This is a genomic window from Jonesia denitrificans DSM 20603 (genome assembly GCF_000024065.1).
GTDB lineage: Bacteria > Actinomycetota > Actinomycetes > Actinomycetales > Cellulomonadaceae > Jonesia > Jonesia denitrificans.
Window position 1 is genome coordinate 172,258 of the sequence record NC_013174.1, and the last position, 461,373, is coordinate 633,630.

Annotated in this window: 410 protein-coding genes, 14 tRNA genes, 1 other RNA gene, 5 pseudogenes and 2 riboswitches (2 of these 432 cut by a window edge); of the genes and pseudogenes, 279 read left to right on the forward strand and 151 right to left on the reverse strand. The window is 59.0% G+C overall.

Annotated features, from left to right (window positions below):
- Nucleotides 1-278: the start of a DUF3060 domain-containing protein gene (locus tag JDEN_RS00805; RefSeq protein ID WP_012805940.1), read on the reverse strand. 400 nt of this gene lie to the left of the window's left edge; only the first 278 of its 678 coding nucleotides appear in the window; the start codon lies at nt 276-278; its stop codon lies off the left edge, out of view.
- A gap of 317 nt (nt 279-595) precedes the next feature.
- Between JDEN_RS00805 and JDEN_RS00810 the strand changes: the two genes are divergently transcribed.
- Nucleotides 596-1,627 carry a hypothetical protein gene (locus JDEN_RS00810; RefSeq protein ID WP_012805941.1) on the forward strand — a complete coding sequence of 344 codons (1,032 nt, stop codon included), beginning with the start codon at nt 596-598 and terminating at the stop codon, nt 1,625-1,627.
- 62 nt (nt 1,628-1,689) lie between these two features.
- On the opposite strand, the gene JDEN_RS00815 is transcribed toward JDEN_RS00810, so the two are convergent.
- On the reverse strand, nt 1,690-2,097 hold the full coding sequence (locus JDEN_RS00815; protein ID WP_192940858.1) for a DUF2254 family protein: 408 nt from the start codon (nt 2,095-2,097) through the stop codon (nt 1,690-1,692).
- An 86-nt stretch (nt 2,098-2,183) separates the two neighbouring features.
- Nucleotides 2,184-3,377 carry a hypothetical protein gene (locus tag JDEN_RS12860; RefSeq protein ID WP_049754383.1) on the reverse strand — a complete coding sequence of 398 codons (1,194 nt, stop codon included), beginning with the start codon at nt 3,375-3,377 and terminating at the stop codon, nt 2,184-2,186.
- Nucleotides 3,378-3,508: 131 nt separating this feature from the next.
- Between JDEN_RS12860 and JDEN_RS00830 the strand changes: the two genes are divergently transcribed.
- The 3 genes and pseudogenes from JDEN_RS00830 to JDEN_RS00835 all read left to right on the forward strand — a co-directional run bounded on the left by JDEN_RS00830 (nt 3,509) and on the right by JDEN_RS00835 (nt 5,019).
- A complete protein-coding gene (locus JDEN_RS00830) occupies nt 3,509-4,048 on the forward strand; it encodes a peptidylprolyl isomerase (RefSeq protein WP_012805943.1) in 540 nt (179 codons plus the stop codon).
- A gap of 140 nt (nt 4,049-4,188) precedes the next feature.
- Nucleotides 4,189-4,257: pseudogene (locus JDEN_RS14190) on the forward strand (hypothetical protein); the annotation flags it as partial.
- 84 nt (nt 4,258-4,341) lie between these two features.
- Entirely contained in the window at nt 4,342-5,019 is a 678-nt protein-coding gene (locus tag JDEN_RS00835) for a rhomboid family intramembrane serine protease (protein WP_226926637.1), read from the forward strand.
- A 31-nt stretch (nt 5,020-5,050) separates the two neighbouring features.
- Here JDEN_RS00835 and JDEN_RS00840 read toward each other — a convergent pair whose 3' ends face one another.
- Complete coding sequence (locus JDEN_RS00840; protein WP_012805945.1) at nt 5,051-5,314, reverse strand: cell division protein CrgA; 264 nt, start codon at nt 5,312-5,314, stop codon at nt 5,051-5,053.
- A 132-nt stretch (nt 5,315-5,446) separates the two neighbouring features.
- On the opposite strand from JDEN_RS00840, the gene JDEN_RS00845 reads away from it, so the two are divergent.
- From JDEN_RS00845 to JDEN_RS14015, 3 genes are all read left to right on the forward strand, one after another.
- Nucleotides 5,447-6,208 (forward strand): DUF881 domain-containing protein, encoded by a 762-nt coding sequence (locus tag JDEN_RS00845; protein ID WP_012805946.1) that lies wholly within the window; start codon nt 5,447-5,449, stop codon nt 6,206-6,208.
- Nucleotides 6,209-6,324: 116 nt separating this feature from the next.
- The gene (locus JDEN_RS00850; RefSeq protein ID WP_012805947.1) at nt 6,325-6,960 is read left to right on the forward strand and encodes an anthranilate synthase component II; all 636 of its coding nucleotides are present in this window, start codon (nt 6,325-6,327) and stop codon (nt 6,958-6,960) included.
- A 49-nt stretch (nt 6,961-7,009) separates the two neighbouring features.
- A complete protein-coding gene (locus JDEN_RS14015; RefSeq protein ID WP_226926619.1) occupies nt 7,010-7,204 on the forward strand; it encodes a hypothetical protein in 195 nt (64 codons plus the stop codon).
- Nucleotides 7,205-7,409: 205 nt separating this feature from the next.
- Here the strand turns inward: JDEN_RS14015 and pknB are convergent, their stop codons facing one another.
- From pknB to JDEN_RS00890, 7 genes are read right to left on the reverse strand one after another with little or no spacing between them, the layout of a single operon-like run.
- Complete coding sequence (gene pknB / locus JDEN_RS00860; protein ID WP_012805949.1) at nt 7,410-9,455, reverse strand: Stk1 family PASTA domain-containing Ser/Thr kinase; 2,046 nt, start codon at nt 9,453-9,455, stop codon at nt 7,410-7,412.
- Complete coding sequence (locus JDEN_RS13315; RefSeq protein WP_012805950.1) at nt 9,449-11,176, reverse strand: serine/threonine-protein kinase; 1,728 nt, start codon at nt 11,174-11,176, stop codon at nt 9,449-9,451. Before JDEN_RS13315 ends, pknB begins: the two co-directional genes overlap by 7 nt.
- A complete protein-coding gene (locus JDEN_RS00870; protein ID WP_012805951.1) occupies nt 11,173-12,624 on the reverse strand; it encodes a peptidoglycan D,D-transpeptidase FtsI family protein in 1,452 nt (483 codons plus the stop codon). Before JDEN_RS00870 ends, JDEN_RS13315 begins: the two co-directional genes overlap by 4 nt.
- Nucleotides 12,621-14,312: an FtsW/RodA/SpoVE family cell cycle protein gene (locus JDEN_RS00875; RefSeq protein ID WP_012805952.1), complete on the reverse strand. Its 1,692-nt coding sequence runs from the start codon at nt 14,310-14,312 to the stop codon at nt 12,621-12,623. Before JDEN_RS00875 ends, JDEN_RS00870 begins: the two co-directional genes overlap by 4 nt.
- Before the next feature lie 3 nt (nt 14,313-14,315).
- Nucleotides 14,316-15,818: a PP2C family protein-serine/threonine phosphatase gene (locus tag JDEN_RS00880; protein ID WP_012805953.1), complete on the reverse strand. Its 1,503-nt coding sequence runs from the start codon at nt 15,816-15,818 to the stop codon at nt 14,316-14,318.
- A 4-nt stretch (nt 15,819-15,822) separates the two neighbouring features.
- Nucleotides 15,823-16,296 (reverse strand): FHA domain-containing protein FhaB/FipA, encoded by a 474-nt coding sequence (locus JDEN_RS00885; protein ID WP_041287756.1) that lies wholly within the window; start codon nt 16,294-16,296, stop codon nt 15,823-15,825.
- A gap of 9 nt (nt 16,297-16,305) precedes the next feature.
- A complete protein-coding gene (locus tag JDEN_RS00890; protein ID WP_012805955.1) occupies nt 16,306-17,022 on the reverse strand; it encodes an FhaA domain-containing protein in 717 nt (238 codons plus the stop codon).
- 206 nt (nt 17,023-17,228) lie between these two features.
- Here JDEN_RS00890 and JDEN_RS00895 point away from each other — a divergent pair.
- The 8 genes from JDEN_RS00895 to JDEN_RS00930 all read left to right on the forward strand — a co-directional run bounded on the left by JDEN_RS00895 (nt 17,229) and on the right by JDEN_RS00930 (nt 23,672).
- Nucleotides 17,229-17,311 (forward strand) — tRNA-Leu (locus tag JDEN_RS00895).
- Between the two features lie 178 nt (nt 17,312-17,489).
- Nucleotides 17,490-18,830 carry a hypothetical protein gene (locus JDEN_RS00900; protein WP_088585190.1) on the forward strand — a complete coding sequence of 447 codons (1,341 nt, stop codon included), beginning with the start codon at nt 17,490-17,492 and terminating at the stop codon, nt 18,828-18,830.
- A gap of 271 nt (nt 18,831-19,101) precedes the next feature.
- Nucleotides 19,102-19,701 carry a hypothetical protein gene (locus JDEN_RS00905; RefSeq protein WP_143713208.1) on the forward strand — a complete coding sequence of 200 codons (600 nt, stop codon included), beginning with the start codon at nt 19,102-19,104 and terminating at the stop codon, nt 19,699-19,701.
- Between the two features lie 64 nt (nt 19,702-19,765).
- Nucleotides 19,766-20,281, forward strand: coding sequence for a low molecular weight protein-tyrosine-phosphatase (locus JDEN_RS00910; RefSeq protein ID WP_041287759.1), 516 nt, complete (start codon nt 19,766-19,768; stop codon nt 20,279-20,281).
- Entirely contained in the window at nt 20,281-21,483 is a 1,203-nt protein-coding gene (locus JDEN_RS00915) for an App1 family protein (protein WP_049754384.1), read from the forward strand. Before JDEN_RS00910 ends, JDEN_RS00915 begins: the two co-directional genes overlap by 1 nt.
- Nucleotides 21,484-21,494: 11 nt before the next feature.
- Nucleotides 21,495-22,661, forward strand: coding sequence for a pyridoxal phosphate-dependent aminotransferase (locus tag JDEN_RS00920; RefSeq protein WP_012805960.1), 1,167 nt, complete (start codon nt 21,495-21,497; stop codon nt 22,659-22,661).
- A 284-nt stretch (nt 22,662-22,945) separates the two neighbouring features.
- Complete coding sequence (locus JDEN_RS00925; protein WP_012805961.1) at nt 22,946-23,203, forward strand: helix-turn-helix domain-containing protein; 258 nt, start codon at nt 22,946-22,948, stop codon at nt 23,201-23,203.
- 7 nt (nt 23,204-23,210) lie between these two features.
- Nucleotides 23,211-23,672 carry a (deoxy)nucleoside triphosphate pyrophosphohydrolase gene (locus JDEN_RS00930; protein WP_012805962.1) on the forward strand — a complete coding sequence of 154 codons (462 nt, stop codon included), beginning with the start codon at nt 23,211-23,213 and terminating at the stop codon, nt 23,670-23,672.
- An 8-nt stretch (nt 23,673-23,680) separates the two neighbouring features.
- Here the strand turns inward: JDEN_RS00930 and JDEN_RS00935 are convergent, their stop codons facing one another.
- The 4 genes from JDEN_RS00935 to JDEN_RS00950 form a co-directional block, all read right to left on the reverse strand.
- Nucleotides 23,681-24,235 (reverse strand): NADPH-dependent FMN reductase, encoded by a 555-nt coding sequence (locus tag JDEN_RS00935; protein ID WP_012805963.1) that lies wholly within the window; start codon nt 24,233-24,235, stop codon nt 23,681-23,683.
- Between the two features lie 143 nt (nt 24,236-24,378).
- Complete coding sequence (locus JDEN_RS00940; protein WP_012805964.1) at nt 24,379-25,233, reverse strand: sugar phosphate isomerase/epimerase family protein; 855 nt, start codon at nt 25,231-25,233, stop codon at nt 24,379-24,381.
- A 26-nt stretch (nt 25,234-25,259) separates the two neighbouring features.
- Nucleotides 25,260-26,054, reverse strand: coding sequence for a bifunctional hydroxymethylpyrimidine kinase/phosphomethylpyrimidine kinase (gene thiD, locus JDEN_RS00945; protein ID WP_012805965.1), 795 nt, complete (start codon nt 26,052-26,054; stop codon nt 25,260-25,262).
- Between the two features lie 47 nt (nt 26,055-26,101).
- Nucleotides 26,102-27,559 (reverse strand): hypothetical protein, encoded by a 1,458-nt coding sequence (locus JDEN_RS00950; protein ID WP_012805966.1) that lies wholly within the window; start codon nt 27,557-27,559, stop codon nt 26,102-26,104.
- Between the two features lie 240 nt (nt 27,560-27,799).
- Here JDEN_RS00950 and JDEN_RS00955 point away from each other — a divergent pair, with 240 nt between their 5' ends.
- Entirely contained in the window at nt 27,800-30,484 is a 2,685-nt protein-coding gene (locus JDEN_RS00955; RefSeq protein WP_169304082.1) for a cation-translocating P-type ATPase, read from the forward strand.
- A gap of 92 nt (nt 30,485-30,576) precedes the next feature.
- On the opposite strand, the gene metE is transcribed toward JDEN_RS00955, so the two are convergent.
- Both metE and JDEN_RS00965 read right to left on the reverse strand, forming a co-directional pair.
- Nucleotides 30,577-32,910 carry a 5-methyltetrahydropteroyltriglutamate--homocysteine S-methyltransferase gene (metE, locus tag JDEN_RS00960; RefSeq protein ID WP_015770492.1) on the reverse strand — a complete coding sequence of 778 codons (2,334 nt, stop codon included), beginning with the start codon at nt 32,908-32,910 and terminating at the stop codon, nt 30,577-30,579.
- A 111-nt stretch (nt 32,911-33,021) separates the two neighbouring features.
- A complete protein-coding gene (locus JDEN_RS00965) occupies nt 33,022-34,041 on the reverse strand; it encodes a methylenetetrahydrofolate reductase (RefSeq protein ID WP_015770493.1) in 1,020 nt (339 codons plus the stop codon).
- Between the two features lie 7 nt (nt 34,042-34,048).
- A riboswitch (SAM riboswitch) is annotated at nt 34,049-34,156 on the reverse strand.
- Nucleotides 34,157-34,396: 240 nt separating this feature from the next.
- On the opposite strand from JDEN_RS00965, the gene JDEN_RS00975 reads away from it, so the two are divergent.
- The 4 genes from JDEN_RS00975 (at nt 34,397) to JDEN_RS00990 (ending at nt 39,014) form a co-directional block, all read left to right on the forward strand.
- On the forward strand, nt 34,397-35,023 hold the full coding sequence (locus JDEN_RS00975) for a hypothetical protein (RefSeq protein ID WP_015770495.1): 627 nt from the start codon (nt 34,397-34,399) through the stop codon (nt 35,021-35,023).
- A gap of 129 nt (nt 35,024-35,152) precedes the next feature.
- The gene (locus JDEN_RS00980) at nt 35,153-36,994 is read left to right on the forward strand and encodes an ABC transporter ATP-binding protein/permease (RefSeq protein WP_169304083.1); all 1,842 of its coding nucleotides are present in this window, start codon (nt 35,153-35,155) and stop codon (nt 36,992-36,994) included.
- Nucleotides 36,991-38,694, forward strand: coding sequence for a thiol reductant ABC exporter subunit CydC (gene cydC, locus JDEN_RS00985; RefSeq protein WP_015770497.1), 1,704 nt, complete (start codon nt 36,991-36,993; stop codon nt 38,692-38,694). Before JDEN_RS00980 ends, cydC begins: the two co-directional genes overlap by 4 nt.
- A gap of 146 nt (nt 38,695-38,840) precedes the next feature.
- Nucleotides 38,841-39,014 (forward strand): CsbD family protein, encoded by a 174-nt coding sequence (locus tag JDEN_RS00990; protein WP_015770498.1) that lies wholly within the window; start codon nt 38,841-38,843, stop codon nt 39,012-39,014.
- A gap of 35 nt (nt 39,015-39,049) precedes the next feature.
- On the opposite strand, the gene JDEN_RS00995 is transcribed toward JDEN_RS00990, so the two are convergent.
- Complete coding sequence (locus JDEN_RS00995; RefSeq protein ID WP_015770499.1) at nt 39,050-40,648, reverse strand: MFS transporter; 1,599 nt, start codon at nt 40,646-40,648, stop codon at nt 39,050-39,052.
- A 9-nt stretch (nt 40,649-40,657) separates the two neighbouring features.
- Nucleotides 40,658-41,761, reverse strand: coding sequence for an AAA family ATPase (locus JDEN_RS01000; protein ID WP_015770500.1), 1,104 nt, complete (start codon nt 41,759-41,761; stop codon nt 40,658-40,660).
- Nucleotides 41,762-41,898: 137 nt separating this feature from the next.
- On the opposite strand from JDEN_RS01000, the gene JDEN_RS01005 reads away from it, so the two are divergent.
- Together JDEN_RS01005 and JDEN_RS13930 are read left to right on the forward strand one after the other, a co-directional pair.
- A complete protein-coding gene (locus JDEN_RS01005) occupies nt 41,899-44,148 on the forward strand; it encodes an exo-beta-d-1,3/1,6-glucosidase (RefSeq protein ID WP_015770501.1) in 2,250 nt (749 codons plus the stop codon).
- Between the two features lie 193 nt (nt 44,149-44,341).
- Nucleotides 44,342-44,845 (forward strand): DUF2087 domain-containing protein, encoded by a 504-nt coding sequence (locus JDEN_RS13930; RefSeq protein ID WP_015770502.1) that lies wholly within the window; start codon nt 44,342-44,344, stop codon nt 44,843-44,845.
- A 100-nt stretch (nt 44,846-44,945) separates the two neighbouring features.
- Here the strand turns inward: JDEN_RS13930 and JDEN_RS01015 are convergent, their stop codons facing one another.
- The gene (locus JDEN_RS01015) at nt 44,946-46,154 is read right to left on the reverse strand and encodes a cobalamin-independent methionine synthase II family protein (protein ID WP_015770503.1); all 1,209 of its coding nucleotides are present in this window, start codon (nt 46,152-46,154) and stop codon (nt 44,946-44,948) included.
- Nucleotides 46,155-46,227: 73 nt separating this feature from the next.
- The gene (locus JDEN_RS01020; protein ID WP_015770504.1) at nt 46,228-46,713 is read right to left on the reverse strand and encodes an FBP domain-containing protein; all 486 of its coding nucleotides are present in this window, start codon (nt 46,711-46,713) and stop codon (nt 46,228-46,230) included.
- Nucleotides 46,714-46,930: 217 nt separating this feature from the next.
- Here JDEN_RS01020 and JDEN_RS12875 point away from each other — a divergent pair, with 217 nt between their 5' ends.
- Nucleotides 46,931-47,773: an EI24 domain-containing protein gene (locus JDEN_RS12875; RefSeq protein WP_169304084.1), complete on the forward strand. Its 843-nt coding sequence runs from the start codon at nt 46,931-46,933 to the stop codon at nt 47,771-47,773.
- On the opposite strand, the gene JDEN_RS01030 is transcribed toward JDEN_RS12875, so the two are convergent.
- On the reverse strand, nt 47,770-48,183 hold the full coding sequence (locus JDEN_RS01030) for a putative quinol monooxygenase (RefSeq protein ID WP_015770506.1): 414 nt from the start codon (nt 48,181-48,183) through the stop codon (nt 47,770-47,772). The two genes, JDEN_RS12875 and JDEN_RS01030, sit on opposite strands and share 4 nt — an antisense overlap.
- A 21-nt stretch (nt 48,184-48,204) precedes the next feature.
- On the opposite strand from JDEN_RS01030, the gene JDEN_RS01035 reads away from it, so the two are divergent.
- The 5 genes from JDEN_RS01035 (at nt 48,205) to JDEN_RS01055 (ending at nt 51,829) form a co-directional block, all read left to right on the forward strand.
- Nucleotides 48,205-49,140 carry an HpcH/HpaI aldolase/citrate lyase family protein gene (locus JDEN_RS01035; RefSeq protein ID WP_015770507.1) on the forward strand — a complete coding sequence of 312 codons (936 nt, stop codon included), beginning with the start codon at nt 48,205-48,207 and terminating at the stop codon, nt 49,138-49,140.
- Between the two features lie 7 nt (nt 49,141-49,147).
- Nucleotides 49,148-49,507 carry an antibiotic biosynthesis monooxygenase family protein gene (locus JDEN_RS01040; RefSeq protein ID WP_015770508.1) on the forward strand — a complete coding sequence of 120 codons (360 nt, stop codon included), beginning with the start codon at nt 49,148-49,150 and terminating at the stop codon, nt 49,505-49,507.
- Between the two features lie 97 nt (nt 49,508-49,604).
- Entirely contained in the window at nt 49,605-49,817 is a 213-nt protein-coding gene (locus JDEN_RS01045) for a hypothetical protein (protein WP_015770509.1), read from the forward strand.
- Nucleotides 49,818-49,902: 85 nt separating this feature from the next.
- Complete coding sequence (locus JDEN_RS01050) at nt 49,903-50,691, forward strand: SDR family NAD(P)-dependent oxidoreductase (RefSeq protein ID WP_015770510.1); 789 nt, start codon at nt 49,903-49,905, stop codon at nt 50,689-50,691.
- A gap of 136 nt (nt 50,692-50,827) precedes the next feature.
- The gene (locus tag JDEN_RS01055) at nt 50,828-51,829 is read left to right on the forward strand and encodes a TIGR03557 family F420-dependent LLM class oxidoreductase (RefSeq protein WP_015770511.1); all 1,002 of its coding nucleotides are present in this window, start codon (nt 50,828-50,830) and stop codon (nt 51,827-51,829) included.
- Between the two features lie 92 nt (nt 51,830-51,921).
- On the opposite strand, the gene JDEN_RS01060 is transcribed toward JDEN_RS01055, so the two are convergent.
- Both JDEN_RS01060 and JDEN_RS01065 read right to left on the reverse strand, forming a co-directional pair.
- Nucleotides 51,922-52,524 (reverse strand): hypothetical protein, encoded by a 603-nt coding sequence (locus JDEN_RS01060; RefSeq protein ID WP_015770512.1) that lies wholly within the window; start codon nt 52,522-52,524, stop codon nt 51,922-51,924.
- 72 nt (nt 52,525-52,596) lie between these two features.
- Nucleotides 52,597-53,139 carry a matrixin family metalloprotease gene (locus tag JDEN_RS01065; protein WP_015770513.1) on the reverse strand — a complete coding sequence of 181 codons (543 nt, stop codon included), beginning with the start codon at nt 53,137-53,139 and terminating at the stop codon, nt 52,597-52,599.
- Between the two features lie 210 nt (nt 53,140-53,349).
- On the opposite strand from JDEN_RS01065, the gene JDEN_RS01070 reads away from it, so the two are divergent.
- Nucleotides 53,350-54,150 carry a metal-dependent hydrolase gene (locus JDEN_RS01070; RefSeq protein WP_015770515.1) on the forward strand — a complete coding sequence of 267 codons (801 nt, stop codon included), beginning with the start codon at nt 53,350-53,352 and terminating at the stop codon, nt 54,148-54,150.
- On the opposite strand, the gene JDEN_RS13580 is transcribed toward JDEN_RS01070, so the two are convergent.
- From JDEN_RS13580 to JDEN_RS01080, 3 genes are all read right to left on the reverse strand, one after another.
- Nucleotides 54,094-54,282 carry a hypothetical protein gene (locus JDEN_RS13580; protein ID WP_015770516.1) on the reverse strand — a complete coding sequence of 63 codons (189 nt, stop codon included), beginning with the start codon at nt 54,280-54,282 and terminating at the stop codon, nt 54,094-54,096. The two genes, JDEN_RS01070 and JDEN_RS13580, sit on opposite strands and share 57 nt — an antisense overlap.
- Nucleotides 54,283-54,294: 12 nt before the next feature.
- Entirely contained in the window at nt 54,295-55,971 is a 1,677-nt protein-coding gene (locus tag JDEN_RS01075) for an FAD-binding dehydrogenase (protein ID WP_015770517.1), read from the reverse strand.
- A gap of 180 nt (nt 55,972-56,151) precedes the next feature.
- Nucleotides 56,152-58,515, reverse strand: coding sequence for a rhamnogalacturonan lyase (locus JDEN_RS01080; protein WP_015770518.1), 2,364 nt, complete (start codon nt 58,513-58,515; stop codon nt 56,152-56,154).
- A 1,069-nt stretch (nt 58,516-59,584) separates the two neighbouring features.
- Between JDEN_RS01080 and JDEN_RS01085 the strand changes: the two genes are divergently transcribed.
- The 7 genes from JDEN_RS01085 to JDEN_RS14270 all read left to right on the forward strand — a co-directional run bounded on the left by JDEN_RS01085 (nt 59,585) and on the right by JDEN_RS14270 (nt 66,036).
- Nucleotides 59,585-60,034, forward strand: a complete 450-nt coding sequence (locus JDEN_RS01085; RefSeq protein ID WP_143713210.1) for a hypothetical protein — start codon at nt 59,585-59,587, stop codon at nt 60,032-60,034.
- Nucleotides 60,035-60,052: 18 nt separating this feature from the next.
- On the forward strand, nt 60,053-60,931 hold the full coding sequence (locus JDEN_RS01090) for a hypothetical protein (RefSeq protein ID WP_015770520.1): 879 nt from the start codon (nt 60,053-60,055) through the stop codon (nt 60,929-60,931).
- Nucleotides 60,928-61,623 (forward strand): ABC transporter ATP-binding protein, encoded by a 696-nt coding sequence (locus tag JDEN_RS01095; protein WP_015770521.1) that lies wholly within the window; start codon nt 60,928-60,930, stop codon nt 61,621-61,623. Before JDEN_RS01090 ends, JDEN_RS01095 begins: the two co-directional genes overlap by 4 nt.
- Nucleotides 61,620-62,813 (forward strand): ABC transporter permease, encoded by a 1,194-nt coding sequence (locus JDEN_RS01100; protein ID WP_015770522.1) that lies wholly within the window; start codon nt 61,620-61,622, stop codon nt 62,811-62,813. Before JDEN_RS01095 ends, JDEN_RS01100 begins: the two co-directional genes overlap by 4 nt.
- Before the next feature lie 613 nt (nt 62,814-63,426).
- Nucleotides 63,427-64,140: an ABC transporter ATP-binding protein gene (locus JDEN_RS01105; RefSeq protein WP_169304085.1), complete on the forward strand. Its 714-nt coding sequence runs from the start codon at nt 63,427-63,429 to the stop codon at nt 64,138-64,140.
- Nucleotides 64,141-64,228: 88 nt separating this feature from the next.
- Nucleotides 64,229-65,398 carry a hypothetical protein gene (locus JDEN_RS01110; protein ID WP_143713212.1) on the forward strand — a complete coding sequence of 390 codons (1,170 nt, stop codon included), beginning with the start codon at nt 64,229-64,231 and terminating at the stop codon, nt 65,396-65,398.
- On the forward strand, nt 65,395-66,036 hold the full coding sequence (locus JDEN_RS14270; protein ID WP_015770526.1) for a hypothetical protein: 642 nt from the start codon (nt 65,395-65,397) through the stop codon (nt 66,034-66,036). The genes JDEN_RS01110 and JDEN_RS14270 overlap by 4 nt, the downstream gene beginning before the upstream one ends.
- A 145-nt stretch (nt 66,037-66,181) precedes the next feature.
- Here the strand turns inward: JDEN_RS14270 and JDEN_RS14275 are convergent.
- A pseudogene (locus JDEN_RS14275) lies at nt 66,182-66,310 on the reverse strand (MFS transporter); the annotation flags it as partial.
- Between JDEN_RS14275 and JDEN_RS14280 the strand changes: the two are divergent.
- Complete coding sequence (locus JDEN_RS14280) at nt 66,305-66,469, forward strand: hypothetical protein (RefSeq protein ID WP_169304086.1); 165 nt, start codon at nt 66,305-66,307, stop codon at nt 66,467-66,469. The pseudogene JDEN_RS14275 and the gene JDEN_RS14280 overlap by 6 nt on opposite strands.
- Before the next feature lie 82 nt (nt 66,470-66,551).
- Here the strand turns inward: JDEN_RS14280 and JDEN_RS01125 are convergent, their stop codons facing one another.
- Nucleotides 66,552-67,763 carry an amidohydrolase gene (locus tag JDEN_RS01125; RefSeq protein WP_015770528.1) on the reverse strand — a complete coding sequence of 404 codons (1,212 nt, stop codon included), beginning with the start codon at nt 67,761-67,763 and terminating at the stop codon, nt 66,552-66,554.
- Nucleotides 67,764-67,852: 89 nt separating this feature from the next.
- Here JDEN_RS01125 and nagA point away from each other — a divergent pair, with 89 nt between their 5' ends.
- The 6 genes from nagA to rsgA all read left to right on the forward strand — a co-directional run bounded on the left by nagA (nt 67,853) and on the right by rsgA (nt 74,046).
- Entirely contained in the window at nt 67,853-69,001 is a 1,149-nt protein-coding gene (nagA, locus tag JDEN_RS01130; RefSeq protein ID WP_015770529.1) for an N-acetylglucosamine-6-phosphate deacetylase, read from the forward strand.
- 564 nt (nt 69,002-69,565) lie between these two features.
- Entirely contained in the window at nt 69,566-70,492 is a 927-nt protein-coding gene (locus JDEN_RS01135) for a hypothetical protein (RefSeq protein ID WP_015770530.1), read from the forward strand.
- 20 nt (nt 70,493-70,512) lie between these two features.
- The gene (locus JDEN_RS01140) at nt 70,513-71,487 is read left to right on the forward strand and encodes an ABC transporter ATP-binding protein (protein WP_015770531.1); all 975 of its coding nucleotides are present in this window, start codon (nt 70,513-70,515) and stop codon (nt 71,485-71,487) included.
- Nucleotides 71,488-71,495: 8 nt separating this feature from the next.
- Nucleotides 71,496-72,236 carry an ABC transporter permease gene (locus JDEN_RS01145; RefSeq protein ID WP_226926617.1) on the forward strand — a complete coding sequence of 247 codons (741 nt, stop codon included), beginning with the start codon at nt 71,496-71,498 and terminating at the stop codon, nt 72,234-72,236.
- Nucleotides 72,236-73,024, forward strand: a complete 789-nt coding sequence (locus tag JDEN_RS01150; RefSeq protein ID WP_015770533.1) for an ABC transporter permease — start codon at nt 72,236-72,238, stop codon at nt 73,022-73,024. The genes JDEN_RS01145 and JDEN_RS01150 overlap by 1 nt, the downstream gene beginning before the upstream one ends.
- Complete coding sequence (rsgA, locus tag JDEN_RS01155) at nt 73,021-74,046, forward strand: ribosome small subunit-dependent GTPase A (protein ID WP_015770534.1); 1,026 nt, start codon at nt 73,021-73,023, stop codon at nt 74,044-74,046. The genes JDEN_RS01150 and rsgA overlap by 4 nt, the downstream gene beginning before the upstream one ends.
- Before the next feature lie 29 nt (nt 74,047-74,075).
- Here the strand turns inward: rsgA and JDEN_RS01160 are convergent, their stop codons facing one another.
- Nucleotides 74,076-75,515 (reverse strand): family 20 glycosylhydrolase, encoded by a 1,440-nt coding sequence (locus JDEN_RS01160; protein ID WP_015770535.1) that lies wholly within the window; start codon nt 75,513-75,515, stop codon nt 74,076-74,078.
- Between the two features lie 92 nt (nt 75,516-75,607).
- Here JDEN_RS01160 and JDEN_RS01165 point away from each other — a divergent pair, with 92 nt between their 5' ends.
- The 7 genes from JDEN_RS01165 to JDEN_RS01195 all read left to right on the forward strand — a co-directional run bounded on the left by JDEN_RS01165 (nt 75,608) and on the right by JDEN_RS01195 (nt 82,154).
- Complete coding sequence (locus JDEN_RS01165) at nt 75,608-76,765, forward strand: ROK family transcriptional regulator (RefSeq protein ID WP_015770536.1); 1,158 nt, start codon at nt 75,608-75,610, stop codon at nt 76,763-76,765.
- A 46-nt stretch (nt 76,766-76,811) separates the two neighbouring features.
- Complete coding sequence (locus tag JDEN_RS01170; RefSeq protein WP_015770537.1) at nt 76,812-78,050, forward strand: extracellular solute-binding protein; 1,239 nt, start codon at nt 76,812-76,814, stop codon at nt 78,048-78,050.
- A gap of 86 nt (nt 78,051-78,136) precedes the next feature.
- A complete protein-coding gene (locus tag JDEN_RS01175; RefSeq protein ID WP_015770538.1) occupies nt 78,137-79,129 on the forward strand; it encodes a carbohydrate ABC transporter permease in 993 nt (330 codons plus the stop codon).
- Nucleotides 79,126-79,941: a carbohydrate ABC transporter permease gene (locus JDEN_RS01180; RefSeq protein ID WP_015770539.1), complete on the forward strand. Its 816-nt coding sequence runs from the start codon at nt 79,126-79,128 to the stop codon at nt 79,939-79,941. The genes JDEN_RS01175 and JDEN_RS01180 overlap by 4 nt, the downstream gene beginning before the upstream one ends.
- Before the next feature lie 14 nt (nt 79,942-79,955).
- Nucleotides 79,956-80,738, forward strand: a complete 783-nt coding sequence (gene nagB / locus JDEN_RS01185) for a glucosamine-6-phosphate deaminase (protein WP_015770540.1) — start codon at nt 79,956-79,958, stop codon at nt 80,736-80,738.
- A complete protein-coding gene (locus JDEN_RS01190) occupies nt 80,723-81,694 on the forward strand; it encodes an ROK family protein (RefSeq protein ID WP_015770541.1) in 972 nt (323 codons plus the stop codon). The genes nagB and JDEN_RS01190 overlap by 16 nt, the downstream gene beginning before the upstream one ends.
- Nucleotides 81,695-81,791: 97 nt before the next feature.
- Nucleotides 81,792-82,154: a DUF488 domain-containing protein gene (locus tag JDEN_RS01195; RefSeq protein WP_015770542.1), complete on the forward strand. Its 363-nt coding sequence runs from the start codon at nt 81,792-81,794 to the stop codon at nt 82,152-82,154.
- 8 nt (nt 82,155-82,162) lie between these two features.
- Here JDEN_RS01195 and hrpA read toward each other — a convergent pair whose 3' ends face one another.
- Complete coding sequence (gene hrpA / locus JDEN_RS01200) at nt 82,163-86,470, reverse strand: ATP-dependent RNA helicase HrpA (RefSeq protein ID WP_015770543.1); 4,308 nt, start codon at nt 86,468-86,470, stop codon at nt 82,163-82,165.
- Nucleotides 86,471-86,645: 175 nt separating this feature from the next.
- Between hrpA and JDEN_RS01205 the strand changes: the two genes are divergently transcribed.
- From JDEN_RS01205 to JDEN_RS01225, 5 genes are all read left to right on the forward strand, one after another.
- Entirely contained in the window at nt 86,646-88,301 is a 1,656-nt protein-coding gene (locus JDEN_RS01205) for an ABC transporter substrate-binding protein (protein ID WP_015770544.1), read from the forward strand.
- A 5-nt stretch (nt 88,302-88,306) separates the two neighbouring features.
- Nucleotides 88,307-89,257 carry an ABC transporter permease gene (locus JDEN_RS01210; protein WP_015770545.1) on the forward strand — a complete coding sequence of 317 codons (951 nt, stop codon included), beginning with the start codon at nt 88,307-88,309 and terminating at the stop codon, nt 89,255-89,257.
- Entirely contained in the window at nt 89,250-90,056 is an 807-nt protein-coding gene (locus tag JDEN_RS01215; protein ID WP_015770546.1) for an ABC transporter permease, read from the forward strand. Before JDEN_RS01210 ends, JDEN_RS01215 begins: the two co-directional genes overlap by 8 nt.
- Entirely contained in the window at nt 90,053-91,648 is a 1,596-nt protein-coding gene (locus JDEN_RS01220; protein ID WP_015770547.1) for an ABC transporter ATP-binding protein, read from the forward strand. The genes JDEN_RS01215 and JDEN_RS01220 overlap by 4 nt, the downstream gene beginning before the upstream one ends.
- 115 nt (nt 91,649-91,763) lie before the next feature.
- Nucleotides 91,764-92,417, forward strand: coding sequence for an SRPBCC family protein (locus tag JDEN_RS01225; RefSeq protein ID WP_015770548.1), 654 nt, complete (start codon nt 91,764-91,766; stop codon nt 92,415-92,417).
- Nucleotides 92,418-92,472: 55 nt separating this feature from the next.
- Here the strand turns inward: JDEN_RS01225 and JDEN_RS01230 are convergent, their stop codons facing one another.
- Nucleotides 92,473-92,796, reverse strand: a complete 324-nt coding sequence (locus JDEN_RS01230; RefSeq protein WP_015770549.1) for a DUF7882 family protein — start codon at nt 92,794-92,796, stop codon at nt 92,473-92,475.
- Nucleotides 92,797-93,186, reverse strand: coding sequence for a DUF7882 family protein (locus JDEN_RS01235; protein ID WP_015770550.1), 390 nt, complete (start codon nt 93,184-93,186; stop codon nt 92,797-92,799).
- A gap of 82 nt (nt 93,187-93,268) precedes the next feature.
- Here JDEN_RS01235 and JDEN_RS01240 point away from each other — a divergent pair, with 82 nt between their 5' ends.
- Nucleotides 93,269-94,174, forward strand: coding sequence for an SDR family oxidoreductase (locus JDEN_RS01240; protein ID WP_015770551.1), 906 nt, complete (start codon nt 93,269-93,271; stop codon nt 94,172-94,174).
- Nucleotides 94,175-94,230: 56 nt separating this feature from the next.
- Nucleotides 94,231-94,767 carry a hypothetical protein gene (locus tag JDEN_RS01245; RefSeq protein ID WP_015770552.1) on the forward strand — a complete coding sequence of 179 codons (537 nt, stop codon included), beginning with the start codon at nt 94,231-94,233 and terminating at the stop codon, nt 94,765-94,767.
- On the opposite strand, the gene JDEN_RS01250 is transcribed toward JDEN_RS01245, so the two are convergent.
- Nucleotides 94,761-95,210: a hypothetical protein gene (locus JDEN_RS01250; protein WP_015770553.1), complete on the reverse strand. Its 450-nt coding sequence runs from the start codon at nt 95,208-95,210 to the stop codon at nt 94,761-94,763. The two genes, JDEN_RS01245 and JDEN_RS01250, sit on opposite strands and share 7 nt — an antisense overlap.
- 166 nt (nt 95,211-95,376) lie before the next feature.
- Here JDEN_RS01250 and JDEN_RS01255 point away from each other — a divergent pair, with 166 nt between their 5' ends.
- Together JDEN_RS01255 and JDEN_RS13325 are read left to right on the forward strand one after the other, a co-directional pair.
- The gene (locus tag JDEN_RS01255) at nt 95,377-96,951 is read left to right on the forward strand and encodes a sodium-dependent transporter (protein ID WP_015770554.1); all 1,575 of its coding nucleotides are present in this window, start codon (nt 95,377-95,379) and stop codon (nt 96,949-96,951) included.
- Nucleotides 96,951-97,121, forward strand: a complete 171-nt coding sequence (locus tag JDEN_RS13325; RefSeq protein ID WP_015770555.1) for a methionine/alanine import family NSS transporter small subunit — start codon at nt 96,951-96,953, stop codon at nt 97,119-97,121. The genes JDEN_RS01255 and JDEN_RS13325 overlap by 1 nt, the downstream gene beginning before the upstream one ends.
- Before the next feature lie 45 nt (nt 97,122-97,166).
- On the opposite strand, the gene JDEN_RS01260 is transcribed toward JDEN_RS13325, so the two are convergent.
- Nucleotides 97,167-97,562: a nucleotide pyrophosphohydrolase gene (locus tag JDEN_RS01260; RefSeq protein ID WP_105597308.1), complete on the reverse strand. Its 396-nt coding sequence runs from the start codon at nt 97,560-97,562 to the stop codon at nt 97,167-97,169.
- Nucleotides 97,563-97,656: 94 nt separating this feature from the next.
- Between JDEN_RS01260 and JDEN_RS01265 the strand changes: the two genes are divergently transcribed.
- Complete coding sequence (locus tag JDEN_RS01265; RefSeq protein WP_083775082.1) at nt 97,657-98,790, forward strand: VIT1/CCC1 transporter family protein; 1,134 nt, start codon at nt 97,657-97,659, stop codon at nt 98,788-98,790.
- Between the two features lie 69 nt (nt 98,791-98,859).
- Here the strand turns inward: JDEN_RS01265 and JDEN_RS01270 are convergent, their stop codons facing one another.
- Nucleotides 98,860-99,783: a hypothetical protein gene (locus JDEN_RS01270; RefSeq protein WP_015770558.1), complete on the reverse strand. Its 924-nt coding sequence runs from the start codon at nt 99,781-99,783 to the stop codon at nt 98,860-98,862.
- 74 nt (nt 99,784-99,857) lie between these two features.
- Nucleotides 99,858-101,204, reverse strand: a complete 1,347-nt coding sequence (locus tag JDEN_RS01275) for an MFS transporter (protein WP_015770559.1) — start codon at nt 101,202-101,204, stop codon at nt 99,858-99,860.
- A gap of 88 nt (nt 101,205-101,292) precedes the next feature.
- On the opposite strand from JDEN_RS01275, the gene JDEN_RS01280 reads away from it, so the two are divergent.
- Nucleotides 101,293-101,625 carry a GNAT family N-acetyltransferase gene (locus tag JDEN_RS01280; RefSeq protein ID WP_041287765.1) on the forward strand — a complete coding sequence of 111 codons (333 nt, stop codon included), beginning with the start codon at nt 101,293-101,295 and terminating at the stop codon, nt 101,623-101,625.
- A gap of 355 nt (nt 101,626-101,980) precedes the next feature.
- On the opposite strand, the gene pgm is transcribed toward JDEN_RS01280, so the two are convergent.
- Nucleotides 101,981-103,654 carry a phosphoglucomutase (alpha-D-glucose-1,6-bisphosphate-dependent) gene (pgm, locus tag JDEN_RS01285; protein WP_041287766.1) on the reverse strand — a complete coding sequence of 558 codons (1,674 nt, stop codon included), beginning with the start codon at nt 103,652-103,654 and terminating at the stop codon, nt 101,981-101,983.
- An 81-nt stretch (nt 103,655-103,735) separates the two neighbouring features.
- On the opposite strand from pgm, the gene JDEN_RS01290 reads away from it, so the two are divergent.
- Both JDEN_RS01290 and JDEN_RS01295 read left to right on the forward strand, forming a co-directional pair.
- Nucleotides 103,736-104,560: a DUF5926 family protein gene (locus tag JDEN_RS01290; RefSeq protein ID WP_015770562.1), complete on the forward strand. Its 825-nt coding sequence runs from the start codon at nt 103,736-103,738 to the stop codon at nt 104,558-104,560.
- Nucleotides 104,561-104,707: 147 nt separating this feature from the next.
- Nucleotides 104,708-105,529 carry a glycosyltransferase family 2 protein gene (locus JDEN_RS01295; protein WP_015770563.1) on the forward strand — a complete coding sequence of 274 codons (822 nt, stop codon included), beginning with the start codon at nt 104,708-104,710 and terminating at the stop codon, nt 105,527-105,529.
- Here JDEN_RS01295 and JDEN_RS01300 read toward each other — a convergent pair.
- From JDEN_RS01300 to JDEN_RS01315, 4 genes are all read right to left on the reverse strand, one after another.
- Nucleotides 105,526-106,371: an alpha/beta fold hydrolase gene (locus JDEN_RS01300; protein ID WP_015770564.1), complete on the reverse strand. Its 846-nt coding sequence runs from the start codon at nt 106,369-106,371 to the stop codon at nt 105,526-105,528. The two genes, JDEN_RS01295 and JDEN_RS01300, sit on opposite strands and share 4 nt — an antisense overlap.
- 21 nt (nt 106,372-106,392) lie before the next feature.
- A complete protein-coding gene (locus JDEN_RS01305; RefSeq protein WP_015770565.1) occupies nt 106,393-106,674 on the reverse strand; it encodes a Rho termination factor N-terminal domain-containing protein in 282 nt (93 codons plus the stop codon).
- Nucleotides 106,675-106,735: 61 nt separating this feature from the next.
- Entirely contained in the window at nt 106,736-109,090 is a 2,355-nt protein-coding gene (locus tag JDEN_RS01310) for a hypothetical protein (protein ID WP_015770566.1), read from the reverse strand.
- 24 nt (nt 109,091-109,114) lie between these two features.
- On the reverse strand, nt 109,115-110,335 hold the full coding sequence (locus JDEN_RS01315; protein WP_015770567.1) for a diacylglycerol/lipid kinase family protein: 1,221 nt from the start codon (nt 110,333-110,335) through the stop codon (nt 109,115-109,117).
- 55 nt (nt 110,336-110,390) lie between these two features.
- Here JDEN_RS01315 and serS point away from each other — a divergent pair, with 55 nt between their 5' ends.
- The 5 genes from serS (at nt 110,391) to JDEN_RS01340 (ending at nt 116,275) form a co-directional block, all read left to right on the forward strand.
- Nucleotides 110,391-111,671 carry a serine--tRNA ligase gene (gene serS / locus JDEN_RS01320; protein ID WP_015770568.1) on the forward strand — a complete coding sequence of 427 codons (1,281 nt, stop codon included), beginning with the start codon at nt 110,391-110,393 and terminating at the stop codon, nt 111,669-111,671.
- A complete protein-coding gene (locus JDEN_RS01325) occupies nt 111,668-112,468 on the forward strand; it encodes an HAD family hydrolase (protein ID WP_015770569.1) in 801 nt (266 codons plus the stop codon). Before serS ends, JDEN_RS01325 begins: the two co-directional genes overlap by 4 nt.
- 325 nt (nt 112,469-112,793) lie before the next feature.
- Nucleotides 112,794-114,182, forward strand: coding sequence for an ABC transporter substrate-binding protein (locus JDEN_RS01330; RefSeq protein ID WP_015770570.1), 1,389 nt, complete (start codon nt 112,794-112,796; stop codon nt 114,180-114,182).
- 168 nt (nt 114,183-114,350) lie between these two features.
- The gene (locus JDEN_RS01335) at nt 114,351-115,355 is read left to right on the forward strand and encodes a carbohydrate ABC transporter permease (RefSeq protein WP_015770571.1); all 1,005 of its coding nucleotides are present in this window, start codon (nt 114,351-114,353) and stop codon (nt 115,353-115,355) included.
- On the forward strand, nt 115,352-116,275 hold the full coding sequence (locus JDEN_RS01340) for a carbohydrate ABC transporter permease (RefSeq protein ID WP_015770572.1): 924 nt from the start codon (nt 115,352-115,354) through the stop codon (nt 116,273-116,275). Before JDEN_RS01335 ends, JDEN_RS01340 begins: the two co-directional genes overlap by 4 nt.
- Nucleotides 116,276-116,284: 9 nt before the next feature.
- Here JDEN_RS01340 and JDEN_RS01345 read toward each other — a convergent pair whose 3' ends face one another.
- A complete protein-coding gene (locus tag JDEN_RS01345; RefSeq protein WP_041287768.1) occupies nt 116,285-117,316 on the reverse strand; it encodes an NAD(P)H-quinone oxidoreductase in 1,032 nt (343 codons plus the stop codon).
- Nucleotides 117,317-117,486: 170 nt separating this feature from the next.
- Here JDEN_RS01345 and JDEN_RS01350 point away from each other — a divergent pair, with 170 nt between their 5' ends.
- The 11 genes from JDEN_RS01350 (at nt 117,487) to JDEN_RS01400 (ending at nt 131,164) form a co-directional block, all read left to right on the forward strand.
- Complete coding sequence (locus JDEN_RS01350) at nt 117,487-121,695, forward strand: ATP-binding protein (protein WP_015770574.1); 4,209 nt, start codon at nt 117,487-117,489, stop codon at nt 121,693-121,695.
- A gap of 40 nt (nt 121,696-121,735) precedes the next feature.
- Nucleotides 121,736-122,185: a roadblock/LC7 domain-containing protein gene (locus JDEN_RS01355; RefSeq protein WP_015770575.1), complete on the forward strand. Its 450-nt coding sequence runs from the start codon at nt 121,736-121,738 to the stop codon at nt 122,183-122,185.
- Between the two features lie 13 nt (nt 122,186-122,198).
- Complete coding sequence (locus JDEN_RS01360) at nt 122,199-122,606, forward strand: DUF742 domain-containing protein (RefSeq protein ID WP_015770576.1); 408 nt, start codon at nt 122,199-122,201, stop codon at nt 122,604-122,606.
- Nucleotides 122,587-123,204 carry a GTP-binding protein gene (locus JDEN_RS01365; protein ID WP_015770577.1) on the forward strand — a complete coding sequence of 206 codons (618 nt, stop codon included), beginning with the start codon at nt 122,587-122,589 and terminating at the stop codon, nt 123,202-123,204. Before JDEN_RS01360 ends, JDEN_RS01365 begins: the two co-directional genes overlap by 20 nt.
- A 99-nt stretch (nt 123,205-123,303) precedes the next feature.
- A tRNA-Ser gene (locus JDEN_RS01370) sits at nt 123,304-123,391 on the forward strand.
- A gap of 114 nt (nt 123,392-123,505) precedes the next feature.
- Nucleotides 123,506-124,534, forward strand: a complete 1,029-nt coding sequence (locus JDEN_RS01375) for a LacI family DNA-binding transcriptional regulator (protein WP_015770578.1) — start codon at nt 123,506-123,508, stop codon at nt 124,532-124,534.
- A complete protein-coding gene (locus JDEN_RS01380) occupies nt 124,531-126,066 on the forward strand; it encodes a sugar ABC transporter ATP-binding protein (RefSeq protein ID WP_015770579.1) in 1,536 nt (511 codons plus the stop codon). Before JDEN_RS01375 ends, JDEN_RS01380 begins: the two co-directional genes overlap by 4 nt.
- A 319-nt stretch (nt 126,067-126,385) precedes the next feature.
- Complete coding sequence (locus tag JDEN_RS01385; RefSeq protein ID WP_015770580.1) at nt 126,386-127,372, forward strand: ABC transporter substrate-binding protein; 987 nt, start codon at nt 126,386-126,388, stop codon at nt 127,370-127,372.
- Between the two features lie 114 nt (nt 127,373-127,486).
- Nucleotides 127,487-129,067 carry a sugar ABC transporter ATP-binding protein gene (locus JDEN_RS01390; RefSeq protein WP_015770581.1) on the forward strand — a complete coding sequence of 527 codons (1,581 nt, stop codon included), beginning with the start codon at nt 127,487-127,489 and terminating at the stop codon, nt 129,065-129,067.
- On the forward strand, nt 129,060-130,133 hold the full coding sequence (locus JDEN_RS01395; protein ID WP_015770582.1) for an ABC transporter permease: 1,074 nt from the start codon (nt 129,060-129,062) through the stop codon (nt 130,131-130,133). The genes JDEN_RS01390 and JDEN_RS01395 overlap by 8 nt, the downstream gene beginning before the upstream one ends.
- Nucleotides 130,130-131,164 (forward strand): ABC transporter permease subunit, encoded by a 1,035-nt coding sequence (locus JDEN_RS01400; protein WP_015770583.1) that lies wholly within the window; start codon nt 130,130-130,132, stop codon nt 131,162-131,164. The genes JDEN_RS01395 and JDEN_RS01400 overlap by 4 nt, the downstream gene beginning before the upstream one ends.
- Nucleotides 131,165-131,287: 123 nt before the next feature.
- Here the strand turns inward: JDEN_RS01400 and JDEN_RS01405 are convergent, their stop codons facing one another.
- Nucleotides 131,288-133,591: a metallopeptidase domain-containing protein gene (locus tag JDEN_RS01405; protein WP_015770584.1), complete on the reverse strand. Its 2,304-nt coding sequence runs from the start codon at nt 133,589-133,591 to the stop codon at nt 131,288-131,290.
- Nucleotides 133,592-133,754: 163 nt separating this feature from the next.
- Here JDEN_RS01405 and JDEN_RS01410 point away from each other — a divergent pair, with 163 nt between their 5' ends.
- From JDEN_RS01410 to JDEN_RS01445, 8 genes are all read left to right on the forward strand, one after another.
- A complete protein-coding gene (locus tag JDEN_RS01410; RefSeq protein WP_015770585.1) occupies nt 133,755-134,483 on the forward strand; it encodes a class E sortase in 729 nt (242 codons plus the stop codon).
- Nucleotides 134,483-134,638: a hypothetical protein gene (locus JDEN_RS13760; protein ID WP_015770586.1), complete on the forward strand. Its 156-nt coding sequence runs from the start codon at nt 134,483-134,485 to the stop codon at nt 134,636-134,638. Before JDEN_RS01410 ends, JDEN_RS13760 begins: the two co-directional genes overlap by 1 nt.
- A gap of 13 nt (nt 134,639-134,651) precedes the next feature.
- The gene (locus JDEN_RS01420; protein WP_015770587.1) at nt 134,652-135,056 is read left to right on the forward strand and encodes an MmcQ/YjbR family DNA-binding protein; all 405 of its coding nucleotides are present in this window, start codon (nt 134,652-134,654) and stop codon (nt 135,054-135,056) included.
- 283 nt (nt 135,057-135,339) lie between these two features.
- A complete protein-coding gene (locus JDEN_RS01425; RefSeq protein ID WP_015770588.1) occupies nt 135,340-136,662 on the forward strand; it encodes a threonine/serine exporter family protein in 1,323 nt (440 codons plus the stop codon).
- Nucleotides 136,663-136,737: 75 nt separating this feature from the next.
- Nucleotides 136,738-136,827 (forward strand) — tRNA-Ser (locus JDEN_RS01430).
- A 204-nt stretch (nt 136,828-137,031) separates the two neighbouring features.
- Entirely contained in the window at nt 137,032-137,637 is a 606-nt protein-coding gene (locus JDEN_RS01435) for a DUF305 domain-containing protein (protein ID WP_015770589.1), read from the forward strand.
- A gap of 66 nt (nt 137,638-137,703) precedes the next feature.
- Entirely contained in the window at nt 137,704-138,627 is a 924-nt protein-coding gene (locus JDEN_RS01440) for an NADP-dependent oxidoreductase (protein WP_041288019.1), read from the forward strand.
- Nucleotides 138,628-138,665: 38 nt separating this feature from the next.
- Nucleotides 138,666-139,892, forward strand: a complete 1,227-nt coding sequence (locus JDEN_RS01445; protein ID WP_015770591.1) for an MFS transporter — start codon at nt 138,666-138,668, stop codon at nt 139,890-139,892.
- On the opposite strand, the gene JDEN_RS01450 is transcribed toward JDEN_RS01445, so the two are convergent.
- The gene (locus JDEN_RS01450; protein ID WP_083775182.1) at nt 139,884-140,489 is read right to left on the reverse strand and encodes a methylated-DNA--[protein]-cysteine S-methyltransferase; all 606 of its coding nucleotides are present in this window, start codon (nt 140,487-140,489) and stop codon (nt 139,884-139,886) included. The genes JDEN_RS01445 and JDEN_RS01450 overlap by 9 nt on opposite strands.
- A gap of 205 nt (nt 140,490-140,694) precedes the next feature.
- On the opposite strand from JDEN_RS01450, the gene JDEN_RS01455 reads away from it, so the two are divergent.
- Both JDEN_RS01455 and JDEN_RS01460 read left to right on the forward strand, forming a co-directional pair.
- A tRNA-Arg gene (locus tag JDEN_RS01455) sits at nt 140,695-140,770 on the forward strand.
- An 83-nt stretch (nt 140,771-140,853) separates the two neighbouring features.
- Nucleotides 140,854-141,567: a DedA family protein gene (locus JDEN_RS01460; protein ID WP_083775084.1), complete on the forward strand. Its 714-nt coding sequence runs from the start codon at nt 140,854-140,856 to the stop codon at nt 141,565-141,567.
- Nucleotides 141,568-141,574: 7 nt separating this feature from the next.
- Here the strand turns inward: JDEN_RS01460 and JDEN_RS01465 are convergent, their stop codons facing one another.
- Nucleotides 141,575-143,116: a BCCT family transporter gene (locus tag JDEN_RS01465; RefSeq protein WP_015770594.1), complete on the reverse strand. Its 1,542-nt coding sequence runs from the start codon at nt 143,114-143,116 to the stop codon at nt 141,575-141,577.
- 302 nt (nt 143,117-143,418) lie between these two features.
- Between JDEN_RS01465 and JDEN_RS01470 the strand changes: the two genes are divergently transcribed.
- Together JDEN_RS01470 and JDEN_RS01475 are read left to right on the forward strand one after the other, a co-directional pair.
- Nucleotides 143,419-143,979: a hypothetical protein gene (locus tag JDEN_RS01470; RefSeq protein ID WP_143713216.1), complete on the forward strand. Its 561-nt coding sequence runs from the start codon at nt 143,419-143,421 to the stop codon at nt 143,977-143,979.
- 77 nt (nt 143,980-144,056) lie between these two features.
- A tRNA-Arg gene (locus JDEN_RS01475) sits at nt 144,057-144,132 on the forward strand.
- Nucleotides 144,133-144,210: 78 nt separating this feature from the next.
- Here the strand turns inward: JDEN_RS01475 and JDEN_RS01480 are convergent.
- Together JDEN_RS01480 and JDEN_RS12880 are read right to left on the reverse strand one after the other, a co-directional pair.
- The gene (locus tag JDEN_RS01480; protein WP_041287769.1) at nt 144,211-144,690 is read right to left on the reverse strand and encodes an RNA polymerase sigma factor; all 480 of its coding nucleotides are present in this window, start codon (nt 144,688-144,690) and stop codon (nt 144,211-144,213) included.
- Nucleotides 144,691-144,728: 38 nt separating this feature from the next.
- On the reverse strand, nt 144,729-146,267 hold the full coding sequence (locus JDEN_RS12880; RefSeq protein ID WP_015770597.1) for a zf-HC2 domain-containing protein: 1,539 nt from the start codon (nt 146,265-146,267) through the stop codon (nt 144,729-144,731).
- A 185-nt stretch (nt 146,268-146,452) separates the two neighbouring features.
- On the opposite strand from JDEN_RS12880, the gene JDEN_RS01490 reads away from it, so the two are divergent.
- Genes JDEN_RS01490 through JDEN_RS01500 form a run of 3 tightly spaced genes read left to right on the forward strand, consistent with a single transcriptional unit; the run spans nt 146,453 to nt 148,987 of the window.
- Nucleotides 146,453-147,313: a metal ABC transporter solute-binding protein, Zn/Mn family gene (locus JDEN_RS01490; RefSeq protein WP_197712997.1), complete on the forward strand. Its 861-nt coding sequence runs from the start codon at nt 146,453-146,455 to the stop codon at nt 147,311-147,313.
- A gap of 20 nt (nt 147,314-147,333) precedes the next feature.
- On the forward strand, nt 147,334-148,095 hold the full coding sequence (locus tag JDEN_RS01495) for a metal ABC transporter ATP-binding protein (protein ID WP_041287770.1): 762 nt from the start codon (nt 147,334-147,336) through the stop codon (nt 148,093-148,095).
- Entirely contained in the window at nt 148,088-148,987 is a 900-nt protein-coding gene (locus JDEN_RS01500) for a metal ABC transporter permease (RefSeq protein WP_015770600.1), read from the forward strand. The genes JDEN_RS01495 and JDEN_RS01500 overlap by 8 nt, the downstream gene beginning before the upstream one ends.
- Before the next feature lie 9 nt (nt 148,988-148,996).
- On the opposite strand, the gene JDEN_RS01505 is transcribed toward JDEN_RS01500, so the two are convergent.
- The 3 genes from JDEN_RS01505 to JDEN_RS01515 all read right to left on the reverse strand — a co-directional run bounded on the left by JDEN_RS01505 (nt 148,997) and on the right by JDEN_RS01515 (nt 150,659).
- Nucleotides 148,997-149,236: a hypothetical protein gene (locus JDEN_RS01505; protein ID WP_015770601.1), complete on the reverse strand. Its 240-nt coding sequence runs from the start codon at nt 149,234-149,236 to the stop codon at nt 148,997-148,999.
- A 343-nt stretch (nt 149,237-149,579) separates the two neighbouring features.
- The gene (locus JDEN_RS01510) at nt 149,580-149,783 is read right to left on the reverse strand and encodes a cold-shock protein (RefSeq protein WP_015770602.1); all 204 of its coding nucleotides are present in this window, start codon (nt 149,781-149,783) and stop codon (nt 149,580-149,582) included.
- A gap of 195 nt (nt 149,784-149,978) precedes the next feature.
- The gene (locus tag JDEN_RS01515) at nt 149,979-150,659 is read right to left on the reverse strand and encodes a GNAT family N-acetyltransferase (protein ID WP_015770603.1); all 681 of its coding nucleotides are present in this window, start codon (nt 150,657-150,659) and stop codon (nt 149,979-149,981) included.
- A gap of 245 nt (nt 150,660-150,904) precedes the next feature.
- On the opposite strand from JDEN_RS01515, the gene JDEN_RS01520 reads away from it, so the two are divergent.
- Nucleotides 150,905-152,248: an MFS transporter gene (locus JDEN_RS01520; protein ID WP_015770604.1), complete on the forward strand. Its 1,344-nt coding sequence runs from the start codon at nt 150,905-150,907 to the stop codon at nt 152,246-152,248.
- A gap of 40 nt (nt 152,249-152,288) precedes the next feature.
- On the opposite strand, the gene JDEN_RS01525 is transcribed toward JDEN_RS01520, so the two are convergent.
- Complete coding sequence (locus JDEN_RS01525) at nt 152,289-152,561, reverse strand: hypothetical protein (RefSeq protein ID WP_143713218.1); 273 nt, start codon at nt 152,559-152,561, stop codon at nt 152,289-152,291.
- A gap of 57 nt (nt 152,562-152,618) precedes the next feature.
- Between JDEN_RS01525 and JDEN_RS01530 the strand changes: the two genes are divergently transcribed.
- Nucleotides 152,619-153,413 carry a DUF2510 domain-containing protein gene (locus JDEN_RS01530; protein WP_015770606.1) on the forward strand — a complete coding sequence of 265 codons (795 nt, stop codon included), beginning with the start codon at nt 152,619-152,621 and terminating at the stop codon, nt 153,411-153,413.
- Nucleotides 153,414-153,448: 35 nt separating this feature from the next.
- Nucleotides 153,449-154,357 carry a VOC family protein gene (locus JDEN_RS01535; RefSeq protein ID WP_015770607.1) on the forward strand — a complete coding sequence of 303 codons (909 nt, stop codon included), beginning with the start codon at nt 153,449-153,451 and terminating at the stop codon, nt 154,355-154,357.
- Here the strand turns inward: JDEN_RS01535 and JDEN_RS01540 are convergent.
- The 4 genes from JDEN_RS01540 to JDEN_RS01555 all read right to left on the reverse strand — a co-directional run bounded on the left by JDEN_RS01540 (nt 154,354) and on the right by JDEN_RS01555 (nt 158,598).
- Nucleotides 154,354-155,367: a LacI family DNA-binding transcriptional regulator gene (locus tag JDEN_RS01540; protein WP_015770608.1), complete on the reverse strand. Its 1,014-nt coding sequence runs from the start codon at nt 155,365-155,367 to the stop codon at nt 154,354-154,356. The two genes, JDEN_RS01535 and JDEN_RS01540, sit on opposite strands and share 4 nt — an antisense overlap.
- Nucleotides 155,368-155,439: 72 nt before the next feature.
- Nucleotides 155,440-156,270, reverse strand: a complete 831-nt coding sequence (locus JDEN_RS01545; RefSeq protein ID WP_015770609.1) for a carbohydrate ABC transporter permease — start codon at nt 156,268-156,270, stop codon at nt 155,440-155,442.
- Between the two features lies 1 nt (nt 156,271).
- Entirely contained in the window at nt 156,272-157,168 is an 897-nt protein-coding gene (locus JDEN_RS01550; RefSeq protein ID WP_041288025.1) for a carbohydrate ABC transporter permease, read from the reverse strand.
- 107 nt (nt 157,169-157,275) lie between these two features.
- Nucleotides 157,276-158,598 (reverse strand): ABC transporter substrate-binding protein, encoded by a 1,323-nt coding sequence (locus tag JDEN_RS01555; protein WP_015770611.1) that lies wholly within the window; start codon nt 158,596-158,598, stop codon nt 157,276-157,278.
- 223 nt (nt 158,599-158,821) lie between these two features.
- On the opposite strand from JDEN_RS01555, the gene JDEN_RS01560 reads away from it, so the two are divergent.
- Nucleotides 158,822-160,957 carry a beta-galactosidase gene (locus JDEN_RS01560; RefSeq protein WP_015770612.1) on the forward strand — a complete coding sequence of 712 codons (2,136 nt, stop codon included), beginning with the start codon at nt 158,822-158,824 and terminating at the stop codon, nt 160,955-160,957.
- A gap of 75 nt (nt 160,958-161,032) precedes the next feature.
- Nucleotides 161,033-161,803 (forward strand): nuclease-related domain-containing protein, encoded by a 771-nt coding sequence (locus JDEN_RS01565; protein WP_015770613.1) that lies wholly within the window; start codon nt 161,033-161,035, stop codon nt 161,801-161,803.
- A 57-nt stretch (nt 161,804-161,860) separates the two neighbouring features.
- Here the strand turns inward: JDEN_RS01565 and JDEN_RS01570 are convergent, their stop codons facing one another.
- On the reverse strand, nt 161,861-162,121 hold the full coding sequence (locus tag JDEN_RS01570; protein WP_015770614.1) for a DUF4235 domain-containing protein: 261 nt from the start codon (nt 162,119-162,121) through the stop codon (nt 161,861-161,863).
- 128 nt (nt 162,122-162,249) lie between these two features.
- Nucleotides 162,250-162,353, forward strand: a riboswitch (TPP riboswitch).
- A gap of 44 nt (nt 162,354-162,397) precedes the next feature.
- Between JDEN_RS01570 and JDEN_RS01575 the strand changes: the two genes are divergently transcribed.
- From JDEN_RS01575 to JDEN_RS01610, 7 genes are all read left to right on the forward strand, one after another.
- Complete coding sequence (locus JDEN_RS01575) at nt 162,398-163,489, forward strand: thiamine ABC transporter substrate-binding protein (protein ID WP_015770615.1); 1,092 nt, start codon at nt 162,398-162,400, stop codon at nt 163,487-163,489.
- Nucleotides 163,482-165,164, forward strand: a complete 1,683-nt coding sequence (locus JDEN_RS01580) for an ABC transporter permease (protein ID WP_049754392.1) — start codon at nt 163,482-163,484, stop codon at nt 165,162-165,164. Before JDEN_RS01575 ends, JDEN_RS01580 begins: the two co-directional genes overlap by 8 nt.
- Nucleotides 165,161-166,189 carry an ABC transporter ATP-binding protein gene (locus JDEN_RS01585; RefSeq protein WP_015770617.1) on the forward strand — a complete coding sequence of 343 codons (1,029 nt, stop codon included), beginning with the start codon at nt 165,161-165,163 and terminating at the stop codon, nt 166,187-166,189. The genes JDEN_RS01580 and JDEN_RS01585 overlap by 4 nt, the downstream gene beginning before the upstream one ends.
- Before the next feature lie 24 nt (nt 166,190-166,213).
- Nucleotides 166,214-166,522 carry a DUF488 domain-containing protein gene (locus JDEN_RS01590; RefSeq protein WP_015770618.1) on the forward strand — a complete coding sequence of 103 codons (309 nt, stop codon included), beginning with the start codon at nt 166,214-166,216 and terminating at the stop codon, nt 166,520-166,522.
- A gap of 276 nt (nt 166,523-166,798) precedes the next feature.
- Nucleotides 166,799-168,289: a hemolysin family protein gene (locus tag JDEN_RS01595; protein ID WP_015770619.1), complete on the forward strand. Its 1,491-nt coding sequence runs from the start codon at nt 166,799-166,801 to the stop codon at nt 168,287-168,289.
- Complete coding sequence (locus JDEN_RS01600) at nt 168,286-169,314, forward strand: CNNM domain-containing protein (RefSeq protein ID WP_015770620.1); 1,029 nt, start codon at nt 168,286-168,288, stop codon at nt 169,312-169,314. The genes JDEN_RS01595 and JDEN_RS01600 overlap by 4 nt, the downstream gene beginning before the upstream one ends.
- 686 nt (nt 169,315-170,000) lie before the next feature.
- The gene (locus JDEN_RS01610; RefSeq protein WP_015770621.1) at nt 170,001-170,507 is read left to right on the forward strand and encodes a DNA-binding domain-containing protein; all 507 of its coding nucleotides are present in this window, start codon (nt 170,001-170,003) and stop codon (nt 170,505-170,507) included.
- Nucleotides 170,508-170,565: 58 nt separating this feature from the next.
- On the opposite strand, the gene JDEN_RS01615 is transcribed toward JDEN_RS01610, so the two are convergent.
- The gene (locus JDEN_RS01615) at nt 170,566-171,087 is read right to left on the reverse strand and encodes a GrpB family protein (protein WP_015770622.1); all 522 of its coding nucleotides are present in this window, start codon (nt 171,085-171,087) and stop codon (nt 170,566-170,568) included.
- Nucleotides 171,088-171,180: 93 nt separating this feature from the next.
- On the opposite strand from JDEN_RS01615, the gene JDEN_RS01620 reads away from it, so the two are divergent.
- On the forward strand, nt 171,181-171,699 hold the full coding sequence (locus JDEN_RS01620; RefSeq protein ID WP_015770623.1) for a class IV adenylate cyclase: 519 nt from the start codon (nt 171,181-171,183) through the stop codon (nt 171,697-171,699).
- Nucleotides 171,700-172,269: 570 nt separating this feature from the next.
- Here JDEN_RS01620 and JDEN_RS01625 read toward each other — a convergent pair.
- From JDEN_RS01625 to JDEN_RS01635, 3 genes are all read right to left on the reverse strand, one after another.
- The gene (locus JDEN_RS01625; RefSeq protein WP_015770624.1) at nt 172,270-174,012 is read right to left on the reverse strand and encodes a glycoside hydrolase family 64 protein; all 1,743 of its coding nucleotides are present in this window, start codon (nt 174,010-174,012) and stop codon (nt 172,270-172,272) included.
- A gap of 108 nt (nt 174,013-174,120) precedes the next feature.
- Nucleotides 174,121-175,227: a hypothetical protein gene (locus JDEN_RS12885; protein ID WP_049754393.1), complete on the reverse strand. Its 1,107-nt coding sequence runs from the start codon at nt 175,225-175,227 to the stop codon at nt 174,121-174,123.
- Between the two features lie 42 nt (nt 175,228-175,269).
- Nucleotides 175,270-176,247, reverse strand: coding sequence for a bile acid:sodium symporter family protein (locus tag JDEN_RS01635; protein ID WP_015770626.1), 978 nt, complete (start codon nt 176,245-176,247; stop codon nt 175,270-175,272).
- Nucleotides 176,248-176,464: 217 nt separating this feature from the next.
- On the opposite strand from JDEN_RS01635, the gene JDEN_RS01640 reads away from it, so the two are divergent.
- The 4 genes from JDEN_RS01640 (at nt 176,465) to JDEN_RS01655 (ending at nt 180,764) form a co-directional block, all read left to right on the forward strand.
- On the forward strand, nt 176,465-177,043 hold the full coding sequence (locus tag JDEN_RS01640; protein ID WP_105597236.1) for a VIT1/CCC1 transporter family protein: 579 nt from the start codon (nt 176,465-176,467) through the stop codon (nt 177,041-177,043).
- A gap of 212 nt (nt 177,044-177,255) precedes the next feature.
- Nucleotides 177,256-177,696: a DUF1801 domain-containing protein gene (locus JDEN_RS01645; protein ID WP_015770628.1), complete on the forward strand. Its 441-nt coding sequence runs from the start codon at nt 177,256-177,258 to the stop codon at nt 177,694-177,696.
- 278 nt (nt 177,697-177,974) lie between these two features.
- Complete coding sequence (locus tag JDEN_RS01650) at nt 177,975-179,312, forward strand: pectate lyase (protein ID WP_015770629.1); 1,338 nt, start codon at nt 177,975-177,977, stop codon at nt 179,310-179,312.
- Between the two features lie 177 nt (nt 179,313-179,489).
- A complete protein-coding gene (locus JDEN_RS01655; RefSeq protein WP_015770630.1) occupies nt 179,490-180,764 on the forward strand; it encodes a peptidoglycan DD-metalloendopeptidase family protein in 1,275 nt (424 codons plus the stop codon).
- A gap of 72 nt (nt 180,765-180,836) precedes the next feature.
- Here JDEN_RS01655 and JDEN_RS13765 read toward each other — a convergent pair whose 3' ends face one another.
- The 3 genes from JDEN_RS13765 to JDEN_RS14025 form a co-directional block, all read right to left on the reverse strand.
- Nucleotides 180,837-180,980: a hypothetical protein gene (locus JDEN_RS13765; protein ID WP_015770631.1), complete on the reverse strand. Its 144-nt coding sequence runs from the start codon at nt 180,978-180,980 to the stop codon at nt 180,837-180,839.
- A 61-nt stretch (nt 180,981-181,041) separates the two neighbouring features.
- Nucleotides 181,042-181,305, reverse strand: a complete 264-nt coding sequence (locus JDEN_RS01660) for a GlsB/YeaQ/YmgE family stress response membrane protein (RefSeq protein ID WP_015770632.1) — start codon at nt 181,303-181,305, stop codon at nt 181,042-181,044.
- Between the two features lie 138 nt (nt 181,306-181,443).
- Nucleotides 181,444-183,024, reverse strand: a complete 1,581-nt coding sequence (locus tag JDEN_RS14025) for a heparan-alpha-glucosaminide N-acetyltransferase domain-containing protein (RefSeq protein ID WP_169304087.1) — start codon at nt 183,022-183,024, stop codon at nt 181,444-181,446.
- A 159-nt stretch (nt 183,025-183,183) separates the two neighbouring features.
- On the opposite strand from JDEN_RS14025, the gene JDEN_RS01670 reads away from it, so the two are divergent.
- From JDEN_RS01670 to JDEN_RS01680, 3 genes are all read left to right on the forward strand, one after another.
- The gene (locus JDEN_RS01670; protein ID WP_015770634.1) at nt 183,184-183,609 is read left to right on the forward strand and encodes an Ohr family peroxiredoxin; all 426 of its coding nucleotides are present in this window, start codon (nt 183,184-183,186) and stop codon (nt 183,607-183,609) included.
- Between the two features lie 146 nt (nt 183,610-183,755).
- Nucleotides 183,756-185,864 carry an MMPL family transporter gene (locus JDEN_RS01675; RefSeq protein WP_015770635.1) on the forward strand — a complete coding sequence of 703 codons (2,109 nt, stop codon included), beginning with the start codon at nt 183,756-183,758 and terminating at the stop codon, nt 185,862-185,864.
- Nucleotides 185,861-186,205: a pyrimidine dimer DNA glycosylase/endonuclease V gene (locus tag JDEN_RS01680; protein WP_015770636.1), complete on the forward strand. Its 345-nt coding sequence runs from the start codon at nt 185,861-185,863 to the stop codon at nt 186,203-186,205. Before JDEN_RS01675 ends, JDEN_RS01680 begins: the two co-directional genes overlap by 4 nt.
- Nucleotides 186,206-186,217: 12 nt before the next feature.
- Here the strand turns inward: JDEN_RS01680 and JDEN_RS01685 are convergent, their stop codons facing one another.
- Genes JDEN_RS01685 through idi form a run of 7 tightly spaced genes read right to left on the reverse strand, consistent with a single transcriptional unit; the run spans nt 186,218 to nt 191,933 of the window.
- Nucleotides 186,218-187,078: a prenyltransferase gene (locus JDEN_RS01685; protein WP_015770637.1), complete on the reverse strand. Its 861-nt coding sequence runs from the start codon at nt 187,076-187,078 to the stop codon at nt 186,218-186,220.
- Nucleotides 187,075-187,437: a lycopene cyclase domain-containing protein gene (locus JDEN_RS01690; RefSeq protein WP_015770638.1), complete on the reverse strand. Its 363-nt coding sequence runs from the start codon at nt 187,435-187,437 to the stop codon at nt 187,075-187,077. Before JDEN_RS01690 ends, JDEN_RS01685 begins: the two co-directional genes overlap by 4 nt.
- Nucleotides 187,434-187,748 (reverse strand): lycopene cyclase domain-containing protein, encoded by a 315-nt coding sequence (locus tag JDEN_RS01695; protein ID WP_015770639.1) that lies wholly within the window; start codon nt 187,746-187,748, stop codon nt 187,434-187,436. The genes JDEN_RS01690 and JDEN_RS01695 overlap by 4 nt, the downstream gene beginning before the upstream one ends.
- 1 nt (nt 187,749) lies before the next feature.
- Entirely contained in the window at nt 187,750-189,378 is a 1,629-nt protein-coding gene (gene crtI / locus JDEN_RS01700) for a phytoene desaturase family protein (RefSeq protein WP_015770640.1), read from the reverse strand.
- Nucleotides 189,375-190,313, reverse strand: a complete 939-nt coding sequence (locus tag JDEN_RS01705) for a phytoene/squalene synthase family protein (protein ID WP_015770641.1) — start codon at nt 190,311-190,313, stop codon at nt 189,375-189,377. Before JDEN_RS01705 ends, crtI begins: the two co-directional genes overlap by 4 nt.
- Entirely contained in the window at nt 190,310-191,347 is a 1,038-nt protein-coding gene (locus tag JDEN_RS01710) for a polyprenyl synthetase family protein (protein WP_015770642.1), read from the reverse strand. The genes JDEN_RS01705 and JDEN_RS01710 overlap by 4 nt, the downstream gene beginning before the upstream one ends.
- Nucleotides 191,337-191,933, reverse strand: coding sequence for an isopentenyl-diphosphate Delta-isomerase (gene idi, locus JDEN_RS01715; RefSeq protein WP_015770643.1), 597 nt, complete (start codon nt 191,931-191,933; stop codon nt 191,337-191,339). Before idi ends, JDEN_RS01710 begins: the two co-directional genes overlap by 11 nt.
- Before the next feature lie 143 nt (nt 191,934-192,076).
- Between idi and JDEN_RS01720 the strand changes: the two genes are divergently transcribed.
- Nucleotides 192,077-192,628 carry a MarR family winged helix-turn-helix transcriptional regulator gene (locus tag JDEN_RS01720; protein ID WP_015770644.1) on the forward strand — a complete coding sequence of 184 codons (552 nt, stop codon included), beginning with the start codon at nt 192,077-192,079 and terminating at the stop codon, nt 192,626-192,628.
- Here the strand turns inward: JDEN_RS01720 and JDEN_RS01725 are convergent.
- The gene (locus JDEN_RS01725; protein ID WP_226926614.1) at nt 192,599-192,934 is read right to left on the reverse strand and encodes a potassium transporter TrkG; all 336 of its coding nucleotides are present in this window, start codon (nt 192,932-192,934) and stop codon (nt 192,599-192,601) included. The genes JDEN_RS01720 and JDEN_RS01725 overlap by 30 nt on opposite strands.
- A complete protein-coding gene (locus JDEN_RS13770; protein WP_041287774.1) occupies nt 192,877-193,152 on the reverse strand; it encodes a hypothetical protein in 276 nt (91 codons plus the stop codon). The genes JDEN_RS01725 and JDEN_RS13770 overlap by 58 nt, the downstream gene beginning before the upstream one ends.
- A 261-nt stretch (nt 193,153-193,413) precedes the next feature.
- Here JDEN_RS13770 and JDEN_RS01735 point away from each other — a divergent pair, with 261 nt between their 5' ends.
- From JDEN_RS01735 to JDEN_RS14030, 6 genes are all read left to right on the forward strand, one after another.
- Nucleotides 193,414-195,147: an ABC transporter ATP-binding protein gene (locus JDEN_RS01735; RefSeq protein WP_015770645.1), complete on the forward strand. Its 1,734-nt coding sequence runs from the start codon at nt 193,414-193,416 to the stop codon at nt 195,145-195,147.
- On the forward strand, nt 195,144-197,135 hold the full coding sequence (locus tag JDEN_RS01740) for an ABC transporter ATP-binding protein (RefSeq protein WP_015770646.1): 1,992 nt from the start codon (nt 195,144-195,146) through the stop codon (nt 197,133-197,135). Before JDEN_RS01735 ends, JDEN_RS01740 begins: the two co-directional genes overlap by 4 nt.
- Nucleotides 197,136-197,372: 237 nt before the next feature.
- Nucleotides 197,373-199,232, forward strand: a complete 1,860-nt coding sequence (dnaK, locus tag JDEN_RS01745; protein ID WP_015770647.1) for a molecular chaperone DnaK — start codon at nt 197,373-197,375, stop codon at nt 199,230-199,232.
- Nucleotides 199,229-199,828, forward strand: coding sequence for a nucleotide exchange factor GrpE (locus JDEN_RS01750; RefSeq protein ID WP_015770648.1), 600 nt, complete (start codon nt 199,229-199,231; stop codon nt 199,826-199,828). The genes dnaK and JDEN_RS01750 overlap by 4 nt, the downstream gene beginning before the upstream one ends.
- A gap of 79 nt (nt 199,829-199,907) precedes the next feature.
- Nucleotides 199,908-200,912, forward strand: a complete 1,005-nt coding sequence (locus tag JDEN_RS01755) for a DnaJ C-terminal domain-containing protein (protein ID WP_015770649.1) — start codon at nt 199,908-199,910, stop codon at nt 200,910-200,912.
- Between the two features lie 6 nt (nt 200,913-200,918).
- On the forward strand, nt 200,919-201,461 hold the full coding sequence (locus tag JDEN_RS14030) for a heat shock protein transcriptional repressor HspR (RefSeq protein ID WP_015770650.1): 543 nt from the start codon (nt 200,919-200,921) through the stop codon (nt 201,459-201,461).
- Between the two features lie 7 nt (nt 201,462-201,468).
- Here the strand turns inward: JDEN_RS14030 and JDEN_RS12895 are convergent, their stop codons facing one another.
- Nucleotides 201,469-202,218, reverse strand: coding sequence for a BUD32 family EKC/KEOPS complex subunit (locus tag JDEN_RS12895; RefSeq protein WP_015770651.1), 750 nt, complete (start codon nt 202,216-202,218; stop codon nt 201,469-201,471).
- Nucleotides 202,219-202,494: 276 nt separating this feature from the next.
- Here JDEN_RS12895 and JDEN_RS01770 point away from each other — a divergent pair, with 276 nt between their 5' ends.
- A complete protein-coding gene (locus JDEN_RS01770) occupies nt 202,495-202,803 on the forward strand; it encodes a DUF1540 domain-containing protein (protein ID WP_015770652.1) in 309 nt (102 codons plus the stop codon).
- A 6-nt stretch (nt 202,804-202,809) separates the two neighbouring features.
- Here the strand turns inward: JDEN_RS01770 and JDEN_RS12900 are convergent, their stop codons facing one another.
- Together JDEN_RS12900 and upp are read right to left on the reverse strand one after the other, a co-directional pair.
- Nucleotides 202,810-203,760, reverse strand: a complete 951-nt coding sequence (locus JDEN_RS12900) for a winged helix-turn-helix domain-containing protein (RefSeq protein ID WP_015770653.1) — start codon at nt 203,758-203,760, stop codon at nt 202,810-202,812.
- Nucleotides 203,761-204,082: 322 nt separating this feature from the next.
- The gene (gene upp, locus JDEN_RS01780; RefSeq protein WP_015770654.1) at nt 204,083-204,721 is read right to left on the reverse strand and encodes a uracil phosphoribosyltransferase; all 639 of its coding nucleotides are present in this window, start codon (nt 204,719-204,721) and stop codon (nt 204,083-204,085) included.
- A 115-nt stretch (nt 204,722-204,836) separates the two neighbouring features.
- On the opposite strand from upp, the gene JDEN_RS01785 reads away from it, so the two are divergent.
- Entirely contained in the window at nt 204,837-205,301 is a 465-nt protein-coding gene (locus JDEN_RS01785) for a nucleoside deaminase (protein ID WP_015770655.1), read from the forward strand.
- Nucleotides 205,302-205,376: 75 nt separating this feature from the next.
- Nucleotides 205,377-205,466 (forward strand) — tRNA-Ser (locus JDEN_RS01790).
- A 131-nt stretch (nt 205,467-205,597) separates the two neighbouring features.
- Here JDEN_RS01790 and JDEN_RS01795 read toward each other — a convergent pair.
- The 3 genes from JDEN_RS01795 to JDEN_RS01805 all read right to left on the reverse strand — a co-directional run bounded on the left by JDEN_RS01795 (nt 205,598) and on the right by JDEN_RS01805 (nt 209,809).
- The gene (locus JDEN_RS01795; RefSeq protein WP_015770656.1) at nt 205,598-206,347 is read right to left on the reverse strand and encodes a GTP pyrophosphokinase; all 750 of its coding nucleotides are present in this window, start codon (nt 206,345-206,347) and stop codon (nt 205,598-205,600) included.
- Nucleotides 206,348-206,529: 182 nt separating this feature from the next.
- Complete coding sequence (locus JDEN_RS01800) at nt 206,530-208,158, reverse strand: methyl-accepting chemotaxis protein (RefSeq protein WP_015770657.1); 1,629 nt, start codon at nt 208,156-208,158, stop codon at nt 206,530-206,532.
- 16 nt (nt 208,159-208,174) lie between these two features.
- Nucleotides 208,175-209,809, reverse strand: a complete 1,635-nt coding sequence (locus tag JDEN_RS01805) for a methyl-accepting chemotaxis protein (RefSeq protein WP_015770658.1) — start codon at nt 209,807-209,809, stop codon at nt 208,175-208,177.
- Between the two features lie 253 nt (nt 209,810-210,062).
- On the opposite strand from JDEN_RS01805, the gene JDEN_RS13775 reads away from it, so the two are divergent.
- Nucleotides 210,063-210,236 (forward strand): hypothetical protein, encoded by a 174-nt coding sequence (locus JDEN_RS13775; RefSeq protein WP_169304088.1) that lies wholly within the window; start codon nt 210,063-210,065, stop codon nt 210,234-210,236.
- Here the strand turns inward: JDEN_RS13775 and JDEN_RS01810 are convergent.
- A complete protein-coding gene (locus tag JDEN_RS01810) occupies nt 210,222-211,235 on the reverse strand; it encodes a LacI family DNA-binding transcriptional regulator (protein WP_015770660.1) in 1,014 nt (337 codons plus the stop codon). The genes JDEN_RS13775 and JDEN_RS01810 overlap by 15 nt on opposite strands.
- Nucleotides 211,232-213,466, reverse strand: coding sequence for a glycoside hydrolase family 127 protein (locus JDEN_RS01815; RefSeq protein ID WP_015770661.1), 2,235 nt, complete (start codon nt 213,464-213,466; stop codon nt 211,232-211,234). Before JDEN_RS01815 ends, JDEN_RS01810 begins: the two co-directional genes overlap by 4 nt.
- Nucleotides 213,467-213,564: 98 nt before the next feature.
- On the opposite strand from JDEN_RS01815, the gene JDEN_RS01820 reads away from it, so the two are divergent.
- Both JDEN_RS01820 and JDEN_RS01825 read left to right on the forward strand, forming a co-directional pair.
- A complete protein-coding gene (locus tag JDEN_RS01820; protein WP_015770662.1) occupies nt 213,565-215,085 on the forward strand; it encodes an alpha-N-arabinofuranosidase in 1,521 nt (506 codons plus the stop codon).
- Nucleotides 215,086-215,362: 277 nt separating this feature from the next.
- Nucleotides 215,363-215,677, forward strand: coding sequence for a hypothetical protein (locus JDEN_RS01825; RefSeq protein WP_015770663.1), 315 nt, complete (start codon nt 215,363-215,365; stop codon nt 215,675-215,677).
- A 7-nt stretch (nt 215,678-215,684) separates the two neighbouring features.
- Here JDEN_RS01825 and JDEN_RS01830 read toward each other — a convergent pair whose 3' ends face one another.
- The 4 genes from JDEN_RS01830 to JDEN_RS01845 form a co-directional block, all read right to left on the reverse strand.
- Nucleotides 215,685-216,101 carry an arsenate reductase ArsC gene (locus JDEN_RS01830; RefSeq protein ID WP_015770664.1) on the reverse strand — a complete coding sequence of 139 codons (417 nt, stop codon included), beginning with the start codon at nt 216,099-216,101 and terminating at the stop codon, nt 215,685-215,687.
- A 57-nt stretch (nt 216,102-216,158) separates the two neighbouring features.
- Nucleotides 216,159-217,172: a metalloregulator ArsR/SmtB family transcription factor gene (locus JDEN_RS01835; RefSeq protein WP_015770665.1), complete on the reverse strand. Its 1,014-nt coding sequence runs from the start codon at nt 217,170-217,172 to the stop codon at nt 216,159-216,161.
- Complete coding sequence (gene arsB, locus JDEN_RS01840; RefSeq protein WP_015770666.1) at nt 217,169-218,305, reverse strand: ACR3 family arsenite efflux transporter; 1,137 nt, start codon at nt 218,303-218,305, stop codon at nt 217,169-217,171. Before arsB ends, JDEN_RS01835 begins: the two co-directional genes overlap by 4 nt.
- A gap of 132 nt (nt 218,306-218,437) precedes the next feature.
- Nucleotides 218,438-219,160, reverse strand: a complete 723-nt coding sequence (locus tag JDEN_RS01845; protein ID WP_015770667.1) for an HNH endonuclease family protein — start codon at nt 219,158-219,160, stop codon at nt 218,438-218,440.
- 130 nt (nt 219,161-219,290) lie between these two features.
- Here JDEN_RS01845 and pgi point away from each other — a divergent pair, with 130 nt between their 5' ends.
- The 6 genes from pgi to JDEN_RS01875 all read left to right on the forward strand — a co-directional run bounded on the left by pgi (nt 219,291) and on the right by JDEN_RS01875 (nt 226,460).
- Nucleotides 219,291-220,976: a glucose-6-phosphate isomerase gene (gene pgi / locus JDEN_RS01850; protein WP_015770668.1), complete on the forward strand. Its 1,686-nt coding sequence runs from the start codon at nt 219,291-219,293 to the stop codon at nt 220,974-220,976.
- Nucleotides 220,977-221,248: 272 nt separating this feature from the next.
- Nucleotides 221,249-222,160, forward strand: a complete 912-nt coding sequence (locus JDEN_RS01855; RefSeq protein ID WP_015770669.1) for a hypothetical protein — start codon at nt 221,249-221,251, stop codon at nt 222,158-222,160.
- 6 nt (nt 222,161-222,166) lie between these two features.
- A complete protein-coding gene (locus JDEN_RS01860; protein ID WP_015770670.1) occupies nt 222,167-223,135 on the forward strand; it encodes a hypothetical protein in 969 nt (322 codons plus the stop codon).
- Nucleotides 223,136-223,141: 6 nt separating this feature from the next.
- Complete coding sequence (locus JDEN_RS01865) at nt 223,142-224,506, forward strand: peptidoglycan-binding protein (protein WP_015770671.1); 1,365 nt, start codon at nt 223,142-223,144, stop codon at nt 224,504-224,506.
- Nucleotides 224,503-225,201, forward strand: coding sequence for an ABC transporter ATP-binding protein (locus tag JDEN_RS01870; protein WP_015770672.1), 699 nt, complete (start codon nt 224,503-224,505; stop codon nt 225,199-225,201). The genes JDEN_RS01865 and JDEN_RS01870 overlap by 4 nt, the downstream gene beginning before the upstream one ends.
- Before the next feature lie 5 nt (nt 225,202-225,206).
- Complete coding sequence (locus tag JDEN_RS01875) at nt 225,207-226,460, forward strand: ABC transporter permease (RefSeq protein WP_049754395.1); 1,254 nt, start codon at nt 225,207-225,209, stop codon at nt 226,458-226,460.
- Nucleotides 226,461-226,515: 55 nt separating this feature from the next.
- Here JDEN_RS01875 and JDEN_RS01880 read toward each other — a convergent pair whose 3' ends face one another.
- Entirely contained in the window at nt 226,516-227,592 is a 1,077-nt protein-coding gene (locus JDEN_RS01880; RefSeq protein ID WP_015770674.1) for a LacI family DNA-binding transcriptional regulator, read from the reverse strand.
- A 230-nt stretch (nt 227,593-227,822) separates the two neighbouring features.
- Between JDEN_RS01880 and JDEN_RS01885 the strand changes: the two genes are divergently transcribed.
- The 4 genes from JDEN_RS01885 to JDEN_RS01900 all read left to right on the forward strand — a co-directional run bounded on the left by JDEN_RS01885 (nt 227,823) and on the right by JDEN_RS01900 (nt 233,078).
- Nucleotides 227,823-229,886, forward strand: coding sequence for a beta-galactosidase (locus tag JDEN_RS01885; RefSeq protein ID WP_015770676.1), 2,064 nt, complete (start codon nt 227,823-227,825; stop codon nt 229,884-229,886).
- The gene (locus JDEN_RS01890) at nt 229,883-230,770 is read left to right on the forward strand and encodes a carbohydrate ABC transporter permease (protein WP_015770677.1); all 888 of its coding nucleotides are present in this window, start codon (nt 229,883-229,885) and stop codon (nt 230,768-230,770) included. The genes JDEN_RS01885 and JDEN_RS01890 overlap by 4 nt, the downstream gene beginning before the upstream one ends.
- Complete coding sequence (locus JDEN_RS01895; protein WP_015770678.1) at nt 230,770-231,675, forward strand: carbohydrate ABC transporter permease; 906 nt, start codon at nt 230,770-230,772, stop codon at nt 231,673-231,675. Before JDEN_RS01890 ends, JDEN_RS01895 begins: the two co-directional genes overlap by 1 nt.
- Before the next feature lie 65 nt (nt 231,676-231,740).
- Nucleotides 231,741-233,078, forward strand: coding sequence for an ABC transporter substrate-binding protein (locus JDEN_RS01900; RefSeq protein ID WP_015770679.1), 1,338 nt, complete (start codon nt 231,741-231,743; stop codon nt 233,076-233,078).
- Nucleotides 233,079-233,225: 147 nt separating this feature from the next.
- Here JDEN_RS01900 and JDEN_RS01905 read toward each other — a convergent pair whose 3' ends face one another.
- Nucleotides 233,226-234,020: an ABC transporter ATP-binding protein gene (locus JDEN_RS01905; protein WP_105597234.1), complete on the reverse strand. Its 795-nt coding sequence runs from the start codon at nt 234,018-234,020 to the stop codon at nt 233,226-233,228.
- Between the two features lie 123 nt (nt 234,021-234,143).
- On the opposite strand from JDEN_RS01905, the gene JDEN_RS01910 reads away from it, so the two are divergent.
- Together JDEN_RS01910 and JDEN_RS01915 are read left to right on the forward strand one after the other, a co-directional pair.
- Nucleotides 234,144-234,506 (forward strand): YidH family protein, encoded by a 363-nt coding sequence (locus JDEN_RS01910; protein ID WP_041287778.1) that lies wholly within the window; start codon nt 234,144-234,146, stop codon nt 234,504-234,506.
- Nucleotides 234,503-234,874 carry a YidH family protein gene (locus JDEN_RS01915; RefSeq protein WP_015770682.1) on the forward strand — a complete coding sequence of 124 codons (372 nt, stop codon included), beginning with the start codon at nt 234,503-234,505 and terminating at the stop codon, nt 234,872-234,874. The genes JDEN_RS01910 and JDEN_RS01915 overlap by 4 nt, the downstream gene beginning before the upstream one ends.
- Before the next feature lie 3 nt (nt 234,875-234,877).
- On the opposite strand, the gene JDEN_RS01920 is transcribed toward JDEN_RS01915, so the two are convergent.
- From JDEN_RS01920 to JDEN_RS13780, 4 genes are all read right to left on the reverse strand, one after another.
- The gene (locus JDEN_RS01920) at nt 234,878-237,076 is read right to left on the reverse strand and encodes a glycosyl hydrolase 53 family protein (protein WP_015770683.1); all 2,199 of its coding nucleotides are present in this window, start codon (nt 237,074-237,076) and stop codon (nt 234,878-234,880) included.
- Nucleotides 237,077-237,366: 290 nt separating this feature from the next.
- Nucleotides 237,367-238,317, reverse strand: coding sequence for a DUF368 domain-containing protein (locus JDEN_RS01925; RefSeq protein ID WP_105597304.1), 951 nt, complete (start codon nt 238,315-238,317; stop codon nt 237,367-237,369).
- A 135-nt stretch (nt 238,318-238,452) separates the two neighbouring features.
- Nucleotides 238,453-240,051, reverse strand: coding sequence for an MDR family MFS transporter (locus JDEN_RS01930; protein ID WP_015770685.1), 1,599 nt, complete (start codon nt 240,049-240,051; stop codon nt 238,453-238,455).
- Nucleotides 240,052-240,113: 62 nt separating this feature from the next.
- Entirely contained in the window at nt 240,114-240,782 is a 669-nt protein-coding gene (locus JDEN_RS13780) for a TetR/AcrR family transcriptional regulator (RefSeq protein ID WP_015770686.1), read from the reverse strand.
- 77 nt (nt 240,783-240,859) lie between these two features.
- Between JDEN_RS13780 and JDEN_RS12905 the strand changes: the two genes are divergently transcribed.
- The 7 genes from JDEN_RS12905 to JDEN_RS01970 all read left to right on the forward strand — a co-directional run bounded on the left by JDEN_RS12905 (nt 240,860) and on the right by JDEN_RS01970 (nt 250,116).
- Nucleotides 240,860-241,510 (forward strand): TetR/AcrR family transcriptional regulator, encoded by a 651-nt coding sequence (locus JDEN_RS12905; RefSeq protein ID WP_015770687.1) that lies wholly within the window; start codon nt 240,860-240,862, stop codon nt 241,508-241,510.
- Complete coding sequence (locus tag JDEN_RS01945; RefSeq protein WP_015770688.1) at nt 241,507-243,099, forward strand: MDR family MFS transporter; 1,593 nt, start codon at nt 241,507-241,509, stop codon at nt 243,097-243,099. The genes JDEN_RS12905 and JDEN_RS01945 overlap by 4 nt, the downstream gene beginning before the upstream one ends.
- 366 nt (nt 243,100-243,465) lie before the next feature.
- Nucleotides 243,466-244,773: a M15 family metallopeptidase gene (locus JDEN_RS12910; protein ID WP_049754398.1), complete on the forward strand. Its 1,308-nt coding sequence runs from the start codon at nt 243,466-243,468 to the stop codon at nt 244,771-244,773.
- 160 nt (nt 244,774-244,933) lie between these two features.
- Nucleotides 244,934-245,743 carry a hypothetical protein gene (locus tag JDEN_RS01955; RefSeq protein ID WP_143713220.1) on the forward strand — a complete coding sequence of 270 codons (810 nt, stop codon included), beginning with the start codon at nt 244,934-244,936 and terminating at the stop codon, nt 245,741-245,743.
- Between the two features lie 105 nt (nt 245,744-245,848).
- A complete protein-coding gene (locus JDEN_RS01960) occupies nt 245,849-247,123 on the forward strand; it encodes a hypothetical protein (RefSeq protein ID WP_015770691.1) in 1,275 nt (424 codons plus the stop codon).
- 23 nt (nt 247,124-247,146) lie between these two features.
- Nucleotides 247,147-248,067: an LLM class F420-dependent oxidoreductase gene (locus tag JDEN_RS01965; protein ID WP_015770692.1), complete on the forward strand. Its 921-nt coding sequence runs from the start codon at nt 247,147-247,149 to the stop codon at nt 248,065-248,067.
- A 78-nt stretch (nt 248,068-248,145) separates the two neighbouring features.
- A complete protein-coding gene (locus JDEN_RS01970; protein ID WP_049754399.1) occupies nt 248,146-250,116 on the forward strand; it encodes a glycosyl hydrolase in 1,971 nt (656 codons plus the stop codon).
- 47 nt (nt 250,117-250,163) lie between these two features.
- Here the strand turns inward: JDEN_RS01970 and JDEN_RS01975 are convergent, their stop codons facing one another.
- Complete coding sequence (locus tag JDEN_RS01975; RefSeq protein ID WP_049754400.1) at nt 250,164-250,604, reverse strand: DUF4190 domain-containing protein; 441 nt, start codon at nt 250,602-250,604, stop codon at nt 250,164-250,166.
- Nucleotides 250,605-250,862: 258 nt separating this feature from the next.
- On the opposite strand from JDEN_RS01975, the gene JDEN_RS01980 reads away from it, so the two are divergent.
- Entirely contained in the window at nt 250,863-252,272 is a 1,410-nt protein-coding gene (locus tag JDEN_RS01980; protein ID WP_015770695.1) for a uracil-xanthine permease family protein, read from the forward strand.
- A 116-nt stretch (nt 252,273-252,388) separates the two neighbouring features.
- Here JDEN_RS01980 and JDEN_RS01985 read toward each other — a convergent pair whose 3' ends face one another.
- From JDEN_RS01985 to JDEN_RS02005, 5 genes and pseudogenes are all read right to left on the reverse strand, one after another.
- A complete protein-coding gene (locus tag JDEN_RS01985) occupies nt 252,389-253,027 on the reverse strand; it encodes a LytR C-terminal domain-containing protein (protein WP_015770696.1) in 639 nt (212 codons plus the stop codon).
- A 168-nt stretch (nt 253,028-253,195) separates the two neighbouring features.
- Entirely contained in the window at nt 253,196-253,489 is a 294-nt protein-coding gene (locus tag JDEN_RS01990; RefSeq protein ID WP_015770697.1) for a type II toxin-antitoxin system VapB family antitoxin, read from the reverse strand.
- Between the two features lie 94 nt (nt 253,490-253,583).
- Nucleotides 253,584-253,874: pseudogene (locus tag JDEN_RS01995) on the reverse strand (zinc-binding dehydrogenase); the annotation flags it as partial.
- Nucleotides 253,875-253,933: 59 nt separating this feature from the next.
- A complete protein-coding gene (locus tag JDEN_RS02000) occupies nt 253,934-254,629 on the reverse strand; it encodes an alpha-ketoglutarate-dependent dioxygenase AlkB family protein (protein ID WP_015770698.1) in 696 nt (231 codons plus the stop codon).
- 47 nt (nt 254,630-254,676) lie between these two features.
- Entirely contained in the window at nt 254,677-255,213 is a 537-nt protein-coding gene (locus tag JDEN_RS02005; protein WP_015770699.1) for a hypothetical protein, read from the reverse strand.
- A gap of 170 nt (nt 255,214-255,383) precedes the next feature.
- Here JDEN_RS02005 and JDEN_RS02010 point away from each other — a divergent pair, with 170 nt between their 5' ends.
- The 4 genes from JDEN_RS02010 (at nt 255,384) to JDEN_RS02025 (ending at nt 259,534) form a co-directional block, all read left to right on the forward strand.
- The gene (locus JDEN_RS02010) at nt 255,384-255,890 is read left to right on the forward strand and encodes a ClbS/DfsB family four-helix bundle protein (protein WP_015770700.1); all 507 of its coding nucleotides are present in this window, start codon (nt 255,384-255,386) and stop codon (nt 255,888-255,890) included.
- 827 nt (nt 255,891-256,717) lie between these two features.
- Nucleotides 256,718-257,743 carry a hypothetical protein gene (locus tag JDEN_RS02015; RefSeq protein WP_015770701.1) on the forward strand — a complete coding sequence of 342 codons (1,026 nt, stop codon included), beginning with the start codon at nt 256,718-256,720 and terminating at the stop codon, nt 257,741-257,743.
- Nucleotides 257,727-258,821, forward strand: coding sequence for a hypothetical protein (locus tag JDEN_RS02020; RefSeq protein WP_015770702.1), 1,095 nt, complete (start codon nt 257,727-257,729; stop codon nt 258,819-258,821). Before JDEN_RS02015 ends, JDEN_RS02020 begins: the two co-directional genes overlap by 17 nt.
- A gap of 5 nt (nt 258,822-258,826) precedes the next feature.
- Entirely contained in the window at nt 258,827-259,534 is a 708-nt protein-coding gene (locus tag JDEN_RS02025) for an ABC transporter ATP-binding protein (protein ID WP_015770703.1), read from the forward strand.
- A 20-nt stretch (nt 259,535-259,554) separates the two neighbouring features.
- Here JDEN_RS02025 and JDEN_RS02030 read toward each other — a convergent pair.
- Nucleotides 259,555-259,998 (reverse strand): annotated as a pseudogene (locus JDEN_RS02030) (M24 family metallopeptidase); the annotation flags it as partial.
- A 106-nt stretch (nt 259,999-260,104) separates the two neighbouring features.
- Between JDEN_RS02030 and JDEN_RS02035 the strand changes: the two are divergent.
- The gene (locus tag JDEN_RS02035; RefSeq protein ID WP_041287782.1) at nt 260,105-260,689 is read left to right on the forward strand and encodes a site-specific integrase; all 585 of its coding nucleotides are present in this window, start codon (nt 260,105-260,107) and stop codon (nt 260,687-260,689) included.
- A 57-nt stretch (nt 260,690-260,746) separates the two neighbouring features.
- Here the strand turns inward: JDEN_RS02035 and JDEN_RS02040 are convergent.
- Nucleotides 260,747-260,835: transfer RNA gene (locus JDEN_RS02040), tRNA-Ser, on the reverse strand.
- Between the two features lie 195 nt (nt 260,836-261,030).
- Here JDEN_RS02040 and ffs point away from each other — a divergent pair.
- The 7 genes from ffs (at nt 261,031) to JDEN_RS02070 (ending at nt 268,509) form a co-directional block, all read left to right on the forward strand.
- An RNA gene (gene ffs / locus JDEN_RS13290) (signal recognition particle sRNA small type) lies at nt 261,031-261,125 on the forward strand.
- 635 nt (nt 261,126-261,760) lie between these two features.
- Nucleotides 261,761-262,663 (forward strand): MetQ/NlpA family ABC transporter substrate-binding protein, encoded by a 903-nt coding sequence (locus tag JDEN_RS02045; RefSeq protein WP_015770705.1) that lies wholly within the window; start codon nt 261,761-261,763, stop codon nt 262,661-262,663.
- 134 nt (nt 262,664-262,797) lie between these two features.
- On the forward strand, nt 262,798-263,895 hold the full coding sequence (locus JDEN_RS02050) for a methionine ABC transporter ATP-binding protein (RefSeq protein ID WP_041287783.1): 1,098 nt from the start codon (nt 262,798-262,800) through the stop codon (nt 263,893-263,895).
- Complete coding sequence (locus JDEN_RS02055; RefSeq protein WP_015770707.1) at nt 263,892-264,584, forward strand: methionine ABC transporter permease; 693 nt, start codon at nt 263,892-263,894, stop codon at nt 264,582-264,584. Before JDEN_RS02050 ends, JDEN_RS02055 begins: the two co-directional genes overlap by 4 nt.
- A 66-nt stretch (nt 264,585-264,650) precedes the next feature.
- Nucleotides 264,651-267,269 (forward strand): DNA polymerase III subunit gamma and tau, encoded by a 2,619-nt coding sequence (locus tag JDEN_RS13330; protein WP_015770708.1) that lies wholly within the window; start codon nt 264,651-264,653, stop codon nt 267,267-267,269.
- Between the two features lie 5 nt (nt 267,270-267,274).
- On the forward strand, nt 267,275-267,874 hold the full coding sequence (gene recR, locus JDEN_RS02065; RefSeq protein WP_015770709.1) for a recombination mediator RecR: 600 nt from the start codon (nt 267,275-267,277) through the stop codon (nt 267,872-267,874).
- Nucleotides 267,875-267,888: 14 nt separating this feature from the next.
- Nucleotides 267,889-268,509 (forward strand): DUF5063 domain-containing protein, encoded by a 621-nt coding sequence (locus JDEN_RS02070; protein ID WP_015770710.1) that lies wholly within the window; start codon nt 267,889-267,891, stop codon nt 268,507-268,509.
- A 153-nt stretch (nt 268,510-268,662) separates the two neighbouring features.
- Here the strand turns inward: JDEN_RS02070 and JDEN_RS02075 are convergent, their stop codons facing one another.
- Together JDEN_RS02075 and JDEN_RS02080 are read right to left on the reverse strand one after the other, a co-directional pair.
- Entirely contained in the window at nt 268,663-269,799 is a 1,137-nt protein-coding gene (locus JDEN_RS02075; protein ID WP_015770711.1) for an ABC transporter permease, read from the reverse strand.
- The gene (locus tag JDEN_RS02080; RefSeq protein WP_015770712.1) at nt 269,796-270,719 is read right to left on the reverse strand and encodes an ABC transporter ATP-binding protein; all 924 of its coding nucleotides are present in this window, start codon (nt 270,717-270,719) and stop codon (nt 269,796-269,798) included. Before JDEN_RS02080 ends, JDEN_RS02075 begins: the two co-directional genes overlap by 4 nt.
- Before the next feature lie 198 nt (nt 270,720-270,917).
- Here JDEN_RS02080 and JDEN_RS02085 point away from each other — a divergent pair, with 198 nt between their 5' ends.
- Both JDEN_RS02085 and JDEN_RS02090 read left to right on the forward strand, forming a co-directional pair.
- Nucleotides 270,918-272,192, forward strand: coding sequence for an aspartate kinase (locus JDEN_RS02085; protein WP_015770713.1), 1,275 nt, complete (start codon nt 270,918-270,920; stop codon nt 272,190-272,192).
- A 23-nt stretch (nt 272,193-272,215) separates the two neighbouring features.
- Entirely contained in the window at nt 272,216-273,265 is a 1,050-nt protein-coding gene (locus tag JDEN_RS02090; protein WP_015770714.1) for an aspartate-semialdehyde dehydrogenase, read from the forward strand.
- Between the two features lie 90 nt (nt 273,266-273,355).
- Here JDEN_RS02090 and JDEN_RS13785 read toward each other — a convergent pair whose 3' ends face one another.
- Nucleotides 273,356-275,179: a methyl-accepting chemotaxis protein gene (locus tag JDEN_RS13785; protein ID WP_049754401.1), complete on the reverse strand. Its 1,824-nt coding sequence runs from the start codon at nt 275,177-275,179 to the stop codon at nt 273,356-273,358.
- A gap of 134 nt (nt 275,180-275,313) precedes the next feature.
- Complete coding sequence (locus JDEN_RS02100) at nt 275,314-275,586, reverse strand: hypothetical protein (protein WP_015770716.1); 273 nt, start codon at nt 275,584-275,586, stop codon at nt 275,314-275,316.
- 417 nt (nt 275,587-276,003) lie between these two features.
- Between JDEN_RS02100 and JDEN_RS02105 the strand changes: the two genes are divergently transcribed.
- The 7 genes from JDEN_RS02105 to JDEN_RS02135 all read left to right on the forward strand — a co-directional run bounded on the left by JDEN_RS02105 (nt 276,004) and on the right by JDEN_RS02135 (nt 283,340).
- Nucleotides 276,004-277,098, forward strand: coding sequence for a 3-deoxy-7-phosphoheptulonate synthase (locus JDEN_RS02105; protein ID WP_015770717.1), 1,095 nt, complete (start codon nt 276,004-276,006; stop codon nt 277,096-277,098).
- 161 nt (nt 277,099-277,259) lie between these two features.
- Nucleotides 277,260-278,225, forward strand: coding sequence for a siderophore-interacting protein (locus tag JDEN_RS02110; protein ID WP_015770718.1), 966 nt, complete (start codon nt 277,260-277,262; stop codon nt 278,223-278,225).
- Complete coding sequence (locus JDEN_RS02115) at nt 278,222-279,229, forward strand: FecCD family ABC transporter permease (protein ID WP_015770719.1); 1,008 nt, start codon at nt 278,222-278,224, stop codon at nt 279,227-279,229. Before JDEN_RS02110 ends, JDEN_RS02115 begins: the two co-directional genes overlap by 4 nt.
- On the forward strand, nt 279,226-280,293 hold the full coding sequence (locus JDEN_RS02120) for a FecCD family ABC transporter permease (protein ID WP_015770720.1): 1,068 nt from the start codon (nt 279,226-279,228) through the stop codon (nt 280,291-280,293). The genes JDEN_RS02115 and JDEN_RS02120 overlap by 4 nt, the downstream gene beginning before the upstream one ends.
- Nucleotides 280,290-281,147: an ABC transporter ATP-binding protein gene (locus JDEN_RS02125; protein ID WP_015770721.1), complete on the forward strand. Its 858-nt coding sequence runs from the start codon at nt 280,290-280,292 to the stop codon at nt 281,145-281,147. The genes JDEN_RS02120 and JDEN_RS02125 overlap by 4 nt, the downstream gene beginning before the upstream one ends.
- Nucleotides 281,148-281,174: 27 nt before the next feature.
- Nucleotides 281,175-282,203 carry an ABC transporter substrate-binding protein gene (locus JDEN_RS02130; RefSeq protein WP_015770722.1) on the forward strand — a complete coding sequence of 343 codons (1,029 nt, stop codon included), beginning with the start codon at nt 281,175-281,177 and terminating at the stop codon, nt 282,201-282,203.
- A gap of 66 nt (nt 282,204-282,269) precedes the next feature.
- Nucleotides 282,270-283,340 carry a hypothetical protein gene (locus tag JDEN_RS02135; protein ID WP_015770723.1) on the forward strand — a complete coding sequence of 357 codons (1,071 nt, stop codon included), beginning with the start codon at nt 282,270-282,272 and terminating at the stop codon, nt 283,338-283,340.
- Between the two features lie 116 nt (nt 283,341-283,456).
- On the opposite strand, the gene JDEN_RS02140 is transcribed toward JDEN_RS02135, so the two are convergent.
- The 5 genes from JDEN_RS02140 to JDEN_RS02160 all read right to left on the reverse strand — a co-directional run bounded on the left by JDEN_RS02140 (nt 283,457) and on the right by JDEN_RS02160 (nt 288,495).
- A tRNA-Pro gene (locus JDEN_RS02140) sits at nt 283,457-283,530 on the reverse strand.
- A 57-nt stretch (nt 283,531-283,587) separates the two neighbouring features.
- Complete coding sequence (locus JDEN_RS02145; protein WP_015770724.1) at nt 283,588-284,850, reverse strand: APC family permease; 1,263 nt, start codon at nt 284,848-284,850, stop codon at nt 283,588-283,590.
- Nucleotides 284,851-285,003: 153 nt separating this feature from the next.
- Nucleotides 285,004-285,080: transfer RNA gene (locus JDEN_RS02150), tRNA-Pro, on the reverse strand.
- Nucleotides 285,081-285,189: 109 nt separating this feature from the next.
- Nucleotides 285,190-286,137, reverse strand: coding sequence for a metallophosphoesterase (locus JDEN_RS02155; protein ID WP_015770725.1), 948 nt, complete (start codon nt 286,135-286,137; stop codon nt 285,190-285,192).
- Between the two features lie 3 nt (nt 286,138-286,140).
- Nucleotides 286,141-288,495: a transglycosylase domain-containing protein gene (locus tag JDEN_RS02160; protein ID WP_015770726.1), complete on the reverse strand. Its 2,355-nt coding sequence runs from the start codon at nt 288,493-288,495 to the stop codon at nt 286,141-286,143.
- A gap of 91 nt (nt 288,496-288,586) precedes the next feature.
- Here JDEN_RS02160 and JDEN_RS13605 point away from each other — a divergent pair, with 91 nt between their 5' ends.
- Together JDEN_RS13605 and JDEN_RS02165 are read left to right on the forward strand one after the other, a co-directional pair.
- Nucleotides 288,587-288,751, forward strand: a complete 165-nt coding sequence (locus JDEN_RS13605) for a DUF4177 domain-containing protein (RefSeq protein ID WP_015770727.1) — start codon at nt 288,587-288,589, stop codon at nt 288,749-288,751.
- Nucleotides 288,751-289,218, forward strand: coding sequence for a RidA family protein (locus JDEN_RS02165; RefSeq protein ID WP_015770728.1), 468 nt, complete (start codon nt 288,751-288,753; stop codon nt 289,216-289,218). Before JDEN_RS13605 ends, JDEN_RS02165 begins: the two co-directional genes overlap by 1 nt.
- Nucleotides 289,219-289,282: 64 nt before the next feature.
- Here the strand turns inward: JDEN_RS02165 and JDEN_RS02170 are convergent, their stop codons facing one another.
- The gene (locus JDEN_RS02170; protein ID WP_049754501.1) at nt 289,283-289,918 is read right to left on the reverse strand and encodes a Crp/Fnr family transcriptional regulator; all 636 of its coding nucleotides are present in this window, start codon (nt 289,916-289,918) and stop codon (nt 289,283-289,285) included.
- A gap of 169 nt (nt 289,919-290,087) precedes the next feature.
- Complete coding sequence (locus tag JDEN_RS02175; RefSeq protein ID WP_015770730.1) at nt 290,088-290,480, reverse strand: hypothetical protein; 393 nt, start codon at nt 290,478-290,480, stop codon at nt 290,088-290,090.
- A gap of 136 nt (nt 290,481-290,616) precedes the next feature.
- Between JDEN_RS02175 and nth the strand changes: the two genes are divergently transcribed.
- Entirely contained in the window at nt 290,617-291,357 is a 741-nt protein-coding gene (gene nth, locus JDEN_RS02180; protein WP_015770731.1) for an endonuclease III, read from the forward strand.
- Here nth and JDEN_RS02185 read toward each other — a convergent pair.
- Entirely contained in the window at nt 291,319-292,230 is a 912-nt protein-coding gene (locus JDEN_RS02185) for an alpha/beta fold hydrolase (RefSeq protein WP_105597302.1), read from the reverse strand. The two genes, nth and JDEN_RS02185, sit on opposite strands and share 39 nt — an antisense overlap.
- Nucleotides 292,231-292,265: 35 nt before the next feature.
- Nucleotides 292,266-292,997, reverse strand: coding sequence for a winged helix-turn-helix transcriptional regulator (locus JDEN_RS02190; protein ID WP_041288063.1), 732 nt, complete (start codon nt 292,995-292,997; stop codon nt 292,266-292,268).
- 161 nt (nt 292,998-293,158) lie between these two features.
- On the opposite strand from JDEN_RS02190, the gene JDEN_RS02195 reads away from it, so the two are divergent.
- On the forward strand, nt 293,159-293,887 hold the full coding sequence (locus tag JDEN_RS02195) for a hypothetical protein (RefSeq protein WP_041287784.1): 729 nt from the start codon (nt 293,159-293,161) through the stop codon (nt 293,885-293,887).
- 42 nt (nt 293,888-293,929) lie between these two features.
- Here JDEN_RS02195 and JDEN_RS02200 read toward each other — a convergent pair whose 3' ends face one another.
- Complete coding sequence (locus JDEN_RS02200) at nt 293,930-294,289, reverse strand: DsrE family protein (RefSeq protein WP_015770735.1); 360 nt, start codon at nt 294,287-294,289, stop codon at nt 293,930-293,932.
- A 154-nt stretch (nt 294,290-294,443) separates the two neighbouring features.
- On the opposite strand from JDEN_RS02200, the gene JDEN_RS02205 reads away from it, so the two are divergent.
- The 7 genes from JDEN_RS02205 (at nt 294,444) to JDEN_RS02235 (ending at nt 301,979) form a co-directional block, all read left to right on the forward strand.
- Nucleotides 294,444-295,028, forward strand: a complete 585-nt coding sequence (locus JDEN_RS02205; RefSeq protein ID WP_015770737.1) for a heme-binding beta-barrel domain-containing protein — start codon at nt 294,444-294,446, stop codon at nt 295,026-295,028.
- A complete protein-coding gene (ygfZ, locus tag JDEN_RS02210) occupies nt 295,021-296,190 on the forward strand; it encodes a CAF17-like 4Fe-4S cluster assembly/insertion protein YgfZ (RefSeq protein ID WP_015770738.1) in 1,170 nt (389 codons plus the stop codon). The genes JDEN_RS02205 and ygfZ overlap by 8 nt, the downstream gene beginning before the upstream one ends.
- Before the next feature lie 46 nt (nt 296,191-296,236).
- Complete coding sequence (locus JDEN_RS02215; protein WP_015770739.1) at nt 296,237-297,346, forward strand: FUSC family protein; 1,110 nt, start codon at nt 296,237-296,239, stop codon at nt 297,344-297,346.
- Nucleotides 297,347-297,371: 25 nt separating this feature from the next.
- On the forward strand, nt 297,372-297,701 hold the full coding sequence (locus JDEN_RS02220; protein WP_015770740.1) for a DUF2516 family protein: 330 nt from the start codon (nt 297,372-297,374) through the stop codon (nt 297,699-297,701).
- A gap of 1 nt (nt 297,702) precedes the next feature.
- Entirely contained in the window at nt 297,703-298,128 is a 426-nt protein-coding gene (gene dtd, locus JDEN_RS02225) for a D-aminoacyl-tRNA deacylase (protein WP_015770741.1), read from the forward strand.
- A gap of 51 nt (nt 298,129-298,179) precedes the next feature.
- Nucleotides 298,180-299,325 carry a glycosyltransferase family 4 protein gene (locus JDEN_RS02230; protein WP_015770742.1) on the forward strand — a complete coding sequence of 382 codons (1,146 nt, stop codon included), beginning with the start codon at nt 298,180-298,182 and terminating at the stop codon, nt 299,323-299,325.
- Between the two features lie 125 nt (nt 299,326-299,450).
- The gene (locus JDEN_RS02235) at nt 299,451-301,979 is read left to right on the forward strand and encodes an ATP-dependent Clp protease ATP-binding subunit (protein ID WP_015770743.1); all 2,529 of its coding nucleotides are present in this window, start codon (nt 299,451-299,453) and stop codon (nt 301,977-301,979) included.
- A gap of 95 nt (nt 301,980-302,074) precedes the next feature.
- Here the strand turns inward: JDEN_RS02235 and JDEN_RS02240 are convergent, their stop codons facing one another.
- Genes JDEN_RS02240 through JDEN_RS14035 form a run of 3 tightly spaced genes read right to left on the reverse strand, consistent with a single transcriptional unit; the run spans nt 302,075 to nt 303,952 of the window.
- Complete coding sequence (locus JDEN_RS02240) at nt 302,075-302,671, reverse strand: uridine kinase family protein (RefSeq protein WP_015770744.1); 597 nt, start codon at nt 302,669-302,671, stop codon at nt 302,075-302,077.
- On the reverse strand, nt 302,668-303,015 hold the full coding sequence (locus tag JDEN_RS13335; protein ID WP_015770745.1) for an ArsR/SmtB family transcription factor: 348 nt from the start codon (nt 303,013-303,015) through the stop codon (nt 302,668-302,670). Before JDEN_RS13335 ends, JDEN_RS02240 begins: the two co-directional genes overlap by 4 nt.
- 7 nt (nt 303,016-303,022) lie before the next feature.
- Nucleotides 303,023-303,952, reverse strand: a complete 930-nt coding sequence (locus tag JDEN_RS14035; protein WP_015770746.1) for a cation diffusion facilitator family transporter — start codon at nt 303,950-303,952, stop codon at nt 303,023-303,025.
- Nucleotides 303,953-304,066: 114 nt separating this feature from the next.
- Here JDEN_RS14035 and JDEN_RS02255 point away from each other — a divergent pair, with 114 nt between their 5' ends.
- The gene (locus JDEN_RS02255; RefSeq protein WP_015770747.1) at nt 304,067-304,807 is read left to right on the forward strand and encodes a FadR/GntR family transcriptional regulator; all 741 of its coding nucleotides are present in this window, start codon (nt 304,067-304,069) and stop codon (nt 304,805-304,807) included.
- Here the strand turns inward: JDEN_RS02255 and JDEN_RS02260 are convergent.
- Nucleotides 304,804-305,625, reverse strand: coding sequence for a tryptophan-rich sensory protein (locus tag JDEN_RS02260; protein ID WP_015770748.1), 822 nt, complete (start codon nt 305,623-305,625; stop codon nt 304,804-304,806). The genes JDEN_RS02255 and JDEN_RS02260 overlap by 4 nt on opposite strands.
- 137 nt (nt 305,626-305,762) lie before the next feature.
- On the opposite strand from JDEN_RS02260, the gene JDEN_RS02265 reads away from it, so the two are divergent.
- The 8 genes and pseudogenes from JDEN_RS02265 to JDEN_RS14340 form a co-directional block, all read left to right on the forward strand.
- Entirely contained in the window at nt 305,763-306,140 is a 378-nt protein-coding gene (locus tag JDEN_RS02265; protein WP_015770749.1) for an FHA domain-containing protein, read from the forward strand.
- Nucleotides 306,141-306,165: 25 nt separating this feature from the next.
- Nucleotides 306,166-307,029, forward strand: a complete 864-nt coding sequence (locus JDEN_RS02270; RefSeq protein WP_015770750.1) for a PP2C family protein-serine/threonine phosphatase — start codon at nt 306,166-306,168, stop codon at nt 307,027-307,029.
- Between the two features lie 41 nt (nt 307,030-307,070).
- Nucleotides 307,071-308,636 carry an FHA domain-containing protein gene (locus JDEN_RS02275; RefSeq protein WP_169304090.1) on the forward strand — a complete coding sequence of 522 codons (1,566 nt, stop codon included), beginning with the start codon at nt 307,071-307,073 and terminating at the stop codon, nt 308,634-308,636.
- Nucleotides 308,633-310,450, forward strand: coding sequence for a serine/threonine protein kinase (locus tag JDEN_RS02280; protein WP_015770752.1), 1,818 nt, complete (start codon nt 308,633-308,635; stop codon nt 310,448-310,450). Before JDEN_RS02275 ends, JDEN_RS02280 begins: the two co-directional genes overlap by 4 nt.
- The gene (locus JDEN_RS02285) at nt 310,447-316,578 is read left to right on the forward strand and encodes an Ig-like domain-containing protein (RefSeq protein ID WP_015770753.1); all 6,132 of its coding nucleotides are present in this window, start codon (nt 310,447-310,449) and stop codon (nt 316,576-316,578) included. Before JDEN_RS02280 ends, JDEN_RS02285 begins: the two co-directional genes overlap by 4 nt.
- Nucleotides 316,579-316,767: 189 nt before the next feature.
- The gene (locus JDEN_RS02290; RefSeq protein ID WP_041288069.1) at nt 316,768-317,727 is read left to right on the forward strand and encodes an AAA family ATPase; all 960 of its coding nucleotides are present in this window, start codon (nt 316,768-316,770) and stop codon (nt 317,725-317,727) included.
- A 12-nt stretch (nt 317,728-317,739) separates the two neighbouring features.
- Entirely contained in the window at nt 317,740-318,927 is a 1,188-nt protein-coding gene (locus JDEN_RS02295; RefSeq protein WP_015770755.1) for a DUF58 domain-containing protein, read from the forward strand.
- 1,484 nt (nt 318,928-320,411) lie between these two features.
- Nucleotides 320,412-320,594, forward strand: a pseudogene (locus JDEN_RS14340) (transglutaminase-like domain-containing protein); the annotation flags it as partial.
- A gap of 652 nt (nt 320,595-321,246) precedes the next feature.
- Here the strand turns inward: JDEN_RS14340 and JDEN_RS13340 are convergent.
- The 3 genes from JDEN_RS13340 to JDEN_RS02315 all read right to left on the reverse strand — a co-directional run bounded on the left by JDEN_RS13340 (nt 321,247) and on the right by JDEN_RS02315 (nt 325,376).
- Entirely contained in the window at nt 321,247-322,293 is a 1,047-nt protein-coding gene (locus tag JDEN_RS13340; protein WP_015770756.1) for an aldo/keto reductase, read from the reverse strand.
- A gap of 157 nt (nt 322,294-322,450) precedes the next feature.
- Nucleotides 322,451-324,151 (reverse strand): DUF2207 domain-containing protein, encoded by a 1,701-nt coding sequence (locus tag JDEN_RS02310; protein WP_015770757.1) that lies wholly within the window; start codon nt 324,149-324,151, stop codon nt 322,451-322,453.
- Nucleotides 324,144-325,376 (reverse strand): ROK family protein, encoded by a 1,233-nt coding sequence (locus JDEN_RS02315; protein WP_015770758.1) that lies wholly within the window; start codon nt 325,374-325,376, stop codon nt 324,144-324,146. Before JDEN_RS02315 ends, JDEN_RS02310 begins: the two co-directional genes overlap by 8 nt.
- Nucleotides 325,377-325,453: 77 nt before the next feature.
- On the opposite strand from JDEN_RS02315, the gene xylA reads away from it, so the two are divergent.
- The 4 genes from xylA to JDEN_RS02335 all read left to right on the forward strand — a co-directional run bounded on the left by xylA (nt 325,454) and on the right by JDEN_RS02335 (nt 330,403).
- Complete coding sequence (gene xylA, locus JDEN_RS02320) at nt 325,454-326,632, forward strand: xylose isomerase (RefSeq protein WP_015770759.1); 1,179 nt, start codon at nt 325,454-325,456, stop codon at nt 326,630-326,632.
- 4 nt (nt 326,633-326,636) lie between these two features.
- Complete coding sequence (locus tag JDEN_RS02325) at nt 326,637-328,079, forward strand: xylulokinase (RefSeq protein ID WP_015770760.1); 1,443 nt, start codon at nt 326,637-326,639, stop codon at nt 328,077-328,079.
- A gap of 258 nt (nt 328,080-328,337) precedes the next feature.
- Nucleotides 328,338-329,072: a LytR/AlgR family response regulator transcription factor gene (locus JDEN_RS02330; protein ID WP_015770761.1), complete on the forward strand. Its 735-nt coding sequence runs from the start codon at nt 328,338-328,340 to the stop codon at nt 329,070-329,072.
- Entirely contained in the window at nt 329,069-330,403 is a 1,335-nt protein-coding gene (locus JDEN_RS02335; protein ID WP_015770762.1) for a sensor histidine kinase, read from the forward strand. The genes JDEN_RS02330 and JDEN_RS02335 overlap by 4 nt, the downstream gene beginning before the upstream one ends.
- 80 nt (nt 330,404-330,483) lie before the next feature.
- On the opposite strand, the gene JDEN_RS02340 is transcribed toward JDEN_RS02335, so the two are convergent.
- Nucleotides 330,484-330,921, reverse strand: coding sequence for a hypothetical protein (locus JDEN_RS02340; RefSeq protein WP_015770763.1), 438 nt, complete (start codon nt 330,919-330,921; stop codon nt 330,484-330,486).
- A gap of 123 nt (nt 330,922-331,044) precedes the next feature.
- Nucleotides 331,045-333,438, reverse strand: coding sequence for a glycoside hydrolase family 3 N-terminal domain-containing protein (locus JDEN_RS02345; protein ID WP_015770764.1), 2,394 nt, complete (start codon nt 333,436-333,438; stop codon nt 331,045-331,047).
- Between the two features lie 474 nt (nt 333,439-333,912).
- On the opposite strand from JDEN_RS02345, the gene JDEN_RS02350 reads away from it, so the two are divergent.
- Complete coding sequence (locus tag JDEN_RS02350; RefSeq protein ID WP_015770765.1) at nt 333,913-336,870, forward strand: glycoside hydrolase family 3 N-terminal domain-containing protein; 2,958 nt, start codon at nt 333,913-333,915, stop codon at nt 336,868-336,870.
- 125 nt (nt 336,871-336,995) lie between these two features.
- Here JDEN_RS02350 and JDEN_RS02355 read toward each other — a convergent pair whose 3' ends face one another.
- Both JDEN_RS02355 and JDEN_RS02360 read right to left on the reverse strand, forming a co-directional pair.
- Nucleotides 336,996-337,451: a tRNA (cytidine(34)-2'-O)-methyltransferase gene (locus tag JDEN_RS02355; RefSeq protein WP_041288072.1), complete on the reverse strand. Its 456-nt coding sequence runs from the start codon at nt 337,449-337,451 to the stop codon at nt 336,996-336,998.
- A gap of 104 nt (nt 337,452-337,555) precedes the next feature.
- Nucleotides 337,556-338,215 carry an SDR family oxidoreductase gene (locus JDEN_RS02360; RefSeq protein WP_041287787.1) on the reverse strand — a complete coding sequence of 220 codons (660 nt, stop codon included), beginning with the start codon at nt 338,213-338,215 and terminating at the stop codon, nt 337,556-337,558.
- Nucleotides 338,216-338,410: 195 nt separating this feature from the next.
- Between JDEN_RS02360 and JDEN_RS02365 the strand changes: the two genes are divergently transcribed.
- From JDEN_RS02365 to JDEN_RS02390, 6 genes are all read left to right on the forward strand, one after another.
- Nucleotides 338,411-339,337 carry a hypothetical protein gene (locus JDEN_RS02365; protein ID WP_041287788.1) on the forward strand — a complete coding sequence of 309 codons (927 nt, stop codon included), beginning with the start codon at nt 338,411-338,413 and terminating at the stop codon, nt 339,335-339,337.
- Nucleotides 339,338-339,522: 185 nt separating this feature from the next.
- Nucleotides 339,523-340,011 carry a peptidase inhibitor family I36 protein gene (locus JDEN_RS02370; RefSeq protein WP_015770769.1) on the forward strand — a complete coding sequence of 163 codons (489 nt, stop codon included), beginning with the start codon at nt 339,523-339,525 and terminating at the stop codon, nt 340,009-340,011.
- 50 nt (nt 340,012-340,061) lie between these two features.
- The gene (locus JDEN_RS02375; RefSeq protein WP_015770770.1) at nt 340,062-341,021 is read left to right on the forward strand and encodes a hypothetical protein; all 960 of its coding nucleotides are present in this window, start codon (nt 340,062-340,064) and stop codon (nt 341,019-341,021) included.
- Nucleotides 341,018-342,433, forward strand: a complete 1,416-nt coding sequence (locus JDEN_RS02380; RefSeq protein WP_015770771.1) for a peptidoglycan-binding domain-containing protein — start codon at nt 341,018-341,020, stop codon at nt 342,431-342,433. Before JDEN_RS02375 ends, JDEN_RS02380 begins: the two co-directional genes overlap by 4 nt.
- Complete coding sequence (locus tag JDEN_RS02385; RefSeq protein ID WP_015770772.1) at nt 342,430-343,113, forward strand: ABC transporter ATP-binding protein; 684 nt, start codon at nt 342,430-342,432, stop codon at nt 343,111-343,113. The genes JDEN_RS02380 and JDEN_RS02385 overlap by 4 nt, the downstream gene beginning before the upstream one ends.
- Before the next feature lie 3 nt (nt 343,114-343,116).
- Nucleotides 343,117-344,304: an ABC transporter permease gene (locus tag JDEN_RS02390; protein ID WP_015770773.1), complete on the forward strand. Its 1,188-nt coding sequence runs from the start codon at nt 343,117-343,119 to the stop codon at nt 344,302-344,304.
- 106 nt (nt 344,305-344,410) lie between these two features.
- On the opposite strand, the gene JDEN_RS02395 is transcribed toward JDEN_RS02390, so the two are convergent.
- On the reverse strand, nt 344,411-346,750 hold the full coding sequence (locus JDEN_RS02395; protein ID WP_226926634.1) for a YhgE/Pip domain-containing protein: 2,340 nt from the start codon (nt 346,748-346,750) through the stop codon (nt 344,411-344,413).
- 5 nt (nt 346,751-346,755) lie between these two features.
- Nucleotides 346,756-349,485: an MMPL family transporter gene (locus JDEN_RS02400; protein ID WP_015770775.1), complete on the reverse strand. Its 2,730-nt coding sequence runs from the start codon at nt 349,483-349,485 to the stop codon at nt 346,756-346,758.
- A gap of 143 nt (nt 349,486-349,628) precedes the next feature.
- Here JDEN_RS02400 and JDEN_RS12920 point away from each other — a divergent pair, with 143 nt between their 5' ends.
- Nucleotides 349,629-350,309: a TetR/AcrR family transcriptional regulator gene (locus tag JDEN_RS12920; RefSeq protein ID WP_015770776.1), complete on the forward strand. Its 681-nt coding sequence runs from the start codon at nt 349,629-349,631 to the stop codon at nt 350,307-350,309.
- Here JDEN_RS12920 and JDEN_RS02410 read toward each other — a convergent pair.
- From JDEN_RS02410 to JDEN_RS02425, 4 genes are all read right to left on the reverse strand, one after another.
- Nucleotides 350,259-352,019: a bifunctional 3'-5' exonuclease/DNA polymerase gene (locus tag JDEN_RS02410; RefSeq protein ID WP_143713224.1), complete on the reverse strand. Its 1,761-nt coding sequence runs from the start codon at nt 352,017-352,019 to the stop codon at nt 350,259-350,261. The two genes, JDEN_RS12920 and JDEN_RS02410, sit on opposite strands and share 51 nt — an antisense overlap.
- A gap of 153 nt (nt 352,020-352,172) precedes the next feature.
- Complete coding sequence (gene glpK, locus JDEN_RS02415; RefSeq protein ID WP_015770778.1) at nt 352,173-353,690, reverse strand: glycerol kinase GlpK; 1,518 nt, start codon at nt 353,688-353,690, stop codon at nt 352,173-352,175.
- 36 nt (nt 353,691-353,726) lie between these two features.
- A complete protein-coding gene (locus JDEN_RS02420) occupies nt 353,727-354,467 on the reverse strand; it encodes an MIP/aquaporin family protein (protein ID WP_015770779.1) in 741 nt (246 codons plus the stop codon).
- Nucleotides 354,468-354,575: 108 nt separating this feature from the next.
- On the reverse strand, nt 354,576-356,324 hold the full coding sequence (locus tag JDEN_RS02425; RefSeq protein WP_015770780.1) for a glycerol-3-phosphate dehydrogenase/oxidase: 1,749 nt from the start codon (nt 356,322-356,324) through the stop codon (nt 354,576-354,578).
- A 95-nt stretch (nt 356,325-356,419) separates the two neighbouring features.
- On the opposite strand from JDEN_RS02425, the gene JDEN_RS02430 reads away from it, so the two are divergent.
- Together JDEN_RS02430 and JDEN_RS02435 are read left to right on the forward strand one after the other, a co-directional pair.
- Complete coding sequence (locus tag JDEN_RS02430; protein ID WP_015770781.1) at nt 356,420-357,373, forward strand: sugar-binding transcriptional regulator; 954 nt, start codon at nt 356,420-356,422, stop codon at nt 357,371-357,373.
- A 26-nt stretch (nt 357,374-357,399) separates the two neighbouring features.
- Nucleotides 357,400-357,936, forward strand: a complete 537-nt coding sequence (locus JDEN_RS02435) for an amino-acid N-acetyltransferase (RefSeq protein ID WP_041287790.1) — start codon at nt 357,400-357,402, stop codon at nt 357,934-357,936.
- Here JDEN_RS02435 and JDEN_RS02440 read toward each other — a convergent pair.
- Nucleotides 357,911-358,846, reverse strand: coding sequence for an HhH-GPD family protein (locus JDEN_RS02440; protein WP_015770783.1), 936 nt, complete (start codon nt 358,844-358,846; stop codon nt 357,911-357,913). The two genes, JDEN_RS02435 and JDEN_RS02440, sit on opposite strands and share 26 nt — an antisense overlap.
- Nucleotides 358,847-359,016: 170 nt before the next feature.
- Here JDEN_RS02440 and JDEN_RS02445 point away from each other — a divergent pair, with 170 nt between their 5' ends.
- Entirely contained in the window at nt 359,017-359,658 is a 642-nt protein-coding gene (locus JDEN_RS02445) for a hypothetical protein (RefSeq protein WP_041287791.1), read from the forward strand.
- 46 nt (nt 359,659-359,704) lie between these two features.
- Here JDEN_RS02445 and disA read toward each other — a convergent pair whose 3' ends face one another.
- A complete protein-coding gene (gene disA / locus JDEN_RS02450; RefSeq protein WP_015770785.1) occupies nt 359,705-360,793 on the reverse strand; it encodes a DNA integrity scanning diadenylate cyclase DisA in 1,089 nt (362 codons plus the stop codon).
- A gap of 103 nt (nt 360,794-360,896) precedes the next feature.
- Complete coding sequence (radA, locus tag JDEN_RS02455; protein ID WP_015770786.1) at nt 360,897-362,258, reverse strand: DNA repair protein RadA; 1,362 nt, start codon at nt 362,256-362,258, stop codon at nt 360,897-360,899.
- Between the two features lie 94 nt (nt 362,259-362,352).
- On the opposite strand from radA, the gene JDEN_RS02460 reads away from it, so the two are divergent.
- The 10 genes from JDEN_RS02460 (at nt 362,353) to mmsB (ending at nt 375,702) form a co-directional block, all read left to right on the forward strand.
- On the forward strand, nt 362,353-363,063 hold the full coding sequence (locus JDEN_RS02460; protein WP_015770787.1) for a hypothetical protein: 711 nt from the start codon (nt 362,353-362,355) through the stop codon (nt 363,061-363,063).
- Complete coding sequence (locus tag JDEN_RS02465; RefSeq protein WP_015770788.1) at nt 363,060-364,067, forward strand: LacI family DNA-binding transcriptional regulator; 1,008 nt, start codon at nt 363,060-363,062, stop codon at nt 364,065-364,067. Before JDEN_RS02460 ends, JDEN_RS02465 begins: the two co-directional genes overlap by 4 nt.
- Nucleotides 364,068-364,227: 160 nt before the next feature.
- Nucleotides 364,228-365,847: a xylulokinase gene (locus JDEN_RS02470; RefSeq protein ID WP_015770789.1), complete on the forward strand. Its 1,620-nt coding sequence runs from the start codon at nt 364,228-364,230 to the stop codon at nt 365,845-365,847.
- Nucleotides 365,848-365,874: 27 nt separating this feature from the next.
- Complete coding sequence (locus tag JDEN_RS02475) at nt 365,875-366,603, forward strand: L-ribulose-5-phosphate 4-epimerase (RefSeq protein WP_015770790.1); 729 nt, start codon at nt 365,875-365,877, stop codon at nt 366,601-366,603.
- 30 nt (nt 366,604-366,633) lie between these two features.
- Nucleotides 366,634-368,142, forward strand: coding sequence for an L-arabinose isomerase (gene araA, locus JDEN_RS02480; protein WP_015770791.1), 1,509 nt, complete (start codon nt 366,634-366,636; stop codon nt 368,140-368,142).
- A gap of 327 nt (nt 368,143-368,469) precedes the next feature.
- Nucleotides 368,470-369,609 carry a multiple monosaccharide ABC transporter substrate-binding protein gene (chvE, locus tag JDEN_RS02485; RefSeq protein ID WP_015770792.1) on the forward strand — a complete coding sequence of 380 codons (1,140 nt, stop codon included), beginning with the start codon at nt 368,470-368,472 and terminating at the stop codon, nt 369,607-369,609.
- Nucleotides 369,610-369,885: 276 nt separating this feature from the next.
- Nucleotides 369,886-371,166, forward strand: a complete 1,281-nt coding sequence (locus JDEN_RS02490; RefSeq protein ID WP_015770794.1) for a glycoside hydrolase family 43 protein — start codon at nt 369,886-369,888, stop codon at nt 371,164-371,166.
- A 569-nt stretch (nt 371,167-371,735) separates the two neighbouring features.
- On the forward strand, nt 371,736-372,881 hold the full coding sequence (chvE, locus tag JDEN_RS02495; RefSeq protein WP_015770795.1) for a multiple monosaccharide ABC transporter substrate-binding protein: 1,146 nt from the start codon (nt 371,736-371,738) through the stop codon (nt 372,879-372,881).
- Nucleotides 372,882-372,991: 110 nt separating this feature from the next.
- The gene (gene mmsA, locus JDEN_RS02500) at nt 372,992-374,518 is read left to right on the forward strand and encodes a multiple monosaccharide ABC transporter ATP-binding protein (protein ID WP_015770796.1); all 1,527 of its coding nucleotides are present in this window, start codon (nt 372,992-372,994) and stop codon (nt 374,516-374,518) included.
- 5 nt (nt 374,519-374,523) lie between these two features.
- A complete protein-coding gene (mmsB, locus tag JDEN_RS02505) occupies nt 374,524-375,702 on the forward strand; it encodes a multiple monosaccharide ABC transporter permease (protein WP_015770797.1) in 1,179 nt (392 codons plus the stop codon).
- A 119-nt stretch (nt 375,703-375,821) separates the two neighbouring features.
- Here the strand turns inward: mmsB and JDEN_RS02510 are convergent, their stop codons facing one another.
- Nucleotides 375,822-376,514 carry a potassium channel family protein gene (locus JDEN_RS02510; RefSeq protein WP_049754504.1) on the reverse strand — a complete coding sequence of 231 codons (693 nt, stop codon included), beginning with the start codon at nt 376,512-376,514 and terminating at the stop codon, nt 375,822-375,824.
- A gap of 64 nt (nt 376,515-376,578) precedes the next feature.
- Nucleotides 376,579-377,955, reverse strand: coding sequence for a TrkH family potassium uptake protein (locus JDEN_RS02515; RefSeq protein ID WP_015770799.1), 1,377 nt, complete (start codon nt 377,953-377,955; stop codon nt 376,579-376,581).
- A 121-nt stretch (nt 377,956-378,076) separates the two neighbouring features.
- Here JDEN_RS02515 and JDEN_RS02520 point away from each other — a divergent pair, with 121 nt between their 5' ends.
- The 3 genes from JDEN_RS02520 to JDEN_RS02525 all read left to right on the forward strand — a co-directional run bounded on the left by JDEN_RS02520 (nt 378,077) and on the right by JDEN_RS02525 (nt 380,745).
- Entirely contained in the window at nt 378,077-379,264 is a 1,188-nt protein-coding gene (locus JDEN_RS02520) for an acetoin utilization protein AcuC (RefSeq protein WP_015770800.1), read from the forward strand.
- Nucleotides 379,265-379,462: 198 nt separating this feature from the next.
- Nucleotides 379,463-379,561, forward strand: coding sequence for a 30S ribosomal protein bS22 (locus JDEN_RS13345; protein WP_003792170.1), 99 nt, complete (start codon nt 379,463-379,465; stop codon nt 379,559-379,561).
- Between the two features lie 149 nt (nt 379,562-379,710).
- The gene (locus JDEN_RS02525) at nt 379,711-380,745 is read left to right on the forward strand and encodes a LacI family DNA-binding transcriptional regulator (protein WP_041287792.1); all 1,035 of its coding nucleotides are present in this window, start codon (nt 379,711-379,713) and stop codon (nt 380,743-380,745) included.
- Here JDEN_RS02525 and JDEN_RS02530 read toward each other — a convergent pair.
- The 5 genes from JDEN_RS02530 to JDEN_RS02550 form a co-directional block, all read right to left on the reverse strand.
- On the reverse strand, nt 380,710-381,420 hold the full coding sequence (locus tag JDEN_RS02530) for a YesL family protein (RefSeq protein WP_015770802.1): 711 nt from the start codon (nt 381,418-381,420) through the stop codon (nt 380,710-380,712). The genes JDEN_RS02525 and JDEN_RS02530 overlap by 36 nt on opposite strands.
- Nucleotides 381,421-381,498: 78 nt before the next feature.
- Nucleotides 381,499-382,869 (reverse strand): arabinan endo-1,5-alpha-L-arabinosidase, encoded by a 1,371-nt coding sequence (locus JDEN_RS02535; protein WP_015770803.1) that lies wholly within the window; start codon nt 382,867-382,869, stop codon nt 381,499-381,501.
- 8 nt (nt 382,870-382,877) lie between these two features.
- Nucleotides 382,878-383,834 (reverse strand): carbohydrate ABC transporter permease, encoded by a 957-nt coding sequence (locus JDEN_RS02540; protein WP_015770804.1) that lies wholly within the window; start codon nt 383,832-383,834, stop codon nt 382,878-382,880.
- An 8-nt stretch (nt 383,835-383,842) separates the two neighbouring features.
- Nucleotides 383,843-384,799 carry a carbohydrate ABC transporter permease gene (locus JDEN_RS02545; RefSeq protein WP_015770805.1) on the reverse strand — a complete coding sequence of 319 codons (957 nt, stop codon included), beginning with the start codon at nt 384,797-384,799 and terminating at the stop codon, nt 383,843-383,845.
- A 56-nt stretch (nt 384,800-384,855) separates the two neighbouring features.
- On the reverse strand, nt 384,856-386,199 hold the full coding sequence (locus JDEN_RS02550) for an ABC transporter substrate-binding protein (RefSeq protein WP_015770806.1): 1,344 nt from the start codon (nt 386,197-386,199) through the stop codon (nt 384,856-384,858).
- Between the two features lie 346 nt (nt 386,200-386,545).
- On the opposite strand from JDEN_RS02550, the gene JDEN_RS02555 reads away from it, so the two are divergent.
- From JDEN_RS02555 to JDEN_RS02570, 4 genes are all read left to right on the forward strand, one after another.
- Nucleotides 386,546-387,853: a glycoside hydrolase family 27 protein gene (locus JDEN_RS02555; RefSeq protein ID WP_015770807.1), complete on the forward strand. Its 1,308-nt coding sequence runs from the start codon at nt 386,546-386,548 to the stop codon at nt 387,851-387,853.
- A gap of 27 nt (nt 387,854-387,880) precedes the next feature.
- Complete coding sequence (arfA, locus tag JDEN_RS02560) at nt 387,881-389,404, forward strand: arabinosylfuranosidase ArfA (protein ID WP_015770808.1); 1,524 nt, start codon at nt 387,881-387,883, stop codon at nt 389,402-389,404.
- A gap of 32 nt (nt 389,405-389,436) precedes the next feature.
- Nucleotides 389,437-390,537: an arabinan endo-1,5-alpha-L-arabinosidase gene (locus JDEN_RS02565; RefSeq protein WP_015770809.1), complete on the forward strand. Its 1,101-nt coding sequence runs from the start codon at nt 389,437-389,439 to the stop codon at nt 390,535-390,537.
- 61 nt (nt 390,538-390,598) lie between these two features.
- Complete coding sequence (locus JDEN_RS02570; protein ID WP_015770810.1) at nt 390,599-390,862, forward strand: glutaredoxin family protein; 264 nt, start codon at nt 390,599-390,601, stop codon at nt 390,860-390,862.
- Between the two features lie 80 nt (nt 390,863-390,942).
- On the opposite strand, the gene JDEN_RS02575 is transcribed toward JDEN_RS02570, so the two are convergent.
- The gene (locus tag JDEN_RS02575; protein ID WP_015770811.1) at nt 390,943-391,488 is read right to left on the reverse strand and encodes a YceI family protein; all 546 of its coding nucleotides are present in this window, start codon (nt 391,486-391,488) and stop codon (nt 390,943-390,945) included.
- Nucleotides 391,489-391,748: 260 nt separating this feature from the next.
- Here JDEN_RS02575 and JDEN_RS02580 point away from each other — a divergent pair, with 260 nt between their 5' ends.
- The 6 genes from JDEN_RS02580 to ccsB are packed head-to-tail and all read left to right on the forward strand — an operon-like array spanning nt 391,749 to nt 396,892.
- Entirely contained in the window at nt 391,749-392,234 is a 486-nt protein-coding gene (locus JDEN_RS02580) for a MarR family winged helix-turn-helix transcriptional regulator (RefSeq protein WP_015770812.1), read from the forward strand.
- A 37-nt stretch (nt 392,235-392,271) separates the two neighbouring features.
- A complete protein-coding gene (locus tag JDEN_RS02585; protein WP_015770813.1) occupies nt 392,272-392,916 on the forward strand; it encodes a histidine phosphatase family protein in 645 nt (214 codons plus the stop codon).
- A 42-nt stretch (nt 392,917-392,958) separates the two neighbouring features.
- Nucleotides 392,959-393,579 (forward strand): TlpA family protein disulfide reductase, encoded by a 621-nt coding sequence (locus JDEN_RS02590; RefSeq protein WP_015770814.1) that lies wholly within the window; start codon nt 392,959-392,961, stop codon nt 393,577-393,579.
- Nucleotides 393,579-394,355, forward strand: coding sequence for a cytochrome c biogenesis CcdA family protein (locus JDEN_RS02595; protein ID WP_015770815.1), 777 nt, complete (start codon nt 393,579-393,581; stop codon nt 394,353-394,355). The genes JDEN_RS02590 and JDEN_RS02595 overlap by 1 nt, the downstream gene beginning before the upstream one ends.
- A complete protein-coding gene (gene resB / locus JDEN_RS02600; protein WP_015770816.1) occupies nt 394,356-395,954 on the forward strand; it encodes a cytochrome c biogenesis protein ResB in 1,599 nt (532 codons plus the stop codon). It begins immediately after the preceding gene.
- A gap of 32 nt (nt 395,955-395,986) precedes the next feature.
- The gene (gene ccsB / locus JDEN_RS02605) at nt 395,987-396,892 is read left to right on the forward strand and encodes a c-type cytochrome biogenesis protein CcsB (protein WP_015770817.1); all 906 of its coding nucleotides are present in this window, start codon (nt 395,987-395,989) and stop codon (nt 396,890-396,892) included.
- 38 nt (nt 396,893-396,930) lie between these two features.
- On the opposite strand, the gene JDEN_RS13350 is transcribed toward ccsB, so the two are convergent.
- On the reverse strand, nt 396,931-397,398 hold the full coding sequence (locus tag JDEN_RS13350; protein ID WP_015770818.1) for a PLDc N-terminal domain-containing protein: 468 nt from the start codon (nt 397,396-397,398) through the stop codon (nt 396,931-396,933).
- 31 nt (nt 397,399-397,429) lie between these two features.
- On the opposite strand from JDEN_RS13350, the gene JDEN_RS02615 reads away from it, so the two are divergent.
- Nucleotides 397,430-397,702: a DUF4229 domain-containing protein gene (locus JDEN_RS02615; protein WP_015770819.1), complete on the forward strand. Its 273-nt coding sequence runs from the start codon at nt 397,430-397,432 to the stop codon at nt 397,700-397,702.
- Nucleotides 397,703-397,730: 28 nt separating this feature from the next.
- Here JDEN_RS02615 and JDEN_RS02620 read toward each other — a convergent pair whose 3' ends face one another.
- Both JDEN_RS02620 and JDEN_RS02625 read right to left on the reverse strand, forming a co-directional pair.
- A complete protein-coding gene (locus tag JDEN_RS02620) occupies nt 397,731-398,609 on the reverse strand; it encodes a 1,4-dihydroxy-2-naphthoate polyprenyltransferase (protein WP_015770820.1) in 879 nt (292 codons plus the stop codon).
- A gap of 12 nt (nt 398,610-398,621) precedes the next feature.
- A complete protein-coding gene (locus tag JDEN_RS02625; protein ID WP_015770821.1) occupies nt 398,622-399,722 on the reverse strand; it encodes an AMP-binding protein in 1,101 nt (366 codons plus the stop codon).
- A gap of 77 nt (nt 399,723-399,799) precedes the next feature.
- On the opposite strand from JDEN_RS02625, the gene JDEN_RS02630 reads away from it, so the two are divergent.
- Together JDEN_RS02630 and JDEN_RS02635 are read left to right on the forward strand one after the other, a co-directional pair.
- Nucleotides 399,800-400,927 carry a DUF3048 domain-containing protein gene (locus tag JDEN_RS02630; RefSeq protein WP_143713226.1) on the forward strand — a complete coding sequence of 376 codons (1,128 nt, stop codon included), beginning with the start codon at nt 399,800-399,802 and terminating at the stop codon, nt 400,925-400,927.
- 62 nt (nt 400,928-400,989) lie between these two features.
- Nucleotides 400,990-401,271, forward strand: a complete 282-nt coding sequence (locus tag JDEN_RS02635) for a hypothetical protein (RefSeq protein ID WP_015770823.1) — start codon at nt 400,990-400,992, stop codon at nt 401,269-401,271.
- A gap of 13 nt (nt 401,272-401,284) precedes the next feature.
- On the opposite strand, the gene JDEN_RS02640 is transcribed toward JDEN_RS02635, so the two are convergent.
- Complete coding sequence (locus JDEN_RS02640) at nt 401,285-402,238, reverse strand: 1,4-dihydroxy-2-naphthoyl-CoA synthase (protein WP_015770824.1); 954 nt, start codon at nt 402,236-402,238, stop codon at nt 401,285-401,287.
- Between the two features lie 155 nt (nt 402,239-402,393).
- On the opposite strand from JDEN_RS02640, the gene JDEN_RS02645 reads away from it, so the two are divergent.
- From JDEN_RS02645 to JDEN_RS02660, 4 genes are all read left to right on the forward strand, one after another.
- Nucleotides 402,394-402,993, forward strand: a complete 600-nt coding sequence (locus JDEN_RS02645; protein WP_049754406.1) for a TetR/AcrR family transcriptional regulator — start codon at nt 402,394-402,396, stop codon at nt 402,991-402,993.
- Between the two features lie 9 nt (nt 402,994-403,002).
- Nucleotides 403,003-403,959, forward strand: a complete 957-nt coding sequence (locus tag JDEN_RS02650; protein WP_015770826.1) for an o-succinylbenzoate synthase — start codon at nt 403,003-403,005, stop codon at nt 403,957-403,959.
- 21 nt (nt 403,960-403,980) lie between these two features.
- Complete coding sequence (gene menD / locus JDEN_RS02655; RefSeq protein WP_041288091.1) at nt 403,981-405,804, forward strand: 2-succinyl-5-enolpyruvyl-6-hydroxy-3-cyclohexene-1-carboxylic-acid synthase; 1,824 nt, start codon at nt 403,981-403,983, stop codon at nt 405,802-405,804.
- A gap of 118 nt (nt 405,805-405,922) precedes the next feature.
- Nucleotides 405,923-407,332, forward strand: a complete 1,410-nt coding sequence (locus JDEN_RS02660) for a S1C family serine protease (RefSeq protein ID WP_015770828.1) — start codon at nt 405,923-405,925, stop codon at nt 407,330-407,332.
- A 32-nt stretch (nt 407,333-407,364) separates the two neighbouring features.
- On the opposite strand, the gene JDEN_RS02665 is transcribed toward JDEN_RS02660, so the two are convergent.
- Complete coding sequence (locus tag JDEN_RS02665) at nt 407,365-408,723, reverse strand: isochorismate synthase (protein WP_049754505.1); 1,359 nt, start codon at nt 408,721-408,723, stop codon at nt 407,365-407,367.
- Between the two features lie 51 nt (nt 408,724-408,774).
- Between JDEN_RS02665 and JDEN_RS02670 the strand changes: the two genes are divergently transcribed.
- A complete protein-coding gene (locus tag JDEN_RS02670) occupies nt 408,775-409,482 on the forward strand; it encodes a demethylmenaquinone methyltransferase (RefSeq protein WP_015770830.1) in 708 nt (235 codons plus the stop codon).
- Between the two features lie 120 nt (nt 409,483-409,602).
- Here the strand turns inward: JDEN_RS02670 and JDEN_RS02675 are convergent, their stop codons facing one another.
- Entirely contained in the window at nt 409,603-410,943 is a 1,341-nt protein-coding gene (locus JDEN_RS02675; RefSeq protein ID WP_015770831.1) for a glycoside hydrolase family 6 protein, read from the reverse strand.
- A 727-nt stretch (nt 410,944-411,670) separates the two neighbouring features.
- Here JDEN_RS02675 and JDEN_RS02680 point away from each other — a divergent pair.
- The 21 genes from JDEN_RS02680 (at nt 411,671) to JDEN_RS02780 (ending at nt 435,542) form a co-directional block, all read left to right on the forward strand.
- Complete coding sequence (locus tag JDEN_RS02680) at nt 411,671-412,033, forward strand: NADH-quinone oxidoreductase subunit A (RefSeq protein WP_015770832.1); 363 nt, start codon at nt 411,671-411,673, stop codon at nt 412,031-412,033.
- A gap of 21 nt (nt 412,034-412,054) precedes the next feature.
- Entirely contained in the window at nt 412,055-412,606 is a 552-nt protein-coding gene (locus JDEN_RS02685) for an NADH-quinone oxidoreductase subunit B (protein ID WP_015770833.1), read from the forward strand.
- On the forward strand, nt 412,603-413,322 hold the full coding sequence (locus JDEN_RS02690) for an NADH-quinone oxidoreductase subunit C (protein WP_015770834.1): 720 nt from the start codon (nt 412,603-412,605) through the stop codon (nt 413,320-413,322). The genes JDEN_RS02685 and JDEN_RS02690 overlap by 4 nt, the downstream gene beginning before the upstream one ends.
- A complete protein-coding gene (locus JDEN_RS02695) occupies nt 413,319-414,659 on the forward strand; it encodes an NADH-quinone oxidoreductase subunit D (RefSeq protein ID WP_015770835.1) in 1,341 nt (446 codons plus the stop codon). Before JDEN_RS02690 ends, JDEN_RS02695 begins: the two co-directional genes overlap by 4 nt.
- Complete coding sequence (gene nuoE / locus JDEN_RS02700; protein WP_015770836.1) at nt 414,656-415,465, forward strand: NADH-quinone oxidoreductase subunit NuoE; 810 nt, start codon at nt 414,656-414,658, stop codon at nt 415,463-415,465. The genes JDEN_RS02695 and nuoE overlap by 4 nt, the downstream gene beginning before the upstream one ends.
- Entirely contained in the window at nt 415,462-416,808 is a 1,347-nt protein-coding gene (gene nuoF / locus JDEN_RS02705; protein ID WP_015770837.1) for an NADH-quinone oxidoreductase subunit NuoF, read from the forward strand. The genes nuoE and nuoF overlap by 4 nt, the downstream gene beginning before the upstream one ends.
- Complete coding sequence (locus JDEN_RS02710; RefSeq protein WP_015770838.1) at nt 416,805-419,393, forward strand: NADH-quinone oxidoreductase subunit G; 2,589 nt, start codon at nt 416,805-416,807, stop codon at nt 419,391-419,393. Before nuoF ends, JDEN_RS02710 begins: the two co-directional genes overlap by 4 nt.
- The gene (nuoH, locus tag JDEN_RS02715; protein ID WP_015770839.1) at nt 419,393-420,730 is read left to right on the forward strand and encodes an NADH-quinone oxidoreductase subunit NuoH; all 1,338 of its coding nucleotides are present in this window, start codon (nt 419,393-419,395) and stop codon (nt 420,728-420,730) included. The genes JDEN_RS02710 and nuoH overlap by 1 nt, the downstream gene beginning before the upstream one ends.
- A gap of 49 nt (nt 420,731-420,779) precedes the next feature.
- Complete coding sequence (gene nuoI, locus JDEN_RS02720; protein ID WP_015770840.1) at nt 420,780-421,460, forward strand: NADH-quinone oxidoreductase subunit NuoI; 681 nt, start codon at nt 420,780-420,782, stop codon at nt 421,458-421,460.
- Nucleotides 421,457-422,305, forward strand: a complete 849-nt coding sequence (locus tag JDEN_RS02725; RefSeq protein ID WP_015770841.1) for an NADH-quinone oxidoreductase subunit J — start codon at nt 421,457-421,459, stop codon at nt 422,303-422,305. The genes nuoI and JDEN_RS02725 overlap by 4 nt, the downstream gene beginning before the upstream one ends.
- A complete protein-coding gene (gene nuoK, locus JDEN_RS02730) occupies nt 422,305-422,604 on the forward strand; it encodes an NADH-quinone oxidoreductase subunit NuoK (protein ID WP_015770842.1) in 300 nt (99 codons plus the stop codon). The genes JDEN_RS02725 and nuoK overlap by 1 nt, the downstream gene beginning before the upstream one ends.
- 16 nt (nt 422,605-422,620) lie before the next feature.
- Entirely contained in the window at nt 422,621-424,531 is a 1,911-nt protein-coding gene (gene nuoL, locus JDEN_RS02735) for an NADH-quinone oxidoreductase subunit L (protein ID WP_015770843.1), read from the forward strand.
- A 12-nt stretch (nt 424,532-424,543) separates the two neighbouring features.
- Nucleotides 424,544-426,067: an NADH-quinone oxidoreductase subunit M gene (locus JDEN_RS02740; protein ID WP_015770844.1), complete on the forward strand. Its 1,524-nt coding sequence runs from the start codon at nt 424,544-424,546 to the stop codon at nt 426,065-426,067.
- Nucleotides 426,067-427,854, forward strand: a complete 1,788-nt coding sequence (gene nuoN, locus JDEN_RS02745) for an NADH-quinone oxidoreductase subunit NuoN (protein WP_015770845.1) — start codon at nt 426,067-426,069, stop codon at nt 427,852-427,854. The genes JDEN_RS02740 and nuoN overlap by 1 nt, the downstream gene beginning before the upstream one ends.
- Nucleotides 427,855-427,989: 135 nt before the next feature.
- Entirely contained in the window at nt 427,990-429,000 is a 1,011-nt protein-coding gene (locus tag JDEN_RS02750; RefSeq protein ID WP_015770846.1) for a polyprenyl synthetase family protein, read from the forward strand.
- A 176-nt stretch (nt 429,001-429,176) separates the two neighbouring features.
- Complete coding sequence (locus tag JDEN_RS02755; protein WP_015770847.1) at nt 429,177-430,310, forward strand: FHA domain-containing protein; 1,134 nt, start codon at nt 429,177-429,179, stop codon at nt 430,308-430,310.
- Between the two features lie 174 nt (nt 430,311-430,484).
- A complete protein-coding gene (locus JDEN_RS02760; protein WP_015770848.1) occupies nt 430,485-431,189 on the forward strand; it encodes a hypothetical protein in 705 nt (234 codons plus the stop codon).
- A 36-nt stretch (nt 431,190-431,225) separates the two neighbouring features.
- Nucleotides 431,226-431,705 carry an LpqN/LpqT family lipoprotein gene (locus JDEN_RS02765; protein WP_041287793.1) on the forward strand — a complete coding sequence of 160 codons (480 nt, stop codon included), beginning with the start codon at nt 431,226-431,228 and terminating at the stop codon, nt 431,703-431,705.
- A gap of 156 nt (nt 431,706-431,861) precedes the next feature.
- Complete coding sequence (locus JDEN_RS02770; RefSeq protein WP_015770850.1) at nt 431,862-433,253, forward strand: FAD-dependent oxidoreductase; 1,392 nt, start codon at nt 431,862-431,864, stop codon at nt 433,251-433,253.
- 143 nt (nt 433,254-433,396) lie between these two features.
- Entirely contained in the window at nt 433,397-434,254 is an 858-nt protein-coding gene (htpX, locus tag JDEN_RS02775) for a zinc metalloprotease HtpX (protein ID WP_015770851.1), read from the forward strand.
- 43 nt (nt 434,255-434,297) lie between these two features.
- Complete coding sequence (locus JDEN_RS02780) at nt 434,298-435,542, forward strand: hypothetical protein (protein ID WP_015770852.1); 1,245 nt, start codon at nt 434,298-434,300, stop codon at nt 435,540-435,542.
- Nucleotides 435,543-435,548: 6 nt separating this feature from the next.
- Here JDEN_RS02780 and JDEN_RS02785 read toward each other — a convergent pair whose 3' ends face one another.
- Together JDEN_RS02785 and JDEN_RS02790 are read right to left on the reverse strand one after the other, a co-directional pair.
- Entirely contained in the window at nt 435,549-436,346 is a 798-nt protein-coding gene (locus JDEN_RS02785) for an HAD family hydrolase (protein ID WP_015770853.1), read from the reverse strand.
- Between the two features lie 3 nt (nt 436,347-436,349).
- Nucleotides 436,350-436,847: a YajQ family cyclic di-GMP-binding protein gene (locus tag JDEN_RS02790; protein WP_015770854.1), complete on the reverse strand. Its 498-nt coding sequence runs from the start codon at nt 436,845-436,847 to the stop codon at nt 436,350-436,352.
- A 236-nt stretch (nt 436,848-437,083) separates the two neighbouring features.
- Here JDEN_RS02790 and JDEN_RS02795 point away from each other — a divergent pair.
- The 6 genes from JDEN_RS02795 to JDEN_RS02815 all read left to right on the forward strand — a co-directional run bounded on the left by JDEN_RS02795 (nt 437,084) and on the right by JDEN_RS02815 (nt 438,827).
- Nucleotides 437,084-437,165 (forward strand) — tRNA-Tyr (locus tag JDEN_RS02795).
- A gap of 232 nt (nt 437,166-437,397) precedes the next feature.
- Nucleotides 437,398-437,469, forward strand: a tRNA-Thr gene (locus JDEN_RS02800).
- Between the two features lie 98 nt (nt 437,470-437,567).
- Nucleotides 437,568-437,641: transfer RNA gene (locus JDEN_RS02805), tRNA-Met, on the forward strand.
- Nucleotides 437,642-437,721: 80 nt separating this feature from the next.
- Nucleotides 437,722-437,892, forward strand: coding sequence for a 50S ribosomal protein L33 (rpmG, locus tag JDEN_RS13355; RefSeq protein WP_083775094.1), 171 nt, complete (start codon nt 437,722-437,724; stop codon nt 437,890-437,892).
- Between the two features lie 21 nt (nt 437,893-437,913).
- Entirely contained in the window at nt 437,914-438,396 is a 483-nt protein-coding gene (locus tag JDEN_RS02810; protein WP_015770855.1) for an FAS1-like dehydratase domain-containing protein, read from the forward strand.
- The gene (locus JDEN_RS02815; protein ID WP_015770856.1) at nt 438,393-438,827 is read left to right on the forward strand and encodes a MaoC/PaaZ C-terminal domain-containing protein; all 435 of its coding nucleotides are present in this window, start codon (nt 438,393-438,395) and stop codon (nt 438,825-438,827) included. The genes JDEN_RS02810 and JDEN_RS02815 overlap by 4 nt, the downstream gene beginning before the upstream one ends.
- A 54-nt stretch (nt 438,828-438,881) precedes the next feature.
- Here JDEN_RS02815 and JDEN_RS02820 read toward each other — a convergent pair whose 3' ends face one another.
- Nucleotides 438,882-440,126: a LacI family DNA-binding transcriptional regulator gene (locus JDEN_RS02820; protein ID WP_015770857.1), complete on the reverse strand. Its 1,245-nt coding sequence runs from the start codon at nt 440,124-440,126 to the stop codon at nt 438,882-438,884.
- Between the two features lie 143 nt (nt 440,127-440,269).
- On the opposite strand from JDEN_RS02820, the gene JDEN_RS02825 reads away from it, so the two are divergent.
- The 7 genes from JDEN_RS02825 (at nt 440,270) to JDEN_RS02855 (ending at nt 447,966) form a co-directional block, all read left to right on the forward strand.
- The gene (locus JDEN_RS02825; RefSeq protein WP_015770858.1) at nt 440,270-441,601 is read left to right on the forward strand and encodes an MFS transporter; all 1,332 of its coding nucleotides are present in this window, start codon (nt 440,270-440,272) and stop codon (nt 441,599-441,601) included.
- Nucleotides 441,598-442,875 (forward strand): MFS transporter, encoded by a 1,278-nt coding sequence (locus JDEN_RS02830; protein WP_015770859.1) that lies wholly within the window; start codon nt 441,598-441,600, stop codon nt 442,873-442,875. Before JDEN_RS02825 ends, JDEN_RS02830 begins: the two co-directional genes overlap by 4 nt.
- A 9-nt stretch (nt 442,876-442,884) precedes the next feature.
- Nucleotides 442,885-444,147 (forward strand): UDP-N-acetylmuramate dehydrogenase, encoded by a 1,263-nt coding sequence (locus JDEN_RS02835; protein WP_015770860.1) that lies wholly within the window; start codon nt 442,885-442,887, stop codon nt 444,145-444,147.
- Nucleotides 444,148-444,208: 61 nt separating this feature from the next.
- On the forward strand, nt 444,209-445,615 hold the full coding sequence (locus JDEN_RS02840; RefSeq protein WP_015770861.1) for an MFS transporter: 1,407 nt from the start codon (nt 444,209-444,211) through the stop codon (nt 445,613-445,615).
- On the forward strand, nt 445,612-446,676 hold the full coding sequence (locus tag JDEN_RS02845; protein ID WP_015770862.1) for an alpha/beta hydrolase: 1,065 nt from the start codon (nt 445,612-445,614) through the stop codon (nt 446,674-446,676). Before JDEN_RS02840 ends, JDEN_RS02845 begins: the two co-directional genes overlap by 4 nt.
- Nucleotides 446,663-447,022: a GntR family transcriptional regulator gene (locus JDEN_RS02850; RefSeq protein ID WP_015770863.1), complete on the forward strand. Its 360-nt coding sequence runs from the start codon at nt 446,663-446,665 to the stop codon at nt 447,020-447,022. Before JDEN_RS02845 ends, JDEN_RS02850 begins: the two co-directional genes overlap by 14 nt.
- Before the next feature lie 80 nt (nt 447,023-447,102).
- On the forward strand, nt 447,103-447,966 hold the full coding sequence (locus JDEN_RS02855) for an MYG1 family protein (protein ID WP_015770864.1): 864 nt from the start codon (nt 447,103-447,105) through the stop codon (nt 447,964-447,966).
- 64 nt (nt 447,967-448,030) lie between these two features.
- Here JDEN_RS02855 and JDEN_RS02860 read toward each other — a convergent pair whose 3' ends face one another.
- Nucleotides 448,031-449,053: an adenosine deaminase gene (locus JDEN_RS02860; RefSeq protein WP_041288101.1), complete on the reverse strand. Its 1,023-nt coding sequence runs from the start codon at nt 449,051-449,053 to the stop codon at nt 448,031-448,033.
- Between the two features lie 127 nt (nt 449,054-449,180).
- On the opposite strand from JDEN_RS02860, the gene JDEN_RS02865 reads away from it, so the two are divergent.
- The 11 genes from JDEN_RS02865 to JDEN_RS02915 all read left to right on the forward strand — a co-directional run.
- A complete protein-coding gene (locus JDEN_RS02865; protein ID WP_015770866.1) occupies nt 449,181-449,684 on the forward strand; it encodes a flavodoxin domain-containing protein in 504 nt (167 codons plus the stop codon).
- 103 nt (nt 449,685-449,787) lie between these two features.
- Nucleotides 449,788-449,863 (forward strand) — tRNA-Trp (locus tag JDEN_RS02870).
- 138 nt (nt 449,864-450,001) lie between these two features.
- Nucleotides 450,002-450,074: transfer RNA gene (locus tag JDEN_RS02875), tRNA-Trp, on the forward strand.
- Between the two features lie 66 nt (nt 450,075-450,140).
- Nucleotides 450,141-450,431 carry a preprotein translocase subunit SecE gene (gene secE / locus JDEN_RS02880; protein WP_015770867.1) on the forward strand — a complete coding sequence of 97 codons (291 nt, stop codon included), beginning with the start codon at nt 450,141-450,143 and terminating at the stop codon, nt 450,429-450,431.
- 160 nt (nt 450,432-450,591) lie between these two features.
- Nucleotides 450,592-451,413 carry a transcription termination/antitermination protein NusG gene (gene nusG / locus JDEN_RS02885; protein ID WP_015770868.1) on the forward strand — a complete coding sequence of 274 codons (822 nt, stop codon included), beginning with the start codon at nt 450,592-450,594 and terminating at the stop codon, nt 451,411-451,413.
- Nucleotides 451,414-451,544: 131 nt separating this feature from the next.
- A complete protein-coding gene (rplK, locus tag JDEN_RS02890) occupies nt 451,545-451,976 on the forward strand; it encodes a 50S ribosomal protein L11 (protein ID WP_015770869.1) in 432 nt (143 codons plus the stop codon).
- A gap of 77 nt (nt 451,977-452,053) precedes the next feature.
- Complete coding sequence (gene rplA, locus JDEN_RS02895; RefSeq protein WP_015770870.1) at nt 452,054-452,764, forward strand: 50S ribosomal protein L1; 711 nt, start codon at nt 452,054-452,056, stop codon at nt 452,762-452,764.
- A gap of 373 nt (nt 452,765-453,137) precedes the next feature.
- Complete coding sequence (gene rplJ, locus JDEN_RS02900; RefSeq protein ID WP_041288102.1) at nt 453,138-453,665, forward strand: 50S ribosomal protein L10; 528 nt, start codon at nt 453,138-453,140, stop codon at nt 453,663-453,665.
- Between the two features lie 72 nt (nt 453,666-453,737).
- Nucleotides 453,738-454,124 (forward strand): 50S ribosomal protein L7/L12, encoded by a 387-nt coding sequence (rplL, locus tag JDEN_RS02905; RefSeq protein ID WP_015770872.1) that lies wholly within the window; start codon nt 453,738-453,740, stop codon nt 454,122-454,124.
- 448 nt (nt 454,125-454,572) lie between these two features.
- Nucleotides 454,573-458,085 (forward strand): DNA-directed RNA polymerase subunit beta, encoded by a 3,513-nt coding sequence (gene rpoB, locus JDEN_RS02910; RefSeq protein ID WP_015770873.1) that lies wholly within the window; start codon nt 454,573-454,575, stop codon nt 458,083-458,085.
- 123 nt (nt 458,086-458,208) lie between these two features.
- Nucleotides 458,209-461,373: the 5' portion of a DNA-directed RNA polymerase subunit beta' gene (locus JDEN_RS02915; RefSeq protein WP_015770874.1), read on the forward strand. The gene runs 708 nt beyond the window's last position; 3,165 of the gene's 3,873 nt are visible here — the first part of the coding sequence; the start codon lies at nt 458,209-458,211; the stop codon falls past the right edge of the window.

Below are 461,373 nucleotides of genomic sequence, written 5' to 3' on the forward strand. Positions count from 1 at the left end.
AGGACACGCCCACACATTCCGGTGACAACAGGACTCAGCGCGTCACCACGCACCACCACATCCTCACCATCAACGCAGCGCCCACCGTCCACGGGATCAACACCAGATGTGCTCCCCGCGGGCGCGGAACCACCAGTGGCCTCGTCAGTCGGTCCTTGCGCAGGGACTGAGGAGGTCTCCCAAGCTGACGGTGACCCAGCACTCGTGCCAGCACACCCGGACAACAGCACAGTGCACAGCACACCGACGGCAACCCATGGGAAAGAAAAAGCGCGCACACTGACTCCTAAGTGGGGGAGAGAACCAGCCCATTGTCTGAGTAATCCGCCGTCAATACGCCCCAGTGAGATGGGGAGAACTGTCCCACGATGCGCGCCCTGCGTGGTGAAAACCGCCCAGAGTGGCGGTTTTCGCCACCTGCAACCGCTAGATCGCTCAGTAGATGGGGACTCCTCACCTGCGCTGTCTCTTCCCCGCCGAAAACCGTTGCCCTACCGTCAAGTTAGGCGCTGCACGCCACCAAGCAACGGTGAAAAATTCACCCCCACCAACAAACCGCCCCCTGTCGCAGCGCCGAGTCACGGAGGTACATCGGATGAGCGGCGTCTATTCCAGTCAGTTGTTGTCCGGGCCACGCGGACGGCGCCTCTTGCTTGAACTCGCATCGTCACGGCACGAACCCCTAGAAAAACTCCTCATACAAACAGTGGCAACCGGAGTGAACTCAGGGATTCAAGGACAAGTCATCGTTGAGCTTGGCCGATCAGTGCCCGCAATCACAGCGGAACCACCCAACGAATACGAAATGCTCCTCGCCCTGCGAGAAACAGTCGCATCCGCACAATACTGGCAAGCCCCAGATGTCGAAGATGCACTCCTCACCCACAAGTCAGTGTCGGCCGCACTGCGACCCATCGCCGAAGTCGTCGCCGGAGTTGTCCCCGACTGGTGGGTAGGCGACATGGGCGGGCAACAACGCCGCGTCCAAGACGAATTCGCAATGCCCCTCTCCGATCCCGCAGCCTGGCGGGCAGGAGCCGGAGTCCAACAATGGTACCGGCGAGCCATGGCTGAAGAACTCCACTCCCAACAACACGACCCAAATCCAGAAAACGACATCTCCGGCATGTGGTGGTCCACCCCCGCCCACGAATCAATCCCCGCCACCACCAGATCACTAGGAGACCTGGGGCCAGTTGGGCTTTGGGCACAAGAAGACATGTCAATCAGCCAATACGCGATCACCTGGCCCATTGACATCATCGGATCCTCCCGGATCCTCGAACTACGCACCGCCGCCGACTACGTCAACCTCGTCGAACGCTACCCACTACGAATGACCCGGTCACGACTCCACGACTGGTACCGCGTCACCGGAACCGTCGACGAATGGTTCATCCCCCACTGGGGAATGATCGCCAAAGACTACGACGCCGTCCACCTCACCACCGTCGCCTACCTCGAAGCAGCAACCCGCCGCCTGCCCATCGCAGGAGGCTCCACCATGCTCGCCGGCTGGTCACCCGACGTCACCTACTGGATCGGCAACTGCGTCGTCGGCGGGTCACGCCCACAAGAATGGCAACACAAATCCGTTGGAAACGGCGACCTCTGGCTCGCCGCCTAACCCCCAACCCGCACCCCGGCTGGAACAGATCCTGGGCACCAGCCGGGGTGCCCCCACCATAGTTAGCCTGTCAGGCCAGCTGGACGAGCATCGTCCATCAGGGTATCTAGCCGGTCGCATGCCTCCTCAAGTAGGCCTGCAAACGTTGGTAGCGCCCGCCCCAGCTCGTCATGGATAAAAGGACTCAACTGCTCCACCGCAACAAACTCCCCCAACACCACATGCAACTGCTGAACAACCTGCACCGCTGTGGCCGGATCATTCGTACTGGGAGACAACGCACGCTCAGCCACATCCACCAACTGGCGCACCCCAAACACCGGGTCCTGGCTAAACGTCCGCTCCAACCCCACCTCAATGGTCCCTCGCACCTGAGCCACCACATCGTCAGGCAACGGATCACCCCACCACCGCACAACTGGCTCCCACGGCGTTACATGCGTTCCCGAACGAGGAACCACCTCAGCCACCCCACCATGCGCCACACCTTCAGCACAGAGACGAATGGCCGGACACGTCACGTGCCCGGCCACCGCATGATCCCTGTGACAGACGACTACTTCGTGTCATCCTTCGTCGAGTCGGCAGCGCCCTTGGCTTTCTGGGTCGCGTCCTTCACTGAGCTCGAGGCGTCCTTCGCCGCGTCAGCAACAGAGTCAGCCACATCAGTTGCCGTGTCCTCAGCCTTGTCGGCAACGTTCTCAACCCCCGCTTTGTCCGCAGATGTTGGGTCGCTGACCTGCCCTTCGGCGTTCTTTGGCTTGGCGCGGGATCCGGAACGAGTTGTCTTCTTCGCTGATTCGCGAACCTCAGCGATCTTCTCAGATGCTTTCGCAGCAAGTTCCTCGGTGGACTTCTTCACGTCTTCCGATGCGTCCTTGGCAGCCTCAGCGAGACGTTCCGTGACTTCGTGCCCCTTGGCGTAGGTGTGACCAGCTGCTTCACCGACAGCTTCAGCTGCGTCACCGATCCTTGACTTTGCGGACCCCACCGAGTCAGAGAACCGCAGGTTGCTGTCGTCGTTCTCCCATGGCTCAGCCCACGGGTCAGTGGTGGGTTGGGAACGACGCCACAGCAAGTACGCTCCACCAGCGGCAGCTGCACCGCCAACAATGAGCCAGCCCTTACCGGACTTCTTTGACGACCGCTCTGCTTTGCGGGCGGCGTCAGATAGCTTCGCGGGGCCCTTCTTTGACGCCTTTTCCAATGACTTCGCAAGGTGTTTGGCTTGCTTAGCTGCACGTTTATTTGCGCGCTTGGACATTTTCTTTCCTGACGCTGCAGCAGCGGCGGCACCGGCAGTGGTGGCTGCAGCGATTTTCGCGGTTCGGGAGTCAATCGCTTCTCCCAACGCCTGACCATCAATTTTGTCAGCAGCGGCAGTCGCAGCAGCGGACGTTGCGGCAGCAGCCCGGTCTGCCGCATCGTTAAACGCGGCAACGAGACGAGGCAGCACATCATCGACGATCTTGTCATGTGCGACGCCTACTGCGGGAGTCGCTTTTTCGGCAACTTTCTCCACCCGTGGAGCTGCTGCCTTGACTGCTTCATTCCACGCCTGCTCAATTCGTGGGGTAGCCCACTCCACGAAAGCTTCGACCTTCGGGGTGCCCCAATCCTTCGCCCCGAGGGCGGCTTCCCGCGCCCGCACGGAAAAATCGTGCGCATAGTCGTGGGCGTGCTCCCTGACCTTGTCAGGATCTACAGCGTGTGAGGTGGCACGAGCGAACTTCTTCACATGGTCGGACACGAAGCACTCCTTTAGCGAGGGATCTGTTCTTATCCTTACTCTCTCACTTTGTTGGGCAGGTCGCATGGTAAAACACGAGATGTTCACGCCCTGACACCGCTGCCTGCCCGCATTCGTGAAAGAATAGAAGAATGTTTGCAACACTGCACACCACTGCCGGTGATATTCGAATTGAGTTGTTCCCCAACCACGCCCCCAAAACAGTTGATAACTTCGTTGGGTTGGCACGCGGAACAAAAACGTGGACGAACCCCACAACGGGAGAGGAAAGCAACGACCCGTTCTATGACGGTTTGATCTTCCACCGTGTGATCCCCAACTTCATGATCCAAGGTGGGTGCCCTTTGGGTACCGGTACAGGTGGGCCAGGCTACACCTTCAACGACGAGATCCACCCGGAACTGACATTCTCCAAGCCTTACCTCCTTGCTATGGCGAACGCGGGTAAGCGCATGAGCCCCATCACAGGTCAGCCTGCGGGAACCAACGGGTCACAGTTCTTCATCACCGTGGACCAAACCACCTGGTTGAATGGGAAACACACCATTTTTGGTGAGGTTGCCGACGATGCCTCCCGTGCAGTCATCGACGCTATTGCGGGCACCCAAACCCGTCCAGGTGACCGGCCTGTTGAGGACATTGTCATCAACTCGGTCACGATCGAGGACTAAACACACCGACGCATACATCCCTGTGGACGGTCACCTGTGCCGTGACCGTCCACAGGTGTATCCACGAATGTCACGCCGTGAATGGAGATACTGTGACCGGACCGGACTACGGGGCTGTACAACCTACTGACAGTGTCCCTGTGTGCAAAAACCACAGCGACCGTCCGTCCTACGTGCGCTGTCAGCGGTGTGGGCAACCTATATGCCCTGAGTGCACCCGCCAGGCCGCTGTTGGTGTGCAGTGCTCGCAGTGTACACAGGAGGGGGCACGTCAGGTCCGTACAGTGCGGACGGTGGCCGGTGCCACCATCACAGATACTCGCCCACTAGTGACCTACTGGATTATCGGACTCAGCGTAGCGACGTTCCTCGCACAAATCACACTCGGTTGGGACCAGTTCACCCAACACTTTGTGTTTGCCCCATTCTTAGGGCTGGACGAACCTTGGCGGTTTGTGACCGCTGCTCTTTTGCACTCCACAACCCGCTACTTCCACATTCTGTTCAACATGTGGGCATTGTGGGTTGTTGGGTCGCAATTAGAACTGATCCTTGGTCGGGCACGGTTCATCACGTTGTATGTGCTTTCCGCTATCGGAGGACACGTTGCCGTGGTTCTGCTGGCCTCGCCCGTCAACGAATCATGGTTCATCCCCACATTAGGAGCGTCAGGGGCAGTGTTTGGGCTATTCGGAGCACTCGTCCCTGTGATGAAACGAGTGGGAGCGGACCTCCGGGGCATTGCCGTGCTCATTGGGATCAACGTGGTTCTCGGATTCATCGTCCCGAACATCTCCTGGCAGGGGCACCTGGGTGGGCTACTCACGGGGGTGGTGTTGTCAGTGATTTATGTGCGCGCCCCCCAAGAACACAAGAAAAAGACCGCGATCATCGGCTCCGTTACCGTCGCGGTCCTTCTCATTACTCTTGCAGTTGTGCGTTATGCAGTTGTTGGCCAGCTCACGTCATAGAGTGACCTGGCTGTGCGCGCCCCCGGTGGTGTTAACGCCACCGGGTCGCGAGACCAAGCCCACCGAGCATGATGACAAACCCAACGGCAATGTTCCACTGACCAATCCACGGTAGTGGTAACCCGAGAGTTGCTGAGGTGAGGTAGTACACGATGACCCACAAACACCCAACGATGAGTAACGTCACCATCGTAGGGGCAAGCCATGCAGGGTTCCCCACCTGCTGGGGGGTGTGGTCAGCTTGTGTGACCTCGTCGTCTTGGTGACGCTTCTTCCGCGAGCGTGAAACCGGCACAATAAACTCCAATAATGAACGGAAACCTTGCCCAACAGCATACGGCACAGACCGTGTGAACTGTCAGCCGCTGGGGTGTACTACCCTGAGAACGACAGTGCTCTGAGAGCCTGAACTAACCCAAGGAACACCATGTCGTCTGCGATAACCACACGATCCGCTCGTATCCGCACTGCCGTGTCAGTGGGGGTGGTGCTGTTCCTTGCCCTGTGGATGATCCGCGCCAGCGCTGAGACAGCTGACAGCCAGAACACCAGGCAATCTGAAGGCCTCGCTGACCTCATTCGTACTGAGTCCACCCGCCAAGCTGATCTCATCACCACGTTGGGGGAACTGGAAACCTCAGTCGCGGACATGACCAAAATTGCCGAAACTACACTGCCCACGCTTCCTACCAATGTAGAGAAAGCAACGGCGTTGTCATTGGGAATGCAAGAAGTCACCGGACCTGGTGTGCGCCTAGCCATGTGGGACGCCCCGCAAACAGAAGACAACCTTGCCCGTTTCACCCCAGACGACCTGGTTGTTCACCAGCAAGACCTGCAAGGGGCTATCAACGCACTGTGGGCCGGCGGCGCAGAAGCAATGACGCTGCAAGGACAACGGGTCACTCCAACCACAGCTTTCCGATGTGTGGGAAACGTCCTGCTTCTTCACGGACAGGTGTACTCACCCCCGTTCGTGGTCGAAGCGGTGGGTGACCCATCCGCCTTGACGGAGGCTGTTGATAACTCTCCGGTCCTTCAGGTGTACCAACAGTACGTGGATGTTGTGCAATTGGGGTGGGAGTTCGCAGAGCAAGAATCGGTGACTGCACCAGCAGCCTCTCGTGCCCCCTCCCTCAAATACGCGACAGTACCGGAGGACACAGACCTGTGGCAGGTCGCTGACTAAAGAACGGTCAGCACCCCACCTTTGGGCACGCTCGCGTTATGATCGTGTCACTTTCTTTCCCGCGCGGTGTCACCCCGCCGCTCGTCACATCGACGGTTCCTGTTTGGGAGGGCACTATGGTCTCAATTTTGGTTATCGACAACTACGATTCGTTTGTGTACACGATCGTGGGGTACCTCAACGAGCTGGGGGCCACTACCCATGTCGTGCGTAACGATGCGGTACCCCACGTGGCGGACCGCGCCACCTACGATGGGATTCTCGTGTCCCCGGGGCCGGGTACCCCCGCAGCCGCAGGCGAGTCCATGCAGGTGATCCGCGACTGCGCAGCCACCGGAACCCCCATGTTGGGTGTGTGTTTAGGACACCAAGCGTTAGGTGAAGTGTTTGGTGGGACGGTCACGCATGCGCCGGAACTGATGCACGGGAAAACAAGTCCGGTCACCCACGACGGTACAGGCGTGTTCGCTGGGTTACCTTCCCCCTTCACAGCGACCCGCTACCATTCCCTCGCCGTGGTCAACGGGACCGTCTCCGACGATCTTGTGGTCACAGCCCAGGTGGAAACCGAGTCCGGCCCCATCATCATGGGATTACAGCACCGCACACTGCCGTTGCACGGGGTGCAGTTCCACCCAGAATCAGTTCTCACTGAAGGTGGACACCGCCTGCTAGCAAACTGGTTGGAACTGTGCGGATCAACTGATGCGGTCGCAAAATCAGCAGGAATGGCACCTCTGGTTCGTTCCTGAGGGCCAGCGGCCTGATCGCAGTGGTCGAAATACGGTCTACCGTATGAGTATGAGCGAACGCTATCTCCACGGTAAACCCGTGACTGATGAGCAGATTCAAGCATGGGCTGATGAGGCAGAAGCTGGGTACGACCCAAACAAACTGCGGCTAGCGCGGAGTGCTTTGCGCGACCGCTTCGAGCGCGAACACTGTGACTGCGGTGAGTACAACACGGAAACTGCGCAGGAGAACGAACAGCAGTGAGCGGTCAGACCAACCAGCGGTGAGGACGCAGAGTTGCCAGCGGTGACGGCAGATTCGCCACCCCCCCAATCCGCTTCTGAACACACGTACCCGGCAGAGCCAGGGAACGGGCTGATTTCTCCACACAACAGCAAGGGCGGTGCACCTAGTGGTGCACCGCCCTCATGTATGCCGTGGGCGAAGGAATCAGGACAAGACCTGGTGACTAGTCGTCATCCTCTCCGCCCTGGTCTCCATTTCCCCAACCACCATCACCCTCATCACCGTTTCCGGGGTTCTGGTTTTCGGGGCCCTTGGACACAATGACTTTCACTTCACTACCAACATCGCGTTGTTGACCAGCATCAGGTTCTGTGCGCATCACCTGGCCAGCTGGCACACCATTGTCAAAGACTTCTTCCACGCGAGGAATCAAACCAAGCCGGAAGAGTTCCCCTTCAGCCGACGCACGGTCCCAACCAGTGAGGCTAGGCACCGTCACCTGTTGGATTTCCACCTTCTTCGCAATGGTCAAGGTGATGGTGCTTCCCTGGTCAACAGCACCTGGTCCAGGTGATTGCTTGAGGATCGTTCCTTTCTCAGCGTCTTCGCTTTCTTCTTCAACGGTTTCAACACGCAACCCGAGTTCAGTGAGTTTCGCTTTCGCTTCCTCTAGGTTCATCGGGGTCACATCAGGGACCTCAACCTGCCCATCAGAGATGAACAATTTCACCGAAGCGCCACGTTCCAGGGACGTCCCGGCAGCCGGGTCAGTCCGGGTGACATCACCCTTAGGAATGTCCTTTGAATGCTCGGATGTAGCACCGCCAGACACATCAAGGCCAGCGCTCTCCAACGCATTGATTGCCTGATCCTGGGACATCCCTTGAACGTCAGGGACAGACGTCGCATCAGGACCAGCAGAGAACCACAACTCCACCTCAGTGGCAGGGTCAACCTCTTCATTGGCGGGAGGGTTCGAACGAATGAACACACCCTCCTCAATCTCGGAGGACTTCTCAGTGGCCACCAGCGGAGACTTCGTGAAACCAGCTTCAGTCAGTTCCGTTCGTGCTTCCTCAACTGTCATTCCCGTCAAATCAGGCATGGTGACAGGCTCTGCGTCCTTGTTGCCACCCCCACCCAACAACGAGAAGCCAATGATGGCAAGCACAGCAATAACAGCGACCACCACAAGCGTCCAAATGATCTTCCGCCTGTTATTGGTTTCTTCCTCGTCATCCTCCACATCAAGCACACCACCCTGTGGGGTGGTCTGCCACGGGGCAGGGTTCTGGGCCGGTGGAACCGGAGAACCAAACACCTGGGTTGCAGCAGCCGCAGGAGAAAGAACCTGGGTTGCTTGCGCATCGGCAGGAGGAACAGCACCAAACGCCTGCGTTGCAGCAACCGTCTCCCCACGGGCCGCGGCTTCTAACGCAGCACGGAACTCAGCGGCCGTAGCAAACCGGTCATCCCGGTTCTTCGCCAATGCCCGTAACACAATAGAATCCAGCACCGCAGGAACATCCTGCGCAACCTTGCTCGGTGGAACAGGCTCCTCACGAACATGCTGATACGCCACCGCAACAGGAGAATCACCCACAAAAGGTGGGCGCCCAGTCAACAGTTCATACAGCAAACATCCCGTGGAATACAGGTCAGAACGCGTGTCGACTGTCTCACCACGTGCCTGCTCAGGCGACAAATACTGGGCAGTACCAATCACCGCCTGCGTTTGCGTCATCGCTGACGAATCCGCCAACGCCCGCGCAATACCAAAGTCCATGACCTTGACTGCACCCGTTGACGTGAGCATCACGTTCGCGGGCTTAATGTCACGGTGGACAATGCCCGCATGGTGCGAATACTCCAGTGCAGACAACACACCAGCAGTAATTTCGATCGCCTCATCGATGGGCACGGCCGCGCCGTCACGCAAAATGTCACGAACCGTGTGACCCTCTACGTACTCCATGACAATGAACGGCACGTGCGCAACACCGCCACCAGACTCAGCTGACGTGTCCTCACCTGTGTCATACACAGCCACAATCGCAGGGTGGTTCAATGACGCCGCAGCCTGAGCTTCACGGCGAAAACGGGCTTGGAACGATGGGTCACGAGCCAGGTCAGAACGCAAAATCTTAATCGCGACGGTCCGACCGAGACGATTATCGCGCCCAATGTGGACCTCGGCCATACCGCCGCGGCCAATGAGCTCGCCTACCTCGTATCGTCCCGCCAGAGTGCGGGGGGCGGGGTTTACCACTGCACGTCCTTACCTGTGAGGGTGACACCAAAAGAGCCACCAAGAGAATCGTCATGTTGCGATGTCGGCAATGCTGAAATGAATTCTACTGGGCGCGTCCAGTAAGGAACATGGTCAGCAGAACCTGTTGTGGAGGCACCTGGACTCACCAAACCCTTGATCAGCGTGGCCAACATGATGAGAGCCACCACTGTGATGAGCCCCAACGTGAACCACCCAAGACTACGCACCCGATCCAACAAACCTTGAGAACCAGGTGGAACACGAGACGGCCGGGACGAAGAACCACCAAGTCCCCCCGACTGTGCGTGCGGAATGCGACCGCTGCCAGACCCAGCCGAGGCAGAGCCTGCGGTGCGGGCCGCCGCCCGCGCATCGTTGATTCGGGCGTTCCGCAAATCAGAGAGTTGACCACGCGGACGGGTAGCACCCAACTCGTCATAGTCCGCAGGATTCAGACGAGGGCGAGATGATGCCGGAGCTGACTGTGCCGACTGGGCTTGTGCGTTGAGCTTTGCCGCCTGGTGGGCTCGCCGCGAATTTGAGGACGACGGACCTCGTTGCCCCCCACCGCTTGCGTCGCGTTGACCGGGACGCCGATGCGACGCACCAGCCGGGGCGGACGAAGAACCAACTGGAGTGATCGGGGAGTCCACCCCTGCTCCAGCAGCCGGCCGACTCTGAGGAGTAGCGCGCGCTGGAACGCTACCAGGGCCCCCGTCCGTGAACGGAGAGGACGGAGCGACAGCACGCTCAGGTCGCGGGCCAGTGTGATCAACTGACGGTGCACTGTGTGGGGGACGGCGGAGAATCTGAGGACCGGTGTCCTCAATGACGTGATGACGTGTCGGATCCAACGCAAGATGATCGGGTTTCTTCCCCACCGGCCACGGGTTGTCCGCAATAGTGCGGGCAATATCCTCAAACGTGTGGGCAAGTGCGGCGCCCGACCGTGGGCGCTCCAACGGATCCTTGGCCAGCATCTTCATAATGATGGCTACCAAATCTGGGTGCACATTCTTCGGAAGTGGGGGCACCGCCTCATTGACATGCGCGACCGCAATATCAACCGGGGTCTTCCCCGTGAATGGACGGTTCCCTGCAACTGCTTCGTAGGCAACAATCCCCAGAGCATAAATATCCGATGCCCCGGTCGCTGGCCGGCCAACAGCCTGCTCTGGCGACAAATACTGGGCTGTTCCCATCACCATCCCAGCAGCAGTCATGGGGATTTGATTTGCGGCTAATGACACCCCAAAGTCGGTGATTTTTACTTCTCCGGTGTGCTCCAACAAAATGTTGCCAGGTTTAATGTCGCGGTGAACGACCCCACCCACATGTGCAGCGTGCAGTGCCCGCGCCGTTTGGGCGAGGATCGACAAAAGACGGGCAGCAGGCAGAACAGGTTCACGCTCTAACAAGTCAGACATGGGTTCGCCGCCGACAAGTTCCATGACTAAGTACGCGGAGCCGCCCTGTTCGCCGTAGTCATACAACTGAGCGATGTTCGCGTGGGACAGCGACGCAGCGTTGCGGGCTTCAGTGCGGAAACGTGCCAAGAAGTCTGGGTTTCCCACGAACTCCGGTTTGAGCACCTTCACGGCAATGTCTCGTGCGAGTGACTCGTCGCGAGCTACCCACACTTCGCCCATGCCGCCGACCGCGATCTGGCGCACGAGCCGGTAACGGTTGTTAAACGCTACCCCTGGTGCGGCCTTCACTGGGAAATCACCGCCTCCATGATGTGGCGGGCAATGGGGGCCGCGACCGCACCTCCGGTCGCCTCAGAACCAGCGGAACCACCATTTTCGACAACGACAGCCACAACGACTTGTGGGTTGTCTGCCGGGGCGAATGCCGTGAACCAGGCGTGAGCGGACGAGTCCCCACCAGTTTCGGCAGTTCCGGTTTTCCCTGCCACATCGACCCCGGAAATTTGGGCGGCTTTCCCCGTTCCATCGCGAACCACAGAGGTCATCATGCGAGTCAGTTGGTCAGCTGTGCTCTGCGAAATTGGTGTTCCGTAGCGCTGTGGTGACGTGGTCGACATGACCGATAAGTCAGGGTTTCGTACCTGGTCAATGAGGTATGGGGTCATCAGTTCGCCACCATTGGCGATCGCAGATGTCACCATTGCAACCTGCAGTGGGGTGACTCGAACATCTTGCTGCCCAATAGCTGACAGTGCGGTCTGAGCGTCGTTCTCGTTTTCTGGGTACCGCGAAGCGGTCACAGTCATGGGGACGCGAATGCTGTCACCAAACCCGAAGGCTTCCGCCTGGTCGGAGATCTTCTGTTGCCCCAGTTCATTGCCCAGGATCGCGAAGGAGGTGTTGCAGGAAATTTTCAGTGCATCGGCAAGCGGCATGGTGTCGCCGCTGGTGCAGGACGCCCCACCAAAGTTTGGTAGATCAGTTTGCGTACCAGGTAACCGGTAGGTCACAGGCGCTTCGATCGCGCTGTCTTCCGTGTAACCATTTTCCAACGCTGCTGCAGCTGTCACGAGTTTGAACACCGATCCTGGTGGATATGTGTCGCCAGCAATCGTGCGGTTAATAAGTGGCTTGTCGGGATCTTCTAGCAGCGAGTTGTAGGACGCTCGGACATCAGCACTGGAGTGAGTGGCCATCGTATTGGGGTCAAACGACGGGGATGACACCATGGCGAGGATAGCCCCTGTGGTGGGGTCTAGTGCCACGGCGGCCCCGCGTTGCCCTCCCAGCGCGTCCCACGCGGCTTGCTGGGCTACCGGGTTGATTGTGAGTTCCACTGCGGACCCCTGTGGGTCCTCACCGGTGATGAGATTTTCCAGGCGGGCCCAGGCAAGAGAGTCCGAGGACCCGTTGAGGTATTCGTTTGCTGCTAGTTCGATGCCGGTTCGCCCGTACACCACGGAGTAGAACCCGGTGATAGGTGCGTAGAGTTCGCCTTGGGGGTAGGTTCGCTGGTATTTGAACGCGTCGTCGATTGGTTCGGTGGACGCGATTTCCTCTCCTGCGACAATGATTGCGCCGCGGTTTGTCCCAAATTCACGGTACAGCGACCGGACGTTGCGGGAATCGGCGTTCAGTTCCGGTGCTTGCACAAAGGAAATCCACGTGGATGACGCAAACAGGGACAAGAACAAGACGAGAGCGATGACGGATACTCGGCGGATCGGTTTATTCACGCGTCATCCCTCCTTGTCTGGTCGATGTGTTGAGTTGCTTGGGAGTCGTTGGGTTGAGGGGGTACCACCGGGATTTCGACAGGTGTGACTACAGGAAATCCTGATGCTGCAGTGGACGGTCGATGAGTGTCGTGGTCGGCGGGGCTTGTGTGCTCAGGTTGTGGCGAGGAGGTGCCCGGTGTTGGCGGTGGTTGGGTGGAAATCAGTTGGGTTCCTGCTTGATCGAGTTGTTGCATCCACTGCACGTGCTGTGTATCTTGCGCGGCACGGTCGTGTGGGTCTACTGCCTCAACCGTGTCGGAGTTGTTGGCAACCGAGCGTTTCCTGACTGGCAGGTCGTCCACTGACGATGCGCCACGCAAGGGGAGTGGGGAGGGGCGCCGTGCATTGTCTGAAATCCGCAGCAGGAGTGCCACAATCACCCAGTTGGCGAGGAGGGACGATCCGCCGTAAGCAACAAAGGGTGTGGTTAAACCTGTCAGCGGGATGAGTCGAGTGACACCACCGATGACCACAAAGAGTTGCCATGCAATGACGAAAGCCAACCCGGAGGCGAGGAGTTTTCCGAACCCATCTCGGGTGCCTAGTGCGACCCGAAAGCCACGTTGCACAAACAGCATGTACACCAACAGGATGGCGAACAACCCCATGAGGCCGAGTTCTTCGCCGAGTGAGGCGTAAATGAAATCGGAGTAGGAGTAGGGAACAATCCAGGGGCGTCCTTCGCCGAGGCCGGTTCCGGTGAGTCCACCTGACGCCATGCCAAACATTCCGCGTACGAGTTGCCCGGAACCTCCGACGGCTTGGTTGAAAATTTCGTTGTCCAGTGCGTTGAGCCACGCTGCGAAGCGGGCTCGGACGTGACCAAATTGGCTGAGTGCGGCCACGACACCCACACTGAACATGCCTAAACCGATGAGAATCCAGCTGACTCGTTCGGTGGCGATGTAGAGCATGGCAACGAACAAACCAAAGAACAGCAGGGAGGTTCCCAGGTCGCGTTGCATGACGAGAATGACAATGGAGACAGCCCACACGAGGATGATTGGACCAAAGTCGCGCATTCGGGGGAGGTGGATACCCCACACTTTGGGTCCGCCGAGTGCAAGCCGGTCTCGGTTTTCGACGAGGTAGCCAGCGAAGAAGATCGCGAGCATGATCTTGGAGAACTCAGCTGGTTGAAGGGAGAACGGCCCGATGTTGATCCAGATTTGGGCGCCGTTGATTCTGCTTCCAATTCCCGGCATCAATGGCATCATCGCAATGATGAGGGCCGCAAGCATCGTGACATATATGTAGCGACGGAGGATGCGGTGGTCTCGGACCACGATGAGGACGATCGCTGCTGCGAGGATACCTAACGCTGTCCATCCCAGCTGTTTGGTGGCGAGTGTTGCGTCGGTGGCCTGGTCAATACGGAAAATCATGGCCAAGCCAATGTTGTTGAGAACAAAGGCGAGCGGGAAAATGAGTGGGTCTGCGTAGGGAGCAAATTTTCGGATCACAAGGTGGAGTCCCACCCCGAGCCCGCCCATGGCCGCAATGAACGGAATGATCCCGGCTGGGATGGCGTCGTTGAGCGCAAAACCGATGATTGTGTACGCGGCTACGCCGATTCCGAGGGCAACAAGAACAAGGAAAAGTTCGCTGCCACGGCGAGTGCGTACCTGTGGCGTGTCGATGCTCACTGGTCAGCTCCCTTCGCTGGTGGCTGGTGCCTTCGTGTCGGTGCTGCTGGAAGGTTCAGTTGTGGAGTCGGGTTGGGGTGTGTCCGGCTCCGTGGTGGTGTCAGGGTTGGTGCCCGCCTCTGGTGCTGGTGTGATCGACTGTGCGAGTTCTTCGACGCGCGCTTTGGCGTCATCCAGTGATTGTGCTCTGACGGTGGAGTGGACTTTCCCTGCTTCAAACGCGCTCAGTTCGTTGACTGGGACGTCAGAGACGTCGATCACTGACGATAGGTGAATCGGCCCTACTGATTGCGGGAATCCGTTGAAGATGGCGACTTTCCCGTTGTAGGAGCCAACAAAGTATTGGTGCGATCCCCACCAGTAAGCGCCGTAGCCAGCTGAGGCGAGGAGCGCGAGGATGAGGAATGTGTTGATGAGGGTGCGTACAGCTCCACGTCGCCGTGGTTGGGCGGGAACCATGACGTCATCGATGTCGACGTCTTCACCGGAGTCGGCGGATCGCGCGCCGGTGGGGGAGTCGTCTGTGATTGCGGCGAGGTCAGTGTCGCTGAGCTGGAGTGACCCGGTGTGGGTGTCAGGTTCGGCGTCACCGCGGCGTATCGCTTCTGCGCGTTCGATGACGGCGACCACGGCGTCGTGGGCTTCGGTGAGGAGTTGCTTGCTCTCTGATGATGCGCCGCCCTCGTCGAGGGCTGCAGGAAGGTCTTCACCGTAGGCGATGGAGCCGACGGCGATGGCTGCGGGAAGGTCTCGGTCGGGCAGGGGGCTGTCAGGTGCGTCTGTGTCGTAGATGTCCGCGACAACGCAGGTGATGTTGTCGCTGCCTCCACCGCGCAGTGCGAGTTGAATGAGGTATTCGGAGCAGAGTTCGATGTCTTGGACGTCTCGCAGTGTTTGTTCCATGGTTTCGAACCTGACGAACCCGGAGAGCCCATCTGAGCACAGGAGCCACCGGTCTCCGGGGCGGGCTTCTCGGATGGAGAGGTCGGGGACGAGGTCGAGTTCGAAGTCTCCGAGTACGCGCATAACGACGGAGCGTTGTGGGTGTGTTTCTGCTTCGTCGGGTGTGATTTTTCCGGCGTCGACAAGGTGTTGAACGAAGGTGTGGTCTTTGGTGACTTGGGTGAGTCGACCGTCACGCAGGAGGTAGCCGCGGGAGTCGCCCATGTGTGCCATGGCGAGTTTATTTTCGCCAAGAAGGAGAGCGGTGACGGTGGTGCCCATGCCAGCAAGTGAGCGGTGATCGCGAGCTTGGGTGACCAGGTCGATGCGCGCACGTTCGACTGCTTCGCCTAACCGTTCCAGCATGGAGGATGTGTCTACTGGTTCGTTGTTGAGGGGAGCGATGGAGGCGACACACAGCGCCGATGCAACATCACCGCCTGCGTGTCCCCCCATACCGTCGGCGACCAAGAGGAGGCGTTCTCCTGCGAACGCTGAGTCCTGGTTGTTGGCACGCACGAGACCCACGTCGGAGCGTGTGGAGTACCTCAATGCAATTGTCACGGACTCACCTTTGCAGTTCGATCGTGCTCTGTCCCACCCGAACTGGTTTTCCCGTGGGCAGAGGTGTCGGTCCTGTGACTTTCTCCTTGCCCATGAATGTTCCGTTCGTTGACCCTAAGTCTTCAACAAACCAGGCGTCAGACTGGGGAAACACGCGGGCGTGCCGTGAGGACGAATAGTCGTCTTCGAGGACGAGTGTGCAACTTGGTGAGCGTCCAATGAGGATGGCGGAGGAACCCAGTGGGATTGTGGTGCCCGAGAGGGGTCCTGAGGTGACAACGAGCCGTGTGGGTCCTGCAGTTTTTCGGCGGGTTGGGGTGGGGGTCACAGGGGCGGTTGCGGCGGGAACTGCCGCGGGGGATGTGGGGATGCGGGTTCCGTACAGGTCAGAGCGCAACACTCGGACAACAAAGTAGACAAATGCCCATAGCAGAACAAGGAATCCCAGCCGTAGCAGGGTCATCGTAAGTGCGCTCATGTTGTGCGGTCACCTGTCTCCACGAGAGGAATCATCGGTCACACCTGACCAAAACATGATGCGTGTCCGACCGATGGTTAAGGAGTTTCCATCGAGCAAGGTGGCGGCGGGTACTTGGTGGCCTTCGACGTAGAGGCCGTTAGTGGACCCGAGGTCAGTTGCGATCACTCCTTGTGGGGTGACCGAAATTTCCAGGTGCCGCCGGGACACTCCGGGGTCATCGACGACAATGTCTGCTTCTGAGCCTCGGCCAATGATGGTGACTGGACCGGTGAGGAGGTAGCGTTGCCCGTCGATGTCAAGGAGGGGGTGGCGTGAGCTGCGTGGGTCGGCGGGACCGGGGGCGACATTTCCTCGTAGGGTGGAGGAGCGGACGGTGAAGTGCCCGGTTTCGAGGCCTTCGGTGAGTTCGAAGCTCACGACCACTGGCCCGACGAACGCATAGTGTTGTGAGGCGGCGTACTCGGTGACGTTGACGGCAAGTTCGTCTGCGAGCATTTCAGCGCCCCAGCTTTCGACTTGTTCAAAGTCTGCTTGGGACAGTTCGATGGTGAAGTCGTTGGGGACGACTGTGCGGGAACGGTCGAATACTGCAGCGCGGTCGTCGACCTCGCGGCGCAGCGCAGTGGCTAGGTCGACGGGTTTGATGTCAGATCGGAACACCTTTGAGAAGGTGCTGTTGACTGCGCGTTCAACGCGCTGCTCGAACTTGTCGAGGAAACTCATCGGTCCCTCCTTTCGCGGGTGTCGCCGATCATCGGTGTGATAGCAGTCTGACAGAAGCCTACGCGGTGTTCGCGCTTACGCGCACAACCTGTGGAAGAACTCCACCAAACGAGCAAGGATCGTTACGTTGTATGTTACTTGCGCCTCACTGCTGTTGGGTGATGCGGAAAGGTGTGGGCGAGCGTGGTAAAGTTCTGACAGTTCGAGCGTGTGTGGCGGAATGGCAGACGCGCTGGCTTCAGGTGCCAGTGCCCGCAAGGGCGTGGGGGTTCAAGTCCCCCCACACGCACAGTGACAGGTGGAGATCCTTGATGGGTCTCCACTTTTGTTGTGCCCTGGTGTGGTTGTGTGACATACCGGCCACGGGGGGTGCATGGGGAGACCTCCACGTTTGGGCCACAGGCGGCTCGTTCGCCGATACCCTGATCAGGCTAGTACTTCTCCCCCTGAGGCTCGAGATTTCCATCATGTCTGCTTTGGATCACCACCCCCGATATCAGGCGTTCATGCCACCTGATGGCGTGGACGAGGACACTGTGCCAGTTCGACGTGCCCCGGAGTCACCGGATATCGCTGATGACACTCTTGCGCGGTCTGCGTTGAACGCGGTGAAGGTGCGTACCGATGCCCCGGAGACTGTTGTTGATTCTCCTCCGATGGGTGTGCCTCAGTTTGTGATTCCAGCACCGGGTGCGGTGAGTGATGCGCCCACGCAGGATCTTCCGATGGTCAGTGATCCTGCTACTGAGCCTGTTGCTGCGTCTGATAATGGGGTGTCTGCGGCCCGGTCGGTGCGTACGCCGTGGGCGGCTGCGGTGATTGGTTTGGTTGCGATTGCGGCGCTGTTGGGTGGCATTTTTGTGTTGCGGTCTGCGCTGCTCAGTCCTACTGCTGTGGTCAGTGACTACCTTGATGCGCTGGTTGAGGGGGACGCCCGACGGGCGTTGGAGTTGTCAGCGTCGACAACCAAGGACGCGGATTCGTTAGCTCGGCAGGCGCTGCGGAACTATCGCCATATTTCTGGCCGTCCCACCGACTTCTCGATTGTTGACACTGAGGAAGAAGGATCATCGGCACTGGTGACGGCGAAGGTTACTCAGGATGGTTTGCCGTACACGGTGGAGTTTTCACTCCACAAGGACCCGACTGCTGGTGGCATTCTTGACCGATGGGTGCTTGACGCCGGGTTAGAACGCCCAGTGACTATTACCTTGACGTCCGAGCGTGCTGGTGTGAGTTCTCGAACTGCGGTCATTAATGGCGGTGAGGTGCAGTCCACAACTGCAGGGGAGATCACGCAAACAATTTTGCCGGGAATGTATGCAGTTGATGGGCCACAGCGTGGGCGTTACTTTGATTATGGTGAGACCCAAACGTTCCTTGCTGGGGTGCAGGATGATTCACACGCGGTGACACTTGCTGAGCGACCGACGAAGGCGCTGGAAGATGACGCACGCAGGGTTGCTCAGGACATTCTTGATCAGTGCCTGACGACCTTGGCTGGCAAAGAGTGCCCGAACCAACCAGGTGAGTTAGAGGTTCCTTTGTCGGACGTGGAGAAATTCACGTGGACCCCGACGGCTGAGAAGTTCGAATTAGATCCGGCGTCGTTAAGTTTGACGTATTCAGCGAAGCTGTCTTTGTGGTACACCTACCCGCAGGAAGTGACGCAGTACAACTCACGGATTTGGGCCTGGGAAACGGTCACCCGCTATGAGTCTGTGACGGTGTCACGGCGAGGGTCTGTCGGATGGTTGATTTCGATTGACCCCGCTCGTGAATCCTTGTCGTTGGCGCATTGGGACTGATCGCACCGTTGTGATGAAGAAAGTTCCGCACCCCCGTTTTTTCTCTGTTGAGCATTGTCGTGTTTCTCCTCTGCGGGCGCGTCAGTGGCGTGTGTGGCTGTGCTGCGTTGTGGCGTGTGTAGTGACCAGTGTGACCGCGTGTGCCGCCACGGGTGGATCTGACCCGGAGCAGAGCGGGACATCTCTATCCGAGTCTGGAACATCTCAGCCGGACCCTTCGGCAGCGGACCCCGCCGAGGCGGATGGTTCACAGCCTGAGGACAAGCACATCGTGAGTCCTGTGTTTGTGCCGTATGTGGGTATTGAAACGTGGCCGCGGCAGGCTCGGCTTGAGGCTGCACTCGACAAGGTTGTGGTGCCATCTGTGTTTCGCCGGCATTATGACCAGTCTGTGCTGGAGGTTGTTGGGGCTGCAGCAAATAGTGTGGCGCGTGTGCAGGCGAGTGTGACGCCGTTGCATGGGCGGCGTCAGGGGGATGAACTTGCGTACTACCGGCCGTTGAGAGCGGTGTTGTCTGATCGGTTGTGGGCTGACCTTGATGACCATGTGGCTGATGGTGTGGCGGGGGAGTCAACGGTGGTGGGGGCGTTGGTTCCGCAAACGGACCGTGATGGTGTGTGGGCCACGATTGATGGGGTGTCTTACCGGTCAACGGGTGTGCTTGAGGTGCGTTTTTGGGGGATCCCGCGGTTTGCGATGTCGGGTGATCGACCGCAAATCACGTTTCCTTTGGATGTGACAGCGCATGCTGAAGAGGGCAAGATTGGGTACTCGTCAGAGTTCACCGCCACGATGGAGTGGACTGGGGGACGGTGGGTGCTGGTGGACTGGGCGGTGGCGCGAACATCGGAGTTAACAGTCCTTTCGTGAGGTGCCCTGCTACATTGGCATTGACTGTGGCTGCGAGGAATGAGGAGCGGGCGTGTACCGGGTAATGATGGTGTGTACAGGCAATATTTGCAGGTCACCCATGGCGCAGTTCGTTCTGGAGTCGAAGCTTGAGCGGGTTGGCCTTGCGCATACGGTGGTTGTTGATTCGACGGGAATCAGCGATGAAGAAGCGGGGAACCCGATTGATCATCGGGCGCGGCGCACTCTTGCTGCGGCGGGTTATGACAGTTCGAGGATTATTGAGCATCGTGCCCGGCAGTTGGAGGGTGAGGATGTTGTGGGGAACGACCTCATTCTTGCGATGACCACTGCGCATGCTCGTGCGATTCGTCGGTTGGGTGATATTTCTGGGGTTCCAGAAGCAACTGATCATATTCGTATGTTCCGGTCGTTTGACCCGTTTGCCCCGGCTGCTGTGTCGTTTCACGATGAGTTTCTTCTTGATGTGGCCGATCCCTGGTACGGGGGGATGAAAGACTTTCAGGTGTGTTTGGAACAGGTCGAAACAGCAACTGATGGGCTTGTGGAGTTCCTGATCCAAACCGTGGGCAAGGGGTAGTGGTGGTTTCTGTTGGGCCGATTTCTTCTGGTCGTCGTCAGCCCACGAGTAAACCGTATTGGGCGCGCCGGGCTGAGGTGCGCATTGTGCGGTGGTCTTCCCATGTTTTCCGTCGTCTTGGGTGGCGTGAACGTATTGAACCGTTTGTTGGGTACGGCGCTGCCCCCGATGTGGTGAGTAAGACGAGTCCTGATCATGCGCAGTATCGCCGTGTGTCAGAGCAGGGCGAGGTGCTTCCCGCGTGGGAAGGGCAGGACGCCGGCTGGGTTCGCGTGTTAGCGCGGGTGATGTTGTCGCCTAAGCGCAGGGTGTTGTTGCGGCGCACCTCTGTTCCGGGTCGCGCTGAAGCGTTGCGGGCGATGCGTGGGTGGCGAAACTTCTTTACCGTGCAGGCTCCTGGTGTCACGGTGACGGTGGAGGTTGCCGGTCACCGGTATTTGGTGCGTTCTGATCCGGGTGGCTACATCGATGTGGTCATTCCTAGCCGCGCAGAAGCGGGGTGGCACGAGGCGGTGATGACGACTGCCCATGGTGGTCAGGCCACGTTAGGGGTGCGGGTTCTCGGGTCGGGCACGTCGGTGGGGTTGGTGTCTGACATTGATGACACGGCCATTGTGACGTCATTGCCGCGGCCGTTGTTGGCGATATGGAATTCCTTCATTCTGCATGAAGATGCGCGGACTGCAGTTCCGGGAATGGCACGGTTGTACCGCCAGTTGGGTTCTCACCATGAGGATTTCCCGGTGTTTTATTTGTCGACGGGGGCGTGGAATGTGGTTCCGACGATGCTACGGTTTTTCGCCCATCATGGGTTTCCGCATGGTCCGATGTTGATGACTGATTTTGGTCCGACGAACACGGGGATTTTTCGGTCGGGGCGGGAGCATAAGGAACGGTCGTTGCGGCGATTGGCGCAGGATTTCCCTGCGGTGAAGTGGTATTTGGTGGGTGATGATGGCCAGCATGATCCAGTGATTTATCGGGATTTTGCTACGGAGTTGCCGCAGCATGTTGCGGCGATCGCGATTCGCCAATTGACGTTTAGTGAGGCGGTGTTGGCCCACGGGTTACCGACGGCGACTTATGCGAATAAGGCTGCGGAGGAGTCCGTGGAATCTCCAGCGGTGGAAACGGTGTTTGTTGTTGGTCCTGATGGGGATGCGTTAGCACGTGCGATGCGGGAGCGTGGCGTGCTCGGTTGATGGGAGCAGGCATGAAGGTGTCTCGTCGTTCGCAGGTGCCGCCGTTTTCGGTCATGCAGATTATTGCGCAGGCGCGGGAGCGTCATGCTGGCGGGCACCCGGTGATTAATTTGTGTGCGGGGGAGCCTGCTGCTGGGGCGAGCGCTGTGGTACGGCAGGAGGCGGCTCGGGTTCTTGAGTCTGGCGATTTGGGGTATACCCAGTCGTTGGGTGTGCCGCAGCTTCGCGAGGCGTTGGCTGCCCATTATGCCCGGTGGTACGGCGTTGAGGTGGATCCGCAGTGCGTTGCGATCACAACGGGATCTTCGGGCGGGTTTGTGCTTGCTTTTCTTGCTGCTTTTGATGTGGGCGATCGGGTGGCGGTAGCGCGGCCTGGATATCCGGCGTATCGCAATATTTTGGTGTCGTTGGGTATTGAGGTGGTGGAGTTGCCGTGTGGGTTGGGTACGCGGTTTCAGCCCACTGTCGCCCAGTTGGATGAGGCGCACCGGCGTTCTCCTCTTGCGGGTGTGGTGATTGCGTCTCCGGCGAATCCGACGGGGACGATTATTGATCCGCTGGAGTTTCAGGCAATAGTGGCGTGGTGTGCCTCGCATGGGGTGAGGTTGGTGAGTGATGAGATCTATCACGGGGTGGTGTTTGAGGAGTCTCAGCCGGTGGTGACGGCCGCTGGGTTCCGGGATATGGGTGCGATCACGGTGTCGTCGTTTTCGAAGTATTGGGCGATGACGGGGTGGCGGATCGGGTGGTTGGTGTTGCCACAGGACATGGTGGCTACTGCTGATGCGCTGGCGGGGAATGTGTCGTTGTGTCCGCCGGCGTTGTCGCAATTTGCTGCGGTGGCTGCGTTGTCGGAGCAGGGGTATGCGGCGGCGCAGGTGGATGTGGAGATGTATCGGCTGTCGCGTGAGGTGGTGCTTGATGGGTGTGGGCGGTTGGGGTGGTCGCGGGTGGCTCCGGCTGATGGTGCGTTCTATCTGTATGCGGATGTGTCTGGTTCGGGGTTGGATTCGGTGACGTGGTGTGAACGGTTGTTGGTGGAGGCGGATGTAGCGATGACGCCCGGGGTCGATTTTGATTCTGAAGCGGGACGTGATTGGATTCGTTTGAGTTTCGCTAACCGACCTGAGGTGATGAGGGAAGCCCTTGAGCGGGTGATTTCCTGGCAGAACCGGTGATTGTTGAGTGTTCAATTTCTGTCTCAACGGGTGAAGCGACGTCAATTATGACGCAAATCTGAGTGTGACTTGCATCACACCGGGGGGCGAAAGTGCCCCCCTAAATGAGTGCAAAAAAGACTTATTAACTCGATATGCACGCCGATGTATGAACATACCTGATGATGGGTGAAAAATCTGGGCCATGATTCCTAGTGAGGGTACAGCCGCTCAGGACGTGCGCTCGTCACCGGAGGGGGCTCCAGTTGCAAGACTGGGCGCCGGCGAAAAATAGGAGGAACACCATGAGCACAATCGAATCAATCAATCAGGAACTGGACTCAGACGTCAAGGCTAAAGACCTCACACGGCGTGAGCGCATCGTCTTGGCGAACCTGCGTGAAGATGTCACCCTGGAGCAGATCGCGTCCAAGTTGTTCGTGACTCGCAATACGGTGAAATCTCAAGTGCGGAGCGTGTACCGCAAGATTGGCGTGTCCACCCGGGCAGATGCCGTTCAGTGGGCTCGTGCTGCAGGAATCCAGAGCGACAACGACAAGTGATCACCGCATGCATGATGCGGTGACATCACCCATACAGACAGTGCCACGCAAGCTTGTTGTTGCGGCTGCGATCGTCGATGATCTCAGTGCACCAACGCAAATGCTTGCTGCGCGGCGGCAACGTCCCAAAGAGTTAGCAGGTCAGTGGGAGTTCCCTGGGGGCAAAGTTGACCCCGGGGAGACCCCGACTCAAGCGCTGCACCGCGAACTGTGTGAGGAACTGGGCGTGGTTGTTGAGTTAGGCCGGGAAGTTCCTGGCCCCGACAGGGGTGCCTGGACCATCACGGAACGTCACGACATGCGCCTGTGGCTCGCTCGTGTTGTGGAAGGAACACCACTTCCACTCATCGAACATGACGAGTTGCTCTGGCTCCCAGCCACGCGGTTCCTCACCGTGCCGTGGCTGGAAGCAGATGTGCGCATCGTCCAGCACCTCGCATCCGACATCTTCGCAACAGAACCGGCTTAAGCGCGGACTTACACAGTCGCGGGTTGTGCGGCTGCGTGCGTGATGACAGCGTCAAGGAACTGCTCAAACTCGGCACGAAGTTCTTCCGATGCAGGGTGACCGTTCTCATCGAAGGTTCCCTCACCGACGTGCACGTTCAGCTGACGTTCCATGACGTTAGCCGTCCCGAATTCAAGGATGTCGCGCAACAAGGCACCGGCTTTTGCGCCACCGTGTGGGGCAATGGACGCCGTGGTCACCGCTGTGGGTTTGCCAGCGAAGGAATGCTGACCCCAGGGGCGCGAAGCCCAGTCGATCGCGTTCTTCGCTACCCCAGAGTAGGAATCGTTGTACTGCGGAGTCGCAACAATCACAACATCAGCATCTTCCACGCCCGCTTTGAGGTTCCGTGCCACCGGTGGCATGTCCGCGTCATGGTCTGGTGAGTACAACGGAAGCGCGTCAATGCTGATTTCGGTGAAGGTGACGTCTTGTGGAGCCAACGCGATTAGAGCGTTGAGAACTTGACGGTTGATCGATGCGCTCGACAACGACCCGACGATGTACCCGATGGTGACACTCATGTGGAACCCCTTTGTGCGGTGGCACGAAGCACCTGCTTCGTGTTCTCTCACAGAATTAACCTATCCGGGTACACACCTATTTCCGCACGTCGCGTGAAGTCTCTCACATGCGTGAGAAGCAATCATTTCGTCGTGGCGTTGCCCTACCAAGCATCGGTGGGGCGTTCGTTCGCGTGCTCTTCCAACGACACCACCGGGACCGGTGTTGGGGCACCGGCGATTGCTGCGCGTGTGAACTCTAGTGCTTCTCGAACCATAGCCACACGGTGGGCGGCGTTATCAGCCTTCCTGGTCCCAATTTCCACGGCGATATCACCGTGCCAATGTTGCTGGACAAGATGTTCAATGACTTCCCGGCACGGTTGCACACCCACACCAGGGACAAGGTGCTCATCCTTGGAAGAACCAGAGGAATCAGCCATGTGAATGTGCCGTACGGTGTCACCTAACTGCCGGACAAGATCCAGGGAATTTTGCCCTGCAGCCCCTGCGTGAGATAAATCCACAGTGACGGCTGGGTAGTGTTGGGTGAGCAAGTCCCAATGTGGCAAGTAGGCGATGTGGTCCTTGCGTTTGGACCGCCACGGGTACATGTTCTCCACCGCGATCGTTATCCCCGTAGCGCCAGAGAGCGCAGCAACGTGGTCAGCGAAAGTATCCGCGTACTTCGATTGCCACGCGAAGGGTGGGTGAACAACAACCGTCCCTGCGCCCACCTGCTCTGCCAGGTGCACGGCTTTTTCCAGCTTATGGGCGGGCCTGACCCCCCACACGCTTTGTGACACAACAAGTGATGGTGCGTGAATAGAGGTGATGGGAACGTTGTAGTGCTGGGAAAGGTTGAGAAGTTTGACGGGGTCCTGAGTGACAGACTCTGACCACACCATGACTTCGACGCCGTCGTATCCCAGCCGCGCGGCCAGCTCAAACGCGAAATGGGCGCGACGTGGAAACACAGAGGCGGTCGACAGAGTGACGTTGATGCGGTGGCCTGTCATAGTTCCAGCCTAATCGTCGGAGGTTGTTACAGCGCGCCTTGCCAGACTGACGCAAACGGTGCGTTTGATTCTACGCGGTGCTTGATACCCTGCGTGACAAGGTCTTTTGCGACTCGGACGGCGTCTGTGATGGGTTGCCCTTTAGCAAGTTCCGCCGTGATCGCAGCAGCGAAAGTGCACCCCGCACCGGACACGCGTTCCTCACCAATTTTCGGTTCAGAGAAAATAGTGACGTCAGTTCCGTCGAACAGGACATCGACTGCGTACTCACCAGGAAGTTCAACCCCACCCTTCACAACCACGTACGCTGGGCCTAACGCGTGGATGCGGCGCGCTGCTTCGATGAGGTCATCAACAGTGTCGATGGTGTCCATCCCGGACAAGGTGAGCGCTTCAAAATGGTTTGGGGTCACAACGGTTGCACGAGGCACAATCTTCTCCCGCAATGCGGTGTCCGTGTCCAGTGCCGCGCCTGGTTCTTGCCCCTTACAGATCAGTACAGGATCAAGAACGATGTGATCCCACGGTTGGGCGGACAACGCCTCAGCGACCGTGTCGATTGTTGCTGGTGTCCCCAGCATCCCAATCTTCACCGTGCGCAGTGTGTGCACGGAGGTTGCTGCCTCAATTTGGTCCGCAATAACCTGAGGGTCCACGGGAACAAAGCGGTGTGCCCAGTTGTGTGCCGGATCGAAGGACACAATGCAGGTCAACGCGCCAATACCGTACACGTCTAGTGCCTGGAAAGTTTTCAGGTCAGCCTGAATACCTGCGCCGCCCGACGCCTCTGAACCAGCAATAACAAACGCGGTGTCCACCATTGTCAACGCCCCTCGGTTTCTTTTCTCACGGTTCGTGCGTGAGCAGTTTACAGGGGAACATCCACCACTGGTGACACCACCGACAACGCGTGAGTGGTTAACGCGACTGTTGCAGCAGTCCACGCCAAGGGAGCGACCGCAGAGGGGGAACCGTCCGACAGGACCTTTTCCGTCAAAGTACCGGTTGAGGTCCGGTGACGGCCCAGCCACGTCAACCGGTCTACTGCACGTGTTCGCGCATCGAGAGTAGGAAGATGCGCTTCCACCAAGGCAAAAACAGCCGTCTCCGGAGTCCATGACACCCCATCACGGTGCCAATCTTCCCCAGGGGTTAACCCGCCAGCAGGTTGACGCAGCACCTCACCTGCCCGCACAAGTGCCTCACCAACCCCCGTCGGGTCAGGGCAGGCCCGCGTGTACGGCGGGCAAAGAAACGGAATCGCACAATCCACGGTATACCCGTCCGCGCGGCGCGGATAACCGCGCGACCCAAAAGCGCTGACCACATACTGGGCAACAGTTTCGGCGGCACGCGCGCACTCGCGTGCCCGTGCCTTATCCCCCAACTCGGCATGGAGCACAGCAAGATGTTGCAGGCCAGCCAACGTGGGAGCGACCGTCCCAAGTGTCACCGTGTTCTCACGAATCTCCCAATAGTCCGACGACACCGGGACCTGCCCGTTAGTGATATGCACACCATGAAGCAACGTCGCGGTGAGCCGATGTATAAGCGGCTCATACCGGCGTACAAACTCGCCCCGTGAACGAGCCCACGGGCGCACATCGGCTGTTTCACCCACCGTAAGAGTCGGATCCGAACCGTCAGCAAGCGGCTGAGTGAACCCATGCTCGGTGATCCACCCCAACGCCCACGCCGTCCACCCCAACCCGTCAAACTGGGGCGCACGGTCGTCCGGGGCCCCCCGTGCATCCAAGGTATAGCGAGCCTCAAACCAACCGCGGGCAGTGCGCGGCACCCGGGCCAAAAAATCTAACGCCCGCTGCGCACGGTTCACATCACCCGCAGCAGCAAAGGCCACAGCAATATGCGCCGTGTCGCGGGGCCACACATAACGCCACAGAGGTGTCCACCCAGCGACCGGAGCCTCAAGCCCTTCACTGAGCACAAACATGTCCAGGTAAGCGTCACGGATGAGATCAGCGTGGGCTGAGTCGCGAGTCCACGGTGCCAACGAAGCCAACCACTGCGCTTCCCGGGCCACCAACTCGGCAGGGTTGTGCGCGTTCATCGCAACGCGAGTGCCCGGAATCACCTCAGAAGGATCGCTGACCGCAACCCGTGCCGTGTCAGTCAAGAAAGCAACAGTGTGAGCGTGAAGTGGTTTCTCCGCGAGGGTCGCAAATGTGGGGCCACTTCGCGGCCACCACAACCCTGCGGCACCCAACGATGACGCCCCTAATGCAAGTGCCCCACCGATCAACACCGTTCGGCGCGACACACGCGGTTGCCCAGGCGAGGGCGGCGTCAACGGTGACGGGGACACGGGAACTCCAAAAACTCATGGCGGACCCACCGGCGGGGTGGTACCGACACTCTACCGGAGGATGTGCACAGCTGGAAATAACCGGACAACCGTACCGACACGCTCGTGATCGACCCCGGTCTGCCAGCGGAAATGGTTCCCGCTGAGGACTTTCATCTGTTGCCGTGCCTCTCCATTACTGGTGTGCTGGAACCAGACACACAACCACTGAGGGCATCACCGATTTGCCTTGAGGAGACCATGACAACCACCGACCCCACCACAGGACTCACGCACGACCAAGCAGCACAGGCCCTCGACACCTACGGCCCCAACTCCACCCCCACCGCACCACGCGACGGGTTTTTCCGGCGGCTACTCGGGCACCTGGGCGATGTTCTTGTCATCCTGCTATTCGTTGCAGCAGTCATCAAAGCGTGGATGGGCGACTGGATCGACTTCACCGTCATTTTCATTGTCGCGACCGTGAACGTTGGGATCGGGATGATCCAAGAAGGGCGAGCAGAAAAAGCCCTGGACTCCATCAAACAGATGCTCGCACTGGACGCCCAAGTCCTGCGCGACAGCCAATGGCAAAAAATCCCCGCCGAACAGCTTGTCCCCGGCGACATTGTCCGAGTGCGCTCTGGTGACCGAATCCCCGCCGACCTTCGCGTCCTGGACGCCACTAGCCTCCTCGTTGACGAATCGATCCTCACCGGTGAATCCGACGCAGTCGAGAAAACCCCTGGCCCAGTCCCCGACGACGCACCCATCGGTGACCGCACCAACATGCTCCACTCCGGAACCCTGGTCACAACAGGCACCGCAGTCGCCGAGGTGACAGCAACAGGGTTACGCAGCGAGATCGGAAAAATTCAGGAACTCATGTCCGACACGGACAGCACCGAAACCCCACTCACACGACAGTTAGGGGTCCTCGGCACCCGGATCGCCATGATCGTGGGAGTGATGGCTGTCATCATGGTCATCATTGGCGGACTTATCCATGGTTTCACCGGTGCAGAACTCCTCTCAGCAACCATTGGGTTCGCTGTCGCGGCTATCCCTGAAGGGCTCCCCGCACTCGTTGCCATCACCCTGGCCTTAGGTGTGCAAATCATGGCTCGCCGCAACGCAATCACACGGAAACTCACCTCTGTGGAGGCACTCGGATCCGTGTCAGTGATCTGTTCAGACAAAACAGGTACCCTCACAAAAAACGAGATGACTGCCCGTGCTGTTGTGACCAGGACTAACCAGTACACGGTCACCGGTGAAGGCTACGCACCAACGGGAACCATCCAGCGTGACGGGCAAGCAGTGGACCCTGAAGACCACGGGGACCTGTGGCGGCTTGTGTGCGCCGCATCGGCAGCCAACGACTCCACTGTGCAACACGCACACGACCAATGGACACTGGTGGGGCAACCCACCGACGGCGGTATGAGGGTCCTCACAATGAAGGCGGGGGCACCCCAAGAATTTGCCCGGACCGCCTCAGTTCCCTTTGAGTCCTCCCACAAGTTTGCGGCAACCCTTGATCACCTCCCCGATCTTGATGAACAGGTCCTTCACGTTGCTGGTGCGCCGGATCGGCTCCTGGATCGTTCCACCCAGCACATCGGTGATCACGGCGAGGAAGAGCCCCTTGACCGTGCCTGGTGGGAAGACCGAATTGACGAACTAGCAGCCCGCGGGTTGCGGGTGCTCGCGGTTGCCCACCGGCGCCGCGAAGAGCACCGCACCACGCTCCGACTCGACGACGTTAACGACCTCACCTTCCTCGGACTTGTCGGGATTGTCGACCCAGCCCGCCCGGAAGCGATCGACGCCATCGAGCAATGTCAACGCGCCGGGATCACCGTCATCATGATCACCGGAGACCACGCAAAAACAGCCCACTCCATTGCGCAGGAATTAGGTATTGTTGCGCGCAACGATGACGGGACCACAACGCTCCTCACCGGCGCGGACGTTGATCGACAATCGGACGACGAACTTCAAGACACGGTCCGACATGTCCGCGTCTTTGCGCGCACAAGCCCAGAACACAAACTGAGGATCGTGCGGGCCTTGCAGCATAACGGCGACACGGTGGCCATGACCGGTGACGGCGTCAACGACGCCCCGGCATTACAACGTGCCGATGTTGGTGTCGCGATGGGCATCAAAGGGACTGAAGCCACGAAGGAAGCCGCTGACATTGTTTTGGCGGATGACAACTTCGCCACCATTGAACGGGCCGTGGAAGAAGGGCGGCGGATCTTTGACAACATCCGCAAGTCCGTGATTTTCCTGCTTCCCACCAATGGTGCCCAGTCGCTGGTGATCTTGTTTGCGGTGCTTGTGGGTGCGGCCCTACCTCTGACACCTGCACAGATTCTGTGGATCAACATGATCACGGCGGTCACACTGTCCCTTGCGTTGGCGTACGAACCTGCTGAGGCAGGGCTGATGGACCGTGCCCCACGCGACCCGAAGGAAGGCGTCCTCACTGCAGGTGCGTTGCTTCATGTGGGGTTAGTGTCGCTCCTCATTGGTGGGGTGACCCTCGCGGTTGTGTGGGTGGAGCAGGCCCGCGGATCAGCTGAAGATGTCACCCAGACCACGGCGGTGATGATCCTTGCTTTTGCTCAACTTGCGTACCTTCTCAACTGCCGGTTCCTGCATCGGTCCAGTGTGACCTGGGATCTTGTCAAAGGAAACCGTGCAGTGTGGGTTGCGGCGCTCACGTTGATTGCGGTGCAACTGTTGTACACGCTCTTGCCTGCGATGAACACCTGGTTTGGGTCCACACCGTTGCCGCTTGACCGGTGGTTGATGACCTTCGCAATTGCTGCGGGGGTGTTCCTCGTCATTGAGGTGGGGAAAGCTGTGCAGCGCCGGGTTCGGCCTGCGGTGACACCGGCGACCGTCCAGCGCGGTTCAGTGGCATCTGCTTAACGATGCGCGGGTGACAAACGGGGTGTGCGGCCAGTTGCCGCACACCCCGTTCTGGTGACCGGGCTCGCCCAGGTCAGTTGTCGTTCCTGTGGTTACGCGGTCACTGCCACATGTGCTCGCACGTCGTGGGCTGCTTGAACAAGGTTGCGTAACGACGCCACTGTTTCGTCATATCCGCGGGTTTTCAACCCGCAATCAGGGTTCACCCACAGCAACTCTGGGCGAACCGAACGCACCGCAAGGTCAAGGAGTTCCGCCAATTCTTCGACGGAGGGGACTCGGGGTGAGTGGATGTCATAGATCCCCGGGCCAACCCCGCGCCCAAACCCGGAAACGGCGAGCGCCCCCAGGACTTCCATGCGTGAGCGGGCCGCCTCAATGGAGGTGACGTCTGCCCCAAGGTGGTCAATGGCATCGATGATGTCGTTGAACTCGGAGTAGCACAGGTGGGTGTGGATTTGGGTGTCGGGGCGCACACCTGTGGTGGCAAGGCGGAAGGAGGACACAGACCAGTCGAGGTAGTCTTTGTGGTCAGCCTTTTTCAAGGGGAGGAGTTCGCGGAGTGCTGGTTCGTCCACTTGGATGACCGCAATGTTTGCTGCTTCCAGGTCACCCACTTCGTCACGGAGTGCCAGACCAATTTGTTTCGCTGTTTCTGCGAGTGGAAGGTCTTCACGGATGAAGGACCATGCCATGATCGTCACTGGTCCGGTGAGCATCCCTTTGACGGGTTTGGGAGTCAGTGACTGGGCGTAGGTTGCCCATTGTGTGGTGATGGGAGCTGGGCGGGAGACGTCGCCCCACTGGATGGATGGGCGAGTGCACCGCGAACCGTAGGACTGTACCCACCCGTTTTCGGTGACGACGAAACCATCGAGGTGTTCTGCGAAGTACTGCACCATGTCGTTGCGTTCCGCTTCGCCATGGACAAGAACGTCAAGACCCAGGTCTTCCTGCAAGCGGATGACACGTTCGATTTCGGTGCGCATCTGCACCTGGTAGTCCGCGTCAGTGAGGTCACCGCGTGTCCACTGGGCGCGTGCCCGGCGAATATCTGCTGTTTGTGGGAAGGACCCAATTGTTGTGGTCGGCAGTGGAGGAAGTTGAAGTCGTTCCTGCTGTTGCGCGACCCGTGAGGCTATCGATGCGCGTTTTCCATCGATGGTGGTTCGAGCCAGGTCAGCATGGGTGATTCCCGCAACCCGTTCCCGCACGTGCGGCACGGTCACCCCAGGGGCTGCCGCCCGGGCGGCTAACACGGTTCGCGCATCGTCGAGCTCGGATGCCACCGCATCCCATCCTTGGGTGAGACCTCGCGCTAAGGTGACAACCTCGCTGATCTTTTCGTCAGCGAACGCCAACCATGACGCTAGTGTGGGGTCCAGTGTTGGTTCGTCGGCAACAGTGTGTGGAACATGCTGCAAACTCGTGGACGTTGATACTGCCACTGAACCCGCGTGTACTCCTTCAAGCACACGCCGAGCCTGATCTAGGTCACACCGCCACACGTTGCGACCATTGACCACGCCAGCAACAAGTGTCACCCCGTCTGGGACTGCCGCAGGAAGGTCACCGTGTACGAGGTCCACCGCAACGGCTTCAACACCTGAGTTCAGCACAGGTTCTGCCAACGCACCCAACGACGCAAACGGGGCGGTCACTAGGATGTTGGGGCGCGCATCGGCAGACGTCAAACGCGCATAAGCGGCCACAAACGCTTGCTCTAATGCGGTCGCATCCACTGACAAGTTCTCTGACACCAACGCAGGCTCATCCAACTGAACCCATTGCACACCACGCTCAACGAGAACCGCCAGCAACTCCACGTACACACCCACCAACTCGTCCAGGCGTGACAACGGGTCAAAACCCGTGGAAGCGGAAGTCGCAGCTTTGGACAGCGCCAAGAACGTCACCGGACCAACAATCGTTGGGCGGGTGACAAAACCCTGCGCACGGGCCTCGTCGACCAGCGACGTCACCAACGTCGGGTTCAACACAAACGGGGTGGACTCATCTACTTCCGGAACCAAATAGTGGTAGTTCGTGTTGAACCACTTCGTCATCTCTAACGGGGCATCATCACCCACACCACGCGCCACCGTGCTGTACGCACCAACCAGGTCCCCCGACCAATCCAACGAACGGAACCGGTCTGGGATCACCCCAAACGTCACGGCCGCATCAAGAACCTGGTCATACCAACTAAACGACTCCGGGATCGAGGAGTCATCGCGCCCCAACCCGCGGGCCGCTAACCGTTCCCGGGTGGCAGCCCGTAATTGGTGGGTTGTGGCAGCGAACTCATCCGCATTGGACCGACCCGCCCACAACGACTCCAACGCACGCTTGAGCTGGCGGCGGTCCCCAATACGCGGGTACCCCAAAATCGTGGCAGACGGAAAAACAGAAGAAACAAAAGACATGGTCATCCCTCACAAGAAAACGGAAAACCCTACAGTCGCCCACACGGCGCGACCAGCAGAGACGGACACGTCACCACCCGATCACAAGGCACCACACGGGGCACCCGCAACCTACGCAGTGACAGGGGATGCGCCAACCTGCGGCCACCCGGCCACATCCACTGGCTGCGGTGAACGCACAGGCGCCACCCCACCCAGTGAACCTCCGAGGTGTACGCCCTCGAGCAGGTCCAGTGCAGGTTCGTGCTTATTAAACGTGTAAATGTGCAACCCGGGGGCCCCGGAGTCAAGGACCGCGTTCGCTAAATCCACTGACGCCGCAATGCCGTGAGAGTGCCGCACATGGGGGCTAGCAATCGCATCTAACTGTGCTGCTAACTCAAGGGGGACCGGTACTCCGGTCAACTGTTCCAACCGTCGTAACCGTTGTGGATCGGTCATCGGCAAGATGCCAGCCACGATGGGAATGGTGACACCCAAGGAACGTGCCACATCCACAAACTCGGTGTACGCCGACGCCGTGTAGAACAACTGGGTGATCGCAAAGTTCGCGCCAGCTTGCTGCTTTTGCAACAGTCGGGCAGCTTCTTGTTCACGGGTTGTCCCCGCATCGCGGTTCCCCTCTGGGAACGTCGCAACCGCGATGGTTAACGGCTTCATTGCCCCACGCAGCGCCTCAGACGCATCTGCCTGACACCGTTGCGCTTCCACATCACGCAGAAGCGCAATGAGTTCGAGCGACGACACCACACCGTTGGTGGGTGGCGCCCAGTCAGGTTGGTCCTTTGGTGGGTCTCCCCGCAACGCGAGGAACGTGCGCGCCCCGGCTGCCAGGAAATCATCAATGGTGTCTGCCACGTTGTCTCGAGTCGCCCCCACACAGGTGAGGTGCGCGATCGGCAACACGTTGGTGTGTTGCACGAGAGTTTCCACCACTGTGCGCGCCGAATCGCGGTCGCCCCCCGCTGCGCCGTAGGTGACGGACACAAAATCGGGATGCGCCTCAACAAGCTTGCGGGCAGTGTTCCAAAACTTTGGTGCCGCCGCAGGGTTACGCGGAGGCATCAACTCGAACGACACCGTAGGCCGGTGAAATCCGCGAGCTGTGGCTGACACGTCAAAGGAAGCCATGACTAATTCTCCATCGGATCTGGCGTTAGCACCCGTTTCCCTGTGGAGGCTTCCGTTCAGGAGTGGGTTGCTGCGGCGTCAACGAGCCAGAACTCTCGGCCGCTCTGGATGGAACAGAACACGATCAGTGTGCACCGGATTCCGGTGCGTGAACAACCAGCGTCCACATTGTGGGCTTCTGTGTCGCGGGTGGAGAACTTCTTTCTTTCACCCTGTAAGTCCACGGGGAGTTGTGACACAAACATGGTGGGGACACAGTGGTGCCGCCCAGATCACAACAGGGCTTTGGGGGAAGCGTGATCGGGCGGCACCAAACCCTTAGTGCCGGGTTGATTGATGAGGAAAAGGTGGAGGCATGTCACCAGTGACACCTGCGACGGGGATCATGCTTGCTCCCGAGGGACGCAGGTTCTCTGCGCCTCTTGTTTCTCGGTTTCGCGTGGTGACTCTTCCGCGACCGGTGCTGGTTGTGTTGGCTGCGACAGGGCTGGGTGTCGTGTTGATCGGTGTTGATCACGGGGTGTCCTCGGTCGGTACCCGAAGTGGTTCTGTGTCCAGTTTTGCGGCGGTGATTGACCCGCAGGTGTCATGCTCGCAGTGGTGGCTGATCACCCACCTGGCATTGATGTTACTCATTCCTTTTGTCATGTTGTGGGCGGTGCAGCCGTTGTCCCAGGAGCCCGCCGCCCGACGCGCCGCGAACTTACCGCAGGTGCCCCTGTTGATCGCAGCGTTAACAATCACGGTCGGGTCTGCACTGGTGATCACGGTGGCGTCCATGATGCCCATGGTGCAACCCTTCGCGCATGCGGCGACCGTGTATGCGGCGAGTGGCCCCTTTGTATCACTGGGGTTGTGGGCTGCCTTGTTTGCTGGGACTTTTGCTGCTGAATCACGCCGTTGGGGGTACGTGTGGTGGGTGTGTTTGATGGGAGTGCTCGCAGTGGTCGTTGAAGGCGGGTTGCATCTTCTTGTGCGCTAGTTACATCGGGTGTGACCAGGATCAATAACCGATGCGCGCACCTACTGAGTGCCACCATGTTGCGTGTGTTAGGTTGCAGTCATGTCGGCGTCCCACCCTTCGTCACCCCCGTCCTCACGACCTGATTCTGTGACGACTTCCCGGCCAGGTCACCCCGGTCACCCAACCGGCAATGGTCACCCCGGCGACCGTGACGGTTCTCGCGCAAAGGGCGGGCCAAGTGGGCCGCCGCCGGTGGACCCAGCGTTGCTGTACTCACCACTTCTTGCCCGCACAACTCGTTGGTCGGCAGTGTTGTTCAGTGCCGCATCGGTTGTCACGGGCCTGTTGTTTGTGCTGGTTGGCGCGGTGGTGGACCGGTATCTCGCGACCTCAGGGGCCACCCCAGACATTGTGGAAGCAGGGACGCTTCCAGACGCAAACCAGGCCCCGTTTGCTCCGCTTGTTGCGGGAATCAGCCCAACAGTAGGGGAATGGTCCACCCTGGTGGTCGCGGTTCTTGCCGCCGTGCTCACCGGTGCCGGGGTGTGGGTCACGGCGCGAGGAAGCGCGCGTGAAGAAGCAACGGTCCGTGACCGCATCATTCGGCAGATCTTGCGGGTCGGGCCAACGCCACGGGCGGGTGATCGCACGGGAGCAGTGGTGTCCATGGCCATGGACGGCGCGGAACGGGTCGCCGCGTACCGGGTGGGGTTTGTGGGTCCATCGGTTGCTTCGGTGGTGTCGCCGGTGTTGGTGTTAGGTGTGATTGCGCTGTTCATTGATTGGGTGACAGCGCTTGTTGTGCTGGTGTTAGTGCCACTTATTCCGGCTGCTGTGTATGGGTTTCAGCGGGCGTTTCGGCGGGTGTCAGGTCAGTCCCGGGCGCAACGTCAGGCGTTAGCGGCCGATTATTTGGATGCGTTGCAAGGGTTAACTACCTTGCGTTTGTTACGGGCGGCTCCCCTCATGCAAGCACGGTTGGCGGCTGCAGGTGAACGCAACCGCCGCTCTGTGATGCGGTTGCTTGCGGTCAATCAGGTTGTCATTTTGGTGACTGACGGCGTGTTTTTCCTCATCATGGTGTCTGCGCTGGCGGTGCTCGCGGTGGTGCGTCTTGACGCTGATGTGATTACCGCCGGTCAGGGGTTGGCGTTGATCCTGATGACTACAGTGTTGTTGGAGCCGTTGGCGAAGGTGGGGTCATTCTTTTATGTCGGGTTGGGTGGCCGGGCTACAGAGCGTGGCATCGCACGGATCCTGCGTAGTCAACCTGGCGTGGTTGGTGGTCGTGATCCGCTGGGTGCAGTGGCTTCTGCTTCTGTTCCAGTGCTTGAATTTGCCGATGTGACCTGCGGTTACGGGGATACGCCGGTTCTTCGTGGAGCGAGTTTTTCGGTCAATGCAGGGGAGCATGTGGCCATTGTGGGGCGCTCGGGGGCCGGTAAATCTACGATTGTGCGGCTCATTGAACGTTCGTTAGACACGCAGGGAGGGCAGGTCCTTTTTGGTGGCGTTCCGGTGACCGATGTGACGGTGACGTCAGCGCGAGCGTTCAGTGCGGTGGTGCGACAGTCCACCTACCTGTTTACGGGGACGATCCGTGAGAATCTTGCGGTTGCCTGCCCTGACGCTAGCGACGAAGACATGTGGGCGGCGCTAGCACGCGCTCACCTTCGGGCGGACGTTGAGGCAATGCCCAACGGGTTGGACACACGTGTGGGTGAACGCGGGGCGACACTGTCCGGGGGGCAGGCGCAACGGCTTTCTTTAGCACGGGCGTTATTGTCGGGGTCTGGACTCATCGTGTTGGATGAACCGACGTCACAAGTCGATGTGGCCAGTGAGCGGGCGATCCTTGATGCCATTGATGAGATGGTGCGCAGTGGGGAGCGCACAGTTGTCACGATCACTCACCGGGCTTCGTCGTTGCGCACGGTCGATCGTGTTGTGCGCGTCGAGGGTGGCGTTGTTCAGGAGGTGACACAGTGAACCAGTCGTTGTCAGCGTTGTGGTGGAGTGCCACTCATGTGCGTTCCGTGTTGTGGCCGCTCATCATCTCGACGGTGTGCCGCATCATTGACCAGGTGTTGGCGGTGGCGCTGCTTGCTGTTGCTGCGACCGGGGTAGCCCGAGCTGTCACAAGCACCGTCCATGTGGGGCACCTGGTTTTGGTGTTAGCAGGCTTGACGCTCATGAAAGCGATCGTGCGGTACGTCGAACAGTACTCAGGGCACTATGTGGCGTTTAAAGCACTCGAAGAGCTGCGGGTTTTCGCTTTTTCGCGGCTGTGGCCAGGTGCTCCAGCAAACACTGTCACTGCGCACACCGGTGACCTGCTCACCCGTGTCACTAAAGACATTGACCGGGTTGAAGTGTTTTTCGCTCACACCATCGCCCCGGTCATCTCAGCGGTCGTTGTCCCGGTGGGTGTCCTTGTCTGGTTGGGCGCCGCAACGTCCCCTGTGGTGGCGTGGATCGCCGCTGTGGGAGTGTTCCTTGTGGGAGTTGTTACACCTACGGTGGGGTGGTGGTTCACCCAACGTGTCAGTGCTGGCCACGCCAGCGACCGCACTGGGTTTTCCCAAACTGTCACTGAAACTGTCCAAGGTGTCGCCGACATTGTGGGATACGGCTACGAACACCCATGGTTGGAACGTTCTACCTCATTGATTGACACCATCGCCCAGGACAATACCCACCGCGGTACGATCACCGCGATTCGACGTTCCCTGACCGTCGCCTTCACCCTCATCACGGTGCTGCTTGTCCTGGGGGACGCCGGTGCACGGTTTGTTCAAGGCACCTTCACGGTGGAGCAGTTAGCGCTTGCTGTGGCGGTCACGTTGTCGAGTTTTTCGGCATCGAAGGCAATTGACACGTTACTTGCAGACCTTGATGTTGCTGGTTCGGCTGCTGCCCGGTTGCGGGCGGCAGTATCGACCCAGCCCGCGGTTGTTGACCCGGCCCACCCTGTGTCGTTGCCTGCAGGTGGGTTGTCTGTTCAGTGGGATGCGGTGACGTTTGCTTATCCCGGTGCGCCAGTGCCTGTGCTGACCGATGTGTCGTTGAGCATCCCGGCTGGGTCGCGTGCGGTCATTGTGGGACGGTCAGGGTCGGGGAAGTCCACACTGGCGCATCTTCTGCTGCGTTTCTGGGATTGTGACCAGGGGCGGATCTTGGTGGGGGGTGTTCCTATCACAGATGTGGTGCAGGATGAGTTACGGGGGCGGGTGGCGTTGGTTTCTCAACGTACTCACTTGTTTGCGATGAGCATCGCCGATAACCTCCGCCTTGCTGACCCGTCGGCTTCTGATGAACGGTTGCGGCAGGTGTGTGAGGTAGCGCAGCTTATGGAAGACATTGACCGGTTCCCCGACGGTTGGGACACCTTGGTGGGTGAGTTTGGCGAGTCGTTGTCCGGGGGGCAGCGTCAACGTGTTGCATTGGCGCGGGCGCTTCTGACTCCTGCCGATGTGTTTGTGCTGGATGAATACACCTCCAGCCTTGATGAGGTCACTGCTCAGCGTCTTCGGGTGGCTTTGCGTGGGGCTCGACCGGGCGCAACGCTCATTGAGATTACCCACCGTCCCAGTGATGCGGCGGATGCGGACCTGGTGTTCCAGGTCGATCACGGCATTGTCACCCAGGTGACTGCTGAGGAAGTTCTTGCAGCGGTCCCGGAGCGATAGGTGCTGGTGGAAGACCTGCGGTTGTGGACCTTGTGAAGCGTTCAAGATGCGAACCTCAAGAACCTGCGGCAGGGTGAAGAGGGACGGGCACACCGCTGTTGGAGTGGTTGGGCCCTACCATGACCATTCGCCTGAAGGAGGAACACATGGGACTCGGAGACAAAATCAGCAACAAAGCTGAAGAACTCAAAGGCAAGGCGAAAGAAGCATACGGCGACGCAACCGACAACGAGCGTGTCGAAGCTGATGGAAAAACCGACCAGGCGAAAGCCAACATGAAGCAGGCAGGCGAGAACGTCAAGGACACCTTCCGAGACTGACGCTCGCACAGCGAAGAACCACCCCCGGGGCGGGATCAACTCACGCGAGTTGGTCCCGCCTCTGGCGTTACCTGGAGGGTTGGGCCTAACCGGAAGCTGGTCGCCAACCCGATCAGTAGTGCGAGCGCTGCGGTGATTCCAGCGAACTGGACGCCCTGGGTCAGGGCTTCGCGCGCAGCGTCGGCGATTGGAGCGGTGGCTGGGTTTCCACTGAGTTGCGGAATGAGTGCGCCTGATGATCGTGTCATGGAGTCCACGAGTTCTTGGGCGTCAGGGTTGGATGCCAGGAACTCAGAGAGTCGGGATTCGGTTCCTGTTGTGAGTGTTGTGAACAAGACGCTGCCGAGAACGGCGATACCGAGTGCGGATCCTACTTGACGGGCTGTGGACTGGGTGGATGATCCTTGACCTGATCGGTCGCGTGGGACGTCCACCAAAATGGTGGCAGTCAGTTGGGAGGTGGCGAACCCAACTCCAACACCATAGATGAACAATGTGGTAGTTGTGAGCCACAGCGATGAGTCAGGGCGTAATAGGAGGGCCAACGCTGTTAAGCCGGCTATTTCCAAAACTAAACCGGTACGCACCATGACAATCGGTGTGAGTTTCTTGCTGAGTGCTGAGATCGCTCCAGAAGCAAGGAACGAGCCGACAGCCAAAGGGATGAGCGCTAAACCGGCGTCAAAAGCATCTAAACCAAGGGCGTACTGGAACCACAACGGCAGTGAAAGGATGATCCCGAACTCGCCCATCGACACCACCATCGCAGTGATGTTTCCGTTGCGGAATGAGGTGATCTGGAAGAGCGATAGGTCAACGATGACGCTTAACCCGTGCTGGGCGCGGCGGTGTTCCCACCACACAAAAACGCTCAGGATCCCTAATGCGCCCAGTAGCGCAAACGGGATGACCGACCATGATCCAAGGGACACATTCGCAGTTGGTGCTGCCAGCCACCAACCGTACACTCGACCTTCAATCAGGGCGAACACTAAAGCCCCAAACCCGGCGATAGACAACAGGCCACCCACCCAGTCGGTGAGCCGTTCAGCACTGGTGTCGCGAGACTCAGCGACCGCCCACACCACAGCTGCACCAATGAGCACAACGAGCGGAACGTTGATCAAGAAGGCCCAATTCCATGTGTGGTACGTGGTGAGCCACCCGCCTACAACAGGTCCTACTGCCGCCATCCCGCCAATGGTGGAACCCCAGATAGCGAACGCGATCGTGCGCTCGCGCCCGGTGAAGGTGGTGTTGAGTAACGACAAAGTTGTGGGCAGAATCATCGACCCGCCAATGCCTTGCACGGCTCGGGCGAGAATGAGGATTCCCCCGGAATCAGCACTGGAACACCATAATGACGATGCGCCAAAAAGTATCAAACCAATCATTAGGATCCGCCGCCGCCCCACACGGTCTGCGATGCGCCCCCACACGAGAAGCAACGCGGCAAACACCAATGTGTAAATCTCTTGGACCCATTGCACCTGGGTGGTGGAAATTCCCAGGTCAGTGATGATGGAGGGGATTGCCACCGATACGATGGTGGAATCCATGATGATCAGGGCAACTGAGAAACTAATGGCCGCTAGCCCCCACCAGCGGCGCGCATGGTGCGCGGGAGAGTTCATGTAGTCATGCTACGCCCGGGTGGGCCACACCCAACTGGTGCCACTGAACCGGTCTTGCCCCTCAATGTGGGTGTCGTGGCCGTTGTGACTGAGGTGGATGTGGTGGGCGTCGTCGCCGAGCGCATCAACAAGTGCGGTGGCGTGGGACACGACAAGGATTTGGGTGGAACGTGAACCCACAAGGATCAGGTCAGCGATCGCGGGAAGCAGCGAGGGGTGAATGCTCCCTTCGGGTTCGTTGAGCACAAGGAACTTGGGTGGCCGCGGAGATAAAAGGATCACCGCGAGCATGAGGAATCTCAGTGTCCCGTCGGATATTTCCGATGCGTCCAGTGCCCGTGTCAAACCGGTTGACCAGCGTAGATATGCGTATCCCCGGTCGTCTTCTTCAACGGTGACGGTTGCTTGTGGGAATGCGCGAGACACAGCGGTGTGTAGCGCTTCGGTGTCACCGACCCGCAGCACGGTGGCGAGCGCTGCCGCGAAGTTCCCACCATCAGGGGTCAAGCAAGGACTGAATGTGGCTGGGGATGGCTGGCGGGCGGGGGCGTGCAGGTCGACCCGAAGCGCATCGTAAAACTGCCAGGACCGTGCCTGCTCCCGTAGTGCGTACAGTTCAGGTGAGACGGTTGGGTCAGTCAGCGTGGCGATCATGGATTCTTCGATGCGGGGCCGCCAACCGGATACGTCCAGGGATCCTGTATCAGAACGGAGGGACACTGCTTGGTTACGGCGTTGCGCGAGGATTGTTGAGGGGCGCGGGTGGGTGCCGTGCCACAGTGTTTCCACTTTCACTTCGGGGTCGAGTGGGAACGGGCTAAGTTGCGGCAAACCCAGTTCGATCGCGTAGTTGAGTTCGTCAACGGCCACACCAAGCCGTAACGCCACAGGGCCAGTGCGCCGCCGCCCTGCATGCAGGGCGTTGCGCATCCCTCCCTCCCATGCGAGTGAGGTCAGTGCACCGTCACGGATGATGTCTGTCATCAGGCGCATCCCCCGGTACAGGGTGGATTTTCCGGATCCGTTGGCACCGGTCACCACGGTCAGGGGGTGGAGGTCCACGGTCACATCAGCAAGGGAGCGGTACTTCTCAAAAGCGAGGGTACGGATCATGGTTGCGACGCTACCGTCACCACCTGACATCGTGACGTGTTGCTGGAATACGTGGCGGTAGCGGGAATCAGATAGGGTAGTGGGAGCGCTACCACACCTGTGTTGTTCGACCTCGTTTTGTTGGCAAGGAGGCCACCATGACCACACCACTTCCATACCGTGACCCCACCTTGCCGATCCAGCAACGCGTCACCGACCTGCTCTCCCGCATGAGCCGCGAAGAAAAAGTCGGGCAAATGATGCAACTCGATGCACGGGATAACCTCGATCACCTCATCAACACGGTGCACGTCGGCTCAATCCTTCACACCTCACCAGATGCCCTGCGCGAAGCGCACACCCTGGTAGAACGCACCCCTTTAGGAATCCCCCTCCTCGTTGGTGAAGACTGCATCCACGGGCATTCCTTCTTTGAGGGAACCACGATCTTCCCCACCCAACTGGGCATGGCAGCGTCCTGGAACGCTCCACTCATCGAACAAGCAGCCCGCGTCACCGCGGTTGAAGCATCCGCAACCGGTATCCACTGGACGTTCTCACCCGTCCTGTGCATAGCCCGTGACCTGCGGTGGGGCCGCGTCAACGAAACCTTCGGGGAAGACCCCCACCTCATCGGTGAACTCGCCAGCGCCATGGTGCGCGGGTACCAAGGTGACGGTCTGACCGACCACACCGCAATCCTCGCCACCGCAAAACACTTCGCTGCCTACTCAGAAACCCAAGGTGGACGTGACGCATCTGAAGCGGACGTGTCCCAACGCAAAATGCGCTCCTGGTTCCTGCCACCCTTCGAACGCGTCGCCCGTGAGGGGTGCCGCACGTTCATGCTTGGCTACCAAACCACGGACGGGGTGCCCATCACTATCAACTCGTGGCTCCTCGATGATGTCCTCCGCGGCGAATGGGGATACACCGGGATGCTCATCACCGACTGGGACAACGTTGGGCGCATGGTGTGGGAACAACAGGTCATGCCCGACCACACGCACGCGGCTGCCGCTGCGGTGAAAGCCGGAAACGACATGGTGATGACCACCCCACAATTCTTCGATGGCGCCCTTCGCGCCCTTGACCAGGGGCTACTGACTGACGCTGATGTTGATGCGGCAGTCTCCCGCATCCTCACCGTGAAGTTCGAACTGGGGCTCTTTGAGAACCCGCGGCGCCCCAACCCGGAACGTATCGCCACCGCACTGGCCACACCCGACCACACGGCCATCAACCGTGACCTCACCCGCCGCTCCTTGGTCCTGCTCGCCAACGACGGCACCCTGCCACTCGACGCCACCTTAGAGGTCAGCAAAAAAATCGCGGTCATTGGCCCTAACGCGAACGACCACCAATACCAACTTGGGGACTGGGCAGGGAACTCTGGCCAAGCCGGATGGATGCCCGACGGCCACCTCACCAACCAGATCACCACCGTCTACGAAGGTCTGCGTGACATTGTCCCAGACACCTGGACTGTCACCCACGCCCGCGGCGCGAACATCGTTGACCTGGTCGACGACCCAGCGGGAACGCACTTCCCCGACGGTCAACCCCGCCCGCGCATCGCCCAACCGGCGCCCATCGACGAGGCGCTCCACAACGAAGCGTTGGCCGCAGCCAACAACGCCGATTACATCGTTGCCGTTGTCGGTGACGCCATCCCCCTCGTTGGCGAAGGCAGGTCCACCGCAACCCTCAACCTCCTCGGCGGGCAAGAACAGCTCCTCAACGACCTTGCCGCCACCGGCAAACCCCTCATCGTGGTGCTCCTCGCCTCCAAACCACTGGTTCTGCCACCCTCCGCGCTGAACGCAAACGCCATCATCTGGGCGGCAAACCCTGGGATGCGCGGCGGGCAAGCGCTCGCCGAACTGATCACTGGGGCCATTGAACCAGCGGGCCGCTTGCCGATCAGCTTCGCCCGGCACGTGGGGCAGCAACCCACGTATTACAACCAGATTCGTGGCCAGCATGGTGACCGGTATGCGGACCTTACCCAAGACCCACAGTGGGCGTTTGGGTTCGGGTTGTCCTACACAACCGTGGAGTACAGCGAGCTGGTGCTTGACCGCACGGTACTTGGTGCGGGGGACACTGTCACCGCTCACATCACCGTGACGAACACGGGGCAGCGGCCCGCGGTGGAAACCGTGCAAGCGTACGTGTCTGACCTGGTGACCTCGGTGTCGTGGGCGGACAAAGAACTCAAAGCGTTTACTCAGGTGGAGGTGCAACCTGGACAGAGCGTGACCGCAACCGTCCAGGTGCCCGTCGCGGACTGCACAATTGTCGATGCGCGTGGCCGCCGCGTTGTTGAGCCCGGTGAGTTTGAGCTGCTGGTAGGGCCCTCATCGAGGGACGAGGACCTGCACCGGGCGAAGTTCATCGTGCAGTGACACACTAGCTCCCCCTTCTCCTTTGCGCTCTATCGAAAGTGAGATTGTGCCCCCTTTCGAAAGGGAAAGTGGGCACAATCCCACTTTCGATCGGGAGGGGGTGGTGGCTGGGCGGGCTGTCGTATGACGCTGCGGTCACCCAGCTGGCGTATTGTGGGGGTTGACCGCGCATGTTTTCCACGAAAGGTCTGATGTGAGTGCACCACCAATAAGTTGGCAGCGACTTCTCTCCGCGCTAGTGGATGACGCTAAACGGTCGCTTTACGCTCGCGCTGTTGCAGCTGCTCAGGCGGGAACGCCGCTGGTTGTGGCTGACTTATCGAAAACTGATCGCCGTCACGCAAAAACGTTGGCGGACGCGGGCCTCATCAGGATCACAAACGAGGGAGCGCTCATTGATGATCCTGCCCAGCTGAAGGCGTTATTGGCATCTGGTACGTCTGAGAAACCTCAGGGGCCTGAACGGTTCTTCACCAATGGCAGGTTGGAACGCACTCCGTCGCGGCTTGATGACCACCGCGACGTCATGAAACACCTCTCGACGCTTGTGCTGAACCCAGGCGAACAAAAGAGCGAAAAGGAACTCATGGATGAGTTGAAAAAGCTCGCCTCTGATCCGGTGGGTAGGCGTAGGGAACTCGTTGAGTTTGGGTTTGTGCAAAGGACCCGTGATGGGGCTTTGTACTGGTTGCCATAGCTGGTGGGGTTATCGCCTGATGCTGCGATAACCCCACTGCTGTGACCGGCGCGGACACCCCGCGCGTGGTGACCAAACAACTACGGCGTGTAGCGGGTCATCATTTCCATAGTTGCGCGCTAGCGCGACGTGCACCCTCGGCAAGTGTTTCTAGTTTCGCGGTGGCGATTTGTGGGTGGATGCGCCCACCAAGACCGCAGTCCGTGGACGCAATGACGTTATCGCGTCCAACCCGGGTGGCGAACCGGGTGATGCGTTCCGCAACGAGGTCAGGGTGTTCCACCACGTTCGTTGCGTGGGACACCACACCGGGCACAAGGATTTTCCCCTCGGGCAGAGTGATGTCATCCCACACCGTGTACTCGTGTTCGTGGCGAACATTCCCGGCCTCGAAAGAGTATGAACCAGCGTTGACCGTCAGCATGGTGTCCACGATGTGCCGGAACTCAAGGTCCGTTGTGTGTGGGCCGTGCCAAGAACCCCAGCACAGGTGGTAGCGAATCTGTTCTTCTGGGAGCCCGCGTAGCGCGTGGTTGAGCGCCTCAATGCGTAGCCGTGAGAACGCAAGGTAGTCCTCGATGGAAGGTTCTGGGGTGATTTGGTCCCAGTTTTCCGCCAGGGACGGGTCATCAATTTGCACAATGAGCCCGGCTTCAACAATGGCGACGTATTCCTCACGCAACACGTCAGCCCACGCGTATACGAGTTCCTCGTCGCTGGAGTAGTGGTCATTTCCGATGCGCATTGCCGAGCCGGGAGCGATGGAGGTGATGAACCCTTGTTCTAGGCCAGTTGCCGCTAAACCGGCTTTCAGGTTTGCGATGTCTGTGGCCACAGCGTCGTGCCCGGTGTAGGTAAGTTTGTCCACAACTTTGGGGAACAGTTTGGGTGCGCCACCGGAGAAAATGCCTGATTCGGGGTCGGTGTACGCCTCGCGGAAAGCGGCTTGGTCGCGGCGGTGCCCAAACCCGGTGGTGCGGATGTTGCCGGGAGTGGATTGGACGTCGGTGGTGAGCCACTGTTGGTCTTCGTCGAGGGCAAGGCCACCAGTGCGGGAAAACGAGTAACTCCACCAGGCGCCGTAGTCCACCGCTGTTGACATGGACTTTCCGTATTCGCCATCACCAGGCAGGGTGACGCCAAGGTCTTGCTGGCGTTTGACGATGTCCACGACTGCTGCGGTGCGCAACTCGTTGATGGCGTCGGTGGGTTCGCCGGCTTCTATGGCCGCGTTGGCGGCAAGGAGTTCAGGGGTGCGGGGCAAGGACCCGGCGTGGGACACAGGAATGGAATCAACGGTGTGGGACATGACCGCTAGTCTAACCAGCAGCCTTCCATAAAGTGGACACCCCGCCCGCATGGCGGGACAGGGTGTCTAGGGCTTACTCGCCCATGACCCGCCGCGCGAACCGTTCCGCGTTGCTGTGAAGCACGCCGATGCGTCGGGCAATGAACCCCTCCGGGTCGGCTTTGCCTTCCATGGTGTTTGGTGCGCGTCGCACGTGAGCGGAGCAGCTGAGGTCAGTGTGAAGCAGCGTCCCCACCGTGTTTCCTTGCCGCCCTGGCGCGCCAGCTAAGCGGGCCGCGAAAAGCCTCACGTTATCAACCGCAATGATGTCCTCGCACAGGGCGCACATCGTCTTCTTTGGTTTTGTGGTGGAGGTGCGCAGCAAAATCCCAACCGGAACATCATCAACAGGAATAACAACACTGGTGACGAGGGGATTTTTTGGGTCAGTCCAGCCAAAAATATCTAGCCGTTCCCAGGCCACACCATCGAGGCGGGCAGCAGAAGCAGCCAAAGCAGCTTCACGTTTGGACGCGTTAATGAAGGACGCGCGAATATCATCAGAGGTCAGGGGGTGCATGATGCAACTTTCATCGAGAACAGGACAACGAACAAGAACAACTCACTCACCGCACAGCACCCTGGGGGCTGGCGGTGTGAAAAAAGTGGAGTGTCAGATGTTCGCTGTGCAGGCCATGAATGGCCACCGGTCCTTTCCTCGTGGGGCATCACGATCCACCGTATACTCATTGCGGTTTGGCGTGCCAGACTTTTTGAGTCACACCGAAAGGACCACCGTGCCCGCACCCATCAACCCCCAGGCTGCAGTCAAAGGTGCCCAAGACATCACGCTGCGCGTCCGTGACGGCGCTTTTTACCTGATGGAAGGGATGCGGTGGCTCCTCAAACGGCCTAAGCTCCTCATTCTTGGGATGATGCCAGCCGTATTAGTCACTCTGATCTTGTTGGCACTGCTGATCGCCTTGCTTGTGAACATTGTGTCCATCACGATGTTCCTCACCCCCTTCGCACAAGACTGGGCCACCGGGTGGATGTGGACCGTGCGCATTGTGACCGCCATTGGTGTTATTGGGCTTGCGCTCGGACTCAGCGCGGCCCTCTTCACTGCACTCGCCCTGATGATTGGTGACCCGATCTACCAAAAGATCTGGGAAGAAGTCGAACGCGACATTCACGGCGAAGTACCAGACCAAGAACCCGGGTTCTTCCAAGGCATCAAAGACGGCTGGGCGCTCGCATGGCGGTCAGTGCTTTTTGCCCTTGGATGCACGCTCATCAGCCTGATTCCCGTCCTAGGCCCAGCAACTGCTGGCGCACTGAACCTCAGCGCCGCAGCCTGGCTCCTCACCCTCGAAACCGCCAGCCGCTCACTAACAGCGCACGGCGTCCCAGAAAAGGACCGCCGCAGATGCCTCCGCCAACAAACCCCCATGACCCTCGGGTTTGGGTTCACCATCAGCGGCGTCTACACCATCCCACTGGGGGCAATACTGTTCATGCCAGCGGTTGTTGTAGGGAGCACGATGCTCGCGCATCGTGTGATGGAACTTAGCAACTACCAGCTGCCCGCAGCAACCGACAAAAACCCGCCTCCCATGCCGGGCATGATCAACCTCTAATCGCGCAGCGGTGAACCAGCTACAGCGAAGTCGTAACCACCAAAATCACCGGTGAGGTGAGGCATTGCGTCAGAAATGACAGCCTTTACCTCATCTAGTTCTAATGACGCTGCGTGGGCTTCTTCCGATTCCCAAACTTCGGCCACATACACGGTGTCGGGGTCGTCGTCACGCCCGCCAACCTCATAAACAAGGCACCCCGCGTCGCGCAGAACGCTGTTATGCCTGGTCATGATCTCGATAACCGCGTCACGCTCACCGGGTTTCACTCCCATGGTGCCAATTGTTGCGTATGTCATGGCACGACCATAGCAAGCAGCACCGACACGGCGCACCACAGCGAGAAACGCCGACCAGGCAGTATCCCCCAACGTTTCGTAGGATGGGACAACAAGGCGGGACGAGGCCACCGACAACGGTGAAGAGGTGCCATGACCACGAACAACACAACGCAACACGAACCACCACCAGGCGGTCGCGCATCGGTAGGTGACACTCCTGACACGCCACGTGTACGCAACGAACGGGCAGCGAAACTCCCCGCGAACCTGTCCCGATCCTGGCTGCTCGTCAACGCCACCAAACCCGACCAGTTCGAACCGGCACTACTCTCAGAAGCCGACTCAGTCATTTTTGACCTCGAAGCCGCTGTGCCTGACGACCGGAAAGAAGAAGCACGCTTCCACGTGGTCAACGCCCTGAACACTGGGCTATCTGCATGGGTGCGCATCAACGCCATGGACACAGAGCACTGGAAAACAGACCTCGAAGCGTTGATCCAAACCCCAGGGCTCCGCGGTGTCATGCTCGCCCAAACGGAAAAACCTGAACAAGTGACCCTCACCGCCATGCGGTTACACGCAGGCACCCCCGTGATCGCTCTCATCGAATCGGCGCTCGGCGTGGAAAACGCCACCGCGATCGCGTCCGCCCCCGGAACCTTCCGGCTCGCCTTCGGTGTCAACGACTTCCGCAAAGACACCGGCGCCACTGAAGACCCCATGGCGTTAGCCTACGCACGAGGGAAACTTGTCGTCGCGTCCCGCGTGGGTAAACTCCCCGGCCCTATCGACGGCCCGCCCGCGGCTACAGACTCCGTAGACGCCGTACTGGCTGCCTGTGGGGTCACACAACGCATGGGAATGACCGGGAAAATGTGCCTCACCATTGACCAGGTCGACGACGTGAACCGTGGACTGTCCCCCAGCGAGGAAGAACTCGAATGGGCGCGGGAACTCATCACCCAACACGAACAAGCGCAACGCGGACGCGGCGTGGACATTGCGGACGGGTCCTACCTGCCACGCCTCGCCCGTGCCCAAAAAGTTGCGAACCTCGCCGACACCTACGGCCTGTGGAAAAACTAGGAGAGATATGTCAGTCGTCAAAATCAATGCCATCACCATCCCTGACGGTGCAGGTCAAGAACTCGAGAAACGGTTCGCCGCACGCAAACACATGGTCGATTCGGAGCCAGGGTTCGAAGGGTTCCAGCTGTTGCGCCCCACAGCCGGTGAGTCACGATACTTTGTGGTAACCCAGTGGGCATCCCAAACTGATTTTGAACGCTGGCGCGATGGCCGGGCAAAAGACGCACACGCTAACGGCGGCACACGTGAAGGTGGCTCTGATGGCGGTGCCCACAGCGCCAACCCCACCGGAGACACTGAGCAGCCGCGAACACCCGTCGCCACGGGGGCTGAACTCCTCGAATTTGAGGTTGTAGAGTTCTAAACACAACAATCCCTGCACTCTGAACAGGTAATACAACCAGATCGCCATAATTGGCGATCTGGTTGTTTGACTAACATAAAACCTCCATGCTAGAGCCATGGGATTTGAGCAAGGGATTGCTGAGCTCCTTCTGCACTACGGTGTGAAGGTCGAACTGTCGCCCGCTGGTGCCGAAGGCGGTCCAGGCTTACTTGTTTTCGATAACGGGCGTGCCCGTGCTTATGACATCAAATCTGCCCGCCGATTGCCCTGTCTCCATGCGCCAGCAGAGTCAGTGCGCGCGTGGAAGCGTCACCGTCAGGAACGGTAGCCCTCGTGCCCTTGTGCAGTTGCTGTGGTGACACCGCTTTGACCAATGTTATCGAACCACCCCAACCTTCTCTGGAGGAAACCTCATGACAACGCCTGGCACTGACCCCACCCCAGCAACACCCACTAAACGTGCCGTGGTGACAGGCGCATCGTCAGGTATTGGTGCTGCAACTGTGCGCGCACTGATTGCGGACGGCTGGTTGGTCACGGGGCTTGCTCGCCGCGAGGGCCGCCTTGCTGAGTTGGCGGCTGAGACGGGGTGTGACTATGTGGTTGCTGACATCACCAGCCCGGACAGTGTGGCTGCTGCTGTTGATGCTCTGACGGCACATGGTCCCATCCATGCGCTGGTCAATAATGCTGGTGGGGCGCTGGGGTCTGACCGTGTGGATGCCGCGAATTTGGACCAGTGGCAGCGCATGTATGAATTGAACGTGCTGGGCACTGTTCGTATGACGAACGCGTTGTTGCCTGCGTTGCGGGAAACCGCAGGGTCGATTGTTGTGGTGACCTCAACGGCCGCCCACGAACCGTATGAAGGGGGAGGTGGGTATGTGGCTGCGAAGTACGCGGAGCGGGTGGCTGCCCGCACCCTGCGCCTCGAACTGGTCGGTGAACCGTTACGTGTGATGGAGATTGCCCCGGGGATGGTGCATACGGAGGAGTTTTCTTTGGTGAGGTTTGCTGGGGATCAGGGCAAAGCGAACGCCGTGTACGAGGGTGTGCCAAACCCTCTGACCGCAGCTGATATCGCCGAAGCTATCCGCTGGTCGCTGTCCTTACCCGCACACGTCAACGTGGATTCACTGGTTGTTCGCCCGGTCGCGCAAGCGTCCTACACGAAAACTCACCGCCTGCCCGCCCAATCATGACGGGCATCGGCACTGATACCCGCTAGCCGATGTGCCCCTCACCCAGCAATCCGGGTGACGTTGCCGGTACTGTCAGTATCAGACGACCACTCCCAGCGTGGGTGATGGTGCCCCGCAGCCAACACAAAGGAGACTCATGAGCGACCTCACTATCGGTTACGCAGCGATGCTTGAACAGTTCCACCCCACCGATATCATCACCTATTCGGCGTTGGCAGAACAGCACGGGTTTTCCGGTGTTATGGCTGCTGATCACTTTCAACCGTGGGTTCCACAGCAGGGGCAGTCCGCGTTCGTGTGGAATGTGTTGTCTGCGTTGGGAGAACGGACAACGGGTGACCTTGGGCCAGGGGTGACAGCCCCGACGTTCCGGTGGCACCCGGCCATGGTTGCGCAAGCGTCCGCGACGCTTGCCGCGATGTATCCGGGTCGGCACTGGTTGGGTTTGGGGTCGGGGGAGGCTCTGAACGAACACATCGTGGGGCAGTACTGGCCAGAAGCGCCGGAACGTATTAATCGAATGTTTGAAGCAATCGACATCATCAAGAAACTGTTTCACGCATCGAAAAACGGGAAGGATGTGAAGCACCGCGGCCAGTTTTACACCTTGGAATCAACCCGGTTGTGGACCATGCCTGAAGTTCCGCCAGAGATTTTGGTGGCCACGGCGGGGCCAGTCACCGCGAAACGCGCTGGCAAACACGCTGATGGGCTCATCACCGTTGGTGCTCCGCTGGAAAAAATTGACATGCTCTTTGGGAAGTTTGCCGATGGCGCACGTGAGATGGGTCGTGACCCTGACACCATGCCGAAGGTTCTGCAGATCCACATGTCGTGGGCGGCCACTGATGAGGAAGCACTCACCAACGCGATGACGGAGTGGCCCAACGGGGGCATGAAGTTCCCCAAAGCTGACATACGTTCACCGTTTGAGTTTGAACAGATCGCGAAACTTGTGCGTCCCGAAGACTTCACAGGTCGCATGGTCATCTCGTCGGATCCCGATGAGCACCGGGCGCACATTCAAAAGTTTGTTGACCTCGGATTTGACCGGATCTACCTGCATAACGTGGGGCGTAACCAGGAGGACTGGATCAAGGTGTTTGGTTCTGAGGTGCTGCCCAAACTTAGCCGGTAGCACACCGTCACTGGTTGTTCACCAACGACAGCGGCTCTGCGCGCAGGAGGGTGCTCGCAGAGCCGCTGTCTTCTCTTGACCGACCTCGGGGCCTATTGGTCGGCAAGCTCTGGGGTTTCCACCACCTCAACGGTGATGTCGCTGGGAATGTTATCCGGGGTGTCTGGGGCGATTTGTTCGAATGTTGCCTCCTCGAGCACGTCCTCATCGAGGAGGTCTGGTTCGACGGTGCTCGTATCCTGCTCGGGGACATCACCGGTGTAAATACCAGCCGTTACCCCCGTGACATAGAAATGTTCAGCCTTGTCACCGGACAACCCGGACTCTGTGAGGTAGAGAACGTAGGTGTTCTCCGGGGTCAAAGCTTCCTCGTCTTGGCTTGGACTATCGCCTGCTTGACGGACAATGATGCTGTCTGTTGGGACATCACCATGGATGGTGTCTTGCACCACCACAGTGGACAAGATGAATGGTGTGACATCGTCGATGTCGTACACCACTTCCTGGTCGGTCACAATCCCGACCACCACAGCATCAGAAGCTGCCTGGAGGTCTTCCAGCGAGTCGTAGTATTCGACCCGTGAGTAGTCACTTTGGCTCATCCCGCCAAGCGGATTGAGCGACGCCGAGCACCCTGCTAAAGCGCACGCCGCCACCACAGTGACAACTGCCGTCACGTGTTTGTTCAGTCGCATTGTCAGGTCTTTCTGTTCAATAAAAGTGAAGCCGTGCGCGTTCGGCCTGGGTGAAAGGCGCCATGTGGGTGCCTAGTACAACGCGTTAATCCCGTTCACCTCGTCTGTGGTCAACGCAGTCACACCGTTGTTGTACACAGTGGACGTTTTGTGATACATGATCCGGTACGAACTTGAGACGTGGCCTAAGCCCAATGAGTGGCCTAACTCGTGAAGCCACAGCACCTTGAGGCGGTTCGTGTTCGTGGAAGACTTGAGGTAGTAGGAGTTGATCTGAGCTGTTGCGCTGCGGGTTGACACGGTGCCAGCCAGGCAGTTGACCTGAGCGCGGCCATCCCAACCTGTTTTGCCATAGTTATCCACGCGAGCACGAAACACTGGACCACTCGCTGTGGTCCGAGTGAGCGATACGTCCGTTCGGACGTTGTAGTTCGAAATTGCTGTTGTCAGGGCGCTCAAATAATTCCCAGACACTCCGCTGGAGTTAATACGCAACGATTTCGATGACCACACGCACCTATTGGTGGTGTAGGCGTAAGCGGGGGTGGGAACGATGAACGTCAAAGCAACTACGCAAGCGGTCAAGACTGCTGTGTAAATGTGTGACGATCTCATGCCCTGTCTGTGTGCGCACTGTGACCGTTCTTACAGATGCGCGCAAAATTCACCCGAAGACCTCCCAGAACGGGCGAAGCGTCCATGGGGAGGTCACCCCACTGGCCAGGCCAAACAATGTCAGTACCTGCACCTATGCTTGCCACAGCAACCAACCACCACCCCGCGCCATACTCACCACGCGCATCGACAGGCAGGACACAACACACCATGATGGGCAGTTCCCACGCCGCAACAGGCGCGGCCGCCTGGGTTGCACTCGCGGGAACCGTACCCGGTACGTTAGGGCTCGTTGGGCCCTTCGACAACGCAGGTCTCGCCGCCGGTATGGTCGTTGCCGCCGGAGCTGCACTCTTGCCCGACATTGACCACCACAACGGAACGATCGCGCATTCTTTGCCGCCGATCTCCAACCTCGCCGCGAAACTCAGCGAAAACTTGTCCGGTGGGCACCGAAAAGGCACCCACTCCCTCTTCGGTTTAGGGCTCGCCGGGGCAGCCTCCGTGGGCGCGGCGCAACTTCAACACGTTGTGGAATCAGTGGGCACACTTCACGTGGGGGCTGGGGTTGGTGCAATTTTGCTGTGCGCGTTCGCACTGCGCGCGCTCAACCTCACCGAAGGGCGCGTGATGACATGGATCGCGAGCGTTGTCCTCGCGGCGTGTGTCGTGCTATTCGCATCCAACGACTGGGTGTGGTTTCCCTCAGCGGTTGTCATTGGGTACGCCGCGCACCTCGTGGGGGACCTGGTCACCACCGGGGGTATCCCCGTGACCTGGCCATTCGTCATGAAGCCACCCAAATGGTGGCGGCGCGCACCACTACTGTCAGATGTATGGCGCGCCAACGGGAACCTTGCCATCCCGATCCTGGGAGACTCAGGATCTAAACGCGAGGAACTACTCCTGTCACTGCTCACCATGTGGTTACTGTGGGTGGCAGTAAGTCAGTGGTTAGGGTTCGACGTTGTGGTGTGGCTCGCCACGGTCTCCGGTGGGCTCACCCGATGACTGGTTGGTCACCGTGGTTGCGGGCGGAACAACATCACGTTTGCGGGTCCCTACAAAAACAATGATCCCGGCAAGAAGGACACCTAGAGCGATCAGCCCGCCCACAGCAAAAAGAACAACAACACTAGCCATAGGTTCATCTTGTCAGTGACGGAGCCGTCCGGCAAGCACCTGACCCGCACGGTGACCAGTAAACACACAACCGCTGAGAAAACCGCCGTCCAACGCCCGGTACCCATGCATCCCGCCGCCACCAAAACCAGCCGCCTCACCAACCGCATACAAACCAGGAAGAGGAACGCCATCCTCGGTGAGGACCTCACAGTCAAGGTTGGTTTCAATCCCGCCCAAACTTGTTCGGGTTAGCGACCGAACCCTGATTGCCATGAGAGGACCGTTACGCGGGTCAAGAAACGCATGCGGTGAGGACACCCCCATGAGCCGATCCCCCCGATACGTGCGGGCATGACGAGTCGCCATGATCTGAGCGTCCTTCCCAAACCCGCTCGCAACCTCACGATCATGCGCACGCACCTCAGCACGAACCCGCTCCACATCAAGAGTTGTCTCAGGTTCCATGGCAGCCATCCCCACCACCAGTTCATCCACGCTGTCCGCGCAAATCACGTCAAGACCCGCATCCCGGATCGCATCCACCGGCCGTGGAGCATGACGTCTCAACCGTTGCGCAACAAGCGCAAGATCCTTCTCCGTGAAATCCACGGTGAGATCACCCTGGGCGGCAAACACCTCCTTATCAAAGATGCGCCGCGTCATCACCAGCCACGAATGGTCACTGCCAGTAGCGCCCAGATGTGTAGAAGCCCCCAATGAATCACTGCCCGGCCACACCGACGCAGGAAAACGATGCCCACGGGCATCAAACCACAACGGGCTGGGCCCCGTCACCAACCGCACCCCATGACCAGGCCACACCCCCGACGGGTGCGACACCCCATCGGCGTACTGCCACAAACGGTCCTCATGAATAAGATGCGCACCACTGAACTCGGCGATATCCAGCATCCGCCCATCCACGAAGGCAGGAACCCCCGCAAGAATCGTGCGCGGAACAGCCCCTAACCGTGCCGGCCACGCAGACTCCACCGCCTCCCTGCGCCCCCCAAAACCACCCGACGCGACCACCACTGCACCCGCACGAATATCAAACGCCCCCACCACCTCACGTGAGGAAGACGCCCCGCGAGGTGCCGCATCGTCAATCAACACCGACCCCGACACCCCGCGAACCGCACCCATCTCCACAATGAGGTGATCCACCTGATGGCGAAACCGCAGTTCTGCCCGACCCACAGCAGCAGCCGCGCTCACCCTCTCAATGAACGGGGCAAGCAGCGCCGGGCCCGTTCCCCGCACCCGGTGAAACCGGGGAACAGAGTTTCCCGGACCAATGGAGCCTGCCCCACCGCGCTCAGACCAGCCCACAATAGGGAACAATTTCACCCCACGTTCAGAAAGCCACGGCCGGGCATCGGACGCCGCCCACTCCACAAACGCACGCGCCCACTTCCTCGGCCAATAATCCTCCGGGCGGTCAAACCCTGCACTACCAAACCAGTCCTGCAACGCCACATCAAGGGAATCCTTCACCCCCAAACGGCGCTGCTCAGGGGTCCCCACGAGGAACAACCCCCCAGGCGACCACCAGGCTTGACCCCCCAAGTTCCCCGCAGATTCCTGGTCCACAATGGTGACCCGCGCCCCCGCATCAAGAAGCTCACACGCAGTGACGAGACCCGCTAAACCAGCACCCACGACAACCACATCAGGCGTGAACTCACGCGCAAAAATGCTGGCCACAGACACAACTCCCCACCATTACCCCACACAACACGGACCCTGATGCCCAGCCTAGAGGGAATCGGAACATAAGTTAAGCGTCGAATGCCCGTGTTGCCGGAACGTACCGCACAGAACAATGCCCGGTGTGCTGCCTTGTCAGCAGCACACCGGGCTCGTCAGCAATGAGGAACTAGACGGCTAGCGGCCCTTGCCTCCCGTGAAACTCACCTGTGGGGCAGGTGGAGTGTTCATCCCCTCACCGAGGAAAAAGCTTGTGTGCGGAGGCTGGTTGTAACCAGAGTTCTGCCACGCCACAGCCACCCGGTAGGTGGGGTCTTGCATAAGAGTGACAAACCGGTGCGATGTGGGGATCGCGGTGGTGTAAATCCGCAACTCCGCAGAATCATCGGAGCGATACACCACTTCTTCACGCCAGTCACCAAACAAGTCTGCCTGGAGGGCTGGGGTGCCTTTGGTGGTGTTATTCGTCAATGAACCCGTGAACGTTGCCAACCGTTCCGACTTGTTCGTGTTCCAATTCCACTTCGAAATAGTGGGGACACCCGCCGCCAACGACGAGTTATAGGTGTGATCCCCAATTTCGCGCAAAAGGTCACCATCCCACCACACAACAAAGTTCGCGGCAGGGGTTGATGAGGAAATCTGCTGTCCTGCAGCGCTCATCAAATACCGTGGGTTACTCATCGCCCATGACTCAGCACCCGCATGACGGGGGTCAATATCCCCCGTGGTTCCACGCCCAGTGTCCGACGAAGCTGGGGTCGACCACAGCACCTTCCCAGTTTTTCCGTCACGGAACGTCGAACCCTTATTGCCCGACTTATTCATGTCCTCATGGACCATGAAAATTTCCATACCCGGGCGGGCGGGATCAAAGTCCCCCACATGAAGAGCATCACCGTGACCGGCCTTCGTGTTGTGAAGGACCGTGCCATTGTCATCAAGAACCAACGCACCCAGAATGACCTCGTCCTTACCATCGGCGTCGACATCAGCAACAGACTGCTGGTGGTTACCGTTACCTGCAGTCCCAGAATGATTGTTGGAATCAAACACCCACCGCTGCTGAAGCTTGCCGCCTTTGTAGTCGAATGCTGCGACGACGGTGCGAGTGTAGTAGCCACGTTGGAACACGACGGATGGCGTTTTTCCGTCCAGGTAAGCCACTGATGCGAGGAACCGGTCTACACGGTTGCCGTAACTGTCACCCCAGGATGAAACTTTGCCGCGTTCAGGGACATAGTTGATGGTACTTTTTGCGGCCCCAGTGAGTCCGTCAAACAAGGTGAGGTATTCCGGCCCCGACAACACGTAGCCCTTAGAGCTGCGGTAATCCTTCGATGCATCACCAATGACGGTGCCCTGACCATCACGGGTGCCATCAGCGGTGCGGAGCACCACCTCAGAACGGCCATCACCATTGAGGTCATACACCATGTACGGGCTGTAGTGCGCGCCTGCACGGATGTTCTTCCCCAACGAAATACGCCACAACCGTTTTCCATCCAGCTTGTACGCATCAAGGAACACCTCACCCGTGTACCCCGACTGGGAGTTGTCCTTTGCGTTACTGGGCGACCACATGACGATCATTTCGTAGGTGCCGTCACCATCAAGATCACCCACTGACGCATCATTCGCCGAATACGTGAAACTCACGCCATCAGGGGTTTTCCCGCCGGCAGGTTTCTGCAACTTCACCGAACGGTACCCTGTGCCCCACACGCGCAGACCTGTGGCCACGGCGGTTTCTTTGCCGTTGATGACGCTACGGATTTCGTATGACGAGGCGGGGGTCCCACCCGCATCATGCCAGTTCGTCGAATCCGTGATCGGAGTTGAATTGATTTTGGACCCATTGCGGTACACGTTAAATGACACGGTCGCCGGGTCATCAGCCACCAGGCGCCACGACACCAAGTTTCCACGTGACGCGTGCGGAACAGCGACCGCGCCGCGATCAAGCCGCTCAACTTCGCGACCGCCAGCAGGAGACGTACCCCCACCTGTTGCTGTGCCAGTAATAGTCACCGCATTTAACCGTGGGCTCGACCCCGATGCAACCAGCGTCAACTGACCATCAGTGACCACCACATCCTTGTGGACGACCCCGGTCACCGAACCTCGACCAGCGTTACCATGCCCCATTGCACGGCCCTCAATGGTGAAGTCAGTGCGGCTTGTCGCAATCATGTCACCTGACAAAGTCGTCACCGTGTACGTTCCGTTAGGAACATCAGCAACAAACCCAATGGACGTGGCATTGACAAAGTCACGGCGCACATCGTCAGACCCGGCGCCACGATCACGAGAATCCACTGACGACGTCAACCCAAAGCCACGGGAAGACGAATACGTGGTATCTGGTGACACCCGGGTATACCCTGACGCAACGGGGGACGACTGGGTACCAAAATCGAACGACAGTGACACAGGTGCAGCACTCGCTGGAACAGCAATCAACGATGTTCCAGCCAGCGCAAGTGTTGCCGTGGCCGCGCCAAATGCGTGCCACCGGCCTTGCCGAGGGGATGACCTCATGGGATCTCCTTAATGGGAAACGAATGAAACAGGTGCGCGACAACGGCACACGCCCGACGCTGTCATCTGTGCGCGAACTGCAGGGTGGGAAAGCAGGTGCGTCGTGGGTTCATCGTTGACCTCGGGTTGCCGTACTGACAACACCGCACAGGAGGGGAGAAGTGCCCGGGGAATGCTCCTTCCACCGATGCGCATCGACGTTTCGTTGACAGGGCGCCGTTTGTGCGCGACTATGACGCGGTTCTTCAACGATGGAGACAAGTCACCGGCTGACGTGACGGGTTGCAGATGCTTTTCGATCCGACGTCCCGCTTGATGTATTACTGCATACCAGTCCGATGGTTTCACACTGGAGTCGCAGAGGTTGTCAACTGGAAACTATTGGGCGAACAAAGAAACATGTCGATTTTGCTACTTGTGTAGCATCAGTTTTATCTACTATATTGATGCTGTCTCGAGCGCTCGGTCCTTTTCAAAGTGTGGGAAGTTAGCGCTGTACGAAGATGTGCAATCCTCCAAGCTTATTGAGCGATCGGCCAGAGATGTCCATCCATCCTCAGATGAAGGAGAAGAATATCCAAGGCACGTAAAGCCGCAATCGCGATCCTCACGGCAGTTGCAATCGCTACAGGATCAGGTGCTTTCGCGGCAACAACCACGTTAACTGGAACTGTTAGCGGCTCTAGTTGGACGAATTACTCGAAAGTCCGCACAACGACGCTGTCGTCGACCAAGTTCGCTCCGACTGACCTGCTCTATCAAGCAGGGCCCGTGAGCGTCCTCAATTTGAGAATGCTCGTAGCGAATAGCAATACAGCAATATCTGTTGGGGTTTTGTGGAATAACTCCTACGCGACGAAGACACTACGTTCTGGGGTGCCTGCGGGGCAATCTTTCAGAATGTCGGCATGTTGTGGATCCCAAGCAGACAAGAACTGGGCTGGTACGCTCACGTACTAGATTTCATCCTTGCGCCGCAGATCAATCGAGGATCAGTGGCGCAAGGGTTTGTAACTATCAAGGAGTTTTCATGCCTTTCCGACGGCATTCTGTAATTGTTGTAGTCCTCTTGGCGTCCGCCAGTGTTGCCGGGTGCAGTGATGCTGGGCCTGTAAATAGTGATGTTCTCGATCATGAGGGTGCGCGCAAAGAGTACTCAGCATTTATCGAAAAACTAGATTTCCCCTCTGGCAGTGAGGCGCCGTCATTCCCTGCGGCAGTGAAAGAACAACAGCCTGACGGGACGATGGGTTTCTCGAACTATGAGAAGGGATATGGGGAAAGTTTTGCTGCGTCCCAGTGGTACTGCATGTGGGAAGAGCAGTGGCTCGAAATCAACGAAGAAGACCCCAATGCCGCTGATGAAGCTTTGACTCTCCTAGAGGGATCTCTGACAGACGAGGCGTTTACTCGTTACCTTGATGAGTCAACTATTGACTGGCGGCAAAGCGTCCTCGATAAAGCTAGATTGGGCGATGGCTCAAGCATCGCGCAGGACGTGAAACTTAATTGCTCCTAATGCCGAGGGTCTAACAGAATGATGGTTCACCTCTCTGTTCGTACTTTGGGCGCTGCGTTGGCCCTCTTCGTTGGTTTGACTGTTTCGTCCTGCGGTCCGACGGGAACTGCTGAGGGTGCGGTAACGCGACCCTCATCTGTGCCAGTGGTGTCGTATGTGGCACGGGGAGACATTACGTCTGTAGTGACTGCTCCTGTGCAGGCTATTGCACAAGTAGAGTTCACTGTTCTTACCCCGGTTGAAGGCAAGGTGCGTTACGCATCAGGAATCAAAGAAGGCACCGTTGTTGAGAAAAACCAGGTTATAGGGTGGCAAGGTAGCCACGAAATACGCACCCCAGCAGCCGGTGTCATCACAGATTTTCCGGTGGCTGACCTCACCCCCGTACAGCAAGGAATTCCTGCAGTAACAATCAAATATCAAGGGTTTGGTGTGCGAGGAGAGGTCCCCCTGGAGTCAGCTTTCATGGTGAACGATTCCCCCCAATCCGCGCGTGTTCAGTTCCCCCATGGGCCTGATGTTGACACTTGTACCCCTGTGCCATCTGTGCGCCCCGAGGCAACAGAACTCGACTCTTCAACAACAGAGCTTGATGTTGCAACACTGACTGTCACATGTCTGATAAAAAAATCAGCCGGGCTCACTGATGGTCTACCTGGGCGTTTAGGGATCACTATTGCGCGGGAAAAAGACACACTCACAGTCCCTATCACAGCAGTATCAGGGGTGGTGGGGCGCGGAAAAGTGGCGCTACTTCAAGGGGAAACCCCGGTAACTACAGATGTTGAGCTCGGCATCACAGACGGGATCAACATTGAGGTTATCTCCGGGCTATCAGAAGGCGATGCAGTGCTTTTGTATGGACCAACGCTCACCCCGGAGATCACAAACCAATGACAAGTAATGTTGTGTTGCAGGCGTCAGGGTTACGCCGAACACTTCACTTGCCGGGAGGTTCGCAACTCCCCATTCTTCGTGGGGTGGATCTAACCGTCTACGCTGGTCAGTCGCTTGCTATTGTGGGTCGATCAGGGTCAGGGAAAACGACCCTTCTCTCCCAACTGGGTTTGCTGTCACCGCCTGATGACGGGGTGCTGACCATTCTCGATAAGAAGACCAATGAATTAAGTGATTCGGCGCGTGCGGCATTACGCAATGCCTCCCTTGGTTACATTTTCCAGTCGTATTCACTTGTCCCGCATTTCACAGCGCGTCGAAATGTTGAACTCCCGATGCGATACGCGACCCGGGTTTCGCGGTTGGACAGGAAGGAACGTGTCTCTCACGTTCTTGAGCTGGTTGGACTCGCTGAGCGCGCACAGTCAAAACCGCGGCATCTATCTGGGGGAGAGCAGCAGCGTGTTGCTATAGCGCGGGCCCTCGTGCACAATCCTGCGCTGATCCTTGCTGACGAACCCACTGGGGCGCTTGACACGACAACAGCTGATACTGTGCTCGACATTCTCCAACGGGCAACTCAAGCGCAAGGCGCCGCACTGATTGTTGTTACCCATGACCCTGCCATCGCGAACCGTATGGACAGGCGGGCCGTCATGCATGACGGCAAGCTCACTGAGGAGTGTGGATGATCCGTAATGTTGGTCATGCCCGCGATGACATGATCTCCCATCCAATACGCAATATGCTGGCTATTTTTTCTGTTTTCATCGGTGTTTTATCAGTCGTCGCAATTATTACGGTCGCGGGGGTGACAAAAGAGGTTTTCCTTGCCGCATCTGAGCAACGTTACGGGCGCTTGACCACCATGCACACCCAACTCGATGGTCCGCTACCAGTCGTTGAACAGATAGTTCGTTCTGTCAAAGCTGCGCGGATAGCGGCGCCTGGGGCAGCTGTGGTCATCACAGCTACAACCTCGGAGTCGACCGGTTTTTCACCAACAACAAATGGGCCGCATTACGCGCCGTTTATTTTTGTCGACACGACTTTTGTTGCCGGTGACCTCACCCAGGTGAAGCGGCTGCCGATCCTCCACGGGCGATGGATTTCTCAAGAACACACGATCCCGGTTGAAATCGTCATCAATGAGGCTGCTCAAGGACTTTTAGGTGTCGTGGGAGGCACCCCCGTCCTGTCATTTGGGTCAGGATCACCGCCAGTCGCCACGCTCACGGTTGGTGTCGTTGCTGACGGTGAAAGCACACCGAAGATTTACGTTTCGCTTCCTGCCGTGTTGACGATTCGGGAACAGATTTCCCCAAGTTTGAGCGCATCTCTTGTTGTTCACCACCCGACTGCGACTCGCACAATGTTTGAAGAACTCACAACGCGCACAGTAGGTCTCCTGGGAATGACGCATGACCCTCAAGGGCTTAACCGACTCGATCAGGTTGATGACCTTCTCCTGCAATTGAAAAGCCAGCAACAAGGGTTCCTTATCGCAGCTGTTGTTGCGCTTTTCGTGTCAGGTCTTGGCATTCTCAACATTGGTTTATCTTCTGTGCGGGAGAGGTCCCACGAGTTTGTCGTGCGGCGGGCGCTCGGTGCCCGCCGCAGTGACCTCACGTGGCAAGTTCTCCTGCATTCGCTGGGTATCGGGGTCATCGCATCGGCGCTTGCGGTAACAACTGTCATCGTTGGCGTTCACCTGTGGGTGCCGAACCTTATTGCTCAGAACTCTGCGATCATTCCGCCAGGTGTGCCGTGGGAGGCTGTGCTGTGGGGGCTGGTTGCCGCAAGTGCAACGACCCTCCTCGGAGCTCTCGCACCTGCCGTTGTCGCTTCTCGCCTCAATATGGCAGATGCGCTTCGGGCGTAGGAGAACTGATCGATGGATACCCACACTTCGCAAACCTGTCACCTAAAGCCTGTTGTGCAAGGAGTTGCACCTCACCAGTTCGCTCAATATCGACTATGCCGTATTGGGTTGCTGCTTCGTCGCGTATAGGGATTACCTCCGGCATCGAAATCCCTTGGAGCAGGGGGCGAAGGTGCGAAGTAATACATAGCAATAGTTCCCGCAGGGAAACTATTGGGCGAAGTGGAAGTATGCCCGATTCTATACTTGCGAGGCATGTGTGTTGATGGTTATGCTTAGATCGCGCATGGAGCTCTCTAAGCATTTGAAGGGGAGTCGTGTGGCAGCTATTTCAACCGAAATTGCTCTGTGATGGCAAGTCGGCTAGCTACTGTAATCCTGCGACAAAATCGGGCCGTGTCCAACTATGGGTTGACCAAAGTTCGCAGACAGACTATTCCGGTCCGTTTAAGCCGGTTACTGCAAAGAAGAAATACTCTCCGCTGGACAGCAACGAGGCTCGCTGGGGCGTGCGGAGTGCGGAAGTGAACTGGCGTAGTAAATAAGACTGATTTGGTGCCCACATATGCATATTAGTGCAGCGCGACTGGCGCATAGCTACGGTGGTCACAACGTGCTAGGGCCCCTGGATGCAACATTTGGTCCAGGGGTTACTGGTGTGTTGGGGCCAAACGGGGCAGGGAAGAGTACCCTGCTGCGGATTATTGCCACTGCGACGCGGCCTAGTGTCGGTAGATTGCAGTTCGACGGGCAAGAGCTCAGGGGTGTCAGATCGATACGACAGGCTCGCACCACCATTGGGTACCTGCCCCAAGACGTGGCGTTCTATCCGGACTTTACGGTTGAGGATGCTATTCACTACGCAGGTTGGCAGCGAGGGGTCTCACGCCATCAGCGCCGAACACAGGTGCCTGAGATCGTCGCTGAGGTTGGGCTTGCCGACCAAACCACAGTTCCTGTCAAAAAGCTATCTGGAGGTATGCGGCAACGTGTAGGGCTCGCATCCGCCCTCATTGGTGACCCCCGCATTCTTCTTCTTGATGAACCCACAGTGGGGCTGGATCCCGCTCAGCGGCTCGACTTTCGGGCCGCTATCCGCAGGAGGCCACACGCAACGACAATCGTGTCGACACACCTTGTTGAAGAGGTTCGTGCACTGTGCGACCGAGTGCTTGTCGTCAACAAAGGGGCGGTACTTTTTGACGGAACCCCTCAGGAACTTGCACAGCTAGGCGACCAAATCCCCGTCGACGCGCAGGATATGGGGGACAGCCCCATGGAACGTGGATACATGGCAGCTCTACACCCAGGGGTGCTGCGTGGGTAAAGTAGCCCTCCGATTTGTCTTCAGCCCCCTCACTCTCAGTCTTGTACTTTGCGCGGTCACCCTTCAATGGGCGATTTCAACGTGGTGGATGAACGGCATGTGGGTCACCAACTGGCCAAGTGCGAGCGTTGCGGTCCAAGTCGCTTCTTATGCGGTTGCACCCCTTTTTGCGGCGGTAATTGCCTACAGTGAAAGCCGCTCTCATGAGCGGGGATGGCAACACGGTGACGCAACATCGTCACGTGCCCTAGGTACGCTGACAACCGTCCGACTTCTCGTGTGGATGGGAGTCGCAACTATTGTGGTTGGCGCTTCTGTCGCTGTGACGGTGACGAAAACGTTGCCACACGTGGGTGGAGGTAGCCTGCAATTGTCCTACGCGTTGCTCTACCTGTGTGGGCTTGGCTACGCCATCACTTTTGCTACTGTTGTCGGTATAGTTATTCGGCCATCTTGGCTTGCGGCTCCACTGTCTGCTGGCGTCGTTTTCTTCACCTGGACAATGACCACTGACGGACGCGGAGCCACCTTCAACCAGTTGGGCGCGTACCCGTTTGAACAGTTGTCCACAACCAAACTGTGGCTACTCGTTCTCGGTGCAGTCTTTGCTTTGTTCACGGCCGTACGATGCGTCATATGGTTGACATCGCGTTCGCGCAACGGGTACGTGACAGGCCATTCAATCATTCCCTGGGTAGTAGCACTTGCAGGTGTGGGGCTCATGGCGAACATGACAGGTAACATCGTGGTTCCACGCACATCAGCTACGCCGCCCGTGTGTGTGGGCGAGGACTTCGCCGTCTGTGTGTGGGAAGAAAACTCCGCCTACATCAGTGACATTGAAGGGCTGATGTCACGAGGCGCAACGTTGCCCGGATCATGGTCACTACCCAGCACTGAACTCAATGAACGAGGGTTACCGAACGCAGACGAAACAGGTTTCTACCTCATCGAAGGGTCCATGTGGTCCATTACTCCAGCAATAGCATCGGCCATCATGGAATCAAGTAGCACAATCACCGTTCCTGACCATATGAGCGATGAGGAACTCACTCGTTGGAGTGAGTTGTACTCCAACGAGGCCCTGTGGCTTGAAGCGCGACTCATTGGTACCTCCACAGTCCGTCAATCAGTTGCACCACCCGGGGTCGACATCAACGAAATGAACAGAGTCCTTTCCTTACCAGATAACCTCCAAGCCCAATGGGTAAACAGCATCCGTCAAGAACGGGTAGAGCTACAGGAGACTGACTCGTGATTGCCGATGGGTGGCGTTACGTGCGTGCACACCGACTCACTGTTACATGGATGTGGGTGGCGGCCCTCCTTTTCAGCCAATACCTCACCGCTGACCGGGTTCTTGCTATCCCAGGAATTGATGCGGGCGTCCACATCCCCTTCCGATTTGTGCTCGTCGGCATTATGGCAATGGTCGCGCTGGGGGCATGTGACGCACGAGTCGCGGAACCGCAATGGAACGACACTGGTGCCGTCAGCCGTTGGAACACGAACTACATCGTGTTTCTCACTATCGCTGGAAGCTCACTGATCTTCGTTGTGGAAATCGTGGCAGGTCAATCTGATCCACAAGTATTCCCACGTCTCTACCTGACACTGTGTGGTGTGGGGATCATCGCAGGTGCGCTCGTACGGTTCGCAGTGGCTTGGGTGCCAGTCCTTGTGGCACTCCTGGCGCTCACCTTTTTCACCAGCTTCAACGGCGGCGGTCAGTGGTGGAATCTAGGTGGCCCGCCAGTCAACAATGCACTCTCTTGGGCTTTCGCGTTCGCAGTATGGGGGTTGGGACTGGCACTGTGGCTACTTGTTCGGCGCCCATGGGTGTCAACGGCTGACGCTCTTCGTGGTGGACGGCAGGGGAGCATTGGTGGTGCGTGAGTTGGTGGTGGGTAGAGTTTCGGTGGTGAGGGTGAGCGCTTCGAACCAGGTGAGTGCGGTCAGTGCTGCGAGGACCTAGAACACGGCGCGCCAGCCGAGGGTGGGGATGATGATTCCACCAGCGAGGGGCGAGTGCTGCGGCGACAGCGGCGAGCATGGCGAGGAATGTGCCGAGGAGCAGTGGTCGGCGGCGTCCGAGTGTGTCAGACAGTGGGCCGATGATGAGCTGCCCAACGGCGAGGCCGACGAGGTAGGTGGTCATGGACAGTTGCACCCCACCGCCTACGCCCTCGACCAACACCTCGCCATCGCCGCCGCTTGGTCAGGCGCAATCGACCACGGGATCGACAAACTCACCCCCCACCAACAACAAGCGCTCGCCGATGCCCGCCAAGCGTTCATCGCCCTCGACGCAGCCCTCCGCGACCGGTAAAACACCGCACACAACAATGGCGTGCACCCCACACCACGGGGTACACGCCACACACCAACAACGCGGGTGTTGACGAGGTCAGTTAGAACCGTTCAGAACGCTCCGCAATGATTGCGCTATGCGTGTCCTCATTCCACGTATACACCAGATCGCCGTCAATCACGACGTGTTCAACCCGCTGATGAACATCCAGCGGGTCACCTGACCACACCACAACATCGGCGTCCTTGCCAGGCTCCAACGAACCAATGCGGTCATCCAACCCCAAGAAACGAGCCGGATTAATCGTCATCGCCTCCAACACTGTTTGACGCGGCGCCCCCTCACGCACAGCCATCGACCCCTGAGTAATCAACAAATTAATCGGCACCACCGGGTGATCAGTGGTGATAGCAAGCCGCACACCAGCAGCAGCCATATCCGCAAACTGGCGAACACTACGATCACGCAACTCCACCTTGGACCGTGAGGTAATAATCGGCCCAAAAATCACCGGAATGTCCTTCTCTGCCAAAACATCAGCGATCTTGCCACCCTCAGTACCGTGATTCACCACCAACCGGTACCCAAACTCCTCAGCAAGACGAATCGCGGTAACAATGTCGTCATGACGGTGCGTGTGCTGATCCCACACCAACTCACCCTCCAACACGCGCACCAACACCTCAAGGTCCAGGTCACGGTCAAAAGGTTCGTCCTTCATCGCAGCCGCATCACGCTTCGCCCGGTAATTCTGCGCCTTCACAAACGCCTCACGCAGCACAAACGCAACACCCAACCGGGTCGATGGCATCTTGTCCTTACCGCCATACACCCGCTTCGGGTTCTCCCCCAGAGCAGACTTCACTGACACCTCAGGCGCAATGACCTGCTCATCAATGGTGCGCCCACCCCACGTTTTCAACGCCACCGACAACCCGCCAATGACATTGCCCGATCCCGGCTTAATGACAGCAGCGGTCACACCACCAGCGAGTGCGTCGCGGAAACCCTCATCTTCAATGTTCACCGCATCAATCGCCCGCACACCAGGAGTCGTCGGGCGAGTCATCTCATTAGTGTCATTCCCAGCGGGACCGTTGGCTTCTTCTTGGATCCCGATGTGTCCGTGGGCTTCGACCAGGCCGGGCAGTACCCATTGCCCGCGGGCGTCGATGATGGTGGTGTTGTCGGGGATGGTGATGTCAGTTCCGACGGCAACGATTTTTCCGTCGGAGATGAGAACGGTCCCATTGTCGATGTCGGGACCGGTGATAGGAACAACTTTTCCGTGGATGATGGCGATGTCAGACATGACCTCCAACCTACCTGGGGCGTGTGTCGATCCGGTAACCTGAAACTGACCTGGGGAGGTCGGTGTTCACCACAGAAAGGTGTCACGTTATGGTGCGTGTATTGACTGCTTCCCGGGTATTTACCGGCTCGACCATTCTTGTGGATGGGTGGGTGGCTGTTGAAGGGCCGTCCATCGTTGCGGTTGGTTCGGGTCCTGTTTCTGCTGATTTTTCGGCGGTCCCTGTGCGGGCGTTGGGCGATGTTGTGCTCGCCCCCGGGTTTGTGGATATTCATTGTCATGGTGGCGGTGGTGTCGCTTTTGGTGACGGTGAGGACGTGGTTGGGCAGGCGCGTGTTGCGTTGGCCACGCATCGGCGGCATGGGACAACCACGTTGGTGGGTTCGTTGGTGACGGATTCGTTGGATGGGTTGGCTGGGTCGATTTCTGCGCTGGCCCCGTTGGTGGTGTCTGGCGAGTTGGCCGGGTTGCATTTAGAGGGCCCGTGGTTGTCTCCGGCGCAGCGTGGAGCGCACACTCCGTCGTTGTTGCGGGTTCCGGAGCCGGCAGAGGTCGCTGGGATTCTCGATGCGCATCCTGGTGTGGTGGTCATGGTGACGCTGGCACCGGAGTTGCCGGGTGGGTTGGAGGCAGTGCGGGTGTGTGCGCGCCGGGGGGTTGTGGCTGCGTTTGGGCATAGCGATGCATCGTGTGAGCAGGTGAGTGCCGCTATTGAGGCAGGGGTGTCGAATGTGACGCACTTGTTTAATGCGATGCGCCCGATTCATCACCGTGAGCCTGGACCGATCGTGCCGTTACTGGCTGATGAACGGGTGACGGTGGAGTTGATTTGTGATGGTGTCCATGTGCATCCCAGCGTGGTGGCGCATGCGATGCGTGTGGCTGGTCCTGGCCGGGTGGTGTTTGTGACAGATGCGATGGCTGCCACGGATATGAGTGATGGCCGGTGGGAATTGGGTGGGCTTGCTGTTGATGTGCGCGCGGGCGTGGCTCGTTTGGTTGAGGGCGGCGCGATTGCTGGGTCCACGTTGACGATGGACCGTGCTGTTCAGTTTGCTGTGCATGAGGCGGGGGTTGAGTTGTCTGATGCGCTGGCTGCGGCAACGAGTACCCCAGCTGCTGTGTTGGGGCGTACTGATGTGGGGGTGCTCGCGCCGGGGGCGCGCGCCGACATGGTGGTGTTGGACGCGGATGTGCGTGTTCGGGAGGTGTTGAGCGCACGCGACTCGGTGGGGTGATCTCGGTGTTAATCGGCGATTCGGGAGGGAAACAAAGTCTGTTGAAAGATCACATGATCGCGAGTATTGTCATCTTGGAACCGATCGGTCCTTTTAGCGCGCAGGGGGCGGGCTAAGCCCAAGGCTCTGCTCAACGGAAGGGGCGACATGAGCGTTAAGCAAATAGAACGCATCGACAAAGTTGTCAATCGTCTCAAGTCGAAGAAGGGTGCAACCTTCGCGTCGACTCTATCGGCTTGGGCTCACCAAAGTCCACGTTGATTTAGCATCACCTGAGGGTCGGTACGCGCCAGCGCGTACCGACCCTTCTCATGATCACAACAGCGAAGGGGGCATAGTGTGACAAACTTTATTGATGGTGCAGTACAAATACTCGAAGAGCATAGCCGTGAGAAAGTTGCTCCAGGATTCACTGAATGACTTGAGGTAGCTGCGAGAGAGGGAGACGACGGTCCAGATAATCGGACAATCGCGGCACCTTATTACCTCACGGACCTAGGAGTTAGACGTTTTAATGACCCTGCAATATTTTACGAGGCTCATAACGAACAGTTTCGCTGGTCAGTGGAGATTTCACGTGAAGAAAATCGTCGCTATTTGAGTGAAGTCTCGGTTGCGAATCTTGCAGCCCTACTTGACGCTTGCGTGCTACTTATTGGCGACTACGAGTTAGTTTATCAGGTGGTTCGTTCACGATTCGAAGAAATACTTACCAACGAAGATTATAGAGTGCAACTCTATTCGGGGGTGATACTTGCAGCGCATGGCGACGAAAGTTGTAGACAAGCTTTTAATGTTGCTAGTAACCAAAAGAAAGCTGGAGCTTTACACTGTTTTATGGCGCAGCATCGACTGGCTGCCTCAGAAATTAAGCGGTTTTCCAGACCCAAGCATGGTCTCGACATCCTAGAGCGCCTTGATGAATCCATGGCACGGGCTGCTGTTTGCGGGAAGATAAGTGAAGGGGACTGCTTAGCGATGGAGTCCGTTACCGCAAATCTCCGTGCGCTGGCCTTGATGGGAATGCGTGAATTTGAAGCAGCGAAACGTGAGGTGGTTAGAGGTCGTTCGTTAGTGCCGGGTGAGGACCTGGATAAGGTTAAGCGAGGTGAACTAGCAAGATACACAGCGCAACAGAATATAAATATTACTCAGCTGCTAGTTGCCGCCGATGATGGTAATAAAGCAGTGAAGGTTCTGGAGGAGAATACTGAGTTCTGTGAAACTCACTGTTTAGAGTACTTGAGCGAGGCGAAGTCAGCACTTGCATATGCACAGTTTTTGCAGAGCGACTATGAGAACGCGATTTGTACGGCCGAGGCTGCAATTAATAGAATTGTGCATGAAGCTTCTCCAGAAAGATTGCGTTCAGCTAGGGAAATTATCATAGCGAGCTATGCTGAATTAGGAATGATGGAACAGGCGGAGCATCAACTCGAAGCAGTCGACATAGACCCTCTTGGGCTGACAGTTAGTCGAGAATACTATTAATTAAAAAGAAAGGTATAATTATGAATAAAACTGTTCTTATTGCTAACGATCTTAGACGAGAGTTTCGTTCAAAGGGGGAAAAGAAATCAATCAACGCAGTTGATGGAGTCAACCTGCGTATAGACCCTGGCGAAACGTTGTGCTTACTTGGACCGAATGGGGCGGGAAAGACAACTTCGATAAAAATGATATCAACACTGTTAATGCCTACTGGAGGTGAAATAACAATTGATGGCATTAACGCCGTGAAATCTCCGCAGGAAGCACGCTCGCGGCTCGGGTTGGTTCTAGGAGGAGAACGTGGGTTTTATCTTCGTGCAACAGCTAGGGATAACCTACTCTTTTTCGCAGATATTCTGGATGTTCCTCGTCGTGAGCGTGCGCGTCGAGTCGATTATGCGTTAGATGCTGTCGCGCTAACACATGTCAGTCGAAGTCCTGTAGAAGAGTTCTCAAGAGGAATGCGTCAGCGATTGCATATTGCTCGGGCGTTGCTTAATGAACCTAAACTTCTACTTCTTGATGAACCAACGGTTGGTTTGGACCCGGAGGCGGCCCGCGACGTCAGACAACTGGTGCGTGAATTGACTTCGACAGGAACCGCGGTTCTGTTAACGACACACTATCTTTTTGAAGCTGAACAGTTAGCGGACTCAATTGCACTTATCATGAACGGAAAGATTGAGATCACCGGCGATGTTGCGGCTATAGCAAAGCACTCAGGGATTACAACCATCACCACGTTATCTCTCTCTGAGCTACTAGATCGTGAATTGAAAGTGTTGCAGGCGATTAATGGTCTGGGGCAAATTAGAAGTGAAACTAGAGGAAATAGAACGTATTTATACCTCCCCTGGGAGGGTTTTCCTTATGTTGAAAGAGTTTCTACAGTGCTCGAGGAATTGCGTGGTTCGGTCCCTGAAGATTTCCACACCCGTCCAGCTACCTTGGAGGAAAGCTACCTCACGCTTGTGGACGAGGTGGTGAATATATGATGTCATTCATGCGAATGCTCTGGTTTCATACGCGCTTATTCAGTCGCAATTCATATTTCTCACAACTATTGATCAGTTCAACTCTGTCAATTTTGGTGTTACAAATGCTCGTAGCGAATGAGGTAGTTGGAAGCGATACCTCGACGATATGGATACGCTCTGCAGTTGTCGGGATGTGGACTGTTTGTACAGTCGCTGCTGGGATAGTTGGTTATCAACGCTTCCAAGGTACACTTGTTTATCTCGTTATGACTCCTAGCTCTCCAGCACGAACGTTACTTCCACTTATTGCGTCCGCAGCGACATTTGGTGTTCTCGCCTTCCCCTTGGCCGCCTTGGGGGGCATGCTATTCGGAAATTTTCCAGAGATCAGTTCTTGGCCAACACTGCTTGTTGGCGTCGCGGCACTTTGGTTGTCATGCTTGGCAGTCACAACGTTGGTGGCTTCGGTTTTCGTGCTTACTCCGAACGCGATCACCTACGAGGGTTTGCTCGCTGTGCCGTTCGTGCTCTTAAGTGGTGTCTTCGGAGTTCCCGAGAATTTGTGGATTGGAGCGGACTATTTTCGGTATATTTTGCCGACCACTCCAGCGGTAAGAATTTTGCTAGAGCAGCCGCAGCGTGAGGATCTAGCTCCCCTTTTATTATTGTGCTTAGGTGTCGTAGTAGTGTGGTTTTATCTTTCGCATAATGCGATGAACGCGGCGTTGGATCGAGCACGATTTAAAGGTTCATTGGAGGTGGTCTAGTGAACGGCTTGTATGATCCGATTAAAACGGCGTTGAAGATTTCGAAGGTGTCGAGTCCTGAACTTACTAATAGTTCTACTGCGGTGACATCGTTGATTTTTGTTCCTTTGTTTGAGGTAATTCTCCTCGTTGCTATTACTGCTTCTGTGGGAAGCGTTGATCTCATTTCTGTTGCTTATTCTGCTATAGTCTTGGCATTAGGGCTAACGATTATAACGGGTACCGTCGGACAAGTTACTAGAGATCGTAACTTAGGAGTGCTAAATGAAATGCTCATATATCGCTTCTACTATGCACCATACTGGTTGAGTAAAGTCTGCGTTTCGGCAATCCTGGGTCTTGTCGTTGCAATGCTTTCGTCAGTTGTCGTATTTGCTATGGCCGCTGAGAATAATGCAAGTTCTCTGTTTTCTATCCTCGCTTTTTTGCCCTTTGTTGCGTTTTGCGCAAGCTTGGCAGCGATTGGTGTTTCAACGCTTTCAATTGGTTTGCGTGACCCGTATTTCGTTTCAAATATTGTGCAAGGCTTACTTCCTCTTACGGCTGGTGTAGTTGTTCCCTTGTCCTCTTACCCCACGGTGCTTCAGAGCATTGCGTATGTATTGCCATTCACCGGTGCGATCGAGGCTATGCGCGGGCTCGCCAGTGGCCAACATTTTTCCGCTGTGTCAGTTTTCCTCATGCGCGAACTAGTCGTTTGTGGAGGATGGCTCCTTGTTGGAGTGCTCACTAGCGCAACAGTTGTCCGAGCCATTCGCGAGGGTCGGAGACGAGAGGATATCTGGTGATCACGGAGTTGGGGTGGGATGCACAACGTGAGGCGGAGTGGCAGGGCAATCCGTTGTCAGAGGCCGGGGCTTTCCCTGGTCGTGTTGTTCGGGTAGAGCGCACGGTGGTTCATGTTGCGTTAGAGGATGCTGTGTGCGTGGTTCCTGCTTCAGGTTGTGCGGTAGGGGATTGGGTTGCTACTGACGGTTCGACGTGGGTGAGTGTGTTGCCTCGCCGTACGGAGCTGAGTCGCCATAGTGCGGACCGAACTTCTGAGGAACAGGTGTTGGCGGCAAACGTTGATGCAGTGTTTGTGGTGGAACCGGCATACCCTCAACCTCATCATCGACGGATTGAAAGGATGCTTACGCTCGCCTGGGCGAGTGGGGCGCGTCCTATTGTTCTCCTCACAAAAAGTGATTTGGTTGACCATGATGTGGTGACTGAGGTAGAGAGTGTGACGCGTGGTGTAGAGGTCATCAGTGTCAGTTCTGAGACCGGCCATCATCTTGACGTGCTTGCTGGGCTGATCAGTCCGGGGGACACGTTTATTCTTCTTGGCCCGTCAGGTGCCGGAAAGTCCAGCCTGGTTAATGCACTTGCTGGGGCGCCAGTGCTTGCGACAGGTGAGGTGCGTGGTGACGGGAGGGGGCGTCATACAACGACGCGTCGTGAGTTGATCACTATTGAAGGTCTGGGGAGTCTCATTGACACTCCAGGACTTCGTTCTGTGGGTATGACCGCGCAAGAAGCAGGGTTGGAGGCAACGTTCGATGATATTGCATCCCTTGCTGCACAGTGTCGGTTTTCAGATTGTGCGCACGCCACGGAGCCGGGATGCGCGGTTCAAAGAGCCGTTGATGAGCTAGCCCTTGATCCGCGCAGGCTGGACAACTACCACCGCATTGAACGAGAGATTGCTCATCAGGCTCGACGGAAGAATGCATATTCTCGCGTTGATGAGCGCCGGGATACGAAGAGTCGTCGGGCGGCAAAACGAGTCGTCATGGAGGCGAAGGGGCGAGCTGACGGGAGCTCGTGACCGTGTGGTCTAGTTGGTCATGTGGTGTGTCATTGCTGCCAGGGGACGTCGGGGTCAGGGTAGTGGGTCCAGCCGTTGGGGTGCCACCAGGTGTGGTGGTGGGTGGCGATGGCGTGGACAAATTGGGGGTAGTCCACGGGTGATCCCCATGCGACGCTGGCGACTGCGGGTAGGCGTGGGAGGAGCATCGTCATGATGTCGTGGGGTGTGCGGATTGTTTCTGTCCACAGGCAGGTTTCCACTCCTGTGATCATGCGACTGGGGATAACCGGCATCGCCGCAGCAGGCGTCCACTCGTATGCGGCTCGTAATGGCACCAGCCCCGCCCACGTTAATCCCAACGGAAAGTCAGGGACCGGTTTCAGGTCAAGGTAGGTGTGGTAAGCCGGTGACGCAATCACCTCAACACCGGTGTGTGTGGCCAGTTGTGCCAGGTTGTCTTGGTTGAACTCGTGTGTCCAGTACTGCACTTGGGTGCCCTGCGGTAGTGGTGAGCCTGCCGCCTCTTGCCACACCACAAGTTTTTTGCCGTGCGCCGCGACGAGTTCACCGAGCCTGCCCATGAACTGTTCATACTCGGGGCGGGAAACCTGCTTCACCTCATCCCCGCCCACGTGCAAGTATTCGCCGTGGGTGGTGCGCGCCAGGCTGCCCACAATGTCATCAAGGAGTTCCCAGGTGGCGTCAGCGGTGAGGTGCACCCATGAGAACCCCACATCAATCCCCGCATAAGGTTCACGCGGTTTCCCATTCGGTGACACCTGAGGGTAGGCGACTTGCAGGGCATGCGTGTGGCCCGGCAGGTCAATCTCGGGCACCACAATCATGGCGTGCGCTGCAGCGTACTCTTGGATCGCCTCGTAATCCGCGAGGGTGAGGTACCCGCCCGCCCCGCCGTCCACATCGTTCGCTGATGCCCGTTCCGTGAGCGCCGGGTGCCCGTCAATCTCGATGCGCCACCCCTGGTCGTCGCTGAGGTGGAGGTGGAGGCGGTTCAGCCCGTAAGCGCTGGCCACATCAATAACACTGGTGATGGTGTCCACGCCGAAAAAGTGCCGTGCGAGGTCAAGCATCACCCCACGTGTGGGGTAGGTGGGGGTGCTGTGTGCGGTGAATCCTTCGACTCCTGGGGTGCGTAACGCTTGGATGAGCGCGTTGATTGCGTAGAAGGCTCCTGCTTGGTCGGCGGCGGTCAGGGCAATGTGGTCGCGTGTGGCGGTGAGCTGGAAGCTTTCTGCGGTGAGGTCGGTGTTGAGGGTGGTGTTGATCGTGCGGGGGGTGTGGTCTGTTGACGTGCTGACCAGAGTGTCCGTGTGCGCGGACACCACAGCAGTGAGGTGGGCGGCTGCGTGGGGTGCCCACGATGTCAGATGCGCGGTGAGCCTAGCGTATTCGTCGTGCGTGAGGTGGGGTAATGGCGTACTGGTGGTGGTGAGGTGTTGGGGTGCGGGAATGATGTGGACGGGCATCGTCGAGGCTCCTTCGCGTCGTGATGACATCGTGACCAAGTTGGTGCGGGTGAAGGCTTGACCACAATTAGTAAGTAAGGTGTACTTACATTATGGCATCACCGACACGAAGTACAGCACGCCGAGCACCCCAAGTGCGCTCAGGCGCCGAGAGTGCAAAAGTTCTCCCCGCTGATGTGCGCCACCTCCACCGCACATTGTTGCTCTCTCACCTGTACAAATCAGAACCCAAGAGCCGTGCCGACCTCGCACGCGCCACCGGGCTCACCCGTGTCACCGTCTCTGATGTCGTTGCTGACCTCCTCGACCGCAAACTCGTTGAGGAGGTCGGCACCCGCCCTGGCACCCGGGTGGGGAAACCCGCCACCCTCGTCACCGTGGACTACACCTCACATGCGCTCGTATGCCTCGACCTCTCACGAGAAACAGAGTTTCGCGGCGCCATCACCTCACTGGATGGTGACATCCTCTACCGCGACGCCATTGAACTCGGTGACGACCGCGGCGACACCGCCGTCACCAAAGTCACCCAGCTGGCTCATCGTCTCATTGACAACGCCACCGTGCCAGTGCTCGGGATCGGGGTAGGAACCCCCGGTATCGTCAGCGCAGAAGGCACCGTACGCAACGCCCCCAACCTCGGATGGCGTGACCTTGAACTCGCCCGCCACCTCCACGACGAACTCCACCTTCCCACCTACGTCGCCAACGACGCGGACACCGCAGTCCTCGCTGAATCAACCTTCGGTGCTGGAGACGCCAACGGACTCATGCTCGTCCAAATCGGACTTGGTGTCGGTGCTGGAATCCTGTGCGACTCCCACCTCCTGCGCGGCCCAGAGGGAACCGCCGGAGAAATCGGGCACGTCCGCGTCAGTGACGAACACATCGTCTGTTCCTGCGGCCGAACAGGCTGCCTCGAAACCTACCTTGCAGCCCCACGCCTCCGCGAACGCCTGGCAGGGCTCACCCCCGATCGTGCAACGCACGAACTCGAACGTGCAGGGCAACAACTCGGACAGGTCATCGCACCCGTCGCCCAAACCCTGGGTGTCTTTGATGTTGCCCTGCTAGGCCCTGAGGACCTGCTCACTGAGCCGTTCCTCAGGGCGACACAGGAAGCTGTGAACGCCACGACGAGTCACTTCCTTGACCGGAACGTGACGACACGGCTTTCTGCGCTGGGCAGCGATGGCGTCCTCCACGGCGCTGCTGCCCACGTCCTAGCAGGTGAACTCGGACTGTCCTAAACCATGACTTCAACCATGGGACAGCCCATATGAAAGGATACCAACAATGAAGTTGACCAAGCTCGCGGCCCTCGGGGCTGCAGCGGCACTTGCTCTCACAGCGTGCTCCAACTCAGATGCATCCCCCGACACATCACCAGACAACACCGCCGAGGTAGGCGGTGAAGTCACAGTATGGTTGGCAGGAGAAACCGACACCCCAGAAGACGCCGTCACCTGGCTAAAAGTCGAAGCCAAAGACCAATTTGACATTGATGTCACCGTCGAACGAATCGGCTGGGGCGACTTGCTGTCCAAGGTGACCACCTCCCTCGGTGACGAAAACCAAACCCCCGACATTGTCGAGTTGGGAAACACCCAGGTCCAAGCTTTCACCCACGCCGGTGGCTTCGCTGACATCACCGATGTGTGGGAACGCGTCGGCGGAAACTCACTCATGCTGCAAGGCATGGTCGAAGGTGGCTCCGTTGACGGCGCCCTCTACGCGGCCCCCTACTACGCCGGTTCCCGTGTCGTGTTCTACGACACCGACAAGGTCAAAGAACCCCCAAAAACCCTCGCCGAACTCACCGACCTTGCCACCACACTCAACACAAAAGACAACTCAGGGTTCTACCTGGGTGGACAAGACTGGCGTAACGCAATCTCCTGGGTCTTCGTACACGGCGGAGAAATCGCCACCTACGAAGACGGCCAATGGGTAGGACAACTATCCAGCCCAGCCTCCATTGAAGGACTCACCGCAGTCCAAGAGCTCTACGCTCACGGCACCAACGCACCCAAAGATGCCACAGACGCCGACACCTGGATCCCCTTCAACGAAGGCCGCGCATCGATGTTCATCGCACCCGGGTGGGCTGCCGGACTCATCGACCCCGACCAATCACCCAACTGGTCAGCATTCGCGCTCCCCGGCGTTGACGGCGGCTCAGCCCCCGTCTTCCTCGGTGGTTCCAACATCGGTATCTCCGCTGCCTCACAAAACCAGCCAGCATCCGAAAAAGTTCTCGAACTCATGCTCTCCGAGGAATACCAACTCATCCTCGCTGAAGCCGGTTTGACAACCATCTACCCACAACACGCTGACCTCGCAGTAGGCGACCCAGTCAAAGAAGCCTCCGCCGCATCAGCAGTCAACGGGAAAATCACACCAGCATCACCCAACTGGGCCGCATTCGAAGAAACCAAAACCATGGAAGAACTCTTCTTCGAAATCGCTCAAGGCGGGGACGTCACCGACATCGCAGCGAAGTACGACGCGATCATCACCGACGCCCTGAACTAACCCACACACTCGGTGCGGGGTAGGGGACCGACCTCCCCCTGGATTGCTATCCCTACCCCGCACTGTGGCCTGCCCTTGGAGGAACCATGCCGAAAACGCTGGGCGACGCACTCGCCCACCCGGCTGCCCCACCTCGCTCGCCCCAGCCCGTCCCGCCCGGGCACCGCAACGAGGAACTACCCGTACGACACCGGCGACGCAGCATCGCCCCCTACCTCTTACTCATCCCCGTCCTTGTCGCACTGATCCTGGCGCTCGCCTACCCCCTAGGCCGTCAAGTGATCATGTCATTCCAAGGATTCGGGTTAGCACAACAGCTCGGCACCAAACCACCCGAATGGGTCGGAGTCGACAACTATGTCACCCTCCTGACGGACAAAGCGATCTGGGCAGTCATCGCCCGATCCCTAGCATTCTGCTTCGTCAACGCCTCCCTCACCATGATCATCGGGACAGCCCTGGCCACCCTGATGACCAAAACGTCCACCACGTTCCGGCTCATCCTTTCCACCGCGCTCCTGTTCGCGTGGGCCATGCCCGTCATCGCGGCAATGACCGTGTGGGAATGGTTGTTCAACTCCGACTACGGGGTCATCAACTGGATCCTCACCCGACTCGGCGGTGACTTCACCGGCCACTCCTGGCTGACCAACCCGCTGTCCTTCTTCTTTGTCGCCACCGTCGTGGTGGTGTGGATGTCAGTTCCGTTTGTGGTCTTCTCCGTCTACTCGGCGCTCACCCAAGTCAGTGAAGAAGTCCTCGAAGCAGCAGCCCTCGACGGGGCTGGCGGGTGGCAACGATTCCGCCACATCATCCTGCCCACAATCATGCCCGTGCTCTCCGTGGTCACCATGCTCCAAATCATTTGGGACCTGCGGGTCTTCACCCAAATCTTCTACCTCCAAGGAGCCGGCGGGCTCGCCTCCAAAACTGACCTACTCGGGACGTTCATCTACCGGCTCGGCATTTCCCAATCGGACTACGGTCTCGCCTCCGCAGTCGCACTCTTTGTTCTTATCCTCACCTTGATCGTCACCTCAGGGTACGTTCGCTCCCTCTTTAAGGAGGCCGACGCATGAGCCGCCGTGCTGCCAACCTTGTTGCGGTCATCCTCGCACTGGTGTGGATCTTCCCCGTCTACTGGATGATCAACACCGCGCTACTCCCAGTCTCCCAGTCGCGCAGCTCCACCCCCACATTTTTCCCTGCCGGAGGCGACATCTCCGCGTTCACCCGGGTCCTCACCCCCGACTTTTGGAACTCAATGTTCCTCTCCTTGCGCGTCACCCTCCTCGTAGTCATCGTGGCGCTTCTGTTTGCGTTCCTTGCCGCGCTCGCGGTGTCTCGGTTCCGGTTTGCTGGCCGTAAGGGTTTCATTTTGACGATTTTGATCGTGCAGATGATCCCCGCTGAGGCGTTGTTTATTTCGCAGTACAAGATGCTGCAGGGGTGGGGTTTGCTCAACTCTGTTGCCGGGCTGTCGCTCCTGTATGTGGCTGCCGTGTTGCCGTTTACCGTGTGGATGCTGCGCGGGTTTGTTGACGGAATCCCTGCGGACCTGGAACAAGCAGCCATGATCGATGGGTGTTCACGAACCCGGGCGTTCTTCACGATTACGTTCCCTTTGTTGGCCCCTGGGTTGGTGGCCTCAGGGGTGTACGCGTTCTTGCAAGCGTGGAATGAGTTCACGCTCGCGACCGTCATGATGAGCCCGTCCAATAGGACGCTGCCGTTGTGGTTGCGAGGGCTTGCGATCCAGTCGAATCAGGCCACTGACTGGCCTGCGGTGATGGCTGGGTCTGTGCTCGTGGCTGTTCCCGTCATTGTGTTCTTCATGATTGTCCAGGGCCGCATGACATCTGGTTTGGTGTCAGGCGCGGTCAAGGGCTGAGAAAGGCGAGTGTTGTGGAAGTTGTGATTGGCCAAAGCGCCGAGGAATTGGCGTTGTATGCGGCCTCGATGGTGCGTGACGTGGTGCGCAGCAAAGACCACCCCGTGTTGGGGTTGGCCACCGGGTCGTCCCCGTTGCCGCTCTACACTGAACTGATTCGCGCCCACCGTGACGAAGGTGTGTCGTTTGCGCACGTCAGTGCGGTGACGTTGGATGAGTATGTGGGGTTACCACCCGATCACCCGCAGTCGTACCACGAGGTGATTCGGCAGGAGTTCACTCGTCACGTTGATATCGACGATGCGCGGGTGTTCTCCCCGGATGGGGACCCGGCGCGTGCCATGGACGCGGGGGAACGTTACGAGAAAGTCCTTTCCGAGTTGGGTGGAGTGGATGTGCAGATCCTCGGGATCGGCACCGATGGCCATATTGCGTTTAATGAGCCTGGTTCCTCGTTGCAATCGCGGACCCGCATCAAAACTCTGACCGACCAAACACGTTCGGATAATGCCCGGTTCTTTGGGTCGCTTGATGAGGTCCCCATTCACGCGCTCACGCAAGGGTTGGACACAATCCTTGATGCGCGGCGGGTGGTGTTGATGGCAACAGGGCAAGCCAAAGCGCAAGCTATCGCTGCGATGGTGGAAGGGCCCATGTCAGCGTCGTGTCCGGCTTCTGTGTTGCAGTGGCACCCGCATGTCACGGTCTGCGTTGATGAGGCGGCGGCGAGTTTGCTGGAGCATGCTGGGTACTATCGCACCTCCTTTGAGCGGAAACCGTCATGGCAGAAGTGGTAACGGACATTCTTGTCCTGGCACTCGATATTGGTGGCACCAACAGCCGTGGTGAAGTGCTGCGCTGGGGTTCAGGGACTCTGAGTGAACCACTCGCGCAGGCGTCGTTGCCGACCCCGTCTGGGGACGGCGACGGGGCCGTGAACACCATCATCACGTTGTGTCGCACGTTGCTAGGGGCACTTGACGAACCGACTCGCGCGCTTGTTGCAGGCATCGGGTTGGGTGTTCCTGGCGTGCTGGACACTGACCGTGGTGTGGTGACACTTGCGTCAAACGTGGGGTGGGTGAACCGACCTATTTGCGCTGACATTGAGGCAGCGGTGGGGCTCCCGGTGTATTTAACTCACGATGTGACCGCTGCGGGTGCAGCGGAGCAACGCTTAGGTGCCGGGCGTGGTTGTGATGATGTCATTGCCGTGTTCTTAGGAACAGGTATTGCCGCGTCCATTACCTCTGGTGGTCATCTGGTCACTGGGGGTGTGCTCCCTGGTGGGGGCAGGCAACCAGCAGGGGAGATCGGGCACCTGCCCGTTGATGTGCATGGGCCGTTGTGTTCGTGTGGTCAGCGAGGGTGTTTGGAGTTGATGAGCTCCGCGCGTGCCATTGGACGCCGGTACAGTGTTGCCCGTGGTGTCGACCCGGATGGGCCAGATGCGTTGACGTCACGGGATGTGGTGGCTGCGTTGGGCACCGACCCGGTCGCGAAAGATGTGTGGGACGATGCCACCCGCTACCTTGCGCACGGGTTGTTGGCCGTGACAATTGCTGTGGGGGCCACCCGGATCATCATGGGGGGTGGTTTATCCCAGGCGGGCCGGGTGCTCACAGATTCAGTGCGTGCGCATTTGGTGGAGCAGACACGGGTCGCGTCCGTTCCAGAGATTGTGACTGCTCAACTGGGGCAACGCGCCGGTGTGCTCGGGGTTGCCCTGCACGCCTTGGACCAGATTGTGTGACGCATGATGCGCTGACACGGTGGGGCCAGAACCGGGTGTGGATGATGACGACGAACTTCGACGAGCCACATCCGGGACTGGCCCCTATCGTAGGGGTATGGCTGGGACATACCGACTCAAGCGGGTGTACGAGGCACCAGACCCCAATGACGGGTTCAGGGTGCTCGTGGACCGGTTATGGCCACGCGGACTGTCCAAAAGTGACGCCCACATTGACATGTGGCCCAAAGACATAGCCCCCAGTACCCAGTTACGACAATGGTTCCATGATGAACCCCAAGACTTTGACGAATTTGCGCACCGGTATCGCCGGGAACTCGCCACGAACGCGGCCGTTCATGAGGTCACAGCCGCGCTGCGCGTGTACGACACGGTGACGTTGCTCTATGCGGCCAAAGACACCGAACACAACCACGCAGTGATTGTGCGTGACTATCTCACTAGCGTCGACACGCCGTAGCCGAGGTCTTACCGCGGGGGCGGAGCGGCTGCCGTGATCGCCTTAAGGACACGCTTCTCCGAGACAGTCCGTGCCGTGCCCAACTGCTGGGCATACATGGACACCCGCAACTCCTCAATCATCCAGCGCACATCCGCTAACTGCTCGGACACCCCGTGAGGGGAGGCGGACGCAGACGCGACAGCCGCATCGTACATCCGGGTGACCTCCGCCAACCGCCAACTCACTTCCTGGTCGCGGTGCACAGAATCCACCGCCTTATCAAGGCGGTGAATCTGCGCTCGCACGTATCGCACCAGGTGACGAACATGATCCGGGGGTGTGCGGGAAATGAAACCAGGGTAAATCAGAGCGTCCCGGATCGCACGAATGTCGTTGAGGGTCGCCAGGAGAGCCAACGACGTGTGCTGCTTAATCGCCGCATCCAAGTCCTTGACAGCGGTCAGAGCAGCAGCAACATCCCCAGCTATCCGGTACGTCTCATCCTCAATACGCGCCCGCACCTGGACCACCCGCTCCCGGTACGTGTCCACATCACGAATGGTGCCAGCGTCAGGGAGCAACGAACGGATCGCGGCACGTTGCAGGTCAGTGATCAGCGCATCGGTTGTCGGGTAAGGACTCGTCGACATGACCAACGCTTGGCGCGGTGACCAGCGGGTACTGATCCGGCTCGTACTGAGAGCAGTCGCAGCGACCACAAGCTCCACCACAGCCTGCCCGTGAATGGTGGCCTGTTGAGCGTCATGGGCAAGCACATCCAACCGAACCCCATCAGGGTGGACCGCGAGCGCGGGATACCCGCGCACAGCGAATCCGCCGGGCCCGGTGCCGTCGAGGATAAGGGGGATGGTGGGGTAGGCGGTGGGCCAGTCGGTGACGATGTCGGAGCTGTCGGCAAGGGCCGGTGCGGGTGGTGGTGTGCTTGTCGATGCGTGGTGTTGTGCGCGAACAGGTGTGCGTGGGGTGGTGGTTGAGCCGGTCGGGACTGGGGTGGGTGTGGCGGCGGCGCGGGCTTCGGCGAGGGCGGCGCTGACGGCGGTGTGCACAGCGGAGGCGACTGCTTCTTGCGCGTGGGAAGACAGTGTGCGTTGGAGGTGTTCCAGGCTGGGGGATTGGTCGAGTACTTCAGTGACTGTGCGACGCCCCCGGTTGACGGTGTGTTCCACGGAGAACATGATGCGCACGTGTGGGGGGAGGGTGTGCGGGGTGTAGGCGTCAGCGGGGATATCCACGGATCGTAGTGCGTAGGCCGCTTGGGTGAACTCGGCGTGGAATTGTGGGGCGTGGTTGCCGCCGCGGACAAGGTCAGCCCAGGATGGGTGGCGTTCGGTGAGCCAGGTGGCGATGGCTCGGGCAGTGTCGGGGGCGGGGACGAGTTGCCGTCGCCACGTTTTGGGTAGTGATTTGATGGTGGCGATGCACAGTTCGGTGAGGAGCCCGGGGACGAGCCAGTCGAATCCGCCGGCTTCTACCCGGTTGAGTACTTCAATCGGGATGTGAACGGTTAACCCGTCGGTGCTGTGGCCTGGGGTGTAGGAGTAGGTGATGGGGAATGTGAGGTCACCTTGTGGCCAGGAGGTGGGGTAGAGGGCGTCGACTTGTTCGTCATCGACTGCGGGGAGGAGGTCGTCGCGGTGGAGGTCTAACAGTGTGGGTTCTGTTTTTCGGGTGTCTTTCCACCAGCGGTCAAAGTGGGCGGCGGATACGACAGAGTCGGGGAGGCGGGCATCGTAAAACTCGTAGAGAACTGTGTCGTCAACCTCTAGTTGGGTGGCGCGGGTTCGGGCATAGAACTCTTCGACCTCTGCGATGACAGCTTTGTTGTGCCGCCAGAATGCGTGGTGGGTGGTCCATTGGCCGTCAACGAGTGCGTGGCGGATGAACATGTCCCGTGCGGCGTCGCGGTCAACGTGGGAGTAGAGGATTGGCCGTTCGGTGACGATGGGAACCCCGTACAGCATGACCTTTTCTCGGACCATGGCTGCGCCTCGTTTGGTGGACCACGCTGGGTCTGAATACGTGCGTTTCACGATGCCTTGGGCGAGTTCTTCGGCCCATTCCGGTTCGATGGCCGCGACGTCGCGAGCCCACAGCCGGGACGTTTCCACTAATTGCGCAGCCATCACCCAGGTAGGGGGTTTGCGGGACAGTGAGGAACCAGGGAATATGGCGAATTTTGTGCCGCGTGAACCCAGATACTCGTTGCGAGCCATGCGTGCCGCCCGGCGGTCTTGGGCTGCGTCTTTGCCTTTGCGGGTCGCTGAAACGTCTGTGCTTTCCTGCATCCCAATCTGGGAGAGTAGCCCAGCTAAAATGGATCGGTGGATCGCTTCCCCGTCCCACACAAACCGGGTGTCCACTGATGTGTCTTCACTGGTGGTTAGTGCATCACCGACGGGTTGTGCGGACCGGTGTGTGACGGTGATCCCCAAGGGCCGGGCCATGTCCCGCAACTGGGAGACCACATCCTGCCATTCTCGGATGCGGAGAAAGTTCAGGTACTCGCGCCGACACATGCGGCGGAACGCCGAGGACGATAACGCTTTTTGTTGGGAGCGCACGTACTCCCACATGTTGAGGTAGGTGAGGAAATCAGAGCGCCCTTCCACAAAACGACGGTGACACGTATCGGCTTCGTCGCGCACCTCAGCGGGGCGTTCACGTGGGTCTTGAATGGACAGCGCTGCCGCAATAATGAGCACCTCACCGGCAACGCCACGGCGATTCGCTTCCACGATCATGCGTGCCAGGCGGGGGTCAATGGGGAGCGCCGCAAGTTGTCGGCCCACCGGGGTTAATGTTGTTCCCCGCTTCCCCGACGATAACGCTGACAGTTCCTGAAGCAACGCCACCCCATCACGCACTGCTTTGGTGTCTGGGGGGTCAACAAACGGGAAGGAAGCAATGTCATCCGGTGTGCGCACCACCCCTACGGACACCATGTGCAAAATGACTGACGCCAACGATGTGCGCAAAATTTCGGGTTCCGTGAACTCGGGGCGAGCCTGGAAATCCTCCTGCGAGTACAACCGGATGGCAATACCTTCAGCCACACGACCACACCTGCCCGAGCGTTGATTGGCGCTCGCCTGTGAGATCGGTTCAATGGGGAGGCGTTGCACTTTTGTTGTTTTGGAGTACCGCGAAATACGGGCAGTTCCCGGGTCAATCACGTAACGAATACCCGGGACCGTCAACGAGGTTTCCGCAATATTTGTGGCCAAGACTATGCGTCGGTGACTATGCGACTGGAAAATGCGGTGCTGTTCTGCAGCAGACAACCGGGCGAACAACGGCACGATTTCGGTGTACCCAGGGTCACGCGGGTCAGTGGCACGCGCACCCAGGTGCGCGGTCAGTGCATCGTGCGCATCGTGAATATCGCGTTCCCCCGACAGAAACACCAAAATGTCCCCAGGGCCTTCGAGCATGAGTTCGTCAGTGGCCGCACACAGTGAGGTCATGAGATCAGGGTCGTCGTTGCTGCGGTTCCCTTGACCATCGGCTACACCAAGGGCCTCGCCATCCAACGGGCGGTACCGGATTTCAACCGGGTAGGTGCGCCCTGATACTTCAATGACCGGTGCTGGCGTTGCCAACCCAGACGCTACCGCGTCAGGGCCACGTTCACCATTCGGGCCAGGTGACGCAAAATGTTCAGCAAACCGGGCGGAATCAATGGTCGCGGACGTGATGATGACTTTCAGGTCCGGGCGCTGCGGAAGCAGGTTCGTCAGATACCCCAACAAGAAATCAATGTTCAATGATCGTTCATGTGCCTCATCAATAATGAGCGTGTCGTATGCGAGTAACTGCGGGTCACGTTGGATTTGCGCGAGCAAAATCCCGTCCGTCATGACCTTGACGAGGGTGTCCTCGCTCGATTCGTCAGTGAACCGAACCTGATACCCCACGATCTTCCCGATCTGGGTGCCCAGCTCATCGGCGATCCGCTCTGCGACTGACCGTGCAGCGATACGGCGTGGCTGAGTGTGCCCAATCTGCCCGGCCCGACCCCGGCCTAATTCCAACGCAATTTTTGGGATCTGCGTGGTTTTTCCCGACCCGGTTTCCCCCGCCACAATGATCACTTGATGCTCACGTAACGCCTGCGCGATTCGTTCCCGCTGCGCTGACACCGGTAACGACTCCGGGTAGGTGATCGTCCCCACGTCAACACGTGACCGCTTCTGCGCGCGTTCCGCCAACGCCGCAAGGTTCACGTGAGCGAACGAAGGGTGATCGGTGCGCGGACGCGGCGGGCGTCGGCGGCGAGGAGCGGAATGAGAACGCGGACTGGACATCATTCCCATTGTCGCAGGGACCAACCACCTTGCGCATGGCCTTTTCGCCAACCGCAGATGTGAGGAGAACCTCTCTTTTCCCCCCTGCCCAGGACGTCCCCTTCCTGCCTAGGCTTGCTTCAGACGCACTGAATGGGGGAATCCCGCGCCCCCAGCGTGCACGACGAAGAATTGAGGAGTGTCCATGGCTCGCCGCCGTGCCCGACTGATCCCCGCCGCCACCATCCTTGTTGGTGCCCTTCTCGCCGCCACCGGGTGCGCGGCTGATGCGCCCCCCGTCGAACGTGACGTCGTGTTCGCGATCGCCGGTGGCAACCTCGAAAACGGGCACATGGACCCGCACTCCAGCCAACTTGACGTGTCCGCCTACGTGCAACGCAACGTCTTCGATTCCCTTCTCGCGCTGGACCCCGACACCGGAGAGTTTGTGCCCTGGCTCGCCACCGCCTGGGACATTTCCGAGGACGGCCTTACTTACACGTTCACCCTGCGTGAGGACGTCACCTTCCATGATGGGGAACCGTTCAACGCTGACGCTGTTGTCGCAAACTTCGAGCACATCGCCGCACCCGAAACAGCTTCTGCCCAAGCACTTGCCATGATCGGTGGCGACCTGTTCACCGGAGCGAACGCCACCAGCGAGTTTGAGGTGGAACTGACCTTGAGTGAACCCTTCGCTCCTCTCCTGACCAACCTCACCACGGCGTTCACCGGGTTCTATTCACCCGCAGTGCTGCAGTCCGCCACCCAAGACGACATCAGCGCAGGCGGCCCCGAGGTATCCGTGGGTACCGGCCCGTTTGTCCTTGCCCAATACACCCCACAACAAAAACTCGTGTTCACTCCCAACACCGACTACGCGTGGGGGCCACAACTGCGAGACGTTGATGGAGAACCCCTAGCAGCACAACCCGACATTGACTCACTGACCGTGCGGATCTTGCCCGAAGAAGCAACCCGTGTTGGTGCGCTGCAATCCGGGCAAGCAGATGTGTCGGTGGACCTCACCGACAACGCCCTCACCCAACTTGGTGACCTCCCCGTCCACTCCGTCGCCAGCCCTGGCCTGCCCTACAGTGCAATCCTCAACTGGTCCCATGGTCCCCTGTCTGACGGTAAAGTCCGTCAAGCCATGCAACTGGCCCTTGACCTTGATGCGGCAGTCCCCGCAGCCCTCGGTGACTCCTACGAGCGCGTGTGGTCCATCCTCAGCCCCTCCACCGTCAACGCCTACGACCCTGCCCTCGAAGGCACCTGGGAACGTGACCTTGACCGCGCCAACACTCTCCTGGACGACGCAGGATGGGACACCTACGACGACGCCGGGTACCGCACAAAGGACGGGGAACGCCTCACCATTGAATGGCTGTCATGGCTGCCCTACCCCGACGAACGCCGCGCCCTGGTCACCTTCCTCGTTGACGACCTCAAAGACGTCGGTATTGAACTCGTTCATGAAGTAGTCGAAGGACCCGAATACCAGGCCCGCTACTTCACCGAAGAAGACGGCATGATCCTCGACTTCGACGTCACCGACTGGGCATTCGCCTCTCTCGACGCCGACGTTCTTCGCCAACACCTCCACAGCCAGGGCTACCAAAACGCCACCACCGTTGCCGACGACAACCTCGACGCACTCCTTGTGGACGCCGCAACCGCCACCGACCCACGACAACGCGAGCAGGTGTACGCCACCATCCAACAGTGGAACGTCGACAACGTCGCCATGATCCCGCTGTACGCACCCCAGTTCACCACCGCGTGGAACACCACCATCACCGGAATCGCGTTCGACGGATACGGGTGGCCCCTGTTCCACGGGGTGAGCATCGCGGAGTAACCCCGGTGCGCACCCACGCCACCACAACCGCCTGGGTGATCGCCCGATACCTCGGCAACGCCGTAACAACCCTCCTCGGTGCGATCACCCTGGCATTTGTTGTCCTCACTGCCGTGCCCGGCGACCCCGTTGACGTGATGCTTGGCCCTCTGTCCTCAGCAACCCCCGAAGCCCGCGCCACCATCCGCGCTGACCTCGGACTCGACCAACCCCTCCACATCCAATACCTCACCTACATCAGCCGTGTGCTCACCGGCGACCTGGGGATGTCCTACCAACAACACCGACCCGTGGTTGCCATCATCACCGAACAACTCGGTGCCACCCTCGCCCTCGCCGCCGCAGCCCTCGCCCTCGCCGCCCTCGTCGTATTCGCGGCAGCGTTTGTCACCCGACGAGGCTGGATGCGACGCATCGCCGACACCAGCGAACTCCTCGCCGTGTCCGCACCAGTGTTTTGGACCTCCCTCATCCTGGCATCAGTGTTCTCCTACCAACTCGGGTGGTTTCCCATCGTGGGAGGAACCGACGCTCAACGCCTCATCCTCCCCGCCGTTGCCCTCGCCCTCCCCCTCGCCGGAGTGATGGCTCAAATCCTGCGAACCGGCCTCGATACCGCCGCCACCCAACCCTTCGCACTGACCGCCCTCGCGCGAGGCGCATCACCTCACCACCTCACCCGACACCACCTCATGCGCCACGGGTTCGCCGCCACCCTCACCATCACCGGGTACATTGTGGGCACGCTCATCGGTGGGGCCGTCATCGTGGAAACGATCTTCGCCCGCGGCGGAATAGGCAGGGTCACCCTCGACGCAATCAGCGGCCGCGACCTGCCTGTCATCATGGGCGTCGTCATCCTCAGCGGAGTGGCGTTCATCGCCATCAACACCATGGTCGACATCATCGCCCGTATTGTTGACCCCCGCCTCCGTGCCCGGTCCGCCAATGCGTAAAGTTGGACTCCTCCTCGCCGCCCTCGTCATAGGCTGGGTTCTCCTCGCCATGATCGCCCCAACCCTTCTGACCAGTACCGACCCACTTGCAACCGACCCCACCACCGTTCTTGCCCCACCCTCATCCGAGCACTGGTTTGGCACCGACCAATCCGGGCGCGACGTTTATGCGCGTGTTGTGCACGGCGCACGCGACTCCGTCCTGGTGGGGTTGCGTGCAGTCCTCATCGCCATGATCATCGGTGGTGTCCTGGGAACCGTGGCGGGGCTCGCCCCACGCTGGGTGGACCGTAGTGTCTCCCGCATCGTCACGATCCTGCTGGCCTTCCCCGAGTTTCTCCTTGCCTTACTCGTTGTTGCAATCCTCGGCAAAGGGCCCCTGCCGGTCGCACTGGGGGTCACCATCGCGATCATCCCCGCCTATGCGCGCCTCGCCCGCGTCACCGCCCACCAACACCGCACCTCACCCCTTCTTGATGCTGCCACCACCCTCGGTGTCCCACGGGTCCGCGCCATCGTCCGCCACGTCCTCCCACCCGTCACCTCCGCGCTCCTTGGGCTCGCGATCATCGGGTTCGGATCAGCGATTGTCACGGCCGCAGGGCTCAGCTTCCTCGGACTAGGAATCGCCCCACCAGCCCCCGAATGGGGTGTCATGATGTCCGAGGGGAAAAACCAACTCGCCAACGGGTGGTGGATCACCTTCTTCCCCGGTCTTGTGCTTGCTGCGACAGTTGTTGCCATCACGGCACTTGCCCGACCACTGCAGCAAGCCCTTGCCGGGGGGAGCCCCTCATGACCGCCACCCCGAACCACACCCCAGGTATCCCGACGCAGGCAGGCGCGACGACTCCTGCACTCACCGTCGAAAACCTCACCATCACAAGCTCAGACGGGTCCCTCGTAGACGATGTGAGTTTCACGCTGCACCCCGGGGAGTGTGTGGCCTTCATTGGTGAGTCCGGTGCCGGCAAGTCTCTCACCGCTAAGGCACTCATTGGTTTGCTTCCCACCCCACTTCAGGCACACGGCACCATCACGCTTGGTGACACTGTACTGTCCAACCCCACGCCTGCACCGCAACGAACGTGGCGGACCGTCCGGGGGGCGCGCATCGGCTACATCGCTCAAGACGCTCTCGTGTCACTGGACCCGCTGCGCACACTACGCGAGGAAGTGTCCGAGGCCGCAGCCATCCACACCCCCCGCCGACTCACCCGTCGCGAGCGGGCCACCATTGCCACCGACGCCCTCACCGCTGCTGCATTCCCCACCCCCACCCACTACCTCACGGCGCACAGCCACGAACTATCCGGCGGAATGAGACAGCGAGCCCTCATCGCCTCCGGGCTGTCCGCAACCCCTGACATTCTCATCGCTGACGAACCTACCACCGCACTTGACCACACCACCCAACGCGCCATCATGGCCCTTTTGCGCACCATCGCTGCACAAGGAACCGCCGTGATCATTGTCAGTCATGACCTTTCCCTTGTTCGTGACCTCGCTGACACCACCCTCGTGTTCCACAATGGTCGTGTTGTCGAACAGGGACCCACACCCACAATTGCCACCCACCCGAGCAGTGCGCCGGGGGCAGCACTAGCGGCCGCATCGGCTGTGCCCACGCCACCCGCGCCACCAACGACTGATCCTCACCTCGCCCCCGTGCTCACCCTCACTGGTGTGAGCAAAACCTTCCATCGTGCCCACAGTGCCCCTACCCGTGCGGTCAACGATGTGTCCTTCACCCTGCGCAAAGGCGTCACCCACGGGCTGCTCGGCGAATCCGGGTCCGGCAAATCGACCCTCGCCCGCCTCATTTTGGGACTTGACGCCCCCGACCAGCCGCATCGCACTCCTCGGGGCGCTCTTCCAGATGCAGGCCCAGCCCCCATTGATATTCCTGCTGGAGTGCGGCTGGGCTGGGTGCCACAAGACCCCACCTCCACCATGAACCCGCGTTGGTCCGTGGCGCGGATCCTCGCTGAAGGCCACAACCCGCGTCGTCCGCGGACCGTACCAACACAGGCGCTGGAACAGTCACTTGCCGATGTGTCCCTCACCTCTGACCTGCTTACCCGTCGCCCCCATGAACTGTCGGGTGGGCAACGCCAACGTGTTGCGATCGCCCGTGCGTTAGCGGGCAACCCTGATCTTCTCATCTGTGATGAAGCAACATCGGCGCTTGATGTCACGGTGCAAGCACGCATCTTGGATCTTCTGGACCGGCTACGCACACAACGTGGTCTCGCGATACTGCTCATTACTCACGACATCCGGGTTGTGGCTCGTCTTGCACACACGGTGTCCGTGCTGCACCGCGGGTCAGTGGTCGATCAGGGTGCGACCGCAGACATTCTTGCCAGCACGCGCTACGCGAGCGCGTGAGCATACGCTCCTGAGTGAAGAGTTGTCAACGCCCCCAGCCCAGTTTGAACCCCCACAGCGTTGTTGACAGGGTGGAAGAGTCATACCACGTGACGCCACAACGAAGGAGGGAACGATGACAACGGTCACTCAGACAATCACGGTCGATGTTCCACTGAGCCAGGCGTACAACCAGTGGACACAGCTGGAAGACTTCCCGACATTTATCGACCCTGTCGATGAAGTCATCCAACTCGATGACAAACACAATGAATGGGTCATATCCATTGGCGGAGTCGAACGACGCTACCAGACGGAAGTGATTCACCAAGAGCCAGATGCCAGGATCGTCTGGACGTCACTCGAGACCCCACGGCATACCGGTGTTGTGGAGTTTCAGGAACGCGCTCCAGAACAAACCGAGGTGACGGTGGCATTGGAGTGGGAGCCTGAAGGAGTCATTGAAAACGTAGGTGCCATGTTCGGGCGCGACAGTGCAGCAGTGGACAAAGCACTCCACAACTTCAAAGACTTCATTGAGGGGCGAGGCGATGCAACTGGTTTATGGCGAGGCACTATCACCCCGAAGAAAGAGCACGCCATGTCTCAACCAACTAGCCCAGGTCCCGATTCCACCGAGGTTCACGAACCTGCTCAGCCAGAGCGGCCCGTTCACCCCGGACCTCCTGAAGAACCAATTCACCGTGAATTGGATCCTGAAACGGAAGATGCGCTCCGGGCACAACAAGAACGCCACCTTGATCAGTGGCGGGGTAACCAGCGCGTCTAGAGGGTGTCGGCCACCACAAGACAACGCGTTTTGTCCCAGAAGCGGCGGGGGCGGGTCAGCGAGTTCGCCCCCGCTGCGGCTGGGTGGGGGTAGCCGGTGGTTCAGGGGTCACAATGAGCCCGCCAGCAGAGTTTGCTGTCTGCACAAGGATCCCAATCCAGTCACGATTCATAGCGTTGTCAGATAATCCGTCAAACTCGAACACCATGGGGATGGTATGAGCGATCCACAAGGATCGTTCACTATCTCCCTCGCGCCAACTCATGAGAAAGTCCTCATTTCGCCGCATTTTTGCGGTGAGGACGACCCGAAGGTGGGTTAAAGTGCGGTCGTCAAATTCGTAGTCCAGCGGCGGTGTTCCGTAGCGGAAGCGACCCATTTAGGGCTCCTCGGGGGATGAGGGGGCAGGAGTAAGTGGTGGTAACTCGTTGTGTGAAGGCAGGTTCGCTGTAGCGCGTTTTTGCGCTATTTGTGCGGCTTCGGCTTCCGTCATGATGATGAGGCCACCAGGAGTATGTGACTGTTCCGCCATGATTTCGAGCCATGTTTGATTCATTTCCGGTGGTCGTGACCCTGAGAACCGAAAGGTGAGCGGAATCGAGGGCGAGATCCACAAAGAAAAACGTCCCATACCTGCCGAGGGGTCAGCTTTCCAATTCAGGAAGAAACTCTCGTTTCGACGTAACTTGGAAGCCATGGCGATCTTCACGTGGGCCAATAACCGGTCCTCAAATTCGTAGTCTTCGCCAGCATATGTCAGATAACCCATGGGGTCATTCAACCCCAGTTGTAGGTTCACAACAAGGTGAATTGTTCATGAGCAGCAACACACGCAGGGAAGGTGATTGAGCATGCCAGCAGGACACTCCAATCAAGAGGCACACCACGCCGCTCTCGAGGATCCACGCAGCCGGTTTTACTCAGCGAAGTTCCCCCAACAAGAACAAGACCAGCCTGCCACCACCGATGAGATGACACCTGCCCCCGACCATGGGGAGACAACCTACCGTGGTACCGGACGACTTGACGGTCATGCAGCGCTGATTACCGGGGGTGACTCCGGCATCGGTCGTGCAGTTGCCATTGCCTACGCCCGTGAAGGTGCTGACGTTGCCATCATCTTCACCCCCGAAGAAAAAGACGATGCAGAAGCAACCCGGCGCGCAGTTGTCGATGCGGGACGCACCTGTCTCCTGCTCGAAGGAGATGTGCGTGACGAGGAATTCTGTGCACGCAGTGTCGAAGAAACACGCAACACCCTCGGGAAACTCACGATCCTTGTGCTCAACGCCGGGTACCAAAAGGATCGCGAGGGAATTGATTCACTCGAGACCGCAGAATTTCAGCGTGTTTTCGAAACAAACATTTACTCCATGTTCTGGATTGCGCGGGCAGCTGTCCCCCACATGCCACCAGGATCCTCCATCATCTCCACCACATCGATCCAAGCATTCAATCCCTCACCCAACCTCATTGATTACGCGATGACAAAATCTGCACAGGTGGGATTCACCAAGGCACTTGCCCAAGAACTTGGCCCCAAGGGCATTCGGGTGAACGCGGTCGCTCCAGGGCCGATTTGGACGCCGCTGATCCCGGGTACCGAGTGGGACCTGACAGAGTTTGGAGCCGACACCCCACTAGGTCGTGCCGGTCAACCGGCCGAACTTGCCAGCGCCTACGTGTTCCTCGCAGAGAACAATGCGTCCTACATATCCGGGGCTATCGTTCCGGTCACGGGAGGCAAAGGACTGTAGTCACGCTATAGTCACAAGAAGATCGTTTTTATGTGACGAACCACAGGAGGGGCACCGTGAGCAACACACCCGCGCACCAACTCAACGACACCAAAGACTGGACGTGGGTCACCACCACACGGTGCCCCGACTGCGGTTTCAACCCCAGCGACATCACCACAGACAACCTGCCCCACCACATCACCGGGTCAGTCACCACCTGGCCAACCCTCCTTCAGCGCCCCAATGCCGCACACCGCCCCAACGCGCACACCTGGTCCACCCTCGAATACGCAGGACACCTCAACGACGTGTTCGACGTCATGGACACGCGACTCACCCTCATCCTCAGCACCGACCACCCCACCTTCCCCAACTGGGACCAAGACGAAGCCGCCACAACAGGCGCCTACCACCTCAACAACCCAGTGACCCTCGCATCGGCACTCACCACAAAAGCCGACCACGCAGCCACCCGATACGCCCAACTCAGCGCATCACAACACGCCCGCACCGGGCAGAGATCAGACGGAGCAGAATTCACCGCCACCACACTCGGGCTCTACCTCCTCCACGAACTCGTCCACCACCACTGGGACGTCACCCGCTACTGAGCCGCCTCCACATCAGCCTTCAACTGCTCCAATAACGCAGCCACCCGATCCCGTTCCGCCTCCAACTGAGCCAACTCCTCAGGGGTCGCCTGCTGTGCAAGCTCCTCCAAACGGGCCTGAGCCTCCTCAACCGCGCCCCGCGCCGCATCAACCTGCTGCTGAGCATCGGCATGCCCCTGCTCCACCGCATCCAACGCTTTCGACACCGAATCCGCCGCCGCAGACGCATCCTTCGACGCCGCAGACGCCGCCTGTTGAACCTGATCACTCAACCCCTGAGCCTGCTCCCACAACCCCTCCGATTGGGAACGCACATCATCCACGTGCTCCGATGCTTGCTCGCGCAACCGATCCAACTCCGCGCTCGTTTCCGCGCACCCAGCAAGCGCACCAGAAATCACCACTGCTGCCATGACACCCCACACCCCAACACGGTGAGACATAACCCCTCCTCGATCGTGTGCCGCTTTCTCACACCCATCATCCCCCACGGAACTGAAGAGACACTGGCAACTGCCAGAAAAACATGAGACACCACTCGCCAACTAGTGAGAACAGACTTACCGTGTAACTCATCGGATGCGCACAACCGCAGGTGCAGGAGGCGACATGACACACCATCACGGCCACAAACGAGAACAATGGTCTGGACAAGCCGGATTTATCCTCGCCGCAATTGGCTCCGCCGTCGGGTTAGGAAACATTTGGCGGTTTCCCGGAGTCGCCTACGAAAACGGGGGAGGCGCCTTCCTCCTGCCCTACCTCATCGCGCTCATCACCGCAGGCATCCCCATCCTCTTTGTCGACTACGCGCTCGGACACCGATACAAAGGAACCCCACCCGCAGTCTTCCGCCGCATCCGCCGCAAAGCAGAACTCCTCGGCTGGTTCCAAGTCGCCATCTGCTTTGTCATCATCCTGTACTACTCCGTGATCATCGCGTGGGCAGCCTCCTACGCCGTGTTCTCACTCAACACAGCATGGGGAGACGACGCAGCAGGATTCTTCGTGGGAGAGTTCATCCAACTCCCCGACAACCCCACCCTCAACATTGACATCGTGTGGAACGTCGCCCTCCCGCTCATCGCCGTGTGGGTTGTCGCCCTCGTCATCCTTGCACTTGGAGTACAACGAGGGTTAGAAAAAGCCAACCTCGTCTTCATTCCCCTCCTCGGAATCCTCTTCCTCGCCCTCGTGATCCGATCCTTGTTCCTGGACGGCGCCATTGACGGCCTCAACGCCTTCTTCACCCCCAACTGGTCGGCGCTCGCCGACCCAGGTGTTTGGCTGGCCGCGTACGCGCAGATCTTCTTCTCCCTGTCCATCGCGTTCGGGATCATGATCACCTACTCGTCCTACCTCAAACGACGCTCCAACCTCACCGGCACCGGACTGGTCGTCGCATTCTCCAACTCATCCTTTGAACTACTCGCCGGAATTGGGGTGTTCTCCACCCTCGGTTTCATGGCCCAAGCCCAAGGTGTGACCATCGCCGAACTCGATGGCATCACCGGGGTGCTCCTCTCCTTTGTCACCTTCCCCACCATCGTCGCCTCAATGCCAGGCGGACCACTGTTCGGGTTCCTCTTCTTTGCATCCCTCACCGTGGCAGGGCTCACCTCCCTGCTCTCACTCCTCCAGGTGGTGTCCGGAGCGCTCCAAGACAAATTCGGTGTCACCGCACGTCAAGCAGCGATCCGCCTTGGGCTTGTTGCTGCCGTGTTGTCCGTGCTGTTCTTCGCCCGCTCTGATGGGCTCCACACCCTCGACGTTGTGGACAAATGGGCCAACGAAGTCGGCATCGTGGGATCCGCGATCATCATGCTCGTGCTCCTGCTGAGCACCCGCCAACTCACCAACCTCACCCACCACATCAACGCTCACTCCAGCTTCACAGTGGGTGCGATCTGGCGGGCCCTTGTCGGCGTTGTCGTCCCCATCGTGTTGGTGTGGATGTTTATTTCCGGGGTGATCGGAGTGATCCGCGAACCCTACGAAGGCTACCCCATCTGGTACAACACCCTGTTTGGATGGGGAGCGGTCATCCTCATGGTTGTCGCAGCTGCGATCGTCACAGCCCTGCGATGGCGCAAACCAGTCGACGACTTCACCCCCGAACCAGCCCTGCCCGGTGAGCGCATCGAAGCCACACCGGTTGGACGCCACCAGCAAGGAGACCACTGATGAACACCTGGGCTATCGTCCTCATGCTTGTGTCATTCCTCGTCATCTGGGGTGGCCTCATCGCCTCCATCATCCACCTCAAAGCAGCGCCCCTCCCCGACGGAGAACACCGTCCCGGCGACGAAGACAGCTACCCACACGGGCCGTTCATCGCACCCCGCGACCTCTAACAACACTGGCGCAACGACAACACACGGTTCCCTCCGGTCAACGACCTACACCCCGTTCACCGGAGGGAACCGTGTCTCATTACGAGCCAACTTCTCCCACGCTGCATCCGCAAGGTCCACATCAAGCACATCAGCAAGTCGAACAAGATAAAGAAACACATCAGCGAGTTCATCACGAATCCGCTGTGCCCCATCACCCGAACCCAACTCAACGGCCACCGCCCCCTCACGGGTCCACTGCATCAACTCCGCGACCTCACCCACCTCACCCACCAACGCGAGCAGCAAGGACTTGGGGTCATGGAACTGACCCCAATTGCGGCGTGCCGCAAAATCACTGACCGCATCGGTCAAAGCAGACACACTGTCGAGGCGGTCAGCAGGCGGACACGGGACAGCAGATGCGGTGTGCAGCACCTCTGGGGACTCCGGTTGATCCATCACACCAGAGTGCCACACCAATGTGCGGGGCACCGAAACTCACCATTCGCACACCCGGGACACCCCTCGCCGTATCACGTGGCACACTGACAGCATGCCGAGTGACCCACACCCAACCGCCTCATCACCAACTTCACCGGGACCCGACACCAGTCTCCAGCCGCAACCCCCCACGCCGCAGCAGCGACGCCGGTGGCGGCGGTACCTCGCGGACGAACAAGCTGAGGGTGCGGTTTACCGGGAACTCGCGCAACGCAAAGACGGGGAAGAACGGGCCATTCTCCTCGGCCTTGCCGATGCAGAAAAACGCCACGAACAACATTGGCGGAACCTCCTGGGTGACCACGCGGGAAAACCTCGGCGAGGCTCGTGGCGCAGCCGACTCCTCGGGCAACTTGCCCGCAGATTCGGCGGTGTGTTTGTTCTTGCCCTTGCCCAACAAGCAGAAGCCCGCAGCACCTACGACCGGGACGATGATGCCCCAGCCCACATGGCCGCAGACGAACGCATCCACGGCGAAGTGGTCAGAGCATTGGCAACACGAGGACGCCAACGCCTCTCCGGAACCTTCCGTGCCGCCGTGTTCGGAGCAAATGACGGTCTGGTGTCCAACTTGGCGCTCATCTTAGGTGTGGGGGCATCTGGTGTCTCCCACTCCTACATACTCCTCGCTGGACTCAGTGGTCTACTTGCTGGGGCACTGTCCATGGGAGCTGGAGAGTTTGTGTCGGTTCGCTCCCAGCGCGAACTGCTGGACGCGGAAAACCCTTCCCCACATGCTCACCGCGCCATAGGAGACCTTGACGTCAACGCGAACGAACTCGCCTTGGTGTACCGTGCCCGGGGGATGAACGAAACCGATGCTCACGCCCATGCTGAGTTAGTCCTCTCAAACTACTCAGAGACAACGCGCCTTGCCGAGGATATTGACGCCGACAAACACGAAACACTAGGCACCGCGTGGGGTGCCGCAGGGTCATCGTTTGCGTTCTTCGCTTCCGGGGCGATCATCCCCCTGGTCCCTTACCTGTTCGGAATAGACGGGTACGCGGCGATGGCTGTCGCCGTGTCACTGACCGGGCTCGCGCTGTGTGCAACCGGCGCAGCGGTGGGGGTGCTGTCAGGTGCTTCCCCACTGAGGCGTGCTGCACGACAACTTGCCATCGGGCTTGGAGCCGCACTAGCCACCTATGCTCTTGGGCTGATCTTCGGTGTGACAGTGGGCTAACCACCACCGTGAACAACAACGGGCGCACAGGCTGTGATGCCTGTGCGCCCGTCAAAGGCGAAGGGTCAATCAGTAGGTTTGCAAAATGATCTGGCCGTCTTCCCCCATAAGGACACCAGTCACTGTCACCGTTCCATGCGGGGTCGCAGCTTTAATCGTCAGATCATGGGTAAGGCGGTGTGGAGCGTTCTGAGCGATCTCAGCGCGAGCGTGCATCGCCCGGCCAATATCATGCGCCAACTCGGCGCCACTGAGGCCACGCGGGCCAGCGAACGGTGCCTGCGGTGCAGCAGGAAGTTCACCGGTCATGGGGGCAAGCTGAGGTACCTGCACGGTGTGTGAGGGTGCAGTGGATGCCACCGCAGGGGATTGCGCCGACGACGGAGACGGCGGGGTGTGATGACGCACGGGTTCCGCATTCACTGGCACGGGGCTTGCTGGTGCGGCGGTGTGGGAAGGAATGGCGGGGGCAGGGCTGCCAGTCAACGTCGCCAAGTCAGCTGGCATGACATCGGTGTCGATGACAGCGGGCGAGGAAGGGGACAACGGGATGTCGTTGCGCAACCGTTGGGGAATGTGGTGAATGGTTGCCGAAGTGGGGCGAGCGCTTGCCCCTTGAGTGGCGTGTGGTTGGTTCAACGATGTGTGTGGGGTGAGCTGCTTGACCCGGTTGATGCGTGTCAACGCCGGGCGCTGCTCAGGTGCAGGGGATGCCATGTTGCCCTCGTAGTATCGCAATGTCGCTTCTGCTTCTTGACGTACCGCATCGACTGCACTCATGGCATACCCTTGGTGGCCACGGGCAGGCCGGAACGTAATGTTGAGGACTTCGTCGGCGGTGTAGCCGTCGGGGTGGAGCCGACCAGTGTGTTCATAGTGGCGAAGGGTGCCAATGAGTCGGTTCATGAAGGCATCGACTTGTTCGATGTCGATGGCATGACGCAGCGAAAGGTTGAAGAACCGCGCGTGTGACGCCTCCTGTGAAGTCAACATGCTGTCAGCGTATGGCTGGGGACCATGGTTTCCCTATGGGGAGGTTTCCCCGTTCGGCACGGTGGGCGCGGAACTTAAGGGGCGGGTGCGCTGTTTTTTCCAGCTTCTGCGTCAGGACCGCCATCCAGCTGTGTGGTGTTGATCTCCTCAAGGAGGTCGTCTTCGGTGAGTTCGTCAATGATCCGCTCTGGGGCCATGGTGCGCGTGCGAATGGTGGAGAGGGCTGCGATGGCGACCACCACGGACAGGGCTGCCGATGCGATGACCACGGTGAAACCGGCATGGGCGTCGCCAGCGTCGATGCGCGCACCGGCCAGTGACGAACCGGCGGCTACCCCGACCCCCAGTGCCGTAGACACCCAGGTGAGTCCCTCGGTGAGTTGCCGCGGCGTGACCACAAGCCGAACCATGTTGTTGACGTTGATGAGGGTGGGAGAAATGGTCAGCCCGGTCACGAACATGATGGCGGCGAGTGCCCACACAGTGGTGGCGAAGAAGAACATGGTGGCACCGATGGCTAACCCGATGATGCCAATGAGGAAACGTAACCAGACAGGGGAGGCCCATTGCCGGGCGCCGTAGGCGAGCCCTGAGATGCAGGACCCCAGCGCAAAGATCCCAAGGATGATCCCGGCGAGCGCTTTGTCTCCTTGTTCTTCTGCAAATGCGAGGGTGGCGACGTCAGTAGCACCGAAGAGTCCTCCTACCCCAATGAACACACCGATGAGGGCGAGCATCGCAGGGTTGGTGAGGACCGAGGTGGCCGGGCTGGTGGGGTCGGGGGCGAGGACGGGCGGTTCAGTGGCGCGTTGGCTGAGGAACCAGAGCCCACCGGTCAGGACGAGAACGATGGGAACAAGGAGACCGGCGTAGTAGCTGACACCGGTGGCAAGGAAGGTCGCGATGATGGGGCCGATGACGAAGATCATTTCGTCGATCGCTGCTTCCAAGGAGTAAGCGGTGTGTAGTTCGCGGGGGTTGGTGATGAGGTGGGTCCAGCGTGCCCGAACCATGGCGCCTACTGACCCGATGCTCATCCCTGTGGTGATGGCGAAGAGGAACGCTAAGGCAATGGGGGCGCCTATGACTGTGGTGGCCACCAGGAGGGTGAGTGAGGTTGCTGTGGCGATCACGGCGGGCCGCATGACACGTGCTTGCCCGTGTGCATCAACGAGGCGGGCTAGCTGGGGGGAGCAGATCGCTTGGGCGATGATGTACGCCGCAGAGACTTGTCCGCCGAGGGCGTAGGAGTTGTGGGCGGCTTTGATCATGAGGACGATGCCGATTCCGACCATAGACATGGGTGAACGGGCGAGTGCTCCGGCGAGGGAGAAGCGTGCTGCTCCGGGGTGGGAAAGCACGGTGGCGTAGGGGTTGCGTGAGGTACGGGTGGCCTCAGGCTGGGAGGGTGGGTGTGTCACCTTCTTAGTGTGCCACCGGCGGCGGTGGTGGGCTGTGTGATCTGCGGCGGGGTGCGGTGGGTGTGGGGTGTTTGGCAGTATGGAGGGTATGGCTGATGTGAGTGGTGACGTTGACGTTGTTCAGGTAGCTGAAATGAACCGGTTTGAGGCGTGGATGCCGGATGGTTCAGTGGCTGGTTTTTTGGAGTACCGCCTGGAAGGGCAGGGCCTGTTTCAGAAGGTGTTGGTGATGCCGCACACGGTGGTTAACCCGCAGTACGAAGGCCGGGGTGTGGGGTCTGCGTTGGTGCGGGAAGCATTGTCGTGGGCTCGTAAGATCGGGGCCCAGGTGGATCCGCAGTGTTCGTTTGTGGCGGCGTATTTGCGGCGGCATCCGGTGTATTCGGATGTGTGGGATGGTGCCGGTTCGGCCTCTGAGTAGCCTGCGCGTGGGTTCCAGCAGCGTGGTTGGTGGGGACCATCAATGTGGTGGTCTGGACACCGTGTAAGCCGTACTGGTCAGGTCGGTTGTGTGCCCTGGTTTTGCGGGTGTGGTGCCGCTAGTTTTGGTTGTGGGCGGTGACGTCACTGGCTGAGAACCCACACCGCGGTTTGCGAGATCCGGCGGTGGTTGCACCGGCGTATGGGGCACTGGTGCGCAGGGGATACGAAGACCATGCAGATGCCAGTGTGATGTCGCCGCCCACCAGGTGTAGCAGGCCATGGGAGCGGCTTGCTGTGGCCGAAAATAGGGAAGGGCCCGTGCGTATGCACGGGCCCTTCCTTGCCTGTTGTGGTTAGTTGTTCAGTGCGTCGCTGACGACGTTTTTCGCTTCAGTTTGCACGGTGGCGAGGTGGTCGGCGGAGACGAATGATTCAGCATAGATTTTGTAGACGTCTTCGGTGCCGGAGGGGCGTGCCGCGAACCAGGCGTTGTCGGTGGTGACTTTGAGTCCTCCGATGGCGGCGTTGTTGCCGGGCGCGGTGGTGAGGCGTTCTGTGATGGGGTCACCGGCGAGGGTTGTGGCGGTGACTTGGTCGGGTGAGAGCTGGGCCAGGGTGGATTTTTGTTCCCGGGTTGCGGGTGCATCGATGCGCGCATACCAGGAGGATCCCAGTTCGTTGGTGAGGTCGGTGTGGTGTTGGGAGGGGCTCTTCCCGGTGACTGCGGTGATTTCTGATGCGAGGAGAGCCAGGAGGATACCGTCTTTGTCGGTGGTCCACACGGTGCCGTCAGCGCGGAGGAAGGATGCTCCTGCGGATTCTTCGCCACCAAACCCAACGGTTCCGTTGATGAGACCGGGGACGAACCATTTGAAACCGACGGGAACTTCGAGGAGTTGGCGTTGCAGGCCGTGGGCGACCCGGTCAATGAGAGCTGAGGAGACAAGGGTTTTCCCGATAGCAACGTTCGTGCCCCATTGTGGGCGAGCCCCGGAGAACAGGTAGTGGATGGCCACGGCGAGGTAGTGGTTGGGGTTCATGAGACCAGCGTCGGGGGTGACGATCCCATGACGGTCGGCGTCAGCGTCATTTCCGGTGGCGATGTCGTAGGCGGCGTTGCCGCTCATGGTGTCAACGAGTGAAGCCATGGCGTAGGGGGATGAGCAGTCCATCCGGATCTTTGCGTCCCAGTCGAGGGTCATGAACCCCCACCGTGGATCAACTTGCGGGTTGACGACGGTGAGGTTGAGCCCATAGCGCTCGCCGATTGCCCCCCAGTATTCCACTGCGGCTCCACCGAGTGGGTCGGCGCCGATGTGGAGCCCTGATTCTCGGATCGCGTCGAGGTTGAGAACGGAGGCAAGGTCGTCGACGTAGGCGGAGAGGTAGTCGTGTTTACCGAGGTTGGGGGCATTGAGCGCACGGTCGAGTGGGATGCGTGCGATGTGAGAGACCCCGGCCCGGAGGATGTCATTGGCGCGGTTGGCGATCCAGGTGGTTGCGTCGGAATCTGCGGGGCCGCCGTGGGGTGGGTTGTATTTGAATCCGCCGTCACGGGGTGGGTTATGTGAGGGTGTGACCACGATGCCGTCGGCAAGTTCGGGACCTGAGGTGCGCACCCCGTCTGCTGTGGTGGCTCCGTTGTGCAACAAGATGGCGTGGGAGACCGCTGGGGTGGGGGTGTAGGAGTCGCGTGCATCGACCATGACGTGAACGTCAGCGGCGATGAGGACTTCGAGGGCTGTTTGCCAGGCAGGGAGGGACAGGGCGTGGGTGTCGCGACCAATATAGAGGGGACCGTCGATGCCTTGGTTGCGCCGGTACTCGACGATCGCGGCGGTTGTGGCAATGATGTGCGCTTCGTTGAATGCCCGATCGAGTGAGGATCCTCGGTGCCCTGAGGTGCCGAATGTGACCCGTTCAGCGATGTTTTCTGGGTCGGGCGTCTGGTCGTAGTAGGCGCTGACCAGCGCGTCAACGTCGATGAGGTCTTCTGCTGTGGCTCGCATGCCAGCTCGTGGGTCCATGTCTTTATCTTGGCAGAGATCGTGTGGCGATGCGGTGTGGACAGGGTGAGAGTTGGGGTGGGAGGACGGTAGGCTTGGGGCATGGCGAAGAACACTGTTGAGTATGTTGCCCGGCCCTTTGAGGGAATCTCGGTGGAAGCTGACCTTGTCGCAATGCGTGAGGTTGTCCCTGCCGCAACGATTGCTGTGCGCACGACCGAGGAGTACGGCAGCCGTGACGTGATCATCACGACGTTTCTCCCTGACTCGTGGCCTGCGTTGCACCGGCAAGATGGCACCGTGTTGTTAGCAATGCAAACGCTGGCTGGTTCAGGTGACCTGTCGCGAGATATTGCCGCGAATTTGCTGGAAGCGCTGGACAGTGAACCGGGGACACCGGTGGTCCGTTCGGGACTGCCTGGGCCTGGACCCCGCCTGCAGGACGTTATTGACTGGTCGGGTGACCTTACCGTTGAGGTACACGACAACGTGGACTTTTGGGTTGACCCTTCCACGGACATGACCGAGGAAGTGCGCGCCAGCCTTGATGACGCCGCTGAATCGATGATTGACACTGTGAAGTTAAGTTCGGTGGATTCCGCGTACTGGAACCGTATTGGCGCGAAAGAGTTCCTGCGCTGGTCAATGCCGCGTGATGAGGATCAGGTCATGAACGCCATTGCCCGGCTTCACGCCCGCCGTGAGTCCGCGATTGGTGAGGCCAGGTTCCTGGGGGCATTCCGTTCGTGTGGAATCGTCATTCCCGTGTGGGAGTTGCCGCGCGGTAGTGAAGCTGAAGACATTGACGGCGCAGTGGGTGAGTACTGGCCGCGCCTCGCAGCGGAACTCGATAATGATGCGCCACTCACATCAGATGAGCGCCGCGCAAAAGCGGGACTTGTCTCCCGTCAGGTGACATTGCGCTAACACCCAACCGCGCATCATCTGGCACAAGGTGAGGGTGTGGCCTCACCTTGTGCCCATGATGTGCCGATACGAGTGGCAGGCGTTCGCGCAGGGAACTACCTTGGATAAAGACCAAGGTTTTTCCATGATCAAGGCAAGGAATCACAAGTGTCAGGTATGCAGCCGACTGAACCAAGCAACGCGGAGCCCACTGCGGCGCGTACCCGCCGCGCCAAATCCCAATCGTCCCAAGCTGATGAACGCGACCTTCAACGCCAACGTGTTGCCGTTGTCATCCCCGCGAAAGACGAAGCTCGACGCATTGCCCAAACAGTCCGTGCAGCCAAAGCCATCCCGCACGTTGATCTTGTCCTCGTGGTTGACGACGGAAGCGAAGACAACACCCAAGACGTTGCCCGTGACGCAGGGGCCGTGGTAGTCCGCCACTCCCACAACCGCGGAAAAGCCGCAGCAATGGAAACGGGGGCTGCTGTTGTCGCGATGCGTGATGCACCAGGGCGCCTACCACGCTTACTCCTTTTCATTGATGGTGACCTCGCAGAAACAGCCGTGAACACGGCACCGCTGATCGACCCCGTCCTCACTGGGAACGCGGACCTTGCCATCGCGTTGCTCCCCCCACAGCCGGGTGCAGGCGGGCGCGGCTTCGTGGTCGGTGCCGCACGCAAAGCCATCAGTTCCCTGACCGGGTGGGCCCCCACCCAACCTCTGTCCGGTATGCGCTGCCTGACCCGAGAAGCATTCGAAGCAGCCACCCCACTCGCTCGCGGTTGGGGTGTTGAAACCGGGATGACCATTGACCTCCTCAGCCAAGGGTATGTGGCCGTGGAAGTGCCGTGCGACCTCAAACACCGCCCCTCCGGTAAAGACTGGAAAGGTCAACTTCACCGAGCCGCGCAGTACCGAGACGTGAAAATGGCGATTGGCGCACGCAGGCTTCGGCGGGTGGGTGCACAGAAGAAGAACTAGTTCCCCAGAGCGTTAAGCAGCGCACTATTCACCTCGTGCCGGTGCGTCCACAACAAGCCGTGGGGCGCATCGGTGATGTCAGTGATCGTGGCGCGCTGTACCCACTGTGGAACACGTTGCGCTGTTGCGGTGAACGGCAAAATCTGGTCTGCGGTGCCGTGAATGACGGTCACAGGCACGGTGTACCCGTTGATCACCTCAAGGTCGTTGCGGAAATCCTCCACCCACGAAAATGGAGCGTGAACAGCGCCGTGAGCGCTCGCGGCGTTCGCCACATGGTGGTGGTGGGCGAGAGCCTCGGGGGAGAGCCGCTCAGGCATAGTCTGGTCAGTGTTGAAGAAATTCTCTAGAAAACCTGTCATATGGGCGAACCGGTCGCGACGCACGGACGTAGAGAAGTCCTCAATGAATGCCATGTCCACTGCACCGTCGGGGTTGTCCTCAGTGTTCAGCAAGTATGGTTGCAGGCACCCAATGAGCACAGCGTGGGCGACTCGTTCTTCCCCGTACCGCGCCAAGTAGCGAGTCACTTCACCTGACCCCATGGAGAACCCCACAAGGACAGTGTCGGTGAGTTCAAGGGTGGTGAGGACAGTGTTGAGATCCGAGGCGAACGTGGTGTAGTTATACCCGGTTGGGGTCGCAGTAGACCGCCCAAAACCGCGCCGGTCGTAGGTGATGACCCGGTACCCGGCGTCAAGGAGCGCAGCGCTTTGGTGCTCCCAACTGGTTCCGTCTAACGGGTAGCCGTGGATGAGTACGACCGGTTGTCCGTGGCCTTCGTCGGTATAGTACAGCCCGACTGGTGTGCTGTTGTGCTGGTCAACGGTGATGAAACCCATGTGTCCCCCTGGAGTGTGTGGTCAGTGGTTGCGGAGTGCGTCAATGAGTTCAGCTTTTCGCATGCGCGAATAACCGCTCATCCCCAACTCCTTTGCGCGGTTGTGGAGTTCGGTGACTGTCCAGTCCTCGTAGCTGCCTGAGGATCCCCCACGCGTGGAGATCGTGCTGTGCCCATCGCGTGCGGCGGCGTTAGAGATGCGGGCTGCCTTTTCTTTCGATGCGCCTTGGTCCCGTAGATCGTCGTACAGGTCCGGGTTCTTGATGCTGGGGTTATCCGATTCGTTCGATGTCGATGCTGGCATCAGTGCTCCCTTCGTGGCGTCCGTATCGGTCCACGATCCACGGTAGCGAGCCGACGAGTTTTTAGCGCGTTGACCGATCAATGGGGGTGGTCAGCCCTGCTTGTTTGATGCGGGTGGTGATGGACAAAATCCACCGGGCATAGGTGGCAATGAGCAGTGGGACCAGCACCGCAAGGCCAATGGCAACGATGACAACGCCAGAATCGTTGACTGCGGTGCCAATAGCGAGCGCAACGTAGACCGCGTACACGGTGGGGAGGAACAGCGGGGTGTCAGTGGCGATCTGTTTGAGTGGTACGCCACCGGTCAACCAATGGTAGGGAGCCAGTTGGCCTGAGTCTTTGGCAGCGAGGCGCACGGGACGGCCCAGAACAATGAGGAGCACCAAAATCGCGGTAATTGCCACTAACGCTAGCGGGTTGGTGAAGGTGGAGAAGTTCGCTGCAAGTTTGCGACCCACAACATCAAGCAGACCACCGTCAAGGACTGTATCGACAAAACGACCCAGATGGGTGCGGTCTTCTTCCGGGCGCAACCAGTCAACCACCGCAAATGACGAGACAACTGCGACTGCAGCGAGCAGGACCCCGATGACGCGTTTGACTGTGATGCGAATACCAGCGGCCCATAGGGTCAGCAGCGCGAATGCAGGGAACAAGGCGGGTGGCCCGCCAAAGTCAGCCCCCAGGGACGGCATCCCGTTGAGGAGGATCGCAGCTGTCCCAAGGAGCGCGACAGTCACAGCAGCGAGGCGTCGCTTTCCCGCAACAACAAGTGTGTTCGCGAGCGCCCCAGCGAGTAACAGCGATGTTGTGGCGAACAGGGCAAATGACTGGTTGTTGAAACCGTAAAAGCGCCCGCCGACCATGGGTTGCACACCCATGAGCGCGGACACTTGGAGGCGTGCCCCTGTGGCGACGTCGATTGCGAGCACAGTGACGGTGATTGCGGAGACTACGGCAATAGGTCCAAACCGCCAGCCGCGCCACAGTGGAGACATCGCAATGGTGGCGATGAGCCCAATGATGATCACCGTGAGTGCTGCCAGCGTCAGGGTGGGGAGGGGGGAGCGCCACCAGGGGATGAGGTTGGCAAGGAGGGTGGCAACGGGGAGTGTGGCAATCGCGATCCCTGCGATTTGGCAACCGACAAGAAGCCCTCGGGAGTGGGCGGTTACCCAGGTAGCCCCTTTGGACATGCGCCGTAAGGACCGGCCCGAGAATACGTAAGACACCACGGCAAACAACGCAATGTTGACCACGCAGAACAGCAGGAAGAACGGTTCCACTATGGGGCGGGTTGCCAGTGTGTGGGTTTCGGCGTCAATAAGGACGTTGATGCGGTCTGTTGTGGATCCGGCCACGGTGTGTGCCCGCAGTGGTGACCCAACGAACTGAGCGGTGCGGGGCACATCGAGAAGAGACAGGACCGTGGTGGGGATGTCGGATGACTGGTTGAAACCTTGTTGTTTGGTGGAGGGCGAGGTAAGGAAGTTGCCTTGAACGCCTGCGCCGTCCATGGCGACGATGGATAGTCTGGGAGCCCCGGTGGGGTCAGACAGTGACGCAAGAATGATGGTGGTGTGTTCAAGGTCGGGGTCAACGGCACGAATGGCGCGGAGTGCGGCGTCCACGCGGGCATCAATTTCGGTGAGTTGCGCGGCAACAGACGGGTCGTTGGCGGAGGTGGTGCGGCTGATGCGAAGGTGCCCGACGTCCGCGATGACGAGTCGTTGTGGTCCGGTGACGGTGTTGAGGGCGGCACGCATTTGTCCTGACAGTGCCGATGTGGTGGAGAGGCGGGAGAAAAACGTTCCGGTGACCTGTCCGTCGCTGTTAGCCAACGCGATGGCGGCGCCTGGCCCTACTGCGGCTGTGGAGACCCCGGCGTCGGTGAGGGTGGTGGCGAAGGTGCCGAGTTGGGCGGAGTATTTTTGGCTAGCCACCGCATCGGTTAGCGCTTGCCAGTGGGGGACGGTTGCGGTGGTGATTCCGCTGGGATCACCGGCGGATTCGGGGGGTTCTTCAAGGTAACGGCATGGTCCGGCAGCTCCGTTGATGGCATCCCCGGCGCGGTTACCGGCGTTGAGTGCGAGCCACCCGTCTGCAGGGCAGGTGGAGGGACGGACGTTGCGAACAACGAGGTTCCCGATGGCTGCGGAGCGGGCGAACTGGAAGAGTGCGGGGGTTGTGTCTGCGGTGACGTCGCTCCACCGGATGCCGCCTGTGCCCAGGACGACGACTTGTTGTTCTGGTGGGGTGGTGTCCGCTGTGTGTGGTGTGGCGTGAGCAGCGGTTGGGTGGAGTAGGCCGCTGAGGAGAGCAACGCAGGCGAGGACCATCAGTGCACCCCACCGGCGGGTAGCACGGGTGGGGTTGCGGGCGGGGGTCACGGCGGGGTGAGGCGTGAAGGGCACCCCCTAAGCCTACGTGACGCGGTGTTATTGGAGCCGGGGGAGAGGTGAACGTACCGTGAGCGCCTGTGGGTCAACCCATGTGCGCACTGTGCGGGCGCGGCCAATCACGTCACCGTCGACTTGGGCTTGTGCCCCTTGTTCGACCTCGATGAGCGATGTGTGGGCTCGGGTGTGGTCGATGCGTCCCACTTTGCGTTCGAGGACGGTGGTGAATCCGAAGCCTTGCATGACGACTTCACCAAAGAGTTGCACCCACCCGGCAAGTCCGCCGCGAGTGTCGATGGCAGCGATGTCGTGGATGCCGTCGTCAATGACAGCGTCGGGGATGAGGGTGATCCCGCCGGGTAATCGGCCACAGTTACCGACCATCAGGGTGCGCAATTGTGTGGTGAAGACCCGGTCATCGTCCAGGGTGATGCGGACTCTGAGGCGTTGCCCGTGCAGGTGTCGGACCCCAGCGACGAAGTAGGCAACCCACCCCATTTTCGCTTTGAGTTCGTTGTCAGCGTCAGCGATCATTGCGGCGTCAAACCCGACTCCAGCGATGACAAGGAAGAGGTGCTTGGCCGTGTCAGCTGGCACTGCTTCTGAGGAGTTAGCACGGTGTGCTGCACGTTCACGTGCACCTTTTGTCCGCGCTGTTTGTGCGTCGCGTAGTGCTTGGAGATGGAGTGAGTCATCAGGGTCGACGACTTCCAACCAGCCCACATCAATCCGACGATCCACACCGGTGAGGAGCACATCGAACGCCTCTTCCCGGTTGGCCACGGGAATGTCGAGGTTGCGGGCGAGTAAGTTTCCGGTACCGAGCGGCAAAATGCCCATGGGGGTGGTCGTTCCCGTCAGGGCGGTGGCCACAGCACGTACGGTACCGTCACCGCCCACGGCAACAACGAGGTCAGCGCCGCGTGCGATCGCTTCACGGGCCTGACCGGTGCCGGGATCCTCGACGGTGGTTTCAAGCCACAACGGTTCGGGTAACTCTTCAGCAGCGCACCGCAACAACAACGCTGTTTTCAGGTCGGAAACCCCAGGTTTGGATGGGTTCGCAATGAAAGCAACGTGCGGTTGTGATAGTTCCTCCACTAGTGGGGACTCTTCCCCGCGACGGTGGGAGAACAGGGCAGACAGCATGTCCTTGACTCCGCGAAGTTCACGGCTATGCACAAAAAGGACCACACTCATGGCAACGGCAGCGATCATCACAACGATCGCAGCGGTCAACAGCCACTGTTCTGCACTCATGGCATAACGGTATCCGCTTTCGCGACCAGGTGCCTTTCCTCGGTACTCTTGGAGAGTGATTGATCTACGCACCCTCCGCGAGAACCCAGACCTTGTCCGACAAAGCCAAATTGCCCGGGGTGACGACCCCGGAATCGTCGACACCATCCTCGAAGCCGACGTGCGCCGACGCACCGCGTTGTCCGAGTTTGAAGCCCTTCGGGCACGGCAAAAGAGCATCGGGAAGGACGTGGCGCGCGCATCGGGAAGCGAGAAAGACGCACTCCTCACGGAAACAAAACAGATCGCCGCAAAGGTCAAAGAACTCAACCAGGTGCAGCAAGACGCCAACGAGGAACTCAACACATTGTTGCTCCAGGTGGCCAACATCGTTGAGGGCGCCCCTGTTGGTGGCGAGGAGGACTACATTGTCCTGCGCCACGAAGGGCAACCCCGCGACTTCACCGCCGAAGGCATGTCACCCAAAGACCACCTTGCTATCGGTGAAGGGTTGCGCGCTATTGACACGGAGCGCGGTGCAAAAGTGTCCGGTTCGCGGTTTTACTACCTCACCGGCATTGGTGCCCGCCTCGAACTGGCCTTGCTCAACGCGGCCGTTGACCAAGCAGTTGCCGCCGGGTTTACACCCATGATTACCCCCACAATTGTGAACCCTGACGTCATGCGTGGCACCGGGTTCCTTGGGGCCCATGCCGACGAAATCTACTACCTCGGTGCTGATGATCAATACCTTGTTGGGACCTCGGAAGTTGCACTCGCCGGGTATCACTCCAAGGAAATTGTTGACCTATCCAACGGTCCACTGCGGTACGCCGGGTGGAGCGCCTGCTACCGGCGTGAAGCCGGATCACACGGTAAAGATGTGCGTGGCATCATCCGTGTGCACCAGTTCCACAAGGTAGAAATGTTCTCCTACTGCACCCCGGCTGACGCTGAGGCGGAACATGCGCGCCTGCTTGCCTGGGAAGAGGAGATGCTCAAAAAATGCGAGCTACCCTACCGTGTTATTGACACCGCAGCCGGGGACCTGGGGTCCTCTGCCGCACGCAAGTTTGACTGTGAAGCCTGGCTCCCCAGCCAAGAGCGCTACCTTGAACTCACCTCAACCTCGAACTGCACAACGTTCCAAGCCCGCCGGTTGGGTGTGCGCGAACGTGTCGAGGTTGATGGAAAATCTGAAACCCAAACCGTGGCTACCCTCAACGGAACGCTTGCCACCACCCGGTGGATCGTCGCCTTGCTAGAAAACCACCAACAAGCTGACGGATCCGTGTATGTACCGGTTGCGTTGCGCCCATACCTTGGTGGACTTGAGGTGCTGGAGCCCAGCGCGTGACACCCGCCCCCATGCTTATCGGCCTCGACATCGATGGGACCATCATGACCGCCGACGAATTCATTTCGTCGGCGGTCCGTGAGGCAATCACCGAACTACGGTTACGTGGCCACCACGTGGTCCTCGCCACGGGTCGGCCACTGGTTGCGGTCCTTCCAGTGCTTAAAGACTTAGGCATCGACTCTGGGTGGGCGGTGTGCTCGAACGGGTCAGTCACTGCCCGCCTTGATGCCTCCGGTCCAGGCGCCTATGAACTTGATGATGTTGTTGAGTTCCCCGCCGGGCCAGCAGTCGATGCGCTTGACGCGCATCTGCCGCACGCTGTCATCGGGTTGGAGAACATTGGGGTGGGTTACTCGATCTCCGCTGATTTTGGTTCCCCACGGTTGCATGGCAGTCACATCATCACACCAGTGGCGGCACTGCGCGCCATGCGCACCCCACGAGTTGTTGTGGCCCGTGCACAACATCCGCCCGCACAGTTCCGTGCTGATGTTGCTGCTGTGGACTTGGCGGACTCGTACTATTCCATTGCGGACGAACACTGGATGGATCTTGCACCAGCAGGGATCACCAAAGCCTATGGGCTAGACCGTCTTCGCGCCCGTTTGGGGATCCCCACCAGCGCTACCGTCGCGGTGGGTGACGCCGACAATGACATCGACATGCTTCAGTGGGCTGGGCATGGTGTCGCCATGGGGCACGCGGCCGCTGACGTCATCGCCGCTGCGGATGACGTGACCTGGCCGATCACGGATGACGGACTTGCCCCAGTGCTGCAATCACTGCTGAGCTGACCTGCGCCCGGTCCGCCCACTCGTCGCTGCGCATCAGACGACCAATCGCACCCTACCGTTCGGTCTGACCAGGAAAAATAACCCCCCACTGCAATCAAATCGCAACCATATGCAACATGGCGGCCGACAACGTTATCGTCAGCGACATCATGCGGAAAAGTGATGCCCCTCGCCGCCCGTGCATGCCCACGGTGACCCAATCGTTACCTCCTGTCACCCGCTTTCGACTTGCACAAACACTCCCACCTCGATTCGATGATGGTGATGGCACACGTCACACTGCGTCGTGTGCTCCGCACTTCAACGAAGACGTGAGGGAGAGACCATGACAACGATCCGGCGGCGCTCGCTGGTCACCTTGGCGACAGGGATGACCCTGGCGCTCACACTCGCAGCCTGTGGCGGAGGCGGCGACAATGACAACAACGCGGCAGCACCAGGGGGAGACGGCGACACAGACTGTGCAGCCTTCGAAAAGTACGGTGACCTCTCCGGCACCACAGTGTCGGTCTACACCTCAATCATCGCCCCCGAAGACCAACCCCACATTGATTCCTACAAGCCATTCGAGGAATGCACCGGGGCGACTATCAACTACGAAGGCTCCAAAGAATTTGAAGCCCAGTTGCTCGTGAAACTTCAATCAGGTGCAGCCCCAGACATTGCCTACATCCCTCAGCCTGGTTTGCTGAAAACCATTGTTGAGTCCTACCCGGACAGTATCGTTCCAGCCTCCGAGGGAACCCAGGCGAACGTCGACGAATACTTCGCGGCGTCTTGGAAAGAGTACGGATCAGTTGACGGAACGTTCTACGCAGCACCACTTGGTGCCAATGTGAAGTCATTCGTGTGGTACTCACCAAAGATGTTCGCCGACTCCGGCTACGAAATCCCCACCACCTGGGATGACCTGCTTGCCCTTTCCGACCAGATCGTAGCCGACCACGGTGCCGAAGGTGTGAAGCCATGGTGTGCTGGAATCGGTTCAGGTGACGCAACTGGATGGCCAGCAACCGACTGGCTCGAAGACATCATGCTTCGTACCGCCGGGTTCGAGACCTACGACGCCTGGAGCAAGGGTGAAGTGAAGTTCTCCGACCCAGAGGTCAAAACGGCACTGGCTGAAGTAGGCAAGATCCTCAAGAACCCTGACTACGTCAACGGTGGCTTGGGTGACGTCAGCTCGATCGCCACCACAGAGTTCCAAGACGGTGGTCTCCCCATCCTCGAGACTGGACTGTGCTACATGCACCGGCAAGCATCGTTCTACGCTGCGAACTGGCCAGAAGGCACCGACGTTTCTGCAGATGGCGACGTGTTCGCGTTCTACTTCCCTGGCACAAGCGAAGACTCACGCCCCATCCTTGGTGGTGGAGAATTCGTTGCAGCCTTTGACGACCGACCAGAGGTCGCCGCATTCCAGGAATTCCTTGCCAGCCCAGAGTGGGCAAACGCCAAAGCGATCGCCACACCAAGCGGTGGCTGGGTTTCCGCGAACTCAGGACTTGACCCCAACAACCTCGTCTCTGAGATCGACAAGCTGTCCTTCGAACTGCTCTCCGACACGAGCCAGGAGTTCGGGTTCGACGCATCCGACCTCATGCCCGCAGCAGTTGGTCAAGGTGCGTTCTGGACAGAAATGACCGCCTGGATCGCTGAGGACAAGTCCGACGACGCCGTTCTCACCGCGATTGACTCGGCGTGGCCAAACTGACCCGCTGACGACACCACAGCGGTCACGGTGACGGTGGCATCACGACGGTGATGCCACCGCCCCACCAACACCACCTGATGGGGGTCCACATGTGTGGGCCCCCATCATCGGCTCACCACACCGCGTGTGGGAGCTGTGTCACTATCCCGCCAACCATGGAGGCTCGCCATGGATCTGCTGTACGCCGACACAACCGGCGGCAAGCTACTCCTCATGGTCATTGCTATTGCGATGTTCGTCGCAGTGATGGCTCTTATTCTGTTTGCCGTGGAACGTATTCCCCGGGCGCCGCGTTGGGTGGTTGTTGCCGCCTTTACCGGCCCTGCATTGTTGGGTATTTCCTTTGGGTTGATTTACCCCGCAATCCTCACCGCACGAAGCTCGCTTTATGATGCCCGTGGCCAAAACTTCATTGGGGTCGACAACTACGTCACCGCCTTTACCCGCCCCGAGTTTCAACAGGTGCTTCTCAACACCATTGCCTGGACCATTATTGTCCCGGTGTTGTCCACTGCGATCGGTCTCATCTACGCGGTCCTCGTCGACCGGGCTCGGTTTGAAAAGATCGCAAAAACCTTGCTGTTCATGCCCATGGCGATCTCCCTTGTGGGCGCTTCGATCATCTGGAAGTTCGTCTACGAATACCGGCCTGTCCTTGAGGGGGTCGCCCCAGACCGGCAACCCGCACAAATTGGGTTACTCAACCAAATCCTGGTGTGGATGGGTCTAGAACCGGTTCAGTTCCTGCTCAATGGACCGTGGAATAACTTATTCCTCATGATCGTCATGATCTGGATTCAAGCAGGTTTCGCCATGACAATTTTGTCCGCGGCGATCAAGGCGATCCCCACAGAAACCAACGAGGCAGCCACCCTGGATGGGGTCAATGGACCGCAGTTGTTCTTCTACGTCACCGTCCCCAGTGTGCGACCAGCATTGGTCGTTGTGCTCACCACCATCGCAATGGGCACTCTCAAAGTGTTCGACATTGTCCGGACAATGACGGGTGGAAACTACGGCACCCAAGTGGTGGCAAACGAGTTCTACACCCAGTCCTTTCGGCAACAAAACCAAGGGATGGGTGCAGCGCTGGCGGTATTGCTCTTCGCTTTCGTGGTGCCACTCATCATTTACAACGTCCGCCAAATGAAGAAGTCGGAGGAGGTCCGATGAGCTCCACAACACCCCAGGCCCCCCTACCGGCGAAGCCAGCGAACTTAGTGGACCGCCTCGATGCTCGCGCTGGTCGCACAAAATCAACGTTATCCACCAAAATTGCCTCCGGCATCGCGCTCCTCATTGCGTTTGTGTGGACCGTCCCCACCGTGGGACTGCTCATCACCTCATTCCGACCCGATGGGGACATTAAAACCTCAGGGTGGTGGACGTGGTTCACAAACCCGACGTTCACATTGGAGAACTACGACCAGGTCCTATCTGGGTCACGTTTTCAACTGTCCACATTCTTTGTGAACTCCTTTGTTATCACGATCCCTGCCGTCATCATTCCGATTACGTTGGCGTTGCTGGCGGCTTACGCTTTTGCGTGGATTGATTTCAAGGGCCGCAACATCTTGTTTGTCGCCGTGTTTGCGTTGCAGGTTGTGCCTATCCAGGTCACGCTCATTCCGTTGCTCACCCAGTATGTGAAGTGGGGGCTCAACCAAACATTTTGGACCGTGTGGTTGTCGCACTCAATTTTTGCGTTGCCACTGGCCATTTTCTTGTTGCACAACTTCATGAAAGACATTCCCCGGGAATTGGTGGAAGCAGCTCGAGTCGACGGTGCGGGGCACGTGAAGATCTTCTTCCGCGTGCTCATGCCGTTGCTGGTGCCTGCGATCGCGTCGTTCGCGATCTTCCAGTTCTTGTGGGTGTGGAATGACCTGCTTGTTGCGTTGACGTTTGCGGGTGGACAACAAAATGTCGCGCCGTTGACTGTGCGTCTTGCTGATCTTGCCGGGACCCGCGGCCAGGACTGGTACCTGCTGGCAGCGGGGGCGTTCGTGTCGATGATTGTGCCAGTCATCGTGTTCTTGACGCTGCAACGCTACTTTGTGCGCGGCCTGCTGGCTGGGTCTGTGAAGGGGTAGTAGTCCATCTCACCAGCGCGGCTCGAGAACGAGTTTGCCGAACACGTCACCACCAAGAAGCTGCTCGTGTGCACGGGCAGCTTCTTGCATGTCCCAGACCTCATGGACCACAGGGCGGATGCGCCCGGCTGCCAGCAGTGGCAGGAGGTCTGTTGTGACTCCCTTGACGATGCGCGCCCGTTCTTCTCGCGGGCGTGACCGTAGGGTAGTTCCGTGAATACTGGCTCGCTTTGCCAGGAGCGGGCCAAGAGGAAGGGTCCCGGTTGCTCCTTTTTGCATCCCGATGACGATGAGCCGACCGCCTGTTGCCAGGCTGTGAACATTGGCACCAAGTAACGATGCACCAGTGACGTCGAGGATGATGTCGCAGCCACGCTGGTTGGTTGCTTGGGCAACGAGCGTGGGCAGCGCATCGGCAAACGTGGATTTCCCGTGCGCGTCCACGTGTTCGCCATACGCCCAGGCCGTGTGTGCCCCAAGATCCGTGCACCGCGCGGCACGCTCCGGCGTGCGCGCGGTGGTGAGGACGGTGGCTCCTAACGCTGAGGTGATCTGAAGGGCGAGTGAGCCCACTCCACCGGAGCCACCATGGATCAAGACGGTCTCACCAGACGTGAAGTGCGCCACATCAAAGAGGTTGGACCAGATGGTGCAGGCGGCTTCCACAAATGCCGCGGCATCGACCATGCTGATGTTTTCCGGGATGACCATGACGGAAGCCGCATCCGCTACCACAAACTCCCCGTATCCGCCTGCGGTCACAAGAGCCATGACGCGGTCGCCTTGTCGGATATGTCTGACATGAGAACCGCACTCGCGGACAACTCCTGCCACCTCCAAGCCAGGAATATCGGAACTTCCCGCAGGTGGGGCGTAGTGCCCATGTGTTTGGAGAATATCCGCCCGGTTGACGCCCGCCGCAGCGACCTCAATGAGAACTTCACCCGCTCCAGGAATGGGATTAGTGACCATACAGGGTTGAAGCAATGGCCCTGCGGGTGAAAGTATCTGAAAGGAGTTCGGAGCCCGAAGCGCATGCATACCTCGAACAATACCGAGGCAACGTTGCCCCTGTGGGTGAAAAAAACATAGTCTTAGGCGTTGAACTCTATTGGACCCGCTCAAGGGCCGGCATCTACCTGCCGATGACCCGGTAGCGGAAAGCACGCGGACTCGCCGTGATGCAGACAAGAATGTGGGAGGGATCAGGGATGCTCAAGCGCTTAAACGTGCAGAATAAGATCCTTGCGACCCTGGCTGTTCCGATCCTCGTGATTCTCGTTGCGGCAACGGTCTTTGCTGGACAGTCAATTTCTGCGTGGCGTGAAGCCCAGCAGACGAAGAACGTTGTGGACCTGGTTGATTCTGGGCAAACGTTCATCGAGATCATCCAGAACGAACGGTATTGGGCAATTGAGTATCGTCGAGGGGCAGCAGGTGCGGGCGAAGAATGGCAGAAGGCTATTGCCTTGCGTAATCAAGCGCTTGACGAAGTAGGGTCGGCACTTCGCGACATTGATACGTCACGGATGTCCCCTGAAGTTCAGCGTGCCATTGACCTCGCGCTGAAAAATACGCGTGCCTTCCTCGAGGCGGCTGAAGGCCAAGCATCACGTGGTGCGGCAACCACTCAAGTGGTGTCGAAGGCGTACACCGACGCGATCGACAACATTTTGCGCGTGGCCTCCCAGCTAGGAAACACGGTCGGTGACCGGCGTGTTGGTAACGCAGCGCTTGCTTACGTGACCACAACGAACTACCTCGACGACACGATCTCTGAAATCCCGCTGATTTCTGAAGCACTCACCGTGTCGCGCAGCAACGACGGTGTGAACCGTGTGTACCGAGAACTCGCCACCACAGTGCGGTTGACCAACGCAAGCCGTGACGACACCCGAAACACGTTGAACCGACTCGTTGGTGTCGACTTCCCCAGCTTGAAGATCGCATCCGCTCAATACACCGCGATCCGCCAGTATTTGGCCAACGGGAACATCGGCGCGATTTCTGGTCCACTCGCGGAACAATGGGGCGAACTTGCCCAGGTTGAGGTCGAAGCAGTTGACCCCATCGTGAAAGCGATGATGGCCGAGATGAAAGACGCTGCAAACGACCAGCTCAACGCGGCGCGAACCAACTCCATCCTGACAATCATTGCCGTGCTGGTCGTCTTCGCCGCCTCACTGGCCATCGCGTACGTCACCTCTCGATCCATCACCCGACCGCTGCGTCGACTCACCGAGTCCGCAGAGCGAGTGAAGGAAGAACTGCCACGCCTGGTAGAACAGGTGGCGATCCCTGGTCAAGGACCAGACCTCGACCTCGAAGAGATCGACATTGACTCTCGAGACGAAGTGGGACAGCTCGCCGCAGCGTTCAACTCTGTGAACCACACCACCGTAGAAGTTGCCCGTGAACAGGCAGCGCTTCGTGGCTCCATCGCGGAAATGTTCGTCAACGTGGCCCGTCGTGACCACGTCCTCCTCAACCGTCAGCTTGGGTTCCTTGACGAACTCGAACGCGCGGAAGAAGACCCGAACATCCTTGCAAACCTCTTTAGGCTCGACCACCTTGCAACACGTATGCGTCGTAACTCCGAGTCACTCCTGGTGCTCGCTGGTATCGACTCTGGTCGTCGAGTGCGCCAACCCATGCCGATGTCGGACGTGGTCCGTACCGCGTCATCTGAGATTGAGCTGTATGACCGGATCCAACTGAACCTGCAATCCGACCCGGCCATGCTCGGTCACAATGCGCTGAACGCCGCGCACCTCATTGCAGAACTCTTGGAAAACGCAACAAACTTCTCCGAACCAAACACACCTGTTGAGGTGACCACGGATGCGGGACGAAACTTCGTCACCGTCACCATCCGTGACTACGGTTTGGGCATGTCTGATGACGACATCGCTGAAGCGAACCGTAAAGTCGCGTCACGGTCAGCAACTGACGTGATCGGTGTGCAGCGTGTGGGTCTGTTCGTGGTTGGTCGTCTCGCAGACCGTCTCGGTGTGCACGTGGCGTTTGCCCGCCCCAATGATGGCTCCACCGGAACCGTGGCCACACTGTCCTTCCCCTGGAACCTCTTTACTGATGCTGCCTACCAGGACTACCAAGGCCGTGCACCACAAGCAGGTAGCCAAACCTACCAGCAGCCTCAAGCACCTCAACCATCAAGCCAGTTCGCGCAACCACAACAACCTGCGCAACAGGCCAATCAGTTCGGTCAGCCGCAACAGCCGCAGCAACAGCAACCCCAACCGCAGCAACCCATTCAGCAGCCCGCTGGCTACCCGGTGGAAGAGCCACCGGTTGTATCCGAAGTGGACCTGAATGCGTTAACTGATGGTCAAACAAACACCGGTATGCCACGTCGGCGGGTGTCCAACGCACCCACCGGACAAAACCAGGCGTTTGCGCCGCAGCAAGACTTCTCCGGTGCGCCACTTGGTGGAGGACGCCCTGCGGCGCCAGCACCGCAAGCACCAGCCCAGCAGGCGCCAGCACAAGGCCTACCAAGCCGTGGGGGCGCACAGCAACAATTCGCGCCACAGCAGTCGGCCGCTAGCGCTCTGCCATCACGGGGCGGCAACGGCAACCAAGGTGTGGGGCTCTCCCCAGACTTTGGTGATGACTCACCTGAGATTGTGTTGCCACCACTGGCAACCCCGACACGGACAGTCAGCTTTGATGATGACTCCGCGCCGTGGCAGCCAGAAGTCATCCAAGAAGCTCGCCCACTGGTGACCCGCCGTCCAGCGGTGAAAGAACACGTGGAAGAGACGCCGCTTGGTCCTGACGCCTCGTTGGCGGCGCAACCAGAACGCCGTTCTGCGATGTTCTCGAACTTCCGCTCCTTCTCAGCACCACAAGAAGGTACAGAAGCCCAAGCGCCATCAGCTGGCTCGCCATTTGCTCAGCCTGCAGACGACGATGACTCAACGCAGGTCATTGACCGTGTGGCTGACTCGCCGCGTGCTGAAGAAGTCGCTGAACCGTGGCGGGGTCAGCAGGACACTGTGACTCATTCTGATCACGGTCAGCATGGTGCATCCGATGCGCCGCAGTCCCGAGCTGATCTGGCGAAGTTCGCCCACCTGCCTACCCGCGCATCACGTGCCCGGGCCCAGTCAGACACGGCCCATCCCGCACCTCAAGCTGCAAGCCACTCCGTCGCAGCTGATGCGGCACTGCCTCAAGAACCACGCGGATACCAACCCAACCCGGACATGGTGATCCCAGGGCTTGTTGATGAAGCACGCGACCCAGGTCACCAGGGTGGGTTCCCGCAGCAGACACCAGCTCAGTACTACCGGTCCGCCGCGAGCGCTTTCAGCGCGCAAAGTGCACACGAAGCGCACGAACCTGAGGAGGACCGCAGCTATGGGATGCCGCTTCCTCCGCAGCGTCCAGAGTCAGTGTACGAAGCGACTCAAGGACCTGTTGACGAGCAGCACAACTACGGTCAACCAGCATCAGCACCTTCCTGGCAAAACAACGCAGCCCAGGAACAACCGATGCGACCACAGTTCGCCCCGATCTTTGGTGACGGTGCCAGCGAACCAGCAGCACCAGCAGCTCCCAACTTCGCTGACGTCGTGTCTGACCTGCCACAGGAAGACACCAAATCAAAGAAGAACGGCCTACGTGGCTGGTTGCGTAAAGGAAAGTCAACAGACACCTCCGCGCATGAAACAGTTGCTGAGCCCACGGCACCTCAGGGCTCGTACGGGCAACCACAGTTTGGACAGTTCAGTGGTGGCCAACAGTTCCAACCAGCTCAGTCCCAAGGTCAACAGCCTTTCCGCCAACCCACTGCGCCATCAGCAGCTGAACCTTATGTGCCTCAGGTACCACAACGGGTGTCAAGCTATGGTGCAGGGTCGGCGTCTCACGCCGCCTCAGCCCCATACGCTGCCTCGGCCCCTGCCGCCCCAGCTGCATACAGCGGCGGCACCTCACAGTCGTGGGAACCCACGTATGCTCCTTCCGCTCAGGAACCAGCAGTACGAGAGTTTCCGCAAGGTGGATCAGGTGTCACCCAGTGGCAACCACCCACCGACCTGACCGTTGACGTCAACTCAGCTTTTGCGTTGAAGTCAACAATCCAGGAGCAGGCACTTGCTGAACTCAGCCAGCTGTCCGCGTACCGCCCAAGCGAGGTTGACACCAACGCTGCCGGGTCACTGACCCGCCGTGTTCGGAGCACAGCCGCGCCTCAGGCACTCACTGATGACCCGACCACGCAGAAGATCAGTCGCGACGCGGCCGAACTTCGGGCACGCCTCTCCGCGTTCCAATCTGCAACCAGCAGAGGACGCCGAGATGGTGCATCTGAGGGTCCACCTCAGAATGAGCACGGGAATGACCGAAATGGCCAGTCGCAACTACGTGTGCCAGACTCTGCCACTCGATACTGAGTGCATTGTTAGCCGTTGACACACCTTTGAAGGAGAAAGCATGAGCACGCTCAGCACCGAGGCAACGAACTTCGGTTGGTTGCTGGACAACTTTGTGCGGACAGTTCCGGCCACACGCCACACCCTTGTGGTCTCGGCTGACGGCCTGTTAATGGCGATGTCCGATAACCTCGACCGGACCAGCGGTGACCAGCTCGCCGCAATCGTGTCCGGCATGTCAAGCCTCACCCGTGGGGCCTCACGCCAACTCAACGGTGGGGCGGTTCGCCAGGCCATCGTGGAAATGGACAATGGCTTCCTCTTCTTGATGAACGTCTCGAACGGATCAGTTCTTGCCGTCGTCGCTGATTCCTCATGCGACGTTGGTCTGATCGGATATGAGATGGCTATGCTCGTATCACGAACTGAAGCAACTCTCACACCACAACTGATCTCAGAGATGCGCGGCTCGCTGCCGGTAGACGGAGCTACACGCGCGCAAATGGGATAGATCAAGGATAGTCATGACTCGTCATTCGCTGAGATTGCCCGATGACGGCAATCACTACGAGGCTGCGACGGTGCGGCCTTACGCGGTTACCGGCGGGCGTGTACGATCAGCTACGTCCAACCTGCCGCTAGAGACCTTAATTGAGGTCACTCCAGGCGCCGTAGACTCGAGCGGACTCACCCCCGAAAAACGCGCGATCTTGGACCATGCGGCACGGAACTACGTGTCGATCGCTGAGGTGTCTGCACTTTTGCGGATGCCACTCGGAGTGGTCCGAATCCTTATCTCAGACCTGGCGGACGAAGGATATTTGAAGATCCACACGTCGACGCCTGTTAACGTTCATACTGGTCACGGTCAGAACCCGGCCATGTCCTTGAGTGTGTTGGAGAGTGTTCTCAATGGTATATCAGCCCTCTGAGACGACAGTGGGGCAGGACACGGCGAAAGCCACGACCGCCCCAACCGTCGTCAAGATTGTCGTGGCGGGTGGGTTCGCTGTCGGTAAGACAACATTTATCGGATCAATCTCAGACATCGAACCGCTCAACACTGAAGCGGCGATGACCGAGCACTCCGTGGGTGTTGACGATGCCGGTGGCGTCACCGACCGCAAAACCACAACAACCGTCGCAATGGACTTCGGTCGTATCGAACTACCAGGGTCCTTGTGGCTCTACCTGTTCGGTACCCCAGGACAGGACCGCTTCCTCTTCATGTGGGACGACCTGGTTCGCGGTGCTATTGGTGCCGTCGTTCTGGTGGACACGGAACGTCTTGAGCAGTGCTTCCCCGCGATCGACTACTTCGAGTCACGAGGTGTCCCGTTCGTTGTGGGGATCAACTGCTTTGACGGTGTAGCCAAGCACCGCATCGAAGATGTGCGTGAAGCACTTCAGGTGCCCGCTCACGTCCCCATGCTGTACACGGACGCGCGTTCCCGTGCAGCAACCAAGCAAACGCTCATCCAACTCGTCCAGCACGCCATGGAACGGCTCCAGGCAGCAGCTCGAGGCTGATCCTCTTCGCTGCTCGGGCAGCACAGTGAGAGCACCAGGACACGATTTCGTATTCTTGTCCTGAGCGTGGCACAATGGTCAGGCGCCTTCGGGCGTTAAGGAAGTGTGGCAGAGCGGCCGAATGCGCCGGTCTTGAAAACCGGTAGACGGTGACCCCGTCTCGCGGGTTCAAATCCCGCCGCTTCCGCAGTGCGATGGCCTCCGTGCGCAAACATCTGTTTGCTCACGGAGGCCATTGGTGTTTCTGCAGGTGTGCGTGCACTATAGGAGTGAACGGAGGCGCCCGACGCAGGAAGGACGCATGGTGTCAGAGAAGCCACCAGGGACAAAACCCAATATTCGGCAGGTTGCTGCCGCTGCTGGGGTGTCCCATATGACGGTGTCGCGGGTGTTGAATGACCACCCGAACATTAAGGACTCAACGCGGCGCAAGGTGTTGCGCGTTATTGAGGAACTGAACTATCGGCCGAATGGTGCGGCACGTGCATTAGCAACGCAGCGGAGCCAGCGCATCGGCGTCATGATTGAAAGTGCGCGCGAGTTTGGTCCGTTGTACACGTTGCGGGCGGTGGAGGATGCGGCGCGTGCGGCGGGGTTTGGCGTGACGTCGGTGCCGTTGGCTGAGCATGGGGCGTTTGCGGCGCGTGATGCCATGGATTATTTGGTGAGCCAGGGTGTTGATGCGGTGTGTGTGATTGCGCCTCGGTCGTCGTCGTTGGCTGCGTTACGGCAGGTGTCGGTGGACGTGCCGATGTTGGTGGTGAAGAGCAGTGGTGATCCGCATTATTTGACGGTGGGTGTGGACCAGCAGTTGGGTGCGGAGCTGGTTGTGGATCATGTGGCGGGGTTGGGGCATCGTGATGTGTTGCATCTTGCGGGCCCGTTGGATTGGTTGGATGCGCGTGCCCGTGAGCGGGCTTTTCATGCACGGTCACGGCAGTGGGGGTTGAAGGAGCGGCCCATTGTTGTGGGGGATTGGAGTGCGGACTTTGGGTATGACTTTGTGAAGAGTATGAAGCGAAAACCTGATTACACAGCGATCTTCGCAGCGAATGATGCGATGGCGATGGGGTTGTTGCATGGGTTTGCGGAGTGGGGTGTGGAGGTTCCCGCGCAGATGTCAGTGGTGGGGTTCGATGATGTGCCATTGAGTCGTCATGCGATTCCGCCATTGACGACGGTACGGCAGGATTTCGATGTGGTGGGGTTGAAGGTGGTGGAGGTGTTGACGGCGGCGGTTCGAGGTGGTGAGGTCCCGGCCCGAACGACTGTGGGTGTTGAGGTGGTGGTTCGGGAATCGTCGGCGCCGGTGGGCGGTGTGGCGTTGTGAGTGGTGGTGTTGAGCCTTTGGTGCAGTTGCGGTCGGTGACTGTGTCGTTTGATGGGCATGTGGCGTTGGATGACGTGTCGTTGGATCTGTTTCCTGGCGAGATTCATGCGTTGATGGGGCAGAACGGTGCGGGGAAGTCAACGTTGGTTCAGGTGCTCAATGGGGTGATTCAGCCTGATCGTGGGTCGATTGTGGTTGATGGGTGTGAGCGGGTGTTTCGGTCCCCGTCGGATGCGTTGGCGGTGGGTGTGGCCATGGTGTTTCAGGACATTCATCTGGGTCCCACGTTGACGGTGGCGGAGAACGTCATGTTGGGGCGTGAGGTGCGGTCTCGCTGGGGTATTGACTGGGCTGGAACGAAGGCTCGGGCGGTTGAGCAACTCAGTGAGCTTGGTTTGGGTGATTTAGATGTGGATACGCGGTTGTCGTTGTTGTCACCGCCTACGCAACAGTTGGTGGCGATTGCTCGGGCGATGGTGGCTCGGCCGCGGGTGTTGTTGCTTGATGAGCCGACGTCAAGCTTAGAAATTGCCGATGTGAAACGCCTCTTTGGTGTGTTGCGTACGTTGCGTGAGCGCGGTGTTGCGATCGTGTTTATTTCGCATTTTTTGGAGCAGGTGTGTGCTGTTTCTGACCGGGTGTCGGTGTTGCGTGATGGTCGGCATGTGGAGGTGTGCCGGACGCAGGAGGTGGACCGCACGACGCTGATTTCGTTGATGTTGGGTGAGGATGTGGAGAGTTTACGGCGCTTGGGTGCTGAGCGTCGGGATCATCAGCATGATGCGGAGGGGCCGCGGGTGTTGGATGCGGTTGGGGTGGGGCGTCGCGGTGTCATTGAGTCAACTGATGTTGTGGTGCATGCGGGGGAGATTGTGGGGTTTGCTGGGTTGCGTGGTTCGGGGCGTACCGAGTTGGCGCACGTGTTGGCTGGTGTGTTGTCTGCCGACAGCGGTGTGGTGCTGATGTCGGGGGAGCGGGTGCAGTTCCGTGGGCCTGGTAGTGGTGTTCGTCATGGGGTGGCGTTGTCGTCGGAGTTGCGCAGTGATGATGGGATCATTGCGGGCATGTCTGTTCGGGACAACATGTTGCTTGCGTTGCAGGCGATGCGTGGGTGGCGGTTCCCGATTTCTCGTGCGGAAGGCGACAGTGTGGTGGGGTACTACATGTCACTGTTTCGGATGGAGGGTGTGGATCCGGGGGCTTGTGCGGGGGTGCAGTCGGGTGGGACTCAGCAGAAGATCGTGTTGGCGCGTTGGCTGGCGATCCATCCGAGGGTGTTGATCCTTGATGAACCGACGCGTGGCATTGATGTCGGCACGACGGTGGAGATTCAACGTCGGATTGCTCAGCTCGCTGTGGAGGGGATGGCGATCATTTTCATTTCTTCTGATTTGGAGGAAGTGGTGCGGCTGAGTGATCGGATTGTTGTGTTGAAGGATCGGATGAAGATTGGGGAGCTTCATAACGGTCCGGGGGTGACAGTGGACACGGTGGTGGAATTGATTGCTGCGTGTGAGGATGAATCGCTGTAGCAATCTCACATTGTGATGCGTGTTCCACGGAACTTTTTGCATGTTCCAACCGTGAGCGTTGAGTGTCAGGCGTGTGTCACCACCTCGCTCATCGCCAAAAATGGGCTCTGACCTGCGGAACAATTAACCATTTCGTGATCACTTCTTCGTTGACTTGTCTTGTGTCAGCAAAAATGTTCCCGGTAACATTCTCGGCAAGCGCTCACAAGGGGTCGCAGAGAAGCATCCCCACGTCGTCCAATGCGCAGCAGTGTGTGTGACAGGAGGCCGCGCACACCGGTCACATCAATCAGAAATTCAGCGTTCTCAAGGAGGAGAAATGTCTGTCCGTACCCGTGCAATCCGCTTCGCAGGAATCGCCCTCGCCGGCACTCTTGCACTGAGTGTGTCCGCGTGCTCTGACAATGGCGAAGGTGGCGGTGACGAACTTGTCACTGTCGGTTTTGTCGCCGTTGGTCCTGAAGGGGCCTGGCGTCAAGCCAACGAAACCAACATCCAAGAGTCATTCACGGAGGAAGCAGGCTTCAACTTGAAGTACGCTCCCGCCACGAACCTTGACCAGAAATCCCAAATCGATGCGTTCACATCATTTGTTGATGAAGGGGTGGACGTCATTCTCCTGTCGGCCACTGAAGGGTCTGGGTGGGAAGACTCCCTGTCCCGTGCCCAAGAAGCCGAGATCCCGGTCATCCTCATCGACCGCGGAATTGAGCCTGACAACACTGACCTTTACGTCACCCGTATCGCCCCCGACAATATCGCGGTGTCCACGTCGGTTGCGGAATGGGCAAAAACTGCCCTGCCAGAAGGTGGCAACTACTTTGTCCTTGAGGGGCCAGCAGGTGTGTCTGTGGTCAACGAACGCAACGAAGGGTGGGACGCTGTCATTGGCGCGGAATCATCGTTCACAAAACTCGGTGCACAAACCGCGAACTGGTCCACAGAAGAAGCGAAAAGCGTCTTCGAAACAGTGCTGAAGTCGAACAACAACGATGTTCAGCTTGTCTTCGCCCAGAACGATGAAATGGGTCTTGGCGCTGCGCAAGCTATTGAAGAAGCCGGTCTCACCCCAGGTGAAGACGTCAAAATTGCCACCATTGACGGCACGAAGGGTGCGCTCGAAGCTTTAGCCGCGGGTCGTCTCAGCTTCGTTGCCGAATACAACCCACTGTTTGGTGACGTGGCTGTCGACGTGGTGAACAAGGTGCTCGATGGGGAAAGCGTTGAACCATACATCATCGCTGAGTCGTTGACGTTTGACTCCCCAGAAGCGGCACAGGAAGCGTTGCCTGACCGCAAGTTCTAGGTCCCGTTCCCTCACACACCGTGGGGTCTTGCTTTCAGCCTCACCGCGGGCAAGACCCCACACCAATGACGTGGTTGCGCAGGAATGAAACCTGCGCCGAAGAAGGAGCGAACAATGTCGCAACCTACACCCCTTGTCCACATGACTGGGATCTCGATCAGTTTCCCCGGCGTGAAAGCCCTCGACAACGTCAATTTTCGGCTCTTCCCCGGTGAAGTCCACACACTGATGGGCGAAAACGGTGCCGGAAAGTCGACACTTATTAAAGCCCTCACCGGGGTTTACCGGATCGATGACGGTGAGATCACGGTGGAAGGTGCACCGATTCGGTTTCATGGAACCGCTGACGCTCAAGCGGCCGGTATTTCGACCGTCTACCAAGAAGTGAACCTGTGTACGAATCTCAGTATCGGCGAGAATGTCATGCTCGGCCATGAAGTGCGTCGTGGTGGTTCGATCAATTGGAAAGCAACCCATGCTGCTGCCCGCGTTCACTTGACCGCTCTTGGTCTTGGGCATCTGAACCCACGTGCACCATTGTCGAGCTTGTCCATTGCGATGCAACAGTTAGTGGCGATTTCCCGGTCGATGGTGACTGAGACAAAAGTATTGATCCTTGACGAACCGACGTCTTCGCTTGATGCCGCGGAGGTGGATCGTCTGTTCACGGTCATCCGCCAGCTCCGCGACCAAGGTGTGGCGATCTTGTTTGTTTCCCACTTCCTTGACCAGGTGTACGCCATCAGTGACCGTCTCACTGTGCTTCGTAACGGTGCGTTGGTGGGGGAGTGGCTCACCGCTGATCTTCCTCGCACCGAGCTCATCAGCCACATGATTGGCCAAGACCTTGACACGTTGCGCACCTTGGATCGTGCTGCTGCACGCCAGCACGCTGAGGGTGGCGCATCACCGATTTACCAGGCGAAGGGTCTGACAAAACAAGGAACGATTGACCCAGTGGATCTGACTCTCTACCCAGGGGAGGTGGTTGGTTTCGCGGGGTTACTTGGGTCAGGCCGAACTGAACTTGCCCGACTTGTGTATGGCGCTGACAAACCAGACCGCGGTGAGATCACCATGGGTGGGGGCCCTGTGACGATTCATTCACCAGCACAGGCGCTCTCCAAAAAGATCGCGTTTTCGAGTGAGAACCGGCGTGATGAAGGAATCATTAAGGACTTAAGTGTCCGCGAGAACCTTATCCTTGCCGTTCAGGCGCAACGTGGTTGGGCAAAACCTCTTGGCCGTAAAGAAACCGACACGATTGTGTCTACCTATCTCACCCAACTGAAGGTTCGCCCTCCTGACCCTGACCGGCCCATCAGCCAATTGTCTGGTGGGAACCAACAAAAAGTTCTTCTTGGCCGTTGGCTTGCCACCCACCCAGACATCCTCATCCTTGATGAACCGACTCGCGGGATTGATATCGGTGCGAAAGCAGAAATCCAGGAACGGGTCATTGCCTTGGCAGGTCAAGGGGTGTCGGTGGTGTTTATTTCCTCGGAACTGGAGGAAGTTGTGCGCCTGAGTGACCGCATTGTGGTGCTGAAAGATCACAAGAAAATCGCTGAGTTTGTCAATGATGAGTCAGTGTCAGCGGAGTCGATCGTGACAACAATTGCGCGTGACGGCGAGCATGACAGCAAAACCAACGGTGACCGTGGCGATCACGGTGAGGAGGTGCGTGATGCGTGATCTTGGAGCCCGTGTGTCACAGGGCGTGAAGGACGTGCTGAAGAAACAGTATGTCTGGGGTGTGCTTGCCATTGTGTTGTTGTTGGCGATCAACCTGGCCAAGGACCCCACGTATTTGTCCATTACGGTGAGTGAGTCCAACGGGCACCTGGTGGGGAACGTCATTGATATTTTGCGTGCTGCCGCGCCCATCATGATGATCGCGATTGGGATGTGCTTGGTGGTGGCAACCTCAGGTATCGACCTGTCGGTTGGTTCACTCATGGTGGTTGCTGGTGCAGTGTCTATGGAGTTGTTGAACGGTGCTGACAACACGGTGGGTGCAGCAGCGCAAGCACTTGTGTTGGCGTTAGCGATTGCAACGGCGTTGGGTTTCCTCAACGGGTTTCTTGTGTCTGTGGTGGGGTTGCAACCCTTTATTTCTACGCTTGTCATGATGTTGGCGGGCCGTGGTTTGGCCAAGGTCATCACCGGTGGGCAGAACACATCGTCAACAAATGACACGTTCCGGTGGCTTGCCAATGGCTATGTGCTTGGTGTCCCGGTGGTGTTTATTTTGGCGGTCCTTGTTGCTGTTGTTGTTGCCTTTGTGGTTCGACGGAGCGCGTTAGGGCTCATGATTGAAGCTATTGGTATGGACCCGCAGGCAGCACGGTTGGCGGGGATTAACCGGCGTGGGTTGTTACTCATGGTGTATGCCACATCAGGGGTGCTTGCTGGGATCGCTGGTGTGTTTGCGACCGCGTCTGTCATGACTGTTGATGTGTCCCGGACCGGGTATCAGATGGAACTCGACGCGATTTTGGCGGTGGTGATTGGCGGGACGTCGTTGGCTGGTGGAAAGTTCCACTTGTCGGGGGCGTTTGTGGGGTCGCTGCTGATCGCGACGCTAGATAAAACGGTTGTGTTTCTTGGGGTGTCCTCGTCAGCGACGCCTGCGTTTAAAGCCATTGTCATTGTGGTGTTGTGTTTGCTGCAGTCGCAGCGGGTGCGGTCAGTGTTCCGTCGGCGCCGGCGCGCCCAGACGGGTGCGGTATCTGAATCGAAGGAGTTGGTGGGAGTATGAGCGCGTCAATTGCTCCGGTTCGTTCGCGTACTGCGTCCGCGCAGTCACTGTCATCGTGGGTGCGGACCCGGTTGGATACGTTACCCACGTGGGCTGCTGTGGCGATTTTTGTTGTCATGGTTGTGTATGGGGAAGTTGCGTACGGCCGTATTGTGCAAATGAATACGGTCACGAACCTGCTGATTAATAACGCACCGCTCATCATTATTGCTGTGGGAATGACGTTCGTCATTATCACTGGTGGCATTGATTTGTCGGTGGGTGCGGTGATCGCCTTGACGTCGGTGTCGGGGGTGATGCTCATTAATGCAGGGTGGAATGACTGGGTTGTTGTTGCCTTGATGATCCTGATGGGGTCAACATTTGGGCTCATGTCGGGGGTGCTGGTGCAGTACTTTTCGGTGCAACCGTTCATTGCCACGTTAGCGATGATGTTCCTTGCCCGCGGGTTAGCGTCCATGCTCAGCACAGTCCCTGAACGGCTACCCGACAACGCCTCCATGTCGTTGCTCGCAACGAAGTTCAAAATTATCGATGGCCCGAAAGTGAATGACTTTGTCATCACGCCAGGTGTCATCATTGCGATCATTGTGGTGTTGGGTGCGTGGTTTGTGTTGCATCGAACCCGTATGGGGCGCACCGTGTATGCCATTGGTGGTTCGGAACAGTCAGCCTTGCTCATGGGGTTGCCTGTGCACCGGACAAAAATGTGGGTGTATGTGATCAGTGGTTCCCTGTCAGGGCTTGCCGCGGTGGTGTACACGTCCCGGTTGGGGATTGCCCAAAACATTACGGGCATTGGGTGGGAACTTGATGCGATTGCGGCCACGGTCATTGGTGGCACGTTGCTCACTGGGGGAGTGGGTTACGTTTTCGGCTCCGTTATTGGGGCGCTGGTGCTGGGGTTGATGAATGTGCTCATCACCCGTGACGGTGGGGTGTCACCTGCCGCAACCACCATCATCACCGGTGGCATTTTGTTGATCTTTGTCCTCCTCCAGCGGGCTGTGTACGCACGGCAGCGGGAGTGAGGGCAAGGCACAGGGTTGGGGGTGTCCCCGAAGCCATGTCACGCATGGTTTCGGGGACATGTGCGTTCTTAGCAAGGTTTGTGCCAGCGCGGCCGAGTGCACTGGTTGGTGGCGCATCGGTTGTTATTTTTTGACGCGCAGAGTCACGGTTTTTTTCGCGGCCGTACGGGTGGAGGTCGACTTAATGACCACACGATACTGCACTGTCTTTGTGGTTTTCGCGCGATGTTTCAGCACGTGTTTGCCTGCTTTGAGAGTCTTCACGGTGCTCCAGGATCCGGTGGTGCGCCGTTGCAAGCTCGCGGTGTGGGTGACCGTGAACGTGTCTTTGTACACGCGCCCCCGGGTGACAGTTCGGGTGCCACCTTTCAACCCGGAAATCGCGGCGGGCTGTTTGGTAACCGTGTAGGTGCGGCGCAGTATGGAACTCGTGTGGTTCTTGTCGCCCTTGTAGATGACCGCAATTTTTTGCTTACCGATGCGCGTCCCCCGTGGCAAAGTCACGGTTGCGCGCCCTTTCGTTAAGGTCAATGTGCGGTACTTTTTACCCCCCACGTTGACTTGCACCTTGCCGGTGGGCACCGCGTTCGCAGCGACCCGGATCGCAAGGGTAGGTTTCTTCTTGATATGCGCATTTTTCACCGCTGTTTTCACAACAACGGGGGCCTTGCTCACGGTGACAGTCACCTTGCGGGTGGACGCGTAGACACGTGAGGAACCGGTGTACTTCAACTCAACGGTGTGCTTCCCCACGGCAAGGGTGCGCGGAAGGTTAAGAGTCGTGCGCCGCACCCCACTGGTGGGCAGCGCCTTAGACGCCACTTTTTTCCCACCCACATACGCTTCCACCGTTCCTGTGGCAGGGATAATCGAGTCCACCCCCACACTCACTTTTGGTGTGGACCCATAGTGGGCTTTGCTGTTCGCCGACACAATCGAGGAACGAGACTTCCCCGGCGTGATCGTGACATTCGCGGTCGTCTCCGTGTGAGAGTTCACCTGTACCGTGTAGCCGCCACCCCACCCAACGAGGGTGTTCCGCACCGGACCCGGCACCCCCTTGGTGAGCAGCGCTGCGTACCGCGGAGTCGTGGGGGACGTGAACGTGATGACGTCATTGCTGTGCGGGTCAAGAAGAGACACGCGAACCCCAGCACCCAGAACAGTGTTCACATACGACGTGAGCCCCTCGGGTTCAACAGCGTAAAACGCCTGCCTATCCACCCCGAGGCCGCTTCGATACTCCACGTAAGCCCGGTACCCCGAATGCGGGTCAACAAACGTGGCCCCCTGCACCCCACTCGCCGACCCCACCGCAGTGAGCGTGACCGTCTTCCCAACAGAAGGGACCGTCGTGAGACGCCCAGCCGGGGCAACCTTCAGCAGATGCTGATAGGCGGTATCTAACGCCGGAGTCGCGTACACATCACCCACACCACCAGCCATCGGGCTGTAAAAACCCAAATACTCATACGACGGAAACCGGGTGGAACCAGAGCTCGTCGAGTGCTCACCAGCTAAATTCGAGTGACCAAGCGAAAAATTATGCCCCATCTCGTGGATCAACGTCTCCGATGAGGGCCCATAAATCGCCAGCAAACCACCCGTCGACAACCCCGCGCCAATAGTTCCCACCCCCAGTGTTTCCCCAGAACACTCAGGCCCCACCACAACAAGGTGATGACGCGCCAAGGAACCATCAAAACCACTCACAGACATCGCCTGATCCCACAGGCTCCACGGAGACGCCGAACAATACCCGTTGTACGTCAACGAATAAGAACCCGTGACACGCAACTCACGCACCACTCCACTCGTCGCGGTCGACCAATAACGCGACGCATCAGAAATAGTGCCCCGCACCAGCGAATCAGAAGGACGCTTCCCATCAGAACGCACCGTCACCAACGTGACATGATGAGCAGCAGCCGTGATCGACGCCGACACCACAGGACGCTCAGCATCCACCACCACCGCATCCAACGGAACCGCGTTCGTCGCCTTAGTCAACGCCGACACATCCTGCGCCCGAGTTAACTCACCAGTGTCCTCCACCGCAGGAGCCGCATCGGCAAGTACATCAACCGGAACATCCACATCAACAGTGACCTCACCACCCACCTGCGCAGGATCCGGCTCATCAACCACCGGCGTGATCGGCAACAACGCGCCATCAACCTCAACCGCATAATCCACACCCGTGCGGGCACCCTCACCCAACACATGCGTGGACACCTCACCACGGTCCTCATCATGGACCACCATCGCCCGCAACGTGCCCGCAACCGTCACCGTCGTCGTCGCCGAATCAGACTCCCGATGCGCACCACCAGCAGCACCCGCAGGAACCGCCACCCCCACTGTGGACACAACACACGCAACAAGCACCGACACAAACAATCGACGCATCTCAACCGGGCGGGCCATAGCCACCACATCCCTCAACACCCAAGCGGCACCGCCGCGCTCACTATCCTGACCTCACTATCGGCACATGGCGCGACCACTCGAGAATAACCCCAAAAAACCCCCCGATGTTATGCTGAGCGCACGAAATCCCCCATCACAGCGCAGGTCGGTGAGGAACACAGTGGCACGGTTCATACTCGGGTTCATCGGAGTCCTCGGTGAACTCATGATCACAGTAGGTCTCCTCCTGGGCGGATACGTCCTATGGAACGTGTGGTGGGACTCCAACCAATCCGCCGCAGTCGCCCAACAAGGCGTCGACGACTTCTACGAAAACCTCGACGAAGCCCCCCGCGTCCCCGGCGAACTCAACACCGAAGACCCACCCCCCATCGACCCGCCCCCCGCCGACGGCGACACCATCGGTGTCCTCATCGTCCCCGCATGGTACGACCTCACCAACAACACCATGCCCATCAAACAAGGCACCTCAAACGCCGTCCTCGACAACGCCGCAGCAGGCCACTACGACGGCACAGCAATGCCAGGGAACCTTGGCAACTTCGCGCTCGCAGGACATCGGCGCACCCACGGGAACTCATTCCGTTTCGTGGACCGCCTCGAACCGGGTGACCACATTGTGGTGGAAACAGAAACCACCTGGTACGTCTACTCTGTCACCCAGGATTACGTGGTCACCCCAGACCAAGTCGATGTGATTGCCCCGGTACCCAACGACCCCGGTGCCCGTCCAGAAGAACGGATCCTCACCTTCACCACCTGCCACTCACCGAGCCTCGGCGAGTGGGGTAACAGCCACCGGTGGATCACCCACGCCACCTTTGTTGGGTGGATGCCCCGGTCTGAAGGTATGCCCGAACAAGTCCTCAACGACCCAGGGGTTCAATAATGTACGCGCTCATCTGGAAAGCTCTGCCCGGCCCCACCTGGTTCAAAATTATTGAAGCCCTCATCCTCGTCGGGCTCGTGGTGTACGCACTGTTCACCTGGGTGTACCCATGGATCTCCGACACTTTCGTTGGCACCGACCCTAACCTCGGATAACGAAGCAACCACCATGGACAGTGACACTCTCCTGGCCTTGTGTCTCAGCTACAACGGCACCTACGAAGACCACCCGTTCGGGGAAGACACCACTGTCATCAAAGTCCGCGCCACACCCACAAGCGCCAGCAAAATGTTTGCGCTGTTGTGGATCACCCCGAACACCACCCGCATCAACCTCAAATGTGAACCAGCGCTTGCCACGCAGTTGCGCAGGACTCACCCATGGATCACCCCCGGGTACCACATGAACAAAACTCACTGGAACACCCTGACAATCCGTACCGGTGAACCAGTTGACGACCGGCTTATTCACGACCTCATTGAGGACTCCTATGATCTTGTTGTCGCGTCCCTACCGCGCCGTGACCAACGACTCCTCAGTTGGCCGCCATCTGAAGAAAACGTGGGCAAATAGTGGGGGTTCACGGCTGGTGAGGTCGTCTGGGTATGAAGTCTCATGTGCCACGTAACAACAGCAGATAGTCTCAACGTAGTGGACGGTGCAGTCATCAGACGCGGAAGACAACACCAGTCCTCCTCACTTGCCATACCGTTGGTGTGGTGTGCAGCCACCACGGTCTCCATGGGCCGCGGTGTCTAAGAAACTGCGCGGAGGTGCTTGCACCTCCGCGCATTCTTTTGTCAAAACACCCACCACGGGACTGTTGTCCCGACAATTTGTCACGTCACCGGGCATGATGGTGTACGTGGATGGGGTATTTACAGACGAAGCCAAGTACGAACCCGTTGAACTGATCCGTGCATCGCGCACAGTCGTTCGTGTGGGTCTCATGCTCCTTACGGCCGGGAGCGGCAGCTACCGAGTAAAAAGCGCAATGGCCCAAGTGGGGGCCGCACTGGGGATGACCTCCGTGCAAGCACAAGTCACCGTCAACGAAGTGACGGTCACCTGCCACCGCGGGCCAATCTACCGCACCGAAATCGCGCAAACCCGAACCATCGGGGTGAACTCGCAACGCATCAAACACTTACAAAACTACTGCGAATTGCTGACCCCGCTCGGTGAGCACGCCGAACAACCTGTCGTTGACCAGCGGCTCGCTGACATCGAAAAGGAACTCGACCGCATCGAAAGTCGAGGCCTGCTGTACTCAGCATGGCCCAACGCGTTCTTCGCCGCGGTCGCCTGTGCAGCATTCGCGTTTCTCAACAACGGCGGCCCCGTCGTAATCAGCGCAGTGTTCCTCGCCGCTGGCCTCGGGCAACTCACCCGGCGCGCCTTCCTGCACAAAGGGTTCAACCAACTCGCAGTCACCATGATGTCCGCAGCTGTCGCATCCGGGGTGTACCTTGCCCTATCCAACCTGCTGTTTTCACTCGGTGTCGTCGAAACGCTCCACGACTCTGGGTACGTCTCAGCCGTGTTGTTCCTTGTGCCTGGATTCCCGCTCATGTCCGCGTCCCTGGACCTGTCCCGCCTCGACTTCTCCGCAGGACTTTCCCGGCTCGCCTACGCACTCCTCATCATGATCTCCGCAGCCCTGTCCGTGTGGGCTGTGTCCGCAACCTTCGGGCTTGAACCTACCCCCACTGAACCCATCACCCTGTCTGTCTTCGCGCTGTTCGCGTTCCGGTGCCTCGCATCAGCTGCCGGTGTGTGGGGGTTCGCCATGATCTTCAACTCACCATGGAAAATCGCACTGTGGGCGGCGTTCATTGGGATGGTTGCCAACGTTGTGCGACTCCTCCTTGTTGACAACGGTTTTGTGGTCCAAGGAGCCGCATTTTTCGCCGGACTGATCGTGGGGGTGCTCGCAAACATCATTGCCCCCCGCATCCGCGTACCGCGACTCACCCTGTCCGTCCCCGCCGTGGTCATCATGGTTCCAGGAGCCGCAGGGTACCGCGCTATTCACTACCTCAACTCAGGCGACACGCTCCAAGCGCTCGCCTATGGTGTGGAGGCCGTGTTCATCGTCATTGCCATCGCCATTGGTCTCACCCTCGCCCGGTCAGTCACTGACATCAACTGGTTGAGGCTCGGCCGCGAAACACAATAACCACGACTGCCGGTGGCCATTTTGCAAAAAGCGCCACCAAGCCGGTAGTCTTGACACGCCTGCTACAGCAGGTGAGGAGACGTGCGAGAGTGGCCGATTCGGGCACCCTGCTAAGGTGTTAGGGGGGCAACCCCCTCGAGGGTTCGAATCCCTCCGTCTCCGCCACCAAGGAACACTCAAGCCCTGATCAGCAAAATTATTCTTGCTGGCAGGGCTTTCCTTTTTGTTGATCCCTTTCGCGGATGCCGCCCCGCATGATGTGTCCAGTGAACCTGCGAACAGATCTTCTGCGCCATACGGTAGTAAGACGCCCACGTTCTCCGTGCTGCTTGGGCTGATCCGGCAGTACCACTGAGAAGGAGAAACCCTATGGCTGAGATGGAACACGACAAGTCCAAGAATGACACCAGCAAGGACATGCAAGTCCAACACACGTGGGCCATGTATGTGCGTTTCGGGGCGATGATCGTCACTGGAATGGTTGTCATGTACTTCGTCATGTTTGTTGGCTCCTGGGAATGGGACCATGTGCGATTCAGCGAAAGCCGGTTGTTCATGGCGTTGACCATGGGAGGGACCATGGGGCTCATCATGCTCGCCTGGATGCTCAACATGTACCGGAACACGAAAGCAAATGTGATGATTGTTGCGGCAAGTCTTGTCCTGCTTGGTGGGGGCGCGTACTTAGATCGAAGTCAAACCACAGTTCAGGATGAGGCCTTCATGAACGGGATGATCCCTCACCATTCCTTAGCGATCACCCGTTCTGAACGCGCAGAACTCACCGATGTGCGTGTGTGTGATCTGGCCGTGGAGATCAGCGAAGCTCAACGCCGCGAAATCTTCGAAATGGAATGGCTGATCGAGGACATCGCTCACAACGGGGCGGCTGCCACTCGTCAAGAGGCCGACGCCCGACCAGTACCCTCTTATGACGAGCCGGCAGAACGCCACTGCCCTGAAGCCACAAAATAATACGGCCGCAGGTGTCTCCTGCCTGACCGGGGAATAGCGCGGGGGTAGATGCGGTTGGGGGTGGGTATGAAAACATGGACTTATTCCGCTTTTGGTGGACCTGACAACCTTGAACTCACTCACCAAGACCTTCCTGAACCAGGGCCGGGGACGGTCCGTATCAAAGTGCGTGCGGCTGCCGTGAACCCGGTGGACTGGAAAATCATGGCCGGAGGGCTTTCCGACGTTCTCCCAGTACTGTTCCCCGCCACGATCGGGTGGGACGTAGCCGGTGTGGTGGACGCTGTGGGGTATGGCGTCCAGGAGTTCGCGGTGGGTGATGAAATCCTCGCTGACAACATGCAAGACTTTGTGTCCCGTGGCTCCATGGCCGAATACACGATCGTGCCGGTTCGGGTAGCAGCGAAAAAACCGCAGGCGTTGAGTTTTGTTGAGGCTGCGTCATTGCCGCTGGCAGGGCAAACCGCCCTTCAAGGTGTTGACCACCTTGGGTTGTCTAAGGGGGACACCCTCCTCATCCACAACGCGTCAGGTGGGGTAGGTCGTGTTGCGGTTCAATACGCCGTCCACCAGGGTATTCGTGTCATTGGTTCAGCCTCTGAGTCGAACCATGACGCGTTGCGCGCCATGGGCGCTGAGCCTGTGTCCTACGGTGACGGGCTTGCTGATGCGGTCCGCGCGTTGGCGCCGGACGGCGTCGATGGGGTGTATGACGCAGTAGGAGGGGTCACCGACGTGTCAGCTGCCCTCATGGCAACAGGCGCATCAATCATCTCGATCGCAGACCCCAGCGTCATCGCGCTGGGCGGAACCTGGCTGTGGGTCAACCCGAACTCCGCTGACACGGCACGACTGGCGGACCTGGCAGCACAAGGCATCATCACCCCGCACATCGACAAGATCTTTTCCTTTGACCAAGTGCCAGCCGCCTACCAACACAACATGGACGGGCACACGCGCGGGAAAGTCGTAGTCGACGTCACAGCATAGTCCCAGAAAAGACCGGCGCGCTCTGTAGGATCATACGTATGAGTAACACTGCCCCCACCGGGTTATCACGTGAGGTCCGCAGGGCGCGCCTCGCGGTCAGCGCCTTCTTCTTCACCAACGGGCTCATGATCGCCACCCTTGTCCCGCACTTCCCCGGCATCAAAGCCGAACTCGGACTGTCTAACACCCTCTACGGTGTGGCTATCGCCGCGATCCCCACCGGAGCGATCATCGCTGGCCCCTTCGCTGGGGCGGTCATCCGAAAACTCGGATCCGCAGGCACCGGACTACTCTTCACCATCATCGCCGCCTGCGCTCTCGTCACCGTCCCACTCGCCAACCACGTCGGGGCACTCATGGGTATCTTCCTCATCCTCGGTGCCAGCGACGCCATCACCGACGTCGGCCAAAACGCACACGGGTTACGCGTCCAACGCGCCTACGGCAGATCTATCATCAACACCTTCCACGCCATCTGGTCCATTGGCGCAGTCACCGGAGGCGCACTCGCCGGAGCGTCCATCGCCCTCAACATCCCACGCACCACCCACATCGCCGTCGCCGCAACCCTTGTTGTGATCACCTTCCTGTGGGCCTACACCAACAGGCTCCCAGGAAATGACACCACCGCCACCACCACAAACCACACCCCTACCGAACCACAACCCGCCACCCAACAACTCACCACCCACACCGCCCTCATCCTCCTCGCCCTCGTCGCGATTGGTATTACCGGCGCCCTCGTCGAAGACACCGGAAGCACCTGGACCGCCCTCTACCTCCGTGAATCCCTTGGCACCACAGCAGCGACCGCCTCACTCGGGTACATCGCACTCATCGGCGCACAATTCATCGGCCGCATCCTGGGAGACCGAGCAGTCGACGCATGGGGTTTGCGCACAGTCAACCGGACCGGAGCGCTCCTCATCGTCACCGGCATGACCCTCGCACTCGCTATCCCCAGCCTCACCACAGCCATCATCGGGTTCGCACTCGCAGGCTACGGGTCAGCAACACTTGTACCAGCCGCGATGCAAGCCGCCGACGAACTTCCCGGTCTCAAACCAGGAACAGGCCTCACCATCGTGTCGTGGCTGATGCGCCTCGGGTTCCTCGCGTCCCCACCTATCGTGGGAGCGCTCGCGGACGGCTTCAGTTTGCGTGTGGGGTTGCTGGTGTTGCCCATTGCGGGTGCTGCGGCGGTTGTCCTTGCCCACGTGTTCCCTGGAAAGCAACCGCGCACAGTGACTGAGGTGTCACCCTGAGGTCACAGGTGTGCTGTCAATGAGGGTGAGGTGTGAGCCGTTGTGGTCGGCTTTTTCCAGGTCGAGCAGCGTGATTTTATAGCTGAGGTTCGCGGTTCCTTGCCCACCCAGGTAGCCGCCTAAGCTTCGGTCGGCGCGCACGACTCGGTGGCAGGGAACGATGATGGGGATCGGGTTGGTTGCGCATGCGCCGCCCACTGCGCGCACCGCGTTGGGGTTGTTGATCGCTGATGCGACCTCACCGTAAGACTGTGTGGTGCCGTAGGGGATGGTGGAGATTGAGGTGAGTGCAGCGAGGCGGAAACCGCGGGATAGGCGGCGGTCGAGGGGCACATCGAACGTGTGCCGCTTCCCGGTGAAGTACTCGCTGAGTTCAGTGGCAGCTTGGTGGGCGTAACCGGCTCCTTGCCGCCACGTGTCAGTGTCAGGGACGGTGTAGTCACTGAGGGTGAGCATTCCTGCGGTGCGGTGCAGTTCTCGGGTGGCGTCGTCGTTGGTGATGAATGCGATGCGCGCCACGCCGTGGTGTGTCGCTACGATGAGGAGTGGTCCTACTGGTGTGTCGCATGTTGTCCAGTCCATCACTGTGCCCTTCATCTGTTGTGTGTACTGCCACTGTACGTGCGGGTTCTGACATGTTGCTGAGAGTTGTGTGAACAGGCGTGTGAGTTGGGTGCCGCACAACCATCGCGCCCTGTGGACAACGCTCACCAGCATATTTACGGCAGTGGTGCGCATCACCTCGAATGAGTTTGGCGTTCGCCGTCGAACACGGTAGTGTTTTCTCTGGTCACACGACCACGCGTTCGTAGCTCAACGGATAGAGCATCTGACTACGGATCAGAAGGTTGGGGGTTCGAATCCCTCCGAGCGCACCACGACGTCGGTCATTATCCCTCAGCATCCTGCTGAGGGATTTTTTGTTCCCGCGTCCTTTCGTGGAATCAAGTACCGTGTGCCCATGAGCGTCCTTGCTGTTGTCCCCTCGCCCGCTACGTTCCCCGCACCTATTCGGGCCATTGTCGCCACGGTTGACGCCTCGGTCCCCGAGTATGACGGTTTCATCGGGTGGGTTCTTGGCCTCATGGATTCACTTGGTGAAGTTGGGGTGGGCTTGGCTGTGTTGATGGAGACATTCGTGCCTCCAATCCCGTCAGAGGCCGTTCTTCCTGGGGCTGGGTTTCTCGCCTACGACGGCAGAATGAACGCGTGGTTGGCTTGGCTTGCGGCGACGCTGGGCGCACTTGTTGGAGCATGGATGTGGTACGGAATCGGCGCGGCGTTGGGTCGGGCACGCACCCGCCGCTTTGTGGACCGTATTCCCTTAATGGACGGTGAGGACTTCGACAAAGCGGAGGCGTTTTTTGCCAAGTGGGGCGGGGTCGCGGTGTTCGTTGGCCGATGCGTGCCCTTGGTGCGTTCCTTTGTGTCCATCCCTGCGGGTATTGAACGGATGAACTTTGGGCTTTTCACGCTCTACACTGTGGCCGGTTCGGCCCTGTGGAACGGGATCTGGCTTGGGCTTGGGTTCGCGTTTGGACCGGCCATCCGCCCAGTCTTGGAACGGTGGAGTGGAGTGTTGTCCACTGCGGTCGTGGTCATCATGGTGGGTGTGGTGGTGTGGTTCCTTGCGGGACGCCTGCTGCGCGCCCGCAAGGAACCTCCCTCACTGTGACTCAGCGTCAGCGTGGTGCCCGCCTAGCTGGGCTGGACGCATCGGCAGTAGCAGCACTGGGGGCAGTGTTCCCCGGTGCGGTACTGGGGGACACCGGCACATGAGGCCCTGACTCGGTGAGAACGGAGGAGTCGGGGTCTGCGTCCGCGGTTGCTTCCACGTACCACTCGGTGAGGGCCGGGTCATCTGAGGGGAAGTTCGCTCCGGCCCCTTCGGCCTCAGGAACCTCGTTGACGGAGAACACGAACGCGTCACCATGCTCGTCGATCCCACGCCGCACACCTTGTGCGATGGCTTCTTGGGCGTAGGTGCGTCGAATAATGAACGGGTCGGTGCGCAGATCTTTGGCCCACGTAATCATCACACCGATCGTGACGAATGCGAACGGTAGCGCGGTGACCACCATGATGGATTGCAGCCCGGACAGTGCGTTATTTCCCCCCGCAAGCAGTAACGAGGTGGCGATAAGCCCGAGAAGCAAACCCCACGTGATGGTCACCGGTTTTGACGGGTTGGGGCGGCCCGATTGCGACATCGATGCCATCACAATGGACGCGGAATCCGCTGCAGTGATGAAGAAAATGATGATCGCGATCATGGCGATGATTGAGGTGAGCAACCCAAAGGGCAGGTTACTCAACATGTTGAACAGCACTTCCTCACCGGAACCACCGGTCATGAGTTCGTTGCCGTCAAGTGTCATGGAGATTGCTGTCCCACCGTAAATGGCAAACCACACCATGGAAATCGCAGCAGGGACGAGCACGACTGTCGTCACGTATTGACGCAAGGTACGCCCGCGGGAAATTTTTGCAATGAACATCCTCACGAATGGGGTCCACGACACCCACCACGCCCAGTAGAACGTGGTCCATGCGGAAAGGAAGTCGTGTGCTTCTTGTCCTTGGTTGGGGTTACGGGTCAGCATGAGACCGAGTTCGGTGAAGAACGAGAACACTGATGCGGGAACGAGGTTGAGCAGGAACACCGTTGGCCCGGCGATGAGCATGAACAGTGCCAGCGCGATGGTCAGCCCCATATTGATGTTGGACAGTGCGCGGATACCTTTTTTCACACCGGACACTGCCGATGCGATGAACAGTGAGGTGAGAACAGCGAGCGCCCCGATGAGGAACATGTTGCCTTCGGGGCTGAAACCGGACACGAGTGTGAATCCGGATTGGATTTGGAGCGCTCCAATGCCGAGGGAGATCGCGGTTCCAAAGAGGGTCACAATGATCGCGAACACGTCAATGAGGCGCCCGGCGAACCGGTTGGATGCGTTGGGGAACACGGGTTCAAACAGGGCGGAAATTAATGGGGCGCGGCCACGGCGGTAGGAGCTGTAGGCGATTGCTCCACCGGTGGTGGAGATTGTGTCTGGGGCGATGTTTGCCCAGATGAGAACTGAGGCGGTGGCTGCGATCGCAATCACAAAGACGGACCAGTTTGTGGGGAATGACACCCCGGTCTTTTCCCGGGCTGGTATGCGGGGGATTGTCGCTAGCTTTGCGACCTTGCTATTTCGCCATTGTTCTACCGTTACCATTTCTTGACTAATTGGCGTCTCGGTTTTGCCAAATGGTGACCACAATGCCGAGCGATAGATGAACGCTCAACAAAATCTCAGAAAACGAGACCGGCATCACATAAGACTTTGTGGCAGGTGATTTTCGTCCTTTCCGCTCTTTGTACAGGTGAGGTGGGGAGTTCTCAGCCATAAAGTCCTGGACGGGCGTATCGGATTTCGGACTATAGTGAAGTGATCCCATGTCTCGCGATGATTCGCATGCCACGGGAGTGTGCCACAAGCGCATCTTGATCAATCCACCCAACAAGAAGGTGACACATTTGAAGCGCGTATCCGCTCTCATCGTTGCGTCCTCACTCCTCTTCCTCGGCGCCTGCTCGAGCGACGAAAAGCCAGCTGAAGACACCGCAACAACCCCCTCAGCGTCAGCAGATCCTGACGTCTTTACCTACAACTTCACCTCCGGTGAAACCACAGAGGTGAACCGACTCGAACCACTCCCAGAAGACGTGGCCGCTGACATCCAGTCACGCTTTGACGCCACCCTCTTCGAACCAGACGCAAAGGCATACACCGAAGCCGTTGAGGCGGGAACGGTCAGTGCTGACGTCGACAACTACGCAGCATTCAAGGGACTGTCCGCAACAGTGGGTGGTGAAACCGGTAAGTACATCGGCGGAGTGATCAAGGTTGTCACCGACTGTGACGGTGAACCAACCGTGACGTGGGCATTTGCCGCACAGTCCACAAGTGCACCAGAACCAGCTGCCTGCGACTCCGCTGACGCACTCGCGGAAGCCCAGCAAATCGCTGACGACTACGTCGCGAACGCTATGGGTGGAGCAGACGCATGGTTCGTCACCGAGCAAAACGCTCAGTGATGTGACCAATCACGCGTGTACCTGAGGGGGTGGAGCGTTTCGTGCTCCACCCCCTCATTGCTACACTGGTGCATAGCGCGTTCGTAGCTCAACGGATAGAGCATCTGACTACGGATCAGAAGGTTGGGGGTTCGAATCCCTCCGAGCGCACCATCGTAAAAACAGGCGGGCCCGGTCAACAGACCGGGCCCGCCTGCCATTCCCCCAGAGCACAGTAGCCTTCATGTGGGCTTACCCCCTGTGCGGGTGCAGGGTGACGTGTGGAGTCCAATTCCATGCGGTGGTGCCAAGCACCAAGGGGAGGAGCGCAACTCCGAGGTGGTCGCACACGGTGGTGATTTCCTCCGCAAGTAAGGCGCATCGGCCGCAGGTGGTGAGGTGAGTGTCGAGGTCGTCGCATTGGGGTTGGGTGAGCCGCCCTAGGCAACGTCGGGGAAGGGCAGCGATGACCGTGCTGCAGCGGGTGTGGTCGTTCATGGTTTGGGTGAGGAGACCAAGCCATGACGTCATGAAGGCTTCGCGTGCGGTAGCGAGGTGGGTACACAGCGTGTCTGCGGTGATGCCGCACAGTTCAGCGACGTTCTGGGCGGGGAGGCGTTCAATGTCGTGGTACCACAGGAGCGAGCGGGCTTCAGCTGTCAGGGTGTCGTAGGCGCGTGCGCTGATGGTGCGGGCGGCGACGGTAGGGAACAGGTACGGAGATAGGGTCATGACGGTGTGTTCCCTCAGCGTCGTGTCACTGGTTGGCGTTACTCGGTGGGGACAGTGACGGTGGTGACCGCGAAAGGTTCTCCAGCGGTGGAGTAGTCGTCTTTCGATGCGTATATGCGGTACGTCATGTGTGTGCGCCCGCTGTCGCTGTACGTATCACTAATTGACAGCCCCCAGTTGCCGTCTGCTCCAGCTTTGATTCGTCCCACTTCGGTTCCAGTGTCATCCAAGACGGTGATGTGAGCCCACCAGGGGGCGCGGCCAGAAAAGAAAATGGGGTTTTTGGATGCGTGGGTTTGTTGGAGTGAGGGTGTTTCTTCGGGCTGTTCGGTGTGGGACGCCGCCTCGTTGGAGGAGGCGTCGGGTTCGCTTTGTTGTTGTGTGGGTGTGGATTGTGTGGCGGGGGTGCGTGGCGTTTCTTGACGCGCTGTGTTGTTGTCTGTTGCTGTGTCGGCTGTAGTGGTTGCGGGGTCGTTGACAGTGGTCGTGTCTGCGTGTTCAGTGTCGTTGGGTTGCTGTGTGGAGTTTGCCGATGCACCAAACAGTCCTGCCGCCTCGTCTGGTTCGCTCCCGGTTTGCTGGTACTGAGAGGTTGCCGAGTATTGCTGGGCGCCGAAGTCTGGGCGGGTACTGTCGATGCCAGCTAAGGGCGCGGGTCCGTTGTCGGCGGGCTGTGCCCAAGCCTGGGCGAGGAGAAGACCAGATGACAACCCCACTCCGATGAGTCCGGTGACGGCGAGTGCCCCAACGAACTTGACGGGAGCGATGGCAGCGATCTTGACGGTGGTTGCGGACCATGCTGCGTGGAGGGGGGAGGTGAGGGCCGCATCGGTTGTTGTGGATAGTGCCCCTACACCAACGGGTACGAGGAACAGTGGGGCCAGTGAACTGCGGAGTCGCGCAGCCACTGATTGCACGTCAGCGAGGGCGCGGGGGCAGGTGCCGCAGTGGTGAAGGTGGCGTTGCATGCGCTGGGTTTGACGGGGGCTGAGTGTGCCGCGGGCGTGTTGGGCGAGACGTTCGGTCACCCAGGCGCATTCGTTGTCGCTGGGGTGGGCGGTGACGTGTGCTTGAAGCCAGGCGTTGCGCAGTCCTTCGCGGGCGCGGTAGGCGAGTGCGGCGACAGCGTTGGCGGAGATGCCAAGGATGGGGGCGAGGTCGGAGGGTTGCATCCCTTCAACTTCGGTGTACCACAGGACAGAACGCCATTCGGGTGGCAGGGCGCGAAAAGCGGTGGTGACGTGTTCGCTGTGGTGGATGGTGTCGGGGGTGTCTTCCCAGATGTCGGGCAGGTGCGGGGTAAGTGTGGGGGCTGTGGGGTCTTGCCATGCAGTGATGATGTGGCGGGTGAGGACGTACAGGTAGGGGCGGAGGGGACCGTCAATGTGGTCGCCGTTTTTGAGTGCGGCGAAAAGTTGGGTGAAGCATTCTTGGGTGACGTCTTCGGGGTCACAGCTTGCGTCGATGGCGTGTGCCGTGTTGCGGACGGCGTCTGCGTGGCGTGACCACAGGGTTTCGAAAGCACCGGCATGGCCGCGGGCAGCGCGGCGGAGGAGGAGTGCGTCGGATGTGGTCACGTGGGACAGTCTCTCGCACAGTTGCACATTCTGGCTATGAGAACTAAATTGTTCGGACTGCCGAACTTTTATTGACCATTAAGGGGTGTTCATCTGTGAAAAGCTATCGACCTGCGAAAACACTCCTCAGTGTGATCGTGATAGTCCTCCTCAGCAGCGGCTGCACGGGGAGTTCAACCCAGCCCGTGCATCAGCAAACCGCCCCTGAACAGGGACAAGAAGCCACCCCAGACATTCGGGTGACCACCACATTCACCATCACCGCTGACATGGTCGCCGCCATTGGAGGAGAGCACGTGACTGTTACGTCATTGACCCCACCAGGCGCAGACATCCACTCCTACGAACCCACGCCCACCGACATCGTCACTGCGCAACATTCTGACCTCATCGTGGAGCATGGGCTTGGGCTGGACTCGTGGCTCAGCACAATGACAAACTCCGTGTCCAGTGCGCGCATCACCGTGACGGAGGGAATCACCCCCATCCCGATCGCCGCAGGAGAGTACGAGGGGGTGCCCAACCCACATGCGTGGCTTTCTGCGGAGAACGCCCACATTTACATTGCGAACATTGTGAGAGTGCTCAGTGATATTGCGCCAGAGCACGCCGCCGAGTTCGCCGAACGTGGTCGCGCCTACAGCGACCGCATCGACACACGGTTTGAGCAGATCCGTGAACTCACCGAAACGATCCCACCGGAGAACCGCACGGTGGTGACGTGTGAAGGGGCGTTCAGTTACCTCACCGCAGAACTTGGGTTCACTGAAGCGTGGCTGTGGCCGGTCAACGCCGAACGCGAAGCAACCCCACGGCGGGTTGCCGCCGTCATTGACACAGTGCGTGACCAGGGGGTTCCCACAGTGTTTTGCGAATCAACAGTGGGTGATAAACCAATGCGCCTGGTCACCGAAGACACAGGTGCATCGTTTGGGGGTGTGCTCTACGTTGATTCGCTGACAGACGCGGCAGGACCTGCCCCCACCTACCTTGATTTACTCAGCTACAACGCAACGGTCATCACACAAGGATTGGCAACATCATGATATATACGCCGCGTCAACCCATGATTCATACAACAGGCCTTTGCGTCACCTATGGGCAGGTGAACGCACTATCGGGGGTGAGCGTCACGCTGGGAGATGCTGATCCAGCTCGGGGTGCAATCACTGGGGTGCTGGGTGTCAATGGTGCGGGGAAATCCTCGTTTTTCGCGGCGCTTGTTGGTGCGGTGCCACACGGTGGGACGGCACGGGTCACCGGGACAGTGCTCATCGGTGGACGCCCGTCAGCGCAGGCCCGGCGGGCGGGTGTCGTCGCGTGGATGCCGCAGCATGACGCCGTGGACAGTGACTTTCCGTTGCTCGTTCGTGATGTGGTTCTTCAGGGGCGTCACCCGCATGTGCGCTGGTATCAGCGCACGTCACGGGTTGACCGGGACATTGTGAACAACGCGCTTGACGATGTGGGGTTAAGCCAGTTGCGGGACCGCCCCTTGGGTGAGTTGTCCGGCGGGCAACGTAAGCGCGTGTTTGTGGCGCGTGCTTTGGCGCAGCGCGCCCCACTCATGATCCTTGATGAACCGTTCGCTGGGGTTGATATGGCTAGTGAACAGGTCATTCATGGTGTTCTTCGTGACTTCGCTGCTCAGGGTGGTGATGTGCTGGTGTCGGTGCACGATCTTGAGGCAGCTGCACGGTTGTGTGACCGGGTGCTGGTGTTTGGTGGTGGGCGGGTGCGCGCTGATGGTGTCCCGCGTGACGTGCTAGATCCCAGGCGCGTGTCGTCGTTGTTTTTTCCTACGCATCGTGGAGGCGTTGATGCTTGAGTTTCTTGGTGAACCGTTAGCTTATGAGTTTATGCAGCGCGCTTTTGTGGTGGCGGTTGCTGCGGGTGTGGTGTGCGCCTTGTTGTCCTGTTGGTTGATTCATGTGGGCTGGTCCTTGATGGGTGACGCGATTTCGCATGCGGTGCTCCCGGGGATTGTGCTTGCCTACCTGGTGGGGGTCCCTTACGTGGTGGGGGCGTTGGTGTTCGCGTTTCTTGCTGTGGTGTTGATTGGTTCGGTGCGCTCGACCACGGTGTTGAAAGAGGACACGGTGATGGGGACGGTGTTTACCGCGTTGTTTGCTGTGGGTGTTGTGCTGTTGTCGCTTTACCCGTCGCAGGTGGATGTGCATCATGTGTTGTTCGGCAACATCCTTGGCATGACGCGAAGTGATGCGGTTCAGGTGGTGGTGATCGCGCTGGTGGTTGCGGTTCTACTGGTGGGGGCACGCCGTACGGTGACGTTGTGGGCGTTTGACCCGGGGTTTGCTGCCGCTGTGGGTGTGAATGTTCGGGTAGTTCGGTGGGTTGTGTTGCTCATGCTTGCGCTGACGACAGTGGCGGGGGTGCAGGCTGTGGGGGTGGTCCTTGTCGTGGCGTTACTGATTACCCCGGGGGCGACTGCGTTGTTGTGGACTCGCCGTTTTCATCACATGTTGTGGATCGCCCCTGTGGTGGCGGTCAGTAGCGGGGTGTTGGGGTTGTATGCCAGTTATTGGTGGGATGTGTCCTCGGGTGCCGCTATTGTGCTGTTGCTCAGTGCCCACTGTGCGGTCGCGTGGGTTGCGGGCCCGCGGCAGTTCCTGCGGGCGCGCATCAGTGCGCGACGTCGCAACCCGGTGGGAGCGGCGGGCCGTGCTGCTGTGTCTGTGGCGGTGCGGTCACAGCAATAGTCGATGCGGTTAGGCGCGGGCTGCGCGGCGCTGCGGGAGGGGAGTGGCGGAGTCCTCGGTGCGGCGGGGTGCGAATTCCGTGTCTAGGGTGACGCGCACGACGGTGTCAGGGGTGTAGAGCGCGGTCGGGGAGAGAAACCGGTCGGTGGTCTGCAGGTTGACGAGTTTGTCTCGTCCTGCAAAGCGGCCACCGAGCGGAAGCCAGGTCTTCCCGCGCGGGGCAATGTCGCCTGTGGTATGGGTTCTCATCGTTCTCAACCGTAGAAGGGAAAGGCGTTGTGCTCAAGGTCTTCAGGGGTGAAGAATTTGATTTTCAACCACCAGTTGCCTGGTGGGTACTGAGGCCCAGATTACTTGCCACCTGGTAAGAAACCAAATCTGACCAGTAAGGTTGTCCATCTTTTTTCACCCAGTGTGCCCCGGTTTTTCGCTCGATCACCGTTTTTAATGGTGAGTGCTTCCCATGCTTTCGAGATGCGGGTGGAAAACTTTCTGACAAAAATACGCGAACTGCGTCAGGAACGACGAGTGCAACAAGCGAAAGGCCGGCCCCACCAAGTGGTGGGACCGGCCTTTCGGCATGATCGTCAGATCAGGCTGGGCGGATGTTCTCCGCCTGCAGACCCTTGGGGCCCTGCGCTACGTCGAACTCGACGCGCTGGTTTTCCTCAAGGGTGCGGTAGCCGTTGGTCTGGATAGCTGAGTAGTGCGCGAAGACGTCAGCAGAGCCGTCCTCAGGCGCGATGAAGCCGAAGCCTTTTTCAGCGTTGAACCACTTCACGGTTCCAAATGCCATTTTTGTTCTCCTTCAAGAGATGGATTGACGCCCTCCAGGTGGAGGCCAGGGTCGTCACGGTGTTCGTCGTCCAGCTCTTGAGATCAAGAACAAACAGTCCCAGCGAACTGGGAGTCCTGCAGACGTGCGAGGCACTGCAACTTCGTTCCCCACTCTATAGGTGAATGTCGTGGAGTGCTAGGGAAAGTGGTTAGGTCACAGTGAAGTTTTTCCGTGAACCTGACTGTGAAGTGCCGCGGGAGTTGCCTCAGGGGGTGTGGTTAGTGACATTCCCATGAACGATCCCCATGGTGCGAAGGCAACGACGGTAAAGCCGATGTGCGTGTAGAAACCCTGTGCTCGAGTGTTTGCAGCGGAGACACCCAGGTGAATGCCGGGGACGTGAGCTTGGCGCATTGTGGTGAGCAATTCATTGATGGCGCGTCGCCCCCAACCTCCTCCTTGCGCGGCGTCAAGAAGGTCTATGTGCAGGTGAGCGGGGTATGAGGAGATAACGCTGGCTGGTGGTAGTGCCCATTGGTGGATTGTGGTGACCAGAGCGTGGTCGGCCGGGAGTAGGTGTGTGCCGGTGTTCTGCACCTGGGCGACGCGGTTGAGAACCTGCGGCCACCAGTGCTCGGTGAGGCGTGACGTGAAGGCCGTGGTGTCGGGGGTGCCGACCGCGTATCCCACGGGTGTGTCGCCATCTGCGATGACAATGCAATGGTGCGGGTGAAATTTGAGATAGGGGTCAAGGTAGACGGCGGCGAGTAGCCATGGCAGCGCGTACAGGCTGGAGGCATCGGTGCCGTTGTCGCCTGTGCGCAGGCAGATGTCGCGAAGGGCAGCGTCTTCGGTGGGGCCAGGTTGGTAGGGGCGCACAGTCAAGGAACTCATGTGCCTCACCCTACTCACCGTGCGCCTGGTTGCGGGCATAAAAATGGCGGGAGGAGCCCGCGCTTCCTCCCGCCGCTGAGGACGTCCACACACCGTACAGAGGGGTCAAAAACGGTGTTGGCCTCATCCCCACGTCAGAACTTGTTGACAACAATTATGTTGTCAGACCACATGGCGACGTGGCCGGGACTTTCGGCCCGACTTTGCGGCGTGCTCCTTTATGATGTGGTGGAAAGGGAGTGGTTATGGCTGTGTCAGCCCCTGCGTATTCACTGCGCCGCGCCTACGTTGTGTGGGGTGCGGCAACCGCCGCGTACATTGCAGCGGTGGTGCACCGCACCTCGCTCGGTGTTGCTGGTTTGGAGGCCGCGGCGCGTTTTGATGTTCCTGCAACGACGCTGTCGATGTTCATTGTTGTGCAATTACTCGTGTATGCGGGTGCGCAAATCCCGGTGGGTATGGCGTTAGACAAGCTTGGTGCACGCCGGTTGATTGCAGTGGGCGCGTTGCTCATGGGGTTAGGCCAGTTCGGGATGGCCTTTGCCGAGTCAGTTCCTGTGGCATTGGCTGCGCGAGTTCTCATCGGGGCTGGGGATGCCACCACGTTTGTGTCCGTATTGAAGATTATTGCTGCATGGTTCCCACCGCGCCGTGCCCCGTTGCTTGGCCAAATCACTGGGCAGATCGCGCAACTGGGCCAGATTATTTCCGCGGTGCCGTTTGTGGTTCTTCTTCATGGAACGTCTTGGCCGGTCGCGTTTTCTGTCCTCGGTATTGTGGGGTTTGCTGCGTTCACGTGGGTTCTCACGTGGGTACGTGATGCTCCCGCGCAGCCGCCAACCACAGCAGCCGGAGTGCGGTTACGTCCCATTGACTTTGTTCCCGCATCTCCCGATGTGCGCCCTGTTCGCGGGGCGTTTCGTACTGCGGGTTCGTGGTTGGGTTTCTGGACCCACATGGTCACCGCGTTCAGTTTTAACGTGTTCATTTTCTTGTGGGGGTACCCGTTCCTTTTGCGTGGCCAGGAACTCAGCCAAACACAAGCTTCCACCCTCTTCACTGTGATGACGCTGGTTGCCATGGTGTCTGGTCCGCTGATTGGTGAATACTGTGCCCGTCACCCGTTGCGGCGGTCATGGCTTGTTTTTGCGGTGACTGGTGCGCTTGTTGTCGCATGGTTATCTGTGCTCATTCCCACGACACCGCGCCCTCTTTGGCACCTTGTCCTGTTCGTGGTGACGTTGGCTGTGGGTGGTCCGGCCTCACTGATTGGCCTGGACTATGCACGCACCTCCAACCCGGTGGAACGTCTTGGGGTTGGGTCAGGTCTTGCAAACATGGGCGGGTTTGTGGGCGGTTTCCTGTGCATCTTTGCTGTTGGCGTGGCACTTGACCTTGTCGCTCCCGCTGGTGACTATACGCTCGCGGACTTCCGTGTCGCGTTCAGTGTCCTGGCGGTGCCTTTCATTGCCGCCACCATTGGGGTCATTGTGATGCGTCGCGCCACCAGACGCGAATATGCACAACGCGGAATTACAGTACCGCGTGTGCGTGAAGCGTGGGATGTGTACCGCACCCGTAAACACTAGTGCGCTGCGCATCGGTAGTCAGTGCACCATGCGCCCCACGCTAGACGGCAACAACAAGTTTCGCCCACACGAAAAATCCGATCGTTGCCAGAAGCAACACTAAAATGGGGTAACTCAAGTGCACCTCACGTTTGAGCGGGTGTACACGTGGCAAACTATCAACGTCCTCTACCGCGATGAGAGGCGAATCGGCAGAATCAGCCGGCGGGGGCTGCGCACTGTCCTGCCGCGTCTTGGGGGTCTCAGGTTCAACGGTCACACCCACAATGTCGGCGCGGCGTTGCGCCAACTTAAAGGCCAGCACGCGTGACATCAAGCGGTTCACCCGTACGATGGTGGGGATAGCGATCACTAGAGGAAGAAGCGCAGGATGAGCACCACCGCCCCCGGCTGGTACCCCGACCCCCAGAACCCCACGATGATCAGGTTCTATGATGGCGACCAGTGGACTGCTGAGAGCGCGCCAACCCCCACGGATGGGAAACTGCCCGATGAGGTGATTGCTCGCGGGCACGCCATCATGGCTGGGCGCGCCCAGGAGCCGGCTGGAGCCTCCGCCCCGCCTGCTCCGCCCTCGTCGGTAGGGCAGACACCTGACGCTGACCTGTACCCGCGCAACCATCAGGTTGTGAACACGGTGGGGAGTCAGCCCTACCGTGGCTATGCAGAATTTGAAGCGGGCCGCACAGGTGATGGCGCTGACGTGGGGAAAACTCCTGGCTGGGTGTGGCCTGTGGTGCTTCTTGCGGGCGCCGCGAGTGTGGTTCTTGCGCTGGGTGGGGGCGCAATGCTGGGTGACGACGGCGCGGATGGGTCTGCTGCGACGCCGGATAGTGGGTATGTGGATGCGGGCGACTTTACTGCCGATGCGCAATCGCTCCCGCTGGAATCGACCTATACCTGTGATGGGTTGTTCGCGGATGTGTCTGAGCTTGGCCCGTTCCAGGACACCGATGGCAACGATGTGGTTGCTGCCTCCTCGCCTGCGTTGGTGCAGGATGCGCGCGATTCGTTTGAGATCCCCTCAGAGGTGGACACCTATGAGCCGGTGTTGGTGTGTTCGGGTGATGCGGAGTACACCGATGGCGCCACAGGGCGAGCGGAGTTTGAGTTGAATGTGGACTCGGCTGGTGACATGTGGGTGTTAATCACACCACGCAACTAGTTGACGCTTCAAGTATTTGGTGGTGGGATAGAACCATGCCCACCACCACCCCATCCCCAAACCTCCTGCCCGCAGCCACCACCATGGACGCCGTCACCCTGCACGTGCGGGACGTGGACGCCATGGTCACCTTCTACACCCACGTCATCGGGCTCACCGTCCTCCACAGTGACAACAGCACCTCCACGGCGCGTGACCAACGCCCAGGCGTGTACACCCTCGGACACGAAACCACACCCATCGTCGTCCTGCGACACACCCCCGACCTACCCGCCGCACACCCAGGGCAAGCCGGACTCTTCCACACCGCGATCCTCTACCCCACCCAACACGACCTCGCCGTCACGTTGCTACGCGTAGCGCAATCCGCACCACACCTGTTCACCGGGTCCGCTGACCACCTCGTCTCCCAAGCGTTCTACCTCAACGACCCAGAAGGCAACGGGATCGAACTCTACTGGGACCGTCCCCGCGACACCTGGCGCTGGACACCACAAGGACACGTCGTCATGGACACCCTGTGGCTGGACCCCAACACCTTCATCACTGAACACCTCGGCGACACACCACAGGCCGCATCAGTGAGCGCCGCAAGCGTTGGCCACGTCCACCTCCAAGTCGGAGACACCAACGCCGCAGCACAGTTCTACTCCCAAGCCCTTGGGTTTGAACCCACCGCACAGGTTCCCGGCGCCCTGTTCGTCGCCGCAGGCGGCTACCACCACCACATGGCGATGAACACCTGGCGATCACAAGGGGCAGGCCCACGAGCATCAAGCCTTGGACTGGGAGAAGTCTCCCTCGTCCTGCCCCACACTGATGACATTGCTGCGCTCACCGACCGGCTCAACTTCCACAACGTCGCCCACCACCACAACGGTGCTGCACTCATCTTTCACGACCCATGGAACAACTCGTTGGCCGTCACCGCTGCGGACAACTAAACCGACTGTCGTTCAATCAATTGCGTGGGCACAGTCACCGCCGCGTACTCACGCCCATCAATCACATCGAGAAGAAGGCGGATGACCTCCGCCGCAATCCGATCAAAAGGTTGACGCATCGTGGTCAGCGGCGGATCTAACTGTGCCGCCAACGCGTGATCGTCAAACCCAGCCACCGACACATCGCCCGGAACAGAGCGCCCCAACGTATTCAACGCCGTGATCGCACCCGCCGCCATGAGGTCAGAGGCCACAAAGATCCCGTCAATATCAGGACGCCGCTCCATCAATTCCAGCACCGCATCATGACCTGACTTCCGGGAGTAGTCACCGTACGCCACTAACTCGTCGGTGTACTCATCACCCATGGCATCGCGGTAGCCCTCCAACCGGAAACGGCCACCGGGGGTATCCAAAGGACCAGTGATCGTCGCGACCACGGAACGGCCATGGTCCTTGATGTACTGCGTCATCCGGCGCGAAGACGCCAACTCGTCAACAGCTGCCCACCCAATGCGGTCCTCGTACCCAAGCGGCATCCCGCAGGCAACCACTGGAATGTCCTTGGCCAACAAGTCACCCACCACCGGGTTGTCCTCATGGGAGGACACCAAAATGACACCATCTACGTGCCCAGAAGCAATGTAGTCGGTGTTTCGCCGCCGCTCTGAGGGAGTCCCTGCAACCATGAGTAGCATGGGGATTTCCCGTTCCCCAAGCTGTTCCGCGCACGAACGCAACAGAATGGAAAAGGTGGGGTCTTCAAACAGCAGGTGTTGCGGTTCGGTCAGGAGAAACGCCACCGAATTTGACCGGCCCGTCGCCAATGACCGGGCATGCTGGTTCATGGAGTAACCAGTCGCCTTAATCGCTGCATCGACTTTTGCCCGCGCTTCGGGGGACACCCAGTGCCCACCATTGATGACGCGGGACACAGTGCCGCGGGACACACCCGCGGCAGCCGCAACATCACGGATAGTCGGGCGCTTTTTTGCGTTAGGGGACGGCATGACATTCTCCACAGGGCCACTCTAGGGCAGAACAGGGCAGATGCGCGGGCTGGCGCGTGAACAACGGCTGGGTTAGCCCTTCACAGCGCCACCAAAGTCCACTTTCCAATAGCGCTGAAGCAAGAAGAACAACGCAATGAGCGGGATGATGGACAGCAGAGCCCCGGTGATGACAGAGGTGTACATTGCCGGTTGGCTGGCCCCCTGGTTGAGAAGACCGGAAAGCCCCACAGTGAGTGGGTAGAGCTGGTCGTTACCGAGCATGATGAACGGCAGCATGTAGTTGTTCCAGATCGCCACGAACTGGAACAAGAAAATGGTCACGAGCGCTGGGGCCATCATGGGCAGGGCGATGGTGAAGAATGTGCGTGCTTCACCGGCGCCGTCAGTGCGGGCTGCTTCAATGACGTCGTTGGGGACAGAAGCACCAGCGTAAATGCGGGCCAGGTAAATCCCGTACGGCGAAATGATCGAGGGCAGCAGCACCGACCAGTAGGTGTTGGTCATGTTGATTTCCGCCAACAGCAGGTATTGAGGGATGGCGAGGACCACGGCGGGGACAAGCACCCCGGCGAGGAGGACCTTAAAGATCAGTCCTTTGCCCGCGAAGGTGTATTTGGCGAGCCCGTAACCTGCCGATGCGGACACCAGTGTGGAGGCAACCCCACCAACCCCTGCGTACAGGGCTGTGTTCCACATCCAGGTCCAAAACAGCCCGTCACGGTAGGCGGAGAGCTCCGCGATGTTGTCGAACAGGTGGGTGGAGGGGGCGAACGTGAAGGTGGAGAACAGTTCGTTGGCGCCTTTGGTGGAGGCCATGACCACCCAAATAACGGGCAGGAGGCAGTACAGTGCGCCGAGCAGGAGAATGCCTGTGCTGAGGTAACTGGGACGTTCTTTCATGTCAGTTCTCCTGGTTAAACGCACGGTTACCTACCAGGCGCAGGAAACCAAAGCTGAGGATGAAGGTCGCGGCAGCGATGATGATGGAGGTGGCGGCCGCTGAGTAAATGTCGTCACGGATGAACGCGTCGCGGTACACCTTCATGAGCGGGGACCATGTGGTGGAAATCGAGTTGGATAGCGGACGCAACGTGGTCGGTTCTGCGAACACTTGAAGGGTCGCGATCAACGAGAACACGAACGTCATGATCAGTGAGGGGATCACGATGGGGATTTTGATGCGGGTGGCGATTTGGCGTTCAGTTGCCCCATCGATGCGTGCGGCCTCATACATTTCGGAGGGGATGGCGCGTAGCGCAGTGTAGATGACGATCATGTTGAACCCGGTGCCACCCCACACAGCAATGTTGGAGATCGCAAAGATAACAAGGTCGTTGCCCAACAGTGAGGGCACGTCAAGGTCGCCTTTGTTGAACAGGTAGTAGAACGGGGAGACGGCAGGAAGGTAAAGGAAACCCCACAGCAGTGAGGAAATCACGGCTGGCACAGCGTAAGGCAGGAAGATCGCGAGGCGGGAGAAGTTGCGTGCCCGTGAGCGCCCGGAGTCAAGAAGCAGTGCAAACAGGAGCGCAAGACCCAGCATGGTGGGGACCACGATGATCCCGTAGGTGAACACGCGGATCACGGAGTCCACAAAGTCGGGGTCAGTAAGCGAGCGGGTGTAGTTGCTGAGCCCTGCCCACACTTCGGTGCGGCCGCCGGAGCCAAGCCCAAGACCGGAGACTTTCACCGACCGAAAGGACAGGTAGAGGGCGTAAACAATGGGCAGCGCCATGAGCCCGATGAACAGGAGCATCGCGGGGGCGAGGAAGAGGTAGGGGGCTGCTTTGCGCCCCATGGGTGTGTTGCGCTTCACGAGGGGTCCTTAGGGTCCAAGTGAGTAGGGAGTGGCCGTGCCGAGGGGGACGGCTTGGCCACTCCCTACTGGGGAAGGTGAGCGACTGGTTACTTCACAGTGAAGCCAGCGTTCACCATGTCTTCGGTGGTGATGGTCTGGATTGCGGTGACAGCGTTGACGAAGTCTGCTGCTTTCTTGGATTCGGTGGCTTTCCCAAATTCGTCGTTGTAGGCCGAGTAGGCGGTGTTGACGTTGGGTCCGAAGGTGAAGGGCGCAGCGGTTTGAGCAACCTCAGCAGTAACATCGTAGAACTCAGGCTGGTTGGAGAAGAACTCAGGTGCTTCGTTGAGAGCGCTGAGGGCTGCGGTTTGCGCGGCTGGGTAAATGCCTGCTTCTTTGACCATTGCGGCAACGGCGTCTTCGTTGGTGTTCAGCCAGGTTGCGAACTTCGCTGCTGCTTCAGGGTGCTCACTTTGGGTGGACACGGCTGTGGAGGATCCACCCCAGCTGCCGGTGGCGGGTGCGTTGGCGTCCCACTGTGGCATGGGTGCGACTTTCCATTTGCCTGCGGTGTCGCCGGCGTTTCCGGCGAGGACTCCAGGTGCCCACACGGCGGAGAGCCAGCCGACCTCGGTGCCGTTGTTGAGTGCGGCGTTCCATTCGGGGGTGTACATGGGTTTGTTGTTGATGACGCCTTCTTCGACGAGTTCACCCCAGAACTTGGCGACTTTCTGGGTGGGTTCTTCATCGATGTGCACGCCCCATGCTTGTGCTTCCAGGTCCATGGACCACCAGGAGGCACCGGCTTGGGTGGCAAGGCCGGTGAACCAGCCTGCGTCGTTGGCGGAGAACGTGCCGAGGTAGACGTCGGGGTCTGCTTCGTTGATGGTACGTGCCGCGTCAGCGTATTCGTCCCAGGTGGTGGGGACCTCAATGCCAAGGTCCTCGAAGACGTCTGCCCGGTAGAAGAACATCATGGGGCCGGAGTCTTGGGGCACGGAGTAGACGGCGTCGCTACCGAGTGTGACCGCGTTCCAGACACCGTCGGAGAATTCTTCGCGGGTGGTCTCATCGATGTAGCCGGAAATGTCGGCGAGTGCGTCTGAGGAGACGAGGGTGGGGATGACTTGGTATTCGGCTTGCATGAGGTCTGGAGCCCCAGAGCCTGCTTTGATGGCGGTGAGGAACTTGGTGACGGCTGCGTCGCCGCCGTCTTGCTTGTTGACCGTGACCTGGATGTCTGGGTTCTCGGCGTTCCACACGTCAACAACTTTTTCCATGTTGGGTGCCCAGGTCCAGTAGGTGAGTTCTACTTTTTCGCCTGGCTTTGCTGAGTTGTTCGTGGTGTCGTCGTCGGAGCCGCATGCGGCGAGGGTGACCCCTAGTGTGACGGCGAGTGCTGCTGCTGCGGTTTTTGTTAGTCCGCGCATTGATCCTCCTTGATCGGTGACCCTGGGTGGGGTGAGTCAGTGGTGGTGGTCGGTGCGTGGTTCCTCCCGCGCTGTGACCGGTCACAGGAAATAATGTTGCACATACAGGCGGCTATTGGCAACCCCCGTTATCTTACTGGTACATTGAGGAGTGTTCAGGCTGTGACCGCGCACAGCGTTGTGTCGTGTCCCGTCCCTCGCGCGAGAAATGAGAAGTACACCCATGCGTTTCGATCCCCAGTTCCAGCCCCGTGACTACGGCCTTCGTGGTCTGGAAGCGGTCACCTATGGTGGCGACTATAACCCGGAGCAGTGGCCCCGGCACGTGTGGCGTGAGGATGTGCGCCTCATGCGGGAAGCCGGCGTCAACTTGGTGTCCATTGGGATTTGGTCGTGGGCATTGCTCGAACCAGAGCCAGGTCGGTTCGATTTTGAGTGGCTCGATGAACTGATTGAGCTGCTATGGGCCAATGAGATCCACGTGGACCTGGCCACACCGACCGCCGCACCCCCAGCATGGTTTTACGCCAACAACCCTGATGCACGGGTCGTGACCAGGGACGGTACTGTGCTGACCAACGCGTCACGCGGGATGGCCTCACCCTCAGCGCCCGCTTACCGGCAGGCGTGCGCGTCAATAACTGAAGCGTTAGCGAAACGGTACGGGGACCACCCGGCGGTCGCCTTATGGCACGTACACAACGAGTACGGCGCGCCTGTGTCCGACTCGTACGACGAGTATTCGGTGGCGGCGTGGCGGGTGTGGCTTCAACGCCGCTACACCACGTTGGACGCGGTCAACGAGGCATGGGGCACCACGTTTTGGGGGCAAACCTACACACAGTGGGAGCACATCCCTGCCCCTGCTGTGTCCGCAACGGTGACAAACCCGTCCATGCGCCTGGACTACCAGCGGTTCACTTCCGATGCGCTGCTGGAATGCTTCATTGCTGAGCGCGATATTATCCGCCAGTACTCCACCGCCCCAGTGACCACGAACTTCATGGCATCCTCATGCCCAGCAATGGATCTGTGGGCGTGGGCGCAAGAATGCGACGTCATCTCCAATGACCACTACTTAACAGCTAGTGACCCCAACAACCACATCACCTTGGCCATGGACGCAGACCTCACCCGCTCATTGGCGCGCGGACTGCCATGGATACTTATGGAACATTCCACCTCGGCGGTGAACTGGCAGGAACGCAACGTCGCCAAAGCCCCAGGAGAGATGACCCGCAACGCACTGTCCCACCTGGGGCGCGGCGCAAACGGCATCATGTTCTTCCAGTGGCGGGCAGCCCGCTTTGGGGCGGAAAAGTTCCACTCAGCGATGATCCCGCACGGCGGCACCAACACTCGAGTGTTCCGTGAGGTGTGCTCCCTTGGAGCCACCCTTGGAGATCTCACCAGCCAGGGGATCACCGCATCGACAACCCGCGCGCAGGTAGCGATCCTGTGGGACTGGGAATCCATGTGGGCCCAAGACCTCGAATGGCGCCCTTCGGTGGACGTCGACCACCGCGAACGTACGGTGGCGTTTTACCAACAGCTATTCCACGACCGGTTCACGGTTGATTTTGTGCACCCGGAAGCGGCATTGGACCAATACGCGTTGGTGATTGCCCCAGCGTCGTACCTGTTAACGGATGCGGCAGCAGCGAACATTGATGCGTATGTGCGGGGCGGGGGCAGGTTTGTTGCCTCGTTCTTCACCGGTGTTGTTGACGACAATGACACGGTGCGTCATGGCGGGTTGGCAGCGGCGTTGGCCCCGGTTCTTGGGGTGACGGTGGAGGAATTCCTCCCGTTGCGGGCAGGGGAAACGCTGACAGTGCACGGCGACCAGTTGGCGCCGGGGCTGACATTGACTGGCGATGTGTGGGCTGACGACCTTGTGTTAGACGGTGCCAAAGATGTGGCGTCCTACGTGGATGGTCCCGCCCCTGGCGGACCAGCGATCACCCGCCATGAATATGGGCAAGGGGTCGCCTGGTATGTGTCAACTCGGCTGTGTGGGGACAGCTTACGTGCCGTGTTGGATGCCGTGTACAAGGATGCAGGGTTAACCCCAGAGCGTGACGTGCCGCACGGCCTTGAGATCGTTGTGCGCACCAGCGACACCGGTGCCACATTTGTGACAGCAATGAACCACACGGACACAGACGCAGGGTTCCCACCTGTTGGAGGGCACGGAACACTGCAGGGGGTGGACCTGCGTGGGGGGCGCATCGTCACTCCGCCAGTTGTTGCCCGCACTCACACCACCCCCACACCAACCGACGCACCCGTTGCGGTGAGCACAGTGAGTGACACCATCATGGTGCCAGCTCGAGGCAGCGTCGTGGTGGTGAAGTAGGCGCAACAGCCTTATTAGTCAGGCGGGTGTGGGCGTGGGGTCAACCCCACACCCACACCCGCCGATACTTGCTGTATGTCTAATCCAGCGGGGCGATTGAGCAGAGATGAACGCAACGAACGTGGGGTGCGAGGAGAGCGAGCTACCCGCACCATCATGGGACTGTTAACCCCCGAAGAACACCTTGTTGCGCACGACCTGCCGTGGCCGGGCAGGCCCCAAGCCAACATCGACCATCTCGTGGTCAACGCACAGGGCGTGTTCGTCCTCGACACAAAAAACTGGTCCGGTACCGTCACCGCAACAGACGGTGAACTACGCCAAAACGGGAACTCGCGGGCTAGTGTGCTGGAGAAAATGCGGGACCAAGGCGCCGCCATCAACTCAATGATCACCGCGGTCCGGGTGGACAACCCCACCCTCCCACCTGTTCCCATTCACCCCATCCTCGTGCTCGCCGCACAAACCGGCATCAGTGAACACATCACCACCGTGCACGTGGTCACCCTGGACCAACTGTTGCCCGCACTCACCACCAAACCACCGGTACTGGACGCCCAACAGGTCCGCACACTGGCCTACCACCTGGCTGAAACACTTGACTTCGACCGCGAAGTCACCCTCCTCAACGCCGCAACCGCACGCGCCCAAGCCCGCACCAACCCCCTACCCCGACGCGAAAAAAAGGGCACAAAAAAACCCAGCGCACGCGCTGAGCTCGCCGGGATCCTCCGCTTACTCCTCATGGGGGCGGGGCTGCTGTTCGTCATCACCCAACCCGACCTAGTCGCCAGCTTCGGTCACTGGATCAGCACCACAATCACCAACCTCATCACACCCAACTAAACACGCCCACCCCCGCTAGCACCCCAACACGGGAGCAACCAGCGGGGGAACACGCCACTACTTCTTCGGCGACAACCGCGCCACCACCTTGTGCGACGATTTGCGTGCCATCACCTGAGTCAACGACGCCACCACAGCAGAGACTGCCGCAAACGTAATCACCGACGCAACCTGCGCATCGTCGTCATCCAAATCATGTGACAACCCACCCGTGGCCTTATCCCACACCTTCTCCACAATCTTGTGGGCAACCCACCCCGCGGCCAACGACAAGCCCATCGTCACCAGCTTCTCCGTGGTCGACTGATCCTTCGCCATCACATCCTCCTCACCAACGACAACACATACCACCAACCATCGTGGCACATCACACCCACCCACGCCCCCGCACAACCCCAGGTGGCGTGCACCACACCTCACCCCAACCCCACCGCCCGTACAATGAACCCGTACGACAGGGGAGCGCACACCGCGCTGAGAGTGCCAGCACCGGCAGACCCTCGAACCTGACCCGGATCATACCGGCGTAGGGAGTCGGGCTATCTCGCCGTGACACCGTCACGGAACCCCTCCTTGAACCTTAAAGGAGGACACATGAACCACCACACCGCCACCCACACACAGGCCACCCGCCGCCCACTTACCACAACCCTCACCGCCCTCACCCTCACCGCCGCGCTCGCCGGGTGCGTGCCAGGGTCCTCAAACGAAGACAACGCCCAGGGGGAAACCCCCTCGACTGTGACCGTCGTTGTTCACGACTCATTCCAGATGAGTGAAGAACAGCAGGCCGACTTCGAAAAAACCAGCGGATACGACCTCACCATTGTCACCAACGGTGACGGGGGAGCCTTAGTGAACTCCCTGATCCTCACCAAGGACGCCCCCATTGCCGATGCGGTTTTTGGTGTCGACAACACGTTTGCCTCCCGTGGCATCAGTGAAGAGGTGTTCGCCCCCTACACCTCCGAGGTCGCCTCCCAAACAAGCCGTGACCTGGCCCTTCCTGGTGATGACACGTTAACGGCCATTGACTTTGGGGACGTGTGCCTCAACGTGGACCCCACCTGGTTCGAGAACCACTCCCTTGACGTCCCAGCAACCCTGGACGACCTAGCCGACCCCGCCTACCGCAACCTCACCGTGGTCACCAACCCGGCGACCTCCTCACCAGGGTTGTCGTTCCTGTTCGCCACAATCGGGAAATACGGGGAAGACGGGTACCTAGACTACTGGACCCAACTCAAAGACAACGGCCTTAAAATTGTGGACGGTTGGGAAGACGCCTACTACGTGGACTTCACCGCAACCGGTGACGGAGACCGCCCCATTGCGTTGTCCTACGCATCATCCCCAGCGTTCACTGTCACCGACGACGGGTCCGCAACCACCACATCGGCTCTCCTGGACACCTGCTTCCGGCAAGTCGAATACGCCGGGGTCCTGCACGGGGCCGCAAACCCTGAGGGCGCGCAAGCATTCATTGACTACCTCCTCAGCGAGGACTACCAAACCACCATCCCCGACGCCATGTACATGTACCCCGTCGCGGACACCGTGGAACTTCCCGATGCGTGGGCCCAGTTCGCCCCCGTCCCCACCACCCCAATCTCCCTAGACCCAGACACCATCGCGCGCATGCGTGACACCTGGATCAAAGACTGGAGCGCACAGATCATTGGCTAACCACGCACCCACGCTGCGGCGCGCCACCCTGTGGGGCGCCGCAGCTGTCGTGCCCCTCGTGTTCCTCACCGTGTTCTTCGCGTGGCCGGTCACCGCACTCATCGCACGCGGTTTCCTCACCGACGGGGCACTCGACCTCAGCGGTATCACCACCGTCCTCACCACCCCACGCACCTGGCGACTCCTCGGCATCACCCTCGCCCAAGGCGTCGTCGGCACATTGGTGGCCCTCCTGTTAGGGATCCCCGGCGCCTACGTCCTGTACCGGTGCACCTTCCCCGGCCGCACCCTCGTGCGCGGACTCGTCACCATCCCCTTCGTCCTACCCACCGTGGTCGTTGGAGTTGCCTTCCGGGCATTGCTTTCCCCCAACGGGCCCCTCGGTTTCCTCGCCATCGACGGCACCTTCACCGCCGTCATCGCCGCACTCGTGTTCTTCAACTACTCCGTTGTCGTCCGCACCGTCGGCAGCATGTGGGAAAAAATCGACCCCCGCACCGCCGAAGCGGCCCGCGCACTCGGCGCATCACGCAACCGCGCCTGGTGGACAGTGACCGTCCCCCAACTCATGCCAGCCATCACATCCGCAGGAGCAGTTGTCTTCCTCTTCTGCGCCACCGCATTCGGCACAGTCATGGTCCTCGGCGGGCAAGGCTACGGAACCATCGAAACCGAAATCTGGGTGCAAACCGTCCAATTCCTTGACCTACGCACCGCAGCAGTCCTCTCCGTCCTCCAACTCCTCGTCATCGCCACCGCCCTGTGGATCTCCGCGACCGCCCGAACCCGCCAAGAACGCGCCCTCACCCTCCTCACCGCCACCATAACCGGACGCCCCCTCACCTGGCGGCGCGACTGGTTCCCCACCCTCATCACCCTGACCACCACAACCGGGCTCCTCGCCTGGCCCCTACTCAACCTCACCACCGCCGCATTCCGAGACGCTAACGGCAACTGGACACTGACCAACTTCACCGCGCTCACCACCCGAGGCGACAACAACACCCTCAACGTCACCGTGTTCGACGCCCTCACCAACTCCCTCATTATCGCGTTCTACGCCACCCTCACCGCACTCATCATCGGCGGGCTCGTCGCCTACGTCGCCTCCCGACGCCCCACCACCCCCACCGGTAAACGCGCCATCACCACCCTGGACGCCCTGTTCATGCTCCCCCTCGGAGTGTCCGCAGTCACCGTCGGATTCGGGTTCCTCATCACCCTCAACCAGCCCCTTGGCCTGCCCATCGACCTGCGCACCAACGGCATCCTCGTCCCCATCGCCCAAGCCGTCGTCGCCACCCCCCTCGTCGTACGCACCGTCCTACCCGTCCTCCGCGCAATCGACCCCAACCAACACCACGCCGCCGCAACCCTCGGCGCACCCGGATGGAAAATCGCCACCACCATCGACTGGCCCATCGCCGCCCGAGCCCTCGCCCTCGCCACCGGCATGGCCTTCGCCGTATCCCTCGGCGAATTCGGAGCCACCGCATTCCTCGCCCGCCCCGACACCGCCACCCTCCCCATCGTCATCTTCCGACTCATCTCCAAACCCGGAGCCGACAACTACGGCATGGCCCTGGCCGCATCACTCATCCTCGCGCTCCTCACCGCCACCATCATGATGATCGCCGAACGGTGGCGAACCCCCACCACAGGAACACTCACATGACCCTCACCCTCGAAGACCTCACCGTCACCTACGGCACCTACACCGCCGTCAACAACATCACCCTCACCGTCCCCGACGGCGAAATCCTCGGCCTCCTCGGCCCCTCCGGCTGCGGAAAATCCACCCTCCTACGCGCCATCGCCGGACTCGAACACCCCACCCACGGGCGCATCACCTACAACAACACCCCCATGAACACCGTGCCCGTCCACAAACGCAACTTCGGCCTCATGTTCCAAGACGGCCAACTCTTCCCCCACAAAAACGTCGCCGCCAACATCGCCTACGGCCTCACCACCCACACCCCCCGCACAACCCGCCCCACCCGCCAACAACGCAACACCCGAGTCAACGAACTCCTCACCCTCGTCGGACTCACCGGCTACAACACCCGCGACATCACCACCATGTCCGGAGGCGAACGCCAACGCGTCGCCCTCGCCCGAGCCCTCGCCCCACACCCCACACTCCTCCTCCTCGACGAACCCCTCTCCGCCCTCGACAAAGAACTCCGCGAACGACTCGCCACCGACCTCCGCACCATCCTGCGCACCACCAACACCACCGCCATCTTCGTCACCCACGACCAAGACGAAGCCTTCACCATCTGCGACCGCGTCGCCATCATGCGCAACGGCACCATCCCCCAAATCGACACCCCCGAAAAACTCTGGCGCGCCCCCGCCAACCGCCACATCGCCGAATTCCTCGGCTACGAAGCCATCCTCACCGACACCCCCTTCACCGGATACGCCCCCGGCCACCACACCATCACCGCCATCAACCCACCCACAACCACACCCACACCACCCACACAAACCCCCACCCCCAACACCACCCTCACCGGCACCCTCACCGACCGACTCTTCCGCCAAGGCCACCCCATGGCCCGCGTCACCATCCCCACCATCGGAACCCTCACCTGCCACATCACACCCACCCTCGACCCCCAACCCGGCGACACCGTCACCCTCACACCCCACCAACCCCCACCCTGCACACCACCACAACCCCTGGCACAGTAGATGGGCAACGAAAGGACCCCACCCATGCCCCACACCATCTACACCCTCGGCCACTCCACCCACAGCATCGACACCGTCGTCACCATGCTCCGCAACAACAACGTCACCGCCCTCATCGACGTCCGCTCCTACCCCGCATCACGCCGCAACCCCCAATGGAACCACGACACCCTCCCCACCCAACTCCCCACCGACATCACCTACACCTGGATCAAAAACCTCGGCGGCAGACGCTACACCCCCAAAGACACCCCCACCCCCAACACCGCATGGCGCGTCGCCTCCTTCAACCACTACGCCGACCACATGGCCACACCGTCCGCCACATCATGAACCCCACCACCACCCGCAACGCCACCCTCACCGACTTCGCCCACACCAACGGCACCACCCTCACCTACCCCGCAACCCAATAACCCACCACCCAGCACACCAGGAACCATCTCGTTACAATCACCGTTATAACCAAAGAACCACACCACCAACCCACCCACACAGGTGAGAAGGCACAACCCACACCCACATGAACCCCACCGAAGACGGCGACTATAGCGCCCCCGACGAACCCTCCCATCAACCCCACCCCACACCCCCACAGGTCGGTTCATAATGCTCACCGACATCCTCACCCTCCTCCTCGGACTCCTCGTCATCGCGATCATCATCGCCGCCAACGGATTCTTCGTCGCCCAAGAATTCGCCTACATGTCCGTCGACCGCTCCCGCCTCGGCGCCCAAGCCACAGCCGGAGACACCACCGCACAACGCGCCCTCACCGTCACCAAACGCACCTCCTTCATGCTCTCCGGCGCACAACTCGGCATCACCGTCACCGGCCTCCTCGTCGGATTCGTCGCCGAACCCCTCGTCGGACAAGCCCTCGCCGGACTCCTCGGCGACACCGGAATCCCCACCACCGTCTCCATCACCGTCGGAACCATCCTCGCGCTCGCAGTGTCCACGGTGGTGCAAATGATTTTTGGTGAGCTTTACCCCAAGAACCTGGCAATCGCGAACCCGGAGCCGCTGGCACGCGCACTGGCCCGCCCCACCGTTATTTACTTAGCGGTGTTCGGGTGGTTGATTACCGTGTTTGACCATGCCGCGAACGGGCTACTCAAACTGTTGCGCATTGAACCAGTCCATGACGTTGATTCGTCTGCCACAACCGCTGACCTGGAACACATTGTTGCGGACTCCCGCGAATCAGGGGACCTACCAGCAGACTTATCAGTGATTATTGACCGGATTCTTGATTTCCCCACCGAAGACGTCGAACACGCCATGGTCCCTCGCGGCCGTGTCGGTGTAGTCGAACCCACCATGACAATCGCTGAAGTCCGCGAACTCATGGCCCGCGAACACACCCGCTACCCAGTCATTGGCGACAATGACGAACCCGTAGGAATCATCCAACTCATTGATGTCCTGCGCGCCCCAGATAACGCACAAGTTGTGGATGTCATGCGTGAACCCACCGTCGTTCCCACGCTCATGTCCCTGCCAGACGCCTTAACTGAGATGGCGCACACCAAAAACCAACTGGCCTGCGTGGTCGACGAGTACGGAGGGTTCGCCGGAATCCTCACCCTCGAAGACCTTGCTGAAGAAATCGTTGGAGAGATCACCGACGAACACGACAACGAAATCACCGAATACGTTGTCGCGGAAGGCCTTGGCATGTGGCGTATGAGCGGTGACGTCCACGTCGACGAAGCCGAACGCGCCATCGGGCACGACCTACCAGAAGGCGACTACGAAACCATTGCCGGGCTCATCATCGCCGAACACGGTGCACTACCCGACGAAGGCGACGTCATCACCATTGATGTTCCTGATGACCCCGCCGACTCCATCCTTGACGTACCCATCGACCGCTACCTCGACGTGCACATCCTCGCCGTTGAACGCCACGTACCCGCCGTGGTACGCGTGTCATTACGAGAAGAAGAAGTCACCGGGGAACGGGACGCGAATAGAGCGGGAAGCGCCCGCAGCGCGGGGAGTGCGGGAAGTGTCCCTACACCCGCGAGCCGTGACACGGTGGTCAGTGCCACGACACCAGCGGAGACAACCAACGATGGTGAGGACGCACGATGAACCCTTTGATAGTCACAGCGATCACCGTGGCGCTCATTGTGGCGTCCGCGTTCTTTGTCATCATCGAGTTTGCTCTCCTTGGTGCACGACGCCACCGGCTGGAGGAGGAAGCAGCCGAGTCCCGTCACGCGCGTGCAGCGTTGCGTTCCATGAATGAGCTGACCGTGATGCTGGCTGGTGCACAGCTAGGAATCACCATTTGTACGTTCGCGCTTGGGGCAGTGACAAAACCAGCGATCGATTACTGGTTAGGCCCCATTTTCGTGTCCTGGGGAATCCCCGAAGCAACAGCAGGTGTTGCCTCGTTTGCTTTGTCACTATTATTCGTGACATTCCTTCACCTTGTTGTCGGAGAAATGGCCCCGAAATCATGGGCTATTGCACACCCCGAAATGGCATCAAAAGCAGTAGCCATTCCAGCGCGCGGTTTTATCGCTCTTTTCCGGCCATTGCTGTTGTGGATTAACTTCATGGCCAACCGGCTTGTCGCCGCGTCCGGTGTGGAACCAGTAGACCGGGCAGCAGCCGGCGGTTACGACGTGGCGACCATGCGTCACCTGGTCGAACACTCCGCTGAGGTGGGTGCCATTGAGGAATCAGTACGCAGCCCCTTGGCGGGTGCCATTGATTTAGAAACCATGCGTGTCGATGCGCTGGTGCGCCGCGACACCACCCCCACCTCAGTCCCCGCTGGGGCGCTGGTGAAGGACGTGCAAGCTGCCGCCGACCGGTCCGGTCACATGCGCATCCTTGTGGGTGTTGAGGCAGGTCAAGTCACCTCAACGGATGGTGAAGTGCAGGTTATCCACGTCCGTGACACCCTCCTGGAACAACCAGACACACCGATAGACACCATGACTCGGCCCGCATTGATCCTGCCCGCTGACACCCTCGTCCACGAAGCGCTCACCCGCATGCGCAAAGAAAGCGAACAAATTGTTGTTGTTCGCGACGGACAACAACTCATTGGTGTCATCACCATGTCAGACGTGTTGAAGAAGGTATTACCCGGCGCCAGCGTGTAAAAGCGTGTGACCCACGAGATGGTGGGGTGGGGGTTCGAAGGAAGTTGAGGCCCTGTCGTTGAAAATGCTCAACGGCAGGGCCTCTCGTTTTATCCAAGATGTTGTTTGTTTTATTGTTTAAATGTCTACATGTTGTGTGATACGGGAATCATCCCACGTGATTCTTGAAATGTGATAGCGGTCACGATAAACTGCGATCCTTACGTTTACCGTCGAAAGAGAATCGTTGTGACAATGCAAAACAAACACGCCCATTGGTTGCGCGCTACCCACTTCCAGAAGGCCACACCTACCGGTTAGGGTTCGACGTTGGTGACCGGTCAGTGGGAATCGCCTGTGTCGAATTCAATGATGACAACATGCCCGTCAAGATCCTCCAAAGTGTCAGTTTCCGGCACGACGGGGGAATGGACCCGACAACAAACAAGACACCAAAGAGCCGGAAAGAAACAGCCGGGGTCGCTCGCCGGGTCCGGCGCATGCGGCGCCGTAGGAAGCAACGCCTCGCGGCCTTGGACCGACTCCTTGAACGCCATGGGTATCCTGTCGTTGACGTTTCGGGTGGTGTCAGAGTCCGAAGTCGTCAGCACAGATGATCGCGTTGTTCAGAGAGTTGTTCGCAGGACTATGGATCGTTTACATGTCACTACTTGTGCGCACGACCCGACGTGTTGTCCCATAGAGGTGTGGACAAAGAGCCGGTCAAGGATGACCGAATTTCCGGGCGTGGTCTGTTAACCGTCCCCGATGCGGCGTGGGAGCTCGCCGTCGAGCGAGCTGCGGTTATCGGGCCTCTCGCTGAGTCCGGCATGGGAGGCTTCGCCGTGGACAAAGCGGCCGAGCAATTGGGAATTTCACGGGGACGAGTCTACTTTTTAGTCCGACTATGGCGCGATGGTCAAGGGGCGGTTTCGGATCTGGTCCCTGGCACCTCCAGTGGCGGTCGCGGAGGGACACGGTTATCTCTTGAAGTCGAGGCCCTTGTCCGTGAGTTGATCCGCAAGCACTATCTGACACGGCAACGAAAATCGGTAGCTGCCGTTCACCGCGAGATCACTCGGACGTGTCGCCTTCGTGGACTTCCTATCCCCTCCCGGAATGCGGTTCGGCGTCGCATCGCGACGCTGGATCCCCGGACTGAGACCGTGGGTCGAGAAGGTAGCGAAGCAGCACCGTCTTACGGGACATATTGAACGTACAGATCAAATGACCTGCGCGGACACTTATCTAGAGCCAAAATCTTCGCAGAAACTACTCACCCGCAATGACGCGCGAGATAAATTGAGCTTTTCCGTTGTTGTAGGAGAGCCGGTCAGTGCTGTAGCGGTCAGCGAGACCGGACTTAAGCGTGGCGTATTCGGCGGCAAGATTCGGATCGGCTCGAAGCTTTTCGCGGAAACGCAACACGTCGTGTTCCCAAGCTGATCCTTCTTCGCAGACGTGTATGTGCACGACGCGAGGTTCACCGGCTGGTGGGCGAAAGAATCGGTGGTCGGGTTCGCGTTGCCGAAGCACGAGACCTAACGATTCAAGTCCAGGACGATAGGCCGATTCATCGTTTATATCTGGCACAGATACTTGTAGGTCAAGTACGGGCTTGGCGATCAGGTCAGGGATCGATGTTGACCCTACATGTTCTATTCGCGCAACCGTGGGAACGATGGCCGATTGGATTCGGTTAGACCATTCAGCCGCTACCAATGGCCACAGTGGATCAGCTTCCTTTAGTTCCACTGGCTCCCCACCAGGCTTATCAAACCACTCATTTGTCATGATCCAATTCTCACCCAAATTTCCCGCTCAAGGTTCGACCTACGGGCAGTCCCTGATGGGCACTCGACGATAACGACGTGGTTTAGTGGATTCATGCCGACGAATATCGAAATCAAAGCCCGCGTGGCCAGCCTCAAGACCCTGATTCCGGTTGTCGCGTCTTTGGCAGATGCAGGGCCAGAGCATGTTGCCCAAGACGATACCTTTTTCGTTTGCCCCAATGGCAGGCTCAAGCTCCGGGTCCTTGACGACCGACACGGTGTACTGATCTTCTATCGCAGGGCAGATCAGCTCGGTCCCAAAACATCCTTCTACATCCATTCGGAGACAGCCGACCCCGAGGGGTTGCGATCGGTCTTGGCCCTCGCCTACGGCGAGGCCGGACGGGTTCGGAAGCACCGAATGGTGTTTCAGATCGGTCAGGCCAGGGTGCACCTCGATCGCGTTGAAGGACTGGGCGAGTTCGTGGAACTGGAAGTGACCGTGGGCGACAAAATGGACTCTGAGGCAGCAATTTCGGAAGCACACCGGCTCGTTGAAGCATTCGGAATTGAGGAAAGCGCGCTAGTGACGGGTGCGTATCTGGACCTGCACGAAACCAAAATCAATTAAGCGCAGTAAGCGGCTCCTGAGAAAAACTCACGACCGGGGGAAATCCGTCCCAGTAGGGGTTCCTCTTGCGGGCGGCAGTGCTATGGACTATGGACAGAAGTGCTGAGGACTTCGGAAACTGACAGGTGGGGAAACTTACGAACCATGGCAAGTTCGAGCAAAAGCAGTTGAAGCCTTCATTGACGACGAGGTCGTTGAATGAGGTCCCAAGCCCCTGTTAGTGGCCGGTGGGTTTGCGTGATGTGGAAGCACACCGGGGTAGGCGGCTTCAGACTGTCTCAAACAATAAGTTGACGGCAGATCTGGGCCTGGCCGATTGAGTACGTGCTACGGGGTTGCTCAAAAGTTGTGGCACCTGGTCAGCTAACGTTGAGGCTAATCCGTCGCTTCAATCAACGAGGGCTGGTGGGCCGGCGGGCCCGCCTCACTCGCCGTGAGGCAGACCCGCCGTGGTAAAGCAGACCTCCGTTGTGTGGCAGGGGCCCGTGGAGGAGCGGTGGTCACCGGCGTGTAGTGGCCGGTTGGTGTCGTCACCGCAGAGCACCTGGCACGTCAACGAGTTCTGCTGGGTTAGTTGGTCACCCATTTTTGGTGGGGTTCACCGGAGCATTCCCACAGTTGGAGTGCGGCGCCGTTGCTTTGGTTGCGGTCCACAATGTCCACGCATTTGTTGGCTTGTGGGTTGACAAGGTCACCTGCGTCGGAGAGCACCCATTGTTGGGCTGCGTTTCCTGAGCAGTGCGCAATCTGGACGGGGGCACCGTTTGCGGTGGAACCCCAAGCCACATCGAGGCACATGTTGTTGGTGGTGCGCACTGTTCCGTCCGTGAATTCCCACACTTTTCCTGCCCCGTTGGCGCAGTCCCACATGTGGACGCGTTGACCGTCGTTGAACGCTAACCCAGGTGCGCCAGCGCTGCCCGGCACCATGGGGACGGTGACGCATTTGTCGTTGAACACGCTCCGCAACGCAACCTTCCCAGTGTTATCGCCGGAACCGTCGTCAGACCCGTCCCCGGTACTGCCGCCGCTGGAACCGCCGGTGTCGCCGCCGCTGTTCCCTGCATCGTCAGACCCGTCCGAACCGCTAGCGTCACCGTCACCAGATCCACTGGACTCGCTGCCGGTGAGCGCGGTCAAACTAATCCGCGCACCTGTGGGGTCACCGCTGTGGACAAGCGACTCAAACGCCCCCACGTCGTCAAAAGCGAACGCGTACGCCCGCCCATCCACCATGGCGTCGTGGACTGCTTTGCCGTACAGGTTGACTGGGTCACCTGTGTAGAAAGCCGATGCGTCAGTGACTGGTTCCACCGTGGACGTTCCCAGCGTGCCTCGGGTCAACGCCGCGCACAGCGTGCGCGCGATAGGCCCAACCACCCGGTCATTGGGGGCGTGTAGTGCCCCATCGCATCCCCACACGTCCGCGCTGGAGGGCCGGTCAAACTGGGCGACGGTTGCACCCGTGGAGTCGGTGAAGCGCATCGTTGATCCGTGGGTGCGGCCGGTGAACGTGACGTCGGGTTGATCGCTGAAGGGGGTGACGGTCAGGTCCCGGGTGGCGTACGCGTCCCACGCGGACGCAATATACCCGTCGAGGTAGGTGGGGCTCATGAGACCAACCCCGGCTGCTTTGCCGGGGGCAAGGACACGCAGGACGGTGCCGTCGTCACGGGTGATCACTGATCCAGCCCAGTCGGGGTGTCCTGACAGCGCATCGATGACGGCTTGCCGTCCACCGGGTTTGACTTGTCCGGTGGTGGCGGTGCGCCCGTCAGCCCCGGTGACGGAGACGGCGTGGGGGAGGGCGAACATGTCCACTTGGGAGCTGTTGATCCACAGTCCAGCGTCGTTGTACGTGAACTCGGTCCAGTCGAACAAGATGTTCTCGGTGGGGTCCCCGGGCGCCCAGGGTGCGGGTTGGACGAGCCCGTCTTGGGTGAGGGCGAAGGGGAGTTTGTCTCCGAAGGAGAAGTACACACGCCCGGAGAACCCGCGGGGGACTGTGAGGGTGGTGTGTCCGCCTGTCGATGCGCCCTTGATTGCTACATCGGGTGCGGGGGCTGGTGGGTTACTTCCCGCCGGCCACGGGTGGAACGTTCCAGCAGAGTCGACCCAGCCGAGTTTCCCGGTTTGTAGGTCTGTGCCAAGGACGTAGAGGTACACGTCCTCAGTGAGTCCGCTGGTGTTGTCGATGGTCAGGGGCAGCAGGTCAGGGCCAGCGGCGTGCGCGGGGAGCGCAGCGCCGGTGACCCCGGCTAGTGCCAGTGATGTTGTGGCGGCGGCTGCCACCCAACGTGCGAGTGATCGCATGGGGTTCCCTTTGTTGTGGAGGAAGGGGTGGGTGCCGCCAACATTACGAGGAGATAACGCCGCCGTCCTAACAAACACGATGGGGACGGGGACACCTCCCCACAAAACTCACGTATGAATGGGGGTGAGTTTCTTTTGCCACGCCGCAACAACGGTACGAACCTCAAACCCTAAAGCCACGTTGATGGAGAGCATGTGGTCGTTTTCTGAGGCATTCCATGTGTGGAGCCTGCGCGCATCGGGCCGCAACTCGCGCAGCCGAGTGAGCAAGTCCGCTTTCATCCACATCCCTAACCGGTGGCCCCGGTGCCCATCAAGCACGAGGGTCGCTGCCTGAAAAACCGCCTCAGGCCACACATGCGGGTAATCAACCCGAGTGAAGCCCACAATCTCACCGGACTCGCAATGCCGCGCCGCCACCGCAAGGTACCCCTTGTTTGCTGCCGCCAACGTGTCCTCGTTGTACCGCACCCGCTCAGGGGTGTGCACGGTTTCTTCCATGTCGAGTTCACCGTGAGGAACATCAGTGCTCATGGCCTGATTAAGACGGGCATGCCCAGCCAACAACTCATCTGGGGTGCGATCCACCCACGACACCAACTCATAGGCCGGGTGCGCCACCGCACGCGACTGCGCCGCGAACCGGTCCAACATCTCTTGGTCCACCGGGAGCGGCAGAATCGAGTGGCGCTCTGTCTGTTCTAATTCCCACCCGCAGGCAAGATAGGCGGCCGCTAACGAATCTGTGGGGTTAATACGACCAGCGCCCGTTGCAGCGTCAAGAACCGGCTCGCCGTCAGCCGCTTCCCGGTGGTCAGTCCACTCCATGATCGATGTGCGCCCCCGCGCTGCCGCTAACCGTTCCGCCTCAGCTAACAGCGCCACCGTGAGGTCGGTGTCCCGCCCCTGCGCTTCGCTCCACACAAACCCCAGGTGAGTGTTATCAGACAGGGGGTACAGGACCTGCAGGAACCCGCGCACTTCACCATCGGGCGCATCGTCACGAAGAACCACAAAATCACGGTCGTAATACTCGCCGCGACAAGCCTCAGCGAAAATGCCCTCAAACGGTTCAGAAAAGTCCGGGTGTCCGTGGAAAGCCTCCGCCTCACGGTGCGACAGTTCAACGCCTGCGCGCAGCAGGCCATGATCGGGGTGTGTGGTATCAGCCCAGTTCGTGAGCGTGTACACAACGGTTCCTGGTGGTGTGGTCATGGTGTCACTGTGACCGCACGAACGCTGACGCGCAACTGTTTTTTATGGCACTTGGACGCTGATGGGGTCGGCTTTGCGCCCCATGCGGGTAGCGATGATGGAGCACACAACCAGTTGCAGTTGGTGGAAGATCATCACCGGCAACATGATGAACCCCAAGGTTGCGGCCGGGAACAGAACTGTGGCAATGGGGACGCCGGTCGCCAGCGACTTTTTTGACCCGCACATGAGGATGGTGATGCGGTCTTCCCGGGTGAACCCGAACCACCCAGACACGGACCAGGTGGCGAACAAAACCAGGGCGAGGATCACCGTTGACAGAACAAGCATCACAACGATGTCGCGCACTCCCACCTGCGACCAGATCCCTGCCACCACCCCTTGGGAGAACGCCGAATACACCACCAGAACAACAACGGAACGGTCGGTGAAGAGGGTGACCCGCCGGTGTCGGGTCACCCACCCGATCAGCCAGCGTCGGGCGATCTGCCCGAGGATAAACGGGGCAAGAATCTGACCGCCGATGCGCACAATCGCCCCAGCATCAACCCCCGCATACGACCCCAAAAGTAGGGCAACGAGTACCGGAGTGAGGATCACTCCGAGCAGGTTGGACGCGGACGCTGCAACAATGGCGCCCGCAATGTTGCCCCGTGCAATGGACACAAACGCAATGGAAGCCTGCACGGTGGATGGCAACAGCGTGAGGAACACCAGCCCATGAGTGAGATCGCGGGGGAGCACTGACTCAGGAAGTGCCAGCAACGCCAACCCAACAAGAGGGAAAACCACATAGGTGAACCCAAAAATGACCGAGTGCAACCGCCAATGGGTGACCGCAGCAACGGCTTCGTCGGTGCGCAACCGCACCCCGTACAGGAAGAACAGCAACGCAATAACAACGGCGACGACCGCATCAAGGAGAGGGACTGCGCCGCCGCGTGCGGGCGCGAAGGACGCCAGGATCACTGCGCCAAGCAGAGCAAGAAGGAACGGGTCAAGGAAACGAACAAAACGCATCGGTCGTGATCTCACTTGGGGGGTCGGGTGAAACCGGGGGAGTGTTCACGCAGGGGTGGGGGCTCCCCTGACTGTACCTGTCAGCACGGTGTACCCGCGATCTGCACCTCAACACCCAAAGAAAAGAAAAGGCTAACCTAAAATAGGCACGCCTTTTTCTTTTTAGGCCATGCTTCCCTTTCTAGAATTGGGTGTCTATTTATGTTTCCATGAATTTATGGCAACGATAGATATGACCCCAGGAACTGTTGTGAACGAGCCCCGCGATGACCAAGGGCCTTCTGCCGCTCACCTCAACTGGTTGCGCGCAGGTGTTTTGGGCGCGAACGACGGGATCGTGTCTGTGGCTGCTGTTGTTGTCGGTGTTGCGGCTGCCACCTCAAATAACACGCTCATCATTGCCTCTGGTTTAGCTGCCCTTGTGGGTGGGGCATTGTCGATGGCGCTGGGTGAATACGTGTCTGTGTCGTCTGCTCGTGACGCGCAACGCGCATCGCGGGTACCCGTCCCGGCCGACGAAATTGTCAACCCGTGGCATGCGGCAATTGCGTCTGCTCTTGCATTTGTTGCCGGCGCATTACTTCCTTTTCTTGCAGTCATTGTTGTCCCCGGTGGCTGGAAAATACCGGTCACCGTCGGAGCTGTTCTCATTGCACTGGTGTTAACCGGGGGAACAGGGGCGCGACTCGGTGGAGCGAACGTTCCACGAGCGATTACCCGGGTTGTTGTGGGGGGAAGCCTCACACTGGCATTGACGTTTGCTGTGGGGTCACTCTTTGGCGTGACTGTCGCGTAGCAGCAACCCGCCCTGCCCGGTGTACCTCGAGCAGGTATTCCAGGAGCGTGATATGCAAGGGGTGGGTGATTACGCGGATGCATTCCGGGTCGGTGGTGTTGAGTGGCCTCTGAATGGGTGCATTGGGTGTGGTCACGGGAACAGCACAGGATGCTCAAGAAACCTTGACCAAGAGATCTTGAGAACAGATGTGAGAAAAGAGGGATGGCAGCGTGGCCACCACCGACAACCTGACCCAACCAACAGACGTACCTGTCGAGGACTTCATCAACCAGCTCGACCGTGAGGTCAGACAGCGTGAAGCATGGGAACTTCTCCCGATCTACCGGGCAATCACCGGTCACGAACCGGTGTTGTGGGGGAGCAGCATCATTGGGTTCGGGTCCTACTATTACCGGTACGCCACCGGCCGCACCGGAACCGCGGCAGCCGCCGGTTTCTCTCCGCGCTCCCGCGCTTTGACCGTGTACCTTCCAGAAGGATGTGACCGGCATGCCTGCCAACTCACCCGGTTAGGACCTCATCGCACGACCGTGTCCTGCTTGTACATCACGCGACTTGATGCGGTTGATCACGGAGTCCTCACCGAAATCCTTGAACGCTCTTTCGACACAGTGATGAAGGAACTGCACACCTCCTCAGCGCGCCCATGACAGGGCGCGATCTGTGACAACCCTGTGTTGTCGCCCCGCCAGTGACGCAGGACCAGCCATGACGCGCCCGTGGTGGTCAGTGGTCACCGGGGACTAGACCTAGTGAGCAGTGCCCATGTGGTCACCCCAAAGGTCTCGGTAAGGTCACAAACAGGTTGCTGTGCGCGGTCACACCTTCCCCATCCGTGTGACCGTGCCGCACCGAAGGGGGCAGTGTCACACAAGCACCCCCCTGCCCGGCGGCTAGACGGACGCCGGACACCGACACAGGAGGAACAATGACACACCAGGCACAAGGAGGCCGGCGTTTCGCCCGCACCCTGAAAGCCGCATGGAGCGCAGCGCTCGCTGTTGCGCTCACCGGGGCTGTTGGGTTGGCTGTTGCCACCCCAGCCCAGGCAGCATCGGTTGACACCAACAAGTGGTATGTACTGGAAAACCACCAAAGTGGGAAAGCTCTCGAGGTCGCGAACTTCTCCACCGCAGCTGGCGGTGAACTCCAGCAGTACACCCGCAACGACGGCGCCTGGCAACAATGGCGTTTCATCTCCGTTGGTAGCGGCTACTACGTGATCGAAAACCGGCACTCCGGCAAGGTCATCGACCTGTGGGAGAACAAAACCGCAGACGGCACCCCATTCAAGCAGTGGGACCGCAACGACCGGTACAACCAGCAGTTCAAGCTCGTGGACTCCAACAACGGTGAACACGTTCGCCTCATCAACCGTGCGAACAACGGTGCCGTGACCGTCACTGACCGGTCCAAAGCGGACTTCGCATCAATCACTGTGTTGTCCAACAAGAACCAGTACAACCAACAGTGGAAACTCATCCCAGTGTCCACCTCAGGGAACACCGGCGGTAGCAACTCTGGTGACACCGGCAACACTGGTGGAAACAACTCTGGTGACACCGGTAAGGCTGACGGTCAATTCGCTGCGTGGCCTAAGGCTGCATCAAGCAAGAAGGTGTCCTCCACCATCAAGGTTCCCAAGTCAGGTCTTGACGGGAAAATGGTCCGCTACTACGGCATCTCCGACGGTAGCCAAGACGAATCTCAACCCGCCATGTTTGAACTCGAAGATGGTGCCACGATCAAGAACGTCATCATCGGTGAAGGCGCTGGTGACGGCATCCACTGCAAGGGAACCTGCACCATCGAAAACGTGTGGTGGGAAAACGTTGGTGAAGACGCCGCTACACAAAAGGGCAAAATCTCTGGTCAAGTCATGACCATCAACGGTGGTGGGGCGCGCTCTGCTGACGACAAAGTCTTCCAGCACAACGGCCCAGGCAAAATGGTCATCAAGAACGTCCAAATCGAAGACTTCGGTAAAGTCTTCCGCTCCTGCGGTAACTGCTCAACCCAGTACGCGCGGTCCGTGGAGATTGACAACATCATGGTGACCGCACCAGGCAAGTCACTGGTGGGTATCAACTCCAACCTTGGTGACAAAGCCACCATCCGCAACGTCACCATCGTGGGCGACTCCAAGCGCAAGATCGCGATCTGTGAAGAGTACAAAGGTGTGACCAAGGGTGAACCGAAGAAGGTCGCCTCCGGTCCATCGAGTGCCTGCAACTACTCGGACAAGGACATCACCTACCGCGACTAACGCTCACAGTCCCCAAGGACCAGCGCGAATGCGCGCACCGTGATGTGCACCGGCTCCCGTCCACCATGTGTGGGCGGGAGCCACTGTATTCTTCACCCTTTCTCCACCTAGTACGCACAGGGCGTTGACGGCAGAGTTTTCCTTAACAACTCTGCGTCAACGCCGACAGGGGGAAGCATGGGGGAACACCACATTACGCGCCGCACGCTGCGCTACGCACTCATCGCATCGGTCATCACAGCAACACTGACCATCACCACAGCAGGGGCCGCAACAGCAACCCCACCCATCACCGGGCAACCAGTTGTCACAGCAGCCACCAGTGAGGCACCCCTGGCAACAGCGACCACCGCTGCCAACGACTGGGCCTACCCGCTGAAAACCAAAACCTACCGGGTGTCCTCCACCTATGGGGCACGCTGTATCCCTGTACGCGGCGGATCAACAATGCACCTAGGCGAAGACCTTGCCGCACCCAACAACGCGAAAATCTACGCCATTGCCGACGGGGTCGTGAAATACACCGTCAATGGAACCAACACCCGAGCGGGATACATCGGGGTGGAGCATAAGGTTGGGAAACGCACCTACTTTTCCGTGTACGTCCACGTGTGGAACGCCAAAAAATACGTGAAAGTCGGCGACAGGGTTACCGCAGGGCAAAAAATAGGGCTCGTCGGATCCTCCGGTGCATCCACCGCCCCCCACCTTCACCTCGAAATCTGGCGCGACAAATTCCACGGAACCGGAACCGCAGTCAACCCCGTCACGTTCCTCAAAGACCGAGGAATCGATCTACGTGCCAACGCCACCGCCGTGTCCAGCGTGAAAAAACCCAAGAGCTGCACCTACTACACGCCGCTCTACGTGGCCCTGCGTACCTCACCATCAGCCACCGCGAAAGCCACCACAACCCTGGTGCCCAACGCGGTCCTCACGCACACCCCAGGACAAGCGAGCAACGGGTTCATCCCCGTCACTGTCAAAGGCAAAACCGGGTGGGTGGCCATTGGGTCAGTCCAACCCACCAAGGCCGCAGTCCCACGCGCAACCACAAAAGTGCGCTACTACAGTGCCGCAAAAAAGGTGGTACTCCGCTCCAAAGCCAGCAGCACATCGGCAAAGAAGCGCACCCTGGCGTCCGGTACCCGCATGAAGTTGATCAGCGTGAAAAAGAACGGCTGGGCCAAAGTAACCGTCAGCGGAACCACCGGCTGGCTACCACCAAAAACAGTGCGCCTCATCGACAAACGCCACCGCATCACCACACCCACCACCATGCGCACGACCGCGTGGGCCAACGGCAAAGCCGTGACCAACCTGGCAAAGAAGAAAACAATCTCACCCATCACCAGCGAACACGGGTGGACCTACATCACCGTCGGTGGCAACAAAGGGTGGGTTCCTGCCGCGCACATCACGTACGTCAGCGTCAACCGCATCGTCAACTAGGGTCTACAACGCTCTAAGCCCACCACAACAATGCTGGGGCAAGGCTCTGCGACACCCGGGTGACTTTGCCGATCAGTAGTACGTAAAAAAGACGATCGCAACAAGATAAAGAATGGCGCTAACAAAACTCACCGCCATACCAACGAGCGCTTCAGTGCGCCCCGCAGGCACCTGCACAGGTGAAGGGGAGCCGGGAGTCAGTCGTGTCTGCCACACGCAAGTTGGGCACCTACTCGCGTGGAGTAGGTGCCCAACTTGCGTGAGGGAGAAGAGGCCGTTACTTCTTACGGCCAGATACTGCGCCCCAGATAACAAGGACGAGAAGTGAACCAAGGAAGGCCCACAACCAGGTTGCAAGGTCAAAGAAACCATCGTTCGCATCAACTCCGAACAGAGCCCCCGCGAGCCACCCACCAAGGAGTGCACCCAGCACACCAATGACGAGTGTGATCACCCAGCCGCCCGCTGCGCGCCCAGGAAGAACCGCACGTGCAATAGCTCCCATGATGAGGCCGATGAGGATCCAGCTGATGATGCTCATAGTCATGTTCCCTTTCGTTGAAGGCGTTGGCGCCATGAAGGTCAAACGTGAAGGCGTTGTGCCAACAACCAAAACTCTGTCACGTGGGGAGGGAGTGTGCACATTATGCGTGAGCGGTTGCGAAACTAATTCTTTGACCTATGGTGTGTCCTTGCATTGTTCCTGGTTGGTGGGGTCAGGATCCCCAGTTCCGTGTTGTGCGGGTGAACTTTCCGCGAGTTCCTGCGGTTTCTTGACATCTGTCGATGCGTCAAAACCGCTGGCAGACTTGCTGTTAGCAGAAAATCGCGAATCTGTCATCGGGGAGCATTCCCCATGAGGGGTGGTCGCTCGGATGATGGTGTTCACCCCCCGTTCGAGAGGGCCTTTGGTGAACTTCATGCGCCACAAGGACGCGAAACCAGCGAGCGCAATGATTGACCCGAGCCATAGTCCCCAGGTGAATTGTCCAGACATCATGACTGTTTCTTGCATGAACCGGTAGGTCAGGACGTGGAGGGAGTAGATGGTGAGCGACATGGAGCCCATGGCGATGATGGGGTAGAGCACGTAACGCGCAGCGTGGGCGATGAGCAGGCACAGGCCAACGACAGCGATGGCGAATCCGCCGGATCCGACGATTTCGTGTGGTGTGGCTGAGTGGGGGTCTGCGGTGGCCCAGGTTGTTGCGAGGTCGCGGACGGGGGCGAGGATGACCTCATTGAGGTCGATGTTCTCCGTGGATTCGGTGGGGGTGGAGAGTTCCTCGTAGCGGTAGCAGTTCACATCACGTTGATCAGTGGTGGAGTCGGTGTAGGTGGAGTCGGTGCATTCGAGTCCTTCGAGGTTGATTTCGTCGCGGACGAAGCCGTTGACAAGGAACTGGCCTGGTTCAAGGTCCTCGAGTGTGGCGGTGCCGTATTCCTGATCGTCGATGTATGGGGTCTCAATGTCTGTGGTGTTGTCGTCGTCTTTGGCTGTGTTGCTGGATTCGGTGCTTAGTGCTTCGGCTGTCATGGAGGTGAGTGTCACTGAGCTGTACCCGATGACTGCGAGTGCAACTCCGAGTGCGACGAGTCCTGCTTGGGTTTTCTTGAGGGTGAGGTTGGTGCGGCCGATGGCCATGCCCGTAAGGATGAAGGGCATCCAGGATAACGCCGGGTAGGAGGGGTTGAAGAGGGATTCGGGTAGGGGCAGGCTGAGGAGGAAGAGGTTGCTTGCGCTGGTCAGGCTGTAGGTGAGTAATGGTCCAACAATGGTGAGGGGGATGGCGATGAGGATGAGGGTGCGCCGTGTGAGGGTGAGGAATGGGACGGCGAGGGCGAAGAGGATTCCGTAGGTTTGGAGGATGACGGCGATGGGGGTGTCAAGGGCGGTGAGGAAGGCTCCAATGACGTAGATGGTGGCGCCGCGGATGAGGATTTTTCCGCGTGCGGCGATGAGGTCGTCGCCGGTGGGTGGTGTGGTGCGGCCTGTGGTGAGGGCGAGTGAGACGCCTGCGAGGGTGGCGAAGAGGATGGAGGATCGTCCGTTGACTAGTCCGCCCCAGGTGGTGGGGTTCAGGAGTTCGGGGGTGGTGGACAGCATGAAGTGTGCTGCCATCATTCCGATGAGCGCGAGACCTCGGGCGAGGTCGATGCCTAGGAGCCGTTGGGTGTTGGTGAGGTGTGGTGGGGTGGCTGCTTGGCGTGGTTGTGTGGTGGTTGGCGCTGGTACCACGGGTGTGGATGGTGATGTCACGTTGTGATGATAGGTATGTGGCGCATCGGGGCGCATCATCCTGAGAGGGGATATTGCGGACGTTGTCACGTGTTGGTGGGTGGTGTTCGACAGGACAGGTGGGTGGTGTGGTGGCAGGATCGAAGGTGCCATGCAATCAAGTTGTCAGAAGGAGTGAGCATGTCTGACCCGAAGTATGTGACGAGTGCGACGTCGTGGGGTGGGGGCCGTGTTGGTCGTGTTGCCACACAGGACCAGAAGATTGACCTTGAGTTGTCAGTGCCTGCTGGACTTGGTGGCGATGACGGGCCGGGAAGTAACCCTGAGCAGTTGTTCGCGGCTGCGTGGGCGTCGTGTTTCCATGGGGCAGTGAAGGCGATTGCTCGGTCGCGGAAGGTTGATGTGGGTGAGTCGGCTGTCACTGTTGAGGTGGCGCTCAATGGTGAGTTTGATTCTGGGTTTTTCTTTACTGTTGTCATTGAGGGGGAGTTTCCTGGGGTTGATGACAAGGAGGCGCATGAGTTGCTTGCTGCTGCTCATGAGAAGTGCCCGTATTCGCGGGTGACTCGTGGGAACGCGGAGGTGGAGTTGCGCGTCGTGTCGTGATGCGCGACATCACACGTTGTGAAGGGCTCAACCTAGGTGGTTGGGCCCTTTGTGCGCTACAGTAATGAATAGTTAGCCTATCTAGTTACTTACTTGGCAAGGTAGATGCGGTTGCTCTCCCAGCCCCTCACCGAACGGAGCACAACGTGGCAACGACATCCTCACGTCCAGCACGACAATGGCGCACCTACATCACCCCACTCATCCTCGTCATCGTCTGGCTCGGAGCAGCCGCTTTCGGTGGGCCGCTCTTTGGACGAGTCGAAGAAGTCTCCACCAACGACCAAACCCAATTCCTCCCCAGCTCCGCTGGCGCTACCCGAGTCCAAGAAGAACTCCCCCGCTTCCTCGGCGACGACACCATCCCCGCCATCGTCCTCGTCACCGCCGCTGACGGCGAACAAGTCGCAGGCCCAGACCTCCAAACCATCACCGAAGCCGTCGCCCAAGCAGCAACCGACATCGGAGCCATCGGAGACCCAAGCCCCGCCATCCCCGCACAAGACGGCGAAGCAGCCCAAGCCTTCATCGCCCTCGACGCGGAAGGAGAAACCGCACAACAAGTCACCGAACTACGCGACCACCTCATCAAAGCCCTACCAGACACCCTCGACGTCTACGTGACCGGACCAGCAGGACTCACCGCCGACCTCTCCACTGCATTCGCTGGAATCGACGGAATCCTCCTCGCCGCAGCACTCATCACCGTGCTCATCATCCTTATCGTGGTCTACCGCTCACCTATCCTCCCCTTCGCAGTCCTCGCCACCTCCATCTTCGCGCTCGCCGCAGCCCTCGGAGTCGTCTTCGTCCTCGCCCAACAAGGCGTCTTCCTCCTGTCATCACAAACCCAAGGCATCCTGTTCATCCTCGTCATCGGTGCCGCCACCGACTACGGCCTGCTCTACACCGCACGCTACCGCGAAGAACTCCGCAACTACGACAACAAACTCACCGCCACCAAAGCCGCAATCCGCGGATCAGTGGAACCCATCCTCGCCTCCGGCGGAACAGTCATCGCCGGACTACTATGCCTCCTGCTCTCCGACCTCGAATCCAACCGGATCCTCGCACCCGTCGCAGCAACCGGCATCGTCTTTTCCATGCTCGCCGCGTTCACACTCCTGCCCGCCATCCTCTTCCTCTTCGGACGCACCGCATTCTGGCCCCGCAAACCACACGTCGACCCCAACCACTCACCACTACCCACCAAAGGTATCTGGGCGCGGACCCCACAACTCGTTGCCCGCCGTCCCCGCCTCGTCTGGGTCACCTCCACCCTCATCCTCATCGTCGGAAGCCTCGGCGTTCTCCAACTCAAAGCAGACGGCATCTCCTCCTCCGACCTCGTCATCGGCTACTCCCAAGCACGAGAAGGACAACAAAAACTCTCCGAACACTTCCCCGGAGGAACCGGATCACCCACCTACATCCTCACCACCGAAAACAACATTGAGGACATCACCACCACCCTCAACACAATCAACGGTGTCGCAAACGTCAACGAACCCACCATCAACCAAGGTGACGCCCTCATTTCCGTCACCCTCACCGACGCCTCAGACTCCCAAGCCGCCAAAGACACCGTCACCGCCATCCGCGCTGACATGCCCGACGGCACCTACGTAGGCGGAACCACAGCCACCGCCATCGACTCCGACAACGCCTCCATCCGAGACCGCAACCTCATCATCCCCATCGTGTTGCTCGTCATCGTCCTCATCCTCGGTGCACTCCTCCGAGCCGTTGTCGCACCACTCATCCTCATCGCCACCGTGGTCCTGTCCTTCGGCACCGCCCTGGGAGTCTCCGCCTGGATGTTCAACCACGTCTTCGACTTCCCCGGAGCCGAACCAGCCGTCCCACTCTTCGCGTTCGTCTTCCTCGTCGCACTCGGCATTGACTACAACATCTTCCTCATGACCCGAGTACGCGAAGAAATCCTCCACCACGGCCTCCACGACGGCATCACCCGAGGACTCTCCATCACCGGAAGCGTCATCACCTCCGCAGGTATCGTCCTGGCCGCAACCTTCACCGCGCTCGCGGTGATCCCGGTGCTGTTCCTCGTGCAAATCGCGTTCATCGTGGCGTTCGGTGTCTTGCTCGACACGTTGCTTGTGCGCACCCTTCTCGTGCCAGCACTGTCCCACGAGTTGGGTCGTGCCCTATGGTGGCCCAGCAAACTCTCACGACCCGACTTCACCCCCGTGCCACGCCCTGACCTGGAAGCAAAGGAACCAGCCGCGTCATGAGGATCTGGAGTCTTCACCCAACGCTTCTCGACCGGCAGGCCCTCGTGGCCTGCTGGCGAGAAACCCTGCTCGCAGACGAAGCCGACCACCGCGGGTACCGGTTCGACCGGTCACGCATCACCGCGCAACGATCCACCCACCCCACCCAGTTGACCGTCACCGACGGTCAACTGCGGTACGAAAAAAACCACCTCATCACCAAACTCACCCAACGCAGCCCGCACACACTGGAACACCTCACTACCATGTACCCAACATTCGAGGCGAAACAGTTCACCCCACCCGCACATCGGCTATTCACCGTGGTTGAGGGCCCCATTGAAGAGTGGGAAAAGGTCTAGCCAACCAATGCGCTAGGACACAACGAAAGCGTTGACGAGAATGACCTGGGTAATGATGAACCCAGAAAGAAGATTCAGCCACATGAACCGCCGCCAACCGCGGCGGGTCACGGTGGCGTGCGCATCGTCAACCGACCAATACTGAACCGTGGACGCCACATACAACAACGGAACAACAGCACACACCATGACAGCGCCCTGGCCGCTAGCCAGCAGACACACTGCGGACACCACATACAACATCACAGTGAAACGAGCAGTAACCCGAGCGCCCACAACAGTGGCAATAGAGCCAATTCCCGCCTCCCGGTCCGCATGCACATCCTGAATAGCCCCAAACGCATGTGAAGCCATCCCCCAGGCGAAGAATGCAGCCAACACCCACCCGGTCACACCAGTCAGCGGTGCGCCAACAGCAACCACGCCAAACAACGCAGGGGACACAAAGTGGTAGGACGACGTGACCGAATCAAGAAACGGACGTTCCTTGAAACGTAACCCCACCACCGAATACGCAACCACCGCGAAACACGAGGTGAGGAACACAACCCGTGCCGGCCACGACGTGACAGCGAGCGTGTACACGATGAAAGGGGTGCATGTCACGACAGTAGCGACCAGGGTCGTGCGGTGCATGGACCGGTCCAACACGATCCCTTCCATGCCCGTCTTACGCGGATTTCGCAGATCAGACTCATAATCGAACACGTCGTTGATGCCATACATGGCCAAGTTATACGGGATCAAGAAAAACACAGTGAGGACAGTGAAGAACACCCAATCACGCCCACCAGCCAACAAATACGCCGCAGCAAATGGGTAAGCAGTATTAATCCACGAAAACGGGCGGGACGTGGCAAAAAGTTGGGTCACTTCGGTCCTTCATACGAGGGCGGAACAGCACGAGATGCGCGGTGGCGAGCCACCGCATCGACAGCAAGAAACACACAGGGACCAGCAAGCCCAGCAGCCACCGGCCACCCCAAATCCTCAATGGGGGCCAACCACAAACGAACACCAGACAGCTTCGACTCGTCATAACGGAACAGGTCTGCCGCGATCATCACTGAGTCAAACACAACCGTCAACACACACAACACAACGATGCTGCCAGCCACAGCCCACCAAAAACGACGTGGAATCGCGCGATAGTGCGCCGCAACTCGGTACGCAACCGCCGCAACCACCCCAGCAACCGCGATCGACATCAACGCCAACACCGGATACGTCATGACCGGTTCACCACCGTCATCATGGCCCCAAACCCCACCAACGACAGGTGGGACAAGAACACAATAAAAAAGAGTTCCTCCACCGGGAAATGTGGGGCAAGGTTCCACCCAAGCAACGCCGGGGATTCCCCTAACCCATAAAGCCCCATGGTGATCGCCAGGACATCAATAGCAACAAAGAGGACGGTGAGGGCAGCGATTGCCACGAGCGCTGGGCGAGGTCGCGCCCACACAGCAAGCTTCCACCGAGCGTCAAGAAGAGCGATCCCCACGTGAGACGTGAGGATCGCCGCAAGGTACACACCGGCCACGTTAAATCTCCGCGAGGATCCCGCGCGTGGCGATGTCAGCACTGATGATGCACATCGGTAGCCCGATCCCCGGGATCGTGGACCCACCGGCATACCACAGGCCATCAACAAGCCGGGACCGGTTCGTTGTACGGAACATTGCCGACTGCGCAAGAGTGTGAGCCGGGCCCAGCGCCCCACCAGACCACGCGTTCACGTCAGTGACAAAATCGGCGGGACCGACCGTGCGACGCAACACGATGCGCTGCGCCAGGTCAGGGATCTTCGCCCAGGCAGCGACCTGCGCAATCGCGGCGTCTGCTGCCTGCTCCACGAGGGCGTCACCGTCGCCGTCACGCCCACCATGCCCAAGACCGGGGTCGGCCGGGACAGGAACCAAAATAAACACGTTCTCGTGCCCGTCCGGTGCCACATCCGGGTCGCTGTGGGAAGGTTTACACACATACAACGACGCAGGGTTGGGCAGGTGTTTGTTCTTCCCATAAATCGCGTCAAAATTCTCGTCCCAGTCTTTGACGAAGAACAGGTTGTGGTGGGTGAGTTCAGGTACCTCACCACGGACCCCAAGGTGAACCAACACGCTACCCGGACCAGGGTCTTTTTTATCCCAATATTCCTGCGGGTAGGACTGCTCTTCGGGGGAGAGGAGCTGGGTTTCCAAGTGGTGAAGGTCAGTTGCGCCCACAATGATGTCAGCGTCGTAGGTGGTGCGCTGACCCTCGCCGTTTTCGGTCTGAAGGCCCACCACGGTGCGGGTGCGGTACCCGGTATGTGACGAGAGTCGAGACCCGGCAACCTGATGGACGATGCGCTGCGCACTAGCGGTGAGCCCAGCCCGACTGGTGGGGGTGGGGTTGTCGGTGGTGAGGATGCGGGTCACGTTCGCACCCCGGTGAATGGTCACACCAAGGTCGAGGGCGATCTTTTCGATCGCCCTAATGATGCTCATGAACCCGCCCTGTGGGTATTGCACACCGTCAACCAGGTCCAGGTGGCTCATGAGATGGTACATCGCAGGAGCGCGGTCTGGGCTGGTCCCCAAAAACACGGCGTGGTAGCCCAAAATCTGGCGTAAGACCGGGTGTGAAAACCGCTTATTAATGAACGTGTTCAGTGATGTCCCGAGCAAAGTGGGAAGTTCCCCGACTCGGCTGGTGATCTCCCGATCAAAAAACGGTTTTACGGTGCGGAAATCGGTGTATAAAAAGTGGTCAAGGGCGAGCTTGTAGGTACTGGACGCAGAGTCAAGGTAGGCGCGAAGTTTGTCCCCGCCACGAGCCTCCAACGAATCAAACAGCTCTTCTGCCTGGCCGCTGGTCACATCAACGGGAACAGGGTGGTTCTCGGTGAACACCCGGTAACCGGGGGTGAGGGTGGTGAGATTGAGTTGCTCGGCAGTGGATGTTCCTACATCGTGGAAAAACTTATCGAACACCTCGGGCATGAGGTACCACGACGGGCCTGTGTCAAACAGGTACCCGTCGGTTTCCCACACCCCACATCGCCCGCCCAGGTCGCTATTTTTCTCATATAAGTCCACGGTCAAACCGTTTTTTGCAAGGAGGGCGGCTGTGGATAGTCCTGCCAGCCCACCGCCGATCACGGCGATGCGTGGTGATGGTGTGTTCATGGGTGTGTCAGTGCCTTCGAATCAGTCCACCCAGCAGAATGCTGGATGCGGGGGCGGGGTGTGGTGGGGAGCGCTGACCGGGCCAGCACCACGGCTTTATGGGGAGTGGTGAGGCGAAGACGGCGGGTGCGCAACTCGTCACATGAGGCGCGCCGCAGTTTCCGAGTGAGGGAGGTGAAGAGTAAATAGGCTGCCTTGACCGCGCCACGCGAGGAACCGGGAAGGCGTGCAATGCCTTGTCGGGCAACGTCAAGGTCGTGCTCAATGTCGGCGAGGATCTTGTTCTTGACCGGTTCTGTGAGACCTTTTGCCGCAACGTCGGGGAAGTAATAGCGCCCTAATTCGCCTTGATCTGCGGCCAAATCTCGCAGGAAATTGATCTTTTGGAATGCCGCCCCAAGAGCGCGCGCTGCGTCAATATTGTCAGCGACCAGGGTGGAGCGCTGTGTGGGAGCGACATCAGGTGCCTGAGCAAACGCGCGCAAACACATCATCCCAATGACCTCAGCGGACCCGTAAATGTAGGTCGACAGCTCCTCAGCAGTGTAATACGGGTCCCCGAGGTCACGGCGCATGGAGGCGAAAAACGGGGCGATCTCAGCGTCCGTGATGCCACAGGTTACTGCTGTATGAGCAAACGCATGCACAATGAGGTTCGTGGAAAACCCGCGGTCCATGGCCTGGGCAACCTCCGCTTCAAGCGCATCAAGTGCCGCAGTGAGGTGGGGGATGGGTGCCGGATCGAAGCTTCCATCCACGATTTCGTCGGCCACGCGCACAAGTGCGTAAATGTTGCGCACATGAGTGCGCACAGGCTCGGTAAGCATCGCGGTAGCAACCCCGAAACTTGTGGAATACTGCCGGATCACCGTGTGCGCTGCGTCCTGGGCGGCGCGCTGATACAGGGCTTGGGGAGTTGTGGCTTTGCTGGTCATGACGCGAGCCCTTCGAGCAGTTCGTTGAGTATAGGAATATCACTTGTCTCAAGGTTGTGCTCGTGGGCTGTGGTCATAGCGATGCGCAGGTGGTCACGGATCTGCTGTTCCATAAAACGTGCCGAGCCGGCCTCAATGAGGAGCTCTTGCGCACGCATGACACCCAACGGGGTGATCGTTGGTCCCAGTAGCCGTTCCAATTCCGGCCATGCATCGGTTGTCCGGGCGTGTGCAATGAGCAAAGTGTCCTTGTTTTCGCGCAGGTCAGCACCAACTTCTTTGCCAGTGACAGAGGTTGGGGCGAACACGCCGTTGAGGTCGTCGTGAAGCTGGTAGGCCACACCAAGGTGGCGGCCAACCCCAGCAAGAGCGTCCGTGTTTGCGTCGTCGGCCATCATTGCTGCAAGCCGCATGGGTAGAACAAAGGAGTACTCTGCGGTTTTCAGTTCCGCAATGGTGATGGTGTCCGTCATGGGGGTGGGGGCCGGGATGGTCGCGGAATGAACGTCCAGGAGTTCACCGAGTGCTGACAGCGAGATTGCTTCCTGGAATGCGGTAAGGAGACGTTGGCGTTGGCGGTGCGGGAAATCGAGGGCCGCCACCTGCATGAGCGCTTCGGTGAGGGCTAGCACACCACCAAGGATCCCGGCAGTGTTCCCTAACGTGTGTGCGTCCGCTGCCGATGCCCCGCTCGAGAGGGCAACCAACTCAAAATGCCCGTTGATGTTCGTGTGTCCGCGCCGCATCGTGTCGTGATCGATGACGTCATCGTGGATGAGGAACGACGTGTGAAGGAGCTCGATGGCGTGTGCAACCTGCTGAATTTCTGGGCGCTCCGTCACTCGCAGGTGTGGGTGCTTTTCCCGGTGGGATAGTGCCGCATACACCTCAAGGAAGAGGCGGGGGCGGATCTGACGGCCACGTCCATGTGCCTGAGAAAGCTGAGTGTGGAAGTCGCTGATTGCAGCCGATGCGGTGGTGCTCAGGGATGCGGAGAGGTCCGTATCTGGGCGGGTTGTGGGTTCAACGGACATGGGTGCCTCCGCGATTGTGAAGTTGGGCGGTTTGGGCAACTGACCAGGGGCTCAGGAGAAATGGGGTGATCGATGCGGCATGGACATAGGTGGGGAACGGCGTCCACGCGTATTCGGCAACTTCGTCGGGGTTGGGGGTGGGTTGTTGGGAGGTGCGAGCGTAAAAGACGGGGCAGTACTCGTTTTCGATAATGCCGCTGGCGTCTGTGGCGGTGTACTCAAAGTCGGGTAGGGCAACACTGATGGAGTGGATGTCTGTGATGCCTAGTTCGAGTTGTGCGTAGCGGGTGAGGGCGTCGTGGAAAGATTCACCCGGTCGTGGGTGGCCGCAAAACGAGTTTGTCCACACTCCGGGCCAGGTTTTCTTACTTAAAGCTCTGCGAGTGACGAGGAGTTCACCGTCATCGTTGAGGAGGTAGCAGGAAAACGCGAGGTGGCGTGGTGTGGTGGGGGTGTGCACGGTTGCGCGCGGTGCGGTGCCGATGGCCTGGTGGTCCTCGTCAAGCAGGATGACCACGTCGTGGTTGGTGGCGTTGGTGCTGTGGTGATGTGGGGGGTGGTACGCGTCGTGCGGGGTGGTCGTCACTTGTCGCTCCCTGCGTCGTGCGGCAAAGGCTGAAATAGTTAGCCAGGCTAGTTACTAGTTAGGCTAGAGTAGATGATGGTGGGTGACAAGCGCAATGCCCATCCGCGCACGACCACAACAAACATGCACATCATGGAGGGCTCATGCAGGAACCAACCCCCGCACCCAACACCCCCTACTGGTACCCCGACCGCGACCACGTCCACGATGTCCTCGATGGAATCCGTCGATTTCGCCGCGCCAACGCGGCCATGCGCAAACGCATGGCCGACGGCATGGGAATGAACAAAACAGACATGCAAGCACTCCAAGCGGTCATTGCAGCGCAGCGACACGGAGCCCCCTTGCACCCCCGCGAACTTGCTGACGAACTCGACATCTCCACCGCATCGACAACAAAACTGCTGGACCGGCTCGAACGATCCGGTCATCTCACCAGAGTGCCCCACCCAGCCGACCGCCGCTCGGTGACCATCCAAGCAACAGACCATGCTCACACCGAAGTCAAAGACCGACTTGCCCCCATGCACCGCGACATGGAAGAGATCATCTACGAATTCACCCCCGGAGAACAACGAGCGATCGCCATGTTCCTGCACTCCATGGCTGACCTCTTCGACCGTTCCGGTGACATCGAACCACTTCGTGATGCGCTGACTGACCAGCTAACCAACCAAGACGCGGTCCGCAGGTAACCTGCGTGCACGGGTCCGTGTCCGCAACGTCAGAGCAGCAGCAAACGTCATCGTTCCCACGCGGCCCGCGAACATCAACACCACAAGGATCAGGTGAGCGCTATCCGGCAACGCGGCGGTAATCCCTGTCGACAATCCAGTGGTCGCATACGCGGAGATCACCTCAAACAACACCACATCAAGGCGCAACCCGCTGATCTCCAAAATGGCCATACTCGCCGCAATAATGAGAGTTGCTGACAACGCTGTCACGGCGACCGCGAGCCGCAAAATATCAGTGGGAATACGCCGCCGAAACGACTCCACATCCCGGTCACCGCAACCGCCGATGTTGCGGTAAACAGCGCATCAACAAACTCGGTGTCCTCACCCGCACGGTGAGCCACCGGAAGCATCAATAACCCGGTGGAACACGCAATCACACCAGCGTAGGAGGTGAGAATCATGTGTGACGGGTAGCTTCGAGCTAGGCGTGACACCCCAGTGCGTGCCTGCCACAACCAGGTTGTGAACCGGGCGACCATGACGGTCCTTCCGAGCCATGTGCATGCTCAACCGCGTGCAACTCCATCGAAGAACTCTGCCACAACTCCAACTGGCTGTCATCGGACCCACGTCATCACAAAGGTGTCTCGTCGATCACGGTTGGTCTGCCCCGGTGCGGGGAACCCCAAAAAAGTCTCGATCGTGTCAGAACAAAGGAGTAAGCTCACCGATGGACCAGGCACCCGCAGTCGCCGTCCCGCACCCACCCAGTGATGCTCACACGCAAGGCGAGGACCCCCATGCTCAGACGCACCCTCATCACCTATCTGCGCCCCTACTGGCGCCTCGTCGCGGGGGTGCTGTTTTTCCAGTTCCTCTCCGCTATGGCCACGCTCTACCTGCCTTCCCTGAACGCCAACATTGTGGACAACGGTGTTGCGTTGGGAGACACCGCCTACATTTGGCGCACCGGTTCCCTCATGCTCGCCATCTCCTTTGGGCAGATCACGTGCTCCATCATCGCGATGTATCTCGCCGCGAAAGCCGCGATGCGGCTTGGTCGGGACATCCGCAACGATGTCTTCCACCGTGTGGTCGGATTCTCCGAACGGGAAGTCACCCACTTTGGTGCCGGGTCACTCATTACCCGAAACACCAATGACGTCCAGCAAGTACAAATGCTCGCGATGATGACCGCAACATTCCTGGTCACCGCTCCGATGCTTGCCCTGGGTGGCATCATTATGGCGTTGCGTCAGGATGTGGGGTTGTCCTGGCTTATTGCGGTTTCTGTCCCGGTGCTGCTCACCATCGCGATCGTGATTATCTCCCGTATGGTTCCTCTGTTCCGCAGCTTCCAGGGCAAACTCGACACCATCAACCGCATCATGCGTGAACAACTCACCGGAATCCGAGTGATCCGTGCGTTTGTGCGTGAACCTGTCGAAAAAGATCGATTCAATGATGCCAACACTGACATTATGGTCGTGGGGCGGAAAATTGGGTCGCTGTTCGTGCTTCTCTTCCCGCTGGCCATGCTCGTCCTCAACGTCACAGTCGTGGGGGTCGTGTGGTTTGGGGCTCTCGAGGTTGACAACGGGACCGTGCAAATCGGAACGCTGTTTGCCTTCATGCAATACATCATGACCATTCTCATGGGCGTTCTCATGGCCACGTTCATGACCATGATGATCCCGCGAGCAGCGGTCTCCGCCGAACGCATCAACGAGGTACTCGCAACGTCAAGCACCGTCACCCGGCCTGACCAGGGCATCACCGAGTTCCCGGACCGCGGTGCCATCACCCTCACAGACGTCGAGTTCGCTTACCCCGGTGCCGACCACCCGATCGTGACGAACATTAACGTCCACGTGAACAAGGGCGAGACCCTGGCCATTGTGGGGTCCACGGGGGCCGGGAAAACCACCCTCATCTCGTTGTTGCCCCGCCTGTTTGATGTCACCGGTGGCAGCGTGCAACTCCACGGTGTAGACGTGCGCGATGCCGACATAGACGCCCTGTGGAACACCATCGGGCTTGTTCCCCAAAAACCCTTCCTCTTCTCCGGCACAATCGCCAGCAACCTTCGTTTTGGTCGCGACAATGCCACAGACGAGGAACTGTGGGAGGCACTCACGATTGCACAAGCTGCTGACTTCGTTCGGGAGAAAGACAACGAACTCGACTCCCACATCGCCCAGGGGGGAACCAACGTGTCCGGCGGGCAACGTCAACGTCTGGCCATCGCCCGGGCGATCATTCACCAACCCGACATCCTCATTTTCGACGACTCCTTCTCCGCGCTCGACCTCACCACCGACGCCAACCTACGGGCCGCACTATGGAGCGCTCTGCCAGATGTCACCAAAGTGGTTGTTGCTCAACGGGTCTCCACCATCACCCAGGCAGACACCATTATCGTCCTGGATGACGGCACCATCGTGGGCACAGGCACTCACGAGGAATTGCTTGCCACCTGCACGACCTACCAAGAAATCGTGGAATCACAGCAAGGCGCGGAGGCTACCCGATGAGTACAACAGAGCCGATCGACCCCACCAACGACGACGCACAAGCAGAACAGGCGCGCATCGCTGCTGACGACTGGGGTGGGGGCGTGGCCCCAGGGAAACCCGCGAACTTTGGGAAGAGTTTCGCACGACTCATTGGTCTGCTGCGCCCCTACGCGTGGGCGTTCATCGGGGTGTCCCTCCTTGGCGCCATCGGTGTGGTGTTGTCTGTTCTCACCCCACGCGTGCTGGGAAACGCCACAAACGTGGTGTTTGAAGGGTTCGTGTCCCGGCAACTGCCTAGCGGTGCCACGAAAGACCAAGTCGTTGAAGGCTTGCGTACCCAAGGGCAAGACGATTTTGCCAATGTTGTGTCTGCCATGGACATCATTCCTGGTCAAGGTATTGATTTCACGCGCCTTGGAGAGCTCATCGTTCTCGCACTGGGGTTGTATGTCGTGGCGGCACTGCTCATGTGGATTCAAGGATATGTCATCAACGTCATCATGGTTCGAACCATGTGGCGGTTACGGCGAGATGTAGAAAACAAGATCCACCGGCTCCCCTTATCCTACTTTGACCAGGTGCAACGTGGAGAACTGATCTCGCGGGTGACCAACGACATCGACAACATCACCCAAATGATGCAACAGTCACTGTCCACGGTGGTGACCTCAGTGCTCACGGTTCTTGGCGTGGTCATCATGATGCTGACCATCTCGTGGCAGCTCACCCTGGTTGCCCTGGTGTCGCTCCCGCTGATGGCGATCATCTTCGGGGTCATCGGGCCACGATCACAAAAAGCCTTCTCCACCCAGTGGCGCAAAGTAGGCCGCCTGAACGCCCGAGTTGAGGAATCGTTTTCTGGTCATGCACTGATGAAGGTCTATGGGCGCGAACGTGCCAGCGTTGAGGCGTTCCGCGCCGAGAACGAGGAATTGTATGAGGCCTCGTTCAAAGCGCAGTTCCTTGCCAACACGATGATGCCGTCGATGATGTTCATTGGGAACCTCACTTACGTGGGTATTGCCGTCATGGGTGGTGTCGCTGTGGCTAGTGGGCAAATGCGGTTGGGGGATGTGCAGGCGTTTATTCAGTATTCCCAGCAGTTCACTCAGCCATTGTCTGAGTTGGGTGGGATGGCCGCGGTCATTCAGTCAGGCACTGCGTCAGCCGAGCGAGTGTTCGCTCTCCTTGATGTCGAGGAGGAAAGTGAGGAACCCGCCGATGCGCCTGCTCCCGCCCACGGGGATGGCACCATTGAGTTTGACCACGTCGCGTTTTCGTACCGACCTGATCAGCCGTTGATTGAGGACTTGTCATTTACTGTCGCACCAGGGCAGACCGTGGCTATTGTCGGGCCAACCGGTGCAGGCAAGACGACGCTCGTGAACCTCATCATGCGGTTCTATGAACTCGATGGTGGCCGTATTGTCATCAACGGTCAGGATATTGCTGAGCTCACCCGCCATGATGTGCGGGCTACTACCGGAATGGTGTTGCAGGACCCGTGGTTGTTTGCTGGCACAATCCGGGAAAACATTCGCTATGGCAAAGCGACCGCTTCTGATGAGGACATTGTTGCGGCTGCAAAAGCCACCTATGTGGACCGGTTCGTGCACTCGTTGCCTGATGGGTACGACACCGAACTTGATGAAGACGCATCGAACTTGTCGGCAGGGGAGCGCCAGCTCATCACCATTGCTCGTGCCTTTGTGTCGCAACCTTCCGTGCTCATCCTTGATGAGGCGACGTCGTCGGTGGACACTCGCACTGAACTGCTCCTCCAGCACGCGATGGCGGCATTACGCCAGGGGCGGACATCCTTTGTCATTGCCCACCGGTTATCCACGATTCGTGATGCTGACATGATCCTTGTGATGGAGCATGGGCGGATTGTAGAGAAGGGAAACCACGAGGAACTGATTGCTCGCGAGGGGGCGTATTACCGCCTCTATCAGTCACAATTCGCGCAGGCTGCGGTCAGCGACGACGCCGAAACATTGGCGTGAATGGTGCGGCTGGGTGCCACGCAGCGAGCGTGGTGCCCAGCCGTTGTCATGTCTGGGAATAGAACATCGATTCTCAAAGTTGAGTGAGATAGACTCAAGTTTGATGCTTAGGACTTGCATGACAGCCCAAACAAGAGCAAACTTGAGTGCGGACGACTCAAGAATTGGTTGCTCGGGCGGTCGGTCACGAACCCGCCTCCCACGACGCAACACCTCACCCAGAAGGAAGGGATCCTCATGGCCCGTGCAGTAGGAATTGACCTCGGAACCACAAACTCCTGCGTTGCTGTCCTTGAAGGTGGCGAACCCACCGTCATCGCCAACGCAGAAGGTATGCGCACCACCCCATCGGTTGTTGCATTCTCCAAAACCGGTGAAGTACTTGTCGGTGAAATCGCCAAGCGTCAAGCAGTCACCAACGTTGACCGCACCATCTCCTCCGTCAAGCGCCACATGGGCACCGACTGGAGTCAAGAGATCGACGACAAACAGTACACCGCGCAGGAAATCTCTGCCCGTATCCTTGGCAAGCTCAAGCGAGACGCTGAAGAATACCTCGGCGAACCTGTCACCGACGCTGTGATCACCGTTCCTGCGTACTTCAACGACGCAGAACGTCAAGCAACCAAAGATGCCGGACAAATCGCAGGCCTCAACGTTCTGCGCATCGTCAACGAGCCCACCGCCGCAGCACTGGCCTACGGTCTGGAAAAGGGCAAAGAAGACGAACTCATCCTCGTGTTCGACCTTGGTGGGGGAACCTTCGACGTCTCGCTGCTTGAAGTAGGAAAAGACGAAGACGACTTCTCTACCATCCAGGTGCGCGCCACCTCCGGTGACAACCGCCTCGGTGGAGACGACTGGGACAAAGCCATCGTTGACTACCTCATCAAAGAGGTCAAGAAAACAGACGGCGTTGACCTGTCCAAAGACAAGATCGCGCTCCAGCGCCTGCGTGAAGCTGCAGAACAAGCCAAAAAGGAACTGTCCTCTGCAACGTCAACCAACATCTCCATGCAGTACCTGTCCATGAGCGAGAATGGCCCCATCCACCTCGACACCAAGCTCACCCGAGCCCAGTTCGAGCAGATGACCGACGACCTCCTCAAGCGGACGGAAGCACCCTTCCGCGCTGTCATCCGAGATGCAGGCATCTCCGTCAACGACATCGACCACATCGTGCTTGTTGGTGGCTCCACCCGTATGCCAGCCGTAACCGAGAAGGTCAAAGAACTCACCGGCGGAAAAGAACCCAACAAGGGTGTCAACCCAGACGAGGTTGTTGCCGTGGGTGCAGCCTTCCAAGCTGGTGTGCTCAAGGGTGAACGTAAAGACGTCCTCCTCATTGACGTGACCCCACTGTCCCTCGGGATTGAAACCAAGGGTGGCGTCATGACCAAGCTCATCGAGCGCAACACGGCGATCCCCACCAAGCGCAGCGAAATTTTCTCCACCGCAGAAGACAACCAGCCTTCCGTGCTCATCCAAGTCTTCCAAGGTGAACGTGAATTCGCCCGCGACAACAAGCCACTGGGCACCTTTGAACTCACCGGCATCGCCCCAGCACCACGCGGAATGCCACAAGTCGAGGTCACCTTCGACATCGACGCTAACGGTATCGTCCACGTGTCCGCGAAAGACAAGGGCACCGGCAAGGAACAATCCATGACCATCACCGGTGGGTCCTCCCTTCCCAAGGAAGACATCGACCGGATGGTGCGCGAAGCCGAAGAACACGCCGCCGAAGACAAGAAGCGCCGTGAAGACGCTGAAACCCGCAACCAGGCAGAGTCCTTCGCCTACTCGGTGGAAAAGCTCCTCAAAGAAAACGACGAGAAGCTCAGCGACGACGTCAAGACCACAGTCTCCAGCGACGTTGACGCCCTGAAGAAGGCGCTCGAAGGCGACGACATCGACGACATCAAGGCAAAGAACGAAGCACTTGTTGCGTCCTCGCAAAAGATCGGCGAAGCCCTGTACGCACAGGAGCAAGCCGCAGCAGCAGACGGCGACGCACCTGCAGACGCAAGCAGCGCATCGGCAGACGAGGACGTTGTGGACGCAGAAATCGTCGACGAGGAGGATGACAAGAAGTGACCAACGAGAACCCACAGCCTGACGCCAACACGCCAGCCGAAGGGGACGACTCAATCGAACACCTCGACTTTGAGCCAACCACCAGTGCACGCAGTGATGCACCGCAAGGAGACGAGAACGCTCGCGCGGACCTGGACAGTGAGGACGACCAAGTCCTCACCGACCTCGACAAAGCGCAAGCAGAAGCAGCCTCCCACCTCGCGGACCTGCAACGCCTGAACGCTGAATACGTCAACTACACCAAACGTGCCAAGCGGGAACAGGAAGCAGCACGATCACGGGCCACGGAAGACGTGCTCACTGCACTGCTTCCCGTCCTTGACGACATCACACGGGCACGGGCCGCCGGTGACCTCACCGGCCCCTTCCAGGCCATCGCTGACAAGCTGGAAGGGGTTCTCACCCGCTACGGTGTCACCTCGTACGGAGAAGTGGGCGAAGACTTTGATCCCACAATCCACGAAGCGCTCATGCACCAAACCTCCGCAGAGGCCACAACCACCACGGTGACACACGTCATCGAAGTGGGGTACCGCATCGACGAACGGGTTGTGCGGGCTGCCCGAGTCGCGGTGACCGGTCCAGAAGACGCGTGACACTCACGCACACGACCAGCGCGGGCGTCATCATCGACGCCCGCGCTTGGTCCACCACACACCATCGAAAGGAGACGCCATGACAGGGCAAGACTGGCTGGAAAAGGACTTCTACGCCGTTCTCGGCGTCTCAAAAGACGCGAGCGACGCAGACATCAAAAAGGCCTACCGGAAACTCGCACGCAAATACCACCCCGACCACAACCAAGGGGACACCGCCGCAGAATCCCGATTCAAAGAAATTGGGGAAGCCTACGCTGTGCTGTCCGATGCGCAACAACGCCAACAGTACGATGCGATCCGATCCATGGGTGGCGGCGGTCGATTCACTGGCGGCGCCGGTGGCGGGTTCGAAGACGTCTTCTCCTCCATGTTCGGTCATGGCCAAGGCTACGGACCTGGAGCAGGGACACGAGGGCAGCGCTCCGACGCCGACTTCGACGACATCCTCTCTGGCTTGTTCGGTGGCGGATTCGGTGGCGGACAAACCAGTACCGGACCAGGATTTGGCACCGGATTCCGCCCCAACACCACAAGCCCAGGACAAGACATTAACGCGACCACGAAGATGCCGTTCCGAAGCGCGGTGACCGGTACCGAAGTGAACCTCACCGTCGAAGGGCGAAGCGTCAAAGCACGCATCCCCGCCGGGGTCAAAGACGGACAAAAAATCCGGATCCCCGGGAAAGGACGCCCCTCACCCAACGGTGGGAAACCAGGAAACCTTGTCCTCACCGTCGCAGTGGAACCCCACCCCGTGTTCACCATGGACGGTCTCAACCTGCGCATGACACTGCCGGTGTCCTTCGCAGAAGCCGCACTGGGAGCCCAAGTGGACGTCCCCACCTTTGATGGGTCCACTGTGCGCATGAAACTTGCCGAAGGAACCCAAAACGGTAAAGTGATGCGCATCAAAGGGCGAGGCGTGGCAACGACGAAAGGAACCGGCGACCTCCTGGTCACCGTCACCGTGGTCGTTCCCCAAAACCTGTCCAAAAAAGCACGCGCCGCAGTCGAAGCCTTCCAAGAGGCCACCTCAGGTGAAGACCCCAGGCGCGACCTACTGGCCGCAGCAAAGGAGTGATGCACCGTGCGAGTTCGGGCTGTCTTTGACGACGACTACCGGGAAGACGAACCCGTGTATGTCATCTCCCGTGCAGCCGAACTCGCCGGTATGCACCCCCAAACACTGCGCCAATACGACCGGCTCGGGCTCGTGTCACCGCGGCGCGCCCGCGGTCGGGGGCGCCGCTACTCCCAGCGCGATATCCAACGGTTGGTGAAAATATCTGAGCTCTCCGCAGAGGAAGGCATCAACCTCGCCGGGATTCGCCGCATCCTTGACCTTGAAGAATACGTGCGAGCACTCGAAGAGAAAGTCGAGCTGCTCCACGCACAGGTCAATCCTGGTTCTCGAATCTTCACCGCAGGACGTGAAGGTGACGTTGTGAAAATGCGGGGCTTCTCCCTGCGTGAAGCCCGCCTCGCAGCGCAACGCGCCGCCGCTCGCGCCGCCCACCGGGCAGCCGAACGACGCCACGTACGGCGCGAAATTGAATACCGGGTGACACGAGTGACCCCACTGCAGATCACCGCGCATCGCGAAGACAGCCCCGACCACCCGCGGGACTAACCGACAACTACGAGCGGTTGGCCACCTCACGAATAATGCTTTGAGCAGTGGCCAAAAGGTCGCGCTCCTCATGAGGAACATCAGGACGCATGGCACGGAATGTGGACGCTGCATCCAGGTAGTCGAGGTAGCCGGTCCCAAAACCCTGGTGTAACCGGTGCAAATAGACCTGCGCACCATGCTGGAGCTCGTGCTCCTCGCTTGCTAAGATCCCCACCGCGAGTGCCGTTGACGCTTGGTCAAGTTCTGGGGGACCTACCCGGATGCATTCCCAGCTGATGGGGACTGCATCATGTTCGGTGAGGATGATGTTTGCCGGGTGAAGGTCCATATGCAGGATTGCAAGGTGTTGTGGATTGGTCAGTGCTCCCACGATGGGGTCATCCAGTGCTGCCTGCCGCAGCTCATCAGGAACTGGCATGGTGTGGAGTTGTTTCATAAGGGCCACGTTGAGGTAGGCGCCGTCGTCAATGGAGGTTTCGCCGCTGACTAATGCTTGGAAGAGGGTAGGGCCGTGAACCCGTTCCATGATGAGTGTGTTGCCGACGGTGTCGTAGATTCGGGGTGCTGGGAAGCCGGAACTGACGATGTGTGTGATCAGCTCCAGCCGTTCGTATCGTTCGATCGGCATGGTGAGAACCCGGGCAACATACGCGTCATTGATCGCGTAGGTGCGCCCTAATCGGGTTTCGCTGAGCACGTGTGCTTCTGTGAATTCGGGCAGGTCATCGCCCGGTTTCCAGTTGTGTGTGTCCACGGTGAACTCCAAGTGTCATTCGCCCTTCCACACTATCGTGACGTGCGTGCGTTGTCCTGCTGATCTTTTGTCTGTGGTGGGGAGTACTAACCAGCGCAAAAACAATAACGCAACAATTGGGTAGTGAAATTAAATAAAAGTAAGGAAGGCCTTCCTTTCTTACATTATTGTTTTTGCCGCGCTATTCTTCTTTTCATAGGGCGGCCCATGCGCTCGAAAAGACACACACTAGAGCGTCCACCTCAGACGCAGTACACTCACGCAAGGGGCAACACCATGGCAGCAGATATGGAACTCGCGCACGTCACCGAATGTAACGTCGTTGGATGCGGCTACAACCACGACGGATGTCACGCATCAGCAATCACGGTGGGAGGGCACGGCGTGAACGCGAAATGTGCCACCTTCATCCCGCTGGGCACCAAAGGTGGACTCGACCGGGTTATCACCACGGTTGGGGCTTGCCAACGCGGAGATTGTGTTCACAACGACTCTCTCGAGTGCGTTGCTGACTCCGTGCGTGTGGGAGCGGCCTCAGAATCGAACGTTGCTGGGTGCCTCACCTACCAGGTGCGTTCAGCCTAACCGTGCTTACCCGCGGACGCCGGATACCGGGATCACATCGACCTGCGACGTGAACTCGAACTTGTATCCGGCCCCGCGCACGGTAATGATGTGATCTTCCAGGCCCAACTTGTCGCGCAAGCGCCGCACATGGACATCGATAGTGCGCGAATCGCTGGGAACATCGGTGCGCCACACAGAAGCAAACAATTCTTGCCGGGAAATAACCGACCCTGCACGCGTCACCAAATGTGCGAGCAGTTCGAATTCTTTGTACGTCAATTTCTGCACGACTTGATCCACCACAACCCGCCGGTGATGTAAATCAATAATGACCCGCGGATGAAATATTGCGTCAATTTCTGGGAAATCCGGATGATCGGTCACCGGTGGAATCCAGGCGGCCGAACTTGGTGACGCAGCCGACGGTTCATCGGTAATCTGGGCGAGTTGCTCCTCAAACTCCCGTAACCGTGCCACCTGCTCATCGCGAGGCACAAGACGCGAGGACCGGTGGGCGAGCGTGCGGTTTGGGGTCGAACGACGCGGGGTTACCGGGTTATCCCACGACCGCTGCACCCGAGCGCTCACACCAGTGGGAGAACCAGCGTCAGACCTTGTGGTCGAAGCCACCCGCGCTCCAGTTCCATTGTCAGGGTGCTGCCCACCTGACAATGCGGCAGACGGTGCGTACGACGCCTGCACCTGCGGGGCGCCAACAGGGTCACCCAGGCGCGCATCGGGAGTCACAGTAGCCGAATACACCGACTGATCATGACTGACCGATACCGTTGTGCGGGTACGGCCCGCAGCAAGTAACTCCCGAGCAAATTGATCAATACGCTCAGCGAACCGGGTCACATCCTGCGGTGACACATCCTCGGAATCAAAAGCATCAATCGTCACTGACAGGCGAACACCGGCATCGGGGCGCTCAGAAACAGGCGGAGCAGGGCGGTGAAAAGTTGGGGCGGACATGCGCTCTCCATATGCGTGAGAAACCGCTCAAAGCGGAATAAGTCAAGAAGGCTGAAACGTGCGAACTGAATCGGCGATAACGCAACACAGGGGGTTCAGTCAGTTCTGACAACAACACGCACACAAACACATGGGCATACCACACAGCGCCGACGTGGCGGACTGAGGCAATGTCATGTGTCGCATGGTTAATACGGTGACACTATTTCCACGATTCGGGAAGGGTGAGAATCGCATATCTCACATCGTGAACTCATGTAACGCACTGTGAGGTGGCGCAACAGCACAGTCACACCACCTCACACAAAAACCACCACACTGTTTAATCAACGATGCCGTACAACCTGTCACCCGCATCGCCAAGCCCAGGCACAATGTACGCCTGCTCATTCAACCGTTCATCAACAGCCGCAACCACCACATTCACATCAAGACGGTCGCCCACATGCTCCTCAACCACCTTGATGCCCTCAGGTGCAGCAATCAAACACACCGCAGTGACATCCTTCGCCCCGCGCTCAAACAGAAAATCAATAGCCGCAACCAACGTGTTGCCCGTCGCCAACATCGGGTCCAACAAGAAACACTGGCGGCCCGTCAAATCATCAGGAAGCCGGTTCGCATACGTCGCAACCTCAAGAGTCTCCTCATTGCGTTGCATCCCCAAAAAACCCACCTCAGCAGTGGGAACCAACCGAGTCATCCCCTCCAACATGCCCAAACCGGCACGCAAAATCGGGACCACAAGCGGCTGAGGATCAGCGATCTTCACCCCCACCGTGTCAGTCACCGGAGTCGAAATCGGATGCTCAGTTGTCCGCACATCACGGGTAGCCTCATAAGCGAGGAGCGTGACAAGTTCATCAACAAGCTGCCGAAACGTCGGCGACGCTGTTTCCTTATTCCGAAGAACAGCAAGCTTATGGGAAATCAATGGGTGATCAGCTACGTGCAAGCGCATACACCAACCGTACCTGGTTCTACCACCAATGCCGCACATCGACAGTCCTACACTGCTATGGGACACACCCAACAGGCACAATAGAACAGTGACCACACCCACCTGGACCCAACACATGGACGACGCCCTCACCGAAGCACGCCGAGCCCTACGCCTCCACGGGCCACCCGACGTCCCCATCGGCGCAGTCATCATCGACGCCCACGGTCACACCATCGCCGCAGCCCACAACGAACGCGAACTCACCCAAGACCCCACCGCCCACGCCGAAATCCTCGCGATCAGGAAAGCCGCAACCCACCTTGGCACCTGGCGACTGGACCAATGCACCCTCGTGGTCACCCTCGAACCATGCGCCATGTGTGCAGGTGCCATCGTCCTCGCACGAATCCCCCGCATCGTCATCGGTGCCTGGGACCCCAAAGCAGGAGCCACCGGCTCCGTCTTCGACATCGTGCGCGCCCCCCAACTGAACCACTTCGTCGAAGTGATCCCCGGAATCCGGGCCGCCGACAGTGCAACACTCCTCACCGAATTCTTTGCCACCCACCGCGACACAACCACCCCCACCACACCCTAAACGTGGCCAACACCACCTAACCAACCGATGCGCGGATTTCAGCATCACCACACGGTCAGGTACTCTTGTACCCGAGGTAGCGTGTCCGAGCGGCCGAAGGTACAGCACTCGAAATGCTGTGTGGGGGAGACTCCACCGTGGGTTCAAATCCCACCGCTACCGCCAGTTGACGAAGGGCCCCGATCTGATGATCGGGGCCCTTCGTGCGTGATCACGCTGGACTGCGCAACTCGCCAGTTCCTGGGCGGCGATTTGTCGCACGGATCTGCTTTATGCCGCCTTCTACGACCAGGCGGCTAGCTTTCTTGCTGTGACTGTTTCCATAGGCGCAGGACGAGCTCTTCTTCGAGTTCTTCGGTGCTGTCAGGGGGTGTTGTGTCTCCGTTGCCGCGTACTTCGGTGTGGAGTTGTTCCATGCGCCGGTCGAGTTGTTCGGCGGCGTCCGCGGCGTCACACAGGTCAGCGATGAGGTGGTCGGGGACTGCGCCGTTGTATTTGTAGTAAATCTTGTGTTCGAGGCTGGCCCAGAAGTCCATGGCGATGGTACGGATTTGTACTTCGACAGTGACGGGGACTGGCCCGGTGGAGAGGAACACGGGGATATCGATGATGGCATGCAGGCTTTTGTACCCGTTGGGTTTGGGGTTGGCAATGTAGTCCTTGATTTCGCGGACTTTCACGTCTGTTTGTGAGGTGAGGGTGTCAAGGATGCGGTAGGTGTCGGCGATGAAGCTGCAGGTGATGCGTACCCCGGCGATGTCGGTGAGGTGGGTGCGTATCGCTTGGGGTGTCCAGTCAATGCCGCGTTTGGTGACTTTATGCAAAATGCTGTCGAGTGATTTCACGCGTGAGGTGACGTGCTCGATGGGGTTGTATTGGTGCAGGTGCAGGAATTCGCGTTGCAGGATGGACACTTTTGTGAGGACTTCATCAACGGCGAATTCGTGTTCCATGTGCAGTCGTGAAAATTCGCGGCGCATGTCGCGGGCGAAGGCGAGGAGTTCCGGGTTGGGGTGCGGGGCAGTGCGTGGGGTGCTGTCTGTCACGGGTGACCTCGGTTTCACGGTGGGTAGGCCGGGTGGGTGTGTGTCGTGTCCCATGGTGGCATGGGCTAAATGGCGCGTGGTGGGCCTTGTGGTGTGAACGGGTGGGGGAGATGAAAAGTGCCCGTGACGGTGGTGTCTGTCACGGGCACTTGTGCGCAGTGGGCGCCACGGATGTGGCTGGGTTAGCGCAGTGTGAAGACTGCCAGTGCTTCGCGGAGGTTTCGTGATTCATCGGCGAGGTGTTGCGCGGAGTCGCGCATGGTCCCGATAACGGCGCTGGAGGCTTGTGCTTCGCTGGCAACACTGTTGATGTTGTCGGCGATTTGGGTGGAGCCGGATGCTGCTTCGGAGACGGACCGGGCCATTTCGTTGGTGGTTGCGGTTTGTTCTTCAACAGCGGAGGCGATGGTGAGTTGGTAGTTGTTGATGTCGTTGATGATGTCAGAGATCCGGGTCATTGCACTGACTGCTTGACCGGTGTCGTCTTGGATCACACCAACTCGGCGTGCAATGTCTTCGGTTGCGCGCGCTGTTTCTTGGGCGAGGTCTTTGACTTCTGATGCGACCACGGCGAACCCTTTCCCGGCGTCTCCGGCTCGGGCGGCTTCGATGGTGGCGTTGAGGGCGAGCAGGTTCGTTTGTTCGGCAATGGACGTGATCGCTTTGACGACGGCCCCAATTTCTTGGCTGGACACCCCGAGTCGGGTGACTGCTTCATTGGTTTCGGCGACCATCCCTGTTGCTTGGTGGGCAACGTTGGCTGCGTCGGTGGCATTTTGGGAGATTTCGCGGATGGATGCTCCCATTTCTTCGGTTCCCGATGCAACGACTTGGATGGATTGGCTGACTTCGTCGGCGGCGCTGGCGACCACCCCGGCTTGGGTGGAGGTTTCTTCCGCTGTTGCGGACACGGAGAGGGTGCCGTCGGTGACGTGTGCTGCGGTGTCTGCGACTCGTTCTGCTGAGGTGAGGACGTTGTGCAGGGTGTGGGACACAGCGTTTTGTGCTTCAGTGAGTGAAGCGGCCATGTCGCCGAGTTCGTCACGTGAGGTGACGTTGGGTGTGTCGGTGAGGTCACCTGCGGCAAACGATGCGAGGGCCCGTTTCACTTCGCTGGCTGCGTGTTTCACTGACCGGCCCACAATGTGGCTGGCTGCGTAGACGAGGACGACACCGATGATGAGGACGATGATGGACGCGATTGTCGCCCTGGTCGCTTCGTTGTCGATGCTCTTTTGGAGGGCTTCGGCTCGGACGTCGAGTTCGTCGTCGAGTTGTGCGGTGAGTTCTGTGATGGCGTAGTAGATCTCGTAGACGGGGCCGACAACATGGGCGTCGCCTTGTTCTTTTGCGTCAGAGGTTCCCGCTTTGTAGAGCGCAACAACTTGATCATCAGCGACAAAGAACTCATCCCATTTGGCCGTGATCTGGTCGTAGATGGCCTTTTCACTGTCTGTCATAGCGTCGGTGTTCACGCTGGTGAGCAGGGTGCGCAGTTGTTCGGCTGAGTCGAGGTACCCTTTGCGGTTTGCTGAGTGGTCAGCCACGGCTTCTGCTGGCCCCAGGGTGCTGGCGTCCCAGGCGTAGGCGGTTTGCCAACCGGTGACGTCGGAGTTGTAGCGGGACACATCGGCGATTTGAAGCCGCAGGTCGGCTAGTTCGTCGGCGTCGTGCATGTTGTTTGTCATGGTGGTGGTGGTGAACCAGGACAAGGCGGCAAGGAGGACAGCAACGGCGATTCCGATCGCTCCGGTTGCCAGGATTTTTGCGTGTAGGCCGATGCGCCTGCCGGTGGGGGTGGGGGACGCCATGATGATCTCCAGGGGGTTAGAGGCGGAACTGGGCGAGTTGTTCGCGGAGTTCACTGGCGAGTTGCGCGAGCTCTTGCGTTGATTGGGTGATTTGGGTGGTCACTTCGCTGGTTGTGCCGGCGACGTTGGCAACGCCATTGATGTTGGTGGTGATTTCTTGTGAGCCTTGCGCGGCTTCGGACACGGATCGTGTCATTTCGTTGGTGGTTGCGGTTTGTTGCTCGACTGCTGAGGAGATCGACAACTGGTAGTCGTTGATTGAGGTGATGATCTCGCTGATTTCGGTGATTGCAGCGACGGCTTCGTCGGTTTGGATTTGGTTCTTTTCGATTTGCCGGGTGATGTCGTCGGCTGCGCGTGCGGATTCTTGGGCGAGGTCTTTGACTTCCGATGCGACCACGGCGAATCCTTTCCCGGCGTCTCCGGCTCGGGCTGCTTCGATGGTGGCGTTGAGGGCGAGCAGGTTGGTTTGCTCGGCAATGGAGGTGATGAGTTTGACGACGGCCCCGATTTCGCGGGCCCCATTTCCTAGTTCGGTGACGGTGCGGGCGGATCGTTCGGAGGCGTCGACCGCACGTGCGGCGACTTCTGCTGCGTTGGCGGCGTTTTGAGCGATTTCGCGGATGGACGCGCTCATTTCTTCCGAGCCGGCTGACACAGTTTGGATGTTGCGGGTCACTTGTTCAGCGGCTGCGGCCACGACACCTGCTTGTGCGGAGGTTTCTTCAGCTCCGGCCGCGACTTGGGTGGACCCAGCGGAGAGCTCTTCGGATGCTGCGGCCAATGTTTGGGAGGATTCGTTGACCACAAGCAGGGTGGAGCGTAGGTTTTGCATGGCAACACCGAGTGCTGAGACCATGCGGCCGAGTTCGTTTTGGTTTTCGGAGCTGGGGATCACGGTCAGGTCACCGCGCGAGAGTGCGTGGACGGACTCTGCTGCGTTGGTGATGGTTTTACGGATTCGGCGTACTCCGTAACTGGTGAGGATCAGCCCGAGGATAACGCCGATGATGATGGTGAGGACCAAGGTGGTTTGGTTGCTTGTCGCGAGGGCTGAACCGGCTTCAAACCGTTCGGTGGCGCTTTCGTCGCGGTCGCGGGACTCTTTGGTCATCAGTTCGTTGACGACGTCAGATGCTGGGTAGAGGATGTTTTCCCAGTAACTGGTGATGGCGCTTTGGTTGACGTTGTCGCTTTGGACTAGTGGTGCGAGCCCGGTGCGAACAAGTTCGTGGAACCTGATGACTTCAGCCTCAATAGCGTCTGCGTCCGCAGGGTTGTCGGTGAGGTTGCGGTAGTCGTCAATGAATCCGAGTGTTTGTTGTTCACGTTCATCAAGTTCAGCGAGTTTGTCGCTGATGTCTTGGCCTTGGTAGGCCAGGAGCGCGAGCGCGCGAACACGGGAGCCTTGGTATTCGCGTTGCATGTCGTACAGGGACACGAAGGGGACGACTTCTCCCTCATACATGTCGTTTTGTCCTTGTGCGAGTGTGCGTGCGGAGCTCGCCCCGACGAGCCCGATAATGAGCGCGATGATGACGACAAATACGGGTGGGATGGATATGGACACTGCGAGGGGGAGGTTGTTGATGAATTGCAGTGCGGACCGCTTGGGTGCGGTCTGATCGCTCAAGGCGGTCGACGAGGACATGTGAGCTCCATGGGGGTGGGTTGTTGCCGGGTGGGGGATGGCAGGCAACCGGTGGGCTGGTACTCCCCCCCTATTCGGTTGAATCGTCAATAATTGCAGGGTTTCTGGGGTGAACTTTTTGTGACACCGGCGTGATTGTGGGGCTCTTCACGGGGTGTTGGTGGGAGGCCGTGGGCATCAGGTGGGGGCTTTTGATACCTGGTCTGGGCATGAGGTGAAATCTTTGGCGAGTACTGCAAGATTGAATGCGTCGGTGACACATGATCTAGTGAAGGGTCGTGTGGCGGTGTTGAAGCCGTTGGATGATTCGTTACCGGCTGAGGGGGAAGGTCGGGTGGGGCGCAGGGGGCTCCACTCGGTTGTTCAGTCAACGGCGGATGGGGCGCGCATCGAGGGGCCTGCTGTCGAGGATTTAACGCTGCGTTGATTCTCGCAGTGTGAGGGTTGTGGGGATTGTGACTGCTTGGGGGGCGGTCTCGGGCTCGGCAATGAGGTCGAGGACGGCTTGTGCGATGCGTTCTTTGTGTGGGTTCACTGAGCTAAGGCGTGGGATGGTGTAGCACCCGTCGGTGATGTCGTCGAAGCCGATGACTTGGACGTCCCCGGGGATGGTGAAGCCTGCGTCCGCTAGTGCTCGCATGGCTCCGATGGCGACGACGTCGGTGACAGCAAAAACAGCGTCGAAGGGTGTGCCGGCGTCGATGAGGGTGGTGATCGCGTGGTATCCGGCTTCAGGACCAACACCGGTTAGTTCGACGATGAGTTCCTCGTTGAGGGGGTGGTTGGTGTCGCAGTGGGCGCTGCGATACCCGTCGGTGCGTCGCCGGGTCATGTCGTTGCGGTCGGGGGAGTGGGAACCACCGAGCATGACAATGCGGGTTGCCCCGTGCGTGAGGAGGTGGGTGACAGCGTTGTGGGCCCCAGCTTCGTTGTCCATGATGACTTGAGGGTGGGCGCCGGGCATGGATTTCTCACCCAGGAGGATGAGCGGGATGGAAAATCCCAGAGATTCCAGGTCGGGTGGGTCAACTCCGAGGACGGACAGGATCACAGCGTCGTAGCGGCGTAGTTGGGCGAATTGGGCGGCTGCGAGTTCGTGTTCTTTGGATCCGCCGGAGCGCTGGATGACAAGGTGTTGGCCTTGGGCGTCGAGCTGGTTGGCGAGGTGGGTGGCAAGTTCCCCGAAGTAGGGGCGGTTGAGTTCGGGGATGACGAACCCGATGGCGTTGGTGCGTCCGGATCGTAGTTGTTGGGCGGTGGGGTTGGCGTGGTATCCCAGTGTGCGTGCTGCGTCAAGGATGCGTTGAGCGGTGCTGGGGGCGACACGTGGTTTGCCGTTGAGGACACCGGACACGGCTGCTTTGGACACACCCGCGACTTCGGCGACGTCGGCGAGGGTGACTGCGGTGCGTGGGCGGCGGTTCACGAGTGCCACTTTACCGTGGTCAGTGGCGGCGTGGTGGTGGTGGCAGCGTTGATGCGCACAGTGAGGGTGCTGGTGGGTTGGGTTGGTATCCGCACGACCTGTGGGTTGCTGGGGTCCACGTAGGTGGCGGGGTCGATGGTGGTGTTGTTGATGGCGCATGTCATCGCGCCGGGCGTTACGCCTTCAAGGAAGGTGAGTTCGAGGGTGCCTGCGACCTGTTCACCGGTGGGGTTGGTCAGGGTGTACCCGAAGTGGCCGGTGGCGGTACGCCACGCTGTTCCCGCGGTTGTGCCTGCACGGGTGTCGTGTCCGGTGAAGTGGTGGTCCACTTCTGGTTGTTGTTCTCCGGCCGCGACGTGGTCAATGAGGCGGGACTGTTCACGGCCCTCCTCCTGGTCAAGAGCAGATAAGCGGTGTGCAAGCACCCCTGCTTCAGACGCGGTGGCGGCGTGGGGGAAGTACAGGGTGTAGCGACTGTCGTGCAAGGTTGCAAAGGGGGTGAGGTCAAGGCCAGCGCCGCGCACCTGGGCTGCTAGGTCCATCGGGTCGGACCCCACAAGAATAGGGGTATCAGACAGGGGGAGGAGATCCCCGGACGCCACATGCCCCATCCGGGCATCATTGGCGATGCGCCCCGGCATCCCAGCAGCGCGTGCCGCTGGGCTGGTGGCCCGAGCGGCAAGAACCCACGGCCCTTTCTGAAATGACACAAATGGGGCGTTGCGTGGCGCTGGTCGTAGGCGAAGGGTTGCAGGTAGTGACACGTCCAGCCGGTCACCTGCACTCCAGACTCGCGTCACGGTCACGTACCCAGAATGCTCCACCCGCGTAGAGATCACAGCGTCATTGACACGAACTGTGACCGGGCCATCAACCCACCCGGGCACCCGCACATGAATCGCAAACTCACCCTCACCCTGACCAACCGCATCGATACCCACAGTGATGCCCGCATCGTCAAGAGTCCACGGCTGCCGCACTCGCACGCCACGGCTGGCCCACTCACCAACCGAAGCAACACCCAGGTGCACGAACAGCCCCGTTGCATCTGGGGAATACACGAGTTCCCCATTTTTCATCAGGTGTTCCATGCCCGTGCCCACACAGCACCAAAAACACTCATGCACCTGCGAATACACTCGATAATGTTGAGGACGAGCAGGCGTGAAATACACAAACCCGCCCTCTGGGTGCACGCTCGACACCACATGGTTCATCAGCGCCACCTCAACAAAATCCACCAGTGGGCGCGGTGACTCACCCAACTCAAGAAGAGCACCAGTCAACCGCAACATATTGTGCGTATTACAGGACTCCGGACCCTGCTCTGACACAAACGGCGCCCACGGGTCGCCAGCACAATGCTCACGAACCGAGTTCCCACCAAAAGACAACGTATGATCACGCACCACCACATCCCACACCCGGCGTGCCGCCACCAGGTACTCACGCCCACCACCAGCCAACGCGACGCGCGCCCACCCCAGCGCCTTCGCGATTTGGGTGTTCGCGTGCAAACCAACAAGAGGATCCTCACCTGCCACCAGCGCATCAAACAGGGCACGGTCAGTGAACCGCTTGGCCATCTCGAGGTAGCGGGCATCACCGGTATGCACAGCCAAATCCGCAAACGCACCATTGATCGCCCCGAATTCAGTGACCAACATCGCCTGAAACTGCTCATCACGCAGTCGTGCGGCAACCCTAAGCCACCAATTTGCCAACCCAACCACCACGTCACGGGCAACTGCCACCCCAGCAACCCAACCCGCATCAACAAGCCCAGCAAACACCTTGTGCAGGTTGTACCACGGCACCCACGCACCATGAAGACCAAAGGAATCCGCGTCAACGTCACCGTTGCCAATCCGCTCCCACAACGCTCGCCCCTGCGGGATACCCCCCACATACCCCGTCCCCACAGCCGCTTGACACTCCTGCACCTGCGCCACCAGCCACTCAAGGCGCTCGCGGGCTTCTGCGGATCGGGGTGTGTGGGTCACGCTTGCGTACGCCAACGCAGACAACACGTGGCCAAGGGTGTGGCCGTCAAGACCAGAGTTCTCCCAATTCCCGTATGACGGGGCCAATAGCGGCAGACCTGACTCTCGCCGGTAGGGGGCAACTAGTCGCTGGGGATCCAGAGCCAGGGTGTAGTCCAGGGCGGTGTTTCGGGTTGAGGCGAGGGGGCCGTCAAGGAGGGTCACGGCGTTGGGCGGGAGCATCAGCATTGATGGGGCCTTCCACAAAACAGGTCGCAAGGGGACTAGACAACCCCATTGTAAATCGATTTACTATGAGGTGTGAAGACCCAAGCAAAGGAGCTGTCATGACCACCTACGTCATCAACCTCGACCTACCCGGGGCCGTCCAATCCCGCCACCTCTACGGGCACTTCGCCGAGCACCTCGGCCGCTGCATTTACGGCGGGTTCTGGGTTGGAGAAGACTCAGACATCCCCAATGAGCGCGGAATCCGCAGTGATGTCGTCGAGGCGCTGCGCGCCCTGAACATCCCCAACCTGCGCTGGCCAGGGGGGTGTTTTGCCGACGAATACCACTGGAAAGACGGCATTGGACCACGCGAACAACGCCCACGCATGGTCAACACCCACTGGGGGAACGTCGAAGAAAACAACCACTTCGGCACCCACGAATTCATGGACCTCGTCGAACTCCTGGGCACCGACGCCTACGTCAACGGCAACGTTGGGTCCGGAACAGTACGCGAAATGAGTGAATGGGTGGAATACCTCACCCGTGACGGTGACTCACCCATGGTGCGCCTGCGAAAAGAAAACGGCCGCGAACAACCGTGGAAGGTTCCCTACTGGGGAATTGGAAACGAAGCCTGGGGGTGCGGGGGCAACATGACCGCTCAAGCCTATGCAGACCTGGCCCGCCAATACGCCACCTTCCTCCGTGACCACGGAGACAACAAGCTTTACCGCATCGCTGCGGGAGCAAACGTGGACGACTTTGGCTGGACTGAAGCGCTCATGAAGTCGGTGGGATGCGTGGGGTGCAACTCTTCGGGTGTGGCAAGCCCTTACCAGGCGATCTCCTTGCACTACTACACGATGTCTGCGGAGTGGGAAAACAAAGGCAAAGCGACCGTTTTCACTGACGACGAATACTACGCGACCATGGCCAACGCGTGGCACATCAACACCCTCCTTAAACGCCACACCACGATCATGGACCACTACGACCCGTGCAAAACCATCGGTCTGGTCCTTGATGAATGGGGCACCTGGTGGCAGGTTGAAGAAGGCACAAACCCTGGTTTCCTCTACCAACAAAACACCATGCGCGATGCCCTTGTTGCCTCAGTGCACTTTGACATCTTTGGCAAGTATGCAGACCGGCTCTTCATGGCGAACATTGCCCAAACCGTGAACGTGCTGCAGGCCATGATTCTCACCGACCCAGACACTGGTGCCCTCGTCCTCACCCCGACCTACCACGTGTTTGAGATGAACACCGCCCACCACGATGCGCATGTGCTTGACGTCGTTGCTAAGGATGCACCTGTTTCGCGGAAAATTGGTGACAAAAAGCTTCCAGCGCTGTCTGCATCAGCATCTACCAAGGACAACAGTGCCCTCATTTCGCTGTCAAACCTTGACCTCGACCATGCGCGCACCATCACCCTTGATCTGCGTGGACGTGAGGTCACTGGGGTGACGGCTCGGATCTTGACTGCACCCGATGTGCGGGACCACAACACCCCTGACGCCCCAGACGCGGTCGCCCCCCGTGAGTGGACCGAGATCTCTCGGGTTGATGGTGGGTTGCAGGTTGAACTTCCCGCCCACTCCTATGTGACAGTGAGCCTCGACCTGGCGTAACAGCCTCCACGAACACAAAGGGGTGTTCACGCAGGTCACCTGCGTGAACACCCCTTTTGTGATGGTTTCGTGTCGTTGAGACAACATAAAATAGGCGGGATCTGACAGTCTGTCAACCCCTTCAGCGATACTTGCTGAGTAAAGTTTCTCGGGTCAGAGTAGAACATGTCCTTCCCACGGCAGCGAGTGACATCCAGCTCGCCCAGCCAAGGGACGATGCAGTGAAAACACCAGTCAGAAGCGGTACTCCCGATCTTGAGAACCAGGAGCAAGGCAGATGTCGGTCATCACAGAAGCGTCACCCCATCACACCACCTCTCCGCACCACGTTGAGGATGTTGCTTGGACACTGGCAATGCTCACCGACCAGGGGCCAGCATTTGCCAACAGCTACACCGAACTCATGGACGCGCTCATCCCGAACTACCAATGGCTAGACGCGAAGGCCGCCCGCAAGGCGCGGCTTACCTACCAAACTGATCTGCTGGTCCGCGATGCGCGCGCAGGGAGCATCGACATCAGCGACGATCAGTCCTTCTTGTGCTCACTGAACGAATTGGGACTCGTTCACCTCATTGCCTGGGTTCAATAGCTGATACTCAGGACGTCACAGGTTCCACACCCAGCTCACCAAGGAGGGTGAGGATCCGCTGACGGATCTCGTCACGGATGGGTCGCACCGACTCGATGCCCTGGCCCGCTGGGTCCTCTAGCTTCCAATCCTCGTAGCGTTTCCCCGGGAAAATAGGGCACGCATCACCGCACCCCATGGTAATCACCACATCGGACGCCTGAACAGCGTCCGTGGTCAGAACCTTTGGTTGTTCAGCGGTGATGTCAATGCCCACCTCGTTCATCGCATCGACAGCAACAGGGTTGATCTGGTTCGCTGGTGCGGAACCGGCAGACCGAACCTCCACGTTGTCGCCACCCAAGTGACGCAGAAAACCAGCGGCCATCTGGGAGCGGCCAGCATTGTGAACACAGACAAAAAGCACTGATGGGCGAGCGGTCATGACAAGATCCTTTCGTGTGCGGGCGCCTGAATGTGTCCACACGGGGGAGTAGGGTAGTTACACAAGCCGCGACAACAAGTCACGAACACGGCGGTCAATGTCCGCGCGAATAGCGCGAACACCGTCACGGGAGGCCACGGCGGGGTCACCGACCGGCCAATCTTCATAAGACACCCCAGGGATCACGGGGCACACGTCCCCACAGCCCATAGTGACAACAACATCGGCGGCTCGCACCGCATCGTCAGTGAGCGGTTTAGGGAACGGGTCTTCGTAAGGTGCGTTGATCGTGGCGAGTTCCTCACGCACCTGCGGGTGGATCTCCGATGCGGGGGCGGACCCAGCAGACCGCACCACGACCCTGTCCCCGGCGTGCAGGCGCATTAGCGCCGCCGCCAACTGGGAGCGGCCCGCGTTGCGGGTGCACACGAACAGGACTTGAGGTGTGGTGGTGGGACTGGTTGATCGAGACACGTCGTCAAGGCGTTGGCGGGCGAACCGCTCCGCTAAGGGGACGAGGTGAGATGTGACGTGCGCGTGCCGGGCAAGGCCGGCATAGGACTCACGCACAATATAGGTGACCATGGTGGGGTCAAGATCAGGGAACGCGGAGGTGAGCCGCTGCGCAACCCGACCAAGGGCTGCGTCAACGTCGCGCAGACCATCAGTGTGTGGACGGTCATTGTCCGTGGACACTGCGTGAGCAAACCCCTCAACCAGCGCGGTAATGGGGGCAACGAGGGCGTCAGCGACCCGGTAATACACCCACGTTCCACGGCGCTCGGAGGCGAGGATCCCCGCATCGCGCATCACTTTCAGGTGGTGGGACACGGTGGGTTGGGTGACGTGATCAAGGTCAAGAAAGTCACACACGCACGCCTCATGCGAGGAAGATGCAGTGATCGTTGACAAGATCCGCAACCGCAGTGGGTCTGCTGTTGCTTTGAGGATCCTTGCGATGTGCGTGGCCGTATCAGGGTTCATCGCGCTCGCAGCCGGGGTGGTGGCGCACGCTTGCGCATCCTCAGTGGCGGGTTCGGGTGGGGGGTTTGGTGTCAGTGTGGGGGTCATGATGCATCGCCTTTCACAAGATCTGGTGTGGAGATCGCGGGCACAGCAGGAGTGGTACTGGCAACAGGGGTTGCAGTGTGGTCGGTGAACCACCGGCGCCGCACCCACAAAGACACGTACACCAAGCCCACCAGGACAGGAACCTCAATGAGGGGGCCTACAACGCCAGCGAGAGCTTGACCTGATGCGGCACCAAAAGTACCGATCGCCACGGCAATGGCAAGTTCGAAGTTGTTGCCTGCTGCGGTGAACGCCAGTGTTGTGGTGCGGGCGTAGCCAAGATGGGTGAGTCGGCCGGAGATCATGCCCAGCATCCACATGGCAGCGAAGTACACCAGGAGGGGTAGGGCAATGCGGGCAACATCGGCGGGTTGGGCAACAATGGCGTCACCTTGGAGGGCGAACAACAACACGATGGTGAAGAGCAACCCGTACAGCGCCCAGGGGCTAATCGTGGGAACGAATGTCGTGTCGTACCAGGTGCGCCCTTTCGTTTTCTCACCAATGAGGCGGGAAACGAACCCGGCAGCTAGCGGGATGCCCAGGAAGATCAGGACGTTGATCGCGATCTTTCCCATGGACACATCAAGCCCGTTGGAATCTAAGCCGAGCCAGCCCGGCAACACAACAAGGTAGAACCAGCCGAGCACTGAGAAAGCAAGGATTTGGAACACGGAGTTGATGGCCACGAGGACTGCTGCGGCTTCCCGGTCTCCGCACGCCAGGTCATTCCAAATAATCACCATGGCGATACACCGAGCCAAGCCCACAATGATGAGGCCTGTGCGATATTCCGGCAGGTCGGGTAAGAACATCCACGCGAGCGCAAACATGAGCGCGGGTCCGAGTGCCCAGTTCAACACAATTGATTGCACAAGTAATGAGCGGTCTGAGGTGACAGAGCCGACCTTGTCGTAGCGCACCTTGGCGAGGACTGGGTACATCATGATGAGCAAACCCAGTGCGATGGGCAGTGAAATCCCACCGACCTCTAAGGCTGTGAGCGCATCGGATAGCCCGGGGGCGATCGTTGACAAGGTGATGCCTGCGCCCATGGCGAGGCCGATCCATAGGGGAAGCCACTTGTCGAGGGTGGATAGGCGCGCTGTGGTGGGAGGTGCTGGGGTGGTCATGGCTCTCCGAGATTGTTGTATTGATCTACGCCTATATTGACAGACCTCTATACAGGCTGGCAAGTGGGTGCCGCCGACCTACCCACACCACACCACCACCCGCACCACAGCAACCGGCTACGCATCAGCAACTCAGTGACGCACCCCCAACGCAGGAACCGGCCCCGGAAACGGAACCTCCCCATCACACCGCGACAACACCGACGCCATCGCATCACGTTCCGCCGACGTCACCCACAACGAATACTTCGCCTTCACCGCAACCTGCGTGGCCACATACTGGCAACGAAACTCCTTATTCTCAGGCAACCACGTCGCCGCATCGCTCGCACCCTTCTGAGAATTCGCTGCTCCCTGCGATGCCAACAAATTCAACGGATCATTGGCCAACGCCTCCCGCTGCGACACACTCAACTGCTGGGCACCCTTCTGCCAGGCATCAGCCAACGCCACCACATGATCCACCTGCACCTTCGCAGAATCCGGGCCACGCACAAACCGAATCGTCGTCCCCGTATACAGATCCTCCAACACCCCACGCGACACAATGCACCCCTTCGTGCCCCGCTTCAACGACACCCCCGTTAAATCGCGACGCAAAATGTCATTACGCGTATCGCACCCGTTGCGATCCACATCCTTCCACGCCGGCCCAAACTCCTCACGCGCATACCCCGTCATCGGAGCACGCCCCTTCACCGGCAACGACCCCAACTGCTCAACAACCGCCGCATACTCACCCGACGCCCCAGACCCCGCATCATCAAACGGAAGATCCACCCCCAACCACGCCGCCACAAACCACACAACAAGCGCAACCACAACAGTGACCAGGGAAGTAAGAGTCTTCTTCATGAGGCACAACCCTAACCGACAACCACCACACCCAAGCCCACACGATCGCCTAGGCCCAACGGCGCCACACGAACCACCCCACACCTAGTACCCTTTTGGGTGGACCTACCCTACCCACCCGGAGGAACACGTGAGCACCAGCCACGACACCCACACCGCATCCCCCTACGACATCACCGGCACCGAAGCATGGCGCGCCCTTGCCGAAGAATACCGACGCGTCGAACCACGCCACCTGCGTGAACTCTTCGCCTCCGACCCCCAGCGCGCACAACGATTCACCACCCAAGCAGCCGACCTCACCCTCGACTACTCCAAAAACCGCCTCACTGCAGAAACCGTGGAACGCCTCGTCGCGCTCGCGGAAGCAGCAGGGTTGCGCGAAAAAATCGACGCCATGTTCCGTGGTGACCACATCAACATCACCGAAGACCGTGCCGTGCTCCACACAGCGCTTCGGCTACCGCGCAGCGCCTCACTGGTCGTCGACGGACAAGACGTGGTCGCTGACGTTCACAACGTCCTGGACCGCATGGAAGCATTCGCCACAAAAGTACGCAGCGGCGAATGGGTAGGACACTCCGGCAAGTCAATCCGCACCATCGTGAACATCGGTATTGGCGGGTCGGACCTGGGGCCAGTGATGGCTTACGAAGCTCTGCGCGACTACGCCGACCGCTCACTGGAATGCCGGTTCGTGTCCAACATTGACCCCACCGACGTCTTTGAAAAGGTCCACGACCTCGACCTGGAAACCACGCTGTTCATTGTGGCATCCAAAACCTTCGGCACCGCGGAAACCCTCACCAACGCCAAGCAGGCACGCACCTGGCTCCTCGAAGCGTTCAACGGTGACGAGGCAGCTGTGGCCAAACACTTCGTGGCGGTCTCCACCAACGCGCAACGCGTGGCTGACTTTGGAATCGACACCGACAACATGTTCGGTTTCTGGGACTGGGTCGGCGGACGCTACTCTTACGACTCTGCTGTGGGCCTAGCCCTCATGCTGTCCGTTGGCCCGGACAACTTCCGTGAGATGCTTGCCGGGTTCCACGCCATGGACGAACACTTCCGCACCGCTGACTTCGCCGAGAACGTCCCTGTTCTTATGGGGCTGCTGAACGTGTGGTACAACAACTTCTTTGGTACCTCCTCACGTGCAGTCCTGCCCTACAGCCAATACCTCCTGCGGTTCCCTGCCTACCTCCAACAACTCACCATGGAATCCAACGGAAAATCTGTGCGAGTTGATGGCACCTCTGTTGCGCAATCAGCATCAGGGGACCTAGTGCAAACCGGTGAAATCTTCTGGGGTGAACCAGGGACCAACGGGCAACACGCCTTCTACCAACTGCTCCACCAAGGCACCAAACTCACTCCTGCGGACTTCATTGGGTTTGCCCAACCCAACCACGACCTCGGGTCCATGCACGACCTGTTCATGTCAAACTTCTTCGCGCAAACCGCAGCGCTTGCGTTTGGGAAAACAGCAGAGGAAGTCACCGCTGAAGGAACTGCGGCTGACATCGTTCCCCACCGTGTGATGCCTGGGAACCGGCCCACCAACACGATCCTTGCGGAACGCCTTACCCCGTCTGTTCTTGGTCAACTTGTTGCCCTGTATGAGCACATCACGTTCACGCAGTCTGTGATCTGGGGCATCAACGCGTTCGACCAGTGGGGTGTGGAACTTGGCAAGCAGATGGCTTTGCAATTTGAGCCCATGTTGACGTCTGCCGAGGCGCCCGAGTACACCGCTGACGGGTCAACAAACGCTCTCATTGCGTCCTACCGGGCGATGCGCGGACGGGCATAACCCTCCTCGTACCACCCAGGTTCAGCCTGTTCCTGCGCAGGGCCGCCACATCATGTGGTGGCCCTGCGTTGTTGTGCGCGAATGCTGCGGTGCAGGACAACCTCACAACTGGTTTAGTTGACTGATCAAGTATCCATGCGGAAAGTATTCACGAAAGCGACACATTTGACGTTCTTGCTGGCTGGTCGGTACTTTTGTCAGAGAATTGCATGAGTGTGGAACGACGAAGACGTGCGTTGATGGACAGTGTGCGTGTGGGTTCAGGGGGCGCAATGAAGAAAGTATTAATAGCGCTGAGTGTCGTTTTTTGTGTGACTGCTTGTGGCCAATCATCAAACGCGTCAACCAGTGATGCACCAGTTGAGGCTGCTGAACTTGACGCTACTGTCGGTGAGGTAGTGCTTCCCTTTGATCGATTCGCTATGACCTCATGGGAAGAAGACGTCCTCATGAGTGCGACCGGGGCAACTATCAATGTCTGTGCGGCTGATAAGGCTGTGGAAACAAAGACTGTTCTTCCAACAGACAAGCGTGTGCATGATGAAATCTATGCGTCAGAACATTACTTTGGTCCATGGACCGAGGCCCAAGCGAACCGATGGGGGTTTGTGCCCCCCATGACAGACGCCGATCTTTTCTATAACGGTATTGAAGGCGGACCGCAGAATGCTCCTGAGGCCATGTTCCTGTCAGAAGAGCACAACTACACACCAGAGGATGAAGAAGTCATTGGGGAGTGCCGTGACTCGAGCTCATGGGTGGATTTGTCTGCCAGTCTCACCTCAGAAAGTCCGTGGTTGACGGATTATCCGATCTTTGAAGAGACCTGGAAAGAGCACGAAGAGGCAGTTCGCATTATTGGAGAACTGAGCCAATGTCTGACAGATAACAACCTCGTCCCGCTCAAAGAAACACCATGGCTGCCAACCGGTTCACAAAGCAACCTCATTGATGAGGAACAGATCGACATGGCTGTGACAGTAGTTGATTGTAAGAAATCACTTGATTTCACTCAACGAATCGCTAACGTCGAGGCAAGCCTCCAACAGCCACTTGTTGAGAAATATTCGAGAGAAATGCAAGAACACCGTAGCGCAATCGACGAGATGATGCCTCAAGCTGAGAAACTGATCGCTGAACATCCAGAAGTCTTCTTCGAACGTAACCCGAAATTTGGACAGTAGTACACCATGTGGAGCAGCAATAATTATGTGGCCCGAATGGGGAGTATTGCTGTAGCCGTTGGAGTCGTTGCAGCCCTGTCTGGATGCTCAAGCGTTGACGAAACGGTAGTGGAGCCAATGGAGATCGGTTCAACGATCAATGGAATCGAACTGACTGCAGAGCTCGATCCGCAGGTTGGGAGCGTCACGCTGCCATTTGATCAATTTGCACCAACCCCCTGGGAAGAGGCCGTGCTGACGGCTGGGATATCAGGAACATTGAGTCAATGCGCTCTCGACAAAGGTGTTGTATTCCGTTCGAAACCTCCTGTCGACCAATCGATCTACGAGGAGATCTACAGTTCCGAACACTACTTCGGTCCTTGGACGCAAGGTCAAGCAGCAAGGTGGGGGTTCGTCACCCCTCAACATGACGCTGACCTGTTTTACAACGGCGTGGACGGTGGCCCCACCGAGGCTCCTGAACCCATGTACGCGCTCGATGAGCAAGAATACAGCGGAACAGACGAGGAAATTATTGACGAATGCCGTGCCCTCAGCGGCCAGGCAGAGAAGTACCAATCAGCGCTGGCGGCTGTCCCATGGGCCGTTGACTATCCGCTCTACGAGGAGGTGTGGCGTGACTTCGACAACGCCGAGAGCGCTGTGGATGACCTCGCTCAGTGCCTGACCCAGCGTGGCCTCACTCCAGTCGACGAAGAGCCGTGGTGGCCACTCGGAGCGCGTGCCGATCGCATCGACGAAGAACAAATTTCCATGGCACTCACGGTCGTGGAATGCAAAGAGTCAGTGAATTTCACTCAACGAATGGCCGACGTCGAAGTAGCAATTCAGATGCCCATGGTAAAAAAATACGCTCAAGAAATGCACGCGCACAAAGACGTTCTTGATGAAGCATTCACGGAGGCAAGTGATTTTCTTGCTAAGAATCCTGATCTCTACCTCAGCCGCAACCCGGCATCCGGACAAGAATAGAGTGTAATGAGAAGCGAAGACGTTGTGGACTCACGCGGTTCGATACCTTCGCGCACCCGGTGGTTGTGGTTATGGGGTGCGGGGTGTGTTGTCGTGATCATCATGGCGTTTGTGGCAGGTATGTTTGTGCGTTCTCCCTGGGAAGCAGCCATCGCCAATGCTGAAAGCACCCCAACTGTGACGGCGGTTGTCGAACAGCGCACGATCAACCCAGAGCGAGACCTCATCACTGGAACCGTGACCCTTGGCCGCGACGAGACGGTAACCGTGATAGCGACTGACACCCCCCGCCAAGTTGTCACCCAAATCCACACCAAAAAAGGGGAAACCCTCATATCAGGCACCTCGCTAGCAACAGTGTCCGGTCGCCCGCTGATCGCCTTACATTTGCCCTTTGACCTGTATCGTGACATCCACGGCGGAGACAGCGGCGATGATGTCACAGCCCTTCAACAAGAACTCACCGCACTCGGCCACTACTCCGGCACAATCGATGGTACCTACGGGGCGAGAACAGCGGCAGCAGTGGAATCCCTGTACAACTCAGTCGGTGCCCAGCCCCCAGCCGTCAGTGCTGATGCCCGCGCAACTCTCACCGAGGCTCGTGCGGAACTCCGGGCACTTCGTACAGCAGCATCAGCCTCACCCACACTGAACACCCCAGAACACCAGGACACGACAACCGGCCCCACGGCGAATGACAGCACACGCGAGGGCACCAGCGACACCACTCGCGCATCGGCAAATGACATCACAGCAGCCCAACGACGCGTCACTGAAGCCGAACAACAAGCACTCACCCCACTGCCCTACACCGAAATCTGGCGGCTCAGCACCCCACACGCCACTGTTGTCTCCACAGTAAAAAAAGGGGCTGACCTGGCAGCCACCGATCAACCACTAGCTACCCTACGCTCAGGCGACTCCACCGTGACATTCCGCGCTACCACCTCCCAGACAAGTGCCTTCACCCAAGGGAGCCCTGTGGATATCAACCTCACCTCCGACGCCACACAAACCTGGAAAGCCGTCGTCACCAAAGTCTCAGATTTCACCACCGAAGTCGGTGACAACGCCCCAGTACCAGGACGGGACATCACAGTAACAATCGAGGACCCAACCGGTCTTCACCAGGACGCAAGCGTCATTGTCCGCACCACCACCGCAGCAACTGACGTTCACGGGCTAGCCGTCCCCATCGTTGCCCTACGCAACGACGCAGGCCGCACCACTGTTACCGTTATCACGACACGCAACGGAGATGACGAACGAACCAGCATCCCGGTCACCGTCACCGCAACCGGTGACGGCTACTCCATCGTGGAATCCACGGAACTCCACGAAGGCGACCGGGTTGTGATCAGCGAATGAACGTGCCCATCCTGAGCGCCCACAACGTGCACCGCACATACCCCGTGACACCACCCGTCCACGCACTGCACGGTGTCAGTTTCCAGGTGAACGCAGGAGAGCGGGTCGCCATTGTGGGCTCTTCTGGGTCAGGGAAGTCCACCTTCCTGAACATTGTGGGTCTCATTGACCGCCCCACCACTGGAACCGTCACAGTCCTTGGGCGCGACACAACAACCATGACCGCCCGAGACCTGGATCAAGTCCGCGCTGATCACCTCGGGTTCGTGTTTCAAGAAAACCACATCCTCGGGCACCGCACAGTCGAGGAAAACCTCCACATCAAACTTGCTGTGTCCACCCTGCCACCTGCCAGTTGGCACAACCACATCACCCGAGTACTGACCAGTGTGGGGTTGACGCACCGGCGCACATCGCTGGGCAGGCTGTTGTCCGGTGGGGAGAAGCAACGCCTCGCCGTTGCGCGAGCCGTCATCACCAACCCGGAACTCCTCCTGGCGGATGAGCCCACCGGGAACCTGGACACGGTGAACGCAGATAACGTGCTGGCCCTCTTTGACCAGCAAGCAGCGCAAGGGGTTGCTGTTGTTGTCATCACCCACGACCTCCGGCTAGCGCAGTGGGCGGATCGCACCCTGACCTTAGCTCACGGAGTCCTCTCGGATACCACGGCTACCTTTCACGCAAGCAGGTAACCGCCGTGACTACAACCAAAGACAGCCCTGCGACTCATACACCGCACACATCACCTGCGCCTCGCCGACGCCGCAACCGTGCCATCCGGTGGCGGTCCACCATCCAGGACGTCACCGTGGAGATGCATGCCCGCAAATCGCGTGCCATCCTCCTGATTGTGGCGGTGGCCTTAGCCACCGGCGCGTTAGTGACGGCACTGGGTATTTCGCATATTGCCGCCCGGCAGGTAGATGCGGACCTTGCGGCCTCCACAGTGAACTCTGTGACGGTGGTTCCTCGGCCGGTGGAGTCCGCGACCGGGATGACATTTCCTGATGACGCTGAGGAACGGGCACGATCACTTGACCTTGTGGCTGAGGTTGGGCGCAGGCTGGACATCTCTGGTTCTGCCTCGGCTACGGTGACTCGCGATGTGCTTGGCGAGGGTGACCCCGTCAGCGTCACAGTTGCGGGAGCGACGTCGGGGTATGTGCCCGCGGTGGGTGGAACGCTGTCGGGTGACCAGGCGTGGTTGCTTGATACTGATGAAGACATCGTCTGTGTCGGGCCTGCAGCGGCGGAGGCATTGGGAATCCCGGTGACAGCGAACCCGACGGGCCTGTCGTTACGTATTGACGGCAAACTCTACGATGTGGTGGGGTTTGTGACCAGTGGTGATGTCAACCTTGATTCGGTGGTGTTCGTCCCGTACTCCCATGCGCTCGCTGTTGTGGGTAGTGACGATGAAGCGTCTCTGCGGGTGCTGACTCATCCGGGCGGGGGAGTGCCGGTGGCTCACACAATTCGGTCTGTGATCCGACCAGATGCCCCGGAACGGTTGCGTGCTTCCAGTGTTGTTGACGTGTCGGATTTGCGGGCGGGGGTGACCACTCAGATGGATCGGCTTGCAGCCGGTATTGGTGCGTTGTTGTTGGTGTTGACGATCTTGTTGATTGCGAACGCAATGATTGTGTCGGTGATGTCACGGACCGCTGAGATTGGTGTGCGCAGGGCGTTGGGGGCGTCACGCTCTGCGGTGGCGTCGTTGTTCCTCATTGAGGGCGGCGCTGTGGGGTTTTTGGGTGGGCTGACAGGTAGCGCGCTGGCGGTGGTGTCCTTGCTGGCGGTGTCGCTGGTTCATGAGTGGTCTGCGGTGATGAACCCGGTGGTCATTGGGTTGGGTCCGCTGGTGGGTGTGGTGGCTGGGTTGGTGTCGTCGTTGTATCCGGCTTTTCGTGCTGCGGGTATTGAACCGGCGTTGGCGGTCCGGTCGGACTGAACGTTGATGTCCAGCAGCGCATTCTTGCGTTGTTTGTGGTGGGTGTGACAGCCAGCTAGTGCGGCCGCGGGCTGGTCACGGAGTCTCGGTGGACGAGGTGGGTGTCAAGCATGATGCCGGGGGCGTCGCCGTCGGTGACGAGGTGGTGGGAAGAGGCCCAGTGGGGGTAGGTTCCTTCGATTTGGGCAATAGTGCATTGTGCGGCGACTGCCCCCATTCCGCGTGAGGGCTGGTGGATGGTGGTTAGTTGGGGGTCGCTGCGGGTCGCCCACACGGAGTCGTCGAATCCGACGATGGAGAGATCGTCGGGGATACGCAGTCCAAGGCGTTTGACGGCGTTGACTGCGCCTGCGGCGACCGCGTCGGAGGCGGCGAAAAGCGCGGTGACGTCGGGTGCTCTGCGCAACAGTTCGAGGGCCCCGTTGTATCCGTCGTTGTAGGAGTAGGTGTCGAGGTGTTGGATCAGTGCACGGTTGAGGTGGTCGCCCATTTCTTGGGTGAAACCGTGGAGGCGGTCAACACCTGAGTCTCGGTCAGTTCCAGCGGCGAGCATTCCGATGTGGGTGTGTCCGGCGTCGAGGAGGACGCGGGTGATGGTGCGTGCTGCGGCGATGTTGTCGATGCCAATGAAGGGCACGTTTTTGAGGTCGGTGGGGTGGCCAATGTAGGTGGCTGGCATGGTGGAGTCGGTGATGACTTGGGTGACGGGGTCGCCGTGGCGTGCGGAGACAACGATGGCTCCGTCGACGAATCCGCCTTTGAGGTATTGCTCGACTCGGTGGGTGTCGCGTTCGGAGTCGATGACAAGGCATACGAGTTGGTAGTCGCGGGTGGAGAGCTCGTTGTTTGCGCCGACGAGGATGCCGCCAATGTTGGGGTCTTCGGTGAACAACGCGGCGGGTTCGTGCACGATGAAGGCGACTGTTTGGGTGCGTTGGCGCACGAGGTTGCGGGCTGCAGTGTTGGGGACGTAACCAACTTTGGCGATGGCGCGTTCGATGGCTTCACGTGACGCAGTGGAGACGTAGGCGTCTCCGTTGAAGTAGCGGCTCACGGTGCCGCGTGAGATGCCTGCTTCTCGGGCAACGTCGTGAATGGTGGCGCGTTTTCGCGGTTGGTTGTCGAGGGGCACGTGATCACTGTAGCCGGTGTGGGGGCTGTTCTGACAGGACCGCTGGGCGGGGAGGCGTGGGTGTTGCGTCACGAAAAGGTCACGGTTTCGCTGTTCCCTTTGACAGGGGGGAGGTGGGAGATTTACGTTTGTGTGCACGTTCACAGATCAGAAGAGGCAGTGACGCTTCCAGTTTCTGTGCACGTTCACACATAGCGAGCAGTCAACACACCGATGTGGAAGACGAGGACATGACAGCACACAACCACAGCCCCGGGGACCTCATCCCCGGCATCAGCGGTATGAGCTACGGCTGTGACTACAACCCAGAACAATGGGATGAAGCCACATGGCATGAGGACGTCACCCTCATGCGCGACGCTGGTGTCAACCTTGTCGCCATCAACATCTTTGGGTGGGCCGCCATCCAACCAACGCGCGACACGATGGACTTCACAGCGCTGGACACCATCATGGACCTTCTTCACGACAACGGGATCGCCGTGAACCTGGGCACAGGAACCGCGTCACCACCACCATGGTTGACCACCGAACACCCAGAAATCCTGCCCATCACAGCAGACGGAACAACTCGGTACCCTGGTGGCCGCCAAGCCTACTGCCCGTCCTCACCAGTCTTCCGCGACTACGCATCGGCACTTGTCACAGCGGTCGCGCAACGCTACTCCACCCACCCGGCGTTGGCCATGTGGCACGTATCGAACGAACTGGGATGCCACAACGCCCTGTGCCACAACCCCGAAACCCGGGCAGCATTCCACCAGTGGCTGACCACGAAGTACACAACAATCGACGCGCTGAACGCCGCCTGGGGAACCGCGTTTTGGAGCCAACGGTACAGTTCATTTCACCAGATCCGCACCCCCATGGACACGCTGTCCTCCCGTAACCCAGGCCAAGTCCTCGACTTTCACCGGTTCTCCTCCGATGAACTACTGTCCCTGTACCTCATGGAAAAAGACATCATCACCCAGTACAGCGACAAGCCCGTAACCACAAACTTCATGGTGACAGCCCACATTCGCAACATGGATTACTGGACCTGGGCGCCACACATGGACGTCATAGCCAATGACCACTACCTCGACCACCGACTGACCGCACCCACACCAGAACTGTCATTCGCCGCCGACCTCACCCGCGGTCTTGCGCAGGGCAACCCATGGATGCTCATGGAGCACTCCACAGGCGCAGTGAACTGGCAGCCCCTCAACGTCAACAAAGCGCCCGGAGAGATGGCGCGAAACTCTTTGACTCATGTGGCTCGTGGCGCCGACTCAGTGTGCTTCTTCCAGTGGCGGGCTTCCGTACAAGGGTCAGAAAAATACCACTCGGCGATGCTCCCTCACGCCGGAACTAACACACAGCGTTGGCGTGAAGTTGTGGACCTTGGCGCCACGATGAAGGCACTTGCCCCGGTTGCAGGTTCCCGCGTAGACGCACACGTGGCAGTTCTCTTCGAGTGGGAATCCTGGTGGGCAGGCGAAGGCGAGTCCCGGCCCTCACAGGCAGTAACCTACCTTGACCAGGTCCACAGTGTGCACCGCGCGTTGCGTTCCCTTGGCGTGGTCAGTGATGTCGTCTCCCTTCGCGACGACCTCAGCACCTATGACCTCGTCATCGTCCCCGGCGTCCACGTGATCACCCCCACCGACGCTGAGCACCTCACCGCCTACACGAACGCGGGCGGTCACGTAGTCGTGACCTACTGGAGCGGAATTGTCGATGCGAACGACCGCGTCTACCAGGGAGGTTACCCTGGTGCGCTGCGTGAACTACTGGGGGTGCGGGTGGAAGAATTTTCCCCAGTGCCCGCAGGTGACACGCTCACGTTGACACCCAATGACACGGCACACGCCCCACTGGAAGCGACCCTGTGGACAGAAAACCTCCACACCGTCGATGCGACCCCTGTCTTCACCTTCAGTAACGGGCCACACCCTGGTGTGCCCGCCGTCACCACCCGCACCGCTGGGCAAGGAACCGCCTGGTATGTGGCCACCCAACTGACAGACGATGCGTGGTGGCACCTGCTCACCACCATCACCACCGCAGCAGGTGTCACCTCGGAACACCAACGGTACAGCGCATCGGGAAGCGACCTTCACAACCTCGAAATTGTGCGGCGCATCCACCCTGACAGCGGTTGCACCTGGGTGTTTGTGATCAACCATGCCACCACCCCAGCAACACTCAACGTCACAGGCCGCGACATCACAACAGGCACACCCGTTACCGCCGAGGTCACGATTGAGCCAGGCGCTGTCCACATCATCGAGGAGGATGAGAAATGACCACCACACTCCCTATTCGGCGCACCCGAAAGCGCCAGGGGTTCCTTGCGGTCTTCCTCCTGCCCTTCGGACTGCTGTTCAGCTTGTTCTACCTCGCCCCCATTCTTTACGCGATCTGGCAATCAACTCGCGTCGTCGAGCGTGACGGAACCTTCGGTGCGGCGCGCGAAGTCTTCGGCGGGTTCACCCAATACCAGGCAGTGTTCTCCAACACTGAGTTCTGGGAGTCAGTAGGCCGAGTTCTCCTGTTTGGTGCGGTACAAGTGCCCGTGATGCTGGGACTCGCGCTCCTGCTTGCACTCCTGCTTGACTCCCCACTAGTGCGAGGGCGCAGATTCTTCCGGCTCGCCTACTTCGCGCCGTACGCAGTGCCAGGAGTGATCGCTGCAATCATGTGGGGGTTCCTCTTCTCACCAAACCTCTCCCCCTTCGAGTCAGTGATGAACACCGTTGACTTCTTGTCCCCATCCCTTGTGCTGTGGGCAATCGCCATCGTTGTGACCTGGGTGTACACCGGGTACAACATGATCATCATCTATTCCTCACTGCTCTCAATCCCGCAAGACATCTTTGAGGCAGCCCGTATCGACGGCGCTGGACAAGTACGCATCGCATGGTCCATCAAAATCCCCTTGGTCATTCCGTCCTTGGTGTTGACCACCATCTTCTCCATCATTGGAACCTTGCAACTGCTCACCGAACCCCAAGTGTTCAAAACGTTCTCCACCGCAGTCAATAGCACCTACACCCCGAACCTGGCGGTGTATGCGGCATCGTCAATCCCTGACTACTCGTTGGCAGCAGCAATGTCCGTGGTCCTTGCCGTGGCCACGTTCATCCTCTCCTTCTCCGTGTTGAAGTTCACCCAGCGAAAGGCAGCATGATGAGCCAAACAACCGCACCAACACGCCGTCGTGCCCGCCAACCACACCAACCCGCCGCCACCGGACCACGCGCATCGCTCCTCAGCCAAGTGCCAGCCATGGGTGTCATGCTCATCGCCACACTGACCTTCCTGACTCCCATCTGGTGGTTGTTTGTGGCCTCCACCAAAAACCGGTCAGACCTCGTCAACACCAACGGGCTGTGGTTCGCCGACTGGAACCTCAGCTCCAACGTGTCCGCCCTGCTGGAGTACCGTGATGGCGTCTACCTACAATGGCTCCTCAACTCGGCGGCCTACACGATCGGTGGCGCACTGATTGGAACTCTGCTCGCAGCAATGTGCGGGTACGCGCTCGCAAAGTACCAATTCCGTGGGCGTGAAGTCCTGTTCAACGTTGTGCTCGGAGGGGTCCTCGTCCCGCTGACAACGCTTGCACTCCCGCTGTTCCTCATGTTCTCGCTGGTGAACCTGACCAACACCTTCTGGTCGGTGTTCCTGCCCAGCTTGGTCTCCCCGTTCGGGGTGTACCTATCCCGGATCTTTGCCGCAGCATCGGTACCCGATGAAGTGCTCGAAGCAGCTCGTCTGGACGGCTCGAATGAGGTCCGTACCTTCTTTACCGTGTCCATCCGACTTATGTTCCCGGCGCTGGTCACGATTTCCTTGTTCCAGTTCGTGGCCATCTGGAACAACTTCTTCCTTCCCCTCATCATGCTCCGTGACGAAGCGATCATGCCGGTCACTCTTGGCCTGTACAACTGGAACTCACAAATCAGCCAAATCCCGGAACTGCGAGGCTATGTCCTCACCGGTGCGCTGTTGTCCGTGATCCCGTTGATTCTCATGTTCTCCCTGCTCCAACGGTTCTGGAAAAACGGCCTTGGCGCAGGAGCAATTAAGTAACACCCCCACCCACCAGCGCGGGACATCAACGACGTGTCCCGTCCCGCACAATAGATTGGAACATCATGCGTCCTACCAGAGCAGTCAGTGCAGCCTTGCTCACCGTATTTGCTGCAGCATCCGTTGTGGCATGCTCCAGCGACGACTCGACCACCAACACACCAACGGAAGCCGCAGAATGTGCCCCATCGGGTGAAGAGACTGTCAACTTGTCTTTCACCTCCTGGATTCCTGGCATCGAAGACGTTGTTGCAACCTGGAATGAGCAAAACCCTGGCATCCAAGTCGAGGTGCAAACTGGCCCCAACGGGAACTCGGGCACCTACCAGAACTTCTTCAACCAGCTCCGGGCTGGAAACGCACCCGACCTTGGTCAAATTGAATACGATGCACTTGCTTCATTCCGAGTCCAAGGTGGGTTAGAAAACATCGGTGGCTGTGATGTGGTGCAGGACGCGCAAGGCAAGTTCATCGACTGGACCTGGGACCAGGTGTCCTTTGGTGAAGAGGGGGCAGCCTACGCGGTCCCTCAGGACACCGGACCCATGGCTCTGTTCTACCGTGCTGACCTTTTCGAAGAAGCCGGGATCGCCGTGCCCACCACGTGGGACGAGTACGCACAAGCTGCAGAGAAGATTGCCGCTGAAGGTGGAAAGATCACGAACTTCTCTACCGCAGACATCAACCAGTTCGCTGGGTTTGCGTGGCAAAACGGTGCGAGCTGGTTCTCCGCAGATGACGCCGGCTGGGATGTGACCATCACTGGTGACGAAACCCTCGAGGTTGCGAACTACTGGCAGGACCTGCTTGAACGTGACCTGGTTGCCACCTACCCGGCGTGGACCGACGAGTGGAACAACGCGTACAACTCCTCCGAAGTGTGGACCTGGGTTTCCGCAGTCTGGGGTGCAAACACCATTCAGGACGGTGCCCCCGACACGGCAGGTCAGTGGGCGGTTGCACCGATGCCACAGTGGGACACTGCTGCTCCCGCTGCTGGTAACTGGGGCGGATCATCGATCGCTGTCTTCTCCGGTACTGACTACCCTTACGAAGCAGCGCAGTTTGCTACCTGGTTGAACACCTCTGAAGAGGCCTTGACGATGCTCGCGGACTCAGCGAACATCTACCCAGCCACAACTGAAGGTCTGACCCTTCCTGTTCTGCAAGAAGGTGTGGAGTTCTACGGTGACCAGGTGATTTGGGATGTCTTCGCTGAGGCAGCGAACCAAGTGCCATCGAACTTCACCTGGGGTCCCACCATGACGGACACCTATGCATCAATCTCTGATGGGTTCAAACTGGTGGCCACAGGGACGAGCACTGTGGAAGATGCACTTGTCAACGGTGAAGAAGCAACTGTGTCCACCATGAAGTCACAGTCCATCCCGGTCAAGGAGTAGGGTCGGGATCTTGTGGGTGTGTGATGTGCCATGACGCCCACCAGGTGACCTCCAAGGCAAGACCACTGTGGGGCCTACGCGTGTTGTGTGCGTAGGCCCCACAGTGGCATGACGCGGAGGGTGGGTGCCGGAGTCTCCCACGGAGGTTTACAAGGAATCTCCGCGAGTGTCGAGCGCCCGAACAGCTTCAGGGTAGGCGTCAGCAATGTCACGGGTTGCCGGGTGTTGGGGGTCGGTGAGGAGTTGGCGTGGTGGGCCAGACTCAACAAAGACACCGTCATGGAGGACGTGAACTGTTGCGGTGAGGCGGGCAAGTAAGTCCAGGTCGTGGGAGGTCACGAGCAAACCGATTCCCCGGTCGGTGACAATGTCTCGAATCCGACGGGACACCAGGTCCTTGAGGTTTGCGTCCAGGGCTGTGGTGGGTTCATCAAGGAGAAGAATGTCAGGGCGGGTGGCGAGGGCCAGCGCAATGGTGAGCCGTTGGCGTTCACCACCGGAAAGCCCGTGAATGCGCCGCGGCAGGAAACGGTCTTCAAGGAACATCAGGTCAAGCACTTGTGAGGCCGACTCCCCGGTGGCGCGACCAGCGCGCCGTGCGGCTTTCAGTTCGTCCTCGACTGCTTGTTTGACGGACAGGCGTGTGTCCACACCAAAGAACCCGTTCTGGGCGACTCGCCGGACGCTTGCTTTGAATCGTTTCTTGTCTTTAAATGCGAACCGACTCACGGGGCGCCCGTTGTAGGTGACAGAACCAAGACGTGGTTTTGTGTCGCCGTGTAGGACGTTGATGAGGGTGGATTTCCCAATTCCCGATGCGCCTGTCACCCCGATCCCCGGTTCTCCGCTGGTCACCTCGATGGTGAGGTCCGCCAAGCTGGGGGTGGAGGCGAATCCTGCGGTGATGTGTTCTGCGCGTAACACGCTTTTTTTCGTGCTCACAGTCCTCAACTTACGTGTGTGCGGTCTGGTGTCGGGTGTCTTGTCAACAGTACAACGTGTGGGGTGGCGGTTTTTCTCCCGACCGTCCCACCGTTTTGTGTTTCTCCCCATTACTCTGGGTGGGTGACGTCTTCACGGTTTCCTCGCAGCGTGTATTCCCATGGTCAAGACCCGGACCCTCGGTTTTCGCTTGCCAATGAGCGCACGTTTTTGTCGTGGGTGCGCACGTCGTTGGCGTTGATTGCTGCGGGTGTCGCGTTGGAAGCTCTTGATGTTCCTGCTCATCCGACGGCTCGGATTATTGTGTCCGTGATTTTTTTGGTGCTCGGTGGGCTGATCCCGGTGTATGCGTGGTTGACGTGGGCGTATAACGAGCGTTCGTTGCGAACTGACCGGCCCTTGGCGGGTCCGCGTATTGGCCCGCTCCTTGCGGTGGCGTTAGGTGTGAGCGCGGTGGTCCTTGCGGTGGGGTTGTTTGTCGGGTGAGGAAGACCTCGAAGCTGGCTCGGTTGTTTCATTCTCCCAGTGAGCTCAGTATTGCCGATGTGGGACTTGCTGTGGAGCGCACATTTTTGGCTTGGCAGCGTACTGCGTTAGCGGTGGTGATTGGGTCTGCTGTGGGGGCACGTTATTTTTTGCATGTGGTTCCTGGGGTGATACCTGCTGTTCTTGCGGGGGCAGGGTGTGTGCTCGGTGTGGTGACGTTGGTGTGGGTACGCCGCCGATACACCCGGTCTGTCACTCAATTGGTGGAACAAGGTACGTTGCCTGCCCGTAGTGCGGTTCCTTTGCTGATGGTGGCGGCGGCCGCCACTGCGTGTGCAGTGGCGGCCGCCGTTGTTGTTGTGGTGTGAGTGTTAGGCGGCGCGTTTGCGTAGCCACACGGTGATGCCACCGGCAAGGAGGAGGGCTCCTGCGAGTCCTGCGATGACCAGTGAGATGCCGGTATCTGCTAGGCCACCGGTACTGGAGTTGTCTTGCCCACTGGCGGGCGCATCGGTTGTCGTATCTGGGGCTGTGCCGTCCTGACCAGGGGTGGTTTCGGTGCCAGGTGAAGGGGTGTCCGGGGTTTCTTCGGTGTCTGGTGTGGTGCCCTCGTCTGGGGTTGCCTCGGTGTCTGGGCTTGTGGCTGCGCCGGTAGGTGTGAGGACCACGTTGTCGAGGGTTCCCCACGCGTTTCCGGTGAGTTCACCGGTGAGTGTGACGGTGATTGTGCCGTCGTCGGGGACGGTCACGTTCTCCACAGTGGCGGTGGCCCACTGCTGCCACCCGTTGAGGGCAAGGTCGCCACGTGTTGTGCCCTGTGTTGTGTGGGCAGACACGGTGAGGACGTCATTTTCTCCGGCGTCTCCACCTTGGCTTGTTGCCCGCATCGTGTAGGTCCCTGGGGTGAGACCAGTGAGGGTTTGTGACACGGTGAAGGTGTAGTTCGTGCCATTCCAGAACTTCAGTGAGAACGCGCCGTGGGAGGAGTCGGATGTTTCTTCCCGGGCGATTCCGGTTCCGTCAATGTCCCACATGGACAGGTCCGCGTCTTCGAAGGACGGGTTGAGGAGAACGTTGACTTCCACAATGGTGATGGTTGCGGTGACCGCTACGCCGGAACTGGTGGTCCCAGCAACCTCATGAGCGCCAACGTCAGTCAGGGTGGAGTAGTCGTCCCAGGTGACTGATTCGGTGTCAGTGCTTCCGTCATTGAACCGCAGTGTCACCTCGTCTGGGAGCGTGATCGTTTCTCCGGCAGTAACCTCAACGGCGACAGGGTCAATGGAGGCGAGGGATTTTTCGGTGACAGCACCGGTGTAGACGTGGGAGAACACACCTAACGAATCGAGGGGACGCCCGTCAAAGGTAAAGAGTGCTTGATTGTCCACAGCGGAACCGCCATACCACTGGCCTGCATCGTGTGGGTCGTACCCGCTTGCGTAGGATGACGCCCAGCCGGAGCCGAACTCTTCCCACAGGGTGCGGTTGTTGTCGATCTCCTCTGGTGGGCCCACGGGGAGCCAGGCGGGTTCCCAGTACACCACGCCAACGCCTGCGTCTCCGACGTTGTGGACAGCTTCCATCACGTCGTGGAGGAGGTCAGCTTGCCCTTGCGGTGAGATCGGGTAGAGCGTGGAGGCTTTTGAGGCGTCAATGGTGTTTTGCCACCCGTCCCCGTCGTCGAGGGTGTACGTCCAGGACGTTTCCACCACCATGACGTCTTTGTTGTAGGTCGTTGCGATGTCCGACAACACGGAGGTGAGGTTACTCAGGCTGCCATGCCAGTAGGGGTACCAGGACGATGCGAAGACGTCATAGTCCACGTTGTGTGTGGCGAGTTGCTGGGCGTAGCCAGCGTAGCGCCCGGAAGTTTCTGGGTTAGTGAAGTGCAGGGCGACCTGGGCGTCGGGGAGGACGTCACGAACGGCACGGGACCCAGCGTTAAAGATCTCCGCCATCTGTTCCCAGTTGCCAACCTCAACCCCAGCAACAGAGTTGTTGGTTTCATTGCCGACCTGAACCATGCTGATGTCGACCCCAGCGTCACGAAGCACTGTCAGAGAATCGGCGACATAGTCGTAGGTGGCGTCAGCTTTCTCGCTGACACTCATGTCAGCCCACGCTTTGGGTGCTTGCTGTTTGGCGGGGTCTGCCCAAAAGTCGGAGAGGTGGAAGTTGATGAGACTGTCCATACCGGCGGCTGTGGCGCGTTGACCAATGGTGACGGCGGCGTCAAGGTCGTTGTTTCCGCCGCCGTAGCTGCGCCCTTGCTCGTCAAAGGGGTCGTTCCAGACGCGGATGCGTACTGTGTTGAGTCCGTTGTCTGCCAGTGTTGTGAAGAGGTCAGCCGGGTTGCCGTCGGAGTCACGGAAAACGACGCCTGATTCTTCGAGGGCGAGAACGGAGGATACGTCAGCCCCGCGGATAAAGTCGGTGGGCAGTCCTTCGATTTTGTCAACGAACACTCCGGCCTCGACGGGGCCTGGTTCGTCTGCTGATGCGGGGAGTGCTGCAAGGGCTAGAAGCGTCGCGGATGTGAGTGCGACTGTGCGGAGAACATGTCGTCGCATGGGGTCCTCTCAATATGTGGGTTCGTCGTCATTGAACGAACAGGGCGCTTGGGGAAGCGTGGGCATGAGTGTGGGCGGGTGTGGATCAACACTGACCAACGCCTTCACTGTGCGTTACTGTAACCGGTCACAGGGTGAAAGGACAAGGGGAGTGTTGCAATATCAGAACGCAAAGGTGCAACAGGAGGGGGTAGACTGTGCGCGCTCCCAGTTGTGGGATGTGCAAAGCCCCGCTGTGCACTGCACAGCGGGGCTCACGGTGAGTGGTCAGTTCACCTGGGTGTCTGGGGCTAGAGCGCTGGTGATTGCGCAGGCTCTGCAGCGGCAGTGTTCTTGAGAGCGCGTGACTGGATGCGGTGATCGATCACCAGCGTGATGGCCACTAGAACAACCCCGCCAAGACAAATCGCGGTGAGAGACACCCAGTTGTCACCGGGGGCCATCAGGCCGCGACCTTCATCGTGCTGCCACGGCCAGAGCGTCCGCAACGCACCAACCATAAGACCCGCAAGTGCGATCATCGTTTCCCGGTGCCACCGGTGAAGCAGGACACGCAGAGCTTTGACGATGACAACGAGGCCAACGAGGGCACCGATCATGAACAAGCCAAGATAACCAAAGTTGCGGTCATCAACTGCTTGGAGTGTGGGCTGGTACAAACCGACAGTCAGAAGGAGGAAGGAACCGGAAAGTCCAGGCAGGAGGAGTGCGCACACGGCGATGGATGCGGCAAGCACAATCATCCACCCGGTGGGCTCAAGTTGAGTTGCTGGTAACCCAAGCAGAAGGAACGTGGCCACGGCGGTGGCCAGACCAATGATTCCTTCACGCACGGTAAACCCTGAGCCAGCGAGTCGGATAGGAACCCACACGGACCCTGCAACGAGACCGAAAAATAAGGCACGTGTGATTTCTGGGTGGTTTTCCACTGCTGAGGACACAGGGCCGGCAAGAGTGAAGACAGCGGTGAGCATCCCGACAAGAACTGGGATGACCAAGCGCCAGTTGACACGTGACATGTGATAACGGAACAGCTCAGCGCGGGTTGGGCCGGTGATCAGTGCACGCAGGGCTGCAATGACCTCATTCCCGGATTCAAGGACGTCCTCGTAGATCCCAGTGATGAGGGCAACTGTTCCCCCGGAAACACCGGGGATTGTTTCCACCAGGCCAATGAGTGCACCACGAATGAAGTCGCCAATGATGTTGCGCCGTGGTGCGGGTGTTGGTGTGGGTGTCATGGGTGTCGCCATCATTCCTCCGTCGTTTTCAGGCTTTACCCTACCGTCTTGCTGGTGGAGATTTACCCTTTCTTCACGTGAACAGCGTAGAGCGCACACCCTGTTCACAGGGTGTGCGCTCTGCGCTGTGGATGATCAGTGTGTTGATGCTGTGACGCGGCCGTCAACTGCTTCACCGCGAGCAACAAGACCTGCCTCGTCAGAAAGCTTGATCTCAGGAAGGAGAACAGCGAGCACGATCGCCGCGACGATGAAAGGTGCCATGTACAGGAACACCGGAGCCAGCGCATCGGCGTACCCATCAATGATTCCCTGACGGACCGCATCGGGAAGCTGGTTCATCAACTCGGGGCGGATAGAGGCTCCCAGTTCTCCTGCTTCCGACGGGGTGTACCCGGCGGTGAGGAACACCTTGCCGAGGTTGTCTGCAAGGCGGTTGGTAAACCAGGACCCGAACACTGCAACACCTAGTGCAGCCCCCACTTCACGGAAGTAGTTGTTCGTCGATGTGGCGGTCCCCACCGCATGTGGCCCCACAGCGTTTTGGACGACAAGAACAACAACCTGCATGACGAGCCCAAGGCCAGCACCAAAGAAGAACAAGTACACGCAAATCAGCCACAGGGGAGTGTCACCCTGAAGGGTGGACATGGTCACCATGACAGTCAGGGTGAGGATCGTCCCGGCGATCGGATACTTCTTGTACCGACCCGTTCGAGTGATCGCAAGACCTGAAGCGATGGATGTTCCCATCATTCCCACCATCATGGGGATCATCAGGAGCCCCGAGACCGCAGCTGAGGTACCCGACGACATTTGCAAGAACGTTGGCAAAAACGCCAAGGCCGCGAACATGCCCAGACCCAAGACGAAACCGATGGACGTGGCCGTGACAAACACCCGGTTGCGGAACAGGGAGAGCGGAATAATGGGGTCAGCGGCACGTCGCTCTGTCAGGACAAAACCCACCGCAGCCGCGAGGAGACCAGCAAGGAACAGCAAAGTCAGTGGGTCACTCCACCCGTGGTCACGGTCTGCCCCAAATTCGGTGAAGAAAATCAAGCACGTGGTCGCGATTGACAGCAACACCACACCCAGCACATCAACAGGTGTTGTTGTCTTGTGGGAGGGAAGGCGCAACAACTTGAACGCCACAACAAAAGCTGCAGCGCCAATAGGCAAATTAATCCAAAAGGCCCACTGCCACGTGAGGTGGTCAACAAAGAAACCGCCGAGCAACGGACCAGCAACAGCAGCGATCCCAAACACTGCGCCCATCGGACCCATGTACTTTCCCCGCTCAGAAGCGGGGGTGATGTCCGCGATGATCGCCTGCGACAGAATCATCAACCCACCGCCACCAAGACCTTGGATGGCACGGAACACCACAAACTGCCAGAACGTTTCCGACAATGCGCACCCTAAGGATGCGAGCGTGAAAATCGCGATGGCAGCAAGGAACAGGTTACGCCGACCAAGACGGTCACCAAACTTGCCATAGATCGGCATCACAATGGTTGTGGCCAGCAAATACGCGGTGGTGATCCACGCTTGATTGGCCACTCCACCGAGCTCACCCACAATGGTGGGTTGCGCCGTGGACACGATCGTTTGATCAAGCGAGGACAAAAACATTGCTGACATCAGCGCAGCAAAAATGACCCACACGGTTCGTTGAGTGAGCACCAATTGAGGTTCTGATGCGGACGCATCAGTTGCGGGCAAGGAAGACATGTCCTTCTTTCTGTGACAATGAGCAGCACGTACATCAATCAGGAGCCGTGCAGCTGGGGGAGCTACTGCTGAAAAAGCCGGGATAAATAGGTGAGCTTGGTGCGGAAAGCTTCCTCAAATACGGCCATATGGAGGTCCGGTGACGCCTCATGAAGGGCAACGCCTGTTTCACAGCTGCGATGGGTGAACTCAAAAAAAGTGTGCACCGCAACGTGGGACAGTGTCTCTGCGATGACCTCAGCGAACCCGTCACCGTCGTCGAGGCCCTCGCGTTCCCGAATGAGGGCAGCAAGTTCACGGTGTCGTTGGTTGGTGAGTTCCTTCATGCGGGCAAACAAGGAAGGCTCTGAAACAAACAACTCCATCATGTGTTGAGGGGTGTGTTCGTCGCGCAGCATGGTGCGCATGGTTTGAGTGAGCAGCGCGGTCAGTGCGTCAAGAAGGCGCGGGTGTGTGCTGGTATTACAAAAGTCAGTGGCATAAGTTGCCCAAGATTCCCCAAGCGCGGCACCAATCACAGCATCATCTTTGGACGCGAAATAGTTGAAGAACGTTCGCCGTGACACCCCAACTTGGGTGCACAACTCGTCAATGGTGAACCCGCCAAGACCGCGCTCGGCGGTGAGGCGCCGGGCGTGACGGATCAGTGACAGTCGTGTCTTCTCCCGCTTGGACTCACGATGGCTGACGCTGGTTGGGGGAGGCGCATCGGTAATTGCACTCTGGTTCACATAGTGCAGTATTGCACTGTGACGAACATCGTGCAAATGCAGTTGTGCAATTTTGCACAACTGCATAACGTAGAAGGGTGACCTCACCGCCCGATCCCGCGACACACCACCCTGAAACACACCGCGCCAAACGGCGCCGCGAAGCGTACTTAGCAATTCACCAAGCCGCCTATCACCACGCGATTGTCCGTGGGCACAGTGCAGTGACCGTTGAAGCCATCGCCGCGGATGCAGGAGTGTCACCACGAACGTTCTTCAACTACTTCCCCACCAAAGACGATGCCATCATCGGAATCAGACCGCCGTGCCTGACCGAAGGTGACTGTGCTGTCCTCACAGCACACCCTCACGCCCCGCTGCTGGAGCGCACAGCACATCTCCTCATCCACGTCATTCGCAGCACAATCGTTGACCTCGACACGTTTGTGACACGCAAAGAACACCTTGAGTCCCACCCAGAACTTCGTAGTCGACTCAACCGTCACGTGCACCACTGTGAACTCACCATCACCGACGCTCTCGCCGCAGGCGACACCCTCGTAGGCGCATCGGAAATGGACCAACTCGCTGCCACCGGCCCCAACGCCAGCAGGGCGCTGACTGCACTGGCCGGCGCAGTTGTCCGCCACGCCTTCACCCAAGACCCCTCGATTCTTACGAGTGACCCCACCGACCAGGTCGCTGCGTCCCTGACAACGATCAAGCAGATTGTGAACCTCCCAGCGTGACCACCACAGCACACGACACCACTGGCACTACCCAGATCGACCACCAGCGCACCATCACCCTGCTGTTCGTGGGATTGATTCTCACCCAGCTCATGTCCTCGCTCAACCAAACCATCTTCTCTACTGCGCTTCCCACCATCGTGGGGGAACTGCAAGGAGTGGAACACATGTCCTGGGTGATCACCGCGTTCATCCTTGCAGTGACCATCATGATGCCCATCTATGGGAAAGTTTCTGACCTGTATGGGCGCAAACCGCTCCTGCTCGCGGCGATCACGATTTTTATGATCGGGTCGCTGTGCGGCGCCCTCGCCCCCAGTATGGGTGCGCTCATTGTGGCGCGAGTGATCCAAGGAGTCGGTGGTGGGGGGCTGATGATTTTGTCCCAAGCCGCTATTGCAGATGTGATTCCAGCTCGTGACCGTGGCCGCTACATGGGGATCATGGGGGGTGTGTTCGCGTTCTCCTCAGTGGCAGGTCCGTTGCTCGGCGGGTGGCTCACTGAAGGGCCGGGCTGGCGGTGGGCGTTCTGGCTCAACATCCCGCTGGGAATCTTGGCATTCGCCGCAACCGCAACATTTATGCGTGTCCCGCGACCTCAGCTTAACGCCCCGGTGCGGCTTGACGTGCTGGGAATGGGGGTTCTTGCGGTGACTACCTCCGCTGCTGTTCTCGCCGTCACGTGGGGAGGAAACGAGTATGCGTGGTCAAGCCCTGTTGTTGTTGGGCTACTGGTCACAGCCGTGCTCGGTGCAGTGTTCTTCGCGTGGGTGGAATCCCGGGCGAGCGAACCGATTATGCCGCTGTTCCTGTTCCGAGACCGCAATTTCCTGTTAACCACGATCGCAGCAATCGCTACTGGTGTCGCGATGTTTGGCGCGATCGGGTACATGCCCACCTACTTACAAATGTCGGGGGGCTACACGGCGTCTGTTGCGGGGCTACTCATGTTCCCCATGATGGCTGCGTTACTGGTGACCTCGGTGTCCACTGGCGTGCTCATGTCTCGGACGGGACGTTACAAATGGTTCCCTGTGGTGGGGTCCGTTCTGGTAGCGATCGGCTTGGTGTGGGTGTCAACCGTCACGGTTGAGTCGTCGTTGCTCGTCATCTGTGGAGCCATGGCGGTGATTGGTATGGGGCTTGGAATGTCCATGCAGGTCTTGACGATCATTGTTCAAAACTCGTTCCCCTTGACGGTGGTGGGGACGGCGACCGCTGCGACGAACTACTTCCGTCAGGTGGGGGCAACGCTAGGGTCCGCCATTGTGGGCTCATTGTTTGCGTCTCGGCTGGTCAGCACGCTCACCCAGGCGAAGTCAGGGGTTGGTGATGCACCTGGCAGTGGTGGGATTGATGGCGGCGTTGAAGTGTCGAGTCTGACCCCTGCCGTGGTCAACACGTTGCCTGATGCAGTTGCTGATGTCATTCGGTCTGCGTACAACGAAGCGTTGATGCCGATCTATTTGTCACTGGTTCCACTGGCGGTTCTCGCTGCCGTGACGTTGTGTTTCGTGCGGGAGAAGCCGTTGGCTCGTTCGCTTGATGATGCGCGGGCGATCGTGGTGGGTAAGTCTGATCGAGGCTAGGAGACGCATCGCGAGGAGAGTGTGACGCAAGCGCCCTGAGAGAGCATTGTGAAGGAGCGGCGGCCGGGTGAAAAAACTCGGTCGCCGCTTTTATGTGCTCACGTGACGATGCGCGCTGACCTTTGTCCCTTATTGGTGCGTGCCGTTGTGCCGATGACATGAATGCAGGTGCACGACGGTGTGATGTGAGTCAACGGGGGTTGGCTTTATCAAACCGTTATGTTTACGCTTGATGAGCCGGCATGGGGAGTTCTGCCCGTCCGCCAGGTCATTGGATGTTCACCGCACCGGCACCGCACCACGCTGTTCACTGTCCGTACCCCAAGGTGCCCTCACGCCGCAAGGAACGAAGGTAAAACCCCGCGCATGACCACGACACTCCGCCACCGCCCGCACGGGCGTCACCAAGGGAAGACCAGCTACTTCCCGAACCGTGAACTCCACAACGCCATCATCGCGGTGAAATCAAAACTCGCCACTCAGATCGCCGTGTCCGGGTTTGCCTTCACAGGAATTGTGGCAATCGCCACCGCAACGACCGCAGTTCCCGTCCCTGATGACACCATCCTCACTGCGGCAGGCAACACCACAGTCGTTCCGGGGGCAGAAGATGCCAGCAACGAAACACCAGAACAATCTCCTAGTACCCCAGCTCGCAACGCGAACGACATCGCTGTCATCCAAGCAGCAGAACTCATCTCACAGGTACGCTCCCTCGGAGAAGCAGCAGACCCCGAACTTCTTGAAGCTGCCGCTGAACTCGAACTGTTAGCGGCAGGCCTCCACTCGGGAACAAGCGCTACTCAAGCTGCGCAAGTGGGCCGCCATGCCGCCGCATCCCGTTCCACCGAACGCGACGCATCGGCGATCACAGACACATCAGACAACGACACAAACGCCAGCGACTCAGACAGCGACAGCGTGAACACAGTGTCAGAAGAAGTTACTACCGTTGACCTCGGCGACATCCTCAACGCCGACACAGCCGAGGACACCGCTAACGCGCCAACAGAACAGCCCACTGAAGACACCTCCCGCGACGCCGCTAAGTCAACCGACGCCGCTAAGTCAACCGACGCCGCCGACGAACCCGTCAGCGCAGAACAAGTATCCGCAGCCGCACTCGAAGTCGAAGAACTCCTCACCCTCGCAACCACCGTCGAGGTCACCTCAGTCGCGGAAATCACCGCCGAGAAAGAACGTATCGCCCAAGCCGAGCGCGACAAAGCCTGGGAAGAAGCAGTCGTCCTCGCCAATGACGCCGCAAGCTACGGAAACGGTCGAATCCCACTGAGCGCCCTGCGGTCACTGGACACAGCTCCAGGACACTACCTGCGCGCAGACGCAGCCATGATGTGGGAAGAACTGAACGCCGAGTTCACAAAAGTCTTTGGACACTCCATTGGACTCACCGACTCCTACCGCTCCTACAGCGCGCAAGTCGCCACCAAAGCCGCGAAAGGATTCTGGGCGGCCACCCCCGGCACATCCAACCACGGATGGGGTCTAGCCGTGGACATCAAGGGCGCAGCAGCACAATGGGGAACCGCTGAACGCAACTGGCTTGTGCGCAACGGTGGCCGCTACGGGTGGATCTCACCCGACTGGGCACAACCAGGACAAGGTAAAGAAGAGCCGTGGCACTGGGAATATGTTCGCCCCGACGGCTCCTAGGGTGATTACCGGCGCTAATTGTGCATCTTTTGTCAAGAAAACGCACCCAGTGACGATGAGAAAGATGACGACGTCACACAAAGCAGGTAAAGTAAAGGCAAAGTCCTGGTTCGTCTGCTGACTGTGACTTCATCCCCGCTTCCCGCTCAACACCAAGAGGGTGAGTACCATGCATCGCGGCAATGGTTACCGAGTCAACCACTACGTGGTTCTCGCCATTGTTGCGTTCACCCTGACCGGAATGGGGCTCGCCGCCGTCCTAGGTGTTTTCCAGGCAACCTCGTCCCAAACCTACGCGGCAGACGAAGCCGACACCGTCATGATGGAATCAACCGAACCACGTGACGAACAACCCAGCGAAGAATCAGAGTTAGGGCCCGCACCCCTGGCACGCAGTGACTCTGAAGCACAAGCAGACGCCACTGAAGCCCCCGACGTAGACCCGGCACTCCAAGAAGTACGTGACACCTACCTGTCCATGACGTACTCGTTCGCTGACGTTCTCATCCGCTACGACGCTGACGACACCTGCCAGACCGGCCCTGCCTGTGCCAACCCCGACGAACGTCTCATCCTTATTGACGAACAATGGGCTCACAACGCGGACTCCGACCAACGTGCAATCACGCTCGCACGCGCCCACGCCGACCTTGCGGTCCGCACAATTTGGTCTGACAACCGCACCGCCCAAGAAGCACTCTCAGTGCTGGTCACCGCATGCGACAGTGACGCATTTATCCGAGACGAGAACCGGACCTTCTCCCACGGCGACCCCAGCGTGCCCACCCCCTCGGTCACCGCCATGAAAGAAGCCGTGGTCTCCCTCATGGTCAAACCTAAAGACCCCGACACCGCCCCCGATGCAGGCAGCTTCACCTCAGAACAAATCATTGTTGCCGAAGACATCGCCCAAGGTCGAACTCCAGACATCGTCGTTCCCGTGGAATCACAACACTGCGTGAACCCCTAAAACGCGGTCCGTCCTCACTCTCACATGCAGGTGAGCGCAGGACAAGCATCACGCCCTCGGCCAAACCTGCCACTTCACACCAAAAAAAGTGCAAGACTTAGAAGTATGTTCGAGGTTGACCACGACACCCCACCGCAAACAATCATCCCGCTGTTTATTGCGATCGCCCCACGCGACCCGCGTGAACAAGCCCCCACCCACGACGATGCCGTCGACTTCCTTGAACCAGTGACCGTGGACGAAACGGGTGACGCACTCCTCGAGTTAGCAATCCCCGCGCAACTCCTCGATGGCGCAGACATCGGATCACCAGGGTGGATCCTCGCCCGCACACTGGGCACCGAAGATGGCGCAATCCTGCGCTGGGCACCTACCGAAAACACCCGCCACGGACACCTGCCCACCATGAACGTGGACGACGTCGCCGCACACCTCGCCCACGAACTCAACACTGCCTGCCACATCTCCAACGACCCCCACATCCCAAGTGGCGCCCCCCAAACACACCTCGAAGGGGTCAGTGTCACCCTCCGTTCCGGAGCAATCATTGGAACCCTCGAGTCCACTGAGGGGCCGCTCCTTGCCGCAACCGCACACACCCCAATCTGGTTCTCCCACCAGGGCACAACAGGTGTTGTTGCCGGCGCAGACCCTGCCGCCAACCTTGAAGACATCCTCACAACAGGCAGCCTCACTCCTCTCCTTGCCCTCGAACGGCAAGGACAAGCCCGGCGAGTGACCATAGCCCGCCGTGGACAGATCATGGCGGTCCACGAATTTGGGCCACGATGGATCGACGTAGACCCACGCGGAATCGACGACTACGCGCTGCCCGGTGAAGAATTCGACACCGTTGATCTCGTCTTCGACTACTATGAACCCCCACAAGCAGACGCCGACGACTTCGCCACCCACTACGAACTCACCACCGAACAACACAACCAACTCACCGCCATCCTTGATGCCGAGACACCCGACGACCCCTTCACCGGGATCGTGCGTATTCTTGGGCTACCCGACGAAGCAGCAGAAGTCGCAGAAGGCTGGCGAGACCCACACGACCTCCCCGCCGCTGAACTGTTCCACCCCAAACGCCTTGGCGCAGCCCTGTGGGACTCACTGACCACCCTCCCCACTGAAAACACTGTCAACGCACGCATGCACCGGGCCTGGATCACCCGACCCCCCATGTTCTTCGCGCTCAACACCCTCGAAACAGCGCTCATCGGAATCTGGACCGCACGACAAGCACGACGCGGCCACACCGGACGCACACTCCTTGGCGCTGCACTCATCGCGGTGAACATCGCAGACATGGTGACACCGTCCTCCTGGCGAGACCGCCGCCTGCGCTCCACCCACCTCACCGACCCCCAATAGCCCGCCCCCAACCAAGGAGACCCGTGGACTTCCGTATCTTCACCGAACCCCAACAAGGCGCCACCTACGACGACCTCCTCGCCGTCGCCCAAGCAACCGAACGCCTGGGATTCAGCGCTTTCTTCCGCTCCGACCACTTCCTCACCATGGGAGGAAACGGCCAACCCGGGCCAACCGATGCGTGGCTCACTCTCGCAGCGCTCGCCCGAGAAACCTCCACAATCCGCCTGGGCACCTTGGTGACCTCCGCAACCTTTCGCCACCCCGGCCTGCTCGCCATCCAAGTCGCCCAGGTCGATCAGATGAGCCAAGGTCGAGTGGACTTCGGACTTGGCACAGGATGGTACGAAGCGGAACACACCGCATACGGGGTCCCTTTTCCCGCGCATCGGTTCTCCCTATTAGAAGAACAACTTGCTGTCATCACCGGACTGTGGGAAACACCAGATGGTCAGTCATTCTCCTACGAGGGACACCACTACACGCTGACGAACTCGCCAGCACTTCCCAAACCCACCCAAGAACGTATCCCCGTGATTGTTGGTGGGGGAGGGCCACGCCGCACACCCGCGCTCGCTGCACGGTACGCGACAGAGTTCAACACTCCGTTCATCGCCTTTGAGGAGCTTGAAGGTACCTTCACCCGAGTACGTGAAGCGTGCACGCAAGCGGGGCGAGACCCCAACGAACTGACCTACTCCTCAGCATTTGTTGCCTGTGTGGGGGCCGATGACGCCGAATTTGAGCGCCGCGCCACCGCGATCGGCCGTGACCCAGACGAACTACGTCGCAATGGCATTGCAGGTACTGTTCCGCAAGCAATCGCGGCAGTTGCCAAAGCCAGGGACGCCGGTGCGCAACGCATCTACCTGCAGATCCTTGACTTAAGTGACCTTGACCATTTAGAACTTATTGCCCGCGAGGTCGTCCCTGCCTTTGCGTGAGGACGGACAGTGAACAGATCGTGAGCATCGGGCCCGCCTGATGGTCTCAGGCGGGCCCCAACAGATAGAGTCTCGAACATGAACGCCACCTCCCCATTCCACCTCTCCGGTCACCAACCGTCGAGACGTGCCATGCATCGGGAACTGGCAGTCAATGAGCTTCCCATCCGTAATCTTGCCCCCCTTCCACCAACTCGACTGACACGCGGGCAGATTCCGCCCACGAACAGGTGGTATTCCGGGTTGGTGTTCGGATCCCCTCACCCGGTGTTCCCGATGCCGTTGTCCTACATGCAAACAGGGCAAGGGTTTGTCTTCGGGGTACCGCGGGTGACCACATCGCGGCACACGATCTCCGGTCCTGCGGTCACGGACATTGACGTCAATGTGGGGGCCACCTCATACCGGGTTTCTTCCAGTGACCTGGCATCCATCACCATTGACATGCTCAATGCGTCCGGGCGCGTCCTTGGCAAAGTGGTTCTTGCTGAGGGCGTTCCCTATGTCAGTTACACAGCAGAAATTGCCCACGACGTTGTCATGTCTGAGTCGTTTTCCTGGCGGTTTGAAAACTGTGCCACAGCAACAGTGGAGGGGCGTGCGTACGGGCTGGTGACCACTGGTGCCTTTGCGGCGCGCACAGTTCGTCTCGCGGCGGGCCAGTTTGTGTCCTTCATCGGGTTTCCGCACGAACCAGCACCGGGGCGCACCGTCGAAGAAACCATCACCCGCCTTGCCACGCATGCTGCCTATCCGGTCCAACGCACTGAGGTGACAGCGTCAGTCCACGACACCCACGTCGCCACTGCAGTTCGTTATATCGCCCGCGAAAACGGTCCCGTTGCGGTCGTACGAATGCCCCACCACGGTCCCACCACTGATGATGTCCTGGGCCACTACAGCACTGTGTCAGGGACGACCACGCTCACCTCGGCAAAGAACTTTACTTGGGTCACACCCCGCCCACGAGAGGCGTCGGCACACCCATTGACCTCGGTGCCTGCCGCTGATGTTGACGAACTGATCACTCTCATCACCGCGGACATCAACGAACCACCGCGCGCACCCACTGACACGTATTACGCGGGTAAAGCTCTTTACGCCCAGGCGAACCTTGTCACTCTCGCTGAGCGATTCCAGGTCGTGGGCGCAGCGGAATACCGCACCCAGGTTGAAGCGAACCTTGTGCGCTGGCTCCACCCTGATGGTGCGCAACGCTACGATCACCGTTTCTTTGCGTATGACGACCAGTGGAAGGGGGTTATCGGGGTTGACGCGTCGTTTGGGGCGGACGAGTTCAATGACCACCACGTTCACTACGGATACTTCATTCACGCCGCGGCGACTTTGGCTCACCATCACCGGGACCTCGTCCCAGTGATGGCACCTGTCATCAACGCGCTCATTGCTGATATTGCGCACCACAAAACTTCTGCTGTCGTCCCGCTGCTGCGTGCTGTGGATGTCTATAAGGGGCATTCCTGGGCTTCTGGTACGGCGCCGTTTGATGAAGGGAACAACCAACAATCGGTGTGCGAGGCCCTCAACGCATGGAATGCACTAGCGGCACGGGCCACTGTGACTGATGACCAAGAACTATTCGACCTGGCTACCTGGCTTCTTGCTCTGGAAACCCAATCCGCGGCCACCTACTGGCTCAATATCGACCGCGACGACCCAGTGCGACGCGGATACAAACACCCTATTGTTCCTCTGGTATGGGGAGCGAAGCACGACTATGCCACCTGGTTCAACGGGGAACCCTCAGGGCTGCTGGGAACCATGCTCCTGCCGATGCCTACCCCGGTTGCCCATGTTGCTGCCGACGCTGACCGTATCGCAGAGAACCTTGATGATGTGCTGGGGTACTACCAAGATTTTGACACTGAGCACGGTGATTACTTACTCATGTACCAGGCGTTAGCAGGACAAGAACAGGCAGGGCACGCACTGGAAACAGTGCGCGCCCTGCCTGAAGACCGGATTGACGACGGGAACTCACGGTCGTGGCTGTTCGCCTGGGTTGCGGCTCACACGAACGTGAACTGAAGACATAGGGTCACAGTGTCACCGTGGAGTCACGCCGTCAGGGTGATTTAGTACGTCGAAAGGTCAGCGTCAAAGGCGCCTTGAGACGCAGCAAAGAAGATGAACGCGAACCACAAGATCACGAAGACGGCGGTGACGTAGCCAAGAATTGTGCCAGCCAAAGCCATGCCGCGACCGGACTTGTTGTTGTTTTTCACGTCACGCAGAGCAAGGTGACCAAGGATGATCGCAATGAGTCCGGTACCCAAAAGGCCGGTTACCAGTGCGGCGATGGCAAGACCGGAGGTCTGCTGGGGTGCGCCGTAGGGTTGCTGCGCGTAAGGCTGCGCGTTGTACGCGGGTGCCTGGCCATAGGGCTGCGCTGGGGCTTGCCCGTACGGTTGCTGTTGGTCAGCGGGCTGCTGCGCGTAGGGGTTGGAGTCGTTGTTGTCTTTTGGTGCGTAAGGGTTGTCCTGCGACACGGTAATCTCCCACAAAGGTATGGTCATTCTGTCTGAGCAAGCGTAACTGGTTCTCACCTGTGAGGTGTAGTTGTTTGCCGAGGAACACTCTCTCCTCACGGGGCGAAAGACACAAGAGCACAGAACGGGGAGTGTTATCCATCGAACGTTATGCGCCTAACCCTTTCACATGGTGAGATGCGCGTCCTGTGTCCCATGGGTGGACGCTACCAGCGGGTCTACCCTGGACAAGGTCCTGCACGCCTAGCGCCCCAGGGCCGTGAACGCTCAACGTGAGGACACATAGTGACTATTGGATGGAAACTCGCAGGGGACGGGAAAACCCTTGGCCCCCGCGACATTGTTGCCCCCGACCAACGGCTGACATGGCCGCGAACGATCGGGATTGGGCTCCAACACATCATTGCGATGTTTGGGGCCACTTTTCTTGTCCCTCTCATTACCGGGTTCCCACCCGCAACAACCTTGTTCTTCTCAGCAGTGGGAACAATTGTTTTCCTCCTCATTACCGGTAATAGGCTTCCGAGTTATCTCGGATCAAGCTTTGCATTCATTGCTCCTATCTTGGCTGCGACAGCAAGCGGCGGTCATGGGGTGGCTGTAGGGGGCATCCTGATCACTGGTGTTCTTCTTGCCATCATTGGCGCGATCGTGCACTTTGCTGGTGTGCGCTGGATTGAAACCCTTATGCCACCGGTGGTCACCGGAACGATCGTTGCCCTCATTGGGTTCAACCTCGCACCTGCCGCGTGGGCGAGTACCCAACTGCTCACCGATGCTGATGGCCGGGTCGTTCTTGATGACAACGGTCAGGTCACCGAACTTGTTACTGGTGGTTTTCTTGCTGCGCCGCTGACCGCGCTGGTGACCTTAGCGTCAATTGTGCTGATCACTGTGGTCTTCAAAGGGCTAATTGGCCGCCTGTCCATCTTGTTTGGTGTGGTGATCGGTTACGTGTTCGCGTTTGCCCGTGGTGAGGTCAACACAGCAGCGATTGGTCAAGCTGCGTGGTTTGGGTTGCCTGACTTCACGGCGCCCGAGTTTGATGTGGCGGTCTTTGGGCTCTTCCTGCCCGTGGTGTTCGTTCTCGTTGCGGAAAACATCGGACACGTGAAGTCGGTTGCGGCAATGACGGGGAAGAACCTTGACCATGTGATGGGGCGCGCGCTGTTCGCTGATGGTGTGGCCACCACTCTTGCTGGGAGTGGTGGAGGTTCGGGGACAACTACCTACGCGGAAAACATTGGCGTGATGGCGGCGACCCGCGTGTATTCAACAGCAGCCTACTGGGTCGCGGCCTTTGGGGCGTTGCTGCTGTCGTTGTTTCCAAAATTTGGTGCAGCGATCGCGACGGTGCCACCGGGAGTGATTGGTGGGGCGGCCACCCTCCTGTACGGGATGATCGGCATGTTGGGTGTACGCATCTGGATGCAAAACCGAGTGGACTTCTCCAACCCCATTAACCTCACGTCAGCTGCTATCCCACTGATTGTGGGGATCGCTAACTTCACGTGGAGTCCAGGGGATCTGACCTTTGAGGGGATCGCATTAGGGTCCGCTGCCGCGATCCTTGTGTACCACGTGATGACAGTGCTTGCGCGGGTGTGCGGTACCGGACAAGAACCCGCATCGCCAGCCTCCGCACCAGCTGGTTCAGAGCTTGAGGGTGAGACAACAGCGGGAGAACGCGCTTAACGCCCGCTGAAGAACAACGAAATCAGGGTGGGGTCGTGACTGATCATGACCCCCACCCTGAGGACTATCGATGCGCTCACCGGGTTGCTGTGCATGGTGCGGCGGCCACCGAAGGACTACTCTTCAGCGGCATCTTCTACCTCTGGAGGCTCCACATGCTCACTCAACTCCCACAGATCAGTGCAGTTCTGGCGCCCGATCATGGGGGTCTCGGAGTCGAGCAACACGTTTTCCTCGGAGATGAGAGCCTTGAAGTCCTGGCCAATGAGGACGTCAACAACACGTTCCTCACGGTCATCGTCGAGGATGAGAGCAGCGCTGGGGAAGTGCGCGGCGAGTGTGTACGCCCGGGACAGGTCCTTATACCCGTACACGATCGCGTCGCCCACTCGTTTCTCGGAACTGTTCCCGATTTCTTGGATCTCAAAACCGCGGTCACGCAGGCCCTTAGAGACAGCAGAGGCAAGCCCAGTTCTGTCCTCGGAAGCGTTGTATACGTTGACTTTGACTTTGCTATAGGCCACAGGCTTGGTGCCCTCAGGCAGGCATGCTGTGGGGTACACCGGATCAACGGGTTTTTCTTTATAACTAAAGCCCCCATCAAAGGGAAGGGTTGTGTCGCTGGAATATACCGCGACGGCACCAAGCCCAACGATGCCGAGAGCGGCAACGAGCGAGCCGAAGATTAATGCTTGACGTTCCCGCATGCGTCGGCGACGAATAGCGCGGGCACGGACGATCTGTTCTTGGGACACCTTGACTTCAATCGTGACGAGTTCTCATGGGTAAGTATCAACTCAAAACTCACTGCAGCGCGGGGGTGTCAAGAACACACCTGGGTGCGACGCAGTGAATGTAATACCAGAAGCCTAACGGAAAAACTGAGTGCCTTTGGGGCGAAACCACAGCACTGCACGGTGACCTTACAACTCCACCACACGCGCGTGAAGAACTGTGCGCTGTTGAAGCGCAGCTCGCACAGCCCGGTGGAGTCCATCTTCGAGGTATAAGGTGCCTTCCCACTGCACGACATGAGCAAACAGATCCCCGTAGAAGGTGGAATCCTCGGTGAGCAAGGAATCAAGGTCCAACGTGCGTTTTGTTGTGACCAGTTCATTGAGCCTGATCTGGCGTGGTGCAACCGTTGCCCAGTCCCGAGGGGATGTCAAACCATGGTCCGGGTAGGGGCGGCCTTCACCGACGCGCTTGAAGATCATAGCCCCAGTGTAGACAAAACAGACACCAACACGGGGATACAACGCGCCACGACAGTGGAGAGGTATCCCCGTGTTGGGTGCGTCATACTCCAGGCTAGGCGTCCATATCGAGGACCACACGACCATCAATGTGGCCAGCTTCCATCTCAGCGAAGATCGTATTGATGTCGGTCAACGGACGTGTGGTGAACGTTGGGTCAATAAGGCCACGAGCAAAGAAATCGAGCGCTTCCGCCATGTCCCGCCGTGTACCCATAATGGACCCACGGACCGTCAACCCGAAAAGTACGGTGGTGAAAATGTCGAGCGGGAACTCCTCCGGAGGCAACCCCACCAAAACAACAGTGCCACCACGGCGCAACGCACCGACTGCCTGCGGGAAAGCGTTCCCCACCCGATCACCCACAGAAACACGGGTGACACCCTCACCCTCCTGAATCCACACTATGAGACGACGGGGGATGGTGCAGGACGAGAATCAGCGAAACCAGTCTCCCGCATCGTGATGTTCCACCGACCATGCTCCACACCGCACCCATCAGGTGCGCTCTCGGCGTGAATTTTTTGCACCCCATGAAACGCCAACCGCGACGGTCCGCCAAAAACAAACACGTCACCCGAGGCCAACGCAATATCGCGGTAAGGACGGTTGCGGTTCTCCGTGTTCCCAAACCGAAACGTGCAGGTGTCACCAATAGACAGTGACACAACAGGAGCCAACGATTTTTCATCCTTATCTTGATGCATCCCCATCCGGGCTTGCACATCATAAAAATTGATCAACGCCGTATCAGGTGTGTACGCCAACGCACGGTCTTCATCCCCCGTCGCATCCGCGACGATGCGCCGCCCCAACCGAACCATCCACTTAGGAAACTCCACCACCCGCTGACCGTTGACATCCACCGCATCGCGCGAATAGGCATACGGACGCCAATGCCACCCCACACACACCGTCTTTACCGACATCGGGTGACCGCGCACAGTTGCTGACCGGATCGGAACAGGACCTGCCGCCCACTGGGCACATTGACGCGCCAACCAGGCTTGCTGCGGAATCGTCAACCAGCCTGGCAGCCACACCGCACCAGGAGCGATCTCCTCACGCACACGGGGCACATCGGCATCGGAAAACAGCACGCACTCCTCCTTGCTTACTGACGTGGTTGGCGCACCCGAACCATGAGCTAGTCGCGGACGAAGAAACGCTCTTCCCATGTGTCATTGATAATCTGCACAACCTGCTCCATCTGGGACTCTGCCCGATCTTTGAGGTCTTGCAACAACACAGCGTCGAGCCGGTCATCGTGGTCTGCGACCATGGAAAGGGTTTGCCACATCGCGAGTTTCGCCCGAAGCAGCCCCGTAAGAATATCCAACTCCAACTGGCCAACACTGGCACGTTGCAGCCGGAAAAAGTTGACCGGGTTCACGTGCCCGGCAAGGCGAGCAACCCCAGTCAATGCACGCTTAAACCCTTTTTGCTTATACCCCAGGTCACGCAAGATCCGTTTCAGATCGCGACGGTCCGCGTTGACCTGGTGGACCAGGGAACGCAATGCCTTTTCTTGCGGAGTGCCACGCCAGGTACGGGCAGCCGCTTTGAACGCCCGCAACCCGGCCTCAGACCCCAAAAAGTGTTGGTTCAGGTAGTTCGCGTAGGAACTATGGTCAATGCGCTCCCCGCGTATGCTACGGGAAAACGGTGTGTTGTCGTGCGGCATGAGGGGCCTCCAAGGCGCATGGGTGGCAACGTTTCTTTACTCTATGGGGGATTCAGGGTGCCTGCCCGGCGAACTGCAGGCGTCTGGGACTATGGTCTGCGCCAACACGACTGGGCAGGAGTATGGTCGGGGTAGGTCACGGTCATAGTGACAATCACAACGGAGGACTGATGCCTCGGCCAACCTCGCGTGCGGAACTTTCTACCCTGAGTAAGCAGCGGATGAATGATCTCAACGCGCTTGTTGACTCGCTGACTGAAGAGCAACTCACCGCTGAGTTTGCTGGTGTGGGTCGTGACCGGTGTGTGCGTGATGTGCTGATCCACCTGCACGAGTGGCATCTCATGGTGTTGGCGTGGGCGAGGGGCAACATGGCTGGTCAGACGCAACCCTTTTTGCCTGCGCCATACACGTGGGCCACCTATGGGAAATTGAATGTGGAGTTGTGGGAACGTCACCAACACACCCCGCTGACCGATGCGCGTACCGCGTTGGCCCGCAGCCACCAGGAGGTGATGGACCTGATTTCTCAGTTCACCGATGAGGAGCTCTTTACCAAGAAATACTTCCCCTGGACTGGCAGTACCTCACTAGGGAGTTATTGTGTGTCGTCCACGTCAAGTCACTACGACTGGGCGAGGAAGATTATCCGTGCGCATCAGAGAAGAGCAATATAAGACAGCCCCTGACTGCACCTGCAGTCAGGGGCTGTCTTATATTGCCTGGCGGAGGATAGGGGATTCGAACCACCAGTTGCATCAAGGTATCTTCCTGTTGCATTTTCTTGCCTTCACCTGCATAAACATTGCGCTGGGTGTGCATCAGTTTGCATCAAGGATAGTGGGTTTTGCAGTTCAAAGTGGGGAATAAATGGGGAACAGTCGTGACCGCTATGGTTGGCATTACTGCTATGACTAGCAAGCCCGACACATTGTTCCAGACCCGCTCCGCGGCATGACCCAGCGCTGCGCAACCACCCCAAACCGACTCGATGCGAGTAACGTCACGGCCTAAGCGAAGGTAGAAGAAGCCTGCCTACCAAAAGTTTGCTTACTAAGAAGCGAAGTGTCTCTAGTAGATACTTCCCTTGTATCTAGCGTTTCGGTACGAAACACTAGAGAGGACTTAAAAATCTGAACCACCAAAACTGAGACACGAAAACGTGCGCCGAGTCTCTTTCTGCTTTCTCTGGGAACAGAGGGTCTCCCGTCTCTATTCGTCGAAGACACCACGCGCGAGATCGTTGAAGATCTCATCGAGGGCAAACAATCAGTTGATGCTGAAGTTGCTGGCCGCTGCGGGAGGCTGTGGGGGAAGGACATGTGGGACAGGCTAGATAGATTACCGGTGTACACTGTTCATCCGCGACACCTGGTTGCCATCGCAAACACCCCATGGCTTAACGGTCATGACCAACTGGGCACCAGAAACCCTCTACCGCATCCGCTGAATCCAATACCCCAAATCTTTGTGAAGCATCGGGAATCGAAAAATGGGAGGTGCTGTGCCGGTACGAAAAATAGTGACAGCACTGACCATCAGTGCATTCTTCATGGTGTGGATCGCCCTAGGGTGGCAGCTCCACCACGCTGTATACGGCACAAATGCCACGGCACTTGGTTATTCTGGACCAGTAGTTGAAGTGGTCGCACTGCACGACCCGACGTCCGGATCAGCCGACGATCCTGTTGGCGACATAGCTAGCCTCTTTGACCTGTCTCTTGCGTACGAGAGGCAACTAAATTCAGGCGTGCTCACCATCACCGACCCGACGCAACGGTTTAGCACTGAGAATGGTCCACTTGTTCCTCACGACCTAGCGCACAACAAAGAGGCTAGTTGGGTTGGCGTCAATGAAACAATCCCTATCCCCGCCCATGACGTTGCTGTAAGTATCAGCCCGGACTTTCACGGCACAGTCCTCGATCCGGTACCTTCAGGCCTTTCCCTTATCGGTTCACGGCAAGCCGCCTACGTATCTCAAGATATTCAGCCCTATATTGACGGCAGGTATTACTTCGCTGGTGAGTATGTTGCAGACACTGACGGGATTGATCACGTTGTGGGCCGAATGGAAGCGCAAGGGTTCAGCATTGTTGCTGTGACCCCTTTTGCTGATACGTCAACTCTTTCTCAGGCAATGAAAAGCAGTATGTCAGGCCTTTATCTGGTTGTGCTGGCACTCTTCTTCACAGTAGTGGTGGTGTCCACCTATGTTGTGTTGCAGGGGCATGCAGCTGCGCATCGGGAAAAGCTTGAAGCCCTTGCCGTGTGCGGCGGAGACAGCCAGGACCTGAAGCGCGCTACGTACAGCGCATTGCTCAAACCGGTGTTGGCTGGATTCGCCATCGCCTTAGTGTTTTCCAGTGGCTTACATGCCTATTTACAACCACTCTCCGGTATTGCTCATGCAGAAGCCGTCAGCATTATTGTGCTGCCTTCGAGTGCCGCAATGTTCACTCTCTTTGTTATAGCGAAACTGGTGACCAATTGTGCTGTGCGGAAGGTGGGACATGTACTCCCTCTTTAACCGCCTTACTAGCGACATCGCCAAATCAATAGGGCTATTGCTATCCCTCGGGGTAACAACTTTTGTCATGGTCACACTTGGCACCTACCTGGCGATTTTTGCGAATGAGTATGTCGTCACCACGCGGCTTGACGGTCAGCAACCAGCAGCTGAGCTGGCGTTTCTTCGTGTCATTGATCCGCAAGCATCAATGATGCATGCCCTAAATGTTGACAATGACATTGAGAATGGCGGTGGAGATGATGCCGGTTTGACGGTTGGCGCGGCGGATGCCAATGCCCCTGGTATTCCCTTACTCATTGACCGGATGGTCACCGATGCGCGGCTAACTATCGCAGGACCAGTTGATAGGTTTGGGGAACCACCGACAAACTATTTTCCTGACCCGCAAGGTGTAGTCATCGTGGGCACGGACCCACCCGAGGCGGGTGCCGATACTTACATTCAAGGAACCGGGCACGTTATAGCCACCGGCGGTAAATCCGTGTATCAGGTAACCCCAGAGGTATTTGATTCCGTGTTTGATGCACGCACTCTTGAGCCCGGGGAACTCGTGCCCACCGTGACCTGTCGCTGTGGTGTGACAGAACTACAGAACATCGCCGATCAGATGACCCTGGCTGAGCAGGACGCGGAAACAGGGCGGGTGTATTACGCACTGGGGTACCAAGACATACGCGGCGAAGGGAGTTTCTCTCTGGTGTCATCCTCAGTGTGGATCCTTGTCTTGAGCGTCGGTGTGATTTCCGTTTTTGCCGGGATGCTGGTCATGCTGGGGCAACGCTTGTGGGACCGTCACAACCTTCCATTCAGAATTGACCGGCTTAACGGGGCATCGCATGGGGCTTTGCAACTGCGTTTCCATGTGCAAATTCTGTTCGCGTTTACTCTCCCGGCGATTGGCGGGTTTCTCCTGGTGAACATGGGGGTTGGTTCAACAGGTTTTCCACCATCGTTTTCTGAGATCGCAACCCGTGTGATTATCGCGGGATTGTTAGCCGTACACCTTATTGCGTCGCTGCCCGCAACTGTTGCTATCCGGCGTATGTGCAATTATTCCCACGGAATATTGAGGTAACTATTGTGAGTAGCACCGTCCTACACGCAACTGGCGTGAGTAAAAGCTTCCGTGATGGCAAAGAAACACGTCTCATTGTTCAGGGCGCTGATCTTACGGTGAGCGCAGGCGACATGGTGGGGGTAGTAGGCCCCTCCGGTAGCGGTAAATCGACGCTGTTGTCGCTGGTAGGAGGGTTACTCAGCCCTGATAGCGGGCAAGTCACTGTTGCCGGTGAGCTGTTGGACTACAGCAAACCCTCAACAGTGGCCCGGCTCCGCAGGGAGTACCTTGGGTGGATTTCCCAGGAATACGGCCTTGTACCGAACGAGTCAGTGGCGCAGAGCGTTTCCTTGCCGCTGATATTTGATAAACCCCGCCTCACACGGGCCGCACGAGGCACAGCAGTGAAAGAAGCGCTAAAGATCGCTGGGTTGGACATTCCCACATGGCGCCAAGTGGGGAAATTGTCTGGTGGTGAGCGTCAGCGAGTAGCGATTGCGCGGGCGCTGGTGCGCACCCCGACCCTCCTGATCGCGGATGAACCAACAGCAGCTCTCGATGAAGCAACGGGGCGCACCATTGTTGATAATGTCCGTGCAATTGCGGATTCAGGAACCGCTGTTCTCGTTGCCACCCACGACCCACAGGTTATCGCCGCCTGTGACCGCCTGTACCGGTTCCATGGCAACCAGCTCGTGGAAGCAACTCCGACCACACGCACCAACGCGTAAACGAATCGTCCCCTGACGAGTTATTCAGGGCGTTCGGTGAGGATTTCCACCCCGTCCTCCGTGATCGCGATGGTGTGTTCGCTGTGTGCGGTGCGGCACCCGGTAGCGCTGCGTAGCGTCCACCCGTCGGCGTCCGTGATCAGTTCATCGGTGTCCGCCATGATCCACGGTTCCAGGGCGAGCATCAGCCCTGGGCGTAGCGTGTAGCCGCGCCCGGGGCGGCCAATGTTGGGGACGTGTGGGTCTTGGTGCATCGTTGACCCGATGCCGTGCCCACCAAAGTCAGTGTTAATCAGGTAGCCGGCGTCGTGCAACACGCTGCCTATCGCAAAAGAAATATCGCCGATGCGCACCCCAGGCCCAGCAGCATCGATACCTGCCTGCAAGGCACGTTCGATGGTTGCGATCATCGCAGCGTCATCCGCATGACGGGGCTCACCCACAATGAAACTCAACGCGTAGTCGACGTAACACGACGTTGCCCCGGTGCTGGGTGGAAGGGCGGCAGCGGAGGTCACCACGGTTGAAATCGACGATTTGGTTGCCGAACTGGGGGAGGTGTACACGTCGGTGGCCCGAGACATCCGCAACCTTCTTGCCCAGTCTTTCCGCCTAGGTGTGCAGCAGCGGCTGTTGGCGGTTGACCCGATGGTTGGTGTGCGCACGATACGGCGGCGTACCTCTGGTGATGTGAAAGCCCCCACCGCCAGGGATGGGCTAGACCTCCTGGACCATACGAAACGCGCCCTTGCGCCAGGTCATGATTCATTCCAACCGTTGTACCTTTTGGTTGCGTTGCTCCTGGGGACTGGGGCTCGAGTGTCAGAGGGTTTAGCTGTCACGTGGGATGACTTTATTGACCTGACAGGGGAGACGCCGCGGTTGATGATTCGACGCACTGTTAGTGATTCACCTGATGGTCCGATTCTTCGTGAGACGACGAAGACGGGAAGGGGAGGGGAACGTGTGGTTCACCTGCCAGGGTTCGTGGTGGAAGCGCTGGTGCACGCGCAGGAGTATGCTGCCCAGCAGGCTGCTGCGCAGCTTGGTCACCGTACAACTCAGATGACGGAGCAGCGGTATATTGCTCGGCGTCGTGAGGTGCAGGATTTGACGTCAGCCTTTGATGACCGGCGTGGTGAAAGTGGGGAATAAATGGGGAACAAGACAGCCCCTGACTGCAGGTGCAGTCAGGGGCTGTCTTTTATTGCCTGGCGGAGGATAGGGGATTCGAACCCCTGAGGGCTGTTAACCCAACACGCTTTCCAAGCGTGCGCCATAGGCCACTAGGCGAATCCTCCACATCTACAGATGTAGACACTGGCAAGAGCCTCAGGAGCAGTTGCCAGCCCCAACAGACTACCGGACAATTTTGTGAAATCCGAATCGCTGAGGGGTGGAGCGGTCAAGGTCACATCTTATGGTCGTGAATTGGTGTGATGTGACCTTCGTAGGTGCAGGATTTCACCGGGTGCCGCATGTGGGCTACACTGAAAGTCGACCCCCGCGTGGCGTCATCTCGCTGAATCCCCCAGGGCCGGAAGGCAGCAAGGGCAGGTGAGCTCTGATGGGTGCGCGTGGGGTCTTTTTTGTGCCCGCATGTATGTTGTGCCCTCGCCCATGTCGGGGGTGTGAGTGCCTGGGCAGGAGGCCCGGGTCCTCGATACTGACCACAATGCGAGACACAACGTGGGGTTATTGCCCCAATAGGAATGATTTAAACGCTTTACGTGGCGCGATTGTGTCTCAAAAAGCGAGACGATCGGTGTCGTGGTGGCGCATCGCGTGACCCGCAGTCCATGATTAACCCATGTTCACTGCACAGCACCACCACGCGACCCGCGGCATGACGATGCCCGCGATGGTGTGCTGCCGCATGCACATGATGTGTGTATCCTGCATGCTGTAGGGGTGCTCCTGTTTCTGGTCGCACCCGAATCGGACGAAGCATCCGATACGCATGATCCCCCTTCCTGCTGTGATAGCAGGTTCACGCACCTTCGTCGGTGTGTGTCTCTGGTTCCTCAATGATGCAGTTCCCCTGGTGTGGTTCACCCACATGAGGTGGGCACTGCGCGGTGTGAGCGAAGAACCAACCAGAGGCATTCACCGCATGGCTGGTAAGCCATTCAACGTTCCGCTCGAGTGTCCGCTTCACCAGGTGTTAACCCACCTTGCTGACGCTCACAGCAGGGGAAACCCCTGCTCAACTTTTGGAGAGACACTATGTCACGCTCATCTTTTGCTCGATCCCTTGCCGCTGCGGCTGCTGCCACGGCCCTCACCTTCTCGTTGGCCGCGTGCGGTTCGGATTCTGATGCGGACACCAACGCTGACAAGGGCACTGAAGGGAACCCAGTCACCATCGGTGTTGTGGGAACAGAGGACTACTGGACCACGTTTGAGCAAATCGCTGAAGACGAAGGGATCTTCGTTGAGGTCACTGACCTTGCTGACTACCAGGTCCCTAACCGTGCCCTGGCTGACGGTGAGATTGACCTGAACCAGTTCCAGCACCTTCTCTTCCTGGCGCAGTTCAATGTGGAGGCAGGTGAAGACCTCTCACCTATTGCGGCAACGGCTGTGTACCCGCTGGGCGTGTACTCGCAAAAGCACGACTCCATTGATTCGATCACTGGTGGGGAGATCGCTGTCCCGAACGACCCCACCAACCTTGCTCGTGCGTTGCTGCTCCTTCAAGATGCTGGACTGGTGGAACTGAAGGATGGCGGGTCGGCGTTCTCCACCGAGTTGGACGTGCTGCCGTCATCCAAGGTGACGGTCACCCCTGTTGACGCCACTCAAACAGTGTTGGCGCTGCCCGATGTTGAAGCGTCGGTGGTGAACAACGACTTCCTCAAGGAAGCCGGACTAACCGCAGACGATGCAATCTACGCGGATGACGCCTCCTCAGATGCGGCGCGCCCCTACATCAACGTGTGGGTGTCCCGAGCAGAGGAGAAGGACAACGAGGTGTACAGCAAGCTTGTGGAGATTTACAAGCGTGCTGAGGTTCAAGACGGTGTGCTAGCTGCCTCGGATGGAACTGCAGCAATTGCTGACCAGGATGGCCCAACCTTGCAGGGCTACTTGGACGAGATCCAGGCTGATTTCGAAGCATCCAAGTAACCGCCACACTCCCGTGACGCGTGCCCGGTGGGTGCCAAGATGACCTCTTGGCGCCCACCGGGCAGTTGCGTTCAGTGAACCTGGTGTCACTATGGCAAGAGAGAACTGTGCACCCAGACAGGAATAGCGTGAATATGAGCACTCCTATTGTTGAGTTTGTCAACGCGAAGAAACAGTTTCGTGGGAAGAAAAGTACTGTCACAGCGGTTGACGATGTGACCCTCACCGTGGATAAGGGTGAGGTGTTTGGTGTGATTGGTTATTCGGGCGCGGGGAAGTCCACGCTGGTGCGGATGATTAATGCCTTGGAGCCGGCAACGGGTGGGCAGGTTGTGGTGCTGGGGCGTGATGTGTCTGCTCTCAAGGAATCGGAACTGCGTCAGTTACGCCTTGAGATTGGCATGATTTTCCAGCAGTTCAATTTGTTGCAGTCTCGTTCTGTTGCTGCCAATGTTGCGTACCCGTTGGAAGTGGCGGGGGTGGGGCGTGCTGAACGTGCCCGTCGGGTTGCGGAGTTACTTGAGTTTGTGGGGTTGTCTGACAAGGCGAAGGCGGTGCCTTCCCAGTTGTCTGGTGGTCAGAAACAGCGGGTGGGGATTGCGCGTGCGTTGGCAACTAACCCGACGTTGCTCCTCGCTGATGAGGCGACCTCTGCGCTTGACCCAGAAACGACAGCTGATGTGTTGGGTTTGCTGCGCCGTGTCAATGAAGAGTTGGGTATTACGGTCATTGTCATTACCCATGAGATGGATGTGGTCAAAGCGATCTGTGACCGGGTGGCGGTCATGGAGCAGGGGAAAGTTGTTGAGGTGGGGGAGGTGTATCAGGTCTTTTCCCACCCGGAACACCGCGCGACGCGCCGTTTTGTGTCCTCAGCTATCAAGGATCGTCCGGATGCCGATGTGCTTGCTCGGCTTCGTGAACGCCACCGTGAGCATCTGATTACGGTGTATGTGCATGAGGATGGTGGGCAGGGTGATCGCATCACGGATCTTCTTGTTCGTCATGGGGTGCGTGGGGGGATTATTTACGGTGGAATCTCTGAGGTGAAGCAGCGGCCGTTTGGTTCGCTGACATGGGGGCTTGAAGGGGAACCTGAAGCGATTGCCGGGTTTATCGCTGATGTTCGCCAGTACACGCATGTGGTGGATTTGGGGACGGCCGAGAATCCGTTGGATGGGTTTGGGCATGCGGACTTTGTTGCAGCACCTGAGGAAGGGGACCGCGCATGAGCCAGGTTGTGACGTTCTTTGATGGGCAAACAGACTGGTCTGTGATGGGCCCTGAATTGTGGGAACAAGTGGGCACCACCATGTACATGGTGGGGATTGGGATGCTCATTGGTGGTTTTGTGGGTTTGCTGATGGGCTTGTTGTTGTACCTGACTCGCCCGGGCAATCTTTTGCAAAACGCCGTGGTTTTCACGGTTCTCAATGTCCTTATTAATATTGTGCGGCCCATTCCGTTCATTATTTTTGTCACTGCTATTGGGCCGTTAACTCGTGTTGTTGTGGGGACGACCCTGGGTCCGACAGCTGGGGCGTTTGCTATTACGTTCATGGCTGCGTTTGCGTTTGCCAGGTTGGTGGAGCAGAACCTTGTCGCGCTTGACCCGGGTGTCATTGAGGCGGCTCGTGCGATGGGTGCGTCGAAGTTCCGGGTGATTTGGTCGGTGGTGATTCCAGAAGCGTTGGGTCCACTGATTCTTGCCTACACGTTCTTGTTCATCGGTGTGGTGGACATGTCCGCGATGGTGGGGGCTATTGGCGGGCAAGGGCTCGGCGAGTTCGCGCTGCGTCAGGGGTATGCACGGTTCAACTGGGAAATTACGTTCGTGACGGTGGTTGTCATCATTATCATCGTTCAGTTCGCCCAGTTCTTGGGGAACTTCCTGGCCCGAAAAGCGATGCGGCGTGGCTAACCGATGTGACCGCCACGGTGGGTGGGGGAAGTGTTGTCCGTCGGTGGGTTCCACTAAGGTTGCTGTGTGAGCACCGCACTGTATCGACGTTACCGGCCTGACACGTTCTCTGACATGATCGGGCAGGAGCATGTTACTGGACCACTCATGCAAGCGTTGCGGTCAAACCGTGTGAATCACGCGTACTTGTTCTCTGGCCCTCGAGGCTGTGGGAAAACCACATCCGCGAGGGTTCTTGCTCGTATTTTGAACTGTGCGGAAAACTCACCGGAGAACCCTCGTGACACTCCGTGTGGGCAGTGCCCGTCGTGCCAAGAGTTGGCTCGTGGCGGGGCAGGTTCTCTGGACGTGGTGGAGATTGATGCTGCCTCCCACGGTGGTGTTGACGATGCGCGTGAACTGAGGGAACGTGCCACCTTCAGCCCGTCACGGGACAGGTACAAGATTTTTATCCTCGACGAAGCCCACATGGTGACAGCACAGGGATTTAATGCGCTGCTGAAAATCGTGGAGGAACCCCCACCGTATTTGAAGTTCATTTTCGCAACCACTGAGCCGGACAAGGTGATCGGAACTATCCGGTCCCGCACCCACCATTACCCGTTTAAATTGGTTGCCCCTGACACCATGCTGAGTTACATCTCGCAGCTGTGTGGGCAAGAAGGAATCGCCGCGGGGGAGGGGGTTCTCCCGTTGGTCGTGCGGGCGGGTGGTGGCTCAGTGCGAGACACACTGTCTGTGTTGGATCAGTTGATTGCCGGTGCCCAAGGCAGCGCCATCAGTTACGAACATGCGGTCGCTTTGTTGGGGTACACCCCAGCGACGCTTCTTGACGACGTTGTGGACGCGCTCGCCGCACATGATGGGGCGGCGCTCTTCCGTGTCATTGAGGAAATCATCAACACCGGACATGAACCACGGCGTTTTGTTGAGGACCTTCTTGAACGATTCCGGGACCTCCTGATTGTCGCGCTGTCGCCAGACGGTGCACGGGCGGTGTTGTCGGCATTGCCCGCCGACCAGTACGAGCGAATGAACCACCAAGCCCAGCAACTAGGGGCAGGTCATCTCACCTATGCAGCAGACACGACGAACACTGCACTGACAGAGATGTCAGGTGCGACCTCGCCGCGCCTACACCTTGAACTGTTGTGTGCCCGACTCCTACTCCCCACCGCAAGCGATTCGGCAGCGGCACTGGCCGCGCGCATCGACAAACTAGAACGTGGCCACGGCCCTACCCGCGCTGCTGTGCAACCCACCTCACCTGCAGCCGACGGCCGTGACAATGACGAGGCACCGGTTGCGCGCACGGCGCGACCGGTGGCGAAACGCCCAGACTCGACGCGGACCACCCCCGCGCGCCCCAACCCCGCACCGGCACAACCTGCAGGAACCTCCGCGCCCGCCCTGAACCCGGCACCTGAACCCGACCCGCAGGTCGCGGCACCAGTAAACTCGCCAACGGCGCCCCCCGCGGTCTCCAGCGCGGCCAGCGCCGCAGCCCCGACCGCGACCACCTCTGACGATGTGGCACTCGCGGCAGCAGCATCCTGGGCGGCAGCTGCGTCCCTGGTTCAGGATTCAGCACCGTCCACACCTCAGCGTGCACATGAGAATAACGCGCGCAACGAACCACAACGAGAACAACAACCGGAGCAGCCAGTTGCGTCAGATCCTGCGCCTGGCGCACATCCGGTTCCCACAGCCGGTGTAGAGCACAGCGTCTCGGGCGCGTCGCTGACCAAGGGAGCAGTGGAGTCCGCGTGGGTGTCTGCGTTGGACACAGTCCGTCAGCAGTCCATGCCCGCGTGGGCCATGGCCCAACAACACGCTGCCGTGCATGGTGTCACAGGGTCCACCGTGCATGTCACGTTTCCCTCTCCAGGTCTCGCTGCAGGGTTCGCGGGCCGTGGCGGAGATGCTCTCCTTGCCCAAGCGCTGTCCACCGCAGTTGGCGCCCCAGTTGAGGTTGCTGTGCATGTCGCCGGAAGCGAACCCGCGATCACCTCAGCACCCCCCTTGTTGGCTGCCCCTGATGTGCCCATGCACCGCACCGCCCCACCCCAGGGGCCACCCATGGAGCAAGTGCCACAGCACGTGGCTGACACACCAACACCCCCGGAAACCACCCCAAAAACCTGGGGAAACGACGAACCCCCAACCCCTGAGGAACCTCCCACGCCAGATGAGCCATCAGCTCCTGAGGAACCTCCCACACCCGAGGTCGAACCGCTGCCGACCAACATGTTTGGTGCTGCTGCCGCAGCGCTGCGTGGCAGCAGCGCACGGATGCACAACCCCGTGCCCGTGAGTGAGGCGCTCGCGGGTGCCACCCCCACTCGCACTGAGGTGGCAGCACAGTCCGCCCTCACCCCCGAAGTCCCCGTGACCCCACTGTCAGTGGACACTCCGTCGCCGTCAACCAGCGCGTCGACAACCACTGTCCCCACTCCACCGGATGCGTCGACACCACCGTGGGAGGAATCTCCACGGCAGGCAGCTGAACGGCGGGCACGAGAGGAACAACAACGACTTGCTGCCCAACCTACCCCCACCTATGTTGATGATGAACCCGCACCTGACGACGAAGATTTGGAAGCATCAGCACTCTTTGGGGTGCCGCTGTTGATGAAACGTTTGGGAGCGACCATCATTGACGAACAAACAGACAACGGAGTGTAAAACGCGTGTACGAAGGTGCTGTTCAAGACCTCATCGATGAATTGGGGCGTCTGCCAGGTGTGGGACCAAAAAGTGCGCAACGCATTGCGTTCCATATCCTGTCCGCAGACAGCGACGACATCGCTCGCCTGACGCAAGCAATTGTTGAGGTCAAACGCCGGGTGCGTTTCTGCGACGAATGCGGAAACGTTGCCGAGGAGGAACGGTGCCGAATCTGTCGTGACCCACGTCGTTCCGCTGAGGTCATCTGTGTGGTGGAAGAAGCAAAAGATGTGGTTGCTATTGAACGGACCCGCGAGTTCCGCGGAAAATACCATGTTCTTGGGGGAGCAATTAACCCCATGGACAATGTTGGGCCAGATGACTTACGCATTAGCGAGCTGATGACTCGACTCGCTGACGGTACTGTCACTGAAATTATCCTTGCCATGGACCCCAATGTTGAGGGGGAAGCAACAGCAACTTACCTTGCCCGGTTGCTTGGTGCGATCGGTATTCGTGTGACACGGTTGGCTTCTGGGCTACCCGTTGGGGGAGACTTGGAATACGCCGATGAAGTCACCCTCGGGCGGGCTTTTGAAGGCCGACGTTTGATGGGCAACTAACACAAGGACCACACATGACTGACGACACCACGCCCCACGAACCACACTTGGCTGCTACCGAACCCTCGGAACTGACCAGTGTTGCCGCTCACGTGGTGCCGTCCATTCGCCATTTCCTCACCACCACAGTGGGGGTTGCGTCCGGCGGGGAACCTGACTCCGCCATGTCACTCCTGATTCTGGCGTTGTCGGATGCACTGAACGCGGGTGCACACTTGGGAGCGATGACAGACATCGTTCCGCCGCACCGCTTTGAACCAGATGCTGGCAGGGACTCCGATATTGAACCACTCCGTGAGGCGCTTGCCCGCATTTTTGACGGAATTGATGCGTTCCCTCAGATCGTGGACCCTGTGATTGACGCCGATGTGGAAACCTCTGCGATCTCCTCAGATCTTGCTCTCATTGTCGACAACCTGGCCCACGGGCTCCAACATTACGATGCGGGCCACCAAGTTGAGGCCATGTGGTGGTGGCAATTCTCTTACCTGTCTACGTGGGGGGAGCGTGCCTCTGGTGTGTTGCGGGTTTTGCAACTGATCCTTGCGCATGTGCGCTTGGACGTCCCTGATGACGTCGCACAAGAAGCGCACTTTGACGCCTTGCACGCCGCAACACCCACCACCCCTGCCTGAGCCCTCCGGTTCGCCAACAACAGCGACCGCGACACCGCTGTCCAGGCACACATGAGGGGCAGGCGCCCTGGACTGCGCCTACCCCTCGATGCTGATGTCAGGCAGTTCTCCTGCCTTGTGTGGTCCTCAGCCTGGACTCCGAGGACCACAGGTCTATGCGATGCGCACCCCCTTGGCGAGCGTCGCAACAGGTGTACGGATGCGGCGTTCTGCGCCGAAGAGCGCTAGACCACCAGCGATCACGTAGAACACAAAACCGTACGGCCACACGGCGCCGGCCAAGTCTTCTTGCGTGGTTTCGGTGCGCTTGTTGTACTCGGCCTGGCTCACTACGGAACCATCCTCATTGCACCATTCACTGTCCCAACCCATGTCCACAGGGTTGGCGCGTGCCAGTCGCACACCCACTTGGATGGCTTGAAGAGGTGTTTCAACACTGGCCATGTCCTCACTATGTTGCGGCGTGGAGTCTGCAACCAGCACAAACGGGTTGATTGCGAGTAGCGGCCATAAATAGTCCATACCAAGGTCAGTGCGCGTTGTGGTGACAGGTTCACACGCGGTGGGGTTGCCTGTTGTTGGAGACCACTCGCTGGGTTGCATGACCCGCACCTGAGTGTCGTGTTGAATGACCACAAGACCCAACCCAAACAGCAGCAACGAAATCAGCGACACAAGAGCAACAGAGAAGTAACTCATTAACGTGGAGGTCGCTGTTTTCACCATCTTCGCGGACCAGAACACACTGACTGCACACACCACAGCCAAGATGAACATCATGACCGCTACCACCACAATGACCGACCACACAGACACTCCGCCTGCAGCTAGTGACCAAATGATGTACGGCAGTGAGGCAATGAGGAACGCGAGTGAGGTGGTCCATCCGGCTAACCACTTACCAAGGATGATCTCCCACGATGACAACAAGCTCGCCTGCAAGATCGCGAGAGTTCCACCATTACGGTCACCGTTAATGGCAGTGGACCCCAACGATGGGGTGACGAGCAACCCCATGAACAAAATGAAAAACACGTTCATCCCAAAGATCCACTGACCAATAGGAGTCGCGTTTGACGAATACGATGTCATCGAGGTGGTTGCTGTAGTGATCAGCAAACAGATGACACCCACACCAACAAACCACAGTGCGAGCACAATCTTCCAGCGCGATGATCGCAACCGTTGAATCAGTTCCAGGCGTGCCACAGTGGACACCCCATGCCACGTCAACCGCCGTGGCTGTTCCACAGCAGCGGTGGGTGGTTCGTGTAAGTCCACGGTGCTCATCGACGCTCCTCATTGAGTTGCAGGTACGTTTGTTCCAGCGCGCCACCACGAGGCGCGAACTCGACAATGGCGATGTCACGTGCCAACGCATCACGAAGGAAGCGGGCGGCGTTTTCTTCACCAGAAATATTGACAATGACTGAACCGTCTTGGCCCAGCGCAAACGGAACGTGGATCTCCTCCAACCAACTGACCAAAGGTGTGCGGTCAATAGCGCGCACATGCCACGAGGAACGAGCCGAGCGTGCATCGGTCACCGTTTCCCGTGCCACCGTTCGACCTGCTGACAGGAAGATCGCGTCATCAACCATCTCGTCAAGCTCAGCAAGCACGTGACTGGAAATGAGGATCGTTGTGCCACCTTCAGCCAGTTGACGCACAATGCCACGCAACTCAATACGAGACCGTGGGTCTAGCCCGTTGGCCGGTTCATCAAGGATGAGCATTTGTGGGGAGTGCATGAGAGCACGCGCCAACCCCAGCCGTTGTTTTTGCCCTCGAGAAAGAACGTGGGCGGGCTTGTCACCAAACTCCACCAGGTGGACCAACTCAAGTAACTCACGTGCCCGAGCCAGTGACGCATCGGCAGACATGCGGTAGGTGGCCCCTGTCATCGTCAATGCCTCAAGCGCCGTCAACGAATCCCACATCCCAAACTGGTCCGGCATCCATCCCACCCGGGACCGTACCTGGAAGTTATCGGTGACCGGGTTAAACCCGCACACCTCGACAGTTCCAGAGGAGGGGGTCAGTAGCCCCGCAAGCACAAGCATGAGGGTGGTTTTGCCGGACCCGTTGGGGCCAACGAGGGCGGTCACACCCCCGCGCGGGACCGTGAATGTCGCATCGGCGACGGCGACAAAGGAACCGAAAACACGGCTCACCTGGTTCGCGGAGACGGAGAGATCACTGGCTGACATACCCATTAGCCTAGGGGCCATGACCTGGTTGCGGATCAACCCACAGGATGAACTGATGCAGCGAGCGTCCCACTGGGGTCGCGCCACATGACGAACAGGGGTACCGGTTTTGCCGGGTTCCGGCCTACGATAGAACCCCAAACGCTACCTGGTGGACGTTTAGATCGACGGGACCAGAACAGTTACGGAGCAACTATCGTGGCATTAATTGTCCAAAAATATGGCGGATCGTCCGTTGGAGATGCTGAGAGCATCAAACGGGTTGCGAAACGCGTCGCTGAAGCTAAAAGAGCCGGGAATGACGTTGTTGTTGTGGTCTCTGCTATGGGCGACACCACCGACGAACTCATTGACCTTGCGCAGCAAGTGACCCCCATGCCCCCGCAACGTGAAATGGATATCCTCCTCACCGCTGGTGAGCGCATTTCGATGTCGTTGTTGGCGATGGCGATTAACAATTTGGGGGTGAAAGCGAAATCGTTCACCGGGCAGCAAGCGGGTGTGATTACTGATGCTGTGTATGGGCGGGCCCGAATTGTTGATGTGGTCCCCTCGCGGGTCCGGGAAACCCTCGATAAAGGAACTGTGGCTATTGTTGCCGGGTTCCAGGGGGTGAATCGAGACGAAAACGATGTGACCACATTGGGGCGTGGTGGGTCTGACACTACGGCCGTTGCGCTGGCTGCGGGTCTGGGCGCGGATGTGTGTGAAATCTACACCGACGTCGATGGCGTGTTCACCGCTGACCCTCGCATTGTGCCTAAAGCGCGCAAAGTGGAGCGCATCACCTACGAGGAGATGTTGGAGATGGCTGCATGCGGCGCGAAAGTGCTCATGCTGCGCTGCGTGGAGTTTGGTCGGCGTTGCTCCGTGCCCATCCACGTGCGCTCCTCCTTCACCGGCCAAGTCGGCACACTCGTCACCAACGAACCCCCAGCAAAAGAGGCATCAACTGTGGAAGCTCCCATCATCACCGGCGTTGCGCACGACCGGTCCGAAGCGAAAATCACCATCGTCGGCGTCCCTGACGTCCCGGGCACAGCGGCCCGCATTTTTGAAGTGGTTGCACTGTCTGGCGCGAACATTGACATGATTGTCCAAAACGTGTCAGCCGCAGCAACTGGGCTCACTGACATTTCCTTCACGTTGCCGGAGGGGGACGGTCCAGCTGCACTGGCAGCGTTGCGCGCGTCGCAAGAAGACATTGGGTTTGACTCGTTGCAGTTTGATGACCAAGTGGGCAAATTGTCGCTCATTGGGGCGGGCATGAAGTCCAGCCCGGGTGTGTCTGCGCAACTGTTTGCTGCGTTGCGTGACGCGGGAATCAACATTGAAATGATTTCCACGTCCGAGATTCGCATTTCCGTGGTGACCAGAGAAGATTCCCTCAACGATGCTGTTCGCGCAGTCCATTCAGCGTTCAACCTTGACGTTGAAGCTGATGCCATTATCCACGCCGGTACCGGCCGCTAACCACCACGACAAGGACCTTTTTCATGACTGTGACAGTTGCTGTTGTCGGCGCGACTGGCCAAGTTGGCCAAGTGATGCGTGATCTGCTTGCTCAACGCCAATTCTCAGCGGACCAGGTGCGTTTCATTGCCTCAGCTCGGTCGGCGGGCACAACATTACCGTTCCGTGGCCAGGACATCACCGTGGAAGACATTGAGACCGCGGATCTGTCGGGAATCGATATTGCGCTGTTTTCCGCCGGTGGGGGGACGTCAAAAACTCATGCTCCGCGGTTCGCTGAGGCGGGCGCGATCGTGGTCGACAACTCCTCTGCGTGGCGTCTTGACCCCGATGTCCCCCTCATTGTGGCTGAGGTCAACCCTGAGGCAGTGAAGGATGCGCGCAAGGGAATCATTGCCAACCCCAACTGCACCACTATGGCTGCGATGCCTGTGCTGAAGCCACTGCATGATGCTGCTGGCCTGGAACGTCTCATCGTGTCGACGTACCAGGCAGTGTCAGGGTCGGGTGTTGCCGGGGTGCGGGAGTTAACTGGACAAATTACTGCTGGTGCAAGCCAAGACCTCAGTGCTCTTGCCCGTGATGGGCAAGCAGTGACATTGCCTGAACCAACCACATATGTGCAACCCATTGCGTTCAACGTGGTGGCGCTTGCTGGGTCGCTGGTGGATGACGGTAGTGGCGAAACTGATGAGGAACAAAAACTGCGCAATGAGTCGCGCAAGATTTTGTCTCTTCCTTCGTTGGCAGTGTCAGGGACGTGTGTACGGGTGCCTGTGTACTCGGGTCACTCGTTGACGATCAACGCTGAGTTCTCTCGTCCGCTTTCTCCTGAGCGTGCCCGGGAGTTGCTTGCTGATGCGCCCGGTGTGGAGCTCGTTGATGTGCCAAGCCCGTTGACTGCGGCTGGGAAGGACCCAAGCTTTGTGGGGCGTCTCCGCGTGGATCAGTCTGTTCCTGATGGGCGGGGCCTGGCGTTGTTTGTGTCGAATGATAATTTGCGTAAGGGCGCGGCGTTGAACGCCGTCCAGATCGCTGAGTTGTTAGTGGAGCATCTCGCCCAACAGCAGTAACGCACCTGTATCACAGCACTGGGCGGTCCCGATGGTATCGGGACCGCCCAGTGCTGTCTGCTGAGGTGAAGAGGTCTCAGCGACGGGCCATCAGAATCGGAACATCTCCACCTGGCGGCGCAGTTGTTGTGCTGCATCAGCGAGGCTTTCAATGGTTTGGTTGATGTTCGTGATCGCGTGTGTTGACTGGTCAACGATCTGTGCAACAGCAGTGATGTTATTCGCAATTTCTGCTGAACCAGTTGCGGCTTCAGCAGCTGATCGACTCATTTCGTTGGTCGTTGCTGTTTGCTCTTCCACGGCGGAGGCGATGGTCAGCTGGTAGTTGTTGATTGTTTCGATGATGCCGGATATTTGGCCGATCGCTTCGATGGCGTTGCGGGTGTCTCCTTGGATAGCCTCGACCCGGCGGGCGACGTCGTCGGCGGCGCGTGCTGATTCACCGGCGAGGTCTTTGACCTCTGATGCCACAACAGCAAACCCTTTTCCTGCTTCTCCTGCGCGCGCCGCTTCGATGGTGGCGTTGAGGGCAAGAAGGTTGGTTTGTTCGGCAATGGAGGTGATGGTTTTGATGACATCACCAATTTCTCGCGATGAGTCACCAAGTCGAGAGATCGTCTCGTTGGTGTTGCTTGCGGTGGTGGCCGCAGTTTGGGCAACAGCGGTCGCTTCTTGTGCGTTCTGCGCGATTTCACGGATCGATGCGCTCATTTGTTCGGACCCTGCCGCCACTGTTTGCACGTTGCCGGACACTTGTTCGGCGGCGGTGGCGACCACACCAGCTTGGCTGGAGGTTTCTTGGCTGGAGGTGGCGACTTCGGTGGAGGACGCTGTGAGTGTTTGTGCCATCTCTGCTGAGCGGGTCGCGTTGTCGACCACAGCGGACAGCACCTTTTTCAGTTCTTGTTGGGCTGCGGTCAGTGAGGCTGCCATGTCGCCGATTTCGTCTCGTGTGGTCACGGTGACGTCGTGGGTGAGGTCCCCACTGGCGAGCGCTGCCATGCCTTCTTTGACGATGTCCACGTTGGCGCGCAACCGGCGGGCCATGAGGAGGGTCGCAGCGATCGCGAGCGCAATTCCCACTCCCGCCATGACGAAGAAGTAGATGGTTGAGTTCCGTGCGTTGTTTTCTGCTTTAACTGCTTCTCCGTTGGCAAATTCCATGGCATCTTTTTGCAGCATGTCCAGAGAAACGACCATGGATTGTGCGAGGGGGACGATCTTTGAACTACGGATGGCTTGGACTGCGGTGAGGTCGTTAAGTCGTACTGCTTCGAGGAGTTCGTTGTTCACTGCGTCACGGTATTTGTCGTAGTTGAGTTGGAAGTTCTCCAGTGCGTCGGGGGCTTCCCCGATCTCTGCGTACAGGGTGTGGACCAGCTCGCTTTGACTGTCAATCGCGGAGAACCCGTTTTGCACCTCAGCGATGAAGCGTGCTTGCTGGTTGGTGTCTGTGGTGGAGGTGATGTTCGCGGCGTTGACTCGCGCGTTCCACACGTGTTGTTTGAGGGTGTCAATCTCTCGAATGTGGGTGCCCATAATCCCGTTGAGGGTTTGGGTGGAGTTTGACAGTTGGGTAAAGACCATTCCGCTGAACACGGTGATGAGGATCGCGATCAGGGAGGCGAGGCCTACGACGGCAAGGATTTTTGCTCGGATGCTGACGTATCGGCCTTTGCCTGGGCTTTTGCGGGGTCGTTGGGCCTTTGCCTTGCGGGGGGCAGTTGAGGGTGCCTGAGCGTCGGTCGTGATTGGACCATCTGCAGGGGCAGTGGCCTCGTTGTTCGCCTTGTTGCGGGTGGGGCGTGACTTGCGGCTGAGGCGGCGTTGCTTTTTTGGCGGGGGCGTTGCCTTCTCAGCGAGTGCTGTTGTTCCTTGCGCGCGTGTATGGCGGCGTCCTAGCTTCTTCGCCATGACATACCTGACTTCCCTGTCGAGCGGGAGTGGTCGTGCTACTCCCACGGTGGATCCTTCCTCTCACCAATATCGGCAGGGCGACGGGAAGAATGAGGGACCTGGGCTAGTCAGGAGCGGGCGGTGCGCAGGAGTTAGTAAATGAGTTGTGGTGCCGGGTGCGTGGCTGGCGCGGTGGAGGGGACATCAGTGTCGGGTGTCCATAGTGCGCGGTAGAGGAAGTAGGCGATTCCAGAAAGCGCCATGATTCCTAATCCAAGGAGGGTGGACAATTCTGGTGCAGGGCCACAGGTCGTTGCCTCTGTGGGTGTGCACGTGTGAGTAAGCGCGTTCCCCGAGATCAGCGCGAATACGATGAGCGTGGAGAGTGCTGCTGCGGCCCAGGGCCAGTTGACACGGTGGAGCATGGGGGCGGTGCCTTTCTTCTCGTCCCCTGAACAGTAACAACGCAGTTCCCCGGCGTTAATGGGGAGTTATTCCAGGGGAGTTCTAGCCATTGTGTGCTGTTGGCGAATATCTCGATACGGTGACGGTTGGGTTGCCCGGATGGTGGAATTTTCTTCCTCGGCTCTGGGCACAACGGGCTGCCAGTGTTACGGTGTGTTCATGACCGGACGTTGGTATTGGCGCTTTATGCAGGCTCCCGGTGGGGCCATGCAGGATTCTGCCTGACCATTTCCACCCGGAGCCAGCACAGGGCCGCGACATTCATGGAATGTCCTGGCCCTTTGTCATGAGACGTGGCCGCTCCGGGTTCTTGACTGGCGTGGGGCTGGTCCGGCGCATGACGAAGAGCATCGTTATTGTCTAAGGAGCCCCAGATCATGTCAGTTCACCACCAGGTGGATGCCCCCCATACCTCGAACCTTCGTATTCGGGCGTTAGACCCGTTACCGTCTCCCTCACAGATGTTGTCTGAGTTGCCGTTGCCTGGCCGCAGCGCGGAACTTGTGGCACGTTCACGTGATGAAGTTCGGGCCGTGTTGGCGGGCGTTGATGACCGTCTCATGGTCATTGTGGGGCCGTGTTCAATTCACGACCCGGTTGCTGCCTTGGACTATGCGGAACGGCTTGCGCAAGTGACCAAGGATGTGCGTGAGGACGTTCTTGTTGTCATGCGTGTGTACTTTGAAAAGCCGCGGACCACGCTGGGGTGGAAAGGACTCATTAACGACCCGGGTATGGATGAGAGCTTCGATGTGCAGCGTGGGTTGACGTTAGCGCGTGAGGTGCTGCTTGGGGTCCTTGAGCGTGGGGTTCCTGCTGCGACAGAGTTCCTGGAGCCGACATCACCTCAGTACATTGCGGATGCGGTGACGTGGGGCGCCATTGGGGCGCGGAATCCCGAAAGTCAGGTGCACCGTCAGATGGCGTCCGGCTTGTCGATGCCCATCGGGTTCAAGAATGCCACTGATGGTGATGTGCAGGCGGCTGTGGATGGGTGTATTACGGCGGCGGCGGAACACACATTTTTTGGTGTTGACCCTGATGGTCGTGCAGCTGTGGTGTCTACTGTGGGAAATCCTGATTGTCACGTAATCCTTCGTGGGGGGCGTAGCGGGCCGAACTACGATGATGTGTCGGTGAGGGCTGCGATTGATGTCATCAGCGCTTCGGGTCTTGAGCCGCGTTTGGTCATCGATGCCTCGCATGGCAACTCAGGAAAATCTGAGGTGCGGCAGGCTGAGGTTGTCCGGGAGATCGCGCAGTCGGTTGCCCGTGGGTCACAGGCGGTCAGTGGCGTCATGATGGAGTCGTTCGTGAAAGCGGGAAACCAAAAGCCAGCTCCCACCGGGTTGGAGTACGGGTTGTCCGTGACTGACCGGTGTATTGACTGGGACACAACAGAGCAACTGATTCGTGAGTTGGCTGCAGCGTCACGGGCACGCCGTGAGGTGGTTGCCACGGAGAAGGACTGACCGCGCGACACGACGATAGCGTGACGTATATTACGTCACGCTATCGTTGCGAAATTCCCTGAAGTTCTTGTGACGCACAGTTCACTGAGGTTAGGCTGGCCTTATTGTTCTTTGGTGGTGTGAGTCTCACACCACAATGCGCCGCAACGTCAGGAGCGACCATGACCGCAGTCTTAACCCCCGAGTACGTAGCGCCCGAGCGCACAGCTCGACCCGCGTACCGGCCATTCGCGGCCACAGTCGTCAACACCCAGGCGCTCAGCCCACACTTCACCCGCGTCACCTTCACCGCGCAGGACTTCGACGTCTTTGGAACCGCAGGTCTGGACCAACGCGTTAAACTCCTCTTCCCCAACACGCACGGCGACCTCAACACCTGTGTCGCCACCGGCCGCGAAGAAGATTTCCTCACCTGGTACCACACCTGGCGAGCACTACCAGACACCGAACGCTGCCCGATGCGCACCTACACCATCCGTCGCGTCAACCATGCAGCAAAGACCGTCGACATCGACTTCGTCACCCACGGAGCAACAGGCCCGGGAAGTGCCTGGGCATTGACCGCACGACCAGGCGACCCCCTCATCCTCATCGGCCCAGACGACCGTTCCACCGACTGGCGCACCGGACTGGACTGGCGCCCCGGCGGAGCATGCCGATTCCTCCTCGCCGGAGACGAAACCGCAGTTCCCGCCATCGCATCGATCATCGAATCCTTGCCCTTTGAAACAAAAGCCGACGTCATCATGGAAATCCCCACCCCCGACGACCAACTCGACCTCACCCCATCCGCCGACGTCACCATCACCTGGGTGCCCCGCAACAACCAACCCCACGGCCACGGGCTCACCGAACACGTCGCCGCATGGGCAAACCGCCATAGCGCTCTCCTCCAAGCAAACGCCTCACCCATGCCCCAAGAACTCACAGACATTGACGTCGACAGTGAACTGCTGTGGGAATCCCCCGAAGCACTCGAAGACAACTACTTCTACGCCTGGCTCGCCGGAGAATCCGCCACCGTCAAAACCATGCGCCGCACCCTCGTCAGCGACCACGGCCTCGACCGCCGTAAAGTCGCCTTCATGGGATACTGGCGGCAAGGGCGCGCGGAAAACCAAGGATGATCACCCGCACCACCCAACGGCGTTCCATCCTCATCGCCCTCAGCCTGACACTCCTGATCGCCATCACCCTCAGCCTGGCTATCGGCTCCAGAGTCATCCCCTTTGCTGACGTCATCGCGGCGCTGACCAACCCACGCGACGGCGACAACGCCCACCTGGTTGTCCTCACCCAACGTCTTCCCCGCACCATCATCGCAGTCGTTGCCGGTGCCGCACTCGCCATCGCCGGCACACTGATGCAAGGACTGACCCGCAACCCCCTCGCCGACCCAGGCCTCCTCGGACTCAACGCAGGCGCCTCACTCGCCGTCCTTCTCAGCATTGTCGTCCTCGGCTGGTCCAACCCCGCCATCTACGTGTGGGCGGCAGTCCTCGGCGCCATCCTCGCCGCAGCCATCGTCTACGGAATCGCTGCACGAGGCGGGGGAGGGGCCAACCCCATCACCCTGGCCCTCACCGGAGCAGCCCTCACCGCCGGTCTCACCAGCGTCTCCATGTTCATCGTGACCACCAACCAACAAGCCCTCAATAACTACCGGTTCTGGTCAGTAGGATCACTCACCGGCCGCGGAATCGACACCATCACCGCAGTCCTCCCACTCGCACTCGCCGGTGCCCTGCTCGCCGTGATCGCCTCCACCCGACTCAACGCCCTCGCCCTCGGAGACGACATCGCCCAAGGACTCGGCCACAACCTCACCACCTCACGACTCATCATCATGAGCGCCACCGTCCTCCTCAGCGCCTCCGCCACAGCGCTCGCAGGCCCCCTCGTTTTCATTGGACTGGTCATCCCCCACATCCTTCGCGGTGTCGCCCACGGCGACTACCGGTGGCTGATCGCTCTCGCAGCACCCGCAGGAGCCATCCTCCTCCTCATCGCCGACACTATCGGCAGAGTCATCGCCCAACCCAGCGAAGTTGAAGCAGGGTTTGTGGTCGCCTTCCTTGGCGCACCAGTGATGATGTGGATCATCCAATCAAAAAAGGCGGTCGCTGTATGATCGCCCCGACCACGAAACCCCGCACCTGGCACACCGAAGCAACCAGCACATCGGTTATCCGGCACTCAGCTATGCTGCTGCACCGCCGCCTCACCGTTGTCACCCTCACCACCGTGATCCTCCTCGTGGCCGTAGCCACGATCACCATGATGACGGGACGTTACCCGCTGGCGCCCGCCGACATCCTCGCTGTCCTGACCGGCGGCGGAAACCAGCTAGACAGTTACATTCTGTTTGGTGTTCGCCTTCCACGACTTGCCATCACCATGCTCGCTGGTGTGGCCCTTGGATTATCTGGTGCGCTGCTCCAAAGCCTGCTGGGAAACCCGCTCGCTTCCCCAGATCTTCTCGGCATCTCTGGGGGAGCGGCCGTAGCCGCGATCATCGTCACCTTGGGGGTAGGGGCAACCGGGCTGGCAGTCACCGCAGCAGCCCTCATGGGGGCCACCGTGGTCGCAGTTCTCATTCTTGCGGCGGCACGGCACGGGCAAGGAACCGGACACCGGCTGGTCCTGACCGGGGTGGGGTTCGCGTTCCTCGCATCGGCGATCATCGGGTTTATGATCAAACGCGCACAGATCAACGAAGCCCAATCCGCGCTCTTTTGGACCGTGGGGTCCGTCGCAAACTCCACGTGGACGTCAGTGCTCATTGTTGCGCTCACTGTCGCCATCGCCCTCCCCGGTGTGGTCTACGCCTCCCGGGTACTGCCCATCCTGCAACTTGGGTCCGCCACCGCCAACGGCCTAGGACTCGCCGATGTGCGCGCCCGCCGCGTTGTCGTGGCCACCGCCGTGATCCTGGCGGCAGGAGCCGTGTCCGTTGTTGGTCCGATCTCGTTTGTCGCGTTGTGTGCGCCCGCGATTGCGCGGCGCACTGTTGGCCGCGGCAGCAACGCACTGACCGTATCAGCTCTTGGCGGTGCCCTCATGCTGGTTGTCAGTGATGCAGCCGCACAACACCTTTTTGCAGGAGCCGTACCTACCGGTGTCATCACCGGGGTGATCGGCGCCCCGTACCTGCTGTGGCTTCTTGCCACACCCACGAAAGGAACAGCCCTGTGACTAGCGCCCCCACCTTACGTGGACACGCCCTGACAGTTGGGTATGACGCCATGGTCGTGCTTGACGGCCTTGATGTGACAATCCCCCCAGGTAAAGTCACTGTCATTGTTGGCGCAAACGCGTGCGGGAAGTCCACCCTCCTCAAAGCGCTTGCCCGGTTGATTCCTGTCACCTCGGGTCACGTCACCATTGATGGCACTGACACTCAGACAATCGCGCGCCGCGCCCTAGCACGCACCCTCGGTGTGCTACCGCAGCACCCCACAGCCCCTGACGGGGTCACCGTTGCTGACCTTGTTGCCCGCGGCCGCCACCCTCACCGTGGCCTGTTCTCCCGGTGGACTGACATTGACGATGCGGCCGTCACCTATGCACTGACCGTCACCGCGACCCTCGACCTCGCCCACCGGCCCATCTCAGAACTTTCCGGGGGCCAAAAACAACGGGTGTGGATCGCCATGATCCTCGCCCAAGACCCACAACTCATGTTGTTGGACGAACCCACTACCTTCCTCGACCTCCACCACCAAGTCGAAGTCCTTGACCTCCTCAGCGAACTCAACACCACCCGCGGAACAACCATCGTCATGGTCCTGCACGAACTGAACCTCGCAGCGCGCTACGCCGACCACCTCATCATCATGAAAAACGGGCGCATCATCGCTCAAGGTGCCCCCGCTGACACCCTGAATGCCACGACTGTCCACGACGCATTCACCCTCGACGCAGTCGTCATCAACGACCCGGTAACCGCAACGCCACTGATCGTGCCCGGGCCACCTGCGCATCGGCCAGCAACGACAGCGCCCACCCACCAGCCCGCCGACACACCCACAACCGTGTCCACCCCGTAGCGTGAACCCACACGAGAAAGAACACAGATGACAACACTGAACCGTGCCATTGCAGGGACTGCAGCAGCAGTCCTTGCGCTCACCCTCGCAGCGTGCTCCACCGGCGAAACAACCCCTGATGCCACCAGCACACCGCAAGAAACCAGCAGCGGGGAATTTCCCGTCACCATCAACCACGCTTTCGGTGACACCGTCATCGACGAGGAACCACAAACAGTGGTGGCCTGGGGGTGGGGTGCCGCCGACGCGATCCTCGCACTCGGAGTTGTTCCCGCAGCAATCCCCGCGCAACCCTACGGCGGCGACGAAAACGGCATCCTGCCCTGGATCGCCGACGAACTCACCGAACTTGGAGCCGACACGCCCACCATCCTCACCGCTGGGACTGAAGCACCCATTGAGGAAATCGCCGCCGTCGAACCAGACATTGTGTTGGCACCCTACTCCGGGCTCACCCAAGAAGAGTATGACCTCCTCTCCGCCTTCACTGATGTTGTCGCCTACCCAGACCAGCCCTGGGCCACCCCATGGCGTGACGTCATCTCCATCACCGGGCAAGCCCTTGGACGCCCCGACGAAGCAGCCGACGTGCTGTCCACCATTGACGCAACAATCGCCGACAACGCCGCAGCCAACCCCCAATTTGAGGGTCTGAGTATCGCCCAAGTGTGGCCCTCCGCCGACGCGTTCTACGTGTACCTGCCCGCAGACCCGCGCGTAGAGTTCTCCGAAGACCTCGGTTTCGTGTCCGCACCCTCCGTGACGGAACTCGACACCGGCGAATCCACGTTCTACTACACCCTGTCACCCGAACTGCTCGACCAACTCGACGCCGACCTCCTCCTGGTGTACGCAGACACCCAAGACAACTTCGACGCGTTCCTCACCTCAGACCAGGCGAAACTTCTCCCCCAAGTGGCAACAGGGGCCGTCGCCGACATTATTGGAACCGCACAGGTCGCCTCCGTGTCACCACCGACCGCACTCTCCTTGACCTGGGGAGTCGACGAATACACCGAGAAACTCGCAGCAGCAGTGGAAAAGCTCAACAAGTAGCACCACCCACACCAACCACATGATGGACGGCTCCCCACACCAACCTGGTGTGGGGAGCCGTTGTCCGTGGTCAAGGGGCTGAACGGTCTGGGGACCTCGAACCTACTCACCACCGTCAAACTGACCTATATTCGCCACATGGAATGGTTGCTGGGACTTGGAGTAAGTGCTGTCGTCGTTGTTGCTGTGGTGGTTGGGGTGACTCGCCGGAAGAAACCGGAAGCCGCCGACACCTACACGGTGACGGTCAGCCCTGACCGGTACGAACCCCATGACACACCCACCGTGGATATCCCCGCCAACACCAGTGACACACCAGCCGATGCGCCAGAAACAGAACCTGTTCCCGCCCCGTCCGTACCCTCCGCTTCCTCCGCTTCCTCCGCGGCGGACACGTTGACGGTGGCAGAGGAGTTGTCTGGGGTAGCCACCTCGCCTGCGGCGGACGTGTCACCTGTGGTGACCTCGCCACCTATGCCCCCTGTCCCATCACAGTCCGCAGAGTCATCCGAGGATGCGCAGGGTGTGCCGCAGGACTCGGAGCCGTCACCGCAGGAGGACGCAGAGGTAGAGGTCGTAGAGCCTCCAGCAGAAGCAACTGACGCCGAGGTGGAGGCAACAGTGGTCGACACCGAGGTGGAGTCGACACCTCAGGGGGAGACAGTCCCGGAACCTGAACCGCGCCGATTCGTGGACCTGCGTGATCAGCCTGAACGACAGTTGCGCATTGTTCTTGATGACGATGCTTTTGGTGACCTGGACGACGCTGCACACCAGGCACCGTTTTATGTGTTGCGTCGAGAAGATGACTCCTCAGAGACCTCCCACGCGATTGCCGTGCTGACGGGGGACCACAAAATTGGTGTCCTTGCAGAGTCCGCAGCGAAACACTACGCACCATTGTTTGACCAGCTTGGGGCTGACGTCCTTGCGCACACGCCAGGGAACGGGCCGGAGAAAGACCGAGTGTTCCTCCCGCGCGTGCCAACACTGCGCGCGCTGATCACCTCCGGGGTTCCTATGATCGATGCCCCCGTACTGGAAGAGCCACGCCAGTCGCCGCAAAGTCTCCAGGACACTGAACTGGCTGGTGAGACCACCACACGCGAACTCGTCAGTGCTGGACAATCCGCATAACACCGGTGTGCACTGTCTGAACCTGAAGTGGTCCACATGAGATTCAGGGACCAACAATCACCGCACACAAAAAGGCATCTGAACCGTGACGTCACGGTTCAGATGCCTTTGTAGTGTCGGGGTGACAGGATTTGAACCTGCGGCCCCGTCGTCCCGAACGACGTGCGCTACCAAGCTGCGCTACACCCCGATAGCCAAACGGCTACCCGACGATAATACTCCTACACCGCCCCAACCAAAAATTTGATTACGAACCGTCAGTACGTTCGCTCGAACGGCGTCGGGTCAGCCCATACACCACACCACCAACGAAGAACACCAACGCCCCTGACACCACAGACTGCCACGGAAGCGTCACCACCAACACCACACACCCCACCGCGCCACCCACAAAGACGATGCGCGGGTAACGCCGGTGCACCCCGTGCTGGTGCCACGCGCTAACGTTCGCAATCGTGTAGTACACCAGCACCCCAAACGCAGAAAAACCAATAGCCCCACGCACATCCATCACCACAACAAGAGCGCTAACCACTACGACAAGAACAAGGTCAGCCACCCACGGGGTGCGCGCGCGAGGACTAACCCGCGCCAACACGGCAGGGAGATCCCCCTGCCGAGCCATCGCTAACGCAGTGCGGCCAAGACCAGTCATCAACGCCAAAAGCGCCCCCAAAGACGCAACCGCCGCACCAACAGCCACCACCGGGACAGCCCAGCGCGCATCGGCAGCCACCACCGCATCAGCAAGCGGAGCACTCGAACCAGCCAACCCACCCACGCCCAACCCGCGAACCAACACCACCGCAAGAATCACATACACGGTCAACGCCAGCGACAAGGCGATCGTGATCGCCCGAGGAATCGTGACCGGAGGATTCACCACTTCCTCACCTAAAGTCGCTAGCCGTGCATAGCCAGCAAACGCAAAAAACAACAACCCCGCAGCCTGCAACACACCCCACACCGTCACCGGGTTCGACAACGCCACAGAACCCGCCCCAGCCGCAGGGGCGCCAAGCGACACCACCACCACAACCGCCACAACAACCAGCACACCCACCACAAGGTAACGAGTCACCGTCGCCGTGCGCGTAATACCACGCACATTCACCGCACCAAGAACCATGACCGCCACAACAGCAACAGCCTGCTCCCACCCGGCAGGAGCCACATACGCTGCGAACGTCATCGCCATCGCAGCACACGATGCGGTCTTCCCCACCAGGAAACCCCACCCAGCCATATACCCCCACACCGGGCCAAGCATCTGACGCCCATACACATACGTGCCACCCGACGTTGGAAACTGCACCGCCAACTGTGCAGACGCCAACGCATTAGCCCACGCCACCATCGCCGCGAACCCCAACGCCACAAACAACCACGCACCAGCCGTCGCGCTCGCAGGACCAAACACCACAAAGACCCCGGCACCCAGCATCGACCCCAAGCCGAGGGACACGGCCCCTGACAGGCCAAGACGTCGCGCAAGAGCCGGAGAAGACACACACACCCCATTTCGTTAAAGCCCAATAACGCGCTCATCATACGCGGTCTCGATGGCGGTGAGGTGCGCAGGAAATAGTGTGGGGACTGGCACTCGAGGCAGAACGTATCAGAGACGACAAAGGCCCGGCACTGATGTGCCGGGCCTTTGATGTGGTCGGGGTGACAGGATTTGAACCTGCGACCTTCCGCTCCCAAAGCGGACGCGCTACCAACCTGCGCCACACCCCGGAGACTCACCCTCGGGTGAACCGCCTGTCCAAGCATACCCGATCTGCCACGGTGCTCCCACCAAGAAAGCCTCAGTGTGATGAACAGCGCAGAAGCAGGTGGGTGACGGTTAGGTCCCGTCAGCGGGGACGAGGGTGAGGAGGACAGCTTCTGGGCGGCACGCCACCCGGACCGGTGTGTACGGTGAAGTTCCCAAACCGGCGCAGACATGCAACCAGGAGGAATCCTCGCCTCCTGGTTCGTCAGGGCGGGGCCCCGGCCAGCCGCTGACACCGCGTGCACGCCCGCGGTCAAGGTCACAGTTGGTGACCAGTGCACCGAACCCGGGGATGCAGAGTTGCCCGCCATGGGTGTGCCCCGCAATGATGAGGGAGCACTCGTCGTTGTGCATCGCGTTGAGGGTGCGTTGATACGGTGCGTGGGTCACCCCAATACGTAACGCCCCTGCGGCTCGTGGTTCCCTGACCGGGTACACATCACGGTTGATGTGGGGGTCATCAACCCCCACCCACTCAATGTGGGTGCCGTTGATGGTGTGGGTGGAGCGGGTGTTTGTCAGGTCGTGCCACCCGCGTTCGCTCATTGCTTGCCCTAATTCGGCGGCGGGGAGTTGTTCTGGCTGCGGGATGATTCGTTTTTCTGGGTCTTTGAGCAGGTACCGTGCTGGGTTTTTCATGCGTGGTCCGTAGTAGTCATTTGACCCCATGACAAAAACCCCTGGTACGTCAAGAAGCGGGTCTAGCGCGTCAAGGACAACAGGCAGGGCGTGGGTGTGCGCCATGTTGTCGCCGGTGTTGATGACCACGTCGGGTTCCAGCGCTGCAAGTTCGCGAACCCAACGTGTTTTGCGTCCTTGGCGTGGTGTCATGTGTAGATCGGAGATGTGCAACACCTTCAGTTCCTGCGCCCCGGAGGGAAGGACTGGAAGGGTGTAGCGGCGAACGGTGAAGAGTTCAGCCTCGATGCGGGCGTATGCAAGAGCGGCCGCGCCAAGCGCGATTGCCCCACCCAGGGCCCGGACGCCGTGGCGAACCGGGCCATGTGAACGTGTGGTCATCTCTTAGTCGTCTCCACCGCTGTTGCCGCGGTCGCCACCGTTGTTGGAGCTACCGCCGTTATTGCCGCCGCCGTTGTTTGACCCACCGTTCCTGGTGTTTCCACCTGAGGACCCAGAGTCGGGTTTGTTACTGGAGCCTGAATTACCTGTTGATGGTGGCGGTGTGGGTTTGGGGTAGCTGCCCAGTAGGGACGCGGGGATAGGATCGAAGCCCTCTTTGCTTTCCTTGGCGAGTGCTTGATCCATGTAGGTTTTCCAGATTGGTGCAGGGATCGTGGACCCGTAGACACGTGGGTAGTTCCGCCCAGCGATGTTTACGCCAATCATGCGGATCGTCTGGTTGTCTGGGTGCCCCATCCATACTGCGGTGGACAGCTGTGGTGTGTACCCAATGAACCAGGCGTTGGAGTTGTCGTTGGAGGTTCCGGTCTTTCCTGCTGCTGGGCGCCCACCGGACAGTGCCGATGCTGATGCACCACCACCGGGTTGAATGACCTTGCCTAGTGCGTAGTTCATTGCGTTGGCCACGTCCTTGTTCAAGGTTTGCCGGCAGTTCTTGCCTTTAATGGGCAACTCTTCACCGTTGGTGTCTGTGACCTTGAGCAGAGCGCGAGGTTCGCAGTACACGCCCCCCGAAGCGAAGGTGGCGTATGCGGATGCCATATCGAGCGGGGATGATTCTTGAATGCCCAGTGTCATCGAGGGCACAGTTTTGACTTTGCCGTCGGCGCTGGGGTGAGAGGGGCGGAAACCAATGTCATAGGCGGTGTCAGCAACCTTGCACAGGTCAAGCTTGCTGAGTATAGATGCGAACGCGGTGTTCACCGACCATGCCGTGGCTTTTTCCACGCTGATGTTTCCGGTAGCGAGACCGTCCACGTTGTTCGGGTGCCACGGTTCTGTACCCAGCGCTACACACGAGGCTTTGAACTGGTTGGATACCCACCTCTTTCGGGTCGCATTGACTGATTCTCGTAGTGTGTGGCCTTCTTTGAACCATTCGGCCAGTGTGAACGCCTTAAATGTTGAACCAACCTGGAACCCGTTTGATCCACCCATCGAAGAACCAGCGGAGTAGTTCACTGAGGTTGCGGTTTTCGACTTCGTGGCATTAGGTACATACCTGCGGTTTTGTGCCATGGCGACGATTTCGCCCGTGCCTGGTTCAACGCTGGTAATTGCGCTTGCGAATCCCTTGGCGTTATCGCGGGGGACACCATCACGAACGGCGCGGTATGCATAGCGTTGCTTCTTGGGATCCAAGGTGGTCACAATGGTGAGCCCACCGCGGTAGAGCTTTTCGGTGCGTTCGTCTTCGGTTTCACCAAAGGCTGGATCGTTGATGATCGACTTGGTCACGTAGTCACAGAAGAAACCGTTGTACCCGGCGCCTTCACAGCCATTGTGCAGTTCCTGCAGGTCCAGCGTTTCCTCGAGTGGAGTTGCGACTGCCTCGTCGTGTTCTTCCCGGGTGATGTACCCCTGCTGGTACATGAGGGATAGGACAATGTTCCGTCGGCGTTGCGCGTCGTCGGGGTTCATTGACGGGTCCCAGGAGGACGGGCGTTGGGTGACGCCCGCGATTGTTGCAGACTCAACAATGTTGAGGTCTTTTGCGCTCTTGTTGAAGTAGTAGTTCGCGGCAGTTTCGACACCGTAAACCTTGGAACCAAACTGAGCAAGGTTGAGGTAGTTCTCGAGGATTTCCTCTTTGGGCATCGACTTTTCCAGGTTGATCGCCAGTTTTGCTTCACGAAGTTTGCGCTCAAGGGTGGATTCGCGGGCTTCTTCGACAGCGAGAATATCCCCTTCTTTGCTTGCTTTGTGGATGAGGACGTTCTTCACATACTGCTGGGTCAGCGTTGATCCACCTTGCATGTTGCCTTGAATGTTCTCACTGGCGGCACGCATGATCCCGCGCACGTCAACACCACCATGAGACCAGAACCGTTGGTCTTCTGTCGCCACAACAGCGTTTTGCATGTGCTCAGAAATCTCGTCGAGCGGAACGATGAGCCGGTACTCGGAGTAGTACGTGGCGAGAAGTGTTTTGCCATCACGGGCATAAATTTTTGATGCTTGCGATGGTTCGTCGATCTCCAACTCAGTGGGCAGGTCGTAGAACGTTTCCGTGGCTGTGGACGCTGCTGTGCTGGCTCCTGCCGCAAAGGGGACAACTAGTCCTGCCGCGAGGACGCCCCCGATCACCGACAGTGCAAGGAACACAATGATGAGACCGGCAACCTGAAAGGGGTTCACTGGTGCGCGTCGAGCGGTCGAGCTAGACAAGAGCCCGGGTGAGTCCGACACGGAAGAAGACGGTCCATGGGGAAGGTCATCGCGAGCAGGGTTTGGCATAGTCCTAGCCTACGTGACATAGCGGCGTGGCGACGGGGTGATCTCAGGAGAGTGTGTGCGTATTTGGTAACAGCAAGGATAGGATCAACCCATGGCTCAGAAGTGGGAATACGTCACCGTTCCGTTAATCATTCACGCGACCAAGCAGATCCTCGATAATTGGGGTTCGGAAGGGTGGGAACTCGTTCAAGTTGTCACCGGACCAGATGGAAATGGGCTGGTCGCTTACATGAAACGTCCGCTGGAGGACAGCTAGTGGGGCGCGTTGATGACCGGCTCGTTGAGCTGGGAATCACGCTTCCTGAGGTCGCAGCACCGGTTGCGTCCTATGTCCCTGCAGTGCGGTCGGGAGATCACGTGTGGACGTCAGGTCAACTCCCGTTTGTTGGGGGAGAACTGCCCGGCCGTGGAAAGGTGGGTGCAGAAGTCTCGCCCGACAACGCCCGAGAGTATGCGCGTCGTGCAGCATTGAATGCCCTTGCTGCGGTAAAGGCGGAAATTGGCGACCTTGATGATGTGAAGCGCATTGTTAAGGTGGTGGGATTTGTTGCAAGTGCCCCTGATTTCACCGGACAACCTGCCGTGATCAATGGCGCCAGTGAGGTTCTCGGGGAGATTTTCGGCGAGCGCGGAGTACACGCGCGTTCAGCTGTGGGGGTTGCTGTCCTTCCTCTGGATGCGCCAGTGGAAGTGGAATTAGTTGTTGAGCTAGCGCAGAGTTAACTCACCATGGAAAGGGGCTGGCCACATGATGTGGCCAGCCCCTTCGTGCACGATCACAGTCGTGTCAGCGTGCGCGGCGTTCCAAGCGGTCAATGTCGAGGAGAACAACGGCGCGTCCTTCGCGGCGTACCCATCCGCGGCCAGCGAAGTCGGCAAGGGCTTTGTTCACTGTTTCGCGGGAGGCCCCGACCAGTTGGGCGAGTTCTTCTTGGGTGAGGTCGTGGGCTACGCGCACACCTTCGTCAACGCGCTCACCAAAACGTGTGGAAAGGTCTAGGAGTGCTTTGGCGACGCGGCCTGGCACGTCAGAGAACACGAGGTCGGCGAGTGCTTCGTTGGTGCGGCGCAGGCGGCGTGCCAGCGCGGTCAGCAAGTGGCTAGCCAGGCCTGGGTTTTCGTCGATGGCCGCAACGAGAGCGGAGTGCTCGAGTTCGTACATGATGGAGTCGGACACTGCTGAGGCTGACAGGGAGCGTGGCCCTGGGTCGAAGAGGGACAGCTCACCGAACATTTCTCCTGGGCCAAGGATGGCGAGGAGGTTTTCGCGTCCGTCTCCGGAGGAAGAGCCGAGCTTAATTTTGCCTTCTTCGATGATGTACAGGCGGTCGCCGTTTTCACCCTCGTCGAAGAGGACTTCGCCTCGGTTGAGTTCAACTTTCGCCATCGATGCGAGGATGGCGCGCCGCTCAGAGTCCTCCATTGTGGAGAACAGGGGGGCGGAGAGGACGACGTTTTCGTTTTCCACGGGACACTTCCTTCGAGCGAGAAATTCTTTATTCCTCAAACAGTGTGCATGATGTGTGCAGTTTCACGGTACCGCGTTTTGCTGTTAGCGTCAGATTTTGCTGTGGGCTGACACCAATGTGGCGTTAGTGCGGTGGTTGCGTGTGCCGGGCGACGAGTTCGTTAGTGACGTTCATCAGTGCGCGCCGGATGGCACGTTCGTAGTCGCTGAGGGCGACTTCGCAGTGTTTGAGTTCGGGTAGGTCAGTGACAGAGTACATGGTGTGGGCGGTGAGCACCTTGTCGGACACGGCGGAGATCTGTGCTGTGGTGTGCGCAGACAGGGTCATGAACTCGTGAAGGCGTGCGCCGAGCTGTGCGGGTGGGGTTGCTTGGGCGATGGTGAGGTCAACGCGTGCTCGGACGAGTCTGCGCCAGTGTGCAATGGTGGAGAGTTCGATGCGGAGTCGTTGCCGTGTTTCTTCGAGGTCGGCGTCGCTCAGCGTTGTGAGTTCGTCGTCGAATGACGGTGGGGACATGTCCGCTCCGGGTGTCCTTGGTGGGTGTGGGGGTGGGGGACAGGATGTGGGGGTGACCTCATCCGTTAGTGTGAGAATACCGCACCGACCTGTGCGGCAGGCTGTGGCAAGACGCGGTGACGCGAGGTGAAGGGGCGTGGTGGTGAGTGTGGATCGACCGCCGTTGGGGCTGGTGCGCAGGGCTCGTAAGCTTGGTCGTGCGTTGGAAGGGCTGCACCCTGATGCGCGGTGTGAGTTGAATTTTCGGTCACCGTTTGAGTTGTTGATCGCCACAGTGTTGTCTGCGCAGACCACTGATGTGCGGGTCAATAGCGTGACGGGAGCGTTGTTTGCCCGGTTTCCTGATGCGTTGGCGTTTGCGGAGGCCGATGTGCATGAGGTGGAGGATCTTATTCGTCCGACGGGGTTCTTCCGGGCGAAGGCAGCCTCGTTGGTCGGTATTGGTGCCGCGTTGGTGGAGCGACACCACGGTGAGGTTCCTGGTGACCTTGAGGAGTTGGTGACGCTGCCGGGGGTGGGGCGGAAAACAGCGAACGTTGTGTTGGGTGATGCGTTTGGTGTCCCCGGTGTCACCGTAGACACTCATGTGGGTCGGTTGGTGCGCAGGTGGCAGTGGACGCAGTCGCAGGACCCTGTTGTCGTGGAGCATCAGGTGGGGGCGTTATTTCCCCGTCGTGAGTGGACGATGCTGTCGCATCGGATTATTTTTCATGGGCGGCGGGTGTGTCACGCGCGGACACCGGCGTGTGGGGTGTGCCCGTTAGCGTCGTTGTGTCCGTCAGCGGGGGTGGGGGAGAGTGACCCGGTTCGGGCTATGCGCTTGGTGAAGGGGCCGGATTCATTGCGGGAACGACTTACTCAACCAGTCGATAAGTAAGTCGTTCACAGTGTTGGGTACTTCTTCTGTGAGGAAGAATCCGGCGTCAGAGATGGTTTCGAACCGTAAGTTGGAGCACAGGGCTGAGGAATCAGCAGCAATGAGTTCGCGGCGCAGGAGCCCGTCGTGTGCACCTTGCAGTTGGAGGGCAGGCACGGTGATACCTGTCCGTACCCCTTGAAGGTAGCGGCGTCCCACAGGTCCGGCGATGCCTTTGGTGTACCAGCGTAATGGTTCCAGGGAGTTGTGAGCTGCGAACGGGATGCGCAGGGCATTGGCGTACGTGTCGATGACCTGGCCGGGCACTGGCTGATGGCCAAACCTTGTGAACAGGCGTGACATGGTTTCTGGGCGGGTGAGAGTGCGCTCACCGAGAGAGGGAAGGTGGAGGGCCGGCAGACGCCGCCAGGGCAGTTTATTCAGGGAGGTGCGCAGTGATGCGTGAAGGCGGGCGGGATGTGGTGCACTCAGTGCCGCAACTCCGACGGTGATGGCTGGTTGGAGTGACGGCATCGACCAGGCCGTGACTGCTCCGAGTCCGTGTCCCACAACAATGGCTTTACTGGCACCTAAGGAACGAATCACACCGGCAACGTCACGGGTTCGGGTGATTTGGTCATACCCTGTTGGTGGCTTATCCGAGGCGCCGGTTCCACGCATGTCGAGGGCAGCGACCCGCCAGCCAGCGTCGGCAAGTGCGGGGATCGTGTGCCGCCATTGCCACCACATCAACGGTGTGGTGTGGACAAGTGTGATCAGCGGACCGCTGTTTGCCATCCCAGCGGTGACCACATGGAAGCGTGCCCCATGTGCGGAAACGAACTCATGGTCCCAGGGACCGTCAATAATCACGTCACTATAGTCGCGGTTCACCCCACTGAGTGTAGTGACCACCGCCGGTGTGCGCGTCAGTCCTCAGGTTGATTCCGTTCAGCTTCTCGGCGTTCCGCCTCTTTCGTGCGTCGGTCTTTTGGCGGGTCAAACCGGTAACCGACGTTTCGGACTGTGCCAATGATTTGTTCGTATTCGACCCCAAGTTTGGCGCGCAGGCGACGAACGTGGACGTCAACGGTGCGAGTGCCCCCGTAATAGTCGTAGCCCCACACCTCTTGGAGGAGCTGGGCCCGGGTGAACACTCGACCGGGATGCTGAACCAGGTATTTAAGGAGTTCAAATTCTTTATATGTGAGATCAAGGGGGATTCCACGGAGCCGTGCGGTGTACCCGGATGCGTCAATGTACAGTTCCCCAGAGCTGATCTCTTCAGGGTGGGAAGCAGCTTCCAAGGTGGTGGCGCGTTCACGCACCAGCCTCAGACGCGCCTCGACTTCAGCTGGGCTGGAAGCATCCAGGAGGAAGTCGTCCGCACCCCAGTCGGATGTGACTACCATCAGTCCACCCTCAGTGAGGATGAGGATCACCGGGACATCAATGCCGGTGGCATTGACCATGCGGCAGGTGGCGCGGGCCCCAACGAGGTCTTTGCGGGCATCGATGAGGACAACGTCGGTTTCTGGGGCGTCCACGAGCGCTGACGCGTCAAGCGGGAGGGTGCGCACTTTGTGTGCGAGTAACCCCAACGCGGGCAGGACCTGTGCGGATCCTCCAGTGGCTGCGGTGAGGAGAAGCAGCTCAGCGATGGGACTCACCTCCATGAATGGGGATACAGCGTGAACTCTGTGTGATTCACGTGTCTTTCCTGCGCCTTATTATGACAGGTGGCGGGCTTTGTTGCGGGGAACTGTCCGAAAAACGGTGTGTGGGTTCGGCCCGGTGGAGGAAATCTGAAAGACTGGGCCGTGTGAATCTTTCTACTCGGGCTGTCTTCACCGCCGTCGCTGCTGCCCTGCTCGCTGTGGGTGCGTTCTTTGGTGAGCTCCCGTTCTTGGGCGTGTTGGCGTTGATCATTTTTTTCTTCGCCTTAGGGTGGGGGCCCCTGCTTCGTCTCCCCTCTGGCGGGTCCACTCTCGCGGTGATTTTGTCGTCGCTGGGCGGGTTAGCTGTCGTGTGGGCGACCCCTGAAGCCCCCCGTCTGCAGTTCCTCCCACTGGTTCTTGCCATGGGGGTGCTGCTTGCTTTTGTGGCCGAAATGTTGCGCCCCTACCCGCGGTTACGCCTTGTCGATTCGCTCATGGGAACAGTGACCGGCATTGTGGTCGGTGTGTCCTCCGGGGCCTGGCTTGCCACCTACCGCCTTGACGGCGGTGTAGAACTCGTCGTGGCCTGCGCGGTGGGATTAGTTGTTGCTTCCGCTGTGGCGGCAACCTCGATGCGCGGATCACTCGCGCTCCTTGCATCAGTAGGAGCAGCGACCGTCGCGGCGGTCGTGGTGTCCACCGTGATGCCGGACCTCACTTGGATGTCAGGGGTCAGCATTGGTGTCCTTGCTGGGGTCATCGTGGGATCACTGCAGGTGTTGTTTGACCGCTTCCCAGAATTACGCAGCCGACGGGCAGCCTGGTCTGTGGTGATGCTGCCGCTGTCAGTTGCCGGGATGATGGCCTACGTTGTCGGCCAAATCCTGCTGTAACCGTGATCCACACCGCCGCAAAGCCGGCGGTGTGCGGCCCCGTCAGTAGACCAACACCCGTGTATCCGGGGCAATGATCTCACTGACCAACGATGCGGCCCCCGCGACCCGCACGCCCGGCGCAAGATCCGCCGCATCCACCCCATGAGTGCTGAGACTTTGCACGCACACAGAAACCTGTGCCGCATCGAAAAGTAGTGGTCCGAGCTCCGCCCACGGCGAGTAAGCCGGCGGGAACACAACACCGCCACCATCCACGGTGGCAAAACTCACCGCATCCCCCGACAACCACAGTGACACCTCCACCCCCGACACCACAGCAGCGGCCGCAACCGTGACCGCCTGAGCGGCACGTTCCGGATCACGAGCACCCGCAGTTAATTGGATAGTGAGTGAGGACATATTGGCTCCGTTGTTCGTCTAGACTGGGTCGCATGGACGTCGACATCAAAGTACTAGAAGGTTTCTTCATCGGTTTACTTGTGGTGGTCACCATCACGATCGCATGGTTCGCAGGCTACGTCGTGTACAAACTCTTTAAGGGACAACGCTGACAGTGGCTTTCGCATTTCCTGACGGACTCGCCCCAGAAATATACCCACTCGCCTGGTTAGTGGGAACCTGGCAAGGCGACGGTGTTGTGGACTACCCAGGCATAGACGCCTCAGGGTTTACCCAACGTGTCGTGTTCGACCACGATGGCGGACCGTATCTGAGGTACGAATCAACCATCAGACTCACCCCAGACCACACACCAACCGTCCCAGAACCCGGAACCCTTCCCGCCCCACAATCCACGCCAAACAACCACGACAGTGTGTTTTGGTCAACGGAAACCGGGTACTGGCGGGTTGCGCCACAACCCCACGAAGGCGTGCCCGACGGGCAAACCTCCCTGGAAGTTCTCCTCGCCGACCCCGCCGGACGCGTGTCGGTGTACCTGGGTGCAGCCGGTGACGGAAAAATCCAGCTCGTCTCTGACCTCATCGCCCGCACCGCCACCGCCACCGAAGTGTCCGCCTCCCAACGCATGTACGGCAGCGTTAACGGGCAACTCATGTGGGTGCACTCCCTGGCCGCCTTCGGTCACCCCCTGCAGTCTTACGTTTCTGCAACTCTGAACCGGGTAGACCATGACTGAACCCACCACACCCGCAGAACCCACCCAGTGGCGCAGCCCACTCCTGGCGTGGCCCGGAGCTGTCCCCGCAGCAGGACCCGACACCGGAGTCGCCTGGCATTACGGTGACCCAGTGACCGAACAACGTGCCCTGGAACGCGGACAAGCCGTCGTGGACCAATCCCACCTCCACATCATCGCCGTCACAGGCCCAGACCGGCGCTCCTGGTTGAACTCCATCACATCCCAAGAACTCACCACCCTCGCCCCACGCACCTCCACCGAACTCCTGGTCATGTCCCCCAAAGGACACCTCGAACACAGTGCTGCAGTCGTCGACGACGGCGACACCACCTGGCTCATCACCGAACCCTCCCACGCCCACGACCTCACCACCTGGCTCGACTCCATGCGCTTTGCAATGCGCGTCACCGTCAGCGACGTCACCGACCAGTGGGCACTACTCGGCGAAGCAATCAACGCCGAATCACAAGACGGTGAACCCCTCGCATGGAATGACCCATGGCCCACCGTCCTTGACGGCGGAACCCGATACGGACCAGACGCCCCCGACCACGCCGGCACTGACCGTCCATGGCGACTCGTCCTCATCCCACGAACCGACCTCGCCGACGAAATCCGGCAACGCCAACACAGCGGATGGACCCTCGCAGGAACATGGGCCACCGAAGCGATCCGCATCGCAGCATGGCGCCCACGCCTCGCCACCGAAGTCGACCACCGCACCATCCCCCACGAACTCGACTGGTTGCGCACAGCAGTCCACCTGCACAAAGGATGCTACCGAGGACAAGAAACAATCGCCCGCGTCCACAACCTTGGCCGCCCACCACGCCGACTCGTCATGCTCCACCTGGACGGCTCCGGTCACTTCATCCCCGAACCAGGGGCACCGGTCCACCTCGAAGGCAGAGACATCGGGCACGTCACCTCAGTAGCACGACACCACGACAACGGTCCCATCGCGCTCGCCGTCATCAAACGCGCCACCCCCGACGACGCAGCACTGACCGTTGTCTGCGACGGCGGCGACGTCACCGCCGCGCAAGAAATCATCGTTCCCAGCCACGGGCAAGCAGCAACCCGACCAGCAGAACGCGGCCCCACCTCACGACAAGCACGAGGAACAACGAACCTCTCCGGACTTGCACGCCCCAACTAACCCCACCGGGTCCCCACCGGCCCGCCACATCGCAAGGTGCCCCGCCGTGTCAACAACACCACGTGACCGCCTCCACCAGCGCGCCTACCTCTGGGCGCGCCGCGGTTGGGCGCGCGTCACCCGAGCCGCATGGCCCACCACAACAGCCGCCATCGCTTGTGGTCTTTCCTACTGGGCTGGACAACACGTCGTCGGACACCCCTACCCGTTCTTCGCGCCCGTCGCCGCCTGGGCATCCCTTGGATATACAGCAGACCGGTCAGTGCGGAAGGTCGCCGAAACCGGGATCGGTGTCTCCATCGGCGTGTGGCTCGGCGACCTCTTTGCCCACGCAGTGGGTTCCGGCCCCTGGCAAGTTGCTGTCATCGTGTTCATCGCCGTGCTCATCGCACGATTTGTTGGCTCAGGTTCCCCCCTTGCCACCCATGCCGGAACCCAAGCAGTCGTCCTTGTCGGACTACCCATCGGAGTGCTCAGCCCCGCCCTCGGCGGCGGATTCGGACGCTGGTCCGACGCCCTCGTCGGCGCCGCAGTCGCCACCCTCATCGCCGCGATCATTCCCAACAACCCGGTGAGGCGCGTCCGCTCCGCCGCTCAACTCGCCACCACGGAACTCGCCGAAACCCTCACCCACATCGCCGCTGCCGTCACCAGCGGAACCCAAGAAGACCGGGACTACGCCATCAACCGGGCCCGCTCCACCCAAGTGCCCCTCAACGACTGGGCCGCCATCAGCGCAGTCGCCCTCAACGCCACCCGCATCAATGCAACCGCCCGGCGCTACCGTAGCCACATCGCCGAACTCGACACCCAACGCGTCCTTGTGGACCGCGCCATCCGATCAACCCGAGTCGTCGCCCGCCGCGCCCAAACACTGCACCCCGGACCCGGCGCTGACGACGTCGCCGAACTCCTCACCGCCACCGCAACCGCCACCCGAGAACTCGCACACGCCATCGGCCACGGCAAAGACCTCGCCGTGGCCCGCGAATACCTCACCACCGTGGCCCAACAAGCAGCCCCCGGCGCACTCGGTGAACGAGACTGGCAAGCACAAGCACTCATTTTAGTGTTGCGCTCCGCCATCGTAGACTTGCTTGAAGCCGCAGGGGCCAGCGAACAAGAAGCCCGCGACGCCCTCGCCGCTTTAACCTGACCCGCCCACACCCTGAGGTGACCGAGTGTTCGCACAACTCCAGGCAGCCATCTTGTTTGTCATCACCACCACCTGCTTCGCCCTTGAAGTATGGGCGTTCGTCGATGCGCTACGCCGACCACCACGAGCCTTCACCTCGGAAGGCAAACGCACAAAAAAATTCTGGTCCATCCTTCTCGGTGCCTCCGCCCTCATCGGTTTCCTCGGTCTGCAACCACCACTGGGTGCGGGCTACCTCAACCTCAGCGCACTGTTCATCGCAGTGCCTGCCTTCATCTACCTCGCTGACGTACGCCCCGCGCTGAAACCCTACGGAACAACCGGCGGCAACCAGAACAACCCACGGAGTTGGTAACGTGCGGGCAATCCTGCAACGCGCATCGGCAGCCAAAGTCACCGTCGACTCGGTCACAGTCGCAGAATTTGACCGACAAGGGATCGTGGCACTGATCGGGGTGACCCACACTGATACCACCACCGACGCCGCCACAATAGCCCGCAAAATCGCGGACCTGCGCATCCTCGACCACGAACAATCAGTGACCGATGCGCACGCCCCCGTCATTGTGGTCAGCCAATTCACCCTCTACGCCGATGTTGCAAAAGGCCGCCGCCCCAGTTGGAACAACGCAGCCCCTGCCCCCGTTGCCGAACCACTGGTCAACGCTGTCGTCAATGACCTCACCGCCCGCGGGATCAGCACCTCAACCGGGGTGTTCGGTGCACACATGGATGTTCACCTCACCAACGACGGACCTGTGACTATCATCGTGGACACGTAAGGCCGCCACCTTGCTACCACACCACCGCTCACTCAGCCCCAAGGAGAGCGCATGACCACCAACCCCACCCCACTGACCATCGGTCTTGTCATCGACGACTCACTCGACCGACCCGATGGAGTCCAACAGCACGTCCTCACACTCGGTCGCTGGCTCACCGGAAAAGGCCACACCGTTCACTACCTCACCTCCACCACCCAACGCACCGACATCCCCCGCATCCACTCACTAGCAAAAAACCTTCCCATCACCTTCAACGGCAACAGGCTCGGCATCCCCTTACCCGCTGACCGATCGGCGATCCGGCAGCTTTTTACCGACGTCCACTTTGACGTCCTGCACATCAACATGCCCTACAGTCCCCTGCTCGCCGGTGCCATCATCAACGCCGCACCAGCCACCACACGCATTGTGGGAACGTTCCACATCATGCCGTGGTCAACCCTCACCAAGGTAGGAACCCACGCACTGGGGGCAATCCAACGCCGTCAACTCACACGCTTCCACGAGATCATTGCCGTCTCCCAACCCGCCGCCGACTTCGCCACCACCGCACTGCACGTCACCCCCACCATTATCGGGAACCCCGTGCGGATGCTTGGCTTCAACCAAGCACGAGAAGCAGAACTGAACCAATCTGCGGAACTGTCCGCGAACGAACGCGTTCGGATCTTCTTCCTCGGCCGCCTAGTGGAACGCAAAGGCGCAGGAGAACTCCTCAAAGCCGCCGTTCGGCTACGAGAGATCACCACCACCCCCTTTGAACTGGTGATCGCCGGAAAAGGCCCACTCTTTGACACTTACCTGCGTTACGTTGCTGAAACCGGACTTGACGACATCACCAGCTTCCCCGGGTATATCGCCGAAGACGACAAGCCCGAACTTCTCGCTGCCGCAGACATCGTTGCGCTTCCCTCCACCGGCGGAGAAAGCTTCGGAATATCGGTGGTGGAGGCACTTGCCGCCTGCCGGGGTGCAGTCATCGCCGGCGACAACCCCGGCTACCGAACTGTCATGGACGGGCTCGACGACCGACTCGTTGACGCCACCGACACCGAAGCGTTCGCCCAACTGCTTGCCCACTACGTCGACAACGCTGACGCGCGCGCAACAGCGAGCGCTGAACAGCACGAAGCTGCGCAACGCTTCGATGTGGACTACATCGGTCGGCGCGTCCTTGAGATCTACACCGCGTAACAGCTTTCACGCCGCTGGCGAACACAGGCATATCCATGCCTCAGTGAGCGTTGCGACCCACTAGAGTCGTATACAAGCCAGCCCATGTCTGCACCCACGTGGGCAGCACTCGTAAGGAGCGCAGCATGTTTGAGAGATTTACTGACCGAGCACGACGTGTCGTCGTCCTCGCCCAAGAAGAGGCGAGGATGCTCAACCACAACTACATCGGGACTGAGCACATTTTGCTCGGCCTCATCCACGAGGGCGAAGGCGTCGCCGCAAAGGCGCTGGAATCTTTGGGCATCTCACTGGATGCTGTGCGCTCCCAGGTCACCGAAATCATCGGTGAAGGGCAGCAAGCACCTAGTGGTCACATTCCCTTTACCCCACGTGCCAAGAAGGTCCTTGAGTTGTCTCTGCGGGAAGCATTGCAGCTGGGACACAACTACATTGGCACCGAGCACATCCTGCTTGGGCTGATCCGTGAAGGTGAAGGAGTTGCTGCGCAAGTCCTCACTAAGCTCGGCGCAGACCTCAACCGGGTGCGTCAGCAAGTCATTCAGTTGTTGTCGGGTTACCAAGGTAAGGAACCTGTCGGTTCTGGTGCCCCCAATGAGCCAACTCCTGCTGGGTCCGCTGTGCTCGACCAGTTCGGTCGCAACCTCACCCAAGCGGCACGAGAAGGCAAACTTGACCCGGTTATCGGGCGTGGCAAAGAAATTGAGCGCGTCATGCAGGTGCTGTCGCGTCGTACGAAAAACAACCCCATCCTCATTGGTGAACCTGGTGTCGGTAAAACGGCGGTTGTTGAAGGCCTCGCCCAAGACATCGTGGCAGGGGATGTTCCAGAGACTCTCAAAGACAAGCAGCTGTACACCCTTGACCTTGGGGCGCTGGTTGCTGGGTCACGTTACCGTGGTGACTTTGAAGAGCGGCTGAAGAAGGTTCTCAAGGAGATCCGCACTCGTGGTGACATCATTTTGTTCATCGACGAAATCCACACCCTTGTTGGGGCTGGTGCGGCTGAAGGTGCCATCGATGCGGCATCCATTTTGAAGCCAATGCTTGCGCGCGGTGAACTCCAAACGGTGGGTGCAACCACGTTGGATGAGTACCGTAAGCACATTGAAAAAGACCCTGCGTTGGAACGCCGATTCCAACCTATTCAGGTGGCTGAGCCGAGCCTGCCGCACGCCATTGAGATCCTTAAAGGTCTGCGTGACCGCTATGAAGCGCACCACCGTGTGTCCATTACCGATGATGCGCTGGTTGCGGCAGCCACATTGGCTGACCGGTACATCAATGACCGTTACCTGCCCGATAAGGCCATTGACCTTGTGGATGAGGCAGGGGCCCGGTTACGTATTCGCCGGATGACAGCGCCACCAGAGTTGCGTGAACTTGATGAGCGGATCGCTGATGCGCGCCGCGAGAAGGAATCCGCGATCGACGAGCAGGACTTCGAGAAGGCCGCGGCACTGCGCGACAAAGAGAAGAACCTCATCCAGGAACGCCAGGATAAAGAAAAAGCCTGGAAGAACGGGGACCTTGACACGGTCTCTGAGGTTGATGAGGACTTGATCGCTGAAGTTCTTGCCATGTCCACGGGTATCCCGGTCACACGTCTGAACGCCGAAGAGTCTCAGCGCATCCTCAATATGGAAGCTGAGCTGCACAAGCGTGTGGTTGGTCAAAACCGTGCGATCAAGGCGCTCTCGCAGGCGATCCGTCGTACACGTGCAGGATTGAAAGACCCCAAGCGTCCGGGTGGTTCGTTTATCTTTGCTGGTCCAACCGGTGTGGGTAAAACCGAACTTGCTAAGGCGTTGGCTGAGTATCTCTTTGATGATGAGGATGCTCTCATCCAACTCGACATGTCCGAGTTTGGTGAAAAGCACACCGCGTCACGCCTGTTTGGTTCCCCTCCAGGGTACGTGGGCTACGACGAGGGTGGTCAGCTCACGGAGAAAGTACGCCGCAAGCCATTTTCAGTGGTCTTGTTCGACGAGGTGGAAAAAGCGCATGCTGACATCTTCAACTCGTTGTTGCAGATCCTTGAAGAAGGACGCCTCACCGACTCCCAAGGTCGTGTCGTGGACTTTAAGAACACTGTCATCATCATGACAACCAACCTTGGTTCGAAGGATGTGGCGAAGGGTGTTCAGGTTGGGTTCAACGTGAACAATGATGCGACAACAACCTACGAGCGTATGAAGTCCAAGGTCAACGAAGAACTCAAGCAGCACTTCCGGCCCGAGTTCCTCAACCGTGTTGATGACGTCATTGTGTTCCCACAACTGTCGCGCGAGGAGATCCTCAAGATTGTGGACCTCATGGTTGCCAAGCTCAATGTGCGTCTTGCAGACAAGGCCATGTCGATTGAGTTGACGGACGCTGCCAAGAAGTTGCTCTCAGAGAAGGGGTATGACCCTGTTCTTGGTGCACGGCCGTTGCGTCGAGCTATTCAACGTGACATTGAAGATGTCCTGTCGGAGAAACTGCTCTTTGGTGAGTTTGGTGCTGGCGACATCATTGTTGTTGATGCACAAGGTGAGGGCCTTTTGGGTGAGTTCACGTTCCGTGCCGAGTCGCATAGTGACCGCCAGTCAGTGGCTGTTGCGGTCGCGGCAGACGGTGGTGTTGACCCGAAGGAGTTGCCACCAGTTGAGTGATGCTGCGCAGGTGCGGACCTTGATTGTGCGCACCTGATCAGTACACACCCCAGTAACCTCCCCGGTGAGCGTGTCGCTTGCCGGGGAGGTTTTTGTTAGGGGCGCAGGAGGCATTCGACGCGTGCGGTCGCTTGGGCGATGGTGACAGGAACGCATCCTTTGTCGACCCACGCGGCGATCTGGCCAGGTTCATCGCGGGCGAGACCTAGCCCGCGACGGATGAGGGTCAGTGGAGGTTTGCGCGCTTCGGCGAGGTCACGCATGAGCCGGAAAATAAACGTTTGGGCGCGTGGCCGGGAAATACATAGGGCATCAGCGAGGATGTCGTGGCTGGTGGCGTCTGCGATGAGTTCAGCGGCGAATATTCCCTCTGCGATGACAAAGGGCGCGCCGGTGACGTCGGCGTGCGCCATCCCGGTGCGTCGTGATGTGGAGATGTCGTAGATCGGGATGTCTGCGCGTCCAGTATGGGCCAGGGAGAGAAGCGCGGTCAGTGATTCGTTGTGGTTCCAGGCTGCTGGTGAGTCCCAGTCAACGATGCCAAAACGGCTGGGTAACCCTGGGTGGTCATGGTCGTGGTAGAAGTTGTCGAGGTTCACCGCGGGGAGGCCAAGACGTTGTGATAGCCGGGATTTGCCTGATCCTGACGGTCCTGTGAGCAGGATGATGCGGGTGGTGGGGGCGGCGCTCATGCGTTGGGGTGTGTGTCGAGGTGGGCGATGTGCGCAAGGGCCAGGGTGAGTAGTGCGCGCACGTGGTCGTCAGCGAGGGCGTAGTGGATTTCGCGCCCGTGTCGCTCTCCGGCGACAACGTGGTGTGCTTTCAGGAGCCTGAGTGAGTGGGATGTCGCAGATTGGGTGTGGCCGCAGGCCTGGGCAATGTCGAGGACTCGTTTTGGGCCGTCGAGGAGGGTGCCCAGGACCCGGATTCTGCTGGGGTCGCCGAGGAGTGAGAAGGTGTCCGCGAGGTGGGTTGCGGTGTGGTCGCTGATGGTGGTTGGGGGTGGGCTGTCGTTGTCGTGGTTAGGGTGCGGCACGGTGTTCTCACTGGGCAGGGGTACAGGGCAGGGAGGGAGTCCCGTGGCAGACGCGGCGGTTTTCCTCGATCTGTATCGTAGCGTGATCGATGGCGTAGCGATGTGACAGGAGTTGTAGCGCTTGGGGGAGGAGTGTTGCATGTGGTGTGCCAGGTGCGGTGAGCAGGTGTGCGCTGGCGCTGGTGACTCCGGTGGTGATGGTCCAGACGTGGACGTCGTGGACCTGGCGCACCCCTGGCAGTGTGGCGAGTGCGGCGGTGAGGTCGGGGATGGATGTCGTGCGTGGCGCGGCTTCGAGCAGGATGCGGATGGTGTCGCGCAGGATGTGTGCGGTGCGGGGGATGATGAGGACTGCGAGGCTGATGGCCGCGAGGGAGTCGAGCCACCACCAGCCGGTCCAGGCGAGGAGGAGGGCGGTGAGGATGACGGTGACTGACCCGATGAGGTCTGCGAGTACTTCGAGGCGTGCCGCGTTGACGTTGATTGATTGTTGGGCGCTGGGGTGGAGGATTCGCCAGCTGATGAGGTTGATAAGAAGCCCGATTGTTGCGGTGACCAGGAGGGTGTGTGGGGGGATGGTGGTGGGGGACCCTATTCGTGTGATGGCTTCGGCCACGATGGTGATGCAGAGGCCGGTGAGGAGGAGGGCGTTGATGGTGGCGGTGAGGACTTCGAGTCGTAGTAGGCCAAAGCTGCGATGCGCGGGTGAAGGCCGTGTTGTGGCGTGGGCTGTGAGGGCGGCGAGGAGGAGTGCGGTTGTGTCTGTTGCCATGTGGGCAGCGTCGGCGAGGAGGGCTAGTGAACCGATGTTTATCCCGACGATAAATTCGATGATCATGACGCTTGCAGTGAGTGCTAACGCCCACAGTAGCGCTCGGCGGTGTCGGTAGGCGGCGTCGTGGTCGCGCGGGGGTGGTGGTGTGTGGTTGTGGGGCATCACTCCTCCTTAAAATGAAAACATGAACATGTTTGCATGTATTGGGAAGGGTGGCAAGCCTCTGTGGCCTGACCACAGAGTGCGTGCGGCGCCCATGCCCGCTACCATGAACGCATGCAGACCTATGAGACCGTCCTTTCTCGCATCGAAACAGGACTCGCAGAAGGCCGGTGGCAGCTGGGGGACCACCTCCCTTCCGAACGCGCACTCGCCGAAGAATTCGCTGTCTCGAGAGCCTCAATTCGAGAAGCGCTCCGCGTCCTGGAAGCGATGGGCATTATTCGCAGAGGAACCGGATCAGGGCCAGACGCGGGAGCGATCCTCATTGACCGTCCCGCCGCCGGACTCGGCGCAGCCATCAAACTTCACCTCGCATCGGGTGCCATGCCCGTCCACGACGTGGTCCAAATGCGACTACTCATCGAAACATGGGCAGCACAAAACGTAGCTATGCGCTGTGCGGCGGAAAGCCTCCACAACCAAGCCGACGCCACACAACCTGCGCAGACATGCCTCACCCGAGCGCTCGCGCTCCTTGAGGACATGGAAGCAAGTGCACTGAACCACGAAGAGTTCCAACGCCTTGACGCAGAATTCCATGTCGAACTTGTCGCACTAGCAGGAAACACTCTGTGCGAAGCAACAATGCTTGGACTGCGTCAAGCCATTGCTGACTATGTTGCTGCAGGCAGCGCTCGTCTTGACGATTGGCAAAGTCTGGCACACACACTCATGAACGAGCACCGCCACATCATCTCTTCACTGCAAGAAGGCGATGCGACTGGGGCGGCAACAGCGGTGGAACAGCACATTGAGGGGTTCTATCGGCGCGCACTAGGTCAACGCACCACCTAGCCAACTGCGCCTCCGCCTGAGGCTGCAGACGCTGTCCGCCACCGTGCGTGCTGAATCATGCGCACAGCCACAATGCACACAATGGCCACCGCCGAAAATGCGGCCACCCATCCGACCACGACGTTTGGTGCGGTGTCACCAAGCCGTGCCACGGACACCCACGACAAACCCCAAGCGATCGCAAGCGGGGCGGTAGGCAAGGCAGGCAAACGAAACACATAGATGCCCGCGATGATGACTGCAGAAACACACAACACCACTGCCCACACGCTCGCACCGGGGGCCAGTTCCGTGACCCCAGCGAACACCAAAGCCGATGCGATGTTAGCGATCGATGCGATCGTCACCCACCCGGCGTACAACCCCATGACCACCCGCCACGCAAGATGCGCTGAACCTGGCAGTGACTCATCGCGCTGGAGTCGAACCAACAGGACACACAAGACAGAAAGTAGCGCCGCGATAACGAGCACAGACAGCCACAATAGCTCTGCACGCACAACAAGAATCCAGGCAGCGTTCAACACTAACGATGCTAAGAACCACAACCAGGAACGCCCAACAAAACGTGTCTCACGCATGGACGGAAAGAACAGCCACACGCACAGCACGAACAAGCCCGCATAAATGACCGACCAAATTCCAAATGCTGCCGTTGCTGGAGCAACATAATGAGCGTCAGGGGCAAGCGCCCCATTAGCTGTCTCAGACATCGACATTCCATCGAACACGCCAGAACCAAACATTGCCGCAACGACGGTGACAACAAAAACCACCATCACCGCTGTGGCCCGCACTAATGGTGAAATTTCGCGCATCGCACCCTCCCTGTCGTCGGCGCTAGCCTCAGTACGCAGCAGGAGAAGTCCCCAACCGCCGTCTCAGATGGAACATAAAAGCCCTTGAGTTTGGCATCATTTTCCTTGAGCACACACCACCTCGCAACGGGAAACCAATGAACACCACCACCTGGGACGACATCAGCGACACTACTCAGCCCATGCGCTACACCTTGGCACTGAGTGACGGTCAACGCTACGCCCTGACCACCCCCACGCTTATCGGGCGTAACCCCCAACGTGACAGCGGAGAAGAATCGTTTACCCGTATTGTTATCCGTGACCCTGATCGCACGGTGTCAAAAACACACCTGCTCATCGCGGTTGATTCCGCGGGACCGTATGTTGTTGACCGCCATTCAACAAACGGCACCGTGGTCACGCTCCCGGACCACCAGCAAATCCTGTGTGGCCCCGGCCAGCGTGTGCGGTTTAGTCCTGGAACAACCATACTGTTTGGGCAGTTCACCCTCACTGTGGAACTGCACCGATAGCCATCAGGCACATAAAGGAGTATCGATGGACAACGCCTGGGGAGCGGCAACATCTCATGGGAACCGCCGCACAGTCAACGAAGACTCATTCCTTGCAGGGTTGCCCGTGTTCGTCGTTGCCGACGGAATGGGTGGGCACCAACATGGGGATATTGCGTCGTCCATCGCAGTGGACGAGTTTTCGAAATTATCCCAGTACTCAGTGATTAATCCGGGTCTCGTTGATGCAACATTCCAACGTGCAGCCTCACGCCTTCGGGATTCTCTCACCAAGGGCGTTGGCGGAACAACAGTGTGTGGCGTCGGCGTCACTCTCCAAGACGGTGCCCCGTACTGGCTGGTGTTCAACCTAGGCGATTCCCGGGCCTACCGGCTCCAAGGGGCGCACGGTGATCCAGGGGCGCGCGGTGGTACCCAGCTAGAACAAATTTCCGTGGACCATTCCGTTGTCCAAGAACTCATTGATTCCGGCGCGGTGGACCGGTCCGCGGCGCACACCCACACGCAACGACACGTCATTACGAAGGCGCTGGAAACTCAATCCACACCGCTCCCTGACTATTGGATGCTCCCGGTCGAATCAGGCGACGAAATCATGTTGTGCTCTGATGGTCTGACAGACGAACTGGACGACGAAGAAATCGAAGCGATCTGGGCGACCTCGCTCAATCCACAACACGCTGCTGAGCAGCTTGTTGCCAGTGCAGTGACTGCGGGTGGTCGTGACAACGTCACCGTTGTCATTGTGACGAGCGCAGTTGTCGGATACGCGGCAGCGCAGGTCCAGGAGTCGACAGGTACGTCACACGATGCCACAACAGAACTACCCCCTGCCGTAGCATTGGATGAAACCTTCGAGCACACGACGCCGAGGTATCCCAGGAGTTGACGATGATGCTGTGCCGTGCCGGCAAAGGACACTTGCTCACCGTGGCAAGAGACAACACATTTATCGTGATGCGTGCGCGCCGCGATGATCACCCGATTGACAGAGAAACGGGAGTTCACCTGTGGCATGCCTTGTCCTCTGACCGTGGGGTGCAACGGTGCATGAGTTTGCTGGCGCAGGATGGGCTTGAGGAGATGCCTGATTTTGCGCTGATTCAGTTGCGGGGGACTGCACTTCACGTCATTGTGCGGGGACTGTTCACTGTGCTCTTGTTAAATCACGATGGGCGTTACTCCTCGGTGGACGCTGATGGTGCGGCGACCTGGCGCGAATACGCGGACCTCCCTGCTGCAGAATTTTGTATTCGCGGTATTCCAGGTCTCACGCTCGCTGGCACTGACACTGACTACCTTGCGTCCGGGGTCACAACTGTGTCATTGCTGTGTTCGCTTGGCTGGGATGACCCTGACGACCCCGTGCTCAGTACCGAACACCCTGCCACAGGCGCTCACCAGATCGCTCGTGCGCTCACTGGTTCCGATGATTCTCCCCGCCCCCACAATGCGGCGGCACCTTCATCGCGGAAGAACGGGATGACCGCCGTCCCAGAAGCGTTAAAAGCCCAGGTGAAAGCCTGGGATCGCCGGCAAAAAGCCGTCACCCAGGTGATGCCCGTTGTCGATGACGACCTCATGGAAGCGGCCGCGTCCCGGTCAGGCGGTTCTGACGATCACGGTGCTTCGCGCAGTGCCGCATCGCCTGCCCCATCACCTGAACGGCACAGGTCACCAGCCGATGCGCGAACTGGGTGGGAACAATCATCCTCAGCCATTGCGTCAGGGGCCATCCCACTACCTGACTACCAAGCGCTTCATACACCCAACCAAGCGCAGCGTCACGTAGGGGGAACACCCACGCTTCCGCCTCCGCCGCCACCAACTGCTCCCCGGTTAGGGGAAGCAACCCAACCTGGGCTACCCGCCTACCTCGCCCAACAAACCAAGGCGCCAACCCCGACGCCGTCCGCGACGTCGGGTGCCCAGCCCTCCGCACCCCAACACCCAAACCCCCACCACCAGGTCAACCCAGAACACCAGCCTGACTCAGAACGCCAAGTCACCGAAGAACCCCAGGCAGACCCAGGCAGCGATGACGACCACAGCTCAACCATCTTGACCGGCAACCTCGTCGAATACCGGCAAGCCATGGAAACCAGTTCCTCACTGCGAGTCCCCAGCGAACCTGTTTCCGCAGGTGGAGCTGTTCCAATCCCCACACTGAAACTATCGAACGGTGTCCGCATCCCCCTGGACCGAACCGTCCTGATCGGTCGAGCACCCCAAGCGTCCCGCCTTCCCGTACACGAACTACCGCGACTGGTCAACGTGGCCAGCCCAAACAACGACGTGTCCCGCACCCACGCACAAGTCCGCATCGACGGGGAACTCGTTCTCGTAACCGACCTCAACTCGACCAACGGTGTTCTCCTGACCGAACCAGGACAACAGCCACGACGACTTCACCCCGACGAACCAACCCCCCTATCATCCGGTGCGCTCGTCGACCTCGGTGACGGGGTCACGTTCGAGCTTGAGGACAACAGATGAGCGGACGTCGGCAACCATCACTGCCCCCCAAAATCCCCGGCTTCGAATACGTCGGGCTCCTGGGTATGGGCGGATTTGCTGACGTCTTCGAATATCGCCAAGACTTCCCACGACGCCCCGTAGCCGTCAAAGTACTGCTGTCCACCTCACTGGATGCCGGCGCGCGGGACGCGTTCTTCGCAGAAGCCAACATCATGGCGCGCCTGTCCCAGCACCCATCAATTGTCACGATCCACCAAGCAGCGATCGCATCAGACGGGCGCCCCTACTTCGTCATGGAGTTCTGTGCGAAACCATCGCTCGGCGCACGATTCCGATCCGAACGCATCTCCGTTGCAGAAACCCTACGCACGGGGGTGAGGGTCGCATCGGCAGTAGAAACAGCACACCGATCAGGTGTGCTCCACCGCGACATCAAACCCGCGAACATCCTCGCCACCGACTTCGGGTGGCCCGCCCTCACAGACTTTGGGATCGCCGGTGCAGTGGGGGACAAACTTGCTGCAGCTGGCATGTCCATCCCATGGGCGCCACCAGAAATGCTCCTTGACGAACCCTACGGCGACGCACGCTCAGACGTGTACTCACTGGGCGCAACCCTCTACACGCTCCTAGCCGGTCGGTCACCCTTTGAAATCCCAGGACAAACCAACAGCCCCACCGACCTCATCACCCGAATCGAACGCACCCAACTCCCCGCCATCGGGAGAGTCGATGTCCCAGAGGAACTGGAGTCGGTGCTATCGCGGGCCATGTCACGCGACCCGAACCACCGATTCTCCTCCGCGCTCGCATTCGCGCACGCCCTGCAAGGCATAGAACGCCAACTTCAACTCCCAGTCACCGGTGTTGACGTTCCAGACATTGTTCCCAGCGCCCCAGCAACCTCAGCATCATCACCACCCAAAGCCTCCTCCGAACGGTCTGTGACCGTTGTGCGAGGTCAGGATTCCTCCCAACCACCACAAACGAGTGGCCCACTTCCCACCTCCTTCGCGCCCTCGGCCCCGTCCGCGCCACCTGCACCTGACACCACAAACTCCCCGCACATCGTCGATACCGGCGTAGACCCAACTGGCCAAGAGGATATTGCCACCCGCATGCGTAGCGTCTCCACCATCCACCCGGATGTGGACGAAGCTGAACGGGAAACGCGGTTGCGGCCCATCACAACGGTTCCCGCCCACCCCGATGCCCCACTTACTCCCGGACCCTCACCGGAATTGGGTGGTCTCGGGCAACGCAGTGCACAAGGACCAACCTGGTCCGCGCAACGAGCAACCAGGCAGCACGAACACAGCTTCGAACCACGCACATTCGAGGACACCGACGACCGCGCCCCTGACTTCTACGATGCAGTACGGGGACAACAGCCAGCAGGTCAACGCCGACAACGTCGTGGGCGGGTTGTCGCCACCGTTGTGTCGTTGCTCGCGATCATAGCCATTCTTGTTGTCATCGGGCAGAATATGATCAACAACGATGCGGTGAACGAGAACGACACAGACCCGGTGTACAACGACACGCAAGATCTCAACATGACGGAATCGGTTCCGTCAGTCATTAATCTCCGGGTCGCTCAATCGAGTTCATCGTCTGTCACGTTCGCCTGGGACAACCCACAACCAGCTCAGGGCGATAGTTATGTGTGGCGGATCGTTGATGTGGACGGGAGCGGCACCCCCACGCGCACTCAGGCCCCCCTTGCCCAAATCCCTCTTGTGGGCGGGCAAGAATCCGTGTGTATTGAGGTGTCCCTCGTTCGCGAGAACGGGAAAGCGTCAACAACACCAACAAGGGAGTGCAGTCAGTGAAATGGTGGCCACAACGCACCAGTAGGTCCCAGCGTTCTGAGCCTCTTTCCGCAACCCGGTTGTCTTCAGTGACCGTAGGTGTTGCTGTTCCAGCTGTCCTTGCCACCCTTGCCATTATTAACCCTGGCTACGATATCTCCGATGTTGACCTCAACGACGGTTCTGTGTGGATCACGAACACCACCGAGCTGAAAGCAGGCCGCTACCACGCGAAGGTCAAAGAAATTAACGGTGGTGTCGTCCCCACCGACCAAACGTTTGACGTGTTGCAAGATGGACAGGACGTGCTCATTGCACAAGGTGCATCATTGTCACGTGTTGACCCTGCAAATGTCGCGTTTGATGCGGTTGCGCAGATCCCTGCAGGCGCTGCCACCTCGATGGCGGCCGGTGTCCTGGCAGTCACTGACGATTCAGGGTCCGTGTGGGTCCAACGAGTCAGTGACCTGACAACCATTGACGATACAACTCCGCCGCTTGCTGACTTCGGTGACGGTGCGGTGAGCACAGTGGACCGCTCCGGAATTGTCCACGCGTGGGACCCAGGCACGGGGGCTGTGTCATCGTGGTCGGGGTCAGGTGCAGTCGCATCTGAGCCAGTCACCTTAAAAGATGCTGTCGGTTTGCCCGTCGGCGCGCGTGACCAATCACGGACACCACAACTCACCGCAGTGGGGTCAACCCCCGTTCTCGCGGTGGGAACCACCGTGTACACACCGCGCCAGTCAGTGAACCTCCAAGAATATGGGAGTACGGTTGCGCTTGCTGCCCCAGCAACGCACGGCGAGGCAGTGGTGGTTGCCACTGATCGTGCACTGCTGTCGGTGTCCCTCAACTCTGGTGATGTCACAGTTGTTTCTGAAGGGATGCAGGGGGAGCCTGCTATCCCGGTTGTGGTGGGTGCCTGCACGTATGGTGCGTGGGCGGCCTCAGCGAACAACTATGTCAACACCTGTGATGGGAATACTGTTCAAAGTATTGAGGGCATGAGTCAAGGTTCTCAGGTGGTGTTCCGGGTGAACCGGCGTGTTGTTGTGTTGAACGATGTTGTCCAGGGGCGGGTGTGGCTCCCCGAGGAACTTCCGCAACCTGAGGAGCCAAACTGGAGTGAGGTGCAGTCCCCGGATTCACTGGAGAACGAGAACCCGGACGACGATGACTCGGATCTAGTTCAGGCAAACACCGCAGAATGCCAGACAGATGACCGGGCTCCGAAAGCCAACGATGACGAGTATGGGGTCCGTGCGGGGCGAACCACGGTCCTGAACATTTTGGGTAATGACACGGTGGGGCAGTGCGGGATTATCGCCGTGTCAGAGACGGGTGCTCTGCCTGATGCGTTTGGGACGGTTCGGCAGATCCATTCGGGTCGTTCGTTGCAGGTGACAGTTGCGGAGAATGCGTCGGGAACGCAGGAGTTCACCTACACGATTTCTGATGGACGAGGAACCAACCCACCGTCCACAGCGACTGTGTCGTTGACAGTGCGTGACACCGGGGTCAATAGCGCGCCGGAACAGATCCATGAGTCACGCATGGAAGTTGAGCAAGGCGCGCAGGCCCAATACAACGTTCTCGCTGATTTCCTTGACCCTGATGGTGACCAACTGGTGCTGGAAGCCGCAACCATTGAGGGTGAGCAAGGGGCCGTCCGGTTCAGCCAAGACGGCATCATGACGTACATTGCGGATGTTGATTCCCAAGGTGTGCAGACTGTCAGTGTTGTGGTCTCGGATGGTGTGGAGCGAACAACCGGCATCGTTGCCGTGGAGGTGTCCCCACTGGGCACGTTACCCCCGACCGTGGACCCCATTCACGAGGTTACCTATGTGTCTTCACCCGTCGAGGTGAATGTACTCGCAGCGCTCAATAGCCGTTCTGCAGAGCCCTCTCGTCTTGCTGGGGTGGAAGAAGTGGCGGGGACAACGCTCACCACTGACCTCGACGCAGGGACATTCACGTTTTCTGCCCCAACGCCAGGAACGTATTATGTCCGGGCGAACGTTGTGTCCTCACCGCATAGCATCACCGCATTAGCGCGTATCGATGTGCGTGAATGGCCTGGTGAACCACAACCGCCAGTGGCAGTCTCAGATGTTGCGCTCCTTCCTGCTGGTGGCCAAGTCACTGTCGCGCCACTTGCCAACGATATTGACCCCAACGGTGGTGTACTGGTCATCACCGGTGTCACCACCTCTGATGCGTCGACCTTGTCAGTTGGTGTGACCGAACACCGGTATGTGACGATCAAATCGCGGGTTGCCCTGACAGAACCTGAAGTGGTGACCTACGAGATTGATAACGGGTATGCCCGAGTGACCGGTGAGATCTTGGTGCAGCCCACTGAGCCATCCACGCAGCAGCGTGCACCAGAAGTCACTCCCATCACCGTGACCGTACGCACCGGTGGTGTTGTCACGATCCCTGTTCTTGACAGCGCCAGTGACGCCGACGGTGACACGATCTCCGTGGTGCAAGACCTCCCGGAACCCTTAAGCGAAGCGGAAGGGCTGATGTTCGTGTCTGGGAACGTCATCCGGTACCAGGCCCCCGACGAACCACGGACAACGCGGACCACATTTACTGTGCGCGATGAACACGGCAACCTTGGGTCCGGTGAACTGACCATTCTTGTTCATGAGTCCAACCCGGAGGCCAAAGCACCTCCGAAGCCACGCAACATCACAGCGCGCGCGTATGCGGGCGAAACGATCCGTATCCCTATTCCGCTGACCGGCATTGATGTGGACGGCGACGGCGTCACACTTCTTGGACTAGGAGACCAAGCACCCACTCAAGGGTTTATTAGTGCTCAAGGAGCGACCTGGCTCGAGTACACGGCATCACGCACAGCCCGAGGAACCGATGTGTTCACGTACGCGGTCGAAGACTGGACGGGACAACGGGTTCTTGCCACGGTCCGAGTTGGGTTGGTCGAAAAACCAGAAGGCGCACTCCCGATTGTTGCCACCGATGATGAAGTCACCGTCGAACCTGGCGCCAACGTGGAAGTGCGTGTGCTCCGTAACGACATTGACCCCTCCGGACTGGACCTCACTATCCAACCTTTGCCGGACGTAGAAGGGCTGATCGCGACGGTCAGTGGCCGCCGGATCGCTGTTGAAGTACCCCAAGACGCTGAGACCAAAACGTATGCCATCCCCTACCAGGTCACCAACCCGGTCGGGGGAACCGCAAATGCGGTTCTGCGTGTTCATGTAAGCGAAGATGCAGGAATCGCAGCGCCCCTTGCTGAAGACATCACGGTTGCTCCCACCGAGGTGATCGATAAGTCCACGGTGGAAGTCGATGTCATGGAAGTGGCCGAAAACCCGTCCGGACCACTCAGCGACCTGCGCTTGTCCATCCCACCGAGCCACAGTGACGTGGCCCAGGTCGTGGGTAGTGACCGGGTCCTTGTCACGCTGACTGACACCGCACAAACCATTCCTTACCGCCTGGAGAACCGCCACGACTCCGGTGCCTACACCTACGCGTTCATCACGGTGCCGGCCCTGGGTGACTTCCCGCCCACAGTGCGTCCTCGTGTCCGCGAACTCCGGGTCGCATCAGGCGCAGAACTGACCATCCCCCTTGCTGAGTTTGTTCAGGTGGGAACAGGCAAAACCGCACAAATACTCGACACCTCCACAGTCAGTGCTACCCAAAGTGACGGTTCTGCCCTCACCGTTGACGCCACCACCCTCCGGTTTGTGTCCCGCCCAGGATTCGCAGGCACAGCTTCCATCACGTTTGAGGTGTGGGATTCTGCCACCCAATCTGACAGTGGGCGTTCGGCCGTTCTGACGCTTCCCATCACTGTGTTTGCCGAAGAAGACCTTCCTCCCACGTTCTCACCCACACTGGTGCGTGTCCCGCAAGGCTCAGCCCCCATCACCGTCGACCTGAACCTCTTCACCACTCCCGCCGATGGGGCAACGAACACTGAGTTTGGGTACCGGGTCGCGAGCCCTGCCACGTCAGGATTCCTTGCGAGCATTGACGGATCAACCCTCAGTGTGTCTGCGCCCCCTGAACTATCCCGAGGAACTCAAGGGTCACTTGCCCTGACGATCAATTACGGGCTCGCTGGCTCCATTCAGCAAACCATCCCCTTCGAGGTTGTAGCCTCCACCGAGCCACCACCCTCAGTCAGCGACCGCGATGTCATCGCGAACGCAGGTGAAAGCCAAACAGTGGACCTCCTCGCAGGTGCCTACGACCCGGTGGGTCTTGGCCTACGAATCACCAGTGTCCGTGTTCTCACCTCGGGCACCGGAACCACGGCCACCGTGCAGGGAAATAAAGTTGCCGTCACCCCCGGGGCTGACTTCGCAGGAACTGTCAGGGTTGCCGCAACCGTCGCGGACGGTCTTAACGACCCCAACCGTGTCACGGAAGCGACCATCAATCTCACCGTACGTAAAGTTCCTGACGCACCACGCACACCACGAGTGTCTAACCCCTCCAACAGGGCTGTCACCGTTGCGTGGGACGCACCGAACGCCAACGGCGCACCCATCACCGGGTACCGGGTCACAGCGCAACCAGGGGGAGCAACCCAAACATGCGCATCGACAAGCTGCACCTTTGAAGGTCTGACCAACGGAACCGAATACCGGTTCACCGTGGCGGCCCTCAACGACGTAGGGTACTCCGACGAATCACCGACCTCAGGTGGGATCACCCCGGATGTCCTTCCTGGCGCTCCAGGTACCCCACAACTGACTGACGGTGACGGACAAATCACCGCCACGTGGGAGCGGGCATCCAACGACGGTTCACCCATCCGTTCCTACACTGTGGAACTCTCCCCAGGGGTCGGTGGCGCAGGTGTCACCGTCAAAGAGGTCTCCGGAACAAGCACCACCTTGACTGGGTTGACCAACGGAACTGCCTACAAGGTACGGGTTCGGGCAAATAACTCTGCTCTCACTGACGGAGGGGCAGGGCCTTGGAGCCCATTGTCCGCATCGGCAACTCCTGCAGGTCCACCCCCTACCCCAAGCGTGTCCGCACGTCTTGGCGGTGCCCAAGAAATCAAAGTGTCCTGGCGTCTTGACTCCACAAACGGTGCCGCCCTGCGCAACTACACGCTGACGGTCCTCCAAGGAGGAACTGAAGTCAGGACAGTCACCCTGGACCCAGGGGCCACCGACTGGTCGTTCACCAACGCCCAAGACGGGGTGGACTACCGGTTCGCGGTGCGCGCCACCAACCGTGCCGGAACCTCCAAAGCAGGCACTTCCGATGCGATCTCCACGTTCTCTGCCCCCTCATCCCCAGGTGCAGGACAAACCGCTGTCGATGAGACACGCTCCTACGCACAAGGGGGCCGTATCACGCTCAACTGGTCTGCGCCGTCAGCCACCGGTGGGGTCGGAATTGGTATCACTCATTATGAATTATCGGGGGTACCAGGGCAGATCTCCGGCACCAGTTACCGACTTGACGGCCTCACCCCAGGTCAAGCCACACCGTCATACAAGGTGCGTGCCTGCAATACACGCGGAGCATGCTCCGAGTGGACTACCCTGCCTGGTGCCACCCCAGTGACTGCACCACAACGTCCCACCCTTGAGGCGAACTTCTCCCACAACTACGACGAGTTCAACCTCACCCTCACTGCTGGGGCAACTGGTGGATACAGCAACGTCACTCACGAATACCGCATCAACGGCGGTGAATGGCGCACCATCAGTTCCGGGGACGCCATCACTGGACTGTCGGTACGGCGCAACGAGGTGGACGGCGTCATCACCATCGAAGGGCGTTCGACAAACAAGTCCGGCACCAGCCCTCTGACGGCCACCACCCTCACCCTGCGGCAACCCACCGCACCCACCAGTGTTGAGGTCACAGTGACGGACGCTGGGAATATTCCCGTGAGCTGGCAGCCCGCACAGGAACGCGGCTACCGCATCCAAGAGTATGAAGCATGCTGGTCGGTGCGTGGCGGAACCTGTAGTGACTGGAAATGGATCGGTGGCAGGCAGGACACGTCGGGGACCCACTGGCCAGACCTTGAGCTCCCTGATGCGGGGGGCGAGTTTGACCTCCATCTGCGTGCCCGCACCAGCACTGGGGTCGGCGCAACAGCAGTAACACCGTTTACCTACGAACCATAAGATCAACCCCAGCCCACGCCGATAGCACAACCAGTGACGACGCGTCATGGTCAGCACAGAAAGTGTCGTAGAGTCAGTGCATACTGGATGGGCTGACCACGAACGGAGAGGACAACGGTGGCCGCAGAAAACAAGACCCCCGAATCAGGCGGAGTACCCACACCGACGGGGACCGCGTCACCAACGCCCATGACCACGCAAGACGCCGCCCGATTCGCCACAATGTTCACCGCAATTGTGGACAACATTGCGCGAGCTATCCTGGGCAAAAAACGTGTCATCCGGTTGGTCCTGACCGCACTCATCGCGGAAGGGCATATCCTCCTCGAAGACGCGCCAGGAACCGGGAAAACAGTCCTCGCTAAATCGCTTGCCGCCTCCATTGAAGGCACCCACTCGCGCATCCAGTTCACCCCCGACCTCCTGCCCTCAGACGTCACCGGTGTCACCATCTACGACCAACGGGCTGGACGCTTCGAATTCCACCGGGGGCCAGTCTTCGCATCGATCGTCCTCGCCGACGAAATCAACCGTGCTTCACCCAAAACCCAGTCGGCCCTTCTTGAGGTTATGGAGGAATCGAAAGTCACTGTTGACGGCGTCACCTACGGGACCGGTCGCCCCTTCATGGTCATCGCCACGCAAAACCCCATCGAGCAAACCGGAACATACAAGCTTCCAGAAGCCCAACTCGACCGGTTCCTCATGAAAACCTCCCTCGGCTACCCCGACCACGACTCAGTGATCACCATCCTGACCGGCTCAGCGCAGCGCGACCGCACCGCATCCTTACGCCCTGTGATCAGTGGTGAAGACATCACAGTCCTGTCAGACATCGCCGCCCACGTGTACCTCAACCCAGCCATCGCCGACTACGTTGCCCGTCTTGGCGCAGCCACCCGCAACGACCCAGAAACCCGCATCGGTGTGTCTGTGCGTGGCTGCATAGCCCTGGTGAGAGCCGCAAAAGTGTGGGCAGCTGCCCAGGGACGTAACTATGTTGTCCCCGATGACATCAAAGAACTTGCGCCAGAAGTCTTCACCCACCGCATCATCCTGGACCCGGAGGCAGAGTTCACGGGGGTGACCACACAAGACGTGATGAACAGAATCCTCACCAGTGTGACCCCACCCGCCGAGCACAAGTGAGTGACCCACCCCATGTCATCTCCCACCGCAACATGGTCCACCGATGTGAGGCTCCGTCGACTCAGTGTGAGCCCGCTCGCGGTGTACCTTGCTGTGCTTGCACTCCTTGGTCTCATTGTGGGGTGGGTGGCTTCGTGGCGTGAACTCCTCGCCGGAGCGATCGTCGCGATCATCGGCATCAGCGTGTCCGCTCTGTACACTGCAGGACGCTCACACTATGCGGTCGCTCTCAGCCTCGCTGACACCACTGTACGTGTGGGACAACGCGCAATCGGGCAGGTTGACGTCACGAACATCGGGAAACGCCGCCTCATGCCTGCACGCATCGAAATGCCCGTGGGGCGGCGCTCAGCAGAGTTCTCCCTCCCGTCACTTGGCCCAGGGGAAACCCATGACGAAATCTTTGCCATACCCACTAAACGCCGTGCCGTGATCACGGTTGGACCGGTATCGTCGGTGCGCGCTGACGCACTGGGACTTATCCGCCGCGAAATTGTGTGGACGACACCCCACGACCTCTACGTTCACCCCATGACCATTCCCCTCACCACCCAAATGGCTGGAATCCTGCGCGACCTCGAAGGCCAAACACGCAAAACAATTTCCGACAACGACATGTCGTTCCACGCGCTTCGTGAATATGTCCCAGGAGACGACGTCCGCAACATCCACTGGAAAAGCTCAGCCCGCAACCAAAGCCTCATGGTGCGCCAGTACGAGGACACCCGCCGCACCACCACAGTCCTTGGTGTTGATGAAGACGCAGCGTCCTGGGCAACAGAAGACGACTTCGAACTTGGGGTGTCTGTCGCAGCCTCAATTGCGGTGCACGCTATCCGACACGGACTGGAACTGACCGTTCTCAGTCATACTCACACCCTGCGCACCACAACCCCCAAAGCACTGCTCAACGACTCGTGTCGCCTGGAGACCACCGCCACACCGACCGAGTGGATCACCCGCACCATGGTGCGCGAGGAACCCACCGCAACATTGGCTTTTGTCATCACTGGCGCTCAACAAAGCCCCACAGAGCTGCGTGAACGGCTTGCCCTGTTCGACCCGGGGATGCGTATCGTCGTGGTGGAATGTTCCGTTGACGCACAGCCGTCGGTGACGCACCGTGACCAACTCACGGTGATCCGGCTAGCGACGATGACGGATCTGCCACGAACACTCGCGCTGGCGGTGGCCAGATGACCACACCGACCATGCCACACCACGTGGCCCCAGTCACCCCCACCCAAGAACGGCGGGCGCGCACAACCCCCGCCTCAACGTTTGGCGACTGGGGGGCCCTGGCAGCGTTTGTTGATGTTGCCCTCATTGTGTTGCTTGTGGCTGTTTCCTTGTTACCTATCCTGCCAGCCTACGGAAGTCAAGGGGCGTTGTATGCGGTTATTGGTGGTGTGCTGACTGGCGCACTACCGGTGGTGATTGGGGCATATGCGCGATGGGCGTTACCCATCACACTCGTGGTGACCTTTGGCGTGTACATCCTTGTTGGCGGGATCATTGCTTATGGTCCTACCCTGATCGCAGGTGTCCTCCCATCGCGTGAGTCAATTCAAGGCACCTTGGTGGGGTTAGTCGCCTCATGGAAACAAGCATTAACCTTGGACCCACCACTTGGCGGGGACACAGGACTGCTGTTGTTACCTTTCCTGATGGGGTTTTTGGGGGCTTTCATCGCTGCATCACTGGCAGTGCGCCGCCGGACCTGGACGATGACGCTGCTTGCTGCGTCCATTCCGTTGGTGACCCTTGCAGTGGGTATTCTGTGGGGAACGTCAACCGCTCCCCGTGCAAGCCTTATTGGAATGCTCATTGTTGTGAGCATCATGGTGTGGGGGTCGTGGCGAATGCGCACGTGGCGCCCGCGCCGGGTGGCTGCTCTGGCTGTCGTTCTGGTCGCATCTGTGGTGATTCCCCTTGTTACGGCCCCGATGATGGTGCTGGAAAACCCGCGTTTTGTGTTGCGTACAGTGGTTGAACCTCCATTTGATCCGCAGGACCAGATCAGTCCGCTGAGCCAGTACCGCTATTTCATCAAAGAGTTCGCTGACACCGACCTGGTCACGGTCACTGATTTGCCAGATGGCGCAACTGTTCGCCTCGCGACAATGGACCGTTACGACGGGGTGGTATGGTCCGTTTCTGGTGATGGTGACCGCGCGGGCTCTGGGGCTTTTCGACGCATTGGAGAGCGGGTAGAGAGCACTGTTGAGGGCCCAGTGGCGACAACAACTATTGATATTCACGCGTTGCGTGGTGTGTGGTTACCCACTGTGGGGTATCTCAGCGGCATCACCTATCAGCGTGGTGTCGCGAAGGACGTCCGGTATAACGACGCGACGGGAACGGCTATTGACGTCAAAGGGATTAGTGAAGGTCTGAGCTACTCGGTGACGTCAGTGGTTCCACCTCAACCCACCGATGAGCAACTTGGCGATGCGCGTGCCGGGCGGATCGCCATCGCTGACGCTGACAATATTCCCACCGCGGTCGCTGAGCAGGCGTCCCTCGTGGCTCGTGAGGCTAGTACCGTCCCGCTGGTTGTTCGGTCTTTTGAACAGTTTTTTGTTGAGCGTGGTTTTTTCTCTCACGGTGAGCAAGTGTCAGGGTACGCGTCGCTGTCAGGGCATGGTTCAGCGCGTATCGCTGAACTTCTTGGTGCTGACCTGATGGTGGGGGACGCCGAACAGTATGCGTCAGCGATGGCGCTGTTTGCCCGGCAGCAGGGATTCGCATCGCGTGTTGTGATGGGGTTCGCTCCCACGGAGGATGAGCGCGCTCAAGGGGACTCGTTGACGTTCACTGGTTCGGATATGGACGCCTGGGTGGAGGTTTACTTTGATGGCCACGGGTGGGTGTCATATTTCCCCACCCCGGACGAGTCGAAGACACCTAATTTGGCTGAGGACCAGTCAGAGCCGGAACCACAACCTGATTCTATTCAGCCGCCTCCTGACCCTGCGCCCAGTGTGACACCACCTGAGCCAGACATTGAAGATCCCATTGTTGATACCGAAGAGGACGATCAACGTTCCACGGTGAACTGGGCTGCCATTGTTCGGGTGGTCGCCACCGTGGGTATTCCCGTGCTACTGATTCTTGGGCCACCACTGCTCATTGTGGCGCTGAAACTCCGTCGCCGCCGGTCTCGGTCGCGGACGCGGGGGCGCGACAAGGCGATTGGTGCGTGGAATGAGTTAATTGATGCGGCACGAGACCACAAGATCATGATTCACCGAGATCACACCCGCCGCGAAGCTGCCCGCTACCTGGAGCGGGTCACCCCCGCGCGTGGAGTTGTGCTCCTCGCTGACCACACTGATCGGGCGGTGTTTGCACCCACCGAACCGCGGGATGCCACGGTGGATACGTTGTGGAATGATGCTTTGGAGTATGTGAAAGGTCTTGGGGCAGATCAACGCTGGTACCACAAGGTGCGGGCACGTGTGTCGCTTGCGTCTTTGCGGCACGCGAGTGACGCACATACCCGCACCGGGCAGTGGATTACCGGCCGGTTCCGTCGACCGCGAACTGGTCAATCTGCGCGAGCACCTCAGGTTCTAGTGCAGGAGCAGTCAACGCCTGAAGCGAGTCAGTTAACTGCTCTGGACTCGACGCCCCCACCAGAACAGACGTAATCCGCGCATCGCGAAGGATCCACGAGAGCGCGAGTTGTGCCAGGCTTTGACCGCGATCCGCTGCGATCGCCGCCAGGCCACGGGCGCGTTCGAGGTAGGTGTCATTGACCCGTTCAGCGGTGAGGAAGTGTCCAACAGCGGCTCGGGAATCAGCAGGGATGTGACCGTCAAGGTACCGGTTTGTGAGCAACCCCTGGGCTAAGGGGGAAAACACGATCATGCCCATGGCCAGGTCGTCCACAACCTCCAGCAAGGACTGTCCGGTTCCTCCAGGTTCGGTGGAACCTGCATCACGCTGTTCGATATGCCGGTTGAACATGGAGTACGACGGTTGATGAATGAGCAGAGGCGTCCCTAACTCCTGAGCAACCTGATAGGCGGTGCGTGTCTGGGCAGGGGTGTAGTTCGAAATCCCTGCGTAGAGAGCTTTCCCACTGGTGACAGCGCTGTGAAGCGCACCCATGGTTTCTTCGATAGGGACGGTTGGGTCGGGACGGTGAGAGTAGAAAATGTCCACATAGTCGAGTCCCATGCGGGTGAGGGACTGGTTGAGGGAAGACAAGAGGTATTTGCGGGAGCCGCCATCACCGTAGGGTCCCGGCCACATGTCATACCCGGCTTTGGTGGAGATCACCAGTTCGTCACGGTAGGGGGCGAGGTCGGTGGCGAGGAGGCGCCCAAAGTTGCTTTCCGCACTGCCGTATGGGGGGCCATAGTTGTTGGCGAGGTCAAAGTGGGTGATCCCGTGGTCGAACGCGGTGCGAACAATGGCACGTTGCCGTTCGAAGGGGGTTGTGTCGCCGAAATTGTGCCACAATCCCAGTGAAATCGCGGGAAGGTCGAGCCCGGAACGGCCGGTGCGACGATAGGTCATGGAGTCGTAGCGGTTGTCGCGAGCGGTGTAGTGCGTCATGTGTTGGCCACCAAACTGTTATCTAACTGTCATGCGATCTGTGATCGCTGCCACTTACTCTTCGATAGTATCGAAGTGCGCCAGGCTCAATGGGGAGTCTGAGCGCGCCCCCCCATGGTGGGTCACAAACACTCAGAAGAGTGCTTGCATCTCCCGGTTAAAAACTTGTTTGCGCGAGTTCGTTGAGTGCGTCAATGAACTCGCGAAATGTTGAGCTGTTGGTTGTGAACCATTCCGGGTCAGTAAAGGGGACATCAGCCGTGTCATGTGCCTCAGCCCATGCGGGGACAGCACCGAGGACCACGGCCCAGGGCAGGAACTCATAAAACCCTGCCCCCGTGAGTGATGTTGGCGGTTGCGGGTCGCGAAGGTAGTCCCCAAATCCGGCGAGCGCTTCGGCGTATGCCCGTCCATGCGGCGTGCGTTGTTTCCGGTGTGCTTTGGCGAGTGCTTCGTGGTCGAGGTCTTGTCGAAGTACACCAAGGTCCGCGGTGTCTTGTCCGATGGCTCGCAGGACTTCAAGGAATTGGGGGGCGAGTTGTTCCGCGATGGAGGTGAGGTGCACTGTGTCGGTGTGTGCGAAGAACGCGTCCAGGAGGGCTTGTTCTGCGGTGGTGACAGGGTCGTTGGGTGAAAGTCTCGTCAAGGTCCACCCAGGAGAGGACTTTGACATGTGGATGTGGCCGCGGTGGGCGAGGGTGAGGAGCATGCCGGTGACGTCACGGGCACGCAGTTCTTTGGACATGAGGGCGCCTGCCACAGCGACTGTGATGCCCGGTGGTGGAGTTGCTCGACGGGGTCCTGTGGGCAGGTCATAGGTTGTTGTGATGGGGGCACCGGGGTGGTCAGCGACCCAGGTGACGTCGCCGGCTGGTGCTTGCGCGCATCGTTGGTCAGGTCGGCGCCGGGTGGCGGCGATCAGCGTGACGATCAGCCCGCCAGCAATCGCGGTGACGATGAGGATCATCGGCCAGGGGGAGGACCCGGGGATTTGTTGGTCGATATTTTCGGTCCAGGTGGGGTCGAACTCTGGCGCTTCGGTGTCGTCGTTGGTGGGGGTTGGGTCCACATCGATGTCGTTGACACCTAGTCGCGTGTAGGTTCCTGGGGGCCAGGTGACGGCAACGGCCATGGTGGTGCTTTCCACCGCGTTACTGAGGGTGAGTGTCGGTGTGTTGTGTCCTAACGATGTGCACCTGACGGGGTCAGCTGTGGTGGTGTCGTCGGTGGTGGCGAGTTCTTCCCAGTTGTCGGGGGGAACGAAGTCGCAGTGGGCGGTGGTGGGGGCAAGTGGCCCGTGGACGGTGACGGACACGTGGGGGGTGTAGCGGTCTGTGGTGAGAACGGGCCAGAAGAATTCGTGGTCTCCGGGGTAGTCGCCTGTTCGGGCGAAGGTGAGTGTGCCTTCTACCGTGTAGCTGAGGGTGAGTGTGAGGGTGTGGGGGATGGAAGCATCGACAGGGGTGATGGTGACGTGCAGGGTGTTTCCATCATCGAGGACTGAGTGGGTGAGGTCGACACTGTCGGATTCTGTGTGGAAGTTGGTGTATTCCAGGCGTCGCCATTCGTCGTTGGTGTACGGGGTGAACCGTTCGAGTGCGCGCCCCAGTGTGCGTGGTGGGGTGGATGCGAACTCCCAGGTGTGTTCTTCGCGGACAGTGACTTGGCCTTGTTCGGTGAGGCGCACGTCCATGGCAATGGTGTGGCGGGTTTCGCTGGGGAGGTCGTCCTCAGCGGCGCTGACGGTGGTGGCGTGGCCGGCGGAGGGGGGGATGCTCAGGGTGAGGGCTAGGGTGGTGAGCGCCATGATGAGGAAAGTGAGGGCGGTTATGCGGGTGGGGCGCACGTGGTTATGCATCAGGTGAAATCCAAGGGGAAGGGTGGGTATAAACCGTGCGCACAGCTTCGTAGGCTGCCCCGAGCATGGCTGCTCCTGATCCGAGGGTGCCGGGAAGGATGTCGAAGTCTGCCCATGGTGCAGACAGGACCTGGTGGCGCAACGACTCAGTGACCGTTGTGACTATATGAGGGTACAGGTCAGCGTAGATGCCTCCCAGGACGAACATGTGAATGTCTAGTAAGTTTGCGTATCCCGACAGGGCTCGTCCTAGTGCGGTGGCGGCTCGTTGGACTGCGTCATGTGCGTGGGGGTTTCCTTGTTCGAGGGCAGTGACGAGACCGGTGATGCCAGCTGAGGTATCGAGTTGTGCTGCTGTGAGCATGGCGTCGAGGCCGGCGTATTGTTCGAGGCAGCCGCGCGAGCCGCAGGAACATTGTGGGCCGGTGGGGTCAATGGTGACGTGGCCGAGTTCTCCGGACCAGCCGCGTCGGCCCAGGAAGAGGGTGTGGTCGAGGATGATTGCTGACCCGATGCCCACCTCACCGGAGACGTAGATGAAGGTGTTGAGGTTGGCTTGTTCTTTGGCGGCGAGCGCACCGTAGTTTGCTTCGTTGCCGATGCGCACGTTGGTGTGTTGCCCGGTGGCGGCGGTGACGGCCGCACTGATGGGGGTGGTGTCGACGGGGTCGAGGTCAGCCCAGCCGAGGTTGGGGGCGATGCGGAGTGTGGCGTTGTTGGGGTCAACGAGGCCGGGTAGGGCAAGATGCGCGCCGGTGATGATCGGTGTGGAATGGGTGGGGCGGAGTTCTGATGCGGTGGCGGTGGTGATGAGCTCGGTGGTGACTGCAGCGAGTTTTTCGAGCACGGTTGCTGGGTCGGATCCGTGAAAATCACCCGGGAGGAGGATGCGGTGGTAGGCAGTGCCGGTCAAATCATGGATAACCCCACCAAGGTAGGACACGTTCACTTCGAGGCCGATCCCAAAGTATGTCCCTCGTGCTGGGGTGAGTGGGACCGCTGGGCGGCCGGCTTTCCGGGAGAAGACAGGGTCAAGTTCGGCCACAATGTGTGCGTCGACGAGCAGGTCAACGAGGGAGGACACGGTTGCTCGGGTGAGGCCAGTGCGTACTGCGAGGGCAGCACGTGAGAGGGGATCTTTGGAGCCAAAGATCTCTTGCGCAACGAGCGCAAGGTTCCTTTCACGCAATGTATGTTGGCCGGCGGCGGAATGAACAACTGTCATGGTGTTGACCTTATCGAAGCGTGGGGTTAAGTTTAATCACACAACAAATATCATCACCCTCGTGAGGAGAGAGTGCAATGACGCAGCAGGACATCAAATACTCCTTCGGTCTGTGGACAACCGGATGGCAAGGCCGCGACCAGTTCGGTGACGCCACCCGTGCATTTCGCAGCCCAGCCGACGACGTCCGCAAACTTGCGGAACTCGGTGCGTGGGGTTTCACCTTCCACGACGACGATGTCGTCCCTTTTGGTTCAGATGATGCAACCCGCGCCAAGCTCCTCGGCGAGGTCAAGGACGCAGCGCAGGAAACGGGTCTCACCATCGAGATGGTGACCACCAACCTCTTCTCCCACCCCGTCTTCAAAGACGGTGGCGTCACATCCAATGACCGCTCCGTGCGCCGTTTCGCGCTGCGCAAGGTGCTCCGCAACGTGGACCTGACCGCAGAACTGGGCGCCAAAACCTTCGTCATGTGGGGTGGCCGTGAAGGCTCCGAGTACGACGGTGCCAAGGACCTCCACGCAGCCCTTGAGCGGTACAAGGAAGGTGTCGACCTCATCGCGGGGTACATCAAGGAGAAGGGCTACGACATCAAGATCGCCCTTGAGCCTAAGCCCAACGAACCTCGCGGGGACATCTTCTTGCCCACCGTTGGTCACGCACTCGGCTTCATCGCGGAACTCGAACACGGGGACATCGTTGGTTTGAACCCCGAGACTGGTCACGAGCAAATGGCTGGCCTCAACTACACTCACGGTCTGGCACAGGCTCTGTGGGCTGACAAACTCTTCCACATCGACCTCAACGGTCAGCGTTCCATCAAGTTTGACCAGGACCTTGTTTTTGGTCACGGAGACTTGTTGTCTGCGTTCTTCACCGTGGACTTGGTGGAAAACGGGTTCCCTGCCTCCCCAGACGCTCCCCGCTACACCGGCCCACGTCACTTTGACTACAAGCCAAGCCGCACCGAAGCGGTTGAGGGCGTGTGGGACTCCGCAAAAGCCAACATGGAGACCTACAACCTTCTGGCGGCGAAGGCCAAGGCCTACCGTGAGGACCCTGAGGTTAAGGCAGCAATGGAGCAGGCTGGCCTGTTTGAGCTGGCAACACCCACCCTTGCTGCAGGTGAATCGGTGGCTGACCTTCTTGCTGACACATCCGCGTTCGAAGACTTCGACGCTGATGCAGCAGCGGAGCGTTCCTTCGGGTTCGTGCGCCTCAACCAGCTTGCGATCAAGCACCTGATTGGCTGAACTCATGACGCAACGCCTTGTCGCTGGAGTTGATTCGTCAACTCAATCGTGCAAGGTCGTCATCCGTGACGCGGAGACCGGGGCGCTTGTGCGTTCCGGCTCCGCGAAACACCCTGATGGCACGGAAGTGCACCCGTCACACTGGTGGGCGGCCTTCCAAGAAGCGGCAGCTGCCGCTGGTGGCCTCGACGACGTCGAGGCCATTGCCGTCGGTGGGCAGCAACACGGCATGGTGGCTTTGGATCACAATGGTGAGGTCATTCGTGACGCGCTGTTGTGGAATGACACGCGTTCTGCTGGTGCAGCGCGTGATTTGATCGCTGATTACGGTGCCCTGACGGGACGTGATGGCGCCCTCGCGTACGCGCAGGACATTGGTGTGGTTCCGGTTGCTTCGTTCACTGCCACAAAGGTGCGGTGGATGCGTGATCACGAACCGGAGAACATGGCAAAAGTTGCTGCGATTGCGTTGCCCCATGACTGGCTGACGTGGCAAATCATTGGTGCTGGTGGTGAACCTGGTGCGGCCCGTGACCTTAGTGCGTTGGCAACGGATCGTTCTGATGCGTCAGGAACGGCGTACTTTAACTCCACTAGTGGCGAATATGATCGCACGTTGTTTGAGTTAGCTGCAGGTGAAGGCGCGTTCGATGCCATCACGTTGCCACGGGTTCTTGCGCCGCAGGAGTCGGCTGGTCGTACCCCGTGGGGTGCGTTGGTTGGTCCTGGTGCCGGTGACAATGCAGGGGCCGCGCTCGGGTTGGGGGCCGCTGCCGGGGACATCGTGTTGTCTGTGGGTACCTCGGGTGTGGTCACTGCGGTGTCGTCCACTCAGGTGTGTGACGCGACCGGAAACGTGGCAGGGTTTGCGTCTGCAACCGGTGATTTCCTCCCGTTGGTGTGCACGATTAACGCATCGCGCATCATTGATGTAGCACGCCGCATCCTGGGTGTGGATTACGACGAGTTGGCACAGTTGGCGCTGGCAGCGCCTCCGGGGGCTGGTGGGCTAGTTCTGGTGCCGTTCTTTGAAGGTGAGCGCACCCCGAACCGTCCGGATGCAACGGGAACACTGCATGGTATGACGCTAGAGAACACGACCCCGCAGAACATTGCGCGGGCCGCGGTGGAAGCGTTGCTGTGTTCGCTGGCTGACGGTGTTGATGCTCTGCGGGAGTTGGGTGTTGATGTGCGCCGGTTGGTGCTGATCGGTGGTGGGGCTCAGTCTCCGGCGACCCGAGCGATCGCTCCGCAGGTCTTTGGTCTGCCGGTGACGGTTCCAGCGTCGGGTGAGTATGTTGCTGATGGCGCTGCCCGCCAGGCAGCGTGGACGCTGCTTGGTGGGGACACTCCGCCACAGTGGCCGCTTGCTGGTGCGGAGGTGTTTGAGGGTGAAGAACAGCCGATCATTCGCGAGCAGTATGCACGGGTGCGTGACCTGGTTTAGGTAGGTGACTGTGTGCGGGGTGGTGCATTGCCGGTTGGCGATGCGCCACCCCGTGTGTGTGTCCAAGGGTGCGTGTGGTGGGGGCGCGACCACCACACCACGACCAACCAGGTGGTCGCCTATACGAATCAGTTGTGATGAAAACGCAATCTCCCCGTGCGTTGGTCCTCTACCCACACCGTGAACAATGTCTTAACCTAAAGAAGCCACCACGTGGCACAGGCCAACCACACCCGTGGCCAGGAATGAGGACGACCTGTGAACACCCCCACCGTCAAAGCAGTTACTGTCGGAGTCGTCGACGACAACCCGCGCGACCGCCAACGCATCATCGACATGCTTCACCACTACCAAACCGAGCACCCCACCCAATTCACGATCCGGGAATTCGAAGACGGTGCCGCACTCCTTGACAACTACCAACCCGACTACGACGTCCTCTTCCTTGACATTCAAATGGATGGCATCGATGGCATGCGCGCTGCTGCCTCCATCCGAAAAGTCGACTCCTCCGTCATCCTCATCTTCGTCACCAAAACTGCCCAATACGCCACCAGCGGCTACGCAGTCCAAGCCCAGGGTTACCTGCTCAAACCCGTCTCCGACTTCGCGTTCGACACTGAACTCACCCGCAGCTTGAAACAGCTCAAACGCCTTGAGCGCGACTCCATCCTCGTCGGTTCAGCCACCGCCCCGCGCCGGGTTGACGTCGCCGACATCCTCTACATCGAGTCACGCCGCCACCGTCTCACCGTCCACACTGTCGACGACGCGATTTCCTTTAATGGAACCCTCAAAGACTACGAAGAACTCCTGACCGACCACAGCTTCTACCGGTCAAACTCCGGGTACCTCGTCAGCCTGCGACACGTCATCGCCGTCGACAAAGAAGACTGCATCATGTCCAACGGAGCCCCCCTAAAAATCTCCCGCTCCCGCAAAAAAGGACTCTTTGAAGGGCTCACCCACTACCTCGGTGGGAAAGTCGGGTGATCCTCCAAGACCTCCCCGACATCCCCCGCTGGTACACCGGACTTGCCGAATGGTCCGCCATCGTCGTCTACATCAGCCTCGTTCGTCCCCGATGGCACGGCCTCACACGGCATCTGATCACCTTCGGGTCCCTGCCCATCCTCATCGGCGTCCAACTTCTCGCTGGGGCACTGCCCTTGATGTTCTGGACACTGGGAATGGCGCTCGCTGTCACAACAATTTTCACCGTCATGTACACAGCGACAGACTCCACCGCCACGACCGCCGGGTATCTGACCGCCCGCGCCTTCGTTCTCGCGGAACTTGTTGCCTCACTGCAATGGCAAATCTGGGTCCACTTCCTTCCCCAACACCCATCCCCAGCGTTGGGGACCACTGCTTTTACCGCATCGGTGGTGTGGCTCCTGGCCGCCTACGCGGTCGGGTTCGGCGCAGCCCGCTACGCCGAACGGCGCACCTTCGCCCGCGACCGGGCGCTGCGCATCGACACGCCCTCCCTCATCACCGCGTCCGCGATCGCCATTGGAACGTTCCTCGTGTCAAACTTGTCGTTCCTCACCACGTCCACCCCATTCTCAGGGCGCACCTCAACCGACATTTTCTACATCCGCACCCTCGTTGACCTTGCAGGATACGTTGCTCTCTACACGCAGCAGGCCTACCGCAACCAAGTGAGCAACTCCGTGGCCCTCGCCCAAACCGAAGCGCTCCTCAAAGCCCAACAAGAGCAGTACTACCAATCCCAACGCAACATCGAAGAACTCAACCGCATCCACCACGACCTCAAACACTACGTCGCCGCGATCCGGGAAGAAGACTCCGCTGCACTGCGCTCCACCTACCTGGCCGAACTGGAAGACTCCATCCGCGGGTACGAATCACAAATTGACACCGGCAACCCCACACTCGACGTCATCCTCAACTCAAAAATGGAACGTTGCCTGCGCGAGAACATCTCCATGACCAACGTGGTCGACGGGCAAGCTGTTGCCTTCATGGACCTCGTGCGCCTCTCAGCCCTCTTTGGAAACGCACTGGACAACGCCATCGAAGCGAGCCTGCGCATCGACAACCCGGACGAACGCCACATCAAAGTGTCCGTGTATCGCAGACTCGACTTTGTCATGATCAAAGTGGAAAACCACACCCGCACTGCCGTGACCCTGGAACGAGGGCTCCCACGGACCACCAAACGCGACCGAACCCGCCACGGGTACGGGCTTGCCAACATGCGCAGCATTGTTGAGTCTTACGAAGGCACCATGACCATTGATGTTGAAGACGGCTGGTTCACTGTGCGCATGCTTGTGCCACGACCACCGGTCGTGTAGCGGTCACCTGACGTGCGCACAACAACGGGGCTTCCAGCCCATGGCTGAAAGCCCCGCAGAGTGTGCAAACGCGACAGTTATTACTCGCCGGCTTCGGAGAGGTTCCCGTCCTGGTCCATCTGCCACTGCTTGCCAGTGTCAGCAGACGTCGCGGTGACAACAAACGACCCGTCCTCAATCTGCACTGTGGAAATGTACTTTTCCACAGCGTCAGAAGGGTAGTAAGGCATCACCCACATGCCGTACTTCTGAGTGGGGTTATCCACATCGGAGGCAAGCATAATCTGGGGCATGTCACCCACCTCAGCGATCTGGTCATTGATGATCTTCACGCCCGCTTCAAGATCCGCAATGAACGCTTCGCTTTCTGCGGCGTCCCCTGCGTCTTGACCACCATCAGTGCTCTGTGTCGTGGTGGTGTCGTCGGAGCTCCCCGAGTCACTGCATGCGGCAACCCCAAACATTCCTGCGGTGGCGAGCGCGGCTGTGATGGTCAGTGTGGTGAGCCGGTTCTTCATGGTGTTCTCCTTGGTGTGATTGTCGATGCGTGGGGACACATCGTGGTGGGCCCACGAGGTGCCCTTCCCGTCGTGTGACGGGGAGGGCACCAAGCGGGGTGGTCCCGCCATCAGTGGTGGATGCTACTCGATGGGTTGACCGCCACAGGTCAAACCAAAACCGAATGAGTAGCTGTTTCCGGCGGAGTCGACGTAGGGGTCGGTGTCGCCGGCGATGTCTTCGAAGCTTGCTTCCACGGTGTCCATGTCCTTAGGCAAGGTGATGGGCAGGCGTCCGCCTGGTTCTGCCAGGCCAAGTGCCACATCAATCATCGATGCGTCAGAGACCCCGAAGCCGAGGAGGATTGCGTCCGAGTCCGCTTCGAACTCTGTGGGGATGACCGCTCCGGTGCTGAGGGACAGCATGGTCACAATGGGGATGTCCTTGCCGGAGTCTTCCACTGCTTTGACGGCACGTTCGAATGCGTCAAGGTCAGCTTCGTTGGAGATCCGTGAGGTGTTTCCGAAGTAGGAGCGGTTTTCTTTCTTCCCGTTGTCCAGGGTGTCTTGCCCAAGGGACTGGCGGCGGACGTTGTCACCGTCAGCGGTGTAAGGGCGGTATTGGAGGGACAGTGGGTAGAACTCGCGGGTTTCGATGTCCATCCCAGCTGAGGTGAAGGTGCCACCGTTGTCTGGGTTGTTCATTCCCACCAAAACGAGGTCAACGTCGCTGAGGTCGGGTGCGGTGTAGCTGGTGACTTTTTCGTCGTCGTTGGTTTCTGCTTCGTCCGTGATGACGGTTCCAAAGTACTGTTCAGCGGTTTCCACATCAATGGTGGGGCCTTCGCTGTATTCACCGGGTCCAAAGAGTCCAGTGTGACCGGTGTCGTAGGACCGTGGGATGTAGACGGTCATGTCCTTGTAGTTCGCGGCGTCTGCGTTGCAGGTCATGGTGCCGTCAGCGTTCTTCAGTGAGATGATCGATGCGTGCTGTGCGTCTTGCCCGGCAGTAATGAACTCGTCGTTTCCAATGACCTCAAGGGACACGTCAAGGTCTTGGTAGGGGTTTTCGTACAGTCCTACGTTGAAGATGTTGGTAAGGACACGACGGCCGGTTTCTGCCCAACGGGTGTCTGCATCAACCTCAAGGTCGCCCGCCTCGTGTGCCTTTGTCCACATGTCGTAGGCTGCGCGCACGGGTTCGATGTTGTTGTTTCCACCGAACTGGTCGACACCTGCTTTGAGGATTTCGAAGTGGCGTTCTTCGACTGTGAGTTCTTCGGCGCCCCATGAGGTTCCGATGAAGGCATCTGGGTCGGTTTTCCCACCCGAGGTGACACCCCAGTCAGTGACGATGACGCCGTCGTAGTTGTTGTCTTCGCGCAGGATGTCCACGCGTGCTTTGTCGTAGGCGGAGCCCATGGCGTTCCCGTAGGCGGGGTTTCCGTCCTTGTCGAGGATGATCGAGTAGGAGGTCATGAGCCCACCGGAGGCAAGTGCTTCGGTGAAGGGCTTGAGCTGACCGGCAGAGTTACCTCCGGGCAGGACCGCGTATTTCCCGGAGTCAGTGTGTGCTTCACGTCCGCCTTCACCGGTTCCGTCACCGGGGAAGTGCTTGATGACGGTGCTGACGGATTCTTCACCCCAACCGGTGTTGTTGCCTTCGTCGTCGAAGGTTCCTTGGAACCCTTCAACGTAGGCTTTGGCCATTTCTGCGGCCATGTCTGCGTCTTCACCAAGGGTGCCAGTGATGCGTGACCAGCGTGGGTCGGTGGCGAGGTCGATTTGAGGGCTGAGCCCGTTGGCAAGACCCATGGCACGGTATTCGGTGGAGACGATGTCACCAAATTCGCGGACTGTGTCTGCGTCGAATGTCGCTGCCAGGCCAAGGAGCGCAGGCCACTGGGAAACTCCACCGGATGCACCAGCGTAGGAGTCTTTGGCGTCACTTCGTGGGTCGGTGGAGAAGTTCACCGGAATGTACGGGGTGTCGTCGTTGGCAAGCGTTTCGACATAGGCCTGCATGGAGTTTGTCCATAGAACAACTGGTTCGATCTCGTTACCGCCGGCGTACAGGACGTTGCGGAGGTAGGAGTCGGCGAGGTATTCCTTTTGGGCGTCGGTGAGTCCGTCACCTGGGGCTCGTTCGTGCCCGGAGAACAACATGAGTCCGGAGACTTGGTCGATCGACAGTTGCGGGGCGAGGTCGGCGGCGCGCTCTTCGGCGGGCAGACGCCAGTCTTCCCACGTGTCGAGGGTGTCGTTGCCGTTCATGTCTTTAAAGGCGTAGGTGACGTCGCCGTCGGTTTCTTCGATCAGTCCAAAGGCTGAGTCTTTTGCCATGGACAGTGTCTTCCCGCCGTTGGGGTTGTCGACGACGGTGAATGTTGTTGTACCGTCGGTGACTTCGCGGGTGGAGTAGGTGCTTGGCCCCTGTGCCGTCGCGTCATTCTCCGCTGGTGTTGATGAGCAGCTTGCGAGCAGGATCGCCAACGATCCTGCGAGTGCTAGTCCGCCCTTGACGGGTGAGTTCCTCATGAAATTCCCCATATCAGCTTGTGGTTGGGTACAGACTTTCGTTGTCTGTCTTGTTTTCTGCGCGTGTTTGCCGATGGATTGATAACCCCGCGAGAACGTCATTGTTGATGCTGGTTCTGCGTCGTGCGCACGTGTCGGCGAACTGTCGCTCACTGGTCACGCTAGACAGGCTGGTGGGGTGGGGCTGGCGGTCGTGCATGTTCTGGCGCTTTTTGTGCACGATCCGTTGGCAGAGTGTGGAGGCGTAATCAAACCGTGATTTTTGGCGGCTGGTGGGGTGGTTGCTCGCCGGTGCTTTGCGGTGTGCAGGGTGTGCAGTGAAACCGACAGTTTGTGGTGCAGGTGGTTGAGCAGTGGGGGAGGGAACTTAGTGTGGGGGTATCTGTTGGGGCGGTGCATCCACGATGGTGTGGCGTTCCTTAGTACGTCTTGTCCGGTAGCCCGTGTGGTTGCCAAGCTCAAAGGAGTGCTCGGTTGTCTTCTCGAACGCGAAAGGGCGATGGCGCCCGTGTTGCCATGTCGAATAAGAAGTTTTTGGCGCTGTGGGTCCCGGTTCTTGCGATCCTGGCGATCCTGGTCATTGTGGCCAATGTTGCCCTCAACATTGGTTCGAAGTGGGTGGAGTCGCAGTTAGGTGGCGGCACATATACGGTGAACAGCCCTGAGGAAGCGCAGGGGTGGGACACCGAGTATTACACCTCTGAGTTTGAGTCCGTTGATGCAGTCAATGCTGCGGCGAAGGATCTTGTTGCTGAGATCGCGGGTGAGGGCATTGTTCTTGCCAAGCATGAGAACCAGGCTCTTCCTCTTGCTGCGGGTTCCAAGGTGACGATGTTGGGCCGTGCGGCTGCTGACCCTGTGTTTGGCGGGTCCGGGTCGGGTTCTGTGGACACCTCGGATGCGGTTGATGCGCGTCAGGGGTTGCTCAACGCCGGTTTTGAGGTCAATGACTCGGTGTATGAGTCGATTGCTGCGTTTGCGGCGGAGAACCCTCGTGGCCACATTGAAATGGATTTGCCAGACCAGTCGTCGTACAACATTGGCGAGTTGCCGGTGTCGGAGTATGAGGCACTGTCTGGTTCTTTTGCTGACTATGATGATGCCGCTGTGGTGTTCATTGGTCGCCCTGGTGGTGAGGGTGGTGACTTGGCCCGTGACATGCAGGGCTGGGACGACAACTACACTGATGGGCAGCACCAGTTGGAGTTGAACAAGGATGAGAAGGATCTCCTTGCGTTGGCCACTGCCGAGTTTGACACCGTTGTTGTTGTGGTGAACGTGTCAACGTCGATGGAGTTGGGCCCCGTTCAGGACAATTCGGGTGTTGACTCGGTGTTGCTTGTTGGGTCACCTGGGGCTACCGGTTTTGACGCGTTGGGTGGTGTGCTTGCTGGTGAGATCAACCCTTCTGGTCGCACGGTGGATGTGTGGGCGAGCGACTTCACCGCAGACCCAACGTTTGTGAACTTTGGAAACTTCTTGTACTCCAACCTTGAGGTGTCCTACCCCGCGTCCGCACTGGAGGCTGTAGCCTCGAATGCGACTGTGACGTCAGATGCTCCGTTTGTGAACTACCAGGAGGGCATCTACTTTGGGTACCGCTACTACGAGACGGCAGCTGCCGAAGGGTTCATTAACTATGACGACGCCGTGGTGTACCCCTTTGGGTATGGCCTGTCGTTCACGGATTTTGCTTGGGAACTTGGTCAGGTAGACACCGGTGACGTTGATGGTGATGTCAGTGTCGATGTGACGGTGACAAACACGGGTGACGTTGCTGGTCGTGACGTTGTTGAGCTCTACTACACCGCACCGTACACGCCTGGTGGCATTGAAAAGGCTGAGGTTGTGCTTGGTGGGTTCGCAAAGACGGACCTTATTGAGCCTGGACAGTCACAGACTGTCACGATCACCCTCGCTGTTGAAGACATGGCCTCGTACGACTACGAGACGAACAAAGCCTGGGTCCTTGACGCTGGTGATTACGTGCTCAGTGTCCGCACTGATTCGCACACTGTTGCTCAGGGCATTGATCCCATCACCTACACCGTTGATGAGACGGTTGTGTACTCCGGTGACACGGCACGCTCGCACGATGAGGCTGCTGTGACAAACCAGTTTGACGATGTGTCCGCTCAGTTCACTGACGGCGATGAGCCGGGCAAGATTCGTAACATGTCGCGTGCGGACTTCGCGGGAACGTTCCCCAGTGCGCCTGATGGTGAGTTGCTTGTTGCGTCTGACGAGGTGGCAGCAGGGTTTGCGCCCTATGATGCGGAGGCCGCAGCTCAAGGCGCTGACGTGGATGCACCCACCACCGGGGCTGACAGTGACCTGACCCTTGTGGATATGCGCGGACTAGACTACGGCGACCCGGCATGGGATGAACTGCTGGACTCCCTCACCATTGATGAGATGACAGAAATGCTACTCAATGGTGCATACCAAACGGGTGCGATCGTGTCGATTGCGAAGCCACTGACCACCGAACTTGATGGGCCAGCTGGTTTCTCCTCCTTCATTAACGCATCCATTAATGGTGTGGCATACCCCTCTGAGTACCTGGTGGCACAAACCTGGAACCCTGAACTCGCGCAAGCGATGGGAGAGATGCTCGGTCACGAGGCACTGTTCAAGGACGTGTCTGGGTGGTACGCACCAGCCATGAACTTGCACCGTTCACCGTTCGCGGGCCGAAACTTCGAGTACTACTCCGAAGACCCGTTCTTGTCAGGTGTCATGGCCACTGCCGCATCAAATGGTGCAGCAACCAAGGGGCTCTACACCACGTTGAAGCACTTTGCCCTCAACGACCAGGAAGACAACCGTGTCAACAACGGGATCGCCACCTGGGCGAATGAGCAAACGATCCGCGAGATCTACCTCAAACCGTTTGAGATGGCTGTCAAAAACATCAGCATGCCCGTTCCCTACATTGCCGACGACAACGGAACCATCGAAGAAACCACGGTGGGTGCCACCGCAGTGATGAGTTCCTTCAACCGTATTGGGTCCACCTGGGCTGGTGGTTCACACGCCTTGATGACCACAGTGCTCCGTGAGGAATGGGGATTCAACGGGTTCGCGATCTCGGACTTCAACCTCTACCGGTACATGAACCCGAACCAGGGAATCGCTGCCGGAACCGACCTCACGTTGACGTTCGCGCCATCAAAGTCCTTTGATGACACAAGTTCAGCATTCGCGCAGCAGAACATCCGCACCGCGACCCACAACATTTTGTACACCGTGGCGAACTCCAACGCCATGAACGGATTCGCACCGGGAGCAACCGTGTCGTACACGCCTCCCACCTGGCGTTACATCCAGATCGGGGCGTCTGTTGCACTGGGCGCACTCATTGTGGCTGGAGCGTTCTTTGTGATCCGTCGAGTGCGTCGCCACTCAGCAACGGCCAAGACGACAAGCTAGTCCCCCCTCTGGTGTGGGCGGCGGTCACTGACCTGCTGCACGCATCAGTTGGTCGGTAGGCAATGACAAAACCGGTGGGAGTGTGGTGAACAACCACACTCCCACCGGTTGTTTCGCCCTGAGTGTTACACCCCTTCGCGAAACCCGTTTTGCCGCCAGGCCTCATACACGGCGATCGACGCCGAATTCGTCAAGTTCAAGGATCGCAACCCAGGAAGCATAGGGATACGCACCTCACCGGTGATCCGGGGATGGTTGAGAACCGCATCGTCAAGCCCGGTTGGTTCGGGACCAAACACCAACAGGTCCGTAGGCGAGTACGTGACCTCCGTAAATGGAACCGTTGCACGAGTTGTAAACGCAAAAACCCGTGAATCGGGGTACAAATCCACGAGAGCATCAAATGATGGGTGAATGTCCATCACCGCCAGATCGTGGTAATCCAACCCGGCACGCTTCACCTTCGCCTCGGACAAATCAAAACCCAACGGTTCCACCACATGCAGTCGGGCACCAGTCACAGCCGCCAACCGGATGGCACTCCCCGTATTCCCCGGGATCCGGGGCTCGTGATACACCAGATGCGGTACACCAGAAGCAGCCGGCGCAACAGAAACAGGGGTGCGTTGGTAAGGATGTTCACTCACCCCACCATTATCCCGCCCAACCGTGCTGTCAGGTGCCACTACGCGGAGATTCCGCGCACAGCATCGCCAATGGGGGTGTCCCCATTAATTGCCTCCCACTGGGTGCCAATCGTTGAATCTGTGGCAAGAGCAGCAGCAACAAGAGCAGCGACGTCCGCGCGAGTGATCTCCCCACGATCAACTGTGTCCCCCACCGTCACTGCGCCCGTTGCGGCCTCATCCGTGAGCGCACCGGGGCGAATGATCGTCCACTGCAATCCACTGTCACGCAACGCTGTGTCGGCGTCACGCTTCGCCTCAACGTAGGCAGCCCACACATCGCCGGTGTCCTCAGGAAGTGGTTCATCAACACCCATCGCCGAGATTTGTACAAAACGCCGCACACCTGCCCGTTGAGCGGCGTCAATGGAAGCGAGCGACCCGCCAAGGTCGACGGTCTTCTTACGGTCCTTGTTCCCATCAGGACCACCACCAGCAGCAAACACCACCGCATCGCACCCAGCGAAAGCTGCCACATAGTCCTCAACCTGACTGTTCTCAATATCTAACAGACGCAACTGGGCGCCCACCCGATCCAGGTCGGATCGGTACTCTTCACTGCGCGCCAACGCAACTGGTTGGTGCCCGGCAGCAACAAGAATCGGATGAAGAAGCATGGCGATTTTTCCGTGGCCGCCCACCACCGCAATAGTGCTCATTGCTCGACCGTAACAGCGCTCCCACAACCCTGCGCGCTCGTCAGCTCACCGCGAAAAGTCCGCCAACGGCACCTCTGTCTCGGTGATCCGTCTAGCGACTAGACGGTGGGGAGGTTGTGAAGATGCATGTCAAAGGGTGGCAAGCTTGGGTATTGTCATCATCAGTAGCAACAATAGAGCAACATGAGATGACAGGTGGAGTTGGATCATATGAAAAAATACCGGGCGTTTGTGTCATGGGGGCCACTTGCGGCAGCGGTGCTACTCATTGCAGTCAGTGCGTGTTCCCCATCGCAACCTTCCTCGCCAGGCGGGCGCGCACAACCTGAGAGCAGTGCGCCTGCTCCGGAACTCGATGACAGCTACACAGCTGAGGTTGATCCGTCAACCGGCATCGTTCGGCTTCCCATCACCGTGGCCTTAGGGTTGCCGGGGGAGGGGATTGAGGTTGACGGTCAAGGATCTGACGCCTACGTCGCCCAGTGCCTCACCGAGGCAGGTTACCCCCACATCGTTGAACCTGGTCGCGAGCAGCGAACAGCCGAATGGTATTACTTTGGCCCGTGGGTTGAAGAGAACGTCGTCGAATGGGGATACGTCGGACCGCCCGGTCCAGGTGGTGACGGGAGTAGAACCTATGATCCCGTCCAACCAGTGAACGCCCAATCAGAAGCTGACGGGTGGCTCGACGCGCGGGCCGACTGTTCTGCTCAGTACCTCGAACAGGTGGGCCGAGAATCCGATGTTCTTGCCACGCTACCCGCGGAACTACGCACCGCGTGGGCAGAATCAGTGACATACGCCGAGTCAACACACACCTTCACGCAGGTCCACCACGAGTGGGCAGCCTGTGTGGAAAACCAGGGGCTCGCCGTGGTGGACGAGTACACCGGAGGCGGGTGGATCGAGGGTGTCGATGTCAACACGCTCAGTGAGGAGAACATCCGTGTTGCTGTGATTGATGTGCGCTGCCGCACCCAAGTGAACTACATGCAACGCATCCTGGACCAAGCCGCCGCCTATGAAGGTCCCTACGTTACGCGGTACGAAGCAGAACTCGCCGCAGCTGCCAAAGACATTGCAGCCATCGCCGAAAAGAAGAAAACACTCTCAGTTCCATAGCCCGTGGGGGTGGTTTGTGCACTGAGTTACCTCCAAGGTGTTGTCTTGCGAGAGGAAAACTTTCCATCTGGAAAGATTTCGTCGCAGGTCACAGGCTTGCGCTGTGTGGTCACCCTGGTGTAGATTCATGAGGCACGCTTACCTCGGATAACACGCTAAACGTATAGATCTAAACGTATAGATCAATGAACCGAAAGGTTCGGCGATTAAACCGTGAAAGAGACAATATACGTAAAGCATTTATATTACTTGGTGCTGCTTTGCTTGCGATATGTGGCGTGCCCGCACCAGCGAGCGCCGCCTACACAGAATGCCCGAAGGGGTATTACTGCCTGTGGTCAAAAGTGAACTACACCGGTGACAAGATGTTTTCGGCAAAGGATCTTGAACCCTACTCAAACTACGGAGGGGTGATCGGTGGAATGGAGAATCGCGCAAGCTCGGTCTTTAACAACGGAAGAATTTCCAATATTCATGCTTGTGTCAACGCCACCTGCAAAGGCTGGTATTTTGACCTAACCAATCCTGTGAACGCCAAGAAGACCGGGACGGTGACTTACGGGCAGCAAGTCCGTGACCCAAATCTGGCGAATGGTGCTGGTTACCAGGGCTACCCCGGTCACAAATCCTTGAACTTCGACAATAAGCTGAGTCGTCACAACTGGTTCAACTAAGGAAATGCTGGGTGGTAGCGAACCTTGCTACCGCCCAATGAGAGGTTCACATGAAAAAGATAGTGGCTGTCACGGCGATCCTCATGGTCGTTGTCGCTTGTTCACCGCAGTCTCCGGCTGTGGAACCGAAAGACACTGCGAGCGTTGAGGAGCTCAATCCCGCTGACTATACGCGAGACCAGGGCGCATCAGCGGAACTTGACAGGGAAACCGGGGAGATCACCCTCCCCCTTGAACAGTACTTCATGGACAAAAACGAACTTTCTGCAGCGAACAGTGCCGCAGTACTGTCCATGGCGCGATGTATGCAGAAGGCAGGCTACCCAGCGTTTTGGGTACCAACAAACAGCGAAGACCGTGACCGGAGTGAAACACAACGCTACGGTCGCTGGGTGATGCGATACGCGGAACAATACGGGTACGCAGATGTTCCCGATCCTCTTGGCCAACAAGTACGAGAGTATGAGGTGGCGTGGGCAACGCAATACTCTGAGGACATCAACAACGAGGAATACGACACAGCAGAAGACCGCTGCGGATCCAACGGTGAAGACCTCGAAATCATCGCCTACACGCCCGAAAGTCAAGCACCCCCTGAAGTGTTAGAGATGCGTGACCTGTCCTACCTCCTCATGAAAAACACCCCGGAAGCGCAAGAAGCCGAAAACCAATGGCGGCAATGCGTCGAAGCCGAAGGGTTTGTTGTAGAAGAGATCGACAACGAGTTCGCCATCGCCAACGTGTCTTACATCGATGCTGACGAAGAGTCCATTCGCGCCGCCATCGCAGACGTTCACTGCAAAGACGAAACCAACCTCATCAAGCGTCTGTCCGACATTGAAGCCTCATTCCAAGCTCCCGTCGCAGCGAAATACGAGGCAGAACTCGTCGCGATGCGTGCCTCAGTCGAGGAAAGTCTCGCCGCGATCGATGACTACATGAAAGCCCACGCCGCCGACATTGCCACGCTCACGCAGCACTCACAGAAACCTGCCCTCACAGGACCATGACACAACCCGAGTGGGACACCCAGATCCTGCACACACCCAACAGCTTGTCCTCAACGCAGGGCACTGACCCCGCCGATGCGTCAGCATCCCCACCCCAGTCAAGGGTGGCGTTGCCACACCGGTGGATGGTTGTGTGGGTTCTGGGGACCCTCCTCGCACTGGGTGTCGGATACCTCGCCGGGTTCCTTGTGCGAACCCCACTAGACCAAGCACAAGAAAACTCCCACGTTGTTATCCAAGCAACCGCAACCGCCACCATGCACGACTTTGTGCCCGACATTGCGAGTGGCACCGGGACCATCCGTAAAGGCAGAACCATCACCCTGCCAGAGTTTGCGTTACCCAACGGGGACACCCCCATCGTCACCGAACGCATCGCCAAAGCCGGGACAACCATCGCAAGCGGCCGCCCCGTCCTCTCCATCGCCGGACACCCCGTGTTCGTCTTATCCATCCCATTCCCGCTCTACCGCGATCTTGCCCCAGGCGACTCAGGGCACGACGTCAAAGCACTCCAACAAGAACTCGCCCGCCTCGGGCACTACCACGGTGCAATCGACGGAGACTACGGGCCAGGTATGGCCGCAGCGGTGCGTGAACTCTACCGCAGCTCAGGGGCAACACCCCCCAGCGCATCGGCAGACCTCCTCGACGCAGTCACCGCAGCTCAACAAGAACTCAACGCTGCCACCAGTGAGAGGCCCACCCCACCCAGCGGCGACTCAACCACCACCGAAGACGGCACAAACACCGTACACACCGAACGCCCTCAAGCGGCCCTGACCACAGCCCTGGCCGCCGCGAAACGAGCCGCGGACACCCCACTTCCACGCTTCGCAATCATCGCGATCCCCGCGAAAAGCGTCGACGTCATCAAAACACCACCGGTTGGAACACAACTCAGCGAATCACCTGACTCACTCCACCTACGATCCCAAGGAACCACCGTCACCGGCAGACTCTCAGTCCTCGAAGCAGAAGGCTTCACCGAAGGCGACACCGTCACGGTGACCGTGCAAACCAACACCCACGTCCACGCCGAAGGAACACTGACCAACCTGTCCGAATTCAAAGAAGGCGAACCAGACAACAACATCCCACCCGGCTACGACTACGTAGTGACCGTCCCCGCTGACAACGCCACCGAATTCTCCGACAACGACGGAGTCACCATCACCGCGTCACACACCACCACAACAGCAACCACAGCGCTCGCCGTCCCACTCCTGGCCATCAGGCAAGACAGCAACGGAACCTATGTACTCACCGTCACCCACCCCCGTGACGCAGCAAACCCAGATGACCACACCCGCATCAACGTCACCCCAGGCCAACAACAAGACGGGTGGGTCGACATCACCGGAGCCGACCTCAACGACGGAGACATTGTCGTCCTAGGTGGCGGCCAGTGACTGCCGTCATCAACGCCACCCACCTGTCACGCACCTTCCCCGGCAACCCACCCATCCACGCCCTCCGCGATGCAACCCTCCGCGTCGAACCCGGAGAAAAACTCGCGATCTACGGCCCATCCGGAGCCGGCAAATCCACCCTCCTCAACCTGCTCGGCCTCCTCGACGCACCCACCAGCGGAAGTTACACCGTCCTTGGCGAAGAAACCGCGAGCATGCCAGCACGCACCAAAGACCACCTACGGTCCCAAGCAATCGGATTCGTCTTCCAACAATTCCACATCCTCGGACACCGAACGACCAGGGAAAACATCGACCTGAAACTGTCCATCGCCCGCACCCCCACAACCACCCGAACCCGTCTCATCGACGAAGCCCTCGACAAAGTCGGACTCACCCACCGAACACACTCCCACGCAAGGAACCTCTCCGGCGGCGAAAAACAACGGCTCGCCATCGCCCGCGCCATCGTCAACAAACCACAAATCGTCCTAGCAGACGAACCCACCGGGAACCTTGACGCCCGCAACACCGACCTCATCCTCACGCTCCTCGACGACTTCTCCGCAGCCGGCATCGCCATCGTCGTCATCACCCACTCCGATCGCACAGCAGCCTGGTCACACCGCAACGTCTACATCGACGACGGGGTCCTCACCAACACCCCACCCAGGAGCTAACCAGTGCGCGCGTTCATTGATACCTTCCACGACTGCGCCCTCGACATGAGCGCCCGCCTCCAGCGCACACTCCTACTCGTCATCGCAGTAGCGCTCGGTGCCGGAACATTCGTCATGTCCCTGGGGTCCAATGTGACCGCCTCCCACCAGATCACCAACGACATGGCGGCAGGAACCCTCGACCACATCAGTGTGAGCGTCTCCGGCGGAACAGAAACCCGAACCTTCCCCGACAATGCCGACACCCGCGCGCTAACCCTCCCCATGGTGGAATCCTCAGCCCGCAGACTCGACATCAGCATCGACCGGGTACAACCCAACCGGTTCACCACCGCAAACCTCGACGACTACATCACAGACGTGACCGTCACAGGAGTGACCTCCGGTTACTTCGACGTCATGGACATCACCGGCGGAACACAAGGACACTGGGTGCTTGACGCAACCGAACACACCAACGTGGCCTACCTCGGTACCACAGCCGCCCAACAACTTGGAATCCCCACCGACACCCCCTACCCAACCGGCTACCAAATCTCACTGGCAGGACGCCGCGTTGACGTCATCGGGATCGTGCACTCCTCACCACGAGCACGCATCGACCACCTCATCATCGTGCCCTACGCCTACGCGCTCGCAGTAGAACCCACTGACAGTCAAGCAGTGTTGACGGTGCGCACAGCAATCGGTGCAGGGGGGCCAGTGTCCACCGCGTTGCGTCAGGTGGTGCGTCCCGATGCGCCAGAACGGCTGTCTGTTACACAGGTGGCCACGTTAGATTCGTTGAGGTCCGGGGTGGACTCCCAACTGTCCCGGTTGGGTATGTCCGTAGGGGTGACGTTGTTGGTGTTAACCACTCTTCTCATTGCGAACTCCATGATTGTGTCCGTCATGTCGCGCACTTCGGAAATCGGGTTGCGGCGTGCGCTTGGATCGTCGCACGCAGACATCGCTCGACTGTTTCTCACCGAAGGCGCCATCACCGGTGTGTTAGGTGGGCTTGCCGGGGCGGCTGTGGGGGTGGTGGGCACGGTTGTGACCGCATTAGTCAATGGGTGGAGTGTGAGCATGCCGTGGTGGCTGCCTCTCATCGGGTTAGCTATTGGCGCAGTTGTGGGGGTTCTCGCATCGGTGTATCCGGCGTTGTCTGCTGCCAAGGTCAACCCGGCAACAGCGATCCGCGCCGATTAAACCGGCGATGCCCGCCCCCCTTGCCGGGGACGGGCATCGTCGTTGTGCATCGTGGTTAGTCAACCCTGCGGGTCGAGCGTGGGGCGCGGCCCACAGTGGTCGCCGCTTATGCGGGGGACACTTGCCCGGTCGGAAGCGGCCGCCACCGTTCTTCCCGTGCTGCAGCCCACCATGCGGCTGCTCCAGCGATGAGCAACCACATGACCAAGCCAAGAAGTGCGATCCCAGCATGAGCGGAGGTTGCTCCTGCAATTGATGCATTGAGTGCATCGGCAGCAAGCGGCAGTGGCACAAGGGCGTTGAGCACCTGAAATGTGTGAGGTGCGGTGTCAATGGGGAGTAACCCGCCAACGCTGGCGGCTTGGACTGCGAAGAACAACAGTGAGACCAACCAGCCGGTGGATTTGCCCCACAGCAACACGAACACTTCGGTGATGACCATGAACGTCAACGTCCCGACGAGCAGGACCATGATGGTCAGTGGCCAGTTCGCGATCTTCACTCCGAAGCTCACCAGGACAGCGAGGAGCGCTGCGGTTTGGATGAGGGCCGCAACCCCTGGGATGACCAACCCGGATGCGAGCCGTTGCCCAACGGGGACGGTTGTTCCCAAGTATGTGCGGGGGGAAATCCGGTGAATCAGGGAAAGCGCGAACGCCCCAACCCACATGAACACGGCGGCGATGGGTCCGGCGAGCCCAGAGATCGCTGAGCCAAGCGGGTTCGTTTCCACGTGGTCGGAGATGATGGGTTTGGCTAGAACGCTCCCGATGGTGTCGGGAATGTCGTTGAGCGCACCAACTTGCTGTGATGCGTCCCCCAGTCCGTCAGCGAGTTCGTCTGCTCCGCCGGCGAGTTGGGTGGACCCGTCATCGAGTTGTTCCAACCCGTCAGCGAGTTCACGGGCGCCATCTCCGGCGCCGGTGATGCCGGTGGCGAGTTCGCTGGTTCCGGTGGCGAGTTGGGAGGAGCCTTGCTGGAGTTGCGATGCGCCTGCTGCAGCGGAGGACAGGCCACCGGTGAGTTCCCCAAGACCTTGTGACAGGGCCCCGGCACCGCCGTTGAGTTGTGCGGCACCGTCAGCGAGTTGGGAGGTTCCGGAGGCGAGTTCTTGGGTTCCGCCGGCTAGTTCAGTGGCACCGTTGCTGAGTTGGGTGATGCCTTGGGTGAGTTGGGGTGCTTGGGCGGCGAGTTCGCTGGTTCCTTCTGCCAGGTCGTTGGCTCCTGCGGCGAGTGCGCTGAGACCGTCGGGAAGGTCGCTGAGGCCGGTCACGAGTTGGTCTGCGCCTTGGGAAAATCCGGTGGCTCCTTGGGAAAACCCGGAGACGACGGTGGTGAGTGTTCCCAGTGCTGCAGCGCATTCGTCAGCGGTGCTGGGGTCCGAGCAGGCCAGTTGGACCGATTGTGTCAGACCGGTGATTGCTTGTGCGCCTTGTGCGAGTTCTTCGGAACCGCCTGCCAACCCAGCGACTGCTGGACGTAGTGCTTGTGCGCCTTGTGAGGCTTGTGTGAGTCCATCTGCGAGTTGTTCAGCGCCCGAGTTGAGTTGGCGCACACCTTGTGGGAGGGCGGATGCTTCTTTTGAGAGGGTGCTTAATCCGCCTGCCAGTTCTTCCGCTCCGGCGGCGAGTTCGGATGCGCCACCTGCTAGTTCTCGGGTGCCGGTTGCCAGTTCAGAGACACCGCCAGCGAGTTGGGATGCCCCTGTGGTGAGTTGCCCGGCTCCAGACTGCGCAGAGCTCACGCCTTGGGCGAACTGACCGATCCCGGTATTGAGTTGGCGGGCGCCGTCAGCAAGCTGGGATGCACCAGTTCCTGCTTCAGTGACACCGTCTGCGAGGACGCCGGCGCCTCCAGAGATCTGGCCGAGTCCGTCGCTGAGTTCGTTAGTTCCTTGCGCGAGTTGGTTAGCTCCGTCAGCGGCGTCAGTGAGTCCACCTGCGAGGGGTTGCACCTGGGTGAGAGTGGAGTTGATGAACATTTCCGTGATCTCATACCCGGTGGTTGCTGCCGCTGTTTGGGCAATGTACTGGGACAGGAACGACACCAGCTGTGAGTTCGCCTCGTTCGTTTCAACCGTGATGGGAGCTTGGGTGGGGGAGTTGTTGAGCACCCCAACAACCGATGCGGAAAACTCTTTGGGAATGGTGATGATCGCGGCATAATCGCCGGATTCTAACCCGTCGCGCGCTGTGGACTGGGAAACAATATCCCACGTGAGAACGTCTTCGTTGGTGGTGAGTCCTGCGGTGAGGAGACGACCACCGGGGAATGGTTGAGCGTCCTCGCCTTCCCCGATGGTGGCCATTTCATCAAGGTTGACTACCGCGGCTTTGACGTTCGTGGCCGCATCGGCACGGTCGTGGTAGGACCACAGCATCAGGGCGATCGAGGCAACCGGTAAGAGGGTCGCAAGGATGAGAGCAATGACTTTCCGGCGGGACATTCCAGTCACAGTGACTCCTCAATAGGGGTGGCGTGAGCCGGGACAGAAGACGAAGGAAGAATACGAGAGGTCAACGCGGTGACGACCACAGCAGGGTCCGCGTCTGCTGCTGTTCCCACAAACGTGACAATCCCTTCAGCGTGCAACGGTGCAAGCACCTCACACAGCGCATCGAGAGTTGCCGCATCCACCCGACCCCCGGACCCTGGCGCTATCAACAGGTCGGCGGTGTCAACAGCCACCACATGAGCGCCATGACGGTCGGTGAGGACCGATTCCACCCAGGCGGACAGTGTGGACAGGGTGACAGTGTTCACCGTGAACGCTGAGCGGCGTCGCAACCGGTTCCGTTCCTCGGGTTGGACACAGTCAGCAATAGTGACCACACCGGATTCGATGCGGTGCCGCCCGGTGACCGCAGCCAGGGTTGCTTGGCGGGCCAACGTGTCGGTGGACCGAACAAGAAGAACATCACCGGTTGTTGCGGTGAGCGACAACCCTGACACGAGCGCGTGGTCGCGGGTGTCATGCAGCACCATGTTCTCCACGCGGACAGCGACACCCGGGTTGTGGGCGGCCCATTCTTGCTGAGCGAGCCGCTTCTCCAGTCCTGTTCCTTCCACATCCAAGTGCGGCATGGTGCGTTCCAACCAGCGGGGCAGCGCCCACGCCCGATCTCCAAGGATCGCCAACACTGCTGGAACCAGGGTCATGCGCACAAGAAACGCGTCAATGAAAACCCCAACTGCCAACGAAAACGCAATCGGTTTGATGATCGCATCCCCCATGGGAACAAACGACCCAAACACAGCGATCATGATGATTGCCGCCGCTGATACCACGCGCGCCGACTCGGTGTATCCGGTGAGGATCGCGCCACGCGCATCGCCTGTGTGCACGTATTCCTCGCGAATACGCGACACCAAGAACACCTCATAGTCCATGGCCAAACCGAACAACACACCCATCACAATGATCGGCATGAACGAAATGATCGGGCCGGTGGTATCCACGTTGAGAGCGGCAGCCGCCCAGCCCCACCCAAACACAGCCCACGTCAACCCAAACGAGGCAAGAATCGACAACAAGTAGCCCAGTGTTGCCTTGATTGGTACCGCAATCGAGCGGAAGACCACCAAGAGCAGTACCAGTGACAGGCCCACCACAACCGCCCCAAACGGCAACAGTGCGTTGGACAACTTCTCCGAAATATCAATACCTGCTGCGACCTGCCCAGTCACCGTGACATTGTCAATGCCCAGGTCCTCTTCCCACCGGTCAGCCTGCTCACGAATATCGTGGACCAACTCAGCGGTTCGTGGGTCTGTTTGCCCCCACTGGGGCACCAACTGAACCATGCCCAAGTCGGCTGTCATATTCGGGGTGGCAATTCCAATCGACGCCACCCCGTCAATAGCCTCGATGTCATCAGACAATGCCTGAACAACCCCCAGCGGATCATCGGAGGCAATAATGTCAGCGGTCACAAGAATCGGAGCGTTAAAACCTTCCCCGTACGCATCGGCAACGAGGTCGTAGGTGTCCCGCACATCGGTGCCCACCGGCTGCGAACCGTTATCCGTCAACGCCAAGGTCAGGTCTTTTGCCGGAATAGCGGCAACGCCAAGCAACACCACACACGCTACAAGCGTCCACCACGGGTGACTGGTCGTGATCTTTACCCACCGGGCAGTGGGTTTCGCCTCGCCGGGGGTGTGGCGGCGCCGTGGTCGAAGCTTCTCACCAAGTAAAGCTAAGACTGCGGGAAGGAGCGTGATCGCGATCAACACAGCGATCGCCACAGCCGCAGCCGCAGCAAGACCCATGACCGTGAGGAACGGAATCCCGGCAACCCCCAACCCACACAAAGCAATAATGACCGTCATCCCGGCGAAGATCACCGCTGACCCTGCAGTCGCACCAGCCCGCGCGATGGACTCTGTGACATCCAGCCCGTCGGCCAACTGGGATCGGTGCCGGGAAATAATGAACAACGCATAGTCGATGCCCACAGCCAACCCAAGCATGATCGCCAACGTGGGAGTCGTGGAAGAAATATCCGTGAAAGCTCCAGCGGTGATAACAAGCAACATCGACACCGCCACACCAATGATCGCGGTGACGATCGGAATACCCGCAGCAATCAACGACCCAAAAGTGATCGCCAAGACAATGAGTGCGACCCCAACCCCCAACACCTCAGCAATCGAGAAATGCACCGAGGTCATCTGGAACATGCCGCCACCCACATGAGCCGTGAGGTCAGTGGACGCAGTGACGTCGTCGGCAAGGTCACGGAACCCGTCAAGGGTCGCATCGGAAATACTGCCCAACTGCACATCAAGCTGGATTTGCAGCAAGACGTTCTCTCCGTCAGGGGAGAACGACGATGCGCCACCCTCCTCAAACGGGTTGGACACAATGGCGACGTCCTCGATGGCGTTACCGTCCGCGACGATCTGCTCAATGTCGGTGCGGTAGTCCCGAATGTCGGCGCCATCAGGGGCTTGCAGGAGTAGCTGGCCACTTGCCCCGGAGACTTGCGGGAACCGTTCGGCAAGGACCTCTAACCCCTCCTGTGCTTCAGTGCCGGGAATGGAGAGGTTGTCGTTGAACTTTCCACCAGACAACACCGCCGCAGCCACACTGAGCACAATGATCATGAGCCAGGTGAGGACAGTGGCGATTTTGTGCCGGGAAAGGTAACGGCCGAGGTTATACAGCGCGGTCGACATGCGGGCTCCTGCGGGGGAGGGAGACGGGCCGGTGTGAGGAGACACCTCACACTTCTCAATACGATTTTGTATTCAATACACTAATGGATCGGGCCTAGAATGGGATACGTGTGCTGCGGCACACAACTCAAGGAGGACAAGACATGGCCAGCACGCCAACGCCCGGAAGTGACACCACCACTTCCGACACTACTGGCACACCTGACGATGCGCGACGCACCCACCAGCCCACCCGAAGCCGCGAAAACACGCGACTACGGCTCCTTGAAGCCGCCGAAAAAGTGTTTGTCGCCAAAGGGTTTGGCGCCACCCGCGTTGACGATCTGGTCAATGAAGCAGGATTCACCCGCGGCGCGTTCTACTCCAACTTCGACTCCATCGAACAAGTCTTCTTCGACATGTTTGAACGCATGTGCCAAGAACGCATTGACGTCTCGCTTGCCGTCCTGGACGAATTCCCCGACAACGTAGACCCGCGCATTGCCATCACCGAAGCATTCGACCGGCTCGAAGTGCTCTCTGACAACTGGTATGTCATCCTCCAAGAACTCCACCTCATGTCCGTGCGTGTCCCAGGAGCTCGTGACCGGTTGAACTACCACCGCGATGTCTTTGGCCCCCAAGCCCAAGTCATCATTGCGGGGTTCCTCAAAAAATTCGGCCGCACCGCCAACGTCCCCCTCGGTCAACTCACCGAAGCAGTCGTGGCGCTCTACCTCAACACCATCGTGCTCCGGCTCATGAACGGTGTTGACTACAACGGCATTGAAGACTCACGGCGCATGATCGGCGAGATCGCCATGCGATTCTCCGACCCCCTGTGACACCACCTTTGGGTCAGTGTACGAATCATTGACCAATACCTTCACCGGGAACTCCACCACGGAGCCAGGAAAAAGGGTCTCCCCGGCTTGTCGGGCAGACACACGCACGACCTCAGCAACCGTCTCCGCCCACTCCACGGGAGTGTGAATCAACACCTCATCATGCAAAAAGAAAACCAAAGACGGTGCTGATAGCGTCGGATCCCCCAACGACAACTGGTGCAACCGCAACCGAATCTCCACCATCCACGCCATCGCCCACTCAGCGGCGCTCCCCTGCACAATAAAATTTCGGGTAAACCGCCCATAACTACGACTTCGTAACCGACGCTCACGCGCAACATCCGCATCGTCGCTCTCATCAGGGTGCGACACAACGCCAGGCGGCGAAGTGCGCCCCAACCATGTCGTGACCTGCCCGCCACGCTCACCTACCCGCGCAGCAGACTCCACCATGGCCATCGCTGTTGGAAAAGCCTGACGGAACTGCGGCAAGACCTGCGCGGACACTCCCGTGGTCCCGCCATACATGGCCCCCAACATGCCGTACTTCGCATGTTCTCTGCTGGGCACCACACCGGCATCAGCAATCCGCTGATACATGTCGCCTCCACGTCCAGCCTCCGCCATCGCTGCGTCACCTGACATGGCAGCAAGCACACGCGGTTCAAGCTGAGAGGCATCCGCGATCACAAACGTGAACCCGTCACCAGCACGGGCTGCCCCACGAATCGCCCTCGGTAACTGCAACGCCCCGCCACCGTCGGCGCCCCACCGCCCCGTGACCACACCCCCAGGGGTGTACACGGGGCGGTAACGGCCATCGCTGACCCACTCATCCAGCCACGCCCACCCATGCGCGGTCCACAACCGGGCAAGGTGTTTATACCGTTCCAACGGTGCCAACGCCGGGTGCCGATGCTCACGCAACGCCCACTTACTCGTGGTTGTCACAGGGATACCCGCAGAGTTCAAAGCCCGCAACAAGTCCTTGGGCGAATCAGGATTCAGCTCTGGTGCATCAAGTAGCCTTCGTAACTCCTGCGCGACCGCCTCAAGGGCGGCCGGGCGAACCCCAACTGCGGGACGCTCACCCAACTGTTCTCGCAACAACGCCTCATGATGATCCCGATCCCAAGGCACCCCCACGGCGTACATCTCACGAGCAATCAACGCCCCTGCTGACTCCAACGCCATCAAAAAACTCAACCGCTGGCGCCACCCATTACCCGCAGTACGCAACACCCGCATCTGCCGTTCCAACTCCGCCACACAATCGGGGGTCACCTCGCTGTGGGACTCATCAAACAACACGTCCTGGCGTGCCGCGACCGGAGTGGGCCCATCCCACCACGCAAGTTCCTGTGCCCCTTGCTCAGCCTGGGACGAGGGCGCCCGAAACACCGAAGAATCTACCCACGCCGCACGTGACAAAATCGCCCGTGACAGGCGAAGATCATGACACTTTGCCACCCACACGCCCCGTGCAAGAAGAAAGTCATATACCACAGAGGTATCCGCCCACACCCACCGGGGGCGGTCGATCTCCCGGTCAGTCACCCACGCAACGCAGTCCGCGGCACTGAGGACAACGGGTGCATCAGCATGAACCTGACCCGACACCGGATCAACCTGACACGGAACCGCCCGCACACACGGTGCTGATGGGTCAGCGTCCCCAGCACTCATGAGCTCCACAACGATGTACACCACACCATTGTCGCTGCCCCCACTGACACCAGCGGCCCGCACTGTCCCACCACCACGCGTCCACGCCCACGCGGTGGACAACCACCGCAACGCCCAGGGCCGTGGCGCTCAACGCGCCACGGCCCTGGGTCATCACTGGTCGTGCTCAACGACCTACTTCACGTCGTCATCAACCCAGTCGAACGTCTTTGTTACAGCTTTCTTCCACAACCGGTACTGACGCTCACGTTCGGACTGCTTCTCAGCAGGGGCCCAGCGTTTGCCTTCCTTCCAGTTGTTGCGGACGTCGTCTTCCCCATTCCAGAAACCCACCGCAATACCAGCCGCGTAGGCGGCACCAAGTGCGGTAGTTTCCGCGACCTCAGGTCGAATAACCTCCACATCAAGCTGGTCGCTAATGAACTGCATGAGCAGTTCATTAGCGACCATGCCGCCGTCCACTTTGAGCTCAGTCAACGCCACACCAGAATCAGCGTTCATGGCATCAACGACCTCACGGGTCTGGAATGCCACCGACTCAAGAGCTGCACGGGCAATGTGGTTCTTATTCACGTAGCGGGTTAGACCCACAATCGCGCCACGCGCATCGGAACGCCAGTAGGGCGCAAACAAACCAGAGAACGCAGGAACCACATAGGCGCCGCCATTGTCATCAACCTTGCGTGCCAAGTACTCCACATCTTGGGCATCTTCAAACAGACCCAAGTTGTCCCGCAACCACTGAATCAATGACCCAGTGACCGCAATGGAGCCTTCCAAGGCGTACACGGCGGGCTGGTCACCAATCTTGTAGCACACCGTGGTGAGCAGACCATTCTTCGAGTGGATCGGTTCGGTACCTGTGTTCATGAGCATGAAGTTGCCAGTACCGTACGTGTTCTTCGCGGTGCCTACCTCAAAACACGCCTGCCCAAACGTGGCAGCCTGCTGGTCACCCAGAATCCCCGAGATGGGCACACCAGGAACCAGCCCCTGCTTACGACCGTGCCCATACACCTCGGAGGATGACTTAATTTCCGGGAGCATGGACATCGGGATCCCCATGACCTCGGCCATGGATTCATCCCACTGCAGGGTTTCAATGTTCATCAACAGTGTACGCGACGCGTTGGTGACATCGGTGACGTGGACACCACCGTTGGGGCCACCCGTCATGTTCCACAGCACCCACGAGTCAGTGGTCCCAAACAACAGGTCACCCTTGTCCGCTGCTTCCCGGGCACCATCAACATTGTCGAGGATCCACTTGACCTTTGGCCCAGAGAAGTAGGTAGCCAAAGGCAAACCGGTGAGTTTCTTGTACCGGTCTGCGCCTTCGTCCCCACCGAGTTCGTCAACAATTTTTTGGGTGCGAGTGTCTTGCCACACAATGGCGTTGTACACCGGTTTCCCGGTGTTTTTGTCCCACACCACAGCTGTTTCACGTTGGTTGGTGATCCCTACAGCAGCGACATCATCGTAGGTGGCGTTCCCGCGAGTGAGAGCAAGGCCCACCACTTCGCGCACGTTGTTCCAAATTTGGTCGGCGTTGTGCTCTACCCACCCTGCTTGCGGGAAGATCTGGTCGTGCTCCAACTGGCCAACCGAGTGGATCGTGCCCTGATGGGTGAACAAAATTGCGCGGGAGCTTGTTGTTCCTTGGTCGATGGCAAGAACAAATTTCTTGGTCATGTGTCGTTTCCCTCTTCGTGTCTGACGTGGTTAAGCTCAGTAAATTGCTGCGTACAAAAGACCTGCGATGACGGCACCAATGCTGGGGCCAACAATAGGAACCCACGAGTAGCCCCAGTCTGATGTCCCCTTGCCCTTGATGGGCAAAATGGCGTGGGCAATACGGGGACCGAGGTCACGTGCGGGGTTGATCGCGTACCCGGTTGGGCCACCAAGGCCCATACCAATAACCACCACGATGAGTGCCACACCCAGTGGGCCAATCATCGTTTCGGTGTACCCGGACACCAACACCCAGTACACGAGAACGAAGGTGCCAATGATTTCGGTGACGGTGTTCCAGATCGGGTTGCGGATCTCCGGTCCAGTGGCGAACACCGCAAGTTTCAAGCCTTGATCCTCGGTTGCATCAAAGTGGTTCTTGTACGCCAACCAGGCAAGGACAGCACCAATAAAGGCACCGACCAGTTCAGCGGCAAGGTACACCGCGATGGAGGTAGCGTCGACAGCGATCTGACCGTCCACAAACCACTCGGCACCCGATGCGGCAATACCGAGAGTGACAGCTGGGTTGAGGTGGGCGCCGGAGGCGAAAGCCACATACACACCGGCGAACACGGCGAACCCCCACCCAAAGGTGATGAGAACCCAGCCGGTGGAGTTGCCCTTTGTTTTGGCGAGGACTTGGTTAGCGACTACCCCAGCACCCAAGAGGATGAGGGTGGCGGTTCCGAGGACTTCGGAAAGGAATACGTCCCCGAGGGTCATGGTATCCATGTGTTCCTGCTCTTTCTTGACGTCGTTGTCAATGTTCTCCCGCCGGCACGCGTTGTACACGGTGAATGGGAGGGCGTTGCGGGGGCACGGGCCCCCGCAACGCACGCTTTAGGCGAGTCGCTCCATCGGGGCGATCTCAGTGGCGCGCAACCGCACCTTTTCTGCCGCAGCATCGTCGAGTTCTTGTTCAGCGGCTTCTTCAGCGTCGATGCGTTCCAGGTAGGACCGCTTTTCTTGGGCGCGACGGTCCTCGTCCCACCCAAGGGCCTCGCCGACGATCTCGGTGATCTCGTCGATTGCGGCCCGCCCCTTATCCGCGTACTCATAGATGATGCGGGTTCGGTGCAGCATGACATCCTCAAGGTGAATGACACCCTCGTTGTGCGCCGCATACCAAATTTCGGCTCGCAAGTAGGCATCTGCGTGCGTGAGGGGTTCTGCCAGCGAAGGGTCTTGGCCACAGGCCGCAGCGATTTCGTTGATCATCGAGCCGTAGCGGTGAAGCAGGTGGGCGATCATCTGCTTCGACCAGCCAAAACGCTTGGACAGTGCCTTGGCTTGATTGGTCATGGCTGCCAACCCCACTGCACCAAGCAGGGGGATGTTGTTGGTGACTGATGGGCGTGCGGATGCTTCTGGGCCAAGGGCAAAGTCCACCGCGTCTTCTGCCATGACCCGGTAGGTGGTGAGTTTCCCACCCGCGATCACGGTGAATCCTGGGTTTGGGGAAGCAACTGTGTGCTCACGCGAAACCTTTGCCGATGAGGTGCCCTCTTTGGTCCCTGGTTGCAGCAGAGGCCGTAACCCAGCCCAGGTCCCGATGATGTCGTCCCGGGTCAATGGGTCTTGCAGGACCGCGTTGGCATGATCCAGGACGTAGTCGATGTCTTCTGCGGTGGCGACCGGGTGTTGAAGGTCGTGCTCCCACGGGGTGTCGGTGGTTCCGATCACCCAGTACCGTGACCAGGGGATCACAAAGAGAACTGACTTTTCGGTTTGCAAAATCAGGCCCGCGTTGCCCTTGATTCGGTCACGGGGCACCACAATGTGGATGCCCTTGGACGCAAGGACCTTCAGGCCGCCGGTGCCACCGGCCAGTGCTTCTGTTTCCTCGGTCCACACACCGGTGGAGTTGATGACATGCCGTGCATGCACGGTGAAAGTGTCGCCGGTTTCAAGGTCTTTAAGAACTGCGCCGTTGACTCGGCCAGCCGGTGATTTGGTCAGTTCAACAACTTGAGTCCGGGAGCAGGCGTGAGCACCGTAGGACACGGCAGTGCGGGTGAGGGTGAGGACAAGACGTGCGTCGTCGACGGACCCGTCGTAGTACTCGATCGCTCCAACAGCAGCGTCGTGACGCAGCGAGGGAAAGCGGCGTTCCATGGATTTGCGGCCGTGGTGCCGGTGGAACGGCATCGCCCGTTTCCCTGGGGCAAGCGAGGCAAGAATGTCATAGAGCATGATGCCCGCGCCAATGTAGGGGCGCTCGTACTGTTTGATGAGGGGGAACAAGAAGGGCACCGGTTTGACCAGGTGTGGGGCCAACTTGTTGATGAGCAGGTCTCGTTCAGTGAGTGCTTCATGAACAAGAGAGAAGTCCAGCATTTGCAGGTACCGCAAACCACCGTGGACAAGTTTAGAAGAGCGGCTTGACGTCCCCGATGCCCAGTCTTGTGCCTCGATGATCGCAGTGTCGAGCCCACGGGTGACTGCGTCAAGTGCTGTCCCTGCACCGGTGACCCCGCCACCAATGATGAGGACGTCTAACGGCTCCTCAGGTGTGGTGGCCTTTAATGCTTCCAGGGATCGAATTCTGGTTTCGGGCGTCATTGCCGTGCTGGCTGTCAGGGCTGACATGTGTCACCTTCCGGGTGGGATGTGTTCGGTACAAATATTCAGGGTGGCGAACGGCTGCGCAACCGCTGTGCACATATGTGCAACACTGGGGTGTGGTGTATCGCGATCAAGATGTCCTTAAGGCTGCGTCAATGTACTACCTCCAAGACGTCAAAATGGAGACCATTGCACGCCACTTAGGGACCTCACGCTCAACCGTCTCCCGCATGATTAAAGCTGCCCGTGAGACAGGCCTTGTTGAAATCAATCTTCGCCCAACTCACTCCCGCGCGCCTGGGATACGGCAATACCTCCGCGAACGATGGGGCGTGGAAGCCTTCGTCGTCCCCGTACTCGACTCCACCTCCCACGAGGCACGACTAGACCAAGTTGCACTGACGTGCGCCCGACTCCTTGCTTCATGGCTGCAATCCGAAATGGTGCTGTCCATCGCCTGGGGAACCACCACATCGGCTATCGCCCGCCACTTGCCCGCAAAACCCATCCACGGGGCGATCGTTGTCCAACTCAACGGGGCAGCCAACACCCGCACATCAGGAGTCGCCTACGCAGGAGACCTCCTGGCCGCCTTCGCCGACGCGTTTGACGCCCACTCCGTGTACTTCCCCGTCCCCGCATTCTTCGACTACGAAGAAACAAAAGACGCGATGTGGCGGGAACGCTCCGTACGCCGTGTCCTTGACGTCCAAGCCCAAACCGATATCGCCTTGTTCTCCGTAGGAGCCACCACAGGGGCGCTCCCCTCCCACGTCTACTCCGCCGGCTACCTCGAACCCGAAGACATCGCAGTCCTCGACACCGAAGGCGTCGTCGGCGATGTCTGCACCGTCTTCCTCCGAGCAGACGGAACCTACGCCGATATCCCCATCAACCGCCGAGCAACCGGCCCCACACCCGACCAACTCACAACCTTCCCACGCCGAGTATGCGCAGTAGCAGGTGACAACAAAGTTCCCGCACTTCTCGCCGCACTCCAAGCAGGCGTCATCACCGACCTCGTCATCGACGAAGTCACCGCAACCCGCCTGCTCACAATAACCACGACATAACAAACACACCCGCGTAATCTGTGAAGGTGACATCACCAGTGTTCCAGCTGCGCCCAGCAGCCCCCCGCGACGTCAGAGCAATCCGCGAACTTGTTGAACCCTACGCACACGAGCGCATCCTTATCGCGAAAGAAGCAGTCGCCTACTACGAAGCCATCCAAGAATTTGTTGTCGCCCACCCTATGGGAGAGCCACACACCATCATCGGATGCGGTGCACTCCACGTCATGTGGGAAGACCTCGCCGAAATCCGCACCCTCGCCGTCTCACAACACCACCGCGGCCACGGAATTGGTGACGCACTCGTCACCGAACTCCTCCACCGCGCCCACACCATGCAACTCAGCCGAGTCTTCTGCCTCACCTTCGAAGTCGACTTCTTCACCCGCCACGGATTCCACCCCATCGACGGCACCCCCGTCTCCACCGAGGTCTACGCCGAACTCCTACGCTCCCACGACGACGGAATCGCCGAGTTCCTCGACCTTGCCCGCGTCAAACCCAACACCCTCGGCAACACCCGCATGCTCATCGAACTCAACGAGCACCCACCCCACCCGTAGCCACCACCACATCAGGAAGATGGAAGACACCTGCCGTTTCTTCCACCAAACCATCCGCCACCAACGACTCCACACACGCGGACAACTGCTCGGGGTCCGCAACCCACAAACCAGCAACCTCATCACGACTCGCACACCGATGCGCTCGCAGGTGAGCCATGATGATGCCACGCACCTGCCGGTTCGTGCCGGCAAAGCGTTGCGGACGACGAATGGGCGCGTGCTCGTCATCGGGATAGCCTGCCTCCCGCCACCCGCACAGGTGCGCGATCGGGCATTGGTCACACCGAGGTGTCCGAGCTGTGCACACCAACGAACCAAACTCCATGGACGCAACCGCCCACCGTGCGGCGTCCTGGTCTGCTAGCGGGGCGAGCGCATCGGCTAGCTCCCACTCATGGCGCCGGGGCGACGGCGGCGGAAGAGCAACCCCTGCAAACACTCGCGCAATCACCCGACGCACGTTGGTGTCAAGAACCACTGCACGCCGGTGAAAGGCAAACGCCACAATAGCGGCCGCCGTGTAGGAACCAATCCCTGGCAGTGCACGCAGCTCTTCCTCCGTAGCGGGAACTTCACCGTGGTGACGTTCGGTGATGACACGAGCACATTCGTGCAAGCGCAGTGCACGACGCGGGTAACCCAACGTTCCCCACTCGGTGAGGACCACATCACGAGATGCAGCAGCCATGTGGGCGGGCGTGGGCCACATCGTCATCCATCGCTCCCACCTGGGAGCAACACGTGCCACGGGGGTTTGTTGGGACATCACCTCACTGACCAAAACCCCCCACGGTGTTGTGCCTGGGCGCCGCCACGGCAGATCGCGTTCAGCGCCGTCGAACCACGCAGACAACTGGGCGTGAACTTCGTCAACATGCGGTGGTGTGGTGTGTGGTGCTGGGGGCATGGCGCCTATTGTCACATGTCAGCAATGGGGAGAGCTGGGGGCGCGTCGGCGACAATGCGCGCGTTGCGGAACGGCAGCACGTCACTTCCCAGGTGCCGTGTGTGAGGAGAAATTGTGACGAAGCGGCGTGGCGCACATCACGATTGGGTGGGTGTCGTTACCGTACAACCATGGACGAGCCACCACGGCGACCACCTCGCCCGCCGCGTTCACCACGACCCCAACCCGTCCCGCAACGGGTGTACTGGATTCGGCGGGCAGTTGCGCTTGCCATCCTGGTCGCGTTGGTGGCCCTGGTGAGTTGGGGAGTGCGCAGTGCGTGGGCTGCGTTGTTTGGCGAGGACACTTCGTCATCGGCCACTAGTACCGGTGGCACGGGTGACACTAGTACCGATGCGCAACCTGCTGACACTGATACGGGTGGTCCCGCAGCGTGCGACCCCGCGCACATCACCCTGACCCTCACAAGTGACAAAACCACAACAACGCCAGGGGAGACGCTGCCCTTCACCGTGACAATGCGGTACACAGGTGAGGCAGACTGCACAGTGGACGCAGGGCTCAGTGAGCGGGTCGTGACGGTTCATTCAGGGAACGACAATATTTGGTCCTCGGCGCACTGCGATACAGCAGGGTCACGAACACTGCTGTTCGCCACAGGAGACCAAGACGAGATGATTGTTCCCTGGCAGTCAACGCGTTCCACGAAAGATTGCGAGAATGACCTGCCGGAACTCAAACCAGGTACGTACTATGCGGTCGTGTCCTATGACGGGAAAACCTCGGAGCGATTCGTGTTTTCCGTGGCATGAGTAAGGCCCGGGTCCTTGTCACTGGGCGCACAGCCGGATGAAGGTCTTAGACGTAGCGTTCGAGGATGCTTGATTCTGCGAGTCGGGACAGGCCTTCACGCACAGCCCGGGCGCGCTGTTCACCGACACCATCAACGGCCATGAGGTCATCAATTGTGGCGGCGAGAAGCTTTTGCAAGCCGCCAAAGTGCTGCACCAACCGGTCCATGATGAGTGCGGGAAGTCGCGGGATCCGCGCCATGAGTCGGTAGCCGTGGGGTGCAACTGCGGCGTCCAGCGCGTCACCACCACCAGGGAGTCCTAGGACTCGACCAATAAGACCAAGGTCTAGAAGCTCCGTGGAGTCAAGGGCAGCCAGTTGGGCGAGAACATCAGCGACGGAGTGGTTCTTTTTGGTGGTATCCACATAGTCGCGCAACACAAGTTCACGGTCGGCGCTGATCGCACCGATGAGCTCGTCGTGCTGCAACGCCAAGAGGCGACCTTCAACCCCAAGTTCCACCACATGGTTGGCAACTTCATCGGAAATGCGCCCCACCATTTCGAGGCGCTGCACGACAATACACACATCACGCACGGTGACGAGGTCTTCAATTTCGAGGGCTGATAATGTTCCGCTCACTTCATCGAGGCGAGCCTTGTACCGTTCGAGGGTAGCGATCGCTTGGTTGGCCCGGCCGATGATGGTGTCTGGGTCTTCCAACACGTGGCGGCGGCCACCCACATACAGCGCAATAATGTGCATGGATTGCGACACGGAAATGACGGGGAGACCAGTGTGTTTCGCCACCCGCTCAGCGGTGCGGTGCCGGGTACCCGATTCAGAGGTTTCAATGGAGGAATCGGGCAGTAGTTGGACTGCTGCCCGCCGGATCCGCCGTGTAGCCGGGTCCATGACCACGGCGCCATCCATTTTGCACAGTTCCCGAAGCCGTGTTGCGGAGAATTCGACATCGAGTTCGAACCCGCCTGTGGCAATGGATTCGACCACGTCGTCGTACCCAAGAACAATGAGTGCCCCGGTGCGGCCACGCAAGATCCGTTCGAGGCCATCACGAAGTTCTGTGCCTGGTGCAACCGTGGCGAGAGTGTCACGGAGCAGTTGGTCAGTTTGCGGTGCAGGAGAGAAGGCCACGACAGAATACTACGGGAATTGGGCGCTCGCGCGGTGAAAAACGCAAAGAATCAACCTCAGGTATGACATGGATGATTCCCTGGTCAGGGTTATCGTGAGCGGTTCACTCGTATGCGTGTGCGAGCGCATCGCGCACTGTGGTTGCTTCCAACGTGGTGATCCCGGCAACTGCGGGTGTATTCGTGCTGGCAGGGATGATGGCCCGGGTGAAACCAAGGCGTGCCGCTTCCTGGAGGCGACGGGCCAGACCAGTGACGGACCGGATCTCTCCGGCCAGACCAACTTCACCCAGAGCAATAGTTCCCACTGGTAAGGGACGGTCCTCAACGGCGCTCATTGTTGCTAGGAGCATGGCGAGGTCTACTGCTGGTTCAGTCATTTTTGCGCCCCCAACCGTGGACACGTAAATGTCGGCGTCCATGAGGCGTGCCCCCAGGTGGCGGTGGGCAACCGCCAGGATCATCGCCAGACGTGAGGAATCAACTCCACTGGTGGTGCGGCGGGGGTTGGTCAGTGGGCTGGGGACCACAAGGGACTGGACTTCTAGCGCCAGTGGGCGGCGCCCCTCAAGGGTCACAGTGATGCAGGTTCCTGCGACGAGCATGTTGACCTGCGAAAGGAATAACCCCGAGGGATCAGCCAACCCGACTATTCCGGTTTCGCTGAGGTCAAAGCACCCGACCTCATCGGTGGGACCGTACCGGTTTTTCACAGCGCGGACCATGCGTAACCGTGAATGACGGTCTCCTTCGAACTGGCAGACCACATCGACAAGGTGTTCCAGGGTTCGTGGTCCTGCCACGGACCCGTCTTTGGTGACGTGTCCTACGACAATGGTGGGGATTGCGCGTTCTTTGGCTACGGAGATCACGGCGGAGGCGACTTCTTTGACTTGGGCGACACCTCCTGCTGCGCCGTCCACTTGGGTGGAGGCGATCGTTTGCACGGAGTCCACGATGAGCAGGTCTGGTGTGACCGCGTTGACGTGGGCGAGTACTTGTCCCAGGTCGACTTCGGAGGCGAGGTAGAGGTTGTCGTCAAGTGCGCCGATCCGTTCGGCGCGTAAACGGACTTGACCTGCGGATTCCTCGGCGGTGACGTAGAGGACTGTGCGGCCGCTGCGTGCGGTGGTTGCAGCCACGTCGAGAAGTAAGGTGGATTTTCCTACCCCGGGTTCCCCGGCGAGGAGGATGACTGCGCCGGGGACCAGCCCTCCGCCGAGGACTCGGTCGAATTCATCAATCCCGGTTGGTCGGGCTTGGGTGATGTGTGCGTCAATGTGGGAGATGGGGGTGGCTGGTGTGGTCAGTGTCGTTGCGGTGGTCCGGGGGCCGGAGACCGCGGATGTTTCGGTGAGGGTGCCCCATTCGCCGCACTGGGTGCACCGGCCAACCCATTTGCCGGTGCTCCACCCGCAGGCGGAACAGGTGTGGCTGGTGCGTTGTTTTTTTGCTGCTGGTGGCATGTGGTCACTGTACAAGTTCGTTCTGACATTTCTCAGCGGATGACTGGTCACGCCGATACAGTGGGGGAAAGCACATTTCACCAAGGAGTTCACAGTGACACAGCCACCACAACCCGATGACCGTGATCAGCAGAACGGGACGTCACCTGATGATGCGGATGCCAGTGAGAAGAAGTCGAATGATTTACCGGTGACGACGGGCCGCAAGATCGTCTGGGTGGTCGCCATTGCGGTGGCGTTGTATTTCATTATTCAGGGTGTGGTGGGCATTGTGTCGGGCTCTGATTCTGATGCGCAGTCATCTCCTGCTCCCACGGTGACGGTGACGCAGGAAGGGCCGGCCCCGACGCCGGCGGTTCCTGCTGCCGCGAAGGGGGAGGGGTTGTCTGCGTTTGCGCAGGCGCTGCCGGATTCGGTGCGTCAGTATGCGTTGAGCGATTTTGTTGCGCTGGAGCCGGTGTTGTTTGACGATGCGCTGGAAAGTTACCAGTTGACGTTCGCGGCTGCGGAAGGTGAGGCGGGGTGCACGGTGTTCGCGAGCCAATTTGCTACTGCGCAGCAGGCGCAGAAAGCAGCAGCTCAGCGTGCGGGAGAAGCGTCGGGTGTTCCTGTTGTGGTGGGTCAGGATGAGGCTGGTGTGCTCGTTGTGCATGAGTTGCTTGCCGATGTGCCTGATCCGTTGCGTGGTGATGTGAGCGTTGCGCAGGGTGTTGGGCATGCAGTGTGGTCGAATCACACGGCGGTGTTTGAGGTGTATGGGCCGGTCGAGGATGTCTCGAATGTTGCTGTGGGATATGCGCTGTGACACGCACACGCCCTCCGGGGATGAACGATGTGGCACGGCTTGCGGGAGTGTCACATCAAACGGTGTCGCGGGTGTTGAATGATCATCCGTCGGTGCGACCTGAGACGCGGGATCGTGTGTTGCAGGCGGTGGCGGATTTGGGGTATCGCCGTAATCTTGCTGCACGAGCGTTGGTGACTCGGCGGACAGCAACGATTGGTTTGATTACGACGGGGTCGTCATTGTTTGGGCCGCAGCGGGCTTTTGTGGCGATTGAAGAGGCTGCCCGTGAGGCGGGCTACATTGTGGCGGTTGCAACGGTGCGCCAGCCCACGCCGACCTCGATGAATACGTTGTTGGACCATTTGTTATCGCAGAATGTGGAGGGCATTGTCATTGTCGCTCCACATAGTCAGGTGTTGGACGCGATTCGGAGTTTTGAGCCGTCGATTCCTGTGGTTGTTCTTGCTGACGCCGCCCATGTGCCTGGTCACATTCACACAGTGTCGTTGGATCAGGTGGAGACGGGGCGTCTTGCGGTGCGGCATTTGGCGTCACTGGGGCACGAGCAGATTGCTCACATTTCAGGACCGTTGGATTGGACGGATGCGCGGGGCCGGCTTGAGGGGTGGCAGTTGGAGTGTCGTGAGGTGGGTGTGAATCCGGTGCCGTTGATTCAGTCGGACTGGAGCAGTGAGCGTGGTTATGACATCGGGCGGGATTTTGTGCGGGCTGGGTTACCGACCGCGATTTTTGCTGCCAACGACATGATCGCGTTGGGGGTCATGAGAGCTCTGTATGAGGCAGGGGTTCGGGTTCCAGAAGATGTGTCCATTGTGGGGGTTGATGATGTGCCTGGTGCGGCTCATTTTATTGCGCCCTTGACTACGATTCATCATCCGTTTGCGCGGATGGGCAAGGTCATTATGGAGACGTTGTTGGCTGCCATTGATGGGCAGGATGTCACGCCTCAGGTTCTTCCTCCACAGTTGGTGGTGCGGCACAGCACTGCATCACCGCGGTGAGGGTTGCCGCGGTCAGACAGCGGTGTCTGACTGTGGTTGCAGTGGGGACGTAGGTCTTGCCCACACCCCTTTGTGAACGTTAACATTGAAGTAACAGGCTCCCACACCACTTCATATTCAACCGAGTCCTCCACACAGTGACGTGACGAAAAGAGGCATCATGACAACGACCCCAACCCCCCACTCTGACATCGCAGCAGCGATCCTTGCTGGACATACCTCGCTAGGAATAGAACTCGGCTCCACCCGCATCAAAGCGTGTCTGATCTCCGATGACGGAACACCACTGGCCGAAGGCAGTCACTCCTGGGAAAACACCTACGATAACGGCCTGTGGACCTACCCGCTCCCCGAGGTGGACGCAGGAATGCAAGCCGCCTACGCCTCGCTACTGGCTGACACCACCGCCCAGTACGGAGTTGCCCCCACTCGGTTTGGGGCCATTGGTGTGTCTGCCATGATGCACGGATATCTTGCCTTCGACGCGGACGACAACCTCCTTGTCCCCTTCCGCACCTGGCGTAACACCAACACCGGACCAGCAGCAGGTGAATTGAGCGAACTCCTGGGATACAACATCCCACTGCGCTGGTCGATCGCTCACTGGTACCAAGCAATCCTCGACAACGAAGAGCACGTCGACAAGGTCGCACGCCTCACCACGCTTGCAGGGTACGTGCACTGGAAACTCACCGGCCGCCACGTCCTCGGTGTCGGGGATGCCTCGGGTATGTTCCCCATCGACCCAGCAACCCGCGACTACGACCAACGCCTCCTCGATCTCACTGACACCCGCATCGCCACCCACCGATCTGTACCAGCGGTGCGTAACCTCCTGCCCGACGTGCTCGTCGCAGGCAGCGACGCCGGTCGGCTCACCGCCCAGGGGGCACGGTGGCTCGATACCAGCGCAACCCTCGCATCGGGAATCCCCTTGTGCCCACCAGAAGGTGACGCTGGAACCGGGATGGTCGCAACCAACGCCGTTTCCCCACGCACTGGCAACGTGTCAGCAGGAACCTCCATTTTCGCGATGGTCGTCCTCGAACAGCCCCTCACTCAGGTTCACCACGAACTCGACCTCGTGACTACACCCACCGGTGACCTTGTTGCCATGGTTCACTGCAACAACGGGGCTTCCGAACTGAACGCATGGGCAACCCTCCTCGGTGAATTTGCTCAAGGACTCGGCGTGACCACTACGCCCGACGCCATCTTCGAAACGTTCTTCACGGCAGCCCTCAACGGGCAACCTGACGGTGGTGGGCTCCTCGCCTACAACTACCTCTCTGGCGAACCCATCACCGGCCTCGAGCAGGGGCGTCCCCTCTTTGTCCGCACCCCCGACTCACGCCTCACCCTTGCGAACTTTGCCCGCACCCACATCTATGGGGCATTTGGCACTCTCGCTCTAGGGATGCGGGTCTTGTCCAACGAAGGTGTTGTCATCGACAACATGTTCGCTCACGGTGGCATGTTCCGTACCGCAGGAGTGGCCCAACGCTTCCTCGCAGCCGCCATCAACGCACCGGTGTCCGTGGGGACCACCGCCGGAGAAGGCGGAGCCTGGGGAATCGCGGTGCTCGCGCACTACACTGCGCAACGGCTCAGCGGTGCCACTGCAGATGACTTGGGCACCTACCTCACCACCCACATTTTCGCTGATTCCAACGTCACCACGGTCGAACCACAACCCAGCGACGTTGACGGGTTTGCCACCTACCTCACCACCTACGAAACGGGCCTCGCCATCGAGCGGGCAGCCACCACCAGCCTCTAACCCACCCATCCCAACCCAAGGAAAACCATGTTCAATCACGAGCAGGAATCCCCACGCAATGTCCCCTCGGCACGCGGACTTGAGGGATACTCACAAGAAGTCCTCGACGAAATCGCTGAGGTTCGTCGCATCGTCTCCACGCTGCACGCCGAACTGCCCAAATGGGAACTTGTTGTGTGGACCGCAGGGAACGTGTCCCAACGCCTCAAGAGTGCTGACCTTCTCGTTATCAAACCATCCGGTGTCACCTACGACGAGCTCACGCCCGAAAAAATGGTTGTCTGTGACCTTGATGGCAACCTCGTGGACGGGGACAAAGCACCGTCCTCAGACACTGCAGCGCACGCCTACGTGTACCGCAACATGCCAGGAGTGTACGGGGTTGTGCACACGCACTCGACTTACGCCACCGCATGGGCTGCCCGTGCCGAACCCATCCCGTGTGTACTCACCATGATGGCTGACGAGTTCGGTGGTGACATCCCCGTTGGTCCCTTTGCGCTCATTGGAGATGACTCCATTGGACAAGGCATCGTCGACACCCTGCGTGAGTCACGCTCACGGGCAGTCCTCATGCGCAACCACGGACCTTTCACCATCGGGAAAGACGCCAAAGATGCAGTCAAGGCAGCCGTCATGGTGGAGGAAGTTGCCCGCACCGTCCACATCTCTCGGCAACTGGGCGAACCTGGCCGGATTGGCCAAGACGACATTGACCGACTCTTTGACCGCTACCAAAACGTGTACGGCCAGTAATCACCTCCCCACCACAAAGAAGGACACATCATGAACAACCCATTTGAGGGTAAGGAAATCTGGTTCCTCACCGGGTCCCAAGACCTCTACGGTGAGGAGACCCTCGCCCAAGTTGCTGAGCAATCCCAAGCCCTTGTTTCCCTCATTGACGGCGCTGATTCCATCCCGGTCAAGGTGGTGTGGAAACCAGTTCTTAAAGACTCCGATTCCATCCGCCGGGCCATGCTCGACGCCAATTCCGATGACTCCTGCATTGGGCTCATTGCCTGGATGCACACGTTTTCACCAGCGAAAATGTGGATCCGTGGGTTGGATGCCCTGACAGTTCCGTTGCTGCACCTGCACACCCAGGCCAACGTGGAACTGCCATGGTCAACCATTGACATGGACTTCATGAACCTCAACCAGGCCGCACATGGTGACCGCGAGTTCGCCTACATCCAGTCACGGATGAACGTGCAACGCAAAATTGTGTCCGGACACCCCAGCGACGACACTGTGCTCAGTGAGATCGCAGCGTGGAGCCGTGCGGCAGCTGGCTGGAATGAGGCCCAGTCGATGCGCGTCGCCCGGTTTGGTGACAACATGCGCAACGTTGCCGTCACGGAAGGCGACAAAACAGAAGCAGAGATTTCGCTCGGCGTGTCAGTGAACACCTGGCCCGTGAACGAACTCGTTGACGCGGTCGATGCGGTGTCGCAGTCGGACATTGACGCGCTCGTTGCCGAATATGAAGAGTTGTACGACGTCCAGGAAGAGTTGCGTCGTGGCGGTGACCGCCACGACTCACTTCGGTACGGTGCAGCTATCGAAATTGCCCTGCGTGGTTTCCTGGAAGCAGGGAAATTTGGTGCGTTCACCACGAACTTTGAAGACCTCGGCGGGCTGCGCCAGCTGCCCGGGTTAGCAGTCCAACGGCTCATGGCGGACGGGTACGGTTTTGGTGCAGAGGGTGACTGGAAAACGGCGGTGCTGGTGCGCATCGCTAAGGTGATGGGCTATGGGCTGCCGGGTGGGGCCTCCCTCATGGAGGACTACACCTATGACCTGACACCAGGAAGTGAACTGATTTTGGGTGCGCACATGCTTGAGGTGTGCCCTTCACTGACCACGGACAAGCCGCGCTTGGAAATCCACCCGCTCGGTATCGGCGGCAAGGAAGACCCGGTGCGCCTTGTGTTTACTGCTGATGCTGGCCCTGCTGTTGTGGTAGCCATGTCGGATATGCGGGAACGGTTCCGTCTGGTCGTCAACGTTGTCACCAATGTTGATGCTCCACAAGAGCTCCCCAATTTGCCGGTAGCACGAGCAGTGTGGCAACCTGAACCATCCTTCAAGGTGTCGACTCAGGCATGGTTGCTGACTGGTGCAGCCCACCATACCTGCATGGATACCGCAGCGAGCCTGGACACGTGGCTGGATTTTGCGCAGATCGCTCAGACTGAGCTTGTGGTGATCGATGAGAAGACTGAGATCCGGCAGTTCGCGCAGGAGCTTCGCTGGAACCAGGCCTACTACCGGTTGGCCCAGGGGTTCTAGTAGCCGTGTGATCAATGGTGTGCGAACCATGAGACTGCCGGTCTCGTGATGATGGGGACGTGAACAACAGTTCACGTCCCCATTGTTGTGTGCGCTGTGATGTGGGAGTGCTGCCGCGCGGTTGGTTGTGTTGACTCGTCCGCGAGTTGGGAGTGGATGAAAGTTCTTGAGTGGCGGTCACGTTTTGGTCACAGTGGTTGACAAGTATTTGTACAACGGGAAAACTAAACATGGGACGCGGGCTCACGGACACCCGTCATACCCAGACGGATGAGCGTGCCACTGCACATCACTCCACAGTGAACAATGACATCTCAAGGAGGAGATATGTCGATGAAGAAGTGGGCAGGCGTGGCAGCTGCTGCAGTATTTACCCTCGCTCTTGGCGCGTGCTCGGGAGAGGGCGCAGGTGGGGATGACGCCACAACGCCGGCAGGTGACGACTCTGCAACCAAGGTTGTTGGTGTGGCAATGCCCGAGCAAACTCTCGAGCGGTGGCAGGCTGACGCGGCCGCCGTACAGGATGGACTGACCGAGGCGGGCTACGAGGTCGAACTCCAGTTCGCGGGGAACGACATTCCCACCCAGCAAGAGCAGATCGATCAAATGATCACTAAAGGTGTCGACGTGTTGATCGTTGCGTCAATTGATGGCGCGTCCTTGTCCACCCAGCTTGATGCGGCAGCAAGTGCCAACATCCCGGTCATTGCGTACGACCGGCTCATCACCGGGACGGAAAATGTTGACTTCTACGTGACATTCGACAACTTCAACGTGGGAGTTCAGCAGGGGACCTCCCTCTTGCAGGGATTAGGAATCCTTGATGACAGCGGTGCAGACACCGGTGAGAAAGGCCCGTTCAACATCGAGATTTTCGCAGGCTCTCCTGATGACAACAACGCAACGTTCTTCTACAACGGTGCCATGAGTGTTGTTCAGCCTTACATTGACAACGGCACTCTTGTGGTGAAGTCAGGGCAAACTGACTTCGGTCAGGTTGCCACCCAAGGGTGGGACCAGGCTCGGGCGCAGTCACGGATGGATGACCTTGTGACCTCTTCGTACCAGAGTGACAAGGTTCATGGAATCCTCGCGTCCAACGACGCACTGGGCCGTGGTGCCATTACTTCGCTGCAGAGCGCTGGGTACACACTGGATGATATCCCTGTGGTGACAGGACAGGACGCCGAGCTTGCATCGACCAAGTGGATCAATGAGGGATGGCAGTACTCCACCATCTTCAAAGACACACGGAAATTGGCGGTTCAAGCAGTTGACTCTGCCAAGGCGTTGCTTGAAGGCGGACAGCCAGAGGTAAATGACACTGAAACCTATGACAACGGTGTGAAGGTTGTTCCTTCGTTCTTGTTGGAGTCCGATGTTGTCACCTCAGACAACCTCACCGAACTGCTTGTTGACTCTGGTTACTACACCCAGTCAGAGATTGATTCAGGCACGTCCGAGTAAGGCAGACGCGTTGCGTGTCTCGCCATAGACCTACAGTGCGGTGCGTGAGTGCCGGGCTGCTGCCAGTGGGTTCCTCCGCTGGCTAGGGTGGGGAAGCGTGGGCTCGTGCGAGGACATCGCGGTTGCGGTGAACTCGTAGGGGCCCATGCTCTTGTTATTGTTCTACATCGATGTAAAAATGGAGGCAGGAGACCGACGGCAGTTTCACAGAGACTGCCAATTTTTTTCCACCCCGTTCTACATCGATGTAGAACGGGCTGAAACGAAGGGCAGCCCATGGCACTGACACACCTGCCACCCGACCACACCGCGGTGCGCACCACCACAATGTCCACCACTCGACCCAGTAACCCGCTCGTGGAATGCCGAGCAGATCCCTGGGTCATTGCACATGAAGGAATGTGGTACTTCACCGGCTCCTACCCCGACTTCGACCGCATCGTTCTGCGTGGTGCATCGAATATTGCGTCACTGACAACTGCACCAGAAACCGTGATCTGGACGCGACCAGAACACGGGGACATGGGCGGCAATATTTGGGCCCCAGAACTCCACCGCATCAACAACCGGTGGTACTTCTACTTCACCGCCGGACACGCTGATAAACCTTTCCGTATCCGTATGTACGTTATGGAAGGAGTCGGAGACGACCCACTCACAGCGGTGTGGGGTGAACCGCAGCGGATCTCCTCCACATGGGACGAGTTCGCGCTCGACGCCACGACGTTCACTCATCACGGCACGCTCTACTATGTCTGGGCGCAAAGACCAATCCAACCCAAAGACACCCCCGAGTCTGAGATCATCAACTCAGACCTTTACATTGCTGCGATGAGCGACCCCTTCACGCTTGCCACCGACCCCGTCCTTCTGACTCGCCCAGAATTGGATTGGGAAACCATTGGGTACAAGGTCAACGAGGGGGCGGCTGTCCTCGTGCGCAACGGGCGGGTCTTTATTACCTACTCAGCGAGCGCAACTGACCACAATTACGCCATGGGATTGCTGTGGGCTGAGGATTCGGCAAACCTTCTTGACGCTGCGTCATGGCATAAGAGCGAAACCCCGGTATTCACGACGTGTGAAGCAACCAGTTCATACGGGCCAGGACACAACTCGTTCACCGTGGATGAGGCAGGCCGTGATGTTCTGGTGTATCACGCCCGGTCCTACCGAGAAATCGTGGGCAATCCGCTGTTTGACGCAAACCGACACGGCCGAGTGCAGTATGTGTACTGGGATGCTGACGGATTTCCCCAGTTTGGTGTTCCCGTTGGGGATGGGGTTGTGCCTGTGCGGGTCGTGTCCGAGTCCGGTGATGTCCTTGTCTACGTTCCGCGTGAAACAGGCGATGCGCCACTGGCGTGTGTGGATCGAGTGCCAGCTGGGGTGGCCACAGGGAATGCGTCAGTGATTTCTGCCTCACAGTTCCGGGTTGCGGCACAGTCGGATAGTGACGTGACTCTTATTCCCTTGTGTGCTCCTGAGGTTGCGTTGACGTTGGGCTGGGATGAGATTGACAGTGTCGTGGGGCAAGGAGCGTCGTTTCAGCCATAAAATTCTGGGCGGGCAGTACCCAACCTCGTGACTGAGCGTCATGAAACGGGGTGATGTGGATGATCGCAGCGATCCACATCACCCCGTTTTTTTGTGGGATAAAAACTGAAATGAGGTTTTCATGTCGATATTCTGCGGTGGAGGAGCCGGGTGAAGGAGTAGCGTATCCCCGGGGTTGAGTTCATTACTTGTACTCAAGGAAATTACCCATGAAGATCTGAAGATTGCCCAAAAAAATAGGTGTGACGTGCGAGAACAGATGTAGGAAAACTGCAGGGTGATTTTCTTTGTGAGGGAATCGTGATGACAGGTGCGCAGGATCAAAACGCCCATAAAGGGGTAAGCAGGTCGCAAGAGCGTCGTTATCGAAATGAAACATGTTCTTGACTTCAAGAAGTTGACTCAAGGGGTTGTGTGGGTCACTCTATAAGTGTCTGATGACGAACGCGAAGGACAGCGTGACTCCCCCGTGGGGGTAACGATCGGCAATGATGCCAGCACAACTGACGTCACTGTCGACGATCCTGTCGCAACCCCACCCATGAAACGTAGTTTCTCAAGGAGGAGAAATGATCAGCAGGAAGTTTGCTGCGATCGCAGCAGGACTCACACTGACCCTCGGTCTCGCGGCCTGTGGCGGCGAAGGCGCTGGCAGCGGAGATGACAACAACGGCGGCGCAGCAAACGGTGAACCAAGTGACCTCACCGTTGGTGTTGCCATGCCAACCCAAACCTCAGAACGCTGGATCGCTGACGGCGCAGCCGTCGAAGACAGCCTGAAGGAACTGGGCTACAACGTGGACCTCCAGTTCGCAAACGACCAGATCCCCACCCAGCAGCAACAAATCGACCAGATGGTCACCCAGGGTGTCGACGCACTTATCATCGCATCGATCGACGGAACCGCACTGTCCACCCAGCTCGACGCTGCTGGCGCTGCAGGTATCCCCGTCATCGCCTATGACCGTCTGATCAACGGAAACGAAAACGTTGACTTCTACGTGACCTTCGACAACGAGAACGTCGGTGTCCAGCAGGCCACCTCACTCCTCGTGGGTCTCGGCATTCTCAACGCTGACGGTTCCGAAGGTGACGCTGAAGGACCCTTCAACGTCGAGCTGTTCGCAGGTTCCCCAGATGACAACAACGCAACGTTCTTCTTCAACGGTGCAATGAAGACCCTTGAGCCGTACATCGAAGACGGCACACTGGTCGTCAAGTCTGGGCAGACCGACTTTGGTACCGTCGCAACCCAGCGTTGGAGCCAAGAAGAAGCCCAGAAGCGTATGGAAAACCTCCTCACCTCCACCTACCAGGGAAGTGACAAGGTTGATGGTGTTCTCTCACCATTCGACGGAATCTCCCGCGGGATCATCTCCGCACTTGAAGGTGCCGGATACTCCGGTGACGACATGCCCATCATCACCGGCCAGGACGCAGAAATCGCCTCAGTGAAACTCATCAACGATGGCGTCCAGTTTTCCACCATCTTTAAGGACACCCGTAAGCTCGCTGACCAGGCAGTGTCAGCAGCTCAGACCTACCTCGAAGGTGGAACCCCAGAGCCTAACGACACCGATAGCTACAACAACGGTGTGAAGAACGTTCCGTCGTTCCTCCTGGAATCAGACATCGTCTACAAGGACAACATCACCTCCCTCCTTGTTGACTCGGGCTACTACACCCAAGAACAAGTCGACTCAGGCCAGGCCTAAGTCACTGTGGTGGGGCCACGGACACCGTGGCCCCACCCACCCCCTGTGTACCCCCACACGTATCACCCCTCACCAACGAATGACCCACCAATGAAGGAGGGACGGGTAGCATGAGCGACCACATCCTCGAGATGCGCTCGATCACCAAGACGTTCCCCGGTGTCAAAGCCCTAGACAACGTGACTCTCAGCGTCCAACGCGGTGAGATCCACGCAATCTGCGGCGAAAACGGCGCGGGAAAGTCCACCCTGATGAAGGTGCTGTCCGGTGTCTACCCGCACGGCACCTACGACGGAGAAATCCATTTTGACGGCAAACTCTGCGAGTTCGGATCGATTAACGACTCCGAAGAGCGAGGGATTGTCATCATCCACCAAGAACTTGCTCTCGTCCCCTACCTGTCGGTTGCGGAGAACATCTTCCTCGGAAACGAGCAAAAAACTGGCGGCCTTATTGACTGGCACAAAACCAACGCGGAGGCAGCCAAACTTCTTGCCCGCGTAGGACTGTCAGAAAACCCGACGACACCGGTAGGACAGCTCGGTGTCGGAAAGCAACAGCTCATCGAGATCGCAAAGGCGTTGTCGAAGCGCGTGAAGCTCCTCATCCTGGACGAGCCCACAGCAGCACTCAACGACTCCGACTCGGCCCACCTGCTTGACCTGCTCCGCCACCTTAAAGGTCAAGGCATCACCTGCATCATGATTTCCCACAAACTCAATGAAATCATTGATATTGCAGACTCAACCACCATTATTCGTGACGGTCAGACGATCGAAACAGTGACAATGGGGCCAGAGGTTACCCAAGACCACATTATTCGTGGCATGGTTGGCCGCTCCATTGAAAACCGCTACCCCGAGCACGTCAGCACCGTCGGTGAAGAAATCTTCGCTGTTGAGAACTGGACCGTGCACCACCCCACCCAACAAGACCGCATCATCGTTGACAACGCACAGCTCAACGTGAAACGCGGCGAAATCGTGGGTATCGCGGGGCTCATGGGCGCAGGGCGCACCGAACTCGCCATGAGCGTCTTCGGCCGGTCCTACGGCTCAAAGATCACCGGAACCGTGCGCATGCACGGCAAAGACATTCACTTAAAAACCGTGTCTGATGCCATCGGCGCTGGGATCGCCTACGTCTCCGAGGACCGGAAACGCTACGGGTTGAACCTCATCCAAGACATCAAAACCAACACGACCGCTGCAGCACTGGGCAAAATCACCAAAGGCGGCTGGGTCAACGAGAACGAAGAACTCAAAGTTGCCGAGGAATACCGGCAATCACTTCGAACCAAGACCCCCAACGTGCACGCACTCGCCGGCAAACTCTCTGGTGGTAACCAACAAAAAGTGGTCCTCGCGAAATGGATGTTCACTGACCCTGAACTCCTCATCCTTGATGAGCCCACCCGCGGTATCGACGTTGGTGCAAAGTACGAGATCTACACGATCATTAACCGGCTCGCTGACGAGGGCAAAGCAGTCCTGGTCATCTCGTCGGAGTTGCCCGAACTCCTGGGAATTTGCGACCGCATCTACACGCTGTCAGCAGGGCGGATCACCGGATGCGTGCCCAGGTCTGAGGCAACACAAGAAAACCTGATGGAACTTATGACCAAGGAAAAGGACTGAGACAGATGACTGAGACAAAAGGGCTGGTCGCCCTCGTCACGCGTAATCTGCGCCAGAGCGGTATCTATATCGCGTTCGCAGCGATCATCGTTCTGTTCACCATTATGACCGACGGTGTCCTGCTGAACCCCAACAACCTGACAAACCTGGTTCTTCAGTACTCCTACATCCTCATCCTCGCGATCGGGATGGTCATGGTGATTATCGCCGGTCACATTGACCTGTCAGTAGGATCGGTGGTGGCGCTCGCTGGAGCTGTCGCTGCGGTGTTGATCCAACAGCAGGGCTGGTCGTGGTGGTCCGCCATCATCGCCGCATTGGTCGTCGGTATCATCGTGGGTGTCTGGCAAGGGTTTTGGGTCGCTTTCGTGGGGATCCCCGCGTTCATCGTGACACTTGCAGGGATGTTGCTCTTCCGTGGTCTGACACTGCTGATCCTCGACAACATCTCCATTTCGATCTACGACGAGGGCTACAAGCAGGTCGCAGGTGGATTCCTGAACGGTCTCATTGGTGGGCAAGGTTTCGACGCTTTCACTCTCCTCGTCTTCGCGATCGGTGTGGTTGGGTTCGCTGCCATGCAATGGCGTGCACGCGCCGCACGTGTCGCTTACCAGCAAGACGTTGAAGGTATGCCAGCGTTCATTGGCAAGATCGTTGCCGTTGCTGTCCTTGTGATGGCGTTCGCTTGGCAACTGGCCACTGCGCGTGGTTTGCCGATCGTCTTGATTTTGTTGGCACTGCTCATCATGATCTACACGCTGATCACCAAGCGCACCGTTTTTGGTCGTCACATCTACGCGATCGGTGGAAACCTTGCCGCCGCGCAACTGTCTGGTGTGAAGGTCAAGTGGGTCAACTTCATGATCTTCGTCAACATGGGCTTCTTGTCCGCGCTTGCCGGGGTCGTGTTCTCCTCCCGGTCAAGCTCCGCACAGCCAGCTGCTGGAACGATGTTCGAGCTTGACGCGATTGCCGCCTGCTTTATCGGTGGTGCTGCAGTGACCGGTGGTATTGGTACTGTGATCGGCGCCATGGTCGGTGGTCTCATCATGGCCGTGATGTCGAACGGTATGTCAATCCTTGGTGTGGACCAGTCCGTGCAGCAAGTGGTCAAGGGGCTCATCCTGCTTCTCGCAGTGGCCTTCGACGTGTACAACAAGCGTCGCGCGGGAACCCGCTGACGCAGAACAAGTTTCCAGCCGGTTGGCACACCGTGAGCCGCTGACCGGCTGGGATATCACCAACGACAGGCCCCTCACCATCGTGAGGGGCCTGTCGTGTTGTTCTTGGCTAGTGGGTGTTACGGGCGTGCAGCGAAGCGCTCGAGGAGCTCTGAGTGCCCGGACACAACAATCAGGTCATTGGCAGCAATGCGGGTGTCACCGGTCGCGTACACAAATTCTTGTCCGGGAGATTTCACACCAATGACAGTGACACCATACTTTTCCAGAATACGGGACTGATCGATGGTGAACCCTTGTGCTTCTTTGGGCGGACGCATCTTCACAATGGTGAAGCCGTCTTCTACCTCGATGTAGTCCAAGAGCTTCCCAGAGACCAGGTGTGCCACTCGGTTACCGGCGTCAGCTTCGGGGAACACAACGTGGTGTGCCCCGATGCGTTGAAGGATACGTCCGTGCTCGGCAGAGATCGCTTTCGCCCAAATTTGTGGGGTCCCGATGTCCACGAGGTTGCCGGTGATGAGGACCGAGGCTTCCAGTGCGGTGCCCACTCCCACGACAACAACGGAGAAGTCGCGGATTCCGATCTGGTCGAGTGCTTCGGGGTTGGTGCAGTCTGCTTCGACAACGGAGAGCCGGTCAGCGTAGTTGGCAACGAGTTGGGAGTCGCGTTCAACAGTGAGGACGTCTTGGCCCATACGGTCCAGCGTGAGGGCCAGTGAGGACCCGAATCGCCCTAGACCGATGACGAGGACACCTGCGTCCTTTTTGACGTCGGTGGTGCGCCGTCGACGGGCGACGGCTTGCGCGATGGAGGTGCCTGCTCCTCGACTTGCACTACTGGCGCGTTCGAGTGCGAGGAGGTCTTCTGGTGTGTCAGCCAACGATCGGCCTTTCCTCTGGGAGCCGGATGACGCGGCGCCGTGACCGTAAGGCGAGCGCGGCTCCAAACGTCATCGTACCGACTCGGCCCACGTACATGAGAACAACAAGAACATATTTTGCTGAGTCGGGGAGTACAGGGGTGATCCCTGTGGATAGCCCGACTGTGGCAAAGGCGGAGATGGCCTCGAACAAGATGACGTCGAGTGTCATTCCAGTGAGTTCGAGGAGCACAAGGCTGGAGATCAAAATGATGGTCGCGCCAAGGAAAGTCACGGCCACGGCAAGGCGCAGGATGTCTGGTGGGATGCGTCGGTGGAAGACATCGGTGTCACGGTCACCGCGCGCTTCAGCGACAATGGCGAGCATGAGGACTGCGAGTGTGGTTACTTTGATGCCACCGGCGGTCGAGGCGCTGCCCCCGCCAACGAACATGAAGGCGTCAGTGATCAGCCAACTGGATTCGTGCATTGCGCTCATGTCGATGGTGGAGAATCCACCTGAGCGCGGCATGATGGCGAGGAAGAGAGAGTTGAGGATTTTGTGTCCAAAATCCATGTGGCCAATGGTGTCAACGTTGCGCCATTCGGCGATGAGGAACCACACAGTGCCCACGGCAACGAGGGTCGTGGAGGTCACCACCGTTAGTTTGGTGTGCAGGGTCCACAGGCGTTTGTTTCCGCGGGCTCGGGCGAGGTTGAGGATGACGGGGAATCCGAGTGACCCGATGAACACGCCGAGCATGATGGGGCCGATGAGGAGGGGAGAGTCCCAGTGGGGGAGGAGTCCTTCGCTGGTGGGTAGGAACCCGGCGTTGTTGAACGCTGAGACAGCATAGAACACGGCGTGCCAGACTGCTTCTCTCGTGGACCCTTCAGCAGCAATGAAGTGGGGGAGCAGGAGCAGCGCAATGACGCTTTCCAGCGTGAGCGAGGTAATGACAACAACGCGGATCAGGGACCCCACTTCACCGAGTTTGGTGGTTTTGGTTTCGCTGGCGGTGAGGATTTTCGCGGTGAGACCTAGCTTCCTGGAGACGGCCAGGCCGAGGATTGAGGCGAGTGTCATGACCCCGAACCCGCCGATTTGGATCCCCAGGAGGATGGTGGCTTGCCCAAACAATGACCAGTAGGTTGCTGTGTCTACGGGGGTGAGTCCGGTGACGGACACGGCGGAGGTGGCGACGAAGAGGGCGTCGGCGAAGTCGGCGCGCTGTCCGGTTGTTGTGGCTGCTGGTAAGGACAGCAGCGCGGCGAAGGTGAGGATGACAAACCCGAAGACCATGAGTGCCAGTGGTGCAGGGTAGCGCCGTGCGATGCGGTCGGCTGATTCGCGTCCAGCCCACAAGGCGGCTGTGAACCGTGGAAACACGTGGGTCCTTTCGCGGGCTGACTTGGCGTGGGGTGGTCTTCTGTAAAAACTCTGCCATAGTTTCACGGGTTTGAGGGTGTGGGAACTTCATGGCGCGATGGTGCCCGGTGTACCGTGAAGCATGTCCATTGTCTCCCAGGTGTCCTGGTCTGCTGAGTTGCTCGCTTATGATTTTGGACCCACTCACCCCATGTCACCGTTACGGCTTGATATGACGATGCGGTTGTTGCGCGAGTTAGGGGTAGTTACTGGCCCAATGGTGCGGTTGGTGGGAAGCGGTGTTGCGGGTCGTGACCTGTTGGAGATTGTCCATGAACCTGCCTACGTTGATGCGGTGATTGATGCGTCACGTGGCGGTGTGGTGGATGAGGTACGCGGGTTGGGTACGGACGACACCCCGGGGTTTGCGTTGATGCATGAGGCGGCTGCCCGGATGACGCAGGCAACGGTTGATGCGGCGGATGCGGTGTGGCGGGGTGATGCGTTGCATGCGGTGAATTTGTCGGGTGGTATGCATCATGCGATGCCAGGTGCTGCGTCGGGGTTTTGTGTGTACAACGATGCTGCTGTGGCGATTCGTCGCCTGTTGGATCAGGGTGCTTCCCGGGTTATGTATGTGGATGTGGATGCGCACCATGGGGATGGTGTGGAGGCTGTGTTTTGGGATGATCCACGGGTGTTGACGGTCTCGATTCACCAAAGTGGGGCGACGTTGTTTCCGGGGACGGGGTTTGCCACTGATGTGGGGGGACCGCGGGCACTGGGGACAGCGGTGAATGTGGCGCTACCGCCGCGCACGGGGTCGGCGCAGTGGTTGCGGGCGTTGGATGCGGTGCTACCTGAGGTGGCTCGGGCTTTCGGTCCTGATGTGATTTTTTCTCAGCATGGGTGTGATGCGCATGCTCTTGATGTGCTCTCTGATTTGAGGGTAAGTGTTGCTGCGCAGCGGCGCGCCGCGATGATGATTCATGATCTGGCGCATGAGTTATGTCAGGGGCGCTGGGTTGCGCTGGGTGGGGGCGGGTATTCGGTTATTGATGTGGTTCCGTTGGTGTGGGCGCATGTGGTGGCTATCGCTAGCCATGTGCCGTTGGAGTGCGACCAGCCCACTCCACCTCAGTGGCGTGCCTTTATTGAGGTGATGCTGGACCATGAGCCCCCGTTGACGTTGGGCGATGGCGGGGAAAGTGACCAGTTCACTGCGTGGAGCGCGGGGTGGGATCCGGCTGATGAGGTTGATCGGGCGATCCGGGCGACTCGGTTGGCTGTTTTTCCTCACGTGGGTGTGGACACGTCGTTGGATCTATGACTGTCCTGGAGCGTGGTGGATGGGGTGGGTGTGGCGCGGGACACGGCCAACCTCACAGTGCGTCCATGTGGACAAGCACGGCGAACAAAAACTACAGTTGTGAGTTATCTGTGGTCAACCCTCGCTACATCTCGCGGTAAGATAGTAGACGGACTTTTCCACGTAGAGACATGAATCCAACGACTGTGAGGAACCACTATGGGCTCCGTCATTAAGAAGCGCCGCAAGCGCATGGCGAAGAAGAAGCACCGTAAACTGCTTCGTAAGACGCGTCACCAGCGTCGTAACAAGAAGTGATGCGCTTGGTTTCCTAAGCGTCCTCCAGGGTCTCTAGCATGTGCTAGGGGCCCTGTTGCGTTACTGCGGCGGCCCGATCGCGTAGAGTGTGATAAAGCGCGAGGTTGAGTGCTTTCCATCGTTGAAGAAGTAAGGGGTGCGTGACGGTCATGGCAGTCACCATGCAGGATGTTGCCCGGGCCGCGGGTGTGTCAGTGAAAACGGTGTCAAACGTGGTCAACGGTTACCCTTACATCCGCGACACCACAAAAGAAAAAGTGCTCAGCGCCATCGCGGATCTCGGCTACCAGATGAACGCCACCGCACGGTCACTGCGCTCAGGAAAAACCGGCATGATCGGCCTTGCCGTCCCTGAACTGTCACTTCCCTACTTCGCCCAACTCGCCGACGCCGTCATCCAACACGCCGAAGCACGCGGCCTGACCGTCCTCATCGAACAGACAGGCGCCGACCCCGCCCGCGAACGTGAAGCACTCCACGGCCACCGTCGACAACTCACCGACGGTCTCATCATGTCCCCCCTCGCGCTTGGCCCAGACGACGTCGACACCTTCACCGTCCGTTACCCTCTCGTCCTCCTGGGAGAACGTGTCTTCAACGCGAACGCAGACCACGTCACCATGCACAACGTCGAAGGCGCACGAGCCGCCACCAGCCACCTCATCACGCAAGGATGCCAGCGCATCGCCGTGATCGGGGCCCACGAAGGTGAAGTGATGGGGTCTGCGAAGCTCCGGACCGAGGGATATCTTCAGGCGCTCGCAGACCACGGGATCGACGCCGATCCGACGTTGATCCGGGAGGCAGGGCTGTGGCACCGATCAACCGGGGCCCAAGCCCTGTTCCAGTTACTTGACGACGGTGTGGAGTTTGACGGGATCTTCGCTCTCAACGACGCAATGGCATTGGGGGCGCTGTACGCGCTCCACACGCGCCGTGTTGCAGTGCCTGATCAGGTCAAAGTCATCGGGTTCGATGACATTGACGATGCGCGCTACTCGTTTCCTCCGCTGTCATCGGTTGATCCGGGGCGTGACCACATTGCCAGGACCGCCGTGGATCTCCTGCACGAACGCATTGAGCAACCAACGGATGACCACACCCCACAGAAAATCATTGCTGACTACACGATCATTGCCCGCGCCTCATCAGGGGGCGACGGAACCACCCTGGTCACTGCGTGAGGTGATCCGTGCTGAACGTTCCGCATCAGCGTTGGTGAGGAGCGCATCGTCAGGTGGGAAACCCGGTGCCAGCCGACGATCCAGTGAGGACCCCGCCATCACCGCAGGCAACGCGACCGGAACAACCCATCCTGCGAGGACCACGGCCAACGGAAACTGCCAGGTCAGCATCATGAAAGCGGTGAGGACAAGCAGGATAGCGGCCGATGTGCCCACGAATGTCAATGGAGCGAGCAGAACAAAACGCCACGTCGCGGCAAACGTGTCCCGATACCGTAACTCCGTAGCCAAAAAGAAACTGAACGCCACCGCAGAAAGCGCTGTGACCACAAGAAACGGGATGAGGAAAAATGTGGCGGTCTGAAGATCGTTGAGCTGCGCCACCCGGAACGCCCACAAGTCCGCAACACTAAGCACAACAACCACACCAAAAGGCCAGCCGCGGCGGTGAGCACTCGCCCACGAATGCTGCCACCACAGCCAAAAGTCGCGCCACAGAGCATCTGAAGGTGACCCCAAAAAGAGCGCTGTCACAAGACGCGCAGCGCTCACCGATGCCGGAAGAACACCTAGGACCACGCCTCCAGCAAGGGTCCCAAGGAGCCACAACACGTTGATGAGAACAAGCTGAGTGGCCACGTTGAGGAATACCATGACACGCTGTGCCCAGCCCATGGGGGCCTCCTATTCTTTGTGGACACCCGCCGGTGGGGCATTGACCGTCAGGTCACGCCCCACCGGCACGTGCACCAGCTACGCGTCCGTGCGAGGTTGTCGGAACCCGCTGACATGAACGGGTACTCCGTCCACCTCACGGTACCCGGCAAACCCCACAGACACATCGCCTGATGGCGTGGTGACCGGGAACGTGACATACTCTGTCAGCGCCAGGACAGGGCCAAGCCCGAGACTGGACACATCCACGGTGACTGAGTCGACCACCGGTGCCTGACGCAAGTGGTCCGGGAACCCATGAGGTATGGTCACAGGCACGGTGCGAGCAGGGTGGGACAAATCCAGCACTTCCCATGTGCCTGACTCCTCAGGTCCTGTGCCACCACGAGCAACGGTTCGAGGTTCACCGTGATACGGCAACGGCGAGACCACTGGCCACCCGGACGGTACGAAGAGCAAGCGGCGGATCTGCGCTTCATGCTCACCGGGGAACTCGGCGAACCGGGTGTGGTGGACTAAGAACTCTGAGCCATCATCATCACGAAAGACACTGCAATGCCCAGGAGCAATCACTGTGGGAAGCCCGGGGAAGTGATGGCCAACCACGAGGCGGGTTCCCACCTGAGTGGGGTCCAATGTTGCGGTGTCGTCCATCAGACGCCGGTCCAAAAGCCTGTTTCCGGCACGATCACGAAACGGTCCGAGCGCGCGGTCGGCTTGCGCGACCCGCACATCGTAGGCGTTGAACAGCGAATCGAACGAGACAAACAGGGTCACCTGGCCGCGTGAGGCGGGGTCACCAGCTCGCAGGAATGGTCCTTCAACCGCACCCTCAACCACACGAGGGCGAGCAACGATGCGCTCCCCGACTGCCCCCGGGTAGCGTGGGTGGCCTGTGACCGGGTCAAGTTCGAGCACATACAGACCCGAGAAAAAGGAACCATAGGCGAGCCAGGGAACACTGTTGCTATCCCACATCACGCACGCATCAATAGCGTTGTGGGAAGAATACTCGTGGTCGGTAGCGACGACGACACCGTCATCGTGCCATGGACCGTGGGGGGTAGGTGCAGAGGCCATCCCGATTGCGGAGGTGCGCGATCCAAACGATGACGCCGACCAATACATCCGCCACGCAGAATCGGTTCCTTCAGCGCCGCGCCACCGGACAAGGTCAGGAGCCCAAAGCCCTTGAGCTTGCGTGTGGTGGCGGGCACTGGCAGGGATTCCGTTGAACGCTGTTCCCGCCCACTTCCAGGTCACTAAATCATCGGAAACCCGCACATGAACTCCTGCGGGTGCTGCACCTTGTGAACACGCGTCTGTGGACACCATGACGTAGCGACCTTCGTCGTCACGAACAACTGTGGGGTCGTGCGCATGGCGCAGACCCCACAGTGTTGGATCCACTGACACGGACACACCCTCTCGGAGCGCCGGTTCAGTCATGAGTTTCCTTATCCCTTCGATCCGGTCAACGCGATGGATTCGATGATCTGGCGTTGGAAGATCAAGAAGATCAGCAAGACAGGGATGAGAGCAACAAAGGACGCAGCCATAATCAGCGGATAGTCCGTTTGGATGGCGTACTGTGCGTTAAACGAGGCAATCACCAACTGCAAGGTCTGTTTCTCTGGGGTGTTCAAGTAGATGATTGGAGCGAGATAGTCATTCCAAATCGCCATGAACCACAAGATGAACTGTGCAGCGATCGCCGGGCGGATGAGCGGAACCACCATGCGGCCAAATGTTTGCAAGTACCCGGCACCGTCAATTTTTGCTGCTTCAAGCATGGAGTCAGGAACTGATGTCAAGTATTGCCGCAGGAAGAAGATCATCATGATGTTCCCGAATATCCCTGGCACGATCAGGGGGAGAAGGGTGTCTACCCACCCCCACTGCGAGAACATGACGAACTGCGGGATCATTAACGTGGGGTAGGGGATCATGAGCCCCGACAACAGGATGAGGAAGAACCCGTCACGGAAGGGAACACGCATTTTCGCGAAAGCGTAGGCGGCCAGTGCGGAGAAGATGGTTCCCACAATGGTCACAGACCCTGCGACAATGAGTGAGTTTTTGATACCTGACAACAATGGACCGGCAGTCCAAATGCGGACGTAGTTTTCCCAGACGAATGGGTCTGGAATCCACTGAGGGGGTAACGCAAACACGCCTTCACGTGTTTTCAGCGATGTGGACAATGTCCATAGCAGTGGTGCAATCATGATGATTCCACCAATGGACAACACGATTCCAACAATGATGTTACCCAGTCGTTGTTTGCCCGCCGATGATGACGGACCAAAACCTTGACCGCGGGTAATCAGTGAACCCTTACCCAGTTGTGGAAGTTTCGAAGAAGGAGCCTTGATCGGGTCGAGGCCCTGAGATGGTGTCTCAACAGTAGTCATTGGGGGCCTCACTCGATGGAGAAGGAGTTACGGGCGTTCATGCGGAACTGAATCGCCGTGACGACAAAGATAATCAGGCCAAGGATGATGGACATCGCAGCGGCGTAACCCATTTGCAGGTTGTCGAACGCTTTTTGCCAGATGTACCACACCATTGTTGCTGAGCTGAACTCTGGACCACCCGTGGGTGTCATAATGTTCACCTCGATAAACACCTGTGAACCGCCAATAATGGAGGTGACCACCAAGAAGAAGGTGACTGGGCGAACCATAGGGAGCGTAATGGCAAAGAACTTACGAACCGCCCCCGCGCCATCCAGCGACGCTGCCTCATACAGTGAGGCTGGAACGGACTGAATGGCAGCAAGATACAACAGCATGGAATAGCCAAGGCCCTTCCACACAGTCATCATGATGATCGCTGGTTTCACTGTTGCTGTGTTCTGCAACCAGTTCGGCCCGTCAATACCGATGAGATCCAGGGTTTGGTTGATCAACCCAAAGTCCCCGTTAAATGCCCACTGCCACATGATGGCAATAGCGGCAAGCGACGAAATAACCGGAATGTAGTACACGGTGCGGAAGAACGTTGTTCCCCGCATCTTTCGGTTCATCGCCAAGGCAAGGAGAAGCGACAACACCAACCCGATCGGAATGCCAATCATGAGGAAAAAGGTGTTGAACATGGCCTTGTGGAAATACTCGTCGGCGAAGATTCGCTGATAGTTTTCCAGCCCAACAAAGTGCATGGGGCCAAGACCATTCCAGTTCGTCATCGACGCATAGATCGAGAAGAACAATGGGTACACCGTAAACAGTGAAAACCCGATGAGTGGGACTGCAATGAAGGCCAAACCAATTTTGCGTTCCCGGGCGTGAAGCCGTGAGGTGCCCGCTGACGTCCGCGATTTTTTCGGTGTCGGTTCGGTCACCGCAGGATTCGTGGCCACGTCGTTGAGTGCCATCGCTATCTCCCTGAAAGGTGGAGGGGAGGGGGCGTGGTACACCCCCTCCCAGGTGATCAGTTACCGCCGCCGGCGAGTGCTGCGTCAGCGTTCGCCTGGTCCAAGAGCGCCTGCATCTTGGGCTGGGCTTCCTTCACATACTCAGCAGCTGTTTTCTTGCCGTCAATGACAGGCTGAATGTTGGTGAAGAGCTCGTCATACCATTCACCGTTGTAGGTGCGGTTGGCGGGCAGTGCGCGGCCGTATTCAAGCACGATGTCCAGGAATTCTTGACGGTTGGCTGGTTCAGCGTTCTCTTCAGCTGCCCATTCTGCTGCCATGTCAATGAGGTTGGGGATCTGGATGTTCGCATCGACAAGCGCTTTTTGGCCGGTTGGGTCAGCGGTCAAGTACAGCAGTAGGTCGACCGCTTCTTCAGGGTGCTTTGTTGTGGCGGATGCGGCAATACCAAGGGTTCCAATCCAGGTAGCAGGTTCACCGGTCTTGCCAACGGGATAAGGAATGAGGTCGTAGTCGAAGTCGAGTTCGTTGTAGGTGGACACGTCCCATGGGCCAACGGGGAAGAATCCGATCTCGCCCTTCATCCAGCGCTGGTAGGTGTCAAGTGTTTGAGCTTGTGCGGTCGACGGGGTGACTTTGTGTTTTTGTTCAACATCAGCCATGAATTGGAGTGCTTCAGCGAACTCTGGGGTGTCGACAGTGACTGTTTTGCCGTCTTCTGAGAGCCAGTCTCCACCGTTGGACCAGACGAACGCTTGCAAGCTCCAGTTGATGTTCAGACCGGTACCCCACTGGTCAAGTTCACCGTCGCCATCGGTGTCTTTGGTCAGTTTCTTGGCAACGTCCAACCATTCCTCAAAGGTGTAGGGCTCGTCTGGGTCAGGAATAGGGATTCCTGCCTCTTCGAACATGGTCTTGTTGTAGCCCATGGCGAAGGGGCCAACGTCTTTAGGCATGGCGTAGATCGCGCCTTGGCCCTGAACAGAGCCGTCGTACCGGTAGGAGTCAACTCCGTACTGCCAGATGTTGTTGAAGTCAACGATCTCGGACTTTTCAACGTGCTCGGTGATGTCCATGACGACGCCGGAGTTGGCGAACCCTTGAACCTCGCCTGGAGCAATGTAGAAGACATCAGGGACTTGGCGTCCTGTGATCGCTGCTTTGAGCTTGGTGGAGTATTCGTCAGCGGTGGTGACGATGATGTCGACCTCGACGCCGGTTGCCTCTTCGTAGGTGGCAACAACTTCTTCGTAGGCTTTCTTTTCGTCCTCGCCGCCACGGAACATGAAGGTGAGTTTCTTGGTTCCGTCGTCGTCGCCGGAACCGCCGCTGCATGCGGTTAATGCTAGTGATGCGGTGAGCAGGACGGCGCCTGCCTGGATAAAGCGTGACTTCTTCATCACGGTTCCTCTCTGGAAGTGGTGCATATCCGGACAGTGCGCGGACCGGGGTGGGGTGACTTTCAGAATATGTGGTGTCACATGTTCTTCCCGCGACTGTCGTGAATCGTCGTCGATTCACTTGTTCTACATCGATGTAAATAACCTTGCACCACAAGCTCGATGGCGTCAAGAGTGTGACGGAAACAATTTTACATCGATGGAGAATTGTGACCGTTCCTTGATCTCGATCGGTGTTGACGTGCCCCCGGGGTGGCTGGGTAGACTCCTTTACAACGATGTAGAAATGGGTTGAGGACAAGAACACGCGCCGCAATCCCACTGATAATCAGCAAAGGGGCTGCACATGCGTCCATCGCACCCACCCATGGGATGGAACTCCTGGGACTGCTTCGGGACAACCGTCACCGAACATGAGCTCCTCGCCAACGCAGAGGTCATGGCTGCCCGGTTGTTGCCATCAGGATGGAACACGATCGTGTGCGACATCCAATGGTACGAGCCTGCAGCCAAAGCCGGCGGATACAATGACAACGCCGACCTCCACCTCGATAGCTACGGTCGTCCACTGCCTGTTCCCCAACGATTCCCCTCCGCCACAACCATCAATGGCACTCCCACAGGATTCACCCACATCGCCCACAGCATTCACGCCAAAGGGCTTGCCTTTGGTGTCCACCTCATGCGTGGAATCCCACGGCAGGCGGTGACCAACAACCTGCCCATCGCCCACTCGTCGCACTATGCTGGCGACGTCGCTGACACCACCTCCACGTGCCCATGGAACACAGACAACTACGGGGTCAACCCCGAACATCCGGGCGCACAAGATTGGTATGACGCACTCATCGACCAACTCGCGAGCTGGGGAATCGACTTCCTCAAAATCGACGACATGCTCGCCCCCTACCACGCCAGCGAGATCGAACTCGTCCACCGAGCCATCGCCCGTGCTGAACACCGCCACAACCGAACAATCACGCTGTCCCTGTCGCCCGGAACACGGGTCTCACTGACCCGACGAGATCACCTTGCCGCCCACGCAACAATGTGGCGCATCAGCGATGACCTGTGGGACCGGTGGGAGGACATCACCGCCCAAATCGACCGCCTCGCCCTGTGGGCGCCCCACCAAACACCAGGAGCGTGGGCGGACGCGGACATGTTGCCACTGGGACGCATCGGCGTGAGAGCAGAACGAGGCCAACCCCGCAACAGCGCCTTGACCATCACCGAGCAACGGACCCTCATGTCCGCATGGACACTGGCTCAGTCGCCTCTCATGATGGGCGGTGATCTTGCCACGAGTAGTGATGTCACCTTCGAGCTCCTCACCAACAGTGCGGTTCTTGAGCACTACCGCCAAGGCATTGCAGCGCACTGCATCCTTGCTGAAGGAAAAACCCGGGTGTGGCTCACCCCTGCCCACGCGCCCACGCGCCACGTCGCAGTGATGAACCTCGATGACACTGCACGCACCCATATCATCGACCTTGATGACATTGCCGCCCCCCACACAACAAGCGCGACAGATGTGTGGACCGGACGCCACTATGCCGTCACCACGGACACTGCGACGCACCCCTACCGGCACATCGCAGTGACTGTACCCGCCCACGGTGTCGCCCACTTGGCGCTCACCAGTTCGCACTAACCACTCACCGACGCAAGGGAGCACATGATGAGTACCGCACGCCTTCACCTCGACCCAGCATTTACTGTCGGCCCAGTTCGCCGCCGCACCTTCGGTGCGTTTGTGGAGCACCTTGGCCGTTGCGTGTACGAAGGAATCTACGAACCAGAACACCCCAGCGCCGACGCTGACGGGTTTCGCACTGACGTTCTCGAACTCACCAAAGAGCTTGGTGTCTCTTCCGTGCGGTATCCCGGTGGGAACTTCGTGTCCGGATACCGGTGGGAAGATGGCATTGGACCACGCGAAGAACGCCCCGTCCGCCTCGACCTCGCTTGGCACTCCTCAGACCCCAACCACGTCGGTGTTGACGAATACATGGCTTGGTGTGAGAAAGCCGGGGTTGAACCCATGATGGCGGTCAACCTTGGGACACGGGGCGTCCAAGAAGCACTTGATCTCTTGGAATACTGCAATGTGCCCGGTGGTACCTACTGGTCAGACCTCCGGCGGAAAAACGGGCGAGAAGAACCCTACCGCATCACGATGTGGTGCCTGGGTAACGAAATGGACGGCCCTTGGCAAATCGGTCACAAAACGGCTGAGGAGTATGCGCGCCTCGCTACTGAAACAGCCCGTGCTATGCGGATGATCGACCCCACCATTGAGCTCATTGTGTGTGGGTCCTCCGCCTCAGACATGGAGACCTTCGGTGCGTGGGAAGCGACCGTGCTCAACGAAGCATATGAACAAGTGGACATGATTTCGGCCCACGCCTACTACTGGGAGAAGGACGGAGATCTTGCCTCCTTTATGGCCTCAGCAGTCAATATGGATCATTTCATTGACTCGGTGACGGCAGCCGCTGATTGGGTGCGGGCGGTGAAGAAAACCGACAAGCGCATCATGATTTCCTTTGATGAATGGAACGTGTGGTACATGGACCGCGCAGAATCCGTACCGCCCAAGGGGGACGATTGGCCGGTGGCACCAGTTCTTCTGGAGGACCACTACAACGTTGCTGATGCAGTTGTTGTGGGGAACTTGCTCATCTCGTTGCTCCGCCACACTGATCGTGTGGCCTCGGCGTCTCTTGCGCAATTGGTTAACGTGATCGCGCCGATCATGACCGAAAAGTCGGGGCGTGCGTATAAGCAAACAACGTTCCACCCGTTCGCGTTGACCTCGCAGTTTGCCCGCGGTGATGTCCTTCAGGTGGGAATTGATTCACCAACCATGACAACAGCTCGCTTTGGTGAGGTGCCGACCATTGATGCGGTTGCGACCCGTGATCCTGACACGGGGGAGACGTCTGTGTTCGTGGTGAACCGCGCCCTTGAGGGGGAGACGACCATCAGCATTGACACTCGTGCGCTGACCGAATGGGCAGACACTGAACTGACTGGTGTGTCAGCCTCGACGTATGCCCACAGTGACCACACGTGGCAGGCCACTGCGGATGACGATGCGACCGTTGCAGTTCAGACCAATGAGAGCGCCACGCGTGAGGGGCACACAGTGACCGTGACTGTTCCGGCAATCTCTTGGACGCATCTGCATCTGACCCGCTGATCTGGTTGCTGACCCGCTGTGAAGGAGTAGTTGTGCGTAGTTCTCAGGTAGCTGCGGTTGCGGTTGTGATCGCTGTCGCCGTCACGAGCGGGTGTGCTCCCACTGCACCGTACGCGGTGCAGTGGGAGCCTTCGGGGTCCGTGGACACCCATGATCCTGCTCTCATTATTGACGATGGCGGGACAACGGACACCATCGATGATGTGTGGTACGTGTATTCCACGGGAAATGGTGCTGTGGGCTTAGGGTCACCGCAAGTGCGTCAGTCTACCGATCAGGGCAAGACGTGGGATGAGGTGGGTCCCGCGTGGCGTGCTGAGGATGAACCGTACTGGGCGCGGGAACTGATTTCGGGTGTGGATAATTTTTGGGCACCAGAGGTAGTCGCGCATGACGGTGTGTATTACATGTACTACTCGGCGTCGACTTTCGGGTCGAATACCTCACTTATTGGGTTGTACACGAACACAACCTTGGACCCTGATGATCCTGAGTATCGGTGGGAGGATCAGGGTGAGGTAGTGCGGTCAACGGGTTCGTCACCGTTTAATGCGATTGACCCCGGGGTGATTACCGATGCGCACGGTGAGCCGTGGATGGTGTTTGGGTCCTTCTGGGAAGGGCTCTTTATGGTCCCCTTGGAGTGGCCGTCGGGCAAGCTTCCTGGACAAGCAGGTGTCACTGACGATCCGCTGGGCAGTTCTGGGGTAGAACCGGTCCAGGTTGCTGATCGCGGGTATGCCCCCAATGCGATTGAGGCCGGGTTCCTTTATGAGCGGGAGGGGTGGTATTACCTGTTCTTCTCCCGTGATTCATGTTGCCAGGGGACTGATTCGACCTACAACATGGCGGTGGGGCGCTCGCGTGACATCACAGGCCCTTATGTTGACGATGCAGGGGTTGCGTTGACTGAGGACGGAGGCCGCCCGTTGCTGGGTACCGTGGGGACCATGATTGGGCCTGGGGGCCAGTCTGTTGCTCGGGTAGGAAACAAGGATGTCCTGGCGTTTCACTATTATGACAAGGACTTGGGGGGAATGTTCCAGTTAGGTTTGCGTGAGCTTGCGTGGACCGACGATGGGTGGCCGATTGTGACCACACCGCAGGACGAGGAGTTATTGCCCGAAGGGTGATCTACAGGTCGGTGGGCTTGTGCAGGGGCTTGTTAGCCAACCGGGTCACTAGCATGGGGGTATGGCTGCCTCTGACGCTCTTGTGGTCCTGTATTCTCGGTCGACCTGCCCACTGTGTGATGATGCGCGGGCCACGGTGGAACGGGTGTGTCGTGACGTGGGAGCAACCTGGACGGAGATCCTTATTGATGACTCACCCAGTTTGATCGCAGCCTTTGGCGAGTACGTTCCTGTGGTGGAGGTTGGCGGTGTGCAACAGGGGTTTTGGCACATCGATAGTCAGCGATTGCGCCGAGCAGTTGAGCGGTCACAGCCGGGTGGCTAGCCTGAATTATTCGTGTCATAACAGATGGGTGGGGTCCAACGTGGTTGCGTTGGACCCCACCCATCTGTGTGTGGACTGTGTCAGCCTTTGATGGCGGAGATGTCGAGTGCGATCTTGACTTTGTCGCCAACCAGGACGCCACCGGTTTCGAGGGCGGCGTTCCAGGTGAGACCGAAGTCTTTGCGCGAGATTTCGAGGTTTCCTTCGAATGCGGTGCGGGCGTTACCAAATGGGTCGGTTGCTGCGCCGGTGTACTCGACGTCGATGTCAACGGAGCGGGTGACGCCGTTGATGGTGAGGTCTCCGGTGACGGTGAGGTCGTCAGGTGTTCCGGTTACGGAGGTCGAGGTGAAGGTCCAGGTGGGGTTGGCGTCGACGTTGAAGAAGTCAGCGGACTTGAGGTGACCGTCGCGGTCGGCTGAGCCGGTGTCGATGCCGGTGGCGTCGAGTTCAGCAACGACGCTGGAAGCTTCAATGGCGTCGGCGATGGTGATGGTGGCGGATGTGATGGGTACGTTGCCGCGGACTTTGGAGATGCCGGCGTGGCGCACAGTGAATGATGCGCTGGAGTGGCTTGCGTCGACGGTGTAGGTGCCTGGGGTGACTTCTGTGGGGATCGCGGTCATGGTGTCTCCTTGGGTTTCTGGGATGTGGTTGAAGGCTCAATAGTTGAGGCTTCAAGTAATTCGTTCCTTCACTCTAATCAAAATGCACACGCGACGCAAGCGCTACTTGAACAATCAAATATTTACTGGCCTGACGTCACAGGTTCACCTGTCCACGCGACCAACCAGGATGTGAGGTCCCAGGACGCACAAGAATCACATCAGGTATTTTGGGTACCGATTTGTCCATGACGCACGCAGTGTGCCAAGCAGGGGGATGCATGAGCGCGGAGACCACAGAGTTCACCAACTGGCTCACACCAGAACAGCAGCAGCACTGGCGGCGTTACCTCGAGGGTAATGCTCGGCTCTGGGATGCACTCGCGCGAGACCTCGAATCAGCGACCCAACTATCGCTCAGCGAGTACGAAATTCTCGTGCGCCTATCCGAGCGAGACCTGCGCACCATGCGGATGTCCGAACTCGCCCAGGAACTGGCTCAGTCGCGCTCGCGGATCACCCACACTGTCCGCAGGCTGGAGGGGAGAGGGCTGGTCTATCGGGCGCACACTCCACGCGATGGGCGAGGGGTGAACTGCGTCATGACCAGACTTGGGCATGACGTGTTGCGCAGAGCTGCCCCCATTCACGTGGCCTCAGTTCGTGCCCGCCTCATCGATGTGATCAGTGACGAAGAGTTGGCTGTCCTGGGGGCAGTTTTCGAACGGTTGGTCCAGGTTGTGTCAGATGAAAGTCACGAGGACTGACCTGCCATTGCGTGGCGCAGTCTGTAAGACTTGAGGCATGTCTACAACGATCGTGCATTTGCTGCGCCACGGCGAGGTCCACAACCCTGACAAAATCTTGTACGGGAGATTGCCCCACTACCGGTTGTCTGAGCTGGGTCAAGAAATGGCCGCGCGAGTGGCAACCCACCTTCACGACGGAGGGCATGACATCACTGCTGTCGTGGCTTCGCCGTTGCAGCGTGCACAGGAAACAGCTGCTCCCACTGCCGCAACGTATGGTCTTGACATCATCACAGATGAGCGGCTCATTGAGGCGGAAAACTACTTTGAGGGGAAAACTTTCGGTGTGGGCGACGGCTCCTTACGTCACCCAGAGCACTGGCCGCGCCTCATCAACCCCTTTCGTCCTTCCTGGGGGGAAGCGTACAAAGAGCAGGTCGCTCGGATGCACGCTGCCGTGGACGCAGCACGTGAGCGTGCGCGTGGACATGAGGCGTTGCTCGTCTCGCATCAGCTTCCCATCTGGATTGCTCGGCAAGCGTATGAGAAGAAGAAGTTGTGGCACGATCCGCGTAAACGCGAATGCAATTTGGCGTCACTGACCTCGTTGACATTCACCAATGACGTTCTTGTTGCGGTCAATTACAGTGAACCGGTTGCAGACCTGTATCCGGGCGCATCGCGAGTTGCCGGCGCGTAACTTTCCCAGAATCTTCACAGGCAAATGCGAAAGAGTGCCATCGTGGCTTCCCCAGCTTTGTTCACCCCCATGAAACGTCCCGTTATTGCAGTTCTTCTCGCCCTCGCTACTGCCAGTGGCGTGGTCGGCTGCGCCCAGGAATCCGGTAATTCCACTGATGTGGTCCAGCAGGGCTACCAATCGGGCGATGGGTCGATCACGACCTGGGATCCCGCTGACCGCCCTGGCCCAGTTGTGCTGGAAGGTGTGTCGATGACTGGTGATCAGGTGACTACTGAACAGTGGCAAGGGCAGATCGTTGTCCTCAACACCTGGTACGCCGCGTGCCCGCCATGCCGGGCGGAGGCGGATGACCTTGTTGCTGTGGCGAGCGCCCGCGCTGATGATGGTGTGCAATTTTTGGGGATTAATCGCCACGATGACACCGGGACGGCCGCAGCGTTTGAACGTGAACATGGTGTGACCTGGCCGAGCCTTCATGATGTTGATGGTGCTGCCACAGCTGCGTTGTCGGGGGTGGTCCCTGTCAAGGCAGTGCCCACCACGGTGATTGTTGACGAGCAGGGGCGAGTTGCTGCTCGCGTCTTGGGTGAGGTCAGCGAAGCGACACTCAATGGGTTGATTGATGATGTGCGTGCCGCCTCGGGTGTGGATGCCCCGTGATGTCCTCGATTGGTGACGCCTTTGCGACGACAGCTTTTTCTGGGTCAATGGTGCTGGCGTTACCTGTTGCTCTTCTGGCCGGGCTAGTGTCTTTTGCCTCGCCGTGTGTTGTTCCCCTCGTTCCTGGCTACATCGGGTTTGTCTCCGGGTTGGCAGCTCAGAATGTGACCCCTGGCCCCGGTGTTGGGTCACGCGTGGCGTCGTGGCGTGTGGTGTGGGGTGTCCTCCTTTTCGTGGTCGGTTTCACGGCAGTCTTTGTCACTGCGGGAGTTCTCACGGGAGCGGTGGGTGCGGCACTGAACCAGTGGACTGACATCATTTCTCAGGTGTTGGGGGTGCTCGTCATTGTCATGGGACTGGCGTTTATGGGGGTTTTTTCGCGGCTTCAGTGGGAGGCGCGTCTGCATGTGACACCTCGGGCGGGGCTGTGGGGAGCCCCTGTGTTAGGTGTGGTGTTCGGGTTGGGGTGGACTCCGTGTTTGGGCCCCACGTTGGTGGCGATCAACGCGTTGGCGTTGTCGGAAGGCACGTGGCAGCGCGGCGCGCTGTTGGCGGTTGCGTATTCTTTGGGGTTGGGATTGCCGTTTATCGCATTGGGTGTGGCCCTGAACCGTTCCCGACCGGTATTAGCGTGGCTGAAACGTCACCGTCGTGGTGTGCAGGTGGCAGGCGGGTTGATGCTGACCATCCTCGGGGTAGCGCTGGTGACTGGTGTGTGGACGTGGTTGTCCTCCCAGATGTCGTTGTGGATTGGCGGGACAGGGACGGTGGTGTAGATGGCGAACAGTCAGTCTCGTGGTCAGGCGCCGATTGCTCCTGAGTTGTCAGTGGGTGGTTGGTTGCGGTTTTTATGGCGGCAGTTAACGTCGATGCGGGTTGCGTTGTTGCTGTTGATGTTGCTTGCTGTGGCCGCGATCCCGGGCTCTGTCTTTCCGCAGTGGGATCAAGATGCGGTCGCCACTGCTCAGTATGTTGCCGACCATCCTGATTCGGCGGTGTGGTTGGATCGGTTGGGTTTCTTTTCGGTGTATTCGTCACCGTGGTTTTCTGCGATCTATCTCCTGCTGTTCACATCCCTGATTGGGTGCATTATTCCGCGGGTGGGTGTGTATGCCACGGCATTGCGCATGCCGCCTCCGCGTGTTCCGCGAGTGTTGACGAGGTTTCCTGGTCACAGTGTGCGCGCCTGGGAAGATGTCGATGCTGCTGGTGCGGCGACTCGGATTGCTGAGGCGCTGCGCGGGGGGCGTCTGTGGCGTCGGTTTCGGGTGGATTCTTCCCAGGGGGACGATGGCCAGTGGTTGGTTGCCGCTGAGCGTGGGTATGCACGGGAGGCGGGGAACCTGCTTTTTCACATCTCGCTCGTGGGGATTTTGGTGAGCTTTGGGGTGGGTCAGGCGGTGGAGTATCGCGGTCAGGCCATTGTGCAGGTGGGGCGGGGGTTTGTGAACGCCCAGGTCGCCTACGACACGTTTGAGTCTGGGTCGTTGTTCCGTGATGAGATTATGCCGAACTTCCGGGTCACACTTGATGACTTCACGTCCTCGTTTCGGGTCACTGATTCGAAGGCGGAAGATTTCACCGCGTTTGTCACGGTGACTGACAGTGGCGGCCAGCGCGCTGAGCGGACCATTAAGGTCAATGCACCGTTGAATGTTGATGGGGCGAACATTTACCTCATGGGCAATGGGCATGCCCCGGTGGTGACGGTGCGTGATGCGGCGGGTGAGGTGGCGTTTTCTGGTGCTGTGACGTTCCTCCCAGAAGATGCGCAGTACACCTCGCGGGGGGTGATTAAGGTTCCAGATGTGTCCACGGGAGACCAGTTGGGCTTCAACGGGTACTTGTTGCCGACTGCGCAGTTCACTGGTGACACAGTGCGTTCGCTGTACCCCGAGGCGCTTGATCCCTATCTTGTTCTTGATTTGTACGTCGGGGATCTGGGTCTCGATGAGGGGATTCCGCAGAATGTCTACCAACTTTCAACGAACCGGATGACCCCCGTGGCGGGGACTGCGGCAGGAACTCCTCCGGTCATTCTTGCGCAGGGCGAAACCGTTGATCTTCCGCAAGGTCTGGGCACAATCACGTTTGAGGACACTGTTCGTTACGCTGCTTTTGATGTGCGTGCGGACCCGATGCTGCCGTGGTTGTTGGTTTTCTCGGTGCTCGCGTTAGTTGGGGTGGCACTGTCCTTGTTTGTGCCGCGGCGCCGGGTGTGGGCTCGGGTGACATCTGACGATGCGAATGGGGTCATCGTGGAGATGGCCGCGTTGGCGCGTGGTGAGGACCAAGGACTGACTTTTGAGATTGACCGAGCATGGGCCATAGCAACTGGCGCTACCGCTCGACGACAACGAACCCGTGAACTGTAGGGTCACAGTGCGGGATAAGGAAAGGCATCACCATGAATCTCAGTGAACTGAGTGATTACTTTGTGTGGGGAACGGTCAGCGCGTACACGCTCGCGATGGTGGCGTTCGCCATAGATTTGGCGAAAGTCGCCGAGAATGTGCGCTCTGATGAACGCCCTACCTATGTGGGTCGGTCGACTCGGGCGCTGGGTATTGCCATGGCCTTAACCACTGTGGGGGTGCTCTTTCACCTGGTTGCCGCGATTGTGCGAGGGTTCGCGGCAGGCCGGGTGCCGTGGGCTAACATGTATGAATTTACGTTGACTGGAACACTAGCCGCTGTGGGTGTCTTCCTCGTGGTCAACCTATGGAAAGAGATCCGGTTTCTTGGTGTCTTTGTGACTGTTCTTGCGATCACTTTCCTTATGGTGGGGTTGCAAGCGTTCCACATCGACGCTGATGGTGTGGAACCAGCGTTGCAGTCGTACTGGATTGTTATCCACGTGGGTATCGCAGTGTTAGCGACCGGGTTGTTCACTGTGGCGTTCATTATTTCGGTGCTGCAGTTGATGCGTGCTGCGTGGAATCGGGCAACTGAAGCAGGCAATACCCCACGGTGGGCGTGGCGTGCTGTCCTTCCAGCCCCTGATCGGCTTGAGGCGTTGTCTTTCCGCCTCAACGCGGTGGCTTTTGTCATGTGGACCTTCACGATCATTGGTGGCGCTGTGTGGGCTAATGACGCGTGGGGTCGAGCGTGGAACTGGGACCCCAAAGAAGTATGGTCCTTCATTGTGTGGGTCATCTACGCCGCCTACCTGCATGCACGTGCCACTCGCGGCTGGGATGGTCAACGCGCTGCCTGGTTTGTTGTGGTGGGGTATGCCGCTGTGCTCTTTAACTTCACCGGCGTCAACATTTTGTTTGACGGGCTCCACTCCTACGCCCAACTCCCACAGTAAGAACTCTGGGCCTTATCAACGGGCAATGCCCCTCGCCGTTACTGGCGGGGGGCATCGCTGTGTGGGTCATCTGTGTGAGGTGGCTCGTCTCCATGGTCGTCCTCATCGGGGGTGGAAGAATCCGACTGTGGTGGGCCTTGCTGCGGCGGGTTCGGTGATGATGGTGATGACGTGGTTGGTGAACCCGCTGACGGGCCTGTCCCGTTCTTTCGTTGTTCGCGGGCGAGCCGCCACAGAAAGTCAGGGTCGTCGTCAGGCGCCCTGGGACCTGCCGGACGAACCGGCCCGCGCCCAGATCCACGCATCGGGTGGACCGGGGTTGTTCCAGAACGACCGGAGGTGAAAACAATCCAGATCAAAGGACCAAGAAGCGGCAGCAAAATAATGACAACCGCCCACAAGAATTTTGGCGCACCACCACGTTTGTGTTCATCAGAGTTGATGAGATCAATGAGGCAGTACAGGGCGGACAAAAATATGGCGAAGAACAACACAGCACGAAGCATGAAACTAGCCTAGACGGTTTAGGCTGGGACTGTGCCACTCGTTGTGTATTCTCTGATCCGTATCGGTCTTATTCTCTTGTGCGCCTGGGGCCTTTTTGAGGCAGGCGCACGCGGTCTTGTCTTGTGGCTGTTGGCCATTGTGTTAGGGATGATGCTGTCTTACCTGTTGTTTCGTGGTCCACGCGATGCGGCAGCACGCTACCTCCAGGAGCGTAGCGAACATCACTCTGCGCGAGCATCGTCAAAGCGTTGTGGAAAGGGCGCCCAGGAAGACAACGCTCATGAGGACGGGCTCGCACAGTAGCGTTGCTGGCAGTGTCGCTCCAGCGGGGCTATGAACCGGCAAGGGCGAGTGCACCACCAAAGAGTATCCCGTAGCCCAGTTCGTAGAGTCCGGTTCCCGCAAGGACGGGGATAAGGAGTTTCCCTCGTGCCCCAACACGCACGGCAAGCGCCAGCATGGTGGCGGGGACGAGGAGCAGCAGGGTGAGGAAGGTCCAAGGGACCCAGAATCCTTGGATGACAGCGATGATGAGCGGTAGCCAGATCATGGCGACATAGGTGGATCGTGCGCGGTGTTCCCCAAGTTTTACGGCGAGGGTGTGTTTGCCGGCTAGGTGGTCGGTGGGGATGTCACGAATGTTGTTGACCATGAGAAGAGCGCAGGCGATGAGTCCGACTCCGACTGCGCCGAGAGCCCCGGGCCAGGTGACGGTGTCTGCCTGAATGTATTGTGTTCCCAGCGTGGCGACGAGCCCGAAGAACACAAAGACACCCACTTCACCGTAGCCGGCGTAACCGTAGGGCCGGCGACCACCGGTGTAGAACCAGGCTGCTGCGATGGCAGCGAGACCGACTATGCCAAGCCACCAATGCCCGGTGAGGGCCAGGATGACAAGCCCAAGAGCTGCACCGACCCCTAGGGCAAGGAAGGCGGCTATTTTCACGGTGTGGGCTGGGGCAGCACCTGATGCGGTTAATCGCAAGGGGCCAACGCGGTCGAGATCTGTTCCCCGGACACCGTCGGAGTAATCGTTGGCGTAGTTCACCCCGATTTGGAGGGCGAAGGCGACGGCAAGTGCAAGGAGGGTGAGTGTTGGGGAGTAGGCGTTGATGTGTGCGGCTGCGCCTGCCCCGATGAGGACGGGGGCTGCTGCTGCGGGGAGTGTGCGTGGCCGTGCGCCACTGATCCATTCGCTCATGGTCGCCATGGAGGTGCCCTTTCAGAGTCCTTGCTCACGTACAGTGTTGGTGGCCCACGCGGCCACTGCTCGTCGGTTGATTTTTCCGCTGGGACCGAGCGGAAAATCGGTGGTGATGAGTAGTCGTTGCGGGAGTTGTGCCGCGTTAAGACTACGGGACAATTCGGTGCGGATTGCGTTGAGGGTGGGAATCTCGCTGTCAGCGCAGACGGTGATGACAGCGGTGACTGCTTGACCCCAGTGCGGGTGGGGGGTCGCTACCGTGCACGCGCCGGTGACGCCGGGCACAGTCAGGAGCGCATCGTCAATGGGGGCAGGGGCGACTTTGACGCCCCCAGTGTTGATGATGTCGTCGATGCGCCCGGTGATCGTGAGACGTCCGCCTGTCAGGGTGCCAAGGTCGTTTGTGAGGTGCCAGCGGGTGTTGTTGATTGTGGGGAATGCTGCTGCGGTTGCGGCGGGGTTGTCAAGGTAACCGCTCGCAAGGGTGGGTCCGGTGAGCATGATGCGCTGATCCGGGGTGAGCTTGATTGTGACCCCGGGCAGTGCGGTGCCGTCGTACACGCATCCGCCTGCTGTTTCTGACATGCCGTAGGTGCGGGTCACGGGTAATTTCAGTTCCGTGATAGTGGCAGACAGGTGAGATGTAGGGGCTGCTCCACCCAAAAGAATGGCGTTGAAGGAACGGAGGGCCGCGATGCTTTCACTGCGCCGCACGTGGTCCGGGTCCAAGAGGAGGGTGTCCAGTTGGGTGGGTACGAGCGATGTTGCGGTGAATGTGTGGTTCAAGCGTGACACGCCTTGGAGGAAAGCGGTGGGGGTGAAACCAGCTGTGCGGTCCACGGACACTGGGCGTGTTCCAGCGACGAGGGAGCGGGCGATAACTTGGATCCCAGCGATGTGTGTGGTGGGTAATGCCAGGAGCCATTGGGCGTGGCCACCAAGGTGGTGTGCGGTGCCCTGCGCACCGTTGATGAGTGCTGTTGCCGGAATGATCACCGTTTTTGCACTCCCGGTACTGCCGGAGGTAGGAACAAATACCTGTGCGTGGCTGGGGTCGTGCAGGAGCGTGGCGAGAGCGTCATAGCTGTAGCCATCTGGTGGCGGGGCAGACAAGTTCACTGAACTAGGTTACGCACAGTCATAGACTGACGATAAGTACGCGTGGTTGTTGTCCCTGCTTGTGAGGAGCATGTGTGGTGAATGTGGTGAGTCCAGTGTCCCGTGTGGTGGGCGACGGTCGGCGTTGGCGTGAGCGTCGCGTTCGTGTCCAGGTTGTTTCTGCTCTGGTCGCGGCGGCCAGCATGGTGGCAGTTGCTGGGTGCGGCACAACAGAACCTGCACCAACAGTCACTGCGACGGCGACCACAACTCCTGATGCGCAGATGTCGAAGTCTGCGCCACCAGAACCAGAGGTCACGCCCGTGTGGCCGTTGACGGGGCGGGAAACATCAAAGGATACCGACCGCCCAGTGGTGTCGGTGAAAGTGGAGAACTCAGCATCCGCCCGGCCGCAATCCGGACTTGAAGACGCTGATGTGGTGTGGGAGACCATTGTTGAGTTTGATGTGTCTCGGTTGATTGCTGTGTTTCATTCGCGCTATGGGCGTGATGTGGGGCCAATTAGAAGTGTGCGTCCTATGGACCCGACAGTCGTTGCGCCGCTGGGCGGGGCGTTGGTGTACTCGGGTGGTCAATCCGGAATCCTCAAGCTCGCCCGTGGAATGTCAACGGTGACCACAATTGATGAAAACAACGCAAGTGGGTCGATGTGGCGGGCCCGCGGCCGCTATGCACCCCACAATCTGTATGGTGACACCACAAAGATGGCGGGTTTGGTGGGAAAAAAGTATGCCTCCGAACCCAAGGAGCAGTTTGCGTTTGCTCCTGATGCGGCTTCAGCCACAGCGGTTACTCAGGGGCGCCGGTCCAATGGGGCGTCGTTAGTCATGTCGTCGCTGTCTGCACCGTCCTGGACGTGGAATAGTGATGACAAGACGTTCATGCGGTTCGAAGGCGGCAGTGCGCACGTCTCGGCAACTGCCGGTCAATTGTCTGCAGTGAATGTGGTGGTCATTGAAGCCAAACACATTGATTCAGGGTTTAATGCCCAGAACAATGCCCCTGTACCTGACTATGTGTTAACCGGAACCGGGAAAGCAACAGTGTGGTCACACGGACATGTGGTGCGCGGGACGTGGCACAAAAAGAAGAAGTCATCAGCGTTGGTGCTGCGGACCACTGACGGTGACGAACTGCTGTTGGCGCCGGGAAACACGTGGGTAGAACTCCTCCCACAAGGCAAAGGGACCGTCACGGTCAAGTAACGTTTCCTTGATCTAGGGTGAATGGGCAGGCAAGGAAACGTGCGCGCTGACATCATGTCACTATGACCACTGACGAGGAAGACCCCTCACCCCCACCCTACGCACCCAACTACGGGCTACGGCGAGTGACCTCCCACCCCATCAAGGGGTACAAGCCGCTGCCAGACCCTGACGGCCACGATGACGAGGATGGCACCACCCCCACGGATGCCACCCCACTCCACGGCTCGTCAGTGATCTCAGTGGCCACCGCGTTCGTCATTGCCGGAGCACTGATTGTTGCGGGGGCGCAACTTGCAGCCCACCTCATCACCTGGTTCGGAGGTGTCCTGTCCGGGCTGTAGCCTCGCCAACACCTCAGAAATAGTAAGGGAACTGATCCCACTGCGGGTCACGACGCTCAAGGAACGCATCACGCCCCTCCACAGCTTCGTCAGTCATATACGCCAACCGTGTCGCCTCACCTGCGAACACTTGCTGCCCCATGAGTCCGTCATCAGGCAAATTGAACGCGTACTTCAGCATACGAATAGCCTGAGGCGACTTGGTGGCAATAATCCGGGCATACTCCAACCCCGCTGCTTCCAAATCCTCATGGTCAACAACATCATTGACTGCACCCCAGTCCAAGGCATCCTGAGCGCTGTACTCGCGGGCCAAGAAAAAAATCTCCCGAGCACGCTTCTGCCCCACCTGACGCGCCAAATACGCTGACCCGTACCCACCATCAAAGGAACCCACGTTCGCATCGGTCTGCATAAACCGGGCATGTTGGCGGCTGGCGATAGACAAATCAGCAACAACATGCAACGAATGGCCACCCCCCGCAGCCCACCCACTCACCAAGGCAACAACCACCTTCGGCATCATCCGAATCAAACGCTGCACCTCAAGAATGTGCAACCGCCCCGCCCGGGCAGGATCAATCGAATCAGCCGTCTGAGCGCTGTTGTCCGCCACATAACGGTAGCCATCACGACCACGAATCCGTTGATCCCCACCAGAACAAAAAGCCCACCCACCATCACGCGGGCTGGGTCCATTACCGGTCAGCAACACCGTGCCCACACTGGACGTCATCCGGGCATGATCCAAAATTCGGGACAACTCATCCACCGTGTGCGGCCGAAACGCATTGCGCACCTCAGGGCGATCAAACGCCACCCGCACAACAGGCAAATCCACCTCCCCATCCCCAGATCGGTCAACACCACGGTGATAGGTCATGTCAGTCAGGTCCTCAAACCCGTCAACAGTGCGCCACACAGTGGGATCAAAAGTGTCAGACACAGTGGTAGGAAGTTCGCTCACGACCCCACTCTAAAACACAACACCCCCACATAGGACCCCAACCGCGAACACCGGTTAACATCCCGTCAACAAAACCACCCAGCTCGTTACATAGTTGATACCTCACCAGGGTGATGTGAAACACAACGTCAATGAGCGGCACATACAGTGACGACATGACCACCCAACCGCGACGACAAACGCGTGGAACAGCCCGTCGAGACACAATCATCGACGCTGCCCGCAGCCTCATCACCCAGCACGGGCCCTCCTACCTCACCCACAGACGAGTCGCAGACACCGCTGGGGTGCCACTCGCGGCAACCACCTACTACTTCACCTCCCTCGTCGACCTCCTCGCCGCCGCCGGTGAACGCATGTGGTCATCGTGGACCACCCACACAGTCACCTGCGTCACCCAAGCACTTATGAACCCGCCACACACACCAGACGAATACAGCGCAGTGATCGTCGATGCGATCCTCCCCCCAGGCGACGACACCGCCCTGCGAGGCCACTACGAACACCTCATCAGCCAAGGACGCAACCACGCCTCCACCCCCACCCTGGATGCCTACCGGGCCACACATCGACAAGCAGTCGACACCCTCATCACCGCGCTAGGCCTCCCACTCACCGCCGACACCGTGATCGCCTGTGTCGAAGGCGCAGCCCTCCGCTCCCTGGGAAACCACGACACCCCCCGCGAGACCGCACGCCACCAACTCACCCTCCTGCTTGACGCAGCCACCCCCGCCCACGCCATTCCCGCATAAAGTAGAGGAGTGCACGTCTACTCCCTGCCCCTGACCACCCGCTTCCGCGGCATCACCACCCGCCACGGCGTCCTCACCCACGGTCCCCACGGGTGGGCAGAATTCTCCCCCTTCGAGGAATACGACGATACCGAAGCCACCGCCTGGTACCGGTGCGCCTGGGAAGCAGCACACCTCACCCCACCACCAACCCACCGCACTCGCATCCCCGTCAACGTCACCATCCCCGCCACCACGCCCGAACACGCCCACGCCCGCGTCCTCGCGTCACACGGCTGCACCACCGCAAAAGTGAAAGTCGCAGAACCTGGTCAAACCCTCGCCCACGACCAAGAACGCCTCGAAGCAGTCCGTGACGCACTCGGTCCCACCGGACACATCCGCATCGACGCCAACGGCGCCTGGGACCCCGACACCGCCCTCCACAACCTACGCCACCTCGACAAAGCCGCCGGTGGACTCCAATACGCCGAACAACCCTGCCCCACAGTCGAGGACCTCGCCACCCTACGCCGCCGCACCACCATCCCCATCGCCGCCGACGAATCCATCCGCCGCACAGGAGACCCTCACCGCGTCGTTGCCGCACACGCAGCCGACATCCTGATCCTCAAAGTCCAACCCCTCGGCGGCATCCGCGCCTGCCTCGAACTCGCCGAAGAACTTGCACTGCCCGTCGTCGTGTCCTCCGCCCTGGAATCATCGGTCGGTATCGCCTACGGACTCCAACTTGCCGCCAGCCTCCCCACCCTCGACTACGCCTGTGGACTGGCCACCACCTCACTGTTCACCACCGACACCGTCCCCACACCCCTCACCCCCACCAACGGCATGATGAACCTACCCATAGCCCAACCCACACCGCACACTCTCACCACCACCGCAGCACCCCCCACCGTCCGCACCTGGTGGGAACAGCGTGTCCACCGAGTCGCCGCGCTCGCAGGCCTGCCGCCACTCGCGTGAACAGGGCGTTAGGCTATGGCTATGTCTGCGCCTGACCTGTCCGCTGAGTTGCCCACGTCGTTGAGCACGGCGTGGGAGCTGATCACCCAGTTTGTGGCGCTTGGTGGACGCCACGTGGTTCTTTCGCCAGGATCTCGGTCCGCGCCTTTGGCGTATGTCGCAGCGGTTGCCCATGAGGCTGGGTTGCTGACACTGCATGTGCGCATCGACGAACGAAGCGCCGCGTTTGTCGCGTTAGGGATGGCCAAAGCGGATCCGAGTCGACCAGTTATTGTGGCCATGACATCAGGAACCGCGGTCGCGAACGCACATCCGGCAGTGCTTGAAGCTGACCACAGCGGATTGCCCCTCATCGTGGTGTCTGCAGACCGACCTTTTGAGTTGCGTGGCACCGGTGCCAACCAGACAACGACCCAACCAGGGATGTTTGGGTGTGCCGTGCGCTGGTCCACTGACATACCAGCGTTCGCGGGAGTGGACGGCATGACACCAGCCGATGCGCAGGCAACCCGAAACGCAGTGAACCGGGCGGTGGCCTACTCGGTGGGGTCGGTTGGGGGCCCTCGTGGCCCCGTGCACATCAATGTGGCATTCCGAGACCCGCTTGCCCCATCATCTGAGCAACGTGAGGAACTTGTCCGCCGCGCACAACGTGTGCGCGCCAACGGGTTAGACGGTGGGACTGTGTTTGTGTCCAGTTACCCACCGAACGATGCCTCCATCACCGCTGGCCAAACAAGAAACACTGACGTCACACATGATGTGATTGACGGTCTTCGCACCACCACACGCACGGTCATCCTCGCGGGTGACACCGCCCCCACCCAGATCATTGACATCGCTGAGCGGTATGGGTGGCCGATCCTCGCTGAACCCTCGTCAGGGGTCAACGGGGCAGCGCCAACCATTGCTGGTGGGGCGCTGATCCTGGCCCGTGCAGGACACCCCATCAGCAGCGTCTACCGTACGTTGGTCGAGCAAGTTGAGCACGTTATTGTTGTGGGGCACCCCACATTGAGTCGTGATGCGATTGCGCTGATGCGTCGCGCCCCACAGCTGACAATCGCACCAGATCACCGGGTCCAATGGACAGACCCCACGGGGACAGCAACGGCAGTCATCCCGTTCTCTGTTCTTTCCCCTCACCTTCGCTCCGCAACCGCTGTGTCCACCGACGCCACCTGGCTGTCTCGGTGGCAGCAGGCCGGCAGCGACCTGCTCACTCAACTTTCCGAGCAACTGGACGCACAGGAACAGTTTTCCGCTCCCGGGCACTTAGCGCCATACCAGTATGTGCGCGCGCTCGTGGCCAGTGTGACCCCCCAGCACATCCTCATGGTGGGGGCGTCCTCGGTGATCCGCGATATTGATCGCGTCGCCCCTGTTCCTGCGTGCGTGCAGGTGTACGCGAACCGTGGGTTGGCGGGAATTGATGGCACTGTCTCGACAGCGCAGGGCATCGCCTTGACCTCGCCCGACCGTCACACTGTCTTGGTCCTTGGTGACCTCACTTTCCTCCACGACATCAATGGTCTTGTCATTGGCCCAGAAGAGCCCCCCGTGTCGTTGACCATTGTTGTCCTCAACGACAACGGTGGGGCGATCTTTGGTGGGCTTGAACATGCCCGCAGCGGCGACCCAGCCCTGCTGGAACGAGTGTTTGCCACCCCGCATGGCGCGCGCATCGACGATCTTGCCCGCGGGTACGGGGCCACCTATCAGCGGGTTAACACACCAGAAGACCTCGGTGGCATGCTCACAGTCAAGCCTGCTGGGATTCACGTCGTCGAGGTCGTCACCTCACGGGAAGAACGAGGAAACCTTGATGCACTTCTCTCACAGTGAACACCGCTGTGACCAGCAATTATAAGGCTTTTCACAGTTTTTGAAGTGAACTCCCAGGCAGTTTTGGGCGCCATGTCAGTCCACCGGTGTTTTCTTGTAGTGACACAAGGAGGACATGATGACTACACCAGAAAACACCACACCACACTCAGACCACCACAACGGTGCCCCAACTCCCACCAGCGCACAACAATCGTTGCCTGTTGATGCCCAACCCACCACGTCGCTACCTGCGACACCGCCACCACCACCAAGCATCCCGACCCCGCCTCCCGCCGCCCCCGAGGCACCCAGGGCACACACTCCACGGCAACGCCTCTGGCTGCCCATCACCACCACAGCTGTTCTCACTGCGATCCTTGCATCGCTGGGGACTGCCACCGCGATCAACGCATGGCCACAACAAGACGAACCGGCTCAACCTGCCCCCACCGCAGCAACCCAAGACACAACAACGACCGCGCCTGTCGCCCACTCCACGTCCACCAACCCTGACTGGCAGGCAGTCACATCGGCAGTCTCAGCCTCAGTCGTAGCCATCGAGGTCGACGCTCAAAGCGGGTCAGGTCAAGGGTCCGGAGTAATCATTGACTCGGACGGGCGGATCCTCACCAACAACCACGTTGTGGAATCAGGTGAACAAGGCACGATCACGGTCACTCTGGACGACGGTCGGATCTTTGACGCAACGATCACAGGTCTTGACGCAGCCACCGACCTTGCTGTCATCACACTGACAGACCCGCCCGCAGACCTCGTCCCCGCCATCTTCGCTGACTCTAACGATGTCACTGTCGGAGACTCAGTCATCGCCATTGGAAACCCCCTTGGCCTGTCGCAAACCGCAACCACCGGGATCGTTTCTGCGCTCAACAGGCCCGTAACGACAGCCCAAACAGAAGACGGAACCCTCGTCGTCACCAACGCCATCCAAATTGACGCCGCCATTAACCCCGGTAACTCCGGTGGGCCACTGTTCAACGCCCAAGGCGAGGTCATCGGAATCACCTCGTCTATTGCAACAATGTCGCAAGGAATGTCCGGAAGTTCCGGGTCCATCGGACTCGGATTCGCGATCCCCGCGAACTTGGCGCAAAACATTGGTGACCAACTCATCGCCAACGGCGAAGCAGAACATGCCTTCCTTGGTGTGTCCATGACGGACGGCACCGCAGAAGTCGACGGTGCCACCCGCCAAGGCGCGCTCGTGGCAGAAGTCAGTGACGGGAGCCCAGCAGACAATGCCGGGATTACCGCTCAAGACCTCATCATCTCTTTGAACGGCAAACCTGTGACCGGAGCTGAATCGCTGACTGGTCTCGTGCGCGAACTTCAATCAGGCCAACAAGTCCCGGTAGAAGTGGTCCGTGACGGCACAACCCGCACCGTGACCGTGACCCTGGCTAGTCGCACCGAAAACGCGACCACCGCACCACAAAACGACGACACGACACCAGACTCCACCCAACCCAACAACATCCCGGACCTCAACGACCTCTTTGGTCAGCGTCCAGGACGTCAAGGGTAACCCGGAGAAGAACAAGGGCAAAGGTCAGGGACCTACGCCACCCCACCTTGCAACGCCGACACCATCGGAGCGAGCTTCGCGTCAGTCTCAACTAACTCATCAGCTGGGACTGACGCGGCAACAATGCCGCACCCAGCGAACACGCGCATCACCCTGGCATCGGTTGGGTCAAGGTGGCCAGAGCGCAACGCAATACCCCACTCACCATCACCATCACCACCCATCCACCCCACCGGGCCCGCATACCGGCCACGGTCCATCAACTCAATGTCCGCGATCATGTGAGCAGCCCGCACAGTCGGTGTGCCACACACCGCTGCAGTCGGGTGAAGCGCCGCCGCCAACGACAACGACGTTTCATGACGGTGCGGATCAATCACCCCAGTCACATCACTGGCCAAATGCAACACGTTCGGCAAATGCAGCACAAAAGGCGACTCAGGAACATTTAACGACGTGCAGTGAGGAGCCAACGCCTCCGCTACCGAAATCACCGCATACTCATGCTCCTCGAGATCCTTTGATGACTTCGCCAACAACCCGGCACGAGCAGTATCGGTTTCATCATCGCCCGTCCGCTGGATAGTGCCCGCCAACACCCGTGACGTTGCCAACCCGCGCTCCGCACGCACCAGCAACTCCGGGGTCGCCCCCACCAAACCCCCCACACTAAACGTCCAACACCCCTGATACGCAGACACCAAATGCGTCAACAAAAATCGGGTATCAATAGGACGTTCGGCAGTAGCCACCACATCGCGAGCCAGCACAATCTTGTCCAGCTCACCGCCACGAATCCTCCCGACAGCCTGTGCCACAATGTCCATCCACTGCGCACGCGACACCGACCCATCCGAAAACGACACCGACCCCGCCGACACCACCGGGTCATGGTGACGCACCTCATCCAAATGCGCAGCCAACAAATCCACATGCGCACTGGTCTGACCCGAGGCATCCTCCGCACAAATCGTTGTCAACCACCACGACGACCCGCGACGCCCCACCACAACCTTCGGCACAATAAGAACCGACTCATCAGCAGACGCATACGAAAAAGCAAACGACCCAAACGCAACCAAGCCCGTGCCTGCACGACGCACATCGTCACGCACCACCGCCAACTCGCGCACCTGCGCCCACCACGCCTGCGCCGCCTCAAACCGCTGCGGACCAGAAGTCACCACCCGAGCAGCCTCACCCCAACCCACCAACCCCTCACCACGACGCACCCACGCCAACGCACCAGAACCAGGCAACACCGCCAACAGGGCATCCACACCCTCACCCAACGGCTCCACCGAAACAGTATGCGCCACCAACCTCGGCACCTGCCCCGACACACTCCCAGACGACAACGACGACGACGCGACACGATCAACAGGATTCACAAGCCCCACTGTAACGCTCAGCGCCACCAACCGGTCTGCAATAATGAGCACATGCCACGAGCCGACCTCGACAAAAAGCCCACCGACGTCGCCGCGATGTTCGACGGAATCGCCCGCCGCTACGACCTCACCAACGACATCATCTCCCTCGGCCAAGACCGCCGCTGGCGTCGCGCCACCGTCGACGCCGTCAACGCCCAACCCGGGGAACGCATCCTCGACCTCGCTGCCGGAACCGGCACCTCCTCACTCCCGTTCGACGCTGCAGGAGCACGCGTCATCCCCTGCGACTTCTCCACCGGGATGCTCGCAGTAGGCCGCAGCAGGCGTCCCGACCTGCCCTTCATCGCCGGCGACGCCATGAAACTTCCCTTCGCCGACGAATCATTCGACGCCGCAACCATCTCCTTTGGCCTGCGCAACGTCGCCGACACCCACGCAGCGCTCGCCGAGATTCTCCGGGTGTTGCGTCCTGGCGGGCGGCTTGTTGTGTGTGAATTTTCCACACCCACGTGGGGTCCGATGCGCACCGTGTACTCCGAATATCTGATGAAGGCGCTGCCGCGGGTGGCAGGGGCGATCACCTCAGATTCGGGGTCCTATTCGTACCTGGCTGAGTCCATTGCCCACTGGCCTGATCAAGAAACGTTGGGGGCCTTGATGCTGCGTGTGGGCTACCGTCCTGTGCGTTACCGAAACCTCAGCGGAGGCATTGTAGCTTTGCACCATGCTGCGAAACCTCACAGTGAGCGTCAATGAGGTGACTGCGGGGCAAAACAAAGGCGGGTCGTGAGCACCGGTGCTCACGACCCGCCTTTGTTTCTGGATGTGGGTGAGGCATCCTGACGATTCGTTACCCTCACTGAGTTGATGCGGCTATTACCACTTGGCGTTACGTGCGAGTTCTAGTGCGCCTGCCTGCCACCATTGACCTGCTGCGGGGCCACCGTTGCAGGAACCGTCAGATTCGCCGGGCAGTTTGATCCACAAGTTTCCGCGGTGGGCACCCGAAGCATTCAGTGATGGTTGTTCACCGAGTGCACGTCCGGAGGGGTTGCACCATTCGCCGTTGGATCCGTTGCCGTTGCGTGAGGTGTCAACAACGAACTTTTTCCCTCCGATGAGATCGGAGATGCGCTGTCCGTAGGCAACGGAGTCTGCGGTGGTGTGGTAGTTCGAGACGTTGAGGGAGAACCCTGCAGCGTGTTCGATTCCTGCTTGCTGGAGGCGTTCTGCCATGACTTCTGCTGTTTTCCAGCCGCTGTTTCCGGCGTCGATGTAAACCTCTGCACCTGCGTTTGTCAGTGTTTGTGCTGCGTAGGCGAGGTATCCAGCGCGGTCGCCTTGGCCATCGCAGTCACCGAGTTGGGGGAGCGCGTCGGGCTCGAGCACAATGAGGGGGTTCCCCACGATCCCTTGGGCAACAGCGTTGATCCAGTTGGCGTATTCGCTGGTGGCTACCCCTCCTGAGGAGTGGTTGCCACAGTCACGTCCGGGGATTGCGTACGCCACGAAGGCTGCCTTTTTCCCGGCTTCGTGTGCGTCAGTGGTGAGTTGGCGAACTTTTTCAGTGACTTCTGAGTTGGAGTCCCAGTCGCCAATCCATCGTGCTGCGGGGGTGAGGGCAATTTTTGCCAGAAGGTCTTTGTCAGATCCGCTTGCGGCTTGCCATGCCTCGTAGGCCTGGGTGTCAGTGTCGAGGAATAGTGCACTGGGGTTTGGGGCTGGCTCGTCGGTGGGGTCTGGGTCTGGGTCGACTGGGTCGGTTGGGTCGGTTGGCTCGGGGTCTGGTGGTGTGACTGGGGAGCCGTCCACGGAACACGCGACGCCGTTGAGCGTGAAGGCGGTGGGGGCTGTGGGGGAGGAACCTTGACCGATGAATCCGAAGCTTGTGCTTCCGTTGGTACCAAGCGCGCCGTTCCAGGAGACGTTACCTGCTGTCACGGTGTTTCCGGTTTGGGAGACCGTGGCGTTCCACGCCTGGGCGATGCTTTGGCCGGCTGGTTCGTTCCAGGTAATTTCCCAGGAGTTGATGGGGTCGCCCGTGTTTGTCACGGTGACTGCCCCCTGGAAGCCACCGGGCCATTGACTAGCGATGCTGTAGTCGACCGTGCATCCTGCTGCGGCATGTGCTGGTGCGGCAGTGAGGAGTGCTGCTGGGATGAGTCCTGCTCCCACAAGTGCTGCTGTGGTGAGGAGCGATGTCGTGCGCTGTCTCATGAAACCTCCAGTTGGTGTTGAGCGCGTACCTCATGACTATGACTGTGATGGGGGTGTTCGTCCAGGTGGAGAAGTCGCCATCTCGGTGGCGTCATAGTGGTACGGGCAAGAGTACGGGGGTGCACCGGTGGTGGGGGAAGTGTGTGAATCGTTTCAGTTCGTTGACTGTTCGGTGAGCGTGCTGCCTGTCGTGTGGGAGGTGACTTCTGTCCCTGTTCACAGACGACGGTAATGTGATCTGCCCCACACTTTATGATGCGTGATGCGGGTGAAGAGCAAAGCCGGCCCGCCCGCTATGTGAGATTCTTGTGAAGGGTTCCCCGGAATCTTCGCGGTTCGGCGTGTTGGTTCACCGGAGCCCTTCCTTGGAATAGTGCGAGTTTTAGCACCTCGGGCAGGACAGGTGAGGTAAGCCTAAGCGGACATGCTGTGTGATCGTGGCTACAGTATGAAACGGTGCCTGTGGCTCCTCTCACAGGCCTCCGCAGTGGTCGAAGACGACCTTCTTGCGCGCCCGCCCACCAGTGCGGACGCACTGGGACTTCGGTCCCACTGACAGTGTGAACAGGTGGCAAAGGATTGGGAGAGGTTATGACAGTCAACGGCGAACTGGTCCGTGGCGCTGTCCAGAGCAGAGGCTGGACACGCAACCACCCAGGCATCAGCCTGTTGAGTCACGCCCACCCGCACGCCCCCACTCTTCCCGCGACAAGGTGGTAGGAACGCCATGACAAACCCCTACGTCCCGCTTCTCATCCTCATGGGCATTGCCCTGATCTTGGCTATCGGTGGGGTGGTAGCGAGCGCTCTCATCGGCCCAAAGAAATACAACAAAGCCAAACTAGAAGCCTATGAATGCGGGATCCAGCCCACACCGCACGCCGCAGAAGGTGGGAAATTCCCTGTCAAGTACTACCTCGTGGCAATGACCTTCATCGTTTTCGACATCGAAATCATCTTCCTCTACCCGTGGGCCGTCGACTTCGCGCACCTGGCAACCTTTGGTGTCGTCGCGATGCTCTCCTTCCTCGCCCTGATCACCGTGCCATTCTTGTACGAGTGGCGCCGTGGCGGATTCGACTGGGCTTAACCAGAAAGGCAGGCATAGACCATGGCACACGATGACTCCACACCAGGGTTCTTCACCGCATCACTGGAAGACGTTGCTGGCCTCTTCCGTAAAGGATCGATGTGGCCGGTGACGTTCGGGCTAGCGTGCTGCGCAATCGAAATGATGGCGACAGCGTCCTCCCGCTTTGACGTTGCCCGGTTCGGGATGGAAGTGTTCCGCGCTTCCCCTCGTCAGGCTGACCTCATGATCGTGGCCGGCCGAGTGTCACAAAAAATGGCTCCAGTTGTCCGTCAGGTCTATGACCAAATGGCGGAACCCAAATGGGTCCTGTCCATGGGCGTGTGCGCATCGTCAGGCGGAATGTTCAACAACTACGCCATTGTGCAAGGTGTTGATCACATCGTCCCGGTCGACATTTACCTGCCAGGGTGTCCACCGAGACCAGAAATGCTCATCAACGCCATGCTGGAACTCCACAAACAAGTACAAGAACAACCTCTCTTTGGTAACCGTCGGGCCATCATCGAGAAAGTGGAGCGCGCTGCTCTCGATGCAACCCCCGTCTCCCAGATGAAAGGCCTGCTGGCATGAGCGAGGTCACCGGCCCTCACCACCAACAACAACACAGCCCATCGTTGTTCAGCGACAACACCCACGAAGTTGTTGATGTCCGCCACGGGATGTTCGGCGTCCACGACGCCGGGGACACCTCCGGGTTTGGTGGCCTCACACGGTACGTGGGAATCCCCAAATCCTCACCGCGGCCGCTGGGCGGATGGTTTGATGACGTCGTGGACATCCTCGATGAAATTATGGCCGAACACAACATTTCTGGTGCAATCGAATCAGCAGTCGTCGACCGTGGCGAACTGACACTCTTCATCGCTCGCGAGCACCTCGTCGCAGTCAGCCAAGCTCTCCGTGACGATCAAGACCTGCGCTTTGAACTGTCCCTCGGTGTGTCAGGTGTGCACTACCCTCACGATCAGGGACGCGAACTCCACGCGGTGTACCACCTCACCTCCGTCACACATGGGCGTTCTCTTCGTCTCGAGGTTGCAGCACCAGAAACCGACCCCACCATCCCTTCCACTGTGTCGGTGTACCCGGGAAACGACTGGCACGAACGTGAAACCTTTGACTTCTTCGGGATCAACTTCACCGGACGCGACGATCTCACCCGCATCGAAATGCCCGATGACTGGCCAGGCCACCCGCAGCGCAAAGACTACCCACTTGGTGGCATTCCCGTGGAATACAAAGGCGCCACCATTCCTCCCGCAGACCAACGGAGGTCCTACTCATGAGTGCACCCACCCAAGGCCCCCACGCCACCCGCAATGTCTTTGACACCGACGACGTCTCCTTCGAAGCAATGGGAGGCGACTGGGATGATGTCGCTGCACGCATCCGCGAACTCGGTGAAGAACGCATCGTCGTTAATATGGGACCTCAACACCCCTCCACCCACGGTGTGCTGCGGCTCATGTTGGAAATGGACGGCGAATACGTCACTGAAGCGCGCGCAGGAGTCGGCTACCTGCACACGGGTATCGAAAAGAACATGGAGTACCGAACCTTCACTCAAGGTGTGACGTTCTGTACCCGCATGGACTACCTTGCCTCCTTCTTCCAAGAAGTTGCCTACTGCCTCGCGGTCGAAAGGCTCCTCGGAATAGAAGCACCCGAACGCGCGCAAATCATCCGCGTGATCCTCATGGAACTGAACCGTATTTCCTCGCACTTCGTTTGCTTAGGAACAGGCGGAAACGAACTCGGGGCCACCACCGTGATGACAGCAGCCTTCACTGGTCGTGAAGAGATCCTTCGAATCTTCGAGTCCGCATCCGGGCTCCGCATGAACAATGCATTCATTCGGCCCGGGGGAGTAGCCCAAGACGTCCCCGCAGGGTTCGTGGACGAGGTGCGCTCACGGCTGCCAAAAATCGAAAAATACCTCACCGACCTCGCCGACCTGTGCCTAGGAAACCCCATCTTCAAACTCCGGACCGTCGGTGTCGGACACCTCAACCTCGCCGGAGCCATGGCGCTCGGCATCACCGGCCCCATTTTGCGGTCAGCCGGACTCCCATACGATGCCCGCAAAGCCAAACCCTACTGTGGGTACGAAACCTACGACTTCGACATCCCAGTCTCCAACGACGCAGACTCCTACGCCCGGGTGGTCCTGCGAGCCGAAGAATGCTGGCAGTCACTGCGCATCATCCGTCAAGCACTCGACCGCCTTGACAACACCGCAGGAGCCCCCGTCATGGTCGAGGACAAAAAAATCGCCTGGCCCGCACAACTGGCAATCTCCTCCGACGGACAAGGCAACTCCTTCGAACACATCCGAAAAATTATGGGCAGCTCCATGGAAGCCCTCATCCACCACTTCAAACTCGTCACCGAAGGGTTCCGAGTCCCGGCAGGCCAAGTCTGGCAAACCGTCGAACACCCCCGTGGAGAGCTTGGAGTTCACCTCGTCTCCGATGGCGGAACACGCCCCTACCGGGCGCACTTCCGTGACCCGTCCTTCAATAACCTCCAAGCAACGTCCATCATGTGCGAAGGCGGCCAGGTCGCTGACGTCGTTGTTGCCGTGGCTTCAATTGACCCCGTGATGGGAGGCGTCGACCGATGACAACAGATGCACAGACACCCAAACCCCGTGCAGTAGGATACGAACCCGAGACCCTGGAACAACTCTGCACGGACGCAGCAACAATCATGGGACGCTACCCCAACGCACGCTCAGCGCTCCTGCCCATGCTGCATCTTGTCCAATCCGTCGACGGGTACGTCACCCGCCGAGGTATCCAATTCTGCGCAGACCAACTCGACCTCACCGCCGCCGAGGTGTCCGCAGTCGCCACCTTCTACACCCAATACAAACGCCGCCCCAACGGTGATTACACCGTCGGCGTGTGCACCAACACACTGTGCGCTGTCATGGGCGGAGACGCCATCTACGAAGAACTCTCCACCTACCTCGGCATCGGTCACGACGAAACCACCGACGACGGGAAAATCACCCTCGAACGGGTCGAATGCAACGCAGGCTGCGACTACGCGCCTGTCGTCATGGTTAACTGGGAATTCTTCGACAACCAAACCCCAGACAGCATGAAAAAGATCGTCGACGAACTCCGGCTCGGAAACGACGTCACTCCAAGTCGTGGCCCCACGAAAGTGTGCGACTTCAAACACGTCTCACGAGTCCTTGCAGGGTTCAACGACGGCCTTGCCGACCAAGGACCCGGCGCAGGTGACGCCTCAATCCAAGGGACGCGCATCGCGAAACACAGCAGTGACCACACCACAAAGCAGCCCTCCGCAACCACCACCCCAGACGCAAGCGAACCACACACCGGTGACAAAGGGTCCTCCGCAGAACGACCCACCCCCCAAGGAACACCCACGAGCGACGACGGGAAGGACCTGACATGAGCACCGTCGGGCTATCACCTGTTCTCACCGAATTCTGGGACCACCCACAGTCCTGGACCATGGACACCTACCTTGACCATGGTGGATACGAAGGCTTGAAAAAAGCCCTCACCATGGACCCTGCAGCCATCGTCCAAGAAGTGAAAGACTCCGGTCTGCGTGGTCGTGGGGGAGCAGGATTCCCCACCGGGATGAAGTGGGGCTTCCTCCCACCAGACGACGGCGGACCACGATACCTGGTCGTCAACGCAGACGAATCAGAACCAGGAACCTGCAAAGACATCCCCCTCATGATGGCCACCCCACAGTTCCTCATCGAAGGGGTCATCATCACCTCCTTCGCGATCGGTTGCCGCCACGCCTTCATTTACGTCCGTGGAGAAGTCGTCCACGTCTACCGCCGACTCCTCAAAGCAGTCGAAGAGGCCTACGACCGAGGATTCCTCGGGGACAACATCCTTGGAAGCGGGTACTCCCTGGACGTCACCGTCCACGCAGGTGCTGGAGCCTACATTTGTGGTGAAGAAACGGCACTCCTTGACTCCCTCGAAGGTCGCCGCGGGCAACCTCGCCTCAAGCCGCCCTTCCCCGCTGTCGCCGGGCTCTACGCACGGCCCACCGTGGTCAACAACGTGGAATCAGTGGCCTCAGTTCCGCAAATCATTGCCCGCGGCGCCTCCTGGTTTACCTCTCTGGGAACCGAAAAGTCCGCCGGACATGGACTGTTCTCCTTGTCAGGACACGTTGAACGCCCAGGACAATACGAAGCGCCACTGGGAATCACTCTGCGTGAACTCCTCGACATGGCTGGTGGAATCCGAGGTGGACGTCAACTGAAGTTCTGGACCCCCGGTGGCTCCTCCACCCCCATCTTCACCGCCGACCACCTCGACACCCCCCTCGACTACGAATCTGTGGGTGCCGCAGGCTCAATGCTCGGTACCAGAGCCCTGCAAATCTTTGACGACACCACCTCCGTGGTCCGCGCAGTGACCCGCTGGACAGAGTTCTACGCCCACGAATCCTGTGGAAAATGCACCCCATGTCGAGAAGGAACCTACTGGCTCAAACAAGTGCTACGCCGAATCGAAGCAGGACAGGGCACCCAAGGAGACATTGAGAAACTCCTCGACCTGTGCGACAACATCCTTGGACGGGCGTTTTGTGCACTCGGCGACGGTGCCACCTCATGTATTACATCCGCCATCCAGTACTTCCGTGACGAATTCGAAGCAGGGATGCACACCCCCGCATGGGAACTGTTCCCACCAGAACGCTCTGCTCTCTTTGACTACCAACCGCGGAACCGTGACGCCCTTGCCGCAGCAGGAGACCACTCATGAGTGATGACATCACCATCAACATTGACGGCATCGACACCTCGGTGCCCCGCGGAACCCTCGTCATCCGGGCAGCAGAAAAACTCGGAATCGACATCCCACGTTTTTGCGACCACCCGCTCCTGGAGCCAGCAGGCGCCTGCCGCCAATGCCTCGTCGACGTCGAAATGCCCGACCGTGAAGGCAACCTGCGGCCCATGCCCAAACCCCAAGCATCCTGCACCCTGGCAGCAAGCGACGGAATGGTCATCCGCACCCAGCTGACCTCGCCCACCGCAGACAAGGCACAAAAAGGCGTGCTCGAACTGCTCCTCATTAACCACCCACTCGACTGCCCCATCTGCGACAAGGGAGGGGAGTGCCCACTACAAAACCAAGCACTCTCTCACGGCCACCCAGACTCACGGTTCACCGACGTCAAACGAACCTTCCCTAAACCCATCAACGTCTCCACCCAAATCTTGCTCGACCGAGAACGGTGTGTCCTGTGTCAACGATGCACCCGCTTCTCCAAACAAATCGCCGGTGACGCATTCATTGATCTCCAAAAACGCGGCGCCATGCAACAAATTGGCCGATTTGACGCCACAGTCCTGGGCTTCGACGATGACTACCAACTCGATGGCCTCAGCGACGACGCCACTGCACTCGCTGGCCCCGACCTCCCCGTTGGTCCAGCAGAACTCGACGAAGCAGGCGACACATTCTCCTCCTACTTCTCCGGCAACACCATCCAAATCTGCCCTGTCGGTGCCCTGACATCGGCGGCCTACCGATTCCGGGCGCGCCCCTTCGACCTGGTGTCCACACCTGCAATTGCAGAACACGACTCCAGCGGATCCGCGATCCGCGTCGATCACCGGCGTGGCAGCGTCCTACGACGCCTCGCCGGCAACGACCCAGCCGTCAACGAAGAATGGATCACTGACAAAGACCGATTCGCCTTCACCTGGCACACCGCACCGGGCCGCATCACCACCCCCATGGTTCGCGAACGCGGCACCGACGGATTCCGTGGCGAACTACGAGAAGCATCATGGAATGAAGCGTTACAACTCGCAGCCCGCGGTCTCACACAAGCAGCCAACCCAGACACCACAACTCATGCTGGAGTGCTTACCGGTGGGCGACTGACCATCGAAGACTCTTACGCCTACGCAACATTTGCACGCGTTGCGCTCGGCACCAACGACATCGATGCGCGCGCCCGAGTGGCCAGCACCGAAGAAGAACACTTCCTCGGGGCACACATCGCCGGGCGCGGGGTCACCGTGACCTTTGCTGACCTGGAACAAGCAGCCCACGTCGTTCTCGTCGGGTACGAACCCGAAGAGGAAGGAGGGGTTGTCTTCCTGCGGCTACGCAAAGCCGCCCGAACCGGCACCTTACGCACCTGGGCAATTGCGCCCTTCGCCAGTCGAGGACTGCAGCGCATCGACAATTCCACGCTGCTTGCCACCCGCCCTGGTGACGAAGCAACAGTCCTTCACCAACTCGCACACACCGATGAAGCCCCCGCCGAGATCGTTGACCTTCGCACCGCACTCCATGACGCAGGAAAAGACGCGATCATCGTTGTTGGCGAACGCCTCGCCGGGGTCCCCGGTGCATACAGTGCACTGACGACACTCACTCAGGCCACCGGTGCCCGAGTGGCTTGGATCCCACGGCGCATCGGTGAACGAGCAGCCCTCGAGATGGGTGCCCTGCCCACCCTCCTCCCCGGAGGACGCCCCGTGACCGACCCGTCAGCTCGGGTGGACCTGGCAGCCCACTGGGGTGTAGACACTCTCCCCAGCCAGCCGGGTCGCTCCACCAGCGAGATCCTTGCGGCACTGTCCAGTGGAGAACTCAATTCGGTGCTCATTGGTGGTCTTGAACTAGCAGACCTTCCCGACCCTGACGCCGCACGGAACGCACTAGACGTTGCCGACTTTGTCGTCTCTCTCGAAGTGCGCCACTCCGACGTCACACCCTATGCCGACGTCATCCTGCCCGTCGCACCCCCGTCAGAAAAAGCAGGAGCCTACTGGAACTGGGAAGGACGAGTACGCACCTTCGGGCAAGCACTCACCACCAACGCGCTACCCGATCACCGGGTTCTCGCAATGCTCGCTGACACCATCGGGCGCCCCACCGGCACCCACACACTCACCGAGGTGAGAGCCCACATCGATGCGCTTGGCCCGTGGGACGGAACTCGTCTTGAGACGCCGCACACCCCGGCACCCTCGCACATAGCCCTTCACCAAGGAGAAGCGATCCTTGCCACCTGGCACCTCCTCCTCGACGATGGAGCCCTCCAGGTCGGCGAACGTTTCCTCGCAGGAACAGCAAAAACACCAGTCGCACGCATCAGTGCAGATACAGCCGCGGCCATCGGAGTGACTGACGGACACCCTGTCACTGTCTCCACCCCCCGCGGTTCCATCACGCTACCCGCAGCGATCACCACAATGCCCCGCGACGTGGTCTGGTTGCCGCAACGATCCCCCGGATCACACGTGTACACCACGCTCGGTGCAACTGCCGGGGACCGTGTCACTCTCACGCCAGGCACACCGGAGACAGAAGGGAAGGACCAGTGATGGCTGACTTCTCGACCGACACACTCATCACATCCATCATCAAAGCTGTCCTCATCGTTGTTTTCCTCTTGCTCTCCGTTCTCATCGCAATCTGGTTTGAACGCAAAGTCATTGGACGCATGCAGGAACGCCCAGGACCCAACGTGCACGGCCCATTCGGATTACTCCAGTCCCTCTTCGACGCCATGAAACTCCTCATTAAAGAGGACATCACCGTCAAAGCGGCCGACAAGGTCGTGTACATCCTGGCCCCCATGATCTCGGTGTTTTGTGCGCTACTCGTCTTCGCGGTCATCCCGCTCGGACCAGAAGTACGCATCCCCTTCACCGACATCATCACCCCACTGCAACTCACTGACTTCCCTGTTGCCACGCTGTATATCCTTGCGTGTGCATCCGTGGGGGTCTACGGCATTGTCCTTGGTGGCTGGTCCTCCGGCTCCACCTACCCGCTGCTTGGATCCGTGCGATCCACCGCACAAGTGATCAGCTACGAGCTTGCCATGGGCCTGTCCCTGGTCTCGGTCTTCATCATGGCTGGGTCAATGTCCACCTCCCAGATCGTGGACAGCCAAGACACCATGTGGTGGCTGTTCCCGCTTTTTCCAGCATTCATCATTTACGTCATTTCCATGATGGGCGAGGTCAACCGCCTCCCCTTCGACCTTCCCGAGGCCGGAGGGGAACTGGTCTCCGGGTACATGACCGAATACTCCTCGATGAAGTTTGCGTGGTTCTTCCTCGCCGAATACATCAACATGCTCAACGTATCCGCAGTCGCAACAACACTCTTCCTTGGCGGATACCATGCTCCCTGGCCCATCTCGCAGATCAACGACGGCATGTTTGACCAAGGATGGTGGGGGTTGCTGTGGTTCCTCATCAAACTGTGGGGTTTCATGTTCTTCTTCGTGTGGGTTCGAGGGACAGTGGTTCGCTTCCGCTACGACCAGTTCATGATTTTCGGATGGAAAGTCCTCATCCCATTCGCTCTTGGGTGGATTTTCATCCTCGCTGCTTTCCGCGGTGTCCAAGAGTTCGGGAATATTGACGCCCGTCCAATCCTCTTTGCCATCGCAGCGATCGCTGCGGTGTTGCTCGTGGTCACACTCATCATTGACCAACGGACGAGTGCGCGCAGCCAACCGGAGCGTGCATCGGCAAACACGAACGAGAACGAACCCCCATTCGATGCGTTCGCCAACGGGTACCCGGTGCCACCACTACCCGGACAAACCCTGCCACCGTCACCACGTGCAGCGCGCCGCGCTGCGCAGCCAGCGACCCGCACAGCACAAGTGGAATCCACCGGCCAGGAGGACAACGATGACAACTGACGGTCTCACCCCCAATGAACTCCCCGGCGTTGCCGACTATGAATCTGCGATGCCGCCAGCCGGCCCTATGAAAAAACTCCTTGCGCCTGTCGCAGGGTTTGGCGTCACCCTCAACTCCTTCTTCAGCCCCACAGTTACTGAACAGTACCCATTCGAAAAAGTCCCCACGAAGCCGCGGTATCACGGTCGCCACCAACTCAACCGGTACCCTGATGGTCTGGAAAAATGCATTGGCTGCGAACTGTGTGCGTGGGCTTGCCCAGCTGACGCAATCTATGTTGAGGGCGGCTCCAACGCCGAGCTCCCCGACGGAGCGCACATGTCACCGGGAGAGCGGTACGGCAAGGTCTACCAAATCAACTACTTACGGTGCATTTTTTGTGGGCTGTGCATCGAAGCGTGTCCCACCCGTGCGCTCACCATGACGAACGACTATGAGCTTGCTGGTCCCACCCGTGAAGGGATGATCTACGAGAAACAGGACCTTCTCGCTCCACTGGTTGACGGCATGCTCGCTGCGCCGCACCCCATGGCTCCGGGCACCAAAGACACGAACTATTACCGCGGTGAGGTGAACGGGCCCACCACGGAACAAGTGGATTGGGTCGCCGAGCATCGTCCCGATGACGCCACACTTGATGGCGCCAGGTCTGCTGTCACCACACCTGGTGGGGCCAACGGGTCGGTGTCAAACCCTGCTGCCATGGATGAAAAGACGGTGACCCGATGACCTCCACAGCTGAAGCCGTCCTATTTTGGTCGCTTGCACCATTGATGGTGCTCGCAGCGATGGGCCTGCTCTTTGCGCGCAAAGCCGTTCATGCAACCATCAGCGTGGTGTTTGTCATGATCAGCCTTGCGGTCTTGTACGTAGCAAATGAGGCGCCGTTCTTGGGGATCGCCCAGGTCGTTGTTTACACCGGTGCGATCATGATGTTGTTCTTGTTTGTCATCATGCTTGTGGGTGTGGGAGCGTCTGATTCCCTTGTGGAAACGGTCCGAGGCCAACGGTTCATTGGTGTGTTGTTTGCTGGCGGGTTGGCCATTATATTGCTGGCTTTCCTTGGGCGGCTCACAGTTGGTCCGGGTGTGGGGCATGAGGCGACTGTGGCCGACAACCCCACCGCGATCGCTCGGGTTCTCCTGGGTAACTTTGTGTTTCCCCTGGAACTGGTGGGTGTGTTGCTTGTGACGGCCGCACTAGCTGCGTTGTCGTTGACGCACCAGCGTAGGTTGCGTGACCGGGTGTCTCAAAAAGACCTTGCCGATGCGCGGGTTGCGCAGGGCCGCCGTCTCACTCCGCTGCCAAGCCCGGGTGTGTTTGCTGGACGTAACGCTATGGATGTGCCTGCTCTTGATCCGCACGGGCGGCCGGTGGAGTCATCGGTCTCACGGGTGCTGCGGGCGCGTGGTCAGGAACGTGACGCTTTTGTTGACCCAGAGATTATTGAGGTGACTGAGGCGTCACGGCCGGCTGTGGGTACGTGGGATCGACCTGAGCGCGGAAGTGATTCGGCTGAGTCGGCTGCGAGCGAGGGTGATAGCAACACCCGGGAAGAGTCGGGGGAGAAATAATGGAGTACTCGAACTACTTATATCTCGCCGTCATCTTGTTTTCGATCGGCGGTGCAACGGTGTTGTTGCGGCGAAACGCGATCATCGTGTTTATGGGCATCGAACTCATGCTTAATGCCGCAAACCTTGCATTTGTGACGTTTTCGCGTATGCACGGGGATGTGTCTGGTCAGGTGGTCGCGTTCTTCGTGATGACTGTGGCCGCAGCCGAGGTTGTTGTGGGACTTGCCATTATCGTGTCCATTTATCGATCACGCAGGACGGTGTCGGTTGACGACATCAGCCTGCTGAAGAACTAGCCACAGGGAGTCACCCATGATTGATGCTGCCTGGCTCCTTATCGCCATTCCGCTGCTGAGTGCCGCATTTCTTCTTCTGTCCGGTCGCCGAAGCGACCGTTGGGGACATTGGATTGGTGTGTGTGCCTCTGGAGCGGCGTTCGTGGTAGGCGCTGTGATCCTTGTTGATCTGCTTGGTCGTGATGCAGGGGACCGGGTGCATGATGTGCACCTGTTCGACTGGATTTCGGCCGGTGACTTGGTTGTTCATGCTGGATTACGGATCGATCCGCTGTCCATGACGTTCGTCATGCTGGTCACCTGTGTTGGTTCGCTCATTCACGTGTACTCAGTGGCGTACATGGAGCATGACGCTGACCGGCGCCGATTCTTCGCTTACTTGAACCTCTTTGTTGCCGCGATGCTCATCCTCGTGCTTGCGGACTCCTACCTGCTGTTGTTTGTTGGGTGGGAAGGCGTGGGGTTAGCGTCCTACCTGTTGATCGGTTTCTGGAACCACGTGCCGCAGTACGCCACTGCTGCGAAGAAAGCATTCATCATGAACCGTGTCGCTGACGTGGGCATGATTGTTGCTCTTGGCGCACTGTTCAGCACATTTGGTGCACTTGATTTTGCGACTGTGGAACAAGCCGCTGGCACCGCCAGCGAACCCATCATGACGCTCATCGGGTTGATGCTTCTTGTGGCTGCGTGCGGTAAGTCGGCGCAATTCCCCCTGCAAGCCTGGCTTGGCGATGCGATGGCTGGTCCGACCCCCGTGTCTGCGTTGATTCACGCGGCCACGATGGTGACAGCTGGTGTGTACCTCATTGTGCGGTCCGGGCCCGTATACGAGCAGGCGCCAACAGCGCTGTTGGTTGTTGCCCTGATTGGGGCGATCACGTTGTTGTTCGGGGCGATTGTGGGGTGCGCAAAAGACGACATCAAGAAGGCGCTTGCTGCGTCAACCATGTCCCAGATCGGGTACATGATGCTGGCTGCTGGGCTTGGGCCCATTGGTTACGCCTTCGCGATCTTCCACTTGCTTACTCACGGGTTCTTTAAGGCAGGAATGTTCTTGGGGGCGGGGTCAGTCATGCATGGCATGAATGACGATGTCAACATGCGCCACTACGGGAATCTGTCGCGCTTCATGAAGGTCACCTGGATTACCTTCGGGCTCGGGTGGCTCGCGATTCTTGGGGTGCCACCATTTTCTGGTTTCTGGTCGAAAGACAAGATCATTGAAGCGGCGTTCTCAGCAGATCACGGTCATGGTTGGCAGCCGTGGGTCTTTGGTTTGGTTGCCCTCTTTGGTGCAGGGCTGACCGCGTTCTACATGTCACGGTTGTTCTTCATGACCTTCCATGGCAAGGCACGGTGGGCCACTGAGGAGTCCAGCCCGCTTCCCCAACGTCACCCTCATGAATCGCCACGGCTGATGACGGTCCCCATGATCATCCTTGCCCTCGGCTCAGCTGGTCTCGGCTTGTTCTTGGCGTTGGGTGATGGTTTTGTCACGTGGTTGGAACCCACCACGGGTGTACTTGAGCACCATGAACCAGTGCTACCGATCCCCGTCATCATGATCTCCACTCTTGTTGTGGTGTTTGTGGGAGCGGCTCTCGCTTGGCGGCAGTATGGTGCATCTGATGTGCCTACGACGCCGCCTATCGGGTCACCACTGACACGGGCAGCCCGCCGTGACCTGTACCAAGACGATGTCAACGAGGCGCTGATCATGCGTCCAGGTCAGTACGCAACACGGACCCTTGTGTACGCGGATAAGAAGGTTCTCGACAACGCTGTGACGGGAACAGCTGGACTTGTTGGCTCCTTCGGGTTGCTCTTGCGCAAGCTTCAGAACGGACACGTGCGCACATACGCTGCGTACATCATCATCGGCCTCGTCGCGATGCTTCTTGCCCTCGCGCCGTGGTGGAACTGAAGGGAATAACCCATGTCGATCGATTCCCTCCCGCTCATCACGATCACTGCGGCCATCCCGCTGGTTGCTGCCGTGGTGTTGTGGCTCCTGCCTGCAACCGTGGCTCGAGTTGCGCGCCCCATTGCTTTGACAGCGTCTCTTGTGACGCTTGGAGCCGGTGTCGTGATGGTGGCATCGTTTGATACTAGTCAGTCTGCAACCCATCAATTTGTAGAAACGTATCGCTGGATTGAGCCTATTGGCGCCTCGTACGCTGTTGGTGTTGATGGGGTGGGCCTTGCACTGGTGATACTGTCAGTTCTTCTTGTGCCGCTTGTCATCTTGGCGGCGTGGAAGGAACACGGTGGTGTGACGGTTGGTTCGGGCTCGAGGTTGCGTCACTACCTCGCCCTCATTTTGGTACTCGAAACGATGATGGTGCTGATCTTCGCGGCCAGAGACGTGTTCTTGTTCTATGTCGTCTTCGAAGCGATGCTCATTCCGGTCTACTTCATGATCGGGCTGTTTGGGCACGGGGCTCGCAGGCGTTACGCTGCGATCAAGTTCCTCTTGTTCTCCTTGGTTGGTGGGCTCATCATGCTCATCGCGATGATCGCTTTGTTCATCACCGGGCCAGGCGGAGCGGAAGGTTTCCTCATCTCATCATTGACTGGTGCGGTGGAAAACCCAACCTTAGAGAAGTGGATCTTCCTCGGGTTCTTCATTCCCTTTGCCATTAAGGCGCCAATGTTCCCCGTCCACACCTGGCTACCTGACACGGCACAGCACGCCCCGGCAGGAACATCTGTCCTACTGGTTGGCGTTCTTGACAAGGTCGGGACTTTCGGGATGCTGACGTTGTGTTTGCCACTGTTCCCCAACGCGAGCCAGTGGGCGGCCCCCACCATCATTATCCTCGCACTGATATCGATCATTTACGGTGCACTGTTAGCGCTGGGCCAACGCGACCTCATGCGGTTGATTGCTTACACGTCGGTGTCCCACTTTGGGTTCATCGTCTTAGGGATTTTCACGTTCTCGTCAGCGGGAATCTCAGGATCTGCGTTCTACATGGTCAACCATGGCCTGTCGACAGGTTTAATGTTCCTGGTCGCTGGCTTCCTCTTCCTGCGCTCACGGAGCGTGACACCGCAGCACATTGCCGAATATGGGGGAATGCAACGGGTCACTCCTGTTCTCGCCGGGGTGTTCCTGGTTGCAGGTCTGTCCGCACTATCAATGCCCGGTCTTTCCACATTTATTTCAGAGATCACCGTGCTCATCGCAGCGTTTGACACTTCTCCTTGGGTTGCTGCTATTGCTGCACTTGGTGTCATCCTTGCCGCGCTCTATATTCTCTTAACCTACCAACGCATCTTCACAGGGCCGCCGCCTGCCAACACAGAACCAACCGCGGATCTCACTGTCCGCGAGAAGGTGGTGGCTGCACCCCTGATTGCTGTGATGCTCCTCTTGGGTTTCCTGCCCGGATTAGCTCTTTCCTACCTCAGCGAACCGGCTGATGTCGCTGTCACCACTGTGCAAGGAGGCAACTGATGTTCGCCGCTGACCTGCCCATTTTCCAAGCGCCAGTCCTGAACTGGTTTGCGCTCACCCCGTACCTGATCGTTTTTGGTGCGGCCGTGATTGGTGTGCTGGTGGAAGCTTTCGCGCCAGCACGGTCACGCCGACCCGTGCAGATTGCCTTGTTGCTGGCTGCGCAAATTGCTGCACTGATCATGGTTGTCTGGCACGCAGCACGGCTGCAATCATTAACGTCACAGCAAATCGAGCGTGCAGACGTCTTCCCAGCAGGCACCGCGCTGGCTATTGACCCGCTCAGCTCGGTCATCCAGGTCATCTTGCTGGTCGCATCGATCTTTGCATCCTTAGTCATGATCGACCGAACCACCGCACACCAGGATCCGTTTGCTCCCAGTGCAGCGGCAATCCCCGGGTCCCGGTATGAAGAAGACGCCCGGTCACAGGGCATTGAACAAACAGAGGTGTTCCCACTGCTGTTGTTCACGATCGGTGGGATGCTCGTTTTCCCAGCCGCAGGGGACTGGGTCACCATGTTCGTGGCCCTCGAAGTGTTCTCACTTCCTCTCTATGCACTCACAGCGATGGCTCGCAGACGCCGGTTACTCTCCCAAGAAGCGTCCTTCAAATACTTCACATTGGGGGCGTTTTCTTCAGCCTTATTCCTCTTCGGTATAGCACTGATGTACGGGTTCACTCAGTCCATCGACCTGCTTGCGCCCAGTGCAGTGGTTCAACAGGGCGTCGCCAGCGGAACATTCAGTGACAACAGCGTCCTGTACTTCGCTGGAATTGCACTGATCCTCGTGGGAATCTTCTTCAAAATTGGTGCCGCACCGTTCCACGCGTGGACCCCAGATGTTTACCAAGGAGCGCCCACCCCCATCACGGGGTTCATGGCCGCATGTACCAAAATTGCTGCGTTTGGCGTTCTCACGCGCATCCTTATCTTCTGTGTCAATGCGACGACCGAGCAGGTCTTTAACGTCATCGCCCCTGTCGTTGCAGGGGTAGCGATCGCGACCATGCTTGTCGGAGCAATCATGGCCATCACCCAAACCAACATGGTGCGGATGCTTGCCTACTCCTCGATCGGGCACGCAGGTTTCCTCCTCATTCCGCTCACATCCCTTGGCCCGCATAGTCTTCGAGCATTAGCGTTCTACCTGTTGACCTACTCATTCGCCACAATCGGTGCTTTTGCTGTGGTCATGCTCGTGCGGGAACGCACAGCAAGCGGCGAAGTCACCGGCGAAGCGTCACACATCGGCCAGTGGGCTGGACTTGCACGGCGCTCTCCGTTGCTCGCCGGATCAATGACCATCTTCTTGTTGTCCTTTGCAGGAGTTCCACTCACGGCCGGGTTTATTGCCAAGTTCCAAGCATTCGCGCCAGCAGTGTACGAACAAGCCTGGCCCGTTGTGATTGTCGCGATCCTCGCATCGGCTATTTCGCTGTTTGTCTACATTCGGCTCATCGTACTCATGTTCTTTGTTGCCCCAGCTGAAGAACGTGACCAACACAGTGATGCAACCGTACCGTCACCGAACAATGCCGACCCGGCTGAAGTTCCCGACGCACAACTCGCAAGCAATGACACGCACACCAGTCCGGGTGCCAGGGACGCCCAACGTCTCTCACCAGCTAAGACTGCGGTCATCGATGCTGATGAATCGGTTGGGGTCACCGCTGTTCAATCCACAGGACCTGCGTTCGCAGTCATTCTTGTTAGCGCAGCACTCACAGTGATTTTGGGAATTATCCCAGGGCCTGTGCTTGATCTCATCGCGTCCTTGGTGTGATCTGGGGCGTTGTCCACGGTCTGGGCCGTCGGCTGCGGTAGATTAGGGAAAGAAACGTCAGAATGTGCGACGGACACCTTGCTGCGCGCGAGGGTCCGTCTCGCGAGTCCGCATCACAAAGGCTAAGTTCAACCTGTGACTAACGTATCCCTGGCTCTTCCGCTCGCGGATGAAAAGCTTGCCACCGCACTCACTGAGGAGCTCCAGCACGTCGAGGAGCACCTGAGGTCGGCCACATCTCACGCGGACACTGTCGTGAATGAAGCCAGCCAACACCTTGCCAACGCTGGTGGCAAACGCCTGCGGCCGTTACTCACCCTCCTTGCTGCGCACGTGGGGCAAGGCGTGAACGATGACGTCCGGCAAGCTGCGTTGGTCGTGGAACTCACCCACCTTGCTTCTCTCTATCATGATGACGTCATGGATTCCGCGCCGTTACGACGCGGTGCTCCTTCTGCTCATGAGGTGTGGGGAAACTCTGTTGCGATCCTCACCGGTGATCTCCTTTTCGCGCGGGCATCGCGTCTCGTGGCTAACCTTGGCCCTGAAGCAGTCCACATTCAAGCTGTGACCTTTGAGCGTCTCTGCCTGGGGCAACTCCACGAAACAATGGGTGTGCGCGACGGCGATGACCCTGTTGAACACTACATTGGGGTCCTCGCCGATAAGACAGCGTCTTTGCTGGCCACTTCTGCTTTGCTGGGGGCGAAGTTCGCTGGCGCCGATCACGGTATTCAGCAGGCACTAGCCCGCTACGGTGAAAATGTTGGGGTTGCGTTCCAACTTGCGGATGACATCATCGATCTCACCTCTGATGGTGACGTGACCGGAAAAACGCAAGGAACTGACTTGCGTGAGCAGGTGCCCACAATGCCCGTTCTTTTGCTCCGTGCACAGGTTCTGTCCGGGCACGCGAGCCAGGACGACCGTGATCTGTTGGCATTGATTGACTCTGACCTTTCTGACGATGCAGCTCTCGCGGCGGCAGTTGAGCAGCTCAGGGCACACCGCGTCATTGAACTGACACGCCAGCGGGCAAGTGCCTATGCAGACCAAGCTGTCCGTGAATTAGACAGTCTGCCCGAAGGTCCTGTTCGGCAAGCTCTGCAGGATTTCGCCCATATTTTGGTGGAACGAACAGCGTAATCGCACCTTTTTCACCCTGTCAGGAGTGTGCTTCACTGTGGTGCTTCGTGTCAGACGGATAGGATCAGTCAAAGACGCACGTTCAGCGTGTGACGTAACTGTCGACCAGTAGTGGAAGACAGAAGACAGGTCCTCCGTATCGCGGTGGACGTAGTATGACGTAAGGGCTCAGTGACGTGTTCTCGTACTCCCCGGGTGATCAGATTGCACTCGTTGTCGACCATTTTGCGGTTCTCCTACCGGGCGATACAAAAACCTCGATCATCCACACCATTTGGGAGCGCTGCTACTCCACGACACATCGCGGGTTGCTGGGTATTTTGCAAGCAGTGACCTCAGCTGTTGATCCCACGCTGGAAAATCTCCCGGATTTTGTCTTGGTGGAACGACGTGAACATGGCAGGCTCAGCGATGTTCGCATCGCTGTGAGCGGAGACGCAATTGCCCGCGTCAAGCAAACCAATGACGACGCGATTCATGAGGTATCGGGACGACACATTGCCATGTGGCTTGAACAAGGGTATTCCTCCGTGGAGTTCCTCGAAATAGGCGAACACCGCGGATCGCAGTCGTATCCCATCGTTTCGGGAGTTGTCCGTTGCTCGGGCCTGATTTGGGAGGCAGAAGTCCCCACGGGAACGTCCCCTCAATCCAGCCCACTCGCCGTGATTTCTCCACCCAGTGCGCCACTTCACACCATCGATGAGGACCTTGGTCGCACTCTCATCGAAATTCCCGATGAGTGGTTGAGTGACCACGACGTCGACGAATCACGAGCTGATTACGCCATGGACCAATCTCTCTCGCTCGATGACGTCAACGAGCAGCGAGATGACGCAGAATATCCACCAGCGCATCAACAAGCCGTTGAGCCCGTAGGGGCGGCAACGAGCGCAGGAACAGGGGGTGGTGGATACGCCAGCGCACCAGCCCCGTTCGCAGCAAGCGCGGCACCACCTCCCATGGTTGGAGCCGGAGTCGTACGGTTTTCCCACGGTGAGGTTGTGGAGTTGGGCAGTCCCATTGTGATCGGACGCCGCCCGTCACACGACGGTGCAGGGGCACCCGTCACCGCCCGACTAATCTCAGTTCCGAGCCCATCGAAAGACATCTCCCGCAACCACGTCATGATCCGTATCGAAGCAGGTCACGTCCTTGCTGAGGACCTTGATTCTGTCAATGGGACAGTCCTGCGCCGACGCGGTGAACCCGAGCGAACCTTGCCCGCACGCGAACCGGTACTAATCCTCAACGATGATGTTGTCGATCTAGGAGATGGCGTCTCGCTCGAGTTCATTGGGGTGAGATGATACTTGCCCGGTGCGCTTTATAAGGCGCATACTCATAACCGACAACTCTGGGAGATGGGGAGATCTCCGCAGAGACCGACGATATCGCGAACACGAGGGTGTTCTTCACCCGCCGGGACAGGTACAGTCATGGCCTGTACTGTCGCGCGCAACAACAACATGGGAGTCTCCACAATGTCAGCACCGCAGCTGTCGCTTGAGTATTGCGGCGAGTGGTTCCAACCGAACCCCGCCCAGAACTTCGACATCGGTCGCGAAGGGGACCTCACCATCGACGACAATCCATACCTCCACCGACGCTTTTTGAAGGTGTCGTACCAGGAAGGGATTTGGTGGTTGTCGAACGTGGGGTCACTGCTTTCAGCGACTGTGTGTGACACCTCAGGCGGCGTTCAATCCTGGCTGTCGCCAGGGAACCGGATTCCCATTGTTTTCCCTTCCACCACTATTGTCTTTACCGCTGGCCCCACAACGTATGAGCTTTTGGCGCATCTTGAGGGGCAGCAGTACCAAGCCGAGCAGGTTCCTGCTCCGGAATCTGGCGACCAAACCATTGGAATGATCAACTTCACGCTTAGCCAAAAGCAACTCATCGTCGCTTTGTGCGAACCGATGTTGCGCCGTGAAGGCACAGGTTTCACCGAGATCCCATCGACTGCAGATGCGGCAAAACGCCTAGGATGGGCCGTGACGCGGTTTAACCGCAAGCTGGATAACGTTTGCGACAAACTTGACCGGATGGGTGTGAAGGGGCTGCGAGGCGGACCAAAGCAGCTTGCCACGAACCGGCGTGCACGCCTTGTTGAGTATGCGGTCACAACCCGTCTTGTGACGGCTGATGACCTTCCGTTACTTGATATCAAGGATGAGGAAGCCTGACTGTTACGGTGAGCGTTGATGACGGACAATAGGGGTATGCAGCAAGCACAGTTTCCGTCACAAGCGTTCCCTGCCTATCCTCGTTTGAGTGTAAATAAACCTGATGGGTGGGTAGAACTCGCGGCGGTCGGGTTGCCCCTTGCACTTGCGGCAGAGGTGCCCGCTGGTGCTTTTCGACCGAACGTGCTTGTGACCCTGACGCGACACGGAGCAGATTTTCAGGTGGAGCACGCCGTCAAGGACCTGAATAAGCGGCTCAAGGCATTGACGCGCTTTCGGGAGGAAGAGCGGGTCACTGATCACGCACATGGCGGTGACCGCATTCGGGTACGTGGGCGTTTCGCTGGGGCTCGTGGTGAAGTGGTCCGGCAAGATGTGAGCGTTGTGGTGATAAACCGTGGACATGTGTATGACGTGGTCGAGATCACGGGTACATGTTCCCTGGCATCAGGTGACAATAGAGAGACAGAGATCCGTTCCGTCATTGACTCGCTCGTGGTCACGTGTGACGAGTAGGAGCGGGCTTGGCAGGGCTTCACAAGAGGTTACAACCTCCCAAGTCCTGAACCGGACATTCCCAAACTGACAGATCCTTGTCAGGGTAGTCCTCAGCAATGAAGACATTCGCGGCGCGCATCTTTGTGCCGCCCACAACGGAAGGCGCACATCTCCGTGAGCATCGATCGTCCATTACGGGTAGCTGTGGTTGGGGCTGGTCCCGCCGGTATCTACGCGTCAGACATCCTGTCAAAGACCGACCTCAACGTGTCCATTGACCTCTTTGACCGCTTACCCGCGCCGTTTGGTTTAGTTCGTTATGGTGTTGCTCCAGATCACCCACGTATCAAGCAAATCATTACGGCATTGCATAAGGTCCTTGACCGGGGTGATATCCGACTGTTGTCGAATGTCGACTTTGGTGTGGACCTGAAACTTGAAAACCTGCGGGAATTCTATGATGCAGTGATTTTCTCTACGGGGGCGATTAAGGATGCTGCTCTCACTATTCCTGGCATTGAGCTAGATGGCTCTTATGGTGCTGCGGACTTTGTCTCGTGGTACGACGGCCACCCTGATGTTCCTGACACGTGGCCGTTGAATGCTCAATCCATCGCAGTGTTGGGCGCCGGGAACGTTGCTCTCGATGTTGCCCGGATTCTGTCAAAGCATCCGAAAGATCTGTTAAGTACTGAGATCCCGGACAATGTCTACCAGGGACTTGTGCAAAGCCCAGTTACCGACGTGCATGTCTTTGCGCGGCGCGGCCCGGCGCAAGCGAAATTCTCACCTCTTGAGTTGCGTGAACTAGGGCACATCCCCGACGTGGATGTTGTTGTTTACCCCGAGGACTTTGAGTTTGATGAGGGGTCGATCGCAGCCATCAACTCATCCAACCAGACGAAACAGGTCGTCAAGACTCTCACCGATTGGACGTTGCGGGACCCATCGACGCTGACTGCCTCGCGCCGTCTTCACCTCCATTTCCTCCATGCTCCTCACGAGTTGGTTGACACCGATGGTGACGGGCGCGTTGATGTGCTTCGTACTGAGCGCACCGCGTTGAACGGGGACGGGACCGTCTCGGGGACAGGCAAGATCCAGGAATGGCCGGTTCAGGCTGTCTACCGTGCTATTGGTTACTTTGGTTCTGCGCTCCCTGAGGTGCCTTATGACGACGTGCGCGGCGTGATTACCAACGCCGAGGGTCGCGTTGTGGACATCAATGGTGATCACGTTGCAGGGTTGTATTGCACGGGGTGGATTAAGCGTGGTCCGGTGGGGCTGATCGGGCACACGAAGTCAGATGCGTCTGAGACAATCCGTCACCTTGTTGAGGATGCTGCAGACCTCGATTCATTTGCCACAGCAACGCGCCCTGACCCGTCAGACATCACTGATTTCCTTGCTGAGCGTGGTGTGGATGTCATTGAATGGTCGGGGTGGAAGCTCTTGGATGCGTGGGAACAAGCCTTGGGGGAAAAAGCGGGGCGTGAACGTATCAAGGTTGTTCCGCGCGCGGAACAGATTGGTATCTCGTTAGCTCGGATCACAGCTGATAGCTAGACGCTGTGGGAACACGGGGGCTTGGTTGCGCGACCAAGCCCCCGTTGCGCTTTTCGGGGGTAGCCGGGAACGTTTAATCGCGGTGGGGCGTTGGACCAGTTGACACGGAAACACGCGATGACTGGGTTGGAGGAGAGGTTTCGATGGGTCATCGGCATCTCAACGGGGTAAAGACCGCTGCATTATTTGGCGTGATGTGGGCGCTGTTGTTGGGTTTGTGGTATCTCGTTGCTGGCGATTCTCCTGGCCTTTTGCTGCTTTTCAGTGCTTTTGGTTTGGCGATGACGTTTTACACATTTTGGAACTCTGACAAGTTAGCGATTCGATCCATGCACGCCCGCCCGGTCTCAGAACTTGAGGCTCTAGCGATGTATCGGATTGTGCGTGAGTTGTCGACGGCTGCTCGCCAGCCGATGCCTCGCTTGTATGTGTCGCCCACAATGAGCCCTAATGCTTTTGCGACCGGGCGCAGTCCGCGCCATGCCGCGGTGTGTTGCACGGAGGGGCTCTTGGCGATGTTGGATGAGCGAGAACTTCGGGGGGTGCTGGGCCATGAACTCATGCACGTGTACAACCGTGACATTTTGACGTCATCGGTGGCGGCTGCGATTGCCGGGGTTATTTCTTCGGTGGCGAATCTTTTGTTCTTTTTTGGTGGGTCAGACCGTGACCGCAACCCGTTGCTTGCTCTGGCCACAATGATTGTGGCGCCCGTTGCTGCCACTGTCATTCAGTTAGCTATCTCGCGTACTCGCGAGTATGACGCAGACCAGGACGGGGCGCGTTTGACGGGGGATCCGTTGGCGTTGGCTTCGGCGCTGCGGAAACTTGAGGCCGGCACGGCGCGGGCTCCGTTGCCGGCGACCCAAGATCTTGCTGATGTGTCGCACCTGATGATTGCCAATCCTTTTCGGGCTGGTGGGATAGCGTCTTTGTTCGCTACGCACCCTCCCATGAATCAACGGATCGCCCGTCTAGAAGCTATGGCGGGACGTTTCTGACCTGTGTGAGGTGTTGATGCTGGTGACGCCGTAAACTGTCGGCGTGCGTCTCTTTGAGGTTCGGTGGCTTCCACTTGCGTTGAGTTACCTGTGTTGTGGTGTCGTGATTGCGCGTGGGCTGGGTGAACCGTGGGATGCGATGTGGCATCTGCACGCATCGCAGTGGGGCTGGCCTGGTGTGCTGCGTGATGTGGTGACGTCATTCGTTGTGGTGTCGACCGTTGTTGCGCTGGTTGTGGCGGCGCTGGATACACGGGTGGCGGCAGGGGTGTTAGTTGTCCCTGTGTTGGCCTCTGTGTTCTCTCTTGTGGTGTCTGCGGCGTCAGCACGGTGGCTGGCCGCATTCGATGGCGCGGTGGTTGCGTCGTGGTGTGCGCTGGTTTTCCTGGTGCGTTGGCAGCAGCGGCGGCTTCGTGTGCGGTTGCGTCATGTGGTGCCAGGGGTGGCATATCCTTCGCCTGAGCTGCTTGGTGAGGTATTTGCGGCACGCCCAACGGAGCGGTGGGCTCCCTGGGTTGTGTGGGCTGCCTGGGGTGTTCCTCTCGTTGCTGCGCTGGTGAGTGTGGTCGGGCTCGTTTCCTCGGTTGAGTCCCGGCACGAGGCCGTGTGGGAGATGGCCACAGTGACTGCTGTGTCCGGTGATGTGGTCACTGTGACGCAAGCTGGTGGACGTTCGTGTGAGCTTGAAGTGTGGGATGAGCACATTGTCGGTGCTCAGGTACCCACGTTGATGGGGGAGGACGGTTGGTGTGAGATCACCACGTTGGGGGAGTATCAGGATGTGACCTGGCCGCTCGCGTTGGTGTGGCTCTTGGTTCATGTGGAGGTGGTTGTCTGGCTGCTGTGGGGGCGGTCCTGGTCTGTGGTCGATGCGGTTGTGCGCCGCGGGGTGGTGGCGCGTTATGTGGGTGGTGTGAGCCCGCTGCGGTGGGAAGGTCCGTGGGCGTTGCGGTCGGTGCCGGTGGGAACGGTGACGGTGCCGTGGTTGGTTGAAGAACTGACTGTTCCGGTGGTCCATGGTGGTGCGTTGGATGGTGGTTCTTCGCGCAGTGTTGATGTGGTTCTTCGTGTTCATCGAGTGGGATGGTCGCGTGATCTTCGCATGTTCCTTGCGGATCAGGCTGGTGCGAGTGAGGTGATGCGACAGGTTCCGCAGCAGTGGGGAAGTATCGTCGTGGTCGATCGGGCACACCCTACCCGTGTGGTTGTGGCGTACCGGACGGGTGAAGTGTTTGTGGGGCGGATGGTTGACGCTCGGGGCTTGGTGGGGGTTGCTTCTCGTCGGTGAGGGCCGTTACACGTGGAGGTTGTAGAGTTCGGCAAGATACCGGGCGACTCCATCGTCGTGGTGTGCCAGGGCGTGTCCGTCAGCGTGGTGGAGCACATCGGGGTGTGCGTTGGCCACGGCGATTCCAGTTCCTGCCCAGGTGAGCATGGGGAGGTCGTTGGGCATGTCACCGAAGGCGATGACTTGAGATGCGGGGACGTTGTGGTCGGCGGCCCACTGTGCGAGTGCGGCGGCTTTGGTGACTCCTGGGGCGGTCATTTCGGCGAGGCCTCCCGCGCCGGAGAAGGCGAGGAGGGCGCGGTCGTCGAGGACATTGTGCACCTGTGTGAAGAAGGTTGTGTCATCGAGATGTGGTGCTTGGGCGAGGAGTTTTCCTACTGGGACATCGACCATTGTTTCGATGAATGCCCAGCGTGTGTGGGGTCCGTGTGGGTGTTGGGATACGAAGTGGGGGTCGAAGACGACTCCAGTGTGTCGTTCTGCGCCAAGCGCGATTCCGGGGATCGCTTCGCGGAGATCTGTGACGATGCGCTGCACCTCGCCGTGGGTGAAACCGCGTATCCGGGTGGCGGTGTGGGTGGTGAAGTTCCACATGAGCGCCCCGTTGAGACAGATCGCCCGGCCGTGGGCCGGGGCGATCTGTTCTAGTGGTGCCATCCATCGTGGGGGTCGTGCGGTGACAAAAATGATCTGGACACCGTGGTCCTCCAGTTGTTGGAGGACGCGGCGGGTGAACCGCGAGACGCTGAGGTCGGGTCGTAAGAGCGTTCCGTCCAGGTCTGTGGCGACGATGGCGGGTAGCATCTGTCAGCGGTAGTTCGTGAATTGCACGGCGAAGTCGAGGTCTGATTCACGCAGGAGTGTTTGTACTGCCTGGAGGTCATCGCGTGATTTCGAGGTGGCGCGGACTTCATCGCCGGTGATCTGGGTTTTCACGCCCTTTGGACCTTCTTCACGGATAATCTTGGTGACTTTTTTGGCTCGGTCGCCTGCGAGTCCTTCTTTGAGGATCCCTTCGAGGCGGTACTCTTTGCCGGACGCTTGGGGTTCTTTGTCGTCCGTGTCGAAAGCTTTGAGGGAAACGCCGCGTTTGATGAGTTTTGTTTGGAACACGTCGAGGATGGCGAGTACTCGTTCGGCTGAGTTTGCCGTGAGAACGATTTTTTCGGTGCCTGACCATGAGATCGTGGCGCCGGTGTTCTTGAAGTCGTAGCGTTGGGAGATCTCTTTTGCTGCTTGGTTCAGGGCATTGTCGACTTCCTGACGATCGACGCGCGAAACGATGTCCATGGAGGAATCAGCCATTGTGTACCTTCCTAGTTCAGGGTGAGGGGAGCCTCACGAACGTGTGAGTCGTTGTGCCACCACTGTATCGGGCTGCGCTGAGCAGTGCATTGAGGTGCTCGTTTCGGTGAGGGTGCGAGTGTGATCATGCACTCATCGGGAATGGGGGTCGTGGATTTCTCATTTTCTCGATCTTTGAGTATCGTTGATTCTGCTCAAGACGGAGCGTGATGCGTTCACGTTCATCTAGGGTGGAAGGCAGCTTGCCCGAGCGGCCAAAGGGAGCTGACTGTAAATCAGCCGCGTCATGCTTCGTGGGTTCGAATCCCTCAGCTGCCACAGATGGGCGGGGAGAGTCATTGTGATTCTCCCCGCTTTTTGTTGCCTCTTTTGTTGCTTCTGATGTGTGGCGCGTGCGAGGTGATGTGTGGGTGATGACTGCTTGGGGGATTGTGAATCCCGGGAAGATCAGGAAAGTCGGTCCTATCGTGGCTGATCAGGTGGGGTGACCACCGTCACCTGTGTAGTGATTTGGTGTTGGGTAGTGAGTGTGTGTAGTCTTTTTGTCGTTGCCCCCGTAGCTCAGTGGTAGAGCGCAATCTTGGTAAGATTGAGGTCACGGGTCCGATTCCCGTCGGGGGCTCTGTTGATGTCAAAATGCGTGACGTGGCATAATGAAACGTCGTCGTGGCTTTGGCGTCACAACTGAAGGCTTCGGTCTTCACTCGAGAACTCACTCGAGGCGGGATAGCTCAGCTGGTCAGAGCGCACGGCTCATAATCGTGAGGTCGCGGGTTCGAGCCCCGCTCCCGCTACAAATACCCTGTACGCACGCTACGGCGTGCTTTTTGTTCGATCTGGCAGCGCCCATAGCGGCGCGAGAGGTGGCACTACCGTGGCAAGCAAGAGCTCTGACGTTCGCCCGAAGATCACGCTCGCATGCGTGGACTGCAAGGAACGTAACTACATCACCAAGAAGAACCGTCGCAACAACCCAGACCGTCTCGAAATGGCGAAGTTCTGCCCACGTTGCGGCAAGCACACTGCACACCGCGAGACTCGCTGATCTTTGATACGAGGGGATACCGTGGCGATCAATCACGAATTTGTTGGCCGTCAGTATCCGCGCACCGCGCCTTATCAGGTGTCACGGGCAAAGATCAGTGAGTTCGCTCGCGCTGTAGGTTCAACCAACCCCGCCTGCTTCCAGTTGGAAGCAGCGCGGGGTTGTGGCTTTTCCGATCTTGTTGCGCCATCGACGTTCGCTGTGATCGTGGCGCAACAGGCTGAGGCGCAGTACATTGAGGACCCTGACGCGCGCGTCGATTTCTCGCGGGTCGTTCACGCGGATGAACGGATGACGTACAGCCGTCCCATTGTTGCTGGGGATGATCTGGTTACGGAACTCTATGTGGACAAGATCGTCGAACGTGGAGCGTTGGCAATGGTCACGACTCGTTGCGAGGTTTTTTCTGTTCCTCATCAAGGCACTCCCGATGTGACTGACGGTGCAGGCGAGCATGTGGTCACCGTTGTTTCGACTCTCGCTATTCGTGGGGAGGACGCATGAATAACTGGGCTGTCCCAGCGTTTGATGACGTTTCTGTTGGTGACGTGGTTGCTCAACTCTCCTACGAAGTCACCCGTCAAGATTTGGTGCGTTACGCGGGCGCTAGCGGCGATCTCAACCCAATCCACTTCAACGATGCGTTTGCGCACTCTGTGGGGCTCGATGGTGTCATTGCCCATGGGATGCACACGATGGGTCGTGCTATGGCGGTGGCGGAGCAGTGGCTTGGTGATCAGCGAGCTGTTGTGGATATCCAGACTCGGTTTGCGCGGCCGATTCCAGTCCCGGCGTTGGCTAGCGCAGTCGTTGAGGTGACTGTCACGGTCGGGGCCCGCGATGAAGAACTGCGTAGGGTGCGGTTGGATATCACTGTGATCAGTGGCGGGGTGAAAGTGCTCGCCAAGGCGCAGATGGTCGCTCAGTTGGCTTAAGTATTCCACGGTCACTGCGGAATGTGGTCTCGCTGCAGGACAGCGTCGACACGGTCACAATGTGGCCGTGTCGTTTTTTGTGGAATTGTTGTGGTCGCGTTTATTGTGCTCCGTCAGTGTGGTGGGGACGGGGCCGCTTGTATCGCCAAGCACTGGTGGTACGGGTAAGTGTTGGCTGGTGACAGTGTTGTTGTCAAGGACGTCGAGGACAGCTTGTGCGATAGCTTCCCCTTTGCCCGGTAGTGGTTGTCGTGCAGTGGTGAGTTGTTCCCCTGCGAGCCAGGGAAGGTGCACCCCATCAAATCCGGTAATGGAAAGGTCTTCGGGGACCCGAAAGCCCATGTCACGTGCTTGTTGGAGCACTCCTGCCGCAAGAAGGTCTGAGTGTGCCATGATCGCGGTGGGGCGTTGACCGTCAGGGTAGTTGGTGGGGTCCAGCAAAGCGGCGCCGGCTCGGTGTCCTTCTTCGACAAGGGAAGCTTGTGCCTCCCAGATCAGGGTTGGTGTGACCCCTGCGTCAAGCATTCCGTGCAGACGGCCCCACGAGGGGAGAGCATAAGGGGGACGGCCCGCAAGGTGAGGGGTGCGAGCATGCGCTGGTGTGGTATTTGAGTTGTTGTTATTGGCGTGAGTAAGTGCCTGATTGTAGCGTTCGGTCAGTTCGTGGATGTGGGTGAGCCCATGGTGTCCATCTCCGAGCGATAGTGATACGCAGGCAATGCGTGTGTGTCCAAGATCAACAAGGTGCTGGGTCAGCGCTGTGATTGCGGCGCGGTCTCCCAGTTCGATGTAGGAAGATCCGTCGACGTGCTGACCTTCAGAAATGATGATCGGGATGTGCCGTTCGGCCAGGGCGTGGTAGGTCGGGTCGTGAGCATGTCCTCCCCATAGGAGAATCGCTGCGTCCATGGCAGTAGAACGGATCAGGGGGTGGACGTGATCATGGGGTTGCTGTGCCGTGGTGTTTGTGGGGTGGTCAGCGGGAATGAGGAGAACGCCAAGGCCGTGTTCGCCTAGTCGTCTGACGAGCCCGTCCAGAGCGGAGACGAGAACCGGGTCACGGAAGCCTCGCCGTATTGCATCGCCAATGACAACCCCCACGATGCCGGTTTTTCCGGATCGTAGTTGTCGTCCGAGCGCAGAGGGACCGGTGTAGCCGAGTTCGCGGGCTGCGTGGAGTACTTTTGTGCGGGTGGCCTCGGCGATGGGTCCGGAGTTGGAGAAGGCGAGAGATGCGGTTGAGATGGACACTCCTGCGTGGCGTGCCACGGTGGAGAGTGTGGGTTTCGTGGTGGACATCGCATCGCTTTCTTTGGGGAATTCGATTGACGGAACCGATCGGTTCGGCGACTATTGAAGTCTAGGAGTCGAATCGATTCGAATTCAGATTCTTCCACTCTCTGGCACGAAAGGCCACCACCATTTCTGCTCCACCCGCCCTGATGACGTCATCGAATAGTGCAGCGCAGATCGCCCGCGCGCGGTGGTCACTGATTGTGCTGTTTGCGCTTCTTGGGTTGTCGTACTCCAGTTGGCTGGGGCGCCTCCCCACGGTCAAAGAAGCTCTCAATCTGACCGAATCCCAGTTGGGTGTTGTGTTCCTGGCCGGTGCGATCGGTTCGTTGTGTTGCGTGACCATCGCTGGACATCTCGTTGTTCGGGTCGGCGGACGCACACTCTTGACAATCAGCGCAGTGGGCATTTCTGTTGCTTTTATTCTCGAAGGGCTTGGTCCCACGCTTGGGTCTGTCCCGCTCCTCGCCTTGGGAATTTTTCTCAATGGATGCTTTGTTGCGTTAACGAACGTTCCGCAAAACGTTGAGACTGCGGCCGTGGAACGGCGAGTGGGGCGCGCGATCCTCCCGCACTTCCACGCTGCGTATTCGATTGGTGCGGTCGTGGGGGCACTGATTGGTGCTGCCTGCGCTGCCGCGGATGTTCCCCTTGTCACGCAACTGAGTGTGACCGCGGTGGTGACACTCGTTGTTCGTCTAGTCCTCATCCCCAACATTGTGTTGGACACGCACTTGAGTGACGAAGAACGCTGGGACCGTGCCCGAACCGCACGCCAACGTAGGGTGGAGCGCGCCGAGGTTCGAGCTGGAATCGTTACACCAACACAACCTCGCACTCTGGCAGTGCTTCTTCGATCACGGCGAGCTTCGTTGGGGCAGGCGCTCGGCGCCTGGCGTGAGCCCCGCACTGTGCTGATTGGTGTCATCATCTTCGCTGCCGCGATGTCTGAGGGGTCAGCAAACAACTGGCTTGCGATTGCTGTTGTGACGGGATTTGACCGACCAGAAGCAACGGGAGCACTGATGTTGTCAGTGTTCCTGGTATCCATGACAGTTGTGCGGCTCGCTGGCACACGTGTGATTGACCGCTATGGTCGCGTCGCGGTGTTGTCTGTCTCCGGGGTGACGTCGATGGTAGGTCTGATTGTGTTTGGAGTCGCCCCGCACTTCAGTGTTGCTGTTCTCGGCATTGTGCTGTGGGGGGCTGGGGCGGCACTCGCTGTACCCTTAGGAATTTCTGCGGCGTCAGATGACCCGCTCAAGGCGGCAGCGCGGGTGTCCGTGGTGTCCGCATTCGCATCCAGTGCCTCGCTTGCAGCGCCACCCGTGTTGGGTTTTGTTGCCGAAGTGACTGGTACACGACTCGCCCTGACACTCATTGTGGTGTTCCTTGCGGTAGGGGTAGCGGTGTCACGCAATGTGGCACCGATTCAACGGCATAGCAGCGAAGACACTGTCGTGCCTGATGAGAAAGTGTGAAGAGAGTGACTCTAGGTCAAAGTGCTACCCGCGAGATCACCGTCTCACGGGCGACAATTGCGGTATACACCACCTTCTTTGTGGTGGGATTTGTCTTTGCGTCGTGGGCGTCTCGTCTTGTCGCCGTACGTGATGCGCTGGCGTTCACCCCCGCAGAAATGGGCCGTCTGCTGCTCGTCGGTGCGATCGGATCGATTGTGGCGCTCCCCGTCTCCGGGTGGGTCGTTCAGCGAATTGGCGGGCGGCGAACCATTGTGGGGTTCTCCATTCTCATGTGCCTTGGGTATGGCGGAACAGCGGCCACCGTGGGCAGCGTGCCACTGGTCGTGACAGCAATTCTGTTGCTTGTTGGTGGTGTCGGAATGGGCGTCATGGACTCCGCGATGAACCTTGAAGGGGCGCGTGTGGAAACAGTGATCGGCCGGTCGATCATGCCGCGCTTCCACGGGTTCTTTTCCTTAGGAACAATGGGCGGGGCGCTCGTTGGTGCAGGCCTCGCTCGGCTTGGTGTGTCGCTGCCATGGCACGTAGGAACTGCCATTCTTGCCGGGTTTGTTGTGGTGCAGTTCGCGGCACGGTCAGTGCTCCCTGCCGGGTATGGAATCACAGACATCCCCGTTGCGGGTGACGTTCCGCAACACAGTGACCAACCTGCCACCCAAGACCCCGCACCAAGCGTGTGGCAGGCGTGGGGTGAGCGACACACGTGGTTGATTGGCGTCGTCATCTTGGCTGCTGCACTGACCGAAGGAGCAGGCAACGATTGGATTGCGCTGGGAGTCAGCGACGGGTTTGACGTCAGCGAATCCTGGGGTGCGTTTGCACTGTTTGTGTTCCTGACTTTCATGACGATCATCCGTTTTCTCGGTACCTCAGTGGTGGACACCTTTGGTCGTGTCGCTGTTCTGCGGGCCTGCGGGATCAGCGCTATCGTCGGGCTCATGGTGTACGCCCTTGCACCAACACTGTGGCTTGCAGTCATCGGCGCAGCGATGTGGGGGGCAGGTGCCTCGTTGGGATTCCCCCTGGGTATGTCAGCGGCAAGCGATGACCCAGTCCGTGCTCCAGCTCGAGTTGCTGTGGTGGCAACCATTGGCTACACGGCGTTCTTTATCGGCCCACCCCTCCTGGGCGAACTTGCCGACCACTTCGGGTATCGCCTGGCGATGCTCGTGATCGTTGTCCCAGCTGTCCTGTCTGTGCTTGTGGCCGGTGTTGCACGCCGCCGTGAGGCAGGCACCAGCACGGTCGGGCACGCTGCATCCACCCGGTAGGCTGGTGGCGTGACTGATCTGACCGTAACCCGCCCTGCCGTCCTGGACCGCGCATCGACAACGCGAACCTTCGCTGACCTCACCACACTGCGCGTGGGGGGACCAATCGACACTTACGTGGATACCACAACAGAGCAAGAGTTCATTGACGTGATCTCCTACGCAGACGCGGTAGGGCTCCCACTCCTTGTCATCGGAGGTGGGTCCAACATCGTTGCGCAGGATGCACCATTTCCCGGCATTGTCGTTCGAGACATCCGCACCGGTGTCGCAATTGAGTCCCAGGACTCGTGTGGTGGAGCGACCGTGACAGTGCCCGCCGGACACGTGTGGGATGACCTCGTCGATGATGCGCTTGCCGCGGGCTGGGTGGGTATCGAATGCCTCGCCGGGATCCCCGGCACGGTCGGTGCAGCCCCCGTCCAAAACATCGGAGCCTACGGTCAAGAGGTCGCCCACGTCATTTCATCAGTACGGGTGTGGGATCGCAAGGAACGCCGGGCACGACTTTTTGCAGTCGGTGAACTAGCATTCGCCTACCGCGACTCACTGCTCAAACGCACCATGACTGACCGGACAACCGGGCCGCTATGGGGGCCCAGCCCCCGCTACATCGTCCTTGCTGTGTCCTTCCAATTTCGGTTGGGCACCCGGTCCGCCCCCATCGCGTACCAAGAACTTGCCACCCACCTGGGTGTTGACCTGGGAGACAGAGCCAACACAACAACCGTCGCGGATGCGGTCCGCGCGTTGCGTGCCCGCAAAGACATGCTTGAAGATCCCACCGGGCGCCCACCACATACCCAGCGCAGCGCATCGACAAACAGCACCGACACCACCGCCCACCACGACCCCTCCTACAACAGGTGGAGTGCTGGTTCCTTCTTCACCAATCCCATCATTGCTGCCAGCGACGCAGCCAACCTGCCACACGGGGCCCCCACCTACCCAGTGCGGACCACACAATCTGAAACCACCGCTGGACCATCACTAGGTGCCATCGACCCCGACCATGTGAAAACTTCCGCGGCCTGGCTCATCGACCATGCGGGACTTCACCGCGGATACGGGCTCACAGGACATCACTCCCCAGCAACGCTCTCCACCGTCCACACCCTTGCACTGACCAATCGGGGAACCGCCACCGCAACCGACATCCGCGCTCTAGCAGACCACGTGATTGCCAAGGTCCACGCCACATTCGGGATCACTTTGCAGCCCGAACCCGTCCACATCACCACAATCCCAGTGGTAGACATCACACAAGACTGACGCCATCTTCCTGTTACCTCTCAGACTCCCACGGTCCACGCAGATAGGTAACAATGACGCCATGACGACCGCCGCAACACGCCCGGCGCCCCCCGGGCGTCCCCTCGACCGCCCCCGAACTATCGCCGCATGGGCCCTGTGGGATTGGGGGTCAGCAGCCTGGAACGCGGTCATTACCACGTTCGTGTTCACCACCTGGCTCACCTCCCGATCATTTGTGCCAGACGAACTCGTCACCCAAGAAACACAAGGAAACGCACAAGCCACAGCCGAGGTCGCAGCGGTCATGGCCGAACACACCACCTGGCTATCCTGGGGAACCGCCGTCGCCGGAGTCGCGATCGCGCTCGCCGCACCGGTGTTAGGTGCCCGGGCTGACGCCAGTGGCCGCCGTCGGCTATGGCTTGGAATCAACACCACGGTTGTTGTCGTCCTCTCGGCGTTGCTTGTCCTCATCAACCCCGACGCCACCAACCAGGCTCACCAGGTCATGATTGGGGTGGGACTCCTGTCATTGGGGAACATCTTCTTTGAGCTGGCGTCGGTGAACTACAACGCGATGCTCAACCAGATCTCCACCCCCCACAATCGGGGACGCATTTCGGGCCTCGGGTGGGGAGCAGGGTATCTGGGTGGAATTGTCCTGCTACTCATCGTGTTCACAGCGTTCATCAACCCTGATGTTGGGCTCTTCGGGGTGACCTCCGACGGCGGATGGGATGTCCGGCTGTCTGTGCTGCTGGCCGCCGTCTGGTTTGCCCTCTGGGCGATCCCGGTGTTCTTTGCTGTGCCACACCACCAAGCACCGGTCAGTGTTCCTCCCACAATCCGTGCCTCGTACGTGAAAGTAGCTCGTGATGTCGCCAGTTTGTGGCGCAAGGAACGCACAACGATGCGGTTCCTCATCGCTGCTGCCATCTACCGAGACGGGTTAGCTGGAGTGTTTCTCTATGGCGGGCTGATCGCATCGACAGTTTTTGGGTTTTCCCCATCGCAGGTCATCATGTTTGCGATCGCTGCCAATGTGGTCTCTGGCGTCGCCACCATGATTTTTGGGTTTATTGAGGATACAGTGGGCCCGCGGGTCGTTATCCTCGTGTCACTTGTCGGCATGATCGTATCCGGGTTTGCGGTCTTTGTGGGCAGCGACAGCGGGCAGGGCGTTTTCTGGGTGGGTGGATTATTCCTGTGTGTCTTTGTTGGTCCGGCTCAATCGGCGTCCCGGTCCACAGTGTCACGACTGGCTCGACCCACCATGGAGGGGGAACTGTTTGGGTTGTATGCCATGACAGGACGGGTGGTGTCTTTTCTTGCCCCCCTTGCGTTTGGGGTGATGGTTGCACTCTTTGGTGACAATCGTTTTGGTGTGCTTGGGCTTGTGCTCATTTTGTTGCTAGGTGTGATCCTTGTGTGGCCGCTACGGCTCACGGAACACACCACCCCACACCCCTCCGGGGACCGTGCGTGACTCGGCATACCGGCCATGGCCCCCGGGAGCCCGTGGAGTGGGAACCGGACCTTCTCGGCGATCCTTGGCGCCGCACATCGGTTGCTCTTCCACCCATCAGAGGAGAACGTGTCATTGCGACTCTCGTCGCATCAACCACGACGTTGGCTTCCACACCCGCATCTTGCGATGCGCACCCCAGCACCCAATCCACCGCAGTGTTGTACCTCCATGGGTTTAATGACTATTTCTTCCATACGCATCTCGCCACCGAGGTTGAGCAGATGGGGCTCGGATTTTTCGCGCTCGACCTGCACGGATATGGGCGCTCCACGACGTCAGAAGAGACCCGCAATGATTGTCATTCACTGCGCGAGTACGGCAATGACCTCGCGTGGGCAACGCAGGTGATTGCCGAGCGCGGGTGGGAGCGACTCCTCATCATGGGGCACTCCACTGGCGGGCTCATTGCCACGCTGTGGGCGTACTCAGCGACTGGGCGGGCGCGGGTGGACGGTTTGATCCTCAATAGCCCGTGGTTCGAGCTGAACAGGCCCTGGTTTGATCGAGTGATCGCCACCCGCATCCTTCATGCGGTGGGGGAGTACGCGACGGACTATGTCCTGACTCACGACCCGTCCCCCTACACTGAATTCCTGCACCACTCCACTGGAGGGCAGTGGGACTTTGACCTCCGCTTTAAGCGGGCTGAACCGACACCTGTCCGTGCCGGGTGGATGCGTGCCATCCGGGCTGGGCACGCCCGCCTCGCGCGCGGACTACACCTGTCGGTCCCGGTGTTATTAGCAACAAGCGATGCGAGCGCATCGTGGGCTGACCCACCAGACGTTGTGGCGCACGCAGACACTGTCCTCAACGTTGCGGACATTCAGGCACGCGCAGACAAAGTTGGGTACAAAGTCACTACAGTCCGTGTCCCAGGCGGAGTTCATGACCTTGCATTAAGCAACCGGGCTGCACGACACGCGTATCTTGATGCGATCGCGCAGTGGCTACGAGACAATGGATTTATCGAGCCACAAGCGATCGACCAAGGAGCGCACCGTCATGATCCATCTTGACCTGACGTCTGGCACACCCCCCTTCACCCAAATCAAACGCCAGATCATTGACCAGATTTCCCGCGGGCAGCTGCCAGTGGGAGAAAAACTCCCCCCTATCCGTACGCTGGCGCAGGAACTGGGGTTGGCAGTTAACACGGTTGCCCGTAGTTATCGAGCACTCGAAGATGAAGGCTACGTTGTCACCCAAGGGCGTGCTGGTACGCGTGTGTCTGCGCGTGCTGTGAGTAAAGAGGTTGCACTTGCCCACCACGCCAAAGCGTATGTGGCGATCGCACGTGAGGCCGGTGCCAGCGACGACGAAGCACTCGACGCGATTCGCGCCTTCCTCAAGGATATGCCTTAGGACACCACACCATCGTGGTGGTGAACGTACAGTTCTTCTGAGCCGCGGGTGCAGTGAACGGAACAACGTAGAGTGGGGACGTGATTATTGCGACCCACAACGGAAAATTCCATGCTGACGACGTCTTCGGCGTTGCCCTCCTCACAGACCTGTACCCGGATGCCACAATCGTGCGTACCCGGGATCCACAGATGCTCGACACCGCAGACATCGTTCTTGATGTTGGTGGGGTTTACGACCCCACCACGCACCGCTACGACCACCACCAGCAATCCTCTGGGGCCAGGCCCAGTGGCATTCTCTACTCAGCATTTGGGTTGCTGTGGCAGGATTACGGGCGCACCTGGTGCAACAATGACGACATTTGGCAGAAAATTGACACCCGACTCGTCACTGCTATCGACGCTGTGGACAACGGCCAAGATCTTTACACCCTCACCGACTACAAAATTCGACCTTTTGACCTGTCGGAATACCTTGGTCTGTTCAACCCCATCACCGAGGATGAAGACTTCGACACTCAGTTCACTGGTGCCGTTGAGCTCGCCCGAACTGTCCTCCACCGTCTCCGGGCCAAATACGGCGCCGTCATCGCTGCCGAGGAGTACTTCACCACACAGTATGCGGCAAGCCCTGACCGCCGCTACGTCATCCTTGAGCGATACGTCCCTCACGGTGCAATAGCCACTAAACAGCCGGAACTTCTCTACACCGTCTACCCAGGAGCAACCGGGAACTGGACCATACAGGCAGTCCGACCCGACCTCGCTCAATTCGCTAACCGCAAAGACCTCCCCGCCGCATGGCGTGGACTCAACGGCTCCGACCTCGCCGCCGTCACCGGAGTGACCGACGCCGTTTTCTGCCACAAAGCCGGCTTCATCTGCGCGGCCGAAAGCCGCGAAGGAGCCGAACAACTCCTCGCCCAAGCCCTCGCCGCGTAACGCCCTCCACCCCACACCTGCCGATGCGCCCCACCATCACCGGCCACGGGGCGCATCGTTGTACTCACGCTCCACGGGCAAGCCACGCGTCAATTTCAGCAACAGCACGCTCGCGGACAGCAGGCGGCGCAAACGATGCATCAAAAGACGAGCGAGCAAGATGAGCAAGCTGCTCATCACTCAAGCCATGGACCATCCGAGCTGACTCATACTGCGCAACCAGGCGGGACTTAAACAACAACGGGTCATCCGCACCTAACGCGATCGTTGCCCCCGCATCAATCAACGACGCCAACGGTACATCCTCATCGCTGTTATACACACCCAAACTGACATTCGATGCAGGATTCACCTCCAACGCAATGCCACTTCGAACTAACTCATCTAAGACCCGCCGGTCCTCAACCGCCCGCACCCCATGACCCAACCGGTTCGGAGCCAACTGCGACACCACCACCTCCACATGGTCAGCCCCCAACAACTCACCACCATGAGGAACAGACGCCAAACCAGCGCGACGGGCCAGGCGGAACGCATGCTCAAACTCACTCGTTCGACCACGACGCTCGTCATTCGATAACCCAAACCCCATCACCTCGCCATCCCCATCACCGGCATACCGGGCCGCAAGACGAGCCAACGTCCGAGCCTCCAACGGATGTCGCATCCGCGATGACGCCACCACAACTCCCACCGACACCCCCCACTGACGTGCAGCAATCTTGGCCTCATCAAGGACGATCTCCAGCGCCGGAGTGATCCCACCCACAAACGGTGCATACGAGGTCGGATCCACCTGAAACTCAAGCCGCCACGACCCTTCCGCGGCATCATCCTCCACCATCTCCCGCACTACCCGACGCATATCCGCCTCACCGCGCACACACGCACGAGCCGCATCGTAAAGCCGCTGAAACCGAAACCACCCACGTGACGTGGCCGGCAACCGCCACTGCTGCGAACTTGTCACCCCCTCCGGTAGACGAATGCCATACACAGCAGCCAACTCAGCCACCGTGCTTGGACGCATCGACCCAGTGAAATGAAGATGAAGATGAGCTTTTGGAAGCAAACGCAGATCACGCATGACCGCAGTCTCCCACGTGAGCGAGCCCACCAGCACCCGCAACACCTCGGGACCTCCGGCCCACGAAGAACGGCCACCTGTCAGAAACACTTAAAGACAAACACCGCACACACCACGGAGGGGGATCATGCGAGTACTCGTCACCGCAGCATCACGACACGGATCAACACGTGAGATCGCTGCCGAAATTGCCGCCACAATTCGCGCCACAGGTATCGACGCGATCGAACGTGAACCACGAGATGTCATCAACCTTGACGGATACGACGCCGTCATCCTTGGGTCCGCAATCTACGTCGGACAATGGCTCGGCGACGCCAAAGACTTCGCCGACCGACACGCCGAAGCGTTACGAGAACGCCGCACCTGGCTCTTCTCCTCTGGGTTAGCCAACCAACCCAGCAAAGACGCGAACAACGCCCCCGCGCTCCTTGCTCGAATGCAGCAACTCCAAGTAGAAGGACATCGACACTTCCCCGGGAAACTCGACGTCCTCCAACTCTCACTCGCAGAGCGCGCAGCAATCATGGCGGCACGAGGGAAGTACGGAGATTCCCGAGACATGAACGCAGTGCGCGCCTGGGCCCGCGACATCACCAGCGCACTCACCGCTGTTCCCAGCCGCTCATAAACCTCAGCGTTCCCGCTAACAGCTGAGACAACCGCGATTAACACTTTGTCCGCACCATCGCGTAAGATGTTCGAGGCGAGCAAGACATCGTATTGATCGCAGTAGGGTAGTGGCGCAATTGGTAGCGCAGCGGTCTCCAAAACCGCAGGTTGCAGGTTCGAGTCCTGTCTACCCTGCCAACGAACCACCCATGAAGATCATGGGTGGTTCTCTTTTTCCCCACAACCCACCTATGATTAGGGACCAGCGCCACATCCTTGTAGACTGTGCGCTGATGTGTGACACCCCGTCACGCACCACCGTGACCACACGGTCACAGGGTAGTGGCGCAATTGGTAGCGCAGCGGTCTCCAAAACCGCAGGTTGCAGGTTCGAGTCCTGTCTACCCTGCGCTTCAGTCACGGTGCCACCCGCCTCGTGGAACCGAGACTCAGAAACAACGTTGGGAAGAAACAAGTGAGCGATTCAGCGTCAGACGCAGTCAACGGCGACGCCACGCGCACCCCACAGGGGTCGTCGGGGTCCGCAAAGGCGAGCAACCGCACCAAGAAAAAGCCAAACATTTTCACACGGACGGGCCGTTTCGTCCGTCAGGTCATCGCCGAACTGAAAAAGGTTGTGACCCCTACCCGTAAACAGTACGGACGCTATGTTGTGACCGTCATTGTGTTTGTGATCGTCGTCATGGCAATGGTTCTGGTTCTCGACTGGATCTTCAAAATGGGTGCCGACGTCATCTTCGGCTGACACTCACACATCACAGCTTGCCTTTGGCTCTCATCACATTTGCTGCCAAAGGTTGGCCTAAAGCACGCAACTAATGGAACAATAGTGAGTTGCAGGTTTTCTGCAGCCTCCGCATGCCCGCGGAACACTCATCAGTAGACTTGAGAAAGCAGGTTCGCACGTGTCTCAGGAGTCGTACGAAACGACAGAGGAGAACACTGACGCTCCCATCGTCGCAGATGGCAGCGACCTCACCGTATCCGAGGACTCCCTTGTAGACGACGCGGCCACCTCGGTCAACGACAGTGACCCCACTGACAATGAACCCACCGATATCGCTAAACCTGATGCGGAAACCGGTGACGGTGACAGTGATGATGCGGATGACAGCGAGACCCCGACCGAAGAAGACCCCCTCGAGGTCTTTCGTCGTGAGCTCGACGCACTTCCCGGGCAGTGGTACGTGATCCACTCCTACGCTGGATACGAAAACCGGGTGAAGTCTAACCTCGGTACTCGTATCCAAAGCCTCAACATGGAGGACTACATCTTCCAAATTGAGGTTCCCATGGAGGAAGTTGCGGAAATCAAAAACGCACAAAAGAAAATTGTTCGCCGCGTGCGCATCCCCGGTTACGTTCTCGTCCGCATGGACCTCACCGATGAATCGTGGGGAACGGTGCGTCACACACCTGGTGTCACCGGATTCGTCGGAAACACCCACCAGCCCGTTCCCCTCACTCGCGACGAAGTGTTCTCCATGCTTGCACCCACGCTGCAACAAGGGGAGTCGCCAAAGAAGAAGAGCAAGGCAAAACCAGCCGCTGTCACCGTCGACTTCACTGTTGGTGAATCTGTCACCGTGACCGATGGGCCTTTCGAAACCTTGCCTGCAACGATTTCCGAAATCAACATTGAAGCCCAAAAGCTCAAGGTGTTGGTTTCGATTTTCGGCCGGGAGACACCGGTCGAACTGGGCTTCAACCAGGTCGCCAAGATCTGAGTAACCCGACGAACCACGCAGGCCCGCCTACCCCCACTGGGAGGCGGGCATCGTGCGGTTGACTCGGACAAGCCCAGACCTGGGTGCCGGAGACACCGGCACCAAAGCACTGTCAATCAGAAGGACCCGAAATGCCTCCCAAGAAGAAAGTCGCTGGACTCATCAAGCTCCAGATCAACGCCGGTGCAGCAACGCCTGCACCACCGATCGGCCCCGCGCTCGGTCAGCACGGCGTCAACATCATGGAGTTCTGCAAGGCGTACAACGCTGCCACCGAATCACAACGCGGCAACGTCATCCCTGTAGAAATCACCGTCTACGAAGACCGTTCGTTCACCTTCATCACCAAAACCCCACCAGCTGCTCAGCTCATTAAGAAGGCTGCAGGCGTGGACAAGGGTTCAGGCGTTCCCCACACCACCAAGGTTGGGTCGCTGACCATGGACCAGGTGCGCGAGATCGCCCAAACGAAACTCGAAGACCTCAACGCGAACGACGTCGACGCCGCAGCGAAAATCATCGCTGGAACAGCACGTTCCATGGGTATCACCGTTCAAGACTGACCACATCATTCCGGGCTTGACGCCCAGTGGTAGGATCCGCGCGGATCCGCACCACAACTGCTCGAAGGAGATAGCAGATGGCAACGCGCAGCAAGGCTTACACCAAGGCAGCGGAAAAGATTGACCGCTCCGCACTGTACAGCCCACTTGAAGCAGTACGTCTCGCAAAAGAGACAGCAAACACCAAGTTCGACGCCACCGTTGAGGTTGTATTCCGCTTGGGTGTGGACCCACGAAAAGCAGACCAAATGGTCCGCGGAACCGTGATCCTTCCCCACGGAACTGGGAAGACCGCTCGGGTCCTGGTCTTCGCCACCGGTGACCGTGCTGAACAAGCACGCGAAGCCGGCGCCGACATCGTCGGTGGTGACGAACTCATCCAGCAGGTCGCTGACGGATTCACCGACTTCGACGCTGCAGTTGCAACCCCTGACCTCATGGGGAAAGTGGGTCGCTTGGGCCGAGTCCTGGGTCCACGCGGGCTCATGCCAAACCCAAAGACCGGCACAGTCACCATGGATGTCGCAAAAGCAGTCAATGACATCAAGGGCGGAAAGATCGAGTTCCGTGTTGACAAGCACTCCAACCTCCACTTCATCATCGGGAAGGCTTCATTCTCCGAAGAGCAACTTGTGGAGAACTACGCAGCTGCAATCGACGAGGTTCTCCGATTGAAGCCATCGTCGTCAAAGGGTCGCTACATCACGAAAGCAACCCTCACCACGACAATGGGCCCCGGTATTCCTGTGGACCAGTCAAAGACCACAAAGCTGCTTGAAGAGAACTGATTCTCACCTCATAGCGTCATGGGTGCTCCACGTGTCACGCGGGGCACCCACGCAGGTCACCGTGAAGGCCGGGAATGGCGAAAGCCCGCTTCCCGGCCTTCGCTGTGTCCGGGATAGCTGATGTGACGTAGTCGTCAACAATGATCATTGCCTAAAAGCAGGACTCTCACCTACAGTAGGTGTGTACCAAAGACCGCTGGTTGCTCGATCTATGCATCGAGCCGAAGTCCGCACAGGGGCCCGCGCAGGTGACGACATCACGATGAATTCATCGTATGACCTCATGCCTGCGCATGGGGTTTTTTCTTTGCCTGTGATGATGGGAGCTGGAACCTCCAGCACGGCACAGCGGCACCGAATCGGAAGGATTGCCATGGCGAGGCCGGACAAGGCAGCCGCAGTCGAGGAAGTCGCGGAACTCTTCCGCACCTCCAACGCAGCGGTATTGACCGAGTACCGCGGACTCACCGTTACGCAGCTCCAAGAGCTTCGTCGGTCGCTCCGCGGCAACGCATCCTACGCCGTGGTGAAGAACACGCTCGCTGGCATCGCGGCCAAAGAGGCAGGTGTCGAGGGACTCGACGCGGACCTCAACGGCCCCACCGCTATTGCATTTGTCACTGGAGACCCAGTGGAGGCCGCCAAAGGCCTGCGTGACTTCGCCAAGGCTAACTCCCAGCTCGTTATCAAGGCAGGTGTCCTCGACGGGCGCCCGCTGACCGCTGAGGAGATCACCAAGCTCGCAGACCTCGAGTCTCGCGAGGTACTGCTCGCCAAGACCGCTGGCGCCGTCAAGGCCGCCATCGCAAAGGCAGCTTACGTGTTCCAAGCAGCCCCCTCCAAGGCTGTTCGCACCATCGAGGCCCTGCGCGAGAAGCAGGCATCGGCAGACGCAGCCTGATCGACAGATCGCTCCGCACTGCATCATTACAGACTCTGCTTCACGCAGGATTGATCGAAAGGATTGCCTATCATGGCGAAGCTCACCACCGAAGAGCTCATCGAAGCGTTCAAGGAACTCACCCTCATCGAACTCTCTGAGTTCGTCAAGGTCTTCGAAGAAACCTTCGACGTCACCGCTGCCGCTCCTGCTGCTGTAGCCGTTGCCGCTCCAGCTGGCGGCGAAGCTGCTGCTGCAGAAGAGAAGGACGAGTTCGAGGTTATCCTCGAAGCTGCTGGTGACAAGAAGATCCAGGTCATCAAGGAAATCCGTGCCCTGACCAGCCTCGGCCTCAAGGAAGCTAAGGACCTCGTCGACGGTGCTCCTAAGGCTGTCTTCGACGCCCCTGTTGACAAGGAAGCTGCTGAGAAGGCAAAGGCAGCTCTCGAGGGCGCAGGCGCAACTGTTACCCTCAAGTGATCTCACGCCCCATGTGGGGTGGTGTATGAATCTCATGCACCGATCAAGCTGACTGGGCGACCCGCATCCAGCACTGGATGCGGGTCGCTTCGTCGTCAGATCAATAACAATCCGTTCCACGCCGCAGTACCGCGGGTGAGTCGCTCAACGGGTTAAGACGTGACATGCCCGACAATGCTTGCGCCTATTTGGCGTCTTCGGGTATGCTAACGGTTTGCGCTAACGTATGCCCGTGCGGGGGCTCTCTGTCACTGCACGGCTTCACATCGAGTACCTTTCTATCAGCATGATCCTGCCGAATAGTGTCGGAGAAAGCGATGGAAAGAACTCACCAAGGGCCTCCTCGGGGGGTCTTGGTATGTGGACCTCATAGGCTGACAGCACACGCTTATGGGGTGACCTACGTTGGCACAGTAGCGTGCACACGAACCGCAGGGAAGGACCCCTCTTGGCTGCCTCGCGCACCCCTTCTGCTCCGACCGCCGACGCCATCGCCACGCGCACCGCGTCACGACGTGTCTCATTCGCAAAGATTTACGAACCACTCGAGGTACCAGACCTCCTCGGTCTGCAAGTTGATAGTTTCGACTGGCTCATCGGGCATGACCGGTGGCGCGCCCGCGTCGACGCTGCCAAAGCAGCGGGACGCAAAGACGTGCCCGAAACGTCAGGGTTGGAAGAGGTCTTCCAAGAGATCTCTCCCATCGAAGACTTCGGTCAAACGATGTCCTTGTCGTTCTCGAACTACCGCTTCGAGCCACCAAAACACACCGCTGACGAGTGTAAAGACAAAGACTTCACCTACGCAGCTCCGCTGTTTGTGACAGCAGAGTTCTTCAACTACAACACGGGTGAAATCAAGAGCCAAACCGTCTTCATGGGTGACTTCCCACTCATGACCGAACGAGGCACCTTCATCATCAACGGGACCGAGCGTGTCGTTGTGTCCCAGTTGGTGCGTTCGCCAGGTGTCTACTTTGAACGGACACCGGATAAAACCAGCGACAAAGACATTCTCTCCGCGAAGATCATCCCCTCGCGCGGTGCATGGCTTGAGTTTGAAATCGACAAGCGTGACGCTGTCGGTGTGCGCGTTGACCGCAAACGTAAGCAATCAGTGACTGTTCTCCTGAAGGCGCTTGGCATGTCCGAGTCGGAAATCCGGGAAACCTTCGCTGAATTCCCTGTTGTCCTTGACGTTCTCGAAAAGGACTCAGTGCACACCGAAGAAGAGGCTCTCGTCGACCTCTACCGTAAAATCCGTCCAGGTGAGCCACCCACAGTTGAGGCTGGACGTAACCTGCTGGAGAACTTTTACTTCAAGCCAAAGCGTTACGACCTCGCCAAGGTTGGCCGCTACAAGCTCAACAAGAAGATCGGTGTTGACGCAGCCATCGACCAGGCTGTTTTGAGCTTGGACGACATCATTGCAACGATCAAGTACCTTGCTGCACTGCACGCAGACAAGAACTCAATGAGTGTCGACATTGACGGTCAAGCAACCGATATTCGCGTTGAAACTGACGACATTGACCACTTCGGTAACCGTCGCATTCGCGCTGTTGGCGAGTTGATCCAAAACCAAATCCGTACGGGTCTTTCCCGCATGGAACGTGTCGTGCGGGAACGGATGACAACGCAAGACGTTGAAGCGATCGCACCACAAACACTCATCAACATCAGACCAGTCGTAGCAGCGATCAAGGAGTTCTTCGGAACCTCTCAGTTGTCGCAGTTCATGGACCAGAACAACCCGCTCGCCGGTTTGACCCACAAGCGCCGCCTGTCAGCGCTTGGTCCAGGTGGTTTGTCTCGTGACCGGGCAGGCATGGAAGTGCGAGATGTTCACCCATCCCACTATGGCCGCATGTGCCCCATCGAGACACCAGAAGGCCCCAACATTGGTCTGATTGGTTCGCTTGCCTCCTTTGGTCGCATCAACCCGTTCGGGTTCATTGAGACGCCTTACCGCAAGGTGGAGAACGGTCGTGTCACTGAGGAACTCGTCTACCTCACCGCTGACGACGAAGACCGCTACGTCATTGCCCAGGCAAACACTCCTCTCAATGAGGACGGCTCATTCGCTCAGGACCGAGTTCTCGTCCGTACCAAGGGTGGCGAAACCGACGACGTCCTTGCAGCGGCCGTGGACTACATGGACGTCTCCCCACGCCAGATGGTGTCTGTCGCTACTGCGCTGATTCCGTTCCTTGAGCACGACGATGCGAACCGTGCGCTCATGGGCGCGAACATGCAACGCCAGGCTGTGCCGCTCGTGCGTAGTGAAGCTCCCTACGTGGGAACTGGTATGGAATGGCGTGCAGCAGTGGACGCCGGAGACGTCATCGTGGCAACAAAGCCCGGTGTCGTCACTGAAGTGTCTGCTGATCTCATCGTTGTTGCCAACGATGACGGAACCACAACGTCATACCGCGTCTCCAAGTTCCGGCGCTCCAACCAAGGAACGTCCTACAACCAACGAGTAGTTGCCGTCCAAGACGAACGCGTTGAAGTGGGAACAGTCCTTGCTGATGGTCCAGCAACCGATGGTGGTGAACTGGCACTCGGGCGAAACCTCCTCGTGGCGTTCATGTCATGGGAAGGGCACAACTTCGAAGACGCGATCATCCTGTCTCAGCGTCTTGTCCAGGACGATGTCCTGTCATCCATTCACATCGAAGAACACGAAATCGATGCGCGTGACACCAAGCTTGGTCCAGAGGAAATCACACGAGACATCCCGAACGTCTCCGAAGACGTCCTCGCCGACCTTGACGAACGCGGGATCATCCGCATCGGTGCTGAGGTTACCTCCGGTGACATCCTCGTCGGTAAAGTGACACCGAAGGGTGAAACTGAACTCACCCCAGAAGAGCGTCTGCTCCGTGCAATCTTCGGTGAAAAAGCTCGTGAAGTTCGCGACACCTCGTTGAAGGTTCCACACGGTGAATCCGGCACAGTGATCGCCATCCGCACCTTCAACCGTGAAGACGGTGACGAGCTGCCAGCTGGAGTGAACGAGCTCGTTCGTGTGTACATCGCACAGCGCCGTAAAATCACTGCCGGTGACAAGCTTGCCGGTCGTCACGGAAACAAGGGTGTCATCTCGACCATCCTTCCAGTAGAGGACATGCCATTCCTTGAGGACGGAACCGCTGTTGACGTCATCTTGAACCCCATGGGTGTTCCAGGACGTATGAACGTTGGCCAGGTTCTCGAAGTGCACCTGGGATGGATCGCAAGCCGCGGATGGGACACCTCCTTGGTGACCGAGGGCAATCTGGATTGGAAGGACACCCTTCCAGAGTTCGCTCACAAAGTGGCTCCAGGAACCCCCGTGGCGACCCCAGTCTTTGACGGGTTAGAAGAAGAAGCGCTTGTTGGTTTGCTCAAGTCGACGCTTCCCTCACGCGATGGTGACCAGTTGGTTCAAGCTGACGGTAAGGCTCGCCTCTTTGATGGTCGTTCGGGAGAGCCGTTCCCCGAGCCCATCTCAGTGGGTTACATGTACATCTTGAAGCTGCACCACCTCGTCGATGACAAGATCCACGCTCGTTCCACTGGGCCTTACTCGATGATTACGCAGCAGCCACTCGGTGGTAAAGCCCAGTTCGGTGGTCAGCGATTCGGAGAAATGGAAGTGTGGGCGCTCGAAGCATACGGTGCCGCATACACACTCCAGGAACTGCTCACGATCAAGTCAGACGACGTTCCAGGACGTGTCAAGGTCTACGAAGCAATCGTCAAGGGCGAGAACATCCCTGACTCCGGTATCCCAGAATCATTCAAGGTCCTCCTCAAAGAGATGCAGTCACTGTGCCTCAACGTGGAAGTCCTTTCCTCCGATGGCGTCTCCATTGAAATGAAGGAGAACGACGACGAGGTATACCGTGCAGCGGAAGAACTCGGCATCGACCTGTCACGGCGTCCGAACGCCGCATCAAGCATCGACGAGATCTGATCTCACTTCCGTGGTCGGGCATCGTGGGGCGATGCCCGACCACACAGGACCCATTTATGCAACACCTCCACCGTGCCAGCCGGACCAACCCATCCGACAGGCAAACGAAGGAAGTAGGACACCTTGCTCGACGTCACTGAATTCGACGAGCTGCGTATCGGACTCGCCACAGCTGAGGACATTCGTCACTGGTCTTACGGCGAAGTAAAGAAACCCGAAACGATCAACTACCGTACCCTCAAGCCGGAGAAGGATGGTCTCTTCTGCGAGAAGATCTTCGGCCCCACACGTGACTGGGAATGCTACTGCGGCAAATACAAGCGTGTGCGATTCAAAGGCATCATCTGTGAACGCTGCGGTGTGGAAGTCACGCGTTCCAAAGTCCGTCGTGAACGGATGGGCCACATCGAGTTGGCTGCGCCTGTTACCCACATTTGGTTCTTCAAGGGTGTCCCATCGCGGCTCGGCTATCTCCTCGATTTAGCTCCAAAAGACCTTGAAAAGGTCATCTACTTCGCGGCGTACATGGTCACATCCGTTGACGAAGATGCTCGTCATGAGGATCTGCCCAACCTGCAAAACGAAATCGATCTGGAACGTAAAGAGATCGAAGACCGCCGTGACAACGACATTAACAAGCGGGCAGAGAAGCTTGAAGCTGACCTCGCCGAACTTGAAGCTGAAGGCGCCCGGGCTGATCAGCGCCGTAAAGTACGTGATGCAGCTGAACGAGAAATGGCTCAGCTTCGTAAACGTGCGGATCAAGAACTCGAACGCCTCGACCTTGTGTGGGACAAGTTCAAGAACTTGAAGGTGTCCGACCTTGAGGGTGACGAACTGATCTTCCGCGAACTTCAAGATCGTTACGGAACCTACTTCGAGGCATCGATGGGTGCTGCGGCAATCCAGAAACGTCTCGAGAACTTTGACCTGGAAGCAGAAGCCGAATCGCTTCGTGAGATCATCCGCTCAGGCAAGGGCCAAAAGAAAACGCGCGCCCTCAAGCGTTTGAAGGTCATCAACGCGTTCTTGACCACCACGAACAAACCATCTGCCATGGTCTTGGACGTAGTTCCGGTCATCCCACCAGACTTGCGTCCCATGGTGCAACTCGACGGTGGCCGTTTTGCGACCTCTGACCTGAACGACTTGTACCGCCGTGTGATCAACCGGAACAACCGTCTCAAGCGTTTGCTCGACCTTGGTGCCCCAGAGATCATCGTGAACAACGAGAAGCGGATGCTGCAAGAAGCAGTAGATTCGCTCTTCGACAACGGACGCCGTGGCCGACCAGTGACCGGACCCGGAAACCGACCCCTGAAGTCTATTTCGGACATGCTGAAGGGTAAGCAGGGGCGTTTCCGTCAAAACCTGCTCGGAAAGCGCGTGGACTACTCCGGTCGTTCCGTGATTGTGGTTGGCCCCACCTTGAAACTGCACCAGTGCGGTTTGCCGAAACAAATGGCACTTGAGCTGTTCAAGCCATTTGTCATGAAGCGTCTGGTTGACCTCAACCACGCGCAGAACATTAAGTCCGCCAAACGTATGGTGGAACGCGGGCGTTCTGTCGTGTGGGATGTCCTCGAAGAGGTCATTACCGAACACCCAGTACTGCTGAACCGTGCACCGACGCTTCACCGTTTGGGTATTCAAGCGTTCGAGCCACAACTCGTTGAAGGAAAGGCAATCCACCTGCACCCACTTGTGTGTGCTGCGTTCAACGCCGACTTCGACGGTGACCAGATGGCTGTGCACCTCCCGCTATCAGCTGAAGCGCAGGCCGAAGCGCGCATTCTCATGTTGTCGTCCAACAACATCTTGAAGCCGTCTGACGGTCGCCCCGTGACCATGCCATCACAGGACATGATCATTGGTCTGTTCCACTTGACCGCGGAACGCGAAGACCCCAAGGGAGCGGGACGCGCTTTCTCCCATGTCTCTGAAGCGATCATGGCATTTGACTCAGGTGAACTTGACCTCAACGCTCCGATTAAGGTGCGTATGGACGGGTTCGTTCCACCACGCAAGGGGTGGACTGCTCCAGATGGATGGGCGCAAGGCGATCCAACTGTTGTCGAAACGACGCTGGGACGGGCGCTGTTCAACGAACTGCTTCCTGTGGACTACCCCTATGTCAATACAGTTGTCGACAAAAAGAAGCTGTCACAGATCGTCAACGAACTCGCTGAGAACTACCCGAAGGTAGAAGTTGCTGAGTCTCTTGACGCACTCAAGGAAGCCGGCTTCCGCTGGGCAACCCGCTCTGGTGTGTCGATCGCGATCTCCGACGTCGCAACGCCCACAGCGAAAGCTGAGATCCTCACGGATCACGAGGCGAAAGCGCTGAAGATCCAGCAGCAGTACGACAAGGGTCTGATCACTGACGACGAGCGTCGACAGGAACTGATCGAGATTTGGACCCAAGCAACGGACAAGGTTGCTAAGGCCATGCAGGACAACTTCCAAGCCCGGAACACAGTGTTCCGGATGGTGGGGTCCGGTGCTCGTGGTAACTGGATGCAGGTACGTCAGATCGCTGGTATGCGTGGTCTTGTGGCAAACCCGAAGGGTGACATCATCCCGCGTCCGATCAAGGCAAACTACCGTGAAGGGCTCTCCGTTCTTGAGTACTTCATCGCGACTCACGGTGCACGTAAGGGTCTCGCAGACACCGCGTTGCGTACCGCTGACTCCGGTTACTTGACCCGTCGTCTCGTTGACGTCTCCCAGGATGTCATCGTGCGTGAGCTTGACTGTGGTACCGAACGAGGACTGTCTTTGCCAGTTGGCGAGGACATCGGCGACGGAACACTGGTCCGCCACGAAAAGGTTGAGCAGTCAATCTACACCCGTACCCTCGCGCAAGACGTTGAGGTCGACGGAGTCGTGATTGGTCGCGCCGGAGATGACGTTGGTGACCGCCTGATCGATCAGCTGGTTGCCGGTGGTGTGCACAACCTCAAGGTACGTTCGGTGTTGACCTGTGAGTCACGCGTGGGAACCTGCGCGAAGTGCTATGGCCGCTCCTTGGCTACCGGAAAGCTGGTAGACATTGGTGAAGCTGTCGGTATTATCGCTGCTCAGTCCATCGGTGAACCAGGTACACAGCTCACAATGCGTACCTTCCACACTGGTGGTGTTGCATCCGCAGATGACATTACGCAAGGTCTGCCTCGCGTGACTGAACTCTTTGAAGCCCGAACCCCGAAGGGTGAGGCGCCGATCGCTGAGTACTCCGGTTCGATTCGCATCGAAGATGGTGACCGTAGCCGCCAAATCATCCTCACC

Excerpts from the sequence above, each read along its gene's own strand:
- JDEN_RS01930 (WP_015770685.1), bottom strand. The coding sequence starts at position 240,051 with ATGTCTTCCTTGCCCGCAACTGATGCGTCCGCATCAGAACCTCAATTG.
- JDEN_RS02825 (WP_015770858.1), top strand. The coding sequence starts at position 440,270 with ATGACGTCATCGAATAGTGCAGCGCAGATCGCCCGCGCGCGGTGGTCA.
- JDEN_RS13785 (WP_049754401.1), bottom strand. The coding sequence starts at position 275,179 with ATGGCGAAGAAGCTAGGACGCCGCCATACACGCGCGCAAGGAACAACA.
- nuoH (WP_015770839.1), top strand. The coding sequence starts at position 419,393 with ATGGCTGACTTCTCGACCGACACACTCATCACATCCATCATCAAAGCT.
- JDEN_RS01895 (WP_015770678.1), top strand. The coding sequence starts at position 230,770 with ATGAGCCAAACAACCGCACCAACACGCCGTCGTGCCCGCCAACCACAC.
- JDEN_RS00920 (WP_012805960.1), top strand. The coding sequence starts at position 21,495 with ATGAAGGTGTCTCGTCGTTCGCAGGTGCCGCCGTTTTCGGTCATGCAG.
- JDEN_RS01235 (WP_015770550.1), bottom strand. The coding sequence starts at position 93,186 with ATGGGTTATCTGACATATGCTGGCGAAGACTACGAATTTGAGGACCGG.
- JDEN_RS02635 (WP_015770823.1), top strand. The coding sequence starts at position 400,990 with ATGACCACTGACGAGGAAGACCCCTCACCCCCACCCTACGCACCCAAC.
- JDEN_RS01640 (WP_105597236.1), top strand. The coding sequence starts at position 176,465 with ATGGCAACGATAGATATGACCCCAGGAACTGTTGTGAACGAGCCCCGC.
- JDEN_RS01435 (WP_015770589.1), top strand. The coding sequence starts at position 137,032 with ATGGCTGAGATGGAACACGACAAGTCCAAGAATGACACCAGCAAGGAC.
- JDEN_RS01020 (WP_015770504.1), bottom strand. The coding sequence starts at position 46,713 with ATGCACCCCCTGACCTCTGATGATATTCGCGCGTCCTTCATTAACGCG.
- JDEN_RS00850 (WP_012805947.1), top strand. The coding sequence starts at position 6,325 with ATGGTCTCAATTTTGGTTATCGACAACTACGATTCGTTTGTGTACACG.
- JDEN_RS00890 (WP_012805955.1), bottom strand. The coding sequence starts at position 17,022 with ATGAGTTTCCTCGACAAGTTCGAGCAGCGCGTTGAACGCGCAGTCAAC.
- nuoF (WP_015770837.1), top strand. The coding sequence starts at position 415,462 with ATGAGCACCGTCGGGCTATCACCTGTTCTCACCGAATTCTGGGACCAC.
- JDEN_RS01005 (WP_015770501.1), top strand. The coding sequence starts at position 41,899 with ATGACCACACCACTTCCATACCGTGACCCCACCTTGCCGATCCAGCAA.
- nuoL (WP_015770843.1), top strand. The coding sequence starts at position 422,621 with ATGATTGATGCTGCCTGGCTCCTTATCGCCATTCCGCTGCTGAGTGCC.
- JDEN_RS01960 (WP_015770691.1), top strand. The coding sequence starts at position 245,849 with ATGTTCGAGGTTGACCACGACACCCCACCGCAAACAATCATCCCGCTG.
- JDEN_RS00995 (WP_015770499.1), bottom strand. The coding sequence starts at position 40,648 with ATGAACTCTCCCGCGCACCATGCGCGCCGCTGGTGGGGGCTAGCGGCC.
- JDEN_RS13325 (WP_015770555.1), top strand. The coding sequence starts at position 96,951 with ATGAACACCTGGGCTATCGTCCTCATGCTTGTGTCATTCCTCGTCATC.
- JDEN_RS13350 (WP_015770818.1), bottom strand. The coding sequence starts at position 397,398 with ATGCTTCGTGCTGTGTTGTTCTTCGCCATATTTTTGTCCGCCCTGTAC.
- JDEN_RS01560 (WP_015770612.1), top strand. The coding sequence starts at position 158,822 with ATGCGTTTCGATCCCCAGTTCCAGCCCCGTGACTACGGCCTTCGTGGT.
- JDEN_RS01830 (WP_015770664.1), bottom strand. The coding sequence starts at position 216,101 with ATGACCGCTCGCCCATCAGTGCTTTTTGTCTGTGTTCACAATGCTGGC.
- JDEN_RS01590 (WP_015770618.1), top strand. The coding sequence starts at position 166,214 with ATGCCCCACACCATCTACACCCTCGGCCACTCCACCCACAGCATCGAC.
- JDEN_RS01720 (WP_015770644.1), top strand. The coding sequence starts at position 192,077 with ATGCAGGAACCAACCCCCGCACCCAACACCCCCTACTGGTACCCCGAC.
- JDEN_RS01255 (WP_015770554.1), top strand. The coding sequence starts at position 95,377 with ATGACACACCATCACGGCCACAAACGAGAACAATGGTCTGGACAAGCC.
- JDEN_RS02050 (WP_041287783.1), top strand. The coding sequence starts at position 262,798 with ATGAGCACTCCTATTGTTGAGTTTGTCAACGCGAAGAAACAGTTTCGT.
- JDEN_RS01670 (WP_015770634.1), top strand. The coding sequence starts at position 183,184 with ATGTCTGACCCGAAGTATGTGACGAGTGCGACGTCGTGGGGTGGGGGC.
- JDEN_RS00965 (WP_015770493.1), bottom strand. The coding sequence starts at position 34,041 with ATGGCTTCCTTTGACGTGTCAGCCACAGCTCGCGGATTTCACCGGCCT.
- JDEN_RS02860 (WP_041288101.1), bottom strand. The coding sequence starts at position 449,053 with ATGCGTGATCTGCGTTTGCTTCCAAAAGCTCATCTTCATCTTCATTTC.
- JDEN_RS01045 (WP_015770509.1), top strand. The coding sequence starts at position 49,605 with ATGGGATTTGAGCAAGGGATTGCTGAGCTCCTTCTGCACTACGGTGTG.
- JDEN_RS01315 (WP_015770567.1), bottom strand. The coding sequence starts at position 110,335 with ATGAGTGCAGAACAGTGGCTGTTGACCGCTGCGATCGTTGTGATGATC.
- JDEN_RS02525 (WP_041287792.1), top strand. The coding sequence starts at position 379,711 with ATGGCAGTCACCATGCAGGATGTTGCCCGGGCCGCGGGTGTGTCAGTG.
- JDEN_RS01095 (WP_015770521.1), top strand. The coding sequence starts at position 60,928 with ATGACAAGTAATGTTGTGTTGCAGGCGTCAGGGTTACGCCGAACACTT.
- JDEN_RS01190 (WP_015770541.1), top strand. The coding sequence starts at position 80,723 with ATGGCAGAAGTGGTAACGGACATTCTTGTCCTGGCACTCGATATTGGT.
- JDEN_RS01460 (WP_083775084.1), top strand. The coding sequence starts at position 140,854 with ATGAGCGTCCTTGCTGTTGTCCCCTCGCCCGCTACGTTCCCCGCACCT.
- nagA (WP_015770529.1), top strand. The coding sequence starts at position 67,853 with ATGGTGCGTGTATTGACTGCTTCCCGGGTATTTACCGGCTCGACCATT.
- JDEN_RS02580 (WP_015770812.1), top strand. The coding sequence starts at position 391,749 with ATGAGCGCGGAGACCACAGAGTTCACCAACTGGCTCACACCAGAACAG.
- nuoI (WP_015770840.1), top strand. The coding sequence starts at position 420,780 with ATGCCGCCAGCCGGCCCTATGAAAAAACTCCTTGCGCCTGTCGCAGGG.
- JDEN_RS01500 (WP_015770600.1), top strand. The coding sequence starts at position 148,088 with ATGCTTGAGTTTCTTGGTGAACCGTTAGCTTATGAGTTTATGCAGCGC.
- JDEN_RS02470 (WP_015770789.1), top strand. The coding sequence starts at position 364,228 with ATGACAACGACCCCAACCCCCCACTCTGACATCGCAGCAGCGATCCTT.
- JDEN_RS02375 (WP_015770770.1), top strand. The coding sequence starts at position 340,062 with ATGAAAAAGATAGTGGCTGTCACGGCGATCCTCATGGTCGTTGTCGCT.
- JDEN_RS01680 (WP_015770636.1), top strand. The coding sequence starts at position 185,861 with ATGAGGATCTGGAGTCTTCACCCAACGCTTCTCGACCGGCAGGCCCTC.
- JDEN_RS01865 (WP_015770671.1), top strand. The coding sequence starts at position 223,142 with ATGAGAAGCGAAGACGTTGTGGACTCACGCGGTTCGATACCTTCGCGC.
- JDEN_RS02235 (WP_015770743.1), top strand. The coding sequence starts at position 299,451 with ATGTTTGAGAGATTTACTGACCGAGCACGACGTGTCGTCGTCCTCGCC.
- radA (WP_015770786.1), bottom strand. The coding sequence starts at position 362,258 with ATGCCACCAGCAGCAAAAAAACAACGCACCAGCCACACCTGTTCCGCC.
- JDEN_RS02345 (WP_015770764.1), bottom strand. The coding sequence starts at position 333,438 with ATGAGGAACTCACCCGTCAAGGGCGGACTAGCACTCGCAGGATCGTTG.
- JDEN_RS13760 (WP_015770586.1), top strand. The coding sequence starts at position 134,483 with ATGTACGCGCTCATCTGGAAAGCTCTGCCCGGCCCCACCTGGTTCAAA.
- JDEN_RS02475 (WP_015770790.1), top strand. The coding sequence starts at position 365,875 with ATGTTCAATCACGAGCAGGAATCCCCACGCAATGTCCCCTCGGCACGC.
- JDEN_RS01710 (WP_015770642.1), bottom strand. The coding sequence starts at position 191,347 with ATGTCCGTTGAACCCACAACCCGCCCAGATACGGACCTCTCCGCATCC.
- JDEN_RS02585 (WP_015770813.1), top strand. The coding sequence starts at position 392,272 with ATGTCTACAACGATCGTGCATTTGCTGCGCCACGGCGAGGTCCACAAC.
- menD (WP_041288091.1), top strand. The coding sequence starts at position 403,981 with ATGTCTGCGCCTGACCTGTCCGCTGAGTTGCCCACGTCGTTGAGCACG.
- JDEN_RS01225 (WP_015770548.1), top strand. The coding sequence starts at position 91,764 with ATGACAACGGTCACTCAGACAATCACGGTCGATGTTCCACTGAGCCAG.
- JDEN_RS01920 (WP_015770683.1), bottom strand. The coding sequence starts at position 237,076 with ATGCGACGACATGTTCTCCGCACAGTCGCACTCACATCCGCGACGCTT.
- JDEN_RS02360 (WP_041287787.1), bottom strand. The coding sequence starts at position 338,215 with ATGAGCACTATTGCGGTGGTGGGCGGCCACGGAAAAATCGCCATGCTT.
- JDEN_RS01550 (WP_041288025.1), bottom strand. The coding sequence starts at position 157,168 with ATGGGGCGCAAAGCAGCCCCCTACCTCTTCCTCGCCCCCGCGATGCTC.
- ccsB (WP_015770817.1), top strand. The coding sequence starts at position 395,987 with ATGAATCTCAGTGAACTGAGTGATTACTTTGTGTGGGGAACGGTCAGC.
- JDEN_RS01015 (WP_015770503.1), bottom strand. The coding sequence starts at position 46,154 with ATGTCCCACACCGTTGATTCCATTCCTGTGTCCCACGCCGGGTCCTTG.
- xylA (WP_015770759.1), top strand. The coding sequence starts at position 325,454 with ATGACGCAGCAGGACATCAAATACTCCTTCGGTCTGTGGACAACCGGA.
- JDEN_RS01240 (WP_015770551.1), top strand. The coding sequence starts at position 93,269 with ATGCCAGCAGGACACTCCAATCAAGAGGCACACCACGCCGCTCTCGAG.
- JDEN_RS01090 (WP_015770520.1), top strand. The coding sequence starts at position 60,053 with ATGATGGTTCACCTCTCTGTTCGTACTTTGGGCGCTGCGTTGGCCCTC.
- JDEN_RS00885 (WP_041287756.1), bottom strand. The coding sequence starts at position 16,296 with ATGAGCGCACTTACGATGACCCTGCTACGGCTGGGATTCCTTGTTCTG.
- JDEN_RS13580 (WP_015770516.1), bottom strand. The coding sequence starts at position 54,282 with ATGGCTAGTGTTGTTGTTCTTTTTGCTGTGGGCGGGCTGATCGCTCTA.
- JDEN_RS14035 (WP_015770746.1), bottom strand. The coding sequence starts at position 303,952 with ATGCCCCACAACCACACACCACCACCCCCGCGCGACCACGACGCCGCC.
- JDEN_RS01100 (WP_015770522.1), top strand. The coding sequence starts at position 61,620 with ATGATCCGTAATGTTGGTCATGCCCGCGATGACATGATCTCCCATCCA.
- JDEN_RS01360 (WP_015770576.1), top strand. The coding sequence starts at position 122,199 with ATGACTCGTCATTCGCTGAGATTGCCCGATGACGGCAATCACTACGAG.
- JDEN_RS02550 (WP_015770806.1), bottom strand. The coding sequence starts at position 386,199 with ATGAAGAAGTCACGCTTTATCCAGGCAGGCGCCGTCCTGCTCACCGCA.
- JDEN_RS01110 (WP_143713212.1), top strand. The coding sequence starts at position 64,229 with ATGAACGGCATGTGGGTCACCAACTGGCCAAGTGCGAGCGTTGCGGTC.
- JDEN_RS00990 (WP_015770498.1), top strand. The coding sequence starts at position 38,841 with ATGGGACTCGGAGACAAAATCAGCAACAAAGCTGAAGAACTCAAAGGC.
- JDEN_RS01585 (WP_015770617.1), top strand. The coding sequence starts at position 165,161 with ATGACCCTCACCCTCGAAGACCTCACCGTCACCTACGGCACCTACACC.
- JDEN_RS00925 (WP_012805961.1), top strand. The coding sequence starts at position 22,946 with ATGAGCACAATCGAATCAATCAATCAGGAACTGGACTCAGACGTCAAG.
- JDEN_RS02555 (WP_015770807.1), top strand. The coding sequence starts at position 386,546 with ATGCGTCCATCGCACCCACCCATGGGATGGAACTCCTGGGACTGCTTC.
- JDEN_RS01625 (WP_015770624.1), bottom strand. The coding sequence starts at position 174,012 with ATGCGATCACTCGCACGTTGGGTGGCAGCCGCCGCCACAACATCACTG.
- JDEN_RS02055 (WP_015770707.1), top strand. The coding sequence starts at position 263,892 with ATGAGCCAGGTTGTGACGTTCTTTGATGGGCAAACAGACTGGTCTGTG.
- JDEN_RS02170 (WP_049754501.1), bottom strand. The coding sequence starts at position 289,918 with ATGGAGGACTCTGAGCGGCGCGCCATCCTCGCATCGATGGCGAAAGTT.
- JDEN_RS01290 (WP_015770562.1), top strand. The coding sequence starts at position 103,736 with ATGGCGAAGAACACTGTTGAGTATGTTGCCCGGCCCTTTGAGGGAATC.
- JDEN_RS01350 (WP_015770574.1), top strand. The coding sequence starts at position 117,487 with ATGCTCAAGCGCTTAAACGTGCAGAATAAGATCCTTGCGACCCTGGCT.
- JDEN_RS01735 (WP_015770645.1), top strand. The coding sequence starts at position 193,414 with ATGCTCAGACGCACCCTCATCACCTATCTGCGCCCCTACTGGCGCCTC.
- JDEN_RS02075 (WP_015770711.1), bottom strand. The coding sequence starts at position 269,799 with ATGAGCACCGTGGACTTACACGAACCACCCACCGCTGCTGTGGAACAG.
- JDEN_RS01825 (WP_015770663.1), top strand. The coding sequence starts at position 215,363 with ATGTCGGTCATCACAGAAGCGTCACCCCATCACACCACCTCTCCGCAC.
- JDEN_RS02740 (WP_015770844.1), top strand. The coding sequence starts at position 424,544 with ATGTCGATCGATTCCCTCCCGCTCATCACGATCACTGCGGCCATCCCG.
- JDEN_RS02160 (WP_015770726.1), bottom strand. The coding sequence starts at position 288,495 with ATGCCAAACCCTGCTCGCGATGACCTTCCCCATGGACCGTCTTCTTCC.
- JDEN_RS01050 (WP_015770510.1), top strand. The coding sequence starts at position 49,903 with ATGACAACGCCTGGCACTGACCCCACCCCAGCAACACCCACTAAACGT.
- JDEN_RS00810 (WP_012805941.1), top strand. The coding sequence starts at position 596 with ATGAGCGGCGTCTATTCCAGTCAGTTGTTGTCCGGGCCACGCGGACGG.
- JDEN_RS02815 (WP_015770856.1), top strand. The coding sequence starts at position 438,393 with ATGAATAACTGGGCTGTCCCAGCGTTTGATGACGTTTCTGTTGGTGAC.
- JDEN_RS01835 (WP_015770665.1), bottom strand. The coding sequence starts at position 217,172 with ATGACCCCCACACTGACACCAAACCCCCCACCCGAACCCGCCACTGAG.
- JDEN_RS12920 (WP_015770776.1), top strand. The coding sequence starts at position 349,629 with ATGGCCAGCACGCCAACGCCCGGAAGTGACACCACCACTTCCGACACT.
- JDEN_RS00940 (WP_012805964.1), bottom strand. The coding sequence starts at position 25,233 with ATGACAGGCCACCGCATCAACGTCACTCTGTCGACCGCCTCTGTGTTT.
- JDEN_RS02850 (WP_015770863.1), top strand. The coding sequence starts at position 446,663 with ATGATCCATCTTGACCTGACGTCTGGCACACCCCCCTTCACCCAAATC.
- araA (WP_015770791.1), top strand. The coding sequence starts at position 366,634 with ATGAACAACCCATTTGAGGGTAAGGAAATCTGGTTCCTCACCGGGTCC.
- JDEN_RS02315 (WP_015770758.1), bottom strand. The coding sequence starts at position 325,376 with ATGACAGTTGTTCATTCCGCCGCCGGCCAACATACATTGCGTGAAAGG.
- JDEN_RS01565 (WP_015770613.1), top strand. The coding sequence starts at position 161,033 with ATGTCTAATCCAGCGGGGCGATTGAGCAGAGATGAACGCAACGAACGT.
- JDEN_RS02070 (WP_015770710.1), top strand. The coding sequence starts at position 267,889 with ATGACTGACGACACCACGCCCCACGAACCACACTTGGCTGCTACCGAA.
- JDEN_RS01520 (WP_015770604.1), top strand. The coding sequence starts at position 150,905 with ATGGCTGTGTCAGCCCCTGCGTATTCACTGCGCCGCGCCTACGTTGTG.
- JDEN_RS01885 (WP_015770676.1), top strand. The coding sequence starts at position 227,823 with ATGACAGCACACAACCACAGCCCCGGGGACCTCATCCCCGGCATCAGC.
- crtI (WP_015770640.1), bottom strand. The coding sequence starts at position 189,378 with ATGAACACACCATCACCACGCATCGCCGTGATCGGCGGTGGGCTGGCA.
- JDEN_RS01345 (WP_041287768.1), bottom strand. The coding sequence starts at position 117,316 with ATGCATGCGCTTCGGGCTCCGAACTCCTTTCAGATACTTTCACCCGCA.
- JDEN_RS02865 (WP_015770866.1), top strand. The coding sequence starts at position 449,181 with ATGCGAGTACTCGTCACCGCAGCATCACGACACGGATCAACACGTGAG.
- JDEN_RS02570 (WP_015770810.1), top strand. The coding sequence starts at position 390,599 with ATGGCTGCCTCTGACGCTCTTGTGGTCCTGTATTCTCGGTCGACCTGC.
- JDEN_RS01000 (WP_015770500.1), bottom strand. The coding sequence starts at position 41,761 with ATGATCCGTACCCTCGCTTTTGAGAAGTACCGCTCCCTTGCTGATGTG.
- JDEN_RS02490 (WP_015770794.1), top strand. The coding sequence starts at position 369,886 with ATGGCACTGACACACCTGCCACCCGACCACACCGCGGTGCGCACCACC.
- JDEN_RS01165 (WP_015770536.1), top strand. The coding sequence starts at position 75,608 with ATGGCATCACCGACACGAAGTACAGCACGCCGAGCACCCCAAGTGCGC.
- JDEN_RS01515 (WP_015770603.1), bottom strand. The coding sequence starts at position 150,659 with ATGAGTTCCTTGACTGTGCGCCCCTACCAACCTGGCCCCACCGAAGAC.
- JDEN_RS12900 (WP_015770653.1), bottom strand. The coding sequence starts at position 203,760 with ATGTCCGCCCCAACTTTTCACCGCCCTGCTCCGCCTGTTTCTGAGCGC.
- JDEN_RS01800 (WP_015770657.1), bottom strand. The coding sequence starts at position 208,158 with ATGGCGTCCCCCACCCCCACCGGCAGGCGCATCGGCCTACACGCAAAA.
- JDEN_RS01855 (WP_015770669.1), top strand. The coding sequence starts at position 221,249 with ATGAAGAAAGTATTAATAGCGCTGAGTGTCGTTTTTTGTGTGACTGCT.
- JDEN_RS01600 (WP_015770620.1), top strand. The coding sequence starts at position 168,286 with ATGAACCCTTTGATAGTCACAGCGATCACCGTGGCGCTCATTGTGGCG.
- JDEN_RS14015 (WP_226926619.1), top strand. The coding sequence starts at position 7,010 with ATGAGCGAACGCTATCTCCACGGTAAACCCGTGACTGATGAGCAGATT.
- rplA (WP_015770870.1), top strand. The coding sequence starts at position 452,054 with ATGGCAACGCGCAGCAAGGCTTACACCAAGGCAGCGGAAAAGATTGAC.
- JDEN_RS00930 (WP_012805962.1), top strand. The coding sequence starts at position 23,211 with ATGCATGATGCGGTGACATCACCCATACAGACAGTGCCACGCAAGCTT.
- JDEN_RS02295 (WP_015770755.1), top strand. The coding sequence starts at position 317,740 with ATGTCATCTCCCACCGCAACATGGTCCACCGATGTGAGGCTCCGTCGA.
- JDEN_RS01525 (WP_143713218.1), bottom strand. The coding sequence starts at position 152,561 with ATGTCACGCGTGCTGGCCTTTAAGTTGGCGCAACGCCGCGCCGACATT.
- JDEN_RS01705 (WP_015770641.1), bottom strand. The coding sequence starts at position 190,313 with ATGACCAGCAAAGCCACAACTCCCCAAGCCCTGTATCAGCGCGCCGCC.
- JDEN_RS01740 (WP_015770646.1), top strand. The coding sequence starts at position 195,144 with ATGAGTACAACAGAGCCGATCGACCCCACCAACGACGACGCACAAGCA.
- JDEN_RS01215 (WP_015770546.1), top strand. The coding sequence starts at position 89,250 with ATGCGTAAAGTTGGACTCCTCCTCGCCGCCCTCGTCATAGGCTGGGTT.
- JDEN_RS01530 (WP_015770606.1), top strand. The coding sequence starts at position 152,619 with ATGAGCACCACCGCCCCCGGCTGGTACCCCGACCCCCAGAACCCCACG.
- JDEN_RS01265 (WP_083775082.1), top strand. The coding sequence starts at position 97,657 with ATGCCGAGTGACCCACACCCAACCGCCTCATCACCAACTTCACCGGGA.
- JDEN_RS02290 (WP_041288069.1), top strand. The coding sequence starts at position 316,768 with ATGACCACGCAAGACGCCGCCCGATTCGCCACAATGTTCACCGCAATT.
- JDEN_RS02535 (WP_015770803.1), bottom strand. The coding sequence starts at position 382,869 with ATGACTGAACCGGCGCTCCGAGAGGGTGTGTCCGTGTCAGTGGATCCA.
- nuoE (WP_015770836.1), top strand. The coding sequence starts at position 414,656 with ATGACAACAGATGCACAGACACCCAAACCCCGTGCAGTAGGATACGAA.
- JDEN_RS02645 (WP_049754406.1), top strand. The coding sequence starts at position 402,394 with ATGACCACCCAACCGCGACGACAAACGCGTGGAACAGCCCGTCGAGAC.
- JDEN_RS12885 (WP_049754393.1), bottom strand. The coding sequence starts at position 175,227 with ATGACCACACCACCAGGAACCGTTGTGTACACGCTCACGAACTGGGCT.
- JDEN_RS01390 (WP_015770581.1), top strand. The coding sequence starts at position 127,487 with ATGTCGCAACCTACACCCCTTGTCCACATGACTGGGATCTCGATCAGT.
- JDEN_RS01180 (WP_015770539.1), top strand. The coding sequence starts at position 79,126 with ATGAGCCGCCGTGCTGCCAACCTTGTTGCGGTCATCCTCGCACTGGTG.
- JDEN_RS02325 (WP_015770760.1), top strand. The coding sequence starts at position 326,637 with ATGACGCAACGCCTTGTCGCTGGAGTTGATTCGTCAACTCAATCGTGC.
- JDEN_RS01570 (WP_015770614.1), bottom strand. The coding sequence starts at position 162,121 with ATGGCGAAGGATCAGTCGACCACGGAGAAGCTGGTGACGATGGGCTTG.
- JDEN_RS01450 (WP_083775182.1), bottom strand. The coding sequence starts at position 140,489 with ATGAAGGGCACAGTGATGGACTGGACAACATGCGACACACCAGTAGGA.
- JDEN_RS13340 (WP_015770756.1), bottom strand. The coding sequence starts at position 322,293 with ATGACGCACTACACCGCTCGCGACAACCGCTACGACTCCATGACCTAT.
- dnaK (WP_015770647.1), top strand. The coding sequence starts at position 197,373 with ATGGCCCGTGCAGTAGGAATTGACCTCGGAACCACAAACTCCTGCGTT.
- JDEN_RS01080 (WP_015770518.1), bottom strand. The coding sequence starts at position 58,515 with ATGAGGTCATCCCCTCGGCAAGGCCGGTGGCACGCATTTGGCGCGGCC.
- JDEN_RS01535 (WP_015770607.1), top strand. The coding sequence starts at position 153,449 with ATGCCCACCACCACCCCATCCCCAAACCTCCTGCCCGCAGCCACCACC.
- JDEN_RS01690 (WP_015770638.1), bottom strand. The coding sequence starts at position 187,437 with ATGACGTATCCGGTGTTGGCGTTGATGTCGATCGCGGTTGCTGGGGTG.
- JDEN_RS12910 (WP_049754398.1), top strand. The coding sequence starts at position 243,466 with ATGACCACGACACTCCGCCACCGCCCGCACGGGCGTCACCAAGGGAAG.
- JDEN_RS01250 (WP_015770553.1), bottom strand. The coding sequence starts at position 95,210 with ATGTCTCACCGTGTTGGGGTGTGGGGTGTCATGGCAGCAGTGGTGATT.
- JDEN_RS01035 (WP_015770507.1), top strand. The coding sequence starts at position 48,205 with ATGACCACGAACAACACAACGCAACACGAACCACCACCAGGCGGTCGC.
- JDEN_RS01900 (WP_015770679.1), top strand. The coding sequence starts at position 231,741 with ATGCGTCCTACCAGAGCAGTCAGTGCAGCCTTGCTCACCGTATTTGCT.
- JDEN_RS01575 (WP_015770615.1), top strand. The coding sequence starts at position 162,398 with ATGAACCACCACACCGCCACCCACACACAGGCCACCCGCCGCCCACTT.
- JDEN_RS02280 (WP_015770752.1), top strand. The coding sequence starts at position 308,633 with ATGAGCGGACGTCGGCAACCATCACTGCCCCCCAAAATCCCCGGCTTC.
- JDEN_RS02115 (WP_015770719.1), top strand. The coding sequence starts at position 278,222 with ATGATCACCCGCACCACCCAACGGCGTTCCATCCTCATCGCCCTCAGC.
- JDEN_RS01990 (WP_015770697.1), bottom strand. The coding sequence starts at position 253,489 with ATGATCTTCAAGCGCGTCGGTGAAGGCCGCCCCTACCCGGACCATGGT.
- JDEN_RS01385 (WP_015770580.1), top strand. The coding sequence starts at position 126,386 with ATGTCTGTCCGTACCCGTGCAATCCGCTTCGCAGGAATCGCCCTCGCC.
- JDEN_RS01870 (WP_015770672.1), top strand. The coding sequence starts at position 224,503 with ATGAACGTGCCCATCCTGAGCGCCCACAACGTGCACCGCACATACCCC.
- JDEN_RS02380 (WP_015770771.1), top strand. The coding sequence starts at position 341,018 with ATGACACAACCCGAGTGGGACACCCAGATCCTGCACACACCCAACAGC.
- JDEN_RS01655 (WP_015770630.1), top strand. The coding sequence starts at position 179,490 with ATGGGGGAACACCACATTACGCGCCGCACGCTGCGCTACGCACTCATC.
- JDEN_RS01445 (WP_015770591.1), top strand. The coding sequence starts at position 138,666 with ATGAGTAACACTGCCCCCACCGGGTTATCACGTGAGGTCCGCAGGGCG.
- JDEN_RS02175 (WP_015770730.1), bottom strand. The coding sequence starts at position 290,480 with ATGTCCCCACCGTCATTCGACGACGAACTCACAACGCTGAGCGACGCC.
- JDEN_RS02445 (WP_041287791.1), top strand. The coding sequence starts at position 359,017 with ATGGACGAGCCACCACGGCGACCACCTCGCCCGCCGCGTTCACCACGA.
- JDEN_RS00900 (WP_088585190.1), top strand. The coding sequence starts at position 17,490 with ATGTCTGCTTTGGATCACCACCCCCGATATCAGGCGTTCATGCCACCT.
- JDEN_RS02675 (WP_015770831.1), bottom strand. The coding sequence starts at position 410,943 with ATGAGACAGCGCACGACATCGCTCCTCACCACAGCAGCACTTGTGGGA.
- JDEN_RS02255 (WP_015770747.1), top strand. The coding sequence starts at position 304,067 with ATGCAGACCTATGAGACCGTCCTTTCTCGCATCGAAACAGGACTCGCA.
- JDEN_RS02530 (WP_015770802.1), bottom strand. The coding sequence starts at position 381,420 with ATGGGCTGGGCACAGCGTGTCATGGTATTCCTCAACGTGGCCACTCAG.
- JDEN_RS02785 (WP_015770853.1), bottom strand. The coding sequence starts at position 436,346 with ATGCTACCCGCCATCGTCGCCACAGACCTGGACGGAACGCTCTTACGA.
- arfA (WP_015770808.1), top strand. The coding sequence starts at position 387,881 with ATGAGTACCGCACGCCTTCACCTCGACCCAGCATTTACTGTCGGCCCA.
- JDEN_RS01420 (WP_015770587.1), top strand. The coding sequence starts at position 134,652 with ATGGACAGTGACACTCTCCTGGCCTTGTGTCTCAGCTACAACGGCACC.
- JDEN_RS01160 (WP_015770535.1), bottom strand. The coding sequence starts at position 75,515 with ATGCCCGTCCACATCATTCCCGCACCCCAACACCTCACCACCACCAGT.
- pgm (WP_041287766.1), bottom strand. The coding sequence starts at position 103,654 with ATGGACCCACGAGCTGGCATGCGAGCCACAGCAGAAGACCTCATCGAC.
- JDEN_RS01650 (WP_015770629.1), top strand. The coding sequence starts at position 177,975 with ATGACACACCAGGCACAAGGAGGCCGGCGTTTCGCCCGCACCCTGAAA.
- JDEN_RS02820 (WP_015770857.1), bottom strand. The coding sequence starts at position 440,126 with ATGTCCACCACGAAACCCACACTCTCCACCGTGGCACGCCACGCAGGA.
- JDEN_RS02340 (WP_015770763.1), bottom strand. The coding sequence starts at position 330,921 with ATGAAGAACCGGCTCACCACACTGACCATCACAGCCGCGCTCGCCACC.
- mmsA (WP_015770796.1), top strand. The coding sequence starts at position 372,992 with ATGAGCGACCACATCCTCGAGATGCGCTCGATCACCAAGACGTTCCCC.
- JDEN_RS02090 (WP_015770714.1), top strand. The coding sequence starts at position 272,216 with ATGACTGTGACAGTTGCTGTTGTCGGCGCGACTGGCCAAGTTGGCCAA.
- JDEN_RS01055 (WP_015770511.1), top strand. The coding sequence starts at position 50,828 with ATGAGCGACCTCACTATCGGTTACGCAGCGATGCTTGAACAGTTCCAC.
- JDEN_RS01545 (WP_015770609.1), bottom strand. The coding sequence starts at position 156,270 with ATGAAAGAACGTCCCAGTTACCTCAGCACAGGCATTCTCCTGCTCGGC.
- JDEN_RS02685 (WP_015770833.1), top strand. The coding sequence starts at position 412,055 with ATGGCACACGATGACTCCACACCAGGGTTCTTCACCGCATCACTGGAA.
- JDEN_RS01280 (WP_041287765.1), top strand. The coding sequence starts at position 101,293 with ATGGCTGATGTGAGTGGTGACGTTGACGTTGTTCAGGTAGCTGAAATG.
- JDEN_RS01815 (WP_015770661.1), bottom strand. The coding sequence starts at position 213,466 with ATGCTGATGCTCCCGCCCAACGCCGTGACCCTCCTTGACGGCCCCCTC.
- chvE (WP_015770792.1), top strand. The coding sequence starts at position 368,470 with ATGTCGATGAAGAAGTGGGCAGGCGTGGCAGCTGCTGCAGTATTTACC.
- JDEN_RS02575 (WP_015770811.1), bottom strand. The coding sequence starts at position 391,488 with ATGACCGCGATCCCCACAGAAGTCACCCCAGGCACCTACACCGTCGAC.
- JDEN_RS01405 (WP_015770584.1), bottom strand. The coding sequence starts at position 133,591 with ATGGCCCGCCCGGTTGAGATGCGTCGATTGTTTGTGTCGGTGCTTGTT.
- JDEN_RS01340 (WP_015770572.1), top strand. The coding sequence starts at position 115,352 with ATGAGCTCCACAACACCCCAGGCCCCCCTACCGGCGAAGCCAGCGAAC.
- JDEN_RS00830 (WP_012805943.1), top strand. The coding sequence starts at position 3,509 with ATGTTTGCAACACTGCACACCACTGCCGGTGATATTCGAATTGAGTTG.
- JDEN_RS01070 (WP_015770515.1), top strand. The coding sequence starts at position 53,350 with ATGATGGGCAGTTCCCACGCCGCAACAGGCGCGGCCGCCTGGGTTGCA.
- JDEN_RS02110 (WP_015770718.1), top strand. The coding sequence starts at position 277,260 with ATGACCGCAGTCTTAACCCCCGAGTACGTAGCGCCCGAGCGCACAGCT.
- JDEN_RS13605 (WP_015770727.1), top strand. The coding sequence starts at position 288,587 with ATGGCTCAGAAGTGGGAATACGTCACCGTTCCGTTAATCATTCACGCG.
- JDEN_RS02120 (WP_015770720.1), top strand. The coding sequence starts at position 279,226 with ATGATCGCCCCGACCACGAAACCCCGCACCTGGCACACCGAAGCAACC.
- JDEN_RS02725 (WP_015770841.1), top strand. The coding sequence starts at position 421,457 with ATGACCTCCACAGCTGAAGCCGTCCTATTTTGGTCGCTTGCACCATTG.
- JDEN_RS02520 (WP_015770800.1), top strand. The coding sequence starts at position 378,077 with ATGTCCATTGTCTCCCAGGTGTCCTGGTCTGCTGAGTTGCTCGCTTAT.
- JDEN_RS01145 (WP_226926617.1), top strand. The coding sequence starts at position 71,496 with ATGCGAATGCTCTGGTTTCATACGCGCTTATTCAGTCGCAATTCATAT.
- JDEN_RS02620 (WP_015770820.1), bottom strand. The coding sequence starts at position 398,609 with ATGGCGACCATGAGCGAATGGATCAGTGGCGCACGGCCACGCACACTC.
- JDEN_RS01205 (WP_015770544.1), top strand. The coding sequence starts at position 86,646 with ATGGCTCGCCGCCGTGCCCGACTGATCCCCGCCGCCACCATCCTTGTT.
- JDEN_RS02670 (WP_015770830.1), top strand. The coding sequence starts at position 408,775 with ATGCCACGAGCCGACCTCGACAAAAAGCCCACCGACGTCGCCGCGATG.
- JDEN_RS02105 (WP_015770717.1), top strand. The coding sequence starts at position 276,004 with ATGTCAGTTCACCACCAGGTGGATGCCCCCCATACCTCGAACCTTCGT.
- JDEN_RS02690 (WP_015770834.1), top strand. The coding sequence starts at position 412,603 with ATGAGCGAGGTCACCGGCCCTCACCACCAACAACAACACAGCCCATCG.
- JDEN_RS01480 (WP_041287769.1), bottom strand. The coding sequence starts at position 144,690 with ATGACCCTATCTCCGTACCTGTTCCCTACCGTCGCCGCCCGCACCATC.
- JDEN_RS01365 (WP_015770577.1), top strand. The coding sequence starts at position 122,587 with ATGGTATATCAGCCCTCTGAGACGACAGTGGGGCAGGACACGGCGAAA.
- JDEN_RS01195 (WP_015770542.1), top strand. The coding sequence starts at position 81,792 with ATGGCTGGGACATACCGACTCAAGCGGGTGTACGAGGCACCAGACCCC.
- nuoN (WP_015770845.1), top strand. The coding sequence starts at position 426,067 with ATGTTCGCCGCTGACCTGCCCATTTTCCAAGCGCCAGTCCTGAACTGG.
- JDEN_RS00975 (WP_015770495.1), top strand. The coding sequence starts at position 34,397 with ATGTCACCAGTGACACCTGCGACGGGGATCATGCTTGCTCCCGAGGGA.
- JDEN_RS02790 (WP_015770854.1), bottom strand. The coding sequence starts at position 436,847 with ATGGCTGATTCCTCCATGGACATCGTTTCGCGCGTCGATCGTCAGGAA.
- JDEN_RS01260 (WP_105597308.1), bottom strand. The coding sequence starts at position 97,562 with ATGGATCAACCGGAGTCCCCAGAGGTGCTGCACACCGCATCTGCTGTC.
- JDEN_RS01925 (WP_105597304.1), bottom strand. The coding sequence starts at position 238,317 with ATGACACCCACACCAACACCCGCACCACGGCGCAACATCATTGGCGAC.
- JDEN_RS01510 (WP_015770602.1), bottom strand. The coding sequence starts at position 149,783 with ATGGCATTTGGAACCGTGAAGTGGTTCAACGCTGAAAAAGGCTTCGGC.
- JDEN_RS02080 (WP_015770712.1), bottom strand. The coding sequence starts at position 270,719 with ATGTCAGCCAGTGATCTCTCCGTCTCCGCGAACCAGGTGAGCCGTGTT.
- JDEN_RS02240 (WP_015770744.1), bottom strand. The coding sequence starts at position 302,671 with ATGAGCGCCGCCCCCACCACCCGCATCATCCTGCTCACAGGACCGTCA.
- JDEN_RS01970 (WP_049754399.1), top strand. The coding sequence starts at position 248,146 with ATGAACGCCACCTCCCCATTCCACCTCTCCGGTCACCAACCGTCGAGA.
- JDEN_RS01845 (WP_015770667.1), bottom strand. The coding sequence starts at position 219,160 with ATGAAGAAGACTCTTACTTCCCTGGTCACTGTTGTGGTTGCGCTTGTT.
- JDEN_RS02765 (WP_041287793.1), top strand. The coding sequence starts at position 431,226 with ATGCAGCAAGCACAGTTTCCGTCACAAGCGTTCCCTGCCTATCCTCGT.
- JDEN_RS01140 (WP_015770531.1), top strand. The coding sequence starts at position 70,513 with ATGAATAAAACTGTTCTTATTGCTAACGATCTTAGACGAGAGTTTCGT.
- JDEN_RS02420 (WP_015770779.1), bottom strand. The coding sequence starts at position 354,467 with ATGGATACCATGACCCTCGGGGACGTATTCCTTTCCGAAGTCCTCGGA.
- mmsB (WP_015770797.1), top strand. The coding sequence starts at position 374,524 with ATGACTGAGACAAAAGGGCTGGTCGCCCTCGTCACGCGTAATCTGCGC.
- JDEN_RS01270 (WP_015770558.1), bottom strand. The coding sequence starts at position 99,783 with ATGTTGACTTCACAGGAGGCGTCACACGCGCGGTTCTTCAACCTTTCG.
- JDEN_RS01615 (WP_015770622.1), bottom strand. The coding sequence starts at position 171,087 with ATGACAAATGAGTGGTTTGATAAGCCTGGTGGGGAGCCAGTGGAACTA.
- JDEN_RS02260 (WP_015770748.1), bottom strand. The coding sequence starts at position 305,625 with ATGCGCGAAATTTCACCATTAGTGCGGGCCACAGCGGTGATGGTGGTT.
- chvE (WP_015770795.1), top strand. The coding sequence starts at position 371,736 with ATGATCAGCAGGAAGTTTGCTGCGATCGCAGCAGGACTCACACTGACC.
- JDEN_RS01805 (WP_015770658.1), bottom strand. The coding sequence starts at position 209,809 with ATGTCCTCGTCGACCGCCTTGAGCGATCAGACCGCACCCAAGCGGTCC.
- JDEN_RS01495 (WP_041287770.1), top strand. The coding sequence starts at position 147,334 with ATGATTCATACAACAGGCCTTTGCGTCACCTATGGGCAGGTGAACGCA.
- JDEN_RS01170 (WP_015770537.1), top strand. The coding sequence starts at position 76,812 with ATGAAGTTGACCAAGCTCGCGGCCCTCGGGGCTGCAGCGGCACTTGCT.
- JDEN_RS01785 (WP_015770655.1), top strand. The coding sequence starts at position 204,837 with ATGGACGACGCCCTCACCGAAGCACGCCGAGCCCTACGCCTCCACGGG.
- JDEN_RS02155 (WP_015770725.1), bottom strand. The coding sequence starts at position 286,137 with ATGACCACACGTTCACATGGCCCGGTTCGCCACGGCGTCCGGGCCCTG.
- JDEN_RS02020 (WP_015770702.1), top strand. The coding sequence starts at position 257,727 with ATGTACTCCCTCTTTAACCGCCTTACTAGCGACATCGCCAAATCAATA.
- JDEN_RS01860 (WP_015770670.1), top strand. The coding sequence starts at position 222,167 with ATGTGGAGCAGCAATAATTATGTGGCCCGAATGGGGAGTATTGCTGTA.
- JDEN_RS01660 (WP_015770632.1), bottom strand. The coding sequence starts at position 181,305 with ATGAGCATCATCAGCTGGATCCTCATCGGCCTCATCATGGGAGCTATT.
- arsB (WP_015770666.1), bottom strand. The coding sequence starts at position 218,305 with ATGACCACCCCAGCACCTCCCACCACAGCGCGCCTATCCACCCTCGAC.
- JDEN_RS01330 (WP_015770570.1), top strand. The coding sequence starts at position 112,794 with ATGACAACGATCCGGCGGCGCTCGCTGGTCACCTTGGCGACAGGGATG.
- JDEN_RS02440 (WP_015770783.1), bottom strand. The coding sequence starts at position 358,846 with ATGCCCCCAGCACCACACACCACACCACCGCATGTTGACGAAGTTCAC.
- JDEN_RS01465 (WP_015770594.1), bottom strand. The coding sequence starts at position 143,116 with ATGGTAACGGTAGAACAATGGCGAAATAGCAAGGTCGCAAAGCTAGCG.
- JDEN_RS01040 (WP_015770508.1), top strand. The coding sequence starts at position 49,148 with ATGTCAGTCGTCAAAATCAATGCCATCACCATCCCTGACGGTGCAGGT.
- JDEN_RS02425 (WP_015770780.1), bottom strand. The coding sequence starts at position 356,324 with ATGTCAGCCCTGACAGCCAGCACGGCAATGACGCCCGAAACCAGAATT.
- JDEN_RS02230 (WP_015770742.1), top strand. The coding sequence starts at position 298,180 with ATGACCACCAACCCCACCCCACTGACCATCGGTCTTGTCATCGACGAC.
- JDEN_RS02270 (WP_015770750.1), top strand. The coding sequence starts at position 306,166 with ATGGACAACGCCTGGGGAGCGGCAACATCTCATGGGAACCGCCGCACA.
- JDEN_RS02400 (WP_015770775.1), bottom strand. The coding sequence starts at position 349,485 with ATGTCGACCGCGCTGTATAACCTCGGCCGTTACCTTTCCCGGCACAAA.
- JDEN_RS02540 (WP_015770804.1), bottom strand. The coding sequence starts at position 383,834 with ATGACTACTGTTGAGACACCATCTCAGGGCCTCGACCCGATCAAGGCT.
- JDEN_RS13345 (WP_003792170.1), top strand. The coding sequence starts at position 379,463 with ATGGGCTCCGTCATTAAGAAGCGCCGCAAGCGCATGGCGAAGAAGAAG.
- JDEN_RS02395 (WP_226926634.1), bottom strand. The coding sequence starts at position 346,750 with ATGTCCCGCCGGAAAGTCATTGCTCTCATCCTTGCGACCCTCTTACCG.
- JDEN_RS01540 (WP_015770608.1), bottom strand. The coding sequence starts at position 155,367 with ATGCCGTCCCCTAACGCAAAAAAGCGCCCGACTATCCGTGATGTTGCG.
- JDEN_RS01770 (WP_015770652.1), top strand. The coding sequence starts at position 202,495 with ATGGCAGCAGATATGGAACTCGCGCACGTCACCGAATGTAACGTCGTT.
- JDEN_RS01400 (WP_015770583.1), top strand. The coding sequence starts at position 130,130 with ATGAGCGCGTCAATTGCTCCGGTTCGTTCGCGTACTGCGTCCGCGCAG.
- JDEN_RS02130 (WP_015770722.1), top strand. The coding sequence starts at position 281,175 with ATGACAACACTGAACCGTGCCATTGCAGGGACTGCAGCAGCAGTCCTT.
- JDEN_RS01505 (WP_015770601.1), bottom strand. The coding sequence starts at position 149,236 with ATGAGAACCCATACCACAGGCGACATTGCCCCGCGCGGGAAGACCTGG.
- JDEN_RS02760 (WP_015770848.1), top strand. The coding sequence starts at position 430,485 with ATGTCAGCACCGCAGCTGTCGCTTGAGTATTGCGGCGAGTGGTTCCAA.
- JDEN_RS01065 (WP_015770513.1), bottom strand. The coding sequence starts at position 53,139 with ATGAGATCGTCACACATTTACACAGCAGTCTTGACCGCTTGCGTAGTT.
- JDEN_RS02695 (WP_015770835.1), top strand. The coding sequence starts at position 413,319 with ATGAGTGCACCCACCCAAGGCCCCCACGCCACCCGCAATGTCTTTGAC.
- rplJ (WP_041288102.1), top strand. The coding sequence starts at position 453,138 with ATGGCGAGGCCGGACAAGGCAGCCGCAGTCGAGGAAGTCGCGGAACTC.
- JDEN_RS02595 (WP_015770815.1), top strand. The coding sequence starts at position 393,579 with ATGTCCTCGATTGGTGACGCCTTTGCGACGACAGCTTTTTCTGGGTCA.
- JDEN_RS02100 (WP_015770716.1), bottom strand. The coding sequence starts at position 275,586 with ATGCTCCACCGTGTCAACTGGCCCTGGGCCGCAGCAGCACTCTCCACG.
- JDEN_RS00910 (WP_041287759.1), top strand. The coding sequence starts at position 19,766 with ATGATGGTGTGTACAGGCAATATTTGCAGGTCACCCATGGCGCAGTTC.
- rplL (WP_015770872.1), top strand. The coding sequence starts at position 453,738 with ATGGCGAAGCTCACCACCGAAGAGCTCATCGAAGCGTTCAAGGAACTC.
- JDEN_RS01335 (WP_015770571.1), top strand. The coding sequence starts at position 114,351 with ATGGATCTGCTGTACGCCGACACAACCGGCGGCAAGCTACTCCTCATG.
- JDEN_RS13770 (WP_041287774.1), bottom strand. The coding sequence starts at position 193,152 with ATGGTCGCCCGGTTCACAACCTGGTTGTGGCAGGCACGCACTGGGGTG.
- JDEN_RS02840 (WP_015770861.1), top strand. The coding sequence starts at position 444,209 with ATGACGACCGCCGCAACACGCCCGGCGCCCCCCGGGCGTCCCCTCGAC.
- JDEN_RS02045 (WP_015770705.1), top strand. The coding sequence starts at position 261,761 with ATGTCACGCTCATCTTTTGCTCGATCCCTTGCCGCTGCGGCTGCTGCC.
- JDEN_RS02370 (WP_015770769.1), top strand. The coding sequence starts at position 339,523 with ATGAACCGAAAGGTTCGGCGATTAAACCGTGAAAGAGACAATATACGT.
- hrpA (WP_015770543.1), bottom strand. The coding sequence starts at position 86,470 with ATGGGAATGATGTCCAGTCCGCGTTCTCATTCCGCTCCTCGCCGCCGA.
- JDEN_RS02010 (WP_015770700.1), top strand. The coding sequence starts at position 255,384 with ATGCCTCGGCCAACCTCGCGTGCGGAACTTTCTACCCTGAGTAAGCAG.
- JDEN_RS02660 (WP_015770828.1), top strand. The coding sequence starts at position 405,923 with ATGACTACACCAGAAAACACCACACCACACTCAGACCACCACAACGGT.
- JDEN_RS01755 (WP_015770649.1), top strand. The coding sequence starts at position 199,908 with ATGACAGGGCAAGACTGGCTGGAAAAGGACTTCTACGCCGTTCTCGGC.
- JDEN_RS01595 (WP_015770619.1), top strand. The coding sequence starts at position 166,799 with ATGCTCACCGACATCCTCACCCTCCTCCTCGGACTCCTCGTCATCGCG.
- JDEN_RS02265 (WP_015770749.1), top strand. The coding sequence starts at position 305,763 with ATGAACACCACCACCTGGGACGACATCAGCGACACTACTCAGCCCATG.
- JDEN_RS02710 (WP_015770838.1), top strand. The coding sequence starts at position 416,805 with ATGAGTGATGACATCACCATCAACATTGACGGCATCGACACCTCGGTG.
- metE (WP_015770492.1), bottom strand. The coding sequence starts at position 32,910 with ATGTCTTTTGTTTCTTCTGTTTTTCCGTCTGCCACGATTTTGGGGTAC.
- JDEN_RS00845 (WP_012805946.1), top strand. The coding sequence starts at position 5,447 with ATGTCGTCTGCGATAACCACACGATCCGCTCGTATCCGCACTGCCGTG.
- JDEN_RS02545 (WP_015770805.1), bottom strand. The coding sequence starts at position 384,799 with ATGGCACTCAACGACGTGGCCACGAATCCTGCGGTGACCGAACCGACA.
- JDEN_RS01440 (WP_041288019.1), top strand. The coding sequence starts at position 137,704 with ATGAAAACATGGACTTATTCCGCTTTTGGTGGACCTGACAACCTTGAA.
- JDEN_RS00955 (WP_169304082.1), top strand. The coding sequence starts at position 27,800 with ATGACAACCACCGACCCCACCACAGGACTCACGCACGACCAAGCAGCA.
- JDEN_RS01305 (WP_015770565.1), bottom strand. The coding sequence starts at position 106,674 with ATGCCAGCATCGACATCGAACGAATCGGATAACCCCAGCATCAAGAAC.
- upp (WP_015770654.1), bottom strand. The coding sequence starts at position 204,721 with ATGCGCTTGCACGTAGCTGATCACCCATTGATTTCCCATAAGCTTGCT.
- JDEN_RS01060 (WP_015770512.1), bottom strand. The coding sequence starts at position 52,524 with ATGCGACTGAACAAACACGTGACGGCAGTTGTCACTGTGGTGGCGGCG.
- rplK (WP_015770869.1), top strand. The coding sequence starts at position 451,545 with ATGCCTCCCAAGAAGAAAGTCGCTGGACTCATCAAGCTCCAGATCAAC.
- JDEN_RS02310 (WP_015770757.1), bottom strand. The coding sequence starts at position 324,151 with ATGCATAACCACGTGCGCCCCACCCGCATAACCGCCCTCACTTTCCTC.
- JDEN_RS01220 (WP_015770547.1), top strand. The coding sequence starts at position 90,053 with ATGACCGCCACCCCGAACCACACCCCAGGTATCCCGACGCAGGCAGGC.
- JDEN_RS01375 (WP_015770578.1), top strand. The coding sequence starts at position 123,506 with ATGGTGTCAGAGAAGCCACCAGGGACAAAACCCAATATTCGGCAGGTT.
- JDEN_RS01890 (WP_015770677.1), top strand. The coding sequence starts at position 229,883 with ATGACCACCACACTCCCTATTCGGCGCACCCGAAAGCGCCAGGGGTTC.
- JDEN_RS01230 (WP_015770549.1), bottom strand. The coding sequence starts at position 92,796 with ATGGGTCGCTTCCGCTACGGAACACCGCCGCTGGACTACGAATTTGAC.
- JDEN_RS01555 (WP_015770611.1), bottom strand. The coding sequence starts at position 158,598 with ATGCGCGGACTAACAAAAACCGCAGCAGCAGCACTCGCCGTCACACTA.
- JDEN_RS01300 (WP_015770564.1), bottom strand. The coding sequence starts at position 106,371 with ATGGGTTTCATCACCGTTGACCAGCACAACAGCACACCAGTCGGGCTG.
- JDEN_RS02680 (WP_015770832.1), top strand. The coding sequence starts at position 411,671 with ATGACAAACCCCTACGTCCCGCTTCTCATCCTCATGGGCATTGCCCTG.
- JDEN_RS01635 (WP_015770626.1), bottom strand. The coding sequence starts at position 176,247 with ATGCGTTTTGTTCGTTTCCTTGACCCGTTCCTTCTTGCTCTGCTTGGC.
- nuoK (WP_015770842.1), top strand. The coding sequence starts at position 422,305 with ATGGAGTACTCGAACTACTTATATCTCGCCGTCATCTTGTTTTCGATC.
- JDEN_RS02005 (WP_015770699.1), bottom strand. The coding sequence starts at position 255,213 with ATGCCGCACGACAACACACCGTTTTCCCGTAGCATACGCGGGGAGCGC.
- JDEN_RS01425 (WP_015770588.1), top strand. The coding sequence starts at position 135,340 with ATGGTGTACGTGGATGGGGTATTTACAGACGAAGCCAAGTACGAACCC.
- thiD (WP_012805965.1), bottom strand. The coding sequence starts at position 26,054 with ATGGTGGACACCGCGTTTGTTATTGCTGGTTCAGAGGCGTCGGGCGGC.
- resB (WP_015770816.1), top strand. The coding sequence starts at position 394,356 with ATGGCGAACAGTCAGTCTCGTGGTCAGGCGCCGATTGCTCCTGAGTTG.
- JDEN_RS01395 (WP_015770582.1), top strand. The coding sequence starts at position 129,060 with ATGCGTGATCTTGGAGCCCGTGTGTCACAGGGCGTGAAGGACGTGCTG.
- JDEN_RS01355 (WP_015770575.1), top strand. The coding sequence starts at position 121,736 with ATGAGCACGCTCAGCACCGAGGCAACGAACTTCGGTTGGTTGCTGGAC.
- JDEN_RS02200 (WP_015770735.1), bottom strand. The coding sequence starts at position 294,289 with ATGTCCTCACTCACTATCCAATTAACTGCGGGTGCTCGTGATCCGGAA.
- JDEN_RS01975 (WP_049754400.1), bottom strand. The coding sequence starts at position 250,604 with ATGACCATACCTTTGTGGGAGATTACCGTGTCGCAGGACAACCCTTAC.
- ygfZ (WP_015770738.1), top strand. The coding sequence starts at position 295,021 with ATGACTGAACCCACCACACCCGCAGAACCCACCCAGTGGCGCAGCCCA.
- JDEN_RS00935 (WP_012805963.1), bottom strand. The coding sequence starts at position 24,235 with ATGAGTGTCACCATCGGGTACATCGTCGGGTCGTTGTCGAGCGCATCG.
- glpK (WP_015770778.1), bottom strand. The coding sequence starts at position 353,690 with ATGACCAAGAAATTTGTTCTTGCCATCGACCAAGGAACAACAAGCTCC.
- JDEN_RS01620 (WP_015770623.1), top strand. The coding sequence starts at position 171,181 with ATGCCGACGAATATCGAAATCAAAGCCCGCGTGGCCAGCCTCAAGACC.
- JDEN_RS01820 (WP_015770662.1), top strand. The coding sequence starts at position 213,565 with ATGACCACCTACGTCATCAACCTCGACCTACCCGGGGCCGTCCAATCC.
- htpX (WP_015770851.1), top strand. The coding sequence starts at position 433,397 with ATGGGTCATCGGCATCTCAACGGGGTAAAGACCGCTGCATTATTTGGC.
- JDEN_RS01125 (WP_015770528.1), bottom strand. The coding sequence starts at position 67,763 with ATGTCTGACATCGCCATCATCCACGGAAAAGTTGTTCCTATCACCGGT.
- JDEN_RS01175 (WP_015770538.1), top strand. The coding sequence starts at position 78,137 with ATGCCGAAAACGCTGGGCGACGCACTCGCCCACCCGGCTGCCCCACCT.